Below are 453,341 nucleotides of genomic sequence, written 5' to 3'. Positions count from 1 at the left end.
GAGGTGCTTGATCTGCTCGACCACCTCGGCCGCCCGAGCGCCGTTGTGCTGGTACGTCAGCGCGACGTCCGCACCGTCCTCGGCGAGCCGCAATGCCGTGGCCGCGCCGATGCCGCGGCTGCCGCCCGTCACCAGCGCCACCTTGCCGTCGAGGGTCATCCCCGGTTCTCCTTTGATCGAGCCGTTTTCGTTGACAGCTCAATCAAATCGAGAACCGGGGAGAAGCACCGGCAGCTTTCGGACAGCGCGCTACAGGACGATGTTGACCAGCCGTCCTGGCACCACGATGACCTTGCGAGGCGAGCCGTCGCCGACCATCGCCGCGACCTTCTCGTCCGCCAGCGCCGCCGCCTGGACCTCGTCCTGCGACGCCGAAGCCGGCACCGTCACCCGGGAGCGGACCTTGCCGTTGACCTGGATCGGGTACTCGACGGAGTCCTCGACCAGGTACTTCTCGTCCACCACCGGGAACGGGCCCTGCACCAGCGAATCCGCGTGGCCCAGCCGGTGCCACAGCTCCTCGGCCAGGTGCGGGGCCAGCGGCGCCAGCATCAGCACCAGCGGCTCGGCCAGCTCGCGCGGCGTCGACGCGGCCGCGCCGTACACCTTCGTGACGTGGTTGTTCAGCTCGATCAGCTTCGCGCCGGCCGTGTTGAACCGCATCTCCGCGTAGTCCTCGCGGACGCCGGCGATGGTTTTGTGCAGCACCTTGCGGTCCGCCTCCGAAGCGTCCTCAGTGGACACTCGCAGCTCGCCGGTCGCCTCGTCGACGACCAGGCGCCACAGCCGCTGCAGGAACCGGTGTGCGCCGACGACGTCCTTCGTCGCCCAGGGGCGGGACATGGCCAGCGGGCCCATCGCCATCTCGTAGAACCGGAAGGTGTCGGCGCCGTAGTTCTCGGCCATCTCATCCGGCGTGACGACGTTCTTCAGGCTCTTGCCCATCTTGCCGTACTCCTGGGTGACCTCTTCGCCCTCGAAGAAGTACTTCCCGTCGCGCTCCTCGACCTGCTCGGCCGGGACGTAGACACCGCGCGAATCGGTGTACGCGTACGCCTCGATGTAGCCCTGGTTGAACAGCTTCCGGTACGGCTCCTTGGACGTCACGTGCCCCAGGTCGAACAGCACCTTGTGCCAGAACCGCGAGTACAGCAGGTGCAGCACCGCGTGCTCGACGCCGCCGACGTACAGGTCGACGCCGCCGGTGTCGTCCGCGCCGTACTCGCCGGGCCGCGGGCCCATCCAGTACTGCTCGTTTTCCGGCGCGCAGAACGTCTCGGTGTTCGTCGGGTCCAGGTAGCGCAGCTGGTACCAGCAGGAACCCGCCCAGTTCGGCATCGTGTTGATGTCGCGGCGGTACTTCTTGACGCCGTCGCCCAGGTCCAGCTCGACCTCGACCCAGTCCGTCGCGCGCGCCAGCGGCGACGACGGCGTCGAGTCGCGGTCCTCGGGGTCGAACGTCACCGGCGAGTAGTCGGCGACCTCGGGCAGCTCGATCGGCAGCATCGACTCGGGAACGGCGTGCACTTCCCCCTCGGAGTCGTAGACGACCGGGAACGGCTCGCCCCAGTACCGCTGGCGCGAGAACAGCCAGTCGCGCAGCTTGTACTGCACGGTCCCGGTGCCGGCGCCCTTCTCCGACAGCCAATCGATGATCGTCTTCTTGGCCTCGGCGACGTCCATGCCGTCCAGGAAGCCGGAGTTGATCGCCGGACCGTCGCCCGTGTACGCCTTGCCCTCGAAGCCTTCCGACGGCTGCACGGTCCGGATGATGTCCAGGCCGAACTTCTCGGCGAACTCCCAGTCGCGGACGTCCTGGCCGGGGACGGCCATGATCGCGCCGGTGCCGTAGCCCATCAGCACGTAGTCGGCGACGAAGATCGGGATCTGCTTGTCGTTGACCGGGTTCGTCGCGTACGCGCCGGTGAAGACGCCGGTCTTCTCCTTGTTCTCCTGCCGGTCCAGCTCGGACTTCCGCGACGCGGCGACGCGGTACTCCTTGATGGCCTCGGCGGGCGTTGCCGCGCCACCGGTCCAGCGCTCGTCGACGCCCTCCGGCCAAGCGGCGGCCGTCAGCTTGTCGACCAGCGGGTGCTCCGGCGCCAGCACCATGTAGGTGGCGCCGAACAGGGTGTCCGGCCGGGTCGTGAAGACCTCGATCGCGTCTTCGCCGGTCTTGAACGTGACGCGCGCGCCGTGCGAGCGGCCGATCCAGTTCCGCTGCATGGACTTGACCTTCTCCGGCCAGTCCAGCAGGTCCAGGTCGTCGACCAGGCGGTCGGCGTACGCGGTGATCCGCATCATCCACTGCCGCAGGTTGCGGCGGAAGACCGGGAAGTTGCCGCGCTCGCTGCGGCCGTCGGCGGTGACCTCTTCGTTCGACAGGACCGTGCCCAGGCCCGGGCACCAGTTGACCGGCGCTTCGGAGATGTACACCAGCCGGTGGTCGTCGATCACCTTCTTCCGCTCGGACGCGCTCAGCGCCGCCCAGTCACGGCCGTCCGGCGTCGGCCGGGTGCCGTCGGCGAAGGCGGCCTCCAACTCGGCGATCGGGCGCGCCTTGCCCGCCTCCGGGTCGTACCAGGAGTTGAAGATCTGCAGGAAGATCCACTGCGTCCAGCGGTAGTACTCGGGGTCGATCGTGGAGATGCGACGGCGTTCGTCGTGGCCCAGGCCCAGGCGCCGGATCTGGCGCAGGTAGGTCCGGATGTTCTCCTCGGTCGTCTTGCGCGGGTGCTGCCCGGTCTGGACCGCGTACTGCTCGGCCGGCAGGCCGAACGCGTCGAAGCCCATCGTGTGCAGCACGTTCCGCCCGATCATCCGGTGGTACCGGGCGAAGACGTCGGTGCTGATGAAGCCCAGCGGGTGCCCGACGTGCAGGCCGGAGCCCGACGGGTACGGGAACATGTCCTGGACGAACAGCTTGTCGCTGGGCACCGGCTGCCCCTCGACGGCGAGCGGCCCGACGGGGTTGGGCGCGTGGAAGGTGCCCTGGTCGGCCCAGTGGTCCTGCCACCGCTGCTCGATCTGACCCGCCAGCGCGGCCGTATACCGGTGCGCCGGGACGTCGGTCCCTGTTGTCTCGGTCATCGCCGTCTTCCTTCGCGTATCGAGCTACTCCAGAAACAACTCGACCCCTCAGCCACCAGGGCATGAGGGGTCGCCGCGCCGGCCGGGCCGGGCCCGGTCAGCGCGGCAGGCTAAGGAGCAGCCGAGCCGTGTTCATACCTTCATCGTAACTTGCTGGTCAAAGCCGTTCCGAGGGGACCGCCAGTGCGACGAACTGGGTGACCTGGGTCGCGGAGAAGTTGTTGTCGCTGACCAAGATCAAGCTGCGCTCGCCGGTCGGCAGCTTCGGCCCCCAGGTCATCCCCTCCAGGTTGTCCACAGTGGACAGGCCGAGGCCGGCGGCGTCGAAGAGGAACCGCTTCTTGACCGGCTTGACGTGCTTGGCGTCGGCCAGCGACTTCACATTCAGGACGTTCGTCGCCCCGCTCGTGTCGATCTCGTAGACGCGCACCTTGTTGCCGACGCCGGTGACGAACGAGCGCTCCATCATCAGGAACTTCGTCGGGTCGGCCTGGTCGACGGCCAGCATGGACGAGACGCCGGTGGTGGCGAACGCGCCGGCGGGCACCGGTGACGCGAAAATCGGCTCCTGCGGGTACGCGTACTGCGCCAGCACCGGGCCGAACCGCGACTGCAGGGTGATCCGCGACAGCGCGCCGGTGGTCGTCGTCGGCTCGGGACCGTCCTGCAGGAGCGGGCCCTCGACCTCGCTGGCCAGGAGCGCGCCGAAGCCGGTGAAGGTGATGCCCTCGAGGACGAGGTTCTGCCGCGGCCCGGCCGTCGGCGTCATCTTCTCGTTGGCGGGAATCGGCAGGTCGCGGACGTATTCGCCGTCCCGGCGCGCCTCGCGGATCGACGGGTCGATCAGCGTCGTCGCCGTCCGCTCGCCCTCCTGCGACCAGTAGTAGTCGCCGGTCCACGGGTCGACGCGCAGCTCTTCGGGGTCGATCGTCTGCTCGTTCTGCGGCTTCGCCGGGTCGTTCTGCGCGAGCGGCGGGTACGGCGTGCCGTCCGGGCGCAGCAGCGGCTTCGTGCCGGTGAGGGTGACGTCGCCGACGCCGTGGGCGGTGACCGGGAACGTCGCCGTGTAGAAGCGGGCGGGGTTGATCGCCGACCGGTCGTCGCAGATCAGCGCGTAGCCGCCGGTCCGGGGGTCGTAGTCGATGCTGGACAGGCCGCCGACCGTGGTGCCCTGGAACTGCAGGGCGTTGGGGACGATCTTTTCGCCGAGCAGCCGGATCGGCCGCTGGTGACTCTCGGTGGCGCTCGCCGGGGTCGCGGCGAGGATTCCCCCGATCAGGGCAGCGGTCAGGACGGTCGGCAGTACACGCGGTGACATGGCCTGTAGCACAGTCGATCAGGGTATCCGGCAGGTTGCCGGGACGTCACGCTTATCCTTGACCCCGTGTTCGCTATCGCGCTGGTTCCGGTCGTGCTGGGTCTGCTCGTCGGTTTTGGTGGGTTCCTCGGGTTCCGCGAGCGCTTGACGCGCGAGGGCGGCACCGGGGTGCGCACGGAAGCGGCGCTGCGCAGCGAAGAGGCGTTCAAGCTGGCCAACCGCGTCGCGGGCCTGCCGACCATGGCCGGGGGCGCGATCGCCGTGCTCACCGGGCTGGCCGGGCTGGCCATGCCGACGACCGGTGGCCTGGTCTCCGCCGCGCTCGCGGGCGTGCTCGCGATGCTCGTGCTGGTCATGGGCGGTGGCGTGCTCGGCAACCGGGCCGCGCTGACCGTGCCCGCCCCGGCGCCGGCGGCGCCGGCCGGCTGCAGCGGCTGCGCGTGCGGCGCCGGCGGCTGCGGGGTCTTCAAGAAGGACGACGCCTAATTCCGCTGGAGGTCGCCCGGGTGGGTGGCCAGCAGCGCGAGCGGGATGCCTTGACGGCGCAGGACCTGGCTCCACAGGTCGCCGTCCGGCGAGGCCAGGATGTCGCTCGGCAACGCGGGCACGATGACCCAGTCGTCGCGCTCGATCTCGCCGGCCAGCTGCCCCGAGTCCCAGCCCGCGTACCCGGCGAAGACGCGCACGCCGCGGACCTTCGGCACCAGCGCCTCGGGGTCGGTGTCCAGGTCGACCAGCGCGACCGGGCCGCGGACCGCGATCACGCCCGGCACGCTCGCCGCTGTCTCGCCGGTGCGCAGCGCGGCCAGGCACAACGCCGTCTTCTTCTCGACCGGACCGCCGACGAACACGGCCTGCGGCTCGGCGACGTGCCCGCCCCAGTTCGGCAGCACGTCGTGCACCGCGACGTCGCTCGGCCGGTTCAGGACCACGCCGAGCGTGCCCTCTTCGCGGTGGTCGATGACGAACACCACGGTCCGGCGGAAGTTGGGGTCGACCATCGTGGGGGCGGCGACCAGGAGCGTTCCCGGTTCAACCTCGGCGTCCGCTGGCACGCGACCCATGATCCCACCCCTGGCCCGGCGAATTACTTCGGCTCGGGAACAATCGCCCCACGAGCCCCGTTTGAAACATGTGGCCGGCGCACTCCGTGTCCCCCGGGCTCACTGAAGAACCGCCTTTGTGGAATACCGTCCGGCTGGAGCCACACTGCGCATAGCCGCCGAGAGGCGACCTCAGTGTGCCGGCCACCCAGATCTCTTGACCTGCGTCCCACGACCGGGCCTTAACCTTGACTCCGTGACGATCAGCGCCCGGACGGCGACCGCGCGAAGAGGCCCTCGGGAGCTGCTCAAGGACCCGGACTTCCGGCGTCTGCTCTTCACCCGCTTCGCCGCGAGCTGGGGCGACGGCGTCTTCCGCGCCGGCCTCGCGGGCGCTGTCCTCTTCAACCCCGAGCGTGCCGCCGACCCGCTGGCCATCGCGGGCGGGTTCGCCGCGCTGTTGCTGCCGTACTCGGTCGTCGGGCCGTTCGCCGGCGCGCTGCTGGACCGCTGGGACCGGCGGAAAGTCCTGATCTTCGCGAACCTTCTGCGCGGGCTGGCGATCGTCTGCGCGTCCGCCGCCGTCGGATTCGGCTTCGGCGGATTGGGCCTGTTTTCGCTGGCCCTGGCCGCGGAAGGCATCTCCCGCTTCATCGGTTCGGGGCTTTCGGCCTCCCTGCCGCACGTGGCGGAAGAAGAGAGTGTCGTGACGGCGAACGCCTTCGCGACGACCCTCGGTTCGGTGGTCGCCGTCATCGGCGGCGGCTGCGCGATCGGCTTGCGGGCGCTGTTCGGCAGCAACGACGTCGGCTCGGCGGAGACCACGGCGTTCGCGGTGCTCGGCACGCTGGTCTCGGCGCTGATCGCGCGTGGCTTCGCCCGCGGCGTGCTCGGCCCGACGGTGGTCGACGAGCCGACGAACCCGGTGCTCGCCGTCGCGCGCGGGCTGGCGGACGGTGCCCGGCACGCGTGGCGCGCGCCCAGTGTCACCGCCGGGTTCATCGCGCTGTTCGCCCACCGGGCGTCGTTCGGGGTGTCGCTGCTGGTCACCGTGCTCCTGATGCGCAATTACTTCACCGACCACGGCGTCTTCCGCGCCGGCCTGCCCGGACTCGGGCAGATGGCGGTGCTCGCCGGAGCCGGGCTGCTGCTGGCCGGGCTGCTGACCGCGCGGCTCATCCGCCGGTTCGGGCGGCTGCGCGCGGTGCTCGGGTCGCTGCTGCTGGCGGCGATCGCCCAGTCCGCGCTGGGCCTGCCGATGCTGCTGCCGCTCGCGCTGGCCGCGTCGTTCGTGATCACCGGCGCGGGGCAGGTGCTCAAGCTCTGCGTCGATTCGTCGATCCAGCTCGACGTCGCGGACGAAGCCCGCGGCCGGGTGTTCGCGCTGTACGACACGCTGTTCAACATCACCCAGGTCGCGGCGGTTTCCCTGGGCGCACTGGTGGTGCCGGACGACGGCCGTTCGCCGGGCCTGCTCATCGCCGCGACGGTCTGCTACCTCGTCGGCGGAGCGGGGTACGCGCTCGCCCGGCGGCGTGCGATTCGCTGACGCAAACACCCGAACTGGTCACGAGGACTGCTCCATTGGCATTAGGGTGACGGCAAGTCATTAGTAGGTTCGAGGGACACCGGGGGCACCTGTGACCACCGCGGGCGACGACCGTGCGCAGCTCGAAGCACGCAATGCCGCGATGAAGGACCGGATGGACACCCTCCTGGAGAACTTCGAGAGGCAGACCGCGCAGCTGCGCGACGCCCAGGCCGCGGCCGCCGAAACCACCGCCCAGGTGAGTTCCCCCGACGGGCTGGTCCGCGCCACCATCGACGCCGGCGGCAGCCTCGCGAAACTCGAATTCGCCCCGAACACCTTCGAGCGCACGACGCCCGCGCAGCTCGCGAACACCGTCCAGTCGCTGGTGCGGCAGGGATCGTTGCAGGTCAAGCAGAAGATCGCGGACCTGATGGCGCCGATCACCGAGGGGCTGCCCGACCTGTCCGACCTGGTCGAGGGTGCGCCTTCGCTGGCCGGGCTGGTGCCGCCGATCCCGGAGTTCCTGGACGAGGAACCGCCGCCCGCCCCGCGGCCCGAGTCGTTCGAAGACGGCGGCTCGATCCTGCGCAACGAGCAGGCGCCGCCGATGCCGGCCCCGAAACCCGCTCCCAAGCGCGTCCGCCCCCCGCGTGACGACGACGAGGAGCCACCGTCGTCCTGGATGACGAGGGGCGACTGATGCCGGACGGGGGTTCCGGGTTCACCGCGGAGCCGGACGCGGTCGTCCGCGCGTCGAACGGCCTGGTGACGGCGGCCGACGCGCTCGACAACGCGGCGAAGGCGCTGCAGTCCGCGCTCGCCGCGCAGGGCGAGTGCTGGGGCGGCGACGAGTCCGGCAAGGAGTTCGCCAAGGACTACGTGCCGGGCGCGCAGGGCGCCGTCGAAGGCTTCACCAACCTCGTCGCGGGCTTGCGGGGGATGCAGCAGAACGTCGCCAGGTCGATGAAGGCCCTTTCGGGGGCCGACGAAGACGTGACGTCCCAGCTCGGCAAGGGGCAATGACGCGTGGGTATGGAGATGCCCGACGCGGTCAAGTGGCTGCTGCCGATCGTCGTCGGGGAGAGCTGGCCCGAAGGCGACGAGACGAAGCTGCGCGCGCTGCGGGACGCGTGGCACACGGCGTCGTCGGCGATCGGGCCGGTGTCCGAGACGGGCAACCAGGCGGCGTCCGGCATCCGCGACAACTGGACGGGTGACGGCGCCGACGCGTTCGCGGAGCAGTGGAAGAAGTTCGTCGAGGGCGACGAGGCCTACTTCAAGCAACTGGCCGACGCGGCGAAGGCCCTGGGTGATTCGTGTGACCAGACGGCGTTGGACGTCGAGTACACGAAGTACATGATCATCATTTCCCTGATCGTCCTGGCGGCCCAGATCGCGGCGATGATCGCGGCGGCGGCGGTGACGTTCGGCGGCTCGACGGCGGGGATCGCGCCGGCCCAGATCGCGACCCGGATGACCGTGCAGATGCTGTTCCGGCAGCTGCTGGAGAAGCTGGCGCAGCAGGGGTTCAAGCAGGTCGCGAAGGAGCTGCTGGAAAAGCTGCTCAAGCAGGGTCTCAAGAAGATCGGGATGGAGATCCTCAAGAACGAGGCGATCAACCTCGGCATGGACGCGGGCATCCAGGGCCTGCAGATGGCGAAGGGTGACCGCAAGGACTGGGACTGGTCGAAGACCTCGGACGCGGCGATCTCGGGAGCGGTCGGCGGCGTCGTGGGAGCGGCATCGGGATCGATCGGCCGCGGGGCGACGGAGGGGCTTTCGCACAGCGCGAGCGGCCAGGTCGCGGACGCGGCGATGCGGGCCGGGGCGCGGGGCGCGGTCGAGGGCGTGGCGCAGACCGTCGGCCAGGCGGCGGTGACCGGGGATCTGGGGTCGTTGACGCCGGAGCAGCTGCTGATGGGCGCTTCGAGCGGGGCTGTCGGGGGCGCCGTCGGGGGCGCGAAGGAGCAGCTGCACTCGGTTCACGAGGCGAACATTCCGCGGGCGGACGCGGATGGGGACTCGGGTGGGTCCGGTGGGTCGGAGTCTCGGTCGGGTTCGGAGCCTGAGTCTCGGTCCGCTTCGGAGTCTGAGTCTCGGGGCGAGTCTTCGTCGGAGCCTGAGTCGCGTCGTGAGAGTGCCTCCGAGCCGGAGTCGCGAGGTGAGGAGCCTCGGCAGGATGCCTCCTCGGCGCCGGAAACGCGTCGGGAAGCCTCGGGCGAACCCGAGACGCGCAGCGAGCAACCACGCCACGAGGCGGCATCCGCGCCGGAGTCGCGAGGTGAAGAACCTCGCCGCGAAACCTCCTCGGCATCCCCCGCGGAACGCGAGCAACCACGCCACGAGACGGCATCGGAATCACGCGTCGACGAACCTCGGCGCGAGGCACCGCCATCGTCGCCGGAAGCGCGGACGGCGGCCGAGCCGGAGGTCCGGCGGGAGCCCGGCCCGCCGCAGCGCGCGGAGAGTCAGCCGGCCGCGTCGCAACCGGCCGCGTCGCCGCCGGCCGCCGAGCACCGCGCACCGGAGGCGTCCCGGCCGAGCGTGGACCAGCAGCCGGAGCACCGCGAGGCACCGGCCCCGAGCCACCCATCGCCGGCAGGCACGTCACCCCAGGGCGGCTACGGAATGGCCCAGCCTGGCTTCGCCCCGGAGCCGGGCCGCCAGAGCGGCGGACGTCCCCAGGACAACGTCGGAGCGGCCGGCTTCACCGGCGGCCCGAGCCAGCCGTTCGCGGCGGATGGGGGGCCGTTCCCGAACGGACCGTCGCCGCAGCAGGCACCCCCACCGGCTGGTTTCACGCCCCCACCGCCGGGTGGGCTGCCGAACGGTGGCGGAGTGGGCGGCCCCGGTCCGCGGCCATCCGGGTCGCCGGCCGGCGACCAACCACGACGGGTTCCGCCGCCGGACCCCCGCCGGATGCTGCAGGGCGGTCAGCCGCCGAGTGGGTATCGCCCAGGGGGCCAGCCCCCGCAAGGCGGCCGGCCGCAACTCGGTGGCCAGCCGCCGCACGGCGGGCAGCCGCTTCAGTCCGGTGGACAGCCACCGCACGGCGGGCAGCCCGCCCCACCGCCGCACGGCCCGCAACCGGGTGGCCAGCCTCAGCACGTCACGCAGCCGGGTGGGCAACCGCCGCACGGTGGGCAGACCGCTCAACCGCGGCACGGGGTACAGGCGGGTGCCCAGCCCAGGCACGGTGGGCCGCCGGTGCCATCCGGCGGTCAGCCGCTTCACGGGGCGCAGCCGGGTGGGCAACCGCCGTTCAACGGGCAGGCACCTCGGCACGGCGCGCCGCCGGCTCACCCCGGTGCACAGCCGCAGCACGGAAGGCAGCCGGGCGGTCAGCCGCCGCTCGGTGGGCAGCCGCTTCAATCCGGTGGGCAGCCACCGCATGGGGGACAGCCCGGTGCACAGCCGCCGCTTGGCGGGCCGACGGGTCAGCTCGGTGCACAGCCGCTTCACGGGGCGCAGCCTGGCGGGCAATCGCCGCTCGGCGGGCCGGCGAGTCAGCCCGGTGCACAGCCACTTCACGGGGCGCAGCCCGGTGGGCAGCCGACACCCGGCGGGCCGGCGAGTCAGCCCGGTGGGCAATCGCCGCACGGCGGGCCGGCGGGTCAAGCCGGTGGGCCGCCGCTTCATGGGGGGCAGGCGCCGCTTGGGGGGCAGGGCGGTTTGCCGCCGCATTCGGGTTCGCCTGGTTCTCAGGGTGGGCCGCCTTCCTTGCCGGCTGGGGGGCGTCCGATTCATGGGGGCGGGCAGGGGCCGCAGGGTGGGGTGCCTCCTCAGGATCCGCGGCGGGTGCCGCCTCAGGGTGGGCAGCGGCCGGCTGGGTATCCGCATCAGCCTCGGGGTCCGCAGGGGCCCGGGCCGCACCCGGGTGGGCGGCCGCCGATGCCGCCGCCGCCGGGACGGCCGCCGCATGATCCTCGGCTGGGGCCGGTTCGGCCTGCTGGGCCGCCTCAGGTTCCGCCGCCTCGGTTCGGGCCGCCTCCGGAGCACCTGCCGCCGCGGGGGCCGTTCGAACCGCCGCGGACGGGGGAGCAGCCGCGGCCGGCCGAGCACACGCCGCAGCCGATGGGTGAGCAGTCGCCGGTGGGCGAGCAGTCGCCGGTGCGGGAGAGGCCGGTCGCTGAACGGCCGGATTCGCGTACGCCTGCGCCCGCCGAGCAGACGCAGCCCGGCACCCCTGGCGACCAGCGGACGCCCGCTGACGGTCGGCCCGCGGACGGAAGCTCGCCCACGGCCGAGCGCGAGCCTGCCCGGGAACGCCCCGCCGAGCAGCCCGCCGACGAGCGGACGGACCAGCACGCACCCGGGCAGGAGCGCGCCGACGAACGGGCCCCGGCCGCCGAACAGCGGACGGCCGGGGACGAACGACCCGCCGACGAAAGCTCGTCCACGGCCGAGCACAGCACGACCGCCCAAGAACGGCCGATCGACGACACTGCCGCCGGGCACGAGCGGTCGGCAGAGCAGGCCTCCGACGAACCGCACGCGCCCGGGCAGGACCACGCAGGCGAACCACAGGACGCAGGAGCTCACGAGCGGCCCAGCGAGCAAGCCACCGCCGGGGGCGCCGAGCCGGTGACCTCCGGCCAAGAACCGTCCGCAGCTCACGACTACGGCCTGGACGAGCCCTATCTCACCGATCCTCGATTCCACACCGACGATCCCGCCGGAATCAGGCGGATCGAGGACACCTTCATGGACTCCGCGCACCACAGCCGGGTCGATGGCGAGTGGCGGCACGAACAGGTCCGGCGGGAGGCGCTCGCCAAGCGGGACCTCGCCCATCCCGGCATGTCCGATGCCGGGGCCGTTGCCGTGCACGCCTACACCCGGTACGAGATGGTCGGCCCGCTCAACCACGCCCTCCGGATGGGCGGGCCCGAGCTTCCGCACCTCGCCCCGCAGGCCGCCGCGCTGGTCTCCGGGCTGAACGAGCTCCCGCCGCACGAAGGGGTCGTTTCGCGGCGGGTCGACTTCAAGGGCGATCTCTCGCGGCTGCAAGCCTTCCTCGCCCGGTTCCACGACGGTGCGCACATCACCGAACCGTCGTTCCTCAGCTCCTCGAAGGTCGACGCGCAGCACCCGCGCAGCAAGTTCCCCGGCGAAGTCGAGATGCGGATCCAGTCCAAGACCGGGCGGGACGTCGAGGACCTGGCCAGCATCAAGGACGAGCACGAAGTCCTCTTCAAGGCCGGGACGCAGTTCAAGATCACCGGCATCGAAGAAGGCCCCGGGCACCCCAACGCCAACCCGCGTCAGCCCGGCGAGCCGCACTACATCGTGCACGCCGAAGAGGTCGCGCCCGGGGAGCCGGGACACCTCGGTGAGGCCGATGCCCGCGAGGCGATCGAGCAGCGCCGGGCCGAGGAACGCGCCGACGAAGCACGCCGGCAGCGCGAAGCCGACGAAGAGCTCGAGCAGTTCTACGCCGAGCACCCCGAATACAAACCGAGCGGTGATCTGGCCAGCAAGCTCAACGCCTTCGACCCCCCGGGTGCCGAACCGCTGCCCGAACGCCGGCCGCCCGCCACCGGGGAGCCGGAAGGGGGGTGGGCGCAGCTCGCCGAACCGCTCACTCCGGGCGGTCAGCCCGTGCTGCACGCCGGGTCCGTCGAGACGCCGCAGCAGCACGCTCGCCTCGTGCGGGACGCCGTTCCCGAGCTCGGTGCGGTCAACACCCGCAACCACTACAGCCCGGACGGCCTCGAGAACGGTTACCGGACCAACGCCGCCGAATCGATGGCCGCCTTCGATCGGCGGATGAACGGCGAGGACGTCGTGGCCGGCCCGGCTCGGCAGGAGGGCCTGGGCGAACAGTTCGGTGGGCCGTGGGACAGCCGCGGCAGCTTCGACGACGTCGCCCGTGACCTCGGCGAACGTCCCGTCGGCGCGCGGACCGCCGTGGCCTTCGAGCTGCCGAACGGGGAGTCGCGGCTCATCGCCGGCGTGCACACCGAGCACGGGGTGCTCTTCGCCGACCCCGTCACCGGGCGGCTCGCCGAACTGCCGCACGACGCTACCGGGATCCACACCCTGCCGCTCGGCGGCGGGGACGCTCCGCCGCACCACGTCGTCGAGAGCGCGCCGATCAGCGACCGGCTCAACCCGCCGTCCGAACGCGTCGTGCACGACGAGGGCTACCTCTTCGACCGCGAGCACCGCGGCATCCCGGCCGACCACGAGAGCATCCGCCGGGCGGTCGGCGACGAGGACATCTACCAGCAGGTCCACGACCGCGCGCTGGCCCGCCGGGACGCCGCCGGGCTGCCGGTCACCGACGAGGGTGCCGTCGCGCTGCACGGCTACACCCGCGGCGAGTACGCCTACGACGTCAACGAGGCCCTGCGCCGCGGGCCCGGCCACCCCGGCTTCGACCTCGCGCAGCAGAACACGCGCGCGATCATGGACGGCCTCAACCAGATCACGCCCGAGTCCGGCGAGACCATCCGCGCCTACGACGTCGGCGGCGACCCGCATCTCGCGGACATGGTCGCCAAGCCGTACGAGCCGGGCTCGGTGATCGTCGAGCCCGCGTTCTCCAGCGCGTCGATCAAGACCGACGAGTTCTCGACGTCGAAGTTCGGCGACGACATCGAGCTGCACGTCCGGTCGGACAACCTGCGCGACATCTCGAAGCTCGCCGAGAACCCGGGCGAGCGCGAATCGCTGTCGCCGCCCGGGACGCAGCTCCTGGTGCACGAGAAGCGGCTGGAGATCGGGCCGGACGGCCGCCGCAAGTGGGTCATCGTGGCCGAGGAGATCGGGCCCGGCCACCCGCGCTACCTCGAACCCGAGGCGGCGCGCGAGAAGATGGCCGAGCGCCGCGCCGAGAACGACCACAACGCGGCCGAGTTCCAGCGCCGCAAGCAGGCCGCGATCATGGAACGGCTCGGCGGCCTCGGCGAGCCGGAGCACGTCACGCCGCAGCCGGAGCACCAGTCGGTCCACGACGTCCAGGACGCTCCCGCGGCACCGCCGCCGCCCCCGGTGTCGGTGCACGACTACTCGCGGCTGGCCCGCGCCACCAACCCGCCCGCCGAACCCGCCATCCACGCCGGCGGGACGACGCCGTCCGAGCGCGCGGCCTACGTCCACGACCGCCACCCGCACCTGCGCGACGTCAACCCGGGCTTCCACCAACCGGGCGCCTTCGAAAACGGCTACCTGACGAACTGCACCCGGGGTCCCGAGGCCTACATGGACCGGCAGCGCGGCGGCGACATGACGGCCGAGCCGATCCTGCCGCACGAAATGGGCAGCCGCGGCACGCTCGAACACCTCGAGGGCCGGTTCGGGGAGACCTTCTCCGAGCGCGGCAGCTACGACGACGTCATCCGCGAGATGCGGGACAAGCCGCTGGACCACCACGCCGTGGTCGCGGTGAAGTACCCGGGCCCGAACGGCGTCGAGTACGGGCACGTGGCGATGGTCGTGCACACCCGCGAAGGGGTCGCGTTCATCGACCCGCAGTCCGGCGACCTGATGCACCTGCCGCAGCCCGCGACCAGCGTCAAGCTGATGCACATCGGCACGCCGGACGAGGTGCACGCCCAAACCGAGCACAGTCAGACCGAGCACGAGGCGCACGGAGGCTACGGGGCCGCGGAGCCGGTGGGCGCGGACCGCTTCCTCGGCCGCGAAGACCTCCAGGCCGCGCTGGCCCACCCGGACCTGGCGAACGCGCACGTCGAAGCCAAGGACGAGCTCGGCCGCGCCCACGACCTCGGCCCGCTCAAGGACTACCTCGAAGCGCAGCTGCCGAACCGGCCCGAGCTGGTCCGGCTGCTGAGCGACGAGGCCAACGCCTACATCGCCGACTCGCTGGCCAAGCGGCCGCTCGCGCTGGGCAACCTGCTCGCGCACGACGAGGCCGTGCGGATCTTCGAGGACTCCCTGCGGGACGTCCACGAGCAGCGGGAGCACGGCACGCTCCCGGAGGAGATCCCCGCGGAACCCCAGCGCCTCGAGCTGGGCGAGACCGAGCGGCGGCTGTCCGGGGAAGCGACCGCGGACAACGCCCGGTACGAGGACGCCGACCGCCGTCAGCCGCCCTACCCGCGGGAACACCTCGGCAACGCGACGGAGTTCAAGAAGTACCTGGACGGTGTCTACGAACGCGCGGAGGTCGCGATGGCGAAGCTGCGCGAGGTCGTGCCGGAGATCGCGGCCGAGACCGAAGGCGAGCCGGACCTGCGCAAGACGCTCAAGGGCCGGGGCCGCGCCGAGGACAAGATCGAGTCCAACTACGGCGGCGACCCGTCTCGGCTGACCGACATCGCCGGTGGCATCGTCCGCTTCGACCGGATCGAGATGCTCTACGCCGCCCTGGAGAAGATCCGGGCGCGCGACGACATCGAGATCGTCGAGTTCGAGGACCGGTTCGTGAAACCGCAGCCCGCCGGGTACAGCGACCTGCAGATGAAGGTCCGGATCGACGGGCACGTCGCCGAGTTCCGGTTGCACCTCAAGGCGGTCGACGCCGTCTCTGCCTACGACCACGCGCTCTACGAGGTCCGCCGGGACATCAAGGCCCGGGCCGTCGACGAAGGCCCCGGACCCGACCCCGAGACCGGGAAGAAGCGGCCGCGGCCGTACACCGTGGAAGAGCAGGCCCTGATCAACGCCCTGCTGAAGCGGGAGCGGGAGAAGTTCTGGGAAGCGCTGAACAAGAGGCCCGAGCAATGACGATCGAGACGCCGGCGTACTTCCGGCACCACGACAGCCCGTACCGGCTCGACAAGACGGCCGACGGCGGGCTGGCCGGCTCCATCCTGAGCCTGCGGACCGGGCGGTTCGTCGAGGACAACGACAAGATCGACGACGTCCTGTTCGCGCAGGCCGGGGACATCGGGACGCTGACCGAGCAGCAGTTCGTCATCCGCACCGAAGACCTGCGACGGGACTACCTCCGCGGCGGGGGACCGATTTTCGCCCTCTACGACACGATCAGCGCCATGCACTCGGTGGCCCGCGAGGAGGGGCGACCGCTCAGCCGCGAGGAGGCCGCGCTCAAGGTTTCGCTGTACCGCCGTACTTTCCGGATGTGGGAGGACGAGTTCGCGCGTCTCGACGCCGGCGAGCCGCCGACCTTCGGCTACACCTCGACGTTGGCGCAATGATTCACGTGGAACATCGACTTTCAGCTGACGAGCAGCGCACTCTCCTGGTGCGCCTGGGAAAGCTCGTGCGCGAGCATCGCGTCAACGCCGAGGTGCCCGCCGTCGCCGACTTCCGGCAGGTCGGGAAGCACACCGAGACCGCGGGCCACAACACGGCGGTACCGGACGAGCTGGCCGGCATCTTCACCGAGCTGCGGGCCGGGATGTACACCGAAGGCCGCGGCACCTGGCTGCAGGCGCGGTTCGCCTTGAACCCCGACGGCAGCTTCGACTTCGACTTCGCGCTCGACGACGATCCGGTGTGGACCGAGGCACCCGAGCCGGCCGCCTGGCCGGAGGAGCTCGCCGCGTTCCCGCGGGCCGACGAGCACATCCCGGACTGGTGGCGGCTGCGCGCACAGTTGCCGCTGGGCGTGGTGTTCCGGCACGCCGACGTCGGCGGCCCGGACGTCGAGCGGCCGCCGCTGACCGACACCGAGGTCCCGCTCGTGCTCCAGTACCTCGAGCGCGAGGCCGTCGTGCACGAGACCGAGGACGAGCGCTTCCACACCGACGGCACCTGGATCTGGTCCGACGCCGTCCCGCTGCTGCTCGCGAAGCACGGCGTGCCGCCGGAGCCCGACCTCGTCGCGCACATCCGCCGGCACCACTTCCAGCCGCCGTACGTCGAGCCGCTGGTCCGGCGGACGGCCGAGGCGGACCTGCTGGGCAAGCCGCGGCCGAAGCCGGGCCGCGCCGACGTGAAGAAGACCGCCGGGGACGTCGTCGCCGAGCTGGAGACCACGCCGGACCCGCAGCTCGACGACGAAGAGCTGCTGACCGTGCTGGTGCAGCGGCTCGGCGAACACGGGGTGTGGCCGGAGGCGTACCGGGTCGGCGAGCGCGCCGACGGCGCCTGGTGCCTCAACTACACGCCCGACGGCTGGGAGGTCGCCGCGTACACCGGCGGGAAGCCTCGCGAGCCGAAGTACTTCGCCCGGCTCGAGTACGCCGCGCAGCAGCTGCTGGGCGCGTTGCTGCTGCACCCCGCCCGGATGACCGCCGGGCACGAAACGCCGCTGGAAACCGCGAAGGAGCTCGACGACTGGCCGGTGCACCCGGCGCCGGGTGAGCCTCCCCTCACCCTGCTCCGCAACAAGCGCATCACCAGGCTGGTGGCGGGTACGGTCGTTCTGCGGTTCGGCGAGGAACCGGGCAATCTCGTTCACCACGGCGAGGTACGGTTCGCCACGACGTCGCTGCCGCTCGAACGCGAGCGGGTGCGGCGGAGCTACCGGCTCAGACGCCCCCTGCACGTGATCACCGGCATCACGGTCCCGTGGGCGAACCTGCCGGGTGGCGCGGTGGCCTTCGTGCTGCCGAAGACGATCGCCGAGCACGAGTCCGACGGAAGCCTGGAGAGGATCGAGTAGGTGGAAGCGGCGGAAGCGATTGCCAAGGTCGGCCAGTGGCTGCGCGCGGTGCACGGCCCGGACGTCTCCGGCCCCGCCGGGCTGCGGGTGGACACCGAGAAGGTGCTGCGCATCCCCGAGGGCTGGTCGGTGCCCTACAACACCATCGCGTTCCTCGACGAGGGCCGGCCGGAGAAGGAGATCTTCCCGCCGCCGTCGGTCGTCGTCCGCGAGCCGGACGGCGAGCTGCGCCAGGCGCACCCGCACCCCGGCGGGCTGTCCGTGCCGGTGGCGTTCCCCGGCCAGGAGAACTGGCGCGAGGTCGTCGACCCCGAGTACGTCAAGGCCGGGCTCGGTGAGCTGGGCGTGCCGCTGCAGGCCGTCGCGGGCTGGGTGAAGGTCGACGCCGACGGCAACCAGACCGGCGAGGAGCGCGAGAACCCCGAGTACAAGGCCGGGCCGATCCGCCGCGGCTACCCGAAGCCGGAGAACACCCTGGAGACGCTGCTGTCGTTCGGCAGCGTCGGCTGGCTGACCCGGGAACTGCTGCTCATCGGGCTGATCCGGTGCGAGGTGTACGTCCCGCTCGACCTGGAGACCGGCAAGACCGACCGGTTCTACTTCGCCGAAGAGCGCAACGAGCTCAAGGTGTTCAGCTCGACCCGGCACCTGCCTTCGCGCGAGCACGGCTGGTGGAAGGTCGACGTCGCCACGCTCGCCGAGTTCGAGCACCCGCCGAACCTGGTCATCAACGGCGGCCCGACGACCATCGAGGACGTCTCCAGCGGCGAGCTCGCGGAGATCGTCCAGCGGTTCCCGCGCCACGAGCCGCGCATCGACGTGCACGGCCGCTGCCCGGAGGCCGAGGAGGACCTCGTCCGGGTCGCCACCGAAACCGCGTCCCGGATGGGCCTGCCGGATCCGGTGAAACCGCCGCTCCTGGCGGCCGAGAAGGCCCGGCGGCGCGGCTTCGAGCTGACCGCCGAGGAGTGCGCGAAGACCGTGCTCGGCGAGTCCTGGCTGAAGCGGCTGAACATGCCGGAGCCGCCGCGCAGCAAGCCCAACGACCTGCGCGCGAACGGCCTGGCCCCGGCGTACGACAACGCCGGCCGCACGGTCCCGCGGCTCGACACGTTCGGCAAGTACTTCGAGCGCGACCTCGACGGCTTCCGTTACGGCTGGCAGCGCGTCACGGGCGCGTACGTCGGCTTCGCGCTCGGCGAGGCCCTCGGCGCGGCCGTCGACCGGATGATGCTGCACGACATCCACGCGAAGTTCGGCATCGAGGGCGTCACCGACCTGATCCCGGCGTACGACCAGCCCGGCCGGATCGGCTCGCTGACGCAGCGGCTGCTCTTCTACACCGAGGCCGTCATCCGCAGCCCGCACCGCGAGCAGCCGGAATCCCGCGAAGCCGAGCAGCTCTTCCCGGACGTCGTCCGCGGGGCGCTGCAGCGCTGGCTGCGCACCCAGGGCGCGCCGATGGACGCCATCGACGGCTGGCTCGTGCAGGTCCCGGACCTGCACGCCCGGCGTGACATCGACGACGCCGAGCTCAACGCCTACCACCAGCTCGCGACCGGGGCGGCCGGTGCGCCGCCGATGAGCGGCCCGGCCGCGCTGATCCCCGCGTTGCCCGCCGCGCTGACGATGGCCGGCCCCGGCAGCGGGCTCAGCGGCGGAGCGCGGCAGGCGGTGCGCGAGCTGGCCGGCGTCACCCACCCCGACGAGCAGGACCTGACCGCCGCGACCTACCTGACCTGGCTGTTCGAGCACGCGCTGACCAAGGAGGCGTTCAGCTTCCCGATCTGGAACACCAGCCGCGAGGTGCTCAACCCGGACAACCAGTTCCAGCAGGGCCCGGAGTGGACGGCGATCAAGGACCTGGTCGCCGAGTCGGTGCCGTTCTTCGGCGAGCACGGGCTACCCGACCTGCGGATGCCCGAGCTGATCGGCGACGGCAAGACGACGCTGTCGGTGCTCGGACGCGCCTTCGCCGCGTTGTCGGGCTTCGAGAATTACCCGGAGCAGGCGCTGCTTCGCGCGGTCAACCACTCCGGCCGCAGCGCGCTCACCGGGGCGATCGCCGGGGCGCTGCTCGGGGCGCGCACCGGGATCCCCGGGCTGCCGCAGAAGTGGGTCGACCAGCTGGAGCTGCGGTACCTGGTCGAGAACGTCGCTTCGGACGCCTACTGGCACTTCGACCGGCACTCGGCGCTCAGCGCGCTCGGCGACGTCTGGATCGAGCGGTACCCGCGGCATTAGCGCGAGGATGGGGAGAATGGACGAAGAGGAAGCCGTCGCCCGCGCGCGGGAGTGGCTGCGCACGCAGCCCGGCGGCGACCGGCTGCGGATCCGGCCGGAGTTCACCGCGCGCCGCCCGGACGGCTGGCGCTTCACGGTCAACACGGCCGGCTACCTGGACGGCACCGACATCGGCGCGGGCCTGTTCCCCGGCCCGGTGGTCGTGGTGCCGGACGAAGGCGAGATCGGGTACGACCGGGCGGCGATGGCGAGCACGCCCGCCGAGGCCGAGTGGCGGCCGGACGTCGACCCCGAGTTCGACGAGAAGGCGTTCCCCGAACTGGACCTCCCGGTGCGGGCCGTCCGCGGCTGGACCAGGGCGAACGGCGAGTACCGGAGCAACGAGCAGTACACCGCCGGCCCGGTCTGGCGGGGCTTCCCGGCTCCGGCGACCGACGCCGGGAAGCTGCTGAACTACCTGGCCGCGAACTGGATCACCCGCGCCGAATTCGTCCGCGCTCTCCTGGAGTGCGAAGTGCTCGTGCCGTTGCTCGACAACGGTGAGCCGCTGGTGCGGCCGGTCCCGGGCAAGGACGAGCGCGAAGTCATCGCCTACAGCTCGTCGGCGAAGGTGCCCGGGCGGTACCCGCGCCGGTGGCGGGTCCTGGTCCGGGAGCTGCCGGCGGGGTCGGGGCTGACGCTCGACCCCGGCACCGCCCTGGTCCGCAGCCTCACCGCCGCCGAACTGGGCACGACCGGCGAGCGCCGGCCCATCGTGGCCGAGCCCGCGCCGGAAGCCGGGCCCGAGGTCGCCGCGGCGCTGCCCGCGCTGGTCGCGGAGTTCGGCGTCGAGCCGCCCGACCTGCCGGCCCGGCACCTGCGGTACGCCCTGGACCACGCCCGCGACCAGCACTTCGAGCTGACGCCGGAGGAGTGCGTCCGGTACCTGCGCGGGTTCGCCTGGCAGTACCGCAACGGCGTCCGCCGCCGGGCCGGCCAGGAGCCGGAATGGCCCGCCGACCTGGGCGCGAACGGCCTGATCGCGCACGTGGACGAAGACGCCCGGCCGCGGCCGGTGCCGTGGACGTTCGGCAAGTTCTCCGCCTTCGGGACGCCGCCCGACCGCTTCGCGTGGCACCGGATCGTCGGCGCTTACGTCGGCTTCGCGATCGGTGACGCTCTCGGCGGCGGCGCGGACCCGGCGAGCTCCCTGCCGCTGGGCGGCCTGACGCGGCACCTGCTGTTCCACACCGACATCGTGCTGCGCGGCCTGCCGCCGGTGCCGACCGGCGAAGTCCCGGCGACCCTGCCCGAACCGGACCCGGTCGGCTGGCTCGCCGTCGCGACCCGGCACGCCGGCCCCGCGCCCGCCGAGTTCTCCGCGCTGCTGGCCACGGCGCTGGCCGCGACGCCGGCCGGGGCGGTGGCGTTGGCCGACGTCGACGGCGAGCGGTACGCGAAGGACGTCGCCCGCGAACTGACCGGCAGCGCGGCCGGCGCCGAGGTCACCGAGGGCGTCGAGCTGCTCATTTCCCTGTTCCAGAGCCTGCTGACGCGGGAGCCGTTCGCGCTGCCGGTGCACGTCCGCCTGCACGAGGTGGGCGGCGACCTGGCGGCTTCGACGCTGGCGCTGCGCGCGGACCGCGACGCCGACGACGTGACGCAGCTGGAGTCCATCGGCGACGGCCGGAGCGTCCGGTCGGTGCTCGGCCGCGCGCTGTTCGCCGCGGCCAAGCGCGGGTACGACCCCGAGGCCGCGATCCGGCTCGCCGCTCGGTCCGGGCCGGTGGCGGGCGCGATCACCGGTGCGCTGGTCGGCGCCCGGGTCGGCGTGCCCGGCCTGCCGTGGGTGCCGTCGCTGCCCGACCTCGGCCTGCTCGAAGACGTGGCCAGTGACGTCTTCTGGTACTTCAACCGCAACGGCCTCCGGACGGAGACCGCCGAGCACGCACGCTGGGAGCGCCGGTACCCGAGCGGCCGGTTCACCCCGGAACCGGAGGGACCGGACTTGCGATCGCGACTGCGGGGCAGCCTGCTGGCCGGGGCGATCGGCGACGCGCTGGGCGCGAAGACGGAGTTCGACTCGATCGACCGGATCCGCGAGATCGCCGGACCGGACGGCATCACCGACTTCATCCCCGCGTACGGCGGCGTCGGCCGGATCACCGACGACACGCAGATGACGCTCTTCACGCTCGAAGCGCTGATCCGGGCCCACGCCCAGCAGCGGAAGACCGGGTCCGCGGACGTCGTCCACTCGCTGCAGATGGCCTACCAGCGCTGGCTGCACACCCAGGGCGTCACGTGGGACCGCGCTCGCGGACCGCAGTCGGCGGTCGAGGCGGCCGACGGCTGGCTGATCACCCACCAGGACCTGTTCAGCCGGCGTGCACCGGGGCTGACCTGCTTCGGCGAGCTGGAGGCGTACGGCCGCTCGGGCGTCCGGGGCACCATCGACCGGCCGGTCAACAACTCGAAGGGCTGCGGCGGCGTGATGCGTGCGGCGCCGATCGCGCTGTGGTCGGACGACCTCGCCGAGGTGTTCCGGCTCGGCGCCGAAAGCGCGGCGCTGACCCACGGTCACCCGAGCGGGTATTTGTCGTCCGGGTGCTTCGCGGTGCTCATGCACGAGCTCCTGCACGGAAAGCCGCTGCTCGACGCGGTCGCGACCGCGCGCGCGGAGCTCGTGAAGCACCCGGGACACGAGGAGCAGAGCGCGGCGCTCGACGCGGCCTTGGCGATGGAGGGCCCACCGACGCCGGAGAAGCTCGAACGGCTCGGGCAGGGCAACGTCGGCGAGACGGCGTTGTCGATGTCGGTGTACGTCGCACGGGTGACCTCGGACGCCGACTCGGCGTTGCTCGCGGCGGTCAACCACAGCGGCGACAGCGACTCGACCGGTTCGGTCTGCGGCAACCTCGTCGGCGCGATGTACGGCGAGGAAGCCCTGCGGAAAAGCTGGCTCGACCGGCTGGAACTCCGCGAAGTCATCGTCGGCCTGGCGGACGACGCGCTCACCGAGTTCGGCCCGGATGCGCCGGGCGACGACCGGTGGTTCGCTCGGTACCCGGTCGACTAGGTTCTTGGTTCACGGGGGACGGGGAGGACAAACGTGCGTTACCGGGTTGAAGTGGCCGAACGCCCGGACGGCCTGTATGCGACGTGGGGCGAGGGGACCTACCGCGCGCAGCGGTCGACCACGGACGGCACGGTGCTGCTGTCCGTCTTGCCGGAGGAAGAGGCGCCGGAGGGCTTCGACAAGGAGTTCGAGGGCCGTCCGGCGAAGGTCGTCCCGGCGAGCGAGGTGCCGTCGACGTTCACGCTGCGGACCTTCGCCGAGTACGACGGCGAGGTCTTCGAGGTCGCGCCGGGCGACCGGCCGGAGCTGACCCTGCGCTGGGTGCTTGACGACGCCGCGCGGGCGGCCCAGCTGGGCCTGACCGACTTCTCGGTCACCGTGCCGGCCAAGCAGGTCACCGCGCTGTGGCAGACGCGGCTGGACTTCACCGAGACGCCGGAGGCCCGTCCGCAGCCGGGCACCGGCGACCAGAACGCGCTGCTGCGCGCCATCGGCCGGACGCTGCTGCACACCGTGCCCGGCGGCTGGGCGCGGGTCGGCGCGCAGTTCCGGCAGGTCGGGGACTACGCCGAGATCGAGGTCCGCGCGGTCGGCGACGAGGACGGCCCGGTGTCGGTCTCGCTGCCCGCGGTGCCCCGGCTCGGCGGGCTCTTCGCGCGGCTGCGGGCGGCGATGTTCCAGGCCGAGGCGGGCACCTGGTTCCAGGGCACCTTCACCCTCGACGCGCAGTCGCAGTTCGACTTCGACTTCGACGCCGACCGCGAGCCGGACTGGCGGGTGCCGCCCAACGACGGCGGCCGTCCGTCGACCGCCGCCTACGAGCTGGAACTGGCGACCTTCCCACGCACGCCGAAGCACATGCCGGCCTGGCTGACGGCGAAGGCCGGGCTGCCGCTGGACGTCGTGTTCCGGAACGCCCGGGTCGCCGATTCGCACGTCGAGGGCGAGCGCCCGGTGGTCAACCGGCCGCCGGTGCCGCCGGACCAGGTCCGCGGCCTGCTCGACTACCTGTTCCGGGCGCCGGTCGCCCTGCACCGGCCCACCCCGCTGCCGGACATCTTCGGCGGCCCCGGGGCGAAGCCGGACGTGCCGAACGCGTTCCACACCGACGGCACCTGGATCTGGCCCGCCGCCGTGCCGCACTACCTGCGCAAGTACGGCGTACCGCCGGAGCCGGAGCTGGTCGAGCACATCCGGGCGGCCGGCTTCCGGCCGCCGTTCGTCGGGGAGCTCGTCCGCGCGACGGCCGAGGCGGAGGTCCTCGGCCAGCCGCGGCCGCCGCAGACGGCCGCCGACCTGCCGGACGAGCGCGCGCTGACCCGCGTGGCCCGCGGCGAGCCGGTCCGGAACCTGAAGGGCGCGGAGACCCTGGAGCTGCTCCAGCAGCGGCTCGCCGAGCACGGCGTGCCCGCCGCGGCCTACCGGATCGGCGCGAACGAGATCCCCGCCGAGGGCGTCTGGACGCTGCGCCGCGCCGAGAACGGCTGGGAGGTCTCGCGGCCGCCGTCCGACGAGCCGGTGGCGTTCGGCTCGCTCGGCGACGCCGCCCGGTTCCTCCTCGGCGTGCTGCTGATGCTGCCGCCGCGGCCGGCGGAGGAGTCCGACCAGCCCGCCGACTGGCCGATCCTGCCGATGCGCGGCGAGCCGCCGTTGAACTTCTACCGCGGCAAGCGCCTGCTCACGCTGCCGCCGGGCACCACGGTCGTCCGGTACGGCAACGAGACCGGCAACCTGGTGCACGCCGACGGCTCGCGGTTCGTCGAGACGGCGCTGGCGTTCGAACGCGAACGCGAGAAGCGGCGCTACCGGGTGCAGCGCGCGATCCGGGTGCTGACCGGCGTGACGGCGCCGTGGGGCGGGATGCCGGGCGGTGCGGTCGCCTACCTGCTGCCGCGGCCGCTCGCCCAGCACGTCGAAGCGGGCTCGCTCAGCAGGCAGTGATCAGGACGGCGGGCGACCACCAATAGTCGGCGAGCGGGGTGACGTCGACCTCGGTGAAGCCCGCCGTCGTCAGCTGCTCGGCCCAGACCGCGGCCGGGTGCTCCCAGTTCGTCCGCTGCTGCCCGGAGACGATCCCGAGCAGCACCGGCAGCAGGAAGCCCTGGGCGACCAGCGTGGCGTCTTCGCCGTACTCGGCGACACCCCGCTCGTAGCGCTCGACGAGCGAGCGGAGGTGCTCCGGCGAGCCTTCCTCGAACTCGGGGACGTCGAACTCGGCCAGCACCAGCGTGCCGGTGCGCGGCTGCAGCGCCCGCAGCACCTCGGCGCGCTGCTCCGGCTCGATGGACTGCAGCGCGAACGTCGACTGGACGAAGTCCCAGCCGAGGTCGTCGCGGGCCAGGAAGTCCTGGGCGGTCGACTGCCAGCACTGGGCCGAGGGCACCCGTTCGTGGACGCCTTCGAGGAGCGCGGCCGACGGCTCGACCAGGTCGATCCGGGGCGGGAGGTGCGAGGCCTGCTCCAGCGCGGGCACCACGGCGAGGCCGTCACCGCAGCCCAGGTCGAGCAGCGATTCCGGTTTCGCGCTGTCGTACCGGGCGGCCAGCTCGGCGCTCAGGGCCCGGTACAGCTCGACGTTGCCGCCGCCGCGGATGAACGCCGTGAACGCGCTGGGCTGGTCGTACACCGGCGCCGAGCCGTCACCGGCCAGGTAGGTCCGCAGTTCGTCCGCCAGCGTGGAGCCTTCCCGCCCGGCTTGGGCGGCCAGTTCGGCGGCCTGGTCGCGGTCGCCGGAGCGGTGGGCGGCGAGAGCGTCGGCGAGCAGCTCGATCGAGGTCATGGTCAGGAGATATCAGAACGGGACCCACAACGTCACTCGCGTGCCGCCCCCGGCGAGTCCCGACTCGACCAGCGACGTCCCGCCGACCTCGGCCAGCCGCGCGGTGATCGACTCGCTGATGCCGAACCCGGCCGGGTGGTCGGCCGCGCTGAAGCCGCTCCCGTGGTCGCGGGTGATCACCGCGATGCCGCCGTCGCGCTCCTCGACGCGGACCACGACCCGGTCGGTGCCGGAGTGCTTCATCGTGTTCCGCATCGCCTCGCGCACGGCGTCGCGGATGGCGATCTGGCGGACCTCCGACAGCGTGTCGTCGTCCAGTTCGGCCACCACGAGCTGGGCGCGCAGGCCGTCGCGGGCCATCTCGGCGGCGAGCGCGGCGAGCTTCTCGCCCAGCGGCCGCGCACCGGCCTCGGCCTGCTCGGACGCCGCCGACTCGATCGTGTGCCGGATCTCCATCGCCTGCGCCCGCGCCAGCCGCTGGATCTCGACCAGCCGCTCGGCGGGGTCGCCCGGGCTGGACAAGGCCATCGCTTCCAGGGTCTGCAGCACCGTGTCGTGCAGCCTCCGGTGCTGCTGAGCGCGCTCGGCGAGCCGCCCGTTGCGGGTGCCGTAGGCCAGGGCCAGGCGCGTGCCGAGACCGGTCAGCACCAGCGCGGCGGTGGCCAGGAAGAGCTCGGCGAGCAGCACGGAGTACGTCGAGAAGGCGGCCCCGGCCAGGAACCCGCCGGTGTTCAGCCGGTTCGCCAGCATCCGGAGCGGGAAGCTGAGCAGGCCGAACACCACGCCGCTCGGGAGGCCGAGCGCGAGCGTGAGCAGGCCGATCTCGCCGTAGAGGTGGACGCTGGTGACCGCGAGCGCGTCGAAGTACGCCGAGGTGGGCACGGTCAGCGCGATGAGCAGCGGCGAGAGCACGGTGAAGGCCAGGTCGACGGCCAGCAGCTTCCCGGCGTTGCGGCCGCTGAAGGGCGCCGAACGGAACATCCAGCGCAGGCCGGTGACGTTGAGCGCCACCGACAGGAGCGTGAAGACCCCGACCGGCAGCAGCCCGGCCGTGCCGCGCTGGAGGACGTAGACGCCGAACTGGCCCGGCACCGCGAGCAGCCGGTAGGCCAGCGGGATGAGCACGACGTACCGGGTGGCCCGCAGCAGCAGGCCGTCCCGCTCGGCCGGGTCGATCGGGCCGGACATCCGCGAGATGCGCCGCAGCGCGTGCATCGGCGCCGGGTCGGCGATCTCGGCGGGCAGCTCACTCGTGGCGGTGGCGATCGCGGGGGCGCCGCGCCTCAGCAGCGCCACCAGGAAGCTGCCCCCGCCCGCCACGGCTCACACGTCCCCGACGCCGTTTTCCGCGGCCCACTTCTTCAGCTCGGCGACCGCCTCGTCGTGGTCGAGCGGGCCGCGGTCCAGCCGGAGCTCCTTGAGGAACTTCCACGCCTTCCCGACGTCCGGCCCCGGCTTGAGGCCGAGCAGCTCCATGATCTGCTCGCCGTTGAGGTCCGGCCGCACCCGGTCGAGGTCCTCCTTGGCCTTGAGCGCGGCGATCCGGGCTTCGAGGTCGTCGTAGGTCGCCTGCAGCGCGGCCGCCTTCCGGCGGTTGCGGGTAGTGCAGTCGGCGCGGACCAGCTTGTGCAGCCGGGTCAGCAGGGGGCCGGCGTCGGTGACGTACCGGCGGACCGCCGAGTCCGTCCACTCGCCCTTGCCGTAGCCGTGGAACCGCAGGTGGAGGAACACGAGCTGGGAGACGTCGTCGACGATCTCCTTCGAGAACTTCAGCGCCCGCAAACGCTTGCGGGCCATCCGCGCGCCGACCACTTCGTGGTGGTGAAAACTCACGCCGCCGCCGGGCTGGAACTCCCGGGTCGCCGGCTTGCCGACGTCGTGCAGCAGCGCCGCGAGCCGCAGGATCAGGTCCGGCTCCGACGTCGGCTCGTGCGTCTTCTCCAGGTCGATCGCCTGGGCGAGCACGGTCAGCGAGTGCTGGTAGACGTCCTTGTGCTGGTGGTGCTCGTCGATCGCCAGCCGCATCCCGGGCACCTCGGGCAGCACCCGGTCGGCCAGCCCGGTGTCGACCAGCAGCTCCAGGCCGGGCCGCGGGTCGGCCGCCAGCAGCAGCTTCGACAGCTCGGCCTGCACCCGCTCGGCGGTGATCCGGTCGATCTCCTCCGCCATCGACGTCATCGCGTCGACCACCCGCGGCGCGGCGGTGAAGTCCAGCTGGGCGGCGAAGCGGGCGGCGCGCAGCATCCGCAGCGGGTCGTCGGCGAACGACTCCTGCGGCGTCGCCGGCGTGTCCAGGACCCGCTCGCGCAGGGCGCCGAGCCCGTCGTGCGGGTCGATGAACGTCTTGGACGCCAGGTCGACGGCCATCGCGTTGACCGTGAAGTCGCGGCGCAGCAGGTCGCCCTCGATGCTGTCGCCGAAGGTGACCTCGGGGTTGCGGCCGACGCGGTCGTAGCTGTCGGCGCGGAACGTCGTGATCTCGAGCTGCATGCCCTTCTTCGTCACGCCGACCGTGCCGAAGGCGATCCCGACGTCCCAGACCGCGTCGCCCCAGCCGCTGACGATCTTCAGCACCCGGTCCGGCCGCGCGTCGGTGGTGAAGTCGAGGTCACCGGAACTGCGGCCGAGCAGCGCGTCGCGGACGCTGCCGCCCACGAGGTACAGGCGGTGCCCCGCCCTGGCGAACCTTTCCGCCAGCTCCTCCGCCAGTGGCGAGACCTCCATCAGCCCCACCACCTGCTCGTCGACCACGTCGTTCACGAAAATCCCACTACGTTCCAGGTGCGATAGCTGCAGGCACCGCCGGACACGGACACGGAGAGCCAGCCTACCGGGGAGACCGTTTGCTCTAGCATCGCAGCATGTCTGGATCAGCCGGCCGCCCCGGCGCCTCGAAGCCGCGCAGGCGGCGCAGGCGTCAGCGCGGCAGGCGGCTGACCACGGTCGACGAGACGTCGGCCGGTGGTCTCGTGGTGGACGCCGACCGCGAGCAGGCGGTGCTGATCGGCCGGCTCGACCGGCACGGCAGACTGCTGTGGTCGCTGCCCAAGGGCCACATCGAGGACGGGGAGACGGTGGAAGAGACGGCCGTGCGCGAGGTGAAGGAGGAAACCGGCATCTCCGCGCGCGTCCTGCGGCCACTGGGCACCATCGACTACTGGTTCGTGGCCGAGAAGCGGCGCATCCACAAGACCGTGCACCACTTCCTGCTCGAAGCGCTCGGCGGTGAGCTGTCCGACGAGGACGTCGAGGTCACCGAGGTGGCCTGGGTCCCGCTGGCCGAGCTGGAGACCAAACTCGCCTACTCCGACGAGCGCAAGCTCGTCCGGAAGGCCAGTCAGATGTACAAGGAACTTTTCGCGCGCCCGGACGTCCACGGACGAGACGAGCACGCCCCTGAGGGAGCCCCCGAGTGAAGCGGTTCGCCGCAGCCTTCCTGTCCGTCCTCTTCCTGGCCGTCCCCGCCCTGGCCGGCGCCACGGTCGCCCAGGCGCAGGAGGGCGCGCGCCTGCGCATCGACCTGGCCGGGCTGAGCCCGCGGGTGATCACGACTTCGACGACGACGCTGACCGTCACCGGCACGGTGACCAACACCGGCGACCGCCGGGTCGCCAAGCCGCAGGTGCGGCTGCAGGTCGGGGACCGGGCGACGACCGAGCGCGGGGTCGGCGACGTGCTGTCCGGCGCCGTCGTCAAGGACACCCCGCTGACCGAGTTCACGTCGGTCGCCGACGTGCTGGAGCCGGGCCAGAGCGCGCCGCTGAACCTCACCGTGCCGCTGACCGGGGCGCGGGCGGAGCGGTTCGCCCGCCCCGGCGTCTACCCGCTGCTGGTCAACGTCAACGGCACGCCGGAGTTCGGCGGGCCCGCGCGGCTGGGCGCGGTCAGCATGCTGATGCCGGTGCTGACCGGACCGGGCAAGCAGGCCACCAGCCGCGGCGGCGCGCCGAGCATGACCCTGCTCTGGCCGCTGACCGGCAACATCCCGCACGTCTACGCGGCGCCGTACGGCAGCCCGCTGGTGCTGGCCGACGACCGGCTGGCCGGCGAGATCAGCGGGGACGGCCGGCTGAACGCGCTGGTCACGTCGGCGGCGTCGGCCGTGCGGAACAACTCGAACCTGGCGAAGTCGATGTGCTTCGCGCTCGACCCGGACCTGCTGGCCACGGTCGACGCGATGACCCGCGGCTACCTCGTCCACACGGACACGGGCAACGTCGACGGCAAGGGTGCCGAGGCCGCGAAGGCGTGGCTGACCGAGCTCCGCGCGCTGGTCGGCAACCGCTGCGTGGTGGCGCTGCCGTTCGCCGACACCGACCTCGACGCGCTGACCCGCATCCGGCCGGGCGACACCAGCCTGGTCACCCGGGCGGCCACCGGCGCGGCGACCATCCAGGAGCTGACCGACGTCGCCCCGCAGACCGGCGTGCTCTGGCCGGACGGCACGCCCAGCGCGTCGGTGCTCACCGCGCTGTCCGAGGCCGGCGTCCGGACCGTGCTCACCGACGCGGGCAAGCTCCCGCCCGCCGCGGCCGGCGGCGGCGTCACCGTGCAGGGCAGCACCGTCCGCCTGCAGCCGACCGACTCGCTGATCTCCGCCGCGATGACGGGCGTCCCGACCGTGCCCGGCTCGGTCACCGTGCCCGCGACGACCGAGCGGGCGGTCGCCAGCCAGAACGGCCTCGGCGCCCTCGCCTTCCGCGCCGGGCTGGGCCAGACCGGCGGGCAGCGGCCGGACCACCTGCTGGTCGCGCCGCCGCGGCGCTGGGACGCCTCGGCCGAGGAGTTCACCACCTACCTGCAGCAGGTCAGCGACTTCCTGAGCTCGGGCGTGGTCACCGCGACGGGGCTGCCGGCGCTGCTCGCCGCCGAGCCGTCGGCCGCCGGCGCGGTCGGCGACAGCGGGACGGACCCGGCCGCGGGCGTCGACGCCGGCGTCGTCTCGACGCTCGCCGGGCTCGACGTCAAGGCCACCGGGCTGGCGTCCGCGATGCAGCTCGACCCGACCAAACGGGTGAAACCCGACGACGTCGTCGAGCCGATCCGGCTGGCCGAGCTGCGCGGCGCGTCCACGGCGTGGCGGGGCCTGCCGGCGGACGCGGCGACCACGAACGCCCAGGCCGAGGTGGCCGCGATCAGCGGGCGGGTGACCGTCTCGCAGCCGAAGCAGACCATCGCGCTGGCGTCCGGCAACTCGCCGCTGCCGGTGTACGTGAGCAACGACCTGCCGGTCGGGATCAACGCCCGGTTCACCCTGAACAACAACACGGGCCTGCGCCCGGAGGACGCGAAGGACTGGTTCTTCCCGGCGAGCGGTGGCAAGAACTACTTCCTGCCGGTGGAGGCGCTGCGGGCCGGCCGGTTCAGCGTCGATGTGTCGTTGAGCACGCCGACCGGTACCCCGCTCGGGTCATCCGCGCGGTTCGAACTGACGTCCACCGAGTACGGCGCGATCACCATCATCGCGACCGTAGCCGCAGGTGTGGCCCTGCTTCTGCTCGCTTCCCGGCGCATCTACCGGAGGGTGAAGGACGCCCGCGCGGGCCGCGACGTCGTGGCCTGATCGCTCGGCCTTTGAGTGTTCCGGGCGGTTCGCGATTACCCTTGGTCCGCACGTGCGCGGCACCGGGCCGCGAGCCGGAGTAGAGCACCGAGGATTGGGCACGCGTTGGAGAGAGAGCCGGGCTTACCACCCGAGCGTGCGGGTCGTCCTCGGCGCGAAGGCCCCCCGCCCCCGCAACGGGGCGACGGGCCGCCGCGGGGCTCGCAGCCGGTCCGTCGTCAGCAGCCGCCGCCCCCGCCTCCGGAGCGCGGCCGCCGCCAGCCGCCCCGCAACGGCCACACCCGCCAGATGCCGGCCCCGGAGGACGCCACGGTCCGCGACCAGCGCCCGGTCCGCGACGAGGCCCCGGCCCGCCGCCCCCGCGACGGCCAGCCACCCCGCGACGACCGCCGGGGGCGCGAAGACCGCCGGGCCCGCACGCCGAGGGGGGACCGGCCCGCCCGGGACGACATCCCGCCCCGCGGTCCCCGTCCCGCGCCGGACGACCCGGCGGCTCGCGGCCCCCGCGGCGACCGAGCCGTGCCGGACGACCTGCCCCCTCGAGGCGACCGCCAAGCGCGCGACGAACGCGCCCCGCGCGGCGACCGAGCCCTCTCGGACGACCCGACGCCCCGTGGCCCCCGCGGCGACCGAGCCGTGCCGGACGACCTGCCACCCCGCGGCCCTCGTGGCGACCGGCCGATCCCCGATGACCCGGCGGCTCGTGGGCCCCGCGGCGACCGAGCGGTGCCGGACGATCTGCCACCCCGCGGCGACCGCCCGCCCCACGACAACCGCGGCCCGCGCGGTGAGCGGCCCGGTCCGGACGAGCAGCGTGGCCCGCGCCGGGACCGTCCGGGGCCGGACGAGTTCCCGGCCCGCGAGGGCGGCCCCCGTGGCGAACGGCCGCGCGAAGACTGGCCCCGGGACGACCGCGGCCCGCACGACGACCGTGCCCTCCGCGAGGACCAGCGGCGGGTTCCGCCGCGCGGTGGGCAGCCGCCGCGTGGTGGCGGTCCGGCGCCGACGCGGGTTCAGCCGGTGCCGCCGAGCGGCGCGCCGCAGGGCAATCCGCAGAGCGGTGCCCAGCCGGTCGCCCCGCCGCAAGGCGGGGCGCAAGTGCCGCCGCCCGGCCAGGCGCTGAGCGGTGCCCAGCCGGTTGCTCCGCCGCCGGGCCTGCCGCCGCAAGGCGGGCCGCAGGTTCCGCCGCCCGGCCAGCCGCTGAGCGGTGCCCAGCCGGTCATCTCGCCCGGCAACCAGCAGCCCGGCCCGCCGCCAAGCGCCGCTCACCCGGCCGCGCCGCCCCAAGGCCAGCCGCCGCAAAGCGGCCCGCAGGTTCCGCCGCCCGGCCAGCCCTTGAGCGGCGCCCAGCCGGTCATCTCGCCCGGCAACCCGCAGGCGGGCCCGCCACCAAGCGGCGCCCACCCGGCCGCACCGCCGCAGAGCGGCCCGCCGCAAGGCGGTCCCCAGGCGGGCTCGGCTCCGCACCAGGGACGGCTCCCGCAGCCGAACCCGCCCATGACCCCGCCGCCCGGTAGTCCGGCGCTCGGCCCGGGCACTCCGCCGCCGGGGACGCCCGTCCCGCCGCGCGGTCGCGGCTCGCGGCGTCCGACGCCCGTGCGGCCGTGGCAGGAGGAGGCCACCCAGGTCCAGCGCCCGCCGGATCCGGAGGCGACGCGGTTCATCCCGCGCACCGCCGGGGTGCCGATGAACTCGCGCTGGCCGGTCGCCGACCCCGACGTCATGCGGCCGTACGACGCGCTGGCCACCCAGGTCATGCCGGCGCTCAAGGGACCGCTGGTCAAGCCCCGGCCGGACGGGGAAGCGCCGGAGGCGCCGGCCAAGGCGCCGTCGCTGGCGAAGGCGTCCGGGCGGATGGCCATCGCTTCGCTGATCAGCCGGATCACCGGCTTCCTGTGGAAGCTGCTGCTGGTCGCCGCGATCGGCCAGGGCATCGCGAACGACTCGTTCAACGTCGCCAACACGATGCCGAACATCATCTTCGAGCTGCTGATGGGTGGCGTGCTCGCCAGCGTGGTGGTGCCGCTGCTGGTCCGTTCGCAGGACGACCCCGACGGCGGCACGGCCTACACCCAGCGGCTCATCACGGTGGCGTTCTCGCTGTTGCTGGTCGGCACGGTGGTCGCGGTGATCGCGGCCCCGGCCTTCACGAGTCTCTACGTCGACTCGTCCGGCAAGGCGAGCGCGGACCTCACCACGGCGTTCGCCTACCTGCTGCTGCCCGAAATCTTCTTCTACGGCGTCTTCGCGCTGCTCTCGGCCGTGCTCAACGCCAAGCAGATCTTCGGGCCGACCGCGTGGGCACCGGTGATCAACAACCTGGTCGTCATCTTCACGATCCTGGTCGTCTGGATCATGCCGGGCGACATCGACACCGCGAACGTGTCGATCACCGACCCGAAGGTGCTGACGCTGGGCATCGGTGTCACCGGCGGCATCGTCGCGCAGGCCCTGCTGCTGGTCCCCCCGCTGCTGCGGTCCGGCTTCCGGTTCAAGTGGCGCTGGGGCATCGACAAGCAGATGAAGGAGTTCGGCGGCCTCGCGCTCTGGATCCTCGGCTACGTCGCCGTCAGCCAGATCGGCTACACGATCAACACGCGCGTGCTGACCAGCGGCGCACCCGGCGGGGTGACCGCCTACAGCAACGCCTGGCTGCTCTTCCAGCTGCCGTACGGCGTCATCGGCGTCTCCCTGCTGACGGCGATCATGCCGCGGATGAGCCGGGCGGCCGCCGACGGCGACCACAAGAAGCTGATCGGCGACCTCTCCTACGCGTCCCGGATGTCGACGGTGATGCTCGTGCCGATCTCCGCGGTGATGACCGTGGTCGGCAGCTCGATCGGCATCGCGCTGTTCACCTTCGGCAAGGGCACGATCGACACCGCCGAGCGGCTCGGCGACGCCCTCGCGATCTCGGCGTTCGCGCTGCTGCCGTACGCGCTGGTCATGCTCCAGATGCGCGTGTTCTACGCGATGAAGGACGCCCGCACGCCGACGCTGATCATGATCGTGATGACGCTGGTCAAGGTGCCGCTGCTGTACTTGTGCCCGGTGCTGCTGTCGCCGGACAACGTCGTGCTCGGCGTGATGATGGTGAACGCGCTGACGTTCGTGGTCGGCGCGATCCTCGGCCAGGTTTGGCTGTGGGTGACGCTGGGCAACTTGCGCAGCAAGCGGGTGATCGGCGTGATTCTCTTCACGGTGGTCGCGAGCGCTCTCGGCGTCGGGGCCGCCTGGGTGGCCGGTCAGATCGTGCCGGACGCGTTCGGCCCGAAACTGGGCGCGTGGGTGAAGCTGTTCCTGCAGAGCATCGTCGGCATCGCCGTCTCGTTCGGCGTGCTGATGGTCCTGAAGGTCGAGGAGCTGAAACCGGCCACTTCGAGGTTCACCCGGTTGATCAAGCGCGGGTAACGATTGCGGTACGGAAGGCGACGACTCCCGCGTCGTATTCTGGGTACCCTCGACGACGGGGATCGAGCGGGAGCGAGTGCGGGTGGACACGAGGCGGAGCGAACAGGCGGGGGGTGCGAACCACGTGGGCAAGGCCCAGGTCGGATCGCTGGCCCCCGGGCGTGTGGTCGGCGACGGCCGCTACCGCCTCCTCGCGCAGTTCGGCGTGGACGAGCGGGGCGACGCGCACCTTTGGCGTGCCCGGGACGGGCAGCTGAAGCGGGACGTCGCGCTGACCCTGCTGGTCGGTGACCCGGCGGATCCCGAAGCCGCCCGGCTGGCCCGGCGGACGCTCGAACGCGCGACGCACGCGTCGAAGTTCGGCCACGGCGGCGTTGCCCGCGTGCTGGACGTACTCGCCCTCGGCAGCGGCATCACTTCGAGCGAAGGCCTGCTCGGCGTCGTCGTCGCGGAATGGACCAAGGGCAGTGACCTGGTCGACCTCGTGGCGCAGCGGCCGGTGGCGCCCGCCGCGGCCGCGCGGATGGTGCAGGCGCTGGCCGAGGCCGTCGAGCAGGCGCACCAGAACGGGCTCGTCCTCGGCCTCGACCACCCCCAGCGGCTGCGGCTGACGCCGAACGGCGCGCTCAAGCTCGCGTTCCCCGGCCCGCTGCCGGAGGCGACGCTGCGCGACGACGTCAAGGCGCTCGGCGCGGTCCTCTACCTGCTGCTGACCGGTCGCTGGGCGCTGCCCGGCGGCCCGCCCGCGATCCCGCCGGCCCCGATGACGCCGCAGGGCCGGATCGTCCCGCCGCGCCAGCTGGTCCCGACCGTCCCGGCCGACCTCTCGTCGCTGGCCGTCCGCACGATCGAGGACGGCGGCAACGGCGGCATCCGCACCAGCGCGGCCATCCTGCGCGTCCTCGACCAGGTGGCCGAGGAAGAGGAGCGCACCCAGCTGATCAAGGCGGTCGGCGGTGACCCGGCCGAGAGCGAAGGCACCGTCTGGACCACGAAGAAGCCGGTCAAGGACGTCGCCCGGCGGCGCAAGCTCGCCCTCGGCGTCACCGTGCTGGTGGTTGCCACCGTCGTCATCCTCGCCTGGGGCGGGCTGATGCTGATCAACGTCTTCCAGGGCGACTCCAAGGCGAGCGGGCCGACGATCAACGTCGCCCAGCCGCCGGCGTCGAGCCAGGGTGCGAGCCAGCCACCCGCGTCGTCGTCCGCGCCCGCCCCGCCGCCGGCGCCGAAGGTGGGCGACCCGGTGAAGCCGCAGGCCGTCGCCGTCTACAACCCGGAAGGCAAGGGCGACAACACCGGCCGGGCGAAGAACGCGATCGACGGCAACCCCGGCACGGTCTGGAAGACCGAGCAGTACAAGCAGCAGTTCCCGGTCATCAAGCCCGGGGTCGGGCTGGTCGTCACGTTCGCCGACGACATCAACCTCAGCCAGGTGAAGGTCAGCGCCGGCACGCCCGGCACCAAGGTCGAGATCCGCTCGGCGACCGAGAAGAACCCCGACCTGGCCGACACGAAGGTGGTCGGCAACGGCGACCTGAAGGACGGCGACACGACGATCCCGCTCGCGCAGCCGGTCCAGGGCAAGTACTTCATCGTCTGGATCACCGCGCTGGGTGGCGACGACGGCGCGTTCCTCACCCAGATCGGTGACCTGTCGTTCCTGCCTGCGGGGTGAGGTACCCGACCGGGTCAGTAGGCTCTCCCGGGTGACAGCTGCAGCTCCCACGGATGCGGATCTGATAGCGGCTCACGCCGCGGGGGACCCCCATGCGTTCAGCGAACTCGTCCAGCGACATCGCGACCGCATGTGGGCGGTGGCCCTGCGCACGGTCCGCGACCCGGAAGAGGCCGCCGACGCGTTGCAGGACGCGTTCATCTCCGCGTTCCGCGCGGCCGGGAACTTCAGAGCGGAGTCTCAGGTCACGACCTGGCTGCACCGGATCGTGGTGAACGCCTGCCTCGACCGGATCCGCCGGCGCCAGGCACGCCCGACCGTGCCCCTGCCGGAAACCGGCTTCAACGAGCCGGCCACGCCCCGCGACTCGATGGCCGAGCGGGAAACCAGCCTGCTCGTGCGCGAGGCCCTCGACCAGCTGCCCGAAGAGCAACGTGCCCCGATCGTGTTGGTCGACGTCGAGGGATACTCCGTCGCCGAGACGGCGAAGATGCTCGGCATCGCCGAAGGCACGGTGAAGAGCCGGTGCGCGCGGGGCCGCGGGAAACTCGCGAAGGTTCTCGGGCACCTGCGGAACCCCGATGCGATTGCGAACGTCCCAACTCACGAAAGCAAACGGGCCGGGCGTCAGCCGGGTAGCGGGGAGGGACGATGACGGACGAAAGCCGGGGGATCGGGGGGACCATCGGTCCGCCCTGGTCTGTCGACATGCTCGCCGACCTCCACGCCGGTGTCCTGGACGACACGCAGGCGGCCGAGCTGTGGCCGGTGGTCAACGCCGACCCGGAGGCCCGGGCGATCCTCGACGCCCTCGACGCCACGCAGGCCGACCTGGCCTCGCTCGCCGACGCGCCCGCCCCGCGGATGCCCGCGGAGTTCGCCGCCCGGCTGGACGCGGCGCTGGCCGCCGAAGCAGCCGCCCGCTTTCCCGAACCCCGGCAGGCAGCTCCGGCACCACAGGGCGCCCAGGTGGTGGACCTCGCGGCGGCGCGGCGGAAGCGGAACAAGCGGCTCGGCTGGGCCGCCGGCGTCCTGACCGCGGCCGCGGCAGCGGTCGTCGCCGTGACGGTCGCCATCCCGAACACCTCGCCGAAGCCCGGCACCCCGGACGTGGCCGCACCGGCTCCGACCGGACCTTCGGTCGGCAGCGACGGCGCCGGCGCGCAGGCCCTGGTCGGCAAGGCGATCGGCGTCCGCGACTTCGGCCCGCTGCAGAACGAGGACCGCCTGGACGCGTGCATCGCGGCCGCCGGGCTGGACCCGAAGGTGCGTCCCGAGGGCATCCGCCCGGTGAACGTCGGCGGCAAGGCCGGGGTGATGATCATCCTGACCACCGGCAAGCTCGCCCAGTTCCGCCTGGTGGCCTTCGGCGCCGACTGCGGGCCGGGAAATCCGGCCGTCCTGTTCGACAAGGTCGTCGGGGAGAAGTAGCGGCTGTCACGGCTGGGAACATGGCCACCTACGATCGTGTTGAGCCTGGTACAGGTCACTACGAGCGGAGGTCAACGGGTGGCTGCCGAGGAAATCAGGAACCTGATCATCGTCGGGTCGGGTCCTGCCGGATACACCGCTGCCGTTTACGCGGCGCGGGCCCAGCTTGAACCGCTGGTGTTCGAGGGCACGCAGTTCGGCGGCGCGCTGATGACGACGACCGAGGTGGAGAACTTCCCCGGGTTCCGCGACGGCATCATGGGTCCGGACCTGATGGAGGAGATGCGCAAGCAGGCCGAGCGCTTCGGCGCCGAGCTGCGCGCGGAGGACGTCGAGTCGCTGGAGCTGACCGGGGACGTCAAGTACGTCACCGCGAACGGCAAGCGCTACGCCGCCCGCGCGGTCATCCTCGCCATGGGTGCCGCGGCGCGGTACCTGAACGTCCCGGGCGAGCAGGAGCTGCTCGGCCGCGGTGTGTCGGCCTGTGCGACCTGTGACGGCTTCTTCTTCCGCGACCACGACATCGTGGTCGCCGGCGGCGGCGACTCGGCGATGGAGGAGGCGACCTTCCTGACGAAGTTCGCGAAGTCCGTCACGATCGTCCACCGGCGCGACGAGTTCCGCGCGTCCAAGATCATGCTCGAGCGCGCCCGCGCGAACGAGAAGATCAAGTGGCAGCTCAACTCGCAGATCACCGGCGTCCTCGGTGACGGCAAGGTCGAAGGCCTGCAGCTCAAGGACACCAAGGACGGCTCCGAGTCGACGCTGGATGTGTCGGGCTTCTTCGTCGCCATCGGGCACGACCCCCGCAGCCAGCTGGTGAAGGGCCAGGTCGACCTGGACGAGGACGGCTACGTCGTCACGAAGGGCAAGACGTCCTTCACCAACCTCGACGGCGTCTTCGCGGCCGGCGACCTGGTGGACCGCACCTACCGGCAGGCGATCACCGCCGCCGGCTCCGGGTGCAGCGCGGCGATCGACGCGGAACGATGGCTCGCGGAGCACGGCGAATCGGACGCGCACGAGGCGGCCGAGCTCGTCGGCGGCGGCTACGGCGCGGGCACCAACTGACTTACCGGCTTCCAACCATCGTGTGAGGAGAAACCATGTCCAACACCGTCAAGGTGACCGACGCGACGTTCGTCGACGAGGTCCTGACCAGCGAGAAGCCCGTGCTGGTCGACTTCTGGGCCACCTGGTGCGGCCCGTGCAAGATGGTCGCCCCGGTGCTCGAGGAGATCGCGGCCGAAAACGGCGAGAAGCTGACCATCGCCAAGATCGACATCGACGAGAACCCGAACACGCCGCGTGACTACCAGGTGATGTCCATCCCGACGCTGATCCTGTTCCAGGGCGGCAAGCCGGTGAAGCAGATCGTGGGCGCGAAGCCGAAGGCCGCGCTGCTGTCGGACCTCGCCGACGTCCTCTGAACCGAACAAGCCCGGCGAACCCGGGGCCTGCGGGAATCCCCCGCGGGTCCCGGGTTTGTCGCGTTCGGGGGAATCTGCCAGGGGTGAATTGAGTCGAGCGTGACAACGGCCACCGCGGGTACTCCACTAACGGGTTCTTGACGTACCTACCGGGCCTACGCTGTCACCCAGAGTTGGCAAGGCACAATAGAGGACCTGGGCTCGTCCCAGCGAGAGTTTTCCGAAAGTCCTGCCACGCACCGAGCCCCCGAATCGGTGCCTTAGGAAGAGCGAGGAGTGCATGCGGGTACTCCGCCGCGGTGACGCCGGTCCGGACGTCGCCGAGATCAGGTCCATCCTGGCCGGGATGGACCTGCTCCCGCCGGTCACCGGTACCGACGTCTACGACACGTTCGACGTCGCCGTCGAGCACGCCGTCCGTGCCTTCCAGCAGCGCCGTGGGCTGATGACCGACGGCATCGTGGGTCCGGCGACGTTCCAGGCGCTCAAGGGCGCCAGCTACCACCTGGGCAGCCGCCCGCTGTCGTACATGATCGCCTCCCCGGTGCACGGCGACGACGTCTTCACGCTGCAGGAGCGGCTCACCGAGCTGGGCTTCGACGCCGGCCGCCCCGACGGCTACTTCGGCCCCGCCACCGAGCGCGCCCTCAAGACGTTCCAGCGCGACATGCGCCTGACGCCGGACGGCATGTGCGGCCCGGCGACCATCCGCGAGCTGCACCGCCTGTCCTCGCCGCGGGCCCGGGGCGGGCGCCCCGTGTTCCTGCGCGAGCAGGAGCAGGTGCGCCAGGCCGGACCGCGGCTGCGCGGCAAGCGCATCGTGATCGACCCGGGCCACGGCGGCGACGACCTCGGTGTGGTCGCCGGTGGCCTGCGCGAGGCCGACATCGCGTGGGACCTCGCCCGGCGGCTCGAAGGCCGGATGAAGGCCACGGGCATGGAGGCGCTGATCTCCCGCGGCCCGAACCACAGCCCCACCGAGCTCGAGCGGGCCAAGTTCGCCAACGACGCGGGCGCGGACTTGTTCCTCTCGCTGCACAGCGACAAGAACTCTTCGCCGCGCGCGCAGGGTGTCGCGAGCTTCCACTTCGGCAACGGCAACGGCACGACGTCGACGGTGGGTGAGCTGCTGGCCGGCTTCATCCAGCGCGAGGTCGCGGCCCGCACCGGCATGCTCGACTGCCGCACGCACTACAAGTCGTGGGACATCTTCACCCGCACCCGCTGCCCGGCGGTCCGGGTCGAGATCGGCTACCTGACGAACCCGGACGACGCCCGCAAGCTCGGCGACCCGGCGTTCCGCGACATCGTCGCGGAGGGCATCCTGATCGCCGTCAAGCGCCTGTACCTCCTCGGCGAGGGCGACCAGCCGACGGGTACGTTCACGTTCGCGGACGTCCTGGCGCACGAGCTGGCCAAGGCCGAATAGGGCTCGACCACAACCCCTAGCGGCTCTCCTTCACCTGTCCCACCACCCCTGGGGACGCGAACCGCGCGTCCCCAGGTTTCGGGGCAGTTCTCCACAGGTTGTCCACCGCTCCTATCAGCGCTCTGTGGATAACTCGGCACTTCTTCCACAGTTGTGCACACACGCCTTTCCGGCGTGCCGAAGCACAGTCGCAAACGTTTGCGGGGGCGGAATCAGGCGCGGCCGAGGCTCGGCTCGGCGGTGGTGATCGTCACCTGGCCGAGCAGCCGCTCGAGGGCCGCCTCGACGTCTTCCTTCCAGGTGATCGCCGACCGCAGCTCGAGGCGCAGGCGGGGCCACTTCTGGTGCGGGCGGACCGTCTTGAAGCCCACGCTCTGGAGGAAGGCGGCCGGCAGCACGCAGCTGTGGCCGCCGTCCGGGTCGGCTTCGTCGGGACGGGCGTCACCGAACGCCTCGATGGCCCGGACGCCGCGCTTGGTCAGGTCCTTGGCGACCGCTTGGACGAGCATCCGGCCCAGACCACCGCCGCGGAACTCCGGCAGCACCTGGAACGAGGTCAGCAGGACGGCGTCGGCGCTCGGCGGCGACGTCGGGAAGGCCAGCGCGCGCGGGACCGCGTTCGGCGGGGCGTACAGCACGAACCCGACCGGCAGCGTGTCGCTGTAGACGATCCGGCCGCAGGAACCCCACTCGAGCAGCACGCTCGACACCCAGGCTTCCTTCTCGACCTCGGTCGCGCCGAACTCCTCGGCCTGGTGCTTCAGGTGGGGGGCGAGTTCCCAGTACACGCACCGGCGGCAGCTCTTCGGCAGGTGCTCGAGGTTGTCCAGTGTGACGCCCACGACGCGACGCGACACCCGCGACCTCCCTGACCTGCGCTCCCGACCGGCGGCCCGCTCGTCAGGCCGCGCGAGATCCACGGCACGAACACGGGAGCCACGGTCGAGGATAGGCCGATGTGACGAGCACCGGAAGGCCAGGGGGTCCTGATGGGTGCCCGGTTACACTCGATGGGATCTACCAGCTCCCGCGGGAGTGACCGTGTCCGCCTAGCCCCGGGTGAACGTCGATGACCGAGAACCGCCCCAGCAAGCCGCACAGCGGCCGCCAGAACCTCGACCCGCACCTGGAGCGGTACGCCGCGCGCACCGCCGGGATGACCGCCTCCGAGATCCGGGCGCTGTTCGCGGTGGCCAGCCGGCCCGAGGTGGTTTCGCTCGCCGGCGGCATGCCCAACCTCGCCGCGCTCCCGCTCGACACGCTGTCGGCGCAGGTGGCCGAGATCATCGCCGAAGACGGCCTGGAGGCGCTGCAGTACGGCTCGGCGCACGGCATCCCGGTGCTGCGCGAGCAGATCTGCGAAATCATGGCCCTGGAGGGCATCAAGGCGCACCCGGACGACGTCGTGGTGACCGTCGGCTCGCAGATGGGCCTGGACATGGTCACGCGGCTGTTCTGCGACCCGGGTGACGTCGTGATCGCCGAGGGCCCGTCGTACGTCGGCGCGCTGGGCTCGTTCGCCGCCTACCAGGCGCAGGTCGTGCACGTCGAGATGGACGATCGCGGCCTGGTGCCTTCGCTGCTGCGCGAAGCGCTCGACCAGACCAAGAAGGCCGGCCGCCGGGTCAAGTTCCTTTACACGATCCCGAACTTCCACAACCCCGCCGGCGTCACGCTGGCCGTCGAGCGCCGCGCGGAGATCCTGGAGATCTGCCGCGAGCACGGCGTCCTGGTCGTCGAAGACAACCCGTACGGGTTGCTCGGCTTCGACGGGCAGACGTACCCGGCGCTGCGGTCGACCGACCCCGACAACGTCGTATACCTCGGCTCGTTCTCGAAGACGTTCGCCTCCGGCCTGCGCGTCGGCTGGGTGCTGGCGCCGCACGCGGTGCGCGAGAAGCTCGTACTCGCCGCGGAATCGGCGACGCTGTGCCCGCCGACGTTCAACCAGATGATCGTGTCCCGCTACCTGGCCACGCACGACTGGAAGGGCCAGATCAAGAAGTTCCGCGAGAACTACCGCGAGCGGCGGGACGCGATCCTCTCCGCGCTCGACCAGTACCTGCCGCCGGGCTGCTCGTGGACCAAGCCGGACGGCGGTTTCTACGTCTGGGTGACCGTGCCGGAAGGCGTCGACACGAAGGCGATGCTGCCGCGCGCGGTGACCTCCCGGGTGGCGTACGCGTCCGGCACCGGCTTCTACGCCGACGGGTTCGGCAGCCGCCAGATGCGGCTGTCCTACTGCTACCCGACCCCGGAACGCATCCGCGAGGGCGTGCGTCGGCTGGCGGCCGTGCTGGAGTCCGAAATGGACCTCGCCCGCACCTTCGGTAACGTGAGCGCGCGCCAGATCCAGGGGCCGCAGACGCCCTCCCCGGACACCGTCTGATCGACGTACCCGGGCTAGCTAAGGAGTTTCCACGGTGGTCGACCGTACCGTTGCCGTGCTCGCCGGCGGGCTCTCGCACGAACGCGACGTCTCCCTGAGGTCCGGGCGGCGGCTGTCCGCGGCGCTCAAGTCCGAGGGCTTCGGCATCGAGGAGTGGGACACCGACGGCGGGCTGCTGGAGCGGCTGCGCACCCAGCGGCCGGACGCGGTGGTCGTCGCGCTGCACGGCGGCGAGGGCGAGAACGGCTCGGTGCAGACGGTGCTGGAGATGCTGGGCGTGCCGTTCGTCGGCACCGGCTCCCAGGGCTGCCGCCGCGCGTGGGACAAGCCGACCGCGAAGGCGTTGCTGCAGAACGCCGGGTTCGTGACGCCGGGCTGGGTCGTGCTGCCGCACAGCACCTTCCGCGAGCTCGGCGCCCAGGCGGTGCTCGACGCGATGGTGGAGCGCCTCGGCCTGCCGCTGATCCTCAAGCCGGACCAGGGCGGCTCGGCGCTCGGCACGCAGGTGGTGCGCGAGGCGGCGGAACTGCCGGCCGCGATGGTCGGCTGCTTCGCCTACGGGGACACCGTCCTCGCCGAGCGGTTCGTGGACGGCGTCGAGGTGGCCGTGACGGTCATCGAGGGCGAGGACGGGCCCGAGGCTCTGCCCGCGGTCGAGATCGTCCCGGAGAGCGGCGTGTACGACTACACGGCCCGCTACACCGCCGGCCTGACCGACTTCTTCACCCCGGCCCGGCTCGACGACGCGGCGGTCAAGGCGGTGGCCGAGCTGGCCGTCGCGGCGCACCGCGTGCTCGGCCTCCGCGACATCTCGCGGACCGACGCGGTCGTGGCGGCGGACGGCGCGGTCCACTTCCTCGAAGTGAACCCGTCGCCCGGTCTCACCGAGACGTCGACGGTGCCGATGGCGATCGAGGCGGCGGGCAAGTCGCTCGGCGCGGTGTTCGCCGAACTGATCGCGCGGGCGCTTACCCGCTGACGTCTCCTACGCGAAAGGCCGCCTCGGAACTTCCGTGGCGGCCTTTTTCGTGTGATCACTTCTCGTGGTGGCCACCACTGCGATGAGCAATCATCACCGTGACGAAACACCCCGGGGTGATCCCTAATCGGTTTTCGGTGTCTGATTTGCCCCGTTCGCGTCGATGATCGCGACGATCCGTTCGAGGTCGTCGACCGACCCGAACTCGAGCGTGATCCGGCCCTTGCGGCGGCCGAGGTCGACCTTCACGCGGGTGTCGAACCGGTCCGAGAGCCGGTTCGCGAGTTCCTGAAGACCCGGCGCTTGGATCGGCTTGCGCGGCGCAGGCTTCGGCTTGGCCGGCTTCTCGCTCTTCTTGAGCGTGACGGCTTCCTCGGTCGCCCGGACCGACATGCCTTCCGCGACGATGCGCGCGGCGAGCTCTTCCTGGCTTTCGGCGTCCTCCAGCGACAGCAACGCGCGCGCGTGGCCGGCGGACAGGACACCCGCGGCCACGCGGCGCTGCACCGGCAGGGGGAGCTTGAGGAGCCGGATCGTGTTGGTGATGACCGGGCGGCTGCGGCCGATCCGGCTCGCCAGTTCCTCGTGCGTGACCGCGAACTCGTCGAGCAGCTGCTGGTACGCCGCCGCCTCTTCGAGCGGGTTCAGCTGGACGCGGTGGATGTTCTCCAGGAGCGCGTCGCGCAGCATCGACTCGTCGGCGGTCTGCCGGACGATGGCCGGGATCGCCTCGAGGTCGGCCTGCTGCGAAGCACGCAGCCGCCGCTCGCCCATGACGAGCTCGTACTCGTCGTTCCCGAGCTCGCGGACGACGATGGGCTGCATGAGCCCGAACTCGCGGATCGAGTGCTCGAGTTCGGCGAGCGCGTCTTCGTCGAAGACCTGGCGGGGCTGCTTCGGGTTCGGCTTGATCGAGCTGACCGGGATCTCGCGGTAGACCGCGCCGGCAACCTCGCCGCTGACCTCCGGTCGCTGGCCGGCCGCGCCGTTCGCCGCGAACCAGCCCTTCTCCTCGGCCGCCTTCTTGTCCGCCGCCGCGCCGTCGGTGGGCGCGGGGAGCGGACCGCCGCCGGTCGGTCCGGTCGGGATCAGGGCGGCGAGGCCGCGCCCCAGCCCTCCTCGACGCTCGGTCATGTCGAACTACCCTTCTCCATTTGTGCGCCGCGCTCGGCGATCTCCTTCGCCGCGTCGACGTAGCTCATCGCCCCGCGCGAGCCGGGGTCGTAGGCGAGCACGGTCTGGCCGTACCCGGGTGCCTCGGACACCTTCACGCTGCGGGGGATGACCGTCTTCAGGACGGTGTCGCCGAAGTGGTTTCGCACCTCGTTCGTCACCTGGTCGGCCAGCTTGGTCCGGCCGTCGTACATCGTGAGGAGGATGGTCGAGACGCGCAGTTCGCGATTGAGGTGCTGCTGCACGAGCTCGATGTTGCTCAGCAGCTGCCCGAGACCTTCCAGCGCGTAGTACTCGCACTGGATCGGGATGAGCACCTCCTGCGCGGCGACCATCGCGTTGACCGTCAGCAGGCCCAGCGACGGCGGGCAGTCGATGAGGACGTAGTCGACGCCGATCTCGTCGAGGATCTCCGAGGAGATGGCCTCCTTGAGGCGGGACTCGCGAGACGCCATCGAGACGAGCTCGATCTCGGCGCCGGCGAGGTCGATCGTCGCGGGGACGCAGAAGAGGTTGGGGGACTGCTCGGTCGGCTGGGCCGCCTCGGCGAGCGTCACCTCGCCGATGAGCACCTCGTAGATGGAGGGCGTCCCGGACCGGTGGTCGACGTCGAGCGCGGTGCTCGCGTTGCCCTGCGGGTCGAGGTCGACGACGAGCGTCTTGAGCCCGTGGAGCGCGAGCGCGGCGGCCAGGTTGACCGTGCTGGTGGTCTTGCCGACGCCGCCCTTCTGGTTGGCGACGGTCAGCACGCGACGGCGGCCGGGGCGGGGAAGGGTCCCCTCCTCGGGGTGCAGCAGACGCGCGGCGCGGGCGGCTTCTTCGGCGATCGGCGTCCAGCCCACGTCGTGGCTGGTCTCCGTGGAGTCGGACGGCGGGGGATTCACCGGTCTCGACACCTCCTCCATCTAGACGTCTGGTCGGTGGTCGAGTCGCTACGTTTCACGTGGAACATCGCGGCCCGTTAACGCTTCCTGCTCCGCGCCTTCGGCTTGGCGGCTGCCGGCAGGCGACGGATCTTCACAACCGTGCTGGGGACCTCTAGTACTGCGGCGCCGCACTCGACGATGAGGGGATCGGCCCCGCCGGCCTTGCGGATGGCGGCACCGTCCCGCTCGATCTCGTCCGCCGCGCTGGCGCCCTTGAGGGCGACCAGGAAGCCATCGGGACGGACCAGCGGCAGGCACCAGTCCGCGAGACGAGCGAGCGGGGCGACCGCGCGAGCGGTGACGATGTCGGCACCACCGAGCTCCTCACGCACAGGCCGCTCCTCCGCGCGTCCACGGACGATGGTGATCGGGAGTTCCAGCTTCTCGGCCACCTCGGCCAGCCAGTCCACCCGGCGGGCCATCGGTTCGAGCAAGACGATATCGAGGTCCGGTCGCGCGATCGCCAGCGGTACACCCGGAAGCCCGGCGCCGGACCCGACGTCGACCACGCGGGCACCTTCAGGCATCTGCTCGCCGATCACTGCCGAGTTGAGCACGTGCCGTTCCCACAGCCGCTCAACTTCCCGCGGACCGATCAGCCCCCGCTCGACCCCGTGCCGCTCCAGGAGTTCGACGTACCCGGCCGCTTGGTCGACGTGCTCTCCGAACACCCGCGCCGCCGCCTGCTCCAAGCTCACTCCGCCTACTCCTCGTCCGCCGGTTTCACGTGAAACCGCGCTCGGTCGATTGTCCCCGATGAACCGGAGAAGACGAGCCGACAGTCCGAAGATGTGGACAACTCCACTCAGCCGGCGGCCAGCGGGGGACAGTTCCACGTGAAACATCACGCGTGTAATTCGCTCGGCCGAGGCGTCGCGTTGCCCAGCCGGACGCCGCATGCACACAACAAAGCGGCCCCACCTGACCGAGTCAAGTGGGGCCGCTCTGCGCCTGGAGCGTCTGGAGCTCAGGACTCCGGGAAGATCACCACACGGCGCTTCGGGTCCTCGCCCTCGCTCTCGCTCGTGACGCCCGAGACGGTCGCGACCGCGTCGTGGACGACCTTGCGCTCGAACGGGCTCATCGGCTGCAGCCGGACGCGCTCGCCGCTCTTCAGGACCGACTCCGCCGTCGAGCGGCCGAGCTCCTTCAGCTCCTCGCGGCGATCCGCGCGCCAGCCCGCGATGTCCAGCATCAGGCGGCTGCGGGAGCCCGTCTCCTGCTGGACCGCCAGGCGGGTCAGCTCCTGCAGCGCCTCGAGCACCGTGCCGCGCGGGCCGACGAGCTTCTCGAGGTCCTCGCCACCGTCGATGCTCACGATCGCGCGGCCGGCTTCCACGTCGAGGTCGATGTCCCCGTCGTAGTCGAGCAGGTCCAGCAGCCGCTCGAGGTAGTCGCCGGCGATGTCACCCTCCTGGACGAGGATGTCGTCACCGCCCGCCTTCTCCTCGCCCGCTGTGTCCGCGGCCGCGGCCGGGGTCACGTCGTCCTCATCGGCGTCGATCGTGTCGATCGTCTCCGACATCATTCGTCTCCTCTCCGAACCGGTCGCGCTCAGCGGCGCTTCCGGCCCGACTTCCTGGTCGAGTCTTTGAGAAGGCCCGGCACGCCCGTGCCGTTGTCCTTCGAACCGTTCTGGCCGTTCGTGTCGGCCGGGGTCTTGTCGCCGTCGTCCGCGGCGGCCGCCGCCGGCGTGGTCTGGGCGAAGCCGTGGGCCGAGCCCGCCTTCGTGACCTTCTTCTGGGAGCCGGTCTGCGCGGGCTGGTTCTTCTTCTGCTGGACCGGCTTCTGACCGACCTTCGGCGCGGTCGGCTTCTGGCCCGGCTTCGGCCCGAGCGTCGCGCGCTTCTCGGCGGCCTCCGCCTTGCGGGCCGCCTCTTCCTTGTCGATCTTCGTGTAGACGAGGCGCTGCTGCATCAGGGTCCAGCCGTTGTTCGCCAGCCAGTAGAAGAGGAGGCCGAGCGGGAACAGCGCACCGAAGACGAGCACACCGAGCGGGAAGATGTACATCGTCAGCTTGTTCATGATCGCGGTCTGCGGGGTGGCCGACGCGGCGTTCTGCCGGGCCACCGAGTGCCGCGCGGTCAGGTGCGTGGCGATCGAGGCGACGATCATCAGCGGCAGGGCCACCGGGAGCACGCTCCAGTGGAAGCCGACGTTCGTGGCGCCACCGCTGACGACCCCGACACCGTTGTAGACGGCCTCACCGAGGTTGACGCCGAACAGCTTCGCGTTGACGTAGGACTCGACGTCGTGCTGGCTGAAGAAGTAGTTCTCGGTCTTCGGCCCGCCACCGGGCGGCGGCATGGTGAACGCGCGCAGGACGTGGTTCAGGCCGATGAAGACCGGGATCTGGAGCAGCATCGGCAGGCAGCTGCCCAGCGGGTTGACGCCGTGCTCGCGCTGCAGCTTCTGCATCTCCGCGGCCTGGCGCTGCCGGTCGTTCGCGTACTTCTTCTGGATCTTCTTCATCTCCGGCGCGAAGTCCTGCATCTTCTTCATCGACCGGACCTGGTTCACGAACGGCTTGAACATGATGCCGCGGACCGTGAACGTCAGGAAGATGATGCCGAGGATCCAGGCGACCGCGGTCGATTCCCCGAAGACGAACCCGAAGACCTTGTGCCAACACCAGAGGATGAAGGACACGGGGTAGTAGATGAAATCGAGCACTGCTGCTACTCCTCGATCGGTGTTTCAGGTCTGCGGTGTCGCCACGAGAACGTCTCGGGCACGGGGTCGCGGCCGGGTGGCGTCCAGGGGCCGCAGCGCAGCAGCCGGCGCAGCGCGAGGTAGGAGCCGCGGCCGGCGCCGTGCCGGGTCAGGGCTTCGACTGCGTACGCGCTGCAGCTCGGGTAGAACCGGCAAGCCGGCGGGAGGAAGGGCGAGATCGCCTTGCGGTAGAGCTTGATGGGGAGCAGCAGGACCCACGCGACGGGACCGGGCCGGGGAGGCTCGGGGTCGACGTCGTGGTCGTGGTCGTGCTCGGGGGTGGCTCGCATGCCGGTCACACCGCTGATCCGTGGTCGGGGGTCGCGTCCGCGGGACGCGTCGGGCGGGGGACATCCCCGGCCGGACGGCGCGACGACAGAAGCCCCAGCCGACGCAACGCGGCGTCGAGATCGGACCCGAGCTCGGCGCTGGAAGCGGTCGACGACGGCGGCAATGCCCGTACGACCAACGCAGTGCCGGCGGGCAGTGTTCCGAGCCTGGCCGAAACGAGATGACGCAACCGCCGGCTGACGCGGTGGCGGACCACCGAGTTGCCGACGGCCTTGCTCACCACAAAACCCGCCCTGGCCGCCGACGGCAGAGCGTCGGCGGCCTCGGACGGGTCCGTGGTCAGCGCGTGGACGACGAGGCGGCGCCTGCCTGCCCGGGACCCGCGACGGAGAACCACGCGGAAATCCTCACTCCGCCGCAGGCGTGCGGCAGCCGGCAGCACAGCGCGCCCCGATCGTGCGATCAGGCGGACAGCGCGGCGCGGCCCTTGCGACGGCGGGCCGCCAGGATGGCCCGGCCGGCGCGGGTCCGCATGCGCAGGCGGAACCCGTGGGTCTTCGCGCGGCGGCGGTTGTTCGGCTGGAAGGTGCGCTTACCCTTGCTCACTGCTTCTCCTGTGTCTCGCGTCGGGCGGAAAGATTTCCTTCCCACCTGGCGTGTCGTGCGGGCGCACGGCAGTCTCTGGTGTCTCCTACCAACGTGTGGCCTCGTCACGACGAGCGACGACAACGTGGGCACGCGAAACGCACCCGTCGCATACGGGAGACCTTACGAGGGTACGCACCCCCGTCGGGCGGCCGGTAAGCACCCCCTCGGCCACGGTACGCGACCGGCGCGCGCGGCCGTGGCGGTCGACGCCGGGACACCGAATGGCCACGTCCTGTACACCGTGAAATGCTGGCCGCCGAGGATGCCTTGTGGCAGCGGACGGGGCTTGTTAGCGTGCCTCTTCCGGGTCACCGGTCGCGGTGCCCAGTCTCCGGGTGGTGGAGTGCCCACCGGCGTACGACGAGCCCGCAGGTGGCGGCGCCGCGGGTCGCCGTACATTAGTGCACAGCTGTGGACAACTATGTGGATATCCGCTGTGCCGATGCGCACGCAGGTCGCCGGGGTTCGGCCGTCCACGGAGACGAGGGGAGGGGAGCCAGACAGGTGTCGGATCACCAGCACAATCTGGGTGTCATCTGGGAACAGGTGGTACGCGAACTGTCCGACGGGACCCTCTCCCCCCAGCAGCGCGCCTGGATGCGGGTGACCCGTCCGATCGGCCTGCTCGACGGCACGGCGCTCCTGGCGGCGCCCAGCGACTTCGCGAAGGAAGCGATCGAACGCGGGCTGCGCGGCGCGATCACCGACGCGCTCTCCCGGCGGCTCGGCCGCGCGATCTCCCTCGCGGTGAAGGTCGACAGCGCCGAAGCCGTCGCCCCGGCGCCCGCCCCCCGGTACGTGCCGTCACCCGGCCGGGTGGAAAACGGCGCCAGCCCCGAACCCGCCTCGCCGATGCCGGCCAACGGCGCCCCGATGATGCCGCCGCCGCGGCCCGAACCGGCGCAGCCGCCGATGCCGCGGCCGATGCCGGCGCACCAGGCCGTCGTGCCGAAGCCGGACGACGGCGACGACACCGACGAGGAAGTCGACGAAGAGGGCGAGGCGCTCGCCGCGGTCCACGAGATCTGGCCGACGTTCTCCGGCCAGCCGATCGCCGGCCAGCCCTACACCGCGCCGGCGCAGCCGCAGACGTCGAAGACGAAGCTGAACGAGAAGTACACCTTCGACACGTTCGTCATCGGCGCGTCCAACCGCTTCGCGCACGCGGCCGCGGTCGCCGTCGCCGAAGCACCCGCCCGCGCGTACAACCCCCTGTTCATCTGGGGTGAGTCCGGGCTCGGCAAGACGCACCTGCTGCACGCGGTCGGCCACTACGCGCAACGGCTCTTCCCGGGCATGCGCGTCCGGTACGTCTCGACCGAAGAGTTCACGAACGACTTCATCAACTCGCTGCGCGACGACCGCAAGGTCGCGTTCCAGCGGCGCTACCGCGACATCGACATCCTGCTCGTCGACGACATCCAGTTCCTGGAGGGCAAGGAAGGGACGCAGGAAGAGTTCTTCCACACCTTCAACACCCTCCACAACGCGAACAAGCAGATCGTCGTCAGCTCCGACCGCCCGCCGAAGCGCCTCGAAACGCTGGAGGACCGGCTGCGGACGCGGTTCGAGTGGGGCCTGATCACCGACATCCAGCCGCCCGAGCTCGAGACGCGCATCGCGATCCTCCGCAAGAAGGCGGCGCAGGACAGGCTGGCGGTGCCGGGCGAGGTCCTCGAATTCATCGCTTCGCGCGTCGAGGCGAACATCCGGGAACTCGAAGGCGCGCTGATCCGGGTCACCGCGTTCGCGTCGCTGAACCAGCAGCCCGTCGACAGCGCGCTCGCCGAGATCGTGCTGCGGGACCTGATCCCCGACTCGCACGCGCCGGAAATCACGGCGCCGACCATCATGGGCGTCACGTCCGAGTTCTTCGACGTCACGCTCGACGACCTGTGCGGCCCCGGCAAGACGAAGGCGCTCGCCACGGCCCGCCAGATCGCGATGTACCTCTGCCGCGAGCTGACCGACATGTCGCTGCCGAAGATCGGGCAGACGTTCGGCGGCCGCGACCACACGACGGTCATGCACGCGGACAAGAAGATCCGCAAGGAGATGGCCGAGCGCCGGCGGATCTACGACCAGGTGCAGGAGCTGACGTCGCGCATCAAGCAGCGCGCCCGCCAGTAGCACATCCCTTATCTCGCAACGACTTCGGGGCGTCCGCTCAATGTGGACGCCCCTTAGTCGTCTTTGGAGTGTCCACAGCACGTACGCCCGCGAAGCAGCGAAGGTGCGTACGCGTGCTTCGCCAAACTCGCGAAATTTGTTTGTACACAAGGGGTTTTCCCCACCGTGTGGGCGGATTGCCCACAGTGCCAACGGATCTCCCACCAGCGCAGACACGGATTCCCTCCACACCCCACCCACAGGCGATCCACAGCGCATCCACACCCTTGTCCACGCGGATTCCACAGGTTGCCCACATGCTGTGCACAGGAGGAGCCGATCACTCGGAAGAGCGATTCGGGCCGTTCTGTCCGCCCCCAGGAACAGTCCCAAACCTGGGGACAACCATGGGGACAACCAGGCGGATCTGTGGACGAATCGGGGGACGCCCGAAACCATCCACGGACGCCCCGGGTTACCCACAGGTCCGCCACCACGGTTACCCACACGCCCGCGACCCGTCCGACCTGCGCGAACGAGCTCGATCCACACAATCCACAACACCTACTACTGCTACTGCCTTTAGATCTCTTCTAAGAGAGAAAAAGATAAAAACAGGCGGCGGACGAAGTTGGGGACAGCTGCGCGATCGAGTCGTCATGTCGACAAAGTCAAGGGGAGGCCGAGGTGACGGCGGCGCCCGCGACGGCCTAACGTGGACGCCTGCACCTGGTCCGCGCTCCGGCCGCTCACGCGGGGGTGGGCGGACCGGCCGGAGGGGGCAGCCGGTCACTGCCCCGCGAGAACGAGGCCTGGCCCGAGCCCGCACGGGGCTCGATCGTCGAAAGGATGCGCGCATGAAGATCCGCGTCGAGCGTGACGGGCTCGCCGACGCCGTCGCGTGGGTGGCCAGAAGCCTCCCCTCCCGGCCTCCGGTGCCGGTGCTGGGCGGTGTCCTGCTCGACGCCGGCTCGGACGGCGAAACCGACGCGCTGACGGTCTCCGGCTTCGACTACGAGGTCTCCGCCACGGTCGGGGTCCCCGCGACGATCGCCGACGGCGGCCGCCTCCTCGTGTCCGGGCGCCTGCTCGCCGACATCACCAAGGCGCTGCCCGCGCAGCCGGTCGAGATCTCCGTCGACGGCGCGCGCGCCACCATCACGTGCGGCAGCGCGCGCTTCTCCCTGCCGACCATGCCGGTCGAGGACTACCCGCAGCTGCCGTCCCAGCCCGCCTTCGCGGGCGAGCTCGCCGGCGACGCGTTCGGCCAGGCCGTCACCCAGGTCGTCGTCGCCGCGGGCAAGGACGACACGCTCCCGATGCTCACCGGCATGCGGCTGGAGATCTCCGGCAGCTCGCTGACCCTGGTCGCGACCGACCGCTTCCGGCTCGCCATGCGCGAGTTCACCTGGCAGCCGGCCGAGGGCCTGGCCGACGCCGCGGTGCTCGTCCCCGCGCGCACCCTCGCCGAGGCGGCCAAGACGCTCGGCGCGTCCGGCGCCACGATCCGCCTCGCGCTCGCGAGCGGCGAAGGCCTGCTCGGCCTGTCCGGCTCAGGCCGTTACACGACGACCCGCCTGCTCGACGCGGAGTTCCCGCCGTACCGGCAGCTGCTGCCGGCGTCGCACACCTCGCGCGCCGTGATCGAAGTCTCCGCGCTCACCGAGTCCATCAAGCGCGTTTCGCTGGTGGCGGAGCGGGGGACTCAGGTACGACTGGAGTTCGGGGACAACACGCTGCGGTTGTCCGCGGGCGGCGACGACGAGGGCAGCGCCGAAGAGGAGCTGCAGGTCGAGTACGAAGGTGAGCCGGTGACGATCGCGTTCAACCCGGGTTACCTCGTCGACGGCCTCGGCGCGCTCCACAGCGACCGGGCGGAGCTGACGTTCACCACGCCGAACCGCCCCGCGCTCATCAAGCCCGCCGACGCCGAGGGCAACGTCGTCCCCGGCTACCTGTACCTCCTGATGCCGGTCCGCCTGCCGGGCTGACCCGCTTTCCGTAGCATGTAAGGGGATCTCGATGGTTCAGCTCGGTCTGATCGGCCTGGGCAAGATGGGCTTCAACATGCGTGAACGGCTGCGTGCGGCCGGGCACGAGGTGGTCGGCTACGACCGCAACCCGGACGTCAGCGACACGACCTCGCTCGAGGACCTGGTGTCCAAACTGGACGGTCCGCGGATCGTCTGGATCATGGTCCCGGCCGGCGAGCCGACCCGGCAGACCGTCACCGAGCTGAGCAACCTGCTCGCGAGCGGCGACATGGTGATCGACGGCGGCAACTCGAAGTACACCGACGACAAGCTGAACGCCGACCTGCTCGCCGCGAAGAACATCGGCTACGTCGACTGCGGCGTGTCCGGCGGCGTGTGGGGCAAGGACAACGGCTACGGCCTGATGGTCGGCGGTGCGGCCGCCGACGTCGAGAAGGCGATGCCGATCTTCGACGCGCTGCGTCCGGAAGGCCCGCGCGAAGAGGGCTTCTCGCACGCCGGTGACGTCGGTGCGGGTCACTACGCGAAGATGATCCACAACGGCATCGAGTACGGCATGATGCAGGCCTTCGCCGAAGGCTTCGAGCTGCTCGAAGCCGCGAAGGTCGTCAAGGACGTGCCCGCGGTGATCAAGGGCTGGCAGCGCGGCACGGTCGTCCGGTCCTGGCTGCTCGACCTGCTCGTGCGCGCGCTCGACGAAGACCCGGAGCTGGACGACCTCGAGGGGTACGTCGAGGATTCCGGCGAAGGCCGCTGGACGCTCGAAGAGGCGATCAACAACGCGGTGCCGGCGCCGGTCATCTCGGCCGCGCTGTTCGCGCGGTTCGCTTCGCGCCAGGAGCACTCGGCCGCGATGCGCGCGGTCGCCGCGCTGCGCAACCAGTTCGGCGGGCACGCGGTGAAGAAGGTCGGCGGGTAGGGAGCCCTGGTGTATCTGCGACACCTGCAGGTCACCGACTTCCGCTCTTGGCCACAGGCCGATCTCGCCCTCGAACCGGGGCCGACCGTGCTGGTCGGCCAGAACGGCCGCGGCAAGACCAACCTGCTGGAGGCGATCGGGTACGTCGCGACGCTGGGCTCGCACCGCGTCGCGACGGACGCGCCGCTGATCCGGCACGGCTGCGAACGCGCGCTGGTCCGGGTCGCGGTGGTCAACGACGACCGCGAACTGACCGTCGAGCTCGAGATCACCAACGGCCGCGCGAACCGCGCCCGGGTCAACCGCGGCGCGGTCGGCCGGCCGCGGGACGTGCTCGGGATCCTGCGCACGGTGCTGTTCTCCCCGGAGGACCTCGCGCTCGTGCGGGGGGACCCGAGCGAGCGACGCCGGTTCCTCGACGAGCTCCTCGTGCTGCGCGCGCCGCGGTACGCCGGGGTCCGGGCGGACTACGAGAAGGTGCTGAAGCAGCGGAACGCCCTGCTCAAGACGGCCGGGAAACGCCGTACGGGCCGCGAAGACCCGTACGCGCTCTCGACGCTCGAGGTCTGGGACGACCACTTGTCGGTGGCGGGCGCGGAGCTGCTGGCCGCGCGCCTGAACCTCGTCGCCGACCTCGCGCCGTACGCGGCTTCGGCGTATATGGGGGTCGCGCCGGACTCGCGTCCGGCGAAGATCGCCTACCGGTCGTCGCTGGGCGCGGCCCTGCCGGAAACGTACGGCGTACCGGACGGTGAACGGGCGCAACCCGAGGTACTGAAGGACGTCTTACTCAAGGCGCTGGGCGAAGCCCGCAAGGCGGAGCTCGAGCGCGGCATCAGCCTGGTCGGCCCGCACCGGGACGAGCTGGAACTGATCCTGGGCCAGGCGCCGGCCAAGGGCTACGCGAGCCACGGCGAGTCGTGGTCGTTCGCCCTGGCGCTCCGGCTCGGCAGTTACGAGCTGCTGCGCGGGGAGGCCGGCGAGCCGGTGCTGCTGCTCGACGACGTGTTCGCCGAGCTGGACCGCAAGCGCCGGGCCCGGCTGGCCGAGGTGGCCGCGAGCGCCGAACAGGTGCTGGTGACCGCCGCGGTCGACGAAGACGTGCCCGGGGAGCTCGCCGGGCACCGGTTCGTGGTGGCGGATGGTGAGATCACGCGTGGCTGAGCAAGGCGACCGGGCACCCCGGGTGACGGGCGGCACAAACCGCACCCGATCTGGGGACAAACCTGTGGACAGTGTGGATAACACGGTGAATGAGTTATCGCTGCCCGTGACTCTGCGGCCGGATGGGTGGCACAAAACGCCCGAAAACGACGCCCATCCTCCGGCAGGCACCGAGCGTGATGACCACGCTGGGCCGAACGAGACACCCCCGACCGGACGCGATCTCGCGCACGCCGCGCTGGAGGCCGCGAAGGCCAAGGCCAAGGAGCGGGGTGTCCCGCCCGGGCGCCGCCGTCCCGCGGTAGGTGGCGGGCAGAATCCCCGGCGGCGGCGCTGGTCGGGACCGGGCGCGGACGCGCGCGACCCGCAGCCGCTCGGCCGGCTGGTCTCCCGGCTGGTCAGCGACCGCGGCTGGAACGAGAGCGTCACCAGCGCCCGCGTCTTCGCGCAGTGGGCGCGGCTGGTCGGCGAAGACGTCGCCGAGCACGCGCAGCCGGTCGCGCTCAAGGACGGCGAACTCACCGTCCGCGCCAGCTCGACGGCGTGGGCCACCCAGCTCCGGTTGCTGCAGGGCAAGCTGCTCGCCAAGATCGCGGCGGGGGTCGGCAACGGCGTCGTCAAGCGGATGCGGATCCAGGGCCCGACCGCCCCGAGCTGGCGGAAAGGGCCCCGTCACGTGCCGGGCCGCGGCCCCCGTGACACGTACGGCTGACCCGGGTTGCGCGATGCTCGGTTGAATGGGCCGAGAACGCATCCAGACCTCCCGAGATACGTCAAGACTCGGCTCGAACCGATTTCGTCCGTCTGTGACGCGTTCAGGGGTGTCCTTGCCGCATGTCAGCGGACGCGGCCAAGTACACTGGAGGAGAGCGAGCGTCCGCTCGGGCGAGACGAGGAGAAACAACGCCGGTGACCGAGAACAAGAGCGAGTACAACGCGTCGTCGATCACGGTGCTCGAAGGCCTCGAAGCGGTCCGCAAGCGCCCCGGCATGTACATCGGTTCCACCGGTGAACGCGGGCTGCACCACCTCGTCCAGGAGGTCGTCGACAACTCCGTCGACGAAGCGATGGCCGGGTACGCCACCAAGGTCGAGGTTACCCTCCTCGCCGACGGCGGGGTCCGCGTCGTCGACGACGGCCGCGGCATCCCGGTCGACATGCACCCGAAGGAGCAGAAGCCGACCCTCGAGGTCGTGCTCACCGTGCTCCACGCGGGCGGCAAGTTCGACAGCGACTCCTACGCGGTGTCCGGCGGCCTGCACGGCGTCGGCGTCTCGGTGGTGAACGCGCTGTCGACGAAGCTGCTCGCCGAGGTCAAGTACGGCGGCCGCAGCTGGCGCCAGGAGTACACCGACCAGATCCCCGGCCCGCTGGAGGACCTCGGCCCGGCGAGCGAGACCGGCACCACGATCACCTTCTGGGCCGACGGGAACATCTTCGAGACCACGACCTACAACTTCGAGACCATCTCGCGCCGGCTCCAGGAGATGGCGTTCCTCAACAAGGGGCTGACGCTGTCCCTGCGTGACGAGCGCGTCGCGGACGAGGAGACCGAGGAGGACGCCGAGGGCAAGGTCGCGCGGGTCAAGGAGAAGACCTACTGCTACCCGGGCGGGCTCGAGGACTTCGTCAAGCACATCAACGGCAGCAAGGAGCCGATCCACCCCAGCGTCATCTCCTTCGACGCCAAGGGCACCGGCCTCGAGGTCGAGGTCGCGATGCAGTGGAACACCGGGTTCACGCCGTCGGTGTACACGTTCGCCAACACGATCAACACCCACGAGGGCGGCACCCACGAAGAGGGCTTCCGCGCCGCGCTGACCCGCGTCGTCAACGCGTACGCGCGCGACAAGAAGCTGCTCAAGGAGAAGGACGCCAACCTGACCGGTGACGACGTGCGCGAGGGCCTCGCCGCGATCGTCTCGATCAAGCTGTCCGAGCCGCAGTTCGAGGGCCAGACCAAGACCAAGCTGGGCAACAGCGAGGCCAAGACGTTCGTGCAGCAGACGTCGAACGAGTGGCTGGCGGACTGGTTCGAGCGCAACCCGACCGAGGCGAAGACGATCATCAACAAGTCGATCTCCTCGGCGCAGGCCCGGATGGCCGCGCGCAAGGCGCGTGACCTGGTCCGCCGCAAGGGCGCGCTGGAGATCGGCGGCCTGCCCGGCAAGCTGAAGGACTGCCGCTCCACCAAGCCGGAGGAGTGCGAGCTCTACATCGTCGAGGGTGACTCGGCCGGCGGCTCGGCCAAGGAAGGCCGCGACTCGATGTACCAGGCGATCCTGCCGATCCGCGGCAAGATCATCAACGTCGAGAAGGCCCGCATCGACCGCGTCCTCAAGAACACCGAGGTCCAGTCGCTGATCACCGCGCTCGGCACCGGCATCCACGACGAGTTCGACATCGAGAAGCTGCGCTACCACAAGATCGTGCTGATGGCCGACGCCGACGTCGACGGCCAGCACATCACCACGCTGCTGCTCACCCTGCTGTTCCGCTTCATGGCCCCGCTGATCGAGCACGGCCACGTCTTCCTGTCGCGGCCGCCGCTGTACAAGATCAAGTGGCCGCGGTCCGAGCCGGAGTACGCGTACTCCGACCGCGAGCGCGACGCCGTCATCCAGGCGGGGGTCGAGGCCGGGAAGAAGCTGCCGAAGGACGACGCGATCCAGCGCTACAAGGGTCTCGGCGAGATGAACGCCGAAGAGCTGTGGGAGACCACGATGGACCCGGCGAACCGGCTGCTGGGCCAGGTCACGATGGACGACGCTGCCCAGGCGGACGAGCTGTTCTCGGTTCTGATGGGCGAGGACGTCGAGGCCCGCCGGTCGTTCATCACGCGCAACGCCAAGGACGTGCGCTTCCTGGACGTCTAGGCGTCCCCCGTTCTTCGTCCCGCTAGGCCCCCGCACCCGAGAAGGACCTCATGACGGAAACCTTGCCGCCGGCTCCGGAACACGACCGGATCGAGCCGGTCGACATCCAGCAGGAGATGCAGCGCTCCTACATCGACTACGCGATGAGCGTCATCGTGTCGCGGGCGCTGCCGGACGTGCGTGACGGCCTCAAGCCCGTCGCCCGCCGGATCCTGTACTCGATGTTCGACTCCGGTTTCCGGCCGGACCGCGGGTACAACAAGTGCTCCCGCGTCGTCGGCGACGTCATGGGCAACTACCACCCGCACGGTGACTCGGCGATCTACGACGCGCTGGTCCGGCTGGCCCAGCCGTGGTCGCTGCGGTACCCGCTGATCGACGGCCAGGGCAACTTCGGCTCGTCGGGCAACGACCCCGCAGCCGCCATGCGGTACACCGAGTCCCGGCTCGCGCCGCTGGCCATGCAGATGCTGGCCGACATCGAAGAAGACACCGTCGACTTCTCCGACAACTACGACGGCCGCACGCAGGAGCCCGACGTCCTGCCGTCGCGGTTCCCGAACCTGCTGGTCAACGGCGGCTCCGGGATCGCGGTCGGGATGGCGACGAACATCCCGCCGCACAACCTGCGCGAGGTCTCCGAAGGCGTCGCCTGGGCGCTGGAGAACCCGGACGCGACCGACGACGAGCTGCTGGCCGCGCTGCTCGTGCGGATCAAGGGCCCGGACTTCCCGACCAGGGCGATGATCCTCGGCACGTCCGGCATCGAGGACGCCTACCGCACCGGCCGCGGCTCGATCCGGATGCGCGCGGTCGTCGAGGTCGAAGAGGACGCGAAGGGCCGGACCATCCTGGTCGTGTCCGAGCTGCCCTACCAGGTCAACCCGGACAACCTGGTCGAGAACATCGCGAACCTGGTCCGCGACGGCAAGCTCACCGGCATCGCCGACATCGCCGACGAGTCCAACAGCCGCTCGGGCATGCGGATCGTCGTCACGATCAAGCGCGACGCGGTCGCGAAGGTCGTGCTGAACAACCTCTACAAGCACACCCAGCTGCAGCAGAACTTCGGCGTCAACATGCTGGCCCTGGTCGACGGCGTGCCCCGCACGCTGCGGCTCGACCAGATCATCCGGCACTACGTGAAGCACCAGGTCGAGGTCATCGTCCGGCGGACCCGCTTCCGCCTGAAGAAGGCCGAGGAACGGGCCCACATCCTGCGCGGGTACGTCAAGGCCCTCGACATGCTCGACGAGGTCATCGCGCTGATCCGGCGGTCGCCGTCCGCCGACGAGGCCCGGCCGGCCCTGATGGAGCTGCTGGACGTCGACGAGATCCAGGCGACCGCGATCCTCGACATGCAGCTGCGGCGCCTCGCCGCCCTGGAGCGCCAGCGGATCATCGACCAGCTGGCCGAGATCGAGCTGGAGATCGCCGACCTCAAGGACATCCTCGAGAAGCCCGAGCGGCAGCGCGCGATCATCCGCGACGAGCTGATGGCGATCGTCGAGAAGTACGGCGACGACCGGCGCACGAAGATCATCGGCTTCAGCGGCGACGTCACCGACGAGGAACTGATCGCGGTCGAGGACGTCGTCGTCACCATCACCCGCACGGGGTACGCCAAGCGGACGAAAACGGATCTCTACCGGTCGCAGAAGCGCGGCGGCAAGGGCGTGCAGGGCGCGACGCTGAAGCAGGACGACATCGTCCAGCACTTCTTCGTCTGCTCGACGCACGACTGGATCCTGTTCTTCACGAACAAGGGCCGCGTGTACCGGACCAAGGCGTACGAGCTGCCCGAAGCCAACCGCAACGCGCGCGGCCAGCACGTGGCGAACCTGATGGCGTTCCAGCCGGACGAGCAAATCGCCCAGGTCATCGAGATCAAGAACTACGAGGTCGCGCCGTACCTGGTGCTCGCCACCAAGCGCGGCCTGGTGAAGAAGACCAAGCTCACCGACTTCGACTCCAACCGCTCGGGTGGCCTCATCGCCATCAACCTGCGCGAGGGCGACGAGCTGGTCGGCGCGGTGCTGGCGGCGGCGGAGGACGACCTGCTGCTGGTGTCGGCGGAGGGCCAGTCCATCCGCTTCCACGCGACCGACGAGGCGCTGCGGCCGATGGGCCGCCCGACGTCCGGCGTGATGGGCATGCGCTTCAACGACGGCGACGAGCTGCTCGGCATCAGCGTCGTCAAGGAAGGCAAGTTCCTGCTGGTCGCGACCGACGGCGGGTACGCCAAGCGCACGGCGATCGAGGACTACCCGGTCCAGGGCCGCGGCGGCAAGGGTGTGCTCACCATTCAGCACGACCGCAAACGTGGCAGGCTGGTGGGTGCGCTCATCGTCGACGCCGAGGACGAGCTCTACGCGATCACCTCGAGCGGCGGCGTGATCCGCACGCCGGCGGGCGACGTCCGTAAGGCGGGACGGCAGACGAAGGGGGTCCGGCTGATGAATCTCGGCGAAGGCACCACTCTTCTCGCGGTCGCACGCAACGCGGACGAGCCCTCGGACGTCGCCAATGGTGACGCTCCCGAAGCGCCGGAAGCAGCTGACGAGACCACGGCGCAGCCCGAGCAGTAAGTTCACAACTACGGACAGCGCCCCACGGCACGGGTAAGGACTGACTCTTCGTGACACCGACCGACAATCCCGAGGCAGCGGGTTCGAACGGAACGCCGGCGAGCCCGCCCTGGCAGCGGGTGGACAAGGAAGGCGACGCCGAAGCGACGGTCAAGCTGGCCACGGAGGAGGCGCAGCCCGCCCCCGCCACCGAACGCCCGGTGGTGACGGGCAGCGCAGCCCCCCGCCTCTTCGGCGGCAGCGCGGAAACGCCTCCTCCCGCGGCCGGCGAGGTCCCCCCGGCCTCGACGCAGCGAGCCCGCCCGAGCGCCCTGCGCCGCCCCGGCCGGGGCCCCCGCCGAGCATCCCTGCAGGTCAAGCGCTTCGACCCGTGGTCGGTCCTCAAGCTGTCCCTGGTCCTGGGCGTCGCGATGTTCTTCGTCTGGCTGGTAGCGGTCGGCGTCCTGTACACGGTGCTGGACGGCATGGGCGTCTGGGACAAACTGAACGGAACGTACTCGTCCCTGGTCGGCGGCGAGGGAGCGAACGCCTCGGCCGAACCCCTGATCAGCGCGGGCCGCGTGTTCGGCATCGCCGCCATCCTCGGCGCGATCAACATCGTCCTGGTCTCGGCCCTGGCCACGGTGAGCGCGTTCATCTACAACGTCTCAGCCGACCTGGCAGGAGGCCTGGAAGTCACCTTGTCCGAACGGGAGTGACCCGGTTGCAGGGCCCCTCCGGGGGTCCTGTAAAGTTCTCCTCGTTCAAGGGCCTATAGCTCAGGCGGTTAGAGCGCTTCGCTGATAACGAAGAGGTCCCAGGTTCAAGTCCTGGTAGGCCCACGCAGGTCAAGCCCGGTTCGCACTGTGCGAGCCGGGTTTTTTGCTGCCTGACTATCGATTTCAGTCGGACCCAATCCCAGCAGCGGTACTTCGCCGTTCGATCATCACGACGTCGCGCCACCGGCCGTGGTGCCGGCCGATCCGTTCGCGGGTCCCGAGTTCGCGGAAGCCGGCGCGGTGGTGGAGTGCTCTGCTCGCGGTGTTCTCGGGGAAGACGCCGCTTTGGATCGTCCAGATGCCCGCGTTCTCGGTCGAGCTGATGAGCGCATCCAGGAGTGCGTGGCCGACACCCCGGCCGCGTGCGGTCGTGCTGACGTACACGCTGTGCTCGACGACCCCGGCGTAAACGCAGCGGGAGGACACGGCGCTGACGGCGGTCCAGCCAAGCACGTCTCCAGCGGCATCAAGAGCCACGAACCGGTGCGCCGGCAGGTGGTCCTCGTCCCACGTGGCCCAGTCGGGGGCGGTGGTTTCGAAGCTGGCGTGCCCGGTGTCGAGTCCGGCTTGGTAGATCGCCAGGACCTGCTCGGCGTGAACGGCCGTCATCGGGACGACGAGGGGAGGCGGGGTACTGCGGATGTTCGACGCGTGCCCGGACAGCGGGACGCCGTCCCAGTCGGGGCTCATCGGGAGGTGTCGCAGGTGACAGCGGCGAACGGCAGCACTCCGCGGCCCATGACGACGTCGGCGGCGGTCGGGAAGCAGGACACGCAGCGCTGGTTGACCCGGTAGAGCCGGGCGGTGCCGCGCGGCTCGGCGAGCACGAACCGGGCTTCGGTGAGGATTTTCAAATGGGCGGACACCGTGGACTGGCCCACCTCGACCCGTTCGACGATCTGCCCGACCGTCAGCGGAGTGCCGGTGGCGGCCAGCAGGTTGAGGATCTGGACCCGCGTCGGGTCGGCCAGCGCGCGGAACCAGCCCGCGTAGGTCTCGGCAGTGTGGCGATCGAGCACAACAGCCCCCTTCATCGTCCATCGACGATAAACGATAAAGGGGAAGGGTGGAAGGTTCAGGACGTGGCGGGGACCAGCTCGGCGAGCAGGGCACGGACGCGGCGGTCGATCTCGTCGCGGATCGGGCGAACGTGCTCGACGGATTGGCCGGCGGGGTCGTCGAGCTGCCAGTCGAGGTAGCGCTTGCCGGGGAAGATCGGGCACGCGTCGCCGCAGCCCATGGTGATCACGACGTCGGCGGCTTCGACCGCGTCGGTCGTCAGCTTCTTCGGGACCTCCCGGGACAGGTCGAGCCCGATCTCGGCCATCGCCTCGCGCACGGCGGGGTTGATGCTGTCGGCGGGCGCGGAGCCGGCCGAGCGGACGTCGACCGCGCCGTCGGCGTGGTGCGCGAGCAGGGCAGCGGCCATCTGGGATCGGCCGGCGTTGTGCACGCAGACGAACAGAACTTCGGGCGTGCTCACGGGGTGGCCTCCACAGGGGTCGGGGTGAAGCGGCGGCGTAGCGCCAGGGACACGTACACGAGCGCGATGAGCACGGGCACCTCGATCAGCGGCCCGACGACCCCGGCCAGTGCCTGCCCGCTGGTCGCCCCGAACGTCGCGATCGCCACCGCGATGGCGAGTTCGAAATTGTTGCCCGCCGCGGTGAAAGCGAGGGTCGTGGTGCGCTCGTACGACAAACCAACGGCGCGACCGAACGCGTAGGACCCGGCCCACATCAGTCCGAAGTAGACCAGCAGGGGCACCGCGATCCGGACGACGTCCAGCGGCCGCGCGGTGATCTGCTCGCCCTGCAACGCGAAGAGAACCACGATGGTGAACAGCAGCCCGTAGAGCGCGGCCGGGCCGACCTTCGGCAGGAACCGCGTCTCGTACCAGGTGCGGCCTTTGGCGCGTTCGCCGAGACGGCGGGTGAGGTAGCCGGCCGCCAGCGGGATGCCGAGGAAGATCAGCACGCTTTTCGCGATCTGCCACCCGGACACGGCGAGGTCGGCTTGGGGCAGGCCGAGCCAGCCGGGGAGGACCGCGAGGTAGAACCAGCCGAGCAGGCCGAACGCGAGGACCTGGAACACCGAGTTCAGCGCGACCAGCACGGCAGCGGCTTCCCGGTCGCCGCACGCGAGGTCGTTCCAGATGATGACCATCGCGATGCAGCGGGCGAGGCCGACGATGATCAGCCCGGTCCGGTACTCCGGCAGATCGGGCAGCAGCAGCCAGGCGAGGGCGAACATCAGCGCCGGGCCGATCAGCCAGTTCAGCACCAGCGACGGCCACAGCAGCCGCCGGTCACGGGTGACCGTGCCGAGCCGGTCGTAGCGGACCTTCGCCAGGACCGGGTACATCATCACCAGCAGGCCGAACGCGATCGGCAGCGAGATCCCGTCGACCTGCACCGCGGACAACGCGGTGTTCAGGCCGGGGACCCAGCGGCCGGCCAGCAGGCCGGCGACCATCGCGGCGGCGATCCAGACGGGCAGGAGCCGGTCCAGGGTGGACAGCCTGCCGACCACCCCGGCGGGCGCGTCGGTCATGCCGGGACCGGGGTGTCGCCGGGGACGAGTACGGCCGACAGGCGGGCCAGCACCTCGGGGTGGACGCGGTAGTACACCCACGTCCCACGCCGTTCCCCGGTGATCAGCCCGGATTCGCGCAGCACCTTGAGGTGGTGGGAAATGGTCGGGCCGGTCAGGTCGAAGGCGTCGGTCAGGTCGCACACGCACGCTTCGCCGCCGGCGTGGGAGGCGATCAGCGACAGCAGCCGCAGGCGGACCGGGTCGGCCATCGCCTTGAACAGCTTGGACAGCTCGACGGCCTGGCTCTCGTTCAGTGGTTCGCGGGCGAGCGGTGAGCAGCAGGCGTCCATCGCGACGAGCGGCAGCTGTTTCGGCATATGTCTATCTTGACGAACTTCTAAGTAGAAGGCAATCTAAGCCGAGTTCCTGCTTCGACAAACGTCTATTCAAGGAGGATGCGATGTCACGGGTACAGCTCGCGCTGCGGGTCGGGGACCTCGAAGGCTCGATCGACTTCTACTCGAAGCTGTTCGGCACCGAGCCGGCCAAGCTCCGCCCCGGGTACGCCAACTTCGCCATCGCCGAACCGGCGCTCAAGCTCGTCCTCCTGGAGGGCGAGCCGGGGCAGGCGACGGTCATGGACCACCTGGGCGTCGAGGTCGAGTCGACCGACCAGGTCAGCGAGGCCAGCAAGCGTCTGACCGGCGAGGGGCTGGAGACGCTGACCGAGGACGACACCACCTGCTGCTACGCCGTGCAGGACAAGGTGTGGGTGCACGGCCCCGGCCAGGAGCCGTGGGAGGTCTACACCGTCAAGGCCGACTCCCGGACCTTCGGCACCGACAGCGCGGCTCTCGCCACCGCGGCCACGTGTTGCACCCCCGACGCGGAAACCGGCCAGGCCGAAAAGGTCACTCGGCCCGAAGGCTGCTGCTCCTGACCTGGCCGGCCGCCCAGGACGCCAACAGGGCCAGGCCGTCCGCGGACGGCGTGCCCGCGGGGGCGGTGTAGACGTTCAAGAGCAAGCCGGGCTCCGCCGGCAGTTCCAGCGACTCGACGTCCAGGTCGAGCCGGCCCACTACCGGGTGGTGCAGGCGCTTGCGTCCGGATCGGTGGAGCCGCACGTCCTGGGACGCCCACCGCCGCCGGAACAGTTCACTGCGGGTCGACAATTCGCCGACGAGGGCGATCAACTCCTCGTCGTGCGGATTGCGGCCGGCTTCCATGCGGAGCTTCGCGGCCACGTCGCGGGCGATTCGGTCGTAGTCGACGAAGAACGTCCTGGCCTCTTCGGGATCCAGGTACACGAAACGCGCGGTGTTCGGCGGTCGTCGCGTGTCGGTCAGCATCGGGGCGTACAGCGCGCGGGCGAGGTGATTCACGGCCAGGACGTCGTAACGGCCGTTGCAAATCCACGCCGGCGCATCGGTGATGGCGTCGAGAACCTGCTGAAGCGCCGGCCGCACCGTCGCGGTGGAGCGACGGGGAACTCCGGACCGCCGCGCGAGGTGGAACAGGTGATCGCGCTCGGCTTCGTCGAGCTGCAACGCTGAAGCCAACGCGTCGAGGACGCCGTCGGAGGCGCCGGCGAGGCCACCGCGCTCCATGCGCACGTAGTAGTCGACCGAGACCCCTGCCAGCAGAGCCACCTCTTCGCGACGCAGACCCTTGACCCGGCGGTTGCCGCCGTAAGCGGGCAGTCCGGCTCGCTCGGGCGTGATCCGGGCGCGGCGCGAGGTCAGGAATTCCTTGATCTCGGTGCGCAGATCGATCGGGGCCACCTCGTCACCGTAAGCCCCGTCCGCCGGCGGCGGGAGGTTCTGCCAGTACCCCCGATGCCTACGTGCCGGTTGCGGTCGTGGCGATGCCGCCGTCGACCGGGATGACGGTGCCCGTGAGGTAGGCCCCGGCCCGGCCGGCGAGGAACACGGCGATCCCCGCCATGTCGTCGTCACGGCCGAGCCGGCGCAGCGGCGCCTTCGCCGCGATCCGGTCGCCGATGGCATCGAGCGTGGACGCCATCATCTGCGACGGAAACGGTCCTGGGGCCACCGCGTTCACCGTGACGTGCTGGGGGCCCAGTTCCCTCGCCAGCACCCTGGTGAGCTGGTGGAGCCCCGCTTTGCTGCTGGCGTACGAGTAGTTCGGTGCCTCGGCGACGTGGATCGCGGCGATGCTGCCGATGTTGATGATCCGCGCGGGATCGTCGGCGGTGCCCGCCTTGCGAAGCGCCGGGAGCAGGGCCTGCACCAGCCAGAACGGCGCCTTGAGGTTGAGGTCGACGACGGTGTCCCAGGCCTCGCCCGGGAACGTCTCCAGCGGCTCGCGCCACATCGCTCCGGCGTTGTTGACGAGGATGTCCAGGCGTTCCGAGTCAACCTCGACGAGATCGGCGAGCCGCCGGCATTCGTCGTACCTGGACAGGTCGGCGGGGATCGCTCGGACGTCGCCGAATCCGGACAGCGCCTGCTGTGCCTCCGCGCACGCGTCCGCCTTGCGCGAGCTGATGACGACGCGGGCGCCCGCCTGCAGCAGGCCGCGCGCGATCATCAACCCGATGCCGCTGGTGCCGCCGGTGACGAGGGCGTGCTTCCCCTTCAGATCGAAGAGGCCCGCGTGAGTGGTGAACTGGTTTTCCGACATGGGATCCAGTTGACCGGCTTCCGGCACCGGCCGGGAGACCCTGGTGATCCAGGCACTGGGAGAGCCACCCGCGCTGTTCGCACCAGCAAATAGCTCGGTGTCGTTTCGGCAGGTCCGGCCTTAGCTTCGGGCGATGGCGAACGAACTGACCATTCCGCTCCTGCCCTGCCCTTCCATCGACGAGATCGCCTCCTTCTACGAGATGCTCGGCTTCGAGATCACCTATCGCCAGACGCGGCCGAACCCGCACGTCGCGGTGCGGCGCGAAGACCTCAACCTGCACTTCTTCGGGATGGACGGCTACGACCCCGCGCAGTCGTACAGCACTTGCCTGGTCATCGTCGAAGACACCAGCGAGCTGTTCGAGGCCTTCGCGGCGGGGATGCGGTCCGTGCACGGAAAACTGCTCGTCTCCGGCATCCCGCGGATGACCCGGCCGCGGCTGCGCAACGACCGGTACACCGGGTTCACCGTCGTCGACCCGGGTGGCAACTGGATCCGGATCAACAAGGCCGCCAAGGAACCCGAGGCGCGGACCAAGCTCGCCAAAGCGATGGAGAACGCCACCAGGCAGGCGGACGCGCGCGGCGACGAACGCCAGGGGTTGAAGATCCTGGAAGGCGCCTTGAAGCGGGCGACCGGTGACGAACCGGAGTTCCGGGCGGCGCAGGAGTACCGCGACGAGCTCGTCGAACGGATCAACGGGGTCTGAGCCACGTGGATACAGGTCAGCCCTGCCGGGAAGAGAAGTCCGGCAGGGCTGAGCGGTCACGGTCGGCGCGCCGCACGGTCGCCTCTCGGCGAGTGGCGCATCGCGGCTCCAGCCGTACGGAACTCCGCGAAGGCGATGAGTGAGGCCCGGGGGACACGGTGGGCTCACCGACCAATCCGTACAACAAGACCACCCGAGCCGGTATTTCCTACGGCGTGTGACGTGCGTTACCAGTGGTTCCACGTGGAACCACTGGCTGCCTGCCACCCGCCCGAAGCCGGTGCAGTAACATCGCGGGGTAAGGGAAGCAAGCTGAGAAGGGGGCTTCGGTGAAGAAGCTGCTGGCACTCGCCGTCATCGCGGGCGGCGTCCTGTTCGTCGTCAAGCGCAACAAGGCGGCCAAGGCCGAAGCCGACCTCTGGCGTGAGGCGACCGCGCCGGTGCCCTCCACCAACGGCACCACCCCGGCCAAGCCGGCCGGCGCTTCCCACAACTGATCTCCACCGCGGGCGAGCTGCCCGCGGTCCGGGGCTGTAGCTCAATTGGTAGAGCACCGCCTTTGCAAGGCGGGGGTCAGGGGTTCGATTCCCCTCAGCTCCACAACCCGAACGGCCCGCACCAGCGTGCGGGCCGTTTCCGTACCCGGATCAGGTCCGTGTCAGGTCGGTGTCAGGCCGTCCTTCGACAGTGGTTCCCATGACAGACCTGGCGATCACGGCCTCCGGACTGCGGAAGGCCTTTCAAGACAAAACCGTCCTCGACGGCGTGGACCTCGAAGTCGAGGCCGGCACCATCTTCGCCCTGCTCGGCCCGAACGGCGCCGGCAAGACCACGACCGTCAACGTCCTCACCACGCTCGCGAAGGCCGACGGCGGCACCGCCCGCGTCGCCGGGCACGACCTGGCCACCGAGGCCAAGGCCGTGCGGGCCGCGATCGGCGTCACCGGGCAGTTCGCCGCCGTCGACGAGCTGCTCACCGGGCAGGAAAACCTGCAGCTGATGGTCGACCTCAGCCGAGGCGCCGGCAAGCGGACCGTCAGCGAACTGCTCGAGCGCTTCGAACTCACCGAGGCGGCGCACAAACCCGCGTCGACCTACTCCGGGGGCATGCGCCGGAAGCTCGACCTCGCCATGACGCTCGTCGGCCGCCCGCGGATCATCTTCCTCGACGAGCCGACGACCGGTCTGGACCCGCGCAGCCGCCGGACCATGTGGACCATCATCCGCGACCTCGTCGCCGACGGCGTGACCATCTTCCTGACCACCCAGTACCTCGAAGAGGCCGACCAGCTCGCCGACCGCATCGCCGTGCTCGACCATGGCCGGCTCGTCGCCCAGGGCACCGCCGACGAACTCAAGCGCCGGATCCCCGGCACCCACGTCCGGCTGCGGTTCGCCACCCCCGCCGAGCTCGACGCGGCCGCGCGCGTCCTCACCGACGCCACCCGCGACGACGAGGCCCTGGCCCTGCGCTTTCCCAGTGACGGTGGCACGAAATCCCTCCGGTCCCTTTTGGACAGACTCGACGAATACGCGCTCAGCGCCGGAGAACTGTCCGTCCACACGCCCGATCTCGACGACGTCTTCCTCGCCCTGACGGGCCACGCCACGGAGGTTCCCGCGAAATGAACGCCCACTCGATCGTCATGCTGCGCCGCAACTTCAAGCACATCGCCCGGAACCCGATGTCGGTGTTCAACGCGATCCTGATGCCGGTCGTCGTCATGCTGATGTTCGTCTACATGTTCGGCGACGCCTTCAGCGTCGGCGTCAACTACGTCGACTACGCGACGCCCGGGCTGATGCTGCTCGCTGTCTGCTACGGGCTGGGAGCCACCGCCACGGCGGTGAACTCCGACATGACCAAGGGCATCATCAACCGCTTCAAGGTCATGGACGTCTCGCGCGGCGCAGTACTCACTGGCCACGTCGTCGCCAGCGTGCTGACCAACCTGATCGCCATCGCGGCCCTCCTCGGCGTCGCCTTCCTGCTCGGTTTCCGCCCGGCCGCGGGCTTTCTCGACTGGCTCGGCGCGTTCGGCGTCGTCGTCCTGCTCGGCTTCGCGACCGGCTGGCTCACGATCGCGCTGGGCCTGGCGGCGAAATCGCCGGAAACGGCGGGCCTGGCTTCGGTGCCGCTGGTCATGCTCCCGTTCTTCAGCAGCGCCATCGTGCCCGCCGAGAAGATGGGCCCCGGCCTCAAGCAGTTCGCCGAATACCAGCCCTTCACGCCGATCATCGAAACCCTGCGGGGCCTGCTCAACGGGACGCCGGCCACCGGCACCCTGCTCGCCGCGCTCGGCTGGTGCGCCGGGATCGCCGTCGTCGGTTACCTGTGGGCGTCGTCGACCTTCAAGAAGCGAGCGTGACCGCGGCCAGCTCCGGCCAGCTCGCTTCCGCCCCCGCCCGCGTCGCCTCGGTGAACCCCTCGTCACCGAGGCGACGCCGGGCTGTCTCCTCGATCCGGGCCACGTCCGGGTGCGAGCGGTCCGGCAGGCCCCGGACTCGCGCGCTCGCTCCCAGCAACCGCGCGGCCTGCTCGTCTTCCCCGGTGCGCAGCGCCAGATCCGAGATTCCGACGAGGGCCCGCGCGATCATCAGCGGATGTCCCGTCCGGGTCGCCGCTTCGAACGCCGCCGCCCGGTGCGCCCGGGATTCGCCGACGTCCTCGGCGAGGTACCCGAGCAGGTCTTCGGCCACCGCGCGGGCGATCGCGCGCTCGGCGTCGTCGCCCAACATCGTCTTGGCGACGTCGAGCTGGCGACGCGCTTGTCCGGTGTCGCCGTTCCAGCGCGCGAGTTCCGCCTTGGCCAGGGCGAGCTCGGCCTGCGCGTTCGGCCAGGCCACTCCCGCCGCGTGCCGCTGGGCCTCGGCGAGCGCAGCGGCGCTCGCCTTCTCGTCGCCCAGCAACCAGTACAGCTGGGCCTGCCGCGCCCGCATCCGCACGACGTCCTCGATGGCGCCGACCTCGGTGACCACGTCGATGGCCTGCTCGTAGTACTCGCACGCTTCCGCGAACTCGCCGCGCACGGTGATGCGGTCCGCCAGCTCGGTGAGGGCGAACGAGGTACCCCACCGTTCGCCGAGCGCGCGGAACTCGGCGACGGCCGTCTCGAGCAGCGTGTCCGCTTCCCGGTCACCGTGCCCGAACTGGACGCGCATCTTGCCCAGCTGCAGCCGGGCCACCGCGCGCACCCACGGGTCCTCGTCGGCGAGCAGCGGCTCGAACGCCGTCAGCGCCGCGTCCGGTCCGTGCAGCAGGCGCTCCAGCGCGGCGGCGAACCGCAGGGCCAGCGGCGGGTTTTCGACCTTCAGGCTGATCTCGTACGCCTTGCGGATCCAGTCCTCCGCCCGGTACTCGTCGCTCTGCTGCCCGGACGTCACGAACTGGACGACGAACGTGAAGACCAGGCCGCGGACCTCGGCCGGCACCTCGCCGGGCACGGCGGTGGCCGCCATGACCAGCTCGTTGCCCTCCGCCCGGTGCCCGGCCAGCCACCAGTACCAGCCGGCGGTCGCCGCGAGCCGCATCGCTTCGGCCGCCTCGCCCGCCGCGAGGGCGCCCCGCATCGCCGCGGTGATGTTCTCGTGCTCCGCCTCGAGCGTGGCGAGCCACGTCAGCTGCTCGGCGCGGCGCAGGTGCGGCTCCGCTGTCTCGGCGAGTTCCGTGAAGTACGCGAGGTGGGCGCGCCGGGCGACGTCCGTCTCGCCCGCCTCCGCGAGCCGCTGCCCGGCGTACTCCTTGATCGTGCCGAGCATCCGGTAGCGCTCGCCGACCACGACCACCAGCGACTTCTCGGTCAGCGCGGTCAGCAGGTCCAGGACGTCGTCGTCGCCGCAGACCCGCTCGGCCGCCTCCAGGCTCGCGCCGCCGGAGAACACCGAGAGCCGGCGCAGCACGACGCGTTCGGCGTCGGAGAGCAGCTCCCAGCTCCAGTCGATCACCGCGCGCAGTGTCCGGTGCCGCGGCAGCGCCGTCCGGCTGCCGCCGGTCAGCAGGCGGAACCGATCGTCGAGCCGGTGCGCGAGCTGGTCGAGCGACATCGTGCGCAGGCGGGCCGCGGCGAGTTCGATGGCCAGCGGCATCCCGTCCAGTGCGCGGCAGACGCGGGCCAGCGTGCGGGCGTCCGCCGTGAGGTCCTTGCGCACCGCGCCGGCCCGGTCCCGCAGCAGCCGGACGGCCGGGGCGGCCTCGATTTCGGCGGGGTCCGCGTCCTCCGCGGGCAGGACCAGGGGCGCGACCTGCCACAACGCCTCCCCGGTGATGCCGAGCGGCTCGCGGCTCGTCGCGAGGATCCGCAGCCGGCGGCACTCGCCGAGCACCCGGTGCGCGAACGCCGCCGCGGCCTCGATGACGTGCTCGCAGTTGTCCAGGATCAGCAGCATCGAGCGCTCGCGCAGGGCGGCGATGACCCGGTCCGTCGGTTCGGCGTCCGGTGCCTCGCCGACGAGCGCGTCCCGCAGCTTGAGCGCGCCGAGCGTCGCCTGGGCGACGTCGTCGCCGGCGCCGATCCCCGCCAGCTCGACCAGCCACGCGCCGTCCGGCAGGTCGCCGAGCAGCGTGCGCGCGGTTTCCGTGGCCTGCCTGGTCTTCCCGGAACCGCCCGGCCCGATCAGGGTGGTCAGCCGGTGCCCGGCGATGAGCTCCCGGACCGCGGCGACGTCGGTGTCCTTGCCGACGTAGCTGGTCAGCTCGGCCCGCAGGTTCGTCTTCGGGCTCTCTTCCCGACGGCCGAGCTCGCCGCGCAACAGCGCGACGTGCACCTCGGACAGCTCCGGCGAGGGGTCGACGCCGAGGGAGTCGGCCAGGGTCTCCCGCGTGCGCTCGTACGCGAGCAGCGCCTCGGTGTCGCGGCCGCTCGCGACGAGGGCCCGCATCAACGCGGCGACCAGCCGTTCCCGCATCGGGTTCGCGGCCACCAGGTCGGTCAGCTCGGTGACGAGCTCCGGGCCGACCTCGCCGTCGAACCGGTCCTCCAGTGCGGCTAGGCGCAGCCCTTCGAGCCGGGTGACGGCGGCGCCGAAGGCCGCGCTTTCCGGCAGCTCGACGTCCTGCATGGCCGGACCGCGCCAGAGGGCGAGTGCCTCGCGCAGCCGCCGCGGGTCCGTGTGGGCTTGGCCGACGAGCCGTTCGAACCGCACGGCGTCGACATCGTCCGGGGCCACCACCAGCCGGTAGCCGGTCGGCCTGCTGTCGACCGCCCCCTCCGGCAGCGCCTTCCGCAGCCGGGAAACCAGGCGCTGCAACGCGTTCGGCGCCTCGGCGGGCGGCTGCTCGCCCCAGATCCAGTCGACGAGCGTCGCCTTCGGGACCACCTGGCCCGGCTCGAGCGCGAGGGCGACCAGCAGTCCCCGCAGGCGGGCGCCCGGCACCTCGGCGAGCACGCCGTCGTCCGTGCGCACTTCGAAGGGCCCCAGGATCCCGATCTGCACCCGGCCGATCTTGCCACGAACGCCGGTGTCCGAAGCGTGTCAGGCCCGTGTCAGCCCGCTCGGCGATCGTCGTCGGTACCCACCGCGAAAGGAAACCCGATGAGCCAGCACGGACTCCCCATGGACCGCGACGCCGGCCCCTTCGATCCGCCTAGCGCGCTCACCCGGCTGCGCGACACGCGCCCGGTCAGCCCGCTGGTGTTCCCCGACGGGCACGAGGGCTGGCTCGTCACCGGCTACGAAGAGGTCCGGCAGATGATGGCCGACACGCGGTTCAGCTCCCGGCTGGACCTCGACGTCATCCACGTGCCGTACGAGACCGGCATGCCCGCCGCCACCGAGCCGTCGCCGCAGCTGCCGGGCATGTTCATCGCGATGGACCCGCCGGACCACAGCCGGCTGCGCCGCAAGCTCACCGGCGCCTTCACCGTCAAGCGGATGAAGCAGCTGGAGGAGCACATCGCCGACGTCGTCGAGCGTCAGCTGGACCACCTGGCGAAGCTGGCCCCGCCGGTCGACCTGGTCAAGGAGTTCGCGCTCCCGGTGCCGTCGCTGGTGATCTGCGAGCTGCTCGGCGTGCCCTACGCGGACCGCGAGACGTTCCAGGCCAACTCCGCGCAGTTCATGGTTCGCGAGCAGACGCTCGAGGAGAAGATGGGCGCGTACATCGCGCTGAACACCTACCTCTCCGAGCTGGTCACGAGCAAGCGCGCGGAGCCGGGCGAGGACATCCTGTCGGATCTGGCCCGCCACGACGACCTGACCATCGAAGAGCTGACGGGCGCGGCGTTCCTGCTGCTCCTCGCGGGCCACGAGACGACGGCCAACATGCTGTCCCTGGGCACGTTCGCGCTGCTGGAACACCCCGGGCAGCGCGCCGAACTGAGCGCCGACGCGGACCTGCTGCCCGGCGCCGTGGAGGAACTGCTGCGGTACCTGTCGGTGGCCGACATCTTCTTCCGCTACGCCACCGAGGACCTCGAGCTGGGCGGCGAAACGATCACCAAGGGCTCGACGGTCGTGGTCTCGCTCCTGGCCGCCAACCACGACCCCCGCCGCTTCGAAAACCCGGACACGCTCGACATCCACCGCAACGCCCGCGGCCTCCTGTCCTTCGGCCACGGCGTGCACCAGTGCCTCGGCCAGCAGCTGGCCCGCATCGAGATGCGCGCGGGCTTCGAGGGGTTGCTGCGCCGCTTCCCGACGTTGGCGCTGGCTGTCCCGGCCGAGGAGGTGAAGCTGCGCACGGACATGAACATCTACGGCGTCCACGAGCTGCCGGTCACGTGGACCGCAGGAAGCTGAGCACCGCGTCCCTCCCCGCGTGGCCGCGTTCGCGGTTCTGGATCGAATGCGACTCGCCCGGCACGATCACCAGGCGGCCGTGCGGGGCCTGGGCCGCTTCCTCGCGGGCCCACTCCAACGGCGTCGACAGGTCGCGGTCGCCGTTGAGCAGCAGGACCGGGACGTCCGGGAGCCGCGAAGCCGGGTTCGAGCCCGGGTGTTCCGCCGGCCACGGCAAACAACTCTGGATGAACCCCTGCTGCGTCGCCACTCCGGTCGTGTACGGCCAGGTTGCCGACTCCGGGAGCGCGTGGGAAGCCAGTGACAGCAACGGACGGCGGAGCGCGAGCGGGGTCGCCGCGGAGCCCCACGGGAAGCGGCCGTCCGCGCACAGCGTGGCCGCGTGGAGACCCGCGCTGAACGCCGCCGGGTCGTCGCCGCCGGACTTGTACGCCTCCAGCAGGCCGTCCAAGCGCGCCGGGGCGCCGCCGCGGGCTTCGTGCAGGGCGCCGATGATGTCGCCCGCCGCCGGGTTGCGGTAGGACGGGTCCGCGAACTCGTACGACACCACCGTGTCGAAGATCCTTACGCCGTCCGCCGTGCTTCGGTGGCGGACCACCCACGCCAGGTCCTCGGCCGGGTCGTAGCCGCAGGCCGGGGCCACCGCGCACGCCTCGCGCAGCACGCGTGCCTCCGCCGTCATGCCCGTCAGGTACAGCGACGCCGAGGCGGAGGCGTGGTGCGGCAGCACCGAATCGAGGATGACCTTGCTGACGTGGTCCGGGTGCGCGATCGCGTACCGCGCCGCCGTGAACGAGCCGTACGAGACGCCGTCGACGACCAGCTTCGGCACGCCCAGTGCCTGCCGGAGCTGGTCGAAGTCCGCCACGCTCTGGTCGGTCGAATACAGCGGTGCCGTGTCGCCGAGGATGCGCGCGCACTCCTGCACCGCGCCGGCCGACGGCGTCGCGATGTCCGAACTGCCCATCTCCGCCTGGAGGCCGGGACACCGCAGCGCGCCCGACGGCCCGGTGCCGCGCTGGTCGAGCATGACGATCCGGTAGTCCCGCGCGACTTCCGGCAGCCGCTGCTGCGCGATCCGCGTGATGGTCCCGACGCCGCCCTGACCGGGGCCGCCGGTGAGGAACAGCAGGACACCCTTGGGCGCGTCCGCGTTGTCCGCGGTCGCCACGGGCAGGTCGAGCGTGCCCGGCACGCGGCCGGTGCGGTCGAGCGGGACGGTCAGGGTCGAGCACGTGAAACCCGGCTGGCCCGGGCACGGGTGCGGATCCGTCAGCTTCGGTCGTCCCCCAGGACGCGCGTCGGCCGCGGCCACACCCCCGAGTGCGGCGGTCAGTGCCAGGACCAGCCCGGCGGTCAGCATCTTCGAGCGCATGCCTGCATCATGCGCACACCGGCGCGGAACCCGCATACCCCCGATCAGGGCTTGACGCAGGAGACCTTCGCCCGCACCGCACCCGCGGGAGCGGCCTCGCCCGCGGTGTTCGGGGCGTTGTCGCGGCGGTTGCCGTCGGACTGCGTGACGCACAGGCGGCCGTCCGGCAGCAGCACCGGGCTGGTCGGGAACTCCAGCGGCCCGCCGTTGCGCAGCTTCGACGTCGCGTCGGCGGGGTTGCGGAAGTACTCCACCACGCGGCCGTCGCGGCGGGCCAGGACGATCGCGTTGCGCTCGTTCACCGCTGTCCAGACGCCGCCCGCGCGGTCGAGGACGATGCCGTCGGCGCCTTCGAGGTACGGGTGCTGCACGTCGACGTGGTCCAGGCACAACGTGTCCGGCGGAAAAGCGGTGTCGCAGCCGGTCGCGGCGCGCGGGCGGCCCGTGCGGTCCATCGGCACGCGCCAGAGCGCGCCCCGGGCCGTGTCCGCGACCAGCAGCGTGCCGTCCGCGGTGAAGGCCAGGCCGTTCGCGACGATGTGCTGCGAGCCCGCGGTGTCCGCCGCCGTGCGGCCGTTCGGCGTGATCGTCACCGTCCCCGGCGGCAGGCCGCGCACGTCCCGGCCGATCCCGCCGGCGAGCACGTCGCTGACCATCGGCTGCACCCGGAACTGCTCGGCGGCCACGCCGTCCGCGCCCGCGCGCCAGACCCGGCCCTGCCCGGTGCCGCCGTCGGAGATCCACAGCGCACCCGAGGCGTCGAAGGCCAGGCCGTTCGCGCCGGGGACACCCGCGGTGAACACCGTCGCGGACGGCGGGTTCGCCGCGTCCGGCACGAACGACACCACGGTGTCGCCGTTCGCCACGTACAGCCGGCCACGACGGTCGAACGCGAGCCCGGCCGGGTTGCACGGCCCCGGGATCGTGCCGACGACGGCCGCGGGACCGCCGGCCGCGGCGACCCGGTGGACCGGGCAGGGATCGGCACCGCGCGCCGGCGTGTAGAGGTTGCCCCGCCCGTCGGTGGTCAAGCCCTCCAGGCCGAGCGGCGACGCGAACACCGTCTCGAAGACGGCGGGGTGCCGCGGTGGGGCGGCTTCACCCGCGGAAGCGCCGGACAGCAACCCGGCGGACAGGGCGGCGGTGGCGGCGAGGACGACGGTCCGGCGCATCGGAACCTCCGTTTTGTCGGATTCCTCCCTACGCCGCCGCGCCCGGCCCGTCAAGGCCAGAGACGCTCGCGGACCCAGCCGCCGCCGGACTTCCGGTACCGCAGCCGCACGTGCCGGCGGTCGTGACTGGCCTGCCAGAACTCGACCTCGTCCGGGTCCACCAGGTACCGCGTCCAGGTCTCCGGGGCCACGCCCGGGTTCTCCTCGACCCAGCGTTCGGCCTCGGCGGCCGCCGCGTCGAGGTCCGCCGGGTCGGGCAGCACCTGCGACTGGTGCCCGATGAACGCCTCGACGCGGGACGCCGGCGGCCGGGCCAGGAAGTCCGCCGCGGACACCTCGGGCGCGGCGGGGGAGACCGGGCCGCGCAGCCGGACCTGCCGGCCGCGGCCGGGCCAGAAGAACGTCAACGCCGCGCGCGGGTCCTTGCGCAGCTGCTGGCCCTTCGGGCTTTCCGAGCTGGTCGCGACCGCCCAGCCGCCGGGGCCGACGTCCTTGAGGATGACCACCCGGGCGTCCGGCGCGCCGTCGGCATCCACAGTGGACAGCGTGACGGCGTGCGGCGCCAGCACGCGCTCGCCGGCCTCGGTCAGCCACTCGAGGAACAACGCCTGCGGGTCCGGTGGCGCCGTCTCCGGCGTGAACCCGGGAAGCTCTTCGGGGAACGACGGCCAGCCGCGCAACTGCACCATGTCAGTAACCGTACGGACCCTGCTGGGGAGCGTGCCCCGGCGGTGGGTAGACCGGCGGCTGCGGACCGGCCGGGCCGGCGTACGGCGGAGGCGGCACCTGCGGTGCCGGCGGGGGCATCGGGTGCTGCGGTTGCTGCTGGGCCTGCTGCCACTGCAGCTGCTGGTAGACCTCGGCGGGCTGCGGGAAGCAGTACGTCAGCTTGGCGTTGACCGAACCCTGGACCGCGGCGCCCCAGAACTTGCCGCCGACGAACGCGTACATCTGCCCGGCCGAGAGGTCCACCGCGACCATCCGCGTCTCGCCGCCGAACTGGTTGCCCGACTTCGCCGACGCGGCCTGCGCGGCGTCCGGGTACACGCGGCCGCCGACCAGCCCGGCGATGACGACGGACGCCGCCGTCCAGCCCATGGTGCCGACCAGGTTCGCGCGGGCGTGCTGGGTGGCGCGGCCGGTGAAGTCGTAGAGTGCGGCCGCGCTGACCTCGGGAACGGCCGCGGCGACCACGCAGTAGTTCATCGTCGAGAGCATCACCGACTCGGTGAACAGCCCGACGACGGCCGTGGCCGGGCCGATCTGCACGGTGTTCAGCCGGCCGCCGGCCCGCTGGATGCGCTCGGCCATCGCGCCGAGGTACTGCTCCGGGGTGAGCACCGGGCCATCGTCGCACGGCCGGGCGTCAGGCCGTCGTCAGCCAGCGGTTTTCACACATGCTTCGTGGTTGACTGTCGGCGCTATGCGACGACTCGTACTTCTCGCGCCCGCCGTGGCCCTGCTGGCCGGCTGCAGCGCCACCATCGTGACCGGCACCGCGACGCCCAGCACGCCGACGGCGGCCGCGAACTCGAGCAACGCCGGCGGCCTGCCCCCGGACCCCGAACCGGGCGCGACGGAGGACTGCCCGTACCTCGGCAGCGAGTTCGTGGCCGAGTCGAACGGCCAGCACGTCTCGAAGGTGCGCGTGTCCGCCGACCAGCCGCACCCGGCGTGCTTCTTCTATCGCCCGGACGGGAAGGTCCAGCTCACCGTCCGGGTGTACGTCGGGGACGCGAAGACGGCGACGGCGCTGGTCAACAAGGCGGCGCCGCTAGACTCGTCCAACCCGGCGAGCGACCCGTCCGGCTGGAAGGGGGGCTATTTGTCGTCCGACGACGGTGCCGTCTACGCGGTCGCGAAGGGCGGCACGGCGGTCATCGCGACCACGAACCAGAAGCAAAGCGTCAAGGCACGCACAGTGGTCAAGAAGGCTATCGCTGCCCTGAAGCTCTAGGTAGCGACCTCCACACGGGTGAGTGATGTTGATCTTGTATTACCCTGTGCGTCACGCGCAGGCTTCGTGGACTCGCGCACCGCAGCCACCGGGGACCCCCACCCCGGGGCGGGGCACCAACTCTGCAAGGACAAAGGACAAGATTCGTGGCTGACACCCTCAAGGAAATCCTGCTCGACTCCAGCCGTCGCCCGGCTGTCGTTTCCGACTTCGAGACCCTCGTGGACGCCGAGGTCTCGGACAAGGGCGGCGTTTCGGGTGCCGTCGTCAAGACCGGCTTCGCCGCGGTCAAGAAGATCAAGCCGGGCATCATCCCCTCGGCCGTCGACACGCTGCTGCCGGACTTCGCCACCGCGCTCGAGCCGTTCTACGGCGACTACCGCGCCAAGGGCGGCAACGACTTCGGCGCCTACCTGACCAGCCGCTCGGACGAGGCTTCCGACGCGCTGCTGAGCGTCACCGACTCGCGCGCGGAGAAGAGCAGCCGCGACAGCATCAAAAAGGTCTACTCGAAGCTGCGCCCGAACGGCAAGAAGAACGTCGAGGAGGCGCTGCCGCGTCTCGGCCAGCTGATCGACAAGCACGCCGCTGCCGTCTGATCGGTTTCCAGGCACGACTGAAGAGGCCCCCGGCTGCACCACCGGGGGCCTCTTCGCGTCTGGTTCAGTTCTTCTTCTCGGCGGGCGCCGCGGACGGCGCCTTGCCGTTCGCCTGCGGGGCCGGCTTCGCCGCTTCGGCGGGCTTCGGCGCAGGCGGGGTGGCCTTCGGCGGCGCGGGCGCGACCGGCGGCTCCTGCTTCGAGCGCAGGGCGTAGGCGGCACCGGCGCCGACCACGACCAGGCCCAGCAGCCACGGCCACTTGCGGCGGCTGCGGGTGCCCTTGGCGGCCGACTTGGCCTCGGACAGAGCGGCGTAGAAGTCCTTCTTCGCCGCCTTGAAGTCCTTCTTGCCGCGGCGCTTCGACTCGCCGGCCGCCTTCGCGGCCTTGATGGCGGCCTTCTTCGCCTTGCGACCCGGCTTGCGCAGCTCGGACAGGCGCGCGAGCGCCTCCTGGCGAGCGGCCTTCGAGCTCTTCTTGAGCTCCTTGCGGGTCAGTTCCGTCTTCTTCGCGAGCTTCTTCTGCGCGCGCCGCCCCTGCTTGACACCCTCGGTGACGAGTTTGTCGGCGGTCTCGACGGCCTGGGCTGTCGCCCGGGACATGGGCTTCACCTCATCATTCGTTTTGACACTGCTCTGTTACCCGTAACCTATCGTGCCCCTTTTCCGCGCCGCCCGCCCGCAGATGGCACGATGGCTCCCGTGAAAGCTACGCTGCACACCAACCAGGGTGACATCCACCTCAACCTGCTCCCCGACCACGCGCCGAAGACGGTCGCGAACTTCGTCGGGCTGGCGGAAGGCACCAAGGAGTACACCCAGCCCAACGCGGCGGGCACGAACTCCGGGCCCTTCTACGACGGTTCGATCTTCCACCGGGTGATCGACGGCTTCATGCTGCAGGGCGGCGACCCGACCGGCACCGGCCGCGGCGGCCCCGGCTACAAGTTCGGCGACGAATTCCACCCGGAGCTGCAGTTCAGCAAGCCGTACCTGCTGGCCATGGCCAACGCCGGGCCCGGCACGAACGGCTCGCAGTTCTTCATCACCGTCGCGCCGACCACCCACCTGAACTTCCGCCACACGATCTTCGGCGAGGTGGCCGACCAGGAGTCGCGCAACGTCGTCGACGCGATCGCCCGGACGGCGACCGGCCCGGCGGACCGCCCGCTGACCGACATCGTGATCGAAAAGGTCAGCATCGAGCACTGACGGTTTCTTCGCGGCGGTTTCGGTAGGTTGGTGACATCGTGAACCAACCGCCGAACCCCGCCGCCGAACAAGCCGCGCTGCCCGGGTGCTGGTGGCACCCCAACCGCCCGACCGGACTGAGCTGTTCCCGGTGCGGGCGTCCGGCGTGCCCGGATTGCCTCCGCGAAGCCCCCGTCGGCTTCCAGTGCACCGACTGCGTCCACACCGGCAGCCAGCAGCAGCGCCGTCAGCACCGCGGCTACCAGGAGGCCGGGTTCGGCCAGCGCACCGTCTTCGGCGCGCGGCTCTCGCAGTCGGTGCTCGTCACCCAGGTCATCCTCGCGGTGAACGTCCTGGTCTTCCTGGCCACGGTGGTCCAGGCGAAGAGCCTCGACGACAACGACCTGTCGTCGCTCTTCCAGCACGGCGCCCTCTACGGCGACGCGACCATGGGCCACGGCGAGTGGTGGCGCGTCCTGACCAACGGGTTCCTGCACTACGGGCCGATCCACATCGCGGTCAACATGTTCTCGCTGTGGATGATGGGCCGGTCGCTCGAGCAGGTGACCGGCCGCGGCCGCTACCTCGCGCTTTACTTCGTTTCCATGCTCGGCGCGTCCACGGCCGTGCTGCTGTTCGGCGACCCGGCCGGCTTCCCCGGCACGGCGGGCGCGTCCGGCGCGCTGTTCGGCCTGATGGGCGCGTACGGCGTCACGGTGGTGAAGCTGCGCCTGAACCCCACGGGCCTGATCATCACGCTCGCGCTGAACGCGTTCATCACCTTCGGCATCCCGGGCATCTCGATCTTCGGGCACCTCGGAGGGCTGGTGACCGGCGCGCTGGTCACCGTCGCGCTGCTCTACGCGCCGCAGGTCAAGCAGGCGCAGTGGCAGGCGATCGGCATCGGGATCATCGTCGTCGCGCTGCTCGGCCTGCTGGTCTACCGCGGTGCACAGGCGGCCCCCACGACCTGTGACTTCGTCCAATACCGCGAGGGCCTCTACTACACCTGCCGTTAGCTGCGCAGGGTGCTGAGGACGTCCAGGACGTCCCGCGGGTCTTCGCCGAGGTCGAGCCACCCGAAGACGTACAGCTGCTGGTCGTGCTCGACTTCGAGCGTGACACCGTCGCGGCCCATCCGCCGGGTGGTGCGGAGCCGGGTGCGCGTCTGCGCCCACGGCAGCCGGTGCGTGCCGCCGAGCGTCCGGGCCACCAGGCCCTCGGCGTCGGCGGCCAGCCGGGGCCGGACGAAGGTCGCGTGAGCCGCGAACGCGCCGACCGCGACGGCCGCCAGCGCGAACAGCACCAGCCCGCCGCGGTCGCCGGTCAGCGCGTCGGTCACCACGCCGGCCAGCAGCAACGCGGTGACCACCCAGGCCGATACCACAACGGCCTGACGGGGCGCCCAGGAGGTGGGGTAGTTATCCACAGGGGTTATCCACACTGGGGATGAGTCACACCGCTGTAATTCGACGTCAAGCCGCCGATCGGAGTAATAATCAGCGCCAGCGCATAGTCATGAGCAGACCCGCGATCATCAGCGCGAACCCGCCGGCGAAGTTCCAGTTGCCCAGGTCGGCCATCCAGGAGATCTTGTCCCCGGCGATGTAGTTGACCAGCAGCCAGACCAGGCCCAGGATCATCAACCCGAACATCGGGATCTTCCAGGCGAGGCCGGTGGGGCCGGCGGCCCGCACCTTCACCGGCGTGCGCCGGTCGGCGGGCGGGGTGTACGCCGTCTTCTTGCGGACCTTGGACTTGGGCATCGTGTGTTCCTCGCGGTGCTCTTCGGGCTCGTCTGGTGGCGACGTCCCGCTGAGGGTGCGCAACCGGCGCCACGTGCACACGTTAACGTAAACGACCGCAGGAAAGCAGCGGCCAGGAGTGGTCGGATTTCCCGGACCGTGACAACGGCGTCACCCAGGGTTCGACGCGGCTTGAGAGGAGCTTGCGTGGCTACGCGCGAAGGACCGGACGACGACCGGCGCAGACACCCCGGACACGGTCAACCCACGCCCCAACGCCGTCCCGCCACGCCCCCGCGCGGCCAGGTGCCGCCCCGGCCGCCCCAGCGCGGTCCCCAGGGCCAGCCGCCCCGGCGGCCGCAGGGCCCGCCGCCCCGCCGCTACACCAGCCCGCCCCCGCCGCCCGGCGCCAACGACGAGACGATCGTCTTCGCCCCGGTCGGGAAGGGCGGCGCCGCGACCAAGGAGAAGCCCGCCGCGGCCCCGCTCGGCAAGAGCGGCGTCGCGATCCGGACCGCCGGCGAAGTCCTCATCACGCTGGGCCTGGTCGTGCTGCTGTTCATGGTCTACGAGCTGTACGTGACCGACCTGTTCTCGGCGGGCAAGCAGTCCGAGGCGAGCGACCAGCTCGACGGCGAGTGGGCGCACGACCGCACGCTGCACCCCGAGCTGATCGACGGCAAGGCGTTCGCCCGCATCCACATCCCCAGCTTCGGCGTCGACTACAACTTCACCATCCAGGAGGGCACCGACGACGCCGCCCTCGAAGTCGGCCCCGGCCACTACAAGGGCACGGCGCTGCCCGGCGAGCCCGGCAACTTCGCCGTGGCCGGCCACCGCGTCGGCAAGGGCGCCCCGTTCAACGACCTGGACAACCTCTCCTCCTGTGACCAGATCGTGATCGAGACCTCCACCGACTTCTACATCTACAAGGTCCTGCCCTACGACGACGAGATGAAGGACTGGGCCGGCGGCAAGGGCGCCGACCCCAAGTGCAAGGGCGTCTCGACCCTGCGCGACGGAGGTGCCGAAGACGGCGGCGCGTACAGCGAGACGTTCGGCCGCAAGGTCGTGCTGCCCAGCCAGGGCACCGCGGTGAACCCGGTGCCGTACAAGGGCGCCGACGTGCTCCCGAAGGCCCAGCAGGCCGCGCTCCTCACGCTCACCACCTGCCACCCCCAGTTCTCCGCCCGCGAGCGGCTCATCATCACCTCGGTGCTGACCCAGCAGGTGCCGAAGAACCAGGTCAAGGACTACGGCGACCTGCTCTCGAAGATCGGGGAGGCCTGATGTACGCCTGGATCTGGCGGAAGCTGCCGGGCCCGTTCGCGGCGAAGCTGACGCTCGCGGTCGTGCTGGTGCTCGGCGTGATCGCGCTGCTGATGTTCGTGGTGTTCCCGTGGCTGGAGCCACGCCTGTGGTTCAACGAGGTCGCGGTCAACTGAGCCGGAACCCGCCGGGCGCGCGATCCGTTGCCCTTCTCGGGAGAGGGGCCGCGATGAGGACACGTCAGAAGGACCGCCACAACCCGCCGCCGGAAGACCCGTGGAACGAGGTCGGGCCGCGGCTGTGGATGGGCGGGCACATCCGGGTCGGCGCCGACGGCGAGGAGCCGGTCGTCGTCCGGCGCGAGTTCGACCTCGTGCTGAGCCTGTACCAGCGCGAGGGCCACGGACCGGCGCCCGGCATCGAACACCACTTCGCCGAGATGCCGGACGGGCCGCTGACCGAGGCGCAGCTCGCCGACGTCGAACGGTTCGCGGCACTGGCGGCCGAGGCGGTCCGCGCCGGCCGGCTGACGCTGGTGCGCTGCCACGCCGGGCTCAACCGGTCCGGGCTGGTGGTCGCCCAGGCGCTCGTCGAGCTCGGTCTCGGGGTCCCGGCGGCGATCGAGCGGGTCTGGCAGCGGCGCTCGCCGTCGGCGTTGAGCAACCGGCTCTTCGTGCAGTACCTCGAGAGCGGGCTGCCGACCGCGCGCCTGCTCGCCGGGCTGGACGCTTGAGGTTCGGCGTCTGGTCGCCGAGCACCACTTCCTGCCCTACGGTGTCTGCCCGTCCGCGATCACCCTCGCCGCGCACGTGCCCTGCCGGGCTGGGTCGGCGATGCGGCCTACTGCGTCCGGACGCTGGAAACTCCGGCGCACCCGCGTCTCCCACGTGCTCAGGGAAGCGCCGGGTACGCCGGAGGGCGCCTCTAGCAGTCCCGCAGTTCCGGGCTCTGGTTGAGCAGCTGGCCGCGCGGGGAGACGAACGCGCGGTAGCGGGCACCGTCCACTTCGGACTGACGGAACACGGCGACCCGGTGGCAGTTCTGGAACGCCAGCTTGACGCCGAAGTGGCGCTCGAGGCCGCCGCGGATGGCGTCGGAGGCCAGGGCGCGCAGCAGCTGCCCGCGGGCGGCCTCGCTCGGCGGCGGTGTCTCGTTGTCGGCGAAACCGTCCGCCGCGCCCTCGGCGTCGGCGATGACGCCGGTGATGACCTCCCAGGCGTACGGCAGGGATTCCTTGACGCAGGTGACGAACTCGGCGTCGGTGACCTCCCCGCGCTCGGCCTTCTCCAGCAACGCGGGTGACACGTCCAGGGACATCGAACCTCCAGTTTGAGCAGGGCCACCCTCTTGGCTACCGGCCGGGTGGCCCGGCCACAAGAGAAAACGATGATCATCACCACTTTGGCGGAAGGCTCACTCCCAGCGGAACAACCGGGCCGCCAGCGCCGTCCCGAGCACCGCGAAAGCGGCGAGTGCGGCCAGCTGCAGCGGCTGCACGCCGGTGCCCACCCAGGCGTCCTGCAGCGGCTGCGAGCCCGGCGGCACGTAGTCGCCGATCCGCTGCAGCACGGCCGGCATCAGCGGCCGCGGCAGGTACACGCCGCCGAAGAACATGATCGGGATGAACAGGATCATCGCCAGCGCCCCGGCGCTCTTGGCCGTGCTCGCGATCGACGCCGTGATCAGGCCGAGCGAGAACGTCGAGACCACGCCGAGCAGCAGCGTCAGCAGGAACACCAGCGGGTGCTTCGGCAGCGGGACGTCGTAAGCGATGTCGGCCGCGCCGAGCAGGAGCGCGATGCCGGCCAACGCCACCGCGACGTGGATCGCCAGCTGCGCCACCAGCAGGTTCGCCGGGTGCACCGGGGTCGTGGCCAGCCGGCGCAGCACGCCCTGCTCGCGGTAGGTCGCGACGGCGGCCGGGATCGACTGCAGCGCCAGCATCGCCAGGGCGATCACCACCAGCGACGGCACCCACGCGTCGATGAACCGGTACCCGCCCGCCTTCTCGCTGGGCTCGGTCATGCCCGGGATCGCGCCGATCGCGAGCAGCAGGACCGTCGGCAGCAGGACGCCGGCGATCGCCATGAACGGCGACCGGAGGAAGACCTTCGCCTCGGTCGCGGTGATCTTGGTGAAGGTGCTCATCGGGCGCTCCTGGTCAGCGAGACGAACGCATCGTCCAAAGTGGAGGCTCCGGCCGTGGCGCGGAGCTCGGTCGGGGTGCCGGTGGCGACCACGCGCCCGGCGTCGAAGATCGCCACGCGGTCGCAGAGCCGCTCGGCTTCGTCCATGAAGTGGGTGACGAGCAGGACCGTGACACCGGCGGCGCGCACGCCTTCGACGAGCTGCCACGTTTCGCGGCGGGCGTGCGGGTCGAGCCCGGTGGTCAGCTCGTCGAGGATCGCCAGCTCCGGCTGCCCCACCAGGGCCAAGGCGATCGAGACGCGCTGCTTCTGACCGCCGGACAGCTTCCCGAAGTAGCTCCGGGCGTGGTCGCGGAGGCCGAGCTGGTCGAGCAGCACGTCGATGTCGGCCGGCTCGGGGTAGAAGGACGCGAACAGCTCCAGGGCTTCCCGCACCCGCAGCTTCGCGGGCAGCCGGCTTTCCTGCAGCTGGACGCCGACGCGGCGGGTGAGGGCGAGGTGGTCGGTCGCCGGGTCGAGGCCGAGCACGGAGATCGTGCCGCCGTCGGCCCGGCGGAGACCCTGGAGGCATTCGACGGTGGTGGTCTTCCCGGCGCCGTTCGTGCCGAGGATGCCGAAGATTTCGCCGCGCTCGACGGTGAACGAAACGCCGTCGACCGCGACCCGGGTGCCGTAGCGCTTGCGGAGATCGGTGACTTCGATGAGTGGCATGGCTCCGAAACTACGAACCGGGAGCCGTCGGGGTAATGACGCTGAATCCCCAGCTCAGGTAGCGTTTTGCTGAAGCGGGGGTGGGGCTGGGCCCACCCCGTTCGGGGGGCTTCGGGCAGTGCGGTGCGCGGGCGGTCCGGCCAGGATCTCCAGGGGAAGGAGGTGCCGGATGACGTACCTGCGTGCGATCGGCCGGGCGTTCGCGCTGGCGGCGTTCTCGTTGCTCAGCTGGTTCGACGTGCTCGTCCAGCTGGTCGCGTTCGTGCTGCTCTGCGGCGGGCTCGTCTTCTTCCTGGGCCCCGCGGTCGAATGGTCCCGCGGCCGGTCGGCGGTGATGCGGACGCTGGCCGCGCGCTGGTGCGGCGTCGAAGTCGCGGCGCCGTACCGGCCCGAGCCGCCGGAGCCGGTGCGCGAGCGCGACGGCTGGTACCGCGAGGGCAACCAGCTCTACAAGCGGGCGTTCTGGATCCGCTGGCAGCACCGCCTCACCTGGGCGCTGGAGGACCCGGCGGCGCAGCGCGAATTCAGCTGGCAGCTGGTGAACCCCCTCGTCACGCTGCTGCTGCCGGTGGCCGTCCTGCTCGGCGGGCCGCGGGTCCTGCGCGGCTACGGCCGCTGGACGCGCTGGTGGCTCGGGCCGCGCCCGCCCGCCGAGTCACGCAAGAGCCGGCCGCACCGGCACCTCGAAGCGCTGGGCCACCAGTTCGGCATCCTCGCGCTTTCGGTGGTGCAACTGGCCTTTTCGGTGGTCCAGCTGGTGGTCGTGGCCTTCGCCACGCCACTGGCACCCCCGGTCGTGCTGTGGAGCCGCTCGATCACCGACACGCTGCGCCGCGAAACCGAAAACTGGACCGGGGTGCGGATCCCGCGGCCGTACCAGCCGGCGCCCGGGTTGCCGCTGCCCCGCCCCGACGGGCTCTACCAAGTCGGCCGGCAGCTGTACGACGAACTGCTCTGGCCGCTCCAGAACGCCCGCACGAAGTGGATCCTGGGCGACCGGGCCACCTGGCGGGACATGGCCGGCGGCGCACTGAGCTCCCTTGTGTCGCTCGCTTGCTCGTTGCCGGCGCTCGTCTTGTTCGGCTGGGGCATGACCGGTATCTGGCTGCTCTGGGTGTGGCGGCCGTTCGTGTCGTCCCGGGTCCAGTGGTCCCCGCTGCCCGAGGTGTCGACGCACCTCGGTGCGCTCGCCCAGACGCCGTTGATCCTGCTGGCGCTGGTCATCGCCGTGGCGCCGGCGCCGTGGCTCGCCCGGCAGCAGGCCCGCTTCGCGCGGGTGTGGTTCGGACCGACCGAGTCCTCCCGGCTGGCCCAGCGCGTCGAACGGCTCGAGCGGACGCGTTCCGACGTCACGGTCACGCAAGCGGCGGAACTGCGCCGGATCGAGCGCGACCTGCACGACGGCATCCAGTCGCGGCTGGTCGCCATGGGCATGAAGCTGGGCGCGGTCGAGGCTTTGGTGGACACCGACCCGGAGGCGGCGAAACGGCTGACGGCGGAACTGCGCGCGGCGTCGTCCGAGGCCCTCACCGAGCTGCGGGCGCTGATCCGCGGCATCCACCCACCGGTGCTGTCCGAACGCGGGCTGCTGGACGCCGTCCGCGCGCTGGCGCTGGACAGCCCACTGAAGGCGCAGGTCACCGGCTCGCTGCCGGGCCGCGCCGAGGAACCGGTGGAGTCGTGCGTGTACTTCGCGGTGTCCGAACTGCTCGGCAACGCGGCGAAGCACGGCGCCAAGCGGGTGACGATCGAGGTGGAGTTCGCCGACGTGCTGCTGACGGTCGTGGTGACCGACGACGGCCCGGGCGGCGCGAGCCCGGCCCGCGGTTCGGGACTGCGCGGAATCGAGCGCCGGTTGGGCGGCTTCGACGGTAGGTTGACGCTGACCAGCCCGATCGGCGGCCCGACGAAGGCGACCTTGGAGATCCCGTGTCAGATACATCCGGGGCTTCGCCCCGAGCCGGGGGCTTCGCCACCCGGACCCCCCGAAGTGGTCGACCAAGAACCCTCGTCGCCGAGGACCAGTACCTCCTCCGAGACGGCCTGACGCATCTGCTGACCGCACACGGCTTCGACGTCGTCGCGGCGGTCGCCACCGGCCCGGAACTCGTGGCGGCGCTGCGTGAACACCGGCCCGAGGTGTCCATTGTGGACGTGAGGATGCCGCCGACGAACACCGACGAGGGTCTGCAGGCCGCGCTGTCCGCCCGCCGCGAGGTGCCCGGCCTGCCGATCCTGGTGCTGTCGCAGCACGTCGAGCAGCTGTACGCGCGCGAACTGCTGGCCGACGGCACCGGTGCGATCGGCTACCTGCTGAAGGACCGCGTGTTCAACGCGGAGCAGTTCATCGACGCCGTCCGCCGGGTCGCGGCGGGCGGCACCGTGATGGACCCCGAGGTGATCGCGAAACTGGTGGCGGGCAACGCTTCCGACCCACTGGCGGCGTTGACCACGCGCGAGCGCGAAGTCCTGTCGCTGATGGCGGAAGGCTGCTCCAACGCGGCGATCGCCTCCCGCCTGCACTTCAGCGAAGGAGCGGTCGGCAAGCACACGGCGAACATCTTCGCGAAGCTGGACATCACCGCTTCGGACGACACGAACCGCCGGGTGCTCGCCGTCCTGGCGTACCTGGGTTCCTAGCCGCGCGAGATCCGGGTCATCTCGTCGCGCTCGACGACCTTGACCCGGTCGCGACCCGCCGCCGAACCCAGCGCCTTCTCGTGCGCGTCGAGCCGGCCCCAGCCGTCCCAGTTCGTGAACGGGATGCCGCGCGTCTCGAGGAAGTCGAGGATCGCGTCCGGTGAGTCGAACTTCGGGGTGGCGAGAGTGTCCGCGTCCGCCAGGAGGCTGGCGATCGTCTCGGCCGCGTCACCCTTCGTGTGGCCGATCAGGCCGACCGGGCCGCGCTTGATCCAGCCCGTCACGTACACGCCCGGCAGCTGGTTCTCGTCGAGGTCCAGCACGCGCCCGGCCTGGTTCGGCACCACGCCGGCGACGTGGTCGAAGGGCAGTTCGGGCAGGTGCGACGACAGGTAGCCGACCGCGCGGTACACCGCCTGGACGTCCCAGTCGTGGAACTCGCCGGTGCCGCGGACGTTCCCGTCGCCGGTCAGCTCGGTCCGCTCGGTGCGCAGGCCCGTCACCTTGCCGTCCTCGCCGAGGACCTCGGCGGGCGAGTGGAAGAAGTGCAGGTGCAGCCGGCGCTGCCGGGTGCCCGGCTCGCGGATGGCCCACTCCTGCAGCGTCTTCACGACCATGTCGATCTGCTTGGACGCGCGCAGGGCCGCGATGCTGCCCTCGTCGAACTCGATGTCCTCGGGGTGGACGATGACCTCGACGTTCGGCGAGTGGTCCAGTTCCCGCAGCTCCAGCGGCGTGAACTTCGCCTGCGCCGGGCCGCGGCGGCCGAACACGTGCACGTCGGTCACCGGGCTGGCCTTGAGGCCCTGGTAGACGTTGTCCGGGATGTCGGTGGTCAGCAGCTCGTCGGCCGTCTTCGCCAGCACCCGCGCCACGTCCAGCGCGACGTTCCCGACGCCGAGGACGGCGACCGAGGACGCGGTCAGCGGCCAGGTGCGGGGGACGTCAGGGTGGCCGTCGTACCAGGAGACGAAGTCGGCGGCGCCGTAGCTGCCGTCGAGGTCGATGCCCGGGATGTCGAGCGCGCGGTCGGCGGACGCGCCGGTGGAGAAGATCACCGCGTCGTAGAACTCGCGCAGCTCGTCGAGCTTGATGTCGGTGCCGTAGTCGATGTTGCCCAGCAGCCGGATGTTCGGCTTCGAGAGCACCTTCTCCAGCGCCGTCACGATGCCCTTGATGCGCGGGTGGTCGGGCGCGACGCCGTAGCGGATCAGCCCGAACGGCGCGGGCATCCGCTCGAACAGGTCGATCTGCACGTCGGCGTCGGACTTGTCGAGGATGTCGGCGGCGTAGATGCCGGCGGGACCGGCACCGACCACGGCTACACGAAGAGAACGGCTCACCCGACCCACGGTAAGTTAGGATTACCTAACCTGAAATGTGATTTGGCGTACGGTCCACGGACTGGGAGCCGGTAAGCTCGGTACATGCGCGTTCTCGTCGTCGACAACTACGACAGCTTCGTCTACAACCTGGTCCAGTACCTGGCCCAGCTCGGCGCCGACTGCACGGTCTGGCGCAACGACGTCGTGGACCTCGACCGCGTGCCGGAGTTCGACGCCGTGCTCGTCTCGCCCGGCCCCGGCACCCCCGAACGCGCCGGCCAGAGCATGGACGTCATCCGCAAGTGCGCCGAAACACGCACGCCGATGCTCGGCGTCTGCCTCGGCCACCAGGCCCTCGGCGTCGTGTACGGCGCGACCGTCGACCGCGCGCCCGAGCTGCTGCACGGCAAGACGAGCCAGGTCCGCCACACCGGCGCCGGCATCCTCGAGGACCTGCCGGAGGAGTTCACGGCCACCCGGTACCACTCGCTGACCGTGCTCCCGGACACGATCTCCGACGCCGTTTTCGAGATCACCGGGCGCACCGAGTCCGGCATCGTGATGGGCATGCGCCACCGCGAGCTGCCCCTCGAAGGCGTCCAGTTCCACCCGGAGTCCGTGCTCACCGAAGGCGGCCACCGGATGCTCGCGAACTGGCTGGCCACCGCGGGCCACCCCGTGGATCCGGCCCGCGTGAACGAGCTCGAGCGGGCGACCAAGGCGCTCCAGAAGGCCGCTGTTGCGTGATCCGGCTCGAGGGGGTCGGCAAGCGGTACGGGCGCGGTGACTTCGTCCTGCGCGACGTCGATCTGACCGTCGAGCCCGGGCACGTCGTCGGCATCCTCGGCAGCAACGGCTCCGGGAAGTCGACGCTGCTGCGGATCATGGCCGGCGTCTCGCACGCGACCACCGGAACGCTCACCGGCACCCCGCGGATCGGCTACCTGCCGGACCGCTTCCCGGCGGGCCAGCGCATGGGCGCCCGCGCCTACCTGCGGCACATGGCGCGCATCCACGGCCTCACCGATCTCTCGACGATCGACCCGCTGCTCGAACGCCTCGACCTCGTCGGCGGCCCGACGGCACCGCTGCGCACCCTGTCCAAGGGCAACGCGCAGAAGGTCGGGCTCGCGCAGGCGGTGATGGTCCGGCCCGACCTGCTGATCCTCGACGAACCGTGGTCCGGTCTCGACGTCGGGACGCACACGATCCTCGGCGAGCTCGTCGCCGAGACGCGGGCGCGCGGGGCGAGCGTCGTGTTCACCGACCACCGGCCGCAGGTGGTGCACGACCACGCCGACGTCGTCCACCTGATGCGGGAAGGCCGGCTCACCGCGGAAAGCGCGGAGCCGACCACCCGGATCGTGCTGCGCGGCGGCGACACCGGCTGGGCCGACGAGCCGGGCGTGCGGCACGCCGTCGCCGAAGGGCCCCAGGTGGTGCTGACGGTCGAGGTCGCCCGCGTCGACGCGGTCTTGAAGCGTGCCCTCGAAGCCGGCTGGTCGGTGCGGGAGGTGGCGCCGTGCTCGCCCTGACCCGCTACCACCTGGCGCTGCTCGGCCATTCGCAGCGGTACCTGCCGGCGTTGCTGGCCTACCTCGCGCTGTGCGTGATCCTCTACGCCGACCCGCATTCCCCGCCCCTGCCGCTGTTCGGCATCAGCGCCGGCGGGCTGCTGGTCGTCTCGTGCTGGCTGACGATCGCCCTGCTGGACATCGAAGATCCGGTGCAGCGCCTGGTGACCTTGAGCCACGCCCGGCAATGGCGTCGGATGATCACCGGCGCGATCTTGACGGTGCTGGCGTGTTCGCTGGTCCTCACCGCGATCACCGAGGTGTGGTCGGCGGTCAAGTCGTTCAAAGTCCAGCCGGCGGCGCTCGGCATCGGGTTGCTCGCGCACCTCGCGTGCACGCTGCTCGGCATCGCGATCGCCCTCCCGTGCTCGCGGCTGCTGGTCCACCGCATCGGCTGGACGGTCCTGGCGGCGGTGATCACCCTCGTCGTCGTCCTGCTGGCGAAGATTCCCCTGGTCCACCCCCTCCTGCACGCCCTCACCGACGACGAACCGGTCGGCGGCCCGCTGGTGCTGGCCCTGGTGACGTCGGTGGCGATGCTGGCCGCCAGCTTCTACGCCGTTTCGGAACTCGTGCGCCGCCGCTCCTGACTGCAATTTGCCATCTTCAATTTCCGGCCCGGGCTTCCAGCCGGACCGCGGGGCGGACTAAGGTTCGGGGCCTCCGGTTCCGGGCGAAGGGAGATCGGGTGACGGCTGGGATCGTCGCGATCACCGTGCCAAACTCCGACGGCGAGCTTCCGGAGCTCGCCGCCTGGCTGCGTGGCGAAGACGAACTCCGCGGCCGCGTCCAGGTCTTCGACGCCGTCGTGGTCGGGGTTTCGAGTTCCTCCGCCGGTGTCTTCTGCCGTTCGCTGTTCGCGTGGCTGACCCGGGGGCGCGAAGCCCGCGTCTCGCTGAAGGTCAAACGCTCGGGCGCCGCCGAGGAACTCGAGCTCGACTTCGGGGCCGCGAGCGACGCCGATCAGGTTCTCGGTGCCGTACAAGGATTTCTCGATAAGCCCTGACAACGAAAGAGGCCCGCACGGCGAACCGTGCGGGCCTCCTTCATCTCTGGCTAATTCGTCGGTCTGGTATTCGAAGTGGTGGGGAACGGGAACCCGCTGCCTTCGGACACGTTGACCGTGACGTTCTGGTCCTTGCTGATCTGCGAGCCCGGACTCGGGTTCTGTCCCGTGATCGTGCCCTCCGGCGCGTTGCTGTTCTTGTCGGACTTCTGGTTCAGCTTGCCGGTCCAGCCCATGCTCGACAGCTTGTCCTGCGCCTCGTCGACGGTCATCCCGACCAGGCTGGGCATCTGGATCTGGCTCGAGCTGTCCGGCCCGGTCGACACGGTCAGGGTGATCTGGCTGCCCACCGCCACCTGGCCGCCGTTCGGGTTCTGCGTGATGACCGTGTCCTTCGGGACCGTGTCCGAAGCCTGGTCGACCCGCCTCGTCGTGAAGCCCTGGCCCTCCAGCGCCGACTTGGCCTGCGAGTACGGCTTGCCGGTGAAGTCGGTGACCGCCTTGAGCTGCTTCGACTTGCCGATCGTGATCTTCACGCTGCTGCCCTGGGCGACCTCGGAAGCCGCGGACGGCGTCTGCGACTGCACCAGGCCGACCTGGTTCTGGTCGGTGACCTCGGTTTCCCCGACGCTCGGGTCGAGGGTCAGCTTCGCTTCGGTCAGCAGCTTCTCGGCATCCTCGCGCGTCTTGCCCTTGAGGTCCGGCACGCTGGCCTTGCCCGGTGCGACGCCGACGTACAGCGTGATCTTCGTGTTCGTCGCGACCGAGATCCCGGCCGACGGGTCGGACTTGATGACCTTGTTGATGTCGTCCTGGGTGCACTCCGGGTTGCCGTCGGTCGGCGTGACCCCGCAGGTGATCTGCTTCTGCTCGATCGTGCCGTCGAAGCCCTTGCTCTTCAACGTCTCCCGGGCCTGGGGCACCGTCTGGTGCGTCACGTCCGGGATCGCGACGGTGCCGCCGTCGTTGCTCTTGAACGCGTTCGACAGCCACATGATCAGCAGCACCGAGCCCAGCACGAAAATCGCCGCGAAGACGGCGATGAGCGTGCGGCGACGGCGCTTGGCCTTCGGGTCTTCGTCGTCCGGCTCGGGGTACTCGTCGTAGCGCTGCGGCTGCCGCCGGTCGGCGTTCATCACCTGCGTGCGCTCGTCCTCGGACATCACCATCGGCGCCACCGGGCGCTGGCCCGAGAGCGTGCGCACCAGGTCCGAGCGCATCTCCGCCGCCGACTGGTAGCGGTTCGCCGGGCCCTTGGCCAGCGCCTTGAGCACGACCGCGTCGAGCTCCGGGGCCACCGCCGGGTTCACCGACGACGGCGGGTTCGGGTCTTCCCGGACGTGCTGGTACGCCACCGCGACCGGGGAGTCACCGGTGAACGGCGGCTCGCCGGTGATCAGTTCGTACAGCACGCAGCCGGCCGCGTAGACGTCGGAGCGGGCGTCGACCGACTCGCCGCGGGCCTGCTCCGGCGAGAGGTACTGGGCCGTGCCGATCACCGCGGCCGTCTGGGTCATGGCGGACTGGCCGTCGTGCATCGCGCGCGCGATGCCGAAGTCCATCACCTTGACCGCGCCGTTCTTCGTGATCATCACGTTGGCCGGCTTGACGTCGCGGTGCACGATGCCGTGGCGGTGCGAGAAGTCCAGCGCCGCGCAGACGTCGGCCATGACCTCCATCGCCCGCTTCTGCGACATCGGGCCTTCGGTCTTGACGATGTCGCGCAGCGTCCGGCCTTCGACGTACTCCATGACGATGTACGGCAGCGGTCCGAACTCGGTGTTCGCCTCGCCCGTGTCGTAGACCGCGACGATCGCCGGGTGGTTCAGCGCGGCGGCGTTCTGCGCTTCGCGGCGGAAGCGCTCCTGGAACTGCGGGTCCCTGGCGAGGTCGGCACGGAGGATCTTGATCGCGACTTCCCGGCCGAGACGCACGTCGTGGCCGTGATGGACCTCGGACATGCCTCCGTAGCCGAGCGTTTCGCCCAGCTCGTACCGGTTGGAGAGCAGTCTGGGTGTGCTCATCTCTGGGTGCCGTTCCATTCCGTCCAAGGTGTGGTCATGATGCCTTGCCGGCCATCGTCGGTCGTGCCGGGAGTGCCCGCCGGGTAGCCGGACTGCTCCGCGGGCACCTGTCTGCCCGGGAACACCTGGCTCTGCGGCTGGCCGGTGTGCGGCGGCGAGCTGTTGCCGGCACCCAGCATCTTCGCCACCAGCACGATGCCCGCCACCAGGACAACGAGCAGGATCGCGGCGAGAAGCGCCCACCAGCCCCACTGCGTCTTCTTCCGCGCGGCCGGCAGCATGACCTGCCGCGGAGCGGGGCGGGACGGCGGGCCGATGGCGATCATCGGGTTCATCGCGGGCGACGGCGGGCCGCCCGGCATCGGCTGCTGCGGGGGCAGCTGCTGCGGCGGGATCGGCACCGGCATCGACGGGGGTGGCGGCGGCTGCTGCTGCACCTGCTGCGGCACCACCGGCTGCTGGCCCGTCGTGTAGGTGGCGTTGACCAGCCCGGACGGCGTCGGCAGCGGCAGCCCGGAGCGGACCGCGGCGACGGCGGAGGCGAACTCGCCGCCGTTGTTGTAGCGCTGCCGCGGATCCTTGACCAGGGTCGCCTCGATCACCGCGCGCGCCGCGGGCGGCACGTCCGGCGGCAGCGGCGGCGGCAGGTCGCGGATGTGCATCATCGCGACCGTGACGGCGTTCTCGGACAGGAACGGCCGGTGCCCGGCGAGGCATTCGTAGCCGCACACCGCCAGCGAGTAGACGTCGGACGCCGGTTCGGCCGGCTGCCCGAGCGCCTGCTCCGGGGCGATGTAGTGCGCGGTGCCCATGACCATGCCGGAGCGGGTGACCGGGGCCGCGTCCGCCGCCTTCGCCACGCCGAAGTCGGTGATCTTCACCTGCCCGGTGGAGGTCACCAGGATGTTGCCCGGCTTGACGTCGCGGTGGACCAAGCCGTGCGAGTGCGCCGCCTGCAGCGCGTTGCCCGCCTGCTCCAGCATGTCGAGGGTGAACTCCGCCGACAGCCGCCCGTGCTTGGCCAGCAGGCCGGCCAGCGGGTCGCCGTCGACGAGCTCCATCACCAGGTACGCGATCGACAGGTCGCCGTCGGCGATCGTTTCGCCGTAGTCGTGCACCGCGGCGATGCCGGGGTGGTTCAGGGACGCCGTCATCCGCGCTTCCGTGCGGAAGCGGTGGAGGAACTCGGCGTCGCCGGAGAGTTCGGCCTTGAGGATCTTGACGGCCACGGTCCGGTCGAGCCGGGTGTCGCTGGCCTGCCAGACCTCGCCCATCCCGCCGACGGCGATCCGGCTCGTCAGCTTGTAGCGGTCGGCCAGCAGCTGACCGGAGGACAGCATGCGCTATCCACCCCCGAGCTTCGCGTTGATCGCCGCGCGGCCGATTTCCGCCGCGACCGTGCCGCCGGTGGCCGCGAGGCCGCGGTTGCCGCCGTCCTCGACGATCACGGCGACCGCGATCTGCGGGTTGTCGACCGGGGCGAAGGCGGTGTACCAGGCGTGCGGTGCGGTGTTCTTGGAGTCCGTGCCGTGTTCGGCGGTGCCGGTCTTGGACGCGATCTGGACGTCCGGGCGCTTGCCGCCGCCCTTGGTGAAGCCTTCGGAAGCGACCATCATGTCCTTGAGGATGGCGGCGTTCGCCGACGACAGCGCCGGGGTGCCGGTGAGTTCGGTCGGGCTGTAGTCCTCGATCGTCGACAGGTCCGGTGCCAGCACCGACTGCACCAGCTGCGGCTTCATCGCCATCCCGCCGTTGGCCACGGTGGCCGCGAGCAGGCAGTCCTGCAGGGGCGTCAGCCGGACGTCGCGCTGGCCGATGCCGCTCTGGAAGAGCGCGCCCTGCGAGTCGAGCGGGCCGACCGTCGACGGGGCGACCTTCATCGGCACGGTCAGGTCGGTCTGTCCGATGCCGAAGTTCGCCGCCGTCTTCTTCATCTTGTCCGGGCCGAGCTTGCCGGCGAACTGCGCGAACGGCACGTTGCAGGAGTGCGCGAGCGCGTCCTTGAACGTGTCGCCGGGGCAGCCCTGGCCCGCGTAGTTTTCCAGCGTGACGTTCGTGCCGGGGAGCTTGGTGTTCGGCGCGGTGTCGACCTTGGTGTCGGGGCCGTTGCCGTCTTCGAGCGCGGCTGCCGCGGTGACCAGCTTGAACGTCGACCCCGGCGGGTAGGTCTCCGAGATCGCCCGGTTCAGCATGGGCTTCTTCGGGTCCTTGTTGTTCGCGGTCCAGGCGTCGGTCTGCGCCTTCGACGTGTGCGAGGCCAGCTGGTTCGGGTCGTACGACGGCGTCGACACCATCGCCAGGATCCGCCCGGTGCTGGGCTCCATCGCGACGACGGCGCCGGTGTAGTTCTTCTGCGTCATGAGGTCGTACGCGGCCTTCTGCACGGCCGGGTCGATGGTCAGCCGGACGTTGCCGCCGCTGGGGTCGCGGCCGGTGACCATGTCCGACAGCCGCCGCACGAACAGCCGCGGGTCGGAGCCGTTGAGCACGTCGTCCTCGGCGCGCTCCAGGCCGCCCGCCCCGTAGTTGATCGAGTAGTAGCCGGTGACCGGCGCGTACATCGGGCCGTCGGCGTAGGTCCGGATGTACTTGTACTTGTCGTTCGACGGGTTGACGCTGGCCAGCACCTCGCCGTTGGCCTGCGACACGATCTTGCCGCGCTGGCGGGCGAACTCGTCGTAGAGCACCCGCGCGTTGCGCGAGTCGGTGCGGTAGTCGTCGGCCTTCACCACCTGGATGTAGGTGGCGTTGGCCAGCAGCAGCACGACCATCACGAGCATCGCCATGCCGACCTTGCGGAGCGGGGTGTTCATGCCTGCGCGCCCCCCTCCGCCGGCGGGCGCTGCACGAGCACGGTGTGCGCTTCCGCGATCGGGGCCTGCGGCTGCTGCTGCGGCTTCGGGCGCGCGGCCGGCTTGCGGGCCGCGTCGGAGATGCGCAGCAGCAACGCGACCAGGATGTAGTTCGCGAGCAGCGACGAACCACCCTTGGACAGGAACGGCGCGGTGATACCGGTCTCCGGGATGAGTTTCGTGACCCCGCCGACGACGACGAAGATCTGCATGACCATGGTGAACGCGAGCCCGCCGCCCAGCAGCTTGCCGAACGTGTCGCGCACGGCCAGCGCGCTGCGCATGCCGCGCATCGCGACCAGCAAGTACAGCATCAGCACCGCGGCCAGCCCGATGAAGCCGAGCTCCTCGCCGATCGACGCGGTGATGAAGTCGGTGTTGGCCTCGGGCACCATGTCCGGCCGGCCGGCGCCGAGCCCGGTGCCGCCGACGCCGCCGGTGCCCAGCCCGAACAGGCCCTGCGCGAGCTGGTAGCCGCCGCCGGCCTGGTCGTAGGTGGCCAGCGGGTCCAGCCAGTTCGCCACGCGCTGCTGGACGTGCGTGAAGAGGTTGTAGGCGATGATGCAGCCGACCGCGAAGAAGCTCAGGCCGAGGACGACCCAGATGACCCGCTCGGTCGCGACGTACAGCATCACCAGGATGACGCTGAAGAACAGCAGCGACGTGCCGAGGTCCTTCTCGAACACCAGGATGCCGATGCAGACGAACGCGGCGATCAGGATCGGGCCGAGGTCGCGGGCGCGCGGGAGCTCGACCCCGACCAGCTTCTTGCCCGCCACCATGAACAGGTCCCGCTTCGACACCAGGAACGAAGCGAAGAAGACCATCAGCAGGATCTTCGCGAACTCGCCCGGCTGGATCGAGAAGAACGGCAGCTTCAGCCACACCTTGGCGCCGTTGACCTCGGACAGGCTCGACGGCAGGAGCGCGGGCAGCGCGAGCGCGACGATGCCGACCAGGCCGGCGGTGTAGCCGTAGCGGGTCAGCGTGCGATGGTCGTTCACCACGATCAGGACCACGACGAAGAACACGAGCGAGATCACCGTGAACAGCACCTGTGCGGTGACCGCGGGCGTGTAGTCCTTGCCGTTCTGCGTGGCGCGCTCGGCCAGGGCCAGGTCGATCCGGTGGATCATCACCAGCCCGATGCCGTTCAGCAGCGCGACGCAGGGGAGCAGCACCGGGTCGGCGTACGGCGCCCACTTGCGGACGGCCAGGTGCGCCGCGCCGAAGATGGCGAGGTAGGCGAGGCCGAGCCAGATGATCGACCAGGTCAGCTCCTGCTCCTGGTTGGCTTCGACCAGGACCAGCGCGATGGTGACGATGAGGGAGGCGAACCCCAGCAGCACCAGCTCGGTGTTGCGGCGGGTCGGGACCTCGCGCGGCGGGTTCGTCTGGAACTGCGCGGCGAGCGGTTCGGCGGAACGCGCGACGGGCTGGCCCATCAGTTACCGCCTCCCGTCGTCGGTGCCGTCGAACTCGGCGTCGAGCAGTCCCTCCCCGCTGGCTGGTTCGCCGACGACGGAGCAGTGGAGCCGGCCGGAGCCGACGGAGTCGTCGTCGGCGTGGCCGTGGGGGTCGGCGTCGAGGACGGCTGACCGCCCGCCGGCGCGCAGTTGTTCAGGCGCTTGCGCAGCTGCAGGAAGTCGTCGATGTACTTCCGCGCTTCGTCGAGGCTGTCCTTCTTGACGCCGTTCTGCACCGCCAGCCGCGCGTCCTCCTGGAGCTGGGTGACGCGCAGCTTGTCCGTGCACACCTGGCTCGGCGGGCAGGACCCCTGCTCGTAGGCGTGCAGGTCGATGCCGAGAATGCTGCCGGGGACGCCGCGGTAGATCACGACCTCCCCGTCCGCTCCCTCGCCGACATAGTACTGACTCAGCACGAAGTAGCGGGTGGCGATGGCGGCCGCGGCGAGCACGACGAGGACCACCAGCGCTCCGGCCAGCCAGCGGAACCGCTTCCGGCGCCGGGCCTTCGGGTCTTCTTGCGGCTGCGGCAGTTCCTGGCGCGGCGGCGGGGGCGGCTGGGTCAGCGCCCGGGCCCGGGCCGCGGGCGAGTCGCCCTGGTGCCGTTCGTCGCTGCCGTCCCCGGCGGCGCCGCCCACGATGGGCGCGTCCTCGCCGAAGTCGACGTCGACCACGTCGGCGATGATCACCGTGACGTTGTCGGTGCCGCCGCCCTTGAGCGCCAGCTCGATCATCCGGTCCGCGCACTGCTGCGGGTCCGGGATCTGCACGGCCTCGGCCAGCGTCTCGTCGCTGACCATGCCGGACAGGCCGTCCGAGCAGATCAGGTACCGGTCGCCGGCGCGGGCTTCGCGCACGGTCAGGCTCGGCTCGACCTCGTGCCCGGTGAGCGCCTTCAGCAGCAGCGACCGCTGCGGGTGCACCGCGGCCTCTTCGGGCGTGATCCGGCCCTGTTCGAGGAGTTCGTTGACGAAGCTGTCGTCGCGGGTGATCTGCGCGAACTGACCGCCGCGCAGGAGGTAGGCGCGGGAGTCGCCGACGTGCACCAGCCCCAGCCGGGTGCCGGCGAACAGGACGGCGGTGAGCGTGGTGCCCATGCCGTCCAGGTCCGGGTCCTGCGAGACGAGTTCGGCGATGGCGGCGTTGCCGTTCGCCACCGCCTCGCGCAGCTGGGCGAGCAGGTCGTCGCCCGGCTCGTCGTCGTCCAGCGGGGCGAGGGAGGCGATGACGACCTTGCTGGCGACTTCGCCCGCCGCGTGCCCACCCATGCCGTCGGCGAGCGCGAGCAGGCGAGGGCCGGCGTACACGGAGTCCTGGTTGCTCGAACGCACCAGGCCCCGGTCGCTGCGGGCTGCGTAGCGGAGGACGAGAGTCATGGGCGAAGCTCGATCACCGTCTTGCCGATCCGGATGGGGACTCCGAGCGGGACCCGGAGGGGTGCAGTGACCTTAGCCCGGTCGAGATAGGTGCCGTTCGTCGAGCCCAGATCTTCCACGTACCAGTCCTCGCCGCGCTGGGCGATCCGGGCGTGCCGGGTCGACGCGTAGTCGTCGTCGAGGACCAACGTGGAGTCGTCGGCCCGGCCGATCAGGATCGGCCGGCCGTCCAGCGCGATGCGCGTCCCCGCCAGCGCGCCGTGGGTGACCAGCAGCTGCTGCGGCGACTTGCTGTTGCGCGGCTTCTTCTCCTTCTTGCGCCCGAAGGTCGGCACCTGGACGCGCATGCCCGACGCCGCGTAGAGGTCCGAACGGACGACTCTGAGCGCGGCGAACACGAAGAGCCAGAGCAGCACGAGGAAGCCCACCCTGGTGAGTTGTACGACCAGCTCTGGCACTTGGTGTGTCCGCTCCCGACTCTTCCGCGCAGCCGCGACGCGGGTACGCCGCGGTCCCCCCGCACGTCAATTCTGCGGGAACAGTATTCCGGGTCCCGAGTCAGCCCTGTGTACGGAACACGAGGGACGAATGACCCACCCGGATGACGTCGCCGTCGGCGAGCTGCCAGGTCTGGACCGGCGTGCCGTTCACCGTGGTGCCGTTGGTCGAACCGATGTCGGCGAGCGTCGCGCTCTGGCCGTCCCAGGTGATCTCCAGGTGCCGGCGCGAGACGCCGGTGTCCGGGAGGCGGAAGTCCGCGTCCTGGCCGCGGCCGACGACGTTCCCGCCCTGCTTGAGCGAGTACGTCCGGTTCGAGCCGTCGTCCAGCTGCAGGCTCGCCGCGAGCGCGCGGCCCGGCGCCGGCGGGGCGTAGCCGCCCTGCTGGCCGTACGGGTCACCGGCCGGCTGGCCGTACGCCTGCTGCTGGCCGTACTGGTCGTACCCGCCCTGCTGCTGGCCGCCGTACTGGTCGTAGCCACCCTGCTGGTAGCCGCCCTGGTCGTAGCCGCCGCCCTGGGGCTGGCCGTAGCCGCCCTGGTCGTAGCCGCCACCTTGAGGCTGCGCGTACCCGCCCTGGTCGTAGCCGCCGCCCTGGGGCTGCGCGTAGCCCTGGTCGTAGCCACCCTGGGGTTGCTGGCCGTACTGGTCGTAGCCACCACCCTGCTGCGGCTGGCCGTACTGGTCGTAGCCGCCGCCCTGGGGCTGCTGGCCGCCGTACTGGTCGTATCCACCCTGCTGGCCGTAACCCTGGTCGTACCCGGGCTGCTGGCCACCCTGCTGTCCGTAGCCGTACTGGCCCTGCTGGCCGTACGGGTCACCCTGGTCGTATTGGCCGTAGCCGGGGGGCTGGCTCATTGCTGGGTCTCCTGCGTTGCTGGGTCGTGCCGACCGCGGTGAACCGGCGCCTGAGGGGCGGGCGTCGGGATCGACGGACGAACGGGTCTTGAACTGTCCAGTATGCAGCGCCTCGTTGCGCTCGAGTGATACGACGACGTCACCATAGGTGTCCAGGCCCTCGGCGGCGAGGTGTTCCGCGACCGCCTTCGCCAGCACCTGGGTGACGCGTTGCTCGTCACCGGCCATGCGCTCGTGGTCAGCCGTCCCCAAGGACACGATGTAGTGATTCGGGGCGAGCTGCCGACCGCCTGCCAGCTCACGAACGTTCTCCTCACTCTCCCGCTCCAGGGCGATCGCCACTTCCTGCGTGACGACGTTGCCACCGAACATGCGCGCGAAAGTGTTCCCCACCAGGTTCTCGAGTCGCCTGTCGAATCGTTCGGCGCGGCCCACCGGGGAAAACCTCCTCACACGTGTGCTTCCGCACCGATCCTATCCGGGTGAGCCAGCCTCTACACGGCCCCCGGTGAAAGCCGTTAAAACGACCTGCTAGTCTTCTCCTCGCTGCCGCAAGGAAGCACTCGGGCGAGTGGCGGAATGGCAGACGCGCACGGTTCAGGTCCGTGTGTCCGAAAGGACGTGAGGGTTCAACTCCCTCCTCGCCCACATCGAAAAGGGCCCCGGCTCCCCGCCGGGGCCCTTTTTCACGGCTTGGACCAGGCCGTGGGGTATGTCACGAACCCCCTGTTCGCCCTGGGCGAAGTTACGCCGTGTGGGTGGTGATCCAGTCCGCGATGACGTCCGCCCGGCTCGTCGTTTCGATGCCCGCGTGGGGGCAGTCCGGCCCCGTCGCCTCCAGCGAGACCAGCTGATCGCCCGAGAAGTACGGGGCGCCGGAGTCGTACGTGCACGCGCTGGTCGTGATCTCCGGGGCCGCGCCGCGGACACCCAGCGTCGTCGGGTCCACCTTCGCGATCGCCACCGTGCCCTGCTGGAGGCGGGTGGCCGGCTTGGGGTTCGCGGCCGTGAGGCTGCCCCAGCCCGCCAGCGTCAGCTGCTGGCCGACCTTCGGGACCGCGCGGCTCACCGCCAGCGGCGTCACCGCGGTCACCGGGGAGTCGAGGCGGACCAGGGCGACGTCGTTCTCCGTCGCCTGGAGGACCTCGGTCGCCTTGCGGGCGATGCCCGACTCCGCCTCCTCGTCGGTCAGGCCCAGCGTCACCGTCGTCGGGTACGGGACCTTGCCCGAGACCCGGTCGCGGTGGGCGTCGTGGAAGCAGTGGCCGGTCGTCAGGATCCAGGCGGGCGCGACCAGCGCGCCCGTGCAGTAGCTGCTGTACGTCGAGCCGTCCGGGCGCGGGATCTTCGTCATCGCCAGCTTCGCGACGAACCCGTACCGGCCGGGTGGGACGTCGGTGCCGTGGGCGACGGCCCAGGCGGCGGGAGCGGTGGAGACGGTCAAGACAGCAGCGGCGAGCAGGGCGCGCAGGCGCATTCTTCCCCTTCGTCGAGTCGGTGGTCGACGTCCGACGTTAGGGCCGCGCCTCCCGTCCTGGGAATTCCCTGGCCGGGCGTCACCCGGGTGACGCCCGGCCGCGGGCTCAGCCGGTGTGGGCGGCGATCCAGTCCGCGACGACGTCCACGCGCGAGGTCGTCTCGAGCTGGTTGTGCGGGCAGTCCGGGCCGGACGACTCGACCGACACGAGCTGGCCGCCGGAGCCGGCCGCGACGAAGTAGGGCGCACCCGAGTCGTAGACGCAGGCGCTCGTCGTCGACGTCGGGGCCACGCCCTGCACGCCGAGCGTGGAAGCGGCGACCTGGCCGACCTTCACGGTGCCCTGCTGCAGCTTCGTCGACGGAGTGGGGTTGGTGGCGGTGAGGCTGCCCCAGCCGGCCAGGGTCAGGAGCTGGCCGGCCGACGGCGTGACCCGGTTGACCGTCAGCGGGGTGATGCCGGTGACGTCCGCGTCGAGGGTGGCGATCGCGATGTCGTTCGCGCTCGCCTGGTAGACGGTGACGACGTTGCGGACCACCCCGGGCGTGCTCTGGTTCACCGTGCCGAGCAGCACCGACGTCGGGTACGGCACCGGGCCGGAGACGCGGTTGCGGTTGGCGTCGTGGAAGCAGTGACCGGCGGTGATGAGCCACTTCGCCGCGATCAGGGCGCCGGAGCACGCGCTGTTGTACTTCGTGCCATCGGGCCTGGGGATGTTCGTCATGGTGAGCTTGGCGGCGAAGCCGAACTGGCCGGCCGGGACGTCGGAGCCGTTGGCCACGGCCGAGGCCGGCGCCGCGGTGGCGAGCCCGGCGGCCAACGTCAGCAGGGCAGCGGAAAACACTGCGCGAACGCGCATCGGTGGATCCCCCCTTTTCGTGCACCGGCGATGGCTGCCGGTGATCACTTGCGAGGGTAGCGACGGCTCGGGCGCCGCAAAGGCGCTGCTTGGAGCAAAAAACCGGCCCCGGCGGGGATGCCGGGGCCGGTTTGCCGGGAATGAACTAGTTCACGCCGACCAGGTCGACGACGAAGACGAGCGTCTCGCCCGGCTTGATCACGCCGCCCGCGCCGCGGTCGCCGTAGGCCAGGTGCGGCGGGATGACCAGCTTGCGGCGGCCGCCGATCTTCATCCCCGCGACACCCTGGTCCCAGCCGGAGATGACCTGGCCGGCACCGAGGCCGAAGCGCAACGGCTCGCCGCGGTCCCAGGACGCGTCGAACTGCTCGCCGGTCGAGTGCGAGACACCCACGTAGTGCACGGTGACGGTCTTGCCCGCCGTGGCCTCCGCGCCGTCACCGACCGTGATGTCGGTGATCTCGAGGTCGGCCGGCGCAGGTCCGTCCGGGCGGTCGATGAGGGGCTTTTCCAAGGTCATGGGCCTCACCGTACCCACGCCGTTCCGGCTGCGCCGATCGGACTACGCCCAAGGAGGGGAAAAACGCGAAAAGTCTTCACACTTAGTCTACTGCTCGGTAGCGTGCGCTTCGTCACTCTTCTGGACTGAGGGGAGCCCGGTATGCGACGACGCATCCGCGCCCTGACCGTAACGGCACTGGGGGCCCTCGTGGCCGGGCTCACCCAGGTCGCCGTCACCGCGCCGGCCGCTCAGGCGGCCGTGTCGCCCGACGACTACTGCGGGGGGCAGTGCAGCGACATCCTCCCGCCCGGTGAACAGGGCAGCGCCACCCTCGCGGAAATCCTGGCGCACAAGGTGTTCGGCACCCGCCCGGCGCACTCGGCCGACCAGCTCGGCAAGTACGCCTCGCTGGCCGGCGGCTACAAGACGCTGACCACCGGCGCGATCAACCAGTACTTCAACGACTCCTCGTTCGGCGTCCCGGCCGACCAGGTGGCGAGCACGACGAAGCCGCGGGCCGACGTCACCATCGTGCGGGACAAGGCCCTGGGCGTCCCGCACATCACCGGGACCACCCGCGCCGGCACCGAGTTCGGCGCCGGGTACGCGGCCGCCCAGGACCGGCTGTGGCTGATGGACGTGCTGCGGCACGCCGCCCGCGGCCAGGTGACGTCGTTCGCCGGTGGCGCCGAGGCCAACCGCGAACTCGAGCAGCAGTTCTTCGCCAACGCGCCGTACACCGAAGCCGAGCTGCAGCAGCAGATCGACCGCACGGCCGCCAGCGGCCCGCGCGGCGCGCAGGGCCTCGCCGACGCGCAGGCCTACGTCGACGGCATCAACAAGTACATCTCCGACTCCTACAACGGCCGGTACTTCCCGGGCGAGTACGTGCTGACCGGGCACGTCGACTCGATCACCAACGCCGGCTCGATCGACCCGTTCAAGCTGACCGACCTGGTCGCGCTGGCCTCGCTGGTCGGGGCCGAGTTCGGCGCGGGCGGCGGCGGCGAGGTCCAGAACGCCATCGCGAAGCTGGCGCTGCAGGAGAAGTACGGCGTCGTGCAGGGCGAGAAGGTGTGGCAGAGCCTGCGCTCGGAGGACGACCCGGAAGCTGTCAAGACGCTGCACGACGGCCAGACCTTCCCGTACGGCAAGACGCCGGCCAACGCCGTCGGCCGCGCGCTGCCGGACAAGAACTCGGTGACGCCGCAGCAGCTGGTGTTCGACAAGACCGGCTCGGCCGCCACCGCGACGCCGTCCACTGTGGACGTCGCCGCGCCCGCCGAGCAGGAGCCCGCCCGCGGGATGTTCGAGAACGGCGTGCTGCCGGCCAACCTGCTGAGCGAGAAGCACGGCATGTCCAACGCGCTGCTCGTCTCCGGCGCCAAGACCGCCAGCGGCCACCCGGTCGCCGTGTTCGGCCCGCAGACCGGGTACTTCGCCCCGCAGCTGCTGCTCCTGCAGGAACTGCAGGGCCCGGGCATCAGCTCGCGCGGCGCGGCCTTCGCCGGGCTGAGCATGTACACCCTCCTCGGCCGCGGCCAGGACTACTCGTGGAGCGCGACGACGTCGGCGCAGGACATCGTCGACACCTACGCGCTGCAGCTGTGCGACCCGAACGGCGGCACGCCGACGAAGGACTCGAACTACTACACCTACCAGGGCAAGTGCATCCCGATGGACACCGTCGAGGTGAAGAACGCCTGGAAGCCGACGGTCGCCGACGGCACCGCGGCGGGTTCGTACACCCTGCGCAGCTACCGCACCAAGTACGGGCCGGTGCAGAGCCGGGCGACCGTCGGCGGCAAGCCGGTGGCCTACTCGGCGCTGCGGTCGTCCTACTTCCACGAGGTCGACTCGCTCATCGGCTTCCAGGAGCTGAACGACCCGACCTTCATCAAGTCCGCGGCGGACTTCCAGAAGGCCGCGGCCGACATCAACTACACGTTCAACTGGTTCTACGCCGACTCCAAGGACATCGCCTACTTCAACTCCGGCGCCAACCCGGCCCGGCAGTCCGATGTGGACCCGAACCTGCCGGTGTGGGGCGACCAGGGCCACGACTGGATCGGCTGGAACCCGGCGGGCAACCTGGCGAACTACACGCCGGCGGCGCAGCACCCGCAGTCGGTCAACCAGGACTACTACGTCAGCTGGAACAACGCCCAGGCCAACGGGTACGCCGCGGCCGGTGCGGACAAGTCCGCCGTGCACCGCGTCGACCTGCTCGACTCGCGGGTCAAGCAGCTGATCACCAGCGGCACCAAGGTCACCCGGGTCAACCTGACCCAGGCGATGGCGGACGCCGCACTGGCCGACCTGCGCGCCGAACGCGTCCTGCCGCTGCTGCTGCAGGTGCTGGACAAGACGCCGACCACCGGAGCGGCGGCGGACGCCGAGGCGAAGCTCAAGACGTGGCTCGCGAACGGCCACCTGCGCAAGGAGACCTCGCCGGGCAGCAAGACCTACGCCGACGCGGACGCGATCCGCATCTTCGACGCCTGGTGGCCGCTGCTGGTCCAGGCGGAGTTCAAGCCGGGCATGGGTGACAACGCCTACAACGCGATGACGAGCGTGCTCGGCATCAACGAGAGCCCGTCGGGCTGGCAGAACGGCAACGGCCGGCACACCGGTCAGCCCCACAAGGGTTCGTCGTTCCAGTACGGCTGGTGGGGCTACGTCAGCAAGGACATCCGGCAGGTGCTCGGCCAGCCGGTCGCGGGCCCGCTCGCGCAGACGTTCTGCGGCGGCGGCGACGTCACCGCCTGCCGCCAGGCGCTCGTCGACTCGCTGACCACGGCCGCGGGCCAGACCGCGAACACCGTCTACCCCGGTGACGCGAACTGCTCGGCCGGCGACCAGTGGTGCGCCGACTCGATCATCCAGAACCCGCTCGGCGGCATCACGCAGGACAAGATCAGCTGGCAGAACCGGCCGACGTTCCAGCAGGTCGTCGAGTACGCGGCGCACCGCGGCGACAACATCGCCAACCTGGCGGCGGCGAAGACGGTGAGCGCCACGAGCGCCGAGTCCGGCTTCTACAACTCGCCGGCGTCGAACGCGATCGACGGCAACGCCTCGACCCGCTGGGCCAGCGACTGGAGCGACGACCAGGCGATCACCGTCGACCTCGGCTCGGTCCAGCAGGTTTCGCGGGTGCTGCTCGACTGGGAATCCGCCTTCGGCAAGAGCTACAAGATCCAGCTCTCGCCGGACGCGGTGCACTGGACGGACGCGGCGGTGGTGACCGACGGCGACGGCGGGCGGGACAACGTCTCGTTCGCTACGACGACGGCCCGGTTCGTCAAGATGCAGGGCGTCCAGCGCGGCACGAAGTACGGCTACTCGCTGTACGAGTTCGAGGTGTACGCCCACTGAAAAGCCCGGCTGGGGCGCTCGCGGACGCGTGAGTGCCCCAGCCTCCCCTTATCGTGAGGCGCATGGACGACTGGACGCCTCGCACCAAGGCCATCGCCGCCGGCCGGCCGCACGGTCCCGGTGAGCCGCTGAACACCCCGCTCGTCGCCACCAGCACGTACCAGGCCGGTGGCGACTTCGCGTACGCGCGCGGGGACGGGACGCCGACCTGGCACGCGCTCGAGGAAGCCGTCGGAGCGCTGGAAGGCGGCCACGCGACGGCCTTCGCGTCCGGCGTCGCCACCCTGTCCGCGGTGCTGGACCTGCTGCCGGTCGGGTCCAGGGTGGTGGTCCCGACGTTCAGCTACGCCGTCACGCGCGGCGTGCTCGCCCACGCGCAGAAGCTCGGCAAGCTCGCCGTCACCGAGCTGGAGCCGACCGACACCGCGGCCTGGGTGGCCGAGGCCGCGACGTCGGACCTGGTCTGGCTGGAGTCGCCGACCAACCCGACCCTCGACGTGATGGCCATCGAGCCGATCGCCGCCGCCGCGCGCGGCCGGGTCGTCGTCGACAACACCTTCGCCACGCCGTTGCAGCAGCGCCCCCTCGAGCTGGGCGCGGACGTCGTCGTGCACAGCGCGACCAAGCTCATCGGCGGGCACAGCGACCTGCTGCTCGGCATCACCGTCGCCAAGGACCCGGCCGTCGCCGAGGAGCTGAAGGGCGCGCGGACGCGGGTCGGGTCGACGCCGGGCGCCCTCGAAGCCTGGCTCGCGCTGCGGGGGCTGCGGACCATGCCCGTCCGGCTCGCGGAGCAGTCCCGTACCGCCGCCCTGCTGGCCGAGCGGCTCGGCGGGCACCCCGCGGTCCGGCGGGTGCGCTACCCGGGCTTCGGGATGATGGTCGCCTTCGAGCTCGCCGACGCCGAGACGGCGGACCGCTTCTGCGCGTCGGTCCGGCTGATCCGGTCGGCGACCAGCCTCGGCGGCGTCGAGAGCCTGGTCGAGCGGCGGGCCTGGCTGGCGGGCGAGGAGCGCGTCCCGCCCGGGCTGATCCGGTTCAGCGTCGGCCTGGAAGATCCCGACGACCTTTGGGACGACTTGGTGATCGCCCTACCGGAGTAACGCAGGCCGCCGAATCGTCGATAGTCGCGACATCGCAGGTCAACGCGTTGGGAGTGGCATCGTGGGCAGAACGCTGAGCAGGGTCGCCGGAGTTGTTTTCGCGGGTGCGCTCGCCACCTTCGCCGCCACGCCCGCCGCGCTGGCACAGACGGAAACCAGCACGTCACCCACGGAAACCACGACGTCCACTTCGGAGCCCACGACCACCACGGTCACGACGACGACCACGACGGCGACAAGCGAGCCGTCCGCACCGGTCACGACCACCGGGACCACTTCGGCCCCGGCGAAGCCCAAGGGCACCACGACGAGCCCGAAGACCACTTCCTCGGCGCCGGAATCGGCCGAACCGCCGAAGGACGACTACCAGGACAACGTCGGGCACGGCTTCGTCGGTCTCGGCGGTGAAGGTGTCCTCGTCATCGCCTGCGCGGCCGGGAAGCCGAGCGGAGTGGCCACCCAGTACCTGAGCGTCACCGGCGGCCCTGACCAGGACGAGGCCGACGGCCGCCTGTGGAACTACTCGGTGCGCGTCGTCGACGCCCCGGCCGGCACGACCACCGCCAAGTTCAGCTGGACCTGTGCCGGCGTCGAAGGCAACGGGATCGTCGAGTTCGAGCAGGAGGCGCCGCCGACGACCACGACCACGACCACGACCAGCTCGGCGCCGTCGAGCACCGCGCCGGTCACCACCGCGACCAGCTCCGCGCCCGCCGGCAACGCCGCTCCGAAGGCCCAGGTCAAGGTCGCGCCCAAGGGCGGGGTCGAGACCGGCTTCGGCGGCACGGCCCGGTGACGGTCCGCCGGGCGGGCGTCGCGCTCGCCCTGGTGCTGGCCCTGGCCGGGTGCGGCACCGCCGAGCCGCCGAAAGCCGCGCCACCCGCTCCGGTTCCGTCGTCGGTGCCGGTGACCGTGCCGTTCAAGGGACTGCGCCCGACCTCGGTGAAGATCCCGAAGATCGGCGCGGAGTCCAGCCTGCTCGCGGTCGCCGTGAAGCCGGACGGTTCGATCTCCGTGCCGTCGGTGCACACGCCGATGCAGGCCGCCTGGTACAAACTCTCGCCGGTGCCCGGCGACGTCGGCCCGGCGATCGTGCTCGGGCACGTCGACGGCGACAAGAAACCGGGTATCTTCTTCAAGCTGAAGGAGCTCGCACCCGGTGACGAGGTGGACATCGACCGCAGCGACGGCAAGAAGCTGAAGTTCGTCGTCGACCGCGTCACCCAGGTCCCGAAGGAAACGTTCCCGCGCGACGCCGTCTACGGGAACAGCAGCGAACCGGAACTGCGGCTCATCACCTGCGGTGGGGCGTTCGACCACGCCGAACACAGCTACCAGGACAACATCGTCGTCTACGCGAAGCTCGCGGGCTGAAAGCGCTGCCGGGGTCACTGTCCGATGTGGATTTCGCTGGGCCCGAACGTTACCGGTTTCCGCAGTGGTCTTCTTCACGTAGAAATGGTTTCCGGTACATACCAGTAATGGGGCAGGATGTCCGAGTCGCCTGATCTTGTGCTTCGGAGCACCGGGCGGCTCGCGTAGTGGGGGTCATTGCGCGTTTCCTTCCCTGGGAGTCACCTTGAAGAAGACCCTGGGCCGTCTCGCGGGCGCTGTGCTCGCGGGGGCCCTGCTCACGCTCACCGTTTCGCCGGCCGCGCTCGCGCAGGAGGCTCCGGTCGTTTCGACGACCGAAGCCGCGCCCACGGCCACCAGCGGCACGCCGACGACGACGGAGGCGCCGACCAGCACCGCGTCCTCGGAGCCCACCTCGGGCCAGCCGACCTCGAGCCAGCCGACGTCCGAGCCGACGTCCACCGGCACCGGCACGCCGACCTCGGGCAAGCCGACCAAGCCCACCACGCCGACCACCGAGCCGACCGACCCGTTCCCGCACGGTGACGACTACATCGACGACGTCGCGTACGCGTGGGAGTTCGACGGCGGCGCCGGCATCCTGGTCATCGCCTGCAAGGCGGGCGAGCCGCGGGACGTCCGGGCCAACGACTTCACCGTGGCCGCCGGCCCGTTCCAGGACGGCGCGGACGGCCGCTACTGGGGCTTCGACATCCAGCTGAACGAGGGCAAGCACCTGTCCGACGACACGCAGGTCTCCTGGGTGTGCGAGGGCAAGCCGGTCACCCGCCCGGTCGGGCACGGCGGCGGCTCGGCCACCGTCGGCGGCCAGGTCAAGGTGACCCCGAAGGCCGGCGGCGTCGAGACCGGCGGCGGCGCGACGGCCCGGTCCTGACCGCATGACCACGCAGTTCCGCCGCGGCGGCCGCGTTCTCGCGGCCGCCCTGGCGCTGTCCTTCGCCCTCACCGCCTGCGGGACCCCGGATCCGCAGGCGGCAGCCCCGTCGTCGTCCGCGCCGGCCCCGCCGCCGGTGACCAAGCCGTTCGCCGGCCTGCGCCCGACGCAGCTGAACATCCCGAAGATCGGTGCGCAGTCGTCGCTGGTCTCGGTGCTGCCGAAGGCCGACGGCGGGATCTCGGTCCCGTCGGTGCACACGCCGATGCAAGCGGCCTGGTACAAGATGTCGCCGGTGCCCGGCGAGACCGGTCCGGCGGTCCTGCTCGGCCACGTGGACGGCGACAAGAAGCCCGGCATCTTCTTCAAGCTGAAGGAGCTCGCGCCGGGTGACGAGGTCGACGTCGACCGCAGCGACGGCAAGAAGGTGAAGTTCGTCGTCGAGCGCGTGGAGCAGGTGCCGAAGGAGACGTTCCCGCGGGACGCGGTCTACGGCAACAGCGACAAGCCGCAGTTGCGCCTGATCACCTGCGGTGGCGCGTTCGACCACGCCGAGCACAGCTACAAGGACAACGTCATCGTGTACGCGAAGCTAGCCGACGCCTGAGCCCGGGTACGGGAACTCCGGCTTCAGCCCGGTGCCCGGGCAGACCCAGCGGCGCATACCCGCGTCGCAGACGGCGTACCCCCAGTTGATCAGGTTGTCCTGCACCTTCTCGGGCAACCTGGTCAGCCGGGTCTTCGTCTCGGCGAGCCGCCGGGTCTGCTCGACCGGGGCCGGCAGCGCGTCCGGCAGTTCGAAGTTTTCGATGTCGCTGTAGGTCGCCCAGTACGTCCCGGCGTACGTCTTGTCCTCGTAGGACTTCAGCAGCGAGCCGGTGCGCAGCTCGCGGACCTGGTTGTCCATCACGGTCAGCACGCGCAGCAGCTGCATCGGCCAGTTGTGCGCGGGCTTGGCCTCGTGCTTCATCTTCTTCCCGGCGTCGCTGACCAGGACGGTCGCCCGCTGGTTTTCGATCGGGTCGAGACCGAGGTTGTCGTACACGCCCGCGTCGCTCAGCACGATCCTGCGGTCCGGCTTGGCCGGATCCGGGATCACCACCGGCGAGAGCAGCGGCGGGAACGCCGAGGACGCGGCGACCGCGGTGGCGAGCGGGACCTGCCCGTGCGGGCCCGGCTGCCGGAAGAACCACCACAGCGAGCCGTCCTGCAGGCTGGTCGCGGTGAACACGAAGTTCGGCCCGGCCGGGTCGAGGTCCGCGAGGCGGCAGTCGCCGAAGAGGTGCTTCGCGTAGCGGCGCGCGAGTTCTTCGCCCGCGCTGCGCCACGGCATGACCATCGCCTTGAGCGTGACCGGGACGTCGAGGTGGGTGCGGGCCAGCTTCCGGATCGGCGCCACGACCTCCTTGCCGAAGTTCTCCGCGACGCCGTCCGCGCCGAACCACAGCTTGTTCCACGCGTGCGCAAGCACCCCCGCCGCGATCGAGCCGCCGGAGACGCTGGAGACGGTGGTCAGCTTCGGCAGCCAGCCGAGCTCGTTGAGCCGCCAGAGCGCGCCGGCGTGGAAGAGCATTGCGCGGTAGCCGCCGCCCGAGAGCGCGAGGCCGACGCCGTCCCGTTTCGCCGAGTCCACGCGGCCGAGTTTAGGACTGCAGCAATGGGGTGAGCAGGGGCCGTTGCCCGGCGGGGACGTATTCGGCGTAGTTGTCGTACAACGCCTGCTTCGCGAGGTGGGCCGCGCCGCCGCCGTCGGCCGCGCGGATCGCGTCGAGCACCTCGGCGTGGTGGGCGAGCCAGGCGCGCATCAGCGACGTCCGGTTGCTGGCGTGCTCGAGCTTGTCCTCGATCAGTTCCAGCACGACCCCGCGCACGACTTCTTCGCTGACCACCAGCAGGGGATTGCGGGAGATGCGGGCGATCACCTCGTGGAACGCGACGTCGGCGCGGCTGAACTCGGCATAGCCGCGGGAGACGCCTTCGCGCATCGACTCCAGGGCCGCGTCGAGGCCGGTCAGGTCGTCTTCGGTGCGGAGCTCGGCGGCGAGCAGGTGCGCCGAGCCGTCGAGGATCATCCGGAACTGCAGCAGTTCGGCCAGCCCGACGTGGTCGGCGCGCGCGAGCCGGTGCATCGAGCGGTGCAGCGCGGCGGGCGAGGCGGCCAGCACCTCCGGGCCGCGCGGGTCCCCGGGCCGCGACCGGATCATCTCGGCCGCCTGCAGCACGCGTAGGGCTTCGCGGATCGTCGAGCGGCCGACGCCGAACTGCGTCATCAGCTCGCGCTCGCTCGGCAGACGTTCTCCCGGCTTGAGCGCGCCGCTCACCACGGCCTGCTCGATCTGCTCGACGACCCGCTCGTACGCGCGGACCGGAGCCACCGGTTCGAACCGCATCCCTTGACCTCGCCGTCCGCTCGGTGCAGGCTACTGGTCAGACCAGTGTACTTGTCTGGAGGCCGAATGAAAGCCCGGATTCCCGTGGTGGCAGCGGCGCTGCTGCTCGTGGTGTCCGGCTGCTCGGCCGGCTCGTCCGCGAGCGTTTCCGCCGGTCCGGGCACGCTTTCCGTCGGCTTCACGGCGGAACCGGCGAACTTCGACTTCACCCGCACCGACGGTGCCGCCATCCCGCAGGCCTTGCTCTACAACGTCTACGAAGGCCTGGTGAAGCTCGACGCGCAGGGCAAGGTCGTCCCGCTGCTCGCGAAGTCGTGGACGATCAGCCCGGACCGCAAGACCTACGACTTCCAGCTGCAGCAGGGCGTCAAGTTCAGCAACGGCGCCCCCTTCACCGCCGAGGACGTCAAGTTCTCCCTGATGCGCGTGAAGACCGGCTGGACGATCTCGATCAAGGCGACCATGGACGTCGTCGACCACGTCGACGTCGTGGCGCCGGACCACGCGCGGGTGGTCCTGTCGAAGCCGTCCAACGGCTGGCTGTTCAGCCTCACCAGCCGGCTCGGCGCGATGTTCAGCCCGACCGGCGTCGCCGACCTGGCGAACAAGCCGGTCGGCACCGGGCCGTACGTCGTCTCGGCCCGCAAGCGCGGCGACTCCGTGGTGCTGACGGCGAACCCCGCCTACTGGGGCCGGAAACCGGCGTACTCGACGGTGGTCCTCAAGTACATCAAGGACCCGACCGCGCTGAACAACGCGTTGTCCAGCAACGGCATCGACGTCATCTCCGCGATCACCGCGCCCGACTCGATCCCGCAGTTCCAGGCCGACGACCGGTTCCAGGTCGTCCAGGGCACGACGAACTCCGAGGTCACCCTCGCCATGAACAACGCGCGGCCGCCGCTGAACGACGTCCGCGTGCGCCAGGCCCTGACCTACGCGATCGACCGGAAGGCGTTGCTGGACACGGCGTGGGCCGGCCGCGGCACGCTGATCGGCAGCATGGTCCCGCCGACCGACCCCTGGTACGAGGACCTGTCGAACGCCTACCGCTTCGATCCCGCGCGGGCCAAGGCGCTGCTGTCCGAAGCCGGCGCGACGAACTTGAGCCTGCGGCTGCGGATCCCGAACCTGCCGTACGCGGTTTCGGCCGCGCAGGTCGTCCAATCGCAGCTCGCCGACGTCGGCGTCCGGACCACGATCGAGCCGCTCGACTTCCCGGCGGTGTGGCTCAAGCAGGTGTTCACCGACCACGACTACGACCTGTCGATCATCCAGCACGTCGAAGCCAGGGACATCACGACGTTCGGGAAGCCGAAGTACTACTGGGGCTACGACAGCAAGCGCGTCCAGCAGCTGCTCGCCGAGGCCGACAGCGGGACGCCGGAGCAGCAGGTCGCGGACATGAAGCAGGTGGCGCGGCAGCTGAACACCGACGCGGCCGCCGACTGGCTGTTCCTGTTCCCCAACGTGATCGTCGCGAAGGCCAAGGTCGGCGGGTTCGTCCGGAACCAGGTCAGCGAGTCGTTCGACCTCACCGGGCTGGCGCCGCGATGACGGCCAGGGTGCTGCGCCGGGTGGCGATCTTCGTGGTCAGCGTGCTGGCCGCGTCGATCGTGGTGTTCCTCTTCATGGCCGTGCTGCCGGGCGACCCGGCCCAGGTCGCGCTCGGCGTCAACGCGACGCCGGAGCTGCTGGCCAAGACGCGCACCGAGTTCGGCATCGACCGCCCGCTGGTCACGCAGTACTTCGACTGGATCGGCGGCGTCCTCCACGGCGACTTCGGCCGCTCGTACGTCACGCGCGACGCGATCGGCCCGCAGCTGCTCGACCGCCTGGGCGTGACGCTCTGGCTCGTCGGCGCGGGCATGCTGGTGGCACTCGTGATCGCGGTGCCGGCCGGGACGTTCGCCGCGGTGAAGCACCGGAAGGCGTCGGGCGCGAGCGTCTCGGGGCTGTCGCAGATCGGTGTCGCGATCCCCGCGTTCCTGGCCGGGATCATCCTCGTGCAGATCTTCGCCGTGCAGCTGCGCTGGCTGCCTTCGGGGGGCTGGACACCGCCGAACCAGGACTTCGGCGAGTTCGTCCGCGGGCTGATCCTCCCGGCGTTGTCGCTCGGCCTGGTGCAGGGCGCGGTGTTGACGCGCTACGTGCGTTCCGCCGTGCTCGACACGCTCGGCCAGGACTACCTGCGCACCGCGCGGTCCAAAGGCCTCCGCCCGGGACAGGCCTTGGTGCGTCACGGCTTGCGCAACGCGTCGGTGCCCGTGGTCACCGTGCTCGGCCTGCAGCTGGCGACGCTGCTGATCGGTGCGGTCGTCGTCGAGCGCGTGTTCGTGCTGCCCGGCCTCGGTTCGATGCTGCTGGACGCCGTCTCCGCGCGTGACCTGCTGACCGTGCAGGGGATCGTGCTGGTCCTGGTGGTGGGCGTGCTGCTGGTCAACTTCGTCGTCGACGTCCTCTACACCGTGCTCGACCCCCGATTGCGAGGTTCGTGATGCGCAATCTGGTGCTGGGCGGGGTGCTCGTCGGCCTGGTCGTGCTGGCCGCGCTGCTGTCGTTCGCGTGGACGCCGTTCGACCCGGTGAAGGTCGACGCGGCCCACCGGCTGCTCGGCTTCACCGGCTCGCACTGGTTCGGCACCGACAAGTTCGGCCGCGACCTGCTGAGCCAGCTCATGGTCGGCGCCCGCACGACGTTGTACGTCGGAGTCGTCGCGGTCGGCATCGCCGCGGTGATCGGGACGCCGCTGGGCATCCTGGCCGGGATGTCACCGCGGTGGCTCGGCGAGTTCGTCATGCGCGTCAACGACCTCGTGCTCGCCTTCCCCGCGCTGCTGCTGGCCATCATGTTCGGCGCGGTGTTCGGGGCGGACACGCTGACCGCCATGGTCGCCATCGGCATCGCGACCATCCCGTCGTTCGCGCGGATCGCCCGGTCCGGGACGCTGCAGGTGATGAGCACCGAGTTCGTGCTGGCGGCCCGCGCGGGCGGCCGGTCGCGGCTGAACATCGCCGTGCGGCACGTGCTGCCGAACATCTCCGGCCTGCTGATCGTGCAGGCGTCGGTGTCGTTCGCGATCGCCGTCCTCGCCGAAGCGGCCCTGTCGTTCCTCGGCTTCGGCACCCGGCCGCCGACCCCGTCGTGGGGGCGGATGCTGCAGGAGTCCCAGGAACTGCTGACCGTGCAGCCGCGGCTGGCGCTGGTGCCGGGCATCGCGATCGCCGTCGCCGTGCTCGGCTTCAACCTCCTCGGCGACGGCCTGCGCGACCGCCTGGACCCCCGATTGGCGGCCCGCGTATGACGCTCTCGGTGCGTGGCCTCGGCGTTTCTTCTCTCGTCCGGGACGTCTCCTTCGAGATCGGCGCCGGCGAGCGCGTCGGCCTGATCGGCGAGTCCGGCTCCGGGAAGTCGCTGACGGCGTTGTCGATCATGGGCCTGCTGCCCGAGGAGCTGCCCGCGTCCGGTTCGGTGACCCTGAACGGCCGCGAACTGCTCGGAATGTCCGAAAAGGACTTGTCCCGGCTGCGCGGCGACGAGCTGGCCATGGTGTTCCAGGAGCCGATGACGGCGTTGAACCCGGCCATGCGCGTCGGCCGCCAGGTCACCGAGCCCGGCCGGATCCACGGCCGCCGGCACCGCGCCGAGGACCTCCTGAACGCGGTGGGCCTGCCGGACACGGCCCGCGCGTACCCGCACCAGCTCTCCGGCGGCCAGCGGCAGCGGGTCGTGCTCGCGATGGCCCTGGCCAACGAGCCGTCGCTGCTGATCTGCGACGAGCCGACGACCGCCCTCGACGTCACCGTGCAGGCCCAGATCCTTGCGCTCATCAAGACGTCACTGCCCGCCGAGAGCGCGTTGCTGTTCATCACGCACGACCTCGCTGTCGTGGCCTCGGTGTGCGAGCGCGTGCTGGTGATGCTGGACGGCGAGATCGTCGAAGCGGGCTCGACGCGCGAAGTGCTGACATCGCCGTCGCACGCCTACACGCGAAAACTCCTGGATGCTTCGGACCTGGAGGCGCGCCGATGAGCATCATCGAAGTCCGCGACCTCGAACGCCGGTACGCCCGGCGGAACGTGCACGCCTTGCGCGGTGTCAGCTTCGACGTCGAGGCCGGGCAGCGGTTCGGCATCGTCGGGGAGTCCGGCTCCGGCAAGTCGACGCTGGTCCGGCTGCTGGCGGCGCTCGACCAGCCGACCGCCGGCACGGTGTCGTTCCAAGGTCGGCGGATCGACAGCCTGCCGGAACGCCGCCTCGGCTTCCTGCGCTCGGAACTGCAGATCGTCTTCCAGGACCCGATGGGCTCGCTCGACCCGCGGATGCGTGTCCTCGACATCGTTTCCGAGCCGCTCGGGCGCCGGGAGCCCGACCGCGTCGCCGAACTGCTCGCCGCCGTCGGCCTGCCCGCGGACGCGGCGGGGCGCTACCCGCACCAGTTCTCCGGCGGCCAGCGGCAGCGGATCTCGATCGCCCGCGCGCTGGCGCCGAACCCGAGCGTGCTGATCGCCGACGAGCCGGTCAGCGCCCTCGACGTCTCCGTGCGCGGCCAGATCCTCGACCTGCTCGATGCGCTGGTGGAACAGTTCGCGCTCACGCTGATCTTCGTGTCGCACGACCTCGGCGTCGTCCGGCACGTCTGCGACCGGGTCGCGGTGATGCGCCGCGGCGAGATCGTCGAGCTCGGCGACGTCGGCCAGGTCTACGACGCGCCCCGGCACGATTACACGCGGGAACTCCTCGAAGCCGCGCCGAACCTGCGCGCGGAACTCGCCCGGCTGCGCGGAGGTGACGATGGCTGAGTACCCCGATGGCCTGCCGATCGGCGACGGCTGGGTGTCCACTGTGGATACCGAAGAAATCGTTTTCCCCTACGACGGGAGCGTGGTCGGCACCGCGCCGGTCGGCACGCCTTCGCTCGCGCGCCGGGCCGTCGACGAGGCTGTCGCCGTCGCGCGCGAAGTGGCTTCGCTGCCTTCGCGGGTTCGGCGGTCGCTGCTCAACGACGTCGCTGCGGCGATCCGGTCCCGCCGCGAGGAGTTCGAGAACCTGCTCGTGCTGGAGACCGGCAAGCCGCTGGTCGATTGCCGCGTCGAGGTCGCACGCACGATCGTCACCTGGGAAGCCGCCGCCGAAGAGGTCTCCCGGCTGCACGGCGAGACCGTGCCGCTCGACCTCCTGCCGTCCGGCGACGGCCTGGTCGGGTTCTGGAAGCGCAAGCCGATCGGCGTCGTCGTCGGCATCGCGGGCTTCAACTACCCGCTGCTGCTGGCGTCCCACAAGATCGCCCCGTCGATCGCCGCGGGCTGCCCGGTGATCGTCAAGCCCGCGCCCCAGACGCCGTTGGCCACGCTCCGGCTGGTCCACTTCGTGCGCTCGCTCGCGCCCGTGCCCGCCCTGGTCCAGCTGGTCACCGGCGATGCTTCGGTGGGTGCCGCGCTGACGACGGACCGCCGGATCGGCGCGGTCTCGTTCACCGGCTCGGCCGCGGTCGGGCACCGCATCGCCCGCGACGCGGCCCCGACGAAAATCCTGCTGGAGCTGGGCTCGAACGCGGCGCTCGTGGTGGCCGGAGACGCCGACCTCGACGCGGCCGTGGACGCCGTGCTGCGCGGCGGGTTCTACGCGTCCGGCCAGGCCTGCATCTCGGTGCAGCGGGTCCTGGTCGTCTCGTCGGTGGCTGCGGAGTTCACCGAACGGCTGCTCGCGCGGCTCGACGAGGTCGTCGTCGGCGATCCGCGCGACGAGAAGACGCGGGTGTCCGCGCTGATCGACCCGGCGGCCACCGACCGCGTAGCCGCGTGGATCGAGAAGGCCGGCGGCCGCCGGTTCGGCGGGGGTGTCGACGGCACGGTGTTGCGGCCGACCGTCCTCCTCGACGTCCCGGACGGCGTCGAAGCCTGGGACGAGGAGATCTTCGGCCCGGTCGTCTGCGTGCGCACGGTGTCCGATGTGGACGAAGCCTTCGCCGCGGTGAACGCGTCCCGGTACGGCCTCCACGCCAGCGTCTACAGCAAGTCCTTGCACACGGCGTTCCGCGCGCTCGACGAGCTGGAGGTCGGCGGGGTCGTCGTCAACGAGGTGCCCGGCTTCCGCTCGGACACCATGCCGTACGGCGGCGTGAAGGACTCCGGCATCGGCCGCGAAGGGCCGCGGTTCGCCGTCGAGGAACTGACCGTGACGAGGATGGCGGTGCTGCGCCCGTGAACTACTCGACGTTGTTCCGGCTCGACGGACGGCGGGCCGTCGTGCTCGGCGCGGGCGGCATCGGCCGCGAAGCCGCGCGTGCCCTGGCCGCGCACGGCGCCGACGTGGTCTGCGCCGACCGCGACCTCGAAGCCGCACGGGAGGCGGGCGTCGGCGAGGCGTACGAACTCGACCTCCTCGAACCGGGTGCCCTGGACAAGGCCGCGTCCGACCTCGGGCCGCAGGACGTCGTCGTGCTGACCGCCGCGATGAACGTCCGCAAGCGGCTCCTCGACTACACGCGGGAGGAGTTCGACCGCGTCCTCGCGCTGAACCTCGGCGTGACGTTCGAGGTCGTGCGGGTCTTCGGCGCCGACATGGTCGCGCGCGGGCGGGGGAGCATCATCGGCTTCTCGTCGATCCGCGGCACGACCGTCGAGCCCGGCCAGGGCCCGTACGCGGCGACGAAAGCGGGGCTCGTCCAGCTGTTCCGGACGGCCGCCGCCGAGTTCGGCCCGGCCGGGGTCCGGGTGAACGCGATCGCCCCCGGCGTCGTCGAGACGCCGCTGACCGCCCAGATCAAGGCGAACCCCGAGTGGTACGACGCGTACGCGACGAAGGGGGCGTTGGGCCGTTGGGCGCGTCCGGAAGAGCTCGCCGGAGCCGTCGTGTACCTCGCTTCGGATGCTTCGTCGTTCGTGACCGGCTCAGTGCTGGCGGTGGACGGTGGCTGGACCGCCGTCGACGGCCGCTTCGACCCGCCTGCCTCGTGAGGAGCGCTCATGACCGAGCTGCCTGACCTGACCGCCGTCGAACTCGTCGCGCAGTACCGCGCGAAGACGCTCTCGCCGGTCGAGGTGACCGAAGCCGTTGTCGCGCGCATCGAAGCGCGAGAGCCGGAGCTGCACGCGTTGTACGCGTACGACCCTTCAGCAGCTCGCGAAGACGCGAAGGCGTCCGAAGCTCGTTGGGCGGCCGGCGAACCGCTGGGCCCGATCGACGGCGTCCCGCTCACCATCAAGGAGAACATCGCCACCCGCGGCACGCCGGTGCCGCTCGGCACGGCGGTGACGGACCTGGTGCCGGCCACCGACGACGCCCCGGTGGCGGCCCGGATCCGCGAGTCCGGCGGTGTCCTGCTGGCCAAGACGACCATGCCGGACTTCGGGATGCTGACGTCCGGGCTGTCGAGCTTCCACACCACGGCCCGCAACCCGTGGCAGCTCTCGGCCACGCCCGGCGGGTCCAGCGCGGGCGCCGGCGCCGCGGCCGCCGCCGGGTACGGCCCGCTGCACGTCGGCACGGACATCGGCGGCTCGATCCGGCTGCCCGCGGGCTGGTGCGGGCTGGCCGGCCTGAAGCCGAGCTTCGGCCGGGTGCCGGTCGTCCCGCCGTTCCTGGGCCGGGTCGCCGGCCCGATGACCCGCACGGTCGCCGACACGGCGTTGCTGATGAGCGTGCTCTCGCGCCCGGACTCGCGCGACCACCTGTGCCTGCCGCCGGCGGAGCTCGACTGGGCTTCGCTGGACCTTTCGCCGGCCGGCCTGCGCGTCGGTCTGCAGCTCGACGCCGGGGTCGGCCTCCCGGTGGACCCGGCGATCCGCGACGCCGTCACCGCGGCGGCCCGGGCCTTCGAAGCGGCGGGCGCGGTCGTCGAGCCGGTCGAGCCGTTCCTCACCCGCGGCATGCTCGAAGGCCTCGACGTCTTCTGGCGCACGCGGGCCTGGTCGGACCTGGTGAACCTGCCGCCGGAGCGCCGCGCCAAGGTCCTGCCGTACATCGCGGACTGGGCGGCGGGTGGCGCGGACGCGTCCGGGGTGGCCGTCTACCGCGGCTTCGCCCAGATCGACGTGATGAGTGTGGCGGCCCTGCGCGCGACCTCGGCGTTCGACGTCGTCCTGTCGCCGACCAGCCCGGTCGCGGCGCCGCCGGCGGAGTGGGCGTCCCCGACGAACGACCCGGCCCGGCCGTTCGAGCACATCGCGTTCACCGTGCCGTACAACATGTCCGGCCAGCCCGCGGCGTCGGTGAACTGCGGCTACACCGACGACGGCCGGCCGATCGGCCTCCAGCTCGCCGGCCGCCGCTTCGACGACCTCGGCGTCCTCCGCGCCGCGGCGGCATACGAACGGCTCCGCCCGCCGCAGCGGCCCTGGCCGATCGGGTAGGGAAGAAGTTCCGGACCTTCGGCGAAGTGTGGGGTGAAGCTGTCGCCGACGGGAAGGAACCCCATGACAGAGGCAGCCCCATGACGGCGGCCTCGGTGCTCGGCACCGAGCAGTTCACCGAGGTGCACGACCGCTACTTCGCGGCCATCTACCGGTACGTCGCCGGGCGCCTCGGCCCCCAGGCCGCGGAGGACGTCGCGGCCGAGACGTTCCTCGTCGCCTTCGACCGCCGGAAGACGTTCGACGCGAGCCGCGGCGACCCGCGCGCCTGGCTGTTCGGCATCGCGACGAACCTGGTCTCCCGGCACCGCCGCAAGGAGGCGCGCCACTACCGCGCCCTTTCGCGGCTTGATCCGCGTGAAGCCGCCGAAGGACACGAAAGCCGCGTCGTCTCGGCGATCGCGGTCGGGCAGCTCGGCAAGGCGCTGGCCCGGCTGTCCGCCGGCGAGCGCGACGTCCTGCTGCTCGTCGCCCTCGGCGAGCTCGGCTACGCCGAAGTCGCCGAAGCGTTGCGCATCTCCCCAGGCACGGTCGGCTCCCGCCTGAACCGCGCCCGCAAGAAGCTCACCCCCGTTCTCGCCCCGGAGGCCACCGATGAATGACCTGCAGACCCTGCACGCCGTGCTGGCGCCGAGCGAAGTGCCCCAGGACGTCGCCGACCGGAGCCGGCACCGGCTGCAGAACCACATGCAGGCGACTCCCCGCCGCCGGGTGCGCCCGCTGGCGCTCGGGGCCGGCTTGGTCGCCACGGCGGCCGCGGCCGCCGTCGTGGTGGCCACCCTGCCCGGCGCCCCCGCCCAGGCCCCGCCTCCGCAGGCGGTCGCCCCCGTCCTGACGGGCCAGGAGGTCCTGCTGGCGGCGGCCACGGTGGCCGAGCGTTCCCCGGCGGACACCGGAAAGTACTGGCACGTGAAGACGGCCGACGCCAAGGGCGGGTACGAGTACTGGTACTCCGCCGACGGCCACCTGTGGTTCCGCGGCGCGAAGAGCGGGGGCCGGGTGATGCCGCTGGGGGCGTTCAAGCTGCGGCTGGCGGCCAGCGAGGTGACGTTCGAGCAGCTCCGCACCCTGCCCACCGACCCGGCGGCGCTGCGGGACTGGCTCGTGAACGCGATCGCGCACAGCGGCGCCCGGACGAGCGCGGGCCCCTTCACCGCGGAGGACCGCGAGCGGGAGCTGCTGCTGTCGATGGTGTCCCTGGTGTCGACCCTGCCCGCCCCACCAGCCGTCCGAGCGGCGGCCTTCCGTTCGATCGCGGCATACCCCGGCGTCCAGGACCTCGGCCCCGTCCCCGGCGGCCGCGGCTTCCGGCTGCCGGGGGACTACCGCCTGGTGGTCGACCCCGCAACCGGCCGCATCAACCGCACATCGATGTACGTCTCCGCGGACGGCGCAATCTACGTGGTCGCCGATCCGCAGGGTGCGCAGGTCCGTTCCGAGTGGACGGACTCGCTGCCGGAGTGAGCTTCGCCGAGGCCGTCAGTTCTTGACGGCCTCGGCGAGCGCCAGCACCCGCCGCGCGTTGTCGACGTGCAGGTTCTCGATCATCCGGCCGTCCACCGTCACGACGCCGCGGCCGTCCTTCTGCGCTTCCTCGAAGGCCTCGATGATCCGCCGCGAGCGGTCGATCTCCTCCTCGGACGGCGCGAAGATCCGGTTGCACGGCTCGACCTGCGCCGGGTGGATCAGCGTCTTGCCGTCGAACCCGTACTGCCGGCCCTGCTCGCACTCGGCTTCGAAACCGGGCAGGTCCTTCACGTCGTTGTAGACGCCGTCGAGGATGACCTTTCCGGTCGCCCGGGCGGCCAGCAGGCACAGCGAAAGCCCGCCCAGCAGCGGCCCGCGGCCGGGGACGAACTCCGCGTGCAGCTCCTTGGCCAGGTCGTTCGTGCCCATCACCAGCACGGTCAGCCGCTCGGAGGCCGCCGCGATCTCCTCCGCGTGCAGCATCGCGACCGGCGTCTCGACCATCGCCCAGATCTTCGTGTGGTCCGGCGCCCCGCCGAGCTCCAGGGCCCGCTCGATGTTGTGCACCTCGGCCGCCGAGTTCACCTTCGGCACGACCACCGCGGCCGGGCCGGCGGCCGCGGCCGCGCGCAGGTCGGCGTCGTGCCACTCGGTGTCCAGGCCGTTGACCCGGATCGTCACTTCCTTGGCACCGTAGTCGCCGACCGCCGCGCAGACGCGGTCGCGCGCGGCTTCCTTGGCGTCGGGGGAGACGGCGTCCTCGAGGTCGAGGATCAGCGCGTCCGCCGGGATGGTCTTGGCCTTCTCCAGCGCCCGCTCGTTCGCGCCGGGCATGTAGAGGACGGAACGCCTCGGCTTCAGCTCGGTCATCCGAGGGCCTCCTTGGTGGCCGCGTCGTAGGCCGCGGCGAGTTCGGGGTCGTCCGCCGCGAGGGCGTCCGCCAGTTCGGCGACCACGCGGCACTGCTTCACCGACGCGTCGTCCTGCATCTTCCCGTCGATCATCACCGCGCCCGTGCCGTCGCCCATCTCGGCGATCACCCGGCGCGCCCAGGCCACATCGGACGGCGAAGGCGAGAACACCTTCTTCGCGATGTCGATCTGCACCGGGTGCAGGCTCCACGCGCCGACGCAGCCGAGCAGGAACGCGTTGCGGAACTGGTCCTCGCACGCGACGACGTCGCGGATGTCCCCGAACGGCCCGTAGTACGGCAGGATCCCGTGCATCGCGCAGGCGTCCACCATCCGCGCCACCGTGTAGTGCCAGAGGTCCTGCTGGTAGGTCGTGCGGCCCGCGGTCAGGTCGTCGCCGGTCGGGTCGGTGCGCACCAGGTAACCCGGGTGCCCGCCGCCGACCCGGGTCGTCTTCATGCGCCGGCTCGCGGCCAGGTCGGCCGGGCCGAGCGAGATGCCCTGCATGCGCGGGCTCGCGCCGGCGATCTCCTCCACATTGGCCACGCCGCTCGCCGTCTCGAGGATGGCGTGCACCAGCAACGGCTTCGTCAGGCCCGCCCGCGCTTCCAGCTGGGCCAGCAGCCGGTCGACGTAGTGGATGTCCTGCGCGCCCTCGACCTTCGGCACCATGATGACGTCGAGCTTGTCGCCGATCTCGGTGACGAGGGTGATCAGGTCGTCGAGCACCCACGGCGAGTCCAGGCTGTTGACGCGCGTCCACAGCTGCGTCTTCCCGAAGTCGTGGGCCTTGGCGATCGCGACCAGCCCGGCGCGCGCGGCCTCCTTGCGGTCGGCGCGCACGGCGTCCTCGAGGTTCCCGAGCAGGACGTCGACCTTCTTCGCGATGTCCGGCACCTTCGCCGCCATCTTCTCGTTGCCGGGGTCGAAGAAGTGGATCATCCGGGACGGCGTCACCGGGATCTCCCGCACGGGCGCGGGCGCGCCCAGGGCGAGCGGGGCGAAGAAGTCCTTCGGGGAGCGCATCGGTCCTCCACGGCGGGCGGCTAAGTGACTGGTCGGTAACTTTAGTCCCGCGCGCGCGGGACCGCTGCGGTGCAAGTCACCGCCATGTGGGTGACGGCGGACAACCGCAGCTCAGCGACCCGCGTCCACTGTGGATTTTGCCGTTGTTGCGCCATCCGGGCTAGTCGGATCGGGTTTGGCCGGTTCTGCCGCGGGTAATCGCCCGTTGCCGGACCGTAATGCCACTCACCTCGCGATCACTCGGTTGGCCGCACCGTTCGACCGAAGTCCGATGACCGCCTACCGACCGGTCATCGACCGCTGGGCGCCGCCGATCGCAGCCACTCGCACTACCCGGCGACGCCGCGCCGCCGCGCTGTTAGACAAGTGAGGTGCCGGTTTCCCCCGGTCACGAAGCGGTGCAGGTTAGAAGGAGGCGGACTCGTGGCGGCTACACCTCAGAACACCGAGCGCTCGACGGTCGCCGGTGGCGCGAAGCGCAGCCGGTCGATGCCGAGCCGCGTGGTGCCGCCGATCGAGCTCCCCGCGAGCGTCGACGAGCTCGCCCGCGCCGCCGCCGCCCAGCTCGGCTGGAACGGCGTCGTCCTCCCCGAGATCACGATCCTCGGCCGCAAGGTCTGCGTGGTCGCCAAGCTCCGCACCGACGTGCACGCCGAACGCATCGCGATGGGTGCCGGCCCGGTGGCCGACCGCGCCACCGTCGACACCTGGACCTGGCCGGAGCTGGCCGGAACCGCCCCCGCCCCGGCCGCCGAGATCGTCGGCGTCCTGGCCGTCGCGCGCCACTGGCGCACCGCGATGGCCTCCGCGGTTCCGTTCGCCCGCTACGGCGAGGCCGCGATGGTCCTCCCCTCCCCGGCGGTGCTGACCGAGGACTACGTCGGCAACTGCCTGCCGCGCGCCCGCGCGTACGGCCTCGCCGTCGTGACCGCCGACCCGAACGCGGTCGTCGACCTCGACCTCGAGGGCCGCACCGAGCGCGTCGTGCTCGCCGAGGACCCGGTCTCCCGCCTGGTCAACGAGCTGGTCTACGACCACCTGCTCCGGACCGCGGAGGCGCCCGCTTCGCACTAAAGTCGGCTCCATGCGAGTCGTCATTGCTGGTGGACACGGTCAGATCGCGCTGCGGCTCGAGCGGCTGCTCGCCGCGCGCGGTGACGAAGCGGTCGGCATCATCCGCAACCCCGCCCACGCGGCGGACCTCGAAGCCGTCGGTGCCCAAGCCGTCGTGCTCGACCTGGAGAACTCCGATGTGGACGCCGTCGCCGAGGTGCTGAAGGGCGCCGACGCCGCGGTCTTCTCCGCGGGCGCGGGCCCGGGCAGCGGCACCGCCCGCAAGGACACTGTGGACCGGGGCGCCGCGGCGCTGTTCGCCGAAGCGGCCGAGCGCGCGGGCGTCCGGCGGCACGTCCAGGTCGGGTCCATCGGGGCCGACAACCCGGAGAACCCTGACGTCACCGAGGAGTTCCGCCACTACCTGCGCGCCAAGCGCGCGGCGGAGGACGACCTCAAGGCGCGCGATCTGGACTGGACGATCCTCCGGCCCGGGTCGCTCACCGACGACCCCGGCACCGGCCTGGTCCTGCTGGCCGAGCGGACCGGCCGCGGCCCCATCCCGCGCGACGACGTCGCCGCGGTGCTCGTCGGCCTGCTCGAGACGCCGGCTTCGGTGCACCGCACCCTGACGCTGATCTCGGGTGAGGACGCCATCGGCGAGGCGATCGCGGCGCTGTGATCACCCAGGCATCGAGAGAGATCGCCGTCTTCAGCGGCAGCGCGCACCCCGAACTGGCCGAAGAGATCTGCGAGCACCTCGGCGTACCGCTGCGGCCGGTCGAGATCCAGCGGTTCGCCAACGACTGCCTCGAGGTGCAGCTCCAGTCCAATTGCCGCGAGCGGGACGTGTTCATCATCCAGCCGCTGGTCAAGCCGGTGCAGGAGCACCTGGTCGAACTGCTCCTGATGCTCGACGCGGCCCGCGGCGCCTCGGCGTCCCGGATCACCGCCGTGATCCCGCACTACTCGTACGCGCGCTCCGACAAGAAGGACGCACCCCGCATCTCCATCGGCGGCCGGCTGGTCGCCGACCTGCTGGTGACGGCCGGGGCGAGCCGCGTGCTCGCGATGACCCTGCACTCGCCGCAGGTCCACGGCTTCTTCAGCGTCCCGGTGGACCACCTGCACGCGCTGCAGGAGCTGGCCAAGCACTTCCGCCAGTACGACCTTTCGCGCGCCACCGTCGTCTCACCCGACCTGGGCAACGCGAAGGAGGCATCGCACTTCGCGCGCCTCCTCGGCGTCCAGGTCGCGGCCGGCGCGAAGGAGCGTTTCCCGGACGACCGCGTCCAGATCACCTCGGTGATCGGCGAGATCACCGGCCGCGACGTGATCGTGCTCGACGACGAGATCGCCAAGGGCAGCACGGTGCTCGAACTGCTGGACAGGCTGGCCGAGCTGCACCCGCGCTCGATCCGCGTGGCGTGCACGCACGGCCTGTTCGCGGCGAAGGCCATCGAGCGCATCGGCAGCCGGCCGGAGGTGCTGGAGATCGTCTGCACCAACACGGTCCCGGTGCCGGAGGAGGAGCGCACCGAGAAGCTGAAGATCCTCTCGATCGCCCCGGCGATGGCCGAAGCCATCCGCCGCATCCACAACGGCGAATCGGTGTCGGCGTTGTTCTGAGCGCGGGTCAGCCGAAGTTCTGGTGCTCGCCGCGGTACGTCGGGACCGTTCGCTCCACCCGGTCGCCCAGCACCAGGTGGTAGTGGGTGAACCGCTCCGCCAGCTCGCCCGCCTTGGCGTGCCGCAGCCACACCCGGTCACCCAGCTTCAGGGTCCGGGCGGCCCGGCCCGTCACCGGCGTCTGGACTTCGCCCGCGCCCTCGAAGCCGAGGAACTTCAAGCCCTTGGGCAGGTACGGCTTGGGCTGGCGGGACGGACCGGTCGGGCCCGAGGCGATGTACCCACCCGAAAACAGCGTCGCGATGTTGCGGGTCGGGCGCCGGACCACCGGCAGGGCGAACAACGCCGCCGGGCGGGGCTTGAAGCGGGTGTAGCCGTCGAACAACGTCGGTCCGATCAGGCCCGAGCCCGCCGCGATCTCCGTCACCACCGCGTCCGCGCCCGTCGACTCGAGGCTGCCCGTTCCGCCTCCGTTGACGAACTCCAGGGGCGTCACGGCCTCGACCGCCCGGACCGCTTCGCCACGGCGGCGGGCCAGCTCGGCCGCCGACCGGCGCTGCATCCAGCCCACCACCGCCTGGTTCAGGCGCGGGCCGGCCGCGTCGCCGAGGCCCGCGATCTGGCCTTCGTACGCCATCACGCCCACCAGGCGGAAGCCCGGCCGGGTGACGATCTGCCGGGCGAACGTCGAGGCCTGCTTCGGCGTGAACACCGGCGACCGCCGCGTGCCGACGTGGACTCCCGGGAAGGGGCGCCAGGAGGCGTCCAGCTCCAGGCAGACGCGGATCTCGGGGTGGTTGTGGCCGAGGGCGGCGTCCACCAGGTCGAGGTGAGCGGGCGAATCCACCATGATCGCGATCGCCGCGCGGGCCTCGTCCGAGGCGGCCAGGCGGCGAAGGGCTTCGTGGTCGGCCGTCGGGTAGGCGACGACGATGTCATCGGTCGTGCCCTGCTCGACGTGCCAGACCGCTTCCGCCAGCGAGTAGCACATCAGGCCTTCGAAACCCGGCATCGTCAGCACCCGCTGCAGCAGCGCCCGGCACCGGACCGACTTGCTGACCACGCGGATCGGCTTGCCCGCCGCGCGGCGGCGGAGGTCGGCGGCGTTCGCGTCGAAAGCCGCCAAGTCGACCACGGCCAAGGGTGGATCGAGGTCCTTGGTCGCCAAGTCGTACACCGTCGCACTGGTCACGAGGTCTAAAGTACGACACGAAGGCTTGAAACGCGAATACTATTCACTTACTGTTTCGGCCATTCACGGATGAAGGGTGCGCGCGCATGACCCGGTGGACCAACTGGGCGGGCACGGCGTCCGCCTCGCCGCAGCACGTTCACCAGCCGCGCACCACGGCCGAAATCGCGGCGACGGTCGAAAGCATCGCCGCGGCCGGCCGCACCGTGCGTCCGTGGGGCAGCGGGCACTCCTTCACCGCCATCGCCGCCGCCGACTCCGACGCGCTCGACCTGCGGCACTGGACCGGCGTGGAGAAGGCCGACCTCGAGACCGGGCACGTCACCGTCCGCTCGGGCACCACGCTCCGGGAGCTCAACGCCGCCCTCGACGCGCTCGGGCTGGCCATGACCAACCTCGGGGACATCGACGCACAAACCGTCGCCGGCGCGATTTCCACCGGCACCCACGGCACCGGCGCCAAGCTCGGCGGCCTTGCCACCCAGGTCGTCGCGCTCGAGCTCGTCCTCGCGGACGGCTCGGTCGTCACCTGCTCGGCGGCCGAAAAGCCCGACCTCTTCGCCGCGGCCCGCGTCGGACTCGGCGCGCTCGGCGTGATCACCACGGTGACGCTGAAGTGCGAGCCGTCCTTCGTCCTGCGCGCGCAGGAACGACCGGAGCCGCTGGAGCAGGTCCTCGAAGGCTTCCACGACTTCGCCGACGAGAACGAGCACTTCGAGTTCTACTGGTTCCCCTACGGCAAGAACGCCCTGGTCAAGCGCAACAACCGAACCGAGACGGCCCGGCCGCTGAGCAAGGTCCGCGAGTTCGTCGACTACCGGATCATGGAGAACGTCGCGTTCGGCGGCCTCTGCCGAACCGGGCGGCTGATGCCGAAGCTCGTGCCGTCCCTCGGCAGCTTCGCTTCCAATGTTTTGAGTGCACGCGAGTACAGCGACCTCTCGCACCGCGTCTTCGTCACCGCGCGCAACGTCCGCTTCACCGAAACGGAATACGCTGTTCCACGTGAATCAGTGCTCGACGTGCTCGCCGAACTACGGGCGGTAGTGCCGACGCTGAAGCACCCGGTGATGTTCCCGGTCGAAGTCCGCGTCGCCGCCGCCGACGACATCTGGCTGTCGACGGCCCAGGGCCGCGACTCCGCCTACATCGCCATCCACCAGTTCATCGGCATGCCGTACCGCGAGTACTTCAGCGCGTTCGAGAAGATCGCCGGCGCCGTCGGCGGCCGCCCCCACTGGGGCAAGATGCACGACCTCGACGCCGGAACTCTTCGCACGCGCTACCCCCACTTCGACGACTTCCTGCGCGTGCGCAAGGAAACCGATCCGAGCGGGGTCTTCAGCAACACGTATCTGGACCGGGTACTCGGGCCGGCTGTGTAGCGGACATCTCCGCGCAGCAGGTGGCCCGCCACCCCGAAGCCGTGATTGTGACTACGGCCGGTGGTACCGCGTCAAGGCGGGAAAGCGTGCCTTGCCCCGGCACCACCGGCCGCGTGCCGGCTTCGGATCGGGGCGCCGGGGGAGGTCTGGGTTGGGCGCCGGTTCGGGCGTCAGCGTGCCGTTCGGGCCGGGTGCCCCGGCTTTGCCGGGTGAGGCCTGTGTTCGGCCGACGGGCGCTGGCGGGGCCTGCGGTGTCGCGAATGACTCATTCGGGACCTCCGACGTCCCGAATGAGTCATTCGCGACCTTCGGGGAGCCCGTGAGCCCGGGAGCCCGGGAGCCCCGGCGCACGCACACACGCACACACGCGCGCGCCCGCCCTCCCTGGGGGAACCCCCACTTCCAGTCTATCGGCCCCCACTGACAACCCACCCCGAATCCACGCAGTTGTCCACAGCTGTGCCTACCTGTGGACAACTCCTGTGGACAGCCCTACGACCGCTCCCCGAACCGAGCCGCCAAATACCCCTTCACCACGTACTTCGCCTCGGCGACGATCTTCTCGTCGCCGCTCGGCTCGCGGCGGAAAGCCAGCTTCATCAGCGCGTCCGCGACCTCGTTCGCGATCGTGATCGCGAACCGCAGATCCTCCACCGGCCGATCCACCTGTGTGGCCACCAGATCCGTCAGCGAATCCACGATCACCGCGTTGTTGTCGCGCGTCTCGTCCAGCAGCTGGCGGTCGATGATGTCGCCGAAGTGGACCTTCGAAAACCCGGGTACCGTCCGGTGCATCTCCAGGTAGATGTCGAGGATCGAGTCCACGACGTCCCACCAGTGCTCCGGCCCCAGCTGCTTGAGGCGCTCGTTCACCGCGCCCACGAAGCGCTCGAGGTTCCGGGCCGTCAAAGCCTGGACCACGGCTCTCTTGTCCGGGAAGAACTGGTACAGCGAACCCACGGCGACCCCGGCCCGCTTGGCGATCAAAGTCGTCGTCAGCGCGTCGTAACCGAGCTCGTCGATCAACGCCGCGCTCGCGTCGAGCATCTGCTCGACCCTCTTCGCGCTTCGCTGCTGGACCGGCTGGCGGCGTAAGGGGGTGGCTTCCGCCGGCACCTTCGCGGCCTGGATGTCGGACACGGCGCTCCTCCTCGTCTGATCTGGGACTTTATCGTGCCGACGGGCTTCCCCACGGACGAGTGACGACCTAGTATATGAGAACTTTTCATGTTCACCCGTACGGGTGCCTTGACGAAGGGGTCAGCAGCCGGTGCAGAACCCGAACTTCCCGCCCGACTTCCTCTGGGGTGTTTCGACATCGGCGTTCCAGATCGAAGGCGCCACCAGCGAAGGTGGGCGCGGACCGTCCATCTGGGACACCTTCACCGCGACCGAGGGCAAGATCGCCCGCGGTGAACAAGCCAACGTAGCCGCCGACCACTACCACCGCTACCCCGAAGACATCGCGCTGATGGCGGAACTCGGCGTCGGGGCCTACCGGATGTCCATCGCCTGGCCGCGCATCCAGCCCGACGGGACGGGCGCGCCCAACCCCGAAGGCCTCGGCTTCTACGACAAGCTCATCGACGCCGTCTGCGCGGCCGGGATCGCTCCCGCCGTCACGCTCTACCACTGGGACACCCCCCAAGCCATCGAAGACGACGGCGGCTGGCTCTCCCGGGCGACCGCTGAGCGCTTCGCCGAGTACGCCCGGATCCTCGGAGAGCGCTTCGCCGATCGGGTGAAACTGTGGATTCCGCTCAACGAGCCCATGGTCATGTCCATCTTCGGCTACGGCATCGGCGAGTACGCGCCCGGCAAGGTCCTGCTGCTGGACGCCATTCCCACCGCGCACCACCAGAACCTCGCGCACGGCCTCGCGATCCAGGCCCTGCGCGCGGCGGGTGCCACGAACATCGGCACGGCCAACAACCACTCGCCCATCTGGCCCGCCGACGACGACGCCCAGGACGCCGCGACCTACCTCGACGCGCTGCTCAACCGGCTCTACGCCGACCCGATGCTGCTCGGCACCTACCCCGAAGAGCTGCACCCGCACCTGCCCGCCGGGTTCGCCGACGACCTGTCCACCATCGCGCAGCCGCTCGACTTCTACGGCATCAACTACTACGAGCCGCAGGGTGTCGCGATGCCCGGCCCCGGCAACCCGCTGCCCTTCGAGCTGCGGGACATCGAGGGTTACCCGATGACGACGAACGGTTCGCCGATCGTCCCGCACGCCCTGCGCGAACTGCTGCTGGACTTCCACCACCGCTACCGGGACAAGCTGCCGCCCATCCAGATCACCGAGAACGGCTGCAGCTTCGCCGACGAAGTCGCCGAAGACGGTGGTGTCCACGATCCCGAACGCATCGACTTCCTGCACGGTCACCTCGTCGCGCTGCGCGAGGCGATGGACGCCGGCGTCGACGTCCGTGGTTACTTCTGCTGGTCCCTGCTGGACAATTTCGAGTGGTCCAAGGGCTACGCGCCGCGCTTCGGCCTGGTGCACGTCGACTACGAGACCCTGCGGCGGACGCCGAAGGACTCGTTCCACTGGTACCGGAAGCTGGTGCGGAATGAGTGAAACGACCCAGGCGGTTCCCGAGGCGCTCGCCGAACCCACCGTGCGGGTGCGGCCCGGCTGGATGAGCCTGCTGTTCTTCGCCAACATCGCGCTCTGGCTGGGCGTCTACGCGCCGATCCAGGTGCTGCTGCCGAAGCAGGCCGAGCTGCTCGACGCCGTGAACAAGGAAACCGTGCTCGGGGTGGTGATGGGCTTCGGCGCGGCGGTGGCGCTGGTCGCCAACCCCGCGATCGGGCTGCTGTCCGACCGGACCTGCTCCCGGTTCGGCCGGCGGCACCCGTGGACCGTCGTCGGCGCGATCGTCGCCGCCGTCGGGCTGGCGGTGCTGGCGCTGGCGCCGACGGTCGTCGTGATGATCGTCGGCTGGTGCCTCGTGCAGGGTGGCCTCAACGGCATGCTCGCCGCGCTCATGGCCGCCCTGCCCGATCGGGTTCCGGTGGGGCAGCTGGCCGTGGTCGGCGGCCTTGTCGGCATCGCGCAGATGCTCGGCACGGTTCTGGGTGCGGTCGTGGTCGTCGTCGTGCTCGGCATGGCCGGGCTGCCGCTGGCCTACGCGGTCTGCGCGGGGATCGTCGTGATCGGCGCCGCGTTCTTCGTGCTCCGGACGCCGGACGCGCGGCTGCCGGTCGAGTTCCGGCCGCCGTGGGTGCTGCGCCAGGTGCTGCGGGACTTCTGGGTGTCGCCCCGGAAGTACCCGGACTTCGCGTGGGCGTGGAGCTGCCACTTCATGATCAACCTCGGCAACGCGTTCGGCACGCTCTACCTCTTGTTCTTCCTCCAGGACGCGGTGCACTACCCGGACCCGGAGAACGGCCTGCTGATCATGATGGGCCTGTACGGTGTCGCGCTCGTCGCCGGCGCCGCGCTCGCGGGGCACTTCTCCGACAAGTCCGGACGGCGCAAGCCGTACGTCCTGGTGGCCTCCGGAGTGATGGCACTGGCCGCTTTGCTGCTCGTCGTCTGGCAGAGCTGGCCGGTCGCGCTCGCCGCGTCCCCGCTGCTCGGCGTCGGCTTCGGGGCGTACATGGCGGTCGCGCTGGCGATGTTGACGCAGGTGCTCCCCGCGGCGCAGAACCGGGCCAAGGACTTCGGCATCATCAACATCGCGAACTCGCTGCCGCAGGTGGTCGCGCCATTGGTGACGCCGCTGGTGCTCGCCTACCTCGGCGGATATCCGGGGCTCTTCGCGGCTTCGGCGATCGCGACGCTCTTGGCCGCGGTGCTCGTGCTGCGCGTGAAGGCGGTTCGCTAGACGTGGAACCGCGGGCCGGTGCCGGTCGGGGGAGGGGAGTGCAACGGCACCGGCCCGCGGAATTCGTGGGCCGCTCGGGCGAACAGAGCGGGTGAACCAGTGGTCCATACCGCTTGTGTTGATCAATCTAGCGGGGGATTACCGCCTGGGCTAGGCCTAACGCGGATTTTTTTCGATTAATCGCGGTGGGGACCGGGTGTTGGCCGAGGACTGGTTCGCGCTGCTCGGGGGTGCGGGCGAAACAGTCCTCGGCCGGGGCGAGTGCAGACGCGGGTCCGATGGGGCGATCGGCCGGCCGCGGCTCGCCGGTTCAGGGGGTCAGGCCGTGACCGCTCGGCGCGGGTTCACGAGCGCGTGGCGACCGGTGGTCTCGGCCGCGGTGGGCGGCGCGGGGTGGGCCGGGACGGGGCTCTTGCGGCGGCCCTGCAGGCGGCGGTCCGTCGCGGACTGTTGCTGCGGGGCCAGGCCGCCGGCCACCAGGTGTTCGTGCGCGACCTGCCAGACCGAGCACGGCGCCTTGCAGCGGTGCCACCGGGTCGAGCAGGTCGGGCAGTCGCCGCGCTCGTCGGGCTCGTGCATCTTCAGCATCGCGCGCCACGCCTCGGTCAACCGGGGCAGTTCGGAGCGCGCGACCGAGACGAGCGACTGGGCGTCGGCGCGGTTCGCCAGGTCGGTCAGCATGTCGAGGCGCTCCCAGACCGCGTTGCGGAGGACCTGCCCGAGTACCTGATCCATGTCAGCTCACCGTTACCTTTCCGCCATCTTGGCGGCTTCGTTGAGCGCGGCGCGCAGCTGTCCGAGCTGGCCGGACGTCAGCCGCGCGGTCTCACCGGGAGGCGAGACCAGTACCACCTGGTTGTCTTCGACGAACACCGTCACCGCGCGTTCGCGGCTGATGAGGTCGCCGCACTGCACGCGCCACACGAGCTGGCCGCCCTCGTAGTGGCGGACGCTCGCGGTGCGGGGGTCCACCGCGGCGGCCGGGGTGACGGGACGGACAGCGGGGGCGGGAGAGACCATCGCCGTCCGCACGGCGCGGGTCGCCGTGCCGGCATGTCCCCCTGCGAACGAGTCCACGAACTCCACGCCCTTCTCCGCTCTGTCAAAAGTGTCCGAAGATGCCTTCTGCAACATCGCCTTGTCACGACGCTGCGGTTTTCGTAGCTCTCCGTGATCGCTACCGGTGTGCGGCCGGTGACGGAGATCTGACAACTACAGTGAGGTGAAACCGAGTGCGATAGAAGGTGGAATCGGCGTCATAGCGGTGACTGGGCTCGGTTCCACGGTAAGCGGTCAGCGGACTTCGCCCCGACCGATCAGGGCACCAGTTCGGCTGTTCACACGGTTCCGCAGGTTTGCCTACGCTGTTTCACAGACGCCCGACCGGACAGTGGAGGGGGCGCGATGGACGCCAGTAACGGTGGCAGTGCCGAAGCCCGGCAGAGCCACGCAGTTCCCGCTGACGCGTGGGAGCAGCCGGAGATGAGAACGGCTCTCGCGTCGCGCGAGATCAGCGCCGTTTACCGGCTCCTGCGCAAGCACGGTGTCTCGCAGCGCCAGATCGCCGCGATGACCGGCCAGTCCCAGTCCGAGGTGTCGGAGATCCTCAAGGGTCGCCAGGTCATGGCCTACGACGTGCTCACGAGGATCGCCGACGGCCTGGGCGTCCCCCGTGGATACATGGGCCTCGCCTACGACGAGGCCACGGCGATACGGGTCGTCGGCTCCGCCGACGGCCAGCAGGCTGAGGAGGACGAGTCCGTGAAGCGACGGAGGTTCCTCGCGCACGCTGCCCAGGTCACGATGGGTGCGGCGGTGTTCGGTCCGGAATCGGGCACCTGGGCGGCCGGGCCGGCCAGGACGCCGGCGCCCGGGCGCATCGGCATGACCGACGTCCGCCAGGTCGAAGCCGCGACGCGGGCGCTGCGGGCGCTCGACTACCAGTACGGCGGCGGGTTCTGCCGCGACGCCGTGGTGGCCCAGCTGTCCTGGGGCCAGCAGATGCTCGAGGCGCACGGCACGGAAATCGTCAAGAACCGGCTGTACGTCGCGCTCGCCGACCTCCACTCGCTGGCCGGCTGGACCTCCTTCGACACCGGCCTGATGGACTCCGCCCGCGGCCACTTCGCGAACGCGCTGGACCTGGCCAAGCAGGGCGAAAACCACCCGCTGGTGGCCAACGTGCTCTACCGCATGGGCCGCGTCTACCTGCACCAGGACGCCCCGAACGACGCGCTGAAGCTGTTCCAGCTGGGCCAGATCGCCGCTCAGGAAAGCGGTTCCGAGCTGGCCGTCTCCGTGCTCTGCGCGAACGAAGCCTGGGCCTACGCGATGATGGGCAACGAAGAGCAGGCGGTGAAGCTGCTCGGCCGGAGCAAGGACGAGTTCGAACGCGCCAACCTGGCCGAAGCCGAGTCGTGGGTCAAGTTCTTCACCGAGACCGACGTCTACGCCATGGTCGGCACCGTCCACACGGTCCTCGCGCAGAAGAACGCCGAGCACACGAAGTACGCGATCCCGGCGCTGACCAGGGCCGTCGAGTCCTACGACGACGAGATGGCCCGCTCGAAGACGTTCATGCTGAGCGCGCTCGCCACCAACCACCTGCTCGACGGCGACCTCGACCACGGCGCCAAGGTCGGCGGCAAGGCCATCGACTGCGCCGAGGGCATCAAGTCGGAGCGGGTCAAGGACCGGATGCGGCCCCTGCAGGAAGAGGCCGAGCGCCGCCGCAACAACGCCGACGCCCGTGACCTCGCCGACCGCCTCCACGCTTTCTACGCCGCCTGACCCCGAGAGCGCCGGCGCGGTTTTGGACGGCCGGTTCACCTCGGGGAAGCTGCGTGGCGTGCTGGCCGAGACCTGCTCGCTGCTGGGCTTCGACCCGGCGGGTGCGCGGTTGCTGCGGTTCACCAACAACGCGGTGTACGCGCTGGTCAGCGCGCCTTTCGTGGTCCGGATCGTCGGCTCGACGCAGCTGCGGCACCGGGTCGGCACGGTCGTGCGCGTGGCCCGGCACTTCGAGCGCCACGGCGTCCCCGCGATCCGGCTCCTCGGCGACGTCGAGCAGCCCCTGGAGGTGGGCGGGCACCTGGTGACCGTGTGGCACCAGGTGCCGAGCATCGGCCGGGCGGCGACGTCGGTCGACCTGGCCCGGCTGCTGCGCCAGGTGCACGCGCTGCCCCCGCCGCCGGACCTCGCCGAGTGGGCGCCGTTCGCCGCGGTGCGGGCCCGGGTGTCCGACGCCGAGGAGATCAGCGACGCCGACCGCGAGTTCCTGCTCGACCGCTGCGCCGAACTCGAAGCCGAGCTGGCCGAGCTGGAGTTTCCGCTGCCCAGGGGCCTGGTCCACGGCGACGCGTACCCCGGCAACGTCATCCCCGGGCCGGACGGGCCGGTGCTCTGCGACTTCGATTCCTCGTGCGTCGGCCCGCCGGAGTGGGACCTGACGCCGCTGGCGGTCGGCCGTGAGCGGTTCGGCGACCCGCAGGTGGCGTACCGGACGTTCGCCGCGGCGTACGGCTTCGACGTGACGTCGTGGCCGGGGTTTGCCGTGCTCCGCGGCATCCGCGAGCTGAAGCTGACGACGAGCGTGCTGCCCATCCTGCGCAGCCGGCCGCAGGTGCGGCCCGAGCTCTTCCGCCGTCTGGACGATCTTCGGAACGGCCGGACGGACGTGCGCTGGACGCGTTACCGCTGACCCTCATCTGTCACTTGGTGTGATCGACACCACAAGCTGCACGTGCATTCGCCGACTGCAAATGACCGTTCGTCGCATCCAAAAGGCGGTCAGCTCTGGGTAGAAAGTTCGGCTCGACCAGTCACCCCCAATGGATGCCGGATCATCCCAATGCGCAAGTTGCAGCTACTCGCCGTGACTTCGAACCGGGTCCTACCTGCGGCGACGACGTTTCAGGAGGCGACGACCGGCGCCCGCGTCAGCACGACGGCGAACCCGAACGCCAGGCCCATCACCGTCAGCTCGAGCGTCGCCCAGGCGGCGAGCGCCGTGCGGTCGTGCCGGACGATCCGCGGCATCAGGCGCCAGCGGACGTTCGCGCCGAGCAGCGCGATGGCGCCGGTGCAGACGAGCTTCAGGACGAGCAGCTGCCCGTACGGCGTGGTGAAGATGGCCGCCCAGAAGCCGATGGTCGGGTTGAGCGAGATCTCGGCCAGGCCGTTGAACAGCCCGGTGGCGGCGGAGATGACCAGGCAGAGGGTCGCGAGCTTGGAGAACCGCGGCAGCGCGTGCGCCAGCAGCGTCCGGTTCGCCACCAGGAGCACGGTCATCGCGCCGAGGCCGCCGGTCCAGGCGACCGCGCTCATGACGTGCAGCTCCATCGAGATCATCGTGTAGTCGTGGTAGTTCCAGTTCGACGCGTGCCCGGTGACCGGCAGCGGCAGCAGCGCGAACAGGCCGAGCCCGACCCGGACCTCGGCGGGCACCTTCTCGCCGAACCGCAGCGCCAGCGCGCCGATGCCGGCGTGGACGAGCGCGAGCACGGCGACGATGACGAGCGCCTTCCCGGCGCCGACGTCGGCGATGTACTGCCCGATGTCCGACGGCGAGAGCGTCGGCGAACCCGGCTTGTACTCCGCGGTCTGCAGGATCAGCGCGACGACCGCGGTGGTGGCCCAGACGAGCGCGGCCGCGACGCCGGCCGGGCGGGCCAGCCGCATGACCGGCTCGGTCAGCTTCGGCCGGTCGTAGCCGACGAGCACGGACAGCAGCGCCAGCCCGATCGTGGTGACCGCGGCGAGGTCGAGCAGGACCCGGACGACCGGGATGCCGGCCGAGACCACCGCGTCGGGCTGCACCACACCGGGGACCGGGGCGGTGGCGGTCAGCGCGACACCGATGAGGGCGCCCAGCAGGCCCGCCGTCACGACGCAGAGCAGTGTCGAGTAGCGGACCTTCGTGGTGGCCTCGGCCTGGGTCATCAGTTCTTCTCTTCGATCTTGCCGCCGGAGCGCAGCGCCACGGTCAACCCGATCGCCAGCAGCACGACGGCGCCGGCGATCCAGACCCAGATCGGCACGCCGGTGGACGACGACTGCTGCGGGGACGCCGACGAGGAGCCGCCGGGCGACCTCGCCGCGTCGACGGTGGCCGGCGTGCCGGTGCCCGCGGCCGTCAGCGTGAAGCTGAGCTCACCGGTCACCGGGTGGCCGTCCGCGGACAGCACCCGGTAGCCGACGGTGTACTTCCCGGCCGGGCCGAGCGGCCGCAGGGGCGCACTGATGACGTTGTTCACCACGGTGATCGGCCCCTCGGCCCACTGGCCGCCGCCGGGTCCGGTCACCGCGATCTGGTTGACGTCCGCGCCCTGCACGTACTGGTCGAAGGTCAGGCTGATCTTCGCCGGGCCGGCGGCGACGGACGAGCCGTTCGCCGGGTCCGAGGAGATCAGCACGTTGTGCGCCAGCGCCGGGGTGGCCGTGCCGAGCACGGCCACCCCGGTCAACGCCAGCGCGACGAGGGCCCTGCGCATTTAGCTGTTGCCTCCCGACTTGGCCGTGGCCTTGCGGGCCCGGATGGTCGCGCCGGCCCCGACGCCGAGGCCGATGGCGCCGACGAGCAGGCCGGCCCCGCCGAGCCAGCGCGCCGTGTTGTCGGACGCCGCCGCGGCTTCAGTGTGCTCCCCGGTGGTGGCCGCGGTGTTCGCGGCCATCCCGTGCTCGTCGCCCTCCGACTTGGCGGCCAGCTTGACGGCCGGCGTCGGGTGCTCCGGTTCCTCGCCGTTCGCCGGGGTCGGCTGGTTCCAGTCGACGACCTTGCCGTCGCTGTAGGTCTGGTGGGCCGGGAACTCGACCTGGTCCACGTTGGACGGCAGCGGGCCGAAGCTCACCGAGAACTCCTGGTAGTCGGTGGCCTTGAGCTCGCTGCCCGGCTGCGCGGTCCAGGTGACCGCGGTGACGGCCTCGGTGATCTGCGTCCCGTTGTCCTTGGTGATCGGGGTGGGCAGCTTCGACTTCGTCACCTGGGCGGTCCAGCCGGGGACCGGCTTGGTCCGGACCGAGCCGATGCCGTAGTCCGCCTTGAAGTCGACGGCGACCTTCGTGGTGGTGATCGGGTCCTTCTCCTCGCTCGGCACGCGGAAGACGATCGCCGCGTAGCCGCCCTTCGTGGGCTGCGGGCCGTAGACGTTGGCCGTGACGTGCGCGGACGCGACGCCGGCGCCGAGGAGACCGGCGACACCGATGGTGGCGGCGAGGAAACCGGCGCGCTTGAAGACGTGCTGGGACATGGGTTCACTCCTGATGAACTCAAAAAAGGGGGACGGCTCGGTTCGGGGACCGGCCGTTTTCGGGGACGAGCTGGGGTTCAGGAGTGGGCGGGCGGGCCGCGCCGCCCGCGGACCCGGCGCAGGTCGACGCCGACGAGGTGGTCCGGGCCGGTCACGCGGGCCGGGACGAGTGCGGGGGCCGCGGACGGCACCGGCAGCGGGGTGAGCAGCCGCGGCAGGATCGCGCGCAGCACGGCCAGCACCGTGAGGAGCATCGTGTCGGCACGGGCGAGCAGCAGGGCGGTGAGCACGGTCGCGATCGCGTGCGCGGCGATCATGCCGACCCCGGTGGGTCCCGGCATCGCGTACATGTCGTGGTGGCCGGCGAGCGTGGTGAGCAGCAGGTGCATCACCAGCTGGGCGACGCCGAGCAGGGCGATCGTGGCGAGCGGCCCGCGTGCCTTGCGGGCGAGCGCGGCCGCGGTCCAGCCGAACAGGCCGGTGAGCAGGAGGGTCATCGCCGGATCCGGCAGCCCGCCGTCGGCGATCCGGTGCGCGGTCACGGAAAGTGCCGCGGCGCTCACGGCGAGCAGTGTGCCCCGGGTAGCTCCGAGCACGGCGGGACGCCGTACTGGATCGCTCATGAAGAGCAGCCTAGGGGACCCGTTCCGCCGTGAGCGGGTGATCCCGTGAACTGAGCACACACGGAGTTCACGTCCCGCGCCGGGCGTTGGTTCAGGGCGATTTGTTGCCGATCTCCGGCCGGTAGGCCACGGTGGGCCGAAGACCGGGGTTTGGACCGGTCGTGCCGTGGGTACTGAGCCGTCGGTCAGGAACTAGCCCGTTCGGGTGAAGCCGGCGCGAAGGGCGGGAGAGCGGACACGGATGAACCTCTTCGACTACATCTCCGACCGGGCGAGCAAGCTGTGGCTGGAGGCCTACCTGCACACCAGCATGGTGGTGCAGTGCACGATCATCGCCGCGGTCCTCGGCGTGCTGATCGGGGTCGCGGTGTACCGCAGCCCGATCGGCTCGGCGGTGGCCACGGCGCTGGCGAGCACGATCCTGACGGTCCCGTCGTTCGCCCTCCTGGGCCTGCTGATCCCCCTCTCGGGGCTCGGTCCGACGACCGCCGTGATCGCGCTGGTGCTCTACGGCCTGCTGCCGATCGTCCGGAACACCATCGTCGGGCTCGACGGCGTCGACCCGGCGGTCACCGACGCCGCCCGCGGCATCGGGATGAGCCGCTTCGGCGTGCTCACCCGGGTCGAGCTGCGGCTGGCCTGGCCGGCGATCCTCACCGGCATGCGGGTGGCCACGCAGATGCTGATGGGCATCGCCGTGATCGCCGCCTACGCGAAGGGTCCCGGCTTCGGTGCCGAGGTCTTCTCCGGGCTCACGAACGCGGGGAGCACGAACTCCCTCAACCAAGCCGTCACCGGCACGGTCGGGGTGGTCATCCTCGCCCTGCTCCTCGACGGCGTCTACGTCCTGATCAAGCGCTTCACCGTCTCAAGGGGTGTCCGTGGCTGAGAACGAGGAAGTCTCCGGCGTCGAGATCGAGCTGGAGCACGTCACCAAGCGGTACCCCGGCACCCGCTCGGCGGCGGTCGACGACTTCTCGATGGTCGTGCCCGCGGGCAAGATCGTCGTCTTCGTCGGCCCGTCCGGCTGCGGCAAGACCACGACTATGCGGATGATCAACCGGCTGGTCCAGCCGACGTCGGGCAAGATCACCATCGGCGGCGAGGACGCGCTGAAGCTCGACGTCGACACGCTGCGCCGTCGCATCGGCTACGCCATCCAGCAGGCCGGGCTGTTCCCGCACTTCACCGTCGCGCAGAACATCGCGGTGGTGCCGGGCCTGCTCGGCTGGGACAAGAAGAAGGTCAACGACCGGGTCGAGGAGATGATGGACCTGGTCGGGCTGGACCCGGCCGACTTCCGCGACCGCTTCCCGCGCCAGCTCTCCGGCGGCCAGCAGCAGCGCGTCGGCGTCGCGCGGGCGCTGGCCGCGGACCCGCCGGTGCTGCTGATGGACGAGCCGTTCGGCGCGGTCGACCCGATCACCCGCGGCAACCTGCAGGACGAGCTGCTGCGCCTGCAGAGCGAGCTGAAGAAGACGATCGTGTTCGTCACGCACGACTTCGACGAGGCCGTGAAGCTGGGCGACAAGATCGCGGTGCTCGGCAACCAGTCGACGATCCTGCAGTACGACACGCCCGAAGCGATTCTGGCGAACCCGGCGGACGACACGGTCGCGGGCTTCGTGGGCGCGGGCGCGTCGCTGAAGCAGCTGACGTTGCTGCGCGTCCGGGACGTCGAGCTCCAGCAGGACGCGCTGACGGCGACGGTGTCCGACGACCCGGTCGAGATCCGCAAGAAGCTCGAAGACCAGCGCAAGCACTTCGCGCTGGTGCTGGACGCGCGCCGCCGCCCGACGCGCTGGGTGCACACCCGCGAGCTGACCCCGGGGGCTTCGCTGGCCACCGCGGGCAAGCCGCTGCGCGACGTCGTCAGCCTGCAGTCGACGCTGCAGGACGCGCTCGAGGCGATGCTCGCCGAGGGCGGCTCGGTGCCGGTCACCGGCGCGCGCGGCGAGTACGCGGGCACCATCCAGCTGGACACCGTGATCGCGACCATCCAGCAGCTGCGCGACGAGCACACGAACGGTGAAGAGGTGCCCGCATGACGACGGCCGCCGTCGACACCGGCTTCAGCACCGAGTCCGGCTCGAAGCGCGCGGAACGCGTCCGGCTGTTCGCCCAGCCGATCGTGGTGCTGGTGATCGTCGCGGTGACGCTGGTCGCGGTGTTCTCCAGCGGCCTGAACGCGACGGAGAAGGAGACGCTCAACGCGCCGACCCTGCTCACCGCGTTGTGGGACCACGTGCTGATGACGCTCGTCGTGACGGCGATCGTCGTGCTGGTCGCGGTCCCGCTCGGCGTGGTCGTGACGCGGCCGTGGGCGCGCTTCCTGGCGCCGATCTTCCTGGCCATCGCGAACATCGGCCAGGCCGCGCCCGCGCTGGGCGTGCTGGTGCTGTGGTTCATCGTCACCGGCGCGACCGGCGGGATCTGGGTGGCGGCCCTGCCGCTGGCGTTCTATTCGCTGCTGCCGGTGCTGCGGAACACGATGGTCGGCATCCAGCAGGTCGACCCGGCCCTGATCGACGCGGGCCGCGGCATCGGGATGTCGGCGAGCGCGGTCCTCTGGCGCGTCGAACTGCCGCTGGCCGTACCGCTCATCCTGGCCGGCCTGCGCACGTCCCTGGTGCTGGCGGTCGGCACGGCGACGTTCGGCATGTTCGTCAACGCCGGCGGCTTCGGGCTGCTGATCGACACCGGCTACAAGCTGAACCTGACCTCGGTTCTGGTGACCGGCTCGGTGCTGGCCGTGGCCTTGGCGCTGCTGGTCGACTGGCTGGGCGCGGTCGCCGAACAGTACTTCGGACCGAAGGGGCTGCGATGAAACTCCGGCGACTGGCCGTCGTGGCGCTGCTGGGCCTGACGTTGTCCTCCTGCGGGCTGACGGTCAACCAGGCGGTGCCGTACGACATCAAGCCGGGCTCGATCCAGCCGATCCCGGCCCTGCAGGGCGTGAAGGTGACGGTGGGGTCCAAGGACTTCACCGAGAACATCATCCTGGCGTACATGGCCGAGATGGCCCTGACGGCCGCGGGCGCGGACGTCGTGGACCTGTCGGACATCAAGGGGTCGAACTCGTCGCGGCAGGCGCTGCTGTCCGGGCAGACGGACGTGACGTGGGAGTACACGGGCACGGGCTGGATCAACTACCAGGGCAACGAGCTCCCGGTGCCCGGGGGCGAGAAGGCCCAGTACGAGGCCACGGCCAAGGCGGACGCGGAGAAGTTCGGCGTCACGTGGCTCAACTATTCGCCGCTGAACGACCAGTACGCGTTCGCGGTGACGGAGAAGTACGGCGCGGACAACAACCTGAAGACGACGTCGGACCTGGCGGCGTTCATCAAGCAGAAGCCGGACCAGGCGGTGTTCTGCCTGGAGACGGAGTTCACCAGCCGCCAGGACGGCTTCCCCGCGGCGGTCAAGGCGTACGGCTTCCAGAACCCGACGGTGAAGAACTTCGGCATCGGCACGATCTATTCGGCGGTGGCGAGCGGAACCTGCCCGGTCGGCGAGGTCTTCACCACGGACGGCCGGATTTCCGGGCTGAACCTGCGCGTGCTGGAGGACGACAAGAAGGCGTTCCCGCAGTACAACGCGGTGGCGACGCTGCGCACGGAGTGGCTGAACCAGCACCCGGAGGTGCGCGGCCCGCTGGAGAAGGTCAGCGCGGCGATCGACAACGAGCAGATGGTCGAGCTCTGCAAGCAGGTCGACGTCGACGGCCAGGACGCGGGCAAGGTGGCCCACGACTGGATGGTCAAGAAGGGCTTCATCCAGTAGCCCGCGGGGGCGCCCCCCGTTTTCGACTCTACCGGCCGGCACCGACAGTTCCGCGGTGCCGGCCGGTGCGGTCAGAGCCCCAGCCGGTTCAGCAACTGCCCCTCGAGCCGCTCCAGCTCGCCGGCCACCGCCCGGTGGACCGACTTCCGCCGCGCCGCCGGCATGCGTTCCGCCGCCCGCACCGAAGCCGACAACTGCTCCAACGTCCCCAACGCATCACGCGCGAAATCCTGGTCCGCCTTCGAAGCCTTCTCCGACTTCTGCAGGTCCTGGCAGCCCTCGGCCACCCCCGCGATCCGGGCGTGCAGAGCCGCGCCCCGGCCGGTGTACTCGCCCAGCCGATCGACCGAGACCCCCAGCTTGCGCGCCTGGTAGCGGTCGTACGCCTCCCGGGCCGCGCCCGCCGCGCGCACCGCCAGCGGTGCCACCACCGGGAGCACCGCCGGGCCGAGCACCTTCGCCACCGCGACCGCGTTCTTCGCCCTCTTAGGGGTGAACCTGGCTTCACCCTCGACCTTGGCCTTGCGCGCCATGGCACCTCCTGCGACGTGTCGAGGTCGAACTTACTGGTCGCCTGGGTGGCGGGCATGTCGGCTCGGCGGTGGGAATCTAGAGTGATCTCCATGAACACCGAGGTGGTACTCGACGCGGGCGCGGTCAGCCGCTGCCGTCGGCGCGTGCACCTCGAACACGACCCCGCCATGCGCGAGGTGCCGCTTCCCCCGCCCGACCCCACCGCGCAGCAGCGGATCGACGACGCCACCGCCCACCGCGAGGACATCGTCGCCCGGCTGATGGCCGCCAACGACGACCACTGGGTGAAGATCGGGCGCGACCTGCCCGCCCACGAGCGGGTCGAGCAGACGCTGCAGGCCTTCGCCGACGGCGCGCGCTACATCTGGGGTGCGCTGCTGCCGGTCGACACCGCCCGGCACCGGCGGGGCGGGATCGACCTGCTCGTGCGCAGCGGCCGCGGGTACGTGCCCGTCCTCGTCGTGCGCCACCGCATCACCGACCGCGGGGCCGGCGCGATCGTCACCGCGATGACCGATCTCGACCCGGGACACCGGAAAGCCGACGAAGGCCGCAAGGTCCGGTCGCAGCCGCGCGACCAGCTCCGGCTCGTGCACATCCGCCGCATGCTGCAGACGCTCGGGCAGGCCGACGAGAGCCTCACCCTCGGCGGGGTCATCGGGCTCGACGCCGACGTCGTCGTCTGGCACGACCTCACCGCGGGCACCTGGCCCGGCGGCCGCAACGCGCTCACCGAGTACCAGGCCCGGTTCGCCGACCGGCTCGCCATCGCCACCGCTGCCGCGAACGGCGAGGAGCCGCTCGCCGAGCCCTCGCGGGTGCTGGAGTGCCGTCGCTGCCCGTGGTGGCCGACGTGCGAGGTCGTGCTCACCGAAACCCGGGACGTCAGCCTGGTCGTCCGCGGCGAGGACGCCGTCGAGCTGCGCCGGGCCGGCGTGTCCACTGTGGACAAGCTGGCCGCGCTCGACCCGGCGGGCGAGCCGCCGGAGGTGAACTGGACCGGCGTCACCTTCCCGGACGCCGTCGTGCTCGCCCGGGCCTGGCTGGCCGACCTCACGCTGGTGCGCCGCGTCGACACTGTCGTGGTGCCGCGCGCCGACGTCGAGGTCGACGTCGACATGGAGAGCTTCGGCGACGCCGGCGCGTACCTCTGGGGCTGCCTGCTCACGGGGGCCGACATCGGTGTCACGCCGGGGTACCGCGCGTTCGCGACGTGGGACCCGCTGCCCACCGACGACGAGGCCCGGTCCTTCGCCGAGTTCTGGGCCTGGCTCACCGACGTCCGCGAGCGCACCGAAGCGGCGGGCCTGACCTTCCGCGCCTACTGCTACAACGCGCTCGCCGAGAACCGCTGGCTCTTCGGCTCGGTCGAGCGCTTCGGCGACCACCCCGGCGTCCCGGCCAAGAAGGACATCCAGTCCTTTGTGGATTCCGAGCAGTGGGTGGACCTCTTCCGCAGCGTCACCGACCAGTTCCTGTGCTCCCACGGCAAGGGTCTGAAGGTGATCGCCCCGGTGGCCGGCTTCTCCTGGCGCGACCCGGAGGCCGGCGGCGAGGCGTCGATGCGCTGGTACCGCGACGCGGTCGGCATGGACGGTGAGAAACCGGACGACGACCAGCGCGAACGGCTCCTGCGTTACAACGAGGACGACGTCCTCGCGACGCGCGCGCTGCGCGAGTGGATCGACGCCCGGGCGCAGGCCGAAGTGCCGTACATGTTCGATCTCTGAGTAGTTCGCCGACTAAGACACTTGCCATCTGGGACGTCTTCCGCAATACTCGTCTGCGAGTACTCGTAGACGAGGAGTCGTGATGAAACGGCGGAAGGTCGCCAACGTCCTGGGGCTGGCCGTCCTCTCCGTCGTGCAGGAACGCCCCATGCACCCGTACGAAATGGCGACCGTGCTCAAGCAGCGCGGCAAGGACGCCGACATGCCGATCAAGTGGGGCTCGCTCTACACCGTCGTCGCCAACCTCGAAAAACACGGCTTCGTCGAGGCGGTCGAGAGCGTGAAGGACGGCGGACGGCCCGAGCGGACCGTCTACCGGATCACCCCGGCCGGGCGCGCGGAGTTCGAGGACTGGGTCCGCGAGCTCGTCGGCACGCTCGACCGGGAACCGCCGCGGTTCAAGGCCGGGTTGTCGATGATCGGCGTCCTCGGCCCGGACCAGGCGATCAGCCGGCTGCGGGAGCGGCTGGCGCAGCTCGGCGAACGCGCGGAGGCGCACCGCGCGGCGCTCGAACAGCTGCGGCCGCTCCTGCCGCGGCTGTTCCTGGTGGAGGTCGAGTACGACCTCGCGATGACGGAAGCCGAGGCGCGCTGGGTGCGTGGCTTCCTCGAAGAACTGACCACCGGCGCCCTGCCCGGCCTCGATGCCTGGCGGCGCTACCACGAAACCGGCGAATTCCCGGACGACCTGGGGGAGTTCGTGGAGAGGTAGGAACCGATGGAGACGACCCGCAAGCACAAAGTGCCCGAGATGGAGGGCTTCCAGGCCCGCTGGTACGCCAAGAATCGCGGCACCGAAGCCCAGCTCGTGCAGTACCGGCGGCAGGCGGCCGAGGTCACCGCGGGCTGGCCCGAAGGCGCCGAAGTCCTGGAGGTGGCGCCCGGACCCGGCTTCTTCGCCGTGGAGCTGGCCAAGCGCGGCTTCCGCGTCACCGGGCTCGACATCAGCCACACCATGGTCGAGATCGCCCGGGAGAACGGCGCCGGCCTCGACATCGACTTCCGGCAGGGCGACATCACGCACGCGCCGTTCGAACCCGGGACGTTCGACTACCTGGTCTGCCAGGCCGCGTTCAAGAACTTCCGGCAGCCGGTGACGGCGCTGAACGAGATGCACCGCGTGCTGCGCCCGGGCGGCTACGCGGTGATCCACGACCTCAACCACGAGGCCACCGGCGCCGACATCGATCGCGAGGTGGCCGGGATGAACCTGGGCGCGATCAGCGGCTTCACGACCCGGCAGGCGCTGGCGTGGCTGCGGCGCCGGGCGTTCACGCGCGAGCAGTTCGAGGCACTGGCCGCGGAAAGCGCCTTCGGCGGCTGCTCGGTCACCGCCGACGGCATCGGCCTGGAAATCCGGCTGACCCGCTGAACCACGACCGCCGGGGCACGGGAGCGTGCCCCGGCGGCCCGGGTCAGCGCGGGGCCATCCGCAGCGAGCCGTCCATCCGGACCACCTCGCCGTTCAGGTAGTCGTGGTCGATGAGCGACAGCGCGAGCTGCGCGTACTCGTCCGGCCGCGCGAGCCGCTTCGGGAACGGGACGCCGGCCGCGAGCGACGCGCGGAACTCGTCGCTGACCGTGGCGAGCATCGGGGTGTCGACGATGCCGGGCGCGATGGTCAGCACGCGGATGCCGTGCGAGGCCAGGTCGCGGGCCGCGGGGAGCGTCATGCCGACGACGCCGCCCTTGGACGACGAGTAGGCGACCTGCCCGATCTGGCCGTCGAACGCGGCGATGGACGCGGTATTGATGATGACGCCGCGGGCGTCGTCCTCGAGGGGCTCGGTCTTCGCGATCGCCTCGGACGCGATGGTCAGCACGTTGAACGTGCCGATCAGGTTGATCTGGATGACCTTCGCGTACAGCGCGAGGTCGTGGCGGCCCTTCTTGGACAGGATCCGCGCGGACGGCCCGATGCCGGCGCAGTTCACCACGGTCCGCAGCGGCACCCCGGAGCCGGCCGCGGTCGCGACGGCGGCCTCGACCTGCTCGACGTCGGTGACGTCCGCTTCGACGTAGGTGATGCCTTCGACCTGCTCGGCCTTCTCGATGGACGACGCCAGGTCCAGCGCGAACACCCGCGCGCCCTTGGCCGCCAGGGCCTTCGCCGTCGCCCCGCCGAGGCCGGACGCGCCCCCGGTGACGAGCGCCGCGGTGCCGTTGATCTGCATCTCTGCCGTTCCCTTCCTCTGCACGTTCGCGGACCAGGTTAACGCTCGTTCGCATCCGGGGTTCGTGTCTTCGCTCACCGCTTCCGGGCACGACCGGTTCCGTTAGCGTCGTGGTCACGTCCGGCTGTCACCTTCAGCAGCATGACGCCAGCTCGCATCGTGGTGGTAGGAACCGGATACGTCGGCTTGACCACGGGGGCCTGCCTGGCCAGTCTCGGGCATTTCGTCACCTGCGTGGACGTCGACCGCGCGAAGGTCTCCCGGCTGGCCGCCGGCCGCGTCGACATCCTCGAACCCGGGCTCGCCGACCTCGTGCACCGCGGGGTCGCGGCCGGGCGCCTCCAGTTCGTCGTCGGCGCGCGCGACGCGGTCCGCCACGCGCAGGCGGTGTTCCTCTGCGTGCCGACGCCGATGGGTGCCGGCGGCTCCGCCGACCTGCGTGCGGTCGAGGCGGTGACGGCCGAGATCGGCGACGTCCTGCCCGCCGGTTGTGCGCTGGTCACCAAGTCGACCGTGCCGGTCGGCACGTCGAAGCGGATCCAGGCGCTGGTCGGCCGCACCGACGTGCCGGTCGTCTCCAACCCCGAGTTCCTGCGCGAAGGCACCGCGGTTGCGGACTTCCTGGGCCCGGACCGGATCGTCGTCGGCTCGGACGACCTCGCCGCCGCGCGCTGGGTCGGCGAGCTGTACGCCCAGCTCGACGCGCCGGTCGTCGTCGCCGACGCCGCCAGCGCGGAGCTGGTCAAGTACGCCGCGAACTGCTATCTCGCGCTGAAGCTGTCCTACGTCAACTCGATCGCCGAACTGTGCGAACGGCTCGGCGCGGACATCGACCTCGTCACCGAAGGCATGGGCTACGACCGGCGGATCGGCCGGACGTTCCTCAAGCCCGGCCCCGGCTGGGGCGGTTCCTGCCTGCCCAAGGACACCAGTGCGCTGGTCAAGGTGGCCGAGTCGGTCAACTACGACTTCACGATGCTGACCTCGGCCATCGACGAGAACCTCGCCCAGCGCGACCGGATCGTCGCGAAGATCGCCGGCGCGGTCGGCGGGACGCTGGCCGGCGCCCGGATCGGCGTGCTGGGCCTGGCGTTCAAGGCGGGCACCAACGACCTGCGCGACTCGCCCGCGCTCGCCGTCTCGTCGGTGCTGTGCGCGCTCGGCGCCGAGCTGATCGCCTACGACCCGGCGGTCGACGGCGAGATCGCCGGGATGACCGTCGTCGACGACGCCTACCAGGTCGCGAAGGACGCGGACGCCGTCGTCGTGCTGACCGAGTGGGCCGAGTTCAAGCACCTCGACTGGGCGGCGATGGCCGAGCTCATGGAGGGCATCGACGTCGTCGACACGCGGAACCTGCTCGACCCGCGGGTGATCGTGGACGCCGGGCTGTCCTGGCAGGGCGTCGGGCGGCCGCGGGCGGCGGCGAAAATCAAGGTGTCCTGACCCGGTGGTGCTGGCTACGATCCGGAATCGTGCCAGTATCCGTATCCGTCGAACTCAACCACCTGATCGTCCCGTCCCGGAACAACCGGGAATCCGCCGAATTCCTGGCGACCCTGCTCGGCCTCGAAGTCGGGGAAGAGTGGGGTCCGTTCATCCCCGTCGAGACGCGCAACGGCGTCCGGCTGGACTTCGCGAGCGTCCCCGAAGCGGACCTCCGCCTGCAGCACTACTGCTTCCTGGTTCCCGAAGACGACTTCGACGCCGTCTTCGCGCGGCTCGTCGAAACGGGTGTGACCTATTTCGCCGACCCGCAGATGAAGCAGGTCGGCGAAATCAACCACAACCACGGTGGCCGTGGCGTCTATTTCCTCGATCCCGGCGGCAACGGGATGGAAATCATCACGCAGCCATACGAGCCCGAGCGGCGGCGTCCGGCGGCTTGGTAATTCGTTAGCGTTGCGTACTATCGGGGCATGTTCACGACGAGGCCGGAGCTGACCGGCACCTTCGGGATGGTGGCATCGACGCACTGGCTGGCTTCGGCCACCGGGATGGCGGTGCTGGAGGACGGCGGCAACGCGTTCGACGCGGCGGTCGCGGCCGGCTTCGTCCTGCAGGTCGCCGAGCCGCACCTGTGCGGCCCGGCCGGCCAGGTGCCCGGCCTCTTCGTGACGGCGAACGATCCGACCCCGCGGGCGCTGGCCGGCCAAGGCCCGTCGCCCGCGGGGGCCACGCCGGAGCACTTCGCCTCCCTGGGTCTGGACCTGATCCCGGGCAGCGGCCTGCTCCCGGCGACCGTTCCGGGCGCGTGGGACGGCTGGCTCCTGCTGCTGCGCGACTACGGCACGAAGCCGCTGCGCGAGGTGCTGAAGTACGCGATCGGCTACGCGCGGGGCGGCGTCCCGCTGGTGTCGCGGGTCGGCGACACCGTCCGCGCGGTGGCGCAGCTGTTCACCGAGCACTGGCCGACGTCGGCGGCGCTGTGGCTGCCGGACGGCAAGCCCGCGTCCGGCCTGCACCGCAACCCCGCGCTGGCCGACACCTGGGAGCGGCTGCTGCGTGAGGCGGAGGCCGTCTCGGGCCGTGAAGCCCAGATCGACGCGGGACGCCGGGCCTGGTCGCAGGGCTTCGTCGCGGAGGCGATCGAGAAGTTCAGCCGCCAGGCGTTCCGCGACGACTCCGGCCGCGACCACGCGGGCCTGCTGACCGGCGACGACCTGGCGTCGTGGTCGGCGACGTACGAGGACCCGGCGTTCGTGGACGTCGGCGACCGGCGCCTGGTCAAGATGGGCGGCTGGACACAAGGACCGGCGCTGCTGCAGCAGGCGCTGCTCCTGCACGGCTTCCGCGATGAACTGTCCTATGTGGATGGAATTCCGACGGAACGCACGGTGCACTTGGCGACCGAAGCGGCGAAACTGGCCTTCGCGGACCGCGAGGCCTGGTACGGCGACACCGACGTGCCCTTGGACGTGCTGCTTTCGGCGTCCTACACGGACGCCCGGCGCGCCCTGATCACCGACACCGCGTCCGCCGAACTGCGCCCGGGCGACGCCCGCGGCCCGGCCCGCCTCCCGGCGATCCTGGACTCCCTGCAGGGCATCGAAGCGGGCGGCGGCGCCACGGGCGAGCCGACCGTCGGCCCCCAGGGCCAGACGCGCGGCGACACGGTTCACCTCGACATCGTCGACGCGGCGGGCAACCTGGTCTCCCTGACCCCGTCGGGCGGCTGGCTGCAGTCGAGCCCGACCATCCCGTCGCTGGGCTTCTGCCTGGATTCCCGCGGCCAGATGTTCTGGCTGGAGCAGGGGCTGCCGAATTCCCTGGCCCCGCGCAAGCGCCCTCGCATCACGCTGTCGCCGTCGCTGGCCCTGCGCGACGGCGTCCCCACGCTGGCCTTCGGCACCCCGGGCGGTGACCAGCAGGACCAGTGGCAGCTGTGCTTCTGGCTGGCCCACGTCTACGGCGGCCTGAACCTCCAGGAGTCGATCGACTCGCCGGCCTGGCACACGACGGCGTTCCCGAGCTCGTTCTACCCGCGCTCGTGGAACCCGCGCGAGCTCGTGGTGGAGTCGCGGCTGGGTGCGTCCACTTTGGACGCCCTCCGCGCCCGGGGCCACCGGATCGTCGACGCGGGCGACTGGGCGCTGGGCCGCTTGTCGGCGGTCTCGCGCACGGACGGCCTTCTCCGGGCGGCGGCCAACGCCCGCGGGATGCAGGGCTACGCGGCGGGCCGTTAGGGCCCGGAGCAGCGCAGGTAGGCTGCCCCCAAACCAACAGCTAAGGGGGCTGGACGTGGAAGGAGCCACGGCCGAGGACACCGTTTCGCCGCCTGCCGAGGAGGCGCCGCGGGCGTCCGGCCGCCGGTTCGAGCCACGGAAGGCCGCGCTCTGGCTCGGCCGGCTGCTCATCAGCGAGGGCCTGATCGCCTTCTATGTCGGCCTGGCGATTTCGATGGTCTTCAACCACCGGATCGTCACGCACCCGAAGTCGTTGCTCACCGGTGGGCTCGGCGATCCGCTGCTCTGGGTGTGGGAGCTCGGCTGGCAGCACCACTGGCTGACCCACGGCGGCGACTTCTGGACGTCGAACCAGTTCTACCCCGCAACCGACAACTACGCGTTCGGCGAAACACTGCTCGGCTACGTCCCCTTCAGCGTCTTCGCGGGCAACGGCCAGTACGACAACGTCTTCCTCTACAACGTCCTGTTCGTCTTCTGCTTCGCGCTCGCCTTCGCCGGTGCGTACCTGCTGGCCAAGCAGCTCGGCAGCAACTGGCAAGGCGCGCTGCTCGCCGGGGTCGTGTGGGCGTGGGCGCCGTGGCGGCTCAGCCACATCGCGCACCTCAACGTCCTCTCCACCGGCGGGATCGCGCTGGCCCTGTGGGCGCTGGCCAAGGGCCACGGCTTCACCTTCCGCGGCGAGCGCGGCGAGACCAAGCCGCGCTGGGTCGTCGCCGGGTGGCTGATCGCCGCGTGGCAGGTCAGCATCGGGTGGGCGATCGGGCTGCCCTTCGTCTACCTGATGGCCCTGGTCGGGATCGCGATCGCCCTCTACGCCTGGCGCCTGGGCCGCCGGATGATCATCGCGAACGTCGTCGGCGTGGTCGCCTTCCTCGGCATCGTCTGGTGGCTGGTCGTCCCGTTCCTGCGGGTGCGCGCGGAGTACGGCTTCACGCGCACCTGGCACGAGGTCGAAGTCTTCTCGCCGCCCGTCAACGGCCTGTGGACCGCGCCCTACGAGACGTGGGTGTGGCTCGAGACGTTCTTCAACGACCAAAGCACCCTCCCGCCGGACGGCGCCGGCGAGATGCTGCTGTTCCCGGGGCTGGTCGTCGCCGTGCTCGGGGTCGCCGGCCTGTTCCTCAGCGCCTGGACCTGGAAGGTCCGGGTCTTCCTGGGCGTTTTCGTGGCCTTCAACGTCCTCCTCTCGCTCGGCACCACCGTCTTCGGCGGCGGCCTCTACTGGCTGTTCTGGAACTTCCTGCCCGGCTGGGACGCCATGCGCACGCCGGGCCGGATGATCATGTGGGTCACCCTCGGCCTGGCCGTTCTCGCGGCCGGCCTGGTCACCCGGCTCTACCGGCTGATCGACGAGAACACCCGGATGGCGCGGCAGGTCATCGCGTTCTACATGATGTTCCCGGCGTTCTTCGCGCTCATCGAAGGCATTCCGCGCTGGCAGCAGGTCGAAAACCCCGGGATCCCGCCGGACGTGAAGCAGGTGTTCACGACCACGAAGGAACCGATCGCGCTGCTGCCGATGGACCTGTGGAGCAACTTCAAGTACCAGCTCTGGTCCACCGAGGGCTTCCCGACCACGGCCAACGGCACGGCCAGCAACTACGGGCCGCAGTTCCACGACATGCAGGACTCGTCGGCCACGTTCCCCGACAAGCACAGCATCGACGTCTTCAAGCGGTACGGCATCCGCAAGGTCGTCGTCGTGAAGTCGATGGAAGGGGCCGTGGGCATCCTGCAGCGGCCGACGGCCGGCCTGCCGCTGACCAAGGTCGAGTCCAACGACGTCGTGGTGTTCACCCTGCAGTGATCACGGCTTCTGCCACAGCCAGAACTCGATGCCCTGGCTGTCGGTGCAGTCCGCGGTGGTGCCGTACGGGTGGTTCTCGACCTCGCCCGCCCGGCCGCCCTGCTCGCGAACCCGCGCCAGGGCGGCTTCGAGGTCGTCGACCGCGTACATCAGCTTCCAGCCGACCTGCCGGTCCCCGGCCCACAATCCGCCTTCGAGACCGGGACCCGCGAACCCCCACGCGTCGGACGTCGAGCCGGGCGTGAACTGCCAGCCCAGCACCGCGGCGTAGAACGACTTCGCCGGCTCGGCCTCCGGGACCTGGAACGTGAAGTACATGGCTTCACCGTGGCGAGCCGGACGAGGGCCCGCGGCCGGCGTGGCCGCCTGCGAGACCAGCCAGCGCTGGCCGAACGGATCGCGGAACGAGCCACCGCGGCCGTACGGCGAGTCGCTCACCGCGCGGATCAGCGTCGCGCCCAGCTCCAGCGCCCGGGCCACCGAACCGTCGACGTCCGGGACCTCCACCCGCACCGACGCGCCGCCCTCGCGCGGAGCCACGTGCCCGATCTCCGGGTACTCCTCGGCGAGCATCAGCACCGCGTCGCCGATGGCCAGCTCCGCGTGCCCGACGCGGCCGTCGTCCATCAGGATCGGGTCGCCGCGCCGGACCGCGCCGAACACCTCGACGTAGAAGTCGATCGCCGCGCGGGCGTCGGAAACGGCCAGGTAAGGGGTCAGCGAGCGCAGCTCGGCGTGGTGGGCCGGCGCTTCCGAAGTGGTCGTCATATCGGCTCCGTTCAGGATGGCGCGACGCAGGTGGTCGCGCAGTTCGGCGGCGAAGTCCGGGTCGGGCGCGACCCGCTCGGAGGGACGGCGAAGCGCGTCGAAAGGCTCAGGCATCGCGACCCTCCTTCTCCTCGTAAGCGCGCCGGAACGCGGCCCGGGCCCGGACGAGCAACGCCTCGGTGGCGTGCACGCTGCGGCCCAGGTGGCCGGCGACCTCGGGGACGCCGAGGCCGTCGACGTACCGCAGGGTCAGCGCCGCCCGGTGGTGTGGCCCGAGGGCTTCGAGCACCTGTCTCGCGCGCAGGGCGTCGAGCTGCTCGTCCCACGGGTCCTCGACGTCCGGCTCGCTGTCGTGCACGAGCCGCAGGCCGCGTTCCTCGCGTTCTTTGCGCCGCCAGTGGTCGGCGAGCTTGTGCCGGGCGACGCCGATCAGCCACCCGGTGCTCACTGGAGGTGCGTACTCCTTGCGACAGGCGGCGACCGCCCCGAGGAACGTCTCGGACGTCAGCTCCTCGGCGAGCGTGCGGTCGCCGCACCGGGACAGCAGGTACCCGTAGACCTCCGGCAGGGCCGTCTCGTACAGCCCGAGCAGCGCGAAGGCCGGGTCCGGTCGTACCCGCGGTTCCGTCACACCTCCATAGTCGTCCGGCGCCCGGATTTTCCGACGGGTGAATCCGGAGATTTCTACGCCCGCGGGTCCGGCAGCCGCCGCCCGGTGATCGCGACGATCGCCGCCAGCACCGCCACCACGCCGATCACCAGCGCGAACGCGTCCCGGCTGCCCAGCGAGGCCGACAGCGCCGCGTACAGACTCCCCAGCGTCGCCACGCCCAGGGCCAGCGACGTCTGCTGGTTGGTCGTCATCACGCCACTGCCGACGCCGGCCAGGTCGGTCGGCACGTGGGACAGCACGATCCGGAACAACGTCGTCATCGCCAGGGCGTTCCCCACGCCGATCGCCACCATCGACGGCGCCAGGTCGAGGATCGTCACGTGCGGCCACGCCGACAGCGTCGTGCACAGCAGCGCCACCATGCCCAGCGCCGTGATCGCGCCACCGATCGGGACGACCTTCTGGCCGTAGCGGGCCACCAGGCGGCTGCTCAGCATCGACACCGTGAAGTACGCGACGGCCAGCGGGGTCAGCGCGCCACCCGCGCCCAGCGGGCCGAAGTGCAGGCCCTCCTGCAACGTCATCGCGAACACGAACATGAACGAGCCGAAGGCGCCGAAGAACGGCACGGCCACCATCAGCCCGCGGCGCACGCTCGGCAGCCGCATCACCGAAGGCGGCAGCAGCGGCGTGCCGCCCACACGCTCCAACCGCCGCTCGACGAGCACGAACGCCGCCGCCGCGAACGGGAACACCGCCAGCAGCGCGATCGTCCACACCGGCCAGCCCAGCGCGCGGCCCTCCATCAGCGGGACCAGCAGTGACAGCAGCGTCACGGCCAGCAGCGCGGTGCCGAGGCGGTCGACGCCCAGCGGGTTGTGCGCGCGGCTCTCCGGCAGTTTGCGGGCCATGACCAGCACGACCAGCCCGATCGGGACGTTCACCAGGAAGATCGGCCGCCAGCCGGTGCCCCACAGGTCGGCCGCCACCAGGCCGCCGCCGAGGAGCTGGCCGACCACCGTCGAGATGCCGCCGGTCGCGCCGAACAGGCCGAGCGCGCGCGAGCGCTTCTCGCCCGACGTGGTCGCCTGGATGATCGAGAGCACCTGCGGCAGCAGCAGGGCCGACGCCGCCCCCTGCGCGGCGCGGGCCACCACCAGCGTGCCGGCCGTCGGGGCGATGCCGCAGGCCAGGGACGTCAGCGTGAACAGCCAGAGGCCGGCGACGAACAGCCGCCGCCTGCCGAACGAGTCGCCGAGGCGGCCGCCGACCACCAGGAGCACCGCGTACGCGATGCCGTAGGCCGCGACGACCAGTTCCAGGGTGGCGGTGGACGCGTGGAGGTCGGCATCGATCGTCGGCAGCGCGACGTTGACGATGAAGAAGTCGATGATCGGCAGTGCCGCCCCCAGCAGCACCGTGACCAGGCCGGCGGGGGTCAGTCCCGGCCGGGCGGGGGCGCCGGTGGTACTCGGCGCAAGTTCGGTCGTGGTCATGAGTACTACGATCAACCCGTTCGGAACCTGGTACCAGTTGCTGTTTATCCGGGTACTGACCACTACCTGGTACCAGGTTCCGGGGCGTGCCATCCTGGCACCATGACCACTGCCGTCGAATCCGGCCTGCGCCGCCAAGAGCTGGCGAGGTTCCTGCGCAGCCGGCGCGAGCGGATCACGCCCGAGCAGGTCGGCCTGCCGATCGTGGGCCGCCGCCGGACGCCGGGCTTGCGCCGCGAAGAGGTCGCGCAGCTCGCGGGCGTCGGGGTCACCTGGTACACGTGGCTCGAGCAGGGCCGCGACATCAACGCGTCCGAGCAGGTCCTGCAGGCGATCGCCCGCACCCTGCGGCTCGACCCGCACGAGCACGTCCACCTCTTCCGCCTGGCCGGGGCCCCCGAGCCGGAGGGGGAGAAGGACTGCCAGGTCATCACGCCGGCGATGGAGCTCATGCTGAAGAAGCTGGAGCCGTACCCGGTCGCGATCCGCAACGCCCGCTGCGACCTGCTGGGCTACAACCGCGGCTACACCTGGCTGATGGGCGACGTCGACGACATCCCGTTCGCGGACCGGAACACCCTGGTCCAGTGCCTGCTCAACCCCGAGTGGCGCAAGCGGATGCTCGACTGGGAGACGAACATCCCGCGCGTGATCGCGTCCTTCCGCGCGGCGATGGCCGACCACGTCGCCGAGCCGGCGTGGAAGCAGCTGGTCAAGCGGCTCAAGGCCGAGTCGCCGCTGTTCGCCGAGCTGTGGCCGCACCACGACGTCAACTCGGAGCCGATCCGCACCAAGCGGTACCTGCACCCGGACGTCGGGCTGCTGCAGTTCAACTTCACCTACCTCTACTACGGCCGCCGCTCCGAGATCACCATGTCGACCTACACCCCGGCCGACGAGGAGACCGCGGCGAAGCTCCCGCTCGTCTTCGACTGACGACGTACGCCTGCCGTGCGCTCCGGGACGGACGCGTGGACCGGCCGTGACCGGTAGTTTCGCGGCATGAGAAGGCCTCCGTGGGCAGGACGCCTGGCGCGCACCGTCGTCGTCGGGGTCTTCGTGCTCGGGGCGACCAGTGCGTCGTCGCGGTGGCAGCCCGGGGCGTCGCCGCTGACGCCGATCGGGTTCGCGTGGCTCGCCGCGACCGTCCTCACGCTGCTGCTCGTCCACCGCTTCCCGCTGACGCTCTTCCTGGTCACGGCCGCGTCCGCGTTCGGCTACTACGTGTCCGGCCTGCCCGGCGGGCCGGTCATCCTGGTACCGACCGTCGCGTTGTTCGTGCTGACCCGGCAGCGGGGACCGCTCACCGCGGGCATCACCGGCGCCTCGGCCCTCGCCGTCGCCTACGTCGTGCACGTCGTCACGACCAGGTCTTTCGCGGTGGAGGCCGGAGCCGCGTTCATCTTCGTCTGGCTGATCGCCGTCATCGGGGTCGGGACGGCTGTCCGGTACCAGCTCGACGCGCTCGCCGCCCGGCGCGAGCAGGCCGACGAGCACCGGCACCGGCTCGCCGAGCAGGAGCGGCTGCGGATCGCCCGCGAGGTCCACGACGTCGTCGCGCACAGCCTCGCGATGATCAACGTCCAGGCCGGGGTCGCCGCGCACGTCGCCGACCGGCGGCCCGAGCAGGCGAAGGAGGCGCTGCTCAACATCAAGGCGGCCAGCGCGTCCGCGCTGAACGACCTGCGCGCGACCCTGGCCGTGCTGCGCTCCGGCGAGGACAAGGCACCCGCGCCGAGCCTCGCCCAGGCCGCCGAGCTGCTGGACCACGCCCGCGACGCCGGGCTCGCGGTCGACGTCCACGGCGCACCCGGCGACCTCCCGGCCCCCGTCGACGCGGCCGCCTACCGGATCCTCCAGGAGTCGCTCACCAACGTCGTCCGGCACGCCGACCGGCCGAACCGCGTCGACGTCCGGTTCGAGCGGCGACCCGGGACCTTCACCCTGCGGGTCCGCGACGACGGCTGCGGCACCGCCCAGCCGACCCCGGGGCACGGCCTCCGGGGCATGTGCGAACGCGCCGCGGCACTCGGCGGCCGGTGCACCGCCGGGCCGGTCGACGGCGGTTTCGAAGTGTGCGTCGAGCTACCGATCGAGGGGGAAGCATGATCCGCGTCCTGCTGGCCGATGACCAGGTCCTGGTCCGCGCCGGGTTCCGCGTGCTGCTGGAGACCGAGGACGGCTTCGAGGTCGTCGGCGAGGCGGGTGACGGCGAGCAAGCCGTGGCCGGCGCGGTCGAGCACCGGCCGGACATCGTGGTGATGGACGTCCGGATGCCCGGCGTCGACGGCCTCGAAGCGACCCGCCGGATCACCGCCCACCCGGACCTCGCCGGGACGAAAGTGCTGGTCCTGACCACTTTCGACGTCGACGAGTACGTCTACGAAGCCCTGCGCGCGGGCGCCAGCGGGTTCCTGCTGAAGGACACCGAGCCGGTCGAGCTGCTGCGGGCGTTGCGGGTCGTCGCCAACGGCGAAGCGCTGCTGGCGCCTACCGTCACCCGCCGGCTGATCCAGGAGTTCGTCGGGCGCCCGGAGCACCGGCGCATCGACACCAGCGCCGTCCGCGAGATCACCGACCGCGAGCGCGAGGTGCTCGGCCTGGTCGCGGGCGGGATGTCGAACGACGAAATCGCCGCCCACCTGGTGATCTCGACGGCGACGGCGCGCACCCACGTCAGCCGCATCATGACGAAGATCGGCGCGCGCGACCGCGCCCAGCTGGTGGTGCTGGCCTACGAGTCCGGGCTCGTCACACCGCGTCGCCCCGCCTGACCCGGCGCACCACGCGGACCGCGCGCACCAGGAACACCACGGCGAGGACGCCGACCAGGCAGATCCAGATCACGGCGCCTCCTCTCCCGGCCGATGCTCTGCTCAGTGGGCGTCCGAGAGGGGGAAAGCGTTCACCGACACGGCGGAAGTCACACCTTCGGGCTAAGCGCGGCGGGCTCCCCGGCTATCCTCGGCGGGTGATTTCGTACGCGCAGAACGCGGAAGACGTCGTGCTCGCCCGCGTCTTCGCGGGGCAGGCCACCGGGCGCTACGTCGACCTCGGCGCCGGGGATCCCGTGGTCGCGTCGGTCACCAAGCACTTCTACGACCTCGGCTGGCGGGGCATCAACGTCGAGCCGATCCCGGCGAAGGCCCGCGAACTGCGCAGCGCCCGCCCGGACGACCTCACGCTGCAGGTCGCGGTCGGGGCCGCCCCCGGCGTGGCGAAGCTGCACGTCGTCGAGGACGAATGGGGCTGGTCGACCCTCGACGACGACCTCGCCGTCCACTACCGCGACGACCGCCGCTGGGAGGTGGGCGCGGTCGAGGTGGAGTTGACCACGCTCGCCGCGCTCCTCGACGCCCACCCCGGCCCGGTCGACTTCCTGAAGATCGACGTCGAAGGCGCCGAGCGCGCGGTGATCGAGGGCGCGGACTGGACCCGCCACCGGCCGCGCGTCCTCGTCGTCGAGGCGACCGAACCCGGCTCGCCGAAGCCCACCCACGAGCAGTGGGAGCCGATGCTCCTCGACGCGGGGTACCGCTGCGCGCTGTTCGACGGCCTCAACCGCTTCTACGGCCAGGCCGGCGACGCCGACGCCCTGGCGGCGCTGGCCGCGCCGGCCAACGTGTTCGACGAGTACGAGCCGCACGAGCACGTCCGCTTGCGCGAAGAGTTCGCCGCGGCCCAGGCGGGCCGCCCCGCCGAGGTCGGCTACATCCGGCGGCTCGAGGAGACGGTGGCCGAGGCCCAGCGCGCCCGCACCGACCTCGGGCTGGAGCTGGACGAGGCCCGCCGCGAGCTGGCCCACGCCGCCCGCACCGCCGAGGAGAACCGCCGCCGCGCCGCGGCCCTCGAACACCGCGTGGCCGAACTGGAAGCGCAGCTCACCCGCCGCCTCCCCTGACGCCCCTCCAAGGTCGCGAATGACTCATTCGGGACCTCCGACGTCCCGAATGAGTCATTCGCGACCTGGGGAGCGGCAGTTGGAGCGGCGGTCAGCGGCGCACGTGCCGCTTGGCGCCGTCCCGGGCGAGCTCCGCCAGCCGCCGGTTGATCACCTTCGCGACCGCCGCGGGGCTGCAGAAGTCGCGGATCGCCTCGATCGCCTTCGCGCCCATCTCTTCCCGCACCCGTGGGCTGTCGGCGAGTTTGCGCAGCCAGCGCGCGGCCTGGTCGACGTCCGCGTCCGCCCACAGCTGCCCGACCGTGTACCAATCGCCGAAGCCGCCGCCGAACCGGTGGTCGTTCGGGCCGATCGCGCGGGGCTCGTACCCGACGACCGCCGCCGCGCCCGGGGGCATGAAGTCGACGTTGCCGCCGAACCCGGTCGCCACCACCGGCTTGCCCATCGCCATTGCCTCGGCCATGCCGAGCCCGAAGCCTTCCGAGCGGTGCAGGGACGTGTAGACGTCGCAGGTGGCCAGCAGCGTGTCCATGTCCGTGCGGGACATCTCGCGCCGCAGCAGCGTCCCGCCCACCGAAGTGACCGCCGCGCTCAGCGAGGCGTCCAGCTCCGGGAACCGCTGGAGGTCGTTCACCTTGAACACCAGGTGCGCCTTCGTGCCGCGCTCCTCCGGCGGGAACGCCCGGCGGAACGCTTCGAGCACCGCCCACGGGTTCTTCCGGGCGTCGCTCGAGGACGCGCTGAACGTGAACAGCACGATGAGGCCGTCTTCGGGGAGGCCGAACTTCGCGCGGTCCCCGGTCACGTCGGGCGCCTGGGGGACGACGTTGGGCACCACGGTGATCGGGATGTCGGTCACCGTGCGGAAGGAGTCCGAGACGAACTGGGAGATCAGCCAGAGCTCGTCGATGCCCGGCAGGTGCGGCAGCGCGTGCACCGGCGGTTCCGGCAGCTCCCACGCCCACACGGCGATCGTGTAGCGGTCGAGCGCGTGTTCCGGGATCAGCTGCCACTCGTTGACGTTGACGAGCCACAGGTCGACGTCGAACTCCTTGCCCCGGCGCAGGGCGGCGACCTCCGGCGGCACCTCGATCGTGCGGAACGGCGCCTGGCTGTTGAACTCCGTGAACGTCAGCTCGGTGCCGTGCGTGGCCATCGCCTGGACGTACCGGCGGGCCGCTTCGGACAGGCCGGTGGTGGCGCGGACGTCGGCGAAGACGTTCACGCCGGGCCGCCGCTTTTCTTGCGGCGCAACGAAGTTCTCCGCGGCCGAGATCGCGTCGGCGTAGCCCTGCGCGGCGATCGCCCAGGTGGCGTTCTCCCCGGTCCACTTCCGCGCGAGCTCCCCGGCCGCGCGCAACTCCTCGGGCCAGCACATCCCGCGTTCGAGCAGCCGGTACAGCTCGGCCGCCTCCCCGGCCGGTGCCGTCGGCACGGTCCAGCAGAACGCGCTGTCGTAGTGCCGGTGCTGCGGGAGGTCGCTGGTGATCACCACGCGCCCGGCGCCGAACGCCCGCAGCATCGTGCCGCTGGTCTCGCCGGCGGTCGGCCACCGCAGGCTGACCACGGCGTCGGCGGCCAGGATCAGGTCGTCGAGGCGGTCTTCCGCCGGCGACAGTTCGAAGTGGACGGAGTCGGGGAACCCGCTCGCCTCGACCACCTGCCGCACCTGGTCGAGCACCCCGGCGTCCCCGGCGTGCCCGGCGATCAGCAGCCGCGCGTTCGGCCAGCGGCGGCGCAGCTCGGCGAAAGCCAGCACAGCGGCGGTCACCCGCCGGTGCCCGGCCAGGCTGCCGAAGACGCCGAAGACGACCTGGTCGTCGGTCCAGCCCAGCCCGGCCCGCACCGGCTCGCGGCGCGCGGGGTCCGGCAGCAGAGCGCCGTGCGGCACGGCGTGCACCGGGATCCCGGGGTACCGGGCGCGGAGGAACTCCGCGGTCCGCGGGTCGTGGACGACGACCCCGCGGCTGGTCGTGACGAGCCGGCGTTCCAGGGTCAGCGTGCCGTGGTCGAGGGTCTTGACGCCGTCGACCTCGATCGCCGGCAGGCCGTGCAGCAGCGCCGGGTCGTGCTGGTGGCCCCAGATCGGCCCGTGCGCGTACCGCACCTCTTCGCGGAACGCCTCGGAGGCGACACTGCCGAGGATCCCGGCGTGGAAGTCCAAAAGGGACGGATCGTGCAGCACCACGACACCCGGGTCCGCGATCGCCCGGCGGTAGATCCCGCCGTGGACGCCGGCGTGGTTGCCGATGTGGTAGACCGGCACGCCTTCGGCCGGCTCGTCCGCCTCCAGCAGCCGGACACCGGCGGGCACCCGGGCGCCTGGCGCGTCGGTCATCGCGGCGACGTCGAGCAGCTCGGCCAGGGCCTCGGTGAGGTGGTAGCTGTAGTCCGCGATCCCGCTGGTCTGAGGCGGCAGCGGGGTCCACATGGTGGCCCGGGCGGTCATCGACGGGCGATCAGGCACAGGCGCTCACCGAGACCGTCGGCGGCGGCCACCTCGCGGACGTCGACCTCCGGGAAGCCCGCCGCCTCGGCGACGAACCGGAGGTAGACCGGGTGCAACGGCTTCCGTGCGAAGGGGTCCAGCCGGAACTCCGTTTCCGCGCCGGGGCCCGGCGTCTCGACCAGGAGCACGCCACCGGGCTGCAGCGCGGTCGCGGCGAGGTCGGCGAAGCGCGCGAGGGCGTCCGGCGTCCGGCGTTCGGCGAACCGGAAGGCGGTCACCGCGCCGAGCGAGCGGGCCGGCACGGCCGCCAGCGCGGCCAGCGGCTCCTGCGCGGCGACGTCGAGGCCGAGCCCCGCGCAGTGCTGCCGGACCAGCTTGTTGTCCGACGCCGCCAGGTACGGCAGGTCCGCCGAGCGAAGCACCTCGAGCCATTCGCCGCGGCCCGGCGCGACGTCGAACACCGGGCCGTTGGCGCCCGCCTCCCGCGCTGCCGTGATGAGCGACAGGTGCGTCTTGCGGGCTTCGCGCACGCGGCTTTCCGGCCCGTCGAGCAGCTGCGAAAGGGCCAGTTCGAGGAACGATTCGCGGTCGGCGACGTCCGTGGCGACCTCGGTGACTGCCTGCCCGGCCCGGACGCGGTCGAGCGCGACGTCCAGCTGGGCGTGCCGCAGCCGGGCGTCGGCCGCCGCCGAGGCCAGCGCCGCGACCTGCGTTTCCAGGGCCTTCAGCCGCAGCTCGGTGTCGTCTCCCTGCTCGGCCGTCTCCGCCTGCTGCAGCTTCAGCTCGGACAGCTGCGATTCGATCCGGCCGAGGCCCGCGTACAGCCGCTGGTTCAGGCCCGCGGTCATGGTCTTGTCCTGCTGCCGCAGCAGCTCGACCTCGTGCGCCAGCTCGGCGTGGCGGACGGCGTCGGCCGGCAGCTCGCGCTGGGTGTGGTGCACGGCGGCGAGCGCGTCCCGGATGGCCAGGTTGGCCTCGATCTGCCACTTCACCTGACGCTTCCACAGGAACCGCAGGGCCAGCCGGCCGAGCAGGTCGGTCTTGCGCAGCGGCAGGTGCAGCTCGCGGTGTTCGTCGAGGCGGGCCAGCGCGGCGGCCAGCTGGTCAGAAGACATGCACAATCCCACAGTTCGGCGCGGTCATCGGTTGAGCTCGCGGAAGATGTTCTGCTGCACGGACGGCGTCAGCATCGACGCGGCCCCGGCGATCAGCCCGCGCTCGGCGAACTCGACCACCACGACGTCGCTGCGCTCGAGCAGGTCGGCGATCGCGGCGCCGCTGTCGGAGTCGGACGTGCTGTAGTGCATGGCGGTCAGGTCGCGGAAGGTGGCGGCCATGTACGGCAGGGTGCGGATGGTGAACGAGTCGCCGAGCCAGGCCGTGCGGAGGCCGTACGTGCCGGTCCCGGACGCGGTGTCGGTGTGCACCGGCGGGATGTAGTCGGCGGGCATCGTGCGGGTCAGGTCGGTCCGGCCGTCGGGCATCAGCGCGTAGTGCGTGCCGTCGGTCAGCCCGGTCCGGCCGATCAGCCGGGGCAGGTCGGCCGGCAGCTCCCAGTTCTCCTTCGGCTGGACGCGCCAGCTCGAAGTGATGCCCGGCCGGAGCTTCTCGGTGACCTCGCGGACCGCGGTGATCGCGCCCTCGTCGTTCCAGTGGGCGTCCTGCGGGCCGTAGAGCGGCTGGCCTTTGCGGTTGGCCCAGTCCTGGAGGGGTTTGCGCAGGTCGACCATGAAGTTCTCGGCGTCGACCCGGCGCCAGAAGTCGTTCTGGACGCTGTCGTGGCAGTCCTTGCCGAGGTAGATGTCGGGCAGGTGCTGCGGGACCATGGTCGCCTTGTCCGGCGCGATGACGACGACCAGCTGGCGGCCGGACGCCTCGATCCCGTCCCGGAACTGGCGCAGCCGGTCGAACGTGGTGTCCAGGTTCTCGGTCGGCACGCAGTGGCTGGTGACCTCGTCGCCGAGGTAGAGCCAGCCGTCCTTGCCTTCGATCACGGTGGGGAACTGGCGCGGGTCGAGCTTGGTGTCGCCCGGCACCTGCAGCGGGCCCTGCTGGTGTTCCTGGTTCAGCGGCGGCGGTTCGCCGAACACCCCGCGGCTGATGCCGTCGGCGGTGTGCACGGCCTGCTCGCGCAGCACCAGGTGGTCGGTCGCCCAGTTGCCGAGCTGCGGGAAGAACGACCAGCCCTGCCCGAGGCTCGGGAACGGCGTCAGCGCCCGGTTTTCGAACTCGCCGGGCCGCGCGCCGAAGACGACCGACAGGTTCGGCGTCAGGAAGAAGACGGTCGCGCAGATCAGCGCCACGAGCTGCTTCCCGCCGTGGCGTGGCCGGTAGAGCGCGTGTTCGCGGGGGAGGAAGGCTTCGTAGACCGGCAGCATCGTCTGCTGCGGACCGCCCGGCCGCGTCACGACGTCACCCGCATCCGGCGGGCCACCGGCCGCAGCAGGCGGCGGGCGCGGGCGGCCAGCGGCGACCGCGGCGGCGGCTCGGGTGCCCGCCGGGCGAGCCAGGTCCGGTGCGCTTCGCCCAGCCGCTCGCGCAGCCACGCCACCGTGACGTCCTCCGGGTGCGTGCGCAGGATGTGCGCACGGGCGGCCGCCCCGCGCCGGCGGGCTTCGGCCGGGTCGTCCGCGACGGCGCGCATGGCTCCGGCGGCCGCGTCGAGGTCCGGGTCGGCCCAGCGGCCGTCACTGCGGTAGGGCGGCCAGCCCGGGCCGACGCCGGTCATCGTGAACGGCACCGGCCAGCCGGACTCCGGACCGAAGAACTCGGTCGTGCTCGAGTAGTCCGTCGCGATCACCGGCAGCCCCCTGACCATCGCCTCGGCCACCGTCAGCCCGAACCCCTCGCTCCGGTGCAGTGACACGTAGGCGTCGGTCCTGGCATACAGGGCGTCGAGTTCGGCGACGGTGAGGTACCGCTCCACGAGCTCGATCCGCGCGTCGCCGTCGATCGCGCGCCGCAGCCGTTCGACCGCCGCGGTGTTCCGCCGCCCGTTGGTCGCCTTCAGCACGAGCCGGACGTCTTCGCGGCCGGGGAAGGCACGGCGGAAGGCCTCGACGACGCCCCACGGGTTCTTCCGGCCGCCGGTCGAGTTGAAGTCGAAGACGAACAGGAACCGGGTGGTCCCGTCGGGTTCCCGGGTGACCGGGCCCGGGTCGGGCACCGGCACCGGAATGGTCCGGACCGGGACCGGCGAGTGCGCCGTGATCGCCCGGGTGGCGAACTCGCTGGGCGTCCAGACCTCGTCGACGAAGGCGAACCCGTCGTGCATCCCGGCCGGGAAGTCCTCGAGTTCCCAGGCCCACAGCCCGATCCGGTAGCGGCCGGCGGCGGCGTCCGGGTGGCTGTCGACGACCACTCGCGTGAAGTCGGAGTTGACCGTCAGCAGGCTGACCCCGAACCGCGGCGGGCCGACGCTGTCCGGCACGGCGAGCCCGGTGCGGACCGAGCCGGCGATGGACCGCTCTTCGACGACCGACACCATCGGGATGCCGGCCCGGACGATCATCCGCTGGATCAGCCGGGCCATCTCGCCGAGCCCGAGTTCGGCGGTGAGGAAGCCGACGACGTTGACCCCGAAGTCGCCGACCGGCGCCAGCGGCGCGGCGGCGGGAACCGGAAGCGCCCACTCGGGCAGCAGGCCTTCGGCGACGCCGTGCGTCGCGCACCACTGCCGGAAGCCGGGCGCGCTTTCGCCGCGGGGGTGGGGGAACACCGCCTGCAGGTCGACGCGGGCGCGCCAGACCTCGGCCGCCAGCCGCGTCATCCCGCCCGCGGCGTCGACCGGGTTCGCCGGTTCGGTCAGCCACTCCCGGAACGCGCGGCCCCCGTCGTCGCCGAAGGGGTGCGGCGGCAGCTTTTCGGCCGGCTGGTCCGTGCGTACCCAGGCGTCGTGGTAGAGCTGCCGCATCTGCGGGGTGAGCGGCGAACCGTCCGGGAGCGCGGAAAACCGGCTTTCGCCGGGCCGGCTCGGGCCGACGCGGTCGCCGTAGGCGTCACACAGCCGGCGCAGCACCGGATCCGCGGAGAGCCGCACTCGCGGCCGGGTCGCGCAGTCGGCCGACAGCAGCCAGGGCGCTTCGGGGTCGTAGCCGCGGAAGGCGATGAACCGGCTTTCGGACGGCGAGCGTTCGTGCAGGTTCCAGTAGCCGACGGCGAGCCCGCGATCGCGGACGACCAGGTGCTCGAACGTGCCGGGCAGCAGGTCCGGCCACCGCCAGGTCGCCGCCGTCCGGTGCGGTGGCCGCCGGCGGGCCCGGTCCGCCCAGTGGTCGAGGAACGGCCGTGCGGCGGGCCCGGCGGCGAGGAAGCCGTCGTAGACGCCCGGGACGTCCTCGGGTTCGAGACCGTCCCGCGGGAGCGGGGCCAGCAGCGCCGCCGCGACGACGACACCGTGGTCCGCCGCGAGCGCGCTGACGTCCTCGAACGGCGCGTGGACCTCGATGTCGGCGTCCAGCAGGACCGCGACGTCGAACCGCTCGAGCAAGCTGCGCAGCAGGAGCGGCCGCAGGACGTCCGCCAGGTCGGCGCCGTCGTGGCAGGTGACCAGCCGGAAGTACTCCTCCGGATCGAGGTCCAGCTCGCCGGGCACGGCGCCGTCGTCGGCCACGAGCACGGTGAACTCGTGCCCGGGGTGGTGCGCGCGGTACGACGCGGCGAGCACCTCGGCGGCCCCCAGACGGTCCCGGGTGACCACGGTGCAGGCGACGAACCGGCGAACCGCCATGTCAGCCGTTGGCGGGCAGCTCTGCCAGCTGCTTCGCGAGGATCTCGTCGAAGGCCTGCGAGACCCCGGCCATGTCCGCCCCGTTCACCTGCACGCGGACCACGGTCTGCTTGTGCACGTAGTGGGCCCGGATCAGGGCGCTGCCGTCTTCCTTGACGAGCTGCACGACGTCGACGTTCGGCGGCGTGGTGCCGGTGTACTTCGTGAGCTTGTACTTCGCCTGCAGCGTCCCGAGCTTGTCGACCGCGTTGTTCGCGGCCGACGCACCGGAGGTCTTCGCGGTGACCACCACGACGGTCACGCCGGAGGGCAGGTTCGACACCGACATCCGCGCGGTGGTCGGGTTCGCCGCGGCGAGGGCGTCGTTCTCCTCGTCGGTGAGGACCTTGCGCGCCTCGAAGTCGTCGAACTTCGCGAAGTCGGTGGTTTCCTTGACGTCGCCGGGGAGCTTGGCGATCTCGAGGTCGTCCTTCGGCTTCTGGGTCGGGGGCGGCGGCGCGGTGGACGACTGCGCGGCGGGCGGCGTCGGCTCGTTGCCGTTGCCGGAGAAGAGGAAGTAGCCGCCGACGCCGAGCCCGGCCAGCACGACGACCGCGACCACGATCGCGATGATCTTCTTGCCGCCCTTGGCCGGGGTCGTCTCGAACGACGGCTCCGGCCCCTGGCCGACCCAGCTCGTGTCGGCGGGGAAGTCCGAACCGCCCCACGGGGTGCTCGTGTTCTGCGCGGGCGCGGCCCACGGCATCTGCTGGTTGGGACCGGACAGGTGCGGCGGCGGCGCGTACTGCGGCTGCTGGGCCGGGAACCCGCCCGAACCGTGGCCGCCCGGGTGGTACCCGCCCGCGGTGGCCTGCGGCGGCACGCCCGGCACGACCTGCGTGCGCTCGGCGTCGCCCTGGCCGGCCGGCGCCCAGCCCTGGGGCGGGGGACCCTGCGGGACGGCCTGGGTGCGTTCGCCGTCGAAGGAGGTGTTGACGATCTGGGTCTGGTCGCCCGACGGCGCGGCCGGGGCCTGCGGCTGGCCGGGAGGCGGCGTCACCGGGGCGATGATGTGAGTGCTCTCCGACTCACTGGACCCGGTCTGGCTCGCCTGGGGATCGACGTTGACCGCCGCGGACAGCACGCTGTCCCGCCGCAGCCGGTAGTCGTCGGCCGAAATCTGACCCGCGGCCAGCTCTTCGTCCAACTGGCGTAGTTGCTCCTGCCAGGACAAACCGGGCCCCCTTCTCGTCAGCGTTGCCAGCCCAGCCAGCTCCCGCATCATTGTGCACTCAGCCCGGCCCGCCGAGGTCGGAAGGGTCGGTTCGGGGTCAGCTGACCGGGAGGACCGCCTCGAGCGCGTCCACGGCCTTGTCCAGTTCGCTGCTCAGCCCCGCCTGCCCGCGGTCCGGTTCGGCGATCCCGATGCTCACGACGTTGTTGCCGGAGCCGTACCAGGTGGTGTTCAGGAAGGTGTCGCGGTCCTTCCCCGAAACCGTGCGCAACGCCGACTGGACCGACCGGAAGCCGCCCGCCAGCGCGTCCTGGTAGAGCTTCTCGACGACGGCCTGCGCGTTGGCCGGGCTGCCCGTCGGCACGACCAGGACCAGGTACGAGACGTCGCCGTCGGCGGCGCCCCGGTAGATCACCTTGCTCGCCCCGTTCGCGCTCAGCAGGTCCGCCGTCGACGCCGGGTAGAGCCCCAGTTCGAGGCCCTTGGCCACGGACATCGTCGAGTTGTTCGGGTTCTGCTTGCCCGGCATCTGCGGCACCCGCTCGTCCAGCGGCGGGGTGCGGACGGCGTCGGAGCCGGACGACGGCGCGTTCGACGGCGAGGCCGCCTGGTCCGAGCCGGAACCGAGCCACGCGATCCCGCCGGCGATCATCGCCAGCACCAGGAGCACACCCAGGGCCAGGAAGAGCCGGACCGGACGCCGGCGGCCGGCCGATTCGTCCCAGCGGTGCTTGCCCGCCTCGTCCGGCGGCGGCGCCTCCGGTCTGGGCGGTGCCTGCTCCCCGCGCGGGTGCGTCGGCGGGAACCGGCTGAGCTGCGGCCGGTCCGGCAGCGGGCCCTCGACGCTCAGGTACCGCGTCGGGTTGATGTCCGCCGGGCTCGGCGCCGTGGTCAGGTGGTCCGCGACGGCGGGCACCCCGGGCCCGGTGCGCTGCCACGGCGGCGCGGGCAGCGGCGGGCGGACCTGCGGCCGGGACGGCTGGTAGCCCTGCGGGTTCGACGGCGGTTCCTGCCGTTGCGCCGGCAGGGCCTCCGTCGGCGCCGCGGGGTTCTTGCTCTGCCACGCGGTCGCGGGCCGGCGCAGGGGCGACGGGACGGGCGAGGCCACCGTCGACCCGGAAGCCTGCGCGAGCAGCTCGTCCCGCTGCTTGCGGTGGGCGGCGGGCTCGATGCGCCCCGCCGCCAGGTCCGCGTCCAGCCGGCGCAGGTCGTCCTGCCAGCTCATGAGTAGACCCCCATCCACCGTTCGGGGCATCAGTCTGGCACGCGCGGCCGACCTGAGAAGTTGCTGTTCGAGGTTGATCGGCAACGTAGCGCACGGAACGCGGTTTCGGGAGTCCTCTGCACGGACGATCCCGAATCGTCGCCGCGGGGGTACCGGGACGTGCCGCCGTCACCCGTCAGGACCCGGAAACTGTCGTACATGTGTTCTAAAATTGGCGTTGTCCAGGGGAGATGCCGCCCGCGACCGCGGGTGGCGTGATGGAGGAAGGCAGGGCCATGGCCTACATCACCCTGTCCACGTTCGTGGGCTACAGCGCGAGTGCCGGGCCGTCGCGGTCGTCGTTCGTCCGGCGGCAGCGCCGTCAGTACGAAGATCCGGCGCGCGCGGCGTTCAACTACTACCGGCGGGCGGCCAACGCGGTCCGCTCCGGCCGGGCGGCGAACCAGGACGAGGTGGCACTGCGCGCCCTCGTCAACGCCGCCGACGAGCGGACGAAGCCGCACTACGCGGCGATCGCCGAAGGCTGGCTGCAGTACCTCGGCCGCAAGTCGCCGAAGCTGGTCGAGGTCGGGCGCGGCCGGTGCCGGATCGGGGAGCTGGAGATCGGCGTCAGCCCGCAGCTGGGCCTGCGCAAGAGCGACGGCCGCCGGTACGCGACCTGGCTCTACTTCAAGGAGGAGCCGCTCGCGAAGGCGTCGGCGCAGCTCGCGCTGTGGGTGCTGGAGGAGGCGATGCCGGACATCCTCCCCGGCGGCGAGGCGCTGGTGATCGACGTCCGCCGCGGGAAGGAGTACCAGCTCTCGGCGCGCGACCGGGCCCGGATGCGGCCGTGGGCCCGCAGCGAGGCCTCGGCGTTCCTCACCCTCTGGGACGCGGCCTGACCCGGGGAGGCGCCGGACGTCGTCCCGGCGCCTCCCCCTCGTGACCATTTGGCGGAACCCACCCGGATGAGTGACACACCTCGCGGCGGACCGGCCGGGACTGGACAAACCGGAGGCCGAACACGAAGCTTTCGCGTGTTCTTCCGCGCCTGGCCGACTCGAGGTCTCAAGTGAATGCTGCCTGGGAAGCCGTCTCCCGCGTCGTCGACGAGCCCGCCTGGTACTGGGTGTACGACAAGCTGGCGTTCTGGCCGAGCACCTACGCGCACGCCTGGCCGGGCTTCCGCGAGCCGGCGCCGTCGCGGACGTGGGACCTCTCGCCCGGGAACCTGGACCGCGCCTCGGCGGAGTTCCGGCTGGGCCCGTACGCGGTCGAGGAGCACCAGGTCGCGACGATCGCGCTGGCCGCGTTCCGCGAGGTCTGCGGCCCGGACGACTGGATGTGGGCGCTGCACTGGCAGCACCAGTCCTACCGCGTCCGCCCGCACCTGATGTCCGGGAGCGCCCGGTGGCCGGTGCCGGTGTTCCCGCGCGCGGACTACCACCTGTTCCTGGCGGCGGACTTCTCGTACGGCACGCTCGGCCACCCGTGGGAGCGGACGCTGTGCGTGTTCGGCGAGAAGCTGGTGCCGGCGTTCGAGCGGCTGGGCGAAGGGGTGCTGTCGAACGTGCTGCGCCGTGACGGGAAGCCGTCGGCGCTGGCCCGCTGAGCCTTGCTACCGTTCTGCGGGTGTTCGAATACCACGGCTGGGTGACCATCCAGGCGACCGCGAGCGGCGACGACGACGCGGCGCTCCTGGAGCGCCTGGTCGACCGCGTGCACCGCGCGATCCGCGACGCGGCCGAGTTCGACCTGGTCGACCTCCGCTGGAGCGCGGGCATCCCCATGCTCCACTTCGGAGGGTTCGACAAGCACGGCCTCCAGGCCGCCGAACTCCTGACACTTTTCACCCGAGCGGGCGAATTGGCCCCGGGTTCGTACGGCCTGCTCTTCACCTGGGACGACCAGGACACGGAGAACGACAACAACTTCCGCGTCTACCGGATGGCCCGCGGCCAGGTGACCGAGCGCGAAGACCCCCACCTGACGCCGGTGGCCCCCACGATCCTCGACACCTACGAGCTCTGAACCCGCGGAAGACTCCTGAGGCCTGACGAAGGCCCCGGGAGTTCGGCCCGACCGGGTGAAATGAACAAGGGGCCGCGGTCCGGTTTCCCGGACGCACGGCCCCTTGTTCCTGAGCGGATGACGGGATTCGAACCCGCGACCCTCACCTTGGCAAGGTGATGCGCTACCAGCTGCGCTACATCCGCACTGCCTTGCTGATGGGGAGAACTCTATACCCTCGCCGTGAGGGGCTCGTCACCGGGTCCCCCCGTTCCCGGACCGGTGCTTCGGTGTCACAGCTGGCGTACAAGGGGTGACGACGGCTGATTCCCTCCGTATGGTGTCTCCATTCGACCGAATGGGGAGACCTTCGGGGAGGAGGTGCCGGGCCGGATGACCGAGCTGGGCACGGTGCCGCCACCAGCGGCCTCGGAATCCGACGAGCAGGCACTGCTGCAACGGCTCCGCAACGGCGAGGACGCCGCTTTCGGGGAGCTGTTCGAGCTGCACGCCGCCGCGGTCCGCCGGCTCGCGCAGAGCCTGGCGGCCGATCGGTCCGAGGCCGAGGACATCACCGCGGAGACGTTCTTCCGCGTCCTGCAGGCCCTCCGCCGGGGCGCCGGTCCCCGTGACTACGTCCGCGCCTACCTGCTGACCGTCGCCCGCCGGGTGTCGTGGGAGTGGCACGGTGCCCGCCGGGACGTCCCGGTGTCCGACGACGAGCTGACCTTCCGCGCCGGGGCGGGTGCGGACACGCACGCCCGCACGGCCGAGCATTCGCTGATCACGACGGCGTTCACCAGCTTGCCGGAGCGGTGGCGGACGGTGTTGTGGCAGACCGAGGTCGAGGGCGAGCAGCCCGCGATGGTCGCTCCCCACTTCGGGTTGAGCGCGAACGCGACCGCCGCCCTGGCCCGCCGGGCCCGGCAGGGGCTGCGCGCGGCGTACCTGCAGGCGCACCTTTCGGTGAGCCGCGGGCCGGATTCGTGCCGGGCGGTCGTCGAAAAGCTCGGTGGGTTCACCGCGGGCAGTGTCACCGGTGCCGAGGCCGAGCGGATCAAGGCACACCTGCACGGCTGCGCGTCGTGCCGGGCGACGCAGGACGAGCTGCGGGACGTCTGTTCGTCGCTGCGGGCGCACGCCGGCGTCCTGGTGCTGCTGGTGCCGGCCGCCGCTTCGCTGGGCGGCAGCGGGGTGCTGGCCGGGCTGGGCGCGACGGTCAAGGGCGTGCTGGTCGGGTCGAAGGTAAAGATCGGGCTGGCGCTGGCATCGACCGCCGCGGTGGGTGCCGTGGGCGTCGCGGCCGGGCCGGTGCTGTTCGGGTCCGGGCCGGTGCAGGACGTCGGGTTGTCCGGCGGGGCGCCCGAGCTCGTCGTGGTGCCGCCGTCGGAGACGCACCACCAGCCGCCGCCCCAGGCGCCGCCGGAGCCGCGGATCGGCATCGGCGTGCTCAACGGGCGGGGCACCGGGGCCGCGGTCCCGGCCCGGTCGCGGGGCGGGGAGCGGCAGGTCGCCGCGAACGAAGTCCCGCAGGTGCCGGTGGCCGGGGACGTCCCGGTCTCCGAAGTGGGTGGTGCCGGTGCCCAGCCGGCCCCGCGCGAAGACCTCACGTCGACGACCTACCTGGCGTCCGACCAGCCGCCGGCGACCTCGCCGCGGCTGGACACGTCGAGGCCCGAGATGACGATGACGACCGAGTCCACCGACGAGCCCGTCCCGGAGGACGCCAAGGGGCCCGAGCTGTCGCCGACCGGCCGGCCCGGCAAGCCGGTCCCGTCGTCGGACGAGGCGGAGAAGCCGGCGCCGAAGGACGACGAGTCCGGTACGACCGGGACATCGCCCGAACCGTCGACGACCGTGACGCCGACTTCGGAGAAGCCGTGCCCGGGCAGCGCGTCCTCCGTCACCGGGTCGGGCGAACCGGCGGACGCGGACGCGCCCCCGCCGTCGGGTTCTTGATCAGCGGTGATCCCCTCCGGCGGGCGAGATGTCCGATTCCTCCCTCGCGCGGGTGAGCCGCGGCACGGTAACGTTGAGGACGCTCACCCTGCGGGCGCCCCGGGAGGCAACTGAATGAACCGGCTGGTACGCGGCGAAGACGGCCGCGACTGGGTGGTCCGTGCCCAGATGGAATGGCGCGCACCGGCGACCGCCGACGACTTCGAGCACGACGTGGCGGGCAGCTACGGGCCCGGGATCGCGATGATCGTCGTCACCGCCCTGCTGGCGGTGATCCTCATCGTGTGGACGCCCGACCAGGTCAACGTCCCCGCGTGGGTGCTGCTGGCGCTGCTGCTCGTGGTGCTGTTCTTCCCGCTGCGGTGGATCCTGCGCCGCCCGTGGACGGTGGTCGCGGAGACCGAGGGCGACGTGACCGGGGACAGGCCGTCCGAGCGCTGGGTCGGCACCATCCGCGGCATGTTCACCGTGCAGGGCGAGGTCAAGAAGATCTCCAAGACCATCCAGCGGCACTCGCTGCCGGACTTCGACGGGCCGCTTCACCCGGTCGAGTAGGACACTGGAGCCATGCCCGAGCTACCCGAGGTCGAAGCACTGGCTCACCACCTGCGCGAGAACGCCGTGGGCCGGACGATCTTCCGCATCGATGTCGCATCGCTGAGCGTGCTCAAGACGGCGACACCGCCGTGGACCGAGCTGCACGGCCGCGAGATCACCGGCGCGACCCGGCACGGCAAGCACCTCGACGTCGTGGCCGGCGACCTGCACCTGGTCGTCCACCTGGCCCGCGCGGGCTGGCTGCGCTGGTCCGACGGCCTCGCCGCGGCGCCGCTGAAGCCGGGCAAGGGCCCGATCTCGTTGCGCGTGCACCTCGAGTCCGCCACCGGGCCGGGCTTCGACCTCACCGAAGCGGGCACGAAGAAGGGCCTCGCGGTGTGGATCGTGAAGAACCCGCAGGAGATCGCGAGCGTGGCGCGGCTGGGCCCGGACGCGCTCGCCGTCGACGCCGCCCAGCTGCGTGAGCTGTTCGCCGGCAAGAACACCCGGCTGAAGTGGGCGCTCACCGACCAGTCGCTGCTCGCCGGGATCGGCAACGCCTACTCCGACGAGATCATGCACCGCGCGAAGCTCTCGCCGTACGCCACGATCGGCAAGCTCGGCGAAGGCGCGCTGGAAACCCTCGCCGAGGCGATCCGCGAGATCGAGACCGACGCCGTCGAGCGTTCGGTGGGGCAGAAGGCGGCCCGGCTGAAGGGCGAGAAGCGGTCGGGGCTGCGGGTCCACGCGCGCACCGGGCTCCCGTGTCCCGTCTGCGGCGACACGATCCGCGAAATATCCTTCGCCGACAAGTCGTTCCAGTACTGCCCGACCTGCCAGACCGGCGGCAAGCCCCTCGCCGACCGGCGGATGTCCAGGCTGCTGAAGTAGCGGCTTCCGGACGCTCGGTAGGGTCTTCTCCACCCTCGGTCAGCGCAGTTGGACAGAAAGTGGGATCAGGCCTTGCACCCGGTCGTTCGAGCGCAGAGCATGGACGCCGTGTCCGGGTTCCCGCTTGCGCAGATCGTCCCGTGGGGTCTTGTGGCGCTGCTCGGCGTCACGGTGATCGTCCTGGTCGTGAAACTGCGCAAACCGGGCAGCGAGGTCGAGGACGCCATGCTGCAGGCGGTGCACCGGATGTCGAAGGCGGCGCCGAACCTGCGCTCCGGCCTCGACGAGGACGCCGCCGACAAGATCACCACCCAGCTGCTGCAGATGCTCGACTGCGTCGCCGTCGGCATCACCGACAGCGAAGGCACGCTGCTGTCCTGGGACGGCGAGGCGAACGAGCACTACGTCGACCTGGTCGAGGCGATCGGGGCGGCCATCCGCAAGCACCGCCGCGAGGTCGTCGCGCACGACCGGATGCCGTGCAACCACCGCGGCACCTGCCGGATGAAGACCGCGGTCATCGTGCCGCTGCTGGTGGAGGGCGAGACGGAGGCGGCGCTGATCGTCGTCGGCCGGACCCGCGGCCGGCTGGTGCAGATGGCCGACGCCGTCGCCCAGTTCGTCTGCACCCAGTTCGAGCTGGCCCGGCTCGACGAGTCCAAGCACCAGCTCCAGCAGGCCGAGATCAAGGCGCTGCGGGCGCAGATTTCGCCGCACTTCGTCTACAACGCGCTGAACACGATCTCCGCGCTGATCCGCACGGACCCCGAAGAGGCGCGGGAGCTGCTTCAGGACTTCGCCGACTTCACGCGTTACTCGTTCCGGACGTCGGGCATGTTCACCTCGCTCGCCGAGGAGCTGCGCAACATCGACCGCTACCTGACCATCGAGAACGCCCGCTTCGGCGGCCGGCTCGAGGTCCGGATGAAGATCGCGCCCGAGGTGCTCAGCGTCGTCGTGCCGTTCCTGATCATCCAGCCGCTGGTGGAGAACGCGGTCAAGCACGGGCTGGCCAGCAAGCCCAGCGGCGGCTGCGTCACGGTGATCGCGCAGGACTACGGCACCGAGGCGCTGATCAGCGTCGAGGACGACGGCATCGGCATGGACCCGCGGCGGCTCAACGACCTCAAGAGCGCCCACCGCACCGGCGCGCACGTCGGGCTCGGCAACATCAACCAGCGCATGCAGCAGGTCTTCGGCAGCGACTACGCGGTGATGGTCGAGACCGCGCCCGGCGCCGGCATGAAGGTGACGCTCCGGGTGCCGAAGTTCGTCCCGGGCGTCCGCCCGAACATGCCGGACTACAGCTCGGACGCCGAGGCCGACGTCCCGGCCCAGGGTGGCCCCGCCCAGCTCAACGGCGCCGAGGTGAACGGTGTCAACGGCACGCGGTCGGGCATCCTCCCCATGGGCTGAACAAGGTTAGCCTGGCTGCATGAGCGTTACGGACAAATTGGCTTCGCGCATCCCGGTGCTCGCCGACCGGGTCGAGCGCAAGGACGTCGTGGCCGTGGTGAAGCTGCACGGCGTGATCACGCCGTCGCCGTCCCCGCTGGCCAGGGGCGCGATCAACCTCGCCGCCGTCGAATCGGCCCTGACCAGGGCGTTCGGCCACGAGCGGCTGAAGGCGGTCGCGCTGCTGATCAACTCCCCGGGTGGCGCGCCGACGCAGTCGGGCCTGGTCGCGGAGCGGATCCGCCAGCTGGCCGACGAGAAGAACGTGCCGGTCCTGGCGTTCTGCGAGGACGTCGCGGCGTCGGGCGGTTACTGGCTGGCTTGCGCGGCCGACGAGATCTACGCCCACCGCACGTCGATGGTCGGCTCGATCGGCGTGATCAGCGGCGGCTTCGGCTTCACGGGGCTGCTGGAGCGCTTCGGGATCGAGCGTCGGCTGCACACGGCGGGCGCGAACAAGTCGCGGCTCGACCCGTTCTCGCCGGAGAAGCCCGAAGACGTCGAGTGGCTGAAGAAGATGCACACCCAGCTCCACGAGCTGTTCGTGAACTGGGTCAAGGAACGCCGCGGCGACCGCCTGACGGACGCGGAGGACCTGTTCACCGGCGACGTCTGGCTCGGCGCGAAGGCGGTCGAGCTGGGCCTGGCCGACGGCCTCGGCAGCCTCCGCCAAGTGATCACCGAGCGTTACCCGGACGCCGAGATTTCGGTGGCCGAGCCGAAGAAACCCCTTCTCGCCCGCCTGGGCATCGGCGCACCGGCGGCCGCGTCGGCGGTCATGGACGCGGTGACCCAGAAGGCCGCCTGGTCCCGCTTCGGCCTCTGAGGGGCGACTTGCCAAGACTTCTGAAAAAGTTCAGAATTGGCGCATGGTCACCACCGAGGTGCAATGGAGCGAGTTGCAGCGCGACCCCAAGAGCGTCGCTGCCCTTGCTGACGAGGGCGACGTCCGGGTTCGTCGCCGCGACGGCGCTGCCCTGTTGCTGACGAGGGAAGATAGGGCGAGTTCGGCTTCGGAAGGTTCCATCGTGGCGGCGCGGGCGCTGCGCAACGTGCTGGCTCATCTGCCGCATGACGTCGCGGCGAGCGCGCTCCTCGATGAGTTTCCGTGGCTGGACGTCCTGCCGGAGGCTGAGCAGGCTCAGTTCGTCCGGGACTTCGCGCGCTCCTTCCAGGCTTCCGCGGAGCTGGGGCAGTGGTCGGTTCTGGCGCAGACGATCACCGAATGGCGCAGCACTGCAGCTATTCACGCCGACCCGAGACTCAGTGGCAAGCTCATCGGCCCGATCGACGAAGACTTCGGTCCGGTGCCGGGACCTGTGGACGCCTGATCGATGCCGGCCAAACGTGGCGATCGTGTCGCGCCTCCGGCGCGTCCCGGTGGCTGGGAAGTGCGCTTCGCGACCTCCGAAGCGGCAAAGGGCTGGGAGGCTCTTTGTCAGGGTGCGAAAGCCAACACCTGGGAAGCGTGGATCGTGCTGACCGAGCGGCCTGTGGCGCCGGAGAACCCGGCACGTCAGCACAAGCTGAAAGGCGCTTTCGCCACCCGCGAGGTCGGCGGCCGAGTGCTCGACCAATGGCAGTACGAAGTCACGGCCGGCGGCCGGATCTGGTACTGCCCCGACCCTGTTAAGCGGATCGTCTGGGTGGTTCTGGCGAGCACTGGGCACCCCAAGGAGACCGACTAGCCCGATGTCCGATTCGGGTATTTCCGGGCAGACTTTGTGACCCAGATCACCTAACCTCAGAAACGCCTCTGGAACCACCGCAAGTCGTCAGGTCTCCTTGTCGACGGGCTTTGTTGTGAACGGCAACAAATCCGGTCGACAAGGAGGTCGTACCCGATGCCCCACTCCCGCAGACTCGCTCTCGGCGCGGTGCTCGGCGCCGCACTCATCACCGTCCCCCTCACCCTCCCCGCCGCGGCGTCCATCCCACCGCCCGAGTCGGGCTGGACCACCGTCTTCGCCGACGACTTCACCGGCGGCTCCGGAACCCTCCCCAGCAGCGCGAACTGGATCATCGACACCGGCCACGGCTACCCGGGCGGCCCCGGCAACTGGGGCACCGGCGAGATCCAGAACTACACGGCCAGCACCGGCAACCTCTCCCAGGACGGCGCCGGCAACCTCCGCATCACGCCGTTGCGCGACGGCTCGGGCAACTGGACGTCGGCCCGCATCGAAACCCAGCGCACCGACTTCAAGCCGCCGGCCGGCGGCGTCATGCGGATCGAAAGCCGGATCCAGATGCCGAACGTCACCGGCGCGGCCGCGCTCGGCTACTGGCCCGCCTTCTGGGCGCTCGGCGGCCCGTACCGCGGCAACTACTGGAACTGGCCCGCCATCGGCGAGTTCGACATCATGGAGAACGTCAACGGGATCAACTCCGTCTGGGGCGTCCTGCACTGCGGCGTCAACCCGGGCGGCCCGTGCAACGAGACCACCGGCCTGCCGAACAACCGGGCCTGCCCCGGCAGCAGCTGCCAGTCGGCCTTCCACACCTACCGCTTCGAATGGGACGCGAGCAGCAGCCCGCAGGTCCTGCGCTGGTCCGTCGACGGGCAGCAGTTCCACTCCGTGAGCCAGAACCAGCTCGACGCGACGACGTGGGCGAACATGACCACCCACCAGGGCTACTTCGTGCTGCTGAACGTCGCGATCGGCGGCGCGTTCCCGAACAACAACTCCGGCACGACCACGCCGGGGCCGGGGATCGTGCCCGGCCGCCCGATGGTCGTCGACTACGTCACGGTGACCACCCGCGGCGGCGGGGGCGGCACGACGACCCCGCCGACCACGACGACTCCGCCCAGCGGCGGGAGCAGCGCGTACAGCACCATCCAAGCCGAGTCGTTCGGCCAGCAGTCCGGCGTGATCACCGAGACCACCACGGACACCGGCGGCGGGCAGAACATCGGCGCGGTGGCCAACGGCGACTGGGTCCTCTACCCGAACGTCGACTTCGGCAGCAGCGCGGCGACGAACTTCCAGGCCCGCGTCGCGTCCGGCGCGGCGTCGGGCGTCAGCGGGCTCGTCGAGGTGCGCCTCGACAGCCGGTCCAACGCGCCCATCGGCAGCTTCGCGGTGGGGAACACCGGCGGCTGGCAGAGCTGGCGGACCGTCCCGGCGAACATCAGCGCGGTGACCGGTGTGCACAACGTCTACGTGACGTTCAGCAGCGGCCAGCCCGCGGATTTCGTGAACCTGAACTGGTTCACCTTCGTGCATTGAGAGGAAGGGCCCGCGGCCCGGCCGCGGGCCCTCTCACTTCAGGCGGACGGGGGCTGGACATTGCACTCGGCAATGGGCAGGATGCGTTTCACTGTGAGTGCTCACGATGACACCCGGAAGCTCGTGGTCCTGGCCGTGGACGACGAGCCGAACGGTCTTGACGAACTCGTCCACTGCCTGCGCAACAGCCCGCACGTGGCGAAGGTGTTCCCGGCGATCGACGCCTCCGAGGCGCTGCGGTTGCTGTCCACCGACGACCCGAGGCTACGCGAACGCAAGGACCGCGGCCTGCCGATCGTCGACGCCGTCTTCGCCGACATCGACATGCCCGGGCTGTCCGGCATGGAGATGTCGCGCGTGTTCGCCGCGCTGCGGCCCTCGCCCGCGCTGGTGTTCGTCACCGGCCACGCCGAGGAAGCGGTCAACGCCTTCGACCTCGGCGCCCTGGACTACGTGCTCAAGCCGTACCAGCAGGATCGCCTCGACCGCGCGATCACGCGCGTGCTGGACAAGCTGGCCGCCGCCGCGGCGCCCCCGCCCGGTGCGCTGGGCGGCGAGCCGGTCAAGAACGACGACGAGGTCATCCCGGTCGAGCTGGCCGGCACCACCAAGCTCATCCCGCGTTCCTCGGTCCGCTGGGTCGAAGCGCAGGGCGACTACGCGCGGCTGTTCACCACCGAAGGCAGCCACCTGGTCCGCATCCCGCTGGCCCAGCTCGAAGAGCGCTGGGAGAAGGCCGGGTTCGTCCGCATCCACCGGTCGTTCCTGGTCGCCCTCCCGCTGATCACCGAGCTGCGCATGGGCCAGGGCGGCTACCAGGTCGTCATCGGCAACGAGGAGAAGGTGCTGCCGGTGAGCCGGCGGCACACGCGCGCGCTGAAGGACCGGCTGGTCGGTTCGGGCCGGAACGGCTGAGCCTGAGGACCGGCCATGACCGACGACTTCTACGAGCGCCGCGCGAACGGCGTCCGCGAACCGGATCCGACCCTCGGCAGGCGCGGCCCGCGGCCGCTGCCGCAGCCGCAGCCGGCCGACCGGGCCGTCGTCGAACACCTGCCGCCGGCGCCGGCGAACGAGCCGCCGCCGAAGCCGGAACACCACGCGAAACCCAAGCGCGAGCGGGTGATCCTCAACGACCCGCGCCGCGGCGCCGGCACCCTGCGCGCCCGGGTCGAGCTGGAGGAGCAGACGAGCTGGGGGAAGCTGCTCGTCCGCGACCACCTGGTGAAGGTGCAGCTGCGGACGGCGCTGTTGCTCGCCCTGCTCGTCCTCGGCGTCTTCGGCTCGCTGCCCGTGCTGTTCTACCTGGTGCCCGGGTTCTCGCGGGCCAGCCTGCTCGGCATCCCGGTGGCCTGGCTGATTCTCGGCGTGCTGCCGTTCCCATTCCTGTTCGGCGTCGGAATCTGGTACAACCGGCTCGCCGAACGCAACGAACGCGCGTTCGTGGACATGATCGAAAACTAGTTTCGCACTGACTCGTGCGAGGATTCCTCCCGTGCAGTTGAACCCGTGGGCCTTGACCGGCATCGTGCTGGTCGCCGTGGTGACGCCCTACCTCGGTCACCGCTCCTCGCGGTCGGCGACGAGCACGCACGACTTCCTGGTCGCGCGGCGCACCGTGCGGTCCCGCCGCAACGCCGCCGCGATCTCCGGCGAGTACCTCTCCGCGGCTTCGTTCCTCGGCATCGCCGGAATCGTGCTGAAGGACGGCGCCGACGCGTTGTGGTTCCCGATCGGGTTCACAGCGGGGTACCTGGCGCTGATGCTGTTCGTGGCCGCGCCCCTGCGCCGCTCGGGGGCCTACACGCTGCCCGACTTCGTCGAAATGCGGCTCGGTTCGCAGGGCCTGCGCCGGTTCTCCACGGCGTTCGTCGTGTTCATCGGCGTCCTCTACATGGTCCCGCAGCTGCAGGGCGCCGGGCTGACGCTGGCGACGATCCTCCCGGTGCCGGTGTGGTCGGGCGCCATCGCGGTGATGGTCCTCGTGGCGTTCAACGTGATCTCCGGCGGCATGCGGGCGATCACCGTGGTGCAGGCACTGCAGTACTGGATCAAGCTGTTCGCCATCTCGGTGCCCGCGTTCGTGCTCTGCATGGTGTTCTTCACCGGCGGCAGCCCGGACGGGTTCCGCCCGCTCGGCGCGCCCGCCCCGCCGGTGTTCGTCACCGACACCACGGTCGACGTGCAGACCGACGTCACGCTGCACGTCACGTCGGACACCTACCTCTACGCCTACGGCCGCACCGACAACGGCCCGGCCGCCGGGCCGACGCACTGGACACCGCTGGCGCCCCACACGGTTTCCGAGGGCACCAAGCTGAAGTTCATGGCCGGCACCCCGGTCCCGGTGGTCAGCGACGCGAGCGCGGACAACGCGGACTGGCTGCACCCGGGCTCCGGCAGCCTCACCGACCTGCTCCAGACGTACTCGCTGATGTTCGCGACCTTCCTCGGCACCATGGGCCTGCCGCACGTGCTGGTCCGCTTCTACACCAACCCCGACGGCAAGGCCGCGCGCCGCACGACCGTGCACGTCCTGCTGCTGCTGGGCCTGTTCTACCTGTTCCCGACGCTGCTGGGCGCGCTGTCGCGGATGTACGTCCCCGAACTGCTGGTGACCGGCCAGGCGGACGCGGCGATCCTGCAGCTGCCCTCGGCGATCCTGCCGGGCGTCGGCGGCCAGATCCTCGGCGCGGTCACCGCGGCCGGCGCCTTCTCGGCGTTCCTGTCCAGCACGTCCGGGCTGCTGGTGAGCGTCGCCGGCGTCGTGTCGACCGACCTGCTGCCCGGCCGGGTGCGGGACTTCCGCGTGGCGGCCGCGCTGGTCGCGCTGTGCCCGATCGCGCTGGCGGTCGTGCTGCGGCCGGAGGACATCTCGCTGTCGATCGGGCTGACGTTCGCGCTCGCCGCGTCGACCTTCAGCCCGCTGCTGGTGCTGGGCATCTGGTGGCGCAAGCTGTCCTGGCCGGGCGCGCTGGCCGGGATGTTCGTCGGCGGCGGCCTGGTGCTGGCCGCGCTGGTGGTCAACGTCGTGAGCGGCTACACCGGCGGCTGGGCGCCCTGGTTCGTCAACCAGCCCGCGCTGATCACCGTCCCGGTCGCCTTCGTGACGACCTACCTGGTCAGCCGCGTCACCGGCTACGGCCGTCCGGAGCACGTCCACGACATCATGCTGCGGCTGCACGCGCCGGACCCGCTCGGCTTCATGCGGGACCGGGCCGTCGCCCGGTTCGGCCAGGCCGAGGAGAAGGCCCGGGTCACCGGCCGCGGCCGGCACCGCAAATAACCCGTGTCGACCCCCCAATCACGCGTGTCGACCTCCTGATCACGCGTGTCGACCCTTCAATCACGCGTGATGCCCGGTTCGGTCCGGCCGGTGTCGTGACCTCACGCGCGGGCAACGCCTGCGCATGGCAGCATGGGAATCGTGGTGAGCCCTGCTGAACTGCCGACCGCCGAGGTCCGCGATCTGCCCCAAGACGGCCTCGTGCTGCTCGACGTCCGCGAAGACGACGAGTGGGCCGCCGGGCACGCGCCCGGCGCGGTGCACATCCCGATGGGGGAGCTGCCCGCCCGCGTCGGTGAACTGGCCGATCTGCCCGATGACCAGCCGATCCACGTGATCTGCCGCAGCGGCGGCCGGTCCGCGCGGGCGGCGGCCTGGCTGAACCAGAGCGGCTGGGACGCGGTGAACGTCGCCGGCGGCATGGGCGCGTGGCAGCGCGAAGGCCGTCCGATGGTCGGCGAGCACCCCGGCATCGAACCCGAAGTGATCTAGCCTTGCACCCGGGGCAGCCTCCCGCCGGGCAGCCGTACCCGCCCGGGTACTGGCCGCGTCAGGTGCCGCCGCCGTCCGCCCAGCAGCTGCAGGGCCGGACGCTGGCCGCCCAGCCGGAGCCGTACCCCTACCACCGCCGTCCGGCGCACCGGCCGAAGCTGCGCTGGGTGGCGACCCCGCCGCCCGGTGCGTGGCCGCGCCGCCGCGTCGTCGCGCCCGAGCCGTACCTCGGCCCGCCGTCGTACCCGGTCCCGCCGCGCTGGGGGTTCCCGAACCTGGTCTGGCGGCGCCCGACGACGGTCCCCGGCACGGCCTCCGACGAGATCCGCCCGATCGACCGGGTGCCGGTGCTCAGCCGCAGCCTGGTCGTCGTCCTGTTCGCGTTCGCGGTGCTCGCGCTGGCCGCCGCGAGTGCGGAAATCTGGCGGTACGTGCTGCTCGTCCAGGGCCGCGAATCCGCGCTGTCCCGCTCGGTGGTGGCCTTCTCCGACGGCTTCGTGCTCACCGCCGGCCTGCTCGCCTCGATCCTCGCGCTGCTGCCCGCCGGGCTGTCGCTCTGGTGGCTGCTGGTCGCCCGCCAGGCGGCGGCGGACGTGTCGGGTGACGCCCCGCCGCGGCCGGTGTGGCAGGTGCTGGTCGGCGTCCTCGTCCCGGTGGCGAACCTGCCGCTGGCGCTGTCGGTCGTCGGCGAGCTGGAACACGCGGTGCTGGGCCGCTCGCGGGACGCCCGGCCGAAGCCGTCGCGCCAGGTGCTCGGCTGGTGGGGCGTCTGGCTGCTGAACTGGATCCTGCTCGGCGTGTCGATCGCCTGGCGCTTCCGCGACGACGTGCAGTCGATGGCCGACAGCGTCGTCCTGGTCGCGCTGACCGACCTTTCGGCGGCCGCGCTGGCGGTGATGACGGCCTTGGTGGTGCGGCGGTTCTCCGCGCTGCTGGCGCCGTCGGAGGCCCTGGCCGTGCGCGAGCTGCGCGTGCTGAAGGTGCGGGGTGCGCCCGAGCCGGAGCTGCGGTCTTCGCGGCCGGCCGGCGCCGCTCGTTAGTAGCGGCCGTAGGCCGGTTCCAGCCGGTCGAAGGCCTGTTCCGCGATCGGCCAGAGCTCGCCGACGATCGCCTTTTCGTTCTCGAGGGTCCGGTCGAAGACCTCCTGGAAGAGCACGCGCAGGACGGTGGCGAGGTGCGCCGCGGCGAGCGTCGGCTCAAGGTCTTCCTCGGGGTGCCGCCGGACGAGCAGGTCGGCGAGCGCCGTCTCGCGCTCGCGGTGCATCTCGTGCAGCGCGTTCGTCAAGATCGGGCTGTCTTTGATCATCCGCACGAAGCCGGGGCCGGAGAAGCCGACCAGCGCGTGTTCGGCACCCAGCGCTTCGAAGTAGAGCTCGCGCGTGTCGTGGAAGACGCTGTCGCGGATCAGGGCGGCGGGCCAGGACACGAAGTCGGCGCGGATGTCGAAGACCAGGTCTTCCTTGCGCGGGAAGTGGTTCGTGACGGTCATCTTGGCGACCCGCGCCTCGGCGGCGATGTCCGCGATCGTCACGTCCTCGAAGCCGTTGCGGATGAACAGGCGCGTGGCCACATCCGAGATGGTCTTCCTGGTCTCGTGCTTCTTCCGGTCGCGGAGTCCCTCACTCATGGCTTCACTCTACTGGGTCGAACCCAAGTTTGTGCTTGACCCACTGAGTAGGTCCGACCTAATCTGAGGTCCGACCCAATCAACCGGGGGTGAGCATGACAACGGCGGTACGGCCCGATGCGGCGCTGTGGCGGCTGGGCGGCGTCCTGATCATGGGCGCGGTGCTGTCGATCCTCGACGCGACGATCGTGACGGTCGGGATCGGCTCGATCGCCCGTGACCTGGACAGCCCGCTGACCACGGTGCAGTGGGTGGCGAGCGCGTACCTGCTCGCGGCCTCGATGGCCATCCCGCTGTCCGGCTGGCTGACCGACCGTTTCGGCGGCCGCGCGGTCTGGCTGACGGCGGTCGCGATCTTCACCGCGGGCACACTGCTGTGCGGCTTCGCCTGGTCCGCGCCGGCGCTGGTGGCCTTCCGGGTGGTCCACGGCCTGGGCGGCGGGCTGATGCAGCCGGTCGGGCAGGCGGTGTTCGCCCAGGCGGCGGGTCCGGCCCTGGGCCGGATGATCGGCGTGATCACCCTCCCGGCAACGGTGGCCCCGGTCCTGGGCCCGATGCTCGGCGGCGCCTTGGTGGCGGACTTCGGCTGGCGCTGGATGTTCTTCGCGATCGTCCCGCTGGGCGCGGCCACGTTCCTCTTCGCCCGCCGCCTCCTCCCGGCACCGGCCCCGGACGGCCCGCACGCCCCGTTGGACATCCGCGGCATCGCGTTGCTCTCACCCGGGCTCGGAGCGTTCGTCTACGGCTTGGCCGAGGGAGTGGCGGTGGCTTGGATGGCCGGGGCCGCCCTGCTGCTGGCGTACGGCATCCACGCATCCCGAGCGCCGTCACCGGTGCTGGACCTGGCGTTGTTCCGAAACCGGGGGTTCGCGGTGGCGAGCGCAAGCACGTTCCTGCTGGGAGCGTCGCTGTACAGCTCGATGCTGCTGCTTCCGCTGTACTTCGAGCAGGTCGAGCACGCGAGCGCACTACGGGCGGGCCTGCTCTTGGCACCCCAAGCCCTCGGTTCGGCAGCGGTGATGCTGGCCGGTGGCCGGTTACTGGCCCGCTTCGGCCCCCGCCGCATGATGCTGGCCGGAATCGCCCTGTCCCTCCTGGGAACGCTGGCGTTCACCCGCCTCACCGCGGCCCCGGACAACACCCTGCTGATGGTGTCCCTGCTGATCCGCGGAGCCGGCCTGGGTGCGGCAACGGCCCCGGGCATGACAACGCTGTACGGCTCCCTGCAGCGGTCCCAAATCCCCCGGGCGGCGAGCGCCTTCAACGTGATCAACCGCATCGGCGGCTCCCTGGGCACGGCCCTCCTGGCCGCAATCCTCCACCACGAACTGACAGCCACCCCCGTCCCACCCCAGTCGGCCTACGCCACCACCTTCACGTGGGCACTCGCGCTCACGGCCCTGACCTTGATCCCCGCCCTCTTCTTCCCCCAAAGGACCCCCCGATGACCTTCCGCCTCCTGAGCGTCCACGCCCACCCCGACGACGAGTCCAGCAAGGGCGCAGCCACCCTGGCCCGCTACGCAGCCGAAGGCGTCGACGTCCTGGTCGCCACCTGCACCGGCGGCGAACGCGGCGACGTCCTGAACCCAGCCCTCGACAAGGCCGAGACCTGGGCAAACCTCCCGGCGATCCGCCGCCGCGAGATGGCTGCGGCCGCCGAAATCCTGGGCGTCCGCCACCGCTTCCTCGGCCTGATCGACTCCGGCCTACCCGGCCCCGGCGAGCCACTGCCCGACGACTGTTTCGCGGCCCTCCCCCTATCCGAAGCAGCGACACCACTGGTGGCGTTGATCCGCGAGTTCCGCCCCCACGTGGTGATCACCTACGACGAAACGGGCGGCTACCCCACCCCGACCACATCCGCACCCACGAGGTGACGGTCGAGGCCTTCACCGCAGCCGCCGACCCCACCCGCTATCCCGGCACCGGCGCACCGTGGCGCCCCCAAAAGCTGTACTACCAAGCAACCCTGAGCCGCGCCTGGTTCCAGGCCATCCACGACGCCACCCTCGCCGCCGGCCTCGAGTCGTCCATGTCCGAGGTCCTCAGCGAGCTCCCACCCGACAAATTCCCGGTCACCACCAAAATCCGCTGCGAGGCCCACTTCGCCACCCGAGACCGAGCCCTCCTCGCCCACGAAACCCAAGTGGACCCAGCCCACCCGTTTTTCGCCCACTCACGAGAAATCGAACGCCAGGCCTGGCCCCACGAGGACTACCACCTCGCCCACCCGGCCCCCACCATCCCCCTCGAAACCGACCTCTTCACCGGAGTAACCCCATGAACCCCGTGTCGTCCCCCCAATCACGCGTGATGACCCTCCAATCACGCGTGATGCCTCCCCAATCACGCGAGATCCGCCCCGGACCACGCGCCACCCGGACCAGCCACCCCCATCAAGCGGTAACCCGGAGCTCCCGCAACCCCCGAATCACGAACTCCGGCCGCCGCGGCGGCGTCCCGACCAACCGCAACCCCGGCAACTTCTCCGTCAGCGCACTCAGCGCAGCGGCGATCTCCACCCGAGCGAGAGGAGCACCCACGCAGTAGTGGATCCCGAGGCCGAACCCGAGGTGGGCGTTCGGCGTCCGGCCGATGTCCAGGCGGTCCGGCTCGTCGAACACCTCCGGGTCGCGGGCCGCAGCACCCAGCAGCGCGCCGATCTTCTCGCCGCGGGACACGACATACCCGCCGATCGACACGTCCTCGGTCGCCGTCCGCTCGAACAGCTGCAGGGGCGCGTCGAACCGGATCAGCTCCTCGACGCACGAATCCAGAAGGGCAGGTGAGGCCAGCAGGCGCTCCCACTGGTCCCGGTGGGTGAGCAGGGCCGTGATGCCGTTGCCGAGCACGTTGACCGTCGCCTCGTGGCCGGCCATCAGCAGCAGGACCGCGGTGGCCACCAGCTCGTCGGGCGTCAGCTCGCTGCGCAACAGGTCGCTGATGATGTCGTCGCCCAAAGCGTCCGCGCGGGCCGAAGCCACCGAACGGACGTACGAGACGAACTCGGCCGCCGCACGCTCGGCCGCGTCGCGTCCCTCCTCGGGGAGGTCGTACTCGTACATCTTCACGATGGCGTTGGACAGCTGGACCATCCTCGGCCCGTCGGTGCCGGGGACGCCCAGCAGCTCGGCGATCACCGCGACCGGCAGTGGCTGGGCGAGGTGCTCCAGCAGGTCGGCACTGCCGTCGGCGGCGATGGCGGCGGCCAGGTCGTCGACCATGCGGGCGGCGAGCTCGGCGACCATCGGGCGCAGCCGTTGCACGTGGCCGCGGCCGAACGCGCCCGCGATCAGGCGCCGGAGCCGCGTGTGGGCCGGCGGCTCGTTCTCCAGGAGCGAGTTGCGGTGCAGCAGGTTGAACGAGGCGAACCGCTCGAGCGGCTGGGCGTCCTGCCAGATCCGGCCCAGGCCGCGGTGGCGCAGCACGGCCGACGACGCGGCGTGCGACACCGCGATGGCGAGGCCGAGCCCTTCGTGGAAATGGACTTCGCCCTGCGCTCGCAGCGAAGCGAACGCCGGGTACGGGTCTTCGAGGAACGCGGGATCGCGGGGGTCGAACACGTCGCGAGACTAACCCTTCGATAGCGTCTGAAGCCGAGCCAGAGGAGGCAGCAGTGGGCAAGGGCGCGCGCAAGAAGGGTCCCAAGCAGGCGTCGGACCGCAAGCCGAAGGTGCGCGACGTCTTCGTCGGCCAGCCGTTCGAAGGGCTGGCGGCGGAGCCCGAGCTGATCGCGCTGCGCGAGTTCGTGCCGTCCGCGACGGCCCAGCTCACCCTCGCCGACGGTGGTGACGTCACCCTCGGGACCGTGCTGCCCATGGCGGCCGCCGCGTTCGTCCGCTCGGACGGCCGGCGCTACCTCGGCCTGCAGGTGCAGACCCGCTCGTCCGACATCAGCCGGGACCTCGGCCGCTCGCTGAAGTGGCTGCTGGACGCCAAGGAGGGTGACGTCCTCGGCGTGCCGGACACCACCACCCCGCCCGCGGCCGACGAGCACGCCCGGCTGCAGGACCTGCTGGCGCCGGGTGCCGAACTCGACGTCACGCTGCACACGGACTTCGGCTGGTGGCTGCCCGAGGACGCCGACGCGACCGGTGACGTCGCCGTGTCGCTCGAGCGCGCGAACGCGGCGATCATGCCCACCGAACGGCTCGGCTCGGGTGCCTACTGGGTCCTCGCCGGCGAGAAGGCGCACCTGCGCTGGGTCCGGCCGGAGCCGGAGAACCTGCTGCTCCAGGCCCTCGCCCGGCTGTCCGCGGCCGGCGAGCTCGGCCTCGGCGAGGGCTCGCGCTACGCGGGCTCGTTCCGGGCGCACGGCCTGCTCGTCCCGGTCTGGGACCTCGACCCCGAGGCCCACGCCCGCGAGTGGGCCGAGGCCAAGGACGCCCTGGGCGCCCGGCTCGAGACGGCGTTGAAGTCGCTCGACGACGAGCCGCTGAACGCGGCCGAGCGGCGGGCGCGCGACGGCCTCGTCGGCCGGCAGCTGACCCTGCGCTGACCGTCGTCGGCAGGTGCCGGACCATCGGTACGAACCGGTGGTCCTCCACCCTTCGGTGAGCGTTCAACCAGGCACTATGTGGCGGAAGAGACACCGCCGGTGCAGCGCGCCGGTGGGACGATTCTCTGCGTGATACTTCACATCTGCGGGGCGGCCGACTGGGCCGAAGTGGGGGAAGACGGCGAGTATCGGGATCCGTCCCTGGACGAAGTCGGGTTCATCCACTGTTCCGACTTCGGCACGGTGAACCTGCCGGCCAACATCCGGTTCCGGGGCCGGACCGATCTGGTGCTGCTCGAAATCGACCCGGCGAAGGTCGACGCGCCGGTCCGCTGGGAGGACGGGCTGCCGCCGCACCCGGAGGGGATCTGGTTCCCGCACGTCTACGGCCCGATCCCGCGCGCGGCGGTCGTCGGCGTGCACGAATTCCGAGAGTCCGAGGGCGGCGGTTTCCGCCTGCCCGACTCGCTCGCCCACCGCTGACGTGGGCAGATCATCGCCCGGCCGACCCAGAAGGAATTCGGCCGGGAACGCGGGCAACCTGAGGGGGCTGTGATGCGTGTTGGGGAGGAAAGCGACTCGGCTTCTGGCTACCCGACCCCGATGGGAGGCGATACGGTGACCGCTGCGGCACCCGTCTTCACCGGGGGAGATACCTGGGTGACCAGCGCAGGCCGAGGGAGGGCCGCGACGTTGGCTGGCGAGTTCGTCGACTTCGGCGATTTCGTGCAGGCGACTCTGCCCGGCTTGCTGCGGTACGGCCACGCGCTCACCGGGAACCCGCACGACGCGGCGGACCTGGTGCAGACCGTGCTGGAGAAGATCGGCTCGCGCTGGACGTACGTCCACGAGAAGACCGGCGACCCGCTGGCCTACGTCCGCCGGTCGATGGCGAACGCGCACGTGAGCCGCTGGCGGCGGACGCGCCGGGAGAACCTCGTCGCGGACCTGCCGGACACCAGCCCGCACGTGCCGTCCGACCCGTTCGAGCACGAGCCGCTGTGGCGTGCGTTACGGACGCTGCCGCCGAGGCAACGGGCCGTCATGGTCCTGCGTTATTACGAAGGTCTCTCGGAAGCGGAGATCGCCGGCGCCCTCGGGGTCACCCAGGGCACCGTCAAGAGCCAGGCCAGCAAGGCGATCGCGTCGCTGCGGATGAAGCTGAAGTCGGTCGACGGCGAAGGCGAAGGGAGTGGTGCGGGTTGAACATCTCCGAGGACGAACTGGAGCAGCGCCTGCGCGCCCTGTTCGCCGACGAGCGGCTGGACCTGCCTCCGCCGCCGGACGCCGGGACGGTCATCGTCACCGGGGCGCGACGGCGTCGCCGTCGCCGGCACGTCGTGCAGGCCGTGGCCGGGGTTGCGGCCGCCGTGGTCGCCGTCTCGGGCGGGCTGACCATGATCCGGTTCCACGCCGAGGACGGCACCGCGGTGATGTCCGCCGACGGCACCGGAACCAGCGGCAAGCCGCCGGAGAACCTCACGGCGGGCCGGTCGCCGGAGCCGTCGCCGCCCGGGCCGACCGGCACCCAGAGCATCCAGGCTTCCGCGCCGCCGGGCGCGTCGACGTCGCGGCCGCCGCGGCCGCCGTCGACCCCGCGGCCGTCCACGCTCCCCGGTGTGGCCACCGGGCCGCTGCTCGCGGCCGATGGTTTCGGCCAGCTCAAGCTCGGCATGTCCGAGGCCGACGTGACGGCGCTGGCCGTGACGCTCAGCGACCCGCAGGCCGGCGCGAGCTGCACCGTCTACAAGGCACAGGGCAGCGGGGTGCCGGTGGCCGCGAGCGTCGTCATTTCGAAGGCGGCCGGGCTGGTCGTCGTGACCCCGGACGTGGCCGCGCACACCGCCGAAGGCATCGGCGCCGGCGCCACCAAGGACCAGATCCTCGCCGCCTACCCGGCGGCCAAGGAGGAGTCCGGCGACGTCGTCGCCCCGGCCGGCACCGCCGCCGAATACCGCTTCCGGCTCGGCGAGACCGGAGTCGTGCAGACGAGCCTTTCGAGCCGCGCCCAGGACTGCGCCGGCTGAGGGCCGGGCGCATGCGGAAACCCGGGCTGTCCACAGGGGGAGAGCCCGGGTTTTCGCGTTTAGTCGGTTACAGCGCCCCGCCGGCCACCGGCGGCATCTGCGAGTCGGCGCCGCCGTCGCCGACGGACTCGCGGTGCAGGTGGTTTTCGACCTCGAACAGGTTGCCGTTCGCGCGCTTGACGACGTTGAGCAGCGTGTTCATCTGCGAGATCTCTTCGACCTGCTCCTTGAGGAACCACTGCATGAACTGCTCGCTGATGTAGTCCTCTTCGGCGCGCGCGGCCTTCGCCATCGCGGAGATGTCGACGGCGACCTCCTTCTCCTGCTCGAGCGCGAGCTCGATGAGCTCGGTGACGCCGGAGAAGTCGTTGCGCACCTCCCCGGTGCCGGGGATCTCGACGTGGTGGTCGCGGTCGAGCATGTACTGCACGAGCGCCATCGCGTGGTTGCGCTCCTCGACGGACTGCTTGTAGAAGTGCTTCGCCAGCTGCGGGAGGTCCTCGGCGTCGAACCACACCGCGAGCGCGATGTACTGCTGGGACGCGTTGAACTCGTTGTGGATCTGCGCCTGCAGCAGTTCGTAGAACTTCGAGCGCGGCTCTTTCTTCTTGGTGAGGGCCATGCAGACCAGAATAGATCAAGATTGGCGGGAATTCCACTCGGGACTGGTGATCTGGCCCCTATTAGGGTTACCATTCCTAAAGAAGACTTGCCTAATTTAAGTAAGCCTTCCCTAAAAGCTGTGGCAATTTAGGGAAGGCTTCCCATCACAGCGGATCGCGCCGGACCGGGCAGGACATGCACCGCGGCCCGCCCCGGCCGGAGCCCAGTTCGGAGCCCGCGATCGGCAGCACCTCGATGCCGGCCGCCTCCAGCCGTTCGTTCGTCTCGACATTGCGCTCGTAGCCGACGACGACACCCGGCGCCAGGGCGAGCGTGTTGTTGCCGTCGTCCCATTGCTCGCGTTCGGCCGTCACGGGGTCGAGGCCGGTGTCGATGACGCGCAGCCGGTCGATTTCCATCGCTTCGGCCGCGGCCACCAGGAACGGCGCCGGGCCGGCCACCTTCACCCCGCCGTCGCCGGTCGGGCGCAGCGTGAACGCCGTCAGCGAGTCGCGGGCCAGCGGGTACATCACCACCGCGTCCGCGTCGACCATCGTGCACACCGTGTCCAGGTGCATGGTCGCGCGGGACTGCTCGATCGGCACCGCCAGCACGGTGTGCGCGATGCCGTCGGCGAACACCGACCGGGCCAGGGACTCCGCGCCGGCCGCCGTCGTCCGCTCACCGACGCCGATGGCGAGCACGCCCGGGGCCAGCAGCATCACGTCGCCGCCTTCGATGGGCGCCGAATGGGCGCCGTACGCGCGGGCGGCGTGGCGGAACTGCGGGTGGTAGGCGTAGATCAGGTCGAGCACCGCCGTCTCGCGGCGGCGCGCGGGCATGTTCAGGGACGAAATCGCCACCCGGTCGGCGATCCACACCGACGAGTCGCGGGTGAACAGCAGGTTCGGCAGCGGGTCGACGGCGAAGTCGTGCGGGTGGTTCATCATCCGCACCAGCGACGCGCCTTCCGCGGACGGCAGCTCCTCAAACGTCATCCCGGCCATCAGCACCTCGGCGAGCCCGGCCGCGTCGACGCCCGAGAGGTGCGAACGCAGCGAGTCGGCCAGGTCGCCGCCGAGCCGCCGGTCGTCGACCGCCGCGTGCACGCCCGCCGCGTGCGCCCGGTCGTCTTCCAGGGCCGTCCGCAGGGCGTCGGCCAGCAGCAGGACGTCCACCCCGCGGCCGCGCAGCACCTCGGCGAACGCGTCGTGCTCGTCCTGGGCCCGGTCGACCCACGGGATCGAGTCGAACAGGAGCTGGTCGTTGTTGCGGGGCGTCAGCCTTTTGAGCTCGTTGCCGGGCCGGTGCAGCAGCACCGCGCGCAGGGGTCCGACTTCGCTGTCCACCCGGGGAGGTGCCGTTTCGTCGATCACCCCCCAGATCCTAGTCAGGGGAGCCAGGAAACGTGCCCCTTGAGCAGCGAGTATCCGACGAACGACACGAAGTCGAACAGCGTGTGGGCGGCGACCAGCGGCCACAGCCGGTTGGTCTTCTGCCACAGCCGTCCGAACACCAGCCCCATGATCAGGTTCCCGACGAATCCGCCGAAGCCCTGGTACAGGTGGTACGACCCGCGCAGCACGGCGGCGCCGAACACCGCGGTGTTCTCCCGGACGCCGAGCTGCCGCAGCCGCGTCAACAGATAGCCGATGACCAGGACCTCCTCGGCGAAGGCGTTGCCGAACGCCGAGAGCGTCAGCGAGATCGGCCGCCACCACGTATCGCCCAAAGTGGACGGTTGCACGGCCAGGCTGAACCCGAGGTGGTACGAGATGAAGTACAGCGCCAGCCCCGGGATGCCGATCAGCGCGGCGAGCACGACGGTCAGCAGCGCGTCCCGGCCCGGTGCCCGCCGGTCCAGGCCGATCTGCGCGACCTTGACGCCCGCGCGCCACAGCAGGTACAGCCCGAGCGCGCCCCAGCCGACCAGCTGCGCCGCCGACAGCAGCTGCTTGAGCAGGTCGATCAGGCTCGCCGCGGCCTGCGGCACGTTCAGCTGGGTCTGCTGCTGGGCCAGCGGCACCGGCTGCAGCAGCGAGTCCACAAGGGACAGCAGGCTGCGCACGCCGGACATGCCGAGCGTGATCCCGAAGACGATCAGCAGCTCGAGCTTGATCGCGCGGCGCTCGCGCGGGTCGTCGACCGGTTCCGGGAACGACGGCCGGGCCGGGGCCAGCCACGATCGCGCGGTGAACGTCATGGACGCACGCTACCTTCGGGGTATGCCGAGGAGCATCGCCACCAACGAAACCGTCGACCGCGCCGCGCTGGTCGAGTTCCTGTCGACCCGCCACCGCGCCATCCTGCTGACCACGAAGGCCGACGGCGGCCCGCAACTCTCGCCGGTGACCTGCGGCGTCGACGCCCAGGGCAGGCTGGTCGTCTCGACTTACCCGAAGCGCGCGAAGGTCGTGAACGTCAAGCGCAACCCGAGGGTTTCGGCCTGCATCCTGTCCGACGAGTGGAACGACCAGTGGGTGCAGCTGAACGGCACCGCCGAGGTGCTGGACATCCCGGATTCGGTCGAGCCGCTCGTCGAGTACTTCCGCGCCATTTCCGGCGAACACCCGGACTGGGACGAATACCGCGAGGCCATGGTCAAGCAGGGCAAGAGCATCATCCGCGTGACGATCGAGAGCTGGGGGCCGATCGCGAAGGGCGGGTTCCCGGCCGAACTAGCCTGACCGCCCGCGCAGGAACGGGCAGCCGACCAGCCGGCGCAGCTCCGACGCGAGCTGCGCCGGGCTGTCGACGGACTTCGAGAACGCCAGCCGCACGTCGTGGTCGCCGCTGTCGGACTCGACGCGCAGCCGCAGCCCGAACCGGTCGAGCCCGAGCGGGCGGATCCGGCCGCCGCGCAGCGAGGCCGGCAGGTGCTTCGCCAGCTGCTCGACGACGTCGGAGTGGTCGCTCTCCAGGTGCCGCAGCCACTGGGCCTCGTAGTCGTGGAACGGGTCGGGCGGCGCGGCGCTGAACATGTGCGGGCGCAGCGAGTGCGTGCCCTCGGCGTCGGCGAGCACGAGCGACGCCGGGGTGAGCCGCAGCAGCGTGACGCCGTGGCCGACGTCGAGGAGCCGTTCGTCCGGCCGCGTCTCGGCGATCGCCACCGCCCGCGCGCGGGCCGAAACCGGCGAGAGCGGCCGCAGCCAGCCGGTGATCCACAGCAGCCCGCGGATCGGTTCCCGCAGGTCGACCGGGGCCTGGTCGGCGAGCTCGACCATCACGGCCAGCTCCCCGCGCTGAGTCTGCTTCGCCGCGCCGACCATCGGGTGGTCGTCGGGCAGCAGCACGCTGACGCTGCCGCTGTGGTGCACGTGGTGCAGCACCGGCACGACCCGCCGGCCGTCGAGGTCCGTGCGATCGCAGGTCGGCAGCAACGACGCGGGGCCGTTGCGGGTCGCGATCGTCTTGGCGCGCTCGGCGGGGTTCGGCGCCGGCGGGCGGCGGACGGTTGTGGGTGCCTCGGTCACGGCTCACCTCCTACTTAGGTGAGCCTAACCTGAATTTCACGGTCTGGGTAGTCGTGGCGCTCACGTCCCACCCGTTGATCGGCACATCCGGTAACGCCGGTGCCCACTTTGCCGAAAAGCGGTTAACAACCCGACCCCGTGGGGGTTCCGCGTGCCGATCGTCCCGGTCCCCGAGCGCGTCCGCGCGTTCGAACTCGACCCCGCCATGCCGTCCGGGGCCCTCCCGATCTTCGGCGAGTACCTCGACCGCCTCGGCCGCGACACCGCGAACCAGCGGCTCGTGGCCGCGTTCTTCGTGGTGTTCGGGTTCGCCCAGTTCTTCGCCGGCGCCGGAGTGGCGCTGCCGGTCGGCACGTTCGCGCTGGCCGGCGCGATCGAGGCGTGGTGGCTCCACCGCGCGCACGCCCACCTGCCCGAGACGCGGTTGAAGCGGGAAGCGTTCCGGCAGGTGGACATCGCCGCCGGCGGCCTGGTCGCGGCCGGCCGGACGGTCGGCGTGCGCCTCCCGGACGGCCGGTGGCTGCGCGTCCGGCTCGACGAAGCCCACCGGTTGCTGGTCGCCGGGCACCGCCGGATCTGGCTGCTGGGCCGCGGCCCGAAGGTGTTCGTCGGCTTCTCCGGCGTGGTGCGGGTCCGCAGCGCCCGGATCCACGACACCCCGCCGCCGGGTGCCGTACCGGTCCCGCAACCGGCCGGGTCCCGCTCGCCGAGGCTCGACCCCGTGCTGGCCGCGCACCGCCGCCAGCTGGCCCGCGACCTGCGCACGACGGCGGCGTTCCTGCTGGTGCTGGCCGGGTTCGCGGTCTGGGTCGCACTCGACTTCCCGGTGGTGGGGTGGCTCGCGTGGCCGTGCGGCGCCGGCGCGCTCCTGGGCGCCCTCGCGGCCGTGTGGCGAGCGATCACCTACCGCAGGCCCCTCCCGGCGGACCATTGGACGGAGCTGCGCGCGGTCCTCGACGGCCCGGTCCGCATGACCCGCCACGGCGCGGCGAGGCTGAGCGGCCTGACCATGCTGGCCGACGGCCGCGTGGTCCGCTTCCGCCTCCCCAAGGTCGACCCTTCGATGGCGGCGAACATCGCGGCGACGGGCCGCCTCTGGATCGCGGGCGCCCCCCACCCGGGCGCGGCCAAGACGGGCCTCCCGGGCTACCCGGTACTGGGCACGGTCTGGCTCGGCTGAGCAGGCGTCCGATCGCGGCGGGGCAGCAGCAACGGCGTCGCCAGCACCAGCACCCCGGCGATCCCGATGGCCCAGCGTGGCCCGGTCAGACCGGCGAGCAGGCCCCACAGCGCGGTCAACGTGGCGATCGACGCCTTCGTGCTGATCGACCACGCCGAGAGCGTCCGCGCGATGCGGTCCGCCGGGAGCTGCTCGAGCCGGTAGGTCGCGAGCACCGGGTTGAAGACGCTGCAGCTGACGATCAGGCCGAGTTCGACGACCATTACGTAGCCGAGCCCGCCGGTGCCCGCCGGGATGAACGCCAGGGCGAGCAGCCAGCACGCCCTGATCGCGCCGGACGTCACCAGGACCGGGTGGCGCCCGAACTTCGCGACGAGCCGCGGGGTCAGCCGCGAACCGGCGAGCCCGCCGAGGCACGGTACGGCGAACGCGAGCCCGTACTGCCACGGCGGGAACCCCAGCTGGTTGAGCATCAGCACGGCGAGCAGCGGCTCGGTGCCCATGACCAGGCCGTTGAACACCATCGCGTTGAACAGCAGCGGCCGCAGTCCCCGATGCGCCAGCAGGAAGCGCCAGCCGTCGGCGAGGTCGCGCGGGCGCAGCCGGGCGGCGGTGCGCGGGCGCGGTTCGTCCCCGCCGATCGCGCGGATCCCGAGCGCGGAGAGCAGGAAGCTGACGGCGTTGGCGACCACCGACGTCACCGGCCCGAACAGCGCGAACGCCGCCCCGCCCAACGGCGGCCCGAGCGCGGTGGCGGTCCAGTTCGTCGCCTCGAACCGGCCGTTCGCGACGAGCAGGTCTTCGGGCGGCACCAGGCCCTTGAGGAAGGCCCCGCTCGCGGAGGTGAAGGTGATGTCCGCCGCGGCGACGACCACCGAGACGGCCAGCAGCTGCCCGAAGCTCAGCACGCCGAGGCCATAGGCGGCCGGAACGCTGACCAGCGCGCCGAACCGCACGAGGTCCATGGCCACCATCACCGGCCGCTTCCGCCGGCGGTCGACCCACGGCCCCAGCGGAACGGCGACGAGCGCCCCGACGGCCGGCCCGACCGCGGCCAGCGCCGAGACGGCCGCGGGCCCGGCGTGCAGGACGAGGATCGCGAGCATGGGGAAGGCGCCGAAGCCGAGCCACGTCCCGAAGGCGCTCACCGCGTAGGCCGACCAGAGCCACCTGAACCGCGGTCCCAGCGACCGCCCGCGCATCACGTCGGAGATCAAAGCGGGAACGGTCGCGCGCGGCAAACAACCGACGCGGCGGCGAGCCACAACGCCGCGTTGTGAATCTAGAGTCGGGCGTCGTGGACCTCGACGCCGTGCGCACCTTCGTCGCTGTGGTGGAGGCGGGCCGGTTCCAGGACGCCGCCACCGACCTGTCGATCACGCAGCAGGCCGTCTCGAAACGCATCGCCGCGCTGGAGAAGTCGCTCGGGGCGCGGCTGTTCACGCGCACTGCGCGCGGCGCCGTGCTCACCGGCGATGGAACGGCCTTCTTACCGCACGCCCGCGAGCTCCTGGCGGCCGAGCTGCGCGCGCTGGCGTCGGTGCGCACCGGCCCGCTCCGCGTCGACGTCATCGGCAGGCGGCTGTGCCCGGCCACGTTGCTGCGCGGGTTCCACCAGGCACACCCCGACGTAGCGCTCGAGGTCGCGACGCTCTTCGACACCGCGATCGCGGCGCTCCTGGACGGCTCGATCGACGCGTCGTTCCGCGCGGTCGTCACGCTGCCCGCGGACCTCGACGCCCAGTGGGTGCTCGACGAGCCGATCCAGCTGATGTGCGGCCCCGCGCACCCGCTGGCGAACGCGGCTTCGGTGACTCCGGCGGAGCTGGCCGGGCACCGGATCCGGCTCCCCGGCGTGGTGCCCGGGACGGAGTGGGGCGCCTACTACACCGAGTTCGCGGCCGCGTTCGGCCTGTGGATCGACGCCGCCGGGCCCAACTTCGGCATCGAGGTGGTGCTGGACACGCTCGCGGAGTCGGCGGAGGTGGCGACGTTGCTCGGCGCGGGAAGCCGGGTGCTGTGGCCGCCGGCGCACGACCTGCGGCGCGTGCCGATCGAAGGTCCCGTGCCGGTGTACCCGCATTCGCTGGTGTGGCGGCGGGGTAACGCGCACCCCGGGCTCACGGCGCTTCGGCGTCACCTCGCGAAGAGCGAGCGCGTCGCCGGCGCGTGGCGGCCGGGCTGGGCCGCCTAACCCAGCGACTTCCGCGTCGCCTGCTCGGTCTCCAGCACGCCCTGGCGGATGCCTTCCAGCTGGTCGCTCAGCTCGCGCACCGCGCCGGTGTCCACGGTGACGTCCGACGTCGCCGCCGTCAGTTCCGCCACTCGGGCCACCAGGCTGTCCAGGCCGAGTGCGCCCGATTGCAGCTGGGCCAGCAGCTTGTCCCGGGCGCCGGACAGCCGCGCGTGCACGTCCGCCTGGGCCTGGACCGCCGTCAGCGCCTGCTCGAGGTCGCCGCGGACCTCTTCGCGGGCCGACGTCAGCGACTGCTCCAGCCGGCGCCGCTCGCGCCTGACCGCGTCGAGGTCGACGCGGGACAGCGCCTGGCCCGTCGCCGACGCGCGGCCGGCCAGGCGCCTCAGCGTCGACAGCGTCTCCTGGACCGCCGGCTCCATGTCCGCCACGCGGTCGGCGAGCGGACCGGATTCGAGCGAGCCGCTCAGCGAGGCGAAGCCCTCCGCCGCGGCCGACGCCCGGTGCAGCCAGTTCTCCTCGGCCGAGCCGGGCGCCACGTCCAGCACCCGGGCTTCCCGCGGTGGCGGCTCCTTCTCGCGGGTTGCCACCGCCACGCCCGCCCGCGCGGCGAGCACCGCCACCCCGACCCCGAGGGCGGCGACGACCGGCAGCTGCACGGCCCAGGCCACGCCGGCCGACGTGGCGGCGAGCAGCAGCCCCCACGGTTCGGCGAGCTCACGGGCGAACTTCATGTCAGAAATTGGAGATCACGGAGGTGAACACCTGGTTGATCGAGTCCGGTTTGGACGAATCGTACTCCGAACCCGCGGTCGCCTCGGCGATCTGCTTCAGCACGTCCTGGTCGGCGTCCGAGCCGTAGGCGATGGTGAACAACCGGACCGACTCCGCGTTGGCCTCCGGCCGCAGCTGCGGCACCAAGTGTTCGAGGTCGATGCCGCCGGAGTCCTCGTTGCGGCCGTCGGTCAGCACCACGACCGCGTTGATCGCCGCCGGGTCCAGGTGGGCCTTCATGTACTCGTACGCGGCCAGCGACGAGTCGTACAACCCCGTGCCGGACTGGGGAGTCAGCCCGCTCAGCCGCATGGCCAGGGTCTCCTTGCCGCTCGTCCCGAGCGCCTGGACCGGGAGCAGCTCCTGGTAGTCCTTGTCGCCGTCGAGGTGGGTCGAGAACTGCCAGAGCCCGACCTGGTCGCGCGGCACGAACTGGCCGAGCGAGTCGATCGCGGCCTGCTTCGCCAGGTCGATCTTGCTCTTGCCGGTGCCCCTCACCTCGTCGCCCATCGAGCCCGAGACGTCCACGACGAGCAGCACGTTCGCCTTCTTCCGCAGGTCGGTCCAGGACGCCAGCAGCTTCGACAGCACCGACGGCGACGGCGGCCGCAGGAAGCTGATCTTCGCGTCCGGCTGGACGCCGTTGGCTGGCGTCGCCTGCGGGCCCGGCTTGCCCTCGAAGGACCGGAAGCCGAGCGCGGCGAACTTCGCCTGCGTCTCGGCGAGGCGCAGGTAGCCGAGGAAGTCCGCGGCGACCTGCTTGCGCACCGGGTCCGCCCAGTTCAACGTGACGAACGGGTGGTCGGAGTTGAGCGTCCCGTCACCCGGGTAGATCGCCACCAGCGGCACCTTCGGCGGCCCGTGCTGCCCGACCTTGGCCGGGTCGTTCGTCGGGTTGCCCTGGTTGTAGCCGATCAGCGAGTTCTCCTCGACGGTCACCGCCGAGATGTACGACAGCGCCGCGCCCTTGTCGTCGGCCTTCTGCAGGTTGGTCAGGAAGGTGAGCGTGGTGTCGCCGTAGTGCACGATCGCCTGCTCGATGTTCGTGACGAACTGCTTCGCGTCCGGCTTCTCGAGCGCGGCCGCGGTGAGGTCGGACGACGTGCCGGTGGCGGCGTAGTAGGCACCGATCGTCGCGTTCAGCCCGGACGTCGAGATGTTCGGGTTCGTCTTGCCCAACCGGAACTTGCCCCACTCCGGGTGGCCGTACTTCGCCCAGCCCGCCGGGTCGGTGGCCAGGCCGGCGAGGTCCTTCCAGCCGATCGCCTTGCCGGGCCAGCCGAGCGCCTCGGCCATCGGCTTCGGCATCGCGACGACCAGCGGCGCGTTCGCGATCGACGGCGGATCACCGTCCGGCACGAGCGAACCGGTGTCGCCCTTCGCGTTGACTCGCAGCAGGTTGACCCAGCCGCTCGCGGCCGGTGTCCAGACGTCCGGGCGCGGCCCGTCGACGGCTTCGTTCCAGCCGTTCGCCAGCGCCTGCATCGCGACGCCGGACGACTTCGATTTCACGACGACGTCGACGCAGTGCCCGGCGACCGTCCGTCCGGAGTAGGCCTTCGCGGCCTCTTGGACGATTCCGGCCTTTTCCGGTGACGAAGCGACGTTGAGCGCGATCGCGTCCGCGCCCGAGCACTTCGGCGCGTCGGCCTCGTCGCTCGAATCGCTGGTCCAGTAGCGGATTCCGATGATCAAGGCGATCGCGACCACGATCGCGGCCAGGAACGGGAGAACTTTTCTCTTTCGACGTGCTGGCTGGGAATTGATCATCGAAACCTCCCCGTTCCGCCACCCGGATTTCCATTATCCGGCCGGCGGAACGGGGAGGGGACGGTATTTCCGAATCTTGACTATGACTTAGGGCCGCGGCGCGACCACGTCCAGGCGTAGCCGGGGTCTTCGGACGCCTCGGCCGCTTCGCCGAGCTCCAGCGGCGCGAACGTGTCGACCATGACCGCCGTCTCGTCGAAGAACTCCGCGCCGATCGACGCCTCCGCCGCACCGGGCTGCGGGCCGTGCGTGAAACCGGACGGGTGCAGCGAGAGCGAGCCGATGCCGATCCCCGAGCCCTTCCGGGCCTCGTAGTTGCCGCGCACGTAGAACATCAGCTCGTCGGAGTCGACGTTCGCGTGGTTGTACGGCACCGGGATCGCGCCCTCGTGGTAGTCGACCTTCCGCGGGCAGAAGGAGCAGACGACGAAGTTCGGGCCCTCGAACGTCTGGTGCACGGGCGGCGGCTGGTGGACGCGGCCGGTGATCGGCTCGAAGTCGTCGATGTTGAACACCCACGGGTAGAGGCAGCCGTCCCAGCCGACGACGTCGAACGGGTGCGTCGCGTAGGTGTAGCGGGTCAGCCCGGCGCGGTGCCGCACGAGCACCTCGACGTCCTCGCCGTCCTCCAGCAGCGGCTCCTCCGGCCCGCGGATGTCGCGCTCGCAGTACGGCGAGTGCTCCAGGAACTGTCCCTTCGCGGACAGGTAGCGCTTCGGCGGCCCGATGTGGCCGCGCGCCTCGAGGGTGAAGAGGTTGACCTCGCCGTCGGGGACGACCCGGTAGGTGCACGACGTCGGGATCACGACGTAGTCGCCGTCGCCGACCTCGAGGCGGCCGTAGATGGTCTCGAAGGTCGCCGAGCCGCCGTGGACGTAGAAGAGCTCGTCGCCGGCCGCATTGCGGTACAGCGGGCTGGGCGCGGTCGCGGTGACGAACCCGATGGTGACGTCGTTGTTGCCGAACAGCCGCCGCCGGTCGGTCACCGCGTCGGCCTCGCCGCCGAACTTGAGGTCCCGGGTCTGGAACGACCGCGGCTTGAGCGGGTGGTTCGGGGTGAGCGACCCGCGGTCCTCCGCGACCGCGACGGCGTCGACGATCGCCGTCGGCAGGCCGCGGTGGTAGAGCAGCGCGGAGTCGGCGGAGAAGCCCTCGACGCCCATCAGCTCCTCGGCGTAGAGCCCGCCGTCCGGCTTCCGGAACGCGGTGTGCCGCTTGTGCGGGATCTCGCCTACTCGCCGGTAGTAAGGCATCGACGTCCCCTTCTGACGTGTTCGTTGTGCGAACGATTTTGTCCTGATGTCGTACGCTACTAGCGTGTCAGTCGTGTCAAGCGCTGTGGAACTCACGCCCCCCGGCCCCCGTGGAATTCCTCCCCTGTTCGCGAGGCTCGTCGACGACTCGGCGCTGTTCCCTCCGGGCGATGCGGCCATGCCCGAAGCACTCCGTGCGCACTTCGCCAGCCGGGGCTCCGAACACGCCGGTGTCCTGGGGGTTTTCCTCTGCCAGGCGTCGCGGCTGCCCGAGCTCATCACCGAGCTGATCAAGATCAAGCCGAAGCAGCCGCTGCCGCTTTCGCTGATCATCGACACCGGCCTGGGCGGGGTCCCGAAGGCCATCTCGATCGTCGAATCGCGCAGTGAGCTGCTCGCGCTGCGGATGGTCGAGATGCCCGCGCCGTCGGACGTCGACGAGGTGTGGCTCGAGCGCGTCTCGGAGTTCGTCCCCGAGGACGTCATCCGGGTGGTCGAGCCGCGGCGCGGCGTCGGCTGGCTCGACGGCGTCCGGAAGGTGATCGAGCACGGCAGCTGGCCGAAGATCCGCTGCGGCGGGCAGGCGGGCGAGAACTTCCCCAGCGTCGACGAGGTGGCCGACTTCCTCGCCGTCGTCAGCGGGTCCACCGGGGCGTCGTTCAAGGCGACGAACAGCCTGCACCGCGCGGTCCGGCACACCGACCCGGACACCGGGTTCGTGCACCACGGCTTCCTGAACCTGCTCGTGGCCTCCGCGCGCAGCCTCGCCGGCGGCGACGTCCGGGGCGCGCTGGAGTCGACCGACGCCCAGGCGCTGGCCGAGGAGGCCCGTGCGCTGTCCGAGCCGGCCGCGAAGGCCGTGCGGGCGCTCTTCGCGTCCTACGCGGCGGCGTCGTTCGAGGAGCCGGTCGCGGACCTGGGCGAACTCGGCTTGCTGTGACCAGCCGGGAGGGGTCGCTGACGCTGGACCGGGGCTTGGCGCTGCTGCAGGCAGTCGCCGACGCCGGTGGCGACGCGGCGACCATCTCCGAGCTGGCGGTGGCCATCGGGGCCAGCCGCGCGGCCGTCTACCGGCTGCTCGTGCCGCTGTCGGAGCGCGGGCTGGTCTGGCGCGACGGCACCAAGGTCCGGCTCGGTGTCGGGCTGCTCCGGCTGGCGGGGCAGGTGCTGCCGCAGCTGCGGGACGCGGCCGGCCCGGTGCTGCGCGAGCTGGCCGAGAAGGTCGGCGCGACCGCGCACCTGTCGGTCGCGCAGGGACCGCAAGCGCTTGCGGTGGCCGTCGTCGAGCCGTCCTGGACCAACTTCCACGTCGCCTACCGGGTGGGCAGCCGGCACTCGCTGACCGCCGGCGCGGCCGGCAAGGCGATGAGCCTGCGGCCGGGCGGCGACGGCTGGGTGACGTCGACGGGCGAGCTCGAAGCGGGCGCGTCCGGCGTCGCGGCGCCGGTGCGCGGGGTGCCGGGCCTGCGGGCGAGCGTCGGCGTCGTCTCGATGGAGCCGCTGAAGGCGGCCGAAGTGGGCCCGCAGGTCGTCGCGGCCGCCACCCGGCTCGCCGAAATCCTCAAGACGGACGGCTGAGCAGCGGCCGGACCATCGTCAGCAGCAGGGCGACGTCGACGGTGAACAGCAGGCGCTCGAACAGGCCCAGCGTGACGTCCTGCTGGGCCGGGCCGAGGACGAGCGTCAGGACGAACCCGGCGAGCACCACGCCGACGCTGGCGAAACTCGCCGTGGCCAGGCGCCGGATCGTCGTCCGGCGTGGTTCCCACGGGCAGCGCTCGCGGCCCTTGCGCGTGAGCACGAACGCGGCCGCGGGCAGCGCGACGAACGCCGTCAGGGCGGCGATGTTGTGGACCTGTCCGGCCAGCGAACGCGCCTGGCCGTCCGGGTCGACGGGGACGAGGCCGCAGACCAGCAGCCCGGCCGACCAGACGCCGAGCAGCACGCAGACGGCGGTGGTGCCCGGGCGGTGGGCCTTCGCGATGCCGGCGAGCAGCGCCACCGAGCCGAGGGACAGTGCCAGGCACATGACGCTGAACAGGGGAGCGGCCGAGGACGTGCCGAGCTTGCCGTAGACGTACTCCGACAGCGTCTGCCAGATCGGGCTGACCTGGCCCGACAGCCGCAGGTGCAGGTCGATCGAGATGGCCACGGCGACGCCGATGCCGCCGAACGCGACCCGGCCGTGCAGCGGCGAGACGGCATGCGAGTTCACCTGGTGCTCCCCCTTTCGTTCCCGAAAGGTTACCGGGCGAACCTGTGAGGCAGCCGTCAGAAGGCGAGCTGGACCAGTGCGAACGCGGCGAACCCGGCGAAGGCGAACCCGGCGCAGCGCTGGATCAGCTTCGGCTTGATCCGGCTGCGGATCTTCGCGCCGATGAACACGGCGAGCCCGGCGACCACCACGAGCGCGGTGAAGGCGCCGACGCCGACGGCGAACGGGTTGCCGATGCGGGCAGCGAGGCTGGCCGTCGCGAGCTGCGAGGCGTCGCCCCACTCGGCGGCGAAGAGCACGCCGAACGACGTCATCGCCGAGCGCGTGAAGGACGCCGGGGAGGGGCCGGTGCGCGAAGCGTCTTCGCCCGCTTCGTCCGCTTCGCTGAAGCCCTCGCGCAGGAGCATGAAAGAGCCGAGGCCGAACATCGCGGCGACGACCAGGGAAAGCACGACGTCCGGTAACAGCGTCAACACGCTGCCGAACGCGACCGCTATGACGCATTGCACGGCGAACGCGGCGCACACCCCGGCGAAAACCGGCCAACCGCGGAAACGGGTGGTCAGCACCAGGGTCGCGACGAGCGTCTTGTCCGGCAGTTCCACGGCGAGGACCAGGCCGAACGCGCTGATCAGCGCCACCATAGCGGCAGTCATGAGTATTCTTTCGCCCCTTTCACTGCAACGATAAAGGGGAGGTCAGGAAAGTCGCAAGCTGATGGCGATCGCGAAATTGCTCGATCGGCGGCCATGAATTTGACATCCAGGGCTGTCGCACAATTTTCTTCGGTGTGCCGAATTTTCGGTTGTGGCCTGCGGTAAGTTCACCGGCATGGGGTCACAGTCGCGTGCTGCGCAGGTCGAAGAGGTCATCCGCCGGTCGAAGCGCACTACGTCTTCCCGGACGTCGCCGCGAAGCTCGCGAAGGTGCTTCGCGCGCGTCTCGACGAAGGGGCGTACGCGGACCTCGGCGAGGCGGAATTCGCGACGGCCGTCACAACCGACCTGCAGTCGGTGAACGACGACAAACACCTCCGGCTGCGTCACCACCTCGACCCCGTCGCCGTGGACGGTGCCGCGGAACACGCGTCCGAGCACTTCCGGCGCGCCGGCGAGCTGGAGAACTTCGGGATCGCGGCGGTGCGGCGGCTCGCGGGCAACGTCGGCTACCTCGACACGACCATGCTCTACCCGATCGACCTCGCCGCGCCGTCGGTCTCGGCGGCGATGACGTTGATCGCCTCGGCCGACGCGCTGCTGCTCGACGTCCGGCACAACCGCGGCGGCGACCCGGAGACCAGCGCGTTCCTGCAGAGCTACCTCGTCGACGAGCGCACCCACTACCTCGACTTCTACGAGCGCGACGGCGACCGCGTCACCCAGATGTGGACGCTGCCGTACGTCCCGGGGCCGAAGTTCGGCGGCACCAAGCCGATCTGGGTGCTCACCGGCCCGGTGACGTTCTCCGGCGGGGAGGACCTCGCCTTCTCGCTGCAGCGGCAGGGCCGCGCGAAGACCGTCGGCGAAACGACGCGAGGCGGCGCGCACCCCTGTGATCGCTACAAAGTGGACACCTACCTGGACGTGACCGTGCCGATCGCCCGCTCGTACGACCCGGAGTCGGGGGAGAACTGGGAGGGCGTCGGCGTGGCGCCGAACATCCCGGTCGAGGCGGACAAGGCGTTCGACACCGCGTACGCGCTGGCGCTGCGGCACGTCCTCGAGCTGGGCGACGAGGGGCCGCGGCGGGTCGTGGCCGAAGAGGCGCGGAAGGCCCTCGACCAGCGGTAGGACGTTGGTCCCGCCGGGAACGGGACCAGTTGATCTGGCCGGGTCAGGCCCCCCGGAGCAGGCTGGACCACGTGGAGGTCCTTGAGCTAGCGCGGTGGCAGTTCGGCATCACCACCGTCTACCACTTCCTGATGGTCCCGCTGACCATCGGGCTGTCGATCCTGGTCGCGGCGATGCAGACCGCTTGGGTCCGCACCGGCGATCCGCGGCACCTGAAGATGACCAAGTTCTGGGGCAAGCTGCTGCTGGTCAACTTCGCCATGGGCGTGGTGACCGGGATCGTGCAGGAGTTCCAGTTCGGGATGAACTGGAGCGCGTACTCCCGCTTCGTCGGCGACGTCTTCGGCGCGCCGCTGGCGATGGAAGGGCTCGTCGCGTTCTTCGTCGAGTCGACGTTCCTCGGCCTGTGGATCTTCGGCTGGGACCGGCTGCCGAAGAAGGTGCACCTGGCGTGCGCGTGGGCGTTCTCGCTGGCCACGATGGCGTCGGCGTACTTCATCCTGGCCGCGAACTCGTGGATGCAGCACCCGGTGGGCGTGACGTTCGAGAACGGCAAGCCGACCATGAACTCGATCTGGGCGGTGCTGACGAACAACACGGCACTGGCCGCGATCCCGCACACCCTGGCCGGCGCGTTCTCGGTGGCGGCGGCGTTCCTGGTGGGCGTCGCGGGCTGGCACCTCTGGCGGCGTCGCGCCAATGAGGACGTCTGGCGCTCGTCGCTGCGCCTCGGCGGCTGGGTCGGCGTGGCGGCGTTCGCGGTCCTGGCGATCACCGGTGACGCGCAGGGCAAGCTGATGTTCGAGCAGCAGCCGATGAAGATGGCGTCGGCGGAAGCCCTGTGCCACACGGAAAAGCCGGCCAGCTTCTCGATCATCGCGATCGGCGACGTCTCGGGCGCGAACTGCGAGGACGTGAAGACGTTCAACGTGCCCGCGCTGCTGTCGTTCCTGGCGCACAACGACTTCTCGACGGAGGTCAAGGGCGTCGAAAACCTGGTGACGGAGTACCAGGCCAAGTACGGCACGAACTACCCGGACGACCCGGCGCTGGGTTCGCTGGCGGGCAAGCCGATCGACTACGTCCCCAACCTCCCGGTGACGTACTGGGGCTTCCGCATGATGATCGGCTTCGGCGCGATCTCGGCGGGTATCGGCCTCCTGGCCCTCTGGCTGACCCGCCGAGGCCGCCTCCCGAGCGGCCGCTGGTTCCCGCTGCTGGTCCTCGGCGGCATCGCAACCCCGTTCCTCGGCAACAGCGCAGGCTGGATCTTCACCGAGATGGGCCGTCAGCCGTTCGTGGTGGTCCCCAACCCCACCGGCGTCGACGGCGTGTGGATGTTCACCGCCCAGGCGGTGTCGAGGCTGACCACGGGCGAGATCTGGACATCGTTGATCGCCCTGACCACGGTGTATGCGGCCCTCGGCGTGGTGGAGGTCTACCTGATGCGCAAGTACATCCGCGGCGGCGTCGAAGCGGTGATGCCCCCGGAGAAGCCCAAGGATTCCGACAAACCGGGCGAGGACACGCTCGCCTTCGCGTACTGAGGCGGCCGACGATGCCAAATCTCCAGCTCAGCGCCTGTGCAGCAGCGAGCCGACCGAGTACCGGCCGAATCGCCGACCGGAACACCCTGCCGAGCACACCCTGCCCCACTCGAGGGCCTGCTTCGTCCGGTTCGACGCAGCTCCCGCGCCTCACCGCCACTCCGGCTGCACCAAAACCCCAGCTCAGCAGGGGTGCAGCAGCCTCTCACCAACCAAAAGCAGCCCCCGCCCTTCCCGGGGGGCGTCCCCAAACCCAGTGTATCGGCCCGGTCACTCTCCAGGGTTACCCACAGCAAATCTGTGGACAACTCGACCCGTTGTGGATAACTCACGGCGACCGGTCGGTCGGAGGTGCCCGATGACCCTCGCCATCGTCTGGTTCGTCGTCATCGCCTTCTTCTGGCTCGGCTACCTCTTCCTCGAAGGCTTCGACTTCGGCGTCGGCATGCTGCTGCCCGTCCTCGCGAAGGACAACACCGAGCGGCGCGTCATGGTCAACACCATCGGCCCGGTCTGGGACGGCAACGAAGTCTGGCTCATCGTCGCCGGCGGGGCCATGTTCGCCGCCTTCCCCGCCTGGTACGCGGGGCTGTTCTCGGCCGCCTACCTGCCGCTGCTGCTCGTGCTGCTCGCCCTCATCGGCCGCGGCGTCGCCTTCGAGTACCGCGGCAAGGTCGACTCCGACCGCTGGCGCCGCAACTGGGACCGCGTCATCATGATCGGCTCGTGGATCCCGCCGCTCGGCGTCGGCCTCATCCTCGCCACTACCGTCCTCGGCCTGCCCCTCGACGCCGCCGGAAACCGCGCCGGCGGAGCGTTCGCCGCCGTCCGGTGGGACACCCTGCTCGGCGCGCTTGCCATCGCCGCCTTCTCGATCACCCACGGCGCCGCGTTCCTCGCCCTCAAAACCAGCGGTGAACTGCGGGAACGCGCGAAGAACCTGGCCGGCAAACTGCTCCCGGTCGCCATGGTGCCGATGGTCGCGTTCCTCGCGGTCGTCCAGTGGCGCGCCGGCACGTTGTGGACACTGCTCTCGTTCGGGATCAGTGCTCTCGCTGCCGCCGTCGCGTGGCTTCGGCTGCGCGCCGACCGCGACGGGCAGGCGTTCGCCGCGCTCGGCGTCGTCATCGCCGGGGCCGCCGTCACGATGTTCGGCGCGCTGTTCCCGAACGTGCTGCCCTCCACCCTCGACGCCGCCAACACCCTGACCATCGAGGGCGCCGCGTCGAGCCCGTACACGCTGACCGTGATGACCTGGGTCGCCGTCTTCGGTGCCCCGGCGGTGCTGGTCTACCAAGGCTGGACGTACTGGGTGTTCCGCAAGCGCATCGGCACCCAGCACATCCCGGCGGTCCACGCACCATGAACGAACTTCCCGGGCGCGCAACCCTTCTCGCCTCGGAGTCCACAGTGGACTCAGCGCGGCCGGGAAAGGGCCCGCTCGGCGCGCTGCCGGCCCTCGTGCCGGCCGTGCGCCGGGCGCTGGCCCTGGTGGGCTTCCTGTCGTTCGTCAACGCCGCTGCCCTGGTGGCACAGGCATTCCTGCTCGCGGACGTCCTCGCGGCGATCGTCGGAGCAGGATCCGGGGGACGCACCGCCCAGCTGGCCGCGCTGCTCGCGCTCGTCGCGACGCGCGCGCTGACCGGCTGGGCGGTGCGCACGGTCTCCGCCCGCGCCGCCGCGACAGCGCAACGCGAACTCCGCGCCAAGGCCGTCGACCACGCGCTGCGCCTGGGCCCCGAGTGGATCGCCCAGCGCGGCCACGGCGAGCTGACCGCGCTCACCACCCGCGGCCTCGACGCGCTCGACGCCTACTTCCGCGAATACCTCCCCGCCCTGGTCACGGCGGCCGTCGTGCCCCTCGGCGCCGGCGCGGCGATCCTGTTCGCCGACTGGCCATCCGGCGTCATCGTCGCGCTGACCGTGCCGCTGCTGCCGATGTTCGCCATCCTCGTCGGCAAGTACACCGCCGACCGCGTCGCCGGCGCGACCGACGCGACGCACCGGATGTCCGAGCGGCTCCTGGAACTCGTCCGCGTGCTGCCGGTGCTGACCGCGTTCCGCCGGGCCGCGGCCCAGGCCGAGACCGTCCGGCGGCTGTCCGAACGCCACCGCCGCGCGACGCTCAAGACGTTTAAAGTCGCCTTCTCCTCGGCCTTCGTACTCGAACTGGTCGCGACGCTGTCGGTGGCGCTCGTCGCGGTGGTGATCGGCGTCCGGCTCGCCGGCGGCAGCCTGCCGCTGGTCATCGGGCTCGGTGTGCTGATCCTCGCGCCGGAGTGCTACCAGCCGTTGCGTGCGGTCGGCGCGGCGTTCCACGCCAGCGAGGACGGCGTCGAAGCGGTCCGGCGCGTCGCCGACCTGCTGGCCCTCCCCGTGCCGCCGTCGGGGACCGCGATCCCGGAGCGCGGTGAGGTGCGGGTGGCAGCGCTGCGGGTGGCGCGCCGTGGCGGCTTCGCACCGGACGGCGAGTCGTTCGCGGTCCGCCCCGGCGAGACGGTCTGGCTCCGCGCCCCGAGCGGCGGCGGCAAGTCGACGACGCTCTCGGCCCTGCTCGGCTTCGTCCCGGCGGACGACGGCACCCTCACGATCGGCTCGACCGGCCTCGCCGACGCCGACCTCGCGCGCTGGCGTGAGCAGGTCGCGTGGGTGCCGCAGTCGCCGGTGTTCACCGGCGGCACGGTCCGCGAGGAAGCGGGCTCGTCGGACGAGCTGCTCGCCGAACTCGGCCTCAACGGGCTGGCCGACCGGCCGGTTTCCCAGCTGTCGCTGGGTCAGCGTCAACGCGTCGCCGTCGCGCGGGCGCTGAACCGGGTGCGGCACGGCGCCTGGCTGCTGCTGCTCGACGAGCCGACGGCGCACCTCGACGAAGCCAGCGCGCGCCTGGTGCTCGACGCGGTGCAGCGCGCCGTCGACAACGGTGCGGCGGCGATCATCGCGGCCCACGAGCGCACCGCGGCGGTCGACCTGCCGTCGGAGGCCACTGCTTCGGCCGAGACGTCCACAGTGGACTCGTCGGACGCGCCGCTGAAGTGGCGCGCGCTCCTCGACGGACGTCTCTTCGGCGGCGCCGCGCTGGGCGCGCTGGCGCTGCTGGCCGGCGTGGCGCTGACGGCGACGTCGGGCTGGCTGATCGCCAAGGCGTCCCAGCAGCCGCCGATCCTGACGTTGACGGTCGCGGTCGTCGGCGTCCGCGCGTTCGGCCTCGGCCGTGCGGGGCTCCGGTACGTCGAACGGCTGGTCACGCACGACGCCGCGTTCCGCATCGCCGGCCGCGTCCGCGTGCGGCTGTGGAACTCGCTGGTCCGTCTCGGGCCGGCGCGGAGCCTGCGCGCGGGCGAGGGGCAACGCCGGCTGGTGGGCGACGTCGACACTGTGCGCGACCTCCTGCCGCGGGTGGTGTCGCCGCCGCTGGTGGTGCTCCTGGTCGCGGCCGGCGCGATCGCCGTGCAAACGTGGGTGCTGCCGGCGGCGGGCCTGACGCTCGCGGCGGCGGTGGCGCTCGGGCTGTGCGCTCCGTGGGTCGCCTTGCGGGCGGAGCGCCGGGCGACGTCCGCGCTGGCCACCGGCCGACGCGAGGTGGCCACCCGAGTCTTGGTGATCTTCGAAGCGGCGGCCGAACTGCTCGCGTTCGGCACAGCGGGGAATCACCGCCGCGCCCTCACCGACGCCGACACGCGCCTGGTGACGCAAGCGCGTCGCCAGGCGTTCGGCGCGGGCGCGGCGGAGGCGCTGGTGACGCTGGTCTGCGGAGCGGCGACGGTCGTCAGCACGGCGTTCGCCGCGGCGGCGGTCGCGGACGGACGGCTCGACCCGGTCCTGGCGCCGCTGCTGGCGCTGGTGCCGCTCGCGCTGGCGGAGGTCCTGGCGCTGCTCCCGCCGGTCGCGCAGCACTGGGACACGCTGCAACGTGCGCGCCGCCGCCTCGCCGACGTGCCGGAAGCGCCGGTGCTCGCGACACGGGGGCCGGCGGTCTCGTTGCGGGGAGCGGACTTCGGCTGGCCGGGCGGACCGGTGGTGTTGCACGACGTCGACGTCGATCTGGCACCCGGAACGTACGCGGCGGTGGTCGGCCCGAGCGGGGCGGGCAAGTCGACGCTCGTCGCGGCGTTGCTGGGGTTCCTCGAGCCCAGCCGTGGCGCGGTCGAGGTCCCGGATGCGGTGGCCTGGGCCCCGCAGGAGCCGATGCTCGCGGCGACGACGATCGCCGAGAACCTCCGCCTGGCCCGCCCGACGGCGACCGAGGACGAGCTGCGCGCGGCGTTGCAAGCCGCTTCGCTGGACGTCCCGCCGGAGACGGTGCTCGGCAGCAGCGGCACCGGACTGTCCGGCGGCCAGGCCCAGCGGGTGGCGCTGGCGCGGGCGCTGCTCGGGGCGCCGTCGGCGGGGCTGGTGCTGCTGGACGAGCCGACCGCGCACCTGGACGAAGCGACGGCCCGGGTGGTGCGAGCCCACCTGCGGGAGGCCCTGGCCGGCCGCACGGTGGTGCACGTGACGCATGTGGCGGAGGAGGCGGCCGGCGCGGACGTGGTCCTCGAGGTCCGCGACGGCCGCGTCGTGACCAGGGTGCCGGTGCCGTGATCGATTCCCGCGGTGTCCTTGCCGCGCCGTCGCCGCGCCGCGCGATAATGGCGGAACTCATGGATCCGACGCTTGCCGCGCGGGCACTGTCCGCGGCCACAGAGATCACGAGCACCGCCCTGTCCGGCGACGACCCGGGAGCGGTGCTGGACACGGTCGTGGCCAGAGCGGCCGAGCTGGCCGACGCCGACCTGGGCCTGGCCATGGTGAGCACGGAGGACGGCCGGGTCGTGGTCGAGGCCGCCCACTACGCCACCCCCCATCCGGCAAGCAGCCCGAGTTCCGGCGGTGCGGGACTGGGTGCCGACGCCGGCCAGCCGCTCGAGGCGCTCGGCGATGTGCCCCACGGCGACTCGGCCCCGCTGCGCAGCGCGGACTCCGGCGCGCCCACTGCACCGGCGGGCGAGGCCGGCTCGGCTCAGCCTTCCGGCGGCCCAGGGCCGGGCACCGACGCAGGCGAGCCGCCAGCAGCGCTGGGCGGCGGCAGTGCGGACTCCGTCGCGGCGCTCGGCGGAGCGTCCGGCTCCAGCGCGGCGGCGGACGATGCGCGTCCTGGCGACCCGGACCAGCTCGTCGGCAGCTCGGACTTCGCCAGCCCGGCGGCCGATGCTCGCTCCCCGCAACCAGGTGCGCTGCCCGGCACAGGGTCCACTGGCGAGTCGCTGCGGGGGTTGGCTCTTCCCGCCGACTCCGCAGCCGGCCAGGTGGCCCGCGGGGGTGAACCCGTGTCCAGCGAAGACTTCACCGTCGATCCTCGTACCGCGCCCTACGTGCCCGCCGAACTCCACGGCTACGGTCCCTTCGCGGCCGCGCCGTTCGGGTCCGGGGGGCGGGTGCTCGGGTCGCTCACCGTCTACCGGAAACGGGGGCGGGAGCCCTTCTCCGCGGGCACCGTCGAGATGCTTGTCGCCTTCGCTGCCCAGGCCGGGGTTGTCCTCGCGCTCGCCGAAGGAGCCAACGCGCGCCATCGCGTTGCCCTCTACGAAGAGCGGGAGCGCATTGCCCGCGAGCTTCACGACGTCATCGTCCAGCGGCTCTACGGTGCCGGGATGCAGCTGGACCGCGTCCGGCGGAACATGCGCAAGCGGTTCGCCCAGGCCGATGGGGCTCGGCTTTCCGATGCCATCGACCAGCTCGACCAGACCATCGAGGAAATCCGCGGCACCGTGCGCGCGCTGCGGTCGCCGGAGCCTCGCCACGACACCGGCACGCCCACCGACCTCGCCGAGTCGGCGCGCGGCGAGGTTCGCATCGCCGGCGAGCTGCTCGGCTACCCGCCGACCCTGGAGCTGTCCGGCGAATTCGCCGACATCCCCGCGGAACGCGCCGACCACATCCGGGCCGCGCTGCGGGAAGCACTGTCCAATGTGGTCCGGCATTCCGGCGCCAGCGAAACCCGCGTGACGCTCACCAGGGACTCCGGCGGCGTCAAACTCCGCGTGCGGGACAACGGTTCCGGTGTTCCCCAAGGCGTGGCCACCCGGGGGCTGCGCCATCTCGCCGAACGCGCGGACGCCGCGGGCGGGAAGTTCTTCCTGAACTCCTCACCCAGCCTCGGCACCCTCGTCGCCTTCGACCTGCCGCTCGACTGACTCATCCTTCTCGGGTCATCCAGCCTCCCTTCCACGCCCTCGACATTGATCTTACCGGGCCATCGAACATATATTCGACTCACGTTCGAGTGAATCTCGGTCGGGAAACGACCTGATCGACATGGCTGACCGTGACGAGGTGCGGGAAAGGTCGCAGCGAACGGCGGATTGCGGACGCGGCAGCTGCGGATGGTTACTTCTCGCGCCGCGCGATCCAGGCCGCCGCCTGCGTCCGGCGCTGCATGCCGAGCTTCGCCAGCACCGACGTGACGTAGTTCTTGACCGTCTTCTCCGCGAGGAACAACCGCTCGGCGATCTCGCGGTTCGACAAGCCCTGGCCGATCAGCTCGAGCACGTCGCGTTCGCGCTCGGTGAGCGTCGCCAGCTCGTCCGTCGGCGGGTGGCGCATCTTGTCCAGCACGCGCGCCGTGCTCACCGGGTCCAGCAGTGACCGCCCGGCCGCCACCTCGCGGACCGCGTTCACGACGTCCTGCCCGCGCACCTGCTTGAGCAGGTACCCCGCCGCGCCGGCCATGATCGCGCCGACCATCGCCTCTTCGTCGTCGAACGCGGTGAGCATCAGGCAGGCCGGCGGGTTCGGCTTCGAGCGCAGCTCGCGGCAGAGCGTGATGCCGTCGCCGTCGCCGAGGCGGACGTCGACCACCGCGACCTCCGGCTCGACGTGCATCGCCACCGCCAGGGCCTCTTCGACGCTGCTCGCCTCGGCGACGACCTCGATGTCGGGCTCGTCGCCGAGGAGGTCGCGGAGCCCGCGGCGGACCAGTTCGTGGTCGTCGACGAGCAGTACCTGGATCGGCATACCCCGAGGCTACGGGGTGTGCGGGCGCCGCGGTGGCGGCCGGTCGGCACCGTCACACGTGAATTACCTCAAAGGTGTGACCGCGCGGCCCGTAACATTCCGGCCGGGAGGCATTCCTGGCGGTGAATCCGCAGGTCAACACCGAAACGCGAAAGAATCACGGAACCTGTCGCTCTTCGTGGAGCGCTGGCATTTCCGGAATTCCGGAAACGTCCGTAACAGCGTCGCCGAGACGGCGATAGTAACCACGCAATCGCCCCAGATTCCGTTCGGAAGGAATTCCGTTGTCCCTGTTTCGTCGTGCCTTGACGACGGCCGCCGCCGTTGCCGGGTTCGCTCTCCTCGGCCCCGTCCCCTTCGCTTCCGCGCAGCTCGCGACCCCGCTCGCCGCCGACAAAGACTGCTCGGACTTCCAGTACCAGGAGGAAGCCCAGGCGGTCCTCGACGCCACGCCGGGCGACCCGAACGGCCTGGACCGCGACAAGAACGGCATCGCCTGCGAAACGCTCCCGCACCGGCCGAAGCAGCCGGCCACCGCAACAACTTCCACGACGAAGAAGACCACCACTCCGCCGAAGAAGGACACCAAAAAGACCGGCGGCCAGGTGAAGGTCAAGCCGGTCGGCGGCGTCGCCACCGGCGGCGGTGAGCCGGACGACGACGTTCCCGGTTTCCTCGTGCTCAGCGGCACGCTGTTCGCCGCGTCGGTGTCCGGCGGCATGGTGCTCTACCTGCGCCGGCGCCCGAGTTGAGGCACCCGCGTCTGTGGCCCGCGGTCACCGCGGTCGTCGCCGCGCTCGGCGTCGTCGTGGCCGTGGCCCTCGTCCTCGTCCTGGCGCCGAAGGCACCGCAGGAGATCGCCCCGCCGAGCCCGGCCGCCCCGGACCCGGTGGGCACCGCGAGCCTCGCGCACCCCACGGCAACGACCGCCGACGGCCTCCCCTCGGCGAAACCGGCGTCACTGACCATCCCGGCGATCGGCGTGCGGGCCGGGGAGATCAAGGACCTGGGCCTGACGCCGGACGGCGCGCTGGAAGTCCCGGGCGACGCCACGACCGTCGGCTGGTTCACCGGCGCGCCGTCGCCCGGGGAGACCGGCCCGGCGGTGCTGGCCGCGCACGTCGACTACAAGCACGTACCAGGCGCGTTCTCCCGCCTGAAGGACCTGCGGCCGGGCGAACAGGCCAGGGTCGGCCGCGCGGACGGCCGGATCGCCGTCTTCACCGTCTACCGCGTCGACCGCTATGCGAAGGCCGCGTTCCCGACCGACGAGGTCTACGGCGACACCCCGGACCCCGAGCTGCGGCTCATCACCTGCGGCGGGGCGTTCGACCGGTCGAGCGGCAACTACCTCGACAACGTCGTGGCCTACGCGAGGCTCACCGCCGTCGAGGCCTGAGCCAGCTCGATCCGCGCCAGCTCGAGCCGCCGGTAGGTGCGCTCGTGGAGGGACCAGACGTCCAGGACGTCACCGTCGAGCTCGGGGTAGGCGACGACGAGGTGCTCGCCGCCGTACGCGATGTCCACCGGCAGCCCGGCTTCGAGCTGCCAGCAGAGCTGTTGCTGCTTCGGCGTGAGCCGGCCGGCGTAGCGGTCGCTCATCGCCCGCGCGAGCTGGCCGCGCAGCAGCGCCGGGCCGGTCACCGGGGCGGCCAGCAACCGCTCGGCGTGGCCGGCGGGATCGGGTGGCTGTTCGCCGGGTTCTGGGTCGCGGACGGCCACCGTCGGCTCGGCCTGGTCGCGGGCGGGCAGCACGATGCTGCCGTCCGCGGCGTGGCGGGTCGGCGCGTAACCCGCTTCGCGCAACGCCTCCAGCGTACGACCGGCGTCCACAGTGGACGTCAACACGGTCGGCGCCACCGCGCGCAGGCCGAGTTTGGCGAGCTTCCGGTGCGCGGCGAGCTCGGCCAGCACGGCGGGCTCGCCGACGACGACGCTCGCGACGTCGATCACCTGCGCCTCGCCGTGCCGCCGCGCGACGTCGTTGACCAGGTACACCAGCGGCTGCGGCAGCTCGCCGGTGGCGACGCCGCGCAGGTCGCCGAGCAGTTCGGCGACCTGAACGCCCTGGTCGAACGCCCGCCGCACGGACGCCGGCGAGAAGCGCCAGCTGGTCGCGGTGCCCTGCGCCTCCCGATCGGCGACGCGGTCGAGCAGCGCGGCGAGCCGGGCGTCGGGTGAGCCGGGCACGATCGCCGTCAGGTCGGTGCCGAACAACGCCGTCGTGCGCGCCCGGGAGACCAGTTCGCCGGTGACTTCGACGAGCCTCTCCGGGGCGAGCAGGGCGCGTCCGGCCGAGGTGACGGCGCCGTGCGCGATGACGCCGAGCAGTTCGCCCTCCCCGAGCGCCTCCCGGACGAGCCCGCCGAAGTCGTCGGACGGCAGCAGCGGCGCGTGCCACCCGGCCAGCTCGATCAGCGCGTCGACGTCGGTCACGGCGTCGCCGGGCGCGAGCCGGGCCAACAGCCGCACGAGCAGCCGCCGCACCAGCGCCTCGACGTCGGTCCCGAACTCCGGGGGCACCGGGTCCCACCAGGTCGTCAGCAGCAACCGGTAGAGCAGCGCCGGCTCGGGTCGGGCGAGGTCCGGGTTGGGCGCGAGCGTGGGCGCGGGTGCCTTATGGCCGCGGCGCGGCGGCGGTGGCTCGTCGGCCAGCAGCAGCCCCGCCTGGGCGGCGAGGTCGACGGCCAGCTGGATCTCCGCCGGCGTGGCACCGGTGTCCTTGGCCAGCTTCTTGACCAGCCGGGCCCCGATCGTGCCGTCCTTGAGCAGCGGCAACGGTTCCGCGGCGGCCAGGTCGAGGATCGCCGACACGCGGTCGAGCAACCGCAGCGCGGCGGCCGACGACGTCGAGTCCGCCTCGGCCGCTCCCATCGGGGTGACGGTGCACTCGGGTTCCGCGGGCGTGAACGGCAGCTGGTGGCCGGGCCCGCGCAGCGCGAGCGACACTTCGATCGGCATGGCCACGGTGCCGTGGTAGGTCCCGAACAGGAAACCGTGGTCGTGCGCCCAGCCCGCCGGGGCGATGCCCTGGACCTCGGGAACGCCGTCGGCCATGTCCAGCAACAGCTTCCGCGTCTCCTCCGGCGCGGTGGCGAACAGTTCGCGGACGCGGTCGCCGTCCCGGAAGAAGCGGACGAGCTCCGCCTTCTTCGCGGTGACGCCGAGTGCTTGCGCCAGCTTCGCCAGCCGGGGCGTGCCGAGTTCTTCGAGCAGGCTCGCGACCGGCCGGCCGAGCCCTTCGGCGCCGAAGCCGGTGCGGTGCAGCAGCTGCGGCAGGGTGATGCCGTCCCCGTCCCGCCAGAGCAGGGCCCGGTCGGCGATTTCGTCCACATAGGACTCGACGTCGGTGGCGCCGAGCAGCCGGGCGACGTCCGCGACGGGCACCGGCCGCTGCCCGAGCGCGCAACACAGCTGGACGGCCCGCAGGACCTGCACCAACGGCATCGGCAACCCGAGCAAGGCGGCATCGACGGACCCGGCCGAGGCGAGCCGCGCCGCGACGACGTCCAGCCGCCGCGGCCACGGCTCCGCCAGCACGTCCGGCCGGTGGGCCAGCACCTTCGCGAGGGCGTCCTGGTCCAGGCCCGTGAGCCGGCCGAGCAGTTCGCCGTCGGTCGTCATCGGCCCAGGCTAGATCACCGTTCGCAGGCGACACCGTCGCCGTCGCGGTCGAGCCCGGACCGGTAACCCGGTTCGCCGCGGTGCAGCGGCGCCGCGTGGGCGGCCTTCGCCGCGGCGCAGTTCGCGTAGTACGCGCTCTGGGCCGGGGGTTCTTCGGTGGTCTCCACGGGCGCGGGCGGGGGAGCCGCTTTGGTGGCCGGGGCCGGCTTCGGCGTCGCGACCGGTGCGGGGGCGGAGGTCGGTGCGGGCGCGGGCGCATCGATGGTTCCGCGGCACGGCGGTCCCCACAGCCCGCTGACGGCGGTCTTCGCCGCGGTTTCGGTCGCGGCGAGCGCCGGCAATGCGGCGGCGGTCGCGTACTTGAGATAGCCGTTCTGAATCGCCAGAGTCGCGTAGTCCTGCCCGTCGGCCAGCGTCACGGCGATGCCCTGCGCCGTTTCCGCGCCGAGCGTCACGGCTTTGCCGGAAAGCGTCGAGGCGGCCCAGGTGAGCGATTCCGCGGCATAACAGCCGTTGCTCGCGAGCGGGGCGATCACGCCGAGGACGTGCACCGTTCTGGTGGTGCCGTCGCTGCCGTTCACGACGACGGTGGCCCCGTCCGTCACGCTGCCGACGGTGTAGGTGACGGCCACCGGAGACGGCGTCGGGGACGCGGTCGTGCTGGTCGGCGGGGGTGTCGAGGACGCGGGGGCGGCGGCGGTCGTGACCTTCGGCTCGGGTGCCTTCCCGAAGATCGCGCCGAGCACGAACAGGACCGCGAATGCGGCCAGGACGATCTTCAGCCAGTTCGGAAAGCGCTTCTTCGGCTGCATGCGGGATTTCCTCGTTCCTCGAGCGACGTGCCGACGGTGTACTCGGGAAATCTCCCGCCGTTGTTACGCGCGAGCCCGTGATCGACCACCAGTCGTTATCCGGCGGAATGTTGCCGTCACGATCACGTCACGAACCACGGCCGCACGCCGAAAAGCTGTCACAACAGCCGATCGGGAAACGACCTGCGGACGTGATCGAATCCCTCGCGCTGCTCGGCACCGGCGGCTTCCCCGCGCACGGTCTCGACTTCACCGCACTGGACATCCGGACCACCGGGTTGCGCCCGGGCCGCGTCGTCGAACTCGCCGCGGTGCGGGTGCACGCCGACGGCACGCTCGCCGGTGAGCTTTCGACGCTGGTGGACCCCGGGCCGGAGGTGCCGCTCGTCCACGGCATCACGCGCGCCGAACTCGACGGCGCACCGTCGTTCGGCGAGGTGCTGGGCCCGCTGCTCGACCTCTGCGCCGGCAGCGTCGTCGTGGCGCACGACCCGGCCTTCACCGGGGCGTTCCTCGACCGCGAGATCGGGGCACTCGGCGTCCGGGTGCCCGCGCTGCCGGGCGTTTCGACGACGGCGGCCGCCCGGTCGGTGCTGCGGCTGCCCAACTACCGGACGGCCACCGTGGCGCACGCCCTCGGCGTGCCCACCGGGCCCTCGGCCCGGTCGGCGGCGCGGACGATCGCGCGGCTGGCGACCGTCCTGTTCGGCCGGTACGGCCTGACGTTCGCGACTCCGCCGGCCTTCCCGAGCCTGCCGCGGTTCGCCGGCGGCCGGCTGCTTCCCCGCGCCGAGGAGCCGCCCGCCGAGCCGGGGTGGATGGCCGAGGCCGTCGAGCGGATCCCCGACGGCGGAGCCGGGAACGCCTACCTGGACCTGCTCGCCGGGGTCGTCGCCGATCAGCACCTGACACCGGACGAGGTGACGGCCTTGGCCGCGTTGGCGCGCGAGGCGGGGCTGTCCGAAGCGCACGTGCGCTCGACGCACGAACAGTTCGTGACCGCGTTGCGGGAGATCGCGGAACGGGACGGCGTGGTGACCGCGGCGGAAGCGCGCGAACTGCGGCAGGTGGCGACCGCGCTCGGCGTCGCCGGCGCCGGTGACCTGCGGCCGAGCGCGGGCGGCAAGCCGACCCGGGTGCTGGTGCTCGGCGCCGGCATCGCGGCGGACCGGCTGCGGGCCCGCGTCCTCGCCGAGGGTGTCCAGCTGGCGAAGAAGCTGACCGCGAGCGTCACCCACCTGGTGGCCGACGAGACCGTGCCCGCGAACGAGCCCCGGCTGACGCGGGCCGCCGAGCTGGGTGCCGTCCTGCTCGACGTCGGGTCCGCACCGGTCGCCCTCGGGTTCGAACCACCGCCCGCCCGGCCGGCCGCGGCACCCGCCGCGACGTCGAAGCTCGTCGGCGGGCGGATCCTGATGGGGATCGGGCTGCTGCTGATGGTCATCGTCGTCCTCGCGATGTTCGGCGGAACACCGGTGGCCGCCGGGATCTTCTTCGCCGCGTTCGGGGTCGGGGCTCTGGTCGGCGGCTGGTGGCTCGCCGAGCCCGTGGCGCGCTAGCCTCGGTGCGGTGCCGCGGCTGATCCACTTGAACGGCCCGTCTGCCTGATCGGGTGCTGGCGGGACACTTACGACGCCGTGCTCGCCCACCTGCGCGCCGGGTGACGCGGTCCGGTTCACTGGAGTCATGGCAATTCCGGAGCTCGCGCTGCGGCAGATCGAACGGTGGTGCGCGCAGCGCGTCCCCGAGCACCTCCAGGACCGGGTCCGGGTCGAGTGCCGGACGCGGGGCCGCGCGGTCACCATCGTCGAACGCCGCGCGCCGCAGGCCGGGGCCGACTGGAGCGAGCAGGAGATCGCGCAGCTGCGGTTCGACGAGTTCGGCATCTGGTCGGTGTGGTGGGCCGACCGGGACGGGCAGTGGCTGAGCCACCCGGACGGGCCGGTCGCCAGCACGCCGCCCGCGCTGCTCGCCGAGATCGACCGCGACCCCTGCGGGGTGTTCTGGGGCTAGGCCGGCGGCGGGAACCGGACCTCGTTGCGGTCGATCTTCGCGTGGGCCGCCGCGGCCAGGTCGACGCCGAGGCGGTCGGCCAGCTGCAGCAGGTACAGCGTGACGTCCGCGATCTCGTCCAGCACCTTGCCCTCCAGCGCCGGATCGGCGCGCCACGCGTCGGATTCCTCGGGCGTCAGCCACTGGAACAGCGAGGTCAGCTCGCCGACTTCGCCGGAAAGCGCCATCACGAGGTTCTTCGGGGTGTGGTACGGCTCCCAGGCACGGGCCGCGGCGAAAGCGCGCAGCCGCTGGGTTACGTCGTCGAATGTCACGGGCGGCATTGTGCCTGGTGGTCACCACCGCTTTCGGGGGTCCGGGTGGCGGAGCCCCCGGCCCGGGCGAAGCCCGGCAATCACAGTGCGTCAGCGGCCGTATGGCGGACGGGCGTTGACCGGTGAATCTCTCACTCAATAGGTTGAACTTCGTCGGGATTGTTGCGGGGACCAAGGCTGGGAAGGGAACGTCTTGAAGTACCTGCGATCCGTCCGCGGCCGCATGCTGGGCATCGCGTTCATCCCCGGTGGCGCGCTCGTCGCCGTGGCTGTCGTGATCGCGATTCTCCTGATCCACCAAGCGGTTCGGACCCGGGACCTGGCCGTGGAGACGGCGGCCGCGGCGGACCGGACGGCCCGCGCGGTGGTCGCGTTGCAGGCCGAGCGGAGCGCGGCGATGGCCGCGCCCGAGCAGCGCAGTGCCGCGTACGCCGGCTACACCCAGCGGATCGAGTCCGCCATCGCCGGGCTGCGCGAGTACGCGCGCCACGCCCCGGACGCCGAGTCCGGCTACCAGCAGACCACCGCCGTCGAGCTGCTTTCCGTCGCCGAAGGCATGGATCGCTCCGATTCCCTCGCCCTGGCCGGGCTGGACAACGTCACGCGGGGGTCGTTCACCTCCGCCGTCGCCTCCTACCGGGCCGAGCTGGCCCGGGTCGTCCCGCAGCTCACCGAGAGTGGCCGGATGGCGTACGAAACGCTCACGCGTAGCGCCGAATGGAGCAGGCTGGCGGCCGCCGAGAACGCTTTCACCGCCGCCGAACCGCTTCCGGTGCCCGAGCCCACGTGGCGGAACGCTTCCTACGCCGTGTCCGCCCAGCTCGGCCTGCTGTACACGCAGCAGAGCCAGTACGCCGTGCAGCTGACGCTCGACGACGGCCGCCGCACCCTCGCCGGTGCCCTCGCCGCGGGGACGGCGCTCCTGTTGTTCGCCGTGCTCCTGATGGTGGTGGTCCGGCGGCTCGTGGCGCGGGTGCCGGTGCCGGTCGTCCCGATCATGGTGCCGACCGTCCACCCGGCCATCCCGCGACCCCGCCACGCACGGTCACGACGGCCGGGGATCCCGGACCCGTGGCCGCTGAAAGCCGTGTTCGACGACCTGCGCCGCCGATGAGGTGCTCACCCACCGTAACTGATTACTCCGAAAAGAGCACGCGGTTGGCCCACACGCGTGCTGGCGCCCGTCGGGCAGACTGGTGCGCGTGAGTCCCCTCTCGGATCTTCGCCTCTACCTGCGCACTTTGGACGCGGAGACGCTGGCGGACCTGCTGTACGCCCAAGCCGAGCGCGATCCCGAGCTGCGGCACTCGCTCGAACTGCGCGCGGCCACCCAATCCGGTGACGTCAGCGAGGCGCACCGGCTGCTCGACACCGCGGTCACCGACGGGAACGTCGAGTACACCGCGAAGATCGGCGCGGTCCTCGACACGCTGCAGCGGATGCTCGACGCCGGCAGCCGCGCCGATCTTGCCCCGCTGGCCCGGCGCACGGTCGACGACATCAGCGAGGTGCTGGAGCAGTCCGGCGACCACGCCGGCGACCTGGCGGACCGGCTGGACCGGGCCGTCGAGCTGTACGCCCGCGCGTGCGCCGCCCGGCCGCCGGACCCGGAGAAGCTGGCCGACTGGATCCTCGAGGTCGAGTTCGACGGCCCCGGCCGCCCGGTGATCGACCTCGCCGAGTTCGCGTCCGCACTGGGCGAGCCGGGGCTCAAGCGGATCAAGTCCACTGTGGACGACGTGCTCGCGGCGAACGGGCCGGGCCACCGCCGCGACGTGGCCGAACGGCTGCGGGAGCAGCTGGCCGAGGTGCTCGGCGACGTCGACGAGCTGGTGGCGATCCTGTCGGCCAAGCCGCCGCGGGTGGACGTCAGCCTCAAGATCGTCCGGGTGCTGCGGGCCGCCGGGCGCCACAGCGAGGCCATCGCGCACGCCGCCCGCGCGCTCACCCACGACAAGCAGCCGCCGGCACCGGAGCCGGAGAGCGAAACCTCCCGCCGTCGCAAGGAATTCGACGCCGAACCGGGCCTCGGGACCTACGCGGCCCTGCGCGAGGCCGCGACGAACGACGGGAAGTGGACGACCCAGCGCCGGGAAGCGCTCGCTCGCCTGCGCGAACGTGCCGCCGAAGGTGCCGAACAGGCCGGCGAGCTCGTCCGCGTCCTGCTCGACGACGGCCGTCCCGACGAAGCCTGGCGCGCCTGCGTCCGGTTCGGTGCGTCCGCCGAGCTCAAGCTCGAACTGGCCGAACAGCGGGCGGCCGAGCACCCGGCCGAGGCGATCCCGGTCCTCCGCGAACACGTCGACGAGCTCATCGAGCGCAAGGACCCGCAGGCCTACCGGGAAGCCGCCCGCCGGCTGAAGCTGTTGCGCACCTTGCACAAGCGCGCCGAAACGCCGGACGAATTCACCGCTTACCTGGCCGCTCTGGTGGAAAACCACCGGCGGAAAACCCGCCTGATCACGGAAATCCGGGCGGCCAGGATAGCGCTGCCGAAAGCCGTGACAACCGGGGCTTCGCCCCGGGCCGGGGGCTCCGCCACCCGGACCCCCAAAAGCCCGTAACCTCGCAGCGCAGCCCTCGTTGACCCGGGAGAACCGGTGATTCACGTGCACCGGGACATCGTGAGCGCGCCAGGCGTCGCGGTGGCCCAGTTCCGTCGTCCAGGCTCGGCGCCTCCCCGTCGAGCACCCGGCGGGACCCGCGCCAGGGCCACCGCGACCCGCTCGCGGTGAAGTGAAAGCATGAGGCCATGAGCCCGGTGAGTCGCGCCCGAAAGAGGCAGCCGCAGCCCGTCACGCACAGCGTGACCGGCTTGTTCAAGGACGTCCTGAACGACTTCTCGGCGCTGGGCGCCGACCCCGCGCCGGTCGACGTCGAACTGCTCGCCTCCGAGGTGCTCGGCCAGTTCCGCGACCTGCCCGTCGAGGACGGCGAAGAGCCGCTCGGCCTGGAACTCATCGGCTTCGCCCAGCGCAAGATCACGCCGGGCGCCGCCGCGCTGCTGGCCGCCCTCAAGGTCGTCGCCGAGACCGACGTCGAACGCAAGGCCGCCGACGCCGGACTCCAGGTCGTCCTCGGCCGCGGCATCCCCGAGCCCGCCTTCGCCGCCGGGCTGGGCCGGGTCACCGCCGGCGAGTGCTGGCGGACCGGGGACGTCTACGGCGACGAGTCGTCCCTGCTCTGCGTCTTCACCCACGGCGACCAGGCGTACGGCCTGCTCGCGCTGCTCGACTTCACCGAGGGCGGCCGGGTCCGGGACCTCGTCGTGATCGACGGGCCCGCGGACGTCGTCGCCGAGATGCGGGAGCAGTCCGACGCCGACCCGGAGCTGGTCCTCTTCGAGGCCGTCGACCCCGCCGAAGCCCACCGCCTGATCGCGGACGGCCTCGCCGCCACCGACCACCTCGACGAGGCCGACGTCAGCGAGGACTACGCCCGCTTCCACGCCGTCGCGCTCACCTGGTGCCGCGCGCTGCCGGAACCGGCGCTCGTGCCCGAGGTCGCCGAGTGGTCCGACGCCGAGCGCGCGGCCGTCGTCGAGCAGTTCGTCGCGGCGAGCGGTGAGGACGCCGGCGCCGCCCGCTCGATCGGCAGCCTGCTGCTGGAGCACGGCCTGCGCACCGACCCGGGCAACCCGCTGCGCGTCGGGCCGGAGAAGATCGCGCGGTTCCTCGAGGGGCTGCTCGGCGAGGAGTACGAACTCGACGCCGACCACGAGGACGCCGTCGAGCCGGTCGTGCTGGCCTGGGTGCAGTGGACCGGCGAGCGGGCGCACCTGACCGAGACGGCGATCGCCGCCCTCGACGAAGCCGTCCAGGACTACCTGAGCGAGTACACCGACGAGGACGACTCCCCGCTGGAGCGCTACTTCGCCGACACCGGCGACCTGTCGCCGACCGAACTGGCCGACGCGCTGGAGCGCCGGATGTTCGCGGTGCCGTCGACGACCACGGAGATCGACGAGGAAGAGGTCGACCTCGACCCGACCGACGCCGACCAGCGCCGCGCACTCGTCATCGCCGAGGCCGACGAGGACGAGGACGAGCAGCGGCTGATCCTGCGCGCGACGATCGTCGACCAGCTGTGGGACAACGAGCCCGCCGAGGTCTGGCAGGCCGCCGAGCGCCTCGGCGAGGGTGAGCTCGACCGCGACGAGATCTTCGAGCAGCTCATCGACACACTGGAAAACAGCCTGCTGGACGCGGAAAACCTCGAATACGACGCCGACGCCTACGTCGAGGCGCTGGCCGAGCTCTGATCGCTAAGGGAGGGGGCCCGCGTGGTCCGCGGGCTTCGCCTTGCTGCGGCGCTCCTGCAGCCGGTCGTCGAAGTCGACGACGAAGGTTCCCGCGGCCATCGCGATCAGCAAGGCCAGACCGAGCACCGCACCGACCCACGTGAGGATCATGGTGAACATCGTGGGCCTCCTCCCCAGCTCAGAGCCGTTTTCCTAACTCCTTCAGGGTCGCTTTCACAACGCATGCCCGGTATCGGCCAACCGGTTACGGCTCAACGGCCCGCCTCGGCCGAACGGCCGGTTTCCGGCGCGGAGAGTCGTCACCGGTCAACGAATCGTGTTCGCGCCTTCGCTCAGCGTGCCAAAGCGCGGCATGTGGGTGACGAGGTGCGTGACCAGGTCAGAGCTTGCGCAAGCGGACCCGGTTGATGGTGTGGTCGCAGTCCTTGCGCAGCACCAGCGTCGCCCGGGGACGGGTCGGCTTGATGTTCTCCATCAGGTTCGGCTCGTTGATCGAGTGCCACAGGTGGCGCGCCTCGGCGCGGGCCTCGTCGTCGGGCAGGCCGGCGAAGTGGTGGAAGTGCGACGCCGGGTCCGCGAACGCCGTGTGCCGCAGCTCCAGGAACCGCTCGATGTACCAGCGCTGGATGTCGTCGGTGTGCGCGTCGACGTAGATCGAGAAGTCGAAGAGGTCGGACACCATCAGCCGCGGTCCCGGCTGCAGCACGTTCAGGCCCTCGACGATGAGGATGTCCGGCTGCTGCACGACCTGCTCCTGGCCGGGCAGGATGTCGTAGGCCAGGTGCGAGTACACCGGCGCGGCGACCCGCTCGGCGCCCGACTTCACCTCGGTGACGAACCGCAGCAGCGCGCGGCGGTCGTAGCTCTCCGGGAACCCCTTGCGGTGCATGATCCCGCGGCGCATCAGCTCGGCGCGCGGGTACAGGAAGCCGTCGGTGGTGACCAGGTCGACGCGGGGGTGGTCCGGCCAGCGGGCGAGCAGCGTGCGCAGGATGCGGGCGGTGGTCGACTTGCCGACCGCCACGCTCCCGGCGATGCCGATCACGAACGGGACCTTCGTGCCGCGGGAGTCGTCACCGAGGAACGTCGTCGTCGCTTCGTAGAGCCGCTGGCGGGCGGCGACCTGGAGGTTGATCAGGCGGGAGAGCGGCAGGTAGACGTCGGCCACCTCGGCCAGGTCGACCTGCTCGCCCAGACCGCGCAGCCGCAGCAGCTCGGCCGCGGTCAGCGGCAACGGGGTCGAGCTCCTGAGTTCTTTCCATTGTTCCCGGTGCAGCTCGACATACGGGCTGAGTTCGCGGACCCGGGTCATCGCACACTCCTCCGGCCGTCGCCTGCACTGGCGGACGTTCACCTGCGTGATTAACGGTAGGGCTTACGGCCGGTGAAAGCGCTGTGACGTAGTCCACCCCCTACCGGGGGTTGATCACCCAGCGTCACATTTTTCCGAAGACTTCGGCCCAGGCCGCGGCAACCTGCCGGGCGCAGGTCGCGGGGGCGACGCCGCCGACGCCGGTGCCGAGGCCCGGCATCGCGATCGTGTCGACGAACTCCCGCACCGGGCCGTGGTCGAGCCGGCCGTCGCGCCAGGTCAGGAACACCGCGCGGGCGGCGAGGTACGGGTGGACGGTGTCGGCGGGCAGCCGTTCGCCGGGTTCCCGCATGGTCGGGGCGCTGATCAGCCAGGCCGGTTCGGCCTCGCCGGTCGGCACCACCACGGCGTCGCCGATCGGCAGCTCGCCGCCGTGGAAGGCCAGGACGGCGCTGCGGACGCTCTGCTCCACGCCCGGGAACGCCTGCGCGTAGACGGCGTCGATGCCGCCACGCATCCAGCCGTAGGAGTTGGCCGGGCTGACCACGGCCTGGGCGACGACGTCGAGCACCGACCCGCGGTGCACCCGGACCCGGCCGGCCAGTTTCTGCGCGGCGGCGGTCCAGGCGGCGGCGAGTGGTTCATCGACGGCGCACAGCACCAGTTCCGGTGCGCGGGGGGCGAGCGGCGGCTTGGCGCCCTCACGTCCGGTGTGCGTGCCCGATTCGGCGGTCACCCGCTCAGCATCGCAAAAAATGCCACCCGGCGTAACCGGTTCCCGTACCGGCTGTCCGAGTGAATGTCGCCACGCCCGGGCCCCGTAGCCTGGGTGCTGTGTCACGGATCGCATACTTCGGCCCCCGAGGGACCTTCACCGAACAGGCCGCGCGGGTGCTCGCCGCCGGCGAAGAACTGATCCCGTACGAGACCGTCCGGCTCGCGATGACCGCGGTCCGCGCCGGCGAAGCGGACGCGGCGTGCGTCCCGATCGAGAACTCCGTCGAAGGCGTGGTGCCCACCACGCTCGACGGGTTCAGCGAGTCGACCCCGCTGGTCGCCGTCGCCGAGACGATCCTGCCGGTCCACTTCAGCGTGCTGACCCGGCCGGGGAACTCGGAGATCCGGACCGTCGCCAGCCACCCGCACGCGCTGGCCCAGGTCCGCGAATGGCTCGACGCGAACCTGCCGGGCGCGCACGCGGTGGCGTCTTCGTCGACGTCGGCCGCCGCGGTCGGCGTGCTGGAGGGCGACTTCGACGCGGCGGTCTGCGCGCCGGTCGCGAACGAGCACTACCACCTCGAAGTGCTGGCCACCGAGGTCGCCGACGTGCCCGACGCGGCGACGCGGTTCCTGCTGGTCCGCCGCCCGGGCGAGCTGCCGGATCCGACGGGCGCCGACCGGACGTCCGTGGTCGCCGCGGCCGCGAACCGCACCGGCACGCTCGCCGAGCTGCTCACCGAGCTGGCCGGCCGCGGCATCAACCTGACCCGGCTCGACGCCCGCCCGACGCGCAACAACTTCGGCGAGTACCGCTTCTTCATCGACTTCGAAGGCCACGTCGCCGAGCCGCGGGTCCTCGACGCGCTGACGGCGTTGCGCCGGCACTGCCGCAACCTGCGGTTCCTCGGCTCGCACCCGCGGGCCGACGGCGTCCCCACCACGATCGTCGACGGCTTCGGCAACGACGACTTCGTCGAAGCGGCCGTGTGGGCCGACGCGGTGCGCAAGGGGGACATGGCGTGAGGCTGCTGCTCATCCGCCACGGGCAGACCGACGGGAACGTCCGCGGCGCGCTGGACACCGCCCTGCCCGGCCCGCCGCTGACCGACCTCGGCCGCCGGCAGGCGGACGCCCTCGCCGCGCGGCTGGCGGAGGAGCCGCTGGTCGCGGTGTATGCGTCGCAGGCGACGCGCGCCCAGCAGACGGCGGCGCCGCTGGCCGCCCGGTTTTCCCTGGACGTGCAGGTCGTCGACGGCGTGCACGAGGTCGTCGCGGGCGATCTCGAAGGGGCGACGGACCACGCGTCGATCCGGACCTACATGGAGACGGTCCGGCGCTGGACGCTCGGCGAGCTGGCGCCGTCGCTGCCCGGCGGGGAGAGCGGCACCAGCGTGCGCACCCGGATGCTGGACGCGGTCGGCCGGCTGCGCGCCAAGCACGAACAGGCCGACCCGGACGGGGTGATCGCCCTGGTCAGCCACGGTGGCGCGATCCGGCTGACCGGCGAATGGCTGGCCCCGAACGTGCACGCCGACGTCGCCAACGCGGCGCTGATCCCGAACACCGGGCTGGTGGAACTGGTGGCGCAGCCGGAAGGGCAGTGGCGGTGCCTGACCTGGGTCGACACCCCGCTCTGAAGACCCCGAAAGTGTGATTCCGTCACGTTTAGAACACGTCCGGTGGGGAATTTACGAAAGCAGCCAACCCGGCCGCGTCCCGGTACGTCTACCCAGTAGCACCACACCAGGGAGGCGATTGACATGAAGCTTTCACGGTTGTTCCCGGTCGTCGCGGCTTCGGCGGGCGTTCTCGCGCTCTCCGCCTGCGGCGGTGGCGGCACCACGAACGCGGCGTCCAGCTCGACGCCGTCCAGCTCGGAGTCGCCGACCGCCACCCCCACGGTCACCACCGCCACGTCGAGCGCGTCCGCCACGCCGGCCGCGCCGCCGGTCGCCCAGCCCGCGGACGACGGGCTGTGCAAGGCCGGCGACGTCAAGCTCTCGCTCGGCCAGGGCGACGCGGGCGCCGGCTCGGTGTACCGGCCGCTGCTCATCACGAACTCCAGCGCGAAGCCCTGCACCATCCAGGGCTTCCCGGGTGTGTCCTATGTGGCCGGCCCGGACGGGCACCAGGTCGGCAAGGACGCCTTCCGCGAAGGCACCAAGGGCAACGCCGTCAAGCTGAACCCGGGCCAGACCGCGGCCGCCGACATCCAGTTCGTCAACGTGCGGAACTTCGACCCGGGCGCCTGCCAGCCGACGGCGGTCCGCGGCCTGCGCATCTACCTGCCGCAGGAGACCGCGTCGAACTTCGTGCCTTCGGAGGGCACGGGCTGCGCCGGCACGAAGATCCCCGGCAACCAGTTGGCCGTGAAGACGGTCCACCCAGCCTAACCCGGACCCCGCCCCGCCACCGCCCTCAACGGACGGGCTTCGCCCGGCTGTTCAGATCCTGCCGCAAATCTCCTTGGCCTCGGTCAGGTGCCGCTGGCCGGAGATGTCGTTGAAGTGCAGGCTCAGCACCATCCGGCTGACGCCGTCGATGTGGTCGGCCAGCGGCTGGTAGTTGGCGTTCACCTGGGCGGCGGCCGCGGACAGCTCGCGCGCGGCCACCATCCGGTGCAGCCGCTCCCCGCTGAGGGCGGGGGTCAGCGACGGCTGCGTGTCCCGGCTCGTGTCGGGCAGCTCGCCCACCCGGTCGAGCGCCTGGCACGCCGCGACGGCGTCGTCGAGCGCGCCGGCGTGCACTCCGGACAGTCCCCACAGGAGCCCGAGGACGCTGCCGCCCAGCACGAACCCGGCCACCGCGCACAGCACGAGCAACCGGCGTGCCGGCGGGGGCGGCTTGACCTCGGCCTCCTCCGAAGGCTCGTCGAAGTCCGGATCGGCGTCGGTGCCGGTCCCCGGGTCCACGGTGCGCATGACTGCCTCCTCACCACCTGGGTGAGGAGCTATTTCAGCTCACAATCCGGGATCGTGGTGGGTCAGCGCCGTGGCTGAGTCCGATTTGTCACCGAGGGAGAACCGCCGCAGCGCGCCGATCGCGAACGCGGCGATCACCAGCATGGCGACGCCGGACACCGCGAAGGTCCGCGCGGCCGAACCGAGCTGCTCGGTCAGCACGCCGCCCAGCAGCGCGCCGACCGGGATCGCACCCCAGACGACCGTGCGCCACACCCCGAGCACCCGGCCGAGCAGCTCGCCGGGCACGAGCGTGTGCCGGGCCGTCGCCAGCACGACGTTCACCGCCACCACCGCCGCCGCGAACAGCCCGAACAGCGCCGCGCCCGCGACCGGCGAGCGCACCAGACCCATCCCGCCGAACCCGAGGCCGCAGCAGACGATCCCGCCGGCGACGACCGGGAGCCGTCCGGTCGCCCGCACCAGCCGCGGAGCCACGCCCGCGCCGAGCAGCCCGCCGATCCCGCCGACGAAGGCGAAGAACCCGAACGTCGCGTCGGACAGGTGGAGGTCCTCGAGCGCGTACAGCACCAGCTGGGCCTGCGCGAGCTCGCTGACCAGGCTGAGCAGTCCGGCGACGACGAGCAGCCGCAGCAGCAGCGGGTGCCGGCGCAGCCAGCGCAGGCCGTCGGCGAGCTCGGTGCGCAGCTTCGCCGGTTCGACCGGTGTCTCCGCCTTTGCGCGGTAGGTGCCGGCGAGCCCGAGCAGTACCGCCGCCGCGATCGCGAAGCCGGCGGAGTTGAGGATGAACGGGAAGGCGGCGAAGAGGGCGAAGGTCAGGCTGCCCACCGGGCCGCCGAGGAACGTCTGCCCGACGATCTCGCAGGCCTGCAGCTTGCTGTTGGCGGCGTCCAGCGAACCGTTGCCGACGACCGCCGGGATCAGCGCGTTCGCCGCGCTGTCGGCGATCGTCTCGGCCGTCCCGATGATCAGCGCGGTCAGGTAGACCAGCCAGATCGTCATGCCGCCGGTGGCGACGAGCACGGCCAGCGCGCCGACCGCGGCCGCGCGGGCGGTGTTCGCGACGATCATCGCGCGCCGCCGGTCGATCCGATCGACCAGCGCGCCGGCGACCGCGGCGAACAGCAGCCACGGCAGGAACTGGGTGGCGGACAGGCCGGCGATGAGCACCGGATCGCGGGTCAGGGTCGTGGCCAGCAGAGGCAGGGCCACCTTGCCGATGCCGTCCCCCAGGTGGGACGCCGCGCTCGACGTCAGCAGCCAGGTGAGTCTTCGGCCGCTCCCGTCGTTCCGGGCTTCGTTCACTGTGCCTCCCCGCACGCCGCCCGACGACTTCGGGTACGAGGATAACCGCGGAGATGGCTGCGCGTGGTCACGTTGTCACTAGCGGTGAATCTCGTGACAGTATCCGCTGGCAAGCGCGGAATTCGGTGGAACGTGGGAAGGGGACGCGGGAATCCGGGCCCGGCTCAGCCCCAGCCGAGCTCGTGCAGCCGGGCGTCGTCGATGCCGAAGTGGTGGCCCAGCTCGTGCACGACGGTGATCAGGACCTCCTCGACGACCTCGTCCTCGTCCTCGCACATGGCCAGGATCGGCTGCCGGTAGATCGAGATCCGGTCGGGCAGCACCCCGCCGTAGGACGACGTCCGCTCGGTCAGCGCGATGCCGTGGTAGAGCCCGAGGATGTCCGGCGCCTCGTCGTTGAACTCCTCGACCAGCACGACGACGTTGTCCATCGCGCGCGCGAACTCGGGCGGCACCTCGTCCAGGGCTTCCGAGACCAGTTCTTCGAACCGCTCCCGGCTCATCTCGACGGCCATCAGCCGTTCTGCTTCGTCGACGGAGGGGCGGAGTTCGACGTGGCCGGGCCCCCGCCGCCGTCCGACGGCGGGCCGCCGTCCTGGGGCTGACCGCCGTCCGGACCGGCCGGGGCGGCCTTGATGCTGCCGGTCACCGCCTGCAGGCCGCTCTTGTCGGGCAGCAGCGAGGCCACCTTGCAGTTGACCTTGGTCGAACCGGTGTCCCAGCTCTCCTGCTCCCGCAGGTCCCAGGTCAGGATCAGCTTCTTCGCGTCGAGGTCGGCGCCGCCGGTGTAGTCGCCGGCCGCCTTGTTGCACTCGGTGTCGAGCCAGGCCTTCTGGTCGTCCTGGGAGGGGTAGCCCTCCTTGAACTTCGTCTTGAGGTCGAGGGTCGCGACGATCTCGTACGAGTGCGGCTTCGTGCAGTCGATCGGGTCGCCGACGCCCTTGCCGAGCAGCGCCAGGCAGGTGCCCGGCTCGAAGACCAGCGACTGGTCCTGGTCCTTGGCCGGCCCGGTGGTCGGCAGCAGCTTGCCGCCGGGGCCCGCCCACTGCAGGCCGCACCGCAGCTGGCGGTCGCCGTCGTCCCACTGCGACGGGGTCGGGCGGAGCAGGTTGGTCGTGAGCTTGCCGTACGGGTCGAGCTTGTGCCCGAGGTAGGGCTTCACGTCCGAGGTGCACTTCTGCTGTGCGATCTGCTGCCACTGCTCCAGCGACGGGACGGGCGCGCCCTCCGGGAACTGGGCGCCGATGTCCACGAGCGTGGTCACCTCGAACAGGTGCGGCTCGGTGCAGGCCACCTTGCGCGCGTCGCTCGCGTCCGGGTTGTCCCAGGTCAGGCAGCTGCCGGGCGGGGAATGGAAGGCCTCCTGGGCGGCCGCGGACAGCTTGCCGGCGCCGCCACCGGATCCGCCGGTGATGCCGTCGCTCCAGGAGAACACGACGCTGAGCGCGAGCGCGATCAACGCGCCCGCGAAGATCCCGCCCATCACGACGCGGGTGCGCAGCGTCTGGGTGGCGGTGGGGAACCGATCGGCGCTGGGAGACATCGCAGTCCATGATGCCCGCGCCGCGCATGACGTGCGCGGTCCGGGTGGTTAGGGTGGTCACGGTTTCGCGGTGGCCGGTGATTACGGAGCGCACATGACGCAGGACAACAATACTGGGGACCAGCCGCCCCCCGAGCCGCCGAAGCGCGGCTCGATGAGGTTTCAGGACTCGAACACCCAGCCCCGCCAGCCCTCGCTGGCCGAGCAGCGGGCCCGGCAGCAGGCGCTGGCCCAGGAGGAACGGGACGAGGAGCTGGCCCGCCAGGCCGACGCCAAGGCGGCGACCCGGCGCAAGATCCTGATCGGCAGCGGTGTCACGGTCGGGCTCGTCGGCCTGGTCGCGACGTTCTACACGGTCGCGAAGCCGCAGGGCGAGGTCACGGCGGTCTGCACCGACTCGAACGGTGTGGTCCAGAACGACGACTACTGCGACGACAACTACGTCACCAGCCACGGTGGCTACCACAGCGGCGGCTTCCTGTTCCTGCCGATCCCGGGCGGCGGCTACAACAGCTACCGCTACAACTACGGCGGCACCGGGGTCATCGGGCAGCGGGTGAGCGGCGGCACGTACGACGCGCCGTCGTCGCGGACCAGCGTCAACACGAAGTCCGGCAAGTCCGTCCAGCGCGGCGGCTTCGGCATCAGCGGGAAGAGCGGCAGCACCGGGGGCACCGGCGGCAGCGGCAAGAGCGGGGGATCGTAGGTGTACCGGGACCGGCGGGAGCCGCGGCGCGACTGGCAGCGGATCGTCGAAGAGCAGGGGCTCGTCTACGGCACGCCGGCCCGCGACAGCAGCGGCCGGACGCGGCCGTACTGGGACGAGTCCGTGCACTACGTCTTCGAGATGGACGAGGTCCTGTCCCTCGAAGCCGACGTCGAACTGCTGCACTCGATGTGCCTGGAAGCCGTCGACAACGTCGTGACGACCGAGGGCTACCAGCGCTTTGGCATCCCCGAATGGGTCTGGCCGCACATCGCCGAGTCGTGGAAGCGGCAGGACCCGCACGTCTACGGCCGGTTCGACCTGCGCTACGACGGCAAGTCGCCGGCGAAGCTGCTCGAGTACAACGCGGACACGCCGACCACGCTGCTGGAGGCGTCGCTGCTGCAGTGGCACTGGAAGACCGACGTCTTCCCGGACGACGACCAGTGGAACTCGATCCACGAGAAGCTGGTCGAGCGCTGGTCGCAGCTGCAGGACAAGCTGCCGTCGAACGAGCTGCACTTCACCTGGTCGGCGGCCGACCCGTCGGGTGAGGACAACGTCACGACGGCGTACCTGCAGGAGACCGCGGCCGAGGCCGGGCTGGACACGGTGGGCCTGGCGATCGAGGAGATCGGCTGGGACCCGGTGCTCAAGCGGTTCGTCGACCTCGAAGAGGCGCAGATGGCGACCGTGCTGAAGCTGTACCCGTGGGAGTGGGTGGTCGACGAGGAGTTCGGCCGCCACGCCGTCGAGTCGCTGCCGCGGACGCTGTGGATCGAGCCGCTCTGGAAGATGATCCTCTCCAACAAGACGCTGCTGGCGATCCTGTGGGAGAACTACCCGGGCCACCCGAACCTGCTGCCGGCGTTCGCCGACGACCCGGGCCTGCTGACGGAGTACGTCCGCAAGCCGAAGCTGGGCCGCGAGGGCGCGAACGTCCAGATCGTCGCGACCGGGTACGAAACCCAGACCGACGGCGTGTACGGCGCGGAAGGGTTCGTCTACCAGGCGTTCGACCCCCTGCCCGAGTTCGACGGCTACCGGCCGGCGCTCGGCGCGTGGATCGTCGGCGACAGCTCCGCCGGCCTGGGCATCCGAGAGACTGGCGGCCTGGTGACCGACGACGGTGCCGCCTTCGTCCCACATCGCATCGTCGAGTCGTGATAAAACACCCCATCGCTGACCTCTTGGGAGAAAACTCGTGACCTCGACGCTTGCGCTGTCCGACACGTTCGGCTCCGACCTCGTGCGGGGGATCGGCGCGATCCTGCTGTACGGCGTCGTCGGCCTGCTGCTGATGTTCGCCGGCTTCTACGCGATCGACTGGACCACCCCCGGCAAGCTGTCGAAGCTGGTGACCCAGGGCCTGCCGAACGCCGTGATCGTGACGGCGTCCGGGATGCTCTCGATGGCGTTCATCGTGGTGGTGGCGATCTTCAACTCGGCGAGCGATCTGACCGAGGGCCTGATCACCTCGCTGGTCTACGGCCTGCTGGGGATCGCGGTCCAGGTGATCGCGGTCCGGCTCCTGGAGTGGGCCACCCGCATCGACGTGGCCTCGACCATCGAGAGCGAGAAGTTCGCCCCGGTGAGCATCGTGGTCGCGGCGGCCCACCTCGGCCTGGGCCTCGTGGTGGCGGTCGGCATCTCCTGACGTTCCCCACTACCGTGGGGTAGGTGCGCCTGCTGAGGACACCGGACGACCGGTTCACGGACCTGCCCGAGTTCCCGTACGAGCCCCGCTACGCGGAGCTGGCGGATCCCCACGGCGGCCGGATCAGAGTGGGGTACGTCGAGGCAGGCCCGGCGGACGGCCCGGTGGTCCTCTTGCTGCACGGCGAGCCGAGCTGGTCGTTCCTGTACCGCAAGATGCTCCCGGTCCTGGCGGCCGCGGGGCTGCGGGCGATCGCACCGGACCTGGTCGGCTTCGGCCGGTCCGACAAACCGGCCGAGCTGGCGGACCACTCGTACGCCCGGCACGTGGAGTGGATGCGCGGCTTCGCGTTCGACGCCCTGGACCTGCACGACGTGACGTTGGTCGGCCAGGACTGGGGAGGCTTGATCGGCCTGCGGCTGGTGGCTGCGTCGCCGTCGCGGTTCTCCGGGGTCGTGGCTTCGAACACGGGCCTCCCGACGGGCGACGTCGACATGCCGGAGGCGTGGCACGCGTTCCGCACGGCGGTGGAGAAGGCACCGGTGCTGGACGTGGCGCGCTTCGTGCAGTCGGGGTGCAAGTCGGTCCTGTCGGAAGCGGAGAGGACGGCTTACGACGCACCGTTCCCGAACGAGATGTACAAGGCGGGCCCGCGAGCCATGCCGGGCCTGGTGCCGTACCGGCCGGACAACCCGGCGTCGGCGGCGAACCGCGCGGCGTGGAAGACGCTGACCGAGCTGGAGATCCCGTTCTTGGTGGCGTTCTCCGACGGCGACCCGATAACCGGAGGGATGGCACCGGTGTTGAGGCGCTCGATGAAGGGCGCACAGGGACTGGACCACCCGGTGATCAAGGGGGCGGGCCACTTCCTGCAGGAGGACGCGGGCGAGGAGCTGGCTGAGCACGTGGCGCGGTTCGTGCGGGGTTGAGCAAACCGGCGGCCGGGAGCGCGAGGAGACTCGTCGGCCGCCCTCTGCGCCTGGATCGTCGAGAAGTTCTGGTCGTGGACCGACTCCGGTGGCGACCTGCTGCTCTACTGGCTGCCCGGCACCGGTGCCTCATCCGCCCGGCAGGTCAACGAATGGATCTCCGGGCTGCCCGGCACGCCGGTTCCCGAACATCCGGTACTGGAACGAGCCCGGCAAGGGCGGCCACTTCGCGGCGTTCGAGCAGCCGGCGTTGTTCGTCGACGAGGTCCGGTCATTCTTCCGGCTGGTCCGCTGATGGTTACCCGTTCTCGGGAAGCGGCTGGCTGAAGATCAACAAGTGCCCATCGGGTGTCCGCACGTTGAAGTCGCGCATCCCGTAGGGCCGGTCAGCCAGTGGCTCGACGATGTCGGCGCCGCGGGCGCGCAGCTCGTCGTGGCAGGAATCGACGTCGTCGACGATAACCGTCACCCTGGCCGGGCCGACGCTGCTTTCGGCGTACAGGTGGAACTCGGCGGTGTTGCGGACCACGGCCGCGTAACTAGGTGGGGTCTCCCAGGTGAATATGGTGTCGAATCCGAGCACGTCCGTGAAGTACGACCGCGCTGCCTGCACATCTCGGCACGGCAGCACGGGAACCGCCACCCGCATGACCATTCCGTCACCTTACCTGACTTTGGGTCAAGATCGCTGATCTTGGGTAGGGTACTGGCTGTCGAGCTGCGGTTTCGTCTTGTGAACGGCGAAAATCTGCGCAGGCGGTGGGCCGCTTGCGATCACGTCGTCGCGGATGGGGTACCTATGGGACGCGCTCGGCCACGCCCACCAGCAAAGTGGGCCGCGGCGTGCGCCCGCACCGCTGATCTGGGGCCGGCGTCACTGGTTCTCTACGATGTGTCCACCTTGTACTTCGAGACCGGATGTCTAAACACGACCTACGTGCGCGGCCGATCTCCCACCACAAGCGCGAGTCGATCGACGCGCACCTGACGGTCGCGACGACCGCCGTAATTTCGACGGCCTCAGGCGACGGGACGACCACCCAGCTTCACATTTCTATGACGAGCTTTCCGTGTACGTGCCTCTTTGCTTGCAGTTCGGCTGCCGTGCGGACCTGCTCCATCGGGAAGGTCGCCGCGATCGGGATGCGGAGGTTGCCCGCCCCCACCTGTTTTGCGATTTCTTCCGACGTGTTGGCGGGGGCGTTTGCGCCGTTGGCCGCCGGTATCCCTTCCAGCTGGGCTGCGATCGTGCAGATGCGGGTGTCCGGGAGGCCTAGGGTGCGAGCTACCTGCGCCGTTTCCGTTCCGTGCAGGTCGATGGCTGCGGTGATCCCGTCGGGTGCCAGGGCTCGGACCTGGTCGGCCAGGCCGTCGCCGTAGGTCAGTGGCTCGGCTCCCAGTTCGCGCAGGAACTCGGCCGATGTTGCCGAGCCCGTTCCCAGTACACGTGCTCCGGCCATGCGGGCCAGCTGGACCGCGAACACTCCGACACCTCCCGCCGCGCCGCCGATCAGCACGGTGTCCTGCGGGCCGGGGTTGATCACCGCCAGGGCTGCCGCTGCCGTGCGGCCGGCGATCGACAGGGTGGCGGCCGTGCGGTCGTCGACTTCGGGCGGCGTGTGGTGCACCTCGTCCGCCGCGGGGTCTCCGGCCGCTTCGACCACCACGAAGTCCGCGACCGCTCGGGACAACGCGCTTCCGAACACCCGGTCGCCCGGGGTGAAGCCGGTTACCCCCGCGCCCACCTGGTCGACCACGCCCGCGAAGTCGGTGCCGAAGCCCACCGGGAGGCTCAAGCCGAACCGGGCCGCCGTGTCCGCGTCGGCCGTCATGATCCAGTCCATCGGGTTGAGGCCGGCCGCGGTGACCCGCACCCGGAGCTGTCCCGGGCCCGCCTCCGGCGTGAAGACCTCCTGGACTTCGAGCACCTCGGGGCCGCCGAACGCTTCGAGGCGGACCGCCCTGCTCCTGTTCTCCCGCATGAGTCTCCTCCGGACGCAGTGAAACGGACTATGCTCCGTTTCTGCGATCCACCGTAACACAAGAACCGGAGCGTGATCCGTTTTGACTGACGTGCCGAAGCGCGCGGACGCGAGCCGCAACCGTGACCAGCTGCTCGCGGTGGCGACCCGCATGTTCGCGTCCGGGGGTGCCGAGCCGCCGATGCGGGCGATCGCCCGGGAGGCCGGGGTGGGCATAGCCACGCTCTACCGGCACTTCCCGACCCGGGAGTCGCTGGTCGACGCGGTCTACCGGGACCAGGTCGGGCGGCTGACCACCGGAGCCCGGGAACTGCTCGGCCGGCTGGCCCCGGCCGCGGCGATGCGGTGCTGGATGGACCTGTTCGGCGACTGGATCGCGACCAAGAACGGCATGCTCGACACGCTGCTCGCGATGATCGAGGCGGGCGAGATCGCGCACGCGCGGACCCGGGCCGAGCTGCTGTCGGCCGTCACCACGATCCTCGACGCCGGCCGCGCCGCGGGGGATCTCCGCACCGATGTCAGCGCCGAAGACATCGCCGCTTCCCTCATCGGCATCTTCACCGTGGCACCTCGGCCCGGACAGGAGGAGAAAGCCGGCCGGCTGTTGGACCTGCTGATGGACGGGCTCAGGCCGGGCGCCCGGCCGGCGTGAGCCCGTCCGACGTCACTCCGCCAGCGCCGCGTGCGTGGCCGCCAGGGAATCCACCAGGATGTCCAAGCCCTCCTGGGCCTCGTCCGCCGTCAGCGTCATCGGGGGGCCCAGCCGCAGGACGTTGCCGTGCAGGCCGCCCTTGCCGATCAGCAACCCCCGCTTCTTCGTCTCCTCCAGCATCCGCGCCGCCGCCGCTACATTCGGCGAAGTCGTGCCCGGCTTGATCAGTTCCACGCCGATCATCAGGCCCTTGCCCCGGACCTCGGCGACGATCGGCGAGTCACCCGCACGCAACCCCGACAGCAGCTGTTCCCCGCGGGCCGCGCAGTTCGCCTGGAGGTCGTGGTCCTTGATGTAGTCCAAGACCGCCGTCGCCCCGGCCATCGATACCGGGTTGCCGCCGAACGTCGAGAACGACTGGGCCTGGAAGCAGTCCAACACGTCCCCGCGCGCCACGACTCCGCCCACCGCGAGGCCGTTGCCCAGCCCCTTCGCGAACGTCATCATGTCCGGCGTGACGCCGTGGGCCTCGATGCCCCAGAAGTGCTCGCCCGTCCGTCCCCAGCCCGTCTGGACCTCGTCCGAGATGAACAGCACCCCGTACTCGTCCAGGACCTCTTTCATCGCCCGGAACAGGCCGTCCGGGGGGAGGCTGAAGCCGCCCACCCCCTGGATCGGCTCGGCGATCAAGCACGCCACGTCGCCCGCGGTGGCCGTGTCCAGGACGTCCACCAGGTCCGCGACGCACGCGTCGATGTACTCGGCGTCCGAGAGCGACCGGAACGGGCTTCGGTAGCGGTAGCCGCCGTGGACGTAGTTGACCTTCACCGGGCTCAGGGCCGAGGCCGACCAGCCGCGGTTGCCCGTGATCGCCACCGTTCCGAACGAGCGGCCGTGATACGAATTCCGCATCGCCAGCACCTGGTTGCTGCGGCGGTACTGCGTGGCCAGCATCAACGCCGTGTCGTTGGCCTCGCTGCCCGAGTTCGTGAAGAACACCTTGGCGTCCGGGATCCCGGACAACGCGGCGATCCGCTCGGCCAGCTCGACCTGGGACCTGATCAGGTACAGCGTCGAGGTGTGGAGGATGCCCGTGTCGAGCTGCTTGCGGACCGCGTCGCCGATCTCGGCGACGTCGTAGCCCATCGAGTTGGTCAGCACCCCCGCGAAGAAGTCCAGGTACGTGCGGCCCTGGGAGTCCGTCATCCGGCGGTCGTGCGCGTGCACGATCTCGATCGGCTCCTCGTAGAGCAGCGACATCCAGGACGGCATGACTGCGCGGTGCCGGGCGAGCAGCTCATCGGTCATCGAACGCCTCCTCGGGGTCTCAAGCGAGTATGAGGAGGCCGTGAACAGGGCTTCAACGATCAGACTGTCGGGATAACCCAGTAGGGACGCACAGTCTGTACGGACTACCCTCTGACCCGTGATTGACCCCAGGACTCTGCGCGAAGACCCGGAAGCCGTGCGCGCGTCGCAGCGCGCCCGTGGTGAAGACGAGGGAGTGGTCGACAAGCTGCTCTCCCTCGACACCCGGCGCCGGTCTTCGATCGCGGCCGCCGACAAGCTGCGCAACGAGCAGAAGCTCCTGGGCAAGCAGATCCCGAAGGCGCCGCCGGAGGAGAAGCAGCGGCTGCTGGCCACCGCCAAGGAGCTCGCCGCGCAGGTCAAGGCGGCCGAGGTGGAGCAGAACACCGCGTCGGAGGAGTTCGACACGCTGTTCCGGACCGTGCCGAACCTCGTCCACCCGAGCGCGCCGGTCGGCGGCGAGGACGACTTCACCGTCCTCAAGCACGTCGGCGAGCCGACGAAGCTCGGCTTCGCCCCGAAGGACCACCTCGAGCTGCTCGAAGGCCTCGGCGGCGTCGACATGGAACGCGGCGCGAAGGTCTCGGGCTCGCGGTTCTACTTCCTCACCGGCGTCGGCGCGCAGCTGCAGCTCGGCCTGCTCAACATGGCCATCGCCCAGGCCCTCGAGAACGGCTTCACGCCGATGATCACGCCGTCGCTGGTGCGTCCGGAGATCATGGCCGGCACCGGCTTCCTCGGGCAGCACTCGAGCGAGATCTACCACCTCGAGGACGACGACCTCTACCTCGTCGGCACGTCGGAGGTGCCGCTCGCCGGCTTCCACTCCGACGAGATCCTCGACCTCACCGAGTCGAAGCGCTACGCGGGCTGGTCGTCCTGCTACCGCCGCGAGGCCGGCTCGTACGGCAAGGACACCCGCGGCATCATCCGCGTCCACCAGTTCGACAAGGTGGAAATGTTCGTCTACGCGAAGCCGGCCGACGCCGAGGCCGAGCACGAGCGGCTGCTCGGCTGGGAAGAGCAGATGCTCGCCAAGATCGAGGTGCCCTACCGGGTGATCGACACCGCGACCGGTGACCTCGGCACGTCCGCGCACCGCAAGTTCGACTGCGAGGCGTGGATCCCGACCCAGGAGACCTACCGCGAGCTGACCTCGACGTCGAACTGCACGACGTTCCAGGCCCGCCGCCTGTCCATCCGCTACCGCGACGAGAACGGCAAGCCGCAGATCGCCGCGACGCTCAACGGCACCCTGGCCACCACCCGGTGGATCGTCGCGATCGTCGAGAACCACCAGCAGGAGGACGGCTCGGTCCGCGTGCCGGAGGCGCTGCGCCCGTTCGTCGGCGGCAAGGACGTCCTCACGCCTCGCTGAATCGGGCGGATCCGCGGTGCTGCTCCGTTCGTCCCAGTAGTGTCCGGGCCGAACAGGAGGAACTCATGCGGATGAGGTGGCAGGTCGCGGTCGCACTGGCGGCCGTGACCGTGGTGACCGGCTGCACGGTGACGGTCGGCGGCTCGGCGTCGCCGGTGCCCGGCCAGGGCCCGGTCGTCACGGCCGTCGACGCCTGCGCGCTGCTCGACCAGGCGCAGGTCGACGCCCTCGGCTACCAGTCGCCCGGCCGTTCCGTGAAGGAGAACAAGGACCGGCTGCAGCCGCCGATGTGCCTGTGGAGCTCGAAGGACGACGTCGAGCCGTCGGCCGTCCTCAACGTCGGCGTCGCCTCGGACATGGACTTCAACGAGTACATCTCCGGTGCCGTCAAGAAGTCCGGGCCGGAGCGGATCGGCGGGCTCAGCTGGACGCAGTACGCCTCGATCCTGCCGGACGACTGCGTGTACTACGCCCTGCTCGGCGCCAAGTCGTTCGCCTACGTCAGCGTCTCGGCCGGCAAGCTCGACAAGTCGTGTGAGCTGGCGAAGGTCGTCATCCCGCAGGTCGCGGCCCACCTGCCGGGCGGCCAGGACGCGCCGCCGGTGACACCGACGACGTCGGCGAAACCGGAGCCGGGCGGCCCGCTGCTGTCGGCGGACCCGTGCGCGATGCTGAAACCCGACCAGGTGGCCCAGCTGAAGGACATCTCGCCCACCGGCGAGAAGGACACCTCGTCCACGGTGCCGAACGCGTCCTTCTGCCTCTGGGACGACACCGACGGCGACGGCGGCCAGAAGGCGTTCGAGGTCTGGTTCGGCCCGAGCACGCCGGTCGGCGACTGGCCGGGCGCGAAGGGCGTCACCCCGACCGAAACCGTCGACGTCGGCGGCAAGAAGTGGGGCCTGTTCCCGAACATGGGCGGCCTGCGGGTCACCTGCGGCGCGACCCTCGCCATCACCGACACGTCGTCGGTGCAGGTGGTCAGCGGGTTCGTCGGCGACGACACGAAAACCTGCGACCTCGTGAAGCAGGGCCTCCCGCTGGTGACCGCGAACCTGCCGGGTTAGTTCTCCGAGGACACCTGGTCCGCGATGTGGCGCGCGATCTCCAGCGCGCTCGTCGCGGCCGGCGACGGCGCGTTCAGGACGTGCACCTGGTCGCGCGTGGTCTCGATGAGGAAGTCGTCGACGAGCGAGCCGTCGCGGCGCATCGCCTGGGCGCGCACGCCGGAGCCGTGGCGGACGATGTCGTCCTCGGTGACGGCCGGGACGAGCCGGGCGAGGCTCGCGGCGAACCGCTTCTTCGAGAACGAGCGGCGGACCTCGTCGAGGCCGGTCGGGAACGCGTACTTCTTCGCGAGCCGCCAGGCGCCGGGGAAGGCGGCGACCTCGGCGACGTCCTTCGCGGAGAAGTCGCGCCAGCGGTAGCCCTCGCGGCGCAGCGCGAGCACGGCGTTCGGGCCGGCGTGGACGCTGCCGTCGAGCATGCGCGTGAGGTGCACGCCGAGGAACGGCAGCGTCGGGTCCGGCACCGGGTAGATCAGGCCCTTGACCAGGTGCCGGCGGTCCGGCTTGAGCTCGTAGTACTCGCCGCGGAACGGCACGATCTTCGCCGACGGCGTCAGCCCGGCCAGCCGCGCGACGCGGTCGGAGTGCAGGCCGGCGCAGTTCACCAGGGCGTCGGCCTGCACGACGTCGTCGCCGGTCGCGACCTCGACGCCGCCGTTGCTCCCGGCCCGGATGGCCACGGCCGGTGCGTTCAGCCGCAGGTCGACGCCGGCTTCGTCGAGCAGCCGGACGAGCGCGTGGCAGACGGCCGGGAAGTCGATGATCCCGGTGGATTCGACGCGCAGCGCGGCGACGCAGGCGACCTCGGGCTCGTACTCGCGCGCTTCGGCGGGCGAGATCTGCTTGGCCGGGACGCCGTTGGCCTCGGCCCGCTCGGCCAGGGTGTTCAGCGCGGGGATCTCCCGTTCGTCGGTCGCGACGACGAGCTTCCCGCACACCTCGACGGGCACGCCGTACTGGCGCGCGAAGTCCACGATGGACCGATTGCCGGCGACCGACATCCGCGCCTTGAAGGAACCGGGCTTGTAGTAGAGCCCGGCGTGCACGACGTTCGAGTTGTGCCCGGTCTGGTGTGCCGCCCAGCGGGCTTCCTTCTCCAGGACGGTTACGTCCAGCCCGCGCCTGGTCAGCTCCCAGGCCACGGCCAGACCGACGATCCCGCCCCCGACGACTACGACGTTGCGCACGGTCGATCAGGCTACGCGAGCGGGGAAGGGCCTGGTGAGCCGGTCAGTCCGGCCGCGCTCAAGGCCTTCTGGGCGCTCATCCCCAACCCCGTCGCGTAGGCGCGTTCGAAACCGTCCGCGCCCAGCGCCGCCACGACTCGCCCCCGCACCGACGACGCGTCCGGGTCACCCGCGATCGACGTCCCGCGCACGCCCGCCGCCGCGCCCAGGAGCGTGGCCGCCTGGTCCGGTGGCACCACCCCGGCCAAGCCCTCCAAGGCGAACGCCACCACGTCGCCCGCGTGCCATTGGCGTCCGGTCAGCAACGCCGACCGGTGCAGCCGGGCCGCTTCCGCGGGACGTCCTTCGGCCACGGCCAGCCACCCGAGCGAGATCAGCGTCATCGCGCGGACCGTCTCCGCCGCGAACGAGCCGCCCGGGCACTCCGCCAGCGCCTGCTCGCACCACGAACGGGCAGCCGCCAGGTCACCGGACAGCCGGGCCAGGTTCGCCAACCCGACGCAGGCCGCCGCGCGCGACTCCGGCATGCCCGACCGGCGGGCCGTGGCCGCGGCGAGCTCGTAGTCCGCACGGGCCCGGGCGTGCTCGCCCGACAGCAGGTGGTTCCACGCGCGGCGGCAGATCAGGTCCGCGACGTCGTCCGTCGCGCCGATCTCGTGCATCAGGCCGAGCGCCTCGTCCATCAGCGGCAACGCGGCCGCGTGCTCGCCCCGCCAGGTCAGCAGCTGGGACAGGTGGTCCAGCGCCATCGACAGGCCCCACCGCTCGCCCAGCGCGCGGAACTGCGCCGCGCCCTCGCGCAGGCCCTCTTCGGCGCCCGCCAGGTCGCCGGACATCATCGCCCGCAGGCCCATGCCCATCGGCAGCAGCGCCCACGCCCAGGCGTCGCCGGCCGCCAGCAGGCCTTCGCCGCGGCCGGTCAGCTCGTCGTCGTCGCCGGGCGGGCCGGCGACGACGCCCATCAGCATCACCAGGATCGGGTTCCGGGGCGACCAGTCGCCGTCCGCCGCGTACCGCCGGACCAGCGGCAGGTACTGCTCCAGCGACTCGTCCGGATGCCCGGACAACGCGCCGAGCACGCACACCAGGAACTCCTCGGCGTACTCCTCGCGCACCTCGGGCGAGCACCGCGACACGACGGCCAGCGACAGCCCGGCGCCCTCGAACCGCCGTCCACGCATCCACCAGTACATCGCCAGCAGCGGCACCAGCCGCAGCGCGAGCACGACGTCGTGCTCGGTCGACCAGCGCAGCGCGGCCAGGAGGTTGTCGTAGTCGGCGTCCAGCCGGGCCAGCCAGTCCAGCTGCTCCGCGGTCCGCAGCTTCGGATCGGCTTCGACGGCGAACCGCAGGAAGTACTCGGCGTGCGCGCGGTGGAACGTCTCCGCTTCGCCCGCTTCGGCGAGTTTCCCGGCGCCGAACGCGCGGATCGTCTCCAGCATCCGGAACCGCCCGCCGACGGCTTCCACCAGGGACTTGTCGGCCAGCTCCGGCAGCAGGTCGACGTCCGCGCCGCACACCTCGGCGGCGGCCGCGGCGGTCGCGCCGCCGGAGAACACCGCGAGTCTCCTGGCCAGCGCCCGTTCCTCGGCGGTCAGCAGGTCCCAGCTCCACTCGACGACCCCGCGCAGTGAGCGGTGCCGGGCCTCGGCCGTCCGGTTGCCGCGGGCCAGGAGCCGGAACCGGTCGTCGAGCCGGGCCGCGATTTCGCCGAGCTCGAGGGACCGGACGCGGGCCGCGGCCAGCTCCAGGGCCAGCGGCAGGCCGTCGAGGGCCGCGCAGACGTGCTGGACGTCGCCGATCGTCGATTCGTCGAGCGCGAACGCGGGATCGCTCGCGGCCGCGCGTTCGGCGAACAGCCGGACGGCCGCGAAGTCCCGGGCCTGCGCCGCGGAGGTCCCGGGCGGCGGGACGGCCAGCCGCGGCACCGGCGCCAGCTGTTCGCCGGTGATGCCGAGCGGCTCGCGGCTGGTGGCCAGCACCCGCAGCCCGGGGCAGGCGGCGAGCAGGCGCGCGACCAGCCGGGCCGCCTCTTCGACGACGTGCTCGCAGTTGTCCAGCACCAGCAGCACCGGGCGGGTCCGCAACGCCGAGACCAGCCGCTCGACCGGGTCCTGCGGGCCGCCGCGCGCGCTCTCGCGCAGGCCGAGCGCGGCCAGCACCGCGCCGGCGACGGCACCGCCGCCGTGCGGGGCCAGCTCGACGAACGCCACCGGGCCGGCCTGGACCGTGGCGACCTCGACCGCCAGCCGCGTCTTGCCGGTGCCACCGGGGCCGGTCAGCGTCACGAGCCGGGCGCGTCCGAGCAGCTCCGCCACCTGCCGCAGCTCGGCGTCGCGGCCGACGAAGCTGGTCAGCTGCGCGGGCAACGCCGGCAGGACCGGCTTCTCGGTCTCGCCGCGAAGCACCGCGAGGTGCGCTTCGGCGAGCTCCGGGCCGGGATCGGCGCCCAGCTCGTCGGCCAGCGTGCGGCGGGCGTCTTCGAACGCGGCGAGCGCGTCGGCCGGCCGTCCCGCGGCGGCGAGGGCCCGGACCAGCTGCGCGCGTGGCCGTTCCCGCAGGGGCTGCGCGGCGACGGTCTCCCGCAGGCCGGTGAGGACGTCTTCGGCCTGCCCGAGCGCCAGCCGGGCCTCGGCGTGGTCGTCCACGGCGTCCGCCCGCAGCTCCTCGAGCCGGGTGGCCTGCGGCGCGGCGAAGGGCGCGTCCGCGAGGTCGGTGAACGCGGGCCCGCGCCACAACGCCAGCGCGTCGCCCAGCACCTCCGCGGCCCGCGCGTGCTCGCCGTTCTTCAGCAGCGCGCGGCCGTCGCGGGCCAGCCGTTCGAAGCGGTGAACGTCCACTTCGTCCGGTGCGACGACGAGCCGGTACCCGGCCGCGGTGAATTCGACCGGCGCGAGGTCCTTCAGCGCCGTCCGCAGCCGCGACACCTGCGACTGGAGGGCGTTCGCGGCGCCGTCCGGCGGGTGCTCGCCGTACATGCCGTCGATCAGCCGGTCGGCCGGGACGAACCGCCCGGCGTCGAGAGCGAGCAACGCCAGCAGCGTCCGCGACCGCGGGCCGCCCACCGCCACCGCCGCGCCATCGGGGCGCCACGCGGCGACGGCCCCCAGCACCCCGAATCGCATGGACCCAGCCTAAGACGTCCCCGACCTGCGGTGGGGGTCACTCCAAACGGGAGTTCGGCGTGGTCCTGTGAATCACCTGAGCGTGCGTCTATACACTTCGCCGGGTCCCCACGCAATGGGAGAGGTATGTCGTCCGAGAGCATTGCCCTAGGTCAACCCACCGTGGGCGAAGAGGAGCTCGCTGCCGTAGCCGAGGTGTTCCGCTCCGGCTGGCTCGCCGGTGCCGGCCCGGCCTGCCGCCGCTTCGAAGAGCGGTTCGCCCAGGTCACCGGTACGGCGCACGCGCTGACGACCGCGAACTGCGGCTCGGCGCTCTTCCTCGGGCTCCAGGTCCTCGGCGTCCGGCCGGGCGACGAGGTGATCGTCGGCGACTACACGTTCCCGGCGACCGGCCACGCCGTCGTGCAGGCCGGCGCGAAGCCGGTGTTCGCCGACATCCGCCCGGACGTCTTCAGCGCGGACCCGGCGCACGTCGAGGCCCTGATCACGCCGAAGACGGTCGGGATCCTCGCGGTCGACGTCGCCGGCCAGCCCGGTGACTTCGACGAGTACCGCGCGATCGCCGACAAGCACGGCCTCTGGCTCTTCGAGGACGCCGCCTGCGCCGCGGGCGCGACGTACAAGACCCGCCCGGCCGGCAGCCTCGCCGACCTGGCCGCGTTCTCCTTCCACGGCCGCAAGGGCATCACCGCCGGCGAGGGCGGCGCGCTGGTCTCCGACCGCGAAGACCTCATCGCCCGCGCCCGCAAGCTGCACACCTACGGCATCGAGCCGGCCATCAGCCGCGAAGGCTCGGACACGCTGCCCATCCCGGAGTTCCACGAGCTCGGCTACAACTTCCGCCTCTCGGACGTCCAGGCCGCGATCATGAACGTCCAGCTCGACCGCCTCCCCAACCTCCTCGCCGCCCGCCGTTCGGTCGCGAAGCGCTACCACGAGGCGTTCGCCGACGTCGACGCGCTGACCGTGCCGGTGGAGCTGCCCGACCGCGAGCACCCGTGGCAGGCCTACCTGCTCACGGTCGCGCCCGAAGTCAGCCGCGACACCCTGACCCTGCGGATCCGTTCCCAGGGCGTCCAGTGCAACTTCGGCACGTACGCCTCGCACCTGCAGCCGATCTACGGGCCTCAGGCCCCGCTGCCCGTCTCGGCCGACGCGTTCGCGCGCCAGCTCGCCGTCCCGATGCACGCCAACCTCACCGACGCCGAGGTCACCCGGGTCGCCGAGGTCGTGCGCGAAGCCGTGCAGTCCCTGTCCTGAAGCCGCCGACCGAGGAGAAATTGGTGTCCGACAAGAAGGTGCTCTTCACCGGGGGCGGCGGCTTCATCGCCGCGCACGTGATCCCGCTGCTGATCGAGGGCGGCTACACGGTCCGGATCTTCGACAACATGACCCGCGGCGACCGCGCCCGCGTCAACGAGTTCGTCGCCACCGGCAAGGTCGAGCTGGTCGAGAAGGACGTCCGGTACGGCGGCGCGGTGCGCGAGGCGATGCGCGGCTGCACGCACGTCATCCACTTCGCGACGGTGTCGATCAACAAGTCGATCGCCGACCCGCACGAGTCGATCGACATCAACATGATCGGCAACCACAACGTCTTCGCGGCGGCCGCCGACGAGGGTGTCGAGCGGCTGGTGTTCGCCTCGACCGCGTCGGTCTACGGCGACCCGAAGCGGCTGCCGATGCACGAGGACGACGAGCTGCGCCCGCTCACGCCGTACTGCATCTCCAAGCGCGCCGGCGAGGACCTGCTCGGCTTCTACGAGCGCCAGAAGGGCCTGTCCTGGAACGCGCTGCGGTTCTTCAACGTGTACGGCCCCGGCCAGAAGATCGAGGCGTACTACACGTCGGTGATCAACCACTTCATCCAGCGCCTCCGCAACGGCCAGCCGCCGATCATCGACGGCCGCGGCGACCAGTCGATGGACTTCGTGCACGTGACGGACCTGGCGCACGCCGTCGTCGCGGCGCTGGAGTCGGAGAAGGCCAACGTGCCGATCAACATCGGCACCGGCATCGACACGTCGATCGCGGCGCTGGCCAAGATCCTCATCGAGGCGGTCGGCGTCGACGTCGAGCCGCTGTTCAACGACCGGGACGTGCTGGTCTCGCGGCGCGCGGCCGACATCAGCCGGGCGCGGGACGTGCTGGGCTGGGAGCCGCGGATCACCGTCGAGGACGGCATGCGGGATCTGGTCAAGGAAACCGAGTGAGCACCACCGCGGGGCCGGCGCAAGGGCGTGCCATGCGCATCGCGGTGGTGAACAACTTCTTCCCGCCGCGGGTGGGCGGCAGCGCGCACATGGCGGCGTCGCTGGCGGCCCAGTTCGCCGCGGCCGGGCACGAAGTCCTCGCGATCACGGCCGCGTACGCCGACGCCCCGGCCGAGGAGGAACGGGACGGCTACCGCGTCGTGCGGCTCCCCGCGGTGAAGATGCCGCAGATCGGCCTGTCGATCGACTTCGACATGAGCTTCGCGTCCCTGCGGCCGGGCAACTGGCGGCGGCTGTGGAAGCTGCTCGACGAGTTCCAGCCGGACGCGATCCACCTGCACGGCCAGTTCTTCGACTTGTCGTGGCTGGCCGGGATCTGGGCGCGGCGGCACGGCGTCCCGACCCTGCTGACCATCCACACGCTGCTGATCAGCGACAACAAGCTGTACGGCGGCGTGTTCCGGCTGCTCGACGCGGTCCTGGTGCGGCCGATCCTGGCCTATATGCGGCCGAAGTACGTCATCCTCGACAAGCTGGGCGTCGACTACTGCGTCGCGCGGTACGGCACGAGCGACGCGAACTCGGAGTACTTCCCGATCGCCGTCGACACGGGACACTTCGCGAAGCCGGTGACGAAGGACGTCCGCGCGGAGCACGGGATCGGCGACGCCCCGCTGATCGTGTCGCTCGGGCACGTCATCCCGCTGCGCAACCGGCTGCCGCTGATCGAGGCCCTGCCGTCCATTTTGGACAAGCACCCCGGGGTGCGGGTGGTGGTCGTCGGCCGGGTCTACCACGACGCGTTCCTGAAGCGGGCCGGCGAGCTGGGCGTGTCGGACGCGCTGGTGGTGACGGGCGCGGTGCCGAAGGAGGACGTCCCGGCGTACTTCGCGGCGGCGGACATCGTCACCCACGACCTCAACGGCGGCTGCGGCACGGCTTCGCTGGAGGCGATGCTGTCGGGTACGGCGACGATCGCGTCGGTGACCGAGGACAACTACCCGGGCATCGAGCTGCGCAACGGCGAGAACGTGCTGCTGGTCCGCCCGGACGATGCGGAAGCCGTGGCGCGCACGGTGATCGAGCTGCTCGACGACCCGTCGCGGCGGGCGCTGATCGCGCAGCGGGAGAGCGAGCTGGTGCGGTCGAACTTCGGCCTCGACGTCGTCGCGGAAGAGCACCTCAGGACCTTCGAGAAGCTGGTGTCGGAAGCCGATGTTCTTCGATGACGAGCGCAGCCACCGGCTGCGCCCGCAGATCCTGACCGAGCTCGTCTCGCAGTACATGAACGACGCCGAGCGCGCGCAGTTCTACGGGTTGCCCTCGACGTGCCGCGTGCGCGAGCGCGTGAAGATCATCAGCCCCGAGAACCTGAAGATGGGCGACCACTGCTGGATCGGCGAAGGCGCGGCGTTGGACGCCAGCGGCGGCCTGGAGATCGGCGAGCACACCAGCATCGGGCTCAACACGCTGATCTTCACGCACTCGAGCTGGCTGGCGAACATGACGCTGCAGAACCACTCGGGCAGCGACCTGATCGAGCGCAAGCCGGTCAAGATCGGCAAGGGCTGCTTCATCGGCGGCCTGGTGGTGATCATGGCCGGCGTGACGGTCGGCGACTTCGCGACGGTCCAGCCGAATTCGGTGGTGGCCAAGGACGTCCCGCCGCGGACCCTGGTGGCGGGGAATCCGGCCCGGGTGTTCCAGCGGTACGACGAGGAGTACATCCAGTCCGAAGTGGACCGTGTGCGCGCGGAGAACGCCCGGCGGCGGGAGATCGCGGAGTCACACGGGCAGAACACTTCGGGCTGGGGAGCCCCATCGGGCGACTACTCGGCGGAATAGCGACCAGGCAGACTGGCGTGCCATGGAATGGCCGCGTGACGTGCTGACTCTCAACGATTGGTGCGGCCTTCCGGAGATTCCGAGTACGCCGAGGCCGGCATCGAGCACCACCCGCCGCGCCCAGCGGCCCTGACGTGGATGACGGCGGCACCGGCGCCGGACGCCGGCGCCGCCGTCGTGAAACCGCCCGATCCTCCCGGCGGCGAAGTCTCTTCGCACGGAACCGCACGCAGGACTCTAGTACTCGGTGACCCAGCGCGAGATATCGGTTACACAACGTTTCGATGAGCTTCGGTATACGCCGGCAAAATCCACGAAGCAACCTTTCCCCGCCCCGGCCGTCGCTGGAAAGGACGGAACGAGGTGATCCATGGCGCGCGGCGACGAGGAGTTCGCGGAGTTCGTCCGCGTGTCGTCGGCTCGGCTCACGCACGCCGCGTTCCTGCTCACCGGTGATCGCCACCAGGCCGAAGACGCCGCCCAGACCGCCTTCACGCGCACCTACGCGGCCTGGTCGCGAGTGCGGCACAAGGACGCCTACGGCTACGCCCGGACCGTCCTGGTGAACCACGTCATCGACGGCTGGCGGCGCCCCATCCGCGAGTACGCCACCGAGGCCATGCCCGAGCAGCAGGACCGCCTCGACGTCGACCAGGCCGTCACCCAGCGCGCGTGGCTCACCGCGGTGCTCAAGACGCTCACCGACCGCGAACGCGCCGTCGTCGTGCTGCGGCACTTCTTCGACCTGCCCGAAGCCGACGTGGCCCGTGAGCTCGGCGTTTCCCTCGGTACCGTGAAGAGCACGAACTCGCGGGCGCTGGCCAAGCTGCGGGTCGAGGCGGACCCGGAGGACACGCTGATCGGAGGGAGCGGGCGGTGAACGAGCTCGACGACTTCCGCGCCGCCCTCCGGCAGCCGCCCGAGGTGCCCTTCGCCGAACCCGATCTCGCCGGGATCATGGCCGGTGGGAGGCGTATCCGACGTCGCCGGCGGCTGCTGACCGGGACCGCCGGGGTCGCCGCCGCGGCCGCCGTGGTGCTCGTCGTGGTGTTCGCCATCCAGCTGCGGCAGCCCGCGCCCGCGCCGGTCGCGCAGCCGCCGTCCCCGGCTCCGGCCGTGCCGACCACCGCCGGACCGCCCGCGGAGCAGCCGATCGGGGACGTCGTCGGCACCGGCATCCGGACCGCGGCCGGGGAGCTCGTCTTCTACGCGCGGGCCATCGACCTGCCGGAACTGCCGGGCACCCGGTTCGGCCTGGTGGCCGGTCTCCGGTCCGGGGCCTCGCTGCGGGCCCTGCAGGTGACGAACGAGTTCCGCGGCTCCGACCGCTCGTTCGGCTTCCACGCCACCGACGGCGGCGAGACGGTCGGCAACCAGCTCATCCCCGTCTTCGGCTACTTCGCCGGCCCGGCGGCGCGGATCACCACCACGGTGCACGGCAAGACGATCGAGGCCCGGCTGGCGACCTGGACCGCGGACTCGACCGTGGTCTTCTTCTGGTTCGACCCCGTCGAGGTCCCGAACTCCGCCGTCTTGACACCCCTGATCGCCTTCGACGCCGACGGAAAGCGGCTCACCAAGTAGGCGGTACCCGGCCACGCGGTGCGGGCGTAAGACGGGCACCGTGACCTCTCGACGAGCGTTCCTCACCGCCACGGCCGCGCTGGGCGTGGCGGCCGCCGCCCCGGCCGGTGCCGCCGAACTCGGGGACCGCGGGCCCGGCGGCCCGGTCCGCCCCCAGCGTCCCGACGCCGAGCTGCGGGCTTTGCTGCGCCAGGTCGACGAGCGGCGGATCGAAGCGACCGTCCGCCGGCTGGCCGCGTTCGGCACCCGGCACACGCTGTCCGCCCAGGACGACCCCGCCCGCGGCATCGGTGCCGCGCGCGACTGGCTCTTCGCGCAGTACCAGCAGATCGCGGCCGCGTCCGGCGGCCGGCTGAGCGTCGAGCTCCAGTCGTACGTCCAGCCGCCCGCCGACCGGATCCCGGTGCCGACGCAGATCACCAACGTCGTCGCGACGCTGCGCGGGTCCACCGATGCCGGCCGCGTGTACGTCGTTTCGGGGCACTACGACTCGCGCCGCACCGACGTCATGGACTTCACCGGGGACGCGCCGGGCGCCGACGACGACGCTTCGGGCGTCGCGGTCGCCCTGGAGCTGGCCCGGGTGCTCTCGACGCGGCAACCGGCCGCGACGATCGTCTTCGCCGCCGTCGCGGGCGAGGAACAGGGCCTCTACGGCTCGCGGTTCATGGCGCGGCAGTTCAAGGCGGCCGGCACCGACGTCCAAGCGATGTTCACCGACGACATCGTCGGCTCGAGCCGCGCCGACGACGGCACGCGCGACCCCTTCACGATCCGCCTCTTCGCCGAGGGCGTGCCGACGGCGGAAACCCCGGCCGAAGCGAACCTGCGCCGCAGCATCGGCGGCGAGAACGACTCCCCGCCGCGGCAGCTGGCCCGGTTCGTGAAGTCCGTGGCGGAGAACGACGCGACCGGCATGACCGTCCGCGTCATCCACCGCCGCGACCGCTACCTGCGCGGCGGCGACCACATCGGCTTCCTGGAGCAGGGTTACCCGGCGGCGCGGTTCACCGAGCCGAACGAGGACTTCGCCCACCAGCACCAGGACGTCCGCGTCGAAAACGGCGTCCAGTACGGCGATCTGCCGGAGTTCTGCGACTTCCCGTTCATCGCGCGGGTCGCCCGGGTGAACGGCGCCGCGCTGTGGTCGCTCGCCACGGCGCCGGGCACGCCGAAGGGCGTCAAGATCCGCACGGCGGCGCTGACGAACGACTCGGAACTGCTGTGGGACGCGACACCGGGCGCGACGGGCTACGAGGTCCTCTGGCGCGAAACCACCGCGCCGGACTGGACGCACGCGATCGGCGTCGGCCCGGCGCTGACGGCGAAGATCGACCTGTCCAAGGACAACGTCTTCTTCGGCGTCCGCGCGGTGGGCCCCGGTGGCCGCCGGAGCCCGGCCGCGTTCCCGGTGCCGGTGAGCTAGGCCGCGGCCTGCGTCAGGACCTGCTCGACGACGTGGTGCGAGGGCAGGATCAGGTCGCGCTCGGTGTCGGCGTCGATCTTGCCTTCGAGCAGGTCGCAGAAGCGGTCCAGCTGGGTGGCGAGCGGCTCGCGGGCGGTGACCAGCTCCGGGATCTCGATGACCGTCTGCTGCCGGTAGCCGAGGCCGTCCGGGGTGACGGAGTCGTGCGAGACGTGCCGGTAGATCGTGACGTCCCGGCGCAGCAGGTCGATCTCGATCAGCCGGTCGAGCTCGGAGACGACCAGCGAGCGGACCTTCTTCTGGCCCAGCCGCGAGGCCGAGACCGTGGCCAGGCCGGTCGGGAAGGACAGCACCGTCTCGATGGTGTCCTCGGCGCCCTCGACCGACGACGGGTGGAAGTACCCCGCGCCGGACGTCACGCGGGCCGGGGTCGCGCCGCCGAAGAACTGGATCGCCAGGTCGACGTCGTGCACCAGCAGGTCCCACGCCACCCCGGTCTTGATGCGGGGCGCGTACGGGCCGTGGCGGCGGGCCATCAGGTGCACCGGCTCGTTCACCAGCGCCCGGGCGGTCATCACCGCCGGGTTGTAGCGCTCCAGCAGCCCGCACATCAGCGGGATGTCGTTCTTCGCCGACAGCGAAACGATTTCCTGGGACTTCTCGAAGCTGTTGCAGACCGGCTTCTCGACCAGCATCGGCTTGCCCTGGCGGAAGATCTCCTGCGCCAGGTCGTAGTGCACCTCGGTGGCCGACGCCAGCACCACGGCGTCCACATCGGACAGTTCGCCGATCTCCGGCGTCCACCGCGTTTCGTACCGGTCGGCGACGGCCTTGCCCGCTTCCTCGCGCGGATCGATCACGCGGACCAGGTCGACGCGCTCGTTCTGGGCGAGCACGCGGGCGTGGAGGGAACCCATGTTCCCGGTACCGACAAGAGCGATCCGATGCGTCATGCGCCCAGTACCTCGCGAACGGTTTCGATGATGGTGTCCAGGTCGGACTCGGTCAGGTGCGGGTGCACCGGCAGCGAAAGCGCCTGCTCGGCGACCGACGTCGCGACCGGGAAGTCCTCGACGTGCGCGCCCGGGATCAGGTCGTGACCCGTGTAGCAGTCGTAGTCGAAGACGATCTTGGGGTAGTAGATGCCGTTGCCGATGCCGCGCTCGGTGAGCGCCGCGGCCAGCTCGTCGCGCGAGAGGAACGCGTGCGGCCCGACCAGCACCGTGTACTGGTGCCACACGTGCTCGCGGCCCGGCAGCACCTGCGGGACGTCGAGGCCCGGCGTGCCGGCGAGCCCCTCGGACAGCCGCTTCGCGTTCGCCTGGCGGGCGGCGGTCAGCTGGTCGAGCTTCGCCAGCTGCGGAATGCCCACGGCCGCGTGCAGGTCGGTCATCCGGTAGTTGTGGCCGGCGACCTCGTACTGGTACCGGGCGCGCATGCCCTGGTTGCGCAGCACGCGCAGGTTGTCGGCCAGCGCGTCGTCGTCCGTGGTGATGACACCGCCCTCGGCGGTGGTGATGTTCTTCGTCGCGTACAGAGAGAAGCAGCCGATGCCGAACGAACCGGCCGGCTTGCCCTCGAACGACGCGCCGACGGCCTGCGCCGAGTCCTCGATCACCTGCAGGCCGCGCTCGGCGGCCAGCGGCGCGAGCTTGCCCATGTCCGCCGTCTGGCCGTAGAGGTGCACCGGCATCAGGACCTTCGTGCGGTCCGTCACGGCCTTGGCCACGGCGTCGGGGTCGATCGCGAAGTCGTCGCGCCGGATGTCGGCGAAGCGGACGGTCGCGCCGGCCTCGAGGATCGCGTTCAGCGTCGCCACGAAGGTGAACGGCGAGGTGATGACCTCGTCACCCGGCTGCAGGTCCAGCACCTGGAGGGCCGCGACCAGCGCGGTGGTCCCGTTGTTGACCGCGATCGCGTGCTTCGTCCCGGAGACCGCCGCGAAGGCGTCTTCGAAGCGCTTGACCATCGGTCCCTGTGCGATGGCGCCGGAGCGCAGCACCTCGACGACGAGGTCCTCCGCGTCGCGGACGTCGACCACAGTGATGGGGATCATGGGCAGTCTCTCTCGGCAGGCGATTTCGGTGCGTCCGGTACAGTGAGCCGCCGGTTCTGCGCCCGGCCGCCCTGCAGCAACGCGGGCCACACGTTACCGGGCGCGGCAGCACGCCCAGTACCCAGCCGCCGACGAACGGATACCCGCCCGTGGCCAACCGCATCCACCCGACCGCCGTCATCGGCGAAGGCGTCGAGCTCGGCGAGGACAACGTCATCGGGCCGTTCGCGGTGATCGCGGGCCCCACGCGGATCGGGGACGGCAACTGGATCGGCCCGCACGTGACCATCGGCACGCCGGGCGAGGACCGCGGCCGCCCGCACCCGGCGGCCTGGGAAGACGCCCCAGCCGGTGACCCGGATCACGACGGGCACGGTGTCGTCATCGGCAGCCGCAACCGGATCCGCGAGTACGTGAGTGTCCACCAAGGGACCTGGCGGACAACGACGGTCGGCAGCGACGGCTACTACCTCCGCAACTCCCACATCGCGCACGACTGCCTGGTCGGCGACGGCGTGACGATCGCCTCGAACGCCGTCACGGGTGGCCACTGCCACATCTGGGACGGCGCGAATCTCGGCATGGGCGCGATCCTGCACCAGAAGGTCGTGATCGGGCCCGGCGCGATGATCGGGATGGGCTCGGCGGTGCGGCGCGAGATCGGCGCGTTCACCATCGCCGTCGGCAACCCGGCCCGCGTCACCGGCGTCAACGTGGTGGGGCTGTCCCGCCGCGGTCTCGACGAGGAGACGATCGAGGCCCTCGGGCCGTGGCTGAAGGGCAAGGAAGGTCTCCCGGACGTCACGCTGCCCGGCGACCTCTCTACCTTGGTAAAGGCGTGGGACGCTCGCCCGCGCGACGAGCACTAGGAGTCAACGCATGTCCGAAGTCGCCCCCAAGCTGCGCGAGGTCTTCGTCGAGGCGCTGGACCTCGACGGCGGTGTCGACGTCGAGAACCTGAAGTACCGCGACATCGAGGCGTGGGACTCGGTCGGCCACATGGCGCTGGTCGCGGCCATCGAGGACGAGTTCGACGTCGAGTTCGACACCGACCAGGTCATCGACATGTCGAGCTTCAAGGTCGCCGTCGACATGGTCACCGAGCTCCAGTCGAAGAATGACTGATTTGTCCGGTCGCGTCGCGCTCGTCACGGGCGGGACGCGGGGGATCGGCCTGGCCACCGCCCGCGCTCTGGTGGAAGCGGGCGCGACGGTGGTGCTGACCGGACGTGACGAAGCTCGCGCGAAGGAAGCGGCGGCCTCCGTGGGCGCTTCCGGGCTCGCGCTGGACGTCACCGACGCCAAAGCGGTGTCTTCGCTGGTCAGGGGGGTCGCAAAGGAGCACGGGAAGCTCGACGTCGTCGTCGCGAACGCCGGGATCATGGAGGACGCGCTCCTCGGCATGATCAAGGAAGACCTCGTCGACACGACGCTGAGCACGAACGTCGCCGGCACGCTGCACACCGTCCAGGCCGCGGCCCGGGCGATGATGCGGAAGAAGTCGGGGGCGATCGTCGTGCTCGCCTCCATCGTCGGCGAGTACGGAAGCGCCGGTCAGACGGTGTATGCGGCGTCGAAGGCGGCGGTGGCGAACATCGCGCGGTCGGCGGCGAAGGAGCTCGGCCGGTCCGGCATCCGCGTCAACGCGGTCGCGCCGGGCGTCATCGAGACCGATCTCACCTCGGGCCTGAGCGAGGACGCGAAGGCGGAGAACGCCGGCAAGACGCCGCTCGGGCGCCTGGGCCGGCCCGAAGAAGTGGCGAACGCGATCCGGTTCCTGGTGAGCGACGAAGCGTCGTTCATCACCGGCCAGGTGCTGGGGATCGACGGAGGCTTGGTGCTGTGACGCTGTTGGGTGCGGGAGCCCGGCTGGTCGATGTGGCCGGGGGCCGCACGCTGGCGGGCGCGGAACTGTCGGCCGCGGTCGGCCGGGCGATGGAGAAGCTGGCGGCGCTGCCCACCGGCGTCGTGTTCGCGCGGATGTCGGTCGACCTGGACAGCGTGCTGACCTACCTGGGCGCGTTCGAATCCGGGCGGGCGATCGCGCTGATCGACCCGGCGCTGGACGCGGACGTGCTGGCCGGGCTGGTCTCGCGGTTCCGGCCGGCGGCCGTGCTGTCGGCTTCGGGTGCCGCGCCCGACGGGTATGCCGCACGGGGTGCCGACTGGGTCCGCACGTCGGCCGACGGGGTCGTGCCGCACCCCGACCTCGCCGTCCTGCTGCCGACCAGCGGCTCGACCGGCAACCCGAAGCTCGTCCGGCTCTCGCGCCAGGCGATCCTCTCGAACGCCGACGCCATCGCGCAGGTGCTGCACATCGACGCCGACGAGGTCGCGCCCACCTGCCTGCCCCTGCACTACAGCTACGGCCTGTCGGTGCTGAACTCGCACCTGGTGCGGGACGCGACCGTCGTGATCGAGCCGTCCGGCGTGCTCGGCCGCGGCTTCTGGGACGCGGTGAACACCCACCGCGTCACGTCGCTCTCGGGTGTCCCGTACCACTACGAAATGCTGCGGCGGCTCAAGTTCGACCCCGCGAAGTACCCCACGCTGCGGACGCTGACGCAGGCCGGCGGGAAGCTGCGCGACGAACTGGTCGCCGAGTTCAACGAGAAGATGCTCGCCGTCGGCGGCCGGATGTACGTCATGTACGGCCAGACCGAGGCGGCGCCGCGGATGACGACGGTGCCCGCCGAAAAGCTGGCCGAAAAGCTCGGTTCCGCCGGGCCGGCGCTGCCGGGCGGCAAGTTCGCGGTCCGTCGCGACGACGGCTCGGAGACCACGCACCCGAAAATTGTCGGTGAGGTCGTCTACCGTGGGCCCAACGTGATGATGGGCTATGCGGACGACGAGTCCGGACTGGCCAAGGGCGACGAATACGGTGGCGTGCTGGCCACCGGTGACCTCGGGTACCTCGACGAAGAGGGGTACCTGTTCATCACCGGCCGGCTCAAGCGCATCGGCAAGGTGTTCGGCAACCGCGTCAGCCTCGACGATCTCGAGCAGGCCGTGCGCACGGCGGCGGTCGGGATCGACGTGGTGGCCGCGGTGGCGGCGGGCGACAAGGTCGTGCTGTTCGCCGAGGGCGCCGACACCGGCATCTGCAAGGACGCGTCGCGGGCGCTGGCCGAGCGGCTGCACCTGCACGCCAGCGGGTTCGACGTCCGCCCGATCGAAACCGTGCCGCTGCTGGCCAGCGGCAAGATCGACTACCGGACCTTGGAGGGGCGGGTATGAGTGTGTTCACGCGGTCGCAGGCCGACCGGGAGGCCTTGCTGCTGCCCGAGCTGGCCTCGCTGACGGCCCACCACCGGGCGAATTCCGAAGGCTACGACCGGATCCTGTCGTCGCTGGGGATCGCTGCGGACGCGCGTTTCGGCTCGATCGCGGACCTGCCGTGGCTGCCGGTGCGGATGTTCAAGACACACGACCTGAAGTCCGTCCCGGACAGCGAGGTCTTCAAGACGCTGACGTCGTCGGGCACCACCGGCGCCGGCGCGTCCCGGATCTACCTGGACAAGGAGGCGGCGGGCGCGCAGACCAAGCAGCTGGGCGCGACGCTGCAGGAGGTCCTCGGCGGGGAGCGGCTGCCGATGCTGATGGTCGACACGATCGGCATCATCAAGAACCGCCGCTCGTTCTCCGCGCGGGGGGCTGGTGTGCTGGGCATGGCGAACTTCGGCCGCAAGCACACGTACGTGCTCGACGAGAACGACCAGCCGGACGTCGAGGCGGTCAAGAAGTTCCTCGCCGAGTACGGCGACAAGCCGTTCCTGATCTTCGGCTTCACGTTCATGGTGTGGCTGTACCTCTACGAGGTGGCGCGGGACCACGGGCTCGACCTGTCGAACGGCATCCTGATCCACAGCGGTGGCTGGAAGAAGCTGATCGACCGCGCGGTGGACAACACCGAGTTCCGGCGGCGGTTCAAAGAGGACACCGGCCTGACCCGGATCCACAACTACTACGGGATGATCGAGCAGATCGGCACGGTGTTCCTCGAAGGGCCGTCCGGGAACTCGCTGTACTGCCCGGACTTCGCCGACGTCGTCATCCGGAACCCGGAGACGTGGGAAGAGCAGCCGGTCGGGGAGCCGGGCGTGATCGAGGTCGTCTCGACGCTGCCGCGGTCGTACCCGGGGCACGTGCTGCTGACCGAAGACCTGGGCGTCTACAACGGCATCGACGACGGCGACTGGCCGGGCAAGCACTTCTCGGTGCTCGGGCGGCTGCCGAAGGCGGAGGCCCGCGGGTGCTCCGACACGTTCTCGGGAGCGGCGGCGTGACTTCTCTGACCCAGCGGTTCCCCGCTTCGGCCCCGATCGAGGTCGGTTCCCTGGTCGACGAGCTGCGCGCTTCGCCGCCGGGCGGTCGGCTGCGCGTCGGCGACCCGCGGATCGTCGAGTTCGTCACGAAGTTCGCCCGCAAGCTGCTCGCCCCGGCCACCGCGCGCCGGTTCCCGGAGCTCGCGTCGCTCGGCTTCTTCCTGCGCAAGGGCGAAATCGCCAAGGCGCTGTCCACTCTGGACACCTCGGGGAACGCGCTGCGGTTCCCGCGCGGGCTGGTCTTCCACGTGCCGCCGGCGAACGTCGACACGATCTTCGTCTACTCGTGGGCGCTGTCCGCGCTGGCGGGCAACCACAACGTCGTGCGGGTCTCGTCGCGCTCGGCCGGGGCCGCCGAGGCGGTGCTGGAGGCGCTGAACGCCGCACTGTCCGAAGTGGACTCATCAGTGGCCGACGCCGTGCGCGCGACCCAGCGGATGGTGACCTACGACCGCAGCGACGAGGTGAGCGGCGCCCTGTCGCTGGCCGCCGACCTGCGCGTCATCTGGGGCGGCGACGGCTCGGTCGCGGCCCTGCGGAAGTACCCCCTGGCCCCGCACGCGCGTGACCTGACGTTCCCGGACCGTTCGTCCTTCGCCGTCGCGTCGGTGGCGGGCTGGCAGCGGGCGTCCGCCGAAGAGCGGCGCGCGGCCGCGGAGGGCTTCTACAACGACTCGTACTGGTTCGACCAGGCTGCCTGCTCGTCGCCGCGCGCGGTGTTCTGGGTCGGCGACGAAGCGGGTGCGTCCGCGGCCGGGAGCGAGTTCCGCACGCTGCTGGCTTCGGTGCTGGAGACGAAGCAGCACGTCACCGAGCCGGCGATGGCGGTCCAGAAGCGCGTCTCGGCGTACGGCGCGGCGGTCGACGGGCTGGTCAAGGAGATCGAGTTCCAGGGCAACGGCCTGGCCACGCTGGAGCTGACCGACCCGGCGGTGCTGCCGCGCGAGTGGCTCGGCGCGGGCACGTTCGCCAACGCGCGGGTGTCCTCGCTGGCCGACCTGGTGCCGATCGTCCTCCGGAAGGACCAGACGGTCAGTCAGTTCGGCTTCACCGCCGAGGAGCTGACGGCGTTCGCGCACGAGCTCGCGGGCCGCGGCGTCGACCGGATCGTGCCGTTCGGCTCCGCCCTGACCTTCTCCGCGGTGTGGGACGGTTACGATCTGCTCTCCGAGTTCAGCCGCCTGGTCACGGTGCAGGCCTGAGGAGAGCCGTCGATGACGACAGTTGAGGACCTGCCGGCTGCCGGAAAGCAGCCGAAGTCCACCCGGGCGAAGATCCTCGACGTCGTCCGGTGGGTGGCGATCCTGCTGGTCATCGGCTTCGCGGCGAAGCAGCTGGCGGCCAACTGGGGCGAGTTCTGGCACACCCTGCGCGACGTCGCCTGGGAGTCGTCCCTGCTGAGCCTGGTCGCCCTGGTCGCGGCCATCCTGGTCTCGACCTGGGGCTGGCAGGTGATGGTCGACGACCTGGGCAAGCCGATCGGCTACGCCCAGGGCGCCCAGATCTGCCTGGTCGGCTCGCTCGGCAAGTACGTGCCGGGGTCGGTCTGGGCGTACCTGCTGCAGATGGAGCTGGGCCGCAAGGCGGGCCTGGCCCGCGCCCGGATCTTCACCGGCTCCCTGATCCAGCTCGGCGTGGGCGTGGTGTCGGCGCTGGTGGTGTCGCTCCTGGCGGCCCCGGCGGTGTTCAGCAACAGCCCGCGCGCGCTGTGGCTGTTCGTGCTCATCCCGCTCGGCCTGGCGATGCTGCACCCGAAGATCCTGACCTGGGGCACGTCCCTGGTCCTGCGGATCCTCCGCCGCCCCCCGCTGGCCCACCCGCTCGGCTGGGCGGTGATCGGCAAGGTGTTCGGCGCCTCGACGGCGGCGTGGTGCCTGCAGGGCGTCCACCTCTGGCTCCTGGCCAACTCGGTGGGCACCCCGGGCCTGAGCGGCTTCGTGCTCTGCGTGGGCGCGATGGCCGTGGCGATGACGGTGGGCACGTTCGCGTTCATCCTCCCCAGCGGCGTCGGCGTCCGCGAGGTGGCCCAGGTGGCGGTCCTGACGGCGAGCGGCCTGACGGTCGGCCAGGCCACCGCGTTCGCGGTCGCCTCCCGCGTGATGTTCACGGTCGCCGACCTGCTCACGGCCGGCTTCGCCGCGGTCGCCGCCCGCACCGCCCGCTCCGCCTGACCCTCCCGCCGTGTCGTCCGCCCAGGTACGTGTGTCGTCCATCCCGGTACGCGTGTCGTCCGCCTGGGTACGCGAGCCAGCGCCCCTGCCTGACGTTGTCCCCAGGTTGTCCACAGGGGTTGCGCACATGTGGACAACTCACGGCGTCAGCCGGTAGATCACCGCGTCCGGGTTGCGGTAGACCACCGTCAAGAACGGCTCGCCCGCCAAACCGACCAGCCCCGGCTGATAAGGCCGGCCCGGATCACCGGACGGCTTTCCCGAAATGACCCAATGGATGTTCCACCGGCGCACCGCCGCCCGCACCGCCGGATCCGTCGAATAGTTTCGAAAGCGGTTCGCCAGCAACACCGCGTCCGACGGTGGGGAAGTTTCGTCGAAATGCCCGGCGACGGTTCGAATTCCCGTCAAAGCGTAAGTCCACGCGGTTCCGTCGAACCGGTCGTTCATCGCCCACTCGCCGGGCGCGGCCAGGGTGCCGAGCGCCAGCATCGCGGCCTGCTCGCCGGGTGTGACGCGCAGCGTCGACGGGTCCGCCGCCTGGTAGCCCGGGTACACCTGGTCGCCGTTCGACCGGACGTACAGCCCGTTCGAAAGCAGCACGAACCCGGGCAGGACCAGCAAGGCGACCACCTGGACTTGCGACGGCAGCCGGTCGCGCAGCCACGCCTGCGCCGACGCCAAGCCGTGGGCCGCCAGGACCGACAGCGGGACCGCCGCCATCGAGAAGAACCGGAACGGGTCGTCCCACCAGGGCCGGGACAGGGCCATCACGATCGGCGCGTTGGACGACGCCACCGTCACGTACGCCAACCCCGTCACCAACGCCGTCAGGCCGATCCAGCGCAGCTCACCCGCCCGCGCGAAGAACACGATCCCCAAGAACAACGCCACCGACAGCCACACCTGCGGGTGCGGCTCGAAGTGCTGGAACCCCAGCAGGGCGCCCAACGCCGTCGACGCGCGGTACTCGCTCGGCCAGCCGTAGTACGGCAACGCCAGCCCCAGCGCTCCGAACAGCTGCAGCCACGCCACCAGCAGCGACACCACCGCGATCGGCAGCAACGCCAGCAGATCGCGGCCGAGCCGGCGCCACCCCGCCAGCCAGCGCTGCCCCAGCATCGAAACCGCGAACAGGATCCCGCCGAACAACGTCGACGGGTGGATGCACAGCAGCCCCACCGCGGCGAGCACCAGCACCAGCCCGGTGTCCGGCGCGGCCCGCTCCAGGTACCGCCGCAGCGCCACCGCGGCCAACGGCGTCAGCGTCACGCCCAGCGCGAACGGCAGCAGCGGCCCGCGGTTCATCGACTCGTAGACGCCCGTCACCGGCGCCACCGCCGTCAGCGCCACGGCGCCCGCGAGCACGGCCCGGCCGCGGAATTCCCGCACCAGCGTCACCAGCGACAGCGCCAGCAAGCCCGGCAGCAGCACGGTGTTCGCGTCCAGCGTCTCCGGGATCGACCCGCCGCCGAGCCGGTACGTCACCGACGCCAGCAGGTGGTAGGCGTTGGGGTAGAACACCGGTGGCGCGTCGCCGTACCAGTTCACGTGGCCCGTGCCGAACAGGCTGCCGTCGCCGGTGTCGGCGAGGTAGCGAACGGCGTTGCCGTGGTAGACCGCGTCGAATCCCTGGGGCAGCGCCCCGATCCGGCCCATCCCGAGCAGGGCCGCCCAAACCCCGGTGGCGGCCGCGAACAGCAGGCAGGCCAGTACCGCCAGGTGTCCACTTCTCGTCCACAATGGCGGTTCCGGCGACCGGCCGCGCACCGTGAACCTCCGCACACCGAAAGCGATCCCGGCGAACACGACCGTCGACACCGCGTACGTCAGCGGCGTGAACGGCAGCCCGGCCACGGCGGCCCACGGACCGGTCAGCCCGCCGACGGCGTAGCTCAGCAACGGCGCCGTCCCGGCCAGGACCCAGCCGCGCAAACCCGCCGCGAGACCGATCAGGAGACCCGGCCCGGCGATGACGACAATGGCGATGCCTGCGGAGAGCACGGTGGAGACTAAGCCGGGAATGACCGGCTCGTCGCGTCGACGGGATAGCCCGATCGGCGCTTTTTCAGGACGTCACTTCGGCCCTCCGAGGCGACACCCGATCGGGTTATTCTGACCGGTGAATTTCCCTGATTGACTGTCGCCGGCGAAGTGATCCACCCCCATTCGGTCCCGTGATCGATCCACGCGAAACACTTCGCCGCCGATGATCGATAACCTGGCCGGGGAGCCGGCCGGGCGGGTGCGGTGCGAGGCGGAGGGGGCCGGGTGGTCTACGCGGTCGTGGTGGCGTGGCTGGTCGTCGCCGCGATCGTGGTGCTGACCTGGACCCGCCTCGACGCCGACCGCGGCCTGCGCGCCTTCGTCCTCACCCTCGCACTCGGCCTCTCGCTGCTGCACCAGCTGCTGTTCGCGACCGTCACCGAAGACGCGCTGGTCACCTTCCGCTACGCGCAGAACATCGCCGACGGCAACGGGCCGGTCTTCAACCCCGGCGAACGCGTCGAGGGGTACACGAACTTCCTCTGGCTGGTCCTGGTCGCGCTGCCGCGTGCCGCGTTCGGCGCCGACATCCGCACCACGGCGGTCGTCCTGGGGGTCCTCGCCGCCCTCGGCTGCGTGCTCCTGGCGTACTTCCTGGCCAACCGGATCGTCACCGCGGCCGGCGCCGCGCCGCGGCCCGCGATCGGCGTGGCCGCGGCGGTGCTGACCGCGAGCGCCGGCGGCCTCGCCGTCTACGGTGCCTCGGGCTCCGAAGTCCCGCTGTTCGTGCTCCTCGTCCTCGCCGTCGGGTACGCGCTCGCGGCGCGCCGCCCGGTGGTCGCCGGGGTGGTGGTCGCCTTCGCCGTGATGACCAGCCCGGAAGGCCTGGTGGTCGCCGTGCTGGCCGGCCTGTGGCTGGCCGGGGCCGCCCTCAAGGAAAAGCACAGCTGGTGGGCGCCGGTGGGGTACGTCCTCGGTGCGCTGGTCTTCCTGATCCCGCGGCTGGCCTGGCGCGCGACGTTCTACCAGCACTTCCTCCCCGCCCCGCTGGCCGCGAAGCTCGGTGGGCCGCTCGATGAGCACCTCGCCACGGGCTGGCCGTACCTCGCCGGATTCGCCCTGGCCCACCAGGGGTTCCTGCTGCTGGGGCTGGTCGCCGCGGTCGCCCTGCTGCTGCGTCGCACCGAAGCCGTGGAGGCTCGGGCGCTACTCTGGCTGCTGTTCGCGATGGCCGCCGGGCTGGCCGCGGCGGCCGTGCTCATCGGCGGCGACCCCGGTCCGTCGTGGCGGCTGCTGGCCCCGATCCCGCCGCTGCTGGCCGTCGCGGCCGCCGGGACGTACGGCGTGCTGACCGTGGACGTCGTGGCGAAGCCGTCGCCGTGGCCGAAGCAGGTCACGCCGCGGCTCGTCCCGGTGACCGCCTGCGGGCTGGCCGGCATCGCGGTCCTCGTCTCGGTGCTCAGCCCCGAGATGCTCGACCGGGTCCGCGTCTGGCACTCGCACGGCACCGAACTCGCCGAAATCGGCGACTGGCTCGGCGACTACCTGCCGCCCGGCTCCGTCGTCAGCGCCGCCGCGCCCGGCGCCCTCGCCGCCCACGGCGGGCAGCTGCTCATCATCGACGTCCTCGGCCGCACCGATGACCACATCGCGCGCGAAGGGCGGCACGACGGAGGCGTCGCGACCGACTACGACTACGTGGTGAACAGCCGCCGGCCGACCGTCGCCGTGCCCGCCGAGGGCGGCTACGCCGACCGCCAGCACTGCGTGATCGACCCGGTGTACGCGGGCAAGTACGAGGTCGCGACCTTCCGCCGCGTCGGCACGCCCTACTGGGTCTCGGTGTACCCGCGGGCGGAACAGGCGAAGTCGCTGGTCGCCGACCTCGACAAGGGCCCGGACTTCCGCTACGTACCCTGTCCTTCGTGAAGCTCGAGGCCCCGGACCGGCAGCTGGGCGCGGAAGCGCGGCTCGGGATCGGGGTGTTCGGCGCGTCGCTCGCCCTGTTCGTGGTGCGGTTCCTGGTGCCGCGCCCGATCGCGATGTCCAACAACGGCGACGGCGGACGCGTGCTGTGCGGCGCCGGGATCACCTGGAAGGGCCTGCCCGAGCCGTTCGTCCACCTCACCTACCCACCCGCGCCGGGACCGCCGTGCCGGCCGACGTACCTGCTGACGCAGAGCTGGCTCGCGGACCTGGCCGTCCGCGTCGGACGGCTGATCGGCCTCCACGGCACGCTGAGCCTGGTCATCCTGGGCCTGCTGAGCAGCATCATCGCCGCGGCCGCGATCACGGCCATCGTGCTCGGCCTGCCACACCCGCGCCGGACCCGGCTGTTCGTGGCGGCCGGGCTCCTGCTGGTCGTCGCGGACTCGGCGTTCTTCGGCTACTTCGCGGCGATCCTCGGCGAAGGCGCGGCCTTCCTCGGCTTGCTGCTGGCCGTCGGCGGCCTGCTCCTGACCGCCCGAGAAGGCCGGTGGAGCTACGCGGGGATGGCGGTGACGTTCGCGGGCGGCGTCCTGGCGGTCAACGCCAAGGTCCAGACGCTGATCATCCTGCCGATCCTCGCGCTGGCGATCCTGCTGGTCCGCCCGGGCACGCTGAGCGGGGCCAAGCGGTGGGCGTCGGCGGTGCTGGTCATCGGCGCGATCGGCGCTGTCACGCTCTCCGCGCAGCAGAGCGTCGAGCCCGCCCGAGCGCCCGACGGCACCTACAGCGCCTTCCCGGGCGACGACTCCCGCGAGATCAACGTCTTCAACTCGATCTTCCTCAACATCGTCGACGGCAAGCACGACACCCAGGCCGACCTGGCCGCCCTCGGACTACCGCCGTCGTTCGCGCAGTACGCGGGCAACGGCTGGTGGCACCCGCACCCGGCGACGACGGACCCGCTGTACCCGCGGTACCGCGACAAGATCAGCCGCCGGAACGTCGTGACGTACTTCGCGACCCACCCCGGCCGGACCCTGGCCGTGCTCGACCGCGCCGCCACCGACCAGCTCGCCGCCCGGCCGGACTACCTCGGCAGCTTCGACCGGGACGCCGGCTTCCCGCCGCACGCGCAGGAGTACCGGGTGCCGGTCGTGTCGTGGCTGACCGGCCTGTTCGCCCCGCTCGGGCTGTTCGCGCTGGTCCCCATCTGGCTGTTCGTGCTGCTCAGGGCCTGGTCGCGGCGGCGGGACGCGCTCGGCGTCGTGCTGGCGTTCCTGTTCGCGGTCTCGGTGACGCAGTTCGGCACCGCGGCCCTCGGCGACGGCATCGAAGGCATCAAGCACCAGTCCGTCGCGCTGTTTTCGCTCTTGCTCGCGCTCGTATTGTGTTCTTCCCCGCTGAACCGCCGCGCCGAACCTACGGTCCCGTAACCTGGCCGGATGGCCGACCTGGTTTACCCGCCCGTGATCGCGGCGGCCCGGACGATGTTCCGGGTACTCGACAACCGCATCCGGATCGAGGGCGCGGAGCACATCCCGCGCCGCGGCGGCGCGGTCATCGCGTGCAACCACGTGAGCTACCTGGACTTCATCTTCTGCGGGCTCGGCGCGCGCCCGGCCAAGCGGCTGACGCGGTTCATGGCGAAGAAGGAGATCTTCGACAACAAGATCGCCGGGCCGCTGATGCGCGGGATGCACCACATCTCCGTCGACCGCTCCGCCGGGCTGGCCTCCTACCGCGAGGCGCTCGCGAAGCTGCAGGCCGGCGAGGTCGTCGGCGTCTTCCCCGAGGCCACCATCAGCCAGTCGTTCACCGTCAAGGAGATCAAGTCGGGCGCGGTCCGGATGGCCGCGGCGGCCGGCGTCCCGGTCGTGCCGATGGCGCTGTGGGGCACCCAGCGGCTGTGGACGAAGGGCCGCCCGAAGGACCTGACCCGGCGGCACGTGCCGATCTCGATCCTCATCGGCGAGCCGATGCACCCGGCGAAGGGGGACGACTGGGACGTCGTCACGAAGGAGCTGCGCACCCGGATGAGCGCGCTGCTCGACCGCGCCCAGGCCGAGTACCCGGACCAGCCGGCGTCCGACGAGGAACGCTGGTGGCTGCCCGCCCACCTGGGCGGCACGGCGCCGACCCCGGCCGAAGCGGCCGAGCTCGACCGCCCCTAGAACCACCGCTCGAGCACCTGGGCGACGCCGTCCTCGCCGGCCGGGCCGGTGATCTCGTCGGCCACGGACCGCGCCTGCGGGTGCCCGTTCTGCATCGCGACGCCGTGACCGGCCCACCGGAGCATCTCGACGTCGTTGGGCATGTCGCCGAAGGCGATCACCCGCTCGGGCTCGACCCCGAGCCGCCCGGCGACGTCGGCGAGCCCGGTCGCCTTGGTGATGCCGTGCGCGGACAGCTCGACCAGCCCGCCCGACGACGAGTACGTCACGTCGACGTCCCGGTCGAACAGCGCGTTCACCGCGTCCGCCATCTCCTCCGACGACATCCCGCGGTGGCTGACCAGCAGCTTGATCGCCGGGTGCCCGAGCACCTCGGCCCGCGGCGCGGTGCGGCCTTCGCCGTCGCCCCACGGGTTGTGGTAGTCCGGTTCGATCACGAAGTTGCGCATATCGTGGTCGGCGCCGGTACTGACCCGCTCGGTGGCCAGCCGGCAGCCGGGCAGGGCCTTGTCCAGCGCGTGCGCGATGTCGTGGAGCAGTTCGGGCCGCAGCAGGCCGTGCACCGCGACGACCTCCTCGCGGCCGCAGTCGTACAGGACGGCGCCGTTCGCGCACACCGCGTACCCGGTCAGCTCGAGTGGCCCGGCCACGGGCGCGATCCAGCGCGGCGGCCGCCCGGTGGCCAGCACGAACGGCACGCCCGCGTCGATCGCCCGGCGCACGGTGGCGATCGTGCGGCCGGTCAGGGATTCGGAGGGGCCGAGCAGGGTGCCGTCGACGTCGGACGCGATCAACTGGGGTCTCTCCACCCCGTCATTGTCCCTGACTCGTTCGGGCGAAGACGTTCCCGTCCGTGCGACAGCCGGTGGTGACCGATAGTCTCCTCCTTCCTCCCCACCGCCACCCTCAACGGAGAAGCTTCGCTTCACTGTTACTTTTCGCATTGTGCGAGTAGGCATCGTCATTCTTCCGGAAGATCGTTGGTGGGCCGCCGAGCCGAAGTGGCGTGCCGCCGAGGAGTACGGCTTCGACCACGCTTGGACCTACGACCACCTCGGCTGGCGCAACCTGGTCGACGGCCCGTGGTTCTCCGCGATCCCGACCCTGACCGCGGCGGCGACGGTGACGTCCCGCATCCGGCTCGGCACGTTCGTGGCGTCCCCGGTCGCCCGGCACCCCGTGCCGTTCATGCGGGAGCTCAACACCCTCGACGACATCTCGGACGGCCGGTTCGTCCTCGGCGTCGGCGCGGGTGTGGACCACCTCCGCTACGACGCCGCGGTGCTCGGTGGCCCCGAGCTGACGGCCAAGCAGCGCGTGGACCGCTTCACCGAGTTCGTCGAGGCGCTCGACGGGCTGCTCATGACCGACAAGTTCGACTTCGACGGCGAGTACTACCGGGCCCGCGAGGCCCGCAACCTGCCCGGCCCGGTCCAGCGGCCGCGGCTGCCGTTCGTCGTCGCGGCGAACGGCCCGCGCACGATGACCCTCGCCGCGCGCTTCGGCGCGGGCTGGGTGACGACCGGCAAGGGCGGCGAGACCGCCGACGAGTGGTGGGCCGGCATCGAGCAGCTCACCGAGGTCTTCGACGGGCGGCTGGACGCGGCGGGCCGCGACCGCGCGAGCATCCAGCGGTTCCTCAGCCTGGACGCGTCACCGGTGTTCTCGCTGAGCAGCGTGGAGGCGTTCCGCGACGCCGTGGGCCGGGCGAAGGAGCTCGGCTTCACCGACGTCATCTCGCACTGGCCGCGGTCGTCGTCGCCGTACGAAGGCCGGGAAGCCGTGCTGGAGCAGGTCGCGAGCGACGTCCTGCCGGAGCTGCGTTAGTCCGAACGAGTGACATCGGGGTGATCGGGAAACCGATTGCCGGTCCGTGGGCGTCGATACTTTGCAGACGACCGAGATCACCCCGGGGGTGCGGGGGCCCTCGTGGCCGCGGAGGGGCGCCGCGGCCACGAGGGCGTTCTACTTCACGATCCGGTAGATGACCGCGCCCGGGTTCCGGTAGACGACCTGCAGGAAGTCGTGCCCGTCGAGGTGCTGCAGGCCCCACGCGATGGGCGTGTCCCGGCGGATGGTGCCGCTGCCCACCAGCACGTAGTGGATGTTCAGCCGCTGAACGGCTGCGCGCACCTGCGGGTCGCTGTCGTAGTCGACGAAGTGCCGGGCCAGGTAGAGCGCGTCCGGCGGGGCCACGCCGGCGTCGTAGTGGCCGGCCACCGGGTGCACGCCGGTCAGGGCGTACATCCAGGCCGTGCCGTCGAGCCGGTCGTTGAGCACCTTCTGGTCGGCGGGGATGCCGAGCGTGCCGAGGTGGTCCATCGCGTCGATCTCGTCCTGGCTGACCGGCGGGACCACCTCGCCGGGCAGGCCGTTGTAGTAGAGCAGCGACACCGTCTTGGCGTTGGCCGCGCGGTAGAACCCGCCGGTCAGCACGCCCATCGCGACGACCAGCAGCACCGCCGTCGCCAGGCCCACCCGGCCGGTCAGCCACGGCCGCGCGCGCACCCAGGCGCGGCCGCTCGCGAGCTTCGCCACCCACCGCTGGGTCTCGCTCATGCCGTGCGCCGCGAGCAGGCACAGCGGGATCGACGCCAGCGCCATCAGCCGGAACCGGTCGTTCCACCAGGGCCGCGACAGCGAGATGACCCAGTGTTCGCCGCCGAAGCAGGCGACCACCACGAACAACGCCGACAGCCCGAGCGCCGAGAGCACCAGCCAGCGCATCCGCCGCAGCGCCACCAGCGTCAGCACGCCGATCGCGAGGAACACCGTCAACCAGATCTGCGGCACCGGCAGCACCTGCTTGAACGTCGCCAGCATGGCCAGTGCCTTCCACACCGGCATGTGCGAGCCCCAGGCGTAGTACGGGTACGAGCCGGACGTGAAGCCGATCGCGCCGAGGATCATCGGCGCGGACAGCACGCCGGCGAAGACCATCGCCGGCACCATCCGCAGCACGTCGCCGCCGATGACCCGCCAGGCCCGCTTGCCCTCGGGGACGCCGTCGACGCGGCGGCCGCGCAGTGCCCGGTACCAGCGCTGCACCACCAGCGGGAACGCGAACAGGATCGCCCCGAACAGCGCGCTGGAGTGCGCGGCGAGCAGGCCGGTCGCGGTCAGGGCGAGCACTGTCCCGGTGTCCACGCCCGGCCGCGCGACGAACCGCTGCAGCGCGATCACCGCCAGCGGCGTCAGCACGATGCCGAGCGCGAACGGCAGCAGGCCGCTCGACACCGACTCGTACGCCCCGGTCGTCGCCCCACCGGCGACCAGCGCGGCGCTGCCGGCGAACACCGCGCGGCCGCCGAGCTGTCGGACCAGCGCGGCCATGGCCAGGGCGAACAGCCCGGCGATCGGCATCGTGATCGCGTTGAGCGTGACCGGGATCGACGTCCCGGACAGCTCGTAGACCAGGGCGCCGACCAGGTGGTAGGCGTTCGGGTAGAAGGAGCCGGCCGGGTACCAGTTGATGGTGCCCATGCCGGTCAGCGAGCCGTCGCCGGTCTCGGCGATGTAGCGGATGCCGTTCGCGTGGAAGACGGTGTCCCAGCGCTGGAACACCGCGGTCGTCCCGCCGCGGCCGGAGACGACCACGGCGATCGACACGGCGACGGCGATCGCGACGCAGGCCCCGACGGCCAGGTGGGCCCGGCGCGTCCAGGGCACGGCGGGCTCCTCGGCGCCAGGGGTGAGCCAGCCGCGCGCGGTGGCCAGGCGGCGCATGCCGTACAGCACGCCGGCGAGCAGCAGGGTGACCGCGGCCACGCTGAGCGGGCCGTACGGGATGTGCGCGATGGCCAGCCAGGGCCCGGCCAGGCCGGTGATGGCGTAGCTGAGCAGCGGCGCGAGGCCGGCCAGGGCCCAGCCGCGCAGGCCGGCGGCCCACCCGGCGACCCCGCCGGGGACCGCCAGCACGGCCAGGTAGGTGGCCACCGCGCCGAAGTAGCTCCAGAAGTCCTCGGGTGCAGGCACTGCTTTCCAGGTGTGTCGTAGGCCGAAATGTGATAGGTGGGTGCGGGCCGTGCGACCGACCTGCGTACCCTCGACGCCCGTGAGCGCGCACACGAACCCCGCCAAGATTACTGAAGACGATTTCGCAGGTTACGACCTCGTCGTCGTCGGGTCCGGCTTCTTCGGCCTGACGGTCGCCGAACGGGCCGCGGCCGAGCTGGGCAAGAAGGTCCTCGTCCTCGAGCGACGCAGCCACCTCGGCGGCAACGCGTACTCGGAGCCCGACCCGGAGACGGGCATCGAGGTGCACAAGTACGGGGCGCACCTGTTCCACACCTCGAACAAGCGCGTGTGGGAGTACGTCAACCGGTTCACCGAGTTCACGAACTACCAGCACCGCGTCTTCGCGCGGGTCAAGGACCAGGTCTACTCGTTCCCGATGAACCTGGGCCTGATCAACCAGTTCTTCGGCAAGTCGCACACCCCGGACGAAGCGCGCGAGCTGATCGCGAAGCAGGCGTCCGAGTTCGAGACCTCCGCCGCGCAGAACCTCGAGGAGAAGGCGATCTCGCTGATCGGCCGCCCGCTCTACGAGGCGTTCATCAAGGGCTACACCGCGAAGCAGTGGGAGAACGACCCCAAGAACCTGGGCGAGAACATCATCACGCGCCTGCCGGTCCGCTACAACTTCGACAACCGGTACTTCAACGACACCTACGAGGGCCTGCCCGTCAACGGGTACACCGCGTGGCTCGAGAAGATGGCCGAGCACGAGAACATCGAGATCCGGCTGAACGTCGACTACTTCGACGTCCGCGAGCACATCCCGGCGGGCACCCCGACCGTCTACACCGGGCCGCTGGACCGCTACTTCGGCTACTCGGCGGGCAAGTTCACCTGGCGCACCGTCGACTTCGAGTCCGAGGTCGCCGAGACCGGTGACTTCCAAGGCACCTCGGTCGTCAACTACAACGACCAGGAAGTCCCCTACACCCGGATCATCGAGTTCCGGCACTTCCACCCGGAGCGGGACTACCCCAAGGACAAGACGGTCATCTTCCGCGAGTACTCCCGCTTCGCGGGCGAGGACGACGAGCCGTACTACCCGATCAACACGCCGGAGAACCGCGAGAAGCTCGAGGCCTACCGCGAGCTGGCCAAGGCCGAGGCCCGCGAGAAGAACGTGCTGTTCGGCGGCCGGCTGGGCACGTACAAGTACCTCGACATGCACATGGCCATCGGCTCGGCGCTGTCGGCGTTCGACAACAAGATCGCCCCGCACCTGACCGACGGTGCGCCGCTCGACGGGTCCCTCGATGCTTGAGAAGGGGCAGCCCGCCGGAGAGGTGGCGGTCCTCGCGAAGGCGCAGAGCTTTCTGAAGAGTGAAGCTTCGGTGAAGGCTGCGCGCGGCATGTCGCACTTCGGCGAGCACGCGCTGGGCTGGTTCGGCCTCGGCCTGATCGGGGCTGTGGTCGACAAGGAACGGCGCAAGGACTGGCTGGTCGCTTCGGCGGGTGTCGTCGGGGCGCACGCGGCGTCGATCGCGGTGAAACGCGTGGTCAGGCGGCCGCGACCGGACCACTCGAGCGTCGAGGTCCTGGTCGGCACGCCGAGCAAGCTGAGCTTCCCGTCGTCGCACGCGACGTCCACTACGGCGGCGGCGGTGCTCTACTCCGGATTGACCGGGCGTAACCTGGTGCCCGCCCTGGTACCGCCGATGCTGGCCTCGAGGCTCGTGCTCGGCGTTCACTATCCGACAGACGTTCTGGCCGGTGCAGCTCTCGGGGGGCTCGTCGGTGGTCTGATACGACGGAAGCTGAAGAAGAACCCATGAGCGAGACGACCGAGCAGCGCGACAGCGACGAAACTGCCGTGACTCCTGAGGTTGGTGTGTCACGCGGGCCGTTCGGCCTGGTCGGCGGCGTCATCAAGACGGCGCGGCCGCGGCAGTGGGTGAAGAACGTCCTGGTCTTCGCGGCCCCGTTCTTCGCGTTCTCGAAGTCGACCGACCGCACCGGTCTCCTGATCGACGCGGTCATCGCCTTCGTGGCCTTTTCGCTGGTGGCGAGCTCGGTCTACCTCATCAACGACGCCATCGACGTCGAGGCCGACCGCGCCCACCCGACCAAGCGCAACCGGCCCATCGCGGCCGGCATCGTGCCGGTCCCCGTCGCGTACGGGGCCGCGGTCGTGTTCTTCCTGGCCGGCCTCGGCGTGTCGTTCCTCGCCAGCTGGCAGCTGGCGGTCGTGCTGGGCGTCTACGAGGCCGTCCAGCTCGGCTACTGCTTCGGCCTCAAGCACCAGCCGGTGGTCGACCTGGCCATCGTCGGCTCGGGCTTCCTGATGCGCTCGATCGCCGGTGGCGTGGCGGGCGGCATCGCGCTGTCCCAGTGGTTCCTGCTGGTCACGGCGTTCGGCTCGCTGTTCATGGTGGCGGGCAAGCGCTACGCGGAGATCATGCTGTTCGAGCGGACCGGCGCGAAGATCCGCTCGTCGCTGAAGAAGTATTCGGCGAGTTACCTGCGGTTCGTCTGGGCGACCTCGGCGGCGATCCTGATCATGTCGTACTGCCTGTGGGCGTTCGAGATCCGCCAGACCGAGCACAACTCGGTGTGGGCGCTGATCTCGATGGTCCCGTTCCTGGTGGCGGTGCTCAGGTACGCGGTGGACGTCGACGGCGGCATCGCGGGCGAGCCGGAGGAGATCGCGCTCAAGGACCGCATCCTGCAGGTGCTGGGCGCGACCTGGGTGATCACCCTGTTCCTGTCGTTCTACCTGTGACTCTTCGCGAATCGACAGCTTCGCTACAGGTCACGCACAGCTGACGGGCGCACCCTGAGGTGGTGGGGGCGGGCACTGCGCCCGTCCCCGTGACCACAGGAGCGACCATGAACGACCAGCCGCGCGAGCAAAAGGCCCCGGACGGAGCCGAGCAGCCGACAGTCGAGCACCCGACCCCGGCGCCCGACGCCCCCACCGCGGCGAACGAGACCCCTGCGCCGAGCGCCGCGGCAGCCGAGCCGGCGGTCCCGGGCCAGCCTGCCGCCTCACCGACCTCCGCCGCCGCGCAGAGCGCCGCCGAGCCAGTCGCCTCGCCGTCCCCGGCTGCCGCGCAGAGCGCCGCCGAGCCCGCGGTCCCGGGTCAGCCCGCCGCCTCGCCGACGCCGGCCGCCGCGCAGAGCGCCGCCGAGCCTGCGGCCCCGGGCCAGCCCGCAGCTTCGCCGACCTCTGCCGCCGCGCAAGGTGCCGCCGACCCGGCGGCGTCCGGCCAGCCCGCATCCGGCACCCCGGCCGACCAGACCGCCGTCCACGGCCAGGAGCCCCCACCCACCGGCCAGCCCGGCCCAGGCCACCCCTACGCCGCCTGGGGCCCACCCCAAGCCGCTCCGCGGCAGGCCGGCGGGTTCCGGCGGTTCGTCGGTCACCGGGCCACCCAGCTCGTCGCCGTCGGTGTGCTCGGCATGCTCGTCGGCGCGGGGATCGTCGGCGGGATCGCAGCCGCGAGCCACCACGGTCCGCGGGATGGCCGTCCCGGCGTGCACCGCCAGTACAACGGCCCCGACCAGGGCTTCGACGGCCGCGGGCCCGGCTTCGGCGGCCGTGGCAACGCCGGCTCCGGGACCGGGGACGGCATCTGATCCCCGACTGTGGCCTCGGCCACCCGTACCCCGCTCAGATCACAGAAGCATCACGAGCGGGGTACGGTATCCCGGATGCGAAGCGCCTCCGCAGAACTCCCCAAAGCCGTCCGCGCGCTGCCGGCGGCCATCCCCGTCACCCGCGCTTGGGCCCTGCCGGCGGGCGCCGCGGCCGCCTCCGCCCTCGTGTTCGCCCTGGTCAGCAGCCATCTCATCGATGACACCTACATCACGCTGTCCTACGCGAAGAACCTCGCCTTCCACGGCCACTGGGGCCTGATCGAGCAAGGGACGGCCAACACCGCGACGTCCCCGCTGAACGTCCTGGCCCTCGGCGCGGTCACGTTCCTCGTGCGCGACGCCGTGCTGGCCGCCGGGGTCGTCTTCGTCGCCGCGCAGGTGCTGCTCGTGCTGGGCCTGCGCCGGCTCGGCGAGCGCACCGGCCTGCCGCCGGCGTTCGCGCCGCTGACGTTCGCGTTGCTGCTGGTCAACCCGCTGCTGCTGTCCTCGATCGGCCTGGAGGTCGCGCTCGGCGCCACCGGCGTCGTGTGGACGCTGGTCTACGCCGGCGAGCGCCGGGCCGGCCGCCTGGGCGTGGTGATCGGCCTGCTCGCGCTCGTCCGGATCGACCTGCTGCTGATCGCCGCGGTGCTGTTCGCGGCCCGCCGCGAGTTCTGGACCGGCATCTGGCGGACGGCCTTCGCGGCGCTCGCCGTCACGCTGCCGTGGTTCGGGTTCAGCTGGGTGGTGCTCGGCTCGGCCGTGCCGGACACGCTCGTCATCAAGATCAGCCAGCAGTCGTGGGGCCCGTTCAGCTTCACCAACGGCCCGCTGCTGTACTGGCGCAACTTCCCGGCCGCGGCCGCGCTGTCGTTCCTGCCGCTGCTGCTGGCGGCCCTGACCGGCATGGCGTGGCTCGTCCAGTACCGCCGCGGCTCCGAGACGGCCCGCCGCCTGAGGCCGTTCGCGGCGCTCGCCGTCGCCGGCGCGCTGCACTACCTGGCCTACAGCCAGCTGGGCGTGCCGCCCTACCACTGGTACTACGCGCCGAGCATCATCGGCGCGACGATCTTCCTCGCCGCCTGCGCATCGGCGGTCCCGGAGCGCGTCCGGCGTGCGACGTGGACGCTGGCCGGAGCGGCGCTCGTGGCGAGTGCCGCGGTGTACGCGCTGCCGGGCCTGCCCCGCCAGTTCGCGCCGATCACGAGCAACCACGCCTCGACGACGGAGTACCGCGAAATCGGCCACGAGCTGGCGGCGATCGCCCACGGCCGCAAGGTCGAGACGGCGGGCGAGGTCGGCGCACTGGCGTACGCGTGCGACTGCGAGCTGGTCGACGAGTTCTCCGACCGCGGAGCCGTCGACCCGGCCATCACCGAGACCAAGCGCCGCAGCGGCGACCTGGGCCGGGCGCTGCTGGAGGCCAACTTCCACAACTTCGACCACAGCATCGCACCGACGAGCCCGGACCTGGTCCTGGCGACGACCCGCCGCACCCCACCCCGGACGGCCCTGGCGAGCTGGCACATCGACTCACCGTGGGTGGGCAGCCAGAACCTCTACCTGGTGCCCGCGCACGCCGTGAGGTGACGCCGAGCGCGTCAGATCGGCAGCTTGCGGAAGATCGGCCGCGGGACGTGCCGCAGGGCCGACATCACCAGGCGGAACGGCGCCGGCGCCCAGACCAGGTCCTTGCCGGCGCGCGCCGCGCCGACCGCGATCTCCGCCACCTGCTCGGCCGTCTGCGCCAGCGGGGCGTCCTTGAGCCCCTCGGTCATCTTCGTCTTCACGTGGCCCGGGCGGACGACCGTCACCTTCGCCCCGAACGGCGCGAGCGCCTCGCCGAGACCCAGGTAGAACCCGTCGAAGCCGGCCTTCGTCGAGCCGTACACGAAGTTGGACCGGCGGACGCGCTCGCCCGCCACCGACGACAGCGCGATCACCGTGCCGTGGCCCTGGGCCTTGAGCTTCTCCGACAGCGCGACGCCGACCGACACCGCCGCCGTGTAGTTCACCGTGGCCAGCTCGACCGCCTTCGCGTGGTCCTGCCAGACCTCTTCCGGGTCGCCGAGCAGGCCGAACGCCACGACGGCCACGTCGATGTCGCCGCCCTCGAACGCCTTGGCCAGCACACCCGGGTGCGAGTCCGTGTCCTTCGCGTCGAAGTCCACTGTGGACACCTCGGCGCCGCGGTCCTTCAGGCGCTGGGCGGCCGCCTCCAGCCGGGGCGACGGGCGGGCGGCCAGCACGACCCGCAGGGGCTTCTCGGCCAGGTACTTCTCGGCGATCGCCAGCGCGATGTCGGACGTGCCGCCGAGCAGGAGCAGAGACTGGGGGTTGCCCACCGCGTCGATCACAGTTCGAGCCTCCGGCTCATGTCAGAGGCGAAAACGCCTTCGGGGTCGATGGAAGCGCGCACCTTGCGCCACTCTTCGAGGCGCGGGTACATCTTCGCGAACGTCTCGGGCGAGGTGCGCGAGTCCTTCGCCGTGTACAGCCGCCCGCCCAGCTCCAGGACGTCTTCGTCGAGCTCCTGGCAGAACCGGCTGAGGCCGTCCTTGATCGGGAAGTCGACGCAGACCATCCAGCCCGGGTGCGGGAACGACAGCGGCGCCGCGTTGCCCTCGCCCATGCGCTTGAAGACGTTGAGGAAGGACACGTGCCCCGACTCGGCGATCTTCTTGACGATGTTCCGCAGCGGCTCGTGCGCGTTCGGCGGCGTCGAGAACTGGTACTGCAGGAAGCCCTTCGAGCCGTAGGCCCGGTTCCACTCGCCGAACATGTCGAGCGGGTGGTAGAAGGCGGTCAGGTTCTGGATCACGCCGCGGGCGGCCTTCGGCGTCTTGCGGTAGTACAGCTCGCCGATGGCGCCGAAGGTCAGCTTGTTGGCCAGGCCGTTCGGGAAGACGTCCGGAAGCGTCGCGATCTGGGGGGCGTCGAACTTCAGCGGGTTCGCGCGCAGCTTCGGCGGCAGTTCGTCCAGCTTGGCCAGCGAACCGCGGCCGAAGGCGGCGCGGCCGAGCTTCGCGCCGGTGGAAATCGTGTCGAACCACGCCGACGAGTACGTGTAGTTGTCGTCGGAACCGTCGGTGACCAGTTCCAGGGTCTCGTCGAGGTTGTTCGTGCGCTCGTTGTCCGCGAGGAAGTACGCGGTTTCGGTCTTGGTCATCCGGATCTTGGCCCGGACGATGATGCCGGTCAGGCCGATGCCCGCGACGGTCGCCCAGAACAGCTCGGCGTCCGGGCCGTCCGGCGTCAGCGTGCGGACCTGCCCGTCGGCGGTGATCAGGTCCATCGACACGACGTGGTTGCCGAAGCTGCCCGCGCTGTGGTGGTTCTTGCCGTGGATGTCGTTGGCGATCGCGCCGCCGATGGTCACCTGGCGCGTGCCCGGCAGCACCGGGACCCACAGGCCGTACGGCAGGGCCTCGCGCATCAGCTGGTCGAGGCTGACGCCGGCGTCGACGTCGACGAGCGCGGTGTCCGGGTCGATCGAGTGGATCCGGTTCAGCGCCGTCATGTCGACGACGAGGCCGCCGGCGTTCTGCGCCGGGTCGCCGTAGGACCGGCCGAGGCCGCGGGCGATCACGCCGCGCGCACCGGCCTGGGCCACGGCGCGGGCGATCACTTCGACATCGGAGGTGGTCAGCACGTCGGCGATGGTCGGTGACGTCCGCGCCCAGCCCATGAGCGTGCGACGCTGTGTGTTGGGTACTTGGGTCACCCGACCAGGGTAGCCACGCCCAACCACGCCCGGAACGTGACCCTGAAGTGCTCATCTCTACACTTTGCGCATCAAGGCACAAGCGCCCGCGCGGGTGACCGTGACACAGGTGACGAGGTAATGCAGTGGTGGCGACCGATCCGCAAGCCGACATAGCGGCTGCGCAGTCCTCCCCGGGACTGCTGGGCCAGCTCATCCGCTTCGCCCTCATCGGGGGCTTCTGCGCCCTCGTCGACCTGGGCACCTACACGCTGCTGACGCAGGTGGCCGGGATGGCCACCTCACCGTGGGTCGACATCGCCCGCGCTATCTCTTTCATCGTGGGCACGACCACGGCGTTCTTCCTGAACCGGAAGTTCACCTTCGCCGGCGGGCGCCGCGACGGGAAGGCGCAGATCGGCTCGTTCGTCCTGCTCTACACCGTGACGTTCTTCGTCGCGGTCGGGGTGAACCAGCTGGCCCTGCAGGTGCTGCCGGAGTCCGCGTGGCAGCACACGCTGTGCTGGGCCGTGTCGCAGGCCACCGCCACCGTGATCAATTTCGTCATGCTCAAGTGGGTCGTGTTCCGCGAGCCGTCGACCAAGGAGAACTGAGGAACCATGCCCGGTAAGACAGCTACCCCGGCGCCGACCACCGAAGCCGGCGCGGCCGCCGAGACGCGGTTCACCGAGCACACTCCGCAGGGCCGCCTGACGGCGCAGCGCGGGCTCTACGCCGGCCCCGCGCCGATCGTCAGCAAGGACCTGTACGCCGAGCTCGAGTGGGGCGCGGCCGTGCGGGAACGTGCGTCGATCACCCTCGAGCCCGCCTCCAAGGTGTCGGGCAACACGTACTTCGGCCGGTTCCCGGCCAGCTACTGGCAGCGCTGGACGACGGTGACCGAGGTCTCGGTCGAGGCGGTCGTCACCGGCACCGGCCTGCTCTCCATGGGCGCCTCCGACGTCGAGGGCGAGCCCCGCGTGGTGGCCGCCGAGCAGGTCAAGGAAGCCAAGCAGGCCAAGGTGTCGCTGACCGGCAAGCTGGACAAGTTCTACGACGGCGGCGCGCTCTGGCTCGACCTCGAGACCGAGGGCGGCCAGACGCTGCGCGTCGAGCAGGTCCGCTGGACCGTCGACGCCCCGGAGAAGATCCGCCCGACCGCGGTCACCATCTGCACGATGAACCGCGCCGACGACTGCCTGAAGAACCTCCAGGCCCTCGCCGCCGACGTCTCCTCGCTGGACACGCTGGACGCGATCTACGTCGCCGACCAGGGCACCGACCTCGTCGAGTCCCGCGACGGCTTCGAGCAGGTCGCCAAGGACCTCGCCGACAAGCTGCACTACATCAAGCAGCCGAACCTCGGCGGCGCCGGCGGCTTCACCCGCGGCCTCTTCGAGGTCGCCGGGCACACCGCGACCGAGCACGCGAACGTCCTGTTCATGGACGACGACGTCCTGCTCGAGCCGGACCTGGTGATCCGGATGACGGCGTTCTCCAACCGCGCCGCCAACCCGATCATCGTCGGCGGCCAGATGCTCAACCTGTTCCACCCGAACCAGCTGCACGTCGGCGCCGAGTACGCCCGGCTCAACACCCTGGAGCCCGGCCAGCCGGTCGAGCACTCGTTGTCCACCGCCGACCTGCTCGGCGTGGACGAGGAGACGCTGAAGCCGAACCGCCAGGAACGCCGCCTCGACGCCGGCTACAACGGCTGGTGGTCGTGCCTGATCCCCTACGAGGTGGTCCAGGCCACCGGCTACCCGCTGCCGTTCTTCTTCCAGTGGGACGACGCCGAGTACTCCTACCGGGCCCGCGCGCACGGCTTCCCGACCGTCACCCTGCCGGGTGCGGGCGTGTGGCACGCGGACTTCCACATGAAGGACTGGGACGAGTGGCACCGGTACTTCAACCTGCGCAACTCGATCATCACCGCGGCGCTGCACTCGCCGTTCAACCTGAACCTGCTTTCGCGCGTGCTCATCGCGCAGCTGGTGCGCTACCTGCTCGGCATGCAGTACGGCCTGTCGGCGACGCTGATCAAGGCCGTCGAGGACTTCCTGAAGGGCCCGGAGATCCTGCGTGACGGCGGGGTCGAGGCGATGAAGGAGATCCGCCGGATCCGCGACGACTACCCGGAGACCAAGCGCCACAAGGCGACCGACGTCCCGGGCATCGCGTCCAACGACATCGGCATCATCAACAGCGCGCCGCGGCCCAGCATGCAGCGCCTGGTGCTGATCAAGCGCGTCCTCGACCGGGTGCTCGGCCGCAGCCGCTTCGGGCTCGGCGCGGTGCCGATCGACGAGGCGAACTGGTGGCACATCGCGCTGTTCGACACGGCCGTGGTCACCGACGCGAGCCAGGAAGGCGTCCGCGTCCGGTCCTACGACCGGGTGAAGATGTTCGCGCTGGCCAAGCAGGGCGCGCGCGTCATCCAGCGGCTGCGCAAGGAAGGCGCGGCGGTGCAGGAGCAGTACAAGCGCGCCATGCCGGAGCTCACCTCGCGCGAGAACTGGAAGCGCCTGTACAAGCTCTGACGTGCTTCGCGAAGGCCGTCTCACGTACGTCGTGAGGCGGCCTTCGCCGTTCACGCGTGCAAGCCGAAGACTTTGCTCTTGCGGTTGAGGTCGTCGATGTAGGCGGCGGCGACGTGCGCGAAGTTGACCGCGACCACCGAGTCGTCCTTGGTGGTCACCGATTCGACGGCGCCGGCCTTGACGAGCTGGGCGAGCCGGCCCGCCAGCTTCCCGGATTCTTCGGTGGTGAGCGCGAACAGCAGCGGTTCGCCGCCGGTGGCGAGGTGCAGGACGAGGGCGGGTTTCGTGTCGGCCATGCGTCCATCGGACCAGCGGCGATCTTGCCCCGGCAAGCGGGTTCGCTGAGGGCGGAGCTACGGTTTTCGCGAAGGCCGGACTCATCCGCGGGGGGTTGGAAGCGAATGCCGCACTCGTTCTCGCTGTCACTGGCGGCGGTGGACATCCTGCTCGAGCAGCTCGGGCTGGGCCGCGCGCCGACGCCGTTCGAAGTTCCGCACGTCGGCACGACAATCGAGCAGCGCGCGATGATCCGCGACGCCGTCGTCCGCGACCTGACCGGCCGCGGGCTGTGGAGCCGGGGGAGGCTGGACGCGGACGCCGAGCTGGCGCTGGCGACGTTCGTCCGCGGCAGCGTGACCATCAACGCGGCCGCCGAGCTGGGTGACCGCCACCTGTTCGCGCGGGTGGCGTCCGACGGCCAGTTCGCGGTGCTGGCCCGCCAGGAGGAGAACCTGATCGTCTTCGAGGAGGTCCGCCCGACGGGCATCGTCCCGGCGATCGTCGACCTCCTCCCGCTGACCCCGGCGGCACCCGGCCAGTCGGTGACGATCTCGAGGCCGGTCCAGCAGCCCCGCCACCAGCGCCGCGACGAGGCGTACGACCCGTTCGCCGGCGTCACCGGCCCGCGGTCGCAAAGCGCGGGAGGCCCGCAGGTCCGCATGATCGAGCGGGTGTTCCAGGAGCCGAAGAAGCGCGTGGGCCAGTTCACCGCCCAGACCCGCGCGGGCGCGTTCCCCCCGCTGGCCTGGTTCGACACCCCGAGCGGCCGCTGGCTGATGTCGTCCAGGGCGGCAGCGGACGGCCAGCGCTGGATCACCTACGCCCCGGCGGACAACGCACGCTTGGCCCAGCAGCTGTACGCCCAGCTCGAAGGCCAGTTCTGACGTTCGGGAACCGTTCGTGGCGAGGCTGCGTCCGAGGTGAAGATCGGTGAACGGCCGTGGCCGAGGGTGCCCGGCTAGTAGACTCCCGGGTGCACACGCACGGGCGAAGCGATTCGGGGTGGAACAGCGATGCAGATGGCTGACGGCGGGGGCGGAGGCTCGTTCACGGACATCCTCAACCCGCTCTCTTCGGCCGGTATGGGCGCCGCGGTGCAAAGCGTCACGGCCGAAACCCAGAAGCTGGTCGACGCGGCCAAGGGTGGCGGGTTCAAGATCACCCCGGAAGGGGTCAAGCCGCTCCGGGACGCGCTGACCGAGCTGGTCAACGACCTCACCAGTCTCCGGTCCGAGACGTATGCGCTGGACCAGGCGCCTCAGCTCGGGAGCCACCCGTACGGCCAGACAGTCGCGTCGCACGACCAGAAGAGCGCCACCGAGGCCGAAAACTCGGCCACGGCTGTGCTGACCCAGCTCCAGCAGGTCGCGAAACAGGCCGACGAAGCACTGGCGAGGGCGGCGGGCCTGTACCAGGAAACCGAGAGTGGAGCCTTCACCGCGCTCCAGACCAAGCAGGCCTGAGGTAATGACAAAACTCCTTCTCGTTCGTGCCGTGCTCCCGCTCGTGGCCGGCGGGGCGCTCCTGGCCGGCTGCACCGGCACGCAGACGGGGACCGCGTCGCCCGCTCCGTCCTCGTCGGCGTCCACCGCGCCCACGGAGAGCTCGTCGTCCGCCGGCGGGGGCGGTACGCAGTCGATCACCGATCCGTGCTCGCTCCTCGAGCTGGGTGACCTGAGCAGCTACGGCCAGTTCAACCAGCCGGAGAGCAAGACGCTCGGCGGCGCCCGCACGTGCAAGTACCAGAAGAAGATCGCCTCGGCCAGCGACGCCACCATGGTCATCGGCGTGAACGTCCGCGACGATGCTTCGGTCGACCAGGTCAGGGACACCGGCGGTGGCGTGGTAGACAAGCCCATCAACGGCCGGCCCGCGAAGGAAGCGCCGGACGGCGCCGCGGTGGGATGCACGCTCGGACTCGCTGTCGGGGCTTCTTCGCGAGTGGACGTGGCGGTGCTTTTGGACAGATCATCGAACGAGGCTTGCCAGGTTGCCGAGAAGGTCGCGACCTCCGCTGTCGAACCGCGGTTGCCGAAGGGATAGGGGAACCCATGAGCACGCGACAGGGACCGACGCCGAAGACCGAGGACAAGACGCCTCAAGAGGTCCAGAACATGGCGCCCGCCGAGCGGGATGCCTACCTGCAGAAGAAGGCCGAAGAGGGCGTCGACCCCGGGAGCTGGCTGTTCGGTCCGGTCCAGCAGTGGATCGCCCAGGCGCAGGCCAAGAACCAGTCGCAGCAGATGGGCGACAAGAACGTCGCCGACGCCACCAAGGGCCGTGATGTCGAGTACGTCTCGGGGCTGAACGCGCCCAACGCGGACTACAAGGGCACCGACCACACCCAGCTGCAGGCGTTCCTCCAGAGCAACCTCAACGTCGACCAGGTGTCCGAGGTCTCGACCGCCTACCACCAGGTCCACCAGGTCTTCGACAAGTTCGCGCAGTCGATGAACACCGCCGTCAACGCCTCCAAGGGCACCTGGGAAGGCAGCGCCGCCGAGAACGCGCAGCAGTACTTCACCAGCCTCGGCAAGTGGTCCGACGCCAACTCCCAAAACGCCAAGCTGGCCTCGGAAACCATCTACGACCAGGGGCAGGCCGCCGCCACGGCGAAGAACTCCATGCCCGCTCCCATTCCGTTCAGCTGGAAGGACGAGTTCAAGGGCTGGGCCACCTCGAACCCCTTCAACCTGGCCGACAACGTCGACAAGTCGATCCAGAAGCAGAAGGACAGCCAGGCCGCGCACGACGAGGCCGCCGGCGTGATGGCGACGTACGACAAGAACCTCTACGAAGCCGCCTCCAAGCAGCCCGCCTTCGCGCCGCCGCCCAGCTTCAGCACCGGTGGGGGCAGCGACGATCCCAACGGGACCGGCGACAAGAACGGCATCAACAACCCCTCCAGCGTGAACATGCCCGGCGGCAACTCGGGGACCACGCCCGGCGGCCACGCCCAGGGCTTCTCCTCCGGGCCCGTCCCCGGCATGGGCGGGTCCGCCGCGCACATCTCCGGCCCCGGCTCGACCACCGGCGCCGGGCTCCTGCCCGCGGGCACCACCACGCCGTCCGGCTTCACGCCCGGCTTGGCTCCGGCGGCCTCGACGCAGAACCCGAACCAGCAGTTCGGGGGGATGCCGCCGATGAGCCCGATGCCGATGGGCGGGATGAACTTCGGCGGCGACGAGGCCTACAACTCCAAGGTCGGCGGGGGCGGCGGACGCGGGAGCGGCGGGTTCGGTCCCGGCGGCTCGGGCGCGGCCGGCGGCAACGCGACGGGCGCGGGCGCCGCGTCCGGGGCGGCCCGGCCGGGCGGGATCGGTGCCGCCGAAGCGGCCGCCGGACGCGGGATGGGCGGCCTCGGCGCCGGTGCCGCCGGGCGCGGCGGGGGCATGGGTCCCGGCGGTGGCCTCGGCCGCGGCCAGAAGGGCGAGGGCGACGAGGACACCGAGCACTCGCGGCCGACCTACCTGGTCGAGGGTGACCCCGACGAGGTCTTCGGCACCGACATGCGCACCGCGCCACCGGTCATCGGCGAATAGCACGAAAAGGGGCCCCCGGCGGGGGGCCCCTTTTCAGTAGCGGTAGAACTTCTCCGCGCGGCCCTGCCGCACCAGCTTCAGCCACTGCAGGAACGCCTTCGGGTCCCGCTTCACGCCCACGAAGTACAGTCCGAACCGGACGATCTCCAGCGCGCCGATCTTCCGCATCCCCGGCTGCGACAGCAGATACCCGCGGTTGCGGTAGGTGTAGTACCGCTTGACCTCGTTCTCCGGGTCCTGCGCGTGGAACTTGCCGCCCAGCATGGGCTTGAACTCGTCCGAGCCGTCCGGGTGCAGGTACTTCGTCTTCAGCGACGTGCCGAACGGCAGCCCCGAGCGGGCCAGCCGCCGGTGCAGCTCGACCTCGTCGCCGCGGAAGAACAGGCGCAGGTCCGGCACCCCGACGACGTCCAAAGTGGACGCCCGGAACAGCGCGCCGTTCATCAGGGACGCGATGCCCGGCAGGAAGTCCACGCCCAGCTCGGACTGCGAACGCTTCCAGGTCAGGCCGCGGCGCAGCGGGAACGCCAGCTTGTCCGGCGCGTCGATGTTCGACACCACCGGCGAAATCTCCGCCAGGTCCCGCTTTTCCGCTTCCTCCAGCAGGATCGCGAGCACGTTCTCGTCGGCCGGACGCCCGTCGTCGTCGGCCAGCCAGACCCAGTCCGCGCCCAGCGAAAGCGCGTGCAGCATGCCGAGCGCGAACCCGCCGGCGCCGCCGAGGTTCCGGTGCGACGGCAGGTACGTGTACGGCAGCGGGTAGTTCTCGACGACTTCGCGCGCGGAGTCGTCCGGCCCGTTGTCGACGACCACCAGGTGGTCGACCGGCCGGGTCTGGGCCGCGATGATCTTCAGCGAGTCCGCGAGCAGCTCGCGCCGGTGCCGCGTGACGACCACGCCGACGACCGCGCCGTCGGGCAGCTGCCGGGTCTCGCTCGCCATCATTCCCCGCCGTTCGTCGTCGCCACCGGCTCGATGCCGAAGCGCTGCAAGGTTTCCTGGCTCATGTTCTCGAAGGGGTCACGGCCCTTGTAGGACGTCAGGACGTCCCGCAGCGAACCCTGCTGCTTGAGGTGCCCCTCGTCCATCCAGATGGCGGAGTCGCACAGCTCGAACAGGAATTCGTCCGAGTGGCTCGCGAACACCAGGATGCCGGAGCGCTTGACGAGGTCCTTGAGCCGGTCGCGGGCCTTGTTGAGGAACGCCGCGTCGACCGCGCCGATGCCCTCGTCGAGGATCAGGATCTCGGGGTCGATCGACGTGACGACACCCAGCGCCAGCCGCACGCGCATACCGGTCGAGTACGTCCGCAGCGGCATCTGCAGGTAGTCGCCGAGCTCGGTGAACTCCGCGATGTCGTCGACCCGCTTCTCCATCTCCTTGGCGGTCATGCCGAGGAAGAGGCCGCGGATGATGATGTTCTCCTGGCCGGAGATCTCCGGGTCCATGCCGACACCGAGGTCGAAGACCGGCGCGATCTTGCCCTCGATCCGCGACGACCCGCGGGTCGGCTCGTAGATGCCGGCGAGCAGCCGCAGCAGCGTGGACTTGCCCGCGCCGTTGTGCCCGACCAGGCCGACCCGGTCGCCTTCGCGGAGGTTGAGGGTCACGTCGTGCAGGGCCTCGATGATCGGCACCTTGGTGTCGGTGCCGATCTTGCCGCCGACCTTGCCGAGGACCTTCTTCTTCATCGACCGGGTCTTCGCGTCGAAGATCGGGAAGTCGACGAAGGCGTTGTGGACGTCAATGCTGACCATGTGTCACACCCAGTAGGAGACGCGGGCACGGTAGTTGCGCATCGCGACGAGCGCGAGCGCCCAGCCGACGACGGTGATGCAGCCGACCACGATCCAGTTGCCGGCGGTGAACGTCTGGCCGAGCAGCGGCGCGCGCACCACCTGGATGAAGTGGTACAGCGGGTTGGCCGTGATGTACGGCAGCGCCCACGAGACGTTGTCCCGGGCACCGCCCGCCATCAGCTGGTCCACCGGCCAGACGATCGGCGTGGCGTAGAACAGCAGCTGGATCAGCGAGTTGATCACCTGCGGGATGTCGCGGAACCGGGTCGAGATGATGCCCAGCAGCAGCGTGACCCAGCCCGCGTTCAGCGCGAGCAGCGCGAACCCGGGGATGGCCAGCAGGATCGACCAGTTGAGGCCGGGGTGGCAGAACGTGCCGGCGCAGGCGTCGAACGTCGGCGTGACCGGGCCCTTGGTGAGGGAGTACGGCCCGTCGAGCGAGTTGAAGAAGATGACCAGGACGACGACGTAGACGATCATGTTGTGCGCCAGCAGCAGCGTCTGCCGCCACACGGTGCGCAGCATGTACACGCTCAGCGGCGCCGGGAGCTGCTTGATCAGCCCCTCGTTCGTGATGAACGTTTCCATGCCCTCGGAGAGGCAGCCGCTGACGAAGCCCCACAGGATGAAGCCGGTGGAGAGGTAGGGCAGGAACACCTCGACGGGCGTCGCGAACAGCTGCGAGTACAGCAACCCGAGCCCGAGCGCGATGACGGCCTGGCTGATGGTGATCCAGAAGGGCCCGATCACCGACCGGCGGTAGCGCTGCTTGATGTCCTGCCAGCCGAGGTGACCCCACAGCTCGCGGGCGCGGAAACCGGCCTTGATGTCGGCGAAGGCCCGCGAGAACGTCTTGCTGTCCGACGTCGGCGGTGCGGACGTCGCTACTGGTGAGTCTGCGGCCTGAACCGTGCTGGTGGCATGCACGTGGACGAGGGTACCGATGGGATCCGGGGCGCCTTGAGAGGGCACGGGCGTCGGGCGGGACCGGGCCCGGCGGCCCACGGGATAAGGTCGGGGACGGACCGCAGCCACGCAGCGACCCGGAGGTCTCCATGTTCATGCTCGGCGAGCACCCGGTCGGTGCCGACCACCCCCCTCTCGTGATCGCCGAGATCGGGATCAACCACGAGGGCGATCCCAAGAAGGCGCACAAGATGGTCGACGACGCCGCGGACGCCGGCGTCCAGGTCGTCAAGATCCAGACCCACGTCGTCGACGACGAGATGATCCCGAACGACGTCGTGCCCGGCAACGCCGACGAGCCGATCTGGGACATGATGAACCGCGTCGCGCTCACCGCGGAGGACGAGCGCGAGATCAAGGCGCACGCCGAGGAGCGCGGGCTCGTCTTCCTGTCGACGCCGTTCTCGCGCGCCGCCGCCGACCGGCTGGCCGAGCTGGGGGTCGAGGGCTTCAAGATCGGCTCCGGGGAGTGCAACAACTACCCCCTGATCCGCCACGTGGCGTCGTTCGGCAAGCCGGTCATCCTCTCGACCGGGATGAACGACATCGCGTCCATCACCCCGGCCGTCGAGATCCTGCGGGCCGCGGGGGTCGGGTTCGCGCTGCTGCACTGCACGTCGCTGTACCCGACGCCGCCGGAGCAGGTGCGGCTCGGTGCGATCGCGGAGCTGCACGCCGCCTTCCCGGACGCCGAACTCGGGCTTTCCGACCACACCACCACGATCTACCCGTGCCTGGGCGCGGTCGCGCTCGGCGCTTCGGTGCTCGAACGGCACTTCACCTCGGACATGAACTGGCCGGGCCCGGACATCCCGGTTTCGTCGACGCCGGCGGAGTTCAAGCAGCTCGTCGAGGGCTCGCGCCTGATCCACGCCTCGCGCGGCGGGTCCAAGCAGATCCTGGCCGAGGAACAGCCGACGATCGACTTCGCCTACGCCTGCGTGGTCACCACCAAGGACGTCGCCGAGGGCGAGGCCCTGACCACGGACAACATCTGGGTCAAGCGCCCGGGCACCGGCGAGATCAAGGCCAAGGACTACGAGAGCCTGCTCGGCCGGGCCGTCACCCGGGCGCTGCCGGCGAACACGCAGGTGAGCTGGGCGGACCTTGGCTGAGCCCGGGCGGCGTGAGGTCCTGTTCCTCACCGGGACCCGCGCCGACTTCGGGAAGCTGCGGGACGTCATGCTCGCCGTGCAGAAGAGCCCGGTGCTGTCCGCCCGCATCGTCGTCACCGGCATGCACATGCTGCGCAGCTACGGCTACACGGTGCGCGAGATCGAGCTGGCCGGGCTGGAACGGCTGCACCTGATCCCGAACCAGATCGAAGACGAGCCGATGGCGCTCGTGCTGGCCAACACCGTCCAGGCGCTGGCCCGGCTGGTGCACGAGGAGCAGCCGGCCGCGATCGTCGTGCACGGCGACCGGGTCGAGGCCCTCGCCGGGGCGATCGTCGGCTCGCTGGCGAACGTGCGGGTCGTGCACATCGAAGGCGGCGAGGTCAGCGGCACGATCGACGACGTCATCCGGCACTCGCTGTCGAAGCACGCCCACGTGCACCTGGTCGCCAACGAGACGGCCCGGCGCCGGCTCCTGCAGCTCGGCGAGGAGGAGGACCGGATCTTCGTCGTCGGCAGCCCCGAGGTCGACGTCCTGACGTCGGCGCGGCTGCCCGACCTCGACGAGGTCCGGCGGCACTACGAGATCCCGTTCACCGACTACGGCCTGCTCGCCCTGCACCCGGTGACGACCGAGCGCGACCAGAACCGGCGCAACGCGGCGGCCGTGGTCGACGCCGTGCTCACCGAGGGCAACTGGGTCGTCATCGACCCGAACAACGACGAAGGCTGCCGCGAGATCAGGAGCGAGCTCGACCGGCTCGCAGGGCCCCGGTTCGTCCGCCTGCCGTCGATGCGGTTCGAGTACTTCGTCACCTTGATGAAGAACGCGGCCGTCGTGCTGGGCAACTCGAGCGCCGGCGTGCGGGAGGCGCCGGTCCTGGGGACCCCGTCGGTCACCGTCGGCACCCGGCAGCGCAACCGGGCGATGGCCCCCAGCGTGCTCTCGGTCGAACCGACCGCCGAAGCCGTCGCGGCCGGGATCGGCAAGGCCCGCGCCATGGGCCGGTGCGAGCCGCACACCGAGTTCGGCGAGCCGGGCGCGCACCGCCGGATCATCGACCTGCTCGAAGGCGAGGAGATCTGGCGGCCTTCGCTCTACAAGGCCTTCGTGGACCGCTAGCCGGTCACGTGCTGCTCGGCCAGCACGAGGTCCGCGGCGGAGTCGATGTCGATCGCCCGCTCGACCGGAACGAACTGGGGCCGCACCTCGGGGATGAAGAACCGCTCGTGCCGGCGCAGGTCGCCGGCGCGGACGAGGTAGATGCCGCCGGTGGGCCGCAGCACGACCGGCAGCGTCTGCCGGGGTGCTTCGAGGTCGGCCCAGTCCCGGACCGGGGCGATCCCGCCGTCCGGCGTCTCCAGGCACACCTTCAGCGGGTGGTGGTCGGTCGAGCGGCACATCTGTACGACCGAGCCGGTCGGCCGGTCCGCGTGGATGTCGAGGCACTCGGCGATGTCCTCGGCCGTCCGCAGCGGCGAGGTGGGCTGGAGCAGCAGGACGAGCGTCGAATCGGGGACGCCGAGCGTGTCGAGCGCGTGCGTGACCGCGGGCAGCGTCCGGCTGGCCGCGTCCGCGAGGTGGGCGGGCCTGGCGACGGTCCGGGCACCCTCGGCCTCGGCCGCGGCGGCGATGTCGGCGTCGTCGGTGGTGACGACGACGTCGGCGATCCCGGCCGCGACGGCGGTGTGCACGGTGTGCGCGACCAGCGGACGGCCCCGGAAGGGCGCCAGGTTCTTGCCCGGCAGCCCGACGGAGCCGCCCCTCGCCGGGACGATGGCCAGCGCGGTCACAGAGGACCCCTTCCGGGTAACGACAGTGGTCTGTCGGCTATTGTCCGTCTGCTCGGCTGCCGCCTGACGGCGGCCCCGGACACCGATGCCTTGGGGGAGCGATGAGTCAAACCCAGTTCGCGGGCGAAGCCTCCGAGCAGCTCGCCGAGGGTGACATGCTCCGTGACCTCCTGATCGCCTACGCCCGCGGCCAGCACGTCGAGACGATCGCGGTGGTCGGCAACGCGCCGATGACGCCCGACGCCGAGCGAGCCGCCCTGATCGACGGCAGCGACCTGGTCTTCCGCATGACGACCTTCGCGCTGGACGAACCGGACGCCGCACCGACGTACGGCCGCCGCACCGACGTCGTGGTGGTCCACCGCGGGGTCATGGTCTCGCCGTACACGTTCGCCGACTACACCTCGCGGCTGTACCTGCTCGCCGAGCCGGGCCGGCTGTTCTGGGAGCCCGAGACGCTGCCCGACTGGTGGCCCGCCGACCTGGGGTTCGTGCCGATTCCGAACCGGCAGTTCGTGCTGCCGCTGTCGAAGCTGCTGGGCCTGTCCGCGGACGAGCAAGTCTGGGCCACGACCGGCACGCTGGTGACCTACCTGTGCCGGCAGCTGTTCCCGGAGGCGCTGGTGCGCCTCACCGGGGTGTCGATCATCGAACGGCCGGACCAGACCGACTTCGAGCACGCCTGGGGCAGCAAGGTCGGGGTCACCGCGGAACACCGGCTGCACGCGGAATCGAAGCTGCTGAGCACTTGGCGTGACTCCGGAAGAATCGAGATCATACAGTGAGTGACATTCGCGGAGTGGTGGTTCCACGGGCGAAAGCGCTCGCCGGCCTGGCCTGGCGACCGGTGATGGCCCGGCTCCGGCCGCGCATCGAGCAGATAGCGACCGACCGCATCCAGCCCGAACTCGATCGCCTGCACGGCCACCTCGCCGACCTGCGCCGGGACGTCGAGCACGCGACGCAGGAACTCGACGGCCACGTGAAGTGGCTGTACGACGAGCAGCGCCGCTTGGCGCCTCACCTGGCGGCGCTGGAGGCCCGTATCGCGGCCTTCGAGCGGCCGGGGTCGGTGGCCCGCCTGGCGGAGCGGCTCGAGTACGCGCCTGATGAGGCCGAGGAGGTCCGCGCGGAGCACGCCCGCATCCGGGCCCGGCTGGCGGCGATCTCGAAGTACGAGGAGCGCTTGGCCCGCTTGGAAGAGGACGTCGCGGCCCAGCGCGAGGTCGCCGGCTGAGTCGGTCGCCGCTGTGGGGTGGAGGCGGGTCTTTGCCCGGAGCCCTGGCTGATCTGGGCGGGTGCTCGCTTGCTGCCCACCACCCCGAAGCCGGGAAATTGTCACTACGGCCGGTGGTACCGCGTCAAGGCGGGAAGCGTGCCTTGACCCGGCACCACCGGCCGTGTTCTGGCTTCGGATCGGGGTGGCGGGGGAGGTCTGGGCGGGGTGCCGGGTTGGGCGGCGGGCCTGCGGTGTCGCGAATGACTCATTCGGGACCTCGGACGTCCCGAATGAGTCATTCGCGACCTTCGAGTAGGCCTATCGGCACCCCGGACAGACCCCGCCGTGCCGACTTGTCCACAGAGGTTGTCCACAGGCCCTTCGGTCTGTGGACAACCTCACTCAGAGGTACTGGCCCGTCCCCGAAATCCCCGGCCCGTGGTCAGGCCCATGCCCGTGCCCGGCCAGCCCCGAAGGACCAGCGGGCAGTCCGCGCCGCATCTGCTCCAGCTGGACCCGGGCCGCCATCTGCTGGGCGAACAGGGCCGTCTGGATTCCGCTGAACAGGCCCTCCAGCCAGCCGACCAGCTGCGCCTGGGCGATCCGCAGCTCCGCGTCCGACGGGGTCGAGTCGTTCGTGAACGGCCTGACCAGCCTTTCCAGCTCGTCCTGCAGCTCCGGGGCCAAGGCCTTCTCGAGCTCGCGGATCGACGTCTGGTGGATCTCCCGCACGCGCGTGCGGGACGCGTCGTCCAGCGGGGCCGCCCGGACCTCCTCCAGGAGCTGCTTGATCATCGTGCCGATGCGCATCACCTTCGCCGGCTCCTCGACGAGGTCGCCCACCGATTCGGGGTGGTCGCCCTCGACGGGGGCTGCGCCCACTGGCGTGCCGTCCGGTCCGACGACCACCACGTGGGGTGAAGATTCCTGGCCCGGGTCACCCGCTGTGAAGTTCGGCTCGGTCATGTGCTCCATCCTGGCTTGCCTTCGACACGCTCCGCGACACCCAGGGGGTGTCCGTCTCCGAGCGTAGCCGTAAACCGGGTTCCCGGTGGCTCTCCACCCAACCCCGGACGCACGGCGAAACCGCACGTCCGTACGGTGTCCCCATGGCGTTCGACGTCGCTCGTATCCGTGGGCTCTTTCCCGCGCTGGGTGACGGCTGGATTCACTTCGACGGCGCCGCCGGAATGCTGGTCCCGGAACAGGTCGCTTCGGCCGTTTCCACGGCGATGCGAGCCCCGGTGTCCGGGCCGGGCGGAGCGTTTCCGGCCTCCCAACGCGCGGAAAGCATCGTTACCGCGGCCCGCCGGGCCGTGGCCGACCTGGTCGGGGCCGACCCGGCTGCCGTCGTGCTCGGGCCGAGCGCGCCGGTCATGCTGCGCCGGCTCGTCGACGCGCTCGCCGAGCGGTGGACCATCGGCGACGAAGTCGTCGTGTCCCGGCTCGACGAACAAGCCAACCTGGCGCCCTGGCAACGCGCCGCCAAGCGCGTCGGCGCCGTCGTGCGCTGGGGTGAGATCGACATCGAGACCTGCGAGCTGCCCGCGTGGCAGTACGAGCAGCTCGTGTCCGCGCGCACCAAGGCCGTCGCCGTCACGCTCGCGTCCGGGTCCGTCGGCACCCGGCCGGACGTGCCGACGATCATCGAGTTCGCCAAGCGGGTCGGCGCGCTCGTCGTCGTCGACGCGACCTACGCCGCGCCCTTCCTGCCGCTCGACATCAACGCCCTCGGCGCCGACGTCATGGTCGTGTCCGCGCAGGCCTGGGGCGGCCCCTCGGTGGGTGCCCTGGTCTTCCGCGACCCCGAGCTGATCGAACGGATCCCGTCGGCGTCGCTCGACCCGATGGCCCGCGGCGCCGCCCGCCTGGAGCTCGGCCCGCACGCCTACCCGCTGCTCGCCGGCCTCATCGCGTCGATCGACTACCTCTCCGGCCTCGACGACGCCGCCACCGGATCGCGCCGCGAGCGGCTGGTCACCTCGCTCGGGTCGGCGAAGTCCTACCACGCCGGGTTGCTCGCGCAGCTGTCCACGGAACTGCTGTCGCTGCGGCACATCATGGTCATCGGCAACGCCATGCGCCGCATCCCCGCGCTCGCCTTCGCCGTCGCCGGCAAGAAGGCGCCCGAAGTCGCCGAGTACCTGGCGACGCAGGGCCTGTGCGCCTTCGCCGACGACGGCACGAGCGGCGTCTTCGCGTCACTCGGCGTCGGAGAAGTGGGCGGCGCCGTGCGGATCGGCCTCGCCCACTACTCCAACGTCTTCGAGATCAACCAGCTCGTGCGGGTCCTCGAAGAGCTGCGTTAGGACTTCGCGGCCAGCAGCACCTTGCCGAACACGCTGCCCTCTTCGAGGACGCGGTGCGCGGTCGACGCCTCGGCCATCGGCACGACCTGGCCGACGATCGGCTTGACCAGACCTTCGGCGACCAGCGGCCACAGCCGCTCGCGGACGTCGGCGACGATCGCCGCCTTCTGGTCCAGCGGCCGGAAGCGCAGGCCCGCGGCGAACACCGACGCCCGCTTGCCGAGCAGCGCGCCGACGTTCAGCTCGCCCTTGACCCCGCCCTGCATGCCGATGATGACCAGCCGGCCGTCCTGCTTCAACGCGTCGACGTTGCGGCCCAGGTAGGACGCACCCATGTTGTCGAGGATGACGTTCGCGCCGCCGGTCTCCTCGCGGAGCACCTCGACGAAGTCGGCCGTCTTGTAGTTGATCGTGATGTCGGCGCCGAGCTGGCGGCAGCTCTCGAGCCGGTCCGGCGAGCCCGCGGTGACGGCGACCGTCGCGCCGAGCGCCTTGCCGACCTGGATGGCGTGCGTGCCGATGCCGCCCGCCCCGCCGTGGACCAGCAGCACCTCGCCCTCGGTGAGCTTCGCGTGCATGACGACGTTCGCCCACACCGTGCAGGCCACCTCGGGCAGCGCGGCCGCCGTGAGCAGGTCGATCTCGCCCGGCACCGGCAGCAGCTGCCCCGCGGGGACGACCGCCTTCTCCGCGTAGCCGCCGCCGGAGAGCAGGGCGCAGACCTCGTCGCCGACGTTCCAGCCTTCGACGCCCTCGCCGAGTTCCGCGATCGTGCCGGAGCATTCGAGGCCGAGGGTTTCGCTCGCACCGGGCGGGGGCGGGTAGTGGCCCTGGCGCTGCAGCAGATCCGCGCGGTTCACCGCGCTCGCCGCGACTTCCAGCAGCACCTCGCCGGGTCCGGGCCGCGGGTCCGCGACCTCCGCCCACTCGAGAACGTCCGGGTCACCTGGTTCACGGATGGTGATCGCGTACATGTGTCGACCGTATACCGCGGCGAAAGTTCCCGCCGAAAGGCGCATTGACGGACTTCGCATAGGGAACAAAGGTGAGCAACCATGTCACTCTTCAGAACGAAGTTCCTCCCGCCGGTGGCGATAGCCGCCGGTGCCACGCTGGTGCTCGGCCTGACCCCGGCCGCCGCCGCGAACACGGTCCCCGACGGTCCCGCCCTGGCGAAGCAGCTCGTCAAGAAGGTCGACGTCAACGGCGTCAACCGGCACCTGATCGCCCTCCAACGCATTGCCGACACCAACGGCGGCACCCGCGCTGCGAGCACCGGGGGCCACCAGAAGTCGGCCGAGTACATCGCCACCAAGCTCGAGGCGGCCGGCTTCCAGGTCACCCGCCAGGAATTCCCGTTCACCTACTCGGAGACGCTCGCCGAGAAGCTGACCGCGGGCGGCGCCAACGTCCCGGTCATCGCCATGGAGTACACGAAGTCGACGCCGGTCGGCGGCATCACCGCGCCGCTGTCCGTGGTCGCCGTGGACGACACCAGCGGCTGCGAGGCCACCGACTACACCGCGGACGTCGCGGGCAAGATCGCGCTGATCAAGCGCGGTGGCTGCTCGTTCGCGCAGAAGCAGCAGACGGCCGCCGCCGCGGGGGCGATCGGCGCCATCGTCTACAACAACACCGACGGCGACCTCAACGGGACCCTGGGGGGTCCGGAGAACGCCGCGATCCCGACCGGGGGCGTGACGGCGGCCGCGGGGGCGCAGCTGGCCACCCTCGGCGGGCAGAACGTGACGCTGGAGCTGCGGGCCTTCCAGGAGGCGCGGACCAGCTACAACGTCATCGCCGAGACCAAGACCGGCCGCAAGGACAACGTCGTGATGCTGGGGTCGCACCTCGACAGCGTCCCGGCCGGCCCGGGCATCAACGACAACGGCAGCGGCTCCGCGGCCCTGCTCGAGACCGCGCTGCAGCTGGGCAGCAGCCCGAAGGTCAACAACGGCGTCCGCTTCGGCTTCTGGAGCGCGGAGGAGTTCGGCCTGATCGGCTCGACCTACTACGTCGACCAGCTGACCTTCGAGCAGCAGCTCGACATCGCGCTGTACCTGAACTTCGACATGATCGGCTCGCCCAACGCCGGCTACTTCGCCTACGACGGCGACAACTCCGACGGCGTCGGCGCGGGTGCCGGCCCGTACGGCTCGGCGCAGATCGAGAAGACCTTCGTCGACTTCATGCAGGCCGCGCGCGGGGTGTCCCTCGAGGGCACCGACTTCACCGGGCGTTCGGACTACGGCGAGTTCATCGCCGTCGGCATCCCGGCCGGCGGCCTCGACACCGGTGCCGAGGTGCTGAAGACCCCGGCGCAGGCGGCGAAGTGGGGTGGCCAGGCCGGCGTCGCGTTCGACCCGTGCTACCACCAGGCCTGCGACAACCTGGGCAACATCGACCGGGTCGCGCTGGACCGCAATGCGGACGGCCTCGCCTGGGCCCTCGGTGTCTACGCGACGAGCACCGAGAGCATCAACGGCGTCCAGCCGGGCAAGGCGAAGGCGGCCAAGCAGAAGGCCGCCGAGCGCAAGGCGCAGCGGAACTTCTCCGCCCGCGCCGTCGCGGGTGACCCGCACGCACTGACCGCCTGACGACAGACCGAAGGGGCCGTCCCGGCTGCGGGGCGGCCCCTTCGTCGTGGATCAACCCAGGTTGTTGGTGCCGAAGGTGTCGCAGCGGGCGGGTTCGCCGGTCTGGAAGCCGGTGGTGAACCACTTCTTGCGCTGCGCGGACGTGCCGTGGGTGAACTTCGAGCGGTCCACCTGGCCGCCGCCGAGGTTCTCCTGGATGTAGTCGTCGCCGATGCGGGACGCGGTGTCCAGCGCGGAGTTGACGTCCTCCTGGGTGACGTCGGTGATCAGCGGCTTGCCGCTCTCGGTCGGCGTCGTCGAGGCGTGGTTGGCCCAGACGCCGGCGTAGCAGTCGGCCTGCAGCTCCAGCCGCACCGAACCGGACGTCGGACCGGTGCCGGTGCCCTTGCGGGAGGTGCCGAGCAGGTTCTGCACGTGGTGGCCGTACTCGTGGGCGAGCACGTACGCCTCGGTGAAGAGCCCGCCCTGCGCGCCGAAGCGGGTCTTCAGCTCGTCGAAGAAGGACAGGTCGATGTAGACGTCCGAATCGGCCGGGCAGTAGAACGGGCCGGTGTCGGAGGTGGCGCTGCCGCAGCCGGTGCGCACGCCGCCGTTGAAGAACTTCGTCGGGGCCTTCTGGTACGTCGAGCCGGAGCGGGCGAACTGCTGCGCCCAATAGTCCTGGACGGAGTTCACGACCGCGACGATCGCGCAGTCGTGGTTCTTGTTGGCGTCGGCCCCGGTCTTGCACTCGCTGGCGAGCTTCGAGTTGTCGACCTGCTGGCCGGACCCGACGCTGCCGAGCCCGCCGCTCAGGCCGCTGCCGCCGGTGCTGACCCCGCCCAGCTGGGACAGCACGAAGTAGATGATCACGCCGACGATCCCGAGCCCACCGCCGCCGAGCGCCACGCGGCCGCCGATCCCGCCGCCGCCTCCACCGCTTCCGCGCAGGTCCTGGACTTCGGAGGCGTCCAGACCGGCGTCGTCGTCGAATCTCACCCGCAAATGTTAACGAGCCTGGGTGCGGCCGTCGCGCTGACGGGCGCACCCAGGCTTGTACCGAGGTATGTCTTTGGTCGAGCGGTTGGCCGCTTCCTGGGCCGGCGTTCAGGCGCTGTCATCACGGCTTCCGAGGCCGTGACCGGAGCCAGGCCCGACCGACGCCGTATGCGTGATACGCATGGAAGCCCGCTCTCGGCTGTTCACAGTCGCGGCCGAACCGGTAGGTGTCCGTTCCGGTCGCGGGGACGCAGCTGGCGGTCAACCGCGAGAATCACCCGCCACACAACCACCTGACCTCTCCTGGCGGAGAGCCGTGCCGTCTACCCTGACCGACCGTCCACCGACAAGCAGAATGCGCCTTTCCCGGCCGAGTCTCAACCTTTTCGTAACCCCACCTTCGGGCGATGTTGCGCCGGGGTTTTCAGCGGCCGACGGATCGGCGTCGGAGCGCGCGATTCGTTGATCAGCGTTCTACGCTGCCTTATGGCCGAGGAGCGTGCGGTGCGGTGGTTGAACGATGCCGAGATGGCGGCGTGGCGCTCCTACGTCGTGTCGACGCTCCTGCTGCGGCAGCGGCTGCACCGGGAGCTGGCCGAACGGCACGAGGTGTCGCTGACCGACTACGAGGTGCTCGTCTGCCTGCAGTCGCAGCCCGGCCGCCGGATGCGGATGTCCGAGCTGGCGATGTACATGGGGTCGACGAAGAGCAAGCTTTCGCACCAGGTGGCCAAGCTGGAGGAGGCGGGCCTGGTCCGGCGGGCGCGTGACCCGGAGGACAAGCGCGGCGTCATCACGGAAGCGACCGACGAGGGCCTCGCGCTGCTGGAGAAAGCGGCGCCGACGCACGTGGAGGGCGTGCGCGAGCACCTCATCGACCTGCTGAGCCCCGAGGAGCAGGCGACGATCGCCGCGGCGTTCGAGCGCGTGCAGGCGCACCTGCTGGAGCCGGAAAACTGAACCCGGGCGCGGCGGGCGCCCGGGTTCTCAGTGCGGTAGCGGTGGGATTCGAACCCACGGAGAGGTTGCCCCCTCGCATGTTTTCAAGACATGTTCCTTCGGCCGCTCGGACACGCTACCTCGCTCCACGAGCGTAGCCGACGGCCCGAGGCAACCCGGGCCGTGCCTCCGGCGTGCTCACGGCATGCGCACGCGATGGGACCCGGACGGCCCCGGCTGGGAGCCGGGCACCCGGGGTGCGCCGGTGACGGCGTTCTCGATGGCCTGCCTGGCGCTCGCGCTGGTGTCCTTCGGCGGCCTGGTCTTCCTCGCGGCCACGCTGCGGGAGCGGGCCGGTTCGGTGGTGGCCCCGGCGACCGTGGAGCGCGTGGTCGACGTGGGCCGGGTCGTCGCCGGCGTCGACGGCCGGCTCATGGACGTGCAGACGCCCACGAGCTACGACCGCCACACCCGCATCCGCACCGGGCGCGGCTACGTCCGCGGCAGCCGCATCGAGGTACGCCACTGGCCCGGCAAGGCCGAGACGGCGACCGACACCGCCGGCGAAGTCCGGCTGCCGGGCACCTGGATCTTCGCCGTCGCGGGCGGCGGGCTGCTCCTCGGCGTCGCCGGCCTGCTGGTGCCGGCCCGGCCGCTCAGGACCAGGTCAGCGTGAGCGCGGCACCCTGCGCACGCCCCGCTTCGGCGGCCGGCGTGCGCGTGGCCGGGTCGAGCGGGTTCTCGCCGATCGCCGCCTTCGATGCTTCGTCCGGCGTGATCAGCGCGACCTGTGCGCCCGCCGCGCGCAGGTCGTCCAGCACCTCCAGCAGCGGCTTCTCCATCGGCAGCGGGGCGTCCACCCCCAGCGGCGAAACCACGGTCACGCGCTGGAAGCCGGCCGCGTAGTCGGCGTTCTCGGCCGAGCGGACGCCGCCGTCGACGTACCGGCGGCCGCCGATGGTCACCGCCGGCCAGACGCCGGGGACCGCGCAGCTCGCCGCGACCGCGTCGACCAGCGGGACGCCGGACTCGCGGTCGAACCGCCGCGGCTCGCCCGTCTCCGCGTCCACGCCCACGATGACCAGGCGCTGCGCCGGCCACTCGTGCACCGGCAGCCGCGCGGAAATCACCGCGCGGCGATCCGCCTCGGACACCGTTTCGGCCGCCAAGGCCAGCTTCCCGACCGCCCGGCGCACCTCGGCCGGGTCGCTCGCGCCGGTGACCGCGCCGCCGAAGTCGGCGGCGAACTTCTCGAAGTCGATCTCAGCCGGGATCTCCGGCGTCTGCAGGGCCGGATCGGCCTGGCGCGCGTACAGCTCGGCCAGCGGACGGCCGCTCGCCACCTGCGCCGCCACGACCGACCCCGCCGACGTCCCGACGAGCAGGTCCGCGCCCGTCAGGTCCTGGCCGTGCTCGGCCAGCCCCGCGAGCAACCCCGTCGTCCACGCGATCCCGGCGACCCCGCCGCCGCCCAAAACCAGTGCTTGTCCGCCCATGGGGGCAGCCTAACGACGGGGACCGACAATTTCGGCGGCCGGCGCTACGCTCCAGGTCGGCGAGGCGAGAGGGGCGGCGATGACCGCGAAGATCGAAGGTTTCCACCACGTCAAGTTCCCGGTGAGCGACCTGGCGCGCAGCCGCGAGTGGTACGAGCGCGTGCTGGGGCTCGACGTCACCCACGAGTTCCCGGACGCCGACGGCGTCGTGCGCGGGGTGGCCGGCAGCGTCGACGGCGTGCCGGTGGCGTTGCGCGTGCAGGAGACGGCCGCCGCGGGGCTCGCCGGGTTCGACCCGGTCTGCTTCTCGATCGCCGACCGCGCGGCCGCCGAGGCGTGGCTCGCGCGGCTGGACGAGCTCGGCGTCGAGCACCCGCCGCTGTTCGAAGCCACCACCGGGTGGATGGTCCGCTTCAACGACCCCGACGGCATCGAGATCCGGCTCTACAGCCTGTCGAAGGACGACGGCGTCGACCACACCGGCGAGCGGGGTTACGCCCAGCCCGCGCGCTGATTCAGGGCTGGCGCAACGCCTTCGCGGCGATCCGCGCCTGCACCTCCGGACGGCGCAGCGGCGGCACGGTCGCCGGCGGCTGGCGGCGCTCGGGCAGCTCCTCCAGCAGCTGTGCGGTGATCCGGGTGATTTCGGCGACCGCCGCCTCGAACGGCTCGCGGGTGGCGGGCGACAGCGACTGCACGCCGGTGACCTTGCGGACGTACTGGCGGGCCGCGGCCTCGATCTCCTCGCCCGTCGCGGCCGGCTGCAGCCCCCGCAGGGTGGTGATGTTTCGGCACATGCCGCCCAGGGTACGTCGCTGCGGACCACTCGATCACACGGTCGGGTAGGCCGGGGCCGTCGTCGTTGACGCCCGCAGCGGCGCTGGGCAAGGTCGGGGAAGTGCCTCTCAGACCGCGCCCGTTCCGCTCCGCCCGCCCCGAACCCGGCATCGTCGAAGAAGAAGTCCCGGAAACCCCGATCCCGGAACAGGCCTGGCCCCGCGTGCGGGCCGACGAACTGGTCACCCTCGTGGCACACGTGTTCGCCGCGCACGGTCTCCCCGAAACCCGCGCCCGGATCGCCGCCGAAGCGCTCTGCCACGGCGATCTCACCGGCTCGCCGGAGACCGGGGTCGCCGACCTGACCCGCGTCCACCTGCCGCTGCTGAAGAACGGGCTCGTCGTGCCGCACGCCGAGCCGCTGATGATCGCCGACCGCGGGGCCGCCGCGCTGATCGACTACCGCCGCGCGCCCGGGCTCTGGGCCGTCGGCGACGCCATGGACCGGGCGGTGACGCGGGCCGGCCGCTTCGGCGTCGGGCTCGTCTCGCTGCGCGGCATCGGGCCGTTCGGCCGGGCCGGCCACCACGCCGCCCGCGCCCTGCCGCACGCCATGATCGGGCTGGTGCTGGCCGCGGGCGGCGAGCCCGGCCAGCCGATGAACCCGCTGGGCATGGCGGCACCGGGCGGCGCGTACCCCGAGTTCGTCTTCGACATGGACCGCCCCGGCGCGGAAGCGGCCGGGCTGACGCTGCTGGTCGAGGTCCTCGCCGGCGTGCTGTCCGGCGTCGCCGACCACGAGCACGACACCGGACTGCTGGTGCTGGCGATCGCGCCGACGACGCTGCGCAGCGCCGACGGCTTCTACCGCGCGGCGAGCGCCCTGTTCGGCAGCATGCTCGGCTGGGACGGCGGCGCGCCGATCCGCTACCCCGGCTGGCGCGAGGCCCAGCACCTCGAGCAGTGCCGGGCGCTGGGGGTGCCGCTGGCCGGTCCGGTGCGCCGCGAACTGGACGCGCTCGCCAGGGCGCTCGGCCTGCCGCCGCTGACCAGCGTCGGCTGACGCGGGAAGAAACGGCCCCGCCGCGGGGAGAACTCGATGCCGCGAATGACTCATTGGGGACACCGGAGGTCCCGAATGAGTCATTCGCGACACCGTGGGAGTGGCCGCACCGCGGGAGTGGCCGACACCGCGGGGGTGGCCGACACCGCGGGTCAGCGGACCAGGACGACCTTGCCGCGGTCGGGGCCCACCGCCACGATGTCGCCGTCGGTCAGCTGGCGGCCGCGGCGGGTCTCGACCTCGCCGTTGACCGTGACCTCTTCCGCGTCGATCAGGTCCTTGGCGTGGGAGCCGTCCTCGGCCAGGCCGGCCAGCTTGAGGAACTGGCCGAGCCGGATCGGCTCTCCGGTGATGGGTACGTCGACGGGCTCGCTCATGCCCGCATCATGCCGCCTAGGTGCGGGCGGTCGTTTGCCGGTAGAGCGCCAGGACGTCCGTGTCGAAGTAGCTCGAGTACGACGTGTCGGCGTCGTCGCCGCCGAACTCGAAGCCGCCGATGACGCCGATGACCGTGCCGAGCCGGGTTTCCGGGTTCTGGCCGGCCACCCACGGCCCGCCGCTGGTGCCGGTCGGGAAACCGGCGCAGTCCACCTTCAGCTGGAAGGTGTCCTGCTTGCTCGTGGTGTTCCGGCAGACCGCGGGGACGTCGGAGTCGTCCGGGTAGCCGGTGAGCGTGATCGGCTGCTCGAACGCCGTGCCGGTGGCCAGCAGGTTCGCGCCGACCAGGCTCTCCAGGGACTTCGTGGTGCCCGCCTGGTGCGCGGTGGCGAAGCCGACGTCGAGGTCCGGGTCCGACGACGCCGTCCAGCCCGGCGCGACGAGCTCGTCCGACACCGTCCAGTAGCCGAACGGCGCGATCCCGTCGTGGTAGCCGGGGGCGAAGGTGACGCCGGTGAGGTAGCCGCCGCCCTCGCCGTTGTGGATGCAGTGGGCCGCGGTCAGCAGCACGTCACCGCGCTCGCTGTGCACGACGCTGGCGGTGCAGTAGTGCGCGCCCTCGGCGAACAACGCGCCGACCGCGGGGCTCGACACCGCGGGCAGGGCGGCCACCGGAGCCGCCTCGACCGTGGCGGCCTCCGGTGTCGTCGCGTCCGCGAGCTGGGCCGGCCGGGCCGCGACGACCACGACGAAGGTGATGCCGAGCAGCACGATCGCGGCGAGGGTGAGCAGGACGGCCGGCCGCCGCATGATCATCGCCTCCCTCGTCCGGTGCTGCCGACGAGACCACCATAGGGCGACGCACCGGCACAATCAGCGCACCCACAGCAAGCTCACAGCCGCTACGATTCCCTACTCGGTAGTAACACCGGTTGTCGGGAGGGCCGATGAAGCAGTTCGCGGACAAGGTCGTGGTGATCACCGGAGCGGGCTCGGGCATCGGCCGCGCGCTCGCGTGCGAGTTCGCCCGCCGCGGGGCCCGCGTCGCGCTCTCCGATGTCGTCACCGCGAACGCCGAGGAGACGGCCGAGCTCGCCGGCGACAACGCCCGCGCGTACACCTTGGACGTCGCCGACCGCAGTGCCGTGCTCGCGCACGCCGAAGACGTCGCCGACGAGTTCGGCGGGGTCAACGTCGTCGTGAACAACGCCGGTGTGGCGCTCGGCGCGACCGTCGAGGAAATGACGTTCGAGGACTACGACTGGCTGATGGGCATCAACCTCGGTGGGGTCGTGAACGGCACGAAGGCGTTCCTGCCGCACCTGATCGCGTCCGGCGACGGGCACGTCGTCAACATTTCCAGCGTCTTCGGCTTCGTCGGCGTGCCGACGCAGAGCGCTTACAACGCGGCGAAGTTCGCGGTGCGCGGATTCACCGAAGCGCTGCGCGAGGAAATGCTGATCGCGCGGCACCCGGTCGCGGTGAGCTGCGTGCACCCGGGCGGGATCAAGACCAACATCGTGCGCAACTCCCGCAGCGCGGCCGAGGACCAGGAGAAGGCCGCGCAGGGCTTCGAGCGGATCGCCCGCACGACCCCGGAGAAGGCCGCGCAGACGATCCTGCGCGGGATCGAGCGGAAGTCGGCGCGGATCCTCATCGGACCGGACGCCTACGTCATCGACGCCATTCCGCGCGTGCTCGGCTCGGCGTACCAGCGGCCCTTGGCGGCGCTCGCGCGGCTCGGTTTGAAGGCGTAGCGAAGAAACCGAATCATTTTCACGCCGCTCTGTCACTCAATCGAGTTGCGTTTCGGACAGCACCGTCCGAAATGGTCCAGAATGCGTGGGGTCCGCCAGCCCCCGTCCCGGAGGTCCCCGATGCTTCGCACCGCACCGCGCAGTGCGACCCGTTCGTCCAGCGACCGCACCGCGGTGGAACTGCTGGACCGCACCGGCATCGTCGCGGCGAGCCTGCCCCGGCGCCGCCGCACCGACGACGAGGTGGCGCGGCTGGAGGAGGCGCCCATCTACACCCGGCCGCCGGTGTGCGACCAGGACCTGCGGCCCAAGTCCGTGGTGATCCGGCGGCGCGCCCGGAGCTGGCTCGGCGGCGGGGCCGCGGTGCTGCTCGTCGCGGCCGGCTGGCTGGGTGGCGGCCTCTTCACCGGCGGCCTGTTCTCCCCGGCGCCGGAGCGCGACGTCGCCCAGCTCGACGCGCGCCCGGCGGTGGCCGCGGCCCCCGCGCCGGAACCGCAGCCGGTTCCGCAGGCGCCGGTCGTCGTCACGCCCGCGCCGAAGACCGTGTACGTGCCGGTGCCCGCGAAGCCGGCGCCGAAGCAGGTCCAGGCGCAGGCCAAACCGCAGCCGAAGAAGCCGGTGCCGGACGAGGAGGCCGAGGCGCGGGTCGACCTGCCGCCGTCGGCCGCCCCGTCGACCACCAACCCGATCCAGGCCTGGGTCGAGGTCGCCGAGAGCATGGCCCAGCGCTACGGCGGCCGCTGAGTCAGGCCCCTGACCAGCGGTATTCATGCTCGGGGCGGCCGGTCGCGCCGTAGCGCAGCCGCATCTGGACCGTCCCCGACTCGGCCAGCGCGGTGAGGTACCGCTGCGCCGTCGCCCGCGCCATGCCGAGCTCGCCCGCGACCTCCGCGGCCGACAGCGGCCGCCCCGCCCGCCGCAGCTGCTCCGAGACGAGCCGGGACGTCGCCGTCGACTGGCCCTTCGGCGCGGTCGTGCGGTCCTGGTCGTGCAGCACGCGGTACGCGCGGTCGACGTCGTCCTGGGCTAGCGCCCGGTCTTCGGCGAGCAGGCCGCGGAAGCGCGCGTACGACGTCAGCCGTTCCGCGAGCTGGCGGGTGGTGAACGGCTTGATCAGGTAGTTCAGCGCGCCGGCCCGGATCGCGGCGGCCACCGACGCGCTGTCGGTCGCCGCGGACAGCACGATCGTGTCGGTCTGCAGCTCCGGGAGCACCGCGAGGCCGGACTCGTCGGGCAGGTAGACGTCGAGCAGGACGAGGTCCGGCGCGAGCTCCCGGACGCGGGCGCGCGCCTCGGCGGCGGTGTGCGCGGTGCCGACCACCGCGAAGCCCTCGACCTCCTCGACGAACCCGGCGTGCACGCCGGCCACGCGGAAGTCGTCGTCGACGATCAGCGTGCGGATCATCCGTCCTCCGTCAGCATTCCGGGCAGTTTGGCGACGAACAGGGCGCCCGTCTCGCCTTCGCCGGGGTCGGCCAGCCAGACGTCGCCGCCGCGGGCGCGGGCGGCCTGCCGGGCGAGTGCGAGGCCGAGACCGTGCCCGGGCGCGATCTTCGTCGAGACGCCTTCGTCGAACAACGTCCGCCGCAGGTCCGGGGGAACGCCGGGCCCACTGTCCACAACGGACACGTGCAGGGTGCCGCCCTCGGCGAGCAGCCCGACCTCCACGGTCGCCGGCCGCCGCGGGCCCATCCGGGCCGCGTGCAGGGCGTTGTCCACGAGGTTGCCGATCACGGTGTTGGCGGCGATCGGGTCGGTGACCGTGGTGGGCACCCAGGTGTCGTCGGCGAGCTTGAGCGTGAGGCCCTTTTCCTGCGCCTGCTCGGTTTTCGCGACCAGCAGCGCCTGCAGGTAGGGGTCGGCGACCGCGTCGCCCAGCTCGCTCGGCCGCGCCGAGGGCGAGTCCGTCAGCGTCTGCAGGTACTCGACGGCCTCGGCGTGGTGGCCGAGCTGGAGCAGCCCGTGCAGCGTGTGCAGCCGGTTGGCGAACTCGTGCCGTTGGGCGCGCAGGCCGTCGGAGAGGGCGCGGATGCCGTCGAGTTCGCGGGTGAGCGTGTCGAGGTCGGTGCGGTCGCGGAAGGTGAGCACGGTGCCGATCGGCCGGTCGTCCAGGCGCACGGCCCGCGAGTTGATCACCAGCACCCGGTTCCCGGCCACCGCCAGGAGGTTGTCGACCGGCCGCCCCTCCTCGACGGCCTTGTGGACCCGAGGGGACAGCGGCAGTTCGGCCATCGCCGCACCGATCGGGAGTTCGGTGCCCAGCAGGCGTTCGGCTTCGTCGTTGCGCACCGAGACGCGGTTCGCTTCGTCGACGGCGAGGACCCCTTCGCCGATCCCGTGCAGGACGGCTTCGCGTTCGTAGAGCAGCTCGGTGAGTTCGTGCGGTTCGAGACCGTGGGTGACGCGCCGCAGCCGCCGGTTCAACAGGGCCGACGCGCCCGCGCCGAGCAGCAGCGCGCCGCCCGCGAACAGCAGCGTGATGGTCAGCAGGCGGTTGAAGTCACCCGTCGGATCGCCGACTTCGAACCCGACGCTGACCTCGCCGACCACGCGTTTTCCCTGCCAGATCGGGGTCTTGCTGCGGACGGACAGCCCGAGCGTGCCGCTCTGCACCGCGCTGACTTCGTCCTGTCCGGCGAGGGCGACATCGGGGGAGGTGCTCACCTTCTGGCCGATCAGGCTCTCCGTCGGGTGGGCGAGCCGGATGCCCTTGTCGTCGGTGATCACGACGAAGAGCGCCTCGTTGGCCTTCGTGACGGCCAAGACCCGCTCTTCGAGGGGGCCGCCGGGGAGCTTCGCGGCCGCGTTGGCGACGACGACCGGGTCCGCGGCGACGGACTTCGCGATGGCCAGCGCCCGGCGGCCGTACTGATCGGTGAGGGTGCGGGAGAGGAGCAGGCTGACCAGGGCGACCCCGAGTCCCACGACCAAGGCGACCACGCCGATCTGCAGCAGCAGCACCTGCCTGCTGAACCGCATCCGCGGGAAGAGCGCCCACTTTGGCATGGCCGGGACCATACCCCCAGGTCAAGCCGGTGCGCTAAATGAGCAAAACATTCAGAACGCACAGCTCGCGCGGAGAACGTCGACAAGCTTCACCTGGGCGCCACACCTCCTTAACGTCCCTTCCCAACGTGAGCCCCACCACGTGACGAAGGAGTCACCTCCACCATGGTTCCCCCACTGATCGAACTCACCGGAGCCACCAAACGGTTCCCGAGCGGGTCCGGTTCCGTGCACACGGCCGTCCGCGACCTGACCATGACCGTCCAGCCCGGCGAGTTCGTCGCCGTCGTCGGCCCCACCGGCTGCGGCAAGTCGACGACGCTCTCGCTGGTCTCCGGCCTGCAGCCGCCGTCGGCCGGCCGGGTGCGGGTGAACGGCGAGGACGTGAAGTCCATCCCCGACGGGGTCGGCTACATGTTCCAGACCGACGCCGTGATGCCGTGGCGCTCGGTGCTGGAGAACGTCGCGTCCGGCCCGCGGTTCCGCGGCGTGCCGAAGGCCGAAGCCCGCGCGCAGGCCGTCGACTGGATCGCCCGCGTCGGGCTCGCCGGGTTCGAGAAGTACTACCCGCACCAGCTCTCCGGCGGCATGCGCAAGCGCGTCGCGCTGGCCCAGACGCTGGTCACCAAGCCGAAGATCCTGCTGATGGACGAGCCGTTCTCGGCGCTCGACGTCCAGACGCGGGCCCTGATGCAGGACGAGCTGCTGCGGCTGTGGTCCGGTTCGGGGGCCGCGGTCATCTTCGTGACGCACGACCTCGACGAGGCCATCGCGCTGGCGGACAAGGTCGTCGTGCTGACGACCGGGCCGGCCACCGTGAAGGACGTCTTCGAGATCCCCCTGGAACGGCCGCGGAAGGTGGAGGAACTGCGGCTCACCGAGGACTTCCGCAAGCTCTACGCCGACATCTGGGAATCACTGCGCAGCGAGGTCGACAAGGCCCGTGAGAAGGGAGCGAGCAATGTCGCTTGAGACCCCCGCGGCCACGTCCGCGCCCCTCCCCGTGCTCGAAACCGAGCAGGACATCCTCGCCCGCGCGAAGCAGGCGACCGCGCGCCGCAAGCGCAACATCTGGCTGCTGCGCCTGGCGATCGTCGTCGTGTGGCTGGGCAGCTGGGAGCTGACCGCCACGTACTGGATCGACCCGTTCTTCTACTCGAAGCCGTCGAAGATCTGGGAGCGGCTGGTCGAGTGGTTCAGCACCGGCACCGACTTCGGCTCGATCTGGTACCAGATCCTGGTGACCGTCGAGGAAGCCGCGCTCGGGTTCGTCATCGGCGCCATCTTCGGTGTCGTGTTCGGCGTGGTCCTCGGCCGCAGCGCGTACCTCGCCCAGGTGCTGGCGCCGTTCATCAAGGCCGCCAACGCGTTGCCGCGCATCGTGCTCGCCGCGCTGTTCGTCATCTGGTTCGGGCTCGGGCTGTCGTCGAAGGTCGCGACCGTCGTCGTGCTCGTGTTCTTCGCGGTGTTCTTCAACGCCTTCACCGGCGCCCGCGAGGTCGACCGCAACCTGATCGACAACGCCCGCATCCTCGGCGCGACCCGCGGCCAGGTGCTCAAGTCGATCGTGCTGCCCAGCGCGACGTCCTGGATCCTGTCGTCGCTGCACGTGGCGTTCGGCTTCGCGCTGATCGGCGCGGTGGTCGGCGAGTACACCGGCGCGAAGGCCGGCATGGGCTTCCTGATCGCCAACGCGCAAGGCACGTTCGACACCGCGGGGGTGTACGCCGGCATGCTGATCATCACCGTCGTCGCGCTGCTGGCCGAGTGGGGGATCAGCACGCTGGAAGGCCGGCTGCTGCGGTGGCGGCCGCCGTCCGCCTCCGAAGCCGCGATCAAGGCGGTCTGACATGCGTCTCAAAAGGACAATCGGGGTGCTGGCCGCGGTCGCGGTCGCCGCGGCCGGGCTCACCGCCTGCCGCGACTCGCGGGAGATCGCGCTCGGCACCACCGGGAAGCCGCACATCAAGATCATGGTCGGCGGCCTGTCGAAGGTGATCTACCTGCCCGGCCAGCTGGCCCAGCAGATCGGCGCCTACCAGAAGCAGGGTCTCGACGTCGAGCTGTTCGACCAGCCGTCCGGCGCCAACGCCGAGACGTCGCTGCTGGCCGGCGAGGTGCAGGCGGTGGTCGGGTTCTACGACCACACGATCGACCTGCAGGCCAAGGAACAGTGCATCGAGAGCGTCGTGCAGTTCGCGAACGTGCCGGGCGAGGCCGAAATGGTCGCGACCGCCAAGGCCGGCGAGGTCAGGTCGGGCGCGGACTTCAAGGGCCGCAACCTCGGCGTCACGTCGCTGGGTTCGTCGACGGACTTCCTGACCAAGGCGCTGGCCCTGCGCGGCGGCGTCACGTCGAAGGAGTACACGCCGGTGAAGGTCGGCGCCGGGCAGACGTTCATCTCGGCGATGAACCAGGGCTCGATCGACGCCGGCATGACGACCGACCCGACGATCGCGCAACTGACGAACACGGGCCAGGCGAAGGTGCTCTACGACATGCGCACGGTCGAAGGCACGAAAGCCGCTTTGGGCGGGTTGTACCCCGCGAGCTCGCTGTACATGGGCTGCGAAATCGTGAAACGCTATCCGGACATCGTGCAGAAACTGGCCAATGCGTACGTCGAGACCTTGAAGTGGATTTCTTCGCACACACCGGAACAGGTGGCCGCGATGATGCCGCCGTCGTTCGCCGGCGGGGACAAGGCGCTGTACGTGAAGTCGCTGCGGGACAGCCTGCCGATGTTCACCAAGGACGGCCGGATGGACCCGGCCGGGGCGCAGAACGTGCTGAAGGTGCTCGGCGAGTCGTCGAGCAACGTCAAGCCGAAGAAGGACAAGATCGACCTGTCGAAGACGTACACGACGCAGTTCGTGGACGCCGCGCACGCACAGGCGCAGCAGTAGCCCCGCTCACCTGACCGGGCGGTAGGTGAGCGATATGGACCCGTAAAGGCCTCTTTCCCCCGCGGAGGCCTTTACGGGTCTTTTCGGACAATGGAAGACCATGCGAAAGTAGCTACTTTATTTTCGGTGGGGATCCAACACTTGAGGACACGGTTTTCCCGGTCCCCCTCGGTGAACGGAGTCCCCGCATGTCCAAAACCCTCCGCGTCCTCACGGTGGCCGCCGCCGCGGCGGCCTCGCTGGCTTTCTCGGGCACCGCCCACGCCGCCGTGTTCGGCGCGCACTTCCACGGCCATCAGTTCTCGGGCGGCAACTGGGGCGGGTACGTCAGCTTCGGCAGCTTCACCACGGCCACCGCGAGCTGGACGGAACCGGCCGTGACCTGCACGTCCACCGACGACCTGTTCGCGCCGTGGGTCGGCATCGACGGCGACGGATCGTCCACTGTGGAGCAGACCGGCGTGGCCACCGATTGCTCCAGCGGCCGCCCGGTCTACCAGGCCTGGTACGAGATGTACCCGGCCGCACCGGTGTACTACTCGAACTCGGTCAGCGCCGGCGACCACATCACCGCCACGGTGACCCGGACGGCGACGAACACCTACCGCCTCGACATCAGCGACACGACCAAGGGCTGGTCCAAGACGGTCACCAAGTCCCTGACCTCGAAGCACGCCTCGGCGGAGGCGATCATCGAGTCCCCGACCGACTCCTACCCGTCGATCTCCGGCGGCATCAAGTTCACCGGCGTCAAGTTCAACGGCACGAACCTGGCCTCGACGAGCCCGTCCGGTCTGAACGCCGACGACAAGGGCAGCTACACGTGGACCCCGGGCGCGATCGGTGCCGACGGCCAGAGCTTCACGATGACCCGCCACTGAGTCACTTCAGGTTGTTGATCGCCCAGGCGACCACCATCACCGCGAGCACCAGCGACACGACGGCCTGCAGCATCATCGTCATCTTCGCCCAGACCCGCAGGGGCATGACGTCGGTGGGGCTGAAGGCCGCCGCGTTGGTGAACGAGAAGTACAGGTAGTCCAGATAGGACGGTTCCCAGTTCTGGCTCGCCAGGCTCGGGTCGGCCATCTGCGGGAACTGCAGGTCGGGGTACTCGGCCCGCCCCGCGGCCCGCCGGCCCGGGCCGCCGCGGTCGAACTCCCAGTACCAGAGGGAGAAAGCCACGATGTTCGTCCAGTAGACGATCGCGCCGGTGACCAGCACGGCACCGGCGTGGTCGCCGATGGTCCCGGTGGCGATGTTGTAGACGAGGGTGACCGCGGACCCGGCGTTCACCGCGGTGACGGCGCCGACGAGCAGCAGCGAGATGACCCGCTCGACGGCGCTGAAGTGCGACATCCGCCCCGGGTTGGCCAGCAGCAGCGCGACGACGAGCAGCGCCGAGACCGCCGGCAGCAGCCACCGCGGGTGCAGGGCCATGTCGTCGGGCAGGGCGACCTGCAGCACGAGGGTGGCGACGACGACGCCCATCGCGGGCCAGCGGGTCTCGCCGGAAGTCCGCCTGCGCCAAGCGGGAAGTGCCTCTTCTGTCACGCGCCCAAGGTAGGACGACGCCGTCCGGTTAGCCAGCCGGTGCGGTCGTCACTTCGCCGGGGAGCTTGCGGGCCACGTCCGTCCGCGACCGCGCACCTAGCTTCCGCAGCACCTTCGCCACGTGCTGTTCCACCGTCCGGGGAGAGAGGAACAGCCCGTCCGCGATCTCCCGGTTCGTCCGGCCCTCCGCGAGCATCCGCGCCACCTCGCGCTCCCGCGGTGACAGCTCGCTCCCGTACCCCCGCCGCCCGCGCTGCGATGGTGCCCAAGCGCCGTGCTCGCGCAGCTGGTGACGGCAGCGGCCGGCGTCGCGGGTCGCCCCGAGCTGCTCGTACGCCTCGGCCGCCGAGGTCAGCTCGTCGACGGCCGACCGGTTGCCCGCGGCCAGCCGGCACATCGAGGCGCGCTCGCGCATGGCCGTCGCCGGGTAGGGCATCGGCAGGGCCGCGTAGCCGGACGCGGCTTCGTCGAACAACGTCGCCGCGGCCAGGTGCTTGCCGCGTGCTTCGAGCAGCACCGCGCGGCCCGCCACCAGCGCGGCCGCGGCGACCGGCGCGTCCCGGCCCTCGATGCCGCGCGCGAACGCCTCGACGACGTTGTCGGCCTCCGGCCAGCGCCCGGCCCGCGCATACGCTTGCGCCGCCGCCGGGACCAGCGCGGCGGCCCAGATCCAGACGCCCTTGCGGCCGGCCGCGGCCACCGCCGTGTCGGCCGCCGCGCACGCGCCGTCGACGTCGTCGGTCGCCAGGAGCACGGAGATCAGCACGCCGGCGGCCGAGAGCACCACCGGGATCGGTCCGCGGTCCGGCGCGTACACGCTCGCGGCGGTCAGGTGCCGCTGGGCGGCGGCGAACTCGCCGCGCACCGCCGCGAGCCCGCCGAGCACCAGTGAGGACTCCATCACGATCGGGCCGAGTTCCGGGTAGCTGTCCCGCAGCTGCTCGGCGGCCTCGGCGAGGCCGGTCCAGCGCCCGCGCACCCAGTCCAGCCGGACGCGGGTGCCCTGGATCAGGCCGATCGCGTACAACGCGCCCGCGTCGGTCGCGCGCCGGACGCCCTCGGTCACCAGCCGGTCCGCGCGGTCGAGGTGCCCGGCCCAGGACTGCCCGTCGGCGAGGTTGCACCACAGCCGGGCCAGCTGGACGCGCTCGGCGACCGTGCCGACGGTGTCCGAAAGCGCTTCGAACTCCGCCCACGCCGAGCCGTCGCCGACGTGCGAGGCGGCGGCGATGCGGTCGGCGGTCAGCGCGAGCCGCAGCTCGGGGTCGTCGAGCCGCTCGTACACCTCGCCCGCGCGGGCGCGCCAGGATTCGTGCCACGACAACGGCGTCAGCCCGTCGATCGGCTGGGCGAGCAGGGTGATCCCGCGGGCGGCGAGGTCCGGCCGGTCGGTCAGCTCGCCGACCGCGCGCTCGACCTCCAGCCGGCCGCGGCCGAGGCCGCCGATGGTCCGGACCAGCAGCATGCCGAGGCACAGCCGGATCGAGCCGCGGACCGACGGCGGCAGCGTCACCTCTTCGAGGACGCGCTGCAGCGTGCCGAGCACCTCGGGGCGGAACCCCCGCAGCGCGACCTGGCTCAGCTTGCCCGCCACCCGCCCGGTGTCGGCCTGCGACGGCCCGGGCTCGGCGAGCACCGACTGCAGGAGGTCGATCGCGCGGGACGTCTCGCCGCGGGTGATCGCCTCGTCGGCGGCCGCTTCCGCGTAGTGGCGCCACTGGTCGACGCGGCCGGCGGCGCGGGAGTGCCGGGCCAGCAGTGTGAGCGGCGGGGACGGCTGCGCGGCGAGCACGCGGATCGCCTGCGCGTGCAGCAAAGCGCGTTCCGGTCCGCTCACCGTGTCGTAGACCGCCTTGCGCGCCAGCGGGTGCCGGAAGCCGTACCGGTCGTCGCCGACCTCGCCGAGCACGCCGCCGGAGAGCGTGTCGAGCAGCGCGGTGCGAAGGGTGTCGCCGGACAGCCCGGCCAGTTCGCCGAGCACGGCCGCCTCCGCGCCGACGCCGAGCACGGCGGCCGCGCCGGCCAGCCGCACCGCCGGCTCCGGCAGCGCGGCGAGCCGTTCGGTGACGGATTCCCGGAGCAGCACCGGTACCTCGAGGTTTTCGAGCAGGCGGTCGGAGAGGACCTCGCCGACCGGGAGCCGTTCGGCCGCTTCCTTCAGCGCGCGCAGGGTTTCCTCGGCCACGAACGGGATCCCGGCCGTGCACTCGTGCAGTTTCGCCGCGAAGTCGTCGGTCACCCTGGGCAGTTCGAGGATGTCGACGGCCAGCGCGCGCACGGCCGCGACGTCGAGCGCCCCGAGCGCGACGCGCGCGGAGTGCACCGCCGGGTCGGTCCGGAACGGGGCTCCCAGCGGGCCGGGGCGGACGTCGGTGGCCGACCGGTAGGTGGCGACCACCGCCAGCTCGGGCGGCATCGTGCCGGCCAGGAATCGCATGAGGTCGCGGGTGTCCTCGTCGGCCCACTGGAGGTCGTCGATCAGCACGAGCGTGGGGCCGCAGGCGTGCAGGAGCTCCCGCACCGCGCGGAACACGCGGTGGCGTTCGGCGACCGGGTCGGCCAGGGGTTCCGGCCGCGGGGGAAGCGCTTCCGCGAGTTCCGGCAGCAGCGGCCGCAGCACGCCGGCGACCGGGCTGAGCGGCCCGAGCGGGGCGTCGCCGACCGCGCGAAGCGCTTCCAGGACGGGCCCGTAGGGGAACGGTTGCCGCAGCGGCTGGCAGGCGCCGGTGAGCACGCGGCCGCCGTCGAACTCCTTGCGCCGCCCGATCTCCGCGAGCAGCCGGGTGCGGCCCATGCCGGGTTCGCCTTCGATGAGGACCGCGGCCGGGCGTCTCCGCAGCACGGCGACGATGGCGTCGAGCTCGGTGTCGCGGCCGGCCAGCCGGGCGGGTCCGGACCGGACGGAAACCGAGGTGGGGCGGGGGGTGGTCAGCCACATATGACCCTCCTCGACACACACCGGGACCAGCTCGCGGGAGCCTAAGCAGCGGCGATGCGTCCGTAAACCTTTCACCGAATACGTGGTGGGTGCGGTCGTCACACGTCTGCCTACCCACCGTCACCGGTTTGCTGCGGGAACCGGGGCGATCGGCTCACCCAGCGTGCGAAACCCCGGCCGATCGCACGTTCGAACGTCGCTTAACGCGTTCGTGTACTCCAAGTGACTACTGAAAGTAATTCACGGAAACCCTACTTACGGACCTGTCCGACTGGGTGACGACGGGCGGCTGAGCCCGGCTGGAGCAGGGGATTCGTCCTCGGTGAATGCGTATACCCATTCGCCGGGCGCCCGGATTGCACCGTAACGCCCACTGCGGGGACCCTCACCCGGGGGAGTACCACTGCGTGGCCGGTGCGGAGCCGCGCGTAACCACCTAGGGAGAAGCATGAAGATCGCGAGACTTCTCGGTGCCGCTGCCACCGCGGTGATGGCGACGGGCGCGCTGGCCGCGACCGCCGTCCCCGCGTCGGGCCAGGACCTGCTGAACCCGGACATGGTGCCCGCCATGCAGCGGGACCTCGGCCTGACCCACGACCAGGCGATCGCCCGGCTGAAGAGCGAGGACGTCGCGAACCGGGTCACCGAGTCGCTGACCGCGGCGCTCGGCGACGCGTTCGGTGGCGCCACCTACAACGCCGCCACCGGCAAGGCGCACGTCACCACGACGAACGCCGCGCTGGCCGGCAAGATCCGCGAAGCCGGTGCCGAAGCGGAAGTCGTCCGGTTCAGTGCCCGCCAGCTCAATTCCACTGTGGACAAGCTGAACGCCGCGGACAAGGCCGCGCCCGCCGCGATCACCGGCTGGGGTGTCGACGACGCTACCAACCGCGTCACCCTGGACGTGCTGCAGGGCCAGCGCGCCGCCGCGGTCGCGTTCCTCGCCAAGTCCGGTGTGGACTCCGCCGTCGTGGCGATCCGCGAGACGGCGTCGGTGCCCACGACGTACGCCAACATCCGCGGTGGCGACGCCTACTACATCGGCGGGTCCTCGCGCTGCTCGGTCGGTTTCGCGACCACGACCGGCTTCGTCACCGCCGGCCACTGCGGCGCCCTCACCGGCGGTGGCTCGCTGACCGGGTCGAACGGCGCTTCGCTCGGCAGCTGGATCACCTACCGCTTCCCCGGTGTCGACTACGCGGCGGTCCGGACCAACAGCAACTGGACCCCGGTCGCCCAGATGAACAACGGGACCGCGGTGCGCGGCCAGTCGAACGCCGCGACCGGCTCGTCGGTCTGCAAGGCCGGTTCCACCACCGGCTGGACCTGCGGCACCATCGGCGCCAAGAACCAGAGCGTCCGCTACGCCGAGGGCACGGTCAACGGCATGACCGCGACCAACGTCCGCTCGGCCGCGGGTGACTCGGGCGGCGGCTTCATCGCCGGCAACTACGCGCAGGGCATCCTGTCCGGCGGCAACACGTCCGTGACGTACTTCTATCCGATCGCCGGCGCGCTTTCCGGCACCGGCACCACCCTCAAGACCAGCTGAGCCGGTAAACCGCGGAAGGGCGGGTTCCGGGCGCCTCCAGCGCGCCCGGAACCCGCCCTTCGTTCCTCGCCGCGGGAATGGGAGGTTCGCGGGTCAGACGTTGCTGATCTCCTCGATCAGCCCGTCGACGTCGAAGTGCGCGCTCTCTTCGCCGAGCGGCACCAGTTCGATGGAGGCGTCCAGGAAGCTCCGGACGTCTTCGACCTCGAGCTCGAACGACGCATAGCCGTCCGGTGACTCGATTTCCAGGGTCAGGAAGTCTTCGTCCTCGGAGAGGTCCGGGCGGATCCGGACGTCGCCGAGGCCGGCCGGCTCGTCGAGCCCGGCCACGAGCAGGTCACGCGCGAAGGTCCACTCGATCCACCGGCCGCGCTCGGTCCGGAAGGCCACGGTCACCGCGAAGGGTTCGTGGGAGTGGTAGGACAGGCGCGACAGGACGGGCGTGGTGCTCTCGTTCAGCAGCACGAACTGGCTCTGGTGTACGGCGTCGGTGTGCACGGCCCCTCCTGGAGTCTCGCGGTGGTTCGCGCGGCGCGAACTGTTCGGCAAGGAGATGACCAGGGGGAACGGTCATGACGGAGAAAGTCTCACGTTCACTTGATCGGTTGCATCCGTCCATTGTGGTGTAACACCGGGCACATACCCCTTGCGCTCAGGCGGCCACGGGTGGTGACGGTTCGCGCAGTGCCTCCGGCAGTTTCTTCCGCAGCACGAGCAGTGCCGGGACGGCGGACGCGCAGGTCAGGGCCAGGATCGACCAGGTCAGCGCGTTGCTCGTGCTGAGCAGCGCGGCCAGCAGGCCCGGCGCGAGCGCGATGGGCAGGCCCCAGGAGAGCTGGAAGATCGAGCTGGCCCGCCCTTCGGCCCCCGGCGGAGCGGCCGCGGCGGCCGCGGCGGTGGCGGTCGGGCCGAAGAGGGCTTCGGCGATCGAAAAGCCGAGGCTGGTGAGCAGGATCAGCACGGTGGCCACCGGCAGCGGGACGGCGGTCAGCGGGACCAGGAGCGCGAAGCAGATCGCGAAGAGAACGGCGGACCCGATGAGCCCGGCGGTCCGGCTCCGCCCGGCGAGCAGCCCGACGATCGGCCGCTGCCCGGTGACGACGACCACGGTCCCGACGGTGATCGCCGTGCCGGCGATCCACTGTGGACCGTGCAGGAGGTCGCGGACGACGATCGGCAGCACGGAGAACTTGCTCGCGCTGGCGAGGGTGAACGCCATGTGGGTGACGCAGAACCCCGTGAAGGCCCGATTGCCCAGCACCGCCCGCCAGCTCCCGGCCGGTCGTGAGCGGTAAGGAGGGTTAGCACCCGCGTTACCACTCACGACCCGCGGCAGGAGGCGGATCAGCACCGCCGCCACCCCGAAGCTCGCCGCGTTCGCGTACGCGAGCAAGTGGAACGCCCACGGGCTCGTGATCGTCGGCAGCACCGCCATCGCCGCCGCGCCGAGACCCGCCCCCGCGAACCGGCCCACCGTCTGCGTGGCCAGCACACGGTCGGTGTCGGTGCCGGAGGTGAGCCGGGCCACCATCGGCGCGTTGCACGTCCAGAACAGCCGGTCGCCGAAGCCCGCCACCGCCGACACCACGACCACCTGCCAGCTCGTGTGCGCCAGCGGGTAGGCCGCGAAGGCGGCGAGCCGCACCAGGTTGCCCGCGATGAGCAGTGCCCGCGGCCCGAAGCGGTCCATCGCCGCGCCGGTGGCCGGGCCGGTGACCAGGGCCAGCAGGGCGCCGATGGTCAGCGACGCGCCCGCGTCGACCAGGCCCATGCCCTGCCCGTGCACCAGGAACAGCAGGGCGAACGGGACCCACAGCCCGCTGCCCAGCGCGTCGATCAGCGTCGCGGCCAGAAAGATCCGAAGCATGCTTCCCCCAGCGGGACAGCTTACGGGTCGAGCGGCAGCGTGAGCCCCACTTTCACACGGTCCATCGCCACGCTGGTCGTGAAGTGCCGGACGTTCGGGTTGTCGAAGAACATCCGCCGGGTGAACGCCTCGAAGCCCGCCATGTCCGGGCACGTCACGATCAGCACGAAGTCCGCCGTGCCGGTGACGTAGTAGCACTGTTGGACGGCGTCCTCGGCGAGGACCTGGCGGCGGAACCCGTCGAAGACCGCGAGGTTCTCCCGCTCCATCTCGACCGTGACCACGAACGTCATGCTCAGCCCGAGCGCCTCCGGCGACAGCACCGCGACCTCGCGCTCGATGACGCCCGCCTCGCGCAGCCGCTTGATCCGCCGCTGGACGGCCGCGGCCGAGAGGCCGACCTTCGCGCCGATCGTTTCGGCGATCGTGCGGGCGTCGGCCTGGAGGCAGGCGAGGATGGCGATGTCCAGCTGGTCGAGGTCGGGTGTCCGCACCTCAGCAGGCTAACCGGCACCCCCGACAATTCGCCGCGTGTCACTCCTCCGTGACGTCGCTCACTACTCCGTCCGGGGCGAAGATGAAACAACTTTTTGCGTGAGCTGGAACACAACTGACCGGTCTACCAGGGGGTAGCCCATAGAAGTGGAAGACCAGCCGGTCGCTCCGCCAACCCGCCGGCGTGGGGAGGCTCTCCCGTGCCCGCACCTGCCGCCGTGCTGACCGGTCTCGGTTCGTGGTTGCCGACGAAAGTCCTGGACAACCACGAAATCGCCGCCCGGCTCGACACCTCGGACGAGTGGATCCGGACCCGCACCGGGATCCGCGAACGCCGCGTCGCGGGCCCGGACGAGTCCACTGTGGATCTCGCGGTCGGGGCGGGCCGCGAAGCGCTCGCGGGCACCTCCGCCGACGCCGTCGTCCTCGCCACCTCCACGCCCGACCAGCCCTGCCCGGCCAGCGCACCGCAGGTCGCCGCCCGGCTCGGGCTCGGCACGGCCGCGGCCTTCGACGTCAACGCCGTCTGCAGCGGCTTCGTCTACGCCCTGGCCACGGCCGCCGGGTTCATCGCGGGCGGGCTGGCCGAGCGCGTGCTCGTGATCGGCGCGGACACCTTCACCACGCTCATCGACCCCGGCGATCGCACCACCGTGCCGATCTTCGGCGACGGCGCCGGCGCGGTGCTGCTCCGCGCGGGTGACGCCGACGAGCCGGGCGCGTTCGGCCCGTTCGACCTGCACAGCGAGGGCGAGCACGCCGAGCTGCTGTGGGTCGAGGCCGGCGGCGCGCGGCGGCGGCTGTCCGACCAGCCGGGCGACCGCTTCCTCGCCATGCAGGGCACGGCCGTGTTCCGCCACGCCTGCGCGCGCATGGCCGAGTCGTCGCGCACGGTCCTGGACCGCGCGGGCTGGATGGTCGGCGACGTCGACCGGTTCGTCGGGCACCAGGCGAACATCCGGATCCTCCAGGCCACGGCCAAGCAGCTCGGCATGCCCGCCGACGCCGTCGTCGCCAACATCGACCGGGTCGGCAACACCAGTGCCGCGTCCATCCCCCTCGCCCTGGCCGACGCCCGCGCGGACGGGACGCTCGTCCCGGGCCACCGCGTCCTGCTCAGCGCGTTCGGCGCGGGCCTGACCTGGGGTTCGACCGTGCTGCGCTGGCCGGACCTGGGTCAGCTGTCCTGAGCGCCGGTCGTCCAGGTCGGCGTCGCCTCCTGGCGGCCGCGCAGCGCCAGCTCGCTGTGCTTCTCCCAGTGCGCGGCTTCGCCCGGCAGCGCCGCGGAGACGACGGCGTCGCTGGCGAGCACCCGTGACGGGACGGCCTTGGCGAGTTCGGTGAGCCGGGCGGCCTCGTTGACCGCGTCGCCGATCACGGTGTACTCGAGCCGGCTGCTGGTGCCGAGCTGCCCGGCGAACACCGGGCCGCTGGAGACACCGACGCCGACTTCGAGCTCGCCGGCCTCGCGGACCGCGTCCCGGATCGCCCGCGCCGCGGCCAGCGCGGCCGTCGGGCCGTCCGCGAGCCGCGTCGGCGCGCCGAAGATGCACAGCGCGGCGTCTCCCTGGAACTTGTTGACCAGCCCGCCGCGCGCGTTGACCGCGGAGACGACCGCGGCGAACAGCCGGTTCAGCTTCCCGACCAGTTCCTCCGGCGGCGTGCGGTAGGCCAGCGCGGTCGAGTCGACGACGTCGACGAACAACGCCGTGACCTCGCGGACGTCGCCCGAGAGGGACGCGCCGTACTCCAGCGCGTGCCGGGCGACGTCGGCCCCGACGTGCCTGCCGAACAGGTCCCGCATCCGCGCCTGCTCGCGCAGGCCGGCGGCGAGCTGGTTCACCGACGTCTGGAGCCGGCCGATCTCGCTGGCGTCGTCGACGTCCACGGCGACGTCGTTGTTGCCACGCGCGATCTCGTCGAGCGCCACCCGCAGCCGGTGCAGCGGTGCCGCGACCGCCCTGGCCAGCAGCGCGGTGCCGATCGCGCCGACGGCGAGACCGATCACCGACAGCATGACCAGGCTCGCGGTGTGGTCGCCCGAGCCCAGGTCCGGCGGCGTGGCGACGAGCAGCACGCCCACCAACGGGACACCGCTGGCCAGCGCCCAGGTGACGACCAGCCGGGTCAGCACGGTCACCGGCAGCGAACCCCGCGGCGGCAGGACGTCCAGCGCGATCGTCATCACCGGCCGTGCCACCCACTCGGCGGCGAGGTAGGTGAGCCCGACCGTGGTGAGCCCGCCGAGCCCGATCACCGTCGCCATGCCGCCGGCGTCGCCGGCCGAGCCGAGCGCCCCGGCGAGCACGGTGAGGATGACGGTGCCGATCAGCCAGAGCGTGCCGCTGACCACGGCCATGTCCACCGGCAGCCGCAACGCGCGCCGCGCCTCGCTCACCGACGGCGGGCGCCCGAGCACGAACCAGATGGCGGTGCGGCGCTGCAGCCAGGCGGTCCACAGCGTCCCGGCGAGCAGCGCGGCGGCGACGATGCCGGCGGCGGTCAGGCCGAGCACCCAGCCGCGGTCGCCGACGTCGTTGGGCAGGCCCTGCAGCACGAGCAGCAGGGCGACGACGCCGGACCCGGCCACGCTCGAGCCGATACCCAGCCCGGCGAAGCCCAGGCTGGTGCGCAACACCACGCGGACGTTCTTCACGGCGATCTTGCGCACGGCGTCGATCGTACGGCCGGAAATGCGTGGCCACCCCCGGTGGCGGCTGGTTACCGTGCGCGGCGAGGCCAAGGGCGTGACGCTGCCCGCCCCGCCTTCGTCAGAAGCGGTACCGCACGATGTGCGCGGTCCGGGCCATGGGCCGGACGACCTTCAGCATCCGCAGCTGGAACCGGGTGATCGGGCCCATCTTGGCCAGCACGTCCGGGGTCGCCCAGTGCGCGGCGTCCAAAGAGGACTCCAGCGTGAGGCCGCAGCGCTCGAGTTCCCGCGGGTCGTCGACACCCCAGTACAGCGTCGCGCCCGCCTTGCGCACCGGCGCGTTGAGCTTCTGGATCTTGATGGCGGTCCGGTTGAAGAGGTCGCAGATCAGCCGGCCGGACGGGAACTTCGCGACCAGCCGGCGGAACAGCTCGGTGCCGGTCTCGGGCTTCAGGTACATCGTGAGGCCTTCGGCGACGATCAGCGCCGGCCGGTCCGCGGGCACCTGGTCGAGCCACTCGAAGTCGGTCACCGACGAAGCGATGTGCGACTGGTTCGGCGCCTTCGGGTACAGCTTTTCGCGCAGCTCGACGACCTCGGGGTAGTCGACGTCGTACCAGTGGACGGTCTCCGGCGGCGCGAGGCGCTGGAACCGGGTGTCCAGGCCGCAGCCCAGGTGCAGCACGATCGCGTCCGGGTGGGCGCGCAGGTACTCGGCGGCCCAGTCGTCGATCGGCTTGGCCCGCAGCACGACCGAGATCGCGCGGTCGGGGGAGATACCGATCTTGGTGAAGTCGTAGTCGATCCGGCGGACGGCGTCGTCGGCCGCCCGGTCGCCGAGGATCGGGTGGGCGCTGCGGTAGTCGAGCGCGCGGCCGTACAGCGTGGCCAGGTTGGTGGCTTTTTCTCCGGTGAAGCGGACCTTTTCCATTTCAGCGCTCCTCCGCGGCGAAGTCGTGCGCGTAGTTCTTGGCGTCCACCAGGTGCTTGAGCGTCAGCTCGCGGGCGGCGGCGGGGTCGGACCGGCGGATCGCGTCGAGGATGGCCCGGTGGTCGGCGACGGCCTTGCGGATCTGCCCGGGCAGCCGCAGCGCCGCCCGCCGCTCCTCGCCGACCAGCGCGAGCACGGACCGGAGCAGCCCGGCGACGTCGTCGTTGCCGGCGTTCTGCGCGATCACCCGGTGGAACTCGGCATCGGCGGCGATGACGTGCAGCATGTCCCCGTCCTCGGCGGCCTGCGCCATCTCGGCGACGTTGTCCTCGAGCCGGCTCACGGTCTTCGCGGAGGCGTGCCGGGCCAGCCGTTCGGCGAGGGTCGGTTCGACCGTCGCCCGGAGGTCGAAGAGCTTCTCGACGAGCTGGTCGTGCTCGGTGAACCAGGTCCGGAGGGGCTGTTCCTGCTGCTCGCGGACGTAGGTGCCGGAGCCGGCGCGGATCTGGACGTACCCGATGGAGTCCAGGACGCGCAGCGCCTGCCGCAGCGAGCCCCGGCTGATCCCGAGCTCTTCGCACAGGACGCGTTCGGCGGGCAGCCGGCTGCCGGGCGGCAGGTCACCGGAGTCGATCCGCGCCCGCAGCCGGTCGACGGTCGCGCTCCAGACCTGCTCGGTGTCCACCCGCTCATCCTCTCAGCTCCCGGAATCGCCGGGGGTGGCTGCCATGATCACGGCATGACCGCGCGATTCAAGGACCTCGCCCTGGACGCGGGCGACCACCAGGCCCTCGCCGACTGGTGGTGCCGCGCCCTGGGCTACCTCCGCCGCGATTCGATGACCGGCGACTCGCGCCCGGCGGACTGGCCGGTGCCGATCGTCGATCCGGTGGGCGACGGCCCCTTGATCTGGATCAACCCCGTGCCGGAGGCGAAGACGGTCAAGAACCGCCTGCACCTGGACGTCTTCACCCCACGGTGAACTCGGGGGTGTCTGACCTGACACATCCAACCCCGTGCGCGTCGCGGGAGCGGCCCACGGTGCTTAGGCTCGCTGCGTGAATGCTTCATGACGTGGTGGCACGCCCTGATCGTCGTGGTCGCCGGGGTCTGGGCCGGGACCATCAACGCCGTCGTCGGGTCCGGGACGCTCGTCACCTTCCCGGTGCTCGTCGCGCTCGGGTACCCGCCCGTGACCGCCACCACCTCGAACGCGATCGGCCTCGCGCCCGGGACGATCAGCGGGGCGTGGGGGTACCGGCACGAGGTCACGGGCTACTGGCGGCAGACCGCCAAGTTCGCCGTGGCGTCCTTCCTCGGGGCCATCGGCGGCACCATCCTGCTGCTCTCGCTGCCCAAGGACGCCTTCGAAGCCGTCGTCCCGGTGCTCGTCGGGCTGGCCGTGGTCCTGGTGGTCATCCAGCCGAGGGTGTCGAAGTGGGTCGCCGAGCGGCGCGAACAGAACGGGACCGAGCACAAACCCGGGCCGCTGCTGATGTTCTTCATCTTCCTCATCGGCATCTACGGCGGGTACTTCACCGCCGCGCAGGGCGTGATGCTGATGGCCGTCATGGGGATGCTGCTGTCCGAACCGCTGCAGAAGCTCAACGGCGTCAAGAACGTGCTCGCCGCCGTCGTCAACCTCGTCGCCGGGATCATCTACGCGTTCGTCGCGCCGGTCAGCTGGGCCGTCGTGCTGTGGCTGGCCGTCGGCAGCACCGCCGGCGGCTTCCTCGGCGCGAAGATCGGCCGGAAGCTGTCGCCGGCGGTGCTGCGCGGCGTGATCGTGGTGATCGGCGTCGCCGCCGTCGTCCAGCTGGTCGTCAAGCAGTTCGCGAGCTGAACTCCCGCGCCGCGGCCAGGAACAGGTCGTTCTCTTCGCGGGTCCCGATGGTCACGCGCACGCCGTCGCCGGCGAAGGGGCGCACCACCAGCTTGCGGTCCAGCGCGTGCTCGGCGAACGGGACAGCCTGGTCACCGAGCGGCAGCCAGACGAAGTTCGCCTGCGTCTCCGGCACCCGGTAGCCCGCCTCCAGCAGCGCGTCCCGCACCCGCGTCCGCTCGACGACGATGTCCTGGCAGCGGGCCAGGAGTTCGTCGGCCGCGTCGAGCGACGCCAGCGCGGCGACCTGGGCCAGCATGTTCACCGAGAAGGCCACGTACACCTGGCGAAGCGCGTCCGCGATCGGCTCGGGTGCCACCGCGTAGCCGACGCGGAGGCCCGCGAGGCCGTACGCCTTCGAGAACGTGCGCAGCACCATGACGTTCGACCGGCTGCGCGTGTACTCGACGCCGTCGGGCACCTCGGGGTCGGTGACGAACTCCTTGTACGCCTCGTCCAGCACGACCAGCACGTGCTCGGGCACGGCGGCCAGGAACCGCTCCAATTCCGCGCGGCGCACCGCCGTCCCGGTCGGGTTGTTCGGGTTGCAGACGAAGACCACGCGCGTCCGGTCGGTGATCGCCGCGAGCATCGCGTCGAGGTCGAGCTCCTGGCCCTCGGTGATCGGGACCTTCACCGAGACGGCGTTCGCGACCTGCGTGACGATCGGGTACGCCTCGAACGACCGCCAGCCGAAGATGACCTCGTCGCCGGGCGCGCACACCGCCTGGATCGTCTGCTGGCACAGCGACACCGAGCCGCAACCGATCGCGACGCGCTCCACCGGCACGTCCAGCTCGCGCGCCAGCCGCTCGCGCAGTGCCTGCGAGCCGGTGTCCGGGTAGCGGTTGACCCCCGTCGCGGCCTCGGCGATCGCCTGCGCGACGCTCGGCAGCGCACCGCCGGGCACCTCGTTGCTCGCCAGCTTGATCGCGCCTTCGATCGTCCGGCCAGGGACGTATTTCGGCAACGATTCGAGATCGGCACGCGGGGACACGGACGGCATCTTCGGCGCTCCTGGAAATCGACGGGACGACCCCGTCACCGTATCTTTCCCGCCCGCCGCCCCGCGACTCCCTTCGCGCGGTTTCCCCACCGCGACCTGCGTCACCGGGCTTCCTCCCGTTCACCTCCAGGTGATTGAGTGAAGCAATGACGCCGACCTCCACCGTGGACTACCAGCGCACCGACGGCCGCACCCTGCGGCTGACCTTTTCGGAACCCGAAGGCGCGCTGCGCGGCGGCCTGGTGGTGCTGCACGAAGCCGACGGCGTCACCGACGGCGTGAAACTGCTGCTCGCCAGCCTGGCCACCGAAGGCTGGCTGACCGTCACCCCGCACCTGGAGAACGAGGAGCTCACCCAGCAGGACCTCCTGGAAGCGACCGACCGCACCCTCGCCTGGCTGGTCGAGCGAGGTGTCCAGGCCGACCTGCTCGGCGTGATGGGCTTCGACCTCGGCGGCACCGCGGCCCTCGTCGTCGCGTCGCACCGCAAGCTCGGGGCTGCGGTCAGCGTCGGCGGGCAGCAGACCGCCGAACTGCCCGCGCTGGTCGAGATCGCCGGGCGGCTCACCAGCCCGTGGCTCGGCATGTACGGCGACGCCGGCGACGAGGCGGGCGGTGCCGACGTCGAGCGCCTCCGCGACGCCGCCGCGTCGGCGAAGGTCGCCACGAACGTCGTCCACTACCCGGGCGCGAACCACCGCTTCGACGCCGACCCGGGCGCGGCGGCGGAGGCCTGGCAGCGCACGCTCAACTGGTTCGACGCGCACCTGCGGTGAGTGTGGTCGGCACCCACTCCCAGCCGGGGTTCCGTGTCGGTTGCGACCACGGTGACTTCCGGATCCGAGGGATTAGGCTCGGACCGTGACGCACACCGCCGACGCCCCCGAAGTGCTCTGGCGCCCCGAGCCGGGCCACGTTGCCGACACCAAGATCGAAGCCTTCCGCCGGTGGCTGCGCGCCGAGCGCGGCGTCGAGGTGGACGACTACCGCGCGCTGCACGAGTTCTCGGTCGAGCGCGGCCCGGACTTCTGGGCGGCGGTCGCGGACTTCCTCGGCGTCCGCTGGCACGACCAGCCCGGTGAGGTGCTCTCCGGCGGGATGCCGGACGCCGTTTGGTTCGAGGGCGGCACCCTGAACTACGCCGAGCACGCGCTCACCCCCGGCGTCGCGGGCGCCGCGAAGGGCGACGACGAGACGGCGGTGATCTTCCACCGCGAAGACGGCTTCGCGAGCCACCTGACGTACGGCCGGCTCCGCGCGCAGGTCGCCGCCGCCCGGGCCGCGTTCCTCGAACTCGGCGTCGGCAAGGGCGACCGGGTCGTCGCGCTCGCGCCGAACTGCCCGCAGACGCTGGTCGCCTTCCTCGCCGCCGCGAGCATCGGGGCGATCTGGTCGTCGTGCTCGCCGGACTTCGGCGTCCGCGCGGTCGCGGACCGGTTCGTGCAGATCGAGCCGAAGGTGCTCTTCGCGGTCAACGCCTACGCGTACAACGGCCGCCAGTTCGACATCCGGACCACGATCGCCGACCTTCAGGCGCAGCTGCCTTCGCTGGCCGCGACCGTGCTCGTCGAGTACGTCGGCGAAGGCCGGATGGACGGCGCTCTCGACTGGGACGAGCTGCTCGCGAAGCACGAAGGCGCGCCGCTGCTGTTCGAGCCGGTCGAGTTCGCGCACCCGCTGTGGGTGCTCTACTCGTCGGGCACCACCGGCCTGCCGAAGGGCATCGTGCACGGCCACGGCGGCATCACGCTGGAGCACCTCAAGGCGCTCGCGCTGCAGACCGACCTCGGCCCCGGCGACCGGTTCTTCTGGTTCAGCACCACCGGCTGGATGATGTGGAACTTCCTCATCTCCGGCCTGCTGGTCGGCATCACGATCGTGCTCTACGACGGCAGCCCCGGCTTCCCGGACCTGAACGCGCTCTGGCACCTGGCCGAGCAGCACCGCGTCACCTACTTCGGGACGTCGGCGCCGTTCATCCAGAGCTGCCTCAAGGCCGGCATCAAGCCCGCCGAGCGCTACGACCTGACCGGGCTGCGCGCGCTGGGCTCCACCGGCGCGCCGCTGAGCGTCGAAGGCTTCCGGTGGATCGTGAACGAGGTCGGGCGCAACGTCCAGATCTGCTCCGTGTCCGGCGGCACCGACCTCTGTGCTGCGTTCGTCGCGTCGGCGCCCGACGTCCCGGTCTGGCTCGGAGAGCTGTCGTGCCCGGCGCTCGGGGCCGCGGTCAACGCCTTCGACGAGGCGGGCCAGGCCGTCGTCGAGGAAGTCGGCGAGCTGGTCATCACCAAGCCGATGCCGTCGATGCCGGTGTTCTTCTGGAACGACCCCGACGGTTCGCGCCTGCGGGAGGCCTACTTCGAGATGTACCCGGGCCGGTGGCGCCACGGGGACTGGATCCGCATCACGAACCGCGGCTCCGCGGTGATCTACGGCCGCAGCGACTCGACACTCAACCGGGGCGGCGTCCGGATGGGCACGGCCGAGTTCTACCGGGTCGTCGAGGGCTACGACGAAATCGCGGATTCCCTGGTCGTGGACACCTCGGCGGCCGGGAACGAGGACGGGCAGCTGATCTGTTTCGTGGTGCTCGCCGGCGGCGTCGCGCTCGAAGACGTCGAACCGCGCCTGCGCAAGGAGCTGCGTAGCGCACTGTCACCGCGCCATGTACCCGATCGGTTCGTCGTGGTTTCCGAGATTCCTCGTACCTTGAACGGTAAGAAGTGTGAGGTACCGGTGAAGAAGATCCTCGCCGGTGTGGCTCCCGACCGGGCCGTCAGCCGGGACGCGCTGGCCAACCCGGCGGCACTGGCGCCGTTCGTGGAGCTCGCCGGGGGGTAGATGGGGGAAGCATGATCATCCACGGCGGGTTGTACGGGTGGTGACGGGGACACGCGCGCAGATCACCTGGAAGGTGGCGGGGGCCACCACCGTGGGGGTGATCACCTGGGTGACCCGGCTGGCGGGCCTGATGACCCTGGGCTCGATCCTGATCCCGGCCGGGCGGCGCAGCCTGCGCGGGCACCTGGCCGAGTGGCTGGAGCTGCCGCAGGAGGCCACCGTCGCGGCGGCGACCGTGGCGCTGGTCATGGGCGTCCTGCTGGTGCTGCTGGCCGCCGGGCTCCGGCGCCGCAAGCGCCGGGCCTGGCAGCTGGCGGTCGGCGCGACGGTGCTGCTGACGATGTCGCACCTCGGGCTCAAGCACGTCTTCGCGGCCGGCCTGGTGTCGGTGCTGCTGCTGGTGGGCCTGATCGCCAACCGGCGTTACTTCGTCGCGAAGCCGGACCCGGTCGTCGGGCGCTGGCGGGCGGTGCGCGTGTTCGTCCAGCTGGCGCTGGCGGGGTTCGTGATCAACGTCATCCTGCTGTCGGTGGCGCCGCGCGCGGCCCTGGAACCGATCGGCTTCGGCGACCGGCTCGCCGAGTCGGCGCTCGCGCTGGTCGCCGCCAGCGGGCCCGCGGTGTTCCACCAGATGTGGCTGGAAGACCTGGTCACCGGGGTCGGGCTGCTGTTCGGCCTCGCCGCGGTGCTCGTGTCGGCGTACTTCCTGCTGCGCTCGGCCGAACCGGCGCCGCGGCTGACCGACGAGGAGGTCGCGCGGCTGCGCCGGCTGCTGGACGAGCACGGCGAGCGCGACTCCCTCGGCTACTTCGCGCTGCGGCGGGACAAGTTCGCGGTGTTCTCCAAGACGGGCAAGGCCGCGGTCACCTACCGCGTGATCGCCGGCGTCGCGCTGTGCTCGGCCGACCCGCTGGGCGACCACGAGGCGTGGCCGGGCGCGATCGAGGAGTACCTGGAGGTCTGCCGGCGGAACGGCTGGACCCCGGCGGCGATGGGCGTCTCCGAGCTCGGCGCGACCGTCTGGGCCCGCTTCGGCCTGGAGGTCCTGGAGATCGGCGACGAGGCGGTCGTCGACGCGGCGGGGTTCACCTTGGCCGGCCGCACGATGCGCGGCGTCCGCCAGGCGGCGGCCCGCACGAAGCGCGCGGGCTACAAGGTGCTGGTGCGCCGCGCCGAGGACCTGCGCCCGGGTGAGCTGGCCGAGCTGGAGGTCCTGGCGGCCACCTGGCGCGGAACGGACACCGAGCGCGGCTTCTCGATGGCACTGGGCCGCATGGGCGACCCGGGGTCGGTCCTGGTGACGGCCGAGCAGGGCGGCCGCGTCCGCGGCGTGCTCCAGTTCGTGCGGTGGGGCAAGACGGGCCTCTCGCTGGACGTCATGCGCCGCGACCGCACGGCCGACAACGGCGTCAACGAGCTGATGATCTCGGAGCTCCTCCTGGCGGCCGCTCGCCACGGCGTCACGCAGGTCTCCCTGAACTTCGCGGCGTTCCGCGCGCTGATGGAGCAGGGCCAGCGCATCGGCGCCGGACCGGTCGCCCGCATGTCGGCGAAGGTCCTGCACTTCTTCTCGCGCTGGATCCAGATCGAGACGCTGTACCGCTTCAACGCGAAGTTCCAGCCGCGCTGGGTACCCCGGTACCTGGTGTACCCGGGCGTCCGCGAACTCCCGCGCGTCGGCATCGCCACGTTCGAGGCCGAAGGCCTGGGCGGCCGCTCTCCACGCCTGCTCAGACTGCTGCGGCGGGCGTAAGGGGGGTCCCGTTCCGGGGTGATCGAGGGGTGTGTAACCTATCTGAGCAGTGGTCGTTGGGCCCAGGAGGCTTCGCCTAGTCTGGTCTATGGCGCCGCACTGCTAATGCGGTTGGGGGTAACCCCCCCTCCCGGGTTCAAATCCCGGAGCCTCCGCTGGTACCCGGTTCGCCGGGTGCTAGGTTACAACTGAACACGCGCCCGTAGCTCAGCTGGATAGAGCATCTGACTACGGATCAGAAGGTCAGGGGTTCGAATCCCTTCGGGCGCACGTCTGGTTGAGACAGCAGTACAAGGAACCCCCTGGAAACAGGGGGTTCCTTGCTGTTGCAGGCCGTTGGTGCCGTCGTCAGAAGTTCTTCTTGGCCACCGTCCACGGGTACTTCGACGCGAGTCCGGACGGGTCCAGGATGTACGAGCGAGCCGTCGCGTTGCCGTTGAGGACCATGTCGAGGAACTGGACGACCGTCGTCATGCCGTCGGACAGCTGGTTGCCGGTGATGAAGCCGACGTGTCCGGCCTGAGGGTGCACCGCCAGCACCGCGGGCACGGTGGCCAGGTCGTAATTGGCCCGGGTGTTGTCGTAGGCGATGTCGGACGGGCCGCCGGCCATGAACAACGTCGGTGCGTGGAGCCGGGCGAGCTCGGCCCGGGAGTAGCCGAACGAGCCGTCGGCGAAGAAGCCGCTGTCCAGGGACACCGCGGCGGAGACCCGGCTGTCCTGCGCGGCGACCAGGGCCTCGAGGCCGCCGCACGAGTGGCCCGCGGTGGCCACCTTCGTCAGGTCGAGCCGCTGGGCCAGCGGTGCCCCGGACCGGTTCTGCTCCCGCTCCGCCCACGTGATCGCGCCGGTCAGCAGGGACGGGATGGGGGAGCCGCTCGGCACGCCGTTGGCCGATCCGTTCGCCGAACCCGTGTCCACGACGACGAAGCCCTTCGACGCGATGACTGTCAACGCGCGGGTGACCTCGCTGTTGTCCGTGTGCGCGCAGGCGCCGTTGCCGAACGCCAGCACCGGCATCGGCGCACCCACCGCCTGCGGGTTCGACGGCCGGAACACGGTGTACCGGTTGTCGCCGTACGCGGCCTCCCGGGTGACCGGGAAGTTGTTGTTCACCGCGGGATTGCCCTCCTCCGGCGGGGTCGGCGCCGAGCCGTTGCACGCGACGCCGTTGAGCGTGAACGCCGACGGCGCGGCCGGGCTGCCGCCGGACGTGGCGTTGAACCCGAACGAGACCGTCCCGCCCGTGGCGACCGCGCCGTTCCACGACGCGTTGGTCACCGACACCTGGGCGCCCGACTGGGCAGGGGTGCCGTTCCAGAGCTGGGTGATCCGCTCGTTGCCGGAGAACGTCCACCCCACCTGCCAGCCGGTCACCGGGCTGCCGAGGTTCGTGACCGTCACGGCGGCGCCGAACCCGCCTTGCCACTGGGAGCTGACCGTGTAGCCGACCCGGCAGCCGCCGGCGGCCTCCGCCGCGTCCGCGGCCGGGCCGGCCACCGCGGGTGCCGTCGTCACCGCCAAGGCCGCCGCGAAGGCGGTTGTTCGCCGGGCACGGGAACCGGTTGCGCGCATGATGATCTCCTCGTCGACGAGTGGCTGTCCGACTTGGGAGCGCTCCCATTCCCGGTTGGGACTGTGGACTGATTGCGGTACGCCCGTCAAGCAAAGTGTCTGGCGAAGTGCCGGTTTCACCCGGTCGGGCCAGTCGCGGTCGGTTCCGGAGGTGGCCCGTATCGGCTGCGCTGCGTTACTGGACTGGACCAGTGCGGCGACTGGACCGAGGGCTGGTCTTGACCACTGGCCACGCTCCGTGGCGACGCTTCCCTAATTGGTCTGGACCACGTAACGTTTGCGCAAACGGCGCAAAACACCGCCCTGGTCCCCGCCGGCGGTGTCGGTGTCCGCCGTCCCTGCACCTGGCTCAAGGGAGAGCGATGTCCAGAAAGAGATGGCACCTCCTCGGTCTTTTCACCGCGGTCGGCGCGATCGCGGTCGGCCTCGTCACCGTGCCGGCGAGCGCCGCCGGTGGCGTCGGCGCCGCCTTCACCAAGGGGTCCGACTGGGGCACCGGGTACGAAGGCAAGTACACGATCAACAACGGCTCCGGCTCGACGCTGCCGAGCTGGACGGTCGAGTTCGACCTGCCGTCCGGCGCGAAGATCTCGTCGCTGTGGGACGGCAGCTACACCGCGTCCGGGCAGCACGTCACCGTGAAGAACACCTGGAACGGCAACGTCGGCAACGGCGGTAGCGCCAGCTTCGGCTTCAACGTCGCCTACTCCGGCACCTACTCGGCCCCGGCGAACTGCAAGCTGAACGGCGGCTCCTGCGACGCCGGCGGCGGCACGCCGACCACCACGCCGACCACCCCGACCCAGCCGACCACCACCCCGACGACGCCGACCACGCCCACCACCCCGACGACGACCACGCCGCCCCCGCCGGGTGGCCTGAAGAACGTCGGCTACTTCGTGCAGTGGGGCGTCTACGGGCGCAACTACCACGTCAAGAACATCGAGACCTCGGGCTCGGCGAGCAAGCTGACCCACATCAACTACGCGTTCGGCAACGTCAAGAACGGGCAGTGCACCGCGAACGACGACCCGTACGCCGACTACCAGAAGACCTACGACGCCGCGGGCAGCGTCGACGGCGTCGCCGACACCTGGGACCAGCCCGTCGCCGGCAACTTCAACCAGCTGCGCAAGCTGAAGAAGCTGCACCCGGGCCTGAAGGTGATCTGGTCGTTCGGCGGCTGGACCTACTCGGGCGGCTTCGGCCAGGCCTCGCAGAACGCGGCCGCGTTCGCGCAGTCCTGCTACAACCTGCTCAAGGACCCGCGCTGGGCGGACATCTGGGACGGCATCGACATCGACTGGGAGTACCCCAACGCGTGCGGCCTTTCCTGTGACACCAGCGGTGCCGCGGCCTACAAGAACCTGATGGCCGCGCTGCGGGCGAAGTTCGGCTCCTCGTTCCTCATCACCTCGGCGATCACCGCGGACGGCAGCAACGGCGGCAAGCTCGACGTCGCCGACTACGGCGGCGCGGCGCAGTACATCGACTGGTACAACGTGATGACGTACGACTACTTCGGCGCCTGGGCGGCGCAGGGTCCGACGGCCCCGCACTCGCCGCTGACGAACTTCAACGGCATCCCGACGCCGGGCTTCTACTCCGACGCGGCCATTCAGAAGCTCAAGAGCAAGGGCGTCCCGTCGAGCAAGCTGTTGCTGGGCATCGGCTTCTACGGCCGCGGCTGGACCGGCGTCACGCAGGACGCCCCGGGTGGTACCGCGACCGGCCCCGCGCCGGGCACCTACGAGCAGGGCATCGAGGACTACAAGGTCCTGAAGAACACCTGCCCGTCGACCGGCACCTTCGCCGGCACCGCGTACGCCAAGTGCGGCAGCAACTGGTGGAGCTACGACACCCCGGCGACCATCGGCGGGAAGATGTCCTACGCCAAGCAGCAGGGTCTCGGCGGCGCCTTCTTCTGGGAGCTGACCGGGGACACCACCGGCGGCGAGCTCATCACCGCGATGAAGAACGGCCTGTCATGACGCGCCGGTGGTTGCCCGCACTCGGGCTGGCGGCCGCGGCCGCCACGATCGGCGCGATGTTCGTGATCGCACCCGCGAACGCGGCGGGCGGCGTGTCCGCGACCTTCTCGAAGGGCTCCGACTGGGGCACCGGGTACGAAGGCAAGTACACGATCGCCAACGGCTCGGGTTCGACGTTGCCGAGCTGGACGGTCGAGTTCGACCTGCCCAGCGGCGCGAAGATCTCCTCGCTGTGGGACGGCAGCTACACGGCGTCCGGCCAGCACGTCACGGTGAAGAACACGTGGAACGGCAACGTCGGCAACGGCGGTAGCGCCAGCTTCGGCTTCAACGTGACGTACTCCGGTTCGTACGTCGCGCCGTCGAACTGCAAGCTGAACGGGGGGTCGTGTGCCGCCGGGGGCACACCCCCCACGACCACGACGCCTCCTACGACGACGACCCCGCCGACGACGACCACCCCGCCCCCGCCGGGCGGCCGTGGCGCGCCGTACCTGTACATGGGCTGGGGCAGCCCGCCGAACCCGCAGACGGTGATGAACGCGACCGGGGTCAAGTGGTTCACCATGGCGTTCGTCAACGCCTCCGGTGGCTGCAACCCGGCGTGGGACAGCAGCCGGCCCCTGCAGGGCAGCGCGGACGCCACCGCGATCGCGCAGATCAAGGCGGCGGGCGGCCAGATCGTCCCGTCGTTCGGCGGCTGGAGCGGCAACAAGCTCGGCCCGAACTGCTCGACGCCGGCCGCGCTGGCCGGCGCCTACCAGCAGGTGATCAACGCCTACGGGCTGAAGGCGATCGACATCGACATCGAGAACTCCGACGAGTTCGAGAACGAGGCCGTGCAGGACCGCATCCTGAACGCGCTGAAGATCGTCAAGCAGAACAACCCGGGGATCCAGACGATCCTGACCTTCGGCACGTCGACGACCGGCCCGAACTACTACGGCAACCGGCTCATCGACCAGTCGAAGGCCCTGGGCGCGAACGTCGACGTGTTCACGATCATGCCGTTCGACTTCGGCGGCGGCGCGAACATGTACAACAGCACGGTGAGCGCGGCGAACGGCTTGCGCGACAAGCTGAAGTCGACGTTCGGGTGGAACGACGCCACGGCGTACGCCCACCTCGGCATCTCGGGCATGAACGGCCTGTCCGACCAGCAGGAGCTGACGGACCTGTCGACCTGGACCCAGATCACCAACTGGGCGAAGTCGAACAAGATCGCCCGCCTGGCGTTCTGGTCGGTCAACCGCGACCGGGGCTGCCCCGGCGGCGGCGTCCAGTCGGCGTGCAGCGGCATCGCCCAGAACGACTGGGACTTCACGAAGGTGACAGCGGGCTTCTGACGCTGTCGTGAACAGGCCTCCTTGCCGTCCATCCATGCCCCCACCACCGCCCTCAACGGAGGCGCTTCGCGCCGCGGTGTTGGATTGGCGGGCCGGCAAGGAGGCCTTCTTCATGACATCTTGACGGCGTCCCCGATCGCCTGGTCCAAAATGGACACACCCAGCGAGATCTCTTCTTCGGACGCCGTCAGCGGCGGCGCGATCCGGAACACCCCGCCCATCCCGGGCAGCTGCACGATGTTCATGTGCAGCCCGAGCTCCAGGCAGCGCTGGGTGACCCGCGCGCCCAGCTCGTCCGAGCTCCGCTTGGTCTCGCGGTCCACCACCAGCTCCAACCCGGCCAGCAGGCCGCGGCCCCGGATGTCGCCGACGACCTCGTGGCGAGTCGCGATCTCCTCCAGGCCCCGGCGCAGCAACGCGCCCAGTGACAGCGCCCGCTCGTCGAGCCGGTCGCGGGTCAGCACGTCCAGCACGGTGTTGCCGACCGCCGCCGGGAGCGGGTCCGAGACGTGCGTCGTGAAGAACAGGTACCCGCGGTCGTGGGCTTCCTGCTCAATGGCTGCGCTGGTCAGCACCGCGGCGAGCGGGAGCCCGGCGCCGAGCGTCTTCGACAGCGTGAGGATGTCCGGGACGACGCCGTCGCGCTCGAACGCGTACCAGTTTCCGGTGCGGCACAAGCCCGTCTGGGCTTCGTCGAGGATCAGCAGCATGCCGCGTTCCCGGCACTTTTCGGCCAGCGCGGCGAAGTAACCCGGCGGCGGCTCGATGATCCCGCCCGAGCTCAGGATCGGCTCGGCCAGGAACGCGGCCAGGCTGCCGACCGACTGCGCGTCGATCAGCTCGAAGCCGAAGTCCAGCTGGCGACGCCAGTCCAGCGCACCGGACGCGTCGGTGAAGTCCGGGCGGTAGGCGTTCGGCGCCGGGATGGCGAAGTTGCCGGGTGCGGCCGGCCCGTAGCCGCGACGGCCCGCGCTGTAGGTCGCACTCGCCGCCGCCTGTGTCATGCCGTGCCAGGAGCGCGCGAACGAGACGATCTCGTGCTTGCCGGTGACCAGCTTGGCCATCCGGACGGCGGCCTCGTTCGATTCGGCGCCCGTGGTCAGCAGCAACGCCTTCTCGAGCGGCGCCGGCAGCGTGTCGGCCAGCCGGCGCGCCAGATCGACGACCGGGCGGCTCAGCATGCCGCTGAACAGGTGGTCGAGCTTGCGCACCTGCCGCTGGACGGTCTCGACGATCTCCGGGTGCGCGTGCCCGAGGATCGCGCTCATCTGGCCGGAGGTGAAGTCGAGGATCCGGCGGCCGTCCTCGGTGACGAGGAAGCTGCCCTCGGCGTGGTCGATGATCTCGCGGGTGAAGGCGCCGCCGTAACGCACGAGGTGCCGGTCGACGTCACCCCAGAAGGTGTCAGCCATGGCTTCGACGGTAAGTCCGGGGCGAGCGACACGTCCATCTCACAATTCCGGCTTCCTTGTTCGGTTTTGCCGCACAATCGGCGGATGCTGAACCCGTGGCGCCTGCGCCTGCTGAGCCGGCTCGACACGCTGGGCACGGTTCGCGCGGTGGCGCAGGACGCGAACCTGAGCGCGTCGAGCGTGTCGCAGCAACTGGCCGTCCTCGAAGCGGAAACCCGCACCCAGCTGCTGGAACGCACCGGCCGCCGGGTCCGCCTCACCCCGGCGGGCCTGATGCTCGCCCGCCGGGCGCGCGTGATCCTCGACCACATGGACACGGTCGAGGCGGAACTGCGCAGCCTCGGCGACGAGCCGGCCGGCCTGGTCCGGCTCGGCGCGTTCCAGAGCGCGATCCACACCCTGGCCGTCCCGGCGGTGAGCCGGCTGGCGCACCCGGACCTCGAGGTCCAGCTCCTGGAGCTGGAACCGCACGAGAGCATCCCGGCCCTGCGCGGCGGCGACGCCGACGTCATCATCACCACGACCGACTTCGTCGAGCTCCCGCTGGGCCCGGATCTCGACATCGTCCCGCTGGCCACGGACCCGATCGTGCTGGTGACCCCGCCCGACGCCCCTCGTGGCCCGGCGGTCCTGTCGGCCTACGCGGACGCGGCCTGGGCGCTGGACATGCCGCAGTCGTACATGGCGAACCTGACGCTGCGCCTGTGCCGCGAGTCGGGCTTCGAGCCGCGGGTGGTGTGCCGCTTCAGCAACTACCTGATGACGCTCCAGCACGTCGAAGCCGGCTTGTCGATCGCCCTGCTGCCGGGCCTGGCGGTGGACGGCCGGTACCGCGTGGCCACCCGCGAGCTGGCCACCCCGGTGACCCGCACGATCGTGGCGGCCACCCGCCGCGGATCCCCACCCCGCGCGGCGGTCAACGTGGTCCTCGAAGCCCTGCGGCAGCTGCCCGACCTGGCCGAGCGGGTCAGACTTCGGTCTTCTCCTTGACCGGCAGGGCCGGGCTCGCGCCCCAGGCCAGTTCGGTGACCACCCGCGCCGCGGCCGGGACCGCGGCCCGGACCGCCGCCGACAGGCCGAGGCCGCCGTCGACGCACGCCGGTTCGCAGCTCAGGACCAGGACCCGGCCCGCGTCGCCGCCCAGGAGCCGGAGGAGGCGGACGACCGCGTCGCCGGGGAGGTCGTGCGTGTCGGGCGCCGAGGCCAGGGAGAGCGTGCCCGGGGCCTCGCCGTGCGGGGTGGCGTCGAGCAGGATCGTCGTGTCGTAGCCGCCGGTCAGGTCGTACGCCAGGTGGACCGTGGCGATGTCGTAGTCGGCGATCTGCACCCACGGCGGCAGGCCCGCCCGGTCCAGTTCCCGGAGCACTTCGACGCCGAAGCCGTCGTCGTGCAGGAAGACGTTGCCAATACTCGCGACCAGGACTCGTGGCCTCATTGCGCAACCTCCTGGGGTGCCCACCCAGGCTAGAACTGTGAATTGGATCACACAATAGCTAGTGTTGGTGCTCCCGCTCGTCCTGCACGGTTTCGGCCCGCGCCAGCCACAGCTCGGCCTCGTGAGCCGCCCCTCGTGCCCGCAGCATGCGCGCCAGGCTGAGCATGCCCTGGACGTCGCCGGTCTCGGCGGCGCGGCGGAACCACAGCTCGGCCGCCGCCAGGTCCTCGCGGTGCTCGGCGAGGTGGCCGAGGTTCGTCAGGGCCGGGACGCTGCCGTGCTCGGCGGCCTTCCGGTACCACGCCGCGGCTTCGCCCTCGTCGCCGCGGTTGCGGGCCAGGACGCCCAGGTTGGTCATCGCCGCCGGGTCGCCGTGCTCGGCCGCCTCCAGGTACCAGTTCTCCGCCTCTTCGACGTCGCCGCGGCGGTGCAGCAGCAGCCCGAGGCGGGTGATCGCCTCGAGGTGACCGCCCTTCGCGCCCTGGCGGTACCAGGATTCGGCGTCGCCTGGGCGGCCCGGCCGCTCGGCCTGCCTGCCGAGCTGGCAGGTGGCCGCGAGGTCCCCGGCCTGGACGGCGGACCGCCACCAGCGGCCCGCCTCGGCGGCCTGGCCGCGGTCGCGCAGCACGAGTCCCAGATCGATCATCGCGCCGGTGAAGCCCGCCTCGGCGGCCTGCCGCAGCCACGACTCGGCCTCTTCGCCCCTGCCCTCTTCCCGCAGGAGACGGCCCAGCGCCGCCATCGAGGGCAGGTCGCCGGTCCGGGCCGCCTCGCCGTACCAGTGCCGGGCGTCTTCGCGCTTGCCGCGCCGCTCGCAGGACTTGGCCAGGTGCTGCATCCCGTGCGGCTCGCCGGCCAGCGCGGCCTCGTGGTACCAGCGCTCGGCCTCGTCCTGCGCGCCGCGTTCGGCGAGGAGGAGGGCCAGCGCCGTCATCGAGACGCGGTCGCCGCCCATCGCGGCCTTGCGGTACCACGACTCGGCCTCGGCCAGCTCTCCGCGCTCGCGCATCGCCAGGCCCATCCGGGCCATGGCGACGACGTTGCCGCCCTCGGCGGCTTTGCGCTGGAAGAACTCGTCGAACTTCTTGAGCCGGCCGGGCATCGGCTGCTCCCTCCGGATGGGTCCTGCTCCGGTAGTCGCAGAAGATCGGCTCCGTGTGACAGCTCCGCCGTGGGTGGGCGACGTCACATTCGCGCCAGGTCGTCGTGTCGGCGCGGTTGTCCCGCGCCGGCAGAGGTGAGACTACGCCGCGCGACCGCGCAGGTGAGAGGAGAAAATCGTGGCGGCCCGGGGTTTTCGGCTGAGCGTGACGCAGCGAACTCTGCTGGTAATCGCGATTCTGGCCGTCGCGCTCTTCGGGTACTGGGCGACGAGAGGCGCGGGCGCGGCCCCGCCGACGTCGGGCGCACCGGTGCCGGTCAGCGCGGCTGACGCGCAGAAGCAGCTCGGCGAGCTGACCATCGCCGCGCGGACCTCCATGGACGGCTATTCGCGGGAGAAGTTCCCGCACTGGGACAGCCAGGGGTCAGGTTGTGACACCCGCGAAGTCGTCCTCAAGCGCGACGGCAAGGACGTCAAGACCGACAAGGACTGCAAGGCGCTGTCCGGCACCTGGACCAGCGTCTACGACGACGAGACCTGGACCAAGCCGACCGACCTCGACATCGACCACATGGTGCCGCTCGGGCAGGCGTGGGCGAGCGGCGCGAAGTCGTGGACGACCGAGAAGCGCGAGCAGTTCGCCAACGACCTGACCCGGCCGCAGCTGTTCGCCGTGACCGACAACGTCAACCAGCAGAAGAGCGACAAGGCGCCCGACCAGTGGAAGCCGCCGCTGGTGGCCTTCTGGTGCACCTACGCGACCGACTGGATCGTCGTGAAGCACTACTACGGGCTGACGATCACGCAGGCCGAGAAGACCGCCTTGACCGACATGCTGCGCCGCTGCTGAGCTGGGCCGCGTGACGACTTTCGCGCTGATCCACGGAGGCGGCGGCAGCGGCTGGGACTTCCACCTGCTCATCCCCGAGCTCGAGGCCCGCGGGCACGACGCCGTTGCCCCCGACCTGCCGATCACCGACCGCGCGGCCGGGCTGGCCGAGTTCACCGAGACGGTGCTGGCCGCGCTGGGCGACCGCACGGACGTCGCCGTCGTCGGCCATTCGTACGGCGGGTTCACCGCGCCACTGGTCGCGGCGAAGGTCCGGGCGCGGCTGCTGGTGTACCTGGCCGGGATGGTTCCGGCGCCGGGGGAGCAGCCCGGGCAGTGGTGGGGCAACACCGGTTTCGAGTCGCCGAAGGGCCTGAGCGAAACCGAGCAGTTCTTCAACGGCGTCCCGGCGGAGCTGGCCGAGGCGTGCCAGGCGCACGGGCGCGAGCAGGTCAGCAAGGAGTGGGACGAGCCGTGGCCGCTCCCGGCCCACCCGGACGTGCCGACCCGGGTGCTGCTGGCCCGCGACGACCGGTTCTTCGTCTCCGACTTCCAGCGGCGGGTGGCCCGCGAGCGCCTCGGCGTCGAGCCGGACGAGCTCGACGGCCCGCACTGCGTACCGCTCAGCCACCCCGGTCCGCTGGCCGACCGCCTGGTGAGCTACCTCTGATTGCGCCGATCGGCGCTTAAAGGTCTAGACCTATTGACTGTGTGGTCCAGGCCACTTACGGTCTGGACCAGCGGCGAACCCGCTCGCGTCACCTCCACCCGGTCCCCACCACGGAGGTTCCATGCGTCTCGCGCACGTCCTCGCCCTGGCGGCCCTCGCCGCCGGCAGCCTCCTCGTCGCCCCTGCCGCCGAGGCCGCGACCCTGCCCGCGTGCCAGCACTTCTACTCCGGCCCGATCCCCGACCGCCCGGTCACCGGCGGGCACGGCCCCGGCACGCTCGTCGGCGCCGTGGACGTCGGCAACCGCCTGCCCGCGCCCGGCTCGGTCAGCGGGGGACTGGGCAGCGACGGCAGGGTCACCTTCACGTTCGCCCGGGTCGCCGGCGCGAAGGCCTACCGGGCTTTCCGCAACGGTCAAGCCCTGCAGTGGATCAGCGACTGGGGCCAGCCGACGCTCACCGTCACCGACGCCAGTCCCTGCCAGGACGCGAACTACCAGCTCTACGCGATGACGGCGGAGGACAACTCCCCGGGCTCGCTCGGCCGGATATCCACCGCCTACCGCCTCGACGGCGCGAACCGGCTCGCCGCCTACCGGATCCCGGCCGGCACCACGCTGAACTACCGCGTCACGGCGTACAACGACGTCGCCCAGACCGCGCTCGGCTACCAGGCGGGGCCGGGCTTCTGCGCGGTCGACGCCCGGATCGTCCCGTGGGGCACCCGGTTCTCCGTGCCCGGCTACGGCGAGTGCTACGCGGCCGACATCGGAAGCTGGATCAAAGACGACATCGTCGACGTCTGGCTGCCCGGGTCCCAGGCCGACGCCTGGGGCATCCAGCGGCTCACCCTCACCGTGCGGTAGACCACCTGACCGCCGAAAGGCCGTGACGGCCTCCTTGCCGACGTCCCCCAACTGCCCCGGCAAGGAGGCTTTCGCGGATCACCAGCGGTCGAGGTGCAAAACCTCTTCGAGGGGCTGCCGCGCCGCCGGCTTGAACGTGTCGCCCGTGTAGAACGCCGTCGGGATCAGCGCGGCCTGGTGGACGTTCTTCGGCAGTTCCAGTACCTCCGCCGCCTCCTGCTCGTACTTCAGGTGCAGCGTCGTCCACGCCGTGCCCAGGGTCACCGAGCGGGCCGCCAACATGTAGTTCCACACCGCCGGCAGCAGCGACGCCCACAGCCCCGCCTGGTTGCCGGCCGGCAGTTCGGACGACGGTGTTTCCAGGCAGGGGACGACCAGGACCGGGACGTCACCCATCCGGTCGGCCAGGTAGGCGACGCTGTCGCCGACCCGCCGCTGGACCTGCGCCCGTGCCGGGTCGTCCGCGAAGAGCTTGCCCGCGGCGTTCGGCGACTCGAGGTACTCGTGGCACGCCCGGCGGTAGATCTCGCCGAGCGCGGCCCGCTGGCTCGCGTCGGTGACGACCAGCCACTGCCACCGCTGCGTGTTCGACCCGCTCGGCGCCTGGAGCGCGACCTGGACGCAGTGCTTGACCAGGTCGAGCGGGACCGGCCGCTCGAGGTCGAGGCGCTTGCGGACGGTCCTGGTGGTGGTCAGCAGCTCTTCGGGCGTCATCATCGGCCCATCATGCCGGGCTCACCAGCGATCGTGCACCAGCGGCCGGATGAGCTCGTCGTAGGTTTCGCGCACGCCGGCGAGCGCCTCCGAGGACAATGGCGGCAGCGCGGCCGCCGCGGTGTTCGCCGACGCCTGCGAAGCGTTGCGGGCGCCCGGGATCACCGTGCTGACGCCCGGCTGGTCGATGATCCAGCGCAGCGCGAACTGCGCGAGCGTCTGACCGGACGGCACCAGCCCGCGCAGCCGTTCGACGGCCTCCAGACCCACCTCGTAGGGCACGCCGGAGAACGTCTCGCCGACGTCGAACGCGTCGCCGTGGCGGTTGTAGTTGCGGTGGTCGTTCTCGGCGAACGTCGTCTGCGCGGTGTAGCGGCCGGACAGCAGGCCGGACGCCAGCGGCACGCGGGCGATGATCCCGGCGCCCGCCTCCGCCGCCGCGGGCAGCACGCGCTCCAGGGGCTTGAGCCGCAGGCAGTTGAGGATGATCTGGACGGACGCCACGTTCGGCCGGGCCAGCGCGGTCAGCGCCTCTTCACAGGTCTCGACGCTGACGCCGTACGCCTTGATGCGCCCCTCGTCGACCATCGCGTCGAGGGCGTCGTACACCGCGTCGGAGGAGTACACCGGCGTCGGCGGGCAGTGCAGCTGGACCAGGTCGAGCGTGTCGACACCGAGGTTGCGGCGCGACCGGTCGTTCCACTCGCGGAAGTTCTCGGCGACGTAGTTCTCCGGCACCTGCTCGACCCGGCGGCCCATCTTGGTGGCCACGAAGATGCCCCCGCGCTCGGCGAGGAACCGGCCGACCAGCCGCTCGCTGCGGCCGTCGCCGTAGACGTCGGCGGTGTCGAAGAAGGTGACACCGTTGTCGGCGGCCGCGTGCAGCACGGCCAGCGCGTCGTTCTCGTCGACCTCGCCCCAGTCCGCCCCGAGCTGCCAGCAGCCGAGCCCGACGACGGACACCTCACGGCCCAGACGGGCGATCTTCCGGTTCTCCATGCCGCGATCCAAGCACACGACCGGCGCCTATGATCGGCCGTCATGGCGATGACTGCGGGTCCGGAAGGACTGGGGACCCGGATGCGTCACGTCCTCGAAATCCTCGACGGCGACGTGGCGCGCTTCCTCGCCGACATCGGCCTCGACGACTACCGGCCGCGGTACTCGCCGGTGGTGCGGGCGCTGCTCGCGCGCGGCCCGCTGGCCATCCGCGACCTCGCCGGGGAGATGCGCGTGACGCACTCGGCGGCCAGCCAGACCGTCGCGCAGATGAACCGGGCCGGGTTCGTCAGCCTGGAGCCGGGCGCCGACGCCCGCCAGCGGATCGTGTCGCTCACGCCGCGGACGCGCGAGCTGCTGCCGCTGATCGAAGCGGAGTGGACGGCGACGACCGAGGCGACGGAAGCGCTGGAAGCCGAGCTACCGTACTCGCTGCGGGCCCTGCTGGACGCGCTCATGGCGGCCCTGGAGCGCAAGCCGTTCCGGGAGCGGATCGGCGAGACCGATGCCGCGCGCGAACTGCGCTGATCAGGCGTCCGGCAGCGCGAACACGGCCCAGACGTACTTGCCGCCGGGGCAGCGTTCGAAGCCCCAGTCCAGCGACAGCGCCTGGACCAGGACGAGCCCCCGGCTGCGCGCCTCCGCCGGGGACGGCGCGCGCAGCTCGGGCAGCATCCGGCCGGTGTCGTGCACCCGCAGCGTCAGCCGGCCGTCGGCGTACTCCAGTTCGAGCCGCTGGGGCCGTTCACCGTGCTCGAAGGCGTTGGTGACCAGCTCCGACGTCGCCAGCAGGACGTCTTCGAGCTGCTGCTCCCGCACGCCGAGGCGCAGCAGCGCCGTCCGGACCTCGTGCCGGGCCAGTGCCGGAGCCGTGACGTCGGCCGGGAGGAGCACCCTCAGCGGGGCGGCCGCCGCGGCGGAACGCTGCGGCATTCTCGACGTCGTCATCCGGTCCCCCTCCCAGTGAGTTCGGTACCGCCCGCCAAGTACCCAAGTGGCGGATGGGCTAATCAGGTGCCGTCGGCCAGCTCGGATTCGTCCAGGCCGGACCGCAGTTTCTTCAGCGTCGCGGCCAGCAGCCGCGACACCTGCATCTGGGACACCCCGACGCGGCGGGCGATGTCCGACTGGCTCATCCCCGAGCCGAACCGCAGCGCGACGATCTTGCGCTCCCGCTCCGGCAGGCTCTCCAGCATCGGGCGCAGCGCCTCGCGCAGCTCGGCCTGGCCGAGCTCGGCGTCCGGCGCCCCGAAGCGCGTGTGCGCCGCGTTCTCCAGCAGGTGGTCCAGCGACGCGCCGTAGCGGCCCTGACCGGCGCGTAGCCCCTCGTAGACGTCCTCGATGGGCACCCCGAGCCGCCCGGCGATCTCACTCGGCTTCGGCGCGCGCGAGAGCTGCACGGTGAGCTCCTCGCGCGCGGCGGAGATGTTCGCGTTCAGCTCCTTGAGCCGTCGCGGCACCCGCACCGACCAGCTGTTGTCCCGGAAGTGGTGCCGCAGTTCCCCGGAGATCGTGGGCACGGCGAACGCCAGGAAGTCCGTTCCCTGCTCGGGGTCGAACCGGTCGACGGCGTGGATCAGCCCGACCGTGGCGATCTGGACCAGGTCCTCCATCGCCTCGTCCCGGTTGCGGAACTTCCGGGCCAGGTTCCGCGCCAGCTCCAGGTGCGCGCGCACGAGGGTGTCGCGGATGCGCTCGCGCTCCGGCGAGCCCGCCGCCGCGGCGGCGAGTCGGCGGAACAGCGTGCCGACGTCGAGGTCGCCCTCGCTGCTCCCGGCGGGATCGCTCACGAGTCCGCCGCCTGGCTCTCCCGGACGAGGTCCACTCGCGACAGGTAGCGGCCGTTCTCCGGCGTGATCGTGCGCTCGGCCGACGTCGCGAGCGCCGTCAGCAGCTGCCACGACAGGCCGGCGTCGTCCTCGTGGTCGGCGCTGTCGGCCAGCACCGACACCGAGACCTCGATGCGCGGCCCGTTCCAGGAGAAGACGCAGGTCAGCCGGCCGTCCGAACTGGCGGGGAGCAGCAGCGAGCACGCCTCGTCCACCGCCATCCGGAGGTCCTCGACGGCGTCGAGGTCGAAGTCCTGGCGCATCGCGATGTCGGCCACGATGGTCCGCAGCGTGGGCACGACGTGCGGGATCGCGGCCGTCCGCACCTCGATGACCTGCGCGCCTTCCGGGACGAGCGGGGCGTTGTCCTCCACGTTTGTTCCTTTCTCCGCACTCGCGCTGCCGGGGATCGGCGGTCTCTGCCACGCCCGGTCAGCGAGATGCCCGTGGGGTGAGCAAACCAAACCCGGGTTTGATCCGCTCCACCGGCGGGCATGTAGCGGTCGACATGCTGATCCTGGGAAAGGCGGGGACGACATGGCTGACGTGAGCCGGCTGCCCAACGTGGTTGCTGAAGAGTGGGAATGGCAGCTGCGCGGCTCGTGCCGGGGTGCGGACAGCAGCCTGTTCTTCCACACGGACAACGAGCGGGGTTCGGCGCGGGAGCGGCGCGAGTCGCGCGCCAAGGCCATCTGCCAGACCTGCCCGGTTCTGGCCCAGTGCCGCACGCACGCGATGACCGTACAGGAGCCGTACGGCATCTGGGGCGGCCTCGGCGAGATCGAGCGGCGGCAGCTGTTCCTGCGCCAGCGCAGGGCGGCGCGGAAGGCCGTCAGTGCGCACTGAGCAGAGCGCTGAGCAGGCAGGATTTGATCGCCGGTGAGCAGTACACGCGAAAGGGCGGCGGCCGTGGCGGGTGCGGTCGCTTCCTGGGTTAGGGTTGGCCCCGGAGTTGCCTTGACCGTGCCAGGCGCGAGCTTTGGAAAGGCACGGTGACACGGTTGCCGCTTGAGACAACAGGCGCGTACCCGGCGCAGGAGCAGCGCCTGACGAGGAGAAACTGCATGCCCGCAGCCGACCAGAACGCCACCCCGCCCGGGTTCGGCATCACGCTGGACACCGACGCGACGGAACCCCGGGTGGTGGTCACCGGCGAGCTCGACCTGCTGACCAGCCCGCAGCTGCAAGAGGCCCTGGCGGGGCTGATCGCGGACAAGCGCGCGCAGCGGGTCGTGGCCGATCTGACCGGGGTGACCTTCTTCGATTCCTCCGCGCTGAACGTGGTGCTCCGCGCACAACGCCAGGCCGGCGAGCAGGACGTCGAACTCGCGGTCGTCCCGAGCCCCGCGGTGAGCCGCGTGATCGAGCTCACCGGCGTGGCCGAACACCTGAGCGTGTCGGAAGACCCCCAAGCCTGACCGCCCGCTACGGTTTCGCGGACTGAGGCTTATTCGGGCTAGACCGCCGCACCCCCCACGGGGAACTGCAGTTCACTGCAGAAGTCATGCGGCGGGCGACGGCTGAATAAGGCTCACCGATTTTTTCCGCGTGGACCTGGGGGCGGCACGATGATGGGGCGGACGCACGCCCTGACCGGCTGGTGCGCGGGCTTGGCCCTGGCGCCCGCGGTGGGGGCGGGTTCGGTGCACCAGGCGGTCGTCTTCGCGGCGACCACGGCGGGGTTCGCCCTGCTGCCCGACCTCGACCACCCCGGAGCGAGCGCGTCCCGCCTCCTCGGCTGGCTGACGGGCGCGTTGTCCTGGGTGCTGCGCCGCGTCTCGGCGGGCTTCTACGCGCTGACGAAGGGCCCGCGGGACGAGAAGGTCTCGGGCAAGCACCGCCACCTGTCCCACACGGTCCTGTTCGCGGCCGGTCTCGGCCTGCTGACGTCGTGGGGCACGACGGAAGGCGGCCCGTGGGCGGTCGTCGGCGTGGTCGTCTTCGGCCTGATGCTGGCCGAAGGCGCCCTGGGCGACTGGCTGCTCCCGGTGAGCGGCGCGGCGGTGGCGTGGTGGTTCTTCACGGCCCCACCCGATCGGGCGGGTGAACTCGAGTCCATTTCGGGCTGGCTCGGGATCGCGGTGGCGGCCGGCTGCCTGACCCACTGCCTGGGTGACGCGCTGACCGAAGCCGGGTGCCCGTTCCTGTTCCCGATCCCCATCGCGGGCGAGACGTGGTACGAGATCCGGCCACCCCGGGTGTTGCGCTTCCGGACCGGCAAGAAGGTCGAGAAGCGGCTGATTTTCCCGGTGTTCGCGCTGCTCGGGGTGCTGCTGGTGCCGGGCGTGTGGGAGCACACGGTGAGCACGTTCGAGCGGCTGTTCATCCCGCCGACGAGCCAGCGGGCGACCACGCCTTGAGCCGTTCCGCCGCGGCGGCGGTGTCGGTGTAGTCGCGGGAGCGGGCGATCCGCCCGTCCCGGACGGTGAGGACCATGACGTAGGAGACGGCGAAGGCCGTACCGCGGACCTCCTGGTGCAGGTCGAACTCGGCGATCAGGGTGCCGGGGTCGTTCGTCTCGTGGACCACGACGTTCTCGGCCTTGGTGATCCGCCGTGACTCGGCGGCGGCGCGAAAGCGGCGGCGCAGCTCTTCGCGGCCCTCGGTCACGCGAGGCACGCCCGGGAGGGTGAACGGCATCTCGAGGACGACGTCTTCGGCGTACAGGTCGGCGAGGTCGTCCCAGCGGTTCTCCACCGAGGCGGCGAGGAACCGGTCGAACACCGCCCGCGTGAGCTTCGAAGCGGCCGAAACGTTCGGGTAGTCGCGGTAGGAGGTGATTTCGCCGTCCGAGACCGTCACGATCCCGACCGAGGACGGGAGCTCCACACCCGGGCCCGAGACGACCACCTCCACCACGAACCCCGACTCCGAGAGGGTCGTCGTGACCCGCGCTCCCGTCAGGCCCGCCGCCCGGGCCCGGGTGCCGCCGTCGGTCAACGTCGACACCACGGCCTCGCGTCCTTCGATCCGCTGTCCCAGGAACGGCACCTCGAACACCGCATCGGCGGCGATCAGGGACGCGAACGGGGAGGCGTCGAAGGTGGCCATCCCCTCGCGGACCAGGTCGGCGATTTCGGGCGTGGTCTGCGGCATCGGAATTCTCCTGCCAAACTGGGCGTTGAATCGGAACGGTGGGCCCGCTTAGGACGATACGGAGCGATCGTTCCGGTTGTCAACGAGGAGAACGTGATGGAGAAGATGCGCGCCGACGCCCGGCGCAACCGGGCCAAGGTGCTGGCCGCCGCCGAGGAGGCCTTCGCCCTGGACGGCCTGGCCGTGCCGCTCGACGACATCGCGCGGCTCGCGGGGGTCGGGGCCGGCACCGTCTACCGGCACTTCCCCAGCAAGGAAGCCCTGTTCCAGGCCGTCGTCCTCGAACGGATCCAGCAGTTCGCCGAGGAGGCCCGCGCGCTCGCCGGCGCCGAGGAGCCCGGCGAGGTCTTCGTCGACTACTTCGTCCGGGTGATCAAGCAGGCGTCCCTCAACCGGGCCATCTGCGACGCCCTGGCCGAGTCCAGCGGCCACGCCTTCAAGGCCGGCGCGGGCGAGGAGTTCCGCGCCGCGCTGGCCGAGCTGCTCGCCCGAGCGCAGGCGAGCGGCACCATCCGCCCCGACATCGACGGCGACGACCTGCGGGCACTCATCGTCGGCTGCCTCGCCGTCGAGCGGTACGCCCCGGGCAGTGCGCACCTGGTCCGGGTGGTGATCGACGGCCTGCGGACCCGCGCAGGCTGAGAAATCTCCGGGGTGCGCATCGGGTAACACGACGTAAGATCAACGCGAGTTAGTCCTCGTACCTGCGCTGCGCGTGGCGAGGGGGTGCCCGGATGAACGGCCGACCTACCTGGGGCTCCGCCGCGGTCACGGGGCTCGCCGGGTTCGCCACCGGCCTGCTGGTCGCCGCGCTGCTCATCGCCGGGCGGAGCACGCCTCGCACCGTCGACACCATCACGCCGCCGACCAGGACGGTTGCCGCGGTTCCCGTCACCGTCACCACCTCCGCGACGCCGTCCACGGTCACGTCCGTGGAGACGTCCCCGCCGACGACGACCACCAGCTTCGTCGAGGTCACCGTCGAGCCGACGACCTCGGTCACGCCCACTTCGCAGACCCCCGCGTTGCCGTTCACCAGCGGATGGCGCGACTGACGGTGCAACCCGGCGGCCGCCGGTCCCGTCTGGTCGGCATGCGCTACGCACTGGGGTTCGCAATGCTCCTGACGGCGGGTTGTGCCGGGCCGGAGCTCGCCTGCACCGCCATCGGCGTCCCGATCGGCATCAGCCTGTCCATTCCGGCCCCGAACGGCATCTCGAAAGCCACACTCGAAGCCTGCTGGCGCGGCCAGTGCCTGACGCGCGACGTCGGCCTCTACCCCGAGACGTCGGCGGGCGCGACGACCTGCACCGGCACCGGCCCGGACAGCTCGTGCGGCACGTCGATGGTCCCGACCGGCGGGCTTCACGGCTTCGCGGACTTCCCCGGCCTGCCCGCCGAACCGGTCCGGGTCACCGTCCGGTTCGACGACGGGAAACCGCACACGATCGACGTGACGCCGGCCTTCGCCGAGGCGAACGGGCCCGGCTGCGGGAAGGGCGGCCCGCAGGCGCAGCTCGTGGCCGGTCCCGACCACGAGCTGCGGGTGCGTTAGCCGACGTCCCGGCGCTTCCAGCCGGCCAGCCCGGCGACCAGGGCGACGACGGCCACCGCCGCCAGCCACACCAGCGGCGTCGCGGTGAACTCCTGACCCGGGATCTTCGGCGGGTGCTGGAACGGCGAGACGTCCAGCACCACCTGCGGCAGGTTGACGATCGGGCCGAACAGGCTCAGCAGCAGCGCCAGCGCCCCGACCGCCCACGCCGCCGCGGAGAAGCCCGGCAGCAGCCCGAAGATCGCCATCGCCAGCGCGACCACCACCCAGGCCGCGGGCAGCTGGACGAGCATCCCGGACAGGGTGTCCGCGAGCGAGCCGCCGACGTCGCCGGTGCGCAGCCCGTTCGCCAGGCCCATGAAGACCCCGCCGGACAGCAGCAGCGCGGCCGTGCCGAAGAACGCGAACACCAAGTGGCCGGCCGCCCAGCGCAGCTTCCCGACGCTGGTGGCCAGCACCGGCTCGAGCCGGATCGCGGTCTCCTCGCCGCGCATCCGCAGCACCGCCTGGACGCCGTACAGCGACGCCACCATCGCGAACATCCCGGCCATCGCGGCCAGGAACGCCTGCGTCAGCGCGTGGCTGCCGCCGAGCCGCTCGAAGATCTGCTGGGCCTGCGGGCTCGAGCCGACCAGGTCGCCGATGCCGCTGGCGATCGAGCCGAACACCGCGCCGACCACGGCCGTGCCGATGAGCCAGCCCAGCAGCGGTCCCCGGTGCAGCCGCCAGGCGAGGGCGAGCGGGGACCGCAGGCTCGCCGCGGCGCGGGCCGGGCCCGGGCGGGGCGGCAGGATGCCGACGCCGACGTCGCGGCGGGGCAGCAGCCAGTAGCCGGCCGCGCCGACGGCCAGCGCGAACCCCAGCGGCAGCAGGAGCACCCACCAGCGTTCCCCGGCGAAGGCCCGGACCTGCTGCACCCAGCCGATCGGCGACAGCCAGGACAGCCAGCGGGCGTCCACAGTGGAATCCCCGGCGCCGCGGAGCAGGAACGCGGCGCCGACCACGGCGGTCCCGATGCCGTTCGCCGTCCGGGAGTACTCGGCCAGCTGGACGGCGACCGCCGCGACGGCCGTGAACACCAGCCCGGCCAGGGCTTCCGCCGCGCCGAAGGCGAGCGAACCGGCCGCGGGCAGACCGGCACCGATCAGGGTGACCGCCTGGATCACCCCGGTCAGCACGCTCGCGCCGCCGGCCACCAGCAGGGCCGCCGTCAGCGCCGCGTACCGGCCGACCACCGCGGACGCGAGCAGTTCCGCGCGCCCGGTGTCCTCCTCGGCGCGGGTGTGCCGGGTGACCGTGAAGACGGCCATCAGCCCGGTGAGCAGCGCCAGGAACCCGCACATGCGCCAGGCGATGAACCCGCCGGCCGTGGTGAGGTCGAACGGCGGGCCGTAGAGCAGCGCGTAGGACGGGTTGGCGTTCGCCCCCGCCTGCAGGGCGAGCCGGTCGGCGACGGTCGGGTAGAACTGCGTGAACGTGTTGACCGTGCTCGCCGGGACGACGCTGAGCAGCACGATCCAGATCGGCAGGACCACGCGGTCGCGGCGCAGCGCGAGCCGGGTGAGGTGCCCGGTGCCGGCCAGTTCGTGCGCGGGCGCCACCGCGGCTTCGGTGCGGGCGAGCGTCGCGGTCATTTCGCGCTCGCTTCGGTCGTGTAGTGGCGCAGGAACAGCTCCTCCAGCGTCGGCGGCTGGCTGACCAGGCTCCGGACGCCGACCTCGGTCAGCTGCCGGAGGGCTTCGTCGAGCGAGCGCGTCTCGACGTCGAAGCGGACGCGGTTGCCCTCGACCTTGAGGTCGTGGATGTTGGCCAGCTCGGTGAGCCCGTTCGGCGGCCCGGCGAGCTCGGCGGTGATCGACGTCCGGGTCAGGTGCCGCAGTTCGGCGAGCGTGCCCGACTCGACCGTGCGGCCGTTGCGGATGATGCTGACCTTGTCGCACAGCGCCTCGACCTCGGCGAGGATGTGGCTGGAGAGCAGCACGGTCCGGCCCTGCTCGCGCTCCTCCTGGATGGCGTACTGGAAGGTCGCCTCCATCAGCGGGTCGAGACCGGACGTCGGCTCGTCGAGGATCAGCAGGTCCACGCGGGAGGCGAGGGCGGCGACGATGGCGACCTTCTGCCGGTTGCCCTTCGAGTACGTCCGCCCCTTCTTCTTCGGGTCGAGGTCGAAGCGCTCGATGAGGTCGGCGCGGCGTTTCTCGTCCAAGCCGCCGCGCAGGCGCCCGAGCAGGTCGATCACCTCGCCGCCGGAGAGGTTGGGCCAGAGGTTGACGTCGCCGGGCACGTAGGCCAGGCGGCGGTGCAGGCTCGCGGCGTCCTTCCAGGGGTCGCCGCCGAGCAGCCGGACGTCCCCCGAGTCCGCGTGGAGCAGGCCGAGCAGCACCCGGACGGTGGTCGACTTCCCCGCGCCGTTGGGGCCGAGGAAGCCGTGCACCTCCCCAGCGGGTACCTGCAGGTCCAGGCCGTCGAGGGCCTTGGTCCGGCCGAACGACTTGTGCAGGCCGGTGACCGAAATGGCGTTTTCCATGCTTCGGAAGCTACACTTGCTTCATGAAGTTGTGAAGTTAAGAAAATGTCTAGATCGAGTGATCATGGGGGACGGGTACGGAAGGATGGGCCGATGACGACGCCTGAAGTGCAGCGAGATGAAGACGCCGTCCGCCGGTACGTCGAGAGCCTCGGGCTCGTGCTGTCGCAGATCGGGATGCAACGCATGCCGGCGCGGGTGTTCGCCGCGCTGATGACCACCGACGAGGGCCGGCTGACCGCCGCCGACCTGGCCGCCCAGCTGTCGGTCAGCCCGGCCGCCGTGTCCGGCGCGGTCCGCTACCTCGAGCAGATCGGCCTGGTCGCCAAGGAGCGCGAGCCCGGCGAGCGCCGCGACCACTACCGCCTCTACGACGACCTCTGGTACGCCACGTTCATGAAGCGCGACCGCATGATCATCATGTGGCGCGACGCCGCCGAGAACGGCATCGACGCCCTCGGCGAGGACACCCCGTCGGGCAAGCGGCTCGCCGAGATGCGGGACTTCCTGTCGTTCATGCTCGAAGAGCTCAACAACATGTACGAGCGCTGGCACAAGATGCGCGAGGAGAAGAACGCCTAACCGCGCCGGGTCACCACGCACCGGGCTGATCAGGCAGAAGGTTTCGATCGCGCACGGCTAGCTTCAAAGAATGGTGCTGCTCGCTCAGGCTCTGTACGTCAAGCGCAAGACCCCGCGGCTCCCCGGCGCGGCGGGGCCGGCGGAGGGGCTCGTCCCAGGTGACGGCGAGCCCTTCCGGCTCGCCGTGCTCGGCGAGTCCACGGTGGACGGTGTCGGCGCGGCGGACCACGGGGAAGCGCTCACCGGCTGCCTCGCCCGCGAGCTGGCCCGCGACGGCCGGGCGGTGCGCTGGCAGGCGGTCGGCCGGACCGGCGCCAACGCCCGGGTGGTCCGCGCCGAGCTCGTCCCGCTGGTCCGCCCGGCCGACCTGGTCGTGATCGCCCTCGGCGTCAACGACACCATCGAGCTCCGGACGGCTCCCGCCTACCGCCGTGACCTCCTGCGCCTGGTGCTCGACCTGCGCGGGCGGCTGGGCCCGGTCGACGTCCTGCTGGCCGGCGTACCGCCGATGTCCCGCTTCCCGGCCCTGCCCCGACCGCTGCGTGACGTCCTTTCGGCTCGTTCGACCGCGTTGGACAAGGCCGCCGCGACGCTCGGGAGGGTCCCCGGCGTCCGGCACCTGCCGATGGATCCCGCGTTGCTGGACCCGGCCGCCTTCGCGAGCGACCGGTTCCACCCGGGCCCGGCCGGCTACGCCCGCTGGGCCGGGACGCTGGCACACGCTGTGATCAGTTAGCAGCTCTGCGTCGATCTTCAAAAAAAGTTGCCGATTCGGGTATCTGGCGGCGCCCTCACTGCGTCCTGTGGAGCAGCCAAGCACGGAGGAACACGACAGGGGGTGTCGCGTTCGCAGTGATCGCGGTGGCCGGGAGCCGAGGGGGCTGCCGGACACCGTCGGCCGGGTGCCCTTCGGGGGAGGGGACATCCGGCGGGGGCCCGTTGGGGAGCGGGTCCTTGAGGGAGGGGAGTACCGGCCGGTGCGGGTCCACGCGCGCCGGCCGGTACCTCACGGATTTGACATTGACCGGTAGTGCACGACCGACGAAGTAAGTGACCTTGATGTATCCGAGATCCACCTGCACGCTCCTTCCCCCCGAAGGACCCGCGATACTGCCAACGCCGACTCGAAGACTCTTCCGAAGAGGGGCAGATACGGTGACCGACGTGCAAACCACAGAGGTAGATCCGCCGTGGGAGGGCCTGACCGGCGCCGAGCTGCACGCTGCGTGCATGCAGGCCGCCAGAGACGGTGACCGCCGGGCGATGGCCCGCCTCGTCGAAGAGCTGACCCCGCTCGTCTGGCACGTCGCCCGGGCCAACGGGCTCGACCGCGCGGTCGCCGAGGACGTCGTCCAGACCGTCTGGCTCGCGCTGTTCAGCCAGCTCGGCAAGCTCCGCGACCCCAAGGCCCTCGCCGCCTGGCTGATCACCACCACCCGCCGTGAGGCCACCCACCCGTTCGGCCGCCGCATGCAGCCGGTGCCGCTGAGCGACGAGGTGGCCGAGGCGATGCCGAGCACCCAACCGGCACCCGAGGACGAAGCCGTCCGCGCCGACCGCGACCGCCGGGTCTGGCGCGCCTTCGTCCGGCTGCCCCAACGCTGTCAGGAACTGCTCCGGCTGACCGTGCTCGCGGGTCGGGCGGAGTACCAGCTCGTCGCCGAGGCGCTGCGCATGCCGCGCGGCAGTGTCGGACCGACCAGGGGTCGCTGCCTCGACCAGATGCGCGATCTCCTCGCCAGTGAAGGGGGAAGCCGATGAACGACCTCGGGGCGCCGGGGGGCCAAGCCTCCTTCGGTGACGACGTGCTGCTGGCCGACATCGGCCGTTTCCTCGACGAGCTGGACCCGCCACCGGGAGACCTGGTGCAGCGGGTCCAATTCGCGCTCGCCCTGGAGGACCTCGACGTCGAGGTCGCCCGCTGGGAACGGCTGGACAACCTGGCCGGCGTCCGCGGCGGCGGCACCGGCACGATCACGTTCACCGTCAGCGATCTGACGGTGATGATCAACCTGACCAAGATCGGCAAGCTGCACCGCATCGACGGCTGGCTGGTACCCGCCGGCCAGTACGGCGTCGAGGTGCGGGTGGCCGAGCACGGGACGTCGTCGACCACGGCGGACGAGGGCGGCCGGTTCGTGCTCGACAACGTGCCGCGCGGGACGACGCAGATCCTCGTGCACCTGGGTGACGTGTCGTGCCGGCGGACGGTCGTGACGCCGACGGTGGTGCTTTAGCCGAGGAAGTCGGCCAGGGGGACGGGCGTCAGTCCGTCCTTCTCGGCCCGCTCGACGAACGCCGTGTAGTCCTCGGCGAACGTCTTCCGGAAGTGCATCAGCACGATGTCACCCGGCTTGAGCTTGTCGCCGGACTGGAACTGGACGACGCCGTCGTTGACCGCGGCCGTCCACAGCACCGAGGCGCGCATGCCGCAGGCGGCCGCCGCTTTCAGGGTGTTCTGGTCGTAGTTGCCGAACGGCGGGCGGAACAGCGACGGGCGGATGCCGAGGCTCTTCTGGAAGTCGTCGGCGTCGTCGCAGATCTCCTTGCGCTGGAACTCGTACGGCTTGCCCTTGAGGTTCGGGTGGTCGACCGTGTGGTCGCCGAGCGTCGCGCCGGTGGCGTCCAGGATCTGCTTGAAGTAGGCCTCGTGGCCCTTCACGTACTTCTGGTTCAGGAACAGCACCGGGTGCGTGCCGTTCTCCTGCATCAGCTTCAGCGCGCCGGGGTCCTGCACAGCGCCGTCGTCCATGGTGAGGAACACGTACGGCTTGTCGGTGGTGATCCGGCGGATGACCGGTACTTGACCGTTCTCGATCGGGGGCGCCTTCTGCTGGACCGTGCCGAACGGGTAGGGACCGGACGTCTGCACGTCGGGGGCGGCCTGGGGTGCCGGGTTCGGCTGGCTCGTGCCGAACTCGCGCTCGTCCGGCTCGTGCGTCGAACAGGCAGTGAGCGCCAACGCGACCACGGCCAAGCCCGCCACCACTCGCTTCATCCCGCGCCCCCTCTCTCACGGGTGATCAAAAAGACCACCCGAAAGAGTGACGTCGAGGGGGTGGGTGAAGTTGCGCCGGATGATCTTCTGTGGTGTGGCGCACCCAGGTCAGCGCCCGGTTTCGGCCGCCTTGACCAGCTTCGCCGAGAACAGCCGGATCACCGCCCGGAGCGTCGCGGCCAGCGCCGGACCGCTCCCGCGCACCGGCTCGGTGAACGAGCCCGTCCACCGCAGGTGCGTCCCGCCGCCGGGGGCCGGCGTGAAGAGCACTTCGGCGCGGTAGTCCTTGAGCGGCTTGCCCGCGGCGAAGCCGTAGACGTGCTTGCGGCCGGGCTCGTACTCGAGGGTCTCCTCGCGGATCAGCACCGGCCACAGTCCGACTTCACGGACCGCGCCGACGCCCTCCGGCTCTTCGGTGCCCGGCCGTGCCCAGCGGGCCTGGACGATCAGTGGCTTTCCCCACTCCGCCCACCGTGGGCCGTCCGCTTCGAGCGCGAACAGCGCCTCCGGCGGCGCGGTGCTCGTGCGGTTGACCTCGTACGAGTACCTGCGGCCCACCGGAACCTCCCGAGTTGTTGACAGGTTGATAATTAATCCGTCTCCGGGAGCGTAGGTCAAGATGAGGGGGTGAGCACGCCGCGCCCCGACCTCGCCGCGCCGCACTGGCTGGTCCAGCTCCTGCGCAGCACCCCGGTGCCGGTGCCGTGGAACATGGTCGCCCGGGCCGTGGTCGCGCTGGCCGTGCCGCTCGCGATCGCCTACGCGGCGGGGGACATCGCCGTCGGCGCGCTCGTCTCGACCGGTGCCCTGCCCGCCGTGCTGTCCGAATCGGCCGGGCCCTACCGCTACCGCGCCCGCCGCCTCGGCGGGGCGACGCTCGCCGCGACCGCCGGTTACCTCGCCGGCCTGCTCACCGGCGGCACACCGGCGCTGTCGGTGCCCACGGTGATCCTGGTCGCCGCGGTGTCCGCGGTGATCAGCGCGGCCGGCAGCAACGCCTCGGTGGCCGGGCTGCAGATGCTCGTCTTCTGCGTGCTCGCCACCGGGCAGCACGCGACCGGCGTCCGCGTCGAGATCCTCTTCGGCTGCTTCTGCCTCGGCGCGGCCTGGAGCTTCCTGGTCGCGCTCGTCACCTGGACGGTCCGCGCGACCAGCCCCGAACGCACCGCCGTCGCGCACGTCTACGTCGAGCTGGCCGCGATGTTGTCGGCGAGCGACGAAGCCGTCTCGCGGGTGGCCCGCCACCGGCTGACCACGGCGATGAACACCGCCTACGACCAGCTGCTGACCGCGCGGTCCTGGTTGTCCGGCCGCGATGCCGCCTACCGCCACTTGCTCAACCTGCTGTCGGCGACGACGCCCGCCGTCGAGGCCTCGGTGGCGATGGTCAACGCCGGCCGCCGCCCGGCGAGCGAGGTCATCGACCACTTCGTCGCGCTGTCCGCGGCGGTGCTCGCCGGCCAGCCGCTGCCGCCTCCGCCCCTCGCGCCGCCCGGCGACCCGGACCCGGTCCTCGCCGCGCTCTACGCGGGCCTGGTCCGGATCGGCAAGGGTGACGACCGCAAGCGCCGCGAGCCGACGCCGTGGTACCGCCGCCTGCGCGAGTGGGCGGCCTCGCTCGCGTCCGGCCCGCTGACCTGGATCGCCGCGCTGCGGCTGACGCTGTGCGTCGCGATCGCCGAGGTCGTCGGCCTGCTCGTGCCGCTGGAGCGGTCGTACTGGATCACGCTGACGGTCGGGATCGTGCTCAAGCCCGACTTCGGATCCGTCTTCGGCCGCGCGGTGCTGCGCGGGATCGGCACGGTCATCGGCGTCGGGATCGGCGCCGCGGTGCTCGGCCTCGGCGCGAGCGGCTGGGTCCTGGTCGTGCTCAGCGCGGTCTTCGCCGGCGGCATCGCGATCGGGAAGGTGCGCAACTACGGCATCCAGAGCGCCTTCGTGACGCCGTTGATCATCCTGCAGATGGGCTTGGCGCACACCGGGAACTGGAGCGTGGTGCTGGCGCGGCTGGTCGACACCGTGCTCGGCTGCGTGATCGTGCTCGTCTTCGGCTACCTGCTGTGGCCGGGCAGCCGGCGCCCGCGGGTGGGCGGGCGGCTGGCCGACGGCCTCGACGCGGTCGCGAAGTACGTCGCGCACGCGCTGGTCGAGGCGTCGTCGGGAGAGGCGCGGCTGGCCCGGTCGCGGGCGCGGCGCGGGGCCTACCGCGCCCTGGCCGACCTGCGGACGGCGTTCCAGCAGGCCGTCGTCGAACCGTCCGCGCACGGTCGTCAGGCGGTGGCGTGGTGGCCGGTGATCGCCGCGCAGGAGCGCGTCGCGGACGCCGTCACCGAGGTCGGCGTGACGATCGGGCGGGGCGTGCCGCCGCCGGCCCCGGCCGACGTCGAGCTGCTGACGGCCGCGCTGGGGGAACTCGCCTTGGCCGTCCGGGAGCAGCGGGAACCGCGGTCGGTGCCGGTGCCGGACGCGCCGCAGCTGTCCGGGGTGGTCGACCAGCTGGAGTCGGCGTTCGACGCCGTCCGCGGTCCCGACCTGGCCGAACGCACGCCGCCGGGCCCGCTCCGGCGGTTCCTGCCCTACCCCAGGCGTTCGTGACGTTCGTGCGGTTCAATGCACCCATGGGAATCGACTTCGAAGCGTTGAAGGGCAAGGCCGAAGAGGCCCTGCGCGAGCACAACGACAAGATCGAGGAGGGCCTCGACAAGGCCGCCGGCTTCGCGAAGTCGAAGTTCGGCCACGACAGCCAGATCGACACCGGTGTCGAGAAGGCGAAGGACTTCCTCAACAAGTTCGACGACACGCCGGACACCCCGCCGGCGCAGTAGCTACTGGACCTCGCCGGTCGCGATCCCGTCCGAGAGGCCGGTGATCCGGCCGCCGCGTTCCCCGAGGGCGATCAGGCCTTGCCGCGCGTCCGGCGCGGCCAGGCTGATCCGGACCCCGGCCCGTTCGACGTCCAGGCTGGCGGCCAGCGCTTGCGCGCCTTCGTACCCCGCGTTGATCGTGGCCGCGAGCCCGCCGGTCGACGCGAGCGAGCCGCGGGCGGCGCCGAGCCGGCCGAGCGCTTCGTCGACGATCGGCAGCAGCGCGTCCCGGTTGCCTTCGGTCATCGCGCGGACGAGCTGCGGGTTCGACCCGGCGACGCGCGTGCCGTCGCGGTAGGACCCGGCGGCGAGCGACATCGCCAGCGGGCCGCCCTCGGCGCCGATGGTGGCCAGGATGGCCGCCAGCAGGTGCGGCAGGTGCGAAATCCGGGCGACGGCCTCGTCGTGCGACTCCGCCGGCAGCGGGACGACGTGCGCCCCGACGTCCAGCACGAGCTTCGCCACCTCGGCCCAGGCTTCGAGGTCGGTGTCCTCTTCGACGGCGACCACCCACGCGGCGCCCTGGAACAGCGCGGCGTCCCCGGCCAGCCAGCCGGAGTTCGACGTCCCGGCCATCGGGTGCCCGCCGACGTACCGCGTGTAGGGCACGCGACGGCGGACCGCGTCCAGGACCGGCGCTTTCACGCTGGTCACGTCGGTGAGCAGGCAGTGCGACGCGTGCTGGTTGACCAGCCGCAGCAGGTCTTCGACGGCCGGCAGCGGCACGGCGAGCACGACCATCGCGTCCTCGGCCGCGGCCCGGTGCAGGGCCGCTTCGACGTCGGTCGTGACGTCGAAGCCCGCTCTGCTCGCCGCATCGGCGTCCACTTCGGAAACCGCGGCACCCCACGCCGTGCGGCCGCTGGCGGCCGCCGCGCGCAACAGTGATCCGCCGATCAGCCCGAGCCCGATCACGCATACGTCTCGCACGGGCCCATCCTGCCAGTAACAACCGGGGCTCCGCCCCGAGCCGGGGGCTCCGCCACCCGGACCCCCGAAAAGAAGGTGTGCCGGACGCTCTACGGGCTACAGCGCGGCGGCGAGCCGCGTCCCCTGGTCGATCGCGCGTTTCGCGTCGAGTTCCGCGGCGACGTCGGCCCCGCCGATGAGGTGCACCGGCAGCCCGGCCGCCCGCAGGTCGTCGGCGAGGTCGCGCACCGGCTCCTGGCCCGCGCAGACGACCACCGTGTCGACGTCGAGCACTCGCGGCTCGCCGTCGACGGTGATGTGCAGGCCGTCGTCGTCGATGCGCTCGTACGTGACGCCGGGCAGCTGCTCGACGCGCTTGGCCTTGAGCGCCGCCCGGTGGACCCAGCCGGACGTCTTGCCGAGCCCCGCACCGATGCCGGACTTCTTGCGCTGCAACAGGAACACCTGCCGCGGCGACGGCTCGGGCTTCGGCGTGCCGAGGCCGCCCGCCGCCTGTTCCGGGTCGGTGACCCCCCATTCGGCCATCCAGGCGGCCCGATCCAGCGCCGGCGACGCCGTGTGCGTGAGGAACTCGCTGACGTCGACGCCGATGCCGCCGGCCCCGATCACCGCGACCCGCGCGCCGACCGGCTTGCCGTGCTTGACGACGTCGACGTAGGACAGCACCTTCGGGTGGTCGATCCCGGCCAGCGACGGCACGCGCGGCGCGACCCCGGTGGCCAGCACGACCTCGTCGAAGCCGGTGAGGTCGCTCGCTTTCGCGCGGGTGCCGAGGTGCAGCTTCACCCCGGTCACTTCCAGTCGCCGCTGGTAGTAGCGGATGGTCTCGGCGAACTCCTCCTTGCCGGGGATCTTCCGGGCGATGCCGAACTGGCCGCCGATTTCGTCGTCGGCTTCGAAGAGTTCGACGCGGTGCCCGCGTTCGGCCAGCGCGGTCGCGGCCGAGAGGCCCGCCGGGCCCGCGCCCACGACCGCGACGTGCTTCGACCGCCGCGTCGGCGACAGCGTCAACGTCGTCTCGTGGCCCGCGCGCGGATTCACCATGCAGGACACCAGCTTGCGTTTGAAAGCGTGGTCGAGGCAGGCCTGGTTGCACGCGATGCAGGTGTTGATCTCGTCCTCGCGGCCGCTCTCGGCCTTCCGGATCCACTCGGGATCGGCGAGGAACGGCCGGGCCATCGACACGAGGTCGGCGTCGCCGCTGCTCAGCGCTTCCTCGGCGACCTGCGGCATGTTGATCCGGTTCGAGGTGACGACCGGGATGCCGACGTGCGGCTTGAGCTTCCCGGTCACCCAGGTGAAGGCGGCGCGCGGCACCGACGTCACGATCGTCGGCACCCGGGCTTCGTGCCAGCCGATGCCGGTGTTGATGATCGTCGCGCCGGCCGCCTCGACGTCCTGGGCGAGCGCGACGACGTCCTCCCAGCGCTGGCCGCCCGGCACGAGGTCGAGCATCGAAAGCCGGTAGACGATGATGAAGTCGTCGCCGGCCTTTTCCCTGGTGCGCTTGACGATCTCGACGGCGAACCGGCGGCGCTTCTCGGGCGTGCCGCCCCAGGCGTCGGTGCGTTTGTTGGTGCGCTCGGCCAGGAACTGGTTGATCAGGTAACCCTCGGAGCCCATGATCTCGACGCCGTCGTAACCCGCTTCGCGCGCGAGAGCGGCGCAGTTCGCGAAGGCTTCGATCTGTTTGCGGACGCCGTGTTTCGTGAGGGCGCGCGGCCGGAACGGGTTGATCGGCGCCTTGATGCTCGACGCCGACACGCTCAGCGGGTGGTAGGCGTACCGGCCCGCGTGCAGGATCTGCAGCGCGATCTTGCCGCCGGCCTCGTGCACCGGCGCGGTGAGCTGCCGGTGCTGCCGCGCCTCGGCGGACGTCGTCAGCTTGGACGCGAGCGGCAGCAGCCAGCCGGTGCGGTTCGGCGCGAACCCGCCGGTGACGATCAGGCCGACGCCGCCGCGGGCGCGTTCGGCGTAGTACTCGGCCAGCGCGGGGAAGTGCGAAGCCTTGTCCTCGAGGCCGGTGTGCATCGACCCCATCAGGACGCGGTTGCGCAGCGTCGTGAAGCCGAGGTCCAACGGCGACAGCAGGTTCGGGTACGGGCTCATCGGGCGTCCTTGGGGTGGTGGAGGGCGGCGAGTACTTCGTCGAACCACTCGACCTGGCCCTCTTCGACGCGGATGCCGCCGCGCAGGACCAGGTACTGGTGCAGGTGCCGGCCGGTCAGCGCGGCCGGCGCGGGGAAGTCGCGCTTCTCGATCTGGCGGTAGACGTCGAGGCGTTCGGCGTGCTTCGCGCGGTGGCGGACGATCTCCTCGGCCACCTTCGCCGGATCGCCGAAGGTCGCGCCGCGGATCTTCACGGCCAGCTCGACCGGCCCCGCGGCCGGATCGGGCTCGGCCAGCCAGCGGACGAGCTCGGCGCGCCCGCTGTCGCTGACCGTGTAGACCTTCTTGTCCGGCCGCCCCGACTGCGCGACGACGTCGACGGCCACCCAGCCGGCCTCTTCCATCCGCTTCAGCACGCGGTAGATCTGCTGGTGGGTGGCGCTCCAGAAGAGCCCGATCGACTTCTCGAAGCGGCGCGTGAGCTCGTAGCCCGAACCGGCGCGCTCGGACAGCGAGACGAGGATCGCGTGCTCCAGTGCCATGGTTGGAGGGTGCTATGCAACGAGTTGCAGTGCAACGAGGCGCGCATCACTTCACCCCCCTGGGTGGGATAAAACGGGTCGACTAATGCCCGCAAAAGACCACGATGGAAGGGTGCACCCGGTACTCGAACTGATCTCCGAACGGATGGCGGCGGGCAGTGTCCCGGGCGAGCGCACCGACGGCCGGCGTCTCGCGCTCGCCATCGAGGGCGGCAGCAGCCGCGGCACCTACTCCAGCGGCATGGTCCTGGCCTTGGACGAACTCGGCGTGACGCCCGCGTTCGACGCCGTCTACGGCTCGTCGGCCGGCGCGTTGAACGGTGCCTGGCTGCTCTGCGGCCGCTCCTCGACCGGCGTCCGGACCTGGTGGAACCCGGTCGTCATGCGCCGGATCATCAACCCGCTGCACACCCTGCGCGGCCGCGCGGTGATCGACCTCGAATACCTCGTCCACCAGGTCTATTCGGTGCTGGAACCGATGGACTTCCCAGCCATCCTGGCCAACCCGGTCACCTTCCACCCGCTGGCCACCGACGCCGACACGGGGGAGTCGACCGACCTGCACCCCTTTCTCGACGACGTCGACGCGATCAAGATCGCGCTCGCCGCGTCGTCGTGCATGCCGGTGCTGGCCGGACCCCCGATCCCCCTATCCGGCCGCCGGTTCGTCGACGCCGGCGTGGCCGAGCCCATCCCGTACCGCACCGCATTGCTGCAGAACGCCACGGACGTCCTCGTGCTGCGCACCCGCCGCGCCGACGAACTGCCGGTCCGGCCACCGCGGATGCACGACGTCGTCGTCCCGCGATTCCTGCGCCGCCAAGCCCCCGGCGCCATCCCGGCCTGGCAGGACACCTACCGGCGAGACGTCGAAGACGAGGAAACCCTGGCGTCGGACCCGCGAATCCTCAGCATCCGGCCGCCGGTGGGTGCGCCGGACGTGGCGGTGCTGGAACGCGACCCGGAAGTGCTGCGCAAAGCCGTCGAACTCGGCAAAAGCGCCGTCCTCGACGTGCTCGAAGAGGTGCGCGAAGCCTCTTAGGGCTTGCGCGCGACGCCGCCGATCACCCGCGACTCGGACGGCGAACCGGCGAACACGGTGTGCTCGTCGGGGTGCCACGCCGGCGCGTAGACGAGCCCCGGTTCGAGCATCGGCCAGCCGCCGAAGAAGCGTTCGAACTCGGCCATCGTCCGCAGGAAACCCGGGTTGGTCGTGGTCTCGTAGTACTCGAGCAGGTCGAGCAGGGCCTGCCGCTCGTCCTCGTTCACCGGGTTCTCGTTGGTCATCTGCGACAGCACCAGCAGCGAACCGGGGGCGAGCCGGGAGCGGTAGAACTCCAGCAGCTGATCCGGGTTCTGCTCGTCCTTGATGAAGTGCATGACCGCGTTGATCACCAGGGCGACCGGCTGCCGCGGGTCGATGATCTCCGAGGCCTTCACCCGCTCCCAGAGGTCGTCCGGCTGCAGGAAGTCCGCGGCGATGGCGTGGTGGCGCTCGGGGTCGGCGGTGTCGGCGAGCAGCAGCGTCGAGTGGGCCAGCGCGATGGGCTCGTTGTCGATGTAGAGCACCCGCGTGTCCAGCTCGGGACGGGCGTCGTCGGCGACTTCGTGCACGTTGCCCGCTGTCGGCAGCCCGGAGCCGACGTCGACGAACTGCCGGATGCCTTCGCGGACGCACTGGCGGACCGCGCGGCCGAGGAACTGCCGGCTCGTCAGGCAGTACTCGCCCATGAGCGGCAGCCGGGCGCGGACCTTCTCGGCGAAGTCGCGATCGATCGCGTAGTGCGTGTTCCCGCCGATGAAGTAGTCGTAGATCCGCGCGGCCGAGGGCCGGTCGAGGCTGCTTTCGACGGCCTTCAGCGCGTCGTCGTGGTTGATCATGCCGGTGCCAGAGCCTCCCGATAAGCGTTCACCGACTCTGTCAGGCGGTCCAGCTCGGCCCGCATCCGGGCCACCCCGGCGTCGTCCAGGCTCATCGCCGCGCCGATCACGTCGGGAATGCCCTGCGCCTTGTCGCGCAACGCCTTTCCGGCGTCGCTCAGGCTGACGCGGACCGAGCGCTCATCGTCGGCCTGCCGGTTCCGGACCACCAGGCCCGCCGTCTGCAACCGCTTGAGCAAGGGGGACAGCGTGCCCGAGTCGAGGTTCAGCTCCGCGCCGAGCTCCTTGACCAGCCGGTGGTCCCGCTCCCAGAGCGCCAGCATGACCAGGTACTGGGGGTAGGTCAGATCGAGGTCCTCCAGGACGACCCGGTACAGCGACGTCACCGCGCGCGACGCCGCGTACAGCCCGAAGCAGAGCTGGTCGTCCAGCCGCAGCGATGCCATGGCGTCCTCCTCTCTCGTAACTCTCCATGCTCCACGACTTCGCGGAGACCGGCAACTTAAGTGCGCTGCATCTCATTGGACCACAATTAGTTGTGCGCAACTGAGTTGCGAGCTACCTTCGTGACATCAGCTTCCACCCCCGAGGAGGACGACATGACCGCCAACCCGCACAACCTGGCCCTCGAACCGGCCGCGCAGGCGTTCGCGGAGGCCACCGACCAGCCGCCGTACCTGTTCCAGCTGCCGCCGGAGGAGGGGCGCAAGGCCGTCGACGGCGTCCAGGACGGCGAGGTCGCCATGCCCGCCGCCGAGATCGAGGTGCTGGCCGTCCCGGGCGGCCCGAACGGCGACGTCGAGACGCGGATCGTCCGCCCGGCCGGCGTTTCCGGTCCCCTCCCGGTGATCGTCTACATCCACGGCGCCGGCTGGGTGTTCGGCGACTTCCACACCCACGAGCGGCTGGTCCGCGAACTGGCGGCCGGGGTCGGCGCCGCCGTCGTCTTCCCCGAGTACAGCCGGTCGCCCGAGGCGCGCTACCCGGTCGCCATCGAGGAGAACTACGCCGTGGCGAAGTGGGTCGCCCAGCACGGCGCCGAGAAGGGCCTCGACACCTCGCGCATCGCGATCGCCGGCGACTCCGTGGGCGGGAACATGACCGCGGCGCTGACGCTGCTGGCCAAGCAGCGCGGCGACGTCACCTTCAAGCAGCAGGTGCTCTTCTACCCGGTCACCGACGCTTCCTTCGACACCGAGTCGTACCACCGGTTCGCCGAGGGCTACTTCCTCGGCCGCGAAGGCATGAAGTGGTTCTGGGACCAGTACACGACGGACCCCGCCCAGCGCGCGGAGATCACGGCGTCGCCGCTGCGCGCGTCGCTCGACGAGCTCGCCGGGCTGCCGCCGGCCCTGGTGATCACCGGCGAAGCCGACGTGCTTCGCGACGAAGGTGAGGCGTACGCGGCGAAGCTGCGTCAGGCCGGTGTCCCGGTCACCGCCGTCCGGTACCAGGGGATCATCCACGACTTCGTCATGGTGAACGCGCTGCGCGAGACACACGCCGCCGAGGCCGCGATCACCCAGGCCGTCACGGTGCTGACGCGCGCTCTGGCGAAGTAGTTGAGAAAACGCTGAGAGCGCCGCACGTTGCGGACCTATGAGCCAACTCACAGGTCCGCAACGTGCAAGCCGGGTCAAACGTGATATATACGCGAGTCCCGGGGGGTCCGGGTGCGCATCCGCTGCCCGCCCGGAAGGACCGTCCCCATGCACCTCAGCAGCATCCGGCTCGATTCGCCGATCACGATGGTCATCGTGGTCGTCGTGACGCTGCTGGCGATCATCGCGATCCCGTTGTTCTGGGAGCGGTGGAAGCGCAAGCTGCTGTGGCGCACCGTCACCATCCTCTGCGCGGTCGTCTCGATCGTCGTCACCACCGGCCTGGCCGGCAACCTGATCGGCGGGTTCTTCCCGACGCTCGGTTCGCTGCTCGGCACCGGCGTCTACGCGGCCGACAGCATCGACGCGGAGACGAGCGCGAACGGGGAGAACCTCGACCTCGTCCGGGACGTCGGCGCGGCGCACGCCAAGGACGGCAAGGGAACCGTCGTCCACATGAAGGTGACCGGCCGGCGCACCAAGCTCACCCGGGACGTGACGGTTTACCTGCCGCCGCAGTACTTCGACCCGGCCTACAAGAGCCTCAAGTTCCCGGCCGTCGAGTGGATCCCGAACTACCCGTCCGGGCCCGAGGTCGTCACCGACGGGTACAAGCTCCCGGAACAGCTCGACGCGGCGATCGCCAGGCGCGCGCTGCCCCCGGTCGTGGTGATCATGCCGGACCCGACGGGCGTCCCGAAGATCGGCCACGACACCGAGTGCGTCGACGAGGTCAACGGCACCGCGAACGACACGTACCTGACGGCGGACCTGCGGGAGTGGGCCCTGCACAAGCTGGGCGTCGCGGCGGACCGGAAGGCCTGGACCTTCGCCGGCTGGTCGTCCGGCGGCTATTGTGCGATGAACCTGGTGACCCGCCACCCGCAGTGGTACGGCCAGGCGGTGAGCGTCAGCGGCTACGACCGCGCGCAGATGGACGCCGAGACGGAGAACCTCTACAAGGGCCGTCAGGACGTCGACGACGCCAACAACGTCGGCATCACGGTCCGCCTCCACCCGTCCCCGGTGGACATCCTGGCCATCTGGGGCGAGAAGGAGAAGTTCGAGGGCGCGGCGGCCGGGCTGATCCAGGCCGGCGTCCGCCCGCCGGTCCGCTTCCAGTCGTGGCAGGTGCCGGACGCGGGCCACAACATGAACACCTTCAAGTCCCAGATCCCCGACATCCTCACCTGGATCGGCGCCCACACGACCCCGCCCGCTCCGGCGGGCCGGCCGGTCCAGACCCTCGGCGGGGTGCAGCCGTGGCCGCTGCCGCGCTCCGGCGCGCCCGGCGCACTGGCGGACGTCGAGCAGTGAGCCGGGCTCAGCCCAGCAGCGTCGAGACGACCTCCGTGACCCGCTTCGACGCGGTCGCGTAGTCGACCTTGGCGGGGTGCTCGGTCAGCACCACGACGATGTAGCGGTTGTCCTTGCCGACCACGCCGGAGGTGTGCAGCATCCGCGTCGGCCGGCAGCACGACCAGCCCTGCTTCACCGCCCACGGCTGTCCATCGGCGGCGTCGGGGATGCCGAAGTACTGCCGGAAGCCGTCGGACCCGCGCTCGGTCGCGTCGCGCAGCGCGTTCAGGATCGTGGCCTGCTTCTTGGTCAGCAGGTACTGGTAGACCTTCACGATGTCGGCCGCGGTGATCCGCGTGTCGCCCCACCGGCCGGGGTCGGCGGGCGGCCGGGTACCGGTGAGGCCGAGCTTCGTGACCCAGCGCGTGACGATCGACGGCCCGCCGTAGGCCGCCCAGAACCGGCTCGCGAGGTCGTCGTCGCTGCGGGACAGCATCCGCTGGACGTCCGCCGCGGGGCCGCCCTGGTCGAGCACGGAAAGCGCGATCAGCAGCTTCACGATCGACGCGGAGGTGTACCCGCGGTTCGCCTGCACGGAGACGGTCGCGGCGCCGGACTCCCGATCGAAGACGACGGCGCTGACCTCGCCGTCGCGCACGATCCCGGCCAGCGCACCGGCGTCAACCTTGGCCGGCGGCGCTTTGGGCTCGGTCTTGGGCGCCGGCGTGGCGGACGGCTCGCTCTTGGGCGCGGCCGCCGGAGTCGGCGTCGCGGACGTCGTCGCCGCGATCTCGGTGACCGCGAGCGGCTGGGGCGCCGCGGCGGTGCTGTGGCCCGCCGTCACCACCACCGCGCCGATCGCCCCCAGGCACAGCCCCACCAGGAAGATGCCGCTCAGCTTGCGCATGACCTGGATTGCCGGGAAGGCCGCGCGCTGTTCGCCCGAACGGGGTGCTTTGTGGGATAGCTCTCGAAGGGGGCCCGAATCGGGAACGCGGGAGGGCCCTGCGGGCAAGCGCCATCGTTTCACCCACCGTGGTCGCGGGGTACTCCAGCGCGGTGACGGTCGTCACCACCCGCTGGGAAGGACTGGAGTCATGGTTCACGCGAAAGGCGCACGCATCCGGGTCCGAGGCCTGCAGCCGGCGCAGGTGCTGGCCGGACTGGCCGGGATCGCGTTCCTCGTCGTCGGCATCATCGGACTGTCAAGGACCGGCTTCGGCAATTTCGCCGGCCACCACGACGCCGGGTTCTGGCGGTTCTCCGCCAACCCGCTGATGAGCTTGGTCCGCGTCGTGACCGGCGTCGTCGGCCTGCTGCTCGCGTTCGGCTCGGGCCGCGCGCGGGCGTTCGGCTGGCTGCTGTTCATCGGCTACGGCCTGCTGTTCGTGTGGGGCCTGATGATCGACGGCCTCATTTCGAGCAACCCGTTCGCCAACGCCGGCAACCCGATGGACCTCGAGCCCGCCGACACGTGGCTGCACCTCGGCGTCGCCGCGCTCGGCCTGCTGATCGCGGTCCTGCCGGCCCGCCGCACCATCCTGCTGCCCGAGGACGAGACGGCCGACGAGCCGGTCGTCGCCGAGCAGCGCACCGAGGTCATCGACCGTGTTCCCGAAGAAGAACCGCGCCGCCGGTCGTTCCTGCGTCGTGACCACAAGGGGCGAGGCCCGGAGGTCACTCACGAAGAGCGTCCGCCGGGCCTCGCCCACTAAGAGGTTCGGGATGGTTCGGGTTCAGTAGGTGGTGCCACCCGAACCGGAATCGTTGGTCGTGGCGCCGCTGCCGGCCGGAGCCTGCTGCTGGCCGGCAGCGGTGTTCGGGTTGCTGCCGAGCTTGCAGCCGGCGGGCTCGATGACGAACCAGGTGCCGTTGACGCCCTGACCGTTCGCATCGCCCGGCTTGGTGTCCTTCGAGAAGGTGTAGACGGGCCAGCCGCCGATGGTCACCTGCTCGCTGCCGTCCTGACGCTTGATGCTGCCGAGCAGCTTCGAGTCGATGCCCTGCAGTTCCACCTTGCCCTTGGAGAGCACCGGCGGCCAGGTCTTGGCGCAGTCACCGTTGCAGGCGGAGGCCTTCTTCTTGGTGTCCTTCTGGAACAGGTAGAGGGTCATCCCGTTCTGGTCGACGATCGCATCGCCGAGGCCGTCGATCTTGCTGGCGCTGAGCTTCACGGCACCGGCTTCGGACTCGCCGGCCGCGGCCTGCCCGGCCTTCCCGCCCTTGGCGTTCGCGGCGTACCAGGCGCCCCCGACCCCCTGGCCGGTCGCGTCACCCGGCTTGGTGTCCTTGGCGTAGCGGTAGAGCGCCCACCCGCCGACGGTGATCTGCTCGGTCCCGTCGGACCGGGTCACCTTCCCGACGTTGTTCTTGTCGACACCCTGGACTTCCACGTCCCCGGTGGCGAGCACGGGCGGCCAGGCCTTGGCGCAGTCACCGTCGCAGTTGGACTTCGGCGGCTTCGCGGTGTCTTTGTCGAACCGGTAGAGGGTCATGCCGTTCTGGTCGGTGAGCACCTGCCCCACATCGGCCACATCGGCGACGACCAGCTTGGTCTCGTTCGACGCCGGAGCGGCGTTGCCGACCTGGCCGTTGTTGGCGGCCTGGCCGCCACCGGTGCCACCCGCCGCCGCAGGAGCGACAACCGGCTGGGCAGTCTCGGCACCCGAGCAAGCGGTGAGCACTGCCAGCCCGGCTGCCGCCGCGGCGACGGAGACGGCGATGCGCGTGCGAAGCATGGAAGTTCTCCTTGTGTCCGTTGGGGTTTCCCGGCCGCTCGGTGCGGCTGCCTGATACCCACTACACGGACCCCCGCCGAGGGCGGTTCAAAGAATTTTCCCAAGCCGGGTGACGGCCCGGGCCAGCACCGCCGGTGGCCTCGCCTGCGGCGGGAGTGGGTCGGCCGGGCGGCGTGGTCGCCGGGCAGCCGAGCGACGGCCGCGGCGGGGGTGGCCGCGCAGTCGGCGACCTGGCGGGGGCGGCCCGGCGGCGGCCGCGGCGAGGCGGCCGCGCAGCCGGTGGCCTCGCTGTGGGGCGGCCGGGCGGCAAGGCTGGCTGGTGCGACCGCGCCAAGGCTGGCGGGGGCAGGGGGCCGCCGGGCCGCGGGGCGGCGGCCGCGGCGGGGCGGCGGGGCTGGCTGCGGCGGGGTCAGCGGGTGCGAGCCGGGTGGCAGGGGCGCTGCGTGGCGGCCGGCTGGCGTGGCGCTCGGCCCGGCGAGGTCGGCAGCGCGTCGGATCGGCAGGGTCAGCCGCCGACGCGTAGAGCCGCACTCGCCCCGCGGCTTGCCGGACCTGCCTCTCGAGCTCCCGAATCCGTGCCGCTCGCCTCCGCCGACCTGTGGCCGCTAGTCCGAACCGCCCGGCTCGCTGCCGCCGAGGGCGCGGTCGACCAGAGCGGCCGCCGCACCGGTGTAGCCGGCTGGGTCGAGCAACTCGTCCAGCGCGGCCGGTGTCAGCACGCTGGTGATGGCGGACACCTCCTCCAGGACGTCCCGGAGCGGCCGGTCCTCGCGCACCGCCCGCCGGGACGCCTCGCCCAGCAACTCCTTGGCCGTCGCCTTGCCGAGCAGCGGCGCGAGTACCGCGGAGAGCCGCTCGGAGACGATCAGCCCGTGCGTCGACGCCAGGTTTGCCCGCATCCGCCCGGGCTCCGCGGTGAGCCCACGCGCCAGCTCGGCGGCGGTGTGCGCGGCGCCGCCGGTCAGCCGGAGGCACTCGCGGACCAGCTGCCACTCGGCGTGCCACACCCCGGCCGACCGCTCGTCCTCGGCGAGCATCGACTGCGTGACCCCCGCGGCCAGCACGGGCACCTGCAGCGCGGCCGACCGGATCAGCGTCGCGAGCACCGGGTTCCGCTTGTGCGGCATCGCCGAGGAACCGCCCCGCCCATCGGCGGCCGGTTCGGCGACCTCGCCCAGCTCGGTCCGGCTGAGCGTCTCGACGTCGACGGCCAGCTTCCCCAGCGCCCCGGCGGCGAACGCGAGCGCGCCGACGAGGTCCGCCACCGGCGTCCGCAGCGTGTGCCACGGCAGCACCGGAGCGGCCAGTCCGGTCTCCTCGGCGAACGCGGCCGTCAGCCGTTCCACGTAGTCGCCGGCGTCCGCGTCGCGAGCAGGCCCCGGTACGCCGAGGTCCGCGGCGAGTGTGGTGGCGTCGCCCCCGCCCCCGCCCCCGCCCCCGCCCCCGCTCGCCTCGCCGGCCAGGCGTGCGTACTCGACGTACGCCGCCAGCGTTCCGGCCGCGCCGCCCAGCGAGACCGGCAGCCCGCCGTCCAGGACGCGCCGGATGCGGACGGCCGCGTCCAGCACCAGCTGCCGCCAGCCCGCGGCCTTCAGCCCGAACGTCGTCGGCACCGCGTGGGCCGTCAGCGTGCGGCCGGCCATGGTCGTGTCCCGGTGCGCGCGGGCCAGCCTGGCCAGGGCCTCGGCCGTGGCGTCGAGGTCGGCGGCGAGCGGACGCAGCGTCCGGTCGGCGACCAGCATCATCGCGGTGTCGAAGATGTCCTGGCTGGTCGAGCCGCGGTGCACGTACTCGGTCGCGCCGGGCGCGAGCTCGCCGACGGCCGACGTCAGCGCCTTCACCAGGCCGACCACCGGGTTCGCGGTCGCCCGCGCACCGCGTGCCAGCTCGGCGACGTCGATCCGCGCCTTGCCCGCGGCGTCCGTGATCGCCTCGGCAGCCTCCGGCGGCACCGTCCCGAGCCGCGCCTGCGCCCGCGCGAGCGCCGACTCGGCGTCGAGCATCGCGCGCAGCCAGGCCTCGTCTCCGGTCGACGTTTCGGCCGGCGTACCGGCCCGTACCGGGGACAGGAGTCCCGAATCGCGGTCGACGGTCATGGCGTCAGCATCGCACGCGCCCGCCCTCGGCCGCGGCCGCACGACCGGGTCTGGCACGCTCACTCGCCATGACCAGCGCCCCGTCCACCGAGGACACCGCCGGCTCCGAATCCCGGGCCATCGCCGCCGAACGGCTGACCTTCTTCTCGGACGCCGTCGTCGCCATCGCGATCACGCTGCTCGCGCTCGAGCTGCCGCTGCCGGAGGGCGCCACCAGCGCCGAACTGCTGCGGTCACTCGGTCATCACCAGTCCGAATACGTCTCCTTCCTGATCAGTTTCATCGTCATCGGCGACCACTGGCGCGCCCACCACCGGCTGTTCAACTACGTCACCACGCTCGGCGGCGGCCTCGCCCGCCTCACCTTCGGCTGGCTGCTGATGCAGGTGATCATGCCCTTCGCCACCAAGGTGATCGCCGAAGACGGAGCGTTCGAGTTCCGGTTCGTCTTCTACGCCGTCGTGCAGGTCATCGCGTTGACGCTGTTCCTCCTCATGGCCCGGCAGATCCAGCGGAACCACCTGTACCGCGCAGACACCCCGCCGGAGCTCTTCGGCGCGGTCTACCGCGGGATCGGTGCGATGACCGCCGCCTTCGCCGTCTCCATCCCGGTCGCCTTCTTCACGCACTGGGCCTACGCGTGCTGGATCGTCGTTCCCCTCGTGGTCAGCCTCCTTTCGCGCTTCCGCCGCCGGTCGGCAGCCGCCTGAGCCGTCACTCGCCGGTTGCGCCGTCGATCCGCTCGCGGACCAGGTCCGCCTGGCCGATGTGCCGCGCGTACTCGCCGATCATCCGCAGCATCAGCCAGCGCAAGGTGAACGGTTCGCCGGTGCTGCGCCGGGTGCCTGTCTGCTCCAGCGAGCTGGCCGCGACGATCTCGCGGGAGCGCGCACATTCGGCGTGCCACAACGAGAACGCCTCGTCGACGTCGCCGCCGAGGTCCGTGAAGTCCTGCTCCGGGTCGTCGTCGGAGTAGTAGAGGTTCGGGATGTCCTCGCCGGTGAACTGGATCCGGAACCACCAGCGTTCGCAGCCGGTGAGGTGCCGCAGCAGCCCGTGCAGGGTCAATGTGGACGGTGGCACCGAGCGCTCGGACAGCTGCTCCGGGGTCAGGCCGGCGCACTTCAGCTCGAAGGTGCGCCGGTAGTAGTCGAGGGTCTCGGTGAGCGCCTGACGCTCGTCCGCGACCGGAGCCGGGTCGATTCTGGGCCCGGTCAGGCGCGGGGGAGACGTCACCGGGGTCGTGTGTTCGGTCATGAGCGGAGCGTGCCACAGGGGTACGACAGTTTCGGTTCGGCCGGGTGGTCGGTGACCGGGCAACCTGCGCAAAACCCCAGTTCAAGCACGGTTTCGCGAACCCGGTAACGAATCTCGGGGTGCGACGATCTGATCTTCGTCACCCTGCTGCGCACGCCAGTTTCACCGGTCGGAGCGGCACCCCTCGGTTCGGAACCAGGAGATCACGAATATGCAGCGAACCGGACGAAGAACCGCTGTGCTGGCCGCGCTGACGACAGCGGCCCTGTGCGTGGCACCCGCCGTCGCGTCCGCGGCCCCGCCCGCGAGCACGATCGACGTCAGCGCGACCACCGTGCACGCGGGCACCACGTTCACGGTCACGGAGCAGCTGACCAACCCGACGGACTTCACGGTCACGGGCGCGAAGGCGGCGCTCTACGTGAAGGAGAAGCCGATCGCCGACGTGGTGGACCTGGTCTCCTGCACCGGGGCGATCGCACCGTGCGCGCCGTACCTCAGCAGCTTCCGCGGCGGCGTCGGCGACCTGGGCGCGGGCGAGAGCCGGACGGTGACGTTCACCTTGCGCGTCAAGGACGACGTCGCGCCCGGCCAATTCACCCTCCAGCACCAGTTCGCCGGCGACAACTACGCGTTCAGCGTGGAGGACGGCCCGGCCGTCACGATCGCCCCGCCGGACGAGGCCGACGTCAAGGTCGCGCTGACCGCCACCCCCCGCGCAAGCCTGGTCGCTCGCGTCGACTACGTGATCAAGGTGTCGAACACCGGCCCGGCCACCGCGACGGGCGTCCGTGTGACGGCCAACCCGGGTGCGGGCCGCACGGTCGCTTCGACGACGGGCTGCACCCGCTCGGGTGCGACGCTGAACTGCGCGATCGGCACGTTGGCCTCGGGCGCGTCGGCCACGGTGAAGTTCACGTCCGAGGGCGGTTTCTTCGCGTGGGGCGCGTTCACCGCGACGGCCCAGCGAGCGGCGAGCGCGCCGGCGGACCCGGAAGCGGCCAACGACAAGGCGTCGAAGAAGTGCACTGCCTACACGGGCCTGATCGTCCAGTGCTGACGGCGTGACGCGCGGGGCCCAAGCCGGGCCCCGCGCGTTCGTCCACAGAGGATCAGAGCATGATCCCGTCGAGAACGACGTCGTAGGCCCCGCGTGCGTAGTCACAGGCAGCCTCGGCGATCACCCCGAGCACGACGTTGTTCTGACGCGTGGTCTCGGGCAGGTAGGGCGGCACGAACCGGTCTGACTTCCCGGCACCCGGCGGCCCGGTGAGGATCAGCAGGGAACCGGGGCATCATGGCCGGCCGGCGGGCGTGGGACCGGTCATGACCTTCGCCGGAGCGTCAGCCGGACCCGGTGTGCGAGGGGCTGAGCGGGGCCTGGCTAAACTGGGGGTACGGGCCGTTAGCTCAATTGGTAGAGCTGCGGACTTTTAATCCGTAGGTTCTGGGTTCGAGCCCCAGGCGGCCCACTACGACCATGCGTCTGACCTGTGCAAACAGTGGAATCTGTGATCTTTGCGCAGGCTGAGAAGTCCGTGTGGCCCGGTGTGAGTCCCCAGCCTGTGGGCTCGCGTGGCCGGAACGGTGTCCGGTTGGACTCAGCGTGTATGTATAGCTGAGGTCTGAGCCGGCGCCAGCGTGATGGTTTCGTTGCTGTTGTTGGGAAATGCCGTCGTAGCGTGCAGGCGATCCGCGCCTCGGCGAAGCCGCCTCGGCATATGTGCTCGCTGAGCGTGGTGTGTCCGTATGTGAGTCCCGGAGGTTGTTGACGGTGCCGGATCGGTGCACGGTTGAGCGCGACGTGAGCAACGGAGCCCAATCGGAGACCGCGGATGCTGCGCCGCAGCGCCGATCTGACGCGTTTCCGCAGCTCAAGACGGTACTTTGCGCATCTCGCAACGCGACGAACCCGCAGATTTTCGGTCCTCAGGTTCAGATTTCGTGGTAGCAGCTGGCCTGTGTAGGCAGCGGGTGGCAGTGCCTGCCACGCGTCGGCTGTGGAGCGGAAGCCGGGCTCGGTGCACGCGTCCGGGTGTCGCCGTGAACAGGGATGCGCCGATCCTCTCGGCGGCTTGGTGGCGGGTGCTGGGGTAGAGCGATATGTAGTAGTCGGCGGTGAAGGACATCGAAGCGTGTCCGAGCATCTCCTGGACGCTCTTGAGGTCGTTGCCGGCGGCCAGGGACAGCGAGGCTGCGCCGTGACGGAGATCGTGCAGCCGGATCGGCGGCAGCTGGGTGCGCCCGGTCAGCAGGTCCTCGAACTCGTGGGTGAACAAGTCACGTCGGCACGGCACCCCCGTCGGAATGGTGAACAGGTAGCGTTCGCCGCCTGGTCCTGCGGGGAGTGCGGCGCGGTTCGTGAGGTAGCGCCGCAGCAAGCCGATGGTGACATGATCAAGAGCGATTGTACGTGCGCTGTGAGGACTCTTGAGCTTCCCATCATCGTCTATCTGCTCACCTGGATCCGGCCTGGTGACGACGAACAGTTCGCGGTGTCGTAGATCCACGTCGACCTCGCGTAACGCGGCGGCTTCGCCGCGACGAAGACCGGTGACAGCCACGAGGTGGTAGTACAGGTAGCGCTTGTGTCCGGCGATGGCATTGAGGAACTCGATCGTCTGCTCTCGAGTCCACACGCATACCGGCCCCGGGCGCCATCCGGTTGCCCGCCATCGCGCGACCCGCTCGTCGGTCCACACGTACGGTCGTGGCCTCACCGCCTTCGGGAGATCAATTTCCCGGCCTCGCGCAGGGTTATGTGCAAGCAGTCCTTGACCCACCGCTGACGTCAGGGCGGAGCTCAACGTCGCGCGGATCCGCGCCACGGTCGATGGCCCCAGCCGCCCATAGTGGGACCCGACTCCATCGACGATCGCAGTAAACGCCTTCTGCACGTCGCTGACGCTGAGCGTCACTAACGGTAGTTCACCCAGCTGGGGGGTCAGGTACGTGACGATATGCTGCTGGTAGGTCCGGCGTGTACTCGGACGTAGCGCGACGCTGCGGACCCAGTCCTCCAGCCAGTGACCGGTCGTCAGCCCGATGCCTTTGCTGGTCGCTGCGACCTGCTCCCGGGCGACCTTCGCGGCCTCCTCCGAAGCGTAGCCACTCCGGCGCACTCGTGAACGAGACCCGTCCACCAGCTTGGGGCCCTCGACCGCGAACCACCACGACCCGTGCCCCTCCTCAGCCAAGCGGCGACAACGCGCACCCAGCTGCTTCCCTGTCGCCGGGCACCGGCACCCACATCGCTTGAACACACCCTTAGACGCCATATCGCACCTCTCGATCAGTTCGGGTAGATCGAACTGTGAGCGCGCTCGATCCGGTCGGCAACCTGCGAGTCGTCCGCGAGAGTCGGTCGAAGTCGGTTCCTGATCATGGACCACGGGATCGCCTTGCGTTCCCTGGGGCGGATGCGGTCGAGGCAATGGCACCGAGCGTGGCGGATTCGCTGGGAGTCGCTGCAGGTCGACCCCTCGCCCGATAGGTTTTATTTCCTTGTACCGGATGACCTTCAGGAGCGGCATCGGCCCGATGCGATTCTCAGTGACGGCCGGTGGAACGTCTTGGTGTTGGCCGGCTACTCGGTCCCCGAGGTCCCAGTCTCCCGTATGGACCCATTCGCAACGGCGATGCGAGCCAGGATTCCTGCACTGCTGTGGCACCCGCACGCTTCGCCGGCGAGATGCGCGGTCTCGTGGGTGATCTCACCGTAGGCGATGGCGCGGCCAAGTTGCCTGCGCGTACCAGGGCGTTGACGTTGAAGGGATTCGAGGGCGACGCCGATCTCGGCGCCCTCGCCAAGAATCTCGTTCTGCTGTGGGGCGATCCGAACACGCTCCTGTCGCTCGCGGACAGCGGCGACGTCACCCTGGTGAGACAGCCCCCTTGGGAAGAGCGTCGTCAGGCGGACGCTGCCGAAGCTGGATAGGTGGGCGGGCAGAGGTTCGCTTACACCCTGGCGGCAATCAGCCCCGGACTCTGGATCCGTCACTGCCAGCGTCCGCTGCCGCCGGCGCGCAGCCTGGTGCGCAACTGTACGCGCATGAGGTTGTGCAGGTCGAGGTTCGTGCGTTCCTCGTCGGCGATGTGTACGGCGAGGGCGTAGCGCTGGGTTGGATATTGTTTCTTCTGGGTATTGGTCCAGGGGCTCAGGTCGTGGCTGACGACGAGGAAGTAGTGCTCGTCGTCAGGATCCCAGGCTTTGTGGTCGAAGTCGCGGCGGATGAGGGTGTTCGATGCGACGCGCGTAGGAGGAGGGGCCATTTGCGGTCTTAGCCTCCTATTCGGCAGGTCGAGGCGTTTCAGAGTGGGGTCCGCCTTGGCCTGCTGCACGCTGGGCTGGAGCCCGTAGTGCCGTTCGACCTCGGCTTCGTCGAGGCCGCGGACGAGTTCGACGCTCATAGTGCCGGCGATGTATTCACGGCGGCTGCGCCGCACTGGAGGGTCGAACGCCAAAGCGACGCGGAAGAGCCGCTTACTGGCGCCCTCGGCGAACTCGTAGGGGACCGGAACGCGGTGGATGACGACAGAGTTGGTGGCCATGGTCGCTTCGATCGTCAGGATGGCGTTCGCGCCGCCGGATTCGAGAACTCGCTCTGCGTCCGGCACTCCGTACCCGCAGGTCCGGAGGGAGTCGGTTCCGGCGACCGCCGACTTTTCCGGGACGCGGGCGGAGAGGGCGAGCAGGGCGCGCAGCAGATTGGCGGAGGCGTCGGGGTAGCGGGTGGCGATGCGGGCGACTTCGTGTGCGACCGTCGGCGCCGCGTAACTGGTGCCGTTGTCCACTCCGATGAACCGGGCGCCTTGTGGCGGGATCGCGGTGATCACGGAGATGCCGGGGTCTCGGTAGCTGAGTTGGTTGAGTTGGTGGTCGTGGGCCCAGTTGCCGCCGTGGTGTACGAATTCCGGTTTGAGGGTGCCTGCCGCATTCTTCCCCCGCGTGGGACCGGTTCGCGTGAACGGGGACGGGCCGGCAGCCGGAGCGATGGCGACCAGTGACGATGTGCGGGCGCCGCCGGGGCGATCGCGGCGGGCAAGAGAGCCGACGGTGACCGCCAACGCCGCGTCAGCGGGTTCGGCGATGCCGGCGTCGGTGTCAACCAGGTAGCCCGGGTAGCCGTGGAGCCATCCCGAGGCGGGAACGTCGGTGTGGCGGTTGCCGGTACTGACCACGATGACGACGTCGAGTTCGCGGGCCAGTTCGTCGAGCGTGGTGGTCAGCTCGGAGGGTAGCAGTCCGTTGGCTGGCTCGTTGCGGTTGATCGAGATGGACACGACGCGGACACTGTGCTCGTCGACGAGCCATCGGATGGCTTCAGCGATGGTGACGTGGGGTTGTCCGACGACAGTGTTGGTTCTGCCGTCGAACTCGAGTACACGGGCGTTGACGACCGGGCGTGGTGTCCGCGATGGGGGTGTCCGGCGGACGAGGAATTCCAGGTCACCCCACACGGCCATTCCCGCGACGCCGGTGCCGTGGTCGTCGGGGCCGCCGTAGACATGGCCTGCCGGGAAACCTTTGGAGGCGGTGACCGCGCCGTGCAGGAGAGGGTTGGCGGTGACCGCGAGACCATCGACGATGCCGATCGGCGCGCCGTCAGGTGATGGCAACGGCACCGTGATCGCGGCGTTGACCACGTCAGCGAGGGTGACCTCCGGTCGCAACGGAGGCCGCACGCGCTCCACCCACGGCTCGGCCAGCAGTCGATCAAGCAGTGCCCTGTCGGCAATCACACGGATGACGGTGGTTTGGGGACGCGGGTCGATCGCGACCACCCGGATGGCGCTGTCGTCGCGCGAAGCGGCGCGTATAAGGTCCTCGATCGCGGCTACTCGGGTTTGAGCGTCGGCAGGGCCGGGCGACGGCCACATCACCACATCGAGCAGCTCCCGGCGGTCAAAGGTCAGGGTGTCAAGTTCGCGGTCGTAGCGGTCTTCGGGTCCGTAGAGCGCGATGTCCTCGATCGTGTCCAGCAGGTCAGCCCAGCTTTGCGGATGGTCCCAGTCGATGGGAATGGCAGGGTCTGTGCCGCCATATTCGCGCAGAACCTCACCCAGCCGGTTCCGTGACTCGCGGGTGCTGAGCACTGCATAGGTCCAGCCGGCGCCTTCACCGAGTTCCGTCAGGCCTAAGCCGCGGAACGGCCCGGTGTTCAGCCGGGTGGTTCCCCTCAGCTTCAACACGATGCGGGTGTCCAGGTCTTCGACGTCGGCATCCGCTTCCACCTGGCCCAATGCGGTGGTCTCGACGTCTCGGAGCTGAGCTCGTAAGCCGGTGGCGTGGGCTCCCCGTTTGACCTCTCGATCTTCTGAAGATCCCCCTCGCCGTCGGCGACTGCTCAAGGGCCGTCCGGGCGGCAGCGGCAGATGATCAGCCATAACCGCATTCTGCTACCAACTGCACGCATAACGCGACAACGTGAACGAATCGTAAAGAGAGCAGTGCTCACGCCCACGGACGCGAACGCGTCCGTGCCAGGGCTTCGCCCAGGTCGGAGGCGGTCACGACGTCACGACAGTCGAGGATGGCCAGCCGCAGTGCGTCATGTCCGGTCTGTTCCACCGCGGCATGGGGGAAGCGCTCCAAATCCCGCACGACCGGGGTCAGGTCCGTGCCCGGCTGCATGCGGCCGGCCAAGACACGGTCGAGCAGGATGTGTCGCTGCTCGGGAGTCGGCAGGGGCACCTCGAGAACCTCGCTGAACCGGCGCCACAGGGCCGGGTCGAGGACCTGTTGGTGGTTGGTGGCGGCCACCAGCAGCGACGGACCGGTGTACCGGTCGATCAGTTGGAGCACGGCGTTGACGACACGGCGCAGTTCGCCATGGTCGGTGGGATCATCCCGCAGCTTGCCCAGGCTGTCGAACTCGTCGAACAGCATCACGTACGCACCGGAGTGTGCGAAGTCGAACACCCGGCTGAGGTTGCTGGCGGTCTCCCCGAGGTAGCTGGACACCACGCTCTCGGTCCGGACTGTGACGAGAGGCCAGTCCAGCTGGCCGGCCAACGCGGCAGCGATGCTGGTCTTGCCGCACCCTGGCGGACCGTAGAGCAACAGAGATCGTCGGCGAGGGACTCCGGCGGCGTCCAGCAGCGGCCAGGCCGGCACCTCGTGTGTCAACTCCGCGAGGCGCGCGCCCAGTGACGGAGAAAGCACCAGATCGTCGAGCATGCTGTCGGGCGAGAGCACGTCGGCTAGCGGAAGGTCGGTGTCGCGATCGTGTGGGGGCTCCGGCAGTGGCGCGTCAGCGACGGGCATCTGCAGGCCGGAACCGCTGGCTAGCAAGCGGCGCAGGTCGCGGGCAAGCGCGACGTGGTGCTTGCTCTCTTCCTCGTCGATGATCGCTTGAGCGGCGCGACGGAACGCCAGGTCGTCCTTGTCGCGATACGCCGTAATCAGCGCTTTCAGATGTCGCCCCGCCACATCTCTACGGTAGCCCGCGTACGCAAGAGTGTCAAAGTAGTAGCGCTACAGTAGTAGCATGATCGTGTGCCGAATCGCGCCAGTCGCGAGACCAGCCGCTATCGCCTGCCGGCCGAGCGTCTGGCCGCGATCCTGAAGGCGGCCCGCCAGGACCTGGGCCTTAGCCAGCAGCAATTGGCTCAAGCTGCAGGGGTGGCGATCGGCACAGTCCGCGCGTTGGAGGGGCACCGCACCGTCGAACCGGGGTTCTTCACCGTGCTTGCGCTAGCGCAAGCTCTCCGGATCGATGCTGTCGATCTCATTGAGACGTCCGGCACGGCGTCGGCTGAGGCGGCAGCTCGCACAGATCCATGACGTCCGGGCCCTCTTGGCCGGAGCCGGAAGCGTTCTGACAACACACCAGCTACCAGGCCGAGACCTCCGGCCAGGCGGCCTTCCAGGATCGCGTGGTCGAGCTCCCTGGGCGTCCGGTCCAGCTCGGCGGCGCGTCGGCGAGCAGCCGCCGCGCGGCTGGGACGTCGACCTGGTGGCCGAGGTAGCGACTCAGCCAGTGAAGCACCTTCCGGTCCGGCTTCACCTGCTCGTCGGTGCCGGCCAGCATCCAGAGGTAGCCGAGCCGGACATCGTGCCCACCGTTGCCGTGGACGGCTCGCAGCCGGCTTTCCACGGCGTCGGCTCGACCGTCGGTTCGTCGTTCCGGCGGAGGCGGTGCAGCCGGCTCGTCTGCCTGCGGCGAGGGGGCAGCGTGCGCAGCCCAGCGACCTCGCGGCAGGAGAGACCGAGTTCGTGGCCGAGGGATCGCCGCCTGGTTTCTCGCTTGCGCGAGCTCAAACGCCCTGGCCACGCGAGCGCCCGGTTGCAGGCTTTCACGCGGCCGAGCGCTGGTGGCGCCGCCGCCGGGAGGGACTGGCGATGCGCCATGATGTTCCTGTGACGCGCCGGCTGTCGCAGACTGTGCGCCGCCTGGTCGGACGGTGCGCACGTCCTCAAGCTGGACGTCCACCATTCATCGTCGAGTGAACGTCGTAAGGAGCCGCGTGAGCACTCTCGGTAGTTTTATCTGGTCGATTGCTGATCAGCTTCGGGGTCCCTACCGCCCCAACCAATACGGCAACGTGGTCCTCCCGCTCACGATCCTGCGTCGCCTCGATTGCATCCTTGAGCCCGACCGCGAGACGGTACGCAAGCTGGCGGCGAAGTACGACAACCCGAACCGGCTCAGGATCGAGGTCAAGAAGGCGACCGGCCGGTCGTTCTTCAACACCTCGAACTACTCCTTCGCCAACCTGCTGGCCGACGCCGACGGGCTGGCGGACAACCTGGCCGACTACATCGACCGGTTCTCACCTGATGTCGACGTGTTCGAGTACTTCGACTTCAAAAAGGAGATCCTCGCCCTGGAGAAGGCGGAACTCCTGCGCGAGGTCATCACCTCCTTCAAAGCCGTCGACCTGCATCCGGACGTCGTCTCCAACGCCGATATGGGCGATGCATTCGAGTACATCATCCGCAAGTTCAACGAGGCCGCGAACGAGACCTCCGGTGACCACTACACGCCACGGGACGCAATCCGGCTGCTGGTCGACCTGCTCTTCGCCGAGAAGGACGCCGACCTGACCGAGGCCGGCATCGTCCGCACGTTGTACGACCCGACTGCGGGCACCGGCGGCATGCTCGCCTTGGCCGAGGAGCATCTACTTGCGCAGAACCCCGACGCGAAGCTGAGCCTGTACGGCCAGGAGTACAACCCGCAGTCGTACGCGATTTGCAAGTCCGACCTGCTGGCCAAGGGCCATGACGCGACCAACATCGCCTTCGGCAACACGCTCACCGACGATGCGTTCAAAGGCCGCCAGTTCGACTTCTGCATGTCCAACCCGCCTTACGGCGTCGACTGGAAGCAGTACGCCAAGGCGGTCACCAAAGAGAAGGAGTCGGCAGGTCCTTACGGACGGTTCGCTCCGGGCCTTCCGTCCACCTCCGACGGGCAGATGCTCTTCCTGCTCCACCTGGTTCACAAGATGCGGGCGCCGGAGGATGGCGGCGGCCGCGCCGGGATCGTCATGAACGGCTCGCCGCTGTTCAACGGCGCTGCCGAGTCCGGCCCTTCCAATATCCGCAAATGGCTGCTGGAGAACGACCTGGTCGACGCGATTGTCGCGCTGCCGACCAGCATGTTCTTCAACACCGGGATCGCCACCTATATTTGGATCCTCGACAACACCAAGCACCCCGACCGCAAGGGTCTGGTCCAGCTCATCGACGGTTCGTCGTTCTGGACCAAGATGCGTAAGAACCTCGGCTCCAAGGGGCGCGAAATCAGTGACGCCGACCGCGCCAAGGTGGTGAAGTTGTACGACGACTTCACCGACGCCGACCCCGAGTACTCCAAGGTGCTGCGCAACGACGAGTTCGGCTACTGGACCATTACCGTTGAGCGTCCCCTCCTCGACAAGTCGGATAAGCCGATCGTCGACCGCAAGGGCAAGCCGAAGCCGGACACGAAGAAGCGCGACACCGAGAACGTCCCGTTCACCTACAGCGGCTCGACCGCCGGTGTGGTCGGCCAGGTCGATGTTATCCAGGCGTACTTCGACGCCGAGGTGAAACCCCACGTCTCCGACGCCTGGATCGACTGGGCCAAGGTCAAGACCGGCTACGAGATTCCCTTCACCCGCCACTTCTACAAGTACGTCCCGCCTCGCCCGCTCGCCGAGATCGACGCCGATCTGGAGAAGCAGGTCGCCAAGATCCTCGACCTACTTCGGGAGGTTGAGGGATGACCTCTCTGCATTCGACAAGGCCAACGAAGATCGATTGGTTGCAGGGACTCTCGCTTCCGTCCGACTGGAGTGAGTCGAAGGTGAAATTTGTTGCGCCTGGTATGCAAGCTGGTGAAGCTATTACGGCCGAATCGATCGAGCCAGTCGGCGCCTATCCCGTGTACGGCGGCAACGGACTCCGTGGCTACACCGAGGCAAAGACTCATAACGGCACTCGAATCCTGATCGGGCGCCAAGGTGCGTTGTGCGGCAACGTGCACCTCGTGTCCGGTGAGTTCTGGGCCTCTGAACATGCGATCGTCGCGCGTGCTGCAGACGCGGCCGATCCTCGCTGGCTTGCCTACCTCCTGCGAGTGATGAACCTTGGTCAGTACTCTCAGACAGCCGCGCAGCCGGGCATCGGAACTGCGCAGATCAACGCACTTTCGGTGCCGGTTCCGCCCCTCTCGCAGCAGCGTGCCATCGCCGACTATCTCGATCGCGAGACCGACCGCATCGACACGCTCATCGAGGAGCAGCAGCGCCTGATTGAGCTCCTCCGCGAGCGGCGTGCTGCGGTCCTCTCTGCAGTCTTCGACGCGGGCCCCGCGACCGAGGCAACCAAGGTCGGACGGCTGCTGGCGGCCCGACCGTCATACGGCGTGCTGGTTCCGAGGTACGTGGACGAGTCGGAGGGTGTTCCGTTTGTCCGGGTCGGCGACCTTCTGCACCTCGCTCCAGCGCGACCCATGTTGGCGATCGAACCGGAACAGTCGGACGAGTATTCCCGTACAAGAATCGTCGGCGGTGAAGTTCTTCTGGGCGTTGTAGGCAAGATGGGGCAGGCTGCACTCGCACCTCAGTGGCTTGCGGGCGCGAACGTCGCGCGGGCGGTGTCGGTGCTCCGTTGCGAAGACCCTGCTGTCGCCCCACTCTTGTGCGCCTGGCTCGGATCGAACAGCTTTCTGTATCAGGCTGAGTTAGCAACGAGCGGAGACAGCATTCAGCCTACGCTCGGTATGAAGGACCTCTCGCAGTTCGACATCAATCTGCCGACTGATCCCAATGCGGCTACGGACCTCGCTCGTCGGTTGGCGAAAATCGACACGCTGATCGACGAGACTGAGCGGTTCATTGAGCTCTCGAAGGAGCGCCGCGCCGCGTTGATCACGGCGGCGGTGACGGGGCAGGTCGACGTGCGGGAGATGGCGTGATGGCCGACCACAACGAGGTTGTCTTCGAGACCGAGATCTGCGAACATCTGGCTGGCCACGGGTGGTTGTATTCGGAGGACGACACCGGCTATGACCGGGAGCGTGCGCTCTTCCCCGATGACCTATTTGCCTGGCTGGAAGAGACTCAGCAGGCGCCGTACGAGAAGGCTTTGAAGGCCGCGGGGTCGCAGGCGAAGGTCCTTGACGTGTTGACCACGGCGCTCAATAAGCCTCTCGAACATGGTGGGGGGACGCTGAACATCCTGCGCAACGGGGTGCAGTACATCGGCGGCGGCCGGTTGAAGATGGCGCAGTTCCGTCCTGAGACCAGCCTGAACGCGACCACCAACGAGCAGTACGCGGCGATGCGGGTGCGGGTGATGCGGCAGGTCCATTTCTCCACTGCCGACCAGCGCAACATCGACCTGGTCTTCTTCATCAACGGGCTCCCTGTCGCCACCGTCGAGCTGAAGACCGACTTCACACAGTCCCTCGACCAAGCGATCAACCAGTACCGCAAGAACCGGAACCCGCTGACCAACGGTCGGCCGGAACCGCTGCTGTCCTTCGGTCACCGGGCGCTGGTGCACTTCGCGGTCTCCAACGACCTCGCCGCCATGACCACCCGGCTCGAGGGCGAGAAGACGCAATTCCTGCCGTTCAACAGGGGCCACGACGGTGGTGCCGGCAACCCGCCGGGCGCGGACGGGCGGTCGGCGACGGCCTACCTGTGGGAGCAAGTCTGGGAAAAGCACGCCTGGCTCAACATCATCGGCCGACTGATGATCGTGGAGACCAAGGAAGAGTGGGACGTCGCGACCGGGACCTCGGTGCGGCGTACGAGCATGCTCTTTCCCCGGTTCCACCAATGGGAGGCCGTGACGACCATCGTGGCCGCGGTGAGTGAAGAAGGAGTGGGTCATCGCTACCTGATCGAACACTCGGCAGGCTCGGGTAAGACGAATACCATCGCCTGGACTGCGCATCGGCTGGCGCGGTTACACGTGAAAGGCAAGAAGGCCTTCGACTCGGTGATCGTGGTCGTGGACCGCACCGTGCTCGACGGGCAGCTCCAGGAGGCGATCCGGCAGATCGACGGGTCGGGGAAGATCGTGGCCACGATCAGTCCGGAGGACGTGCGTAAGGCGGGGGCCAAGTCGAAGTCCGGGCTGCTGGCGACTGCGCTGAAGAACGGGGAGCTGATCATCGCGGTGACGGTGCAGACCTTCCCGTTCGCACTCGACGAGATACGGGCCGACAAGGGGCTGAAGGGGAAGCGGTTCGCGGTGATTGCGGACGAGGCGCACTCCTCGCAGTCCGGGCAGATCTCCTCCAAGCTCAAGGCCGTGCTGACCGCTGAGGAGGTCAAGGAGATCGAGGAGGGCGGCTCGATAAATGTCGAGTCAATCTTGGCTTCGGAGATGACCGAGCGGGCCGAGTCGAAGAACATCTCCTACTTCGCGTTTACTGCGACGCCGAAGAACAAGACCCTGGAGCTCTTCGGCCGCAAGGGTCCTGACAACAAGCCGGTCGAGTTCCACCTATACTCGATGCGGCAGGCGATCGAGGAGGGCTACATCCTCGACGTTCTCAAGGGTTACCAGTCCTACGACACTGCGCTGAAGATCGCCGGTCAGGCCGAGAGCGGCGACGGTGATGTTGTGGTGGACGAGGCCGCGGCGCGCAAAGGGTTGATGCGGTGGGTGAAGCTGCACCCGACCAACATCGGCCAGAAGGTGCAGATCATCGTCGAGCATTTCCACGTCAACGTCGCTCACCTGCTGGAGGGCAAGGCGAAGGCGATGGTCGTGACCGACTCTCGCAAGGCCGCGGTGAAGTACAAGAAGGCGATCGACGCGTACATCGACAAGCGGGCCGCCAACGATGCCTCGTACAACTACCGAACCCTGGTCGCCTTCTCCGGCTCGGTGACGATGGCCGAGGACGAAGAGTGGGCTTCGGACTGGGGGCCGCAGCCGAGCAGGGAAGACGAGTTCACCGAGGCCAACCTGAATCCTGGCGCCGGCTCGGACTTGGCCGCCGCCTTCAAGGGCGCAACGTACAAGATCATGCTGGTCGCCAACAAGTATCAGACAGGGTTCGACCAGCCGCTGCTCTCGGCGATGTACGTCGACAAGAAGCTCTCCGGGGTCACTGCCGTACAGACGCTGTCGCGGCTCAATCGCACCTATCGCACTGCGGGCGGAGAGCGCAAGCGCAAGACGTTCGTCATCGACTTCGTGAACAAGCCCGAGGACATCCGGGTGGCGTTCGAGCCTTACTTCACGAACGCCACCCTGGAGACCGAAACTGACCCTTACGTCGTTTTCCACCTCGCCACCAAGCTCGACCAGGCTGGTATCTATACGCCAGGGCAGGTGCGCGAGGTGGCCGAACTGTGGGTCACCCGGAAGGGCAACAACGCGCTCTCGGCTGCGATCAGCCCAGCCAAGAACGAGTTCGCCCGCCGCTACGCGGCTGCGATTGAGGCCGATGACAAGGTCACCCTCAACACTCTCGACCTGTTCCGCAAGGACGTCTCCACTTTTGTCCGGCTCTACGACTTCATGAGCCAGATCGTCGACTATGGCGATGCGTACATGGAGATGCTGTCGATCTTCCTGCGGCTCCTGGAGAAGGTCATCGCAGACTCGTCCTGGGCCGCAGAGGTCGATTTGTCCGATGTAGTCCTCGTCGGCGTCAAGCACAGCAAGGGAACCGCAGTCGACATCTCGCTGACCGGCGACGGCGAGCTCAAAGGCATCAGCGCTGCGGGCACCGGCGGCCGGAAGGAGCCGAAGTACGTCGCACTCCAGGTCGTCATCGACAAGATGAATGATCTCTTCGGTGCCGAGTCGTTCACGGGGTCGCAGGTCCGGGAGTTCGTGCAGGGCCTGGTGCAGCGGCTGCTCGCCCACCCGGACCTGATCAACCAGACCAAGGTGAACTCGAAGAAGCAATTCATGGAGTCGCAGGACTTCCAGGCTGCGGTCGTCGAGGCGGTGGTCGAGAATCAGGAGGCCCACAACACCATGGCGGACTACTTCTTCAGTGACGGGCCTGGCGTCAACGCTGTCATCGTGGCACTCGCGGACGCCTTTTACGAGGCTGCGATCGATCGGCAAACGGATGTGTGAGCAGCCTGGGTGCCGTGCCACGAAGGTGTTTCGGCATTCTCGATCAGTCTCTATAGCTTGCCAGCGGTCACCCGAAGGTGATGGCGAGCGCACAGGTGGCGTGCCGCGCACACATAAGTTTCCAATCGGCCATCGCAGCGGTAGCGAGAGCGGTCTCGTGTAGTTGGCGGCGGTCAGCGCCATTCCCGTCTTGCTCCGACAGGTATTGAAACAATTCCGCAGATCAGATGTCCGCGGCTGTCCTAAGCGTGGATGTCAGCCGCGGAACATGTTGATCTGCTGCCAGATGGTGTCGTGTGGTGCGTCGTGATCGTCGAGGTTGCCGAGGGACTTCACTGCTCCGGTCACGGCTGAAGCGCGGCTTCGTTGGTCAGGGTGCTGTTGCCAGTACGCCTGCGGGATCTTCAGCACGGCCGTGAGCAGGTCGCCGGGGTAGAAGTCGCCTTCGGCGAGAGGGTTCTGCTCCAGGTGGGTCAGCGCAATGGGGACCAGTACGTCGAGGCTCTCCTGCTGGAGCAGAAGTACACGGAGGTCTTCGACGTCCAAGGAGCCGATTGGCTTGTGGCGCAGCTCGTAGACGGTTTTGATCAGCCGGGTTGCGTCGGCTGGTGGGTTACCCCAGTGGCGGTCTTCGATCTGCTCAAGGGTGAGCGATTCGTCGACGTCAGGACTGGTCCCCATGGCTCCTCGTGTCAGTTATCGTGGTCGTGCGTGTGCCTGTTATCCGCGTGGTACCCACTGCTCACTGTAGTCGAGCAGCCGACTGGCCTCGGACAGCTCGGCCTCGACGGCGGGACGGTCTTCGGGTGACAGTCGTGAGTCGCTGAGCTGGCGTTTCAGGCGGTTGATCTGGTTCGAGAGGCCGTTTTGGGCCTCCCTGACTTCGGTGACGTGGTCCCAGGGGGTGCCGTCGCCCTTGCGGGCGACGACTTCGCCGTTCAGTTCGCGGCGGGCGCCGTCGAGGTCCTTGTCGGTGAGGTGTTCCTTGAGACGGTCCGTCTTGGTGGGCTTGGTCGGGTTGGAACGCGGTTTGACGGGTTCGACGTGGTCGTCGGTCATGGCGTGCCGGGCGAGGTCGCCGACGGCGCCGACGGTCATCGTTCCGCCGACGGCGATGCCGGCTGCGGAAACGACGTTGAGGGGCACACCGGCGATGGCGCCGATGCCGGTGGCGTCGAGGAGGAGGCCCGCGCCTTCGCCTGCTGAGCTGATCGTGGTCAGCGCTATTCCGCCGACCGCGGCGGCGGTGTCGACCGGGTGGTTGAGCATGGCGTTGCCGAACGAGGCGAGGCTGTTCGCGGCGTGGGTGCCGAGGTCGGCGAGGAAGTTGCCGGCGTCGTCGAGCCAGCTGGACTTTTGTGGTGCTACGTCCGCTTCGGTGTCGAGCATGCCTGCGATGGAGTTACCGGCCTCGGTCAGCTGCTCTCGGGCTCGGTCGAGCGTGTCCTGGGCAGCTTGCCGTCCGCCTTCACCCGGATCGGTGAACGGTGGCAGAGGCTGGTTGTGGGCCTGAGCCTCAGCTACGGCGGCATCGTGCCGGGCTTTGGCCTGCTGGGTGGCAGCTTGGGCGTTGTTCCACTGGGCGATGGCTTCGCCTGCCTGGGTTTGGGCCCAGCGGAGCGTGTGCGCGTAGTCGGTGAGCAGTGACCCGCCTCGGTGCAGGGTGTCGGCGGCGTCGAACCACTTGTTCGGCTCGTAGCTGAACTTGTCGTGGAATGCGCGGGCGGCGGGGCCTTCCCAGGCTCCGGTGTCGATAGCTTTGAGCCCGTCAGCGGCCTGGCCGGCGAGGTCGCCGCGGGCGTTCAGTACGCGCGCGTTCTCCTCGATCGCTTCGGGTTTGCCGGGGACGAGGGCTGTCGGGTCGCTGGTGTCTCCGAGTTCAGCCATCGTCCACCGGTCCCTGGCCCGGGTCGGTGGTGAGTGAGCCGGCAGCGGCGGACTCCGTCGCTCGGTACGCGGCGGCTGCCTTGGTGAGGACGTTGCCGATCGCGTCCGCATCGTCGGTCAGGATGTCGAGGCCGTCGCTCCAGCGGACGCAGAAGTTCATCAGGGAGTTGTGGATGCCGTCGTGTCCGTACAGGCTGGTATCGCCGCACAGGTCGCGTAGCTCGAAGCTCGACTGGTCGGTCACGCTTCGCTTGATGCCGTTCGCGGCTTCCTCCATCTTGCCGACGTCGACATGGAACCCAGGGCCATCCACTACTGAAACCATCCCCCTCGAACACGTTCAGTACTCATCGAGTGTGGATGATTCGAACGCCGATGACAAGCGGTCGACCTGCCGCGAGCGCAGCTGGACGAACGGAGACATAACGGAGCCCAGACCTGCCGCCAAGGCACGTTACGATAAGCGCTGCATACCTAAAACTGCTGGTAGAAGCCGTTTCCAACGCGACCACGATTGGATCGCTGCGGCGTCACGAGCAGGCTTTTAATCCGTAGGTTCTGGGTTCGAGCCCCAGGCGGCCCACCACGATCGACGTCTCCGCCGCGGCCTCGAGGATCGCGACGGAGCTGCCTCATCGAGAGCCGTCAGAGGGCGGACTGGAAGAACACGTCCTGGGTCAGCTTCGTGATCCGGCCGGCCGAATCCTGCCAGGACAGCGTGGTCGGTTCCAGGGTCAGCACCACGACGATCTTGCAGTCCACCGTGCCGCTCGTGTGCATCGCGCGGCTGGTCAGGTCGATGTCCTGGGTGCCGAACGTCCGGGCGCCGTCGGGCGTGCCTTCGCCGCTGGACGCGAGCGCCTTGGCGGCCTTTACCTCCGGTGAGTTCAGCACGCGCCGCTCGTTGGCGGACGGTTCCGTGCACTCCTGACCGGACTCGGGCGCTGCGCCGAAACCGGACCAGCCCTGCTTGACCGCCTTTGGGCCGGGCACCGCGCTCGGGAGGCCGAACGACTGGTCGAAGCCGTCCGAACCGCACTTGGTCGACCGCGCCAGGTTGCCCATGATGAAGTCGCGGTACTTCGGGTTCGCGTCGTGCAGGATGTACTGGTACGTCTTGGCGATGTCCGCGGCGCTGATCGCCGTGTACCCCCACTTGCCGCGGCTGGCCGGTGGTGCGGTGTCGGTGAGGCCGATCTTGGTGACCATCCGCTTGATGATCTCGTCCCAGCCGTCGCGCACCCACAGCGTGCTGGCCGCGTCGTCGTTGCTGGAACGCAGCATCGGCTCCAGCAGCGCCAGGTCGTCGGCCGGGATCTCGTAGTCCGGGCCGTGGGATTCGAGGTAGTCGAGGGCGATGAACAGCTTGACCAGCGAGGCCGAGCGGTACTGCTTGTGCTCGTCGGAGCCGTAGGTCTGGCCGGTCTCCTGATCGACGACGAGGTAGCTGGCGGTCATCCCCTCGAGAAGGTCCACCGAAGACGTCGCCGCCGAAGCCGGCCCGGCCGCCACGGCCACGCTGGCGACGACGCCGGTCGCGATCGTTGCCAGACGGAAGATTTTTCTCAAGTCAACCACCCCAGTTTTCGCTAGATCAACTTTGTTGGGGGGTCACCCTATCGGGTTAGTTGCCCGGCAGATTTTCGTCGTCGGGTCGCGCTTCGGCGTTACGGCCCGAACCACTCCACACGGCGGGCGGCGAGCCATTCGGCGGCTTCGGCCGGCGTCCGGAACGTCCGGGACATCAGCCGCCGGGCGTCGTCGAGGGTCAGCAGGCGATCGCTGATCACCGTGTCGATTTCCGCGCGGACCCGCTGGGCCAGCTCGCTGTCCGGGTGCTGTCGCAGGATCTTCGCCGTGTCGGTCAGGTCTTCCTCCGCTGCGCAGTACGCGGTCAGGAAGTCCTCGAAGTGGCGGCTCATCGGCATGGTGGCTCCGTGCTCACGGGGTGGGATAGCAGGTGTGCAGGTACCAGCCGCCGCCTGGGCGCGCCCGGTAGACGGCCACGACTTGCGCCTGAGGCGTGAACCGGGTCATCCGGACGCCGTTGCGGTCGGCGGTGTGACCGGCGACGGCCCGGGACCAGTCTGCCCCGATCGCCTGGCGCAGCGGAATCCGGACCACGGGACGCACGGTTTGCGGCGGCTGGCCACGGCGCAACGCGGCTTCTGCCTCGGCCATGCTCCGGCGGTACTCCTGAGAGCGCTCGACACCGCCGACCGCCCGGGCGAGGTGGGTCTCGTGGGTCCAGCGGGTGGCGTTGGAGCGGAAGTGGGCGCGGCCGCCCGGGTTGTCGACGAGTGCGCGTTGGGCGCGGGCCCGCGTCTCCGCCGGCCCCACGTCGACGTGGCGCCTGAAGGCGTGCCCGCGGTAGGTGCGCTCCTCGTCGCGGAGGTGTTTGACCCGCTCGCGGACACTTCGATCGTCACGAAAGCGATCGTCGCCGCTCCTGGCGCGGGTCACCGCCGGCTCACCTCGCGAAGTCGACGAGGAAGGGCACCGCGGCCGTCGAGCGGGCGTGCACGATGGCCGGGCGGCCGCCGAACGGGATGTTCATGATCTCCCGTTCGCCGAGGACGGGGACGGTTTGCTGGCCCGTGGAGGTGCTGGTCTGGTAGCCGAATCCCTGCGCCGTACGGGCGACGGTCGTGGTCTCGACCGTGTGTTTGCCGAGTCGTTCGGACAGGAAGCGCGCGGACTCCTGTGACACGCCGCTGAAGGAGACGTAGACGTCGCAGTTGGCGAGCGCGACCGAGCGCTCGGCCGGGTCGCTGAACTGGGCGACGTCCTGCAGGGCGATGACGATGCCCATGCCGGCGGAGCGGGCCACGCTGAGCAGGTTCTTGTAGTCGACGCGGTCGGCCAGCTGGGCAGCCTCGTCCAGGATGAGCATGACCGGCGGCCCCTGGTAGCCGCTGAAGCGGTTGTACACGCGGAAGAGCAGGTCGTTGATGAACAAGCTGGAAAGGCTCTGCGCCATCTGGCCGTCCTGCAGCGGGGCGACCACCGACAGCAGCTGCCGCTCGGTGAGGATGTCCGGCGTCGTGAGTGTGCCGTTCGTGGTCACCGCCTCGACCGACGGCCGAGCGAGCGCGTCGAGCCGGACGACGACCCCGGTCACGCGCTTGGCGAAGTCGTCGGGTGGCAGGTAGGGCAGGTCGCGGAGCCGGGCTGCGCCGGGGTTGTGGGGATAGCGCTGCAGCAGGAGGTCGAGTTGCGCTTGGTCACGCAGCAGGCCGAGCAGCTTGCCGGCGGTCCACTTGTGCCGGTTCGGAGATGCCTGGGCCAGTTCGAGGAGTCCACGGAGGACCTGGCCGTCCAAGTGGAAGAAGTACGGGTCGGCCTTCGGCGGCGGCTGTTTGCCGATGATGGACTGGACCGCGCTGTCCACCGCGCGGTCGGAGTCGATGCTCTGGAGCCAGTTCCACCGGGCCGAGCGGGCGGGGTCGGTGTAGTCGATCTTGCGGGCTCGTACGCCCAGCGGGTTGCCCTGCGCCTGCACTTCCGCGCGGACGGTGTCCAGCAAGTCGCCCTTCACGTCGACGCACACCACGCTGTAGCCGCAGCGCAGCGCGGCGACCGTCCACGGCACGATGACCGACCTCGTTTTGCCTGCTCCGGAGGGCCCGACGACGCAGGCGTGCAGACGCAGCTGTGCGTCGGACAGGCCGACCGGAGCCCCGCGCCGTCCCTTGACCGACACGAAACGGCCGAGCGGGAACTCACCCGTGGTCAGGGCCCCAGGCGCCCGCGAGCCCTGATAGAGCCCGCGGTGGTCGAAGGGGCCCACGGCCCGCCGACGGCCGTCGGCGGCCAGTTGCGCGCTCCCGACCCGCTCGGCCACCGCGCGGCCGACCGCCGCCGACGTGCGCATGACCCCCTTGGCCACGGCGGTGTACATCGACAGGACCCCGGACACGGCTCACTCCTCGCTTTGAGACGACGGCTCGGCGGACACGGTGGTCAGCTCCTCGTCGGCGTCCGGCTGAATCGGTGGTTCGACGACTCGCCGCAGCTCGTCCACGAGGTCTTCGTGGTGTTCGAAAACCTGGGCACCTGCCGAGGCGAACCGCTCCTCGTCCTCTTCGGTGCTCCCGCGTTCGAAGCTGACCCAAGTGACCGTGGCGGCGGAGCAAAGCCCGCTGAGCCGCATCCTGGTGTCCTCGCCGATGTGGGGAAGCGACCCCGCGATGAAGACCACCGCGGTGCGGACGGGTTCGACGTCCCGCCGCCGGAACGACGACCGGTCCCGTTCCACGGTATCCAGGATGTCGCGCGACGCGTCGAACAGGTCGAAGTGCTCACCCCACTGCTCCGGGAAGTCCCGGTGACGCAGCAACGCGGGATCGGACAACGGCCGCCCCGGGGTCAGTTTCCGGCCCGCGCTGAAGGTCCGCACGAACCACGGGTCCCGATCCGTGCCGTCGGCCGGGGCCAGCAGCGTCTGGGTCAGCGTGCAGGCGAATTCGGCCCGGGCCCTGCGCTTCGGCCGGGGCAGCTTCACGGGTTCGGACGCGAACACCAGGTAGAGGAGCACGACCCGGTCCACGTGCTCGCTCAGCTCCTCGATCACGTCCACGCCGGAGCTCGGCAGCTTCCGCCGTGCGAGGAGCTCCCGCGACCGGTCGAGGACGGCGTCCGGCACCAGGCCGGTGAGGGACAGCTTGATCCGGCCGGCCGGCTCCGGGCTTCGCGCCGGCGTGGGCACCGGCAGCTCCGGAGCCGGTGACACCGCCGGGACGGGGCGTTCGGGAGCTTGCGCAGGCACCACCGGAGCTTCCGGAGGTGGTTCCACGGGCTGCTCCTCGAAAGCGGGCAGTGGGGGCGGCACCACCGAAGTGCTCGCGGCCATGCGGGCCAGCTGCTCAACCGCCAGGCTGAAGCCCGCGGTCCGGTCGACTTCGTGGGCCGTGGCTTCGATCGCGTCCATGATGTGCGGGACGAGCTCGGCACTCGGGCCGGCTTCACGGTCGTCGCCGTCGGGAGCCGCCAGGGTGGCGGTGCGGAAGATGATCGGCAGCTCACCGAGACGCGGTGTGTTGGCCAGCGCGTTGACGAGGCGATCCGATTCCTCGGGGTCCGGGTGCACCAGCAATACGCAGAAGGTGGCGAGCGGTGCGGGGTTGCGCGCGGGAGAAGCGCCCCAGTACACCAGGTCGCGGTACAGCCTGAACGCGACCGTCTCGAGATCACCGCTCAGCGGGTCGTCGTCGGCCGGAGTGGCCACCCGTGACGCGTCGAGGTACACGGGGTCGTTGTAGATCAGCTGCTCGACCTGCCGCACCGCCTCGGCAGCCGCCGCCGAAAGCGGCTCCGGCGCGACTACGAGGACAAGGCACCCGACCCAGGTCGCCACCGGGTCCGTCATGGCGTGCTCCCGTTCGTCGAGCCGATCTTCTTCCCGTTCGGCAGGTTGAACTTGCTGCGGACGTTCTGCTGCCCGCTGCCGGTGGCCTGGGGCGGAACGTGCCCGCCACCGGCGCTCCCGTTGGCGCCGGCCGGCTTGCCCGCCGCGCCGGCCGCGGTGTGCAGCGTCTTCTGGACGTCCCGCGCCCACTGCGCCAGTGCGGCGTCGAGGATGGTTTCCATTTCCTTGGCGACCCTCTCGTTCGCCTTGATGCCCAGATCCTGCTCACGCGAGCGCATGTCGTCGACGACCGCGCCTTCCTTCTTGACCTCTTCCGCCGCCCGCCGCTCGGCCTCATCGCGGTCCCGCGCCTGCTTGCGCTTCTCGATCTTGGCGTTTTCGACGTCGGTGTCTTCGGCGGCATCGCGGTTGCGCTCGTAGGCCGACGGCGGTCCGAGGCTCGTCAGGATCTTCACCAGCACCGGAAGCAGCTCGATCATGAAGAGCAACCCGGCGACGGCGTAGTGGGTCGAGGCGGCCGCGCCGTTGTCCTTGCCGAGGTTGCTCAGGGCGATGATCTGGGCGAGAAGACCCTGGTTCTCGTCGTTCTTCGTCGTGACGTCGTTGACCTGGCCGCTCACCTGGGCTTGCAGCGCGGCTTCCTGCTGACGCAGCCCGGGGAGCTCGGCCCTGGCCACCTCCTGAGCTTTGCCGAGGGCGTTCTGCCCCTGCGTGGAAACCGACTCCCGCGCCGCCGTGAGAGCGCCTTCCGCCTGGGTGACCGCTTTGCCGGCGTCATCGGCCAGCCGCTGGGCTTCCTGGTACTCGCGCTCCCGCGCCTTCGCCAGGTTGCCGTTCCCCGGCACGTTGGTGGATCCCTCGCACGACGACCCATACAGCTCGCACTGCCAGGCCCGGTACTTCGCCTCGGCGGCGGTGCGTGCCTTGTCGTAGTCCTGCCGGGCCTTGTCCAGGTAGTCCTGGCGGTTCTTGACCTCCGGCGAGTCCGCGGCGGGCAGCACGCCGCGAAGGGTGTTCTCGTGAACTGCGATCTTCTCCCGGGTCTGTGCGAGCAGCTTGACCGCCGGGGTCTCGGCGAGGACGTCGCCGGTCTCCTTGGCCTTCGTGAGGTTGTCCGAGATGATCTGGGCCGAGATTTCGTCGTGGAAGATCTGCAGGACGAGCGGTGTCGAGATCACGATGCCCAGGAGGGCCGCGATGACGACGCGGACGCCGACGACGGTCAGCGCCTTCGCGAACCCGCCGCGCAGTTTCAGGTTCATGATCAGGAAGCGGTCGATGACCGCGATGATGCAACCCCAGACCAGCCCGCCGAAGACCGAGAGGGCCACCGGCAGGTGCACGCCGTTGCTCAGGGCGAAGGACATCGAGAGGACGCCGAGCCCGGCGGTCGCCAGCACGACCAGTCCCATTTGGACGAACGAGCTGCGGTTCGTGGGTGCGGTCAGCAGGATGTCCCGGTCGGCGCCGCCGATCCAGGTGAGCGTGTCGCCGAACCGCCGCTCGGGTGTGGTGGCCTGGCCTGAGGACTTGGTCATGGTCTCGTGCTTCCCTGTCGCAGGGCGGCGGCAACTTCGGCCGCCACCCGGTCCTTGAGCTGTGTGCGCGCGTCGGCGAGCGTTTCGTGCACGCCCGCGACGGTTTTCGTGCCTGCCGCGGCCAGGTCCGGACCCGGCGCGGAGGAGAGCAGCGCCCAGTTGCCGAGCTGCCCCGCCCCGGACGCACCGCCGGACACCGCGGCCGCGACTCGCTGCATCGGCGCCGGACTCGCGCTCACCGAGGAGAGCGCGCCGGCGACCGCGTCCAGCGACGGGAACTCGGGCCGTGGAACCGGGTGCCCGGCGGTGCTGACAAGGGGAACGGCGGGCAGCATGTGCAGCACGGGCGGAATGGTCACGGCGGGGACACCCGGGACGACCGGCCGAGGCAGGCCATCGAGGGAGACCTGGAAAGCCGGAAGGTCGTAGAGCGTGGCGTTCCCGGCGAGTGCTTGGACGCTGCCGTGGTTGTTGATCACTTCGACGTGGATCGCGCCGGACGCCTGCGGGGTCACGGTGCAGGCGCCCGTGGCCGTGCCCCGGTCCGGCACGGTGACGTGCAGGCCGTTGGCGCCGGTGATGACGATCTCCTTGGCGCCGGTGCTTTCCCAGCTCACCTGGATGTCCTGGCCGCGGATGGTGGTGTCGCGGTCGAGCCAGGCCGCGCGCAGGACAGGCGGGCTGGCCAGGGCGAGCAGATTGCGCTCGAGGCAGTCGAAAAGCTCCCGCGCGCTCGGCCGCCGTGCGCGATCGGGGCCCACCGCGCGGGCGACGACGTCGATCGCCTGCTGGTCCAGTTTCCCGGTCAGGATGGCCGGATCCTTGGCCTGGGTGACCCCCGAACCCTGGGACAGGCAGCGGATGACGCACAAGCCGAGTTTGTAGACGTCGGTGACGTCGTCCTGCAGCCGCGTGCCGGCGGACATCTCGGGAGGGTTGAACGACGGCGAGTGCATCTGCTTGCGCTGGGGGTCGGTCGCCGACGCGGTGGCGTCGCAGTCGAGCAGCTTGACCCGTACGGGGTTGAGGGCCACCGCGGCGTTCTTCAGGCTGAGGTCGCCGTAGACGATCCCGTGCCGGTGCAGCCGGCCGACGGCGTAGACGAGCTGGGCCACCAGGGCGATCCGGGTGGGCAGGTCCTGGAAGCCGGACCGGTCGATCCCGAGCCGTCGTACGAGGCTGTCCTTCGCGGACAGCCACTGGAGCTCCATGACGAGCTTGCCGGGCGGCCCGTTCTGCGGCTTGGTCTGTGTGAAGAAGTCGGGCGGAATGAGGGACATCACCATGCCGCAGGGCTGCCCGCCGTCTTCGACCACGTCGACGGGCCACGTCGTGTACTCGTCGAGGTCATCGCGGTCGGCCGGGCTCAGGCCGGCCCGGAAGGCGACCGCCTTGACGATGCTGTCGAGGGCCTGCGCCCGGACCGCCGCGGTCACCGGGCCGCCGACCGGCTTGATCTCCTTGTACGCCAGCTGAGGACACCCCGGAAGGCTGAACTTCGTCAGCCGGTGGACCTCACCGACCGCTCCGCCGGCGATGAAGTCCATCGGCCCCAGGTCCTTCTTGCGGATCAAGGCTCCGCCCCTTCCCCGGCGCGCACCCACAGGCCGACCACCGTGCGGTCGTCGAGGTGCCCCTTGCGGCCGAACCCGACCTGGCTGCCGAAGTCGAAGATCGGCGGCGGCGCGCACCACCACTCCGCCAGCTCCGCGCGGACCTCCGCCGACCCGCGCAACGGGCCGTCCACTCCGTCGGTCATGACGAACAGCGCGCCGCCGTCGAGAACCGTCTGCGTGAGCCGGAGCTTCGGTTCTCCGGTGGGGAGGGCGCGAACCGAGCCGGTGTGCAGCGCCCCTTCCGCCTCCGCGTCGCCGGCGAGCTCGGACCACGTGCTTGCGCCGGACAGCACCCACGCCGTGCTGTCGTCGCTGCGGACGAAGTCGACCTGGAGGCCGCCTTGTCCGGGCGTGATCGCCACCGCCACCACGGTCGTCGCCATGCCCTGGTCGGTGCGCTCATCGGGGGAAAGCCCGGCGTGGACCTGTTCGACGAACGCGGCCAGCTCGGCGTTCACCATCCCGACCGCCTTTTCCCAGTCCCGGGTGGACAGGTAGTGCGCGGGCAGCCGGTCGACGACGAAAGCGGCCGCCTCCTGCGACCGCGGCAGCGAGCCGACGCCGTCGCACACGACCACCACCACGGTCCCGCTCAGCGGGTCGCGGACGACGGAGAACCCGTCCTGCCGCGGCTTGCCGAGGTAGCGGTGCAGCAGGCCCCGCACCGACGCGGCGCGGATTTCCAGCTCCGGTGTCGAGTGCTCGGACAGCACGTGGTCGGGCACCGCAGGCTCGGCGGGCGGCTCCCCCGCGGGGAGTTCGCGGGCCGCCCGGCCGGGCTCCCCGACGGCGGGGGAGCCACGGCCACCCACGAGCGGCGGTCGCGGACCCCGGCTCACATCCAGTCCCCGGCGTCGCCGAACTGGGTGTCCATGCCCTGGGCCGGCTGCGGGGTGACGATCTGCGGCGCGCCGGCCGCGACCGACTGCCCGGAGCTGAGCGCCGTCTGGCCGATGACCTCGGTCATCGCCCGGAGGATTTCGCGCACATTGGACGAGCGGGACAGGAACCAGCGGCCCTTGGTCTTCCCGAAGTTGGGGTAGGCGAGCGCGCGTATCACGTCTTCGGGCGCATCCCGGAACCCGAACGGCACGAAGTACGGGAAGGCTTTGTTCCCGGTGCCGGACTCCGGGTCGTAGGCGAACAGCGAGCGGAACGTCGTGAGGTGGTCCCGGTCGCCGGGAGCGCCGTCGGTCAGGAAGAAGACGCAGGGCCGGTAAACCCGCATGCCCTGGCCCTTCAGGCGCGCGCGGTCGGCGTCGAAGGCCCGTTTGAATTCGTGGAAGGCCGCGCCGTAGCTCGTGCCGCCACTGGCCTGCAGCGCGGGCACGTTGACCTCGCTGGGCGGGCACAACGGTACGACGGTCGTGGCCGTGTGGTTGAAGGTGATGATGCCGAGCATCACCAGGTCGTCCACCACCGGGTCTTCGAGGATCGCCTGCACCATGTCGTCGAGTGCGGTGCGAAGTTCACCGATGTCGCCCGACATCGAACTGGAGACGTCGACGATCAGGTAGAAGGGCATGATCATCTGTCCGTCCGAGGCGGACGTGTCGGACACGGTTTCGCTGGAGACCTGGGTCATCGCTTTCTCATGCCTTTCGATTGCCGGGCTGTTGCCGGGAGGATTGCACGCGGCTCGGAGGTGTTCAAAGGAAAAATGGTCAATGTCAAGATTTTGTCGTCTTGACAGAGTGGGATTATCGATATTCGTGCTTGCTGGTTGGAAAGTAATCAGCCTCGCGCCGGCTTTTGTTTATGGGGAAGTTATGGAATGTACATTCCTTCAAGACCGTCCCCGTCTCGCCGGGCGCGACTTCACCGGCCGCGGAACCACCTGCGGACCAGGCTGCCGGTGATGGCCAGCAGGAAAAGGGAGATCCCGGCCCGCCACATGTCGCCCGCGCTGTCCGGACGTCCGGTGTAGGCGGCGGAACCGTAGAAGAAGAACGCGACGTCCAGCGCGAGGAAGACCAGCACTGTCCAACCGGTCCAGTTGCGAGCCTTCCGGGCGGAGTAGTACGTGTTGTTGGTGGTGTTGATCTGGTTGCCGCCCTGGTTGACGTAGCCGGTGCTGTGCGGGCCGAAGTGGTTCTGCTGGTTGTTGTTCGGACCGCCGGGGTGTTGCGGTGTGCTCATCTCCGCCTCCGCTCGTCGTCGGGCCGGACGGTGATCACCTGGTGGCCCTGGTTCACGTAGACGGTGCTCCGGTCGGCGTTGATCGTCTGGGTGTTCCGTCCGGGTTGCACGGATGAGGGTTCGTGTCCCGCGGTGTCATCGGGCAAACCGTCGATCAGGCCGCGCACGTCGCTTTCGAAGCTCCGGTGCCGCACTTGCCAGAAGGTGTGCACGCACAACGGCGTGAGCTCGATGGGCAGGTCCTCGGGGCGGGGAAGCGGAGTGCCGTCGAGGAGAACCGGGACGACGGGGATCCGGCGCTCGAACGCCATCCGGAGTTCGGTCCGCACCCAGTCGCCCGGAGCGTCGAGCCGGCGGCGCCCGGACTCGTCACGGACGTCGAGCCACCGCGAACCGATCAGCGCCAGGACGACGTCGCACCGCTCGAGTGCGCGGCGGATCTTCGCGGGGTACACCTCGCCGAGCTGCAACGAGTCGCGATCCCGGAAGACGTTTCCGGTGCCGTAATGGCGGGCGAGCCGATCTGCGATCGCTGCAGCGACGTGAACGCTGTCGGCAACCCGGTAGCTGATGAACAGTCTTGGCACGGCACGCCCTTCAGGCTCATATCACCTTGTTCGGGCAGGTCGTCGGAACTGGTCCTCGGTTTGTTACAGGTGATCGACTGTTTACCGGTGAAGGAGTGCCGCGGAGTCCCGAATGGACAAATAGTGGACAGTTCACCGATCCAAGGCGACGACCTTCGAGTTGTCCTGCTCGGTGTTCCGGCGCGTATTCGACCACCCGTTGCGACGGCGAATGAGTCGGAAAACCGCCCGCCACGCCGTTATGTAGAAGGTGTAGATGTAACACGCATGCCCGAGCCGTACGCGATTCCGCGCCCCGCCGGTGAATCACGCCCACACCGCAGCCGGCTCGGTGACCGCGGGGGTTGTCAGCAGTATCGACGGGTACACGACGCTGCCCAGCAGTTGCATCCACGGCTGGGCCAGGTAGTGGGTTTCGGGCAAGACCCTCGGTGGTTTGCCCGCGGCGGTGGCGGGGCTGCCGAGCGCGAGGCGCGCAGCGACAGCCCGTCGCTGTCTTCAGTGCCCAGTGGCGGTGTGCTGCCGCAGGTCAAGTCGCCTCACATCGCGCTGCCGGGTGTGCCCAGCGCGCCGAGGGCGGACGTACCGGTGGTCCCGGTGGTGTCCGGGACGGCGGGCAGCAGCCCGCTGTCGCCGGCGAAGCAGCCGCGCATCTCGGTGCTGGGCCTGCCACTGCGGTAGCGGTCGGCTTCGCCGTTAGGGTGACGGGCATGGACGCGACCAGGTGGCTCATCGTGGTCCGGCACGCGAAGTCGGACTGGTCGGAGGGCTTGCCCGACCACGAGCGGCCGCTGGCGCCGCGCGGCCTTCGCGATGCGCCGCGGCTCGGCCGGTGGCTCGCGGCGGAGGGGCACGTGCCCGACCTGGTCGTCTGCTCCACCGCGCGTCGCACGCGGGAAACCTGGCGGCACGTGAGCGGCGAACTGCCCGCGCCGCCGCCCGTCGAGTACGACGACGATCTCTACGGCGCCGACGTCCCCGAGTTCCTGAATGCCGCTCGCCGGACGCCGGCTGACGTCACCAGGCTCGCGCTGGTCTCGCACGAGCCCGGCGTCAGCGACCTGACCTTGCACCTGGCCGGTCACGGCGAAGAGACGTCGCCGATCCAGGCCAAGTTCCCCACCGGGGCCGCGGCCGTGCTGGCGACGACGGATCCGTGGGACGCGCTCCGCACCGCCCGGCTCGTCGCCTTCTTCCGGCCGCGGGACTTCGCCGGCTGACTTGGTCTGAACCAGGCATTGCTTCGCCCGTGTTCACATGCGTACGCTCCATTCACTCACAGGTCTGATGTTCATATTTGTGAATGGAGCGGACATGGTTTTCCGCCACACCGTCGTGGCCGCGCTCGCCGCGCTCGGCCTCGTCGCTTCTTTCGCCGCGCCGGCCGAAGCCGCGCCGCGACCCACCGGCTGCACCGTCCCGGTCATCGGGCCGGTGTGCGCACCCGCGACCGCCGTCCTCGACGGCAAGCAGCTGCTTCGCACGAAGTTCGCCGCGCTCGTCGGCGAAAAGACGTCCCGTACGGCCCTGAACAACCTGCTGACGGCGGCCAAGACCGACCTGACGGCAGGGCCGTGGAGCGTCACGTCCAAGAAACAGGTCCCGCCCAGCGGGGACAAGCACGACTACCTCAGCCTGGCGCCCTATTGGTGGCCGACGACGCAACCGACCGCGGAGAACCCGTGGGGCTGCCCGTTCGTGCAGCGCGACGGCCAGCGCAACCCGATCGTCGACGAGATCACCGACCACGCCTACCGCGGCGAAGCGTTCGCCGCGATCTACCGGCTGTCGCTCGCCTGGTACTACACCGGCGACGCGCGGTACGCCCAGCGCGCGTCGCTCGACCTGCGCACGTGGTTCCTCGACGCGGCCACGAAGATGAACCCGAACATGAACTTCGCCCAGGGCATCCCGTGCAAGGTGGACGGCCGCGGCATCGGCATCATCGAGTTCGCCTACACGCTGAGCCAGGTCGTCGACGCCACCGCGATCCTGGCCACCGGCGCGCCCGGCTGGACGAAGTCCGACCAGGCCGGCATGACGGGCTGGTACACGCAGTTCCTGGACTGGCTGCGCACCAGCAAGAACGGGACTGACGAGGCGAAGGCCCAGAACAACCACGGCAGCTTCTACGACATGCTCGCCGCGGCGCTCGCTCTCGGCACGGGCCAGCGGGATCTGGCCGCGTCCATCGCTCGCGACGCCGGGCCCAAGCGGATCGCACCGCAGATCCAGGCCGACGGCCTGCAGCCGCAGGAGACGAGCCGGACCCGCAGCTGGCACTACTCGGCGTTCAACCTGGTCGCCCTGACACGGCTGGCGCAGATCGGCACGCACGTCGGCGTCGACCTGTGGCACTACACGGCACCGAGCGGCGCGACGCTGTTCGGCGCGGTCGACTTCCTGATCCCGGGAGCGACGCAGGGGCAGCAGGCGTGGCCGTACCCCGAGCTGGACTTCCGGCCGTACGCGGCGCTGGACGTCCTCCACGCGGCGGCCGACGCGGGCGACCGCGCCGCGCGCACGGCGTTGCCGCGGGTGCCGGTGCAGCCGGGCGGCGACCTCTACCCGGTGCGGCCGGCCGCGGAACAGCTCGACGACATTTCGACGTCCTGACGTGGCGACGTCGTGACGGCGTGACGGCGTGACGGCGTGACGGGAAAGGGCCCGGCCATTTGCGGCCGGGCCCTTTCTTGCCGGGAATCAGACGCCGGCCACCTGCGAAATCCAGCTGCGATAACGCGTGATGTTCGTGTAGGCGGTGTTGTTCGACCGGTCACTGGTCGACGCCACGCCGACCTGACGGCCGGAGGCGAACATCGGGCCACCGGAGTCACCGCCGGCGGTGATGCCGTTGACGCGGTTCGCGCACACGGCCACGCCACCGGTGTAGTCGCTGCAACCGATCGAGTTCACCCGCACGGTCGCGACCTTGAGGTAGCGCGACTGGCAATTGATCTCGGAGCCGCACTGGCTCGTCGCGCCCCAGCCGTAGACCGAGACGTTCTGCCCGACCGAGACGTCACCGACGCTGCCGAGGGGCGAATAGGTGGCGTTCACCGAGGTGGTGAGCCGGACGATCGCCAGGTCGGCGGAGCCGGGGTAGCGCGTGATGGTGGAGCCGGTGGCCATCGTCCCGCCGCTCGACTGGTCCAGGCTGCCGATGCGGAACGTGTAGGTGCCGGAGCTGCTGACGCAGTGCTTGGCGGTGAGGATGTACTGCGGGGCGATGATCGTCGCGGTGCAGTTCTGCTGGCCGTTGACGAACAGCCGGGCCGCCCAGGGCCCGCTGGTGGCGGTGCTGCCGCCGATGATCGACGGCTGGGCCTGCGGGGTGCTGTCGGCGGCCGCCGGACCGCCGAGGCCGACGACGGCCAGTGCGGTGCTCGCGGCCAGCAGGACGAACTTGCCGAATTTCACGCTCACTCCTTTTCACGCGGGGGAGAACCGCGTGGGGAAAGCCGGTGGGGACCGAACTCGAAGATTGTCCGAGTTTCCGGCTAATGTCCGGAACCGACGAAAGTCGCCGGTCGAATCCGTATTTATTTCCCGGAGTGGGCTACGTGCAGTACCCGTACTGTTCCGCGCTCTTGGGTGGCGCTCTTGGTCCTTGGTCCTTGGCCGGCTTCAGGCGGCGACGTTCACCGGGGCGGTCTTCCGCAGCCAGTACAGCCCGACGACCGGCAGGACCAGCGGGATGAAGAGGTAGCCCTCGCCGTAGACGGACCAGACGGTCGGGTGCCGGAAGGCGGCCGCGTCGACGAGGCTCAGCGTGCCGATGGTCAGCACGCCCAGGAGTTCGATGGAGCAGGCGACGAGGGCCACCCGCCACCAGCCGTCCCCGCGCCGGGCCAGCGCGACGGTCGCGACGATGTAGACGACCGCGGCGAACGCCGACAGCAGGTAGGCGAGCGGGGCTTCGTGGAACTTCGTGCCGATCTGGACGCCGGCCCGCGACGTCGCGGCCAGCGCGAAGATCGCGTACACGGCGACGAGCACCCGTCCGGGGCCGCTGGCCGTCCTACGCTGTTGCTCCACTCCACACCTCGTTTAGTCGCAGCACCATCACGGGGACGGCCAGGCAGGCAATGCCGAGCACGGCGGTGCTCGACCGGCTCCGCTCGGCCAGCGCCCAGGCCGCCCCCACGGGCAGCACGACCAGGCAGCCGATCAGGTAGGCCAGGTAGGTCGCCAGGCTGCCAGGCCGGTCACCACTGGCGAGCAGGACGATCCCGATCACCAGCTGAACGACCAGGAGCAGCTCGAGGACCGCGAGCGCGATCAGGAGCGGGTTGTCCGGAAGCCGGTTCCGAGCCGACTGGACGAAGCTCCAGAGCGCGACGAGCGTGGCAGCCACGGCGACCGTCACGGCGAATCCGAAGATCACCCGTTCCTCCTTCCGGTCCGCGCCGTCAACTTACTCCGTGGTACTGGCGGGGTCGGCTGCCGAGGTGCCGCAGGCGTGGCGTGGACCGCCCGTCGCGCCCCTGCGTCCACAGTGTTCCCGACATGTTCGTCTCCTATCGAGAAAATAGATCACGGATCGGCCTTGATGGCATTCTGCCAATTCGGCTGAGGATTTGGGGTCGCCCTCCGGTGGACCTGCGTAAACGTCGGAAAGATCTTCACGTTACACCACTATGGTGTGGTGATCGGACTGGACAAAATCACCCTCGGTTCGTCTAGCGGCTGGTAGACGCCTTTTTTGCCTACCTCGGATAGCCCAGTCGAACCGCCGGATTGGCGGATTGGCCCAGAGCTGTCCGGCATGGGGGAATATTCTTCGTCCCGGGACCGTGGTGTCCAGGGGATCGCACGGAGGGGTATCTCGGATGGACCTGCGCTACGAAGCATTTTGCTTCGCCGACCCGTTGTTCTACGACGAACAGCAGGAAAACGGCGCGCCGGCCGAGAATTTCACCACGATGTTCCGGGTGCCGGACACCGGTTGGGTGACCACCGACCGTGGAGTGTGGCGCACCGTGCGCCCGGCTGGCCACGTCCTTCCGGCTCAGGGCTGGCAGATCCACGTTTCCGCTGGCTTGGACAACGCTGGCCGGCTACTCGCGCACGTCTACGAGTCCTGTATCGAGCATGCGGTCGCCTACAAGCACCTCCGCTCACTGCTGACTCTGCTCGCGCGGAATTCGAAATACGCGCCTGGCGACGGCGGGGTCGAGCTGGCCACCATTTACCCGGTCGACCACAACGAACTGGAGCGAGTCCTCACCGACCTGTCACCGCGGCTGGAGGCAGAGCACGGTCCCGGTATTCCGAGCGGCTTGCGGTACGGCGACGGTCCCCTCTACGTGCGTTACGGCGGATTCGCCGACCAGTGGGTGGAACACAGCGGCAATCGGGTCCCGGCAGTCCGCAAGCCGGATGGCCGGCTGGTTCCGGAGAAGCGCGAGCCGACGTTCTCCGTGCCCGACTGGGTCAAGCTGCCGCCCTGTTTGCGAAACAGCTTGCCCACAGGCCAAGGAGGTGCCGCGGCCCGATTCCCGTACCGCATGGTGAAGCCGCTGCACGTCTCGAACGGCGGCGGCACCTACCTCGCCGACCCCAAGACGGGCGGCGACCAGTTCGTCCTCAAGGAGGCCCGCTCACACGGGGGTCTCGACGAGGCGCGCATCGACGCCGTCGAGCGGCTGCAACGAGAGCACGAGATGCTCGGTCGGCTCGCCGGTATCCCCGGTGTGCCGCAGATCGTCGAGCAGTTCGCCGTCTCTGAGCGCCACTACCTGACCACGGAGTACCTGCCGGGTATCTCGTTGGCCAGCTGGCTGACCCGCAACTACCCGCTGACCAGGAGCAACACAACAACCGCCGACCTCGCCGCCTACGCAGGGCGCGCGCTGGACATCATCGCTCGAGTGGAGAAGACGATCGCGGAAGTTCACGCCCGCGGCATCGTCGTGGGCGAGCTGCATCCCTCGAACATCCTGATCGACGAGGACGACCACGACCGCATCTCCCTGACCGACTTCGGGTCGTCATTCGACGCCGAAGTCGATGATCGCCCGGCCCCGGGCACACCCGGCTTCCGTGCTCCGGCCGACCGCACTGGGTTCGAGGTCGACGAGCACGCGCTCGCAGCGTTGCGACTGTGGCTGTTCCTGCCGCTATTGCCGCTGGCGGAGCTCGCTCCGGTAAAGCTGCGCCGGATCGCTGACTTCGTAGAACACCGGTTCGCGCTGCCCGAGGGGTACGCCGATGCCGCAGTTGCGGTGCTGGCCCCGCGTGACGTCTCCGCGGAGCCGGCACCGGTCCACACCGAGCTCGACCACGACAAACCGGACTGGCCGCTCGTCCGCAAGCAGATCACCGAGGCGATCTTGGCCAGCGCCACCCCGTCGCGCCAGGATCGGCTGTTCCCCGGCGACGTCGAACAGTTCACCGTCGGCGGTGTGTGCTTCGGTGTCGGTGCCGCTGGCGTGCTGCACGCGCTCGACGTCGCCGGCGCCGGCCGCTTCCCCGAGCACGAACGCTGGCTGATCGATGCAGTCCGTCGTGAGCCGCCGACCCGGCCCGGGTTCTACGACGGTAGCTCCGGCATCGCCTACGTGCTCGAGAACTTCGGGTATCACGACCAAGCCAGCAAGCTGCTGGCGTCTTCCGCGCGGCTCGTCGAGCAGACGAGCGATCACTCCCTGGAGAGCGGTCTGGCCGGCATCGGGCTGACCATGCTGCATTTCGCGACGGTCCGTCAGGACAACGAGTACGGCCGCCAAGCGCTGGCGACGGCCGTCCGGCTGGCCGAGGCGCTCGAGACTGCGGCGCCGCCCGGCCATTCGGCTCGTGCCGGCCTACTGTCCGGTTGGGCCGGGCCTGCGCTGCTGTTCATCCGGCTCTTCGAACGCACCGGCGAGCCGGCCTGGCTCTCGTTCGCCGACCAGGCGCTGTGCCGCGACCTCGAAGAATGCATCGAAGCCGACGACGGCTCGCTTCAGGTCCGAGACGGCGTCGCCCGGACGTTGCCGCACATCGGCGTCGGCAGCGCAGGGATCCTCCTGGTCACCGAACAGCTGGCTCGGCACCGGCCGGACGCAGAGGCCGGTGACAGCCTTCCCGCATTGCGCGAGGCGTGCCTCGGCGAGTTCGTCCTCCACCCCGGCCTGCTCAACGGCCGGTGCGGACTGGCGGTCGCACTGGCTGCCAGCGCAGATGCGGAGCAGCCGGGCCGCGCGGAGGCGATTGATCGGCAGCTGGCGTGGCTGGGTTGGTACGCGGTGCCGTACAAAGGCGGCCTCGCGTTCCCGGGCAACCGGTTGCTGCGCCTCTCAATGGACGTCAAGACCGGCGGGGCGGGGATCCTCCTTTCTCTTGCTTCGCTCTTTGACGGCAAGGAAGTGCTGCCCTTCCTGGGCGGCATACCCTCCTCGGGGCCTGGTCGCTGAGCGGGACCGCCGCAATCGCCGGGCCATTCAGCAGAACCACTTGCCGTCGTTGGTATGCGCGGCGATTGTTCGTGCAGGCAGCCGGCCTCCCCGTGTCGGGAGGCGGCTGACTGCGGCAGTGGTGCGGTCCGCCGGCGGGGCGCCTTCCGGCGACGGACCGCGACCACTACCAGGCCGTTGCAGCGGGGATTTCAGTCGTCGGCGGGGCGCCTGCCGGCGACAACTTCGTCATCTCCACCTGGCCACAAAAGGCGGTGGCGCGTCCGCTCCCGGGGCGTCTGCCGGAAGCGGACGCGCGACCACCACTTTTGGCCCACTTCTGTGTTCGGGTGCCGTGACCGCCGCAGGGACGCCTGCCGGCGACGGGTCCGGGACCACTTTCGAGCCGTCTGCTCACCACTCTGCCGCCGCAACCGGATCGACGCCTAGGTCGCCATCCGTGTTACTAGCCGATCCGGTAAGGAAACAGCCCGTCCACTGTGGACCGATCTCATGCGCTTTCCAGCCTATCGCCGTCGCGGGGGTGCGGAACCCCTCGTGGCGAATCTGTGGACAACTCGCCGATGATCGGTGGCCTTGTGGACAACTCGGGCCGGATCGCCCGGTTCTGTCGGGGCCGTCGTGCATGATCGGAAGCGCAGGAAGACAAGGCCTGGAACCCGCACCGTCGAAGGGAGGTGAAACGAACGGCGGTGCGCGTCATCCAGGTTGCAGTGCCTCCAACGCCTCGCGGAGTTTACCGGAAACCGGCGTTGGTCGGCGGGACTCGCGGTCTACGAAGACGTGCACGAAGTGCCCTTCGGCGACCAGGGATTCGTCGGCTGCATACATGCCGATTTCGTAGCGGACGCTGGACTTCCCGAGGTGCGCGACCCGCAACCCGACCCTCAATGAACCAGGAAAGGACACCGATGCGTGATACCCGCAATGCGACTCGACGCACAGCCCGATCACCGCCCCGGCTTCGATGTCGAGGCCTCCTTGCTCGATGAGCCACGTGTTGATCACGGTGTCCATCAGCGAGTAGTGGACGACGTTGTTCACGTGCCCGTAGACGTCGTTGTCCTTCCAGCGCAACGGAACCGTCTGCCAGTGCGGGTACTCGCTCACCACAGCGACACCGACTCGCGCAGGATGCCCGACAGGTCGTCGGCGGAGGCCTCGCGTGGCGCGGTGGCCAGCAGGCGCTGCTGCTTGAGCGTTCCCTCGACGAGGGAGTCCACATCGGACTCCGCGTAGCCGACGGCACCGATGCCGTCCGGGATGCCGATCTGGCGCATCAGGTCGATCAGCACCGCGGGCAGGTGGTCGGCGAAGTCGCCGGGCCACTCGAAGTCGGGCGCCAGGAGGCGTGCGACTCGCAAGTGACGGTCCGGGGCCGCGTCGAAGGTGAAGCGGAAGGCGGCGGGCGCGGTCAGCGAGACCGCCATGCCGTGCGGGACCATGGGTTCTTCGCCTGGGTACCCGTCCGGGTGGAAATCCCTGACCTGGCCGGCGATCGGATAGGCGTTCGCGTGGGGGATGTGCACGCCGGCGTTGCCGAAGCCGAGGCCGGCGAACGTCGCGGCCAAGGCCATGGCTTCGCGGGCCTTGAGGTCGGAACCGTCGCGCACGGCGGCCGGGAGGGCCCACGACAGCAGCCGGAGGGACTGCTCGGCGAACATGTCGGCCAGTGGGTTCGAGCCGCAATACGGCACGCGCTGCTCCGGGCGCTTGCGGTCGAACTCGGTGTATGGCTTGGCGGTATAACTCTCTGCCGCGTGGCAGAGGATGTCCATGCCGCTGGCGGCCGTCACGCCGGGTGGCTGGCTGACCGTGAGCCGCGGGTCGACGACGGCCAGGGTCGGGCGCAGCCGCAGGTGGCTGATTCCGCTCTTGACGCGCAGGGACAGCACGTCCAGGACGCAGACCGTGGTGCTCTCCGAGCCCGTGCCGGTGGTGGTGGGGACCGCGACCAGCGGCTTGAGCGGCTGGGCCGGTGCTCGGCCGCCGCCGACGGGGGCGTTGACGTAGTCCATCAGGTCGCCGTCGTTGCTCGTCAGGAGGTTGGCCGCTTTGGCGGTGTCGATGGCGGACCCGCCGCCGACGGCGACGAAGGCGTCGTACGGACCCGTTCCGCGGGCGAAGTCAACCGCCTTCTGCATGCTGACATCGGTGGGTTCGACGTGTACGCCGTCGAAGATCTCGGTCTCGATGCCGTAGCCCGCGATGCCGTCGGCTATGCGGCGGGGCCAGCCGGTCGCGGCCACCTGAGGATCCGTCACCACGAGCACGCGGTGGGCGCCGTACTGGGTGAGGTCGTAGCCGATCTCGTCGCTGGCGCCGGTGCCGTACTTCAACGCCGGTGCGCCATAAGTAAAAACAGTTTCATGTTCGGTTGCGGCCAAGTCGGTGGTCCTCGCTCCCTTGATCGGCTTGCAGTCGGTCAAAGCGGACATTCGGCCTATCCTTGTCCGGTTTCGGTGAAGATCACTTGACTGCACTGAACGGTGCCCGCCTAAGCTCTCCTCATTAGATACCAACTGGGAGCGACCGTCGCCCAGACGGCCGTGCGGATCCTGACCGAGGCGCGTGTCCGCCGCGTGTACGCGGTGGTCGGTGAGTCCTTCCTGGAACTGCTCGACGCCCTGCAGCGGGAGCGGGAGATCACGCTGGTCTCGGCGCGCCACGATGCCGGCGCGGCGTTCATGGCGGAGGCCGAAGGGAAGCTCACCGAACGTCCTGCCGTGCTGCTCGCGAGCCGGGGGCCGAGTGCGGCGAGCCTGGCCATCGGCGTCCAAACGGCGTACCAGGACGAGACGCCGATGGTCGTGCTGCTGGAGACGCCGGCGACCGAGCCGGTGTGGTCGTCGTCGGGGGAGCTGCCGACGTCGGATCTCACGGCCATGTTCGAGTCGATCGCCAAGTCGACATTGCGGGTGACCGACCCGGACGGGCTGCCGGGACTGCTCGCGCACGCGCTGACGACGTCGCAGGAAGGGCGGCCGGGGCCGGTCGTGCTCGGCGTGCCCTGCGACATCTGGGGGATGCCCTACGACGCGGCGAAGCCGATGGCGCGGGTGCGGCCGCCGGCGTCCGGGACGCTGGGCCGTTCGGCTGACGCCGTGGCGCAGCTGGTGGACGAGGCGAAATATCCCGTGGTCATCGTCGGCGGGCGGGCGCGGTCGGCGCGGGACGAGCTGATCGCCGTCGCCGATGAGCTTGCGCTGCCCGTCTACAACGCCTTCCGGCGGCAGGACGCCTTCCCGGAAAACCACGCCCGGTACGCCGGTCACCTGGGCCTGGGCATCCCGGCGCGGCAACTGGACGCGCTCGAGCGCGCGGACCTCGTGCTCGCGCTCGGCACCCAGCTCGACGAGGTGACCACCCAGGCCTACCGCTACCCGACCGCGCAGCAAACGCTGGTCATGGTCGGCACCGGCATCGACGTCAGCCCGAAGCGGCGGGGACTCACCTTCCGCGTCGACTCCGAGGTCGAACCGTTCCTGCGGGAGCTGCGGGAGGTGGCGTCGCCGCGGACGCGGCGGGCCTCGGCGGCGAATGCGGCCGTCCACACCTTCATGACCCCGCCCGACACCAGCGGGAACACGCGGGTGCACCCCGTCGACGTCGTCCGCGCACTGCGGAAGCTCGCGCCCGAGGACACCATCGTGACCAGCGACGCCGGCAACTTCGCGCAGTTCATGCACCGCTACTGGTGCTTCACCGCGCCGCGCAGCCAGCTCGGTCCGAGCAACGCCGCCATGGGTTACGCCGTTCCGGCCGCCGTCGCGGCGAAACTGGCGGAGCCGCGGCGGACCGTCGTGGCCATGGTGGGGGACGCCGGGACGCTCATGACCGGCCAGGAGATCGAAACGGCCGTGCGGTACCGGGCGCCGGTCATGGTGGTCGTCTTCCAGAACGGCGTCCACGGCGCGCTCGCCATGCACCAGGCGCGCACCTACGGCCGGCTCACCGGGGTCTCCATCCCGCTGACCGACTTCGCTTCGTGGGCGCGTGGGCTGGGCGCGGCCGGGTACACCGTGGACGATCGTGAAGAGCTCGAGCCGATCATCGCCAGCGCTCTGGTGCGGCAGCGGCCGTGCGTCATCGACGTGCGGACGGACCCCGATGTCGTGACCCCGGACGTGCGGCTCTCGGCCCTGCTCGGGCAGGCGCGTCCGCAACCTCCCGCCCAGTAACGGTTTTTGCTCTGTTTCGTTCCGGAAAAGCTGGGAATGTCGTGTGGTAGCAGGGCGTTGGCTCAGGTAGCCTGACGGTGTTCCGGTGGTGGTTCGCCGCTGAACCTTCCGGGCCGGGTCCCGGCGGGAGACAACCGGTTTCTGTCGGTGCCGCATGGCACCATCACGGTCATGACCCGCGCCGAAGCGGGCAGGGAACGAGGGGAGTTTCGACGTGACCGATCACCAGCACGCATCCGAACCGCGGAAGTCCTCCGGCGTCGTACCGGTGCTGTTCAGCGCCAGCTCAGAGGCCCACGACGACGCCGTGGTCGCCGCCGATCGGGACGCCGCCTGGCGCTCGCCGTTCGCCACCGAGGGGCTGCGCCCGGCGAGTGGCGAATAGCTCACCCCGCCCGGGTGAAGATGGCTTGTCCGCCCTGGTCAAGGTGTGCTTTACTGCTTATGGTCTCGACTTTTGTGTTCGTGATGAGTCACGCTCGCAGAATTCAGCGGGCGTAGTGTCTCCTCGCCGAGGAAGCAAACCGTCCGGGTGCTGACCCGGGTCGCCGAAGTGGCTTCCTGTTTTGGTGTTACACATGGAGATTTTTGATGACTCAGGGCACTGTGAAGTGGTTCAACTCCGAGAAGGGGTTCGGCTTCATCACCCCCGACAACGGTGGCGGCGACGTCTTCGTTCACTACAGCGAGATCCAGGGTAACGGCTTCCGTACCCTCGAGGAGAACGCTCGCGTCGAGTTCGAGATCGGCCAGGGCCAGAAGGGCCCGCAGGCCACGTCGGTCACCGTGATCTGACTTTGATCTTGGGAAAGGGCCGTCACCCGTTCGGGGTGGCGGCCCTTTTCGTACGCTGCGGACCATGATCGAGCACGGATACACCGTTTCCGGCATGAACTGCGGCCACTGCGCCCAGTCGGTGACCGAGGAAATCGCGGCGCTGCCCGGAGTGGCCGAAGTGGACGTCGACGTCGCGGCCGGCCGGGTGCTCGTGCGAGCCGAAACCGCACTGGCCGAGGACGACGTCCGGGCCGCGGTCCGCGAGGCGGGCTTCACCTACGAGGGTGTCGCCGACCTGGTCCGGTAGCTCGTCGGCGGAATCTTGCCTCGGTTGGTTCTTCCCCGCCCGCCGCTCCGGGTTGGACTGTCCACTGGAGATCACTGAGTGAGACGCGCAGTGTGATCTCCGTCGCTTCGGCCGCATACACACGCGAAGACTGCAACCCCACCACTGCAACGCCCTGCAACCCTTTCGCTCCGCCCGATCACGGAGTCTCCTGTTCTCCGGTGAAAGAACGGGAGGTCAGGTGGGTGAAACGGTGGCGGGGATCGTCGCGAACCCCGCTTCGGGGCGGGACATCCGCCGGCTGGTCGCGCAGGCGTCGGTGTTCCCCACCGCGGAGAAGGCGAACATGGTCCAGCGGCTGCTGGCGGCGTTCGCCGTCACCGGGCTCGACCGGGCCCTCGTCTCGACCGACCTCGGCGGCATCTCCGCCGCGGTCCTGCGCGCCCTCGGGCGTGGTGGCTCCTGGCCGAAGGTCGACTTCTGTGAGGACGACGCTCTCACCGGTACCGCCGCGGACACGACGAACGCCGTGCGTCGCATGGTCGAGGCCGGCGCCGGGGTCATCGTCGTCCTCGGCGGGGACGGGACGGCCCGGGTTGCCGCCAAGGCCTGCGAAGACGTTCCGCTGCTCGCCCTCTCCACCGGGACCAACAACGTCTTCCCGCAGGTGCGGGAGGCGACCGTCGCCGGCCTGGCCGCGGGGCTGATCGCCACCGGACAGATCGACCCGGACCTCGTCACCCACCGCGTCAACGTGCTCGAAGTCGTCACCAAAGCCCGCAGGGAAATCGCGCTCGTCGACGTCTGCGTGTCGCTGAGCAGGCACATCGGGGCGCGGGCGCTGTGGGACCCCTCCTCGCTCACCGAGCTGTACTGCACCTTCGCCGAGCCGGACGGAATCGGCCTCACGAGCGTTCCAGGCCAACTGTGTCCCAGCCCTCGGTCGAGCCCGGACGGCGTCGCGCTGCAGCTCGGGCCGGTCGGGGAGACGCCGTACGTCGTGCATGCGCCGATCGCACCTGGGCTCGTGCGGCCGGTCGGCGTGCGCGGCTGGGGGCTCCTGCGGCCGGGGGTGCGTGTCGAGCTCGCTGCGGCGGGCGGTGTCATCGCTCTCGACGGCGAACGGGAACTCGAACTCAAAACCGGCGAGAGCGCGTTCGTGGAGCTCAAACCTGACGGGCCTTGGGTCGTCGACGTCCGGGCCGCGATGGCGGAGGCGGCGCGAAAAGGGCTCCTGCGCACGGACACCGAACCGGGGAAGGAGCGCCGGAGATGACGGACGCCCTCCAGGGTGCGTATCGCGTGATGCGGACCATCCGGGCCGTCGAAGAGCAAGTCCGCGCGAGCGGGCACCCCTACGCCGGCGAGGAAGCCCTGGCCGCGGGCGTCTGCCTCCACCTCGACAGCCGTGACGCCATCGCCGGCACGCACCGCCGGCACGGGCACCGCATCGCCAAGGGCGTCGACGTCCGGGCCGTCCTGGCCGAGATCCGGCACGACCGGCTGCTCACCACGAACACACGAGGCGGCGTCCCGCTGCTGATCTGCGGTGCCGCGATCGCCGCGAAACAGCAGGACCTCGGCGGCGTCGGCGTCGCCTTCCTCGGCGACGGCCCCGGCACGACGCTCGAGGCCTTGAACCTCGCGTCGGCCTGGCACCTCCCCGCCATCTTCGTCACCGAGGACACCGGTTACGCCGATCGGGTGGCCGGGCTCGGCGTGCCCGGGGTCGTCGTCGACGGATCCGACTTCTTCGCCGTGCACGAAGCGGCCGGAGAAGCGGTCGGCCGGGCCCGCGCCGGCGGGGGACCGACGCTGATCGAGGCCGGCTTCCCCCGGCACGTCGGGGACTGCCTCCAGCGGTTCCGCACCCGCGTCACCGACAGCGGTGAGCTGCGCGAACAGGTCCTCGACGCGATCGACGCCGAAGTCGCCCGGCTCATCCAAGCCTCGATCTCCGCCCCGAACTCCGCCCCGGACGAGCTGGAAACCGACGTCTACGTCTCGTACTGACCGCACGAACGTCCGAAGGAAACCGCGACGTGCGCCACCTACCGATCATCCGGCCGAAACGGCAGACTCCCAGGAGGTACAGCACAAGGAGCGGCGGTTGGGGCAGCGAGACCTCGAGGCGGCGTTGCCGGCCGGGGCGGATCCCCGGCGGCACGCCCGTGTCCTCGCGCAGGTGCACGAAGCGGCCCTGAACGGCCAGGCGCTGCCCAGCAAGCTGCGTCCCGTCATCGGCGCGTCCTGGCAGCGGATGCGCCGGCTCGGCATGGACCCGGACAGCCGGGCCGCCGCGCCCGTCCTGAGCTTCGAGCAGCTGGAAACCCGTCGCCGCGCGAGCGGGCTGGCCGACGCGCTGCCGATCCTGCGCGGCGGCCTGATCAGCCTCGCCGAACAAGCCGCGCACATCATGGTGATCGCCGACGCCGGTGGTGCCGTCCTCTGGCGGGACGGCAGCGCCGCGGTCCGCCGCCGCGCCGACCGGCTCGGGTTCGTCGAAGGCGTCGACTGGCAGGAGGAAGCCGTCGGCACCAACGCGATCGGCACCGCGCTCGTCGCGCGCAGCCCGATCCAGGTCTACTCGGCCGAACATTACGTCCGTGCGCAGCACTCCTGGACCTGCGCGGCCGCGCCGCTGCACGACCCGCGCGACGGCAGGCTGCTCGGCGTCGTCGACCTCTCCGGGCCGGCCTCGACCGTCCACGCGACGACGTTGGCGCTGGTCGACGCCGTCACGCGGCTCGCGGAAGCCCAGCTGCGCACCACCCACCGCACCGAACTGGAGAGACTGAGGGGCTTCGCCGTCCCTGTCCTCGCGAAGGTCGGCGGACGCGCCATGGTGGCCGACGAACACGGCTGGGTCGCCGCGGCCGCCGGGCTCGCGCCGGTCGACCGGGTCGCGCTGCCCACCGGCCTCGGACCCGGACGGGCCTGGCTGCCCGCGTACGGCGGCTGCTCGGTCGAGCCGGTCCCCGGCGGCTGGCTGCTCCGGCTGACCGAGAACGACGCCGCGCCGCCCACCCGCGTCGTGCTCGACGTCCGGTCGCCGCGCGAGCCCGAGCTCACCGTGGCCAGCGCGGCCGGGACCTGGACGCACCGGCTCAGCCCGCGCCACGCCGAAGTCCTCTACGTGCTGGCGAGCCACCGCGACGGCCGGTCGGCGTCCGAGCTGTCGGCCGACCTGTTCGGCGACGCCGGCCGGACCGTCACCGTCCGCGCCGAAATGTCCCGGCTGCGACGGCACTTCGGCGGCATCCTCGGCGCGAAGCCGTACCGCTTCGCCGACGACGTCGAGGTGGTCGTCCGGCGGCCGGCGGACCCCGAAGCTGTGCTCCCGCACTCGCTCGCCCCGGCAATCCGCGGCTGACCGGCGGCGAAGAAGAACGTGCCGAAACGCCTGCCCGACACCATCGCGCCGAGCTGGCTGGTGGTGCAGCTGCTCGGCACGCTCTTCTTCGCCGCCACCCTGCTCACCGCCCGCGAAACCGACCCGCGCGTCTGGACCGCGTACGGCGTCGCGACCGCGGGCTGGCTGGGCTTCGTCCTGCAGACACGGCGGCGGCCGAAAACGGCGGCCACGTTGCTCGCCGCCGCCAGCGCCGTGCCGGCGGCGATCATCGGCTGGGCGGGGGACTCGTCGGCCATCCTGCTGTCCGTCATCGCCCTCGGCCGGCTCGCCACCCTCACCTCGGTCAGCGTCGGCACGATCATCGCCACCGGCCTCCTGGACGTCGCGCTGGCCGTGACGTCGCACGCGCTCGCCGGCCACTCCCTCGGCGAGTCGCTCGCCGACGCCGGCGTGATGCTGCTGCTGGTGCTGCTCGGGCTCAACCGCCGCCAATACGAGGTACAGGCGACGCAGAGCCAGGCGCTGCTGGAGCAGACGCGGCTCGCCCAGGCCGAACACGCCCGCGCCGCCGCGCTCGACGAACGCACCCGGATCGCCCGCGAACTCCACGACGTCCTCGCGCACTCCCTTGGCGCGCTGGGAGTTCAGCTCGAACTCGCCGAGGCGCTGCTGACCCAGAAGTCCGATGTGGACGGTGCACTGCGCTCGGTCCGGCGCTCGCGGAGTCTCGCCGCCACCGGGCTGGCCGAGGCGCGCGACGCCGTCGCCGCGCTGCGCCAGGATGTCCCGCCGCTCACCGAAACCCTCGCCGCGGTGGCCGCCGCGCACGCCCGCGACCACGGTGTCACCGTGGACTTCGCCGCCGACGGCGCGCCCCGGCCGCTCCCGTCCGCGGCGGTCGTCGCCCTGGCCGGGATCGCCCGGGAAGCCCTGACCAACGCCGGTAAGCACGCACCCGGCGAGGACATCCGGATGCGGCTGAGCCACGCGCCCGGCGTCGTCCGGCTCGACGTCCGCAACACGCTCGCGGCGTTCACCCGGACAGGTGAAGGATTTGGCCTGGCCGGCATGCGCGAGCGGCTCGCCCTCGCCGGCGGAACGCTGACGTCGGGCCCCGAAGACGGCCACTGGCGCGTCCTGGCGGAAGTCCGGACCTGATCACCGGTGTGCCCGGGAACACATCCGCCCAGATCACGTGCTGATGACAGCGGGCGGTGCCGGTGGCTGCGCCCGCGGCGACTCGGCTACCTTCTGCGGGTACGGCTCACAGCGATCTTTTTCGGGGGCTCCGGGAGGCGAAGCCCCCGGCCTGGGGCGATGCCCCGGATGGCAGGGGGAGGAATTCGGGGATGACCAGCACCGCGACGGCCCCGGCGCCCGCGCCGGGAGCTCCGCCGTCGCCACCGGACAACCGCGACCGCGCCGGGGGCCGCAGCGGCCTGCTCGGGCTGCTCGACCTGCCGGGCCAGGGGGTCCGCGCGGTCATCCGGTCGGCCGCGACCACGCCCGGCCGGCTCACCGTGATCGCCGTCGGGCTGGTGCTGCTGGCGCTGGTCGCCGGGCTCGTCGCGACGCTGTCGGTGCAGGACCGCGACGACACGATCAGCGGCGTCATCGACCGCCGCGAGCCCCTGGCCGCCGCGTCGCAGCAGGTCTACCGCTCGCTCTCGGACGCCGACGCGACCGCCGCGAGCGCGTTCCTCTCCATCGGCACCGAGCCGCCCGAGCTCCGCCAGCGCTACGAGCGGGACATCGCCGAAGCCGGCGCGGCGCTCGCCAAGGCCGCGTCCGACAGCGCGGACGTCGCCGCCGCGGCCGCCCCGGTCGACACGCTGAACCAGCAGCTGCCCGTCTACACCGGGCTCGTCGAGACGGCCCGGGCGAACAACCGGCTCGGCTACCCGGTCGGCGCGTCCTACCTGCGCGAGGCGTCCGAGCTGATGCGGGCGAAGATCCTGCCCGCCGCCCAGGACCTCTACCGCGTCGACACCGAGCGGCTCATCGAAGAACAGGACAGCGCCACCGGATTCCCGTGGCTCGCCACGATCCTGGTGGTCGCCTTGCTGGCCGCGCTGATCGTCGCCCAGGTCTACCTGACCCGGCGCACCAACCGGCTGCTCAACGTCGGGCTCGTCGTCGCGACGGCCGCCGTCGTGGTGTCGCTGCTGTGGGGCGCGGTCGCGCTGATCGTCCAGGGCAGCCTGGTCGGCAGCGGCCAGGACGACGGTTCGCACCGCGTCGACGTGCTCGTCCGCGCGCGGATCGCCGCGCTGCAGGCCCGCGCCGACGAAACGCTGACGCTGGTCGCCCGCGGCGACGGCGGGTCGTACGAGAAGGACTTCAGCGCCAAGGCGGTCCAGCTGGTCGGCGAAGACGGCCAAGGGGGTCTCCTCGGCGAAGCCCGCGGCCTGATCAAGGACGGCGCCGGCGCCACGAAGATCGCCGACGCGTCGGCGGCCGCGACAGACTGGCTGAAGGCGCACCGGCAGGTGCGCGCCCAGGACGACGCCGGGGCGTACCAGGAAGCCGTCGACTCCGCCGTGCAGGAAGACGCGAAAGGTGGTTCCGCACCGGCGTTCCGGCGGCTCGACGACAGCCTCCAGGCGGCCATCGACGTCGGACGGCAGGACTTCGTCGACGACACCCACAATGGCGACCGCGCACTGACGCTCCTCGCCCCCGGCTTGGCCGTGCTGGCGATCGTCGCCGCGGCGGGTGTCACCATGGGGATCCGGGAGCGACTGAGGGAGTACCGGTGAACAGGCGCGGGAACACGGTCCGGGCGGGCGTGCTGGCGGTCGTCGCGCTGCTGGCGGCGTCCTGCGGCAGCCCCGGGAAACCGGTCGACCCGGCGCCGGTCGGCAACGCGGCCTGGCCGCAGCCCGCGCACGTCGGCGGCCCGGACGCGACGGCGGGCGGGACCTCCGACACGAGCTGCAACCCGCTGGCCAGCCTGTCGCCGACCAGCACGACCGTCCCCGACAACTCGACGATGTCCGACATCCGCAAGCGCGGCAAGCTGATCGCCGGCGTCGACCAGACGACCTACCTGTTCGGCTTCCGCAACCCCACCTCGGGCAACCTCGAGGGCTTCGACATCGACATGGTCAACGCGGTCGCGAAGGCGATCTTCGGCTCGGCCGACGGCCACGTCCAGTTCCGCGCGATCCCGTCGTCGCAGCGCGAAGAGGTCCTGAAGAAGCACCAGGTCGACATCGTGGTCCGGACCTACAGCATCACCTGCGCGCGCAAGAAGGACGTCGAGTTCTCCTCCGTGTACTACGTGGCGGGCCAGAAGATCCTGGTCACCAAGGAGTCGAAGGCGCAGAAGCTGGCGGACCTGAGCGGCAAGCGGGTGTGCGCGACCAAGAAGTCGACGTCGCTGGCGAAGATCGCGACGGACCCGGCGAAGCCGGTGCCGGCCTCGGTGGACAACTGGTCGGACTGCCTGGTGATGCTCCAGCAGGGCCAGGTCGAGGCGGTGTCGACCGACGACACCATCCTCGCCGGGATGGCCGCCCAGGACTCGACGCTCGAGGTCCGCGGCGAGCGGCTGACCCAGGAGAACTACGGCATCGGCGTGCCGAAGGACCACGAGGACATGGTCCGCTACGTCAACGCGGTGCTCGACCAGATCCGCGGCAACGGCGTGTGGCAGGACAGCTACCGCCGCTGGGTGGAAGCCCGGCTCGGCCCGGCTTCGCCGCCGTCGCCCCAGTACCAGCAGTGAAGGTAACTCAGCGCGACTAGGATCGATCTCCGCACGTCGCAGGGGATCCGGGAGGTAGCAGTGTCGGAGGAGCCGCGCCGTCCTCGGCACGCCGCGCCGGACGACGAGCCGCAGCAGGTGGCCACGCCGAGCTGGCAGCCGCCGCCACCGGTGCGGTGGGAGACGCCGGAACCGTCGATCTCGGGCCGCCTCGACGACGGCGAACCGGCCGGGCAGGTACCCGGGCGCCGCCCGCCGACGCCGCCGCGCGGGCAGCCCCGCCCGCCGATCCCGGGCGCGGAAGATCCGACCCGCCCGCCGGGCAGCATCGCCCCGGTCGCGCCGCCGACGCCGGCCCAGCGGCCGGACGCCGGTGCGCCGCAGCCGCCGAACGTGCCGGTGGCGCCGAACGTGCCGGTGGCGCCCTCGGCGCAGGCCGTGCGCCCGAACTCCGACGCGCCGCAGCCGACGCAGGCCGTGCGCCCGAATCCCGATGCGCCGCAGCCGACGCAGGCCGTGCGCCCGAACTCCGACGCGCCGCAGCCGACGCAGGCGGTACGCCCGAATTTCGACGCGCCGCAGCCGCCGGTCGCCCCGTCGGCGCAGGCCGTGCGCCCGGACCCTGACGCGCCGCAGCCGACGAGCGTTCTCGCCGCGCCTGCTCCGGAAACCCAGAGCATCATGCCGCCGGTGCCGCGGCCGGACAACGGGCCCGGGGCGCCGCTGCCCGATCCGGGCACCGAAAGCGTCCTGCCCGAGCGCACGAGCGAAGGCCGGCACACCGGCACGGGAACGGGCACCGGAACGGGGACCGGCAGCGGCTCGGGTTCCGGCTCCGGCGCGTTCCCCGGCACTTCGCGGCGGACGTCGTCGCGGACGTCGCGGTCCCGCCGCGGCCGTCTCGGCGCCGGGCTGGTCGAAGTTCCGCCGGTTCCCGCGCGCGATCCCGCGTCCGCGGTGCTGACGAACCCGGTGGTGTCGGAGGAAAAGCGGTTCTGCGGCAGTTGCAACGCGAAGGTCGGCCGCGGCAAGGACGGCAAACCCGGTTCGCCGGAAGGGAAGTGCGAGAACTGCGGCGCGCCGTTCTCGTTCCTCCCGAAGCTCCAGCCGCACGAGCTCGTCGGTGGCCAGTACGAGGTCCTCGGCGCGATCGCCTACGGCGGTCTCGGCTGGATCTACCTGGCGCAGGACCACAACGTCAGCGACCGCTGGGTCGTCCTCAAAGGACTGATCGACACCGGCGACGCGACGGCGATGGCGGCCGCGGCCAACGAGCAGCGGTTCCTCGCCGAGGTCGAGCACCCGAACATCGTCAAGATCCACAACTTCGTGCAGCACCCGGACGCCCACAGCGGGACGACCACCGGCTACATCGTGATGGAGTACGTCGGCGGCCAGTCGCTGCGGCAGCTCGCGCTGGCGCACCACCGGGAAAGCCGCCGTCCGGAGCCGCTGCCGATCGGCCAGGTCATCGCCTACGGGCTGGAGATCCTGCCCGCGCTCGGCTACCTGCACAGCCAGGGCCTGCTCTACTGCGACCTCAAGCCGGACAACGTCATCCAGACCAACGAGCAGCTCAAGCTGATCGACCTCGGCGCGGTCCGCCGCACCGACGACTACGAGAGCCCGCTGTTCTTCACCACCGGCTACAGCGCACCGGAACTGCCGACGCAGGGCGCGTCGGTGGCGTCGGACCTGTTCACCGTCGGGCGCACGCTCGCCGTGCTCAGCTTCGAATTCACCGGCTACACCAGCAAGTTCAAGACCACCCTGCCCGGCCCGGACGCCGTCCCGCTGTTCGCGCTGTTCGGTTCGTACTACCGGTTCCTGCGGCGGGCGACGCACGCCGACCCGGACCGGCGGTTCCTCTCCGCCGAGGAGATGTCCGACCAGCTCACCGGGGTGCTGCGCGAGATCATGGCGCTCGGCACCGGCAAGCCGCGGCCCGGCGTGTCCACGGTGTTCGGCCCGGAGAGCCGCACGTTCGGCGTGCAGCTGGTGGTGCCCGAAACCGGCGCCAGCGTGCCGCTGCCCGGCGCGGACGAGGTCGTCGCGGGGCTGCCGATCCCGCAGGTGGACACGGACGACCCGGCGGCGGGCGTGCTCGCCACCACGACCGCGCTCGACCCGCGGGCCGCCATCGAGGCGCTGGCCGGCGCGCCGCGGGAGTCGATCGAGGTGCGGCTGCGGATCGTGCGCGCCCGGATCGAGCTGGGCGAGTTCGCGGAGGCCCAGCGGCAGCTGCAGGCCGCGCAGTACCTGGCCATCAAGAACGGCTTCCCGCACGACTGGCGGATCGACTGGTACCGCGGCCTGATCGAGCTCGCGGGCGGCCGTTCGCGGGTTGCGCACGTCGCGTTCGAAGCGGTGTACGACGACCTGCCGGGCGAGATCGCCCCGAAGCTCGCCCTGGGCATCAGCGCCGAAGGCGTCGGCGACTACTTCGCCGCCGCTCGGTTCTACGAGCTGGTCTGGCGCACCGACCGCACCTACGTCAGCGCCGCCTTCGGTCTTGCCCGCGTGTACCTGGCGCAGGGCGCGCGGGCGAGCGCGGTCGAGGTGCTCGAGACCGTGCCGCCGTCGTCGACCCACTACGTCGACGCGCAGGTCGCGGCCATCAAGATCAAGACGACCGCGACCAAGGCCAACGGCCGCGAAACCCCGGTCACCGAGCACGACCTGCTCGACGCGTCGGCCCGGCTCGAGCGGCTCCGCCTGGACGCCGAACGCCGGACGCAGCTGTCCGCGGGCGTGCTCGAGGCCGCGCACGAATGGCTCAAGCAGGGCAAGCCGACGCCGGGCGCGCGGGTGCTGGGTTGCCAGCTCGAGGAACGCGAGCTGCGGTTCGGCCTCGAACGGTGCTACCGGGCGCTGGCGCGGCTGGCGGGCACGGTCGACGAGCGCATCCAGCTGGTCGACCGGGCCAACGCGATCCGCCCCCGCACCCTCACCTGAGGCCGGCCGGGATCAGGGGTTGATCTCCCAGTCGCGGGCGTCGCGCTCCCGCTGGTTCTTCTCGTGCTGCGCGGCCAGCTTCTCCAGCGCCTGCGAGTCACCGTGGGTGCTGAAGTGCTCGAAGCCGACGACGACGAACAACGCCCGCGCGCTGACCGCGATCGGGCCGTCCTCGGCGTCGAGGCGGCCGTCCGCGCTGACGTAGATCTTGCGGCCCGCGATGCCGTCCAGCCGGGTCTCGATGAACAGCGTCGAACCGACCGGCACCGGCCGCCGGAAGTCCGTCTCGAGCTTGCCGGTCACCGCCGGGCGGCGCATCAGGTTGCCGACCGTCGAGCCGAGCGCCTCGTCGAACGCGCAGGCCAGCAGCCCGCCGTGGGCCAGCCCGGGCGCGCCCTGGTGGGCCTTGGTGACGGTGAACCGCGAGTGCACGACCTGGCCCTCGCCGACGGTCGAACGCAGGTGCAGCCCGGCGTCGGCCTCGTCGCCGCACCCGAAGCACTCCGGGAAGTGCACGCCGAGCTCGGTGCCCGGTTCCGGCGCCTTCGGGTGCACGACCGCGGGCTCCACCGCCACCGGCGGCCAGGGTTGAGAAACACGACTCATGCGCTGACGTTAACCGGCGGGTAACCGCCCCTCGCGCGCGACCCGGCCGCCTACCTCTCTCAGTAGCCGGAAAGTTCCCCACCGTAGACAATTTCCGGCTCAGGCTGCCGAGGTGGGAGAGCCGGTCAAGACTGGGCTGATGAGCTCGAACGGCCCAATGGGCACTGCACGGGAGGAGTCGTCGCCGGCATGAGCGAACCAGCAGCAACGACGGGCAAACCGTCGGTGGACGAGAGAACCGTCAAGCGCGCCGTGTGGGCGTCGGCCATGGGCAACGCCACCGAGTGGTACGACTACGGCGTCTTCACCTCGGGCGCGATCGCGGTGAGCATCGGCACCCAGTTCTTCCCCGGCGAGGGGAACGCCGTGCTGAAGTCGCTGGCGCTGCTCGCCGTCGGGTTCATCGTGCGGCCGTTCGGCGGGGCGTTCTTCGGGCCGCTCGGCGACAAGCTCGGCCGCAAGCGGGTCCTCGCCATCACCATCCTGCTGATGTCCGGCTGCACGTTCCTGGTCGGTGTCCTGCCGACGTACGCCGGCAGCTACAGCATGGGCATCGCGGCGCCGATCGCGATCCTGCTGCTGCGGATCATCCAGGGCTTCTCGACCGGCGGCGAGTACGGCGGAGCGGCGACGTTCATCGCCGAATACTCTCCGACGAAGCGCCGCGGCTTCTTCGGCAGCTTCCTCGAACTCGGCACACTGGCCGGCTACGTGCTCGGCAACCTCGTGGTGCTCTCGGTGACGCTGTCGCTGTCGGCCGACCAGGTCGACGCGTGGGGCTGGCGGATCCCGTTCTTCGTCGCGCTGCCGCTCGGCCTCATCGGGCTCTACCTGCGGAACAAGCTCGAGGACACCCCCGAGTTCCGCCGGATGGAAGCCGCGGGCGAGGCGCCGAAGAAGGCGCCGCTCAAGGAGATCTTCGTCCGCAACTGGCGGATGATCCTCAACCTGATCGGCATCGTCCTGCTGCTGAACGTCGCGGACTACCTGCTGCTGACGACGATGCCGACGTACTTCACCGACACGCTGAAGATCAACGACAACACCTCGACGCTGATCATCATCGCGGTCGAAGTCATCCAGATGGCGATCATCATCCCGCTCGGCGCGCTGTCCGACCGGATCGGCCGGAAACCGCTGCTGCTCACCGCGGCCATCGGGTTCCTGGTGCTGAGCTGGCCCTGCCTGAAGCTCATGCAGTCCGGCAGCATCCTGTGGCTGTTCGTCGGGTTCCTGATCGTGGCGATCCTGCTGGTGTTCATGCTCGCGGTGATCGGTTCGACGTTCCCGGCGATGTTCCCGACGCGGGTCCGCTACGGCTCGTTCGCGATCGGCTACAACGTCTCGACGTCGCTGTTCGGCGGGACCTGCGGGGTCATCGTGACGGCGCTGATCAAGAGCACCGGCAACGAGGACTGGCCGGCGTACTACCTGATGGCGGCGGCCCTGATCGCGATCCTCCCGATCATCAAGATCCCGGAGACGTCGCAGGTGCCGATGGACGAGATCGACACCGAGGACAGCGGCGGCAAGCTGGCCTCCGCGGCCGCTCAGCGCTGAGCGGCCGCCGGACAGCCGTGTGCCCCGCCCGGATCACCGGGCGGGGCACACGTGCGCCGGAGGGTCAGTTCGCGTCGTGGCGAGGAGTGAAGCGCTTGCGGGACCAGGCGGCGAGCGCCCCCGCGACCACGACGGCAATTCCGGTTTCGACGATCAGTGCGGCGAGCACCATGTGCTTCCTCCTCGGGTTCTCGGGCCGGCGCGGGGCGTCCGGCTGAGCAGGTTGTCCGGCGTCCGATCGGAACGCCACCGGACATATCGCCACCAACCCACCGGATATTTCGCCGGAAACCCACGAAAACGCGGTGATCTGCGCCACGGCTAGCGCGTGGTCGCCGCCGTCGGGGCCGCGGGCCGGGTCGCGCTCGGGGTCGAGGAAGGCGTGGGCACCCGTCCCGTGCGGGACGTCTCCCGCGGGCCCGCGGACGGCGCCTGGGGAACCGACGTCCGCGACGAGCGGGACCGGGTCTGGCCCGGCTCGGCCGTCGGCGACTCCGGCGCGATCGACGTCGCCGGCACCTCGGCCGACGTCGGGGGAGTGGTGCCGACCGTGGACAACCCGGGGCCGGCGGGCTGCACCGGCTCCGGTGGTCCCACGCGGTGACCGGCCAGGAAACCGGCCACCGCGAGGACGACCGCCGTCGCGGCCGAAGTGCCCACGACGGCGAAGCGCTTGCGCCGTCGCCGGACCCGGCCGCCGCGCTCGATCACGTCGGCGGCTTCGAGGCGCATCGGCGGCTGCGGGCCGCCGGCCGCGCCGGTCAGGATCGCGCGGACGTCGTCTTCGGGGTCCATGTTCGTCACCTCCCCTCCGTGGGTGCGCTGAAGGTCAACGCACCGTAGTGCGGGCCGAGCCGCTTGCGCAGCGTGGCCAGGCCGCGGGAGGCCTGGCTCTTCACCGTGCCGGTGCTGCAGCCGAGCGCCTTCGCCGTCTCCTCGACGCTCAGGTCCTCGAAGTACCGCAGCACCAGCACGGCGCGTTGCTTGGGGGCCAGCACGGCCAGAGCCTGCCGGACCAGTTCGTCCTGGGGGCTCGCGGCGGGCTCCGCCGGGAGTTCCGGCGGAGCGTCGGTGAGCCGCTCCCGTTTCCACCTGCTGCGCCGGTGCTCGGCGAGGAACGTGCGCAGGACGATCTTGCGCGCGTAGGCGTCCAGCGTGTCGTGCCGCGACAGCCTCGGCCAGGCGAGGTAGAGCTTGAGCAGCGCGGCCTGCGTGAGGTCTTCGGCCTGGTGCCAGTCCCCGCAGAGCAGGAAGGCGGTCGATCGCAGGCTGTGCGCGCGCTCGCCGAAGTACCGGGCGAACTCGCCGTCCCACGGCGAGCCCGGCCCGGTCGACGGACGGGAGCGGGAGATCACCTGGTTACCGGGTCTCCCACACGGCCGGCAGGTGCAGGTCACCGGTGGGGCCGGCCGGGACGGCGCGGGGGACGCGCGGAGCCTGTCCGGTGCGGGCCGGCCGGGACGTCTCGCGCGGGGCGGGAACGGCGCTCGGCGCCTGCGGGCGGGTCCGGGTGGGCTCCGGGGCGGGGGCCACGGTCGGCTCGGCCGGCCGGGTCGTCTGGGTCGGGGCCGGCGCCTGCGCCTCCGAAGCCAGCGCGATGCCACCGGTCAGGGCGCCACCGGCGAGCACGAGCGCGCCGAGGGTCAGGGCGATGCGGATACGCAAGACAGCTCCTCATTCTCGCGGGCGCGGCTGGGATCGCTGCGCCTCTGCCCTTAGTCATGCGGCGGGTGATCACCGGGGTTGCATCGGGTTTCGGGGAGTTCTCGGGATTCCCCGGGGGAAAACGCGAACGGCCGGGAAGCCCGCAGAGGACTTCCCGGCCGCTCGGTGTTCGGCGTTGGCTCAGCGGGCGAGCGCCGACAGCTTCTGCCAGCTCGCCCAGTCGTAGGTCCAGTCGCTGTAGTCGCCGTCCTTCGCGCTCAGTGTCTGCGTGCTGCCGGTGATCTCGACCGGGTCGCCGGTGAGAGCGCCGTCGAAGTACTCCTTGGCCCGCGCCGGCGAGAGGTTCAGGCAGCCGTGGGAGATGTTCTTCTTGCCCTGGGCCCAGACCGACGCCGCGAGACCGTGGATGAACTCGCCGTTGTTGGAGATCCGGACCGCCCACGGCACGTTGACGTCCGTGTAGTTGTACCGGGGGTTGCTCATCGAGTAGGTCGCGTGCTTCGACATGACGACGTGCACGCCGCTGTGCGTCACGCGGCCCGGGTCGGAGTCGAGGCCGTAGCTCACCGGGTAGTCGGCGATCTGCTGGCCGTCGCGGATCACCTGCATCGTGTGCTGCGTGGTGTTGCCCTTGACGATCTGCGACCGCCCGATGGCGAAGCTGGCCGAGACGTCCTGCTTGCCGTACACGCCGTCACCGATCTTGACGCCGTAGATCTTGGCGTTGACCTTCACCTGCGTGTTGGGCTTGAAGTACTCCTTCGGCCGCCAGTGCACCGAAGCGTCGCCGGGCATCCAAGCCCACGAGCCCTCGGTCTTCGGCGTGGTCTCGACCGACAGCGCCTTCTCGACGGAGGCCTTGTCGGTGACGCGGCTCGGGAAGTTCAGCGCGATCGGCATCGCGATGCCGTACGTCTGGCCGTCACCGACGTTCAGGCTGGCCGCCATCTGCCGCTTCGGCTTGACCGTGGTGAACGCGCCGGCGATGGGGACGTTCTTGCCGTCGGCACCCTGCACCTGGCCGGTCCACGTGTAGGTCTTGCCGTAGCCGAGCTGCTCGGTGGTGTTCCAGGTCTTCTTGTCCGGCGATGTCTGGCCCTGGACCTGCTTGCCGTCCGGGTTGGTCAGCGTGACGGACATGATCGTGCCGTCGGTGACCTGGACGCCGACCGGTTCGCCGGGCGCGACGTCCTGGGCGCCGCCCGCCGGCGTCACCGTCAGCTTGGCCGGTTGCGCGGTGGGGGCGGGCGAGCTGGTCGGGCCCCCGCCCGACGAACCGCTCGCCGAGACCGTCGGCTCGCTGCTGCACGCCCCCAGCGTGAGCACGGCGACCAAGCCCAGTGCCACGGCAGCGCCCCGGCGCCGCGTGGAGATCCTCACCGTCACACCCATTCCCCTTTGCCCCATTTGGTGCTTCCCCCCTTCGAGACGCCCCGTGGACCAGGTACGTTGAGCAACCTTGGCGTGACTAACGTCACAATGGCCGGGAGGGGCTTTCACGGAGGGGGCACGGTCGACTCCGAGCCGTATCCGGTGATCACGGTGTCGCTGTGCTGCGCCAGACTAGCCGGTGGGTACGACAGAACCGGGCGGGAGCCCTACGACGTTCCGGTGACCTTGGTGCGCAGAGCCGGTTTTCGCCTCGATCACGGGGTTCAACTTTGGCCAGATCCCGGTAGTCTGCTCTCAGGCCGTCGTTTTGCGTGTTCGTGGCTTCACACTCGCGGAACTTCTGACGCGAGCCATGGAGCCGACCCGCTCTTGACTCGTCTCGTTGGAACCGCCCGGGACGGTCGGGGTGCCGCTTCGGTGGCATTCGAAGCGGATCTGTGTAACGAGGAGTACAGCGGTGGCGCAAGGCACTGTGAAGTGGTTCAACGCGGAGAAGGGCTTCGGCTTCATCGCGCAGGACGGCGGCGAAGGCGACGTGTTCGTTCACTACTCGGAGATCGAGGGCCGCGGTTTCCGCACCCTCGAGGAGAACCAGCGAGTGGAGTTCGAGGTCGGCCAGGGCCAGAAGGGTCCGCAGGCCCAGAAGGTCCGCGCGATCTGAAACTGAGGCTGAACAAGCCTCGCAGGCCCGTTGCGCGTTTCAAGGCCTGAGCGAAGGGCCCCCGGCTTCCGCCGGGGGCCCTTTCTCGTGTGTCCGGTCGCGCGTCAGCGGCGCGCGACGGCCGGCGCGTCGAAGGCGTCGGCGGGGAAGTGGAACTCGTCGGTGAGGTCGCTGACCTCGCCGACGGCCTGCTGCCGCTGGTCGTGCAGGGAGGACGCCTGGCCCTCCCAGTTGAGCCGTTCCAGGATCCACTCCTGGGCCAGCGCCTGCGGCGAGATCTGCCGCTCGGCGGCGATGTCCTTGAGCTGCTGGTTGGCGACGAGGCTCATCCGCAGCTGGATGACCTGGGCTTCTCCGAACCGCTTGCCGGATCCGGTGCTCTCGAGGTCGTTGTCGGGGGCCAGCGCCGCCAGGTAGGACGTGAGCTCAGTGTCCTCGACAACACCGTCGTCCACGGGCTTCGCGGCACCACGATGACGCCCGGAAGACGCGGCGGCTTTCAGGTTCGTGCGGCTGCTCAAGCGGCCAAGGGAGGGAAGAGGCACGAGGGCCACGATAACGTTTGGATCTCGCCACACAAACCACTGTGAGCTACAACACGCCACAAACATTCCCCATTCAGCCCAACCCCCACCCATTCAGCCCAACCCCCAACAACAAAGAGCAACCCCCAAATAACCCACCGAGTCGATCACCTCAAACCCCACGGACGGCGGCGCCGACGGCCGAAGGCGTCGCGGGCTCAGCGGCACTCGCCAACGCATGGCGAGGGGGCACCAGAGGCGGGGTCACCGGGGAGCGAAGCGCCAGCTTCGCGAAGCAAACAAAGGCCTGACTCACCACACGACTCGGCCAGACTCGCCAGGGCGCGCAGCGCCCGAGGCGAAAACGCCACCACGCTGGGTCGGCAACAGGCCGCACCGTGGGGGTCCGGGGGGCTCGGCCCCCCGGGTCAGCACGCCGAAATGCTTGGGGGGCGCAGGGCGAAGCCCGAGCACCCCCAAGAAATGGAGGACCCCCGCGCCAGGGGGAGGAACGCGGGGGTCGGAGGGGATCTCCACAGGCGCTGACCGGGGGTGTGTCAGCACTTCGATTGTTGCACGAGTTGGGTGGTTGGGCGAGTGGAGAGCGGGAAATTTCCCGGTGTGGTGTCACTTTGGGCGGGGGTGACGTTCGTTCGGGTGGGGTTCTGCTCGGGCTGTGCCGATTGCGCTGCGTTGAGCGGAGCGTGGCCTCAGGTTCACTCTCCGGGGGGCTGTGTGTGGTGGCCGCTGCTGGTTAGCCTCGCGGCCAAGTTGTTGTGAGCCGTGTGGAGGGGCTATGAGCGGGTCTGTTGAAGTGCGGCAGTTCCTCCTTCGGTACGAAGGTGCCGATGGGGGGAGTGCGCCGTTTGCCGGTGCGTTGCCGGCGCAGCGGAGTGGGGCGGCGGATGCGCAGCGGGTGTCGGATGATCAGGTCCGGCGGGCTCGGCTGGCGGTGGCGCATGGTGCGTTGGGGGTCGAGGACTGTGTCGAGTTGCTGGAGATGCTGGGGTTGAACCTGGATGAGGACGGGCAGGCGCCGGTTCAGCGTTGAGCGGGCGGGTCCGGCGCGGTGCGCCGGGCCCGTCCGGTGATATTTCCGCTGGTTGTGCCGCTTTCCGGGGAGTAATTGCCGGGTTGTCGTGCGCTGTTTGACGCAAGTTTAGTAACAGTGTTACGGTTGCTGCGTCGAAAGGGGTGGACATGACGACGGTCGAAGGCGCGGCGGGTCTGGCGAACCGGATCAGGCCGGTGGTGCAGGTGCTGGGCGGCAAGTTCATGACGTCGCCGGAGCTGGCCGCGGTCGAGGCGGAGGTCGGGCTGCCGCCGCGTTCGCTGTACGTGCGGGGGCGGTCGGCGGTGCTCGGGGACGTCCCGCCGAAGGTGGCTGCGGAGCTGTTCGGCATCTTCCCGCACTGGCCGTTCGAGTACGTCCTTCCGTCGGCGACGGCCGCCCTCGACGCGCCCGCCGCGGTCCGTGCCTACGCCGAGTCATCGGCCCGGTGGTCGCGTGTCAGCCTTTCGGCCGTACCGGAGCCCGGCCGCTTGGCGGAGCTGCTGTTCCGGGTCGTGGACGCGGCGGACGCGAGCGGGCTCGCGCTTTTCGCAGGATGGAAGAACGCCGAGCGTCCGACGGGCGACGTCGAGCGCCTCGGCTTCGCGCTGATGGTCTTCCGCGAACTGCGCGGCGGCCTCCACTTCGCGGCCCTGCGGGCACTGGGCCTGTCGGTCCCGGAGGCGGTGATCGCGGACCCGGAGGGCGGCCGCGCGCGTCTCCTGCGCACGGCGTGGTCCGAGGACGCGGCCGACGAGCTGGTGGCGTCGGCGGAGCGCAAGCCGGACCTGCGCGACCGCCGGCAGCGAGCCGAAGCGCTCACCGACGACCGGATCGGCGAACTGCTGGCGTCGGCGCTGCCGGAGCCGGAGCTGGCCGAGTTCGATCGCCGCCTGGCGGAGCTGGCGGCGTTTGCGCAGGTCTGAGCTTTGCCGAGGGCTTAAGGAACCCCCGGTGCAAAGCGGTGGCGGCGTGCCCTATGCTTGTAATCGCTCCCAGGGGAACCTGAGAGCGCGGTCGGTCGGTCACCCGAAACCGGCCGGGCTCCCATCGTTCAGCGGCCTAGGACTCCGCCCTTTCAAGGCGGCAACGCGGGTTCGAATCCCGTTGGGAGTACGCAGTACAGTAGTGAAGCAAGGCCCTGTGGCGCAGTTGGTTAGCGCGTCGCCCTGTCACGGCGAAGGTCGCGGGTTCGAGTCCCGTCAGGGTCGCAAGATCGTTCGGCTCCTCGCCGGCGTTCCCGGCCAGGTAGCTCAGTTGGTACGAGCGTCCGCCTGAAAAGCGGAAGGTCGCCGGTTCGACCCCGGCCCTGGCCACCCTCTAAGAAGCCGTCTTGACTCCGGTCAAGGCGGCTTTCTTGTTTGCTCGGCAAGATGTGCCCGGTGACGAACATCTGGGACGCCGAAGCCGCGACGTTCGACGAGCAGCCCGACCACGGGCTGCAAGATCCCCACGTCCGGGCCGCCTGGTCGGATCTCCTGCTGCCGCTCATGCCGTCCGCTCCTTCCGCCGTCGTGGATGTCGGGTGTGGCACCGGAAGTCTCGCCCTCCTGCTCGTCCAGGCCGGTCATGCCGTGTGTGGCGTCGATCTCTCCACGCGGATGCTCGCTGTCGCCGCGGGAAAGACGACCGAGGTGGACTTCCGGCTGGGCGACGCCGCCGATCCGCCGTGTCCGGCCGGGGCGTACGACGTCGTGCTGGCGCGGCACGTCTTGTGGGCCATGCCCGATCCGGCCGCCGCGCTGGGGGCCTGGGTGCGGCTGCTGAAGCCCGGCGGCCGGCTGGTGCTCGTCGAAGGCCGGTGGTCGACCGGGGCCGGGATCACCGCGGGGGAGTGCCAGGAGCTGGTGCTGGCGCACCGCGAGGACGCGACAGGTGAGCCGTGTACTGCTGGAGACGGCGGACAGGGCGCGCTAGGCCGAACGAGTGAACCCCGACCACCCGTGTCCGGACCGGAGACCCGGCCACGACCACCCGGCGAAAGGCAGCCCACCCGGGGCCGCCGCCCACACGCCGGGAGCCGAGCCATGCGTTACCTCCTCACCCTCCACATGAACCCGACCCTCTGGGGCACCCTCACCGACGACCAGAAGAACGCCGTCTACGAAGGCCACGGGGACTTCATCAAGCTCGTCACCGAGACCGGCGAAATGGTCGAGACCAAAGCACTCGCCGAACCCGCCACCACCAAGACCGTCCAGGTCAAGGACGGCGTGGCGCAGACCAAGACCGGCGGCTACGTCGAGTCCGAGGCCTTCCTCTGCGGCTACTACGTCGTCGACGTCGAAAGCGAGGACAGGGCCGTCGAGCTGGCCGCGAAGATCCCGGATGCCCAGTACACCGCCGTCGAGGTTCGGCAGGTCGTCCACGAAGGATGACGAACGGGTCCACCATGGACCCATGACCACCGAAGGGGAATGGGGCATCGGCGCCGTCGACCTCGACGCCTACCTCGCGCGCGTCGGGCAGCCTCGGCAGGCGCCGTCCGCGGCCGCGCTCAGCGAACTCATGCGGGCCCACGTCGACACCATCCCGTTCGAGAACGTCGACGTCGTTCTCGTGCAGCACCAAGGGATTTCGCTCGACGTCGTGAGCGCGAAACTCGTCGGGCGGCGGCGGGGCGGCTACTGCTACGAACAGAGTGGCCTCTTCGCCGCCGTCCTCGAACAGCTCGGCTACACCGTGCACCGGCTTTCCGCGCGCGTCCAACCGCGGCGGCCCGGGCCCTACACGCACATGACCCTCGTCGTCGACGTCGACGGCGAGCAGTTCCTCGCCGACGTCGGGTTCGGGGCCGGGATCCTGGCGCCCATGCCGCTCGCCGACGGCCACGAGGTCGACCAAGCCGGGTGGCCGCACCGCATCCGGCGCAACGGCGAGTGGTGGACGCTGCAGAAGGGCGACGAGGACATCCTCGAATTCCGCCTCAACGAGATGCACCCCATCGACTACGAGGTCTACCACCACTACACGTCCACGCACCCGAAGTCGCCGTTCACCGGGCGGCTGGTCGTCATGCGGATCGAGCCCGGCCTCAGCCGCAAGCTGCTCGGCCGCGAACTCACCGTCGAAAACCCCGATGGCCACAGCGAAACCACCACCGTCACGCCCGACGAACTCGACACGACCCTCAAAGACCTGGGCATCGAACTGACGGCGGACGAACTGGAGCGGCTGAAGCGGGTCTACTGACCGAACAGCTCGGCCGCCGGCACCGGACGGCCGAGGTGGTAGCCCTGCGCCTGGTCGCAGCCGAGCGCGCGGAGCAGCTCCACCTGCTCCGCCGACTCGACGCCCTCGGCGATCACCGTCAGGTCCACGGCGTGGGCCATCGCGATGATGCTCGTGACGATCGCCTCCGCGTCCCGGGACTCGGCGATCCCCGTGATGAACGAGCGGTCGATCTTCAGCGTGTCCAAGGTCAGCCGGCGCAGCTGGGCGAGCGACGAATAGCCCGTGCCGAAGTCGTCGATTGCCAGCAGAACGCCCAGGGATCGCAGGGCCGCCAGCACTTCGCCGGCCGCTTCCTGATCGCGCATCAACGCGCTTTCGGTGACCTCCAGGCACAACGCGCCCGCCGGCAGCCCGGTGGCCGCCAGCGCGTCCTGGACCGCCGGCACCAGGTGCGGGTCGTCGAGCTGACGGGTCGACAAATTGACCTTCAGCGTCAGGTCCAGATCCTGGTGCGCGCGCCGCGAAGCGAGTTCGCGGGTCGTCGCGCGCAGCATCTCCTTGCCGATCACGTTGATCAGGTCGCTCTCCTCCGCGAGCGGGATGAACTCCGCCGGCGAAATCGGCCCCTGCCGGGGATGCGTCCACCGCAGCAGCGCCTCCACCGCGACCATCCGGCCGGTCCGCAGGTCGACGACCGGCTGGTAGGCGGGCCACAGCTGCCCGTCGTGGACCGCGTCGCGCAGGTCCTGCTCCATCCGCAGCCGCCGCTGCATCCGCTCGCGCAGGCCGGCGTCGAAGAAGTGGTGGCGCCCGCGGCCGAGCGCTTTCGCCTGGTACATCGCGATGTCCGCGTCGCGCAGCAGGTCTTCCGCGCTGCGGCGGTCGTCGCGGCCGACGAGCACGACGCCGATGCTCGCGTCGAGGTGCAGCTGCCGGCCGAGGACGCCGAGCGGCTCGGCCAGCGCGGCCCGCAGGTGCTCGGCCAGCGCCCGGACCTCGCCCGGATCGGTGACTTCGGCGGTGACGACGACGAACTCGTCGCCGCCCAGCCGGCCGACCAGGTCGTCGCGGCCGGAGCTGCGGCGCAGGCGTTCCCCGACGATCCGCAGCACCTGGTCGCCCACCGAGTGCCCGAGCGAGTCGTTGATGACCTTGAACTTGTCCAGGTCGAGGAACAGCACGGTGACCGCGCCGCGCTCGCGGACGTCGAGCCGGCCGAGCACCAGGGTCCGGTTCGCCAGCCGGGTCAGCGGGTCGTGGGTGGCGTCGTGCGCGAGCTGCGCGCTGATCGCGCGGGTCTCGGTGATGTCGGTGAACGACGTGACCACGGCCATCGCCGCCGGGTCGTCCGGGGCGAGCAGCCGCGAGGTCAGCGACACCCAGACGTCGCGGCCGTCCGGCCGCCGCAGGCGCACCACCAGGCCGTTGTGCGTGACGCCGGTCCGCCGCGTCTGCACCGACGGCATCTCGTCCGGCGGGATCCACCGCCCGGACTCGGTGAACAGCGTCAGCGTGTGGCACGGGACGCCGAGCAGGTCGGCCTCGGCGACGCCGAGGATCCGGCAGGCCGCCGGGTTCGCCGCTTCGATCAGCCCGCCCGGGCCCATCACCAGCACGCCTTCGTCGAGCGAGGCGACCACCGTGCGGTAGTTCTGCTCGGCCCGCCGCCGCGCGGTCTCGTCGGCGCAGACGAGCACGTACCCGTCGTTCATTTCAGCTGCCGAGACGCGGACGGCCAGGGGAGCCCCGTCCCGTCGCCGGTGCACCGCCTCCGCGACACCGCCGCCGCGCCGGATTTCCGGCAGGTCGAGCGGCGCGCCGACGAGCTCGCTCGCCCGCCGCCCGACGGCCTCCGCCGCGGTCCAGCCGTACACCGCCTCGGCGGCCGGGTTCCAGCTGGTCACGACGCCTTCGCCGGTGGTCGCGATCAGCGCGTCGCTGACGTGCGAGACCAGCGCGGCCTGGTAGCGGAGGGCGTCGGCGGCCGCCTTCTTCGCCGTGATGTCACGCATGACGACCTGGTAGGCGCCTTCGCCGAGGCGCACCACCACCGTTTCGACGGCGAACTTGCTGCCGTCCAGCCGGGACATCAGCGCTTCGACGGGCTCGCTCGCCTGCCCCGGCTCGGTGAGCCGGGCGAGCTTGCCGAGCACCGCGGCCCGCGCGTCCTCGGCGACGAAATCGGTGAACCGGCGGCCGATGACCTCGTCGGCGGATCGCGCGGCGAGTGCTTCGAGGGCCGAGCGGTTGGCGTAGGTGAGCACGCCGTGCTCGTGGACGCAGATCGCGTCCGGACTCAGCTCCACCAGTTCGGCGAGCGAGTCGGCCTGCATGTGCGTCCGTCCCCCGTGAAGTCGGCGTGTGGCCCGTCGATTACACCACCGACTCCGGCCGCTGCCTACCCAGCGGAATCCGGGCTCGGCCTGGGGATGCGCGCCCGCAGCCACGGCCCGCACACCAGCAGCCCGAAGTGCGCGGCGAACGCGTGGCCGAGCAGCGTGACGATCGAGTCGAGGCCCACCGGGTCGTCGCTCAGCCAGATCGCCGCGATGAACGCCTCCACCGCGGCCAGCGCGAGCAGGCGCGCCCGCCCGCGCAGCAGGTACACCAGCGCGCCGGCCGTGGTGAAGAAGCCGTAGCTGACCCCGATGTCGAGCCAGTGCCCGGCCGAGCTCGGCAGCACGCGCGCGCTGATCAGGGCCATCACCGGCAGCTCGGTGACGAGCGTGGCCACGACGTGGCCGGAGAAGAACACCAGCGCCGTACGCCGCGCGCCGAACCGGCGTTCCAGCGGCGCGACGGCGACCGCGAAGATCAGGACATACGGCAGCCAGCTTTCGCCGGGCAGCCAGAACGCGCTGCTCAGCAGCGAGGTCAGCGGCCGCCGCCAGAGGTTGTGGGCGTCGGTGCTGGACAGCCGGAGCAGCCGGTCGGTCAGCGCCGGGTCGGCGAACTCGAGCAGCAGCGTCGTGCCCAGCAGGACGACCAGGTAGCCGAAGGTGAACGGCGTCGTCTTCGGGTTGGGGACGTACCGGAGCAACGCCCACGGGCTGCGGCGCGCGACGGCGATCGAGGGGACCGGCGCTTTCAGCAGCATGGACCGAGCTTCGGTGGTCATGCTGGGAGTATCACGAGCGTCAGCTTAGAAAACGCTGTGGATGTCACTCACCGTCGAAACTCGCATTACGTGACGAATTTTTGCCGGTGCTTCACCCGTTCGGGGGGCTTTTACGGTAAGAATACGGCCACGATGTCGGCCGAAAGGCCTCTCGGGAAGGTCTGTCGGGGTGAACGACGAGGTATCGGTCGCCGAGCTGCTCGTGCGCGAGGGCTGGGGCGACGGTCCGGGACCAGGCCAGTCACGCTGGCGGGTGGTCGCGGTGATGCTCGCCGTCATCGTGGGCTGCGGTGCGGCCGCGGCGCTGGTCGCCTTCGGCGGCAAGGAACGCCAGGACGCTTCCCCGGTCGACCAGATCCAGGTCATCCCGTTCCCGCAGCGCACCACCGGGCTGGGCGGCGCCGACCAGGCCACGGACTCGCCGCCGGACGGCGGGATCGGCGGCGGCACCGGCGGTGACGTCGTCACGGCGTCGAACGAGCACCGCGGCACCGTCACCGAGGTCCCGGGCCGCAACCCGGCCACCGAAACCGGCAGCACCGGGACCGCGGCGCCGACCGCCACGCCGTCCGGCGCCGGCCCCACGACCTCCAGCACCGCGACGACGACACCGCCGGGCGTCCCGCCGTCGACCGGCGGTCACCCGTCGGCCCCGAGCACACCTCCGCCACCGCCGCGGACGTCGTGCTTCTTGATCATCTGCTGGTGATCGGGCCACCAGCTCCGCGACGTCACCGAGACCGGACACCGGCTCGCTGCGCGGCGGCCTGCTGGAGTGGGTTGCTCAGCTTGCTTCGAGCGCGGCTCGCCGGCCGAGGTGGTTGAACAGCAGGTTCAGCACGAACGCGAGCACCGCCGCCAGGGTGATCGAGCTGCCGCAGATCGTCTGCAGCCAGGCCGGGAAGTGCTTGAAGAAGTCCGGCACGAACGCCGGCAGCAGGCCGGCGCCGAGGGCCACCGCGACGATGAACGTGTTGTGGTTGCCGGAAAACTCGACCGTGCGGAGGTTCTGGGCGCCGACCGCGGCGACCATCGCGAACATCACGACCGCGACCCCGCCGACGACCGGTTCCGGGATGGCCGCGATGAACGCGCCGACCTTCGGCACCAGGCCCATCAGCACCAGGATCCCGCCGGTCACCGCGACCACCCAGCGGCTGCGCACGCCGGTCATCCGCACCAGGCCGACGTTCTGCGCGAACGCCGTGTCGGGGAAGGAGTTCATCACCCCGCCGAGCACGGCCGACACGCCGTCGGTGGCCAGGCCCCGCGCGAGGTCGGCGTCGGTCGGCGGGCGCCCGGTGATCTCGCCGACGGCGATCATGTCGGCCGTCGACTCGGTGAACGTCACCAGCATGACCACGCACATCGAGAGGATCGCCGCGACCGGGAACGTCGGCGCGCCGAAGTGGAACGGCGCCGCGAGCCCGAACCAGCCGGCCGCGCGCAGGCCGTCCCAGTGCACCAGCCCCATCGGGATCGCGACGACCAGCCCGATGGCCAGCGCGAGCAGCGGCCCGATCTGGTTGGCGAACCCGCGCAGCACGCGGGTGAACAGCACGAGCAGCGCGAGCACGCCGAACGCCAGCCCGATGTGCGACGGCGCCGCGTAGTCCGCCGACGTGCTGTCGTGGCCGGCGATCATCGCCGCGCCCGGGCCGAGCAGCGAAACACCGATGACCAGCAGCAGCGTCCCGGTGACCAGCGGCGGGAAGAACCGGATCAGCTTCGCGAACGGCCGCGCGATGAGCAGCCCGAACACGCCGGAGGCGAGCATCGCGCCGTAGACCGCGGGCAGGCCGTACTGGGACGCGATCAGGATCATCGGGTTGACGACGGTGAACGTCGCGCCCGCCACCACCGGCAGCCGGATGCCGAGCAGCTTGCCGATGCCGACCGCCTGGATGAGCGTCGCGATGCCGGCGACCAGCAGGTCGGCGTTGACCAGCAGCCCGATCGTCGCCGGGTCGAGCTTGAGCGCGCTGCCGACGATCAGCGGCACCGCGACCGAACCGGCGTACATGATCGACATGTGCTGGAGGCCGAGGAGGGCGAGCCGCCCGGCGGGCAGGCCCCGGTCGACCGGGTGGACCGCGGATTCCGTCATGAGCGGACGGTAGCAAGTCCCGGGCGTGACGATCATGGTTCGGGGGGCGGCGCAACGGCCGGGAATGTGTGACCATCGGTGCATGACTTCGGGTGGCATTTCCCAGGTGGGCCCGCCGTTTCGCGCCGATCACGTGGGGAGCCTGCTGCGGCCCCCGGTGCTGCGCGACGCGCGAAGGCGGCACGAAAGCGGTGAGATCGGCGCGGAGCAGCTCCGCGCGGTCGAGGACGACGCGATCCGCGACGTGATCAAGATGCAGCGGGCGGCCGGGCTGAGTTCGGCCACCGACGGCGAGTTCCGGCGCGGCTCGTGGCACATGGACTTCATCTACGCGCTCGGCGGCATCTCCAAGAGCGACCAGCGGCTGCACGTCAAGTTCCACAACCTGGCGGGCGACCTCGAGTTCAGCCCGCCGGGGCTGCAGGTCGACGGCAAGGTGCGGCTCGACGAGCCGATCTTCGCCGACCACTTCCGGTTCCTCCAGTCCCATGTGGACCCGGGCGTGACGCCGAAACTGACCATCCCGTCGCCGAGCATGGTCTACTACCGCGGCGGCCGGGCCGCGGTCAGCGAGAGCGTCTACCCGGACCTCGAGGAGTTCTTCGCCGACCTCAGCGCGGCCTACCGGCAGCAGGTCACCGCGGTGCACGGCCTCGGCTGCCGGTACCTGCAGCTCGACGACACGAGCCTCGCCTACCTGAACGATCCGGCGCAGCGGGAGCTGGTCGCGCGGATGGGCGGCGACCCGGACACCCAGCACCTGCGCAACATCGCGACGATGAACGCGGCGCTCGAAGGGCGTCCCGAAGACCTCACCGTGACGACCCACCTGTGCCGCGGCAACTTCCGCTCGTCGTGGGCGGCCGAGGGCAGCTACGAGTTCGTCGCCGAAGCGCTGTTCGGCGAGCTGGCCGTCGACGGCTTCTTCCTGGAGTACGACGACGAACGCTCCGGGGGCTTCGAGCCGCTGCGGTTCGTGCCGAAGGACAAGAAGGTGGTGCTCGGCCTGGTCACCACCAAGCGGCCGGAGCTGGAGGACCCGGACGTCCTGGTGCGGCGGATCGAGGAAGCGTCCCGGTATGTCGACGTCGACCGCCTCTGCCTGTCCCCGCAGTGCGGTTTCTCCTCGACGGAGGAGGGCAACGACCTGACCGCGGACGACCAGCTGCGCAAACTCGAGCTGATCGTCGCGACGGCCGACCGCGTCTGGGGCGGCCACTGATGATCACCTGCGTCGTCGACTACGTCATCGATCCCGCGAAGCTGCCCGACTTCGAGCGGTTCGCCGCGGCGTGGATGCGGCTGGTGCAGCGGGAAGGCGGCATCCACCACGGGTACTTCCTGCCGTCGGAGGGTGCGAGCGACGAAGCCCGGGCGTTGTTCAGCTTCGAGAGTCTGGCGGCGTACGAGCGTTATCGCGGGCTGTTCGGCGTGGACCCCGAGTTCATCGAAGCCGACAAGATCCGCGACGAGAGCGGGTGCGTGGTCCGGTACCGGCGCACGTTCATGCGCCCGCTGCTGCCGGACGACGAACCGGACGACGAAGAAGTGTGAGGCACAGCGCGCAGCGGCCGCCGTCGGTGGTGGATCGGGTCCTGGACCTCTTGGGCGCCTTCACCGCCGAACGGCCGCGGCTGACGCTGTCCGAACTCAGCCGCCGCGCCGGGCTGCCGCTGTCCACCACGCACCGGCTCGCCGGTGAGCTCACCCGGCGCGGTGCCCTCCTGCGCGACGAAACCGGCGCCTACCGCGTCGGGCTGTGGCTGTGGGAAGTCGCCTCCCTCGCCCCGCACGGCGCGGAGCTGCGGGAGAGCGCGATGCCGTTCCTGGAGGACCTTTACGAAGCCACGCACCAGAACGTCCAGCTCGCCGTGCTCGACGGGCCCGAGGTCGTCTACGTCGAGCGGATCTCCGGACGCGGTGCCGTCAACGTCTTGACCCGCGTCGGCGGACGGCTGCCCGCGCACGCCACCGGCGTCGGCCAGGTCTTGCTCGCGTACGCCTCCGCCGAAACACAGGAAGCAGTCCTGGCCGGCCCGCTCAAGACGTTCACCCCCAAGACCATCGGCTCGCCCGCGCAGCTGCGGCGGGTCCTGGCCGGCGTCCGGCGCGACGGCTACGCCATCAGCGACGGCCAGATCGAGCTCATCGCCCTGTCGGTGGCCGCCCCGGTCCGGGACGCCACCGACGAGGTCGTCGCGGCGATCTCCGTGGTCGTCCCGGCCGAGGGGACCGATCCGCGGACGCTCGTCCCGGCGGTGCGGGCCGCCGCGCGGGGGATCTCGCGGGTGCTCGGCGCGCCGCGGCCGGGCGGGGAACCACGCCTCGACTGACCGGGGCCCGGTGTGGTCGGATGAGATCGAGGGCTACCGGATGGGGTGAGGAGAAAGAATGACCACCGTGCTCGTCGTCGGTGCTGGTCAGAGCGGGTTCCAGGCCGTGGCTTCGCTGCGGGACCGGGGCTTCGCCGGCCGGGTCGTGCTGGTCGGGGACGAGCCGGGCGTGCCGTACCAGCGGCCGCCGCTGTCGAAGGCCTACCTCGCCGGGACCGCCGGGCTCGAACAGCTGCACCTGCGCGGCGAGGACTTCTTCGCCGAGAAGGACATCGAGTTGGTTGCCGGCCGGGTCGCCGAAATCGACCGCGCGGCGGCGAAGGTCCGGCTCGAAGACGGCCGCGAGCTCGGCTACGACTTCCTGGTCCTGGCCACCGGCGCCCGCAACCGGACGCTGCCGGTGCCCGGCGCGGACCTGCCGGGTGTGCTGACCCTGCGCACCCGCGACGACGCCGACCGGCTCCGGGCGTCCCTCGAACAAGCCGAACAGGTCGTGGTGGCCGGCGGCGGGTTCATCGGCCTGGAGTTCGCCTCGCACGCCGGCCGCCCGGTGACGATCGTCGAGCTGCAGGACCGGCTGCTCAACCGCGTCGCGACGCCGGAAATCTCCGCCTACTTCGCCGACCTGCACCGCACCGCCGGGCACACGGTGCTGCTCGGCCAGGGGGTCGCGGCCCTGCACGGCGACTCGCGGGTGCGGGAAGTCGAGCTGACCGACGGCACCCGGCTGCCCGCCGACCTGGTCGTCGTCGCCGTCGGGGTGGTCCCCTACACCGCGCTCGCCGAGGCCGCCGGGCTGCCGGTGCGCAACGGCGTCGTCGTCGACGCGCACCTGCGGACGGCGGACGAGAAGATCTTCGCCATCGGCGACTGCGCCAACTTCCCGTGCGTCCAGGCCGGCGCCGAAACCCGCCTGGAGTCCGTGCAGAACGCCGTCGACCAGGCCCGCTGCGTGGCGGCGGCGATCACCGGCACCGAAGAGCCCTACGCCAGCCTGCCGTGGTTCTGGACCGACCAGGCGGGCGCCAAGCTGCAGATCGCCGGCATCCTCGCGGGCGCCGACCGGACGGTGGTCGCGGGCGACCCGGCCGGGGGCAAGTTCTCCGTGCTGTCCTTCCGCGACGACGTCCTGATCGCCGTCGAGTCGGTGAACAAGCCTGCCGACCACATCGCGGCCCGCCGCCTGTTCACGGCCGAGCCGAAGCCCGCGTACGCCGACCTCGAGCTGAGCGAGTTCGACTTGAAGGCCCACTTGAAGGCGGCGTCAACGCGCGGTTGACGCAAGAAGATCGTCAACCTACAGTTGACGGCATGACCCTGCCCTTCAGCGTCAAACTCGACGACCTCATCAACGCCATCAAGAGCAACCACGACCACGACGCCCTGGCCCAGCTGACCGACGCGGTCTACCTGGGCCAGCACCTCGGCGAGGTGGCGGACCACCTGATCGGCCACTTCGTCGACCAGGCCCGGCGGTCCGGGGCGTCCTGGACCGACATCGGCGCCAGCATGGGCGTCACGAAACAGGCCGCCCAGAAGCGGTTCGTGCCGAAGGTGGATCCCGGTGGCGACCTGAGCGGGAACATCGAGCGCGTCTACGGCCGCTACACCGACCGCGCGCGGCACGTCGTCGTCGAAGCCCAGAAGGCGGCTGTCACGCACGCCAGCCCGGAGATCGACACCGTGCACATCGTGCTGGGCCTGCTGACCGAGCCCGCCGCGCTGGCGGCCGGGGCGATCCTGGCCCAGGGCGTGCAGCTGGACGCCGTCCGCGAAGCCGCCGAAGCGCGGCTGCCCGAGCCGGTCGACCCGGTGCCGAACGTGGTCCCGTTCTCCGCCGCCGCCAAGAAGACCCTCGAGCTGACCATGCGCGAAGGCCTGCGGCTCGGGCACAACTACATCGGCACCGAGCACATGCTGCTGGCCCTGCTGGAACAGGGCGAAGGCAGCGGCTTCGAGGTGCTCGACGGCCTGGGCGTCAAGAAGGACAAGGCCGAGGCGAAGATCGTGGAGGTGCTGGCGGAACTCCTCGCCGCCCGGGGGCAGTGAGGCTCCTGCTGGCCGCCGCGCTGCTCGCGGTGGTCCTGGTGACGCTGCTCTGACCGGTTGGGACCAGGGGGTCTTCCCGGTCAGAGCAGCGGCCGGTCAGGCTTCGGACTCCGGGCGGCCGTCGGCGGCCCAGGCCGTGTGGAACGAACCTTCGCGGTCCACCCGGCGGTAGGTGTGGGCACCGAAGAAGTCCCGCTGGCCCTGGACCAGCGCGGCCGGCAGCCGGTCCGCGCGGAGGCCGTCGTAGTAGGCCAGCGCCGTCGAGAAGCCCGGCGTCGGGATGCCGAGCTTGACCGCCGTCGAGATCACCGAGCGCCACGAGTCCTGCGCGTCCTCGACCGCCTTGCGGAAGCCGCCCGACGTCAGCAGCGTCGGCAGTTCCGGCTCGTCGGCGTAGGCCGCGGTGATGTCGTTGAGGAACTTCGCGCGGATGATGCACCCACCGCGCCAGATCGAGGCGACCTTGCCGAGGTCGATGTCCCAGCCGTACTCGGTCGCGCCCGCCTGGATCTGGTTGAAGCCCTGCGCGTACGCGACCACCTTCGACGCGTACAGCGCCTGCTCGACGTCGTCGGCGAAGCGCTCCAGCGCGGAACCCGACAGCGGTGCCGCCGACGGGCCGCCGAGCCCGCGGGCCGCCGCGCGCAGCGACTTGGACCCGGACAGCGAACGCGCGAAGACGGCCTCGGCGATGCCCGAGATCGGGACGCCCAGGTCGAGGCCGATCTGCACGGTCCAGCGGCCGGTGCCCTTCTGCTCGGCGGCGTCCTCGACGACGTCGACGAACGGCTTGCCGGACGCCTTATCGACGTGCGCGAGCACCTCGGCGGTGATCTCGATCAAGTAGGAGTCGAGCCGGCCGGTGTTCCACGTGCGGAACACGTCGGCGATCTCGGCCGGCGCGTAGCCGCCCGCGTGCCGGAGCAGGTCGAACGACTCCGCGATCAGCTGCATGTCGGCGTACTCGATGCCGTTGTGCACCATCTTGACGAAGTGGCCGGCGCCGTCCGCGCCGATGTGCGTGCAGCACGGCTCGCCGTCGACCTTCGCCGAGATGTCCTCGAACAGCGGGCCGAGCGACTCGTACGACTCCTTCGAGCCACCGGGCATGATGCTCGGCCCGTGCAGCGCGCCCTCCTCGCCGCCGGAGACGCCGCTGCCGACGAAGTGCAGGCCACGCTCGCGCAGCGCCTTCTCGCGGCGGCGCGTGTCGGCGAAGTGCGCGTTGCCGGCGTCGATGATGACGTCGCCCTCTTCGAGCAGCGGCGCGAACTCCTCGATGACGGCGTCGGTCGGGCCGCCTGCCTTGACCATGATCACGACCTGCCGCGGCCGCTCCAGCGCGTCGACGAACTCCTGCGCGGAGTACGCCGGGATGAAGTCGCCCTCGTCGCCGAACTGGTCCACCAGCGCGCGGGTCCGCTCCTCGGACCGGTTGTGCAGGGCCACCGTGTGGCCGTGCCGGGCCAGGTTGCGGGCCAGGTTGCGGCCCATGACCGCCAGGCCGGTGACCCCGATGCTCGCCTTCTTGCTCATCCGAATCCTTCCGAAGTCTCTCTCGATTCAGACAGTAGTCCGATCGACGCCTCAAGGAAGGGCACGGAGGACCAGCTCACCTAGTTCAGGAGAAGCAGCGGATGGGTCCCTTGTTTAAGGCGAGCATGTCGGTGATCGCCGCGACCAGGTCGATGTCCGCGCCCCACTCGGCGCCGTCGAGCTCGGCGTACGCGCGGTGCAGGTTCCCCGGCAGCCGCTCCTGTTCGCTGAGTGACGCGAAGTCACCCAGGTCGGTCTCCTTGGCCAGCTCCAGCGGGGACAGCCCGGCGGCCTTCCCGCGCTCGGCCGTCTTCTGGACGAAGGCCAGGTACGCGTCCACTTTGTCCACGATGTCCAGTCCGCAGGGGCCGCCGTGGCCGGGCAAGATCACTTCGGGAGACAGTTCGCGGATGACGTCGAGGGCCTGGCGCCACCCGGCGACCGAGCCCATCAGCGCGAACGGGCTGCCGCCGTGGAACACCAGGTCACCGGCGTAGAGGACGCGCTGCGCCGGCAGCCAGACCAGCACGTCGTTGGTCGTGTGGGCGGCGTGGCCGGGGTGGATCAGCTGGATCTCGACGTCGCCGGCGTAGAGGGTGAGCCTGTCGTCGAAGACGATCTCGGGCGGCCGCGGCCGCAGCTCACCCCAGTCGTTGCCGACGAAGACACCCTCGTAGGTCTGGATGCCCTCGGCGGCGATCAGCTCGCGGGTCTTGCGGTGGCCGACGACCGTCGCGCCTTCGACCAGGTAGTTGCCGTTGGTGTGGTCACCGTGGTGGTGGGTGTTGACCAGCGTCGTCACCGGGCGGCCGGTGGCGGCTTCGGCCGCCGCGAGCAGGGCGCGCGTGCGGCGCTCGGTCGCGCAGGTGTCGATCAGCACGGTGTGGTCCCCGGCGTCGACCAGCCCGCAGTTGTTGATGTACCAGGAGCCGTCCGGCTGGACGTAGCCGTGCGCGTGGTCGGCCAGGCGGGTGACGGCGGCGGCGGAGGGGGAACGATCGGTCACGGCGTCACTATGCCCGAGACCGGGCTCCGCCGGTTGGCCGAATAATTCCGAATTTCACTGGTCCAGGCGAGTGATACCGCAGGTGACTGGCAATCTGCGGCGTTTCCTGGAACGCTGCGCGATGTCATCATCGAGATCCGCAAGGTGAAGCACTAGCCTGGGTGGGTTCGATAGTTCGCGTGCGACGGCGGCCGGTGGCCGCCGTTGCTTGGTAGTGGTCCGGGAGAGCAGGGCGATGGCCAGCACCGTCACCTCGCGCCGGAAGCAGCTCGGGAACGAGCTCCGGCATGCCCGCACCGCGGCGCGGATGACACAGCAGCAGGTCGCCGAGGTCCTCGGCTGCACCCAGGGCAAGGTCAACAAGATCGAGTCCGGTGCCGTCGGGGTGAAGCTCGGGGATGTGCGATCCATGCTGAACGCGTTCGGGATCAACGGCGAAGAGGCCGACACGCTGATGAACCTGGCGCGGGCCGCCGCCGGGCAGCGCGGCCACTGGTCCGGCTACCGCTCGGTGGTGCCGCACTGGTTCCGCACCTTCACCGACCTGGAGCCCGCGGCCGCGGAGATCCTCACCTGGCACGGTGAGCGCATCCCGGGTCCGCTGCAGTCCGAGCACTACATGCTCAAGCAGTTCACCGAGGCCGGCGCGACGGACGTGACATCGCTGGTCCGCAACCGCCTCGACCGCAAAGCGGTGTTCGAGCAGCAGCAGCCGCCCTACTACCGCTTCATCATCAGCGAAGGCGCGCTGCGCCGGGCACCCGGCGGGTACGCGCCCGCGGTGATGCTCGACCAGGTCGAGCACCTGCTCTCGCTCGAGAAGCACCCGCGCGTCTACGTGCACGTACTGCCGTTCGGCGCGCGGCTGGCCGCGGTGCCCAACGACTTCACGATCATGCGGTTCCCGGACCGCACGCGCGACTTCGTCTACATCGAGCACTCCGCCGGCGGGCTCTACCTCGACGACGTCAAGGACTTCAACATCTTCGTCGACTCGTGGGACAGGCTGCGGGGAGCGGCGCTGGAGCGGCAGGAGACCCGGCAGTTCCTCAAGGAGCTCGCGGAGGGTTACCGCGCGCAGATGCAGCAGCTCCAATAGGGCGAACGGCCGCCTGAGGTATCCCGACCGGTGAACAACTTTCGGTAGAGTCGGTCTGTTGCGCTGGATTCCCCCGGAAGTGGACATCGTGGACCCCGACTTCCTCCCCGACGTCATCGACCTCGACCGGCCGAACATCGCGCGCATCTACGACTGGGCCCTCGGCGGCACCGCGAACTGGGCGATCGACCGGCAGTTCGGCGAACAGGCCGTGCAGGCGTTCCCGCTCGCGAAAGCGCTCGCCCGCAGCAACCGCGACTTCCTCGGCCGGGCCGTGCGCTACTGCCTTTCCGAGGGCATCACGCAGTTCCTCGACCTCGGCTCCGGCATCCCGACCGCGGGCAACGTGCACGAAGTGGCCGACGACCACGTCGACGACAGCCGCTGCGTGTACGTCGACAACGAGCCCGTGGCCGTCGCGCACGGGCGGATGCTCCTGGAAGAGGCCGGCGACCCCGAGCGCCACGCCGTGCTGCACGCCGACCTGCGGGACGCCGGCGAAGTCTGGGAAGCCGCGCTGGCCACCGGCGTGCTCGACGCGGACCGGCCGATCTGCCTGCTGACCGTGGCGGTGCTGCACTTCCTCCCGGACGTCACCGGTGTCCGGGAAGCCATCCGCGACTACCGGACGCTGCTGGCGCCCGGATCGGCGTACGTGCTCTCGCACGCGACCGAATCCGGCGTCGAAGGCGAAGAGCTGGCGCAGATCCGGAAGCTCGTGAAGCTGTCCGAGCGGTCGAGTTCCCCCGCGGTTTCCCGGTCCCTCGACGAGATCGCCGCGTTCTTCGGTACCTTCGACGTCGTCGAGCCCGGGATCGTGCCTGTGGGAGAGTGGCGCCCGGAGCCCGGCGCCGCCACGGTCCCCCTCGCGAGCGTGGTCGGCGGTGTCGGCCGCAAGCCTGGAGGACGCAATGACTACGCAGGACCCCGAAGCCCCTGAAGGCGTGGACCTGGACCGGCCGAACGCGGCCCGCATCTACGACTGGTTCCTCGGCGGCGACGCCAACTGGGCCATCGACCGCCAGTTCGGCGAGCAGGCGGTCAAGACCTTCCCGATGATCAAGACCGTCGCGCGCGCCGGCCGCGACTTCCTCGGCCGCGGCGTGCGCTACCTGGCGCGCAACGGCATCGACCAGTTCCTCGACCTCGGCTCCGGCGTCCCGACCGTCGGCAACGTCCACGAGGTCGCGACCGAAGTCAACCCGGACGCCCGGTGCGTGTACGTCGACAACGAGCCGGTCGCGGTGGCCCACTCGCAGATCCTGCTGGAGCAGGAGGGGGTCGCGGGACGGCACGCGGTGCTGCAGGGCGACCTGCGCGACCCGGCCGACATCTGGAAGCGCGCGCTCGACACCGGCGTCCTCGACCCGAACCGCCCGATCGGCCTGATCATGGTCGGCGTCCTCTACTTCCTCGGCGCCGACGAGCCAGTGGCCCAGACCATCCGGAAGTACCTCTCGCT

The 453,341-nt window shown here is 70.8% G+C and carries 436 protein-coding genes, 11 tRNA genes and 2 pseudogenes (2 of these 449 running past the window's edge); 259 read left to right on the top strand and 190 right to left on the bottom strand.

The window, feature by feature from the left end; all coding sequences use genetic code 11:
* The 3 genes from H5965_RS06550 to H5965_RS06540 form a co-directional block, all read right to left on the bottom strand.
* A protein-coding gene (locus tag H5965_RS06550) for a 3-oxoacyl-ACP reductase family protein (protein ID WP_310968378.1) crosses the window boundary here: on the bottom strand, positions 1–159 show its start. Its footprint begins 579 nt before the window's first position; only the first 159 of its 738 coding nucleotides appear in the window; it begins with the start codon at positions 157–159; its stop codon lies off the left edge, out of view.
* A gap of 90 nt (positions 160–249) precedes the next feature.
* Positions 250–3,090: a leucine--tRNA ligase gene (gene leuS, locus H5965_RS06545; protein WP_310968377.1), complete on the bottom strand. Its 2,841-nt coding sequence runs from the start codon at positions 3,088–3,090 to the stop codon at positions 250–252.
* 157 nt (positions 3,091–3,247) lie between these two features.
* The gene (locus H5965_RS06540; RefSeq protein WP_310968376.1) at positions 3,248–4,408 is read right to left on the bottom strand and encodes an esterase-like activity of phytase family protein; all 1,161 of its coding nucleotides are present in this window, start codon (positions 4,406–4,408) and stop codon (positions 3,248–3,250) included.
* Positions 4,409–4,474: 66 nt separating this feature from the next.
* On the opposite strand from H5965_RS06540, the gene H5965_RS06535 reads away from it, so the two are divergent.
* Positions 4,475–4,894 carry an SdpI family protein gene (locus tag H5965_RS06535; RefSeq protein WP_310968375.1) on the top strand — a complete coding sequence of 140 codons (420 nt, stop codon included), beginning with the start codon at positions 4,475–4,477 and terminating at the stop codon, positions 4,892–4,894.
* On the opposite strand, the gene H5965_RS06530 is transcribed toward H5965_RS06535, so the two are convergent.
* Positions 4,891–5,472, bottom strand: coding sequence for a YqgE/AlgH family protein (locus H5965_RS06530; RefSeq protein WP_176173866.1), 582 nt, complete (start codon positions 5,470–5,472; stop codon positions 4,891–4,893). The two genes, H5965_RS06535 and H5965_RS06530, sit on opposite strands and share 4 nt — an antisense overlap.
* A 235-nt stretch (positions 5,473–5,707) precedes the next feature.
* Here H5965_RS06530 and H5965_RS06525 point away from each other — a divergent pair, with 235 nt between their 5' ends.
* The 3 genes from H5965_RS06525 to H5965_RS06515 all read left to right on the top strand — a co-directional run bounded on the left by H5965_RS06525 (position 5,708) and on the right by H5965_RS06515 (position 8,005).
* Complete coding sequence (locus tag H5965_RS06525; protein WP_310968374.1) at positions 5,708–7,000, top strand: MFS transporter; 1,293 nt, start codon at positions 5,708–5,710, stop codon at positions 6,998–7,000.
* A gap of 91 nt (positions 7,001–7,091) precedes the next feature.
* Complete coding sequence (locus H5965_RS06520; protein WP_310968373.1) at positions 7,092–7,682, top strand: YbaB/EbfC family nucleoid-associated protein; 591 nt, start codon at positions 7,092–7,094, stop codon at positions 7,680–7,682.
* Positions 7,682–8,005, top strand: coding sequence for a WXG100 family type VII secretion target (locus tag H5965_RS06515; protein ID WP_310968372.1), 324 nt, complete (start codon positions 7,682–7,684; stop codon positions 8,003–8,005). Before H5965_RS06520 ends, H5965_RS06515 begins: the two co-directional genes overlap by 1 nt.
* A gap of 248 nt (positions 8,006–8,253) precedes the next feature.
* Here the strand turns inward: H5965_RS06515 and H5965_RS06510 are convergent, their stop codons facing one another.
* Positions 8,254–8,550 (bottom strand): hypothetical protein, encoded by a 297-nt coding sequence (locus H5965_RS06510; protein WP_310968371.1) that lies wholly within the window; start codon positions 8,548–8,550, stop codon positions 8,254–8,256.
* A 2,506-nt stretch (positions 8,551–11,056) separates the two neighbouring features.
* On the opposite strand from H5965_RS06510, the gene H5965_RS06505 reads away from it, so the two are divergent.
* The 6 genes from H5965_RS06505 to H5965_RS06480 are packed head-to-tail and all read left to right on the top strand — an operon-like array spanning position 11,057 to position 24,765.
* Positions 11,057–15,676, top strand: a complete 4,620-nt coding sequence (locus H5965_RS06505; RefSeq protein WP_310968370.1) for a toxin glutamine deamidase domain-containing protein — start codon at positions 11,057–11,059, stop codon at positions 15,674–15,676.
* Entirely contained in the window at positions 15,673–16,110 is a 438-nt protein-coding gene (locus tag H5965_RS06500) for a hypothetical protein (protein ID WP_310968369.1), read from the top strand. The genes H5965_RS06505 and H5965_RS06500 overlap by 4 nt, the downstream gene beginning before the upstream one ends.
* Positions 16,107–17,522 (top strand): TNT domain-containing protein, encoded by a 1,416-nt coding sequence (locus H5965_RS06495; protein ID WP_396136867.1) that lies wholly within the window; start codon positions 16,107–16,109, stop codon positions 17,520–17,522. The genes H5965_RS06500 and H5965_RS06495 overlap by 4 nt, the downstream gene beginning before the upstream one ends.
* Positions 17,523–19,766, top strand: coding sequence for an ADP-ribosylglycohydrolase family protein (locus H5965_RS06490; RefSeq protein ID WP_310968367.1), 2,244 nt, complete (start codon positions 17,523–17,525; stop codon positions 19,764–19,766).
* Positions 19,767–19,782: 16 nt separating this feature from the next.
* Positions 19,783–22,824, top strand: a complete 3,042-nt coding sequence (locus H5965_RS06485) for an ADP-ribosylglycohydrolase family protein (RefSeq protein ID WP_310968366.1) — start codon at positions 19,783–19,785, stop codon at positions 22,822–22,824.
* Between the two features lie 33 nt (positions 22,825–22,857).
* Complete coding sequence (locus H5965_RS06480) at positions 22,858–24,765, top strand: TNT domain-containing protein (RefSeq protein WP_310968365.1); 1,908 nt, start codon at positions 22,858–22,860, stop codon at positions 24,763–24,765.
* Here the strand turns inward: H5965_RS06480 and H5965_RS06475 are convergent.
* From H5965_RS06475 to H5965_RS06465, 3 genes are read right to left on the bottom strand one after another with little or no spacing between them, the layout of a single operon-like run.
* The gene (locus H5965_RS06475; protein ID WP_310968364.1) at positions 24,752–25,603 is read right to left on the bottom strand and encodes a class I SAM-dependent methyltransferase; all 852 of its coding nucleotides are present in this window, start codon (positions 25,601–25,603) and stop codon (positions 24,752–24,754) included. The genes H5965_RS06480 and H5965_RS06475 overlap by 14 nt on opposite strands.
* Before the next feature lie 12 nt (positions 25,604–25,615).
* Positions 25,616–26,923, bottom strand: coding sequence for an ATP-binding protein (locus tag H5965_RS06470; RefSeq protein ID WP_310968363.1), 1,308 nt, complete (start codon positions 26,921–26,923; stop codon positions 25,616–25,618).
* Positions 26,924–26,926: 3 nt separating this feature from the next.
* Positions 26,927–28,363: a CCA tRNA nucleotidyltransferase gene (locus H5965_RS06465; RefSeq protein ID WP_310968362.1), complete on the bottom strand. Its 1,437-nt coding sequence runs from the start codon at positions 28,361–28,363 to the stop codon at positions 26,927–26,929.
* A 101-nt stretch (positions 28,364–28,464) separates the two neighbouring features.
* Here H5965_RS06465 and H5965_RS06460 point away from each other — a divergent pair, with 101 nt between their 5' ends.
* Positions 28,465–29,019 carry an NUDIX hydrolase gene (locus H5965_RS06460; protein WP_310968361.1) on the top strand — a complete coding sequence of 185 codons (555 nt, stop codon included), beginning with the start codon at positions 28,465–28,467 and terminating at the stop codon, positions 29,017–29,019.
* The gene (locus tag H5965_RS06455; protein WP_310968360.1) at positions 29,016–31,166 is read left to right on the top strand and encodes a DUF6049 family protein; all 2,151 of its coding nucleotides are present in this window, start codon (positions 29,016–29,018) and stop codon (positions 31,164–31,166) included. Before H5965_RS06460 ends, H5965_RS06455 begins: the two co-directional genes overlap by 4 nt.
* A gap of 123 nt (positions 31,167–31,289) precedes the next feature.
* Here the strand turns inward: H5965_RS06455 and H5965_RS06450 are convergent, their stop codons facing one another.
* Positions 31,290–32,570: a hypothetical protein gene (locus tag H5965_RS06450; RefSeq protein WP_310968359.1), complete on the bottom strand. Its 1,281-nt coding sequence runs from the start codon at positions 32,568–32,570 to the stop codon at positions 31,290–31,292.
* A 93-nt stretch (positions 32,571–32,663) separates the two neighbouring features.
* On the opposite strand from H5965_RS06450, the gene murJ reads away from it, so the two are divergent.
* The 7 genes from murJ to H5965_RS06415 all read left to right on the top strand — a co-directional run bounded on the left by murJ (position 32,664) and on the right by H5965_RS06415 (position 40,542).
* Positions 32,664–34,577, top strand: a complete 1,914-nt coding sequence (gene murJ / locus H5965_RS06445; protein ID WP_310968358.1) for a murein biosynthesis integral membrane protein MurJ — start codon at positions 32,664–32,666, stop codon at positions 34,575–34,577.
* Between the two features lie 82 nt (positions 34,578–34,659).
* A complete protein-coding gene (locus tag H5965_RS06440; protein ID WP_396136866.1) occupies positions 34,660–36,252 on the top strand; it encodes a hypothetical protein in 1,593 nt (530 codons plus the stop codon).
* Positions 36,253–36,283: 31 nt separating this feature from the next.
* Positions 36,284–36,907: an RNA polymerase sigma factor SigM gene (gene sigM, locus H5965_RS06435; protein ID WP_086841008.1), complete on the top strand. Its 624-nt coding sequence runs from the start codon at positions 36,284–36,286 to the stop codon at positions 36,905–36,907.
* Complete coding sequence (locus H5965_RS06430; protein WP_310968356.1) at positions 36,904–37,683, top strand: hypothetical protein; 780 nt, start codon at positions 36,904–36,906, stop codon at positions 37,681–37,683. The genes sigM and H5965_RS06430 overlap by 4 nt, the downstream gene beginning before the upstream one ends.
* Positions 37,684–37,761: 78 nt before the next feature.
* Positions 37,762–38,754, top strand: coding sequence for a thioredoxin-disulfide reductase (trxB, locus tag H5965_RS06425; RefSeq protein ID WP_310968355.1), 993 nt, complete (start codon positions 37,762–37,764; stop codon positions 38,752–38,754).
* Positions 38,755–38,789: 35 nt separating this feature from the next.
* Positions 38,790–39,113 (top strand): thioredoxin, encoded by a 324-nt coding sequence (trxA, locus tag H5965_RS06420; RefSeq protein ID WP_020642536.1) that lies wholly within the window; start codon positions 38,790–38,792, stop codon positions 39,111–39,113.
* Positions 39,114–39,393: 280 nt separating this feature from the next.
* A complete protein-coding gene (locus H5965_RS06415) occupies positions 39,394–40,542 on the top strand; it encodes an N-acetylmuramoyl-L-alanine amidase (protein WP_310968354.1) in 1,149 nt (382 codons plus the stop codon).
* A gap of 212 nt (positions 40,543–40,754) precedes the next feature.
* On the opposite strand, the gene H5965_RS06410 is transcribed toward H5965_RS06415, so the two are convergent.
* A complete protein-coding gene (locus H5965_RS06410; protein WP_081655853.1) occupies positions 40,755–41,399 on the bottom strand; it encodes a GNAT family N-acetyltransferase in 645 nt (214 codons plus the stop codon).
* A gap of 212 nt (positions 41,400–41,611) precedes the next feature.
* On the opposite strand from H5965_RS06410, the gene H5965_RS06405 reads away from it, so the two are divergent.
* A complete protein-coding gene (locus tag H5965_RS06405; RefSeq protein ID WP_310968353.1) occupies positions 41,612–42,931 on the top strand; it encodes a PLP-dependent aminotransferase family protein in 1,320 nt (439 codons plus the stop codon).
* A 34-nt stretch (positions 42,932–42,965) separates the two neighbouring features.
* Positions 42,966–43,910: a D-alanine--D-alanine ligase gene (locus tag H5965_RS06400; protein ID WP_310968352.1), complete on the top strand. Its 945-nt coding sequence runs from the start codon at positions 42,966–42,968 to the stop codon at positions 43,908–43,910.
* A gap of 123 nt (positions 43,911–44,033) precedes the next feature.
* Here H5965_RS06400 and H5965_RS06395 read toward each other — a convergent pair whose 3' ends face one another.
* The 8 genes from H5965_RS06395 to rpmH form a co-directional block, all read right to left on the bottom strand.
* The gene (locus H5965_RS06395; RefSeq protein WP_310968351.1) at positions 44,034–45,044 is read right to left on the bottom strand and encodes a ParB/RepB/Spo0J family partition protein; all 1,011 of its coding nucleotides are present in this window, start codon (positions 45,042–45,044) and stop codon (positions 44,034–44,036) included.
* Positions 45,041–45,967, bottom strand: coding sequence for a ParA family protein (locus H5965_RS06390; protein ID WP_396136865.1), 927 nt, complete (start codon positions 45,965–45,967; stop codon positions 45,041–45,043). The genes H5965_RS06395 and H5965_RS06390 overlap by 4 nt, the downstream gene beginning before the upstream one ends.
* Before the next feature lie 77 nt (positions 45,968–46,044).
* Positions 46,045–46,707, bottom strand: coding sequence for a 16S rRNA (guanine(527)-N(7))-methyltransferase RsmG (gene rsmG, locus H5965_RS06385; RefSeq protein WP_310968349.1), 663 nt, complete (start codon positions 46,705–46,707; stop codon positions 46,045–46,047).
* Between the two features lie 269 nt (positions 46,708–46,976).
* Positions 46,977–47,534 (bottom strand): R3H domain-containing nucleic acid-binding protein, encoded by a 558-nt coding sequence (locus H5965_RS06380; RefSeq protein ID WP_310968348.1) that lies wholly within the window; start codon positions 47,532–47,534, stop codon positions 46,977–46,979.
* A gap of 29 nt (positions 47,535–47,563) precedes the next feature.
* Positions 47,564–48,682: a membrane protein insertase YidC gene (gene yidC / locus H5965_RS06375; protein WP_310968347.1), complete on the bottom strand. Its 1,119-nt coding sequence runs from the start codon at positions 48,680–48,682 to the stop codon at positions 47,564–47,566.
* 5 nt (positions 48,683–48,687) lie between these two features.
* The gene (gene yidD / locus H5965_RS06370; protein WP_310968346.1) at positions 48,688–49,011 is read right to left on the bottom strand and encodes a membrane protein insertion efficiency factor YidD; all 324 of its coding nucleotides are present in this window, start codon (positions 49,009–49,011) and stop codon (positions 48,688–48,690) included.
* A gap of 5 nt (positions 49,012–49,016) precedes the next feature.
* On the bottom strand, positions 49,017–49,454 hold the full coding sequence (gene rnpA / locus H5965_RS06365) for a ribonuclease P protein component (protein ID WP_310968345.1): 438 nt from the start codon (positions 49,452–49,454) through the stop codon (positions 49,017–49,019).
* A gap of 20 nt (positions 49,455–49,474) precedes the next feature.
* Positions 49,475–49,618, bottom strand: a complete 144-nt coding sequence (gene rpmH / locus H5965_RS06360) for a 50S ribosomal protein L34 (protein ID WP_043787046.1) — start codon at positions 49,616–49,618, stop codon at positions 49,475–49,477.
* Between the two features lie 546 nt (positions 49,619–50,164).
* Here rpmH and dnaA point away from each other — a divergent pair.
* The 9 genes from dnaA to H5965_RS06315 all read left to right on the top strand — a co-directional run bounded on the left by dnaA (position 50,165) and on the right by H5965_RS06315 (position 62,132).
* Positions 50,165–51,790, top strand: a complete 1,626-nt coding sequence (dnaA, locus tag H5965_RS06355) for a chromosomal replication initiator protein DnaA (RefSeq protein ID WP_310968344.1) — start codon at positions 50,165–50,167, stop codon at positions 51,788–51,790.
* An 836-nt stretch (positions 51,791–52,626) separates the two neighbouring features.
* The gene (gene dnaN, locus H5965_RS06350) at positions 52,627–53,760 is read left to right on the top strand and encodes a DNA polymerase III subunit beta (RefSeq protein ID WP_310968343.1); all 1,134 of its coding nucleotides are present in this window, start codon (positions 52,627–52,629) and stop codon (positions 53,758–53,760) included.
* 31 nt (positions 53,761–53,791) lie between these two features.
* Positions 53,792–54,682 carry a phosphogluconate dehydrogenase (NAD(+)-dependent, decarboxylating) gene (gene gnd / locus H5965_RS06345; RefSeq protein WP_396136864.1) on the top strand — a complete coding sequence of 297 codons (891 nt, stop codon included), beginning with the start codon at positions 53,792–53,794 and terminating at the stop codon, positions 54,680–54,682.
* A gap of 9 nt (positions 54,683–54,691) precedes the next feature.
* Entirely contained in the window at positions 54,692–55,846 is a 1,155-nt protein-coding gene (recF, locus tag H5965_RS06340) for a DNA replication/repair protein RecF (protein ID WP_310968342.1), read from the top strand.
* Between the two features lie 106 nt (positions 55,847–55,952).
* Positions 55,953–56,558: a DciA family protein gene (locus tag H5965_RS06335; RefSeq protein ID WP_396136863.1), complete on the top strand. Its 606-nt coding sequence runs from the start codon at positions 55,953–55,955 to the stop codon at positions 56,556–56,558.
* Between the two features lie 197 nt (positions 56,559–56,755).
* Positions 56,756–58,723: a DNA topoisomerase (ATP-hydrolyzing) subunit B gene (gyrB, locus tag H5965_RS06330; RefSeq protein WP_310968341.1), complete on the top strand. Its 1,968-nt coding sequence runs from the start codon at positions 56,756–56,758 to the stop codon at positions 58,721–58,723.
* A 50-nt stretch (positions 58,724–58,773) separates the two neighbouring features.
* The gene (gene gyrA, locus H5965_RS06325) at positions 58,774–61,311 is read left to right on the top strand and encodes a DNA gyrase subunit A (protein WP_310968340.1); all 2,538 of its coding nucleotides are present in this window, start codon (positions 58,774–58,776) and stop codon (positions 61,309–61,311) included.
* A gap of 50 nt (positions 61,312–61,361) precedes the next feature.
* Positions 61,362–62,009 carry a DUF3566 domain-containing protein gene (locus H5965_RS06320; protein WP_310968339.1) on the top strand — a complete coding sequence of 216 codons (648 nt, stop codon included), beginning with the start codon at positions 61,362–61,364 and terminating at the stop codon, positions 62,007–62,009.
* Between the two features lie 49 nt (positions 62,010–62,058).
* Positions 62,059–62,132, top strand: a tRNA-Ile gene (locus H5965_RS06315).
* A gap of 60 nt (positions 62,133–62,192) precedes the next feature.
* Here the strand turns inward: H5965_RS06315 and H5965_RS06310 are convergent.
* From H5965_RS06310 to H5965_RS06290, 5 genes are read right to left on the bottom strand one after another with little or no spacing between them, the layout of a single operon-like run.
* Complete coding sequence (locus tag H5965_RS06310) at positions 62,193–62,759, bottom strand: GNAT family N-acetyltransferase (RefSeq protein WP_310968338.1); 567 nt, start codon at positions 62,757–62,759, stop codon at positions 62,193–62,195.
* Positions 62,756–63,088: a metalloregulator ArsR/SmtB family transcription factor gene (locus H5965_RS06305; RefSeq protein ID WP_310968337.1), complete on the bottom strand. Its 333-nt coding sequence runs from the start codon at positions 63,086–63,088 to the stop codon at positions 62,756–62,758. Before H5965_RS06305 ends, H5965_RS06310 begins: the two co-directional genes overlap by 4 nt.
* A gap of 56 nt (positions 63,089–63,144) precedes the next feature.
* Positions 63,145–63,552 (bottom strand): arsenate reductase ArsC, encoded by a 408-nt coding sequence (locus tag H5965_RS06300; RefSeq protein ID WP_310968336.1) that lies wholly within the window; start codon positions 63,550–63,552, stop codon positions 63,145–63,147.
* On the bottom strand, positions 63,549–64,622 hold the full coding sequence (gene arsB / locus H5965_RS06295) for an ACR3 family arsenite efflux transporter (RefSeq protein ID WP_310968335.1): 1,074 nt from the start codon (positions 64,620–64,622) through the stop codon (positions 63,549–63,551). The genes H5965_RS06300 and arsB overlap by 4 nt, the downstream gene beginning before the upstream one ends.
* Positions 64,619–64,981, bottom strand: coding sequence for a metalloregulator ArsR/SmtB family transcription factor (locus tag H5965_RS06290; RefSeq protein ID WP_310968334.1), 363 nt, complete (start codon positions 64,979–64,981; stop codon positions 64,619–64,621). Before H5965_RS06290 ends, arsB begins: the two co-directional genes overlap by 4 nt.
* Positions 64,982–65,064: 83 nt before the next feature.
* On the opposite strand from H5965_RS06290, the gene H5965_RS06285 reads away from it, so the two are divergent.
* Positions 65,065–65,544, top strand: a complete 480-nt coding sequence (locus tag H5965_RS06285) for an ArsI/CadI family heavy metal resistance metalloenzyme (protein ID WP_310968333.1) — start codon at positions 65,065–65,067, stop codon at positions 65,542–65,544.
* Here the strand turns inward: H5965_RS06285 and H5965_RS06280 are convergent.
* Positions 65,516–66,385 carry a helix-turn-helix transcriptional regulator gene (locus H5965_RS06280; RefSeq protein WP_310968332.1) on the bottom strand — a complete coding sequence of 290 codons (870 nt, stop codon included), beginning with the start codon at positions 66,383–66,385 and terminating at the stop codon, positions 65,516–65,518. The two genes, H5965_RS06285 and H5965_RS06280, sit on opposite strands and share 29 nt — an antisense overlap.
* A gap of 58 nt (positions 66,386–66,443) precedes the next feature.
* Positions 66,444–67,247: an SDR family oxidoreductase gene (locus H5965_RS06275; RefSeq protein ID WP_310968331.1), complete on the bottom strand. Its 804-nt coding sequence runs from the start codon at positions 67,245–67,247 to the stop codon at positions 66,444–66,446.
* 133 nt (positions 67,248–67,380) lie between these two features.
* On the opposite strand from H5965_RS06275, the gene H5965_RS06270 reads away from it, so the two are divergent.
* From H5965_RS06270 to H5965_RS06250, 5 genes are all read left to right on the top strand, one after another.
* Entirely contained in the window at positions 67,381–67,959 is a 579-nt protein-coding gene (locus tag H5965_RS06270; protein ID WP_310968330.1) for a hypothetical protein, read from the top strand.
* 329 nt (positions 67,960–68,288) lie between these two features.
* A complete protein-coding gene (locus tag H5965_RS06265) occupies positions 68,289–68,456 on the top strand; it encodes a DLW-39 family protein (protein WP_003100602.1) in 168 nt (55 codons plus the stop codon).
* A 30-nt stretch (positions 68,457–68,486) separates the two neighbouring features.
* A tRNA-Ala gene (locus tag H5965_RS06260) sits at positions 68,487–68,559 on the top strand.
* Between the two features lie 96 nt (positions 68,560–68,655).
* The gene (locus tag H5965_RS06255) at positions 68,656–69,588 is read left to right on the top strand and encodes an ATP-binding cassette domain-containing protein (RefSeq protein ID WP_310968329.1); all 933 of its coding nucleotides are present in this window, start codon (positions 68,656–68,658) and stop codon (positions 69,586–69,588) included.
* Positions 69,585–70,328: an ABC transporter permease gene (locus tag H5965_RS06250; RefSeq protein WP_310968328.1), complete on the top strand. Its 744-nt coding sequence runs from the start codon at positions 69,585–69,587 to the stop codon at positions 70,326–70,328. The genes H5965_RS06255 and H5965_RS06250 overlap by 4 nt, the downstream gene beginning before the upstream one ends.
* On the opposite strand, the gene H5965_RS06245 is transcribed toward H5965_RS06250, so the two are convergent.
* A complete protein-coding gene (locus tag H5965_RS06245) occupies positions 70,312–73,392 on the bottom strand; it encodes a BTAD domain-containing putative transcriptional regulator (protein ID WP_310968327.1) in 3,081 nt (1,026 codons plus the stop codon). The two genes, H5965_RS06250 and H5965_RS06245, sit on opposite strands and share 17 nt — an antisense overlap.
* A 99-nt stretch (positions 73,393–73,491) precedes the next feature.
* Here H5965_RS06245 and H5965_RS06240 point away from each other — a divergent pair, with 99 nt between their 5' ends.
* Positions 73,492–74,697 (top strand): cytochrome P450, encoded by a 1,206-nt coding sequence (locus H5965_RS06240; protein WP_310968326.1) that lies wholly within the window; start codon positions 73,492–73,494, stop codon positions 74,695–74,697.
* Here the strand turns inward: H5965_RS06240 and H5965_RS06235 are convergent.
* The 4 genes from H5965_RS06235 to H5965_RS06220 are packed head-to-tail and all read right to left on the bottom strand — an operon-like array spanning position 74,675 to position 78,585.
* Positions 74,675–76,072: an alpha/beta fold hydrolase gene (locus H5965_RS06235; protein WP_310968325.1), complete on the bottom strand. Its 1,398-nt coding sequence runs from the start codon at positions 76,070–76,072 to the stop codon at positions 74,675–74,677. The genes H5965_RS06240 and H5965_RS06235 overlap by 23 nt on opposite strands.
* Positions 76,073–76,116: 44 nt before the next feature.
* Positions 76,117–77,244 carry an SMP-30/gluconolactonase/LRE family protein gene (locus H5965_RS06230; RefSeq protein WP_310968324.1) on the bottom strand — a complete coding sequence of 376 codons (1,128 nt, stop codon included), beginning with the start codon at positions 77,242–77,244 and terminating at the stop codon, positions 76,117–76,119.
* Positions 77,245–77,294: 50 nt separating this feature from the next.
* A complete protein-coding gene (locus tag H5965_RS06225) occupies positions 77,295–77,933 on the bottom strand; it encodes a pyridoxal 5'-phosphate synthase (RefSeq protein ID WP_310968323.1) in 639 nt (212 codons plus the stop codon).
* A gap of 1 nt (position 77,934) precedes the next feature.
* The gene (locus tag H5965_RS06220; protein WP_310968322.1) at positions 77,935–78,585 is read right to left on the bottom strand and encodes a hypothetical protein; all 651 of its coding nucleotides are present in this window, start codon (positions 78,583–78,585) and stop codon (positions 77,935–77,937) included.
* An 82-nt stretch (positions 78,586–78,667) separates the two neighbouring features.
* Here H5965_RS06220 and H5965_RS06215 point away from each other — a divergent pair, with 82 nt between their 5' ends.
* Positions 78,668–79,201 (top strand): DUF2020 domain-containing protein, encoded by a 534-nt coding sequence (locus tag H5965_RS06215; protein WP_310968321.1) that lies wholly within the window; start codon positions 78,668–78,670, stop codon positions 79,199–79,201.
* Positions 79,202–79,347: 146 nt separating this feature from the next.
* Positions 79,348–79,800, top strand: a complete 453-nt coding sequence (locus H5965_RS06210) for a DUF6918 family protein (protein WP_310968320.1) — start codon at positions 79,348–79,350, stop codon at positions 79,798–79,800.
* 64 nt (positions 79,801–79,864) lie between these two features.
* On the opposite strand, the gene H5965_RS06205 is transcribed toward H5965_RS06210, so the two are convergent.
* Positions 79,865–80,401: a hypothetical protein gene (locus H5965_RS06205; RefSeq protein WP_310968319.1), complete on the bottom strand. Its 537-nt coding sequence runs from the start codon at positions 80,399–80,401 to the stop codon at positions 79,865–79,867.
* Positions 80,402–80,491: 90 nt separating this feature from the next.
* On the opposite strand from H5965_RS06205, the gene H5965_RS06200 reads away from it, so the two are divergent.
* Positions 80,492–81,010, top strand: coding sequence for a peptidylprolyl isomerase (locus tag H5965_RS06200; protein WP_310968318.1), 519 nt, complete (start codon positions 80,492–80,494; stop codon positions 81,008–81,010).
* Positions 81,011–81,048: 38 nt separating this feature from the next.
* The gene (locus H5965_RS06195; protein ID WP_310968317.1) at positions 81,049–82,008 is read left to right on the top strand and encodes a rhomboid family intramembrane serine protease; all 960 of its coding nucleotides are present in this window, start codon (positions 81,049–81,051) and stop codon (positions 82,006–82,008) included.
* On the opposite strand, the gene H5965_RS06190 is transcribed toward H5965_RS06195, so the two are convergent.
* Both H5965_RS06190 and crgA read right to left on the bottom strand, forming a co-directional pair.
* Positions 82,005–82,361 carry a PH domain-containing protein gene (locus tag H5965_RS06190; RefSeq protein WP_310968316.1) on the bottom strand — a complete coding sequence of 119 codons (357 nt, stop codon included), beginning with the start codon at positions 82,359–82,361 and terminating at the stop codon, positions 82,005–82,007. The genes H5965_RS06195 and H5965_RS06190 overlap by 4 nt on opposite strands.
* Before the next feature lie 127 nt (positions 82,362–82,488).
* Positions 82,489–82,755 (bottom strand): cell division protein CrgA, encoded by a 267-nt coding sequence (gene crgA / locus H5965_RS06185; RefSeq protein ID WP_176173814.1) that lies wholly within the window; start codon positions 82,753–82,755, stop codon positions 82,489–82,491.
* A 186-nt stretch (positions 82,756–82,941) separates the two neighbouring features.
* Between crgA and H5965_RS06180 the strand changes: the two genes are divergently transcribed.
* From H5965_RS06180 to H5965_RS06170, 3 genes are read left to right on the top strand one after another with little or no spacing between them, the layout of a single operon-like run.
* The gene (locus H5965_RS06180; protein WP_396136862.1) at positions 82,942–84,024 is read left to right on the top strand and encodes a class E sortase; all 1,083 of its coding nucleotides are present in this window, start codon (positions 82,942–82,944) and stop codon (positions 84,022–84,024) included.
* On the top strand, positions 84,024–84,179 hold the full coding sequence (locus H5965_RS06175; RefSeq protein ID WP_310968315.1) for a hypothetical protein: 156 nt from the start codon (positions 84,024–84,026) through the stop codon (positions 84,177–84,179). The genes H5965_RS06180 and H5965_RS06175 overlap by 1 nt, the downstream gene beginning before the upstream one ends.
* Positions 84,180–84,232: 53 nt before the next feature.
* Entirely contained in the window at positions 84,233–84,736 is a 504-nt protein-coding gene (locus H5965_RS06170; protein ID WP_310968314.1) for a protein phosphatase, read from the top strand.
* Between the two features lie 191 nt (positions 84,737–84,927).
* Here H5965_RS06170 and H5965_RS06165 read toward each other — a convergent pair whose 3' ends face one another.
* The 3 genes from H5965_RS06165 to H5965_RS06155 form a co-directional block, all read right to left on the bottom strand.
* Complete coding sequence (locus tag H5965_RS06165) at positions 84,928–85,320, bottom strand: SCO5389 family protein (RefSeq protein WP_310968313.1); 393 nt, start codon at positions 85,318–85,320, stop codon at positions 84,928–84,930.
* Positions 85,321–85,416: 96 nt separating this feature from the next.
* Complete coding sequence (locus H5965_RS06160) at positions 85,417–86,151, bottom strand: ABC transporter permease (RefSeq protein ID WP_310968312.1); 735 nt, start codon at positions 86,149–86,151, stop codon at positions 85,417–85,419.
* Complete coding sequence (locus H5965_RS06155) at positions 86,148–86,861, bottom strand: ABC transporter ATP-binding protein (protein WP_310968311.1); 714 nt, start codon at positions 86,859–86,861, stop codon at positions 86,148–86,150. The genes H5965_RS06160 and H5965_RS06155 overlap by 4 nt, the downstream gene beginning before the upstream one ends.
* A gap of 169 nt (positions 86,862–87,030) precedes the next feature.
* Here H5965_RS06155 and H5965_RS06150 point away from each other — a divergent pair, with 169 nt between their 5' ends.
* Both H5965_RS06150 and H5965_RS06145 read left to right on the top strand, forming a co-directional pair.
* The gene (locus H5965_RS06150; protein WP_310968310.1) at positions 87,031–88,908 is read left to right on the top strand and encodes a histidine kinase; all 1,878 of its coding nucleotides are present in this window, start codon (positions 87,031–87,033) and stop codon (positions 88,906–88,908) included.
* Positions 88,905–89,501 (top strand): response regulator transcription factor, encoded by a 597-nt coding sequence (locus H5965_RS06145; RefSeq protein WP_310968514.1) that lies wholly within the window; start codon positions 88,905–88,907, stop codon positions 89,499–89,501. Before H5965_RS06150 ends, H5965_RS06145 begins: the two co-directional genes overlap by 4 nt.
* Here H5965_RS06145 and H5965_RS06140 read toward each other — a convergent pair.
* On the bottom strand, positions 89,498–90,844 hold the full coding sequence (locus tag H5965_RS06140; protein WP_310968309.1) for an FAD-dependent oxidoreductase: 1,347 nt from the start codon (positions 90,842–90,844) through the stop codon (positions 89,498–89,500). The two genes, H5965_RS06145 and H5965_RS06140, sit on opposite strands and share 4 nt — an antisense overlap.
* An 84-nt stretch (positions 90,845–90,928) precedes the next feature.
* Here H5965_RS06140 and H5965_RS06135 point away from each other — a divergent pair, with 84 nt between their 5' ends.
* The 4 genes from H5965_RS06135 to H5965_RS06120 all read left to right on the top strand — a co-directional run bounded on the left by H5965_RS06135 (position 90,929) and on the right by H5965_RS06120 (position 93,406).
* On the top strand, positions 90,929–91,573 hold the full coding sequence (locus H5965_RS06135; protein WP_310968308.1) for an aminodeoxychorismate/anthranilate synthase component II: 645 nt from the start codon (positions 90,929–90,931) through the stop codon (positions 91,571–91,573).
* Positions 91,570–92,361, top strand: coding sequence for an ABC transporter ATP-binding protein (locus H5965_RS06130; RefSeq protein WP_310968307.1), 792 nt, complete (start codon positions 91,570–91,572; stop codon positions 92,359–92,361). The genes H5965_RS06135 and H5965_RS06130 overlap by 4 nt, the downstream gene beginning before the upstream one ends.
* A complete protein-coding gene (locus tag H5965_RS06125; RefSeq protein WP_310968306.1) occupies positions 92,349–92,990 on the top strand; it encodes a hypothetical protein in 642 nt (213 codons plus the stop codon). Before H5965_RS06130 ends, H5965_RS06125 begins: the two co-directional genes overlap by 13 nt.
* Positions 92,991–93,088: 98 nt before the next feature.
* The gene (locus H5965_RS06120) at positions 93,089–93,406 is read left to right on the top strand and encodes an effector-associated constant component EACC1 (RefSeq protein ID WP_310968305.1); all 318 of its coding nucleotides are present in this window, start codon (positions 93,089–93,091) and stop codon (positions 93,404–93,406) included.
* Between the two features lie 50 nt (positions 93,407–93,456).
* On the opposite strand, the gene pknB is transcribed toward H5965_RS06120, so the two are convergent.
* From pknB to H5965_RS06085, 7 genes are all read right to left on the bottom strand, one after another.
* Positions 93,457–95,430 (bottom strand): Stk1 family PASTA domain-containing Ser/Thr kinase, encoded by a 1,974-nt coding sequence (gene pknB / locus H5965_RS06115; protein ID WP_310968304.1) that lies wholly within the window; start codon positions 95,428–95,430, stop codon positions 93,457–93,459.
* On the bottom strand, positions 95,427–96,770 hold the full coding sequence (locus H5965_RS06110; RefSeq protein ID WP_310968303.1) for a serine/threonine-protein kinase: 1,344 nt from the start codon (positions 96,768–96,770) through the stop codon (positions 95,427–95,429). The genes pknB and H5965_RS06110 overlap by 4 nt, the downstream gene beginning before the upstream one ends.
* 3 nt (positions 96,771–96,773) lie before the next feature.
* Positions 96,774–98,243, bottom strand: coding sequence for a penicillin-binding protein 2 (locus H5965_RS06105; RefSeq protein WP_310968302.1), 1,470 nt, complete (start codon positions 98,241–98,243; stop codon positions 96,774–96,776).
* Positions 98,240–99,727: an FtsW/RodA/SpoVE family cell cycle protein gene (locus tag H5965_RS06100; protein WP_310968301.1), complete on the bottom strand. Its 1,488-nt coding sequence runs from the start codon at positions 99,725–99,727 to the stop codon at positions 98,240–98,242. Before H5965_RS06100 ends, H5965_RS06105 begins: the two co-directional genes overlap by 4 nt.
* On the bottom strand, positions 99,727–101,124 hold the full coding sequence (locus H5965_RS06095; protein WP_310968300.1) for a protein phosphatase 2C domain-containing protein: 1,398 nt from the start codon (positions 101,122–101,124) through the stop codon (positions 99,727–99,729). Before H5965_RS06095 ends, H5965_RS06100 begins: the two co-directional genes overlap by 1 nt.
* On the bottom strand, positions 101,121–101,582 hold the full coding sequence (locus H5965_RS06090; protein WP_003079002.1) for an FHA domain-containing protein: 462 nt from the start codon (positions 101,580–101,582) through the stop codon (positions 101,121–101,123). Before H5965_RS06090 ends, H5965_RS06095 begins: the two co-directional genes overlap by 4 nt.
* A 100-nt stretch (positions 101,583–101,682) precedes the next feature.
* Positions 101,683–102,915: a DUF3662 and FHA domain-containing protein gene (locus tag H5965_RS06085; protein WP_310968299.1), complete on the bottom strand. Its 1,233-nt coding sequence runs from the start codon at positions 102,913–102,915 to the stop codon at positions 101,683–101,685.
* A gap of 130 nt (positions 102,916–103,045) precedes the next feature.
* Here H5965_RS06085 and H5965_RS06080 point away from each other — a divergent pair.
* Positions 103,046–103,128 (top strand) — tRNA-Leu (locus tag H5965_RS06080).
* Between the two features lie 97 nt (positions 103,129–103,225).
* Here H5965_RS06080 and H5965_RS06075 read toward each other — a convergent pair.
* From H5965_RS06075 to H5965_RS06065, 3 genes are all read right to left on the bottom strand, one after another.
* A complete protein-coding gene (locus tag H5965_RS06075) occupies positions 103,226–103,957 on the bottom strand; it encodes a trypsin-like serine protease (protein WP_310968298.1) in 732 nt (243 codons plus the stop codon).
* A gap of 106 nt (positions 103,958–104,063) precedes the next feature.
* Positions 104,064–104,816, bottom strand: coding sequence for a trypsin-like serine protease (locus H5965_RS06070; protein ID WP_310968297.1), 753 nt, complete (start codon positions 104,814–104,816; stop codon positions 104,064–104,066).
* A gap of 145 nt (positions 104,817–104,961) precedes the next feature.
* Positions 104,962–105,336 carry an FKBP-type peptidyl-prolyl cis-trans isomerase gene (locus tag H5965_RS06065; RefSeq protein WP_310968296.1) on the bottom strand — a complete coding sequence of 125 codons (375 nt, stop codon included), beginning with the start codon at positions 105,334–105,336 and terminating at the stop codon, positions 104,962–104,964.
* 141 nt (positions 105,337–105,477) lie between these two features.
* Between H5965_RS06065 and H5965_RS06060 the strand changes: the two genes are divergently transcribed.
* The 6 genes from H5965_RS06060 to H5965_RS06035 all read left to right on the top strand — a co-directional run bounded on the left by H5965_RS06060 (position 105,478) and on the right by H5965_RS06035 (position 112,654).
* Positions 105,478–108,696, top strand: a complete 3,219-nt coding sequence (locus tag H5965_RS06060) for a penicillin acylase family protein (RefSeq protein ID WP_310968295.1) — start codon at positions 105,478–105,480, stop codon at positions 108,694–108,696.
* A 62-nt stretch (positions 108,697–108,758) separates the two neighbouring features.
* Complete coding sequence (locus H5965_RS06055; protein ID WP_310968294.1) at positions 108,759–109,799, top strand: PLP-dependent transferase; 1,041 nt, start codon at positions 108,759–108,761, stop codon at positions 109,797–109,799.
* A 61-nt stretch (positions 109,800–109,860) separates the two neighbouring features.
* Positions 109,861–110,595 (top strand): hypothetical protein, encoded by a 735-nt coding sequence (locus H5965_RS06050; protein WP_310968293.1) that lies wholly within the window; start codon positions 109,861–109,863, stop codon positions 110,593–110,595.
* On the top strand, positions 110,592–111,173 hold the full coding sequence (locus tag H5965_RS06045; protein WP_310968292.1) for a class F sortase: 582 nt from the start codon (positions 110,592–110,594) through the stop codon (positions 111,171–111,173). The genes H5965_RS06050 and H5965_RS06045 overlap by 4 nt, the downstream gene beginning before the upstream one ends.
* Before the next feature lie 205 nt (positions 111,174–111,378).
* A complete protein-coding gene (locus H5965_RS06040; protein ID WP_310968291.1) occupies positions 111,379–112,047 on the top strand; it encodes a hypothetical protein in 669 nt (222 codons plus the stop codon).
* Positions 112,048–112,051: 4 nt separating this feature from the next.
* Complete coding sequence (locus tag H5965_RS06035) at positions 112,052–112,654, top strand: class F sortase (protein WP_310968290.1); 603 nt, start codon at positions 112,052–112,054, stop codon at positions 112,652–112,654.
* Here H5965_RS06035 and H5965_RS06030 read toward each other — a convergent pair.
* Together H5965_RS06030 and H5965_RS06025 are read right to left on the bottom strand one after the other, a co-directional pair.
* A complete protein-coding gene (locus tag H5965_RS06030; protein WP_310968289.1) occupies positions 112,640–113,680 on the bottom strand; it encodes a patatin-like phospholipase family protein in 1,041 nt (346 codons plus the stop codon). The two genes, H5965_RS06035 and H5965_RS06030, sit on opposite strands and share 15 nt — an antisense overlap.
* 10 nt (positions 113,681–113,690) lie before the next feature.
* The gene (locus H5965_RS06025; RefSeq protein WP_310968288.1) at positions 113,691–114,437 is read right to left on the bottom strand and encodes a FadR/GntR family transcriptional regulator; all 747 of its coding nucleotides are present in this window, start codon (positions 114,435–114,437) and stop codon (positions 113,691–113,693) included.
* Positions 114,438–114,503: 66 nt separating this feature from the next.
* Between H5965_RS06025 and H5965_RS06020 the strand changes: the two genes are divergently transcribed.
* From H5965_RS06020 to H5965_RS05975, 10 genes are all read left to right on the top strand, one after another.
* On the top strand, positions 114,504–115,994 hold the full coding sequence (locus H5965_RS06020) for an ABC transporter substrate-binding protein (RefSeq protein WP_310968287.1): 1,491 nt from the start codon (positions 114,504–114,506) through the stop codon (positions 115,992–115,994).
* Entirely contained in the window at positions 115,991–116,935 is a 945-nt protein-coding gene (locus H5965_RS06015) for an ABC transporter permease (protein WP_310968286.1), read from the top strand. The genes H5965_RS06020 and H5965_RS06015 overlap by 4 nt, the downstream gene beginning before the upstream one ends.
* Positions 116,935–117,741 carry an ABC transporter permease gene (locus tag H5965_RS06010; protein WP_310968285.1) on the top strand — a complete coding sequence of 269 codons (807 nt, stop codon included), beginning with the start codon at positions 116,935–116,937 and terminating at the stop codon, positions 117,739–117,741. Before H5965_RS06015 ends, H5965_RS06010 begins: the two co-directional genes overlap by 1 nt.
* Positions 117,738–118,469 (top strand): ABC transporter ATP-binding protein, encoded by a 732-nt coding sequence (locus H5965_RS06005; RefSeq protein ID WP_310968284.1) that lies wholly within the window; start codon positions 117,738–117,740, stop codon positions 118,467–118,469. The genes H5965_RS06010 and H5965_RS06005 overlap by 4 nt, the downstream gene beginning before the upstream one ends.
* Positions 118,466–119,239: an ATP-binding cassette domain-containing protein gene (locus H5965_RS06000; protein ID WP_310968283.1), complete on the top strand. Its 774-nt coding sequence runs from the start codon at positions 118,466–118,468 to the stop codon at positions 119,237–119,239. The genes H5965_RS06005 and H5965_RS06000 overlap by 4 nt, the downstream gene beginning before the upstream one ends.
* Positions 119,232–120,644 (top strand): aldehyde dehydrogenase family protein, encoded by a 1,413-nt coding sequence (locus H5965_RS05995; RefSeq protein ID WP_310968282.1) that lies wholly within the window; start codon positions 119,232–119,234, stop codon positions 120,642–120,644. Before H5965_RS06000 ends, H5965_RS05995 begins: the two co-directional genes overlap by 8 nt.
* Positions 120,641–121,396, top strand: a complete 756-nt coding sequence (locus tag H5965_RS05990; protein WP_310968281.1) for an SDR family oxidoreductase — start codon at positions 120,641–120,643, stop codon at positions 121,394–121,396. Before H5965_RS05995 ends, H5965_RS05990 begins: the two co-directional genes overlap by 4 nt.
* A gap of 9 nt (positions 121,397–121,405) precedes the next feature.
* Positions 121,406–122,791 carry an amidase gene (locus tag H5965_RS05985; protein WP_310968280.1) on the top strand — a complete coding sequence of 462 codons (1,386 nt, stop codon included), beginning with the start codon at positions 121,406–121,408 and terminating at the stop codon, positions 122,789–122,791.
* 80 nt (positions 122,792–122,871) lie between these two features.
* Positions 122,872–123,393: a sigma-70 family RNA polymerase sigma factor gene (locus H5965_RS05980; RefSeq protein ID WP_310968279.1), complete on the top strand. Its 522-nt coding sequence runs from the start codon at positions 122,872–122,874 to the stop codon at positions 123,391–123,393.
* Positions 123,386–124,255 carry a CU044_5270 family protein gene (locus H5965_RS05975; protein ID WP_310968278.1) on the top strand — a complete coding sequence of 290 codons (870 nt, stop codon included), beginning with the start codon at positions 123,386–123,388 and terminating at the stop codon, positions 124,253–124,255. The genes H5965_RS05980 and H5965_RS05975 overlap by 8 nt, the downstream gene beginning before the upstream one ends.
* A gap of 15 nt (positions 124,256–124,270) precedes the next feature.
* On the opposite strand, the gene H5965_RS05970 is transcribed toward H5965_RS05975, so the two are convergent.
* Entirely contained in the window at positions 124,271–125,128 is an 858-nt protein-coding gene (locus H5965_RS05970; protein ID WP_310968277.1) for a CoA ester lyase, read from the bottom strand.
* The gene (locus tag H5965_RS05965) at positions 125,125–126,195 is read right to left on the bottom strand and encodes a CoA ester lyase (protein WP_310968276.1); all 1,071 of its coding nucleotides are present in this window, start codon (positions 126,193–126,195) and stop codon (positions 125,125–125,127) included. Before H5965_RS05965 ends, H5965_RS05970 begins: the two co-directional genes overlap by 4 nt.
* A 423-nt stretch (positions 126,196–126,618) precedes the next feature.
* Between H5965_RS05965 and H5965_RS05960 the strand changes: the two genes are divergently transcribed.
* From H5965_RS05960 to H5965_RS05950, 3 genes are read left to right on the top strand one after another with little or no spacing between them, the layout of a single operon-like run.
* Positions 126,619–127,269, top strand: a complete 651-nt coding sequence (locus H5965_RS05960) for a hypothetical protein (protein ID WP_310968275.1) — start codon at positions 126,619–126,621, stop codon at positions 127,267–127,269.
* Positions 127,270–127,279: 10 nt separating this feature from the next.
* Complete coding sequence (locus H5965_RS05955) at positions 127,280–127,930, top strand: SDR family oxidoreductase (RefSeq protein WP_310968274.1); 651 nt, start codon at positions 127,280–127,282, stop codon at positions 127,928–127,930.
* Positions 127,927–128,877 carry a ribose-phosphate pyrophosphokinase gene (locus H5965_RS05950; RefSeq protein ID WP_310968273.1) on the top strand — a complete coding sequence of 317 codons (951 nt, stop codon included), beginning with the start codon at positions 127,927–127,929 and terminating at the stop codon, positions 128,875–128,877. Before H5965_RS05955 ends, H5965_RS05950 begins: the two co-directional genes overlap by 4 nt.
* A 7-nt stretch (positions 128,878–128,884) precedes the next feature.
* Here the strand turns inward: H5965_RS05950 and H5965_RS05945 are convergent, their stop codons facing one another.
* Complete coding sequence (locus tag H5965_RS05945) at positions 128,885–130,069, bottom strand: amino acid deaminase/aldolase (RefSeq protein WP_310968272.1); 1,185 nt, start codon at positions 130,067–130,069, stop codon at positions 128,885–128,887.
* Between the two features lie 86 nt (positions 130,070–130,155).
* Between H5965_RS05945 and H5965_RS05940 the strand changes: the two genes are divergently transcribed.
* On the top strand, positions 130,156–131,454 hold the full coding sequence (locus H5965_RS05940) for a D-arabinono-1,4-lactone oxidase (protein WP_310968271.1): 1,299 nt from the start codon (positions 130,156–130,158) through the stop codon (positions 131,452–131,454).
* Positions 131,455–131,946: 492 nt separating this feature from the next.
* Here the strand turns inward: H5965_RS05940 and H5965_RS05935 are convergent, their stop codons facing one another.
* Positions 131,947–132,594, bottom strand: a complete 648-nt coding sequence (locus H5965_RS05935; RefSeq protein WP_176173773.1) for a TetR/AcrR family transcriptional regulator — start codon at positions 132,592–132,594, stop codon at positions 131,947–131,949.
* A 130-nt stretch (positions 132,595–132,724) separates the two neighbouring features.
* Here H5965_RS05935 and H5965_RS05930 point away from each other — a divergent pair, with 130 nt between their 5' ends.
* Both H5965_RS05930 and H5965_RS05925 read left to right on the top strand, forming a co-directional pair.
* On the top strand, positions 132,725–134,041 hold the full coding sequence (locus tag H5965_RS05930) for a GH1 family beta-glucosidase (RefSeq protein ID WP_310968270.1): 1,317 nt from the start codon (positions 132,725–132,727) through the stop codon (positions 134,039–134,041).
* Positions 134,034–135,293, top strand: coding sequence for an MFS transporter (locus H5965_RS05925; protein ID WP_310968269.1), 1,260 nt, complete (start codon positions 134,034–134,036; stop codon positions 135,291–135,293). Before H5965_RS05930 ends, H5965_RS05925 begins: the two co-directional genes overlap by 8 nt.
* A gap of 318 nt (positions 135,294–135,611) precedes the next feature.
* Here the strand turns inward: H5965_RS05925 and H5965_RS05920 are convergent, their stop codons facing one another.
* The gene (locus H5965_RS05920; protein ID WP_310968268.1) at positions 135,612–136,028 is read right to left on the bottom strand and encodes a hypothetical protein; all 417 of its coding nucleotides are present in this window, start codon (positions 136,026–136,028) and stop codon (positions 135,612–135,614) included.
* Between the two features lie 12 nt (positions 136,029–136,040).
* A complete protein-coding gene (locus tag H5965_RS05915; protein WP_176173770.1) occupies positions 136,041–136,379 on the bottom strand; it encodes a hypothetical protein in 339 nt (112 codons plus the stop codon).
* 318 nt (positions 136,380–136,697) lie between these two features.
* On the opposite strand from H5965_RS05915, the gene H5965_RS05910 reads away from it, so the two are divergent.
* Together H5965_RS05910 and H5965_RS05905 are read left to right on the top strand one after the other, a co-directional pair.
* Positions 136,698–138,083 (top strand): helix-turn-helix transcriptional regulator, encoded by a 1,386-nt coding sequence (locus H5965_RS05910; RefSeq protein ID WP_310968267.1) that lies wholly within the window; start codon positions 136,698–136,700, stop codon positions 138,081–138,083.
* A 22-nt stretch (positions 138,084–138,105) separates the two neighbouring features.
* Positions 138,106–138,993 (top strand): aminoglycoside phosphotransferase family protein, encoded by an 888-nt coding sequence (locus H5965_RS05905; protein ID WP_310968513.1) that lies wholly within the window; start codon positions 138,106–138,108, stop codon positions 138,991–138,993.
* Between the two features lie 212 nt (positions 138,994–139,205).
* Here the strand turns inward: H5965_RS05905 and H5965_RS05900 are convergent, their stop codons facing one another.
* From H5965_RS05900 to H5965_RS05885, 4 genes are all read right to left on the bottom strand, one after another.
* Positions 139,206–140,234 carry a CopD family protein gene (locus H5965_RS05900; protein WP_310968266.1) on the bottom strand — a complete coding sequence of 343 codons (1,029 nt, stop codon included), beginning with the start codon at positions 140,232–140,234 and terminating at the stop codon, positions 139,206–139,208.
* Positions 140,234–140,785: a copper resistance protein CopC gene (locus tag H5965_RS05895; protein ID WP_310968265.1), complete on the bottom strand. Its 552-nt coding sequence runs from the start codon at positions 140,783–140,785 to the stop codon at positions 140,234–140,236. Before H5965_RS05895 ends, H5965_RS05900 begins: the two co-directional genes overlap by 1 nt.
* Complete coding sequence (locus tag H5965_RS05890; RefSeq protein WP_310968264.1) at positions 140,786–141,541, bottom strand: YcnI family protein; 756 nt, start codon at positions 141,539–141,541, stop codon at positions 140,786–140,788.
* A gap of 77 nt (positions 141,542–141,618) precedes the next feature.
* Entirely contained in the window at positions 141,619–142,113 is a 495-nt protein-coding gene (locus H5965_RS05885) for a hypothetical protein (protein ID WP_310968512.1), read from the bottom strand.
* Positions 142,114–142,405: 292 nt separating this feature from the next.
* On the opposite strand from H5965_RS05885, the gene H5965_RS05880 reads away from it, so the two are divergent.
* The 4 genes from H5965_RS05880 to H5965_RS05865 are packed head-to-tail and all read left to right on the top strand — an operon-like array spanning position 142,406 to position 145,947.
* A complete protein-coding gene (locus H5965_RS05880; protein WP_003068987.1) occupies positions 142,406–143,053 on the top strand; it encodes an ABC transporter permease in 648 nt (215 codons plus the stop codon).
* A complete protein-coding gene (locus H5965_RS05875) occupies positions 143,046–144,212 on the top strand; it encodes an ABC transporter ATP-binding protein (RefSeq protein ID WP_310968263.1) in 1,167 nt (388 codons plus the stop codon). Before H5965_RS05880 ends, H5965_RS05875 begins: the two co-directional genes overlap by 8 nt.
* The gene (locus tag H5965_RS05870; protein WP_310968262.1) at positions 144,209–144,991 is read left to right on the top strand and encodes an ABC transporter permease; all 783 of its coding nucleotides are present in this window, start codon (positions 144,209–144,211) and stop codon (positions 144,989–144,991) included. The genes H5965_RS05875 and H5965_RS05870 overlap by 4 nt, the downstream gene beginning before the upstream one ends.
* The gene (locus tag H5965_RS05865; RefSeq protein ID WP_310968261.1) at positions 144,988–145,947 is read left to right on the top strand and encodes a glycine betaine ABC transporter substrate-binding protein; all 960 of its coding nucleotides are present in this window, start codon (positions 144,988–144,990) and stop codon (positions 145,945–145,947) included. Before H5965_RS05870 ends, H5965_RS05865 begins: the two co-directional genes overlap by 4 nt.
* 71 nt (positions 145,948–146,018) lie before the next feature.
* Here the strand turns inward: H5965_RS05865 and H5965_RS05860 are convergent, their stop codons facing one another.
* Positions 146,019–146,480 carry a DUF6474 family protein gene (locus tag H5965_RS05860; RefSeq protein WP_310968260.1) on the bottom strand — a complete coding sequence of 154 codons (462 nt, stop codon included), beginning with the start codon at positions 146,478–146,480 and terminating at the stop codon, positions 146,019–146,021.
* A 90-nt stretch (positions 146,481–146,570) separates the two neighbouring features.
* Between H5965_RS05860 and H5965_RS05855 the strand changes: the two genes are divergently transcribed.
* The 3 genes from H5965_RS05855 to H5965_RS05845 all read left to right on the top strand — a co-directional run bounded on the left by H5965_RS05855 (position 146,571) and on the right by H5965_RS05845 (position 149,583).
* Positions 146,571–148,211, top strand: a complete 1,641-nt coding sequence (locus H5965_RS05855) for a TM0106 family RecB-like putative nuclease (protein WP_310968259.1) — start codon at positions 146,571–146,573, stop codon at positions 148,209–148,211.
* Between the two features lie 82 nt (positions 148,212–148,293).
* On the top strand, positions 148,294–148,923 hold the full coding sequence (locus tag H5965_RS05850; protein ID WP_310968258.1) for a PadR family transcriptional regulator: 630 nt from the start codon (positions 148,294–148,296) through the stop codon (positions 148,921–148,923).
* Positions 148,924–148,929: 6 nt separating this feature from the next.
* Entirely contained in the window at positions 148,930–149,583 is a 654-nt protein-coding gene (locus H5965_RS05845; protein ID WP_310968257.1) for a class I SAM-dependent methyltransferase, read from the top strand.
* A 43-nt stretch (positions 149,584–149,626) separates the two neighbouring features.
* On the opposite strand, the gene H5965_RS05840 is transcribed toward H5965_RS05845, so the two are convergent.
* Positions 149,627–150,385, bottom strand: a complete 759-nt coding sequence (locus tag H5965_RS05840; protein ID WP_310968256.1) for an SDR family NAD(P)-dependent oxidoreductase — start codon at positions 150,383–150,385, stop codon at positions 149,627–149,629.
* A 141-nt stretch (positions 150,386–150,526) separates the two neighbouring features.
* Here H5965_RS05840 and H5965_RS05835 point away from each other — a divergent pair, with 141 nt between their 5' ends.
* Genes H5965_RS05835 through H5965_RS05820 form a run of 4 tightly spaced genes read left to right on the top strand, consistent with a single transcriptional unit; the run spans position 150,527 to position 155,881 of the window.
* On the top strand, positions 150,527–151,831 hold the full coding sequence (locus H5965_RS05835) for a UDP-glucose/GDP-mannose dehydrogenase family protein (RefSeq protein WP_310968255.1): 1,305 nt from the start codon (positions 150,527–150,529) through the stop codon (positions 151,829–151,831).
* A gap of 29 nt (positions 151,832–151,860) precedes the next feature.
* A complete protein-coding gene (locus tag H5965_RS05830) occupies positions 151,861–152,277 on the top strand; it encodes a VOC family protein (protein WP_310968254.1) in 417 nt (138 codons plus the stop codon).
* Positions 152,278–152,304: 27 nt separating this feature from the next.
* A complete protein-coding gene (locus tag H5965_RS05825; protein WP_310968253.1) occupies positions 152,305–154,071 on the top strand; it encodes a gamma-glutamyltransferase in 1,767 nt (588 codons plus the stop codon).
* Positions 154,072–154,126: 55 nt separating this feature from the next.
* Positions 154,127–155,881: a hypothetical protein gene (locus H5965_RS05820; protein ID WP_310968252.1), complete on the top strand. Its 1,755-nt coding sequence runs from the start codon at positions 154,127–154,129 to the stop codon at positions 155,879–155,881.
* Here the strand turns inward: H5965_RS05820 and H5965_RS05815 are convergent, their stop codons facing one another.
* The 3 genes from H5965_RS05815 to H5965_RS05805 are packed head-to-tail and all read right to left on the bottom strand — an operon-like array spanning position 155,882 to position 158,758.
* Positions 155,882–156,763, bottom strand: coding sequence for a VOC family protein (locus H5965_RS05815; protein ID WP_310968251.1), 882 nt, complete (start codon positions 156,761–156,763; stop codon positions 155,882–155,884).
* On the bottom strand, positions 156,756–157,280 hold the full coding sequence (locus H5965_RS05810) for a sigma-70 family RNA polymerase sigma factor (protein ID WP_310968250.1): 525 nt from the start codon (positions 157,278–157,280) through the stop codon (positions 156,756–156,758). The genes H5965_RS05815 and H5965_RS05810 overlap by 8 nt, the downstream gene beginning before the upstream one ends.
* Positions 157,281–157,333: 53 nt before the next feature.
* The gene (locus H5965_RS05805; RefSeq protein ID WP_310968249.1) at positions 157,334–158,758 is read right to left on the bottom strand and encodes an MFS transporter; all 1,425 of its coding nucleotides are present in this window, start codon (positions 158,756–158,758) and stop codon (positions 157,334–157,336) included.
* A 102-nt stretch (positions 158,759–158,860) separates the two neighbouring features.
* On the opposite strand from H5965_RS05805, the gene H5965_RS05800 reads away from it, so the two are divergent.
* The 4 genes from H5965_RS05800 (at position 158,861) to H5965_RS05785 (ending at position 162,659) form a co-directional block, all read left to right on the top strand.
* On the top strand, positions 158,861–159,694 hold the full coding sequence (locus tag H5965_RS05800; protein ID WP_310968248.1) for a helix-turn-helix transcriptional regulator: 834 nt from the start codon (positions 158,861–158,863) through the stop codon (positions 159,692–159,694).
* Positions 159,695–159,760: 66 nt separating this feature from the next.
* The gene (locus H5965_RS05795) at positions 159,761–160,867 is read left to right on the top strand and encodes a sensor histidine kinase (protein ID WP_310968247.1); all 1,107 of its coding nucleotides are present in this window, start codon (positions 159,761–159,763) and stop codon (positions 160,865–160,867) included.
* Positions 160,864–161,532 carry a response regulator transcription factor gene (locus tag H5965_RS05790; RefSeq protein ID WP_310968246.1) on the top strand — a complete coding sequence of 223 codons (669 nt, stop codon included), beginning with the start codon at positions 160,864–160,866 and terminating at the stop codon, positions 161,530–161,532. The genes H5965_RS05795 and H5965_RS05790 overlap by 4 nt, the downstream gene beginning before the upstream one ends.
* Positions 161,533–161,729: 197 nt before the next feature.
* Complete coding sequence (locus H5965_RS05785) at positions 161,730–162,659, top strand: FkbM family methyltransferase (protein ID WP_310968245.1); 930 nt, start codon at positions 161,730–161,732, stop codon at positions 162,657–162,659.
* A 91-nt stretch (positions 162,660–162,750) separates the two neighbouring features.
* On the opposite strand, the gene H5965_RS05780 is transcribed toward H5965_RS05785, so the two are convergent.
* The 6 genes from H5965_RS05780 to H5965_RS05755 form a co-directional block, all read right to left on the bottom strand.
* The gene (locus H5965_RS05780) at positions 162,751–165,108 is read right to left on the bottom strand and encodes a glycosyltransferase (protein WP_310968244.1); all 2,358 of its coding nucleotides are present in this window, start codon (positions 165,106–165,108) and stop codon (positions 162,751–162,753) included.
* Positions 165,105–166,223: a hypothetical protein gene (locus H5965_RS05775; RefSeq protein ID WP_310968243.1), complete on the bottom strand. Its 1,119-nt coding sequence runs from the start codon at positions 166,221–166,223 to the stop codon at positions 165,105–165,107. Before H5965_RS05775 ends, H5965_RS05780 begins: the two co-directional genes overlap by 4 nt.
* 24 nt (positions 166,224–166,247) lie before the next feature.
* Positions 166,248–167,516, bottom strand: a complete 1,269-nt coding sequence (locus H5965_RS05770; protein ID WP_310968242.1) for an alginate O-acetyltransferase AlgX-related protein — start codon at positions 167,514–167,516, stop codon at positions 166,248–166,250.
* On the bottom strand, positions 167,513–169,837 hold the full coding sequence (locus H5965_RS05765) for a glycosyltransferase (RefSeq protein WP_310968241.1): 2,325 nt from the start codon (positions 169,835–169,837) through the stop codon (positions 167,513–167,515). Before H5965_RS05765 ends, H5965_RS05770 begins: the two co-directional genes overlap by 4 nt.
* A gap of 1 nt (position 169,838) precedes the next feature.
* Positions 169,839–171,050 carry a hypothetical protein gene (locus tag H5965_RS05760; protein ID WP_310968240.1) on the bottom strand — a complete coding sequence of 404 codons (1,212 nt, stop codon included), beginning with the start codon at positions 171,048–171,050 and terminating at the stop codon, positions 169,839–169,841.
* Between the two features lie 97 nt (positions 171,051–171,147).
* Entirely contained in the window at positions 171,148–172,275 is a 1,128-nt protein-coding gene (locus H5965_RS05755; RefSeq protein WP_310968239.1) for a hypothetical protein, read from the bottom strand.
* Between the two features lie 275 nt (positions 172,276–172,550).
* Between H5965_RS05755 and H5965_RS05750 the strand changes: the two genes are divergently transcribed.
* The 3 genes from H5965_RS05750 to H5965_RS05740 all read left to right on the top strand — a co-directional run bounded on the left by H5965_RS05750 (position 172,551) and on the right by H5965_RS05740 (position 174,285).
* Positions 172,551–173,156 (top strand): hypothetical protein, encoded by a 606-nt coding sequence (locus H5965_RS05750; protein WP_310968511.1) that lies wholly within the window; start codon positions 172,551–172,553, stop codon positions 173,154–173,156.
* Positions 173,157–173,326: 170 nt separating this feature from the next.
* Positions 173,327–173,866, top strand: coding sequence for a DUF2716 domain-containing protein (locus tag H5965_RS05745; protein ID WP_071831626.1), 540 nt, complete (start codon positions 173,327–173,329; stop codon positions 173,864–173,866).
* Positions 173,867–173,886: 20 nt separating this feature from the next.
* Positions 173,887–174,285 carry an immunity 7 family protein gene (locus H5965_RS05740; RefSeq protein WP_310968238.1) on the top strand — a complete coding sequence of 133 codons (399 nt, stop codon included), beginning with the start codon at positions 173,887–173,889 and terminating at the stop codon, positions 174,283–174,285.
* 112 nt (positions 174,286–174,397) lie between these two features.
* Here H5965_RS05740 and H5965_RS05735 read toward each other — a convergent pair.
* Positions 174,398–174,470, bottom strand: a tRNA-Gly gene (locus H5965_RS05735).
* Between the two features lie 187 nt (positions 174,471–174,657).
* Between H5965_RS05735 and H5965_RS05730 the strand changes: the two genes are divergently transcribed.
* The 13 genes from H5965_RS05730 (at position 174,658) to H5965_RS05670 (ending at position 187,157) form a co-directional block, all read left to right on the top strand.
* Complete coding sequence (locus tag H5965_RS05730) at positions 174,658–176,223, top strand: sigma-70 family RNA polymerase sigma factor (RefSeq protein WP_310968237.1); 1,566 nt, start codon at positions 174,658–174,660, stop codon at positions 176,221–176,223.
* A gap of 114 nt (positions 176,224–176,337) precedes the next feature.
* Positions 176,338–176,778: a DUF983 domain-containing protein gene (locus tag H5965_RS05725; protein ID WP_086842855.1), complete on the top strand. Its 441-nt coding sequence runs from the start codon at positions 176,338–176,340 to the stop codon at positions 176,776–176,778.
* Positions 176,779–176,790: 12 nt separating this feature from the next.
* Positions 176,791–177,651 carry a DNA-formamidopyrimidine glycosylase family protein gene (locus H5965_RS05720; protein WP_310968236.1) on the top strand — a complete coding sequence of 287 codons (861 nt, stop codon included), beginning with the start codon at positions 176,791–176,793 and terminating at the stop codon, positions 177,649–177,651.
* Between the two features lie 99 nt (positions 177,652–177,750).
* Complete coding sequence (locus H5965_RS05715) at positions 177,751–179,067, top strand: histidine kinase (RefSeq protein WP_310968235.1); 1,317 nt, start codon at positions 177,751–177,753, stop codon at positions 179,065–179,067.
* Between the two features lie 19 nt (positions 179,068–179,086).
* The gene (locus H5965_RS05710; protein WP_310968234.1) at positions 179,087–179,932 is read left to right on the top strand and encodes a S49 family peptidase; all 846 of its coding nucleotides are present in this window, start codon (positions 179,087–179,089) and stop codon (positions 179,930–179,932) included.
* A gap of 43 nt (positions 179,933–179,975) precedes the next feature.
* Positions 179,976–180,437 (top strand): hypothetical protein, encoded by a 462-nt coding sequence (locus H5965_RS05705; RefSeq protein WP_310968233.1) that lies wholly within the window; start codon positions 179,976–179,978, stop codon positions 180,435–180,437.
* A 60-nt stretch (positions 180,438–180,497) separates the two neighbouring features.
* Positions 180,498–180,794: a hypothetical protein gene (locus tag H5965_RS05700; protein ID WP_310968232.1), complete on the top strand. Its 297-nt coding sequence runs from the start codon at positions 180,498–180,500 to the stop codon at positions 180,792–180,794.
* Positions 180,795–180,950: 156 nt separating this feature from the next.
* Positions 180,951–182,339 carry a carbohydrate-binding protein gene (locus tag H5965_RS05695; RefSeq protein WP_310968231.1) on the top strand — a complete coding sequence of 463 codons (1,389 nt, stop codon included), beginning with the start codon at positions 180,951–180,953 and terminating at the stop codon, positions 182,337–182,339.
* An 81-nt stretch (positions 182,340–182,420) separates the two neighbouring features.
* Positions 182,421–183,254, top strand: coding sequence for a LytTR family DNA-binding domain-containing protein (locus tag H5965_RS05690; RefSeq protein ID WP_310968230.1), 834 nt, complete (start codon positions 182,421–182,423; stop codon positions 183,252–183,254).
* 15 nt (positions 183,255–183,269) lie between these two features.
* Positions 183,270–183,803 carry a hypothetical protein gene (locus tag H5965_RS05685; protein ID WP_310968229.1) on the top strand — a complete coding sequence of 178 codons (534 nt, stop codon included), beginning with the start codon at positions 183,270–183,272 and terminating at the stop codon, positions 183,801–183,803.
* A gap of 31 nt (positions 183,804–183,834) precedes the next feature.
* The gene (locus H5965_RS05680) at positions 183,835–185,625 is read left to right on the top strand and encodes a cation acetate symporter (protein WP_310968228.1); all 1,791 of its coding nucleotides are present in this window, start codon (positions 183,835–183,837) and stop codon (positions 185,623–185,625) included.
* A 132-nt stretch (positions 185,626–185,757) separates the two neighbouring features.
* Entirely contained in the window at positions 185,758–186,117 is a 360-nt protein-coding gene (locus H5965_RS05675) for a rhodanese-like domain-containing protein (protein ID WP_310968227.1), read from the top strand.
* A 2-nt stretch (positions 186,118–186,119) separates the two neighbouring features.
* Positions 186,120–187,157 (top strand): DUF4328 domain-containing protein, encoded by a 1,038-nt coding sequence (locus H5965_RS05670; RefSeq protein WP_310968226.1) that lies wholly within the window; start codon positions 186,120–186,122, stop codon positions 187,155–187,157.
* Here H5965_RS05670 and H5965_RS05665 read toward each other — a convergent pair.
* Positions 187,154–187,744 carry a TetR/AcrR family transcriptional regulator gene (locus H5965_RS05665; protein WP_310968225.1) on the bottom strand — a complete coding sequence of 197 codons (591 nt, stop codon included), beginning with the start codon at positions 187,742–187,744 and terminating at the stop codon, positions 187,154–187,156. The genes H5965_RS05670 and H5965_RS05665 overlap by 4 nt on opposite strands.
* Positions 187,745–187,839: 95 nt before the next feature.
* Between H5965_RS05665 and H5965_RS05660 the strand changes: the two genes are divergently transcribed.
* Positions 187,840–189,192: a DHA2 family efflux MFS transporter permease subunit gene (locus tag H5965_RS05660; protein ID WP_310968224.1), complete on the top strand. Its 1,353-nt coding sequence runs from the start codon at positions 187,840–187,842 to the stop codon at positions 189,190–189,192.
* Positions 189,189–190,030, top strand: a pseudogene (gene mca, locus H5965_RS05655) (mycothiol conjugate amidase Mca). The gene H5965_RS05660 and the pseudogene mca overlap by 4 nt, the downstream one beginning before the upstream one ends.
* Positions 190,031–190,142: 112 nt before the next feature.
* Here the strand turns inward: mca and H5965_RS05650 are convergent.
* Positions 190,143–191,309 carry a cytochrome P450 gene (locus tag H5965_RS05650; RefSeq protein WP_310968223.1) on the bottom strand — a complete coding sequence of 389 codons (1,167 nt, stop codon included), beginning with the start codon at positions 191,307–191,309 and terminating at the stop codon, positions 190,143–190,145.
* Positions 191,310–191,362: 53 nt separating this feature from the next.
* Here H5965_RS05650 and H5965_RS05645 point away from each other — a divergent pair, with 53 nt between their 5' ends.
* The 4 genes from H5965_RS05645 to H5965_RS05630 all read left to right on the top strand — a co-directional run bounded on the left by H5965_RS05645 (position 191,363) and on the right by H5965_RS05630 (position 194,271).
* A complete protein-coding gene (locus tag H5965_RS05645) occupies positions 191,363–192,244 on the top strand; it encodes a DUF5926 family protein (RefSeq protein WP_310968222.1) in 882 nt (293 codons plus the stop codon).
* A gap of 129 nt (positions 192,245–192,373) precedes the next feature.
* Positions 192,374–192,727 carry a DUF952 domain-containing protein gene (locus tag H5965_RS05640; protein WP_310968221.1) on the top strand — a complete coding sequence of 118 codons (354 nt, stop codon included), beginning with the start codon at positions 192,374–192,376 and terminating at the stop codon, positions 192,725–192,727.
* A gap of 210 nt (positions 192,728–192,937) precedes the next feature.
* A complete protein-coding gene (locus tag H5965_RS05635) occupies positions 192,938–193,450 on the top strand; it encodes a SigE family RNA polymerase sigma factor (protein ID WP_310968220.1) in 513 nt (170 codons plus the stop codon).
* On the top strand, positions 193,447–194,271 hold the full coding sequence (locus H5965_RS05630) for a hypothetical protein (RefSeq protein WP_310968219.1): 825 nt from the start codon (positions 193,447–193,449) through the stop codon (positions 194,269–194,271). Before H5965_RS05635 ends, H5965_RS05630 begins: the two co-directional genes overlap by 4 nt.
* 67 nt (positions 194,272–194,338) lie before the next feature.
* On the opposite strand, the gene H5965_RS05625 is transcribed toward H5965_RS05630, so the two are convergent.
* From H5965_RS05625 to H5965_RS05615, 3 genes are all read right to left on the bottom strand, one after another.
* The gene (locus H5965_RS05625; RefSeq protein ID WP_310968218.1) at positions 194,339–194,893 is read right to left on the bottom strand and encodes a ferritin; all 555 of its coding nucleotides are present in this window, start codon (positions 194,891–194,893) and stop codon (positions 194,339–194,341) included.
* 145 nt (positions 194,894–195,038) lie between these two features.
* On the bottom strand, positions 195,039–196,223 hold the full coding sequence (locus H5965_RS05620) for an arginine deiminase (RefSeq protein WP_206784521.1): 1,185 nt from the start codon (positions 196,221–196,223) through the stop codon (positions 195,039–195,041).
* A gap of 41 nt (positions 196,224–196,264) precedes the next feature.
* The gene (locus H5965_RS05615; RefSeq protein WP_310968217.1) at positions 196,265–197,077 is read right to left on the bottom strand and encodes a CPBP family intramembrane glutamic endopeptidase; all 813 of its coding nucleotides are present in this window, start codon (positions 197,075–197,077) and stop codon (positions 196,265–196,267) included.
* Between the two features lie 22 nt (positions 197,078–197,099).
* On the opposite strand from H5965_RS05615, the gene H5965_RS05610 reads away from it, so the two are divergent.
* A complete protein-coding gene (locus H5965_RS05610) occupies positions 197,100–197,561 on the top strand; it encodes a PPOX class F420-dependent oxidoreductase (RefSeq protein WP_310968216.1) in 462 nt (153 codons plus the stop codon).
* Here H5965_RS05610 and H5965_RS05605 read toward each other — a convergent pair.
* Entirely contained in the window at positions 197,553–198,347 is a 795-nt protein-coding gene (locus tag H5965_RS05605) for a DUF2470 domain-containing protein (RefSeq protein WP_310968215.1), read from the bottom strand. The two genes, H5965_RS05610 and H5965_RS05605, sit on opposite strands and share 9 nt — an antisense overlap.
* A 151-nt stretch (positions 198,348–198,498) precedes the next feature.
* Between H5965_RS05605 and H5965_RS05600 the strand changes: the two genes are divergently transcribed.
* Positions 198,499–199,527, top strand: a complete 1,029-nt coding sequence (locus H5965_RS05600) for a hypothetical protein (protein ID WP_310968214.1) — start codon at positions 198,499–198,501, stop codon at positions 199,525–199,527.
* Here the strand turns inward: H5965_RS05600 and H5965_RS05595 are convergent.
* Complete coding sequence (locus H5965_RS05595; protein WP_310968510.1) at positions 199,494–200,732, bottom strand: MFS transporter; 1,239 nt, start codon at positions 200,730–200,732, stop codon at positions 199,494–199,496. The two genes, H5965_RS05600 and H5965_RS05595, sit on opposite strands and share 34 nt — an antisense overlap.
* 92 nt (positions 200,733–200,824) lie before the next feature.
* Here H5965_RS05595 and H5965_RS05590 point away from each other — a divergent pair, with 92 nt between their 5' ends.
* On the top strand, positions 200,825–201,721 hold the full coding sequence (locus H5965_RS05590) for a LysR family transcriptional regulator (protein WP_310968213.1): 897 nt from the start codon (positions 200,825–200,827) through the stop codon (positions 201,719–201,721).
* On the opposite strand, the gene H5965_RS05585 is transcribed toward H5965_RS05590, so the two are convergent.
* The 3 genes from H5965_RS05585 to H5965_RS05575 all read right to left on the bottom strand — a co-directional run bounded on the left by H5965_RS05585 (position 201,718) and on the right by H5965_RS05575 (position 205,518).
* Positions 201,718–202,455: a hypothetical protein gene (locus H5965_RS05585; protein ID WP_310968212.1), complete on the bottom strand. Its 738-nt coding sequence runs from the start codon at positions 202,453–202,455 to the stop codon at positions 201,718–201,720. The two genes, H5965_RS05590 and H5965_RS05585, sit on opposite strands and share 4 nt — an antisense overlap.
* A 1-nt stretch (position 202,456) precedes the next feature.
* Positions 202,457–204,265 (bottom strand): substrate-binding and VWA domain-containing protein, encoded by a 1,809-nt coding sequence (locus H5965_RS05580; protein WP_310968211.1) that lies wholly within the window; start codon positions 204,263–204,265, stop codon positions 202,457–202,459.
* Positions 204,266–204,345: 80 nt separating this feature from the next.
* On the bottom strand, positions 204,346–205,518 hold the full coding sequence (locus tag H5965_RS05575) for a homogentisate 1,2-dioxygenase domain-containing protein (protein WP_310968210.1): 1,173 nt from the start codon (positions 205,516–205,518) through the stop codon (positions 204,346–204,348).
* A gap of 85 nt (positions 205,519–205,603) precedes the next feature.
* Between H5965_RS05575 and H5965_RS05570 the strand changes: the two genes are divergently transcribed.
* Both H5965_RS05570 and H5965_RS05565 read left to right on the top strand, forming a co-directional pair.
* Positions 205,604–206,458: a hypothetical protein gene (locus tag H5965_RS05570; RefSeq protein WP_310968509.1), complete on the top strand. Its 855-nt coding sequence runs from the start codon at positions 205,604–205,606 to the stop codon at positions 206,456–206,458.
* The gene (locus H5965_RS05565) at positions 206,455–207,096 is read left to right on the top strand and encodes a helix-turn-helix domain-containing protein (RefSeq protein WP_310968209.1); all 642 of its coding nucleotides are present in this window, start codon (positions 206,455–206,457) and stop codon (positions 207,094–207,096) included. The genes H5965_RS05570 and H5965_RS05565 overlap by 4 nt, the downstream gene beginning before the upstream one ends.
* Here H5965_RS05565 and H5965_RS05560 read toward each other — a convergent pair.
* Both H5965_RS05560 and H5965_RS05555 read right to left on the bottom strand, forming a co-directional pair.
* Positions 207,080–207,733 (bottom strand): DUF998 domain-containing protein, encoded by a 654-nt coding sequence (locus H5965_RS05560; protein WP_310968208.1) that lies wholly within the window; start codon positions 207,731–207,733, stop codon positions 207,080–207,082. The two genes, H5965_RS05565 and H5965_RS05560, sit on opposite strands and share 17 nt — an antisense overlap.
* Positions 207,734–207,789: 56 nt before the next feature.
* The gene (locus tag H5965_RS05555; RefSeq protein WP_310968508.1) at positions 207,790–208,377 is read right to left on the bottom strand and encodes a TMEM165/GDT1 family protein; all 588 of its coding nucleotides are present in this window, start codon (positions 208,375–208,377) and stop codon (positions 207,790–207,792) included.
* A 282-nt stretch (positions 208,378–208,659) separates the two neighbouring features.
* Between H5965_RS05555 and H5965_RS05550 the strand changes: the two genes are divergently transcribed.
* The 5 genes from H5965_RS05550 (at position 208,660) to H5965_RS05525 (ending at position 217,243) form a co-directional block, all read left to right on the top strand.
* Positions 208,660–209,523, top strand: coding sequence for a S41 family peptidase (locus tag H5965_RS05550; RefSeq protein ID WP_310968207.1), 864 nt, complete (start codon positions 208,660–208,662; stop codon positions 209,521–209,523).
* 71 nt (positions 209,524–209,594) lie between these two features.
* The gene (locus tag H5965_RS05545; RefSeq protein ID WP_310968206.1) at positions 209,595–211,070 is read left to right on the top strand and encodes a cytochrome ubiquinol oxidase subunit I; all 1,476 of its coding nucleotides are present in this window, start codon (positions 209,595–209,597) and stop codon (positions 211,068–211,070) included.
* 358 nt (positions 211,071–211,428) lie between these two features.
* On the top strand, positions 211,429–212,436 hold the full coding sequence (gene cydB / locus H5965_RS05540) for a cytochrome d ubiquinol oxidase subunit II (protein WP_310968205.1): 1,008 nt from the start codon (positions 211,429–211,431) through the stop codon (positions 212,434–212,436).
* On the top strand, positions 212,433–215,651 hold the full coding sequence (gene cydD, locus H5965_RS05535; protein WP_310968204.1) for a thiol reductant ABC exporter subunit CydD: 3,219 nt from the start codon (positions 212,433–212,435) through the stop codon (positions 215,649–215,651). The genes cydB and cydD overlap by 4 nt, the downstream gene beginning before the upstream one ends.
* A 473-nt stretch (positions 215,652–216,124) precedes the next feature.
* On the top strand, positions 216,125–217,243 hold the full coding sequence (locus H5965_RS05525; RefSeq protein WP_310968507.1) for a histidine kinase: 1,119 nt from the start codon (positions 216,125–216,127) through the stop codon (positions 217,241–217,243).
* A 193-nt stretch (positions 217,244–217,436) separates the two neighbouring features.
* Here the strand turns inward: H5965_RS05525 and H5965_RS05520 are convergent, their stop codons facing one another.
* Positions 217,437–218,063, bottom strand: coding sequence for a response regulator transcription factor (locus H5965_RS05520; protein ID WP_043788689.1), 627 nt, complete (start codon positions 218,061–218,063; stop codon positions 217,437–217,439).
* Positions 218,064–218,347: 284 nt separating this feature from the next.
* On the opposite strand from H5965_RS05520, the gene H5965_RS05515 reads away from it, so the two are divergent.
* Complete coding sequence (locus H5965_RS05515; RefSeq protein WP_310968203.1) at positions 218,348–218,815, top strand: excalibur calcium-binding domain-containing protein; 468 nt, start codon at positions 218,348–218,350, stop codon at positions 218,813–218,815.
* Complete coding sequence (locus tag H5965_RS05510; protein ID WP_310968202.1) at positions 218,812–219,462, top strand: class F sortase; 651 nt, start codon at positions 218,812–218,814, stop codon at positions 219,460–219,462. The genes H5965_RS05515 and H5965_RS05510 overlap by 4 nt, the downstream gene beginning before the upstream one ends.
* Here H5965_RS05510 and H5965_RS05505 read toward each other — a convergent pair.
* Together H5965_RS05505 and H5965_RS05500 are read right to left on the bottom strand one after the other, a co-directional pair.
* Entirely contained in the window at positions 219,432–221,687 is a 2,256-nt protein-coding gene (locus tag H5965_RS05505) for a helicase-associated domain-containing protein (protein ID WP_310968201.1), read from the bottom strand. The two genes, H5965_RS05510 and H5965_RS05505, sit on opposite strands and share 31 nt — an antisense overlap.
* 14 nt (positions 221,688–221,701) lie before the next feature.
* Positions 221,702–222,499 carry an excalibur calcium-binding domain-containing protein gene (locus H5965_RS05500; protein WP_310968200.1) on the bottom strand — a complete coding sequence of 266 codons (798 nt, stop codon included), beginning with the start codon at positions 222,497–222,499 and terminating at the stop codon, positions 221,702–221,704.
* Between the two features lie 191 nt (positions 222,500–222,690).
* On the opposite strand from H5965_RS05500, the gene H5965_RS05495 reads away from it, so the two are divergent.
* Positions 222,691–224,058, top strand: coding sequence for a 3'-5' exonuclease (locus H5965_RS05495; protein ID WP_310968199.1), 1,368 nt, complete (start codon positions 222,691–222,693; stop codon positions 224,056–224,058).
* A 127-nt stretch (positions 224,059–224,185) separates the two neighbouring features.
* On the top strand, positions 224,186–224,512 hold the full coding sequence (locus H5965_RS05490; RefSeq protein WP_310968198.1) for a DUF3024 domain-containing protein: 327 nt from the start codon (positions 224,186–224,188) through the stop codon (positions 224,510–224,512).
* On the opposite strand, the gene H5965_RS05485 is transcribed toward H5965_RS05490, so the two are convergent.
* Positions 224,509–224,826: a nucleotide pyrophosphohydrolase gene (locus H5965_RS05485; protein WP_310968197.1), complete on the bottom strand. Its 318-nt coding sequence runs from the start codon at positions 224,824–224,826 to the stop codon at positions 224,509–224,511. The two genes, H5965_RS05490 and H5965_RS05485, sit on opposite strands and share 4 nt — an antisense overlap.
* Positions 224,827–225,019: 193 nt before the next feature.
* Here H5965_RS05485 and H5965_RS05480 point away from each other — a divergent pair, with 193 nt between their 5' ends.
* The 3 genes from H5965_RS05480 (at position 225,020) to H5965_RS05470 (ending at position 229,087) form a co-directional block, all read left to right on the top strand.
* Positions 225,020–225,940, top strand: coding sequence for a nitrate- and nitrite sensing domain-containing protein (locus H5965_RS05480; RefSeq protein WP_310968196.1), 921 nt, complete (start codon positions 225,020–225,022; stop codon positions 225,938–225,940).
* A gap of 88 nt (positions 225,941–226,028) precedes the next feature.
* On the top strand, positions 226,029–227,390 hold the full coding sequence (locus H5965_RS05475; protein ID WP_396136861.1) for a DUF6880 family protein: 1,362 nt from the start codon (positions 226,029–226,031) through the stop codon (positions 227,388–227,390).
* Positions 227,391–227,578: 188 nt separating this feature from the next.
* Positions 227,579–229,087, top strand: coding sequence for a hypothetical protein (locus tag H5965_RS05470; protein WP_310968195.1), 1,509 nt, complete (start codon positions 227,579–227,581; stop codon positions 229,085–229,087).
* A gap of 3 nt (positions 229,088–229,090) precedes the next feature.
* Here H5965_RS05470 and H5965_RS05465 read toward each other — a convergent pair whose 3' ends face one another.
* The 3 genes from H5965_RS05465 to H5965_RS05455 form a co-directional block, all read right to left on the bottom strand.
* The gene (locus tag H5965_RS05465; protein WP_310968194.1) at positions 229,091–229,246 is read right to left on the bottom strand and encodes a hypothetical protein; all 156 of its coding nucleotides are present in this window, start codon (positions 229,244–229,246) and stop codon (positions 229,091–229,093) included.
* Between the two features lie 220 nt (positions 229,247–229,466).
* Positions 229,467–230,399 carry a type I pantothenate kinase gene (coaA, locus tag H5965_RS05460; protein WP_004558577.1) on the bottom strand — a complete coding sequence of 311 codons (933 nt, stop codon included), beginning with the start codon at positions 230,397–230,399 and terminating at the stop codon, positions 229,467–229,469.
* A gap of 124 nt (positions 230,400–230,523) precedes the next feature.
* Entirely contained in the window at positions 230,524–231,135 is a 612-nt protein-coding gene (locus tag H5965_RS05455) for a macro domain-containing protein (RefSeq protein WP_310968193.1), read from the bottom strand.
* A 98-nt stretch (positions 231,136–231,233) separates the two neighbouring features.
* Between H5965_RS05455 and pheA the strand changes: the two genes are divergently transcribed.
* From pheA to H5965_RS05440, 3 genes are all read left to right on the top strand, one after another.
* Entirely contained in the window at positions 231,234–232,142 is a 909-nt protein-coding gene (gene pheA, locus H5965_RS05450; protein WP_310968192.1) for a prephenate dehydratase, read from the top strand.
* Positions 232,139–232,756, top strand: coding sequence for a histidine phosphatase family protein (locus tag H5965_RS05445; RefSeq protein WP_310968191.1), 618 nt, complete (start codon positions 232,139–232,141; stop codon positions 232,754–232,756). Before pheA ends, H5965_RS05445 begins: the two co-directional genes overlap by 4 nt.
* Positions 232,757–232,873: 117 nt before the next feature.
* Positions 232,874–233,512: a DUF4232 domain-containing protein gene (locus H5965_RS05440; RefSeq protein ID WP_310968505.1), complete on the top strand. Its 639-nt coding sequence runs from the start codon at positions 232,874–232,876 to the stop codon at positions 233,510–233,512.
* Between the two features lie 51 nt (positions 233,513–233,563).
* Here the strand turns inward: H5965_RS05440 and H5965_RS05435 are convergent, their stop codons facing one another.
* The 4 genes from H5965_RS05435 to H5965_RS05420 form a co-directional block, all read right to left on the bottom strand.
* Positions 233,564–234,040, bottom strand: a complete 477-nt coding sequence (locus tag H5965_RS05435) for a hypothetical protein (protein ID WP_310968190.1) — start codon at positions 234,038–234,040, stop codon at positions 233,564–233,566.
* Positions 234,041–234,079: 39 nt separating this feature from the next.
* Complete coding sequence (locus H5965_RS05430) at positions 234,080–235,345, bottom strand: MFS transporter (RefSeq protein WP_310968189.1); 1,266 nt, start codon at positions 235,343–235,345, stop codon at positions 234,080–234,082.
* A gap of 164 nt (positions 235,346–235,509) precedes the next feature.
* Positions 235,510–235,860: a metallopeptidase family protein gene (locus tag H5965_RS05425; protein ID WP_310968188.1), complete on the bottom strand. Its 351-nt coding sequence runs from the start codon at positions 235,858–235,860 to the stop codon at positions 235,510–235,512.
* A complete protein-coding gene (locus tag H5965_RS05420; protein ID WP_310968187.1) occupies positions 235,860–236,888 on the bottom strand; it encodes a septum formation family protein in 1,029 nt (342 codons plus the stop codon). Before H5965_RS05420 ends, H5965_RS05425 begins: the two co-directional genes overlap by 1 nt.
* A gap of 154 nt (positions 236,889–237,042) precedes the next feature.
* On the opposite strand from H5965_RS05420, the gene H5965_RS05415 reads away from it, so the two are divergent.
* The 5 genes from H5965_RS05415 to H5965_RS05395 all read left to right on the top strand — a co-directional run bounded on the left by H5965_RS05415 (position 237,043) and on the right by H5965_RS05395 (position 240,475).
* Positions 237,043–237,594, top strand: a complete 552-nt coding sequence (locus tag H5965_RS05415; RefSeq protein ID WP_310968186.1) for a hypothetical protein — start codon at positions 237,043–237,045, stop codon at positions 237,592–237,594.
* Entirely contained in the window at positions 237,595–238,761 is a 1,167-nt protein-coding gene (locus H5965_RS05410) for a glutathionylspermidine synthase family protein (protein WP_310968185.1), read from the top strand.
* 37 nt (positions 238,762–238,798) lie between these two features.
* A complete protein-coding gene (locus H5965_RS05405; protein ID WP_310968184.1) occupies positions 238,799–239,251 on the top strand; it encodes a DUF350 domain-containing protein in 453 nt (150 codons plus the stop codon).
* A gap of 23 nt (positions 239,252–239,274) precedes the next feature.
* On the top strand, positions 239,275–240,180 hold the full coding sequence (locus H5965_RS05400) for a haloalkane dehalogenase (protein ID WP_310968183.1): 906 nt from the start codon (positions 239,275–239,277) through the stop codon (positions 240,178–240,180).
* Between the two features lie 124 nt (positions 240,181–240,304).
* Positions 240,305–240,475: a hypothetical protein gene (locus tag H5965_RS05395; protein ID WP_310968182.1), complete on the top strand. Its 171-nt coding sequence runs from the start codon at positions 240,305–240,307 to the stop codon at positions 240,473–240,475.
* 3 nt (positions 240,476–240,478) lie between these two features.
* Here the strand turns inward: H5965_RS05395 and H5965_RS05390 are convergent, their stop codons facing one another.
* The gene (locus H5965_RS05390; protein ID WP_310968181.1) at positions 240,479–240,835 is read right to left on the bottom strand and encodes a VOC family protein; all 357 of its coding nucleotides are present in this window, start codon (positions 240,833–240,835) and stop codon (positions 240,479–240,481) included.
* A gap of 391 nt (positions 240,836–241,226) precedes the next feature.
* Entirely contained in the window at positions 241,227–242,162 is a 936-nt protein-coding gene (locus H5965_RS05385) for an NADP-dependent oxidoreductase (protein WP_310968180.1), read from the bottom strand.
* Positions 242,163–242,313: 151 nt separating this feature from the next.
* Here H5965_RS05385 and H5965_RS05380 point away from each other — a divergent pair, with 151 nt between their 5' ends.
* The gene (locus H5965_RS05380; protein ID WP_396136878.1) at positions 242,314–242,817 is read left to right on the top strand and encodes a TetR/AcrR family transcriptional regulator; all 504 of its coding nucleotides are present in this window, start codon (positions 242,314–242,316) and stop codon (positions 242,815–242,817) included.
* 12 nt (positions 242,818–242,829) lie between these two features.
* Here the strand turns inward: H5965_RS05380 and H5965_RS05375 are convergent, their stop codons facing one another.
* A complete protein-coding gene (locus tag H5965_RS05375; RefSeq protein WP_310968178.1) occupies positions 242,830–244,125 on the bottom strand; it encodes an aspartate aminotransferase family protein in 1,296 nt (431 codons plus the stop codon).
* Positions 244,126–244,243: 118 nt separating this feature from the next.
* Between H5965_RS05375 and serS the strand changes: the two genes are divergently transcribed.
* Positions 244,244–245,503, top strand: a complete 1,260-nt coding sequence (gene serS, locus H5965_RS05370) for a serine--tRNA ligase (RefSeq protein WP_310968177.1) — start codon at positions 244,244–244,246, stop codon at positions 245,501–245,503.
* A 65-nt stretch (positions 245,504–245,568) separates the two neighbouring features.
* Complete coding sequence (locus H5965_RS05365; RefSeq protein WP_310968176.1) at positions 245,569–246,570, top strand: DUF3558 family protein; 1,002 nt, start codon at positions 245,569–245,571, stop codon at positions 246,568–246,570.
* Here the strand turns inward: H5965_RS05365 and lhgO are convergent.
* Both lhgO and H5965_RS05355 read right to left on the bottom strand, forming a co-directional pair.
* Positions 246,567–247,757 (bottom strand): L-2-hydroxyglutarate oxidase, encoded by a 1,191-nt coding sequence (gene lhgO / locus H5965_RS05360; protein WP_310968175.1) that lies wholly within the window; start codon positions 247,755–247,757, stop codon positions 246,567–246,569. The two genes, H5965_RS05365 and lhgO, sit on opposite strands and share 4 nt — an antisense overlap.
* An 11-nt stretch (positions 247,758–247,768) precedes the next feature.
* Positions 247,769–250,882 (bottom strand): BTAD domain-containing putative transcriptional regulator, encoded by a 3,114-nt coding sequence (locus H5965_RS05355; protein WP_310968174.1) that lies wholly within the window; start codon positions 250,880–250,882, stop codon positions 247,769–247,771.
* A 126-nt stretch (positions 250,883–251,008) separates the two neighbouring features.
* On the opposite strand from H5965_RS05355, the gene H5965_RS05350 reads away from it, so the two are divergent.
* The 7 genes from H5965_RS05350 (at position 251,009) to H5965_RS05320 (ending at position 257,950) form a co-directional block, all read left to right on the top strand.
* A complete protein-coding gene (locus H5965_RS05350; protein ID WP_310968173.1) occupies positions 251,009–252,142 on the top strand; it encodes a DegT/DnrJ/EryC1/StrS family aminotransferase in 1,134 nt (377 codons plus the stop codon).
* 23 nt (positions 252,143–252,165) lie between these two features.
* Positions 252,166–253,095, top strand: coding sequence for an NAD-dependent epimerase/dehydratase family protein (locus H5965_RS05345; RefSeq protein ID WP_310968172.1), 930 nt, complete (start codon positions 252,166–252,168; stop codon positions 253,093–253,095).
* 32 nt (positions 253,096–253,127) lie between these two features.
* The gene (locus H5965_RS05340; RefSeq protein WP_310968504.1) at positions 253,128–254,324 is read left to right on the top strand and encodes a glycosyltransferase family 4 protein; all 1,197 of its coding nucleotides are present in this window, start codon (positions 253,128–253,130) and stop codon (positions 254,322–254,324) included.
* Positions 254,311–254,940 carry an acyltransferase gene (locus tag H5965_RS05335; protein ID WP_310968171.1) on the top strand — a complete coding sequence of 210 codons (630 nt, stop codon included), beginning with the start codon at positions 254,311–254,313 and terminating at the stop codon, positions 254,938–254,940. The genes H5965_RS05340 and H5965_RS05335 overlap by 14 nt, the downstream gene beginning before the upstream one ends.
* Before the next feature lie 370 nt (positions 254,941–255,310).
* On the top strand, positions 255,311–255,820 hold the full coding sequence (locus H5965_RS05330; protein ID WP_310968170.1) for a SigE family RNA polymerase sigma factor: 510 nt from the start codon (positions 255,311–255,313) through the stop codon (positions 255,818–255,820).
* Complete coding sequence (locus H5965_RS05325) at positions 255,817–256,524, top strand: hypothetical protein (RefSeq protein WP_310968169.1); 708 nt, start codon at positions 255,817–255,819, stop codon at positions 256,522–256,524. Before H5965_RS05330 ends, H5965_RS05325 begins: the two co-directional genes overlap by 4 nt.
* Positions 256,525–256,564: 40 nt before the next feature.
* Positions 256,565–257,950 (top strand): M20/M25/M40 family metallo-hydrolase, encoded by a 1,386-nt coding sequence (locus H5965_RS05320; protein WP_310968168.1) that lies wholly within the window; start codon positions 256,565–256,567, stop codon positions 257,948–257,950.
* Here H5965_RS05320 and H5965_RS05315 read toward each other — a convergent pair.
* Together H5965_RS05315 and H5965_RS05310 are read right to left on the bottom strand one after the other, a co-directional pair.
* On the bottom strand, positions 257,947–258,903 hold the full coding sequence (locus H5965_RS05315; protein ID WP_310968167.1) for a Gfo/Idh/MocA family oxidoreductase: 957 nt from the start codon (positions 258,901–258,903) through the stop codon (positions 257,947–257,949). The two genes, H5965_RS05320 and H5965_RS05315, sit on opposite strands and share 4 nt — an antisense overlap.
* Complete coding sequence (locus H5965_RS05310; protein ID WP_310968166.1) at positions 258,900–260,006, bottom strand: DegT/DnrJ/EryC1/StrS family aminotransferase; 1,107 nt, start codon at positions 260,004–260,006, stop codon at positions 258,900–258,902. Before H5965_RS05310 ends, H5965_RS05315 begins: the two co-directional genes overlap by 4 nt.
* A gap of 149 nt (positions 260,007–260,155) precedes the next feature.
* Here H5965_RS05310 and H5965_RS05305 point away from each other — a divergent pair, with 149 nt between their 5' ends.
* The 7 genes from H5965_RS05305 to H5965_RS05275 are packed head-to-tail and all read left to right on the top strand — an operon-like array spanning position 260,156 to position 266,502.
* A complete protein-coding gene (locus H5965_RS05305; RefSeq protein WP_310968165.1) occupies positions 260,156–260,875 on the top strand; it encodes a UDP-N-acetylglucosamine acyltransferase in 720 nt (239 codons plus the stop codon).
* Between the two features lie 10 nt (positions 260,876–260,885).
* Positions 260,886–261,131 carry an acyl carrier protein gene (locus H5965_RS05300; RefSeq protein ID WP_003096467.1) on the top strand — a complete coding sequence of 82 codons (246 nt, stop codon included), beginning with the start codon at positions 260,886–260,888 and terminating at the stop codon, positions 261,129–261,131.
* Positions 261,124–261,852 carry a glucose 1-dehydrogenase gene (locus H5965_RS05295; protein WP_310968164.1) on the top strand — a complete coding sequence of 243 codons (729 nt, stop codon included), beginning with the start codon at positions 261,124–261,126 and terminating at the stop codon, positions 261,850–261,852. Before H5965_RS05300 ends, H5965_RS05295 begins: the two co-directional genes overlap by 8 nt.
* Positions 261,849–263,243: an AMP-binding protein gene (locus H5965_RS05290; protein ID WP_310968163.1), complete on the top strand. Its 1,395-nt coding sequence runs from the start codon at positions 261,849–261,851 to the stop codon at positions 263,241–263,243. Before H5965_RS05295 ends, H5965_RS05290 begins: the two co-directional genes overlap by 4 nt.
* The gene (locus H5965_RS05285; protein WP_310968162.1) at positions 263,240–264,292 is read left to right on the top strand and encodes an acyl-protein synthetase; all 1,053 of its coding nucleotides are present in this window, start codon (positions 263,240–263,242) and stop codon (positions 264,290–264,292) included. Before H5965_RS05290 ends, H5965_RS05285 begins: the two co-directional genes overlap by 4 nt.
* Complete coding sequence (locus H5965_RS05280; protein WP_310968161.1) at positions 264,289–265,533, top strand: acyl-CoA reductase; 1,245 nt, start codon at positions 264,289–264,291, stop codon at positions 265,531–265,533. The genes H5965_RS05285 and H5965_RS05280 overlap by 4 nt, the downstream gene beginning before the upstream one ends.
* A 12-nt stretch (positions 265,534–265,545) precedes the next feature.
* Positions 265,546–266,502, top strand: coding sequence for a lysylphosphatidylglycerol synthase transmembrane domain-containing protein (locus H5965_RS05275; RefSeq protein WP_310968160.1), 957 nt, complete (start codon positions 265,546–265,548; stop codon positions 266,500–266,502).
* 138 nt (positions 266,503–266,640) lie between these two features.
* Here H5965_RS05275 and H5965_RS05270 read toward each other — a convergent pair whose 3' ends face one another.
* Entirely contained in the window at positions 266,641–268,506 is a 1,866-nt protein-coding gene (locus H5965_RS05270; protein ID WP_310968159.1) for a DUF6541 family protein, read from the bottom strand.
* Positions 268,507–268,773: 267 nt separating this feature from the next.
* On the opposite strand from H5965_RS05270, the gene H5965_RS05265 reads away from it, so the two are divergent.
* The 3 genes from H5965_RS05265 to H5965_RS05255 are packed head-to-tail and all read left to right on the top strand — an operon-like array spanning position 268,774 to position 272,588.
* Positions 268,774–270,417 (top strand): hypothetical protein, encoded by a 1,644-nt coding sequence (locus tag H5965_RS05265; RefSeq protein WP_310968158.1) that lies wholly within the window; start codon positions 268,774–268,776, stop codon positions 270,415–270,417.
* Positions 270,414–271,850 (top strand): hypothetical protein, encoded by a 1,437-nt coding sequence (locus H5965_RS05260; RefSeq protein WP_310968157.1) that lies wholly within the window; start codon positions 270,414–270,416, stop codon positions 271,848–271,850. The genes H5965_RS05265 and H5965_RS05260 overlap by 4 nt, the downstream gene beginning before the upstream one ends.
* 9 nt (positions 271,851–271,859) lie before the next feature.
* Entirely contained in the window at positions 271,860–272,588 is a 729-nt protein-coding gene (locus H5965_RS05255; RefSeq protein WP_310968156.1) for a lysophospholipid acyltransferase family protein, read from the top strand.
* On the opposite strand, the gene H5965_RS05250 is transcribed toward H5965_RS05255, so the two are convergent.
* Positions 272,585–273,382: an HAD family hydrolase gene (locus tag H5965_RS05250; RefSeq protein WP_310968503.1), complete on the bottom strand. Its 798-nt coding sequence runs from the start codon at positions 273,380–273,382 to the stop codon at positions 272,585–272,587. The two genes, H5965_RS05255 and H5965_RS05250, sit on opposite strands and share 4 nt — an antisense overlap.
* 151 nt (positions 273,383–273,533) lie before the next feature.
* Between H5965_RS05250 and H5965_RS05245 the strand changes: the two genes are divergently transcribed.
* The gene (locus tag H5965_RS05245; RefSeq protein WP_310968155.1) at positions 273,534–274,415 is read left to right on the top strand and encodes an LLM class flavin-dependent oxidoreductase; all 882 of its coding nucleotides are present in this window, start codon (positions 273,534–273,536) and stop codon (positions 274,413–274,415) included.
* 138 nt (positions 274,416–274,553) lie between these two features.
* Here H5965_RS05245 and H5965_RS05240 read toward each other — a convergent pair whose 3' ends face one another.
* Positions 274,554–276,563, bottom strand: a complete 2,010-nt coding sequence (locus H5965_RS05240) for a DUF6541 family protein (RefSeq protein ID WP_310968154.1) — start codon at positions 276,561–276,563, stop codon at positions 274,554–274,556.
* A 79-nt stretch (positions 276,564–276,642) separates the two neighbouring features.
* Here H5965_RS05240 and glf point away from each other — a divergent pair, with 79 nt between their 5' ends.
* The 5 genes from glf to H5965_RS05215 all read left to right on the top strand — a co-directional run bounded on the left by glf (position 276,643) and on the right by H5965_RS05215 (position 281,771).
* Entirely contained in the window at positions 276,643–277,866 is a 1,224-nt protein-coding gene (glf, locus tag H5965_RS05235) for a UDP-galactopyranose mutase (RefSeq protein ID WP_310968153.1), read from the top strand.
* On the top strand, positions 277,859–278,377 hold the full coding sequence (locus H5965_RS05230) for a phosphatase PAP2 family protein (RefSeq protein WP_310968152.1): 519 nt from the start codon (positions 277,859–277,861) through the stop codon (positions 278,375–278,377). Before glf ends, H5965_RS05230 begins: the two co-directional genes overlap by 8 nt.
* Positions 278,374–279,324, top strand: a complete 951-nt coding sequence (locus H5965_RS05225; protein ID WP_310968151.1) for a decaprenyl-phosphate phosphoribosyltransferase — start codon at positions 278,374–278,376, stop codon at positions 279,322–279,324. Before H5965_RS05230 ends, H5965_RS05225 begins: the two co-directional genes overlap by 4 nt.
* Before the next feature lie 107 nt (positions 279,325–279,431).
* Positions 279,432–280,181, top strand: a complete 750-nt coding sequence (locus tag H5965_RS05220; protein WP_310968150.1) for a hypothetical protein — start codon at positions 279,432–279,434, stop codon at positions 280,179–280,181.
* Positions 280,182–280,256: 75 nt separating this feature from the next.
* Positions 280,257–281,771 carry a hypothetical protein gene (locus H5965_RS05215; RefSeq protein ID WP_310968149.1) on the top strand — a complete coding sequence of 505 codons (1,515 nt, stop codon included), beginning with the start codon at positions 280,257–280,259 and terminating at the stop codon, positions 281,769–281,771.
* Positions 281,772–281,782: 11 nt separating this feature from the next.
* On the opposite strand, the gene H5965_RS05210 is transcribed toward H5965_RS05215, so the two are convergent.
* Both H5965_RS05210 and H5965_RS05205 read right to left on the bottom strand, forming a co-directional pair.
* On the bottom strand, positions 281,783–282,538 hold the full coding sequence (locus H5965_RS05210) for a decaprenylphospho-beta-D-erythro-pentofuranosid-2-ulose 2-reductase (RefSeq protein ID WP_310968148.1): 756 nt from the start codon (positions 282,536–282,538) through the stop codon (positions 281,783–281,785).
* Positions 282,535–283,869, bottom strand: coding sequence for an FAD-binding oxidoreductase (locus tag H5965_RS05205; RefSeq protein WP_310968502.1), 1,335 nt, complete (start codon positions 283,867–283,869; stop codon positions 282,535–282,537). The genes H5965_RS05210 and H5965_RS05205 overlap by 4 nt, the downstream gene beginning before the upstream one ends.
* Before the next feature lie 161 nt (positions 283,870–284,030).
* Here H5965_RS05205 and H5965_RS05200 point away from each other — a divergent pair, with 161 nt between their 5' ends.
* Both H5965_RS05200 and H5965_RS05195 read left to right on the top strand, forming a co-directional pair.
* On the top strand, positions 284,031–284,498 hold the full coding sequence (locus H5965_RS05200; RefSeq protein ID WP_167384516.1) for a GtrA family protein: 468 nt from the start codon (positions 284,031–284,033) through the stop codon (positions 284,496–284,498).
* 6 nt (positions 284,499–284,504) lie between these two features.
* On the top strand, positions 284,505–286,424 hold the full coding sequence (locus H5965_RS05195) for a glycosyltransferase (protein ID WP_310968147.1): 1,920 nt from the start codon (positions 284,505–284,507) through the stop codon (positions 286,422–286,424).
* A 50-nt stretch (positions 286,425–286,474) separates the two neighbouring features.
* On the opposite strand, the gene H5965_RS05190 is transcribed toward H5965_RS05195, so the two are convergent.
* Positions 286,475–286,720: a hypothetical protein gene (locus H5965_RS05190; protein ID WP_310968146.1), complete on the bottom strand. Its 246-nt coding sequence runs from the start codon at positions 286,718–286,720 to the stop codon at positions 286,475–286,477.
* A gap of 105 nt (positions 286,721–286,825) precedes the next feature.
* Between H5965_RS05190 and H5965_RS05185 the strand changes: the two genes are divergently transcribed.
* The 4 genes from H5965_RS05185 to H5965_RS05170 all read left to right on the top strand — a co-directional run bounded on the left by H5965_RS05185 (position 286,826) and on the right by H5965_RS05170 (position 290,245).
* Positions 286,826–287,587, top strand: coding sequence for an ESX secretion-associated protein EspG (locus H5965_RS05185; RefSeq protein ID WP_310968145.1), 762 nt, complete (start codon positions 286,826–286,828; stop codon positions 287,585–287,587).
* Positions 287,588–287,716: 129 nt separating this feature from the next.
* A complete protein-coding gene (locus H5965_RS05180) occupies positions 287,717–288,166 on the top strand; it encodes a hypothetical protein (protein WP_310968144.1) in 450 nt (149 codons plus the stop codon).
* 31 nt (positions 288,167–288,197) lie between these two features.
* On the top strand, positions 288,198–288,746 hold the full coding sequence (locus H5965_RS05175) for a DUF3558 family protein (protein WP_310968143.1): 549 nt from the start codon (positions 288,198–288,200) through the stop codon (positions 288,744–288,746).
* An 8-nt stretch (positions 288,747–288,754) separates the two neighbouring features.
* Positions 288,755–290,245, top strand: coding sequence for a hypothetical protein (locus tag H5965_RS05170; RefSeq protein ID WP_310968142.1), 1,491 nt, complete (start codon positions 288,755–288,757; stop codon positions 290,243–290,245).
* A 33-nt stretch (positions 290,246–290,278) separates the two neighbouring features.
* On the opposite strand, the gene H5965_RS05165 is transcribed toward H5965_RS05170, so the two are convergent.
* From H5965_RS05165 to H5965_RS05155, 3 genes are read right to left on the bottom strand one after another with little or no spacing between them, the layout of a single operon-like run.
* Entirely contained in the window at positions 290,279–291,187 is a 909-nt protein-coding gene (locus tag H5965_RS05165) for a glycosyltransferase family 2 protein (RefSeq protein WP_310968141.1), read from the bottom strand.
* On the bottom strand, positions 291,187–292,002 hold the full coding sequence (locus H5965_RS05160) for an ABC transporter ATP-binding protein (RefSeq protein WP_310968140.1): 816 nt from the start codon (positions 292,000–292,002) through the stop codon (positions 291,187–291,189). The genes H5965_RS05165 and H5965_RS05160 overlap by 1 nt, the downstream gene beginning before the upstream one ends.
* Before the next feature lie 3 nt (positions 292,003–292,005).
* Entirely contained in the window at positions 292,006–292,971 is a 966-nt protein-coding gene (locus H5965_RS05155; protein ID WP_310968139.1) for an ABC transporter permease, read from the bottom strand.
* 128 nt (positions 292,972–293,099) lie between these two features.
* Here H5965_RS05155 and H5965_RS05150 point away from each other — a divergent pair, with 128 nt between their 5' ends.
* On the top strand, positions 293,100–294,125 hold the full coding sequence (locus H5965_RS05150; protein ID WP_310968138.1) for an N-acetylneuraminate synthase family protein: 1,026 nt from the start codon (positions 293,100–293,102) through the stop codon (positions 294,123–294,125).
* On the top strand, positions 294,118–295,248 hold the full coding sequence (neuC, locus tag H5965_RS05145; RefSeq protein WP_310968137.1) for a UDP-N-acetylglucosamine 2-epimerase: 1,131 nt from the start codon (positions 294,118–294,120) through the stop codon (positions 295,246–295,248). Before H5965_RS05150 ends, neuC begins: the two co-directional genes overlap by 8 nt.
* Here the strand turns inward: neuC and H5965_RS05140 are convergent.
* Positions 295,245–295,919: an acylneuraminate cytidylyltransferase family protein gene (locus H5965_RS05140; protein WP_310968136.1), complete on the bottom strand. Its 675-nt coding sequence runs from the start codon at positions 295,917–295,919 to the stop codon at positions 295,245–295,247. The two genes, neuC and H5965_RS05140, sit on opposite strands and share 4 nt — an antisense overlap.
* A 101-nt stretch (positions 295,920–296,020) precedes the next feature.
* On the opposite strand from H5965_RS05140, the gene H5965_RS05135 reads away from it, so the two are divergent.
* Together H5965_RS05135 and H5965_RS05130 are read left to right on the top strand one after the other, a co-directional pair.
* Positions 296,021–296,704: a hypothetical protein gene (locus tag H5965_RS05135; RefSeq protein WP_310968135.1), complete on the top strand. Its 684-nt coding sequence runs from the start codon at positions 296,021–296,023 to the stop codon at positions 296,702–296,704.
* 14 nt (positions 296,705–296,718) lie between these two features.
* Positions 296,719–297,156, top strand: coding sequence for a hypothetical protein (locus H5965_RS05130; RefSeq protein WP_310968134.1), 438 nt, complete (start codon positions 296,719–296,721; stop codon positions 297,154–297,156).
* Between the two features lie 384 nt (positions 297,157–297,540).
* Here H5965_RS05130 and H5965_RS05125 read toward each other — a convergent pair whose 3' ends face one another.
* On the bottom strand, positions 297,541–298,113 hold the full coding sequence (locus H5965_RS05125; protein WP_310968133.1) for a bacterial proteasome activator family protein: 573 nt from the start codon (positions 298,111–298,113) through the stop codon (positions 297,541–297,543).
* A 134-nt stretch (positions 298,114–298,247) separates the two neighbouring features.
* Between H5965_RS05125 and H5965_RS05120 the strand changes: the two genes are divergently transcribed.
* The gene (locus H5965_RS05120; protein WP_004558816.1) at positions 298,248–299,447 is read left to right on the top strand and encodes a cysteine desulfurase-like protein; all 1,200 of its coding nucleotides are present in this window, start codon (positions 298,248–298,250) and stop codon (positions 299,445–299,447) included.
* On the opposite strand, the gene H5965_RS05115 is transcribed toward H5965_RS05120, so the two are convergent.
* A complete protein-coding gene (locus H5965_RS05115) occupies positions 299,444–300,421 on the bottom strand; it encodes an NAD(P)H-quinone oxidoreductase (RefSeq protein ID WP_310968132.1) in 978 nt (325 codons plus the stop codon). The genes H5965_RS05120 and H5965_RS05115 overlap by 4 nt on opposite strands.
* An 81-nt stretch (positions 300,422–300,502) precedes the next feature.
* Here H5965_RS05115 and H5965_RS05110 point away from each other — a divergent pair, with 81 nt between their 5' ends.
* Positions 300,503–302,044: a M28 family metallopeptidase gene (locus H5965_RS05110; protein ID WP_310968131.1), complete on the top strand. Its 1,542-nt coding sequence runs from the start codon at positions 300,503–300,505 to the stop codon at positions 302,042–302,044.
* A gap of 51 nt (positions 302,045–302,095) precedes the next feature.
* Here H5965_RS05110 and H5965_RS05105 read toward each other — a convergent pair whose 3' ends face one another.
* Positions 302,096–303,022, bottom strand: a complete 927-nt coding sequence (locus tag H5965_RS05105) for a neutral zinc metallopeptidase (RefSeq protein WP_310968130.1) — start codon at positions 303,020–303,022, stop codon at positions 302,096–302,098.
* Positions 303,023–303,526: 504 nt separating this feature from the next.
* On the opposite strand from H5965_RS05105, the gene H5965_RS05100 reads away from it, so the two are divergent.
* Positions 303,527–303,982 carry a MarR family winged helix-turn-helix transcriptional regulator gene (locus H5965_RS05100; protein ID WP_396136860.1) on the top strand — a complete coding sequence of 152 codons (456 nt, stop codon included), beginning with the start codon at positions 303,527–303,529 and terminating at the stop codon, positions 303,980–303,982.
* Positions 303,983–304,015: 33 nt separating this feature from the next.
* On the opposite strand, the gene H5965_RS05095 is transcribed toward H5965_RS05100, so the two are convergent.
* Positions 304,016–304,102 (bottom strand) — tRNA-Ser (locus tag H5965_RS05095).
* A gap of 64 nt (positions 304,103–304,166) precedes the next feature.
* Here H5965_RS05095 and H5965_RS05090 point away from each other — a divergent pair.
* Positions 304,167–304,637 (top strand): hypothetical protein, encoded by a 471-nt coding sequence (locus H5965_RS05090; protein ID WP_310968128.1) that lies wholly within the window; start codon positions 304,167–304,169, stop codon positions 304,635–304,637.
* On the opposite strand, the gene H5965_RS05085 is transcribed toward H5965_RS05090, so the two are convergent.
* Positions 304,618–305,457, bottom strand: a complete 840-nt coding sequence (locus tag H5965_RS05085) for a patatin-like phospholipase family protein (RefSeq protein WP_310968127.1) — start codon at positions 305,455–305,457, stop codon at positions 304,618–304,620. The two genes, H5965_RS05090 and H5965_RS05085, sit on opposite strands and share 20 nt — an antisense overlap.
* A 79-nt stretch (positions 305,458–305,536) precedes the next feature.
* Here H5965_RS05085 and H5965_RS05080 point away from each other — a divergent pair, with 79 nt between their 5' ends.
* Complete coding sequence (locus H5965_RS05080) at positions 305,537–305,971, top strand: VOC family protein (RefSeq protein ID WP_310968126.1); 435 nt, start codon at positions 305,537–305,539, stop codon at positions 305,969–305,971.
* A 1-nt stretch (position 305,972) separates the two neighbouring features.
* Here the strand turns inward: H5965_RS05080 and H5965_RS05075 are convergent, their stop codons facing one another.
* On the bottom strand, positions 305,973–306,254 hold the full coding sequence (locus H5965_RS05075) for a DUF2277 domain-containing protein (protein WP_310968125.1): 282 nt from the start codon (positions 306,252–306,254) through the stop codon (positions 305,973–305,975).
* Positions 306,255–306,355: 101 nt separating this feature from the next.
* On the opposite strand from H5965_RS05075, the gene H5965_RS05070 reads away from it, so the two are divergent.
* The gene (locus tag H5965_RS05070; protein ID WP_310968124.1) at positions 306,356–307,297 is read left to right on the top strand and encodes an Ldh family oxidoreductase; all 942 of its coding nucleotides are present in this window, start codon (positions 306,356–306,358) and stop codon (positions 307,295–307,297) included.
* Between the two features lie 152 nt (positions 307,298–307,449).
* Here H5965_RS05070 and H5965_RS05065 read toward each other — a convergent pair whose 3' ends face one another.
* Together H5965_RS05065 and H5965_RS05060 are read right to left on the bottom strand one after the other, a co-directional pair.
* Complete coding sequence (locus H5965_RS05065) at positions 307,450–307,674, bottom strand: RNA-binding S4 domain-containing protein (RefSeq protein ID WP_310968123.1); 225 nt, start codon at positions 307,672–307,674, stop codon at positions 307,450–307,452.
* Positions 307,675–307,690: 16 nt separating this feature from the next.
* Positions 307,691–308,491, bottom strand: a complete 801-nt coding sequence (locus H5965_RS05060; protein ID WP_310968122.1) for a serine protease — start codon at positions 308,489–308,491, stop codon at positions 307,691–307,693.
* 131 nt (positions 308,492–308,622) lie between these two features.
* On the opposite strand from H5965_RS05060, the gene H5965_RS05055 reads away from it, so the two are divergent.
* A complete protein-coding gene (locus tag H5965_RS05055) occupies positions 308,623–309,432 on the top strand; it encodes an SDR family NAD(P)-dependent oxidoreductase (protein ID WP_310968121.1) in 810 nt (269 codons plus the stop codon).
* Positions 309,433–309,552: 120 nt separating this feature from the next.
* Positions 309,553–310,176, top strand: coding sequence for a hypothetical protein (locus H5965_RS05050; protein WP_310968120.1), 624 nt, complete (start codon positions 309,553–309,555; stop codon positions 310,174–310,176).
* 1 nt (position 310,177) lies between these two features.
* Here H5965_RS05050 and H5965_RS05045 read toward each other — a convergent pair whose 3' ends face one another.
* Positions 310,178–310,837, bottom strand: a complete 660-nt coding sequence (locus tag H5965_RS05045) for a response regulator (RefSeq protein WP_310968119.1) — start codon at positions 310,835–310,837, stop codon at positions 310,178–310,180.
* Complete coding sequence (locus tag H5965_RS05040) at positions 310,834–312,411, bottom strand: sensor histidine kinase (RefSeq protein WP_310968501.1); 1,578 nt, start codon at positions 312,409–312,411, stop codon at positions 310,834–310,836. Before H5965_RS05040 ends, H5965_RS05045 begins: the two co-directional genes overlap by 4 nt.
* Before the next feature lie 192 nt (positions 312,412–312,603).
* On the opposite strand from H5965_RS05040, the gene H5965_RS05035 reads away from it, so the two are divergent.
* The 4 genes from H5965_RS05035 (at position 312,604) to H5965_RS05020 (ending at position 316,225) form a co-directional block, all read left to right on the top strand.
* Positions 312,604–313,410 carry an ABC transporter ATP-binding protein gene (locus H5965_RS05035; protein WP_191309041.1) on the top strand — a complete coding sequence of 269 codons (807 nt, stop codon included), beginning with the start codon at positions 312,604–312,606 and terminating at the stop codon, positions 313,408–313,410.
* Positions 313,400–314,287: an ABC transporter permease gene (locus tag H5965_RS05030; protein WP_310968118.1), complete on the top strand. Its 888-nt coding sequence runs from the start codon at positions 313,400–313,402 to the stop codon at positions 314,285–314,287. Before H5965_RS05035 ends, H5965_RS05030 begins: the two co-directional genes overlap by 11 nt.
* A 1-nt stretch (position 314,288) precedes the next feature.
* Complete coding sequence (locus tag H5965_RS05025; protein WP_310968117.1) at positions 314,289–315,344, top strand: ABC transporter substrate-binding protein; 1,056 nt, start codon at positions 314,289–314,291, stop codon at positions 315,342–315,344.
* Between the two features lie 188 nt (positions 315,345–315,532).
* Positions 315,533–316,225 (top strand): G1 family glutamic endopeptidase, encoded by a 693-nt coding sequence (locus H5965_RS05020; RefSeq protein ID WP_310968116.1) that lies wholly within the window; start codon positions 315,533–315,535, stop codon positions 316,223–316,225.
* Between the two features lies 1 nt (position 316,226).
* On the opposite strand, the gene H5965_RS05015 is transcribed toward H5965_RS05020, so the two are convergent.
* Together H5965_RS05015 and H5965_RS05010 are read right to left on the bottom strand one after the other, a co-directional pair.
* On the bottom strand, positions 316,227–316,835 hold the full coding sequence (locus H5965_RS05015; RefSeq protein WP_310968500.1) for a DUF1345 domain-containing protein: 609 nt from the start codon (positions 316,833–316,835) through the stop codon (positions 316,227–316,229).
* Positions 316,836–316,926: 91 nt separating this feature from the next.
* The gene (locus H5965_RS05010) at positions 316,927–319,836 is read right to left on the bottom strand and encodes an AAA family ATPase (protein WP_310968115.1); all 2,910 of its coding nucleotides are present in this window, start codon (positions 319,834–319,836) and stop codon (positions 316,927–316,929) included.
* 448 nt (positions 319,837–320,284) lie between these two features.
* Between H5965_RS05010 and H5965_RS05005 the strand changes: the two genes are divergently transcribed.
* Positions 320,285–321,388, top strand: a complete 1,104-nt coding sequence (locus H5965_RS05005; RefSeq protein WP_310968114.1) for a S1 family peptidase — start codon at positions 320,285–320,287, stop codon at positions 321,386–321,388.
* Positions 321,389–321,481: 93 nt separating this feature from the next.
* Here H5965_RS05005 and H5965_RS05000 read toward each other — a convergent pair whose 3' ends face one another.
* The 3 genes from H5965_RS05000 to H5965_RS04990 form a co-directional block, all read right to left on the bottom strand.
* Entirely contained in the window at positions 321,482–321,886 is a 405-nt protein-coding gene (locus H5965_RS05000; RefSeq protein ID WP_310968113.1) for an SsgA family sporulation/cell division regulator, read from the bottom strand.
* A 154-nt stretch (positions 321,887–322,040) separates the two neighbouring features.
* A complete protein-coding gene (locus H5965_RS04995; protein ID WP_310968112.1) occupies positions 322,041–323,255 on the bottom strand; it encodes an MFS transporter in 1,215 nt (404 codons plus the stop codon).
* Between the two features lie 20 nt (positions 323,256–323,275).
* Positions 323,276–323,749, bottom strand: coding sequence for an Lrp/AsnC family transcriptional regulator (locus H5965_RS04990; protein WP_310968111.1), 474 nt, complete (start codon positions 323,747–323,749; stop codon positions 323,276–323,278).
* 201 nt (positions 323,750–323,950) lie between these two features.
* Between H5965_RS04990 and H5965_RS04985 the strand changes: the two genes are divergently transcribed.
* Positions 323,951–324,940 carry a beta-ketoacyl-ACP synthase III gene (locus tag H5965_RS04985; RefSeq protein ID WP_310968110.1) on the top strand — a complete coding sequence of 330 codons (990 nt, stop codon included), beginning with the start codon at positions 323,951–323,953 and terminating at the stop codon, positions 324,938–324,940.
* On the opposite strand, the gene H5965_RS04980 is transcribed toward H5965_RS04985, so the two are convergent.
* The 3 genes from H5965_RS04980 to H5965_RS04970 form a co-directional block, all read right to left on the bottom strand.
* Positions 324,928–326,421, bottom strand: a complete 1,494-nt coding sequence (locus tag H5965_RS04980; RefSeq protein ID WP_310968109.1) for an adenylate/guanylate cyclase domain-containing protein — start codon at positions 326,419–326,421, stop codon at positions 324,928–324,930. The two genes, H5965_RS04985 and H5965_RS04980, sit on opposite strands and share 13 nt — an antisense overlap.
* Positions 326,422–326,521: 100 nt before the next feature.
* Positions 326,522–327,334 carry a class I SAM-dependent methyltransferase gene (locus tag H5965_RS04975; RefSeq protein ID WP_310968108.1) on the bottom strand — a complete coding sequence of 271 codons (813 nt, stop codon included), beginning with the start codon at positions 327,332–327,334 and terminating at the stop codon, positions 326,522–326,524.
* A 1-nt stretch (position 327,335) separates the two neighbouring features.
* Positions 327,336–328,019, bottom strand: coding sequence for a FadR/GntR family transcriptional regulator (locus H5965_RS04970; RefSeq protein ID WP_310968106.1), 684 nt, complete (start codon positions 328,017–328,019; stop codon positions 327,336–327,338).
* Between the two features lie 54 nt (positions 328,020–328,073).
* On the opposite strand from H5965_RS04970, the gene H5965_RS04965 reads away from it, so the two are divergent.
* Both H5965_RS04965 and H5965_RS04960 read left to right on the top strand, forming a co-directional pair.
* The gene (locus H5965_RS04965) at positions 328,074–328,316 is read left to right on the top strand and encodes a VOC family protein (RefSeq protein ID WP_310968105.1); all 243 of its coding nucleotides are present in this window, start codon (positions 328,074–328,076) and stop codon (positions 328,314–328,316) included.
* Positions 328,317–328,403: 87 nt separating this feature from the next.
* On the top strand, positions 328,404–329,177 hold the full coding sequence (locus tag H5965_RS04960) for a sulfite exporter TauE/SafE family protein (RefSeq protein ID WP_310968104.1): 774 nt from the start codon (positions 328,404–328,406) through the stop codon (positions 329,175–329,177).
* Here the strand turns inward: H5965_RS04960 and hisC are convergent.
* Positions 329,158–330,222, bottom strand: a complete 1,065-nt coding sequence (hisC, locus tag H5965_RS04955; protein ID WP_310968103.1) for a histidinol-phosphate transaminase — start codon at positions 330,220–330,222, stop codon at positions 329,158–329,160. The genes H5965_RS04960 and hisC overlap by 20 nt on opposite strands.
* A gap of 146 nt (positions 330,223–330,368) precedes the next feature.
* Between hisC and H5965_RS04950 the strand changes: the two genes are divergently transcribed.
* The 5 genes from H5965_RS04950 to H5965_RS04930 all read left to right on the top strand — a co-directional run bounded on the left by H5965_RS04950 (position 330,369) and on the right by H5965_RS04930 (position 335,086).
* Positions 330,369–330,998, top strand: a complete 630-nt coding sequence (locus H5965_RS04950; protein WP_310968102.1) for a dienelactone hydrolase family protein — start codon at positions 330,369–330,371, stop codon at positions 330,996–330,998.
* An 85-nt stretch (positions 330,999–331,083) separates the two neighbouring features.
* Positions 331,084–333,063 (top strand): acetoacetate--CoA ligase, encoded by a 1,980-nt coding sequence (locus H5965_RS04945; protein ID WP_310968101.1) that lies wholly within the window; start codon positions 331,084–331,086, stop codon positions 333,061–333,063.
* A 37-nt stretch (positions 333,064–333,100) separates the two neighbouring features.
* The gene (locus H5965_RS04940) at positions 333,101–334,816 is read left to right on the top strand and encodes a phosphatidylglycerol lysyltransferase domain-containing protein (protein WP_310968100.1); all 1,716 of its coding nucleotides are present in this window, start codon (positions 333,101–333,103) and stop codon (positions 334,814–334,816) included.
* Positions 334,817–334,881: 65 nt separating this feature from the next.
* Positions 334,882–334,971: transfer RNA gene (locus tag H5965_RS04935), tRNA-Ser, on the top strand.
* A gap of 41 nt (positions 334,972–335,012) precedes the next feature.
* Positions 335,013–335,086 (top strand) — tRNA-Arg (locus H5965_RS04930).
* A gap of 78 nt (positions 335,087–335,164) precedes the next feature.
* Here the strand turns inward: H5965_RS04930 and H5965_RS04925 are convergent.
* Complete coding sequence (locus H5965_RS04925) at positions 335,165–336,391, bottom strand: cellulose-binding domain-containing protein (protein ID WP_310968099.1); 1,227 nt, start codon at positions 336,389–336,391, stop codon at positions 335,165–335,167.
* A 362-nt stretch (positions 336,392–336,753) separates the two neighbouring features.
* Here H5965_RS04925 and H5965_RS04920 point away from each other — a divergent pair, with 362 nt between their 5' ends.
* Both H5965_RS04920 and H5965_RS04915 read left to right on the top strand, forming a co-directional pair.
* Entirely contained in the window at positions 336,754–338,382 is a 1,629-nt protein-coding gene (locus tag H5965_RS04920; protein ID WP_310968098.1) for a glycosyl hydrolase family 18 protein, read from the top strand.
* Complete coding sequence (locus H5965_RS04915; RefSeq protein WP_310968097.1) at positions 338,379–339,728, top strand: cellulose binding domain-containing protein; 1,350 nt, start codon at positions 338,379–338,381, stop codon at positions 339,726–339,728. The genes H5965_RS04920 and H5965_RS04915 overlap by 4 nt, the downstream gene beginning before the upstream one ends.
* Positions 339,729–339,838: 110 nt before the next feature.
* Here the strand turns inward: H5965_RS04915 and H5965_RS04910 are convergent, their stop codons facing one another.
* Positions 339,839–341,140 (bottom strand): aspartate aminotransferase family protein, encoded by a 1,302-nt coding sequence (locus tag H5965_RS04910; protein ID WP_310968096.1) that lies wholly within the window; start codon positions 341,138–341,140, stop codon positions 339,839–339,841.
* An 84-nt stretch (positions 341,141–341,224) separates the two neighbouring features.
* Between H5965_RS04910 and H5965_RS04905 the strand changes: the two genes are divergently transcribed.
* Entirely contained in the window at positions 341,225–342,130 is a 906-nt protein-coding gene (locus H5965_RS04905) for a LysR family transcriptional regulator (RefSeq protein WP_310968095.1), read from the top strand.
* On the opposite strand, the gene H5965_RS04900 is transcribed toward H5965_RS04905, so the two are convergent.
* Positions 342,108–342,575 (bottom strand): hydrogenase maturation protease, encoded by a 468-nt coding sequence (locus tag H5965_RS04900; RefSeq protein WP_310968094.1) that lies wholly within the window; start codon positions 342,573–342,575, stop codon positions 342,108–342,110. The genes H5965_RS04905 and H5965_RS04900 overlap by 23 nt on opposite strands.
* Before the next feature lie 58 nt (positions 342,576–342,633).
* On the bottom strand, positions 342,634–343,677 hold the full coding sequence (locus H5965_RS04895) for a tetratricopeptide repeat protein (protein WP_310968093.1): 1,044 nt from the start codon (positions 343,675–343,677) through the stop codon (positions 342,634–342,636).
* Between the two features lie 178 nt (positions 343,678–343,855).
* Between H5965_RS04895 and H5965_RS04890 the strand changes: the two genes are divergently transcribed.
* The 3 genes from H5965_RS04890 (at position 343,856) to H5965_RS04880 (ending at position 346,041) form a co-directional block, all read left to right on the top strand.
* Entirely contained in the window at positions 343,856–344,527 is a 672-nt protein-coding gene (locus tag H5965_RS04890; RefSeq protein ID WP_310968092.1) for an HNH endonuclease family protein, read from the top strand.
* 10 nt (positions 344,528–344,537) lie between these two features.
* Positions 344,538–345,176: an alpha/beta fold hydrolase gene (locus H5965_RS04885; RefSeq protein ID WP_310968091.1), complete on the top strand. Its 639-nt coding sequence runs from the start codon at positions 344,538–344,540 to the stop codon at positions 345,174–345,176.
* 121 nt (positions 345,177–345,297) lie between these two features.
* The gene (locus H5965_RS04880; RefSeq protein WP_310968090.1) at positions 345,298–346,041 is read left to right on the top strand and encodes a 3D domain-containing protein; all 744 of its coding nucleotides are present in this window, start codon (positions 345,298–345,300) and stop codon (positions 346,039–346,041) included.
* Between the two features lie 78 nt (positions 346,042–346,119).
* On the opposite strand, the gene H5965_RS04875 is transcribed toward H5965_RS04880, so the two are convergent.
* On the bottom strand, positions 346,120–346,758 hold the full coding sequence (locus tag H5965_RS04875; protein WP_310968089.1) for a nitroreductase family protein: 639 nt from the start codon (positions 346,756–346,758) through the stop codon (positions 346,120–346,122).
* Positions 346,759–346,776: 18 nt separating this feature from the next.
* Positions 346,777–347,754: an aldo/keto reductase gene (locus tag H5965_RS04870; RefSeq protein WP_310968088.1), complete on the bottom strand. Its 978-nt coding sequence runs from the start codon at positions 347,752–347,754 to the stop codon at positions 346,777–346,779.
* A 48-nt stretch (positions 347,755–347,802) separates the two neighbouring features.
* On the opposite strand from H5965_RS04870, the gene H5965_RS04865 reads away from it, so the two are divergent.
* Complete coding sequence (locus tag H5965_RS04865; RefSeq protein WP_396136877.1) at positions 347,803–348,282, top strand: MarR family winged helix-turn-helix transcriptional regulator; 480 nt, start codon at positions 347,803–347,805, stop codon at positions 348,280–348,282.
* Here H5965_RS04865 and H5965_RS04860 read toward each other — a convergent pair whose 3' ends face one another.
* From H5965_RS04860 to H5965_RS04850, 3 genes are all read right to left on the bottom strand, one after another.
* Positions 348,283–348,702 carry an ATP-binding protein gene (locus H5965_RS04860; protein ID WP_310968086.1) on the bottom strand — a complete coding sequence of 140 codons (420 nt, stop codon included), beginning with the start codon at positions 348,700–348,702 and terminating at the stop codon, positions 348,283–348,285.
* Between the two features lie 62 nt (positions 348,703–348,764).
* Positions 348,765–349,544: a SigB/SigF/SigG family RNA polymerase sigma factor gene (locus tag H5965_RS04855; RefSeq protein ID WP_310968085.1), complete on the bottom strand. Its 780-nt coding sequence runs from the start codon at positions 349,542–349,544 to the stop codon at positions 348,765–348,767.
* Positions 349,541–349,957, bottom strand: coding sequence for an anti-sigma factor (locus tag H5965_RS04850; protein WP_310968084.1), 417 nt, complete (start codon positions 349,955–349,957; stop codon positions 349,541–349,543). The genes H5965_RS04855 and H5965_RS04850 overlap by 4 nt, the downstream gene beginning before the upstream one ends.
* A gap of 163 nt (positions 349,958–350,120) precedes the next feature.
* Between H5965_RS04850 and H5965_RS04845 the strand changes: the two genes are divergently transcribed.
* From H5965_RS04845 to H5965_RS04835, 3 genes are all read left to right on the top strand, one after another.
* On the top strand, positions 350,121–350,429 hold the full coding sequence (locus H5965_RS04845) for a WhiB family transcriptional regulator (protein WP_310968083.1): 309 nt from the start codon (positions 350,121–350,123) through the stop codon (positions 350,427–350,429).
* A 218-nt stretch (positions 350,430–350,647) separates the two neighbouring features.
* Entirely contained in the window at positions 350,648–351,001 is a 354-nt protein-coding gene (locus tag H5965_RS04840) for an STAS domain-containing protein (RefSeq protein WP_003078104.1), read from the top strand.
* Positions 351,002–351,154: 153 nt separating this feature from the next.
* Positions 351,155–351,943, top strand: coding sequence for a metal-dependent hydrolase (locus tag H5965_RS04835; RefSeq protein WP_310968499.1), 789 nt, complete (start codon positions 351,155–351,157; stop codon positions 351,941–351,943).
* Here H5965_RS04835 and H5965_RS04830 read toward each other — a convergent pair.
* A complete protein-coding gene (locus H5965_RS04830) occupies positions 351,906–352,679 on the bottom strand; it encodes a nuclear transport factor 2 family protein (RefSeq protein ID WP_310968082.1) in 774 nt (257 codons plus the stop codon). The two genes, H5965_RS04835 and H5965_RS04830, sit on opposite strands and share 38 nt — an antisense overlap.
* A 96-nt stretch (positions 352,680–352,775) precedes the next feature.
* On the opposite strand from H5965_RS04830, the gene H5965_RS04825 reads away from it, so the two are divergent.
* The 3 genes from H5965_RS04825 to H5965_RS04815 all read left to right on the top strand — a co-directional run bounded on the left by H5965_RS04825 (position 352,776) and on the right by H5965_RS04815 (position 354,234).
* A complete protein-coding gene (locus H5965_RS04825) occupies positions 352,776–353,321 on the top strand; it encodes a TetR/AcrR family transcriptional regulator (protein WP_310968081.1) in 546 nt (181 codons plus the stop codon).
* A 92-nt stretch (positions 353,322–353,413) separates the two neighbouring features.
* Positions 353,414–353,734, top strand: a complete 321-nt coding sequence (locus H5965_RS04820; protein WP_310968080.1) for a hypothetical protein — start codon at positions 353,414–353,416, stop codon at positions 353,732–353,734.
* Between the two features lie 38 nt (positions 353,735–353,772).
* Positions 353,773–354,234: a hypothetical protein gene (locus tag H5965_RS04815; RefSeq protein ID WP_310968079.1), complete on the top strand. Its 462-nt coding sequence runs from the start codon at positions 353,773–353,775 to the stop codon at positions 354,232–354,234.
* Here the strand turns inward: H5965_RS04815 and H5965_RS04810 are convergent.
* Entirely contained in the window at positions 354,231–355,868 is a 1,638-nt protein-coding gene (locus tag H5965_RS04810) for an ABC transporter permease (RefSeq protein ID WP_310968078.1), read from the bottom strand. The genes H5965_RS04815 and H5965_RS04810 overlap by 4 nt on opposite strands.
* Positions 355,865–356,761, bottom strand: coding sequence for an ABC transporter ATP-binding protein (locus H5965_RS04805; RefSeq protein WP_310968077.1), 897 nt, complete (start codon positions 356,759–356,761; stop codon positions 355,865–355,867). Before H5965_RS04805 ends, H5965_RS04810 begins: the two co-directional genes overlap by 4 nt.
* A 93-nt stretch (positions 356,762–356,854) precedes the next feature.
* Here H5965_RS04805 and H5965_RS04800 point away from each other — a divergent pair, with 93 nt between their 5' ends.
* From H5965_RS04800 to H5965_RS04785, 4 genes are all read left to right on the top strand, one after another.
* On the top strand, positions 356,855–357,343 hold the full coding sequence (locus H5965_RS04800) for a MarR family transcriptional regulator (protein WP_310968076.1): 489 nt from the start codon (positions 356,855–356,857) through the stop codon (positions 357,341–357,343).
* A gap of 70 nt (positions 357,344–357,413) precedes the next feature.
* Positions 357,414–358,079: an SGNH/GDSL hydrolase family protein gene (locus H5965_RS04795; protein WP_310968075.1), complete on the top strand. Its 666-nt coding sequence runs from the start codon at positions 357,414–357,416 to the stop codon at positions 358,077–358,079.
* Positions 358,080–358,498: 419 nt separating this feature from the next.
* Positions 358,499–359,104 carry an RNA polymerase sigma factor gene (locus H5965_RS04790; protein WP_086843814.1) on the top strand — a complete coding sequence of 202 codons (606 nt, stop codon included), beginning with the start codon at positions 358,499–358,501 and terminating at the stop codon, positions 359,102–359,104.
* Positions 359,101–359,580, top strand: a complete 480-nt coding sequence (locus H5965_RS04785; protein ID WP_310968074.1) for a carboxypeptidase regulatory-like domain-containing protein — start codon at positions 359,101–359,103, stop codon at positions 359,578–359,580. The genes H5965_RS04790 and H5965_RS04785 overlap by 4 nt, the downstream gene beginning before the upstream one ends.
* Here the strand turns inward: H5965_RS04785 and H5965_RS04780 are convergent.
* Complete coding sequence (locus H5965_RS04780; RefSeq protein WP_310968073.1) at positions 359,577–360,341, bottom strand: polysaccharide deacetylase family protein; 765 nt, start codon at positions 360,339–360,341, stop codon at positions 359,577–359,579. The two genes, H5965_RS04785 and H5965_RS04780, sit on opposite strands and share 4 nt — an antisense overlap.
* Positions 360,342–360,449: 108 nt before the next feature.
* A complete protein-coding gene (locus H5965_RS04775) occupies positions 360,450–360,899 on the bottom strand; it encodes an SRPBCC family protein (protein WP_310968072.1) in 450 nt (149 codons plus the stop codon).
* A gap of 69 nt (positions 360,900–360,968) precedes the next feature.
* Between H5965_RS04775 and H5965_RS04770 the strand changes: the two genes are divergently transcribed.
* Entirely contained in the window at positions 360,969–362,936 is a 1,968-nt protein-coding gene (locus tag H5965_RS04770) for an FUSC family protein (RefSeq protein WP_310968071.1), read from the top strand.
* Between the two features lie 23 nt (positions 362,937–362,959).
* Positions 362,960–363,166, top strand: coding sequence for an antitoxin (locus H5965_RS04765; protein WP_310968070.1), 207 nt, complete (start codon positions 362,960–362,962; stop codon positions 363,164–363,166).
* Here H5965_RS04765 and H5965_RS04760 read toward each other — a convergent pair whose 3' ends face one another.
* The 3 genes from H5965_RS04760 to H5965_RS04750 form a co-directional block, all read right to left on the bottom strand.
* On the bottom strand, positions 363,167–364,120 hold the full coding sequence (locus tag H5965_RS04760; protein WP_310968498.1) for a prephenate dehydrogenase: 954 nt from the start codon (positions 364,118–364,120) through the stop codon (positions 363,167–363,169).
* A gap of 111 nt (positions 364,121–364,231) precedes the next feature.
* Entirely contained in the window at positions 364,232–366,244 is a 2,013-nt protein-coding gene (locus H5965_RS04755; RefSeq protein WP_310968069.1) for an NADPH-dependent 2,4-dienoyl-CoA reductase, read from the bottom strand.
* Entirely contained in the window at positions 366,241–366,786 is a 546-nt protein-coding gene (locus H5965_RS04750) for a PadR family transcriptional regulator (RefSeq protein ID WP_310968068.1), read from the bottom strand. The genes H5965_RS04755 and H5965_RS04750 overlap by 4 nt, the downstream gene beginning before the upstream one ends.
* Positions 366,787–366,898: 112 nt before the next feature.
* Between H5965_RS04750 and H5965_RS04745 the strand changes: the two genes are divergently transcribed.
* Positions 366,899–367,828: a patatin family protein gene (locus H5965_RS04745; protein WP_310968067.1), complete on the top strand. Its 930-nt coding sequence runs from the start codon at positions 366,899–366,901 to the stop codon at positions 367,826–367,828.
* On the opposite strand, the gene H5965_RS04740 is transcribed toward H5965_RS04745, so the two are convergent.
* Together H5965_RS04740 and H5965_RS04735 are read right to left on the bottom strand one after the other, a co-directional pair.
* Entirely contained in the window at positions 367,825–368,667 is an 843-nt protein-coding gene (locus tag H5965_RS04740; RefSeq protein ID WP_310968066.1) for an SAM-dependent methyltransferase, read from the bottom strand. The two genes, H5965_RS04745 and H5965_RS04740, sit on opposite strands and share 4 nt — an antisense overlap.
* Complete coding sequence (locus H5965_RS04735) at positions 368,664–369,113, bottom strand: transcriptional regulator, SarA/Rot family (RefSeq protein ID WP_310968065.1); 450 nt, start codon at positions 369,111–369,113, stop codon at positions 368,664–368,666. Before H5965_RS04735 ends, H5965_RS04740 begins: the two co-directional genes overlap by 4 nt.
* A 153-nt stretch (positions 369,114–369,266) precedes the next feature.
* Between H5965_RS04735 and H5965_RS04730 the strand changes: the two genes are divergently transcribed.
* Together H5965_RS04730 and H5965_RS04725 are read left to right on the top strand one after the other, a co-directional pair.
* The gene (locus tag H5965_RS04730) at positions 369,267–370,229 is read left to right on the top strand and encodes an alpha/beta hydrolase (protein WP_310968064.1); all 963 of its coding nucleotides are present in this window, start codon (positions 369,267–369,269) and stop codon (positions 370,227–370,229) included.
* 147 nt (positions 370,230–370,376) lie between these two features.
* On the top strand, positions 370,377–371,585 hold the full coding sequence (locus H5965_RS04725; RefSeq protein ID WP_310968063.1) for an alpha/beta hydrolase-fold protein: 1,209 nt from the start codon (positions 370,377–370,379) through the stop codon (positions 371,583–371,585).
* A 7-nt stretch (positions 371,586–371,592) separates the two neighbouring features.
* Here H5965_RS04725 and H5965_RS04720 read toward each other — a convergent pair whose 3' ends face one another.
* Complete coding sequence (locus tag H5965_RS04720) at positions 371,593–372,474, bottom strand: serine hydrolase (protein ID WP_310968062.1); 882 nt, start codon at positions 372,472–372,474, stop codon at positions 371,593–371,595.
* A gap of 190 nt (positions 372,475–372,664) precedes the next feature.
* Here H5965_RS04720 and H5965_RS04715 point away from each other — a divergent pair, with 190 nt between their 5' ends.
* The gene (locus H5965_RS04715; RefSeq protein WP_310968061.1) at positions 372,665–373,282 is read left to right on the top strand and encodes a DUF4383 domain-containing protein; all 618 of its coding nucleotides are present in this window, start codon (positions 372,665–372,667) and stop codon (positions 373,280–373,282) included.
* A 21-nt stretch (positions 373,283–373,303) separates the two neighbouring features.
* Here H5965_RS04715 and H5965_RS04710 read toward each other — a convergent pair whose 3' ends face one another.
* Positions 373,304–374,305 (bottom strand): SCO0930 family lipoprotein, encoded by a 1,002-nt coding sequence (locus H5965_RS04710; protein ID WP_310968060.1) that lies wholly within the window; start codon positions 374,303–374,305, stop codon positions 373,304–373,306.
* 605 nt (positions 374,306–374,910) lie between these two features.
* Positions 374,911–376,401 carry an adenylosuccinate lyase family protein gene (locus H5965_RS04705; RefSeq protein WP_310968059.1) on the bottom strand — a complete coding sequence of 497 codons (1,491 nt, stop codon included), beginning with the start codon at positions 376,399–376,401 and terminating at the stop codon, positions 374,911–374,913.
* 68 nt (positions 376,402–376,469) lie between these two features.
* Here H5965_RS04705 and H5965_RS04700 point away from each other — a divergent pair, with 68 nt between their 5' ends.
* Entirely contained in the window at positions 376,470–377,111 is a 642-nt protein-coding gene (locus tag H5965_RS04700) for a TMEM175 family protein (RefSeq protein WP_310968058.1), read from the top strand.
* A gap of 4 nt (positions 377,112–377,115) precedes the next feature.
* On the opposite strand, the gene H5965_RS04695 is transcribed toward H5965_RS04700, so the two are convergent.
* A complete protein-coding gene (locus tag H5965_RS04695; protein ID WP_310968057.1) occupies positions 377,116–377,658 on the bottom strand; it encodes a DinB family protein in 543 nt (180 codons plus the stop codon).
* A gap of 238 nt (positions 377,659–377,896) precedes the next feature.
* On the opposite strand from H5965_RS04695, the gene H5965_RS04690 reads away from it, so the two are divergent.
* Entirely contained in the window at positions 377,897–378,718 is an 822-nt protein-coding gene (locus H5965_RS04690; protein WP_310968056.1) for a hypothetical protein, read from the top strand.
* A gap of 52 nt (positions 378,719–378,770) precedes the next feature.
* On the opposite strand, the gene H5965_RS04685 is transcribed toward H5965_RS04690, so the two are convergent.
* On the bottom strand, positions 378,771–378,893 hold the full coding sequence (locus H5965_RS04685; RefSeq protein ID WP_310968055.1) for a hypothetical protein: 123 nt from the start codon (positions 378,891–378,893) through the stop codon (positions 378,771–378,773).
* A gap of 164 nt (positions 378,894–379,057) precedes the next feature.
* On the opposite strand from H5965_RS04685, the gene H5965_RS04680 reads away from it, so the two are divergent.
* Positions 379,058–379,130 (top strand) — tRNA-Lys (locus H5965_RS04680).
* A gap of 402 nt (positions 379,131–379,532) precedes the next feature.
* On the opposite strand, the gene H5965_RS04675 is transcribed toward H5965_RS04680, so the two are convergent.
* Positions 379,533–380,780: a tyrosine-type recombinase/integrase gene (locus H5965_RS04675; RefSeq protein ID WP_310968054.1), complete on the bottom strand. Its 1,248-nt coding sequence runs from the start codon at positions 380,778–380,780 to the stop codon at positions 379,533–379,535.
* A gap of 261 nt (positions 380,781–381,041) precedes the next feature.
* Here H5965_RS04675 and H5965_RS46115 point away from each other — a divergent pair, with 261 nt between their 5' ends.
* Together H5965_RS46115 and H5965_RS04670 are read left to right on the top strand one after the other, a co-directional pair.
* Positions 381,042–381,380, top strand: coding sequence for a hypothetical protein (locus H5965_RS46115; protein WP_396136859.1), 339 nt, complete (start codon positions 381,042–381,044; stop codon positions 381,378–381,380).
* Positions 381,362–381,595 carry a hypothetical protein gene (locus tag H5965_RS04670; RefSeq protein ID WP_310968053.1) on the top strand — a complete coding sequence of 78 codons (234 nt, stop codon included), beginning with the start codon at positions 381,362–381,364 and terminating at the stop codon, positions 381,593–381,595. The genes H5965_RS46115 and H5965_RS04670 overlap by 19 nt, the downstream gene beginning before the upstream one ends.
* A gap of 59 nt (positions 381,596–381,654) precedes the next feature.
* Here the strand turns inward: H5965_RS04670 and H5965_RS04665 are convergent, their stop codons facing one another.
* Together H5965_RS04665 and H5965_RS04660 are read right to left on the bottom strand one after the other, a co-directional pair.
* Complete coding sequence (locus H5965_RS04665; RefSeq protein WP_310968052.1) at positions 381,655–383,892, bottom strand: S8 family peptidase; 2,238 nt, start codon at positions 383,890–383,892, stop codon at positions 381,655–381,657.
* Positions 383,893–384,112: 220 nt separating this feature from the next.
* The gene (locus H5965_RS04660; protein WP_310968051.1) at positions 384,113–385,090 is read right to left on the bottom strand and encodes an ATP-binding protein; all 978 of its coding nucleotides are present in this window, start codon (positions 385,088–385,090) and stop codon (positions 384,113–384,115) included.
* 66 nt (positions 385,091–385,156) lie between these two features.
* Between H5965_RS04660 and H5965_RS04655 the strand changes: the two genes are divergently transcribed.
* Positions 385,157–385,444: a helix-turn-helix transcriptional regulator gene (locus H5965_RS04655; RefSeq protein ID WP_310968050.1), complete on the top strand. Its 288-nt coding sequence runs from the start codon at positions 385,157–385,159 to the stop codon at positions 385,442–385,444.
* Positions 385,445–385,493: 49 nt separating this feature from the next.
* Here H5965_RS04655 and H5965_RS04650 read toward each other — a convergent pair whose 3' ends face one another.
* A complete protein-coding gene (locus tag H5965_RS04650; protein ID WP_310968049.1) occupies positions 385,494–385,757 on the bottom strand; it encodes a hypothetical protein in 264 nt (87 codons plus the stop codon).
* 370 nt (positions 385,758–386,127) lie between these two features.
* On the opposite strand from H5965_RS04650, the gene H5965_RS04645 reads away from it, so the two are divergent.
* Genes H5965_RS04645 through H5965_RS04635 form a run of 3 tightly spaced genes read left to right on the top strand, consistent with a single transcriptional unit; the run spans position 386,128 to position 392,203 of the window.
* Complete coding sequence (locus tag H5965_RS04645; protein ID WP_310968048.1) at positions 386,128–387,873, top strand: class I SAM-dependent DNA methyltransferase; 1,746 nt, start codon at positions 386,128–386,130, stop codon at positions 387,871–387,873.
* Positions 387,870–389,066 carry a restriction endonuclease subunit S gene (locus H5965_RS04640; protein WP_310968047.1) on the top strand — a complete coding sequence of 399 codons (1,197 nt, stop codon included), beginning with the start codon at positions 387,870–387,872 and terminating at the stop codon, positions 389,064–389,066. Before H5965_RS04645 ends, H5965_RS04640 begins: the two co-directional genes overlap by 4 nt.
* A complete protein-coding gene (locus H5965_RS04635) occupies positions 389,066–392,203 on the top strand; it encodes a type I restriction endonuclease (protein WP_310968046.1) in 3,138 nt (1,045 codons plus the stop codon). Before H5965_RS04640 ends, H5965_RS04635 begins: the two co-directional genes overlap by 1 nt.
* A gap of 255 nt (positions 392,204–392,458) precedes the next feature.
* On the opposite strand, the gene H5965_RS04630 is transcribed toward H5965_RS04635, so the two are convergent.
* The 15 genes and pseudogenes from H5965_RS04630 to H5965_RS04560 form a co-directional block, all read right to left on the bottom strand.
* Positions 392,459–392,884: a contact-dependent growth inhibition system immunity protein gene (locus tag H5965_RS04630; protein WP_310968045.1), complete on the bottom strand. Its 426-nt coding sequence runs from the start codon at positions 392,882–392,884 to the stop codon at positions 392,459–392,461.
* A 39-nt stretch (positions 392,885–392,923) separates the two neighbouring features.
* Positions 392,924–394,090, bottom strand: a complete 1,167-nt coding sequence (locus tag H5965_RS04625; RefSeq protein WP_310968044.1) for a putative T7SS-secreted protein — start codon at positions 394,088–394,090, stop codon at positions 392,924–392,926.
* Positions 394,083–394,415 carry a hypothetical protein gene (locus tag H5965_RS04620; protein ID WP_310968043.1) on the bottom strand — a complete coding sequence of 111 codons (333 nt, stop codon included), beginning with the start codon at positions 394,413–394,415 and terminating at the stop codon, positions 394,083–394,085. The genes H5965_RS04625 and H5965_RS04620 overlap by 8 nt, the downstream gene beginning before the upstream one ends.
* 320 nt (positions 394,416–394,735) lie before the next feature.
* Entirely contained in the window at positions 394,736–395,668 is a 933-nt protein-coding gene (locus H5965_RS04615) for a hypothetical protein (protein ID WP_310968042.1), read from the bottom strand.
* 89 nt (positions 395,669–395,757) lie between these two features.
* Positions 395,758–396,018, bottom strand: coding sequence for a hypothetical protein (locus H5965_RS04610; protein WP_310968041.1), 261 nt, complete (start codon positions 396,016–396,018; stop codon positions 395,758–395,760).
* A gap of 13 nt (positions 396,019–396,031) precedes the next feature.
* On the bottom strand, positions 396,032–396,553 hold the full coding sequence (locus H5965_RS04605) for a hypothetical protein (RefSeq protein ID WP_310968040.1): 522 nt from the start codon (positions 396,551–396,553) through the stop codon (positions 396,032–396,034).
* 7 nt (positions 396,554–396,560) lie between these two features.
* Positions 396,561–398,009, bottom strand: a complete 1,449-nt coding sequence (locus tag H5965_RS04600) for a type IV secretory system conjugative DNA transfer family protein (protein ID WP_310968039.1) — start codon at positions 398,007–398,009, stop codon at positions 396,561–396,563.
* A gap of 3 nt (positions 398,010–398,012) precedes the next feature.
* Positions 398,013–399,458, bottom strand: a complete 1,446-nt coding sequence (locus H5965_RS04595) for a hypothetical protein (protein ID WP_310968038.1) — start codon at positions 399,456–399,458, stop codon at positions 398,013–398,015.
* Positions 399,455–400,996, bottom strand: coding sequence for a DUF4407 domain-containing protein (locus tag H5965_RS04590; protein ID WP_310968037.1), 1,542 nt, complete (start codon positions 400,994–400,996; stop codon positions 399,455–399,457). Before H5965_RS04590 ends, H5965_RS04595 begins: the two co-directional genes overlap by 4 nt.
* Entirely contained in the window at positions 400,993–402,570 is a 1,578-nt protein-coding gene (locus H5965_RS04585) for a hypothetical protein (protein WP_310968036.1), read from the bottom strand. Before H5965_RS04585 ends, H5965_RS04590 begins: the two co-directional genes overlap by 4 nt.
* Positions 402,567–403,337, bottom strand: a complete 771-nt coding sequence (locus H5965_RS04580; protein WP_310968035.1) for a protein phosphatase 2C domain-containing protein — start codon at positions 403,335–403,337, stop codon at positions 402,567–402,569. The genes H5965_RS04585 and H5965_RS04580 overlap by 4 nt, the downstream gene beginning before the upstream one ends.
* A gap of 110 nt (positions 403,338–403,447) precedes the next feature.
* A complete protein-coding gene (locus H5965_RS04575; protein WP_310968034.1) occupies positions 403,448–404,197 on the bottom strand; it encodes a VWA domain-containing protein in 750 nt (249 codons plus the stop codon).
* Positions 404,198–404,430: 233 nt separating this feature from the next.
* On the bottom strand, positions 404,431–404,751 hold the full coding sequence (locus H5965_RS04570) for a hypothetical protein (protein WP_310968033.1): 321 nt from the start codon (positions 404,749–404,751) through the stop codon (positions 404,431–404,433).
* Positions 404,748–405,338, bottom strand: coding sequence for a toll/interleukin-1 receptor domain-containing protein (locus H5965_RS04565; protein WP_310968032.1), 591 nt, complete (start codon positions 405,336–405,338; stop codon positions 404,748–404,750). Before H5965_RS04565 ends, H5965_RS04570 begins: the two co-directional genes overlap by 4 nt.
* Positions 405,339–405,470: 132 nt before the next feature.
* Positions 405,471–405,749, bottom strand: a pseudogene (locus H5965_RS04560) (N-acetyl-glucosamine transferase); the annotation flags it as partial.
* Positions 405,750–405,839: 90 nt separating this feature from the next.
* On the opposite strand from H5965_RS04560, the gene H5965_RS04555 reads away from it, so the two are divergent.
* From H5965_RS04555 to H5965_RS04545, 3 genes are all read left to right on the top strand, one after another.
* Positions 405,840–406,019, top strand: a complete 180-nt coding sequence (locus tag H5965_RS04555; protein WP_310968031.1) for a hypothetical protein — start codon at positions 405,840–405,842, stop codon at positions 406,017–406,019.
* A 29-nt stretch (positions 406,020–406,048) separates the two neighbouring features.
* Positions 406,049–406,558: a histidine phosphatase family protein gene (locus H5965_RS04550; protein ID WP_310968030.1), complete on the top strand. Its 510-nt coding sequence runs from the start codon at positions 406,049–406,051 to the stop codon at positions 406,556–406,558.
* A gap of 94 nt (positions 406,559–406,652) precedes the next feature.
* A complete protein-coding gene (locus tag H5965_RS04545; RefSeq protein WP_310968029.1) occupies positions 406,653–407,954 on the top strand; it encodes an alginate lyase family protein in 1,302 nt (433 codons plus the stop codon).
* Positions 407,955–408,041: 87 nt separating this feature from the next.
* On the opposite strand, the gene H5965_RS04540 is transcribed toward H5965_RS04545, so the two are convergent.
* The 3 genes from H5965_RS04540 to H5965_RS04530 all read right to left on the bottom strand — a co-directional run bounded on the left by H5965_RS04540 (position 408,042) and on the right by H5965_RS04530 (position 409,725).
* The gene (locus tag H5965_RS04540) at positions 408,042–408,758 is read right to left on the bottom strand and encodes a trypsin-like serine protease (RefSeq protein WP_310968028.1); all 717 of its coding nucleotides are present in this window, start codon (positions 408,756–408,758) and stop codon (positions 408,042–408,044) included.
* A 207-nt stretch (positions 408,759–408,965) separates the two neighbouring features.
* Positions 408,966–409,337: a hypothetical protein gene (locus tag H5965_RS04535; protein WP_310968497.1), complete on the bottom strand. Its 372-nt coding sequence runs from the start codon at positions 409,335–409,337 to the stop codon at positions 408,966–408,968.
* Positions 409,338–409,359: 22 nt separating this feature from the next.
* Positions 409,360–409,725 carry a hypothetical protein gene (locus tag H5965_RS04530; protein ID WP_310968027.1) on the bottom strand — a complete coding sequence of 122 codons (366 nt, stop codon included), beginning with the start codon at positions 409,723–409,725 and terminating at the stop codon, positions 409,360–409,362.
* A 445-nt stretch (positions 409,726–410,170) separates the two neighbouring features.
* Here H5965_RS04530 and lanKC point away from each other — a divergent pair, with 445 nt between their 5' ends.
* Complete coding sequence (lanKC, locus tag H5965_RS04525; protein ID WP_310968026.1) at positions 410,171–412,735, top strand: class III lanthionine synthetase LanKC; 2,565 nt, start codon at positions 410,171–410,173, stop codon at positions 412,733–412,735.
* Between the two features lie 699 nt (positions 412,736–413,434).
* Here lanKC and H5965_RS04520 read toward each other — a convergent pair.
* Positions 413,435–413,848: an acyl-CoA thioesterase gene (locus tag H5965_RS04520; RefSeq protein ID WP_396136858.1), complete on the bottom strand. Its 414-nt coding sequence runs from the start codon at positions 413,846–413,848 to the stop codon at positions 413,435–413,437.
* A complete protein-coding gene (locus tag H5965_RS04515; RefSeq protein ID WP_396136857.1) occupies positions 413,842–415,173 on the bottom strand; it encodes a hydroxyacid-oxoacid transhydrogenase in 1,332 nt (443 codons plus the stop codon). Before H5965_RS04515 ends, H5965_RS04520 begins: the two co-directional genes overlap by 7 nt.
* 84 nt (positions 415,174–415,257) lie before the next feature.
* On the opposite strand from H5965_RS04515, the gene H5965_RS04510 reads away from it, so the two are divergent.
* The 11 genes from H5965_RS04510 (at position 415,258) to H5965_RS04460 (ending at position 427,998) form a co-directional block, all read left to right on the top strand.
* Entirely contained in the window at positions 415,258–416,916 is a 1,659-nt protein-coding gene (locus H5965_RS04510; protein ID WP_310968495.1) for a thiamine pyrophosphate-dependent enzyme, read from the top strand.
* A 214-nt stretch (positions 416,917–417,130) separates the two neighbouring features.
* Positions 417,131–417,301, top strand: coding sequence for a hypothetical protein (locus H5965_RS04505; protein WP_310968024.1), 171 nt, complete (start codon positions 417,131–417,133; stop codon positions 417,299–417,301).
* A gap of 206 nt (positions 417,302–417,507) precedes the next feature.
* Positions 417,508–417,711 carry a cold-shock protein gene (locus tag H5965_RS04500; protein WP_004563013.1) on the top strand — a complete coding sequence of 68 codons (204 nt, stop codon included), beginning with the start codon at positions 417,508–417,510 and terminating at the stop codon, positions 417,709–417,711.
* 64 nt (positions 417,712–417,775) lie between these two features.
* Positions 417,776–418,000: a heavy-metal-associated domain-containing protein gene (locus tag H5965_RS04495; protein ID WP_310968023.1), complete on the top strand. Its 225-nt coding sequence runs from the start codon at positions 417,776–417,778 to the stop codon at positions 417,998–418,000.
* Positions 418,001–418,220: 220 nt separating this feature from the next.
* The gene (locus H5965_RS04490) at positions 418,221–419,255 is read left to right on the top strand and encodes an NAD(+)/NADH kinase (RefSeq protein ID WP_310968022.1); all 1,035 of its coding nucleotides are present in this window, start codon (positions 418,221–418,223) and stop codon (positions 419,253–419,255) included.
* A complete protein-coding gene (locus H5965_RS04485; protein ID WP_310968021.1) occupies positions 419,252–419,992 on the top strand; it encodes a thiamine pyrophosphate-dependent enzyme in 741 nt (246 codons plus the stop codon). The genes H5965_RS04490 and H5965_RS04485 overlap by 4 nt, the downstream gene beginning before the upstream one ends.
* Before the next feature lie 97 nt (positions 419,993–420,089).
* Complete coding sequence (locus H5965_RS04480; protein ID WP_310968020.1) at positions 420,090–421,352, top strand: GAF domain-containing protein; 1,263 nt, start codon at positions 420,090–420,092, stop codon at positions 421,350–421,352.
* Positions 421,353–421,370: 18 nt separating this feature from the next.
* Positions 421,371–422,492 (top strand): histidine kinase, encoded by a 1,122-nt coding sequence (locus H5965_RS04475; RefSeq protein WP_310968019.1) that lies wholly within the window; start codon positions 421,371–421,373, stop codon positions 422,490–422,492.
* A 191-nt stretch (positions 422,493–422,683) separates the two neighbouring features.
* On the top strand, positions 422,684–424,093 hold the full coding sequence (locus H5965_RS04470) for a hypothetical protein (protein WP_310968018.1): 1,410 nt from the start codon (positions 422,684–422,686) through the stop codon (positions 424,091–424,093).
* Between the two features lie 29 nt (positions 424,094–424,122).
* Positions 424,123–425,064 (top strand): glutamate ABC transporter substrate-binding protein, encoded by a 942-nt coding sequence (locus H5965_RS04465; protein ID WP_396136876.1) that lies wholly within the window; start codon positions 424,123–424,125, stop codon positions 425,062–425,064.
* Between the two features lie 60 nt (positions 425,065–425,124).
* Positions 425,125–427,998, top strand: coding sequence for a tetratricopeptide repeat protein (locus tag H5965_RS04460; RefSeq protein WP_396136856.1), 2,874 nt, complete (start codon positions 425,125–425,127; stop codon positions 427,996–427,998).
* Between the two features lie 12 nt (positions 427,999–428,010).
* Here H5965_RS04460 and H5965_RS04455 read toward each other — a convergent pair whose 3' ends face one another.
* Positions 428,011–428,604, bottom strand: a complete 594-nt coding sequence (locus tag H5965_RS04455) for a PaaI family thioesterase (RefSeq protein ID WP_310968016.1) — start codon at positions 428,602–428,604, stop codon at positions 428,011–428,013.
* 225 nt (positions 428,605–428,829) lie between these two features.
* Here H5965_RS04455 and H5965_RS04450 point away from each other — a divergent pair, with 225 nt between their 5' ends.
* Positions 428,830–430,164, top strand: coding sequence for an MFS transporter (locus H5965_RS04450; RefSeq protein WP_310968493.1), 1,335 nt, complete (start codon positions 428,830–428,832; stop codon positions 430,162–430,164).
* 64 nt (positions 430,165–430,228) lie between these two features.
* Here H5965_RS04450 and H5965_RS04445 read toward each other — a convergent pair whose 3' ends face one another.
* The 5 genes from H5965_RS04445 to H5965_RS04425 all read right to left on the bottom strand — a co-directional run bounded on the left by H5965_RS04445 (position 430,229) and on the right by H5965_RS04425 (position 433,221).
* Positions 430,229–430,483 (bottom strand): hypothetical protein, encoded by a 255-nt coding sequence (locus H5965_RS04445; protein WP_310968015.1) that lies wholly within the window; start codon positions 430,481–430,483, stop codon positions 430,229–430,231.
* Positions 430,484–430,485: 2 nt separating this feature from the next.
* Positions 430,486–430,959: a hypothetical protein gene (locus tag H5965_RS04440; protein ID WP_310968014.1), complete on the bottom strand. Its 474-nt coding sequence runs from the start codon at positions 430,957–430,959 to the stop codon at positions 430,486–430,488.
* A gap of 5 nt (positions 430,960–430,964) precedes the next feature.
* Positions 430,965–431,519 (bottom strand): SigE family RNA polymerase sigma factor, encoded by a 555-nt coding sequence (locus H5965_RS04435; protein ID WP_310968013.1) that lies wholly within the window; start codon positions 431,517–431,519, stop codon positions 430,965–430,967.
* Positions 431,520–431,523: 4 nt separating this feature from the next.
* On the bottom strand, positions 431,524–431,829 hold the full coding sequence (locus H5965_RS04430) for a hypothetical protein (RefSeq protein ID WP_310968012.1): 306 nt from the start codon (positions 431,827–431,829) through the stop codon (positions 431,524–431,526).
* A 180-nt stretch (positions 431,830–432,009) separates the two neighbouring features.
* A complete protein-coding gene (locus tag H5965_RS04425; RefSeq protein WP_310968011.1) occupies positions 432,010–433,221 on the bottom strand; it encodes an Ig-like domain-containing protein in 1,212 nt (403 codons plus the stop codon).
* Positions 433,222–433,678: 457 nt separating this feature from the next.
* Between H5965_RS04425 and H5965_RS04420 the strand changes: the two genes are divergently transcribed.
* Positions 433,679–433,882 carry a cold-shock protein gene (locus H5965_RS04420; RefSeq protein ID WP_003097368.1) on the top strand — a complete coding sequence of 68 codons (204 nt, stop codon included), beginning with the start codon at positions 433,679–433,681 and terminating at the stop codon, positions 433,880–433,882.
* Between the two features lie 104 nt (positions 433,883–433,986).
* Here the strand turns inward: H5965_RS04420 and H5965_RS04415 are convergent, their stop codons facing one another.
* Complete coding sequence (locus H5965_RS04415) at positions 433,987–434,427, bottom strand: hypothetical protein (protein ID WP_310968010.1); 441 nt, start codon at positions 434,425–434,427, stop codon at positions 433,987–433,989.
* Positions 434,428–435,202: 775 nt separating this feature from the next.
* Here H5965_RS04415 and H5965_RS04410 point away from each other — a divergent pair.
* The 7 genes from H5965_RS04410 (at position 435,203) to H5965_RS04380 (ending at position 438,649) form a co-directional block, all read left to right on the top strand.
* Positions 435,203–435,457 carry a hypothetical protein gene (locus tag H5965_RS04410; protein ID WP_310968009.1) on the top strand — a complete coding sequence of 85 codons (255 nt, stop codon included), beginning with the start codon at positions 435,203–435,205 and terminating at the stop codon, positions 435,455–435,457.
* 149 nt (positions 435,458–435,606) lie between these two features.
* Complete coding sequence (locus H5965_RS04405) at positions 435,607–436,383, top strand: SCO6745 family protein (protein ID WP_310968008.1); 777 nt, start codon at positions 435,607–435,609, stop codon at positions 436,381–436,383.
* Positions 436,384–436,500: 117 nt separating this feature from the next.
* Positions 436,501–436,573: transfer RNA gene (locus H5965_RS04400), tRNA-Glu, on the top strand.
* Positions 436,574–436,594: 21 nt separating this feature from the next.
* Positions 436,595–436,668: transfer RNA gene (locus H5965_RS04395), tRNA-Asp, on the top strand.
* A gap of 31 nt (positions 436,669–436,699) precedes the next feature.
* Positions 436,700–436,773 (top strand) — tRNA-Phe (locus tag H5965_RS04390).
* Between the two features lie 66 nt (positions 436,774–436,839).
* Positions 436,840–437,835, top strand: coding sequence for a methyltransferase domain-containing protein (locus tag H5965_RS04385; RefSeq protein ID WP_310968007.1), 996 nt, complete (start codon positions 436,840–436,842; stop codon positions 437,833–437,835).
* 22 nt (positions 437,836–437,857) lie between these two features.
* Entirely contained in the window at positions 437,858–438,649 is a 792-nt protein-coding gene (locus H5965_RS04380) for an arylamine N-acetyltransferase (protein ID WP_310968006.1), read from the top strand.
* Here the strand turns inward: H5965_RS04380 and H5965_RS04375 are convergent.
* A complete protein-coding gene (locus H5965_RS04375; protein WP_310968005.1) occupies positions 438,643–440,964 on the bottom strand; it encodes an EAL domain-containing protein in 2,322 nt (773 codons plus the stop codon). The genes H5965_RS04380 and H5965_RS04375 overlap by 7 nt on opposite strands.
* 65 nt (positions 440,965–441,029) lie before the next feature.
* Complete coding sequence (locus tag H5965_RS04370; RefSeq protein WP_310968004.1) at positions 441,030–441,749, bottom strand: rhomboid-like protein; 720 nt, start codon at positions 441,747–441,749, stop codon at positions 441,030–441,032.
* Between the two features lie 169 nt (positions 441,750–441,918).
* On the opposite strand from H5965_RS04370, the gene H5965_RS04365 reads away from it, so the two are divergent.
* Entirely contained in the window at positions 441,919–442,458 is a 540-nt protein-coding gene (locus H5965_RS04365) for a hypothetical protein (RefSeq protein ID WP_310968003.1), read from the top strand.
* Between the two features lie 75 nt (positions 442,459–442,533).
* Here the strand turns inward: H5965_RS04365 and H5965_RS04360 are convergent, their stop codons facing one another.
* Positions 442,534–443,856 carry a nucleobase:cation symporter-2 family protein gene (locus tag H5965_RS04360; protein WP_310968002.1) on the bottom strand — a complete coding sequence of 441 codons (1,323 nt, stop codon included), beginning with the start codon at positions 443,854–443,856 and terminating at the stop codon, positions 442,534–442,536.
* Between the two features lie 82 nt (positions 443,857–443,938).
* Here H5965_RS04360 and H5965_RS04355 point away from each other — a divergent pair, with 82 nt between their 5' ends.
* From H5965_RS04355 to H5965_RS04335, 5 genes are read left to right on the top strand one after another with little or no spacing between them, the layout of a single operon-like run.
* Entirely contained in the window at positions 443,939–445,078 is a 1,140-nt protein-coding gene (locus H5965_RS04355) for a 5-methyltetrahydropteroyltriglutamate--homocysteine S-methyltransferase (protein ID WP_310968001.1), read from the top strand.
* Entirely contained in the window at positions 445,078–445,410 is a 333-nt protein-coding gene (locus H5965_RS04350) for an NIPSNAP family protein (RefSeq protein ID WP_310968000.1), read from the top strand. Before H5965_RS04355 ends, H5965_RS04350 begins: the two co-directional genes overlap by 1 nt.
* Complete coding sequence (locus tag H5965_RS04345) at positions 445,407–446,189, top strand: IclR family transcriptional regulator (RefSeq protein ID WP_310967999.1); 783 nt, start codon at positions 445,407–445,409, stop codon at positions 446,187–446,189. The genes H5965_RS04350 and H5965_RS04345 overlap by 4 nt, the downstream gene beginning before the upstream one ends.
* A 58-nt stretch (positions 446,190–446,247) precedes the next feature.
* A complete protein-coding gene (locus H5965_RS04340; RefSeq protein ID WP_310967998.1) occupies positions 446,248–447,468 on the top strand; it encodes an FAD-dependent oxidoreductase in 1,221 nt (406 codons plus the stop codon).
* A gap of 32 nt (positions 447,469–447,500) precedes the next feature.
* A complete protein-coding gene (locus H5965_RS04335; RefSeq protein ID WP_310967997.1) occupies positions 447,501–448,238 on the top strand; it encodes a Clp protease N-terminal domain-containing protein in 738 nt (245 codons plus the stop codon).
* Between the two features lie 96 nt (positions 448,239–448,334).
* Here the strand turns inward: H5965_RS04335 and gndA are convergent, their stop codons facing one another.
* Together gndA and H5965_RS04325 are read right to left on the bottom strand one after the other, a co-directional pair.
* A complete protein-coding gene (gene gndA, locus H5965_RS04330) occupies positions 448,335–449,774 on the bottom strand; it encodes an NADP-dependent phosphogluconate dehydrogenase (RefSeq protein WP_310967996.1) in 1,440 nt (479 codons plus the stop codon).
* 85 nt (positions 449,775–449,859) lie between these two features.
* A complete protein-coding gene (locus tag H5965_RS04325; RefSeq protein ID WP_310967995.1) occupies positions 449,860–450,780 on the bottom strand; it encodes an MBL fold metallo-hydrolase in 921 nt (306 codons plus the stop codon).
* Between the two features lie 235 nt (positions 450,781–451,015).
* On the opposite strand from H5965_RS04325, the gene H5965_RS04320 reads away from it, so the two are divergent.
* From H5965_RS04320 to H5965_RS04310, 3 genes are all read left to right on the top strand, one after another.
* The gene (locus tag H5965_RS04320) at positions 451,016–451,879 is read left to right on the top strand and encodes a helix-turn-helix transcriptional regulator (protein ID WP_013222333.1); all 864 of its coding nucleotides are present in this window, start codon (positions 451,016–451,018) and stop codon (positions 451,877–451,879) included.
* Between the two features lie 88 nt (positions 451,880–451,967).
* Positions 451,968–452,819, top strand: coding sequence for an SAM-dependent methyltransferase (locus H5965_RS04315; RefSeq protein ID WP_310968492.1), 852 nt, complete (start codon positions 451,968–451,970; stop codon positions 452,817–452,819).
* On the top strand, positions 452,791–453,341 hold the 5' portion of the coding sequence (locus H5965_RS04310; RefSeq protein ID WP_310967994.1) for an SAM-dependent methyltransferase. Its footprint extends 298 nt past the window's final position; the window shows 551 of its 849 coding nt (coding positions 1–551); its start codon is at positions 452,791–452,793; its stop codon lies beyond the right edge, outside the window. Before H5965_RS04315 ends, H5965_RS04310 begins: the two co-directional genes overlap by 29 nt.

Source organism: Amycolatopsis sp. 505 (genome assembly GCF_031625235.1).
Taxonomy (GTDB): Bacteria; Actinomycetota; Actinomycetes; order Mycobacteriales; family Pseudonocardiaceae; genus Amycolatopsis.
Note: the sequence above shows the minus strand (reverse complement) of the source record. Positions and strands in the feature narration are given on the sequence as shown.

Bases quoted from the DNA above. Each gene is read 5' to 3' on its own strand.
- H5965_RS06495 (WP_396136867.1), top strand. From the start codon at position 16,107: ATGATTCACGTGGAACATCGACTTTCAGCTGACGAGCAGCGCACTCTC.
- H5965_RS46115 (WP_396136859.1), top strand. From the start codon at position 381,042: ATGGACCACGGGATCGCCTTGCGTTCCCTGGGGCGGATGCGGTCGAGG.
- H5965_RS04920 (WP_310968098.1), top strand. From the start codon at position 336,754: ATGTCCAGAAAGAGATGGCACCTCCTCGGTCTTTTCACCGCGGTCGGC.
- H5965_RS04995 (WP_310968112.1), bottom strand. From the start codon at position 323,255: ATGCTTCGGATCTTTCTGGCCGCGACGCTGATCGACGCGCTGGGCAGC.
- H5965_RS05005 (WP_310968114.1), top strand. From the start codon at position 320,285: ATGAAGATCGCGAGACTTCTCGGTGCCGCTGCCACCGCGGTGATGGCG.
- H5965_RS04425 (WP_310968011.1), bottom strand. From the start codon at position 433,221: ATGGGTGTGACGGTGAGGATCTCCACGCGGCGCCGGGGCGCTGCCGTG.
- H5965_RS04705 (WP_310968059.1), bottom strand. From the start codon at position 376,401: ATGACCGTCGACCGCGATTCGGGACTCCTGTCCCCGGTACGGGCCGGT.
- H5965_RS06095 (WP_310968300.1), bottom strand. From the start codon at position 101,124: ATGACTCTCGTCCTCCGCTACGCAGCCCGCAGCGACCGGGGCCTGGTG.
- H5965_RS05355 (WP_310968174.1), bottom strand. From the start codon at position 250,882: ATGCGATTCGGGGTGCTGGGGGCCGTCGCCGCGTGGCGCCCCGATGGC.
- H5965_RS05020 (WP_310968116.1), top strand. From the start codon at position 315,533: ATGTCCAAAACCCTCCGCGTCCTCACGGTGGCCGCCGCCGCGGCGGCC.
- H5965_RS05695 (WP_310968231.1), top strand. From the start codon at position 180,951: ATGCCCCACTCCCGCAGACTCGCTCTCGGCGCGGTGCTCGGCGCCGCA.
- H5965_RS06075 (WP_310968298.1), bottom strand. From the start codon at position 103,957: ATGCGCCTGCGCGCCCTGCTCGCCGCTGCTGTCTTGACCGTCTCCACC.
- H5965_RS04825 (WP_310968081.1), top strand. From the start codon at position 352,776: ATGGAGAAGATGCGCGCCGACGCCCGGCGCAACCGGGCCAAGGTGCTG.
- H5965_RS06215 (WP_310968321.1), top strand. From the start codon at position 78,668: ATGCGACGACTCGTACTTCTCGCGCCCGCCGTGGCCCTGCTGGCCGGC.
- H5965_RS05750 (WP_310968511.1), top strand. From the start codon at position 172,551: ATGGCCTACATCACCCTGTCCACGTTCGTGGGCTACAGCGCGAGTGCC.
- H5965_RS04625 (WP_310968044.1), bottom strand. From the start codon at position 394,090: ATGGCTGAACTCGGAGACACCAGCGACCCGACAGCCCTCGTCCCCGGC.
- H5965_RS05795 (WP_310968247.1), top strand. From the start codon at position 159,761: ATGAGAAGGCCTCCGTGGGCAGGACGCCTGGCGCGCACCGTCGTCGTC.
- H5965_RS05185 (WP_310968145.1), top strand. From the start codon at position 286,826: ATGCCGCACTCGTTCTCGCTGTCACTGGCGGCGGTGGACATCCTGCTC.
- H5965_RS05050 (WP_310968120.1), top strand. From the start codon at position 309,553: ATGCTTCGCACCGCACCGCGCAGTGCGACCCGTTCGTCCAGCGACCGC.
- H5965_RS05995 (WP_310968282.1), top strand. From the start codon at position 119,232: ATGGCTGAGTACCCCGATGGCCTGCCGATCGGCGACGGCTGGGTGTCC.
- H5965_RS05425 (WP_310968188.1), bottom strand. From the start codon at position 235,860: ATGGCCGTCGAGATGAGCCGGGAGCGGTTCGAAGAACTGGTCTCGGAA.
- H5965_RS04725 (WP_310968063.1), top strand. From the start codon at position 370,377: ATGCACCTCAGCAGCATCCGGCTCGATTCGCCGATCACGATGGTCATC.
- H5965_RS04905 (WP_310968095.1), top strand. From the start codon at position 341,225: ATGCTGAACCCGTGGCGCCTGCGCCTGCTGAGCCGGCTCGACACGCTG.
- H5965_RS04965 (WP_310968105.1), top strand. From the start codon at position 328,074: ATGACCGCGCGATTCAAGGACCTCGCCCTGGACGCGGGCGACCACCAG.
- H5965_RS05065 (WP_310968123.1), bottom strand. From the start codon at position 307,674: ATGAGCGAGCCCGTCGACGTACCCATCACCGGAGAGCCGATCCGGCTC.
- H5965_RS04485 (WP_310968021.1), top strand. From the start codon at position 419,252: ATGACGGACGCCCTCCAGGGTGCGTATCGCGTGATGCGGACCATCCGG.
- H5965_RS05205 (WP_310968502.1), bottom strand. From the start codon at position 283,869: ATGGGCTGGGCGCGGACGTCACCGACCATCGCCGACGTGCTGACCACC.
- H5965_RS06515 (WP_310968372.1), top strand. From the start codon at position 7,682: ATGCCGGACGGGGGTTCCGGGTTCACCGCGGAGCCGGACGCGGTCGTC.
- H5965_RS05965 (WP_310968276.1), bottom strand. From the start codon at position 126,195: ATGCGCTCCCCGAAGGACTTCTTCGCCCCGCTCGCCCTGGGCGCGCCC.
- H5965_RS04640 (WP_310968047.1), top strand. From the start codon at position 387,870: ATGACCTCTCTGCATTCGACAAGGCCAACGAAGATCGATTGGTTGCAG.
- H5965_RS06500 (WP_310968369.1), top strand. From the start codon at position 15,673: ATGACGATCGAGACGCCGGCGTACTTCCGGCACCACGACAGCCCGTAC.
- H5965_RS04320 (WP_013222333.1), top strand. From the start codon at position 451,016: ATGGCCAGCACCGTCACCTCGCGCCGGAAGCAGCTCGGGAACGAGCTC.
- H5965_RS05275 (WP_310968160.1), top strand. From the start codon at position 265,546: ATGACGACAGTTGAGGACCTGCCGGCTGCCGGAAAGCAGCCGAAGTCC.
- H5965_RS06240 (WP_310968326.1), top strand. From the start codon at position 73,492: ATGAGCCAGCACGGACTCCCCATGGACCGCGACGCCGGCCCCTTCGAT.
- H5965_RS04350 (WP_310968000.1), top strand. From the start codon at position 445,078: ATGATCACCTGCGTCGTCGACTACGTCATCGATCCCGCGAAGCTGCCC.
- H5965_RS04375 (WP_310968005.1), bottom strand. From the start codon at position 440,964: ATGCAGGCCGACTCGCTCGCCGAACTGGTGGAGCTGAGTCCGGACGCG.
- H5965_RS05815 (WP_310968251.1), bottom strand. From the start codon at position 156,763: ATGCCTGAGCCTTTCGACGCGCTTCGCCGTCCCTCCGAGCGGGTCGCG.
- H5965_RS05895 (WP_310968265.1), bottom strand. From the start codon at position 140,785: ATGCGCAGGGCCCTCGTCGCGCTGGCGTTGACCGGGGTGGCCGTGCTC.
- H5965_RS06020 (WP_310968287.1), top strand. From the start codon at position 114,504: ATGAAAGCCCGGATTCCCGTGGTGGCAGCGGCGCTGCTGCTCGTGGTG.
- H5965_RS05985 (WP_310968280.1), top strand. From the start codon at position 121,406: ATGACCGAGCTGCCTGACCTGACCGCCGTCGAACTCGTCGCGCAGTAC.
- H5965_RS06035 (WP_310968290.1), top strand. From the start codon at position 112,052: ATGACCACGCAGTTCCGCCGCGGCGGCCGCGTTCTCGCGGCCGCCCTG.
- H5965_RS04950 (WP_310968102.1), top strand. From the start codon at position 330,369: ATGACGCCGACCTCCACCGTGGACTACCAGCGCACCGACGGCCGCACC.
- H5965_RS06380 (WP_310968348.1), bottom strand. From the start codon at position 47,534: ATGTCGGAGACGATCGACACGATCGACGCCGATGAGGACGACGTGACC.
- H5965_RS04960 (WP_310968104.1), top strand. From the start codon at position 328,404: ATGACGTGGTGGCACGCCCTGATCGTCGTGGTCGCCGGGGTCTGGGCC.
- H5965_RS04340 (WP_310967998.1), top strand. From the start codon at position 446,248: ATGACCACCGTGCTCGTCGTCGGTGCTGGTCAGAGCGGGTTCCAGGCC.
- H5965_RS05135 (WP_310968135.1), top strand. From the start codon at position 296,021: ATGAGTCAAACCCAGTTCGCGGGCGAAGCCTCCGAGCAGCTCGCCGAG.
- cydB (WP_310968205.1), top strand. From the start codon at position 211,429: ATGACCCTCGCCATCGTCTGGTTCGTCGTCATCGCCTTCTTCTGGCTC.
- H5965_RS05880 (WP_003068987.1), top strand. From the start codon at position 142,406: ATGAACCTCTTCGACTACATCTCCGACCGGGCGAGCAAGCTGTGGCTG.
- H5965_RS04900 (WP_310968094.1), bottom strand. From the start codon at position 342,575: ATGAGGCCACGAGTCCTGGTCGCGAGTATTGGCAACGTCTTCCTGCAC.
- H5965_RS04695 (WP_310968057.1), bottom strand. From the start codon at position 377,658: ATGACCGAACACACGACCCCGGTGACGTCTCCCCCGCGCCTGACCGGG.
- H5965_RS04370 (WP_310968004.1), bottom strand. From the start codon at position 441,749: ATGACCACCGAAGCTCGGTCCATGCTGCTGAAAGCGCCGGTCCCCTCG.
- H5965_RS04380 (WP_310968006.1), top strand. From the start codon at position 437,858: ATGACCACCGAAGGGGAATGGGGCATCGGCGCCGTCGACCTCGACGCC.
- H5965_RS04755 (WP_310968069.1), bottom strand. From the start codon at position 366,244: ATGAGCCCGTACCCGAACCTGCTGTCGCCGTTGGACCTCGGCTTCACG.
- H5965_RS05435 (WP_310968190.1), bottom strand. From the start codon at position 234,040: ATGCGCACCGTGGACCCGGGGACCGGCACCGACGCCGATCCGGACTTC.
- H5965_RS06530 (WP_176173866.1), bottom strand. From the start codon at position 5,472: ATGGGTCGCGTGCCAGCGGACGCCGAGGTTGAACCGGGAACGCTCCTG.
- H5965_RS04810 (WP_310968078.1), bottom strand. From the start codon at position 355,868: ATGACCGCGACGCTCGCCCGCACCGAAGCCGCGGTGGCGCCCGCGCAC.
- H5965_RS05375 (WP_310968178.1), bottom strand. From the start codon at position 244,125: ATGACCGATGAGCTGCTCGCCCGGCACCGCGCAGTCATGCCGTCCTGG.
- H5965_RS06275 (WP_310968331.1), bottom strand. From the start codon at position 67,247: ATGTCGGAAAACCAGTTCACCACTCACGCGGGCCTCTTCGATCTGAAG.
- H5965_RS05190 (WP_310968146.1), bottom strand. From the start codon at position 286,720: ATGGCCGACACGAAACCCGCCCTCGTCCTGCACCTCGCCACCGGCGGC.
- H5965_RS05665 (WP_310968225.1), bottom strand. From the start codon at position 187,744: ATGAGTGAGGGACTCCGCGACCGGAAGAAGCACGAGACCAGGAAGACC.
- H5965_RS04335 (WP_310967997.1), top strand. From the start codon at position 447,501: ATGACCCTGCCCTTCAGCGTCAAACTCGACGACCTCATCAACGCCATC.
- H5965_RS05975 (WP_310968278.1), top strand. From the start codon at position 123,386: ATGAATGACCTGCAGACCCTGCACGCCGTGCTGGCGCCGAGCGAAGTG.
- H5965_RS06175 (WP_310968315.1), top strand. From the start codon at position 84,024: ATGTACGCCTGGATCTGGCGGAAGCTGCCGGGCCCGTTCGCGGCGAAG.
- H5965_RS05585 (WP_310968212.1), bottom strand. From the start codon at position 202,455: ATGAAGTTCGCCCGTGAGCTCGCCGAACCGTGGGGGCTGCTGCTCGCC.
- H5965_RS05940 (WP_310968271.1), top strand. From the start codon at position 130,156: ATGACCCGGTGGACCAACTGGGCGGGCACGGCGTCCGCCTCGCCGCAG.
- H5965_RS05230 (WP_310968152.1), top strand. From the start codon at position 277,859: ATGCTTGAGAAGGGGCAGCCCGCCGGAGAGGTGGCGGTCCTCGCGAAG.
- H5965_RS06505 (WP_310968370.1), top strand. From the start codon at position 11,057: ATGGGTGAGCAGTCGCCGGTGGGCGAGCAGTCGCCGGTGCGGGAGAGG.
- H5965_RS05625 (WP_310968218.1), bottom strand. From the start codon at position 194,893: ATGGCCCTCACCAAGAAGAAAGAGCCGCGCTCGAAGTTCTACGAACTG.
- H5965_RS05465 (WP_310968194.1), bottom strand. From the start codon at position 229,246: ATGTTCACCATGATCCTCACGTGGGTCGGTGCGGTGCTCGGTCTGGCC.
- H5965_RS05115 (WP_310968132.1), bottom strand. From the start codon at position 300,421: ATGTACGCGATCACCATCCGTGAACCAGGTGACCCGGACGTTCTCGAG.
- H5965_RS06460 (WP_310968361.1), top strand. From the start codon at position 28,465: ATGTCTGGATCAGCCGGCCGCCCCGGCGCCTCGAAGCCGCGCAGGCGG.
- gyrA (WP_310968340.1), top strand. From the start codon at position 58,774: ATGACGGAAACCTTGCCGCCGGCTCCGGAACACGACCGGATCGAGCCG.
- H5965_RS06170 (WP_310968314.1), top strand. From the start codon at position 84,233: ATGAGGACACGTCAGAAGGACCGCCACAACCCGCCGCCGGAAGACCCG.
- H5965_RS04780 (WP_310968073.1), bottom strand. From the start codon at position 360,341: ATGAAGCGAGTGGTGGCGGGCTTGGCCGTGGTCGCGTTGGCGCTCACT.
- H5965_RS05755 (WP_310968239.1), bottom strand. From the start codon at position 172,275: ATGAGCTGGCAGGACGACCTGCGCCGGCTGGACGCGGACCTGGCGGCG.
- H5965_RS05380 (WP_396136878.1), top strand. From the start codon at position 242,314: ATGTTCGCGTCCGGGGGTGCCGAGCCGCCGATGCGGGCGATCGCCCGG.
- H5965_RS04740 (WP_310968066.1), bottom strand. From the start codon at position 368,667: ATGATCAACCACGACGACGCGCTGAAGGCCGTCGAAAGCAGCCTCGAC.
- H5965_RS06250 (WP_310968328.1), top strand. From the start codon at position 69,585: ATGAACGCCCACTCGATCGTCATGCTGCGCCGCAACTTCAAGCACATC.
- H5965_RS05520 (WP_043788689.1), bottom strand. From the start codon at position 218,063: ATGCCGATCCAGGTACTGCTCGTCGACGACCACGAACTGGTCCGCCGC.
- H5965_RS05705 (WP_310968233.1), top strand. From the start codon at position 179,976: ATGGTCACCACCGAGGTGCAATGGAGCGAGTTGCAGCGCGACCCCAAG.
- H5965_RS04915 (WP_310968097.1), top strand. From the start codon at position 338,379: ATGACGCGCCGGTGGTTGCCCGCACTCGGGCTGGCGGCCGCGGCCGCC.
- H5965_RS05195 (WP_310968147.1), top strand. From the start codon at position 284,505: ATGCCCGGTAAGACAGCTACCCCGGCGCCGACCACCGAAGCCGGCGCG.
- arsB (WP_310968335.1), bottom strand. From the start codon at position 64,622: ATGACCGACGCGCCCGCCGGGGTGGTCGGCAGGCTGTCCACCCTGGAC.
- H5965_RS06015 (WP_310968286.1), top strand. From the start codon at position 115,991: ATGACGGCCAGGGTGCTGCGCCGGGTGGCGATCTTCGTGGTCAGCGTG.
- H5965_RS05490 (WP_310968198.1), top strand. From the start codon at position 224,186: ATGGCAATTCCGGAGCTCGCGCTGCGGCAGATCGAACGGTGGTGCGCG.
- H5965_RS04630 (WP_310968045.1), bottom strand. From the start codon at position 392,884: ATGGGGACCAGTCCTGACGTCGACGAATCGCTCACCCTTGAGCAGATC.
- H5965_RS06055 (WP_310968294.1), top strand. From the start codon at position 108,759: ATGGACGACTGGACGCCTCGCACCAAGGCCATCGCCGCCGGCCGGCCG.
- H5965_RS04875 (WP_310968089.1), bottom strand. From the start codon at position 346,758: ATGATGACGCCCGAAGAGCTGCTGACCACCACCAGGACCGTCCGCAAG.
- H5965_RS04455 (WP_310968016.1), bottom strand. From the start codon at position 428,604: ATGAGTCGTGTTTCTCAACCCTGGCCGCCGGTGGCGGTGGAGCCCGCG.
- H5965_RS06395 (WP_310968351.1), bottom strand. From the start codon at position 45,044: ATGACCGAGCGTCGAGGAGGGCTGGGGCGCGGCCTCGCCGCCCTGATC.
- H5965_RS06405 (WP_310968353.1), top strand. From the start codon at position 41,612: ATGACCGAGAACCGCCCCAGCAAGCCGCACAGCGGCCGCCAGAACCTC.
- H5965_RS04865 (WP_396136877.1), top strand. From the start codon at position 347,803: ATGACTGCGGGTCCGGAAGGACTGGGGACCCGGATGCGTCACGTCCTC.
- H5965_RS05720 (WP_310968236.1), top strand. From the start codon at position 176,791: ATGCCCGAGCTACCCGAGGTCGAAGCACTGGCTCACCACCTGCGCGAG.
- H5965_RS05085 (WP_310968127.1), bottom strand. From the start codon at position 305,457: ATGGGCGGACAAGCACTGGTTTTGGGCGGCGGCGGGGTCGCCGGGATC.
- H5965_RS05055 (WP_310968121.1), top strand. From the start codon at position 308,623: ATGAAGCAGTTCGCGGACAAGGTCGTGGTGATCACCGGAGCGGGCTCG.
- H5965_RS04405 (WP_310968008.1), top strand. From the start codon at position 435,607: ATGACGACGGTCGAAGGCGCGGCGGGTCTGGCGAACCGGATCAGGCCG.
- H5965_RS05035 (WP_191309041.1), top strand. From the start codon at position 312,604: ATGGTTCCCCCACTGATCGAACTCACCGGAGCCACCAAACGGTTCCCG.
- H5965_RS06225 (WP_310968323.1), bottom strand. From the start codon at position 77,933: ATGGTGCAGTTGCGCGGCTGGCCGTCGTTCCCCGAAGAGCTTCCCGGG.
- H5965_RS05015 (WP_310968500.1), bottom strand. From the start codon at position 316,835: ATGGGCGTCGTCGTCGCCACCCTCGTGCTGCAGGTCGCCCTGCCCGAC.
- H5965_RS04570 (WP_310968033.1), bottom strand. From the start codon at position 404,751: ATGAGCACACCGCAACACCCCGGCGGTCCGAACAACAACCAGCAGAAC.
- H5965_RS04830 (WP_310968082.1), bottom strand. From the start codon at position 352,679: ATGCCGCAGACCACGCCCGAAATCGCCGACCTGGTCCGCGAGGGGATG.
- hisC (WP_310968103.1), bottom strand. From the start codon at position 330,222: ATGCCGTCCGTGTCCCCGCGTGCCGATCTCGAATCGTTGCCGAAATAC.
- H5965_RS05925 (WP_310968269.1), top strand. From the start codon at position 134,034: ATGAGTGAAACGACCCAGGCGGTTCCCGAGGCGCTCGCCGAACCCACC.
- H5965_RS04720 (WP_310968062.1), bottom strand. From the start codon at position 372,474: ATGCGCAAGCTGAGCGGCATCTTCCTGGTGGGGCTGTGCCTGGGGGCG.
- H5965_RS04835 (WP_310968499.1), top strand. From the start codon at position 351,155: ATGGGGCGGACGCACGCCCTGACCGGCTGGTGCGCGGGCTTGGCCCTG.
- H5965_RS05800 (WP_310968248.1), top strand. From the start codon at position 158,861: ATGACCACTGCCGTCGAATCCGGCCTGCGCCGCCAAGAGCTGGCGAGG.
- H5965_RS05315 (WP_310968167.1), bottom strand. From the start codon at position 258,903: ATGACGCATCGGATCGCTCTTGTCGGTACCGGGAACATGGGTTCCCTC.
- H5965_RS05710 (WP_310968234.1), top strand. From the start codon at position 179,087: ATGAGCGTTACGGACAAATTGGCTTCGCGCATCCCGGTGCTCGCCGAC.
- H5965_RS06165 (WP_310968313.1), bottom strand. From the start codon at position 85,320: ATGTCCCTGGACGTGTCACCCGCGTTGCTGGAGAAGGCCGAGCGCGGG.
- H5965_RS04545 (WP_310968029.1), top strand. From the start codon at position 406,653: ATGGTTTTCCGCCACACCGTCGTGGCCGCGCTCGCCGCGCTCGGCCTC.
- H5965_RS04470 (WP_310968018.1), top strand. From the start codon at position 422,684: ATGACCAGCACCGCGACGGCCCCGGCGCCCGCGCCGGGAGCTCCGCCG.
- H5965_RS05855 (WP_310968259.1), top strand. From the start codon at position 146,571: ATGAACACCGAGGTGGTACTCGACGCGGGCGCGGTCAGCCGCTGCCGT.
- H5965_RS05575 (WP_310968210.1), bottom strand. From the start codon at position 205,518: ATGCCTTACTACCGGCGAGTAGGCGAGATCCCGCACAAGCGGCACACC.
- H5965_RS05420 (WP_310968187.1), bottom strand. From the start codon at position 236,888: ATGTCTCCCAGCGCCGATCGGTTCCCCACCGCCACCCAGACGCTGCGC.
- H5965_RS05075 (WP_310968125.1), bottom strand. From the start codon at position 306,254: ATGTGCCGAAACATCACCACCCTGCGGGGGCTGCAGCCGGCCGCGACG.
- H5965_RS06415 (WP_310968354.1), top strand. From the start codon at position 39,394: ATGCGGGTACTCCGCCGCGGTGACGCCGGTCCGGACGTCGCCGAGATC.
- H5965_RS05910 (WP_310968267.1), top strand. From the start codon at position 136,698: ATGGACGCCAGTAACGGTGGCAGTGCCGAAGCCCGGCAGAGCCACGCA.
- H5965_RS05505 (WP_310968201.1), bottom strand. From the start codon at position 221,687: ATGACGACCGACGGCGAACTGCTCGGCCGGCTCACGGGCCTGGACCAG.
- H5965_RS04880 (WP_310968090.1), top strand. From the start codon at position 345,298: ATGCGTCTCGCGCACGTCCTCGCCCTGGCGGCCCTCGCCGCCGGCAGC.
- H5965_RS04610 (WP_310968041.1), bottom strand. From the start codon at position 396,018: ATGCCGATGAGCCGCCACTTCGAGGACTTCCTGACCGCGTACTGCGCA.
- H5965_RS06310 (WP_310968338.1), bottom strand. From the start codon at position 62,759: ATGAGCCCCGACTGGGACGGCGTCCCGCTGTCCGGGCACGCGTCGAAC.
- H5965_RS05030 (WP_310968118.1), top strand. From the start codon at position 313,400: ATGTCGCTTGAGACCCCCGCGGCCACGTCCGCGCCCCTCCCCGTGCTC.
- H5965_RS06200 (WP_310968318.1), top strand. From the start codon at position 80,492: ATGGCTCCCGTGAAAGCTACGCTGCACACCAACCAGGGTGACATCCAC.
- H5965_RS05120 (WP_004558816.1), top strand. From the start codon at position 298,248: ATGGCGTTCGACGTCGCTCGTATCCGTGGGCTCTTTCCCGCGCTGGGT.
- H5965_RS05580 (WP_310968211.1), bottom strand. From the start codon at position 204,265: ATGATCAATTCCCAGCCAGCACGTCGAAAGAGAAAAGTTCTCCCGTTC.
- H5965_RS05730 (WP_310968237.1), top strand. From the start codon at position 174,658: ATGACCGAGCTGGGCACGGTGCCGCCACCAGCGGCCTCGGAATCCGAC.
- H5965_RS05775 (WP_310968243.1), bottom strand. From the start codon at position 166,223: ATGTCTTCTGACCAGCTGGCCGCCGCGCTGGCCCGCCTCGACGAACAC.
- H5965_RS05170 (WP_310968142.1), top strand. From the start codon at position 288,755: ATGAGCACGCGACAGGGACCGACGCCGAAGACCGAGGACAAGACGCCT.
- H5965_RS05285 (WP_310968162.1), top strand. From the start codon at position 263,240: ATGAGTGTGTTCACGCGGTCGCAGGCCGACCGGGAGGCCTTGCTGCTG.
- H5965_RS05805 (WP_310968249.1), bottom strand. From the start codon at position 158,758: ATGACCACGACCGAACTTGCGCCGAGTACCACCGGCGCCCCCGCCCGG.
- H5965_RS05080 (WP_310968126.1), top strand. From the start codon at position 305,537: ATGACCGCGAAGATCGAAGGTTTCCACCACGTCAAGTTCCCGGTGAGC.
- H5965_RS05725 (WP_086842855.1), top strand. From the start codon at position 176,338: ATGAACCGGCTGGTACGCGGCGAAGACGGCCGCGACTGGGTGGTCCGT.
- H5965_RS05255 (WP_310968156.1), top strand. From the start codon at position 271,860: ATGGCCGACCTGGTTTACCCGCCCGTGATCGCGGCGGCCCGGACGATG.
- H5965_RS05415 (WP_310968186.1), top strand. From the start codon at position 237,043: ATGAGGTTTCAGGACTCGAACACCCAGCCCCGCCAGCCCTCGCTGGCC.
- H5965_RS05920 (WP_310968268.1), bottom strand. From the start codon at position 136,028: ATGGATCAGGTACTCGGGCAGGTCCTCCGCAACGCGGTCTGGGAGCGC.
- H5965_RS05890 (WP_310968264.1), bottom strand. From the start codon at position 141,541: ATGTCCCAGCACGTCTTCAAGCGCGCCGGTTTCCTCGCCGCCACCATC.
- H5965_RS04845 (WP_310968083.1), top strand. From the start codon at position 350,121: ATGGCTGACGTGAGCCGGCTGCCCAACGTGGTTGCTGAAGAGTGGGAA.
- lanKC (WP_310968026.1), top strand. From the start codon at position 410,171: ATGGACCTGCGCTACGAAGCATTTTGCTTCGCCGACCCGTTGTTCTAC.
- H5965_RS05870 (WP_310968262.1), top strand. From the start codon at position 144,209: ATGACGACGGCCGCCGTCGACACCGGCTTCAGCACCGAGTCCGGCTCG.
- H5965_RS05090 (WP_310968128.1), top strand. From the start codon at position 304,167: ATGCGCACGCGATGGGACCCGGACGGCCCCGGCTGGGAGCCGGGCACC.
- H5965_RS04440 (WP_310968014.1), bottom strand. From the start codon at position 430,959: ATGGACCCCGAAGACGACGTCCGCGCGATCCTGACCGGCGCGGCCGGC.
- H5965_RS04590 (WP_310968037.1), bottom strand. From the start codon at position 400,996: ATGACCAAGTCCTCAGGCCAGGCCACCACACCCGAGCGGCGGTTCGGC.
- H5965_RS05685 (WP_310968229.1), top strand. From the start codon at position 183,270: ATGACCGACGACTTCTACGAGCGCCGCGCGAACGGCGTCCGCGAACCG.
- H5965_RS04500 (WP_004563013.1), top strand. From the start codon at position 417,508: ATGACTCAGGGCACTGTGAAGTGGTTCAACTCCGAGAAGGGGTTCGGC.
- H5965_RS04550 (WP_310968030.1), top strand. From the start codon at position 406,049: ATGGACGCGACCAGGTGGCTCATCGTGGTCCGGCACGCGAAGTCGGAC.
- H5965_RS04765 (WP_310968070.1), top strand. From the start codon at position 362,960: ATGGGAATCGACTTCGAAGCGTTGAAGGGCAAGGCCGAAGAGGCCCTG.
- H5965_RS05165 (WP_310968141.1), bottom strand. From the start codon at position 291,187: ATGGCGAGCGAGACCCGGCAGCTGCCCGACGGCGCGGTCGTCGGCGTG.
- H5965_RS04360 (WP_310968002.1), bottom strand. From the start codon at position 443,856: ATGACGGAATCCGCGGTCCACCCGGTCGACCGGGGCCTGCCCGCCGGG.
- H5965_RS04730 (WP_310968064.1), top strand. From the start codon at position 369,267: ATGACCGCCAACCCGCACAACCTGGCCCTCGAACCGGCCGCGCAGGCG.
- H5965_RS06270 (WP_310968330.1), top strand. From the start codon at position 67,381: ATGGCGAACGAACTGACCATTCCGCTCCTGCCCTGCCCTTCCATCGAC.
- H5965_RS05615 (WP_310968217.1), bottom strand. From the start codon at position 197,077: ATGACGTTCACCGCGCGATCGTGGCTGGCCCCGGCCCGGCCGTCGTTC.
- H5965_RS05980 (WP_310968279.1), top strand. From the start codon at position 122,872: ATGACGGCGGCCTCGGTGCTCGGCACCGAGCAGTTCACCGAGGTGCAC.
- H5965_RS05110 (WP_310968131.1), top strand. From the start codon at position 300,503: ATGTCACTCTTCAGAACGAAGTTCCTCCCGCCGGTGGCGATAGCCGCC.
- H5965_RS06110 (WP_310968303.1), bottom strand. From the start codon at position 96,770: ATGCTGTCCTCCGGTCAGCTGCTGGCCGACCGCTACAAGCTGACGAGC.
- H5965_RS04495 (WP_310968023.1), top strand. From the start codon at position 417,776: ATGATCGAGCACGGATACACCGTTTCCGGCATGAACTGCGGCCACTGC.
- H5965_RS06290 (WP_310968334.1), bottom strand. From the start codon at position 64,981: ATGCCGAAACAGCTGCCGCTCGTCGCGATGGACGCCTGCTGCTCACCG.
- H5965_RS04805 (WP_310968077.1), bottom strand. From the start codon at position 356,761: ATGGAAAACGCCATTTCGGTCACCGGCCTGCACAAGTCGTTCGGCCGG.
- H5965_RS04785 (WP_310968074.1), top strand. From the start codon at position 359,101: ATGAACGACCTCGGGGCGCCGGGGGGCCAAGCCTCCTTCGGTGACGAC.
- H5965_RS04815 (WP_310968079.1), top strand. From the start codon at position 353,773: ATGCGCTACGCACTGGGGTTCGCAATGCTCCTGACGGCGGGTTGTGCC.
- H5965_RS06430 (WP_310968356.1), top strand. From the start codon at position 36,904: ATGACGGACGAAAGCCGGGGGATCGGGGGGACCATCGGTCCGCCCTGG.
- H5965_RS05365 (WP_310968176.1), top strand. From the start codon at position 245,569: ATGCGGATGAGGTGGCAGGTCGCGGTCGCACTGGCGGCCGTGACCGTG.
- dnaN (WP_310968343.1), top strand. From the start codon at position 52,627: ATGAAGATCCGCGTCGAGCGTGACGGGCTCGCCGACGCCGTCGCGTGG.
- H5965_RS06105 (WP_310968302.1), bottom strand. From the start codon at position 98,243: ATGAACACCCCGCTCCGCAAGGTCGGCATGGCGATGCTCGTGATGGTC.
- H5965_RS05295 (WP_310968164.1), top strand. From the start codon at position 261,124: ATGACTGATTTGTCCGGTCGCGTCGCGCTCGTCACGGGCGGGACGCGG.
- H5965_RS04860 (WP_310968086.1), bottom strand. From the start codon at position 348,702: ATGACGACGTCGAGAATGCCGCAGCGTTCCGCCGCGGCGGCCGCCCCG.
- H5965_RS04700 (WP_310968058.1), top strand. From the start codon at position 376,470: ATGACCAGCGCCCCGTCCACCGAGGACACCGCCGGCTCCGAATCCCGG.
- H5965_RS05825 (WP_310968253.1), top strand. From the start codon at position 152,305: ATGTTCACGACGAGGCCGGAGCTGACCGGCACCTTCGGGATGGTGGCA.
- pknB (WP_310968304.1), bottom strand. From the start codon at position 95,430: ATGAGCACACCCAGACTGCTCTCCAACCGGTACGAGCTGGGCGAAACG.
- H5965_RS04800 (WP_310968076.1), top strand. From the start codon at position 356,855: ATGACGACGCCTGAAGTGCAGCGAGATGAAGACGCCGTCCGCCGGTAC.
- H5965_RS06010 (WP_310968285.1), top strand. From the start codon at position 116,935: ATGCGCAATCTGGTGCTGGGCGGGGTGCTCGTCGGCCTGGTCGTGCTG.
- H5965_RS05500 (WP_310968200.1), bottom strand. From the start codon at position 222,499: ATGCAGCCGAAGAAGCGCTTTCCGAACTGGCTGAAGATCGTCCTGGCC.
- H5965_RS06205 (WP_310968319.1), bottom strand. From the start codon at position 80,401: ATGTCCCGGGCGACAGCCCAGGCCGTCGAGACCGCCGACAAACTCGTC.
- H5965_RS06475 (WP_310968364.1), bottom strand. From the start codon at position 25,603: ATGACCTCGATCGAGCTGCTCGCCGACGCTCTCGCCGCCCACCGCTCC.
- H5965_RS04750 (WP_310968068.1), bottom strand. From the start codon at position 366,786: ATGGCACTGGAGCACGCGATCCTCGTCTCGCTGTCCGAGCGCGCCGGT.
- H5965_RS04795 (WP_310968075.1), top strand. From the start codon at position 357,414: ATGGTGCTGCTCGCTCAGGCTCTGTACGTCAAGCGCAAGACCCCGCGG.
- H5965_RS04710 (WP_310968060.1), bottom strand. From the start codon at position 374,305: ATGCTTCGCACGCGCATCGCCGTCTCCGTCGCCGCGGCGGCAGCCGGG.
- H5965_RS05845 (WP_310968257.1), top strand. From the start codon at position 148,930: ATGGAGACGACCCGCAAGCACAAAGTGCCCGAGATGGAGGGCTTCCAG.
- yidD (WP_310968346.1), bottom strand. From the start codon at position 49,011: ATGCGAGCCACCCCCGAGCACGACCACGACCACGACGTCGACCCCGAG.
- H5965_RS06230 (WP_310968324.1), bottom strand. From the start codon at position 77,244: ATGCGCCGGACCGTCGTCCTCGCCGCCACCGCCGCCCTGTCCGCCGGG.
- H5965_RS06155 (WP_310968311.1), bottom strand. From the start codon at position 86,861: ATGCCACTCATCGAAGTCACCGATCTCCGCAAGCGCTACGGCACCCGG.
- H5965_RS05690 (WP_310968230.1), top strand. From the start codon at position 182,421: ATGCGTTTCACTGTGAGTGCTCACGATGACACCCGGAAGCTCGTGGTC.
- H5965_RS04910 (WP_310968096.1), bottom strand. From the start codon at position 341,140: ATGGCTGACACCTTCTGGGGTGACGTCGACCGGCACCTCGTGCGTTAC.
- H5965_RS05865 (WP_310968261.1), top strand. From the start codon at position 144,988: ATGAAACTCCGGCGACTGGCCGTCGTGGCGCTGCTGGGCCTGACGTTG.
- H5965_RS05675 (WP_310968227.1), top strand. From the start codon at position 185,758: ATGGGAATCGTGGTGAGCCCTGCTGAACTGCCGACCGCCGAGGTCCGC.
- H5965_RS06160 (WP_310968312.1), bottom strand. From the start codon at position 86,151: ATGAGCACCTTCACCAAGATCACCGCGACCGAGGCGAAGGTCTTCCTC.
- H5965_RS05150 (WP_310968138.1), top strand. From the start codon at position 293,100: ATGTTCATGCTCGGCGAGCACCCGGTCGGTGCCGACCACCCCCCTCTC.
- H5965_RS05045 (WP_310968119.1), bottom strand. From the start codon at position 310,837: ATGATCCGCACGCTGATCGTCGACGACGACTTCCGCGTGGCCGGCGTG.
- H5965_RS05300 (WP_003096467.1), top strand. From the start codon at position 260,886: ATGTCCGAAGTCGCCCCCAAGCTGCGCGAGGTCTTCGTCGAGGCGCTG.
- H5965_RS05850 (WP_310968258.1), top strand. From the start codon at position 148,294: ATGAAACGGCGGAAGGTCGCCAACGTCCTGGGGCTGGCCGTCCTCTCC.
- H5965_RS04355 (WP_310968001.1), top strand. From the start codon at position 443,939: ATGACTTCGGGTGGCATTTCCCAGGTGGGCCCGCCGTTTCGCGCCGAT.
- H5965_RS05340 (WP_310968504.1), top strand. From the start codon at position 253,128: ATGCGCATCGCGGTGGTGAACAACTTCTTCCCGCCGCGGGTGGGCGGC.
- H5965_RS04975 (WP_310968108.1), bottom strand. From the start codon at position 327,334: ATGGAAAAGGTCCGCTTCACCGGAGAAAAAGCCACCAACCTGGCCACG.
- H5965_RS04410 (WP_310968009.1), top strand. From the start codon at position 435,203: ATGAGCGGGTCTGTTGAAGTGCGGCAGTTCCTCCTTCGGTACGAAGGT.
- H5965_RS04515 (WP_396136857.1), bottom strand. From the start codon at position 415,173: ATGTCCGCTTTGACCGACTGCAAGCCGATCAAGGGAGCGAGGACCACC.
- H5965_RS05610 (WP_310968216.1), top strand. From the start codon at position 197,100: ATGCCGAGGAGCATCGCCACCAACGAAACCGTCGACCGCGCCGCGCTG.
- H5965_RS06485 (WP_310968366.1), top strand. From the start codon at position 19,783: ATGGACGAAGAGGAAGCCGTCGCCCGCGCGCGGGAGTGGCTGCGCACG.
- H5965_RS06255 (WP_310968329.1), top strand. From the start codon at position 68,656: ATGACAGACCTGGCGATCACGGCCTCCGGACTGCGGAAGGCCTTTCAA.
- H5965_RS04925 (WP_310968099.1), bottom strand. From the start codon at position 336,391: ATGCGCGCAACCGGTTCCCGTGCCCGGCGAACAACCGCCTTCGCGGCG.
- H5965_RS05900 (WP_310968266.1), bottom strand. From the start codon at position 140,234: ATGACCCAGGCCGAGGCCACCACGAAGGTCCGCTACTCGACACTGCTC.
- H5965_RS05555 (WP_310968508.1), bottom strand. From the start codon at position 208,377: ATGGTGGCGCTGATCAGCGCGTTCGGCCTGGTCCTCGCCGTGGAACTG.
- H5965_RS06540 (WP_310968376.1), bottom strand. From the start codon at position 4,408: ATGTCACCGCGTGTACTGCCGACCGTCCTGACCGCTGCCCTGATCGGG.
- H5965_RS04620 (WP_310968043.1), bottom strand. From the start codon at position 394,415: ATGGTTTCAGTAGTGGATGGCCCTGGGTTCCATGTCGACGTCGGCAAG.
- H5965_RS05350 (WP_310968173.1), top strand. From the start codon at position 251,009: ATGTCGTCCGAGAGCATTGCCCTAGGTCAACCCACCGTGGGCGAAGAG.
- H5965_RS05160 (WP_310968140.1), bottom strand. From the start codon at position 292,002: ATGGTCAGCATTGACGTCCACAACGCCTTCGTCGACTTCCCGATCTTC.
- murJ (WP_310968358.1), top strand. From the start codon at position 32,664: ATGACCCCGCCGCCCGGTAGTCCGGCGCTCGGCCCGGGCACTCCGCCG.
- H5965_RS05955 (WP_310968274.1), top strand. From the start codon at position 127,280: ATGCGAGTCGTCATTGCTGGTGGACACGGTCAGATCGCGCTGCGGCTC.
- H5965_RS05215 (WP_310968149.1), top strand. From the start codon at position 280,257: ATGCGAAGCGCCTCCGCAGAACTCCCCAAAGCCGTCCGCGCGCTGCCG.
- coaA (WP_004558577.1), bottom strand. From the start codon at position 230,399: ATGACCCGGGTCCGCGAACTCAGCCCGTATGTCGAGCTGCACCGGGAA.
- H5965_RS05335 (WP_310968171.1), top strand. From the start codon at position 254,311: ATGTTCTTCGATGACGAGCGCAGCCACCGGCTGCGCCCGCAGATCCTG.
- gndA (WP_310967996.1), bottom strand. From the start codon at position 449,774: ATGAGCAAGAAGGCGAGCATCGGGGTCACCGGCCTGGCGGTCATGGGC.
- H5965_RS04715 (WP_310968061.1), top strand. From the start codon at position 372,665: ATGGTTCACGCGAAAGGCGCACGCATCCGGGTCCGAGGCCTGCAGCCG.
- H5965_RS06150 (WP_310968310.1), top strand. From the start codon at position 87,031: ATGACGTACCTGCGTGCGATCGGCCGGGCGTTCGCGCTGGCGGCGTTC.
- H5965_RS06100 (WP_310968301.1), bottom strand. From the start codon at position 99,727: ATGGGCCAGCCCGTCGCGCGTTCCGCCGAACCGCTCGCCGCGCAGTTC.
- H5965_RS05470 (WP_310968195.1), top strand. From the start codon at position 227,579: ATGAGCCCGGTGAGTCGCGCCCGAAAGAGGCAGCCGCAGCCCGTCACG.
- H5965_RS04870 (WP_310968088.1), bottom strand. From the start codon at position 347,754: ATGGAGAACCGGAAGATCGCCCGTCTGGGCCGTGAGGTGTCCGTCGTC.
- H5965_RS06005 (WP_310968284.1), top strand. From the start codon at position 117,738: ATGACGCTCTCGGTGCGTGGCCTCGGCGTTTCTTCTCTCGTCCGGGAC.
- H5965_RS06235 (WP_310968325.1), bottom strand. From the start codon at position 76,072: ATGCGCTCGAAGATGCTGACCGCCGGGCTGGTCCTGGCACTGACCGCC.
- H5965_RS05180 (WP_310968144.1), top strand. From the start codon at position 287,717: ATGCAGATGGCTGACGGCGGGGGCGGAGGCTCGTTCACGGACATCCTC.
- H5965_RS05970 (WP_310968277.1), bottom strand. From the start codon at position 125,128: ATGACCGAGCTGAAGCCGAGGCGTTCCGTCCTCTACATGCCCGGCGCG.
- H5965_RS05390 (WP_310968181.1), bottom strand. From the start codon at position 240,835: ATGGTCATGCGGGTGGCGGTTCCCGTGCTGCCGTGCCGAGATGTGCAG.
- H5965_RS04575 (WP_310968034.1), bottom strand. From the start codon at position 404,197: ATGACCCAGGTCTCCAGCGAAACCGTGTCCGACACGTCCGCCTCGGAC.
- H5965_RS04735 (WP_310968065.1), bottom strand. From the start codon at position 369,113: ATGGCATCGCTGCGGCTGGACGACCAGCTCTGCTTCGGGCTGTACGCG.
- H5965_RS06135 (WP_310968308.1), top strand. From the start codon at position 90,929: ATGCGCGTTCTCGTCGTCGACAACTACGACAGCTTCGTCTACAACCTG.
- H5965_RS05220 (WP_310968150.1), top strand. From the start codon at position 279,432: ATGAACGACCAGCCGCGCGAGCAAAAGGCCCCGGACGGAGCCGAGCAG.
- H5965_RS05125 (WP_310968133.1), bottom strand. From the start codon at position 298,113: ATGGAGCACATGACCGAGCCGAACTTCACAGCGGGTGACCCGGGCCAG.
- H5965_RS05040 (WP_310968501.1), bottom strand. From the start codon at position 312,411: ATGCGGTTCAGCAGGCAGGTGCTGCTGCTGCAGATCGGCGTGGTCGCC.
- H5965_RS05860 (WP_310968260.1), bottom strand. From the start codon at position 146,480: ATGGCGCGCAAGGCCAAGGTCGAGGGTGAAGCCAGGTTCACCCCTAAG.
- H5965_RS06025 (WP_310968288.1), bottom strand. From the start codon at position 114,437: ATGCGGTTCGAACCGGTGGCTCCGGTCCGCGCGTACGAGCGGGTCGTC.
- H5965_RS05780 (WP_310968244.1), bottom strand. From the start codon at position 165,108: ATGACCGCCCGGGCCACCATGTGGACCCCGCTGCCGCCTCAGACCAGC.
- trxA (WP_020642536.1), top strand. From the start codon at position 38,790: ATGTCCAACACCGTCAAGGTGACCGACGCGACGTTCGTCGACGAGGTC.
- H5965_RS04635 (WP_310968046.1), top strand. From the start codon at position 389,066: ATGGCCGACCACAACGAGGTTGTCTTCGAGACCGAGATCTGCGAACAT.
- H5965_RS05835 (WP_310968255.1), top strand. From the start codon at position 150,527: ATGACGCCAGCTCGCATCGTGGTGGTAGGAACCGGATACGTCGGCTTG.
- H5965_RS05025 (WP_310968117.1), top strand. From the start codon at position 314,289: ATGCGTCTCAAAAGGACAATCGGGGTGCTGGCCGCGGTCGCGGTCGCC.
- cydD (WP_310968204.1), top strand. From the start codon at position 212,433: ATGAACGAACTTCCCGGGCGCGCAACCCTTCTCGCCTCGGAGTCCACA.
- H5965_RS05310 (WP_310968166.1), bottom strand. From the start codon at position 260,006: ATGATCCCCATCACTGTGGTCGACGTCCGCGACGCGGAGGACCTCGTC.
- leuS (WP_310968377.1), bottom strand. From the start codon at position 3,090: ATGACCGAGACAACAGGGACCGACGTCCCGGCGCACCGGTATACGGCC.
- H5965_RS05765 (WP_310968241.1), bottom strand. From the start codon at position 169,837: ATGGCGGTTCGCCGGTTCGTCGCCTGCACCGTGGTCACCCGGGACCGT.
- H5965_RS05010 (WP_310968115.1), bottom strand. From the start codon at position 319,836: ATGTGGCTGACCACCCCCCGCCCCACCTCGGTTTCCGTCCGGTCCGGA.
- H5965_RS06065 (WP_310968296.1), bottom strand. From the start codon at position 105,336: ATGACCTTGGAAAAGCCCCTCATCGACCGCCCGGACGGACCTGCGCCG.
- H5965_RS04840 (WP_003078104.1), top strand. From the start codon at position 350,648: ATGCCCGCAGCCGACCAGAACGCCACCCCGCCCGGGTTCGGCATCACG.
- H5965_RS04895 (WP_310968093.1), bottom strand. From the start codon at position 343,677: ATGCCCGGCCGGCTCAAGAAGTTCGACGAGTTCTTCCAGCGCAAAGCC.
- H5965_RS05330 (WP_310968170.1), top strand. From the start codon at position 255,311: ATGGCGCGCGGCGACGAGGAGTTCGCGGAGTTCGTCCGCGTGTCGTCG.
- H5965_RS05840 (WP_310968256.1), bottom strand. From the start codon at position 150,385: ATGCAGATCAACGGCACCGCGGCGCTCGTCACCGGGGGCGCGTCCGGC.
- H5965_RS06060 (WP_310968295.1), top strand. From the start codon at position 105,478: ATGCGACGACGCATCCGCGCCCTGACCGTAACGGCACTGGGGGCCCTC.
- H5965_RS05225 (WP_310968151.1), top strand. From the start codon at position 278,374: ATGAGCGAGACGACCGAGCAGCGCGACAGCGACGAAACTGCCGTGACT.
- H5965_RS05715 (WP_310968235.1), top strand. From the start codon at position 177,751: ATGGACGCCGTGTCCGGGTTCCCGCTTGCGCAGATCGTCCCGTGGGGT.
- crgA (WP_176173814.1), bottom strand. From the start codon at position 82,755: ATGCCCAAGTCCAAGGTCCGCAAGAAGACGGCGTACACCCCGCCCGCC.
- H5965_RS05385 (WP_310968180.1), bottom strand. From the start codon at position 242,162: ATGCGGGAGAACAGGAGCAGGGCGGTCCGCCTCGAAGCGTTCGGCGGC.
- H5965_RS04820 (WP_310968080.1), top strand. From the start codon at position 353,414: ATGAACGGCCGACCTACCTGGGGCTCCGCCGCGGTCACGGGGCTCGCC.
- H5965_RS06070 (WP_310968297.1), bottom strand. From the start codon at position 104,816: ATGCGCGTTCGCGCAGTGTTTTCCGCTGCCCTGCTGACGTTGGCCGCC.
- H5965_RS06285 (WP_310968333.1), top strand. From the start codon at position 65,065: ATGTCACGGGTACAGCTCGCGCTGCGGGTCGGGGACCTCGAAGGCTCG.
- gnd (WP_396136864.1), top strand. From the start codon at position 53,792: ATGGTTCAGCTCGGTCTGATCGGCCTGGGCAAGATGGGCTTCAACATG.
- H5965_RS05660 (WP_310968224.1), top strand. From the start codon at position 187,840: ATGACAACGGCGGTACGGCCCGATGCGGCGCTGTGGCGGCTGGGCGGC.
- H5965_RS04595 (WP_310968038.1), bottom strand. From the start codon at position 399,458: ATGACGGACCCGGTGGCGACCTGGGTCGGGTGCCTTGTCCTCGTAGTC.
- H5965_RS05790 (WP_310968246.1), top strand. From the start codon at position 160,864: ATGATCCGCGTCCTGCTGGCCGATGACCAGGTCCTGGTCCGCGCCGGG.
- H5965_RS05060 (WP_310968122.1), bottom strand. From the start codon at position 308,491: ATGATCATGCGGCGGCCGGCCGTCCTGCTCACCCTCGCCGCGATCGTG.
- H5965_RS06000 (WP_310968283.1), top strand. From the start codon at position 118,466: ATGAGCATCATCGAAGTCCGCGACCTCGAACGCCGGTACGCCCGGCGG.